Source organism: Glaciecola sp. 2405UD65-10 (assembly GCF_048820975.1).
Lineage (GTDB): Bacteria > Pseudomonadota > Gammaproteobacteria > Enterobacterales > Alteromonadaceae > Glaciecola.
In genome coordinates, this window is record NZ_JBMEUF010000001.1 from 980415 (window position 1) to 1441787 (window position 461373).

A 461373-nucleotide genomic window follows, 5' to 3' on the forward strand; every position below is an offset into this window, starting at 1 on the left:
GCCGGCGCTGCATTTTCGATTGTTCAGGAAACAACTGAAGAGCAAGATGATCAAGTTCAAGAAATGCTACCTAAACCGAAAGCTGCCGCTGATATCAAAAATAAAGAACCAGAGAATGAAAACCCTACGCCCGCTTCCACTGAGAAAGTCCCCTTAGATAAAGAGACTATTAAGGAAATTAAAACACGCTTAGAGGAAGTGCTTAAAGATGATCAACTCCATCGCAATGAAATCCACAAAATTAAAAAAGCATTGAGTAAATCAGCAGATGCGGAGGCTACGCAAGAAGACATAAACTATCTTTGGCACTTGCAAGAAATTTTGGATAATAAAAATCAGGCAATTATTAGCACTATTCTTGATAAACATGGATGGCCCAAAGGAACGGAGTATCGGGGCTCCAAAGCAGGACAAACCATTTTTCTTGTTATACAACATGCGCCAATTGAATTTCAAGAACGCTATTTTCCTATGATGCAAAAAGCGACAGAACGAGGCGACATTCCGCCGGGTGCATTTGCACAGCTCCACGATAACATTTTGGTAAGTAAAGGTGTAAAACAGCGCTACGGTACGCAAATTAAAGTTAACCCCAAAACGCAAAAACCATATATCTATCCAATTGAAGATGAGAAAAACGTAGACATTAGAAGAGCAGCGGTTGGATTAGACCCTATAGCGGAATATGCTAAATTGTTCGGCGTTGAATATGAAAGTCCGTTTTCTGAGATTGAAGACGAAACCCTACAAGAAGCTGGCCTTGAAGCAGCAAACGAACAATTAAAACCACTTTGATTAAGTATGCTTTTTAAGCACAAGGATAAATGCATGAAACTTATTATTGTATTGTTAAGCCTACTAGCGCTAGGTGCGTGCCAACACAATAGCACAGCTGATGCCAAGCCCGTAAAGGCGTCGAATAATACGCAAAAAGATGACAATGTATTACAGGATGCAAACAAAAAAATGGATAATTCTGAACTACGCTTGACCGGCCGTATTGTTTATCAGCAAATGGAAGGCGGCTTTTATAGTTTCATTAGTAAAGATGGCAGTAAATACACCCCTATCAAATTACCTAAAGAACATAAACGCAACGGCTTAGAGGTAGAAATTGAAGCTCGCCCACTGTATGACCTAATGACAACATCACAATTCGGCACAGCCATTGAAATCATAAGCGTAAAAGTGCTTGATGACTCTGGCGTATCAGAAATAACGAATAATAAGTAATAATTTTATTATTCTGGCAATTAATAACAATTTGAGATTGTACCTAGGTATTAGCAATGGTAGAATGCGCCGCCGTTTTAGAACGGTGGACGCTTAATTTTACAGGCGTACTCAAGTAGTGTTTGGTCGCAAAACACTACATATCTAAATATTTAACTGGAGACATATAATGTCTGATGCAATTTTCAACTTGGATGCAACAATCCGAACTGATTTAGGGAAAGGTGCGAGCCGCCGCCTACGTCACGAAGGGAAAGTACCTGCTATCCTTTATGGTGCCGGCGAAGAGCCAGTATCAATCACTCTTGAGCACAATAAAGTAATTCAAGCACAAGAATTTGAAGCATTTTACTCACACGTATTAACAATTAACGTTGAAGGTAAAAAAGTAGAAGCTTTAGTTAAAGACATGCAGCGTCATGCTTATAAGCCTAAAGTAACTCACATTGACTTCCAACGCATTGTTGCTGGTCAAGCTCTTCAAACTAATGTTCCACTTCACTTTATTAATGAAGAAAGTGCTGATTCTATTAAGATTGAAGGCGGTCACGCTGAGCACCACGTGAACGACATCGAAATCAGCTGTTTACCAAAAGATTTGCCAGAGTTTATTGAAGTAGACCTAAGCAATGTTGCTCTTGGTCAAACACTTCATATTTCTGACATTACCTTACCTAAAGGTGTAGAGTCTGTTGATCTTGGTAAAGGCGAAGATCACGATTTAGCTGTTGTTACTGTTAAAGCTGCTAAAGGCCCTGCTGCAAGTGAAGAAGATGAAGCAGCTGGTGATGAAGAAGCTGGAGCGACCGAGGAATAATCGGTGTCTGACTCTCGCAATTCATTGCGCTTAATCGTGGGCTTGGGTAATCCAGGCCCCGAATATAAAGACACTAGGCACAATGCCGGTGCGCAATTTGTAGAAAACTTAGCTTCTCGCTTTAATATTACATTAAAGTTTGAAGCTAAGTTTTTTGGTTTTACTGGCCGTGGAAACATCGCTGGTAATGACGTAAGACTACTCATTCCTACTACTTTCATGAACTTAAGCGGTAAGTCGGTAGGTGCTTTATGCCAGTTTTATAAAATTGGCATTGATGAGTTAATGGTCGCATTTGATGAACTGGATTTTGACCCAGGCGTGGCAAAATTTAAAGTTGGCGGTAGCTCAAGTCAAAATGGCATCAAAGATATTGTGAGCAAAATGAGTAACCAACGCGAGTTTCTTAGACTTCGTATTGGTATAGGCCATCCTGGCCATAAGTCAAAAGTATCAGGGTATGTGTTATCAAAAGCATCTCCCCTTGACCAAAAACGAATAGATGAAGCAATAGATGAAGCAATTCGCTGTGTGCCAATTATATTTGAGCACGATTTAACCAAAGCACAGCAACGATTACATAGCTTTAAAGCAGACTAATTACTCCAAACAATATCAAGAGGCGAACATGGGATTCAAATGTGGCATAGTTGGTTTACCCAACGTAGGTAAATCAACCTTATTTAATGCATTAACCAAAGCGGGTATAGAAGCTGCTAACTTCCCGTTTTGTACCATTGAGCCTAACACCGGCGTTGTGCCAGTACCTGACGTTCGCTTAGACAAATTAGCTGAAATTGTTAATCCACAGCGCGTTATTCCTACCACTATGGAGTTTGTAGATATAGCCGGTTTAGTTGCGGGAGCATCTAAAGGCGAAGGTTTAGGTAATAAGTTTTTAGCTAATATTCGTGAAACTGACGCAATTGGCCATGTTGTTCGCTGTTTTGATGATGAAAATATTGTTCACGTAGCTGGTAAAGTAAATCCTCAAGAAGATATTGACGTTATTAATACTGAACTAGGCTTGGCTGATCTTGAAACCACCGAGAAAGCAATTTTACGAGTAAGTAAACGTGCTAAAGGCGGTGATTCTGACGCTAAGTTTGAGTTAAAAGTATTAGAAAAAGTACTTCCGCATTTAAATGAAGGTGCATTGCTTAGAGCATTGGAACTGACTAAAGAAGAACTAGCAGCCATTAGCTACATGAACTTCTTAACACTTAAACCTACCATGTACATCGCCAATGTAAATGAAGACGGTTTTGAGAACAACCCATACTTAGACCAAGTAAGCGCTATCGCTGAGAAAGAAGGTGCAACCGTTGTAAGCGTGTGCGCTGCAATTGAATCAGACATAGCAGAGCTTGAGGATGAAGAAAAAGCTGAGTTTATGGAAGAGCTAGGTTTAACTGAACCAGGGCTAAACCGTGTGATTAGAGCCGGTTATAGCTTACTGACCCTTCAAACTTACTTTACCGCCGGCGTTAAAGAAGTGCGTGCATGGACCTTCCCTGAAGGCTCTACTGCTCCTCAAGCGGCAGGTAAAATACATACTGACTTTGAAAAAGGCTTTATACGAGCTGAAATTGTAGGTTACGAAGACTACGTAGCCAATAATGGAGAATCTGGTGCTAAGGAAGCTGGTAAGTGGCGCTTAGAAGGTAAAGAATACATCGTTAAAGACGGTGACGTTATCCACTTTAGATTTAACGTATAAGCAATGAAGATATAAGAATATTAATAAGCCGGCTCCAAGCCGGCTTTTTTAATTCTTAATTTTAAATAGCTGAGCCCAATTTCGTTCGTTACAAACATAACAAAAATTTCATAATTTTCTATAAACCCTTATCACCCATTTAGCAGTATTATAGTTACGTGAAATAAAACTGATAAATGAATGGTCTAGTTAAGCGGCCAATATCAAATTGCGAGAATTATGAAAACAACGTCTTTCACTGTAATGCCTTTACTGCCAGGCGAAACACCTTTACCTAAAGCGCCAGCTGTAGTTTTAGATGACGGCACAAACTGTATTCCTCAGCATTACTTAAGCTATCAACATACAAAAACTTCAGTTGAAAATATTGTAGCTGAAATTGATTGCGACCCTAAATACGTGCTCTTTGTTGATGAAGATAATGCGAGTATTTTTATTCAAGTGGGGATTATAGGTAAAGACAACTATAAAAAGGCCCAATCCCAAAAGGATGAAAAAATTGTGTATGGAAGAAGATGGCGTGTAGAAGCACAGCTACCCTCTTCTGAAATCATACAAACAGCATTTTTAGCATTAATGAAAGCCAGAGAACATGAAGTAAGAGAGTTGTTCAAATATAGAACCAACCAAATAAAAGCCTTAGGTAACATTACAACGCCTTTTAGCTGCCACCATGATTTACCGCTTATAGCCATGTCTAAAGCCACAAACACGACTCAGGTAAGCCCACAGCTTAGTCCAAACCAAATTCAAGAGGTGTTTTCAAGAATTTGCTATGACGAAGCAGACCTAAATTTTGAAAGTGAAATGAAGCTAAACGGCCGGCATTTAATATCATTTAAGATCACGCCTTCTACTAATACAACGCTTCCAGAAATATTAGATATTGATAAAAGCATGTTAATTATAGTCGATTCACTTACCGAAGATGCACTTATGTATGCAGTTGTTGATGAGCTACTAAGTTTAAGTAATCGTTTCGTAGAAGAGAATTTTACCTTTAAAGGCTTTGCGCGATTTTCTCGCCAACAAAGCATTCAGAAAATATCAGAGTTATCAGCCAAAACTCGTGTAACAGAACAAAGCGCACTTGATGTGGATTTTACGTCAGCTTTTGCTAACGCTAATTACGAAACAGATAGCACCCGAGTGCCGCGTTTGAGCACTGGAAAACTAGGTGATAAAATTAAAGCGCAGCTTACTAAGTTTGATATTAAGTATGGAATTTTACCAAAAACTGAATAGTATTTATGCAAGAGCAAGCATTTACTGTTCACTTTGTAAGCAAGCGTGCTTTTTTAGCTGTTTTTATCAAAAAAACGGTTGACGCATTCGGTTCAACTAAGCATAATACGCGCCACTCCAAAACGGAGCGAGAAAATGGCTAAGTAGCTCAGTTGGTTAGAGCACATCACTCATAATGATGGGGTCGCAGGTTCAAATCCCGCCTTAGCCACCATTTTTCTTGCAAGTCTGTTTTGAGTCCTGTGCGGGAGTGGTGGAATTGGTAGACACGCTGGATTTAGGTTCCAGTGCTTCACGGCGTGAGAGTTCAAGTCTCTCCTTCCGCACCATTGCTGGGGTATAGCCAAGTTGGTAAGGCAACGGGTTTTGATCCCGTCATTCGTTGGTTCGAGTCCAGCTACCCCAGCCATTTTTTTCCAAGAAGATCTGCCTTGTTATTAGGTTGTTCTTATTGGGGTATAGCCAAGTTGGTAAGGCAACGGGTTTTGATCCCGTCATTCGTTGGTTCGAGTCCAGCTACCCCAGCCAAATTAGATTAACGCCACTTATACTCGTATAAGTGGCGTTTTTTGTTTCTACTAGCGATTTACGTGAAAATCTTGCACAATGTAGAAAACAATAAAAATTATTTTATCTTATCCTCATGAACGAAATCATTTCTTGGCTACAAGTTACACTTATTACTCCCCTTCAAACCGCGGTTGCAAGCGTAGTTGGTTTTATTAACAATATCCTTTGGGGTGATGGGCAAGTTCTTATCTACTTGTTATTAATTGCCGGCATTTGGTTTTCCTGGCGTCTAAAACTCATTCAGCTATTTGATTTTAAGCACATGTTTGCAATTATGCGCAATTCTGGTAAATCAGATAAATCAGGTATTAGCTCCTTTCAAGCCTTATGTACGAGTTTATCTGCTCGCGTAGGTACGGGTAATTTAGCAGGTGTTGCCGTTGCAATTTCCTTAGGGGGAGCAGGTGCAATATTCTGGATGTGGGTTATTGCACTTTTAGGTATGGCAACCGGTTACGCAGAAAGCGTGCTTGGTCAAGTTTATAAAATTAGAGATACCAACGGGCAATTTCGGGGTGGTCCAGCCTATTACATCCAACAAGGTATTCAAAATAAGGCTTTCGCATTAGTGTTCGCGCTTTGTTTATTTATGGGCTACGGATTTATATTCAGTGCGGTACAAGCAAATACCATTACTGATGCCCTAAACAATACCTATGACTTCCCTACTCATTATTCTGGCTTGGTGATTATTTTACTAGCCGGCCTAATTGTAATTGGCGGCTTGCGCGCAATAGCTCGTTTTGCAGAATATGTAGTACCCTTCATGGGAGCAGCTTATGTGTTAGTTGCTCTAGTTATTACTGCTATTAACATACAGTACCTTCCGGGTATGCTCGAACATATTATTAAAAGTGCATTTGGGCTACAAGAAGCAGGCGCTGGCGCTCTAGCTGCGGCCATTAAAAATGGTATTCAGCGTGGCTTGTATTCTAACGAAGCAGGCTCTGGAAGTGTGCCTCATGCCGCCGCTGCTGCCAGCCCAAATCCGAATCATCCTGCTTCGCAGGGTTATGTGCAAATGTTAGGCGTATTTGTAGATACTATGGTGTTGTGTACCTGTACCGCATTTATAATATTGCTAGGCACGCAAACCGACATAGGCCAAATGGAAGGTATTCGTTTAACGCAAAGTGCTATGGAAACGCACTTAGGACAGTTAGGGGGTGATTTTGTCTCAGCCGCTATTTGTTTATTTGCTTTTACATCTGTAGTAGCAAACTATGCATATGGCGAAAGTAACTTACACATGTTTAAACTTGATAACAACCTAGGCCGTCGCGCATATACAACGGGATATTTACTGATGATACTGTGGGGCTCTATGGCATCACTTCCCACCGTGTGGGCAATGGCAGATATGGCCCTAGGCTTAATGACGCTAGTAAATGTTATTGCTATCATCATTCTTACTCCTACCATTGTGGCGGTTACCAACGATTACCGACAAAAGCGCAAAGAGAAAAAAGAAATTACCTTTGATAAAAATGACTGCGAAATTCAAGGTGAACTAGAAGAAAGTGATATTTGGCAGGGCAAGTAAGCCCTGGCCAATAAAAGTGTGCTTAAAGTATTAATATTGTCGCTAAAAAATTATAAAAAAGCTTTCAACATGCCGGCTATCAAGGCAACTATCATTAATGGCCAAATCCAACGTGATATTTTCGCCGCTGATTCATCGCTGACTCGCATGTTAGATTTCTCTATTAATGGAATAATTACGATCAAGGCTAGAAATAACACACCTAAAATGATTAAAACTGTCATGGGTATCCTTATTGTTTAATGCTTAAGGCAACTATTTAGAGCCCCATTGCATATTTTAACGCTTTCGCTTTTAAAGGGCCGGCATTGTTAGCTACTCTCAATGCCATGTTTCGAAACGCCTTAATAGGTAATAGTGGGGTCGAGAATGTTTTATACAAGGCATCCATTGTGGTCATCATCAATAAGTTCTCTGCTCGCCTAGCGCCCTCAAACTGAGCAATAAGTTCAGATGAATCGTTAATTCCAATATTGCCAATGATATCTAATAAAGCCGATACATCCTTAAAGCCTAAATTGACTCCCTGCCCCGCTAAGGGATTAATAGTGTGGGCTGCATCACCTAATATCACGCAATCGCCTCTTCCGTATTGCTTTGCATGCATGCGAGATAGCGGGAACCCAGCCACTTCAACAATAGAAAAGTCGCCAATTAAGTTCGGAAAATGTTGATTAATAGCTGCTTGTAAATCTAGGTGATCGGCTTGCTGTATCCACTGTGATGTTTGAAGATTGTCATACCATACTAAGCAGGCGTAGTTTTCGTACATAGGGAGTAAGGCACGCGGCCCCTGCGAGTGAAATTCTTGCCAAGTTTCGTCTTGGACTGGCTCGGGTGTTTGAATCAAAATAGCATTTGCGTGTTGTGAGTACTCCCAGCCAGTGCATGCTATACCCGCACTTTGCCTAACTTGCGATTGAGCGCCATCAGCGCCAATCATTAGCTTGGCATTAATGATTTCGCCTGATGCTAAACGTATACTTGCTTGCTGGGTATCTATATGGCTTATATCATCAAAATAACACGTCACTTGTTGTGGGAATTGCGCGTTAATTTGCTGGTACAAAGCTAGTTGAATTAAGCGATTTTCAAAAAAATAACCTAAGTTATCTTGATTCACTTCACTGGCATCAAAAATAGTTTTGTGCTCGCTGTTCTCCCAAACAGATAAACGCGAGTATGAACGGTATCTCATTTGTGTAAGATGTGGCCAAGCTTCTAGCGTTTTAAGTAAGCGAACAGAATGTAAGTTGAACGCCGATAATCGAATATCGGGGGCTTGCTCATCACAATACTTATGTAGCGTTTGTTTTTCAATAAGCGCCACAGTGTAGCCTTGCTGGGCTAAACCTAGCGCCATTGCAGCACCTACCATACCACCACCCACTACCACTGTATCAACTTCTTTAATTTTCAATACACTTCCCTTTCTGCGTTTTCTTTACTGCGCTTGTACAGCAAAGTATGCCATAAGGCCTTACGCAATTACATTGATAGTAATCAGGTTTTTTGATAAAGCTTGTGAAATATTGCTGACAATACAACTAAATATCCTAGGTTTACTGCTCACTCACTATGACTAGCCTTACACAAGAATAAAGGGTAAAATACACGGCTATCTTAAACGCTATATGCGTAAATTGTTTAAATCCAAGTGTAGGCCCTTGCCGCCTCAAATAACGCTTTTTTTATAAGCGTATATGAACATAGTGCGATCATGATGTTCACACTGCAGCATTAGCGTTGTTGGCAAGCGCATATACACTAACCTTGATGAAGTGAAATGAGTAAAAAATTATTTGTAAAAACTTGGGGTTGCCAAATGAACGAGTACGACTCGGAAAAAATGGCAGACCTACTAGATGCGACCCATGGCTACACCGCGGCTGAAGAAGCTGAGGATGCCGACGTAATTTTACTGAATACTTGTTCAATTCGTGAAAAAGCCCAAGAAAAAGTATTCCACCAACTGGGTCGTTGGAAACACTTAAAGAAAAACAAACCAGAATTAATTATTGGTGTGGGCGGCTGCGTGGCGTCACAAGAAGGTGACGAAATCCGCAAAAGAGCGCCTTTTGTTGATATCGTTTTCGGTCCACAAACCTTGCACCGCTTACCCGAAATGATAGGCCAAATACATGGCGGTGAACGTTCGGTAGTTGATGTGAGTTTTCCTGAAATTGAAAAATTTGATCGCTTACCAGAGCCGCGCGCTGAAGGCCCAAGCGCATTCGTTTCTATTATGGAAGGTTGTTCTAAATATTGCAGTTTTTGTGTAGTACCCTACACACGAGGCGAAGAAGTGAGCCGCCCAGTAGATGACGTACTGCTTGAGATAGCTCAGTTAGCAGCACAAGGCGTTCGTGAAGTCAATTTACTAGGCCAAAACGTAAACGCTTTTAGAGGCGAACATTACGACGGAACACTTTGTAGATTTGCAGAGTTACTAGAGTTAGTAGCCAGCATTGATGGCATTGACCGTATTCGATATACCACGTCTCATCCCGTTGAATTTACCGATGATATTGTAGCGGCTTATGAGAATATTCCTGAGTTAGTTGACCATTTACATTTACCTGTTCAGTCAGGCTCTGACCGCATTCTAAACTTGATGAAACGTGGCCATACGGCAATTGAATATAAATCAACAATTCGCAAGCTAAAAAAAGTGCGTCCTAATTTAGCCATGTCTTCTGACTTTATTATTGGCTTCCCAGGTGAATCTGACGAAGATTTTGAAGCTACCATGAACTTAATCAACCACGTTGGTTTTGACATGAGCTTTAGCTTTATTTATAGCGCACGCCCTGGCACACCTGCGGCTGATGCAGTTGATGACGTGAGTGAGCAAACCAAGAAAGAACGCTTACAAATTTTGCAACAACGTATAAACCAAAATTCTCAACAAATTGCCCGAAACATGCTGCATACCCAGCAACGTATTCTGGTTGAAGGCCCATCGAAAAAAGATGAAAATGAATTAACAGGCCGAACAGAGAACAATCGAGTTGTAAACTTTGAAGGCACTCCCGATATGATTGGGGAGTTTGTAGATGTTGATGTGACTGCCGTATTTAGTAACTCATTGCGTGGAACCGTTGTTCGCCGCGAATCAGAAATGGGACTACGCGTGGCTACATCACCGCAAAGTATTTTAGCCAAACAACCCAAAATGGATGAATTAGGCGTTATCACAGTAATGCCTGCTTAAAAATAGGAAAGAGATTGAGTAAAATTGTTAGTAATCAGGTAGTTTTAGAACCTCAAGACACAAAACGTTTATCTAGTTTGTGCGGCCCTTTTGATGACAATATCAAGCAAATTGAACGTCGCTTGGGGGTGGAAATAAACTATAGAAATAATGAATTTAAAGTAATGGGTGACCCTCAACAAGCCAACGGAGCAAGTGAATTGCTGCGTTTGTTATATATTGAAACGCAGCCTGTTAAAGGTAGCATTCCAATTTTAGAGCCCAATCAAGTTCATTTAGCCATTCAAGAGGCAAAGTGCCTAGAGCGCGCTGAAGCAGGCGATTACGGCAAAGAAATTCACATTAAGACCAAGCGTGGCGTAATAAAACCACGTAATCCTAATCAATCTAAATATGTGAGTAATGTGGTTACTCATGACATCACCTTCGGCATTGGTCCCGCTGGCACGGGTAAAACCTATTTGGCTGTAGCGTGTGCGGTAGATGCATTAGAACGACAAGAAATTCGACGTATTCTATTAACTCGCCCTGCGGTTGAAGCTGGCGAAAAGCTAGGCTTTTTACCTGGCGATTTATCACAAAAAGTAGACCCTTATTTGCGCCCCCTTTACGATGCATTGTTTGAAATGCTAGGGTTTGAAAAAGTAGAGAAGCTAATAGAACGTAACGTAATTGAGGTTGCTCCTTTAGCCTACATGCGCGGACGCACACTAAATGATGCATTCATTATTTTAGATGAGTCGCAAAATACCACTGTAGAACAAATGAAAATGTTTTTGACGCGCATAGGATTCAATTCAAAAGCGGTAATAACGGGTGATATAACACAAGTTGACTTACCCCGAGGTGCGCGTTCAGGCTTGCGTCATGCTATAGATGTGCTGGGTGAAGTGAATGACATTTCCTTAAACTTCTTTTCAGCTGGTGACGTAGTTCGCCACCCTGTTGTAGCAAGAATAGTACAAGCTTATGAAGATTATGAATCTGAACAAGAGTTACTCAAAGCACAGCAAAAAGCTGAGCGCGAAGCGGCAAATAAGCAGGCGAATGACAGCAACAGTAAAGAAGGCTAAGAAAGCGAATGGATGACAATCCTAAAAGTGCTTCGAAATTAGATGCTCAACAAAACAATGTAGTAGACCTTGTTTTAGAAGTGGCTGATGACATAAACGCAGATCTTAGCTCTCAAGTTCCAAGCGAAAGTGATTTTATTCTATGGATCAATGCTGCTTTAGCACACATTGAACACAACGCGGCTACAGAAGTGAATATTCGCGTGGTGAGTGAGCTAGAATCCAAAGAGCTTAACAATAGCTACCGCGGCAAAAATTCTTCTACCAATGTGTTGTCGTTTGAAAGCGACTTACCTGATTTTGTTCCCTCAAATTTTATTGGTGACTTAGCCATTTGCGCGCAGGTTGTTTGCAATGAAGCTCAAGACCAAAACAAGTTAGTCAGCAATCATTGGGCACACATGAGCATACACGGCGTATTGCATTTGTTGGGTTATGACCATATTGATGATAAAGAAGCTCAGCAAATGGAAGGCATTGAGATTGCCATACTTGAGAGTTTGGGCATTAATAACCCATACCAAATAACTTAATTATTATACTATTGCGCGAAATACCAAACGCAGTACAATAAACTTTTTACAGCATACGATTTTCGATGCTTTTACTTTTAAATTAGTGTGAATACAATAATGAGCGATGATAATCCCCACTCTACCAACGGTTCTTCCGATAAAAGCTGGTTAGCAAAATTTCTCAACGGCTTTAAAGGAGAACCGCAAAACAAGGAAGAGTTGTCAGATATGATATCTGACGCGCAAGAGCGAGAGCTTATAGACCCTCAAACCAAAGAAATGATTGAGGGAGTTATGGGCGTTAGTGAAATGCGAGTTCGCGATATTATGATCCCTCGCGCTCAAATGATTACCATTGATATTGAGCAAACAACTGAAGAGTTTTTACCTCTTGTATTAGAATCTGCGCATTCTAGATTCCCCGTTATTAGCGAAGATAAAGACCATATCGAAGGTATTTTACTCGCTAAAGACCTACTCACCTATGCCTTCAATGATGAGAAGAATTTTGTTTTAAAAGACACTATTCGCGAAGCCATTATTGTGCCTGAAAGTAAACGTGTAGATGTACTGCTAAAAGAGTTTAGGCAACAGCGGTATCATATGGCTATTGTAGTAGACGAATACGGCGGTGTGTCAGGCTTAGTGACTATTGAAGATATTCTTGAGCTTATTGTAGGCGAAATAGAAGATGAGTACGATGATGAAGTTGACGAGAATGACAACATTCGTCCGTTAAACAAATCAACGTATTCAGTAAAAGCACTCACGCCAGTTGATGATTTTAATAAATTCTTCGAGACTTCATTTAATGAAGAAGAATCTGACACTATTGGAGGAGTGGTGCTCCGCGCTTTCGGAAACATGCCTGAAACAGGCGAGAAAGTAGAAGTCGATAATATTCATTTTGAAGTAACTAACTCTGACAAGCGCCGATTGGTACAACTGAAAGTCTACCTACCCGATTTGGAGAATTAAGCTGAACACCTACATCATCAATACTATTTTGCTGATGCTAGGGGCTGCTTTTACCCTTACTTTTGCCCCTTTTAATTTGTGGTACTTGGCATTAATACTAATGCCTTCCACCCTGTTGATGCTTGCTAAGCTTGCGCAGCACAAGCGAGGCCTATTTTGGCCGGCATGGTGGTTTGGACTGGGTTACTTTGGCGTAGGTATATCTTGGGTTCACGTAAGTATAGCTCAATTTGGCGGCATTCCTCTTATTGCCTCATTAGCGCTTATGTTACTGCTGTGTGGCTATTTAGCCTTATTTCCAGCCCTCACGTTTTACTTATTACAACGTTTTTTTAAACTTCCGCAATGGCCACTTGCCCTGCCTTTGCTTTGGCTATTTACAGAATATTGTCGTGCCAATTTCTTAACAGGTTTTCCTTGGTTATCAATTGGGTATTCACAGACCAATAGTATATTAAGCGAATGGATGCCAATTGTTGGCGAAATTGGCCTAAGTGCACTATTGATATTAGCGAGTGCCAGTTTAGCGATAGGGCTTATGCAAAAACGCTACTATTTAGCTGCCCTTCCTATACTGACCTTGTTGGTCTCATCAATGAGTTTGCAGCATGTAGCATGGACAAGCCCTAATAAAGAAACACGTTCTGTAGCACTTATTCAAGGTAATATTGAACAATCAATGCGCTGGCAACCTGAGCTTGACCAAATTACGATTGATAAATACCTTGCATTAACAGAACCTTTTTGGGGTTACGACCTTATTATATGGCCCGAGGCGGCTATTCCTAAGCTAGAAATCATGTCAACGGAAGTCCTTCAGTACATCGATAATAAAGCGACCGCTGCAGGCAGTGGATTTGTTACTGGCGTGGTTGACTACAATATTAACAGTAAGGTTGCTTACAATAGCTTAATTTCTATGGGAATAGACAAGTCAATAAATTCAGAACCCTATAGGTATCAACATAATAAGCGATTTTCAAAACACCACCTATTACCCATAGGTGAATTTGTTCCGTTTGAAAACTTGCTTAGGCCACTGGCACCCATTTTTGACTTACCCATGTCATCGTTCACCCGGGGCGATTATGTGCAAAGCAATCTTATAGTGGGTAACACTCAGCTAAGCCCCGCAATCTGCTTTGAAATAGCCTTCCCTAAGCAGGTATCAGCTAATATATCTGCGCAAAGTGATGCCATTATTACGGTAAGTAATGATGCATGGTTTGGCGATTCTCACGGCCCGCATCAGCACTTACAAATTGCACAAGCGCGGGCGAAAGAATTTGGATTACCGGTACTACGAGCAACAAACAATGGTGTTACCGCTGTTATTGATCACCAAGGTAATATTAGCCATCAAATAGAACAGTTTACAGATGCAGTGTTACATGCCGATATAAGGTTAACCGATGGCGCAACGCCTTATCAAACACTCAGTGATATTCCTATTTGGGTGTTTGCTAGTGTATTATTCGCCATCGCAATTTTTATTAAACGTACTGATTAACAAACAATTAATCGTTAGATTTATTATTTAAAATCCGTAAATAAATTTGAACGTTTGCGGTATTCTTACGTATTTATCCATTGAATTTAATATTTTGCTAAATGCAGCTTAATTACGCTTATTCATTTAATTTTAGGAGAAGAATTTGGATACCATTAAACAACTTTTTAAGCACGAAGCTGCTGGCGGTGTATTGCTAGTTATAGCTGCCCTGCTTGCCATGTTGTTGGCAAATAGCCCACTAAATACTCTATATACAAACTTTTTATCAACGCCTGTTGTGTTTAAATTCGGCGCTTTTGAAATTAATAAAGCTTTGTTGTTATGGGTTAATGATGGACTTATGGCAATATTTTTCTTTTTAGTTGGCTTAGAAGTTAAACGGGAAGTACTTGCGGGGCACTTGCAAACTAAAGACCAAATAATGCTGCCGGCAATAGGCGCATTGGCTGGCATAATGATACCCGCATTAATTTACGTTTTTTTCAATAAAGATGAAGCTATTGGCATAAACGGTTGGGCTATACCTGCGGCCACTGACATTGCTTTTGCTTTGGGTGTTTATAGTTTATTTGGGCGCACCTTGCCAATTACCTTAAAATTATTTTTACTATCAGTGGCCATTTTTGACGATATTGGCGCTATTATCATTATTGCGCTTTTCTACTCCGCTGAGCTTTCAACACTGTCACTTATAGTGGGTGCTGCAGGATTGTGTATATTATTTTTGTTTAATCGATTTGGCATCAAAAGCAGCGGAATGTATTTGATTATTGGCTTAATTATATGGGCTGCGGTATTAAAATCAGGTGTGCATGCCACGCTTGCTGGATTTGCTATTGCTTTGTTTATCCCCTTGAAAGGCAAAAACAGATCAGGCCAAGACATGTTGTACCATTTAGAGCATAGCCTACACCCTTGGGTAGCTTTTGCCATATTACCTTTATTTGCCTTCGCGAATGCCGGCGTTCAACTAGTAGGAACCACCTCAGAACAAATATTTAATCCTATTGTGATAGGTGTAATGCTAGGGCTATTTATTGGTAAGCAAATAGGAATATTTGGCGCATGTTATTTAGCAGTAAAAACTGGCTTAGCCAAATTGCCGAAGGGTGTTACTTTCCAGCAGCTTTACGGTGCGTCGGTATTATGTGGCATTGGTTTTACTATGAGTTTATTCATTGGCAGCTTGGCATTTGAAACCGCAAGTGCCGACTACATGAACAGCGTTAAAGTAGGTGTGTTGGCTGGTTCTATTTTATCAGCAATTTTAGGCGGGTTTATAATTTCTCGTTCAGCTAAAAAACACATACCTGACCCGACCACTGCGTAATAAAGACTATGCTATAAAGGCGCTTTTAAATATAAGCGCCTTTTTTTTAATTAAATTCATGATAGCCCTCGTTTTTTCGGCATTTTTAATTAGAATTAGACCCCATGCTTGTAACTGTTTAGTCAATTTTTTTATCGAGGCATTTCTTGAATATTTTCAATATCATCAATACTAAAAATCTAAAAGGTGACATTTTAGGCGGCTTAACCGCAGCAATAGTATCACTACCCTTGGCTCTTGCGTTTGGCGTAGCCTCGGGTGCTGGCCCTGAAGCGGGCCTTTATGGGGCAATTATTATTGGATTTTTTGCCGCATTATTTGGCGGCACGCCTACTTTAATATCAGAGCCCACTGGCCCTATGACGGTCATCATGGCAGCTGTTGTGACCACCATGGTTGCACGTTATCCTGAATCAGGCTTAGCAATGGCTTTTACCGTGGTGATGATTGCCGGCTTGACTCAAATTTTATTTGGGGCCCTTAAACTTGGCAAGTATATCACCTTAATGCCGTATAGCGTGGTAAGTGGCTTTATGTCAGGCATAGGATGTATTTTAATTATTATGCAAATAGCCCCCGCTTTGGGCAGTTCACCGCCCAGTGGTGGTGTAGTCGGCGCACTTAGCGCTATGCCTGAAACTATTGCAAGTATTAGCTACTTAGAAGCTACCATGGCATTGGCTACCCTATTATTGATATTTTTTACGCCGCGTAAAATTAAACATTGGGTTCCGCCCCAATTAATTGCCTTAGTGGGAATATCACTAGTTTCAGTTATTTTTTTAAATGATACCGATGTGCGTAGAATTGGCGCAATAGATGTAAGCCTGCCCTCTTTTATATTTCCTACCTTCAGTGCAGAACTTCTTCAAACAATGATTTTAGATGGAATTGTGCTGGGCATTTTAGGCTGTATAGATTCAATGCTTACTTCGGTTATTTCAGATAACTTAACACGAACTGAGCACAAGTCTGATAAAGAATTAATGGGACAGGGCTTAGGCAACTTAATGTCAGGATTATTTGGTGGTTTGCCTGGCGCAGGCGCAACCATGGGTACAGTGGTGAACATTCAGGCTGGCGGTAAAACTGCCTTGTCAGGCCTTAGCCGTGTGGCAATTTTAGTAGTGGCTGTTTTTGGCGCGTCCAATCTTATTTCAATGATCCCCATTGCGGTGTTAGCCGGTATAGCTATTAAAGTAGGCATTGATATATTAGATTGGAGCTTTATAAAGCGCGCGCATAAGGTCTCACCACAAACGAGTTTAATAATGTACGGCGTGTTGCTACTAACGGTATTTGTTGACCTAGTGGTAGCCGTTGGTATTGGTGTTTTTATTGCTAACATTATTATTATAGAAAAACTAAGCGTATCCCAAGCTAAAAATGTGAAAGCGCTGGGCAACGAAGATGGTCGCCTGCCATTAAATAAGAAACAACGGGTATTACTCAATAAAGCACAAGGACAATTACTCTATTTCTACCTTAGCGGCACTATGATTTTTGGTGTATCAAAAGCCTTATCTAGGGAAATAAACAATCTTGAAAACCATCATGGGCTTATTGTTGACTTAAGTGATGTGTCATTTTTAGATGATACCATTGCCTTAACTATAGAAAGCTTAGTTAAAGATGCCAAAGACCTTGATAAACAAATTGTGGTGATAGTTAAAAAACCGCAAACAAAAGAAAAATTGATGCAAATGGGGTTTGAGAAAATGCTAAGTGATGCCGATTTTGTTTACGAAAGAACGCATGCGCTTGAATTAGCAAACAAAAAACTCATTATGGGTGGTTATATAGAAGCTTAACGAAAATAGGCTAAACCTTAAAAAGTGTTTAGCCTATTTAGTCAAATTACCATAACCTGAGATGCCTCAGATTATTTATATTCCACTTCAATGATTTCAAACTCCACAACGCCAGAAGGTGTTGTAATGGCAGCAACATCATCAATCTCTTTACCAATTAAACCGCGTGCAATGGGCGAGTTAACAGAAATCAGACCGTTTTTCAGATCAGCTTCATCATCACCCACTATTCTATACGTAATTTCTTGGTCAGTATCGGTGTTTAAAATGGTTACTGTAGTACCAAAAATCACCTTGCCGGTGTTTTGCATTTTTGTTACATCAATAATTTGTGCACCCGATAACTTCCCTTCAATATCTTGAATTCGCCCTTCACAAAAACTTTGTTGCTCACGAGCAGCATGGTACTCAGCATTTTCTTTTAAATCGCCATGTTCGCGTGCCTCTGCAATGGATTGAATAATACGAGGGCGAGTAACTGATTTAAGCTCTTGAAGTTCTTCACGAAGTTTTGCAGCCCCTTGAGCTGTCATAGGGTAAGTAGTAACCATTGCTTTTCTCTTTTTTTATTCGTAGTGTTAAATTAACAGTGCTGTAATTGATTTCTTCTTATTGTTTTTTTTACATAGAAGCGTAGAAAATCACCAGAGTGCTCTGGGTAATAAATCAACTAGCCCTAAAATAAAACGAATGCTAAAAAAGCATTCGTTTCAAATAAGATAGCCTAATATTGTACAACATTAGGGCTAAACTAGGTAGGGACTTTTAAGCGTCAAGTTGCTTATGTAGCTCTTGAACTGAGTTCACATTTCTATGCGCATCGGCCGCGCCAGATTGCATTGTAGCGAAAGCGGCATTTAAGGTAGTGGTATACGCTACCTTATTAAGCAAAGCTTCTCGCCTAATGTAAACTGAATCAGTTATCGCTTGGCGACCTTCTGTTGTATTTACAATATAAGAATATTTGCCATTTTTTATTGCATCTACAATGTTAGGGCGTCCTTCAGAAAGCTTATTAACCGTAGAGCAAGTCAAGCCGGCATCATTTAGCTCTTTAGCTGTACCACTGGTCGCTTCAAGTTCAAAGCCGTTATCAAGTAAGCCCTTAGCTAAATCTGGCAACCTGCGCTTATCGTTGTTTCTAACCGACAACAATACCTTGCCTTTTTGAGGTAGAGGGTTACTCGCGCCTAAGTTGGCTTTAGCATAAGCTTCTTCGAAATTAACGCCTACACCCATTACTTCGCCTGTAGAGCGCATCTCAGGACCAAGTAAAGGATCAACGCCTTGGAATTTAGCAAAAGGCAATACCACTTCTTTAACTGAATAAAACGGTGGTATCACTTCTTTGGTCACATTTTGTGAAGCTAAAGGCATCCCCGCCATAGCACGAGCCGCAATTTTTGCCAAAGGTAAACCTGTGGCCTTAGACACAAATGGCACCGTTCTAGCAGCTCTAGGGTTAACCTCAATTAAGTATACTTCGTTATCTTTAACGGCAAACTGAGTATTCATTAAACCAACTACACCAAGCTCAAGCGCCATATCACTCACTTGCTTGCGCATTACGTCCTGAATATCTTTAGACAATGAATAAGGCGGTAAACTACATGCTGAATCACCAGAGTGAACACCGGCCTGCTCAATGTGCTCCATAATGCCGCCGATTACAACGTCTTTACCGTCACAAATTGCATCAACATCCACTTCAATCGCATCATCTAAGAAACGGTCGAGCAATACTGGTGAATCATTCGATACTTTGACCGCTTCATTAAGGTAGCGTTTAAGATCTTTAAGGTCATACACAATTTCCATTGCCCGGCCACCCAGCACATATGACGGGCGAACAACCAAAGGGAATCCTATCTTTTCGGCGTTTTCTAGGGCTTCTTCCATATTGCTAACGGTAGCATTTGCAGGCTGTTTAAGGCCTAGCTTATTTACCATTTGTTGGAAGCGTTCTCTATCTTCAGCCCTATCAATAGCATCAGGTGAGGTACCAATAATATTAACGCCGTTTTCTTTAAGCGCTCTAGCAAGTTTAAGTGGCGTTTGACCACCATATTGCACAATGACGCCTTCAGGCTTCTCAATGCGCACTATCTCTAGTACGTCTTCAAGTGTTACCGGTTCAAAATACAAGCGATCAGAGGTGTCATAATCAGTGGATACGGTTTCAGGGTTACAATTAACCATAATAGTTTCGTAACCGTCTTCGCGCATAGCAAGGGCCGCATGAACGCAGCAATAATCAAACTCAATGCCTTGACCAATTCGGTTAGGACCGCCACCTAAAACCATGATTTTCTTTTTATCTGAGGGCTTTGCTTCGCATTCTTCATCATAAGTAGAATACATATATGCAGTAGACGTTGAAAATTCAGCGGCGCACGTATCTACACGTTTATAAACGGGTAATACCAACAGTTTTTCGCGTAGGTCACGCACATCGTCTTCAGCAACAAGCGTCAATGCCGCTATTCTAGCATCAGCAAAACCTTTCTTCTTAAGCGTGCGCATTAAGGTTTCATCAATCGCACCTAAGCCAATTCGAGCAATTAACTCTTCAAGCTGAATAATCTCTTCAAGTTGAACTAAATACCACTTATCAATATTTGTTAATGCGAATATTTCTTCAACACTCATGCCCATTCTAAAGGCATCGCCTATGTACCAAATACGCTCAGCACCGGGCTCACGTAGTTCGTAAATAATCTTGTTGCGTGCTTCAGGGTCATTTAAATCAATAATTGGGTCTAATCCATTCACCCCTACTTCTAAGCCTCGTAAAGCTTTTTGTAATGATTCTTGCTGATTTCTACCTATTGCCATCACTTCGCCTACCGACTTCATTTGTGTGGTGAGTCGATCATTTGCACCAGCAAATTTTTCAAAGTTAAAGCGAGGTATTTTAGTAACTACATAGTCAATTGCAGGTTCAAAAGAAGCAGGTGTTAAACCGCCGGTAATATCATTGGCAAGTTCGTCTAGCGTAAAGCCTACTGCTAGTTTCGCTGCAATTTTAGCAATAGGGAAACCGGTTGCTTTTGAGGCAAGTGCAGATGAGCGTGAAACACGTGGGTTCATTTCAATAATAACCATACGTCCAGTTTTTGGGTCTACCCCAAATTGAACGTTAGAACCACCGGTTTCCACTCCAATTTCACGCAATACAGCCATCGCTGCATTCCGCATTATTTGAAATTCTTTGTCAGTTAAGGTTTGCGCAGGGGCTACCGTGATTGAATCACCAGTATGCACACCCATAGGGTCAAAGTTCTCAATGGTACACACAATAATGCAGTTATCTGCTTTATCGCGGACTACTTCCATTTCGTACTCTTTCCAACCTATTAAGGACTCATCTATTAATAATTCAGAGGTAGGTGATAAATCTAAGCCGCGGGTACAAATTTCGTTAAATTCATCTATGTTGTAAGCAATACCGCCGCCTGAACCACCCATAGTGAATGAGGGACGGATAATACAAGGAAAACCAATACGGCTAATTACATCGTGCGCTTGCTCTAAGCTATGTGCAATTTCCGCATGAGGGCATTCAAGGCCAATTGACTTCATGGCTTTATCAAAACGCTCACGGTCTTCTGCTTTATCAATTGCGTCGGCTGTTGCACCTATTAGTTCAACATTGAACTCTTCTAGTACGCCAAATTTATTTAGATCAAGTGCACAGTTAAGTGCAGTTTGCCCGCCCATTGTGGGCAAAATAGCGTCAGGACGCTCTTTTTCTATAATATTTCGAACGACTTCCCATTGAATTGGCTCAATGTATGTTGCATCTGCCATTTCAGGATCAGTCATAATGGTAGCAGGGTTAGAGTTTACAAGAATAACTCTATAGCCTTCTTCTCGAAGGGCTTTACAGGCTTGTGCACCTGAGTAATCAAATTCGCAGGCTTGTCCTATTACAATAGGACCCGCGCCAATAATCAAAATACTTTTGATGTCAGTACGTTTTGGCATAATCGCGCTTCCTATTGTTTAGCTTGTTTAATTAAATCGATAAAATGGTCAAACAGAGGGGCCGCATCGTGTGGTCCTGGGCTCGCTTCTGGGTGTCCTTGGAAACTAAATGCTGGTGCATTTGAAAGTTCTATACCTTGTAAAGATTTATCAAACAACGATACATGGGTAACCTTAACGTGCTCTGGTAAGTTATTTTCATCAACCGCAAAACCGTGGTTTTGGCTAGTAATCATAACAACATCACGCGCAATATCTTTAACAGGGTGATTAGCGCCGTGGTGACCAAATTTCATTTTTTGCGTACTAGCGCCTGCAGCTAATGCTAATAGTTGATGCCCTAGGCAAATACCAAAGGTAGGAATTTGTTTGTTTATAAAGGTTTTAATAGCAGCAATGGCATAATCACATGGTTCAGGGTCGCCAGGGCCATTTGATAAAAAGATGCCGTCAGGATTTAACGCTAAGGCTTCTTCAGCACTGGTTTGCGCCGGAACAATAGTTAATTTACATCCACGGTCAACTAACATTCTTAAGATGTTATGTTTTGCCCCGAAATCATAAGCCACTACATGAAAAGGAAGGTTTTCTTGCTGAGTTGCATAACCCTGTCCTAATGACCAAACGCCATCAGTAAATTCGTGAGTGTTTTTGCAGCTCACTTCTTTCGCCAAGTCCATTCCCTTTAAACCTGGAAATGCTTGTGCTTTTGCAAGTGCAGTATCAATAGCGCTTTGTAAATCGTCTTGCGCACTTATTGTGCAAATACATCCATTTTGAGCGCCTTTATCACGCAAGATTCGTGTTAACCTGCGCGTGTCAATATCAGCTATACCTACAACATTACTACCTTGTAGATATTCAGATAAAGTTTGTTCAGAACGGAAGTTGCTGGCAACTAATGGTAAATCACGAATAACTAGGCCTTTTGCCCATATGTTATCAGACTCAACATCTTCGCTATTGATACCTGTATTTCCTATATGAGGATAGGTTAAAGTAACAATTTGCTCAGCGTATGAGGGATCGGTAAGAATTTCTTGATAGCCGGTCATTGAGGTATTAAATACAACCTCACCAACACTGCTACCTTTGGCACCAATTGCGGTTCCTTTAAAAACAGAACCATCAGCAAGAACTAACAGGGCAGAAACAGCCAAGTCAACCTCCTAAAAAGTAGAGATAGCTAGGGTTTGTTGCTCGGAATATGGATAGCGGCAACAAACTTGCAGTTAAGTGTATTTTCGTTCAGAAAATCACTCAATGTCTCTGCCAAAATTTCAACTCAGCGACTGCCTAACCCCACTGGAAAGCCAATGGAATTAACACTTGCCGACCAATTAGTTTGGGATTTTTCGCCCACAACTAATTACTTTTGGCAAATTCTGTGCAGTATATATTACAATGAATACTAGGTCTAATAGTTTTTAAAAATTGTGCACAAATAAGTAAAAATAAGCCTTAGCATCCAAATTTATAGCAAAAGGCTCAAAACTAGCTATTTATTTAAAATTGTTCAATTTAAGCCAAGTACGTCTTGCATCGAGTACAAGCCTTCTTGCCCTTGTTCTAACCATAAGGCTGCAGCTAATGCACCATTTGCAAAAGTAAGTCGGCTTGAAGCCTTGTGCGTTATTTCTATTCGCTCACCTAAGGTTGCAAATAAAGCCGTATGCTCTCCCACTATATCGCCTGCTCGCACTGTTGCAAAACCAATTGTTTGAGAATCTCTTTCACCTGTATCGCCTTCACGTCCGTATACAGCCACTTTTTGTAAATCACGACCAATTGCATCTGCTATACTGTGACCAATAGCCATAGCTGTTCCTGAGGGAGCGTCTTTTTTAAATCTATGATGGGCTTCTAATATTTCTATATCAGCGGAGTTACCCATAATTTTAGCGGTAGTTTTTACCAAATTGAGCATTAAGTTAACGCCCACGCTATAATTAGCTGCAAATACAATAGGTATATGCTTAGCGGCATTATCAATAAGTAGCAATTGTGATTCATTTAAACCAGTTGTCCCAATAACAATAGGTTTTTGGTGTTGAACCGCATAATCTAAGTTGGTCTGTAACGCTTCCGGTAAAGTAAAATCAATTAATACGTCAGCGTGATTGGCTAAATCAGCAGTCAAAGGCGCTACTTTTATATACTGTTTATTAATGCCTGCTAACTCACCTGCATCTAAACCTTCAAACGATGAACCCGCTCTTACACTCGCAAACCCCAATCCTACTTGCGCATGTTGGTAAGCTGCATCTATTAAAACTCGCCCCATACGGCCGTTAGCGCCTAAAATACCCACTTTTATCACAGCAATACCTTTTTATTGTTTTGTAACTTACACTTGTTATTATTGTGCCCCAATTAAAAAGCACTGGCTATCATTTAAATATAAGAACCCCATTTTAAGGAATATGAAATGTCTGAAAAAAGAGTAAAAGTATGGGACTTACCTACCCGCCTGTTTCACTGGCTGCTAGTGGCAACACTCATTTTTCAATATGCGAGCGCTGAAATATTCGACAATGCAATTCAATGGCATTTTTATAGTGGTTATTTCTGCCTTGGACTCATTCTTTTTAGAATTGTTTGGGGGCTAGTAGGAAGCTACTACGCTAGGTTCTCTCAATTTATTGTGACGCCGCAGCATGCAATTGCTTATATGCGAGCAAAAAACACTAAACACTATTTAGGGCATAACCCTGCTGGCGCTTATTCTGTTATTTTGCTACTCAGCTTAGTCTTAACGCAAGCGGTTACAGGCCTTTTTATAAGCGATGATATATTTAGTAACGGCCCTTATTATGACGTTTTACCAAAAGCCTGGGAAGATGCCGCTAATTTCATTCATCATAGGGGGTTCAATATTATTCTGGCTGCCGTAGCGCTGCATATTGGTGCCATTGCTTATTATAAAATTAAGCATAAACAAAATTTACTTAGCGCAATGATAAGCGGTTATAAAAGTGTAAATCATGCACCGGTATCGCCACATGAACAAAAACCAGTTAATGCTAGCACCAACTGGTTTTTATTTATAATTTGTATTGCCATATCCGCAGTAACGGTCTATTTAATAGTCGATGTATTCGCCCCCATCCCTGAAGATGATTACTACGACTATTAAAACCAGTGCTTGATACTAGTAAGAAAAGATATTTACCCGTTTAGTCCTGCTTGTATTCGTCATGACACGCTTTACAAGTAGCACCAAGCTTCGCAATACCTTTTCGATATTCGCTATCTTCTTTACTGGCAACTAATTGCGTTAAGTTATCAGCCGCATCCACTAGGTCTTGTGTCTTACTGGTAAAATCGGCGTAGTTTTTCCATATCTCGCTTTTCGCCTCTGTATCTACAGAAAACGCACTGGTATCTAATGAAAAGTAATCGTGCATCATATTGCCTAAAAAGGCGATTCGCTCTGCATTTGTTTCAATCACCTCAGCGTCCATAGGAATATTACCCTTCGCCATAGCGCCCAAAGGCCCCATGTTCGAGCGTACTAATTGGAGTATAGATTTACGGAATGTCACTTGATTTGCTGCTTGTTTTTCAGATTTCGCTGCTTTTGGCTCGTGGTCATCGGCAAGCGCGACGCTTGATGACAAACATAAACCTAAACTAACACCACTTATTAACATTAACTTTTTCATTGTATTTCCCTTTCTCAACGTGATTATGCGAACTTTTTGTTTTTATACTTACGAGTGTGTTTATCAGATTAGCTAAGTTCTGTATTTATTTGAAGTGTTTTCACAACAACTTAGTCATTTAAAGGCAAATAAAATGACTCAAACTTATTTTTCACTGTTAATTATTTTAGAAAAATTGCTAAACAGCCGATACAAACATATGACTATGTTTGTCTTTAATAATGAATAAGATCAAAAATCACTAAGGAATTTATTGCTAATGTTTGTTTTTGCTAAAAAATACTTTCAGCTAGAGTCTGAAAAAAACACGCTTGCGGAGCAACTTTCTCAATCTGAACAAAAAGTGGCTCAGCTTGAAGCTCAAAATAGCGCTTTAAACGGCCAGTTAAGCAATAGACAAAGTGAACAAGACACCGAGTTTCAATCAAGCCTATTAGCTTGCGTTGTAGATAGCATGGAACAAATTACCGCTATTAGAGCCTCAGTATTATCGTCTTTTGAACAAATTAGCGCTGAATCTGATTCGATAGATAGCATTAATGATCTTTTCTCAATTTCTTCTAATTCTTTAAATGAAATTGTTGCATCAATGGGTACCATGGGAACTAAAATGGGGGGGATGTCATCAAGCATAACGGGCTTATCTGACACAGCTGATAGCATAAACACCTTCGTTTCAACCATTACGAACATTTCAGACCAAACCAACCTACTCGCATTAAACGCCGCAATTGAAGCCGCCAGAGCCGGTGATGCTGGGCGCGGATTTAGCGTTGTAGCTGACGAAGTACGAACGCTTGCCACAGAAACCAATAAATCAGCTAGCGAAGTGGCAGAGTTAGTAACGAGTATTTTGCAATCAACACGCAATGCTGTTGGCTCTGTTGATGAAATAAGCGCAGATAATCAAACATTAGCGGGTAATATTGATACACTAAATACCTATTACACCGATATTGTTAATAACTGTAATCGCATGACGCAAACCATATCCAAATCATCTCTTCTTGCGTTTATTCAAACAGTAAAACTTGATCATATTGTTTGGAAAGCCGACGTTTACGGTGTGCTAACAGGCGCTAACAATAAATCGAGCAACGAGCTGAGCGATCATCGAACGTGTAGATTGGGCAAGTGGCATCAATCTAATGCAGGTTCAGATATTGGCAAGCAGAGTGCCTTTCACGCTTTAGAAAAACCCCATGAGCAAGTGCATCAATTCGGCTTTAAAGCAATGGCAGCAATGGACGCAGGCAACAAAGCTGAATGTGTTGCTAACCTGCAACAAATGGAGAATGCAAGCAATACAGTTATGGCTACCCTCGACGAATTAGCCGCATCCTCACAGTAAATTATAGGCGCAATTATTGGCCACGTTTTGTGGTAAGGTAGGTAGCAAAACTTCCTAACCAGTGACTACCCATATAATGCATGTCAGTAGTTACCGATTTAATGCCTGCTGTTTTATGAGCCTCTGCAGCCTGTAAAATAGCAGGAATACGTTTATCATCACTTGGCAAGCCCAAGGCTATTCCCTCTAACATCCAGGCCCTAGATAAATTCAAGCCATCTAAGTGAGCTAGTTTTCCGTCACTCTTATCACTCACTGTGGCAACAGCAAGCCAGTCACTTTGCACTGTATTGGGTATATTGGGTAAAAATTCACTTAACCACTTGGCATAAGCTTGTGGCGCAAATACTCTTCGCATTAAATCGGCTTCAGCAATACAAGGTGATAAAAAATCTTGCCCCGACGGTTCGTAAGCAAGTGGACAATTTATATCGTTTTCATACAAGCGCAGAACCGTAGTTTCTACTAAGGCTTTAAAGCTTCGGTTATTGGCTGCTTCACTAAAATCAAGCATTAAACCAAATGCAAATGCAGTTTGGCTATGCTCTCCTCCTCGGATGGGGAATGACAACTTGGGTAACCAATCACTAATATTGGCAATAATTTTGTTTTCAAGAGGATGCAATATTGCTAACCATTCTTTTGCCTTGGGATGATCCCATTCACGCAACTCGCTCGTTAATTGTAAACACCAAGCTAAGCCATAAGGGCGTTCAAAACTAGTACCTGTATCACTGCGCTCAAAGTAGGCCAACTCGCCTGCCAAATTTGCTTCGCTGAAGCTTTTATCTAAGCTATTGATTATGCGTTCAAAATGAACAGTCTCTGGGTGCATATGTGCAATTCTACTCAGTAACCAATGTCCATGCACTGAAGAATGCCAATCAAAACATCCATAAAAAGCCGGGTATAGCAGCTTCGGGGTCTGCACATCATCATCACTTCGCATCATATGCTTTATAATATTAGGGTATTCTTTATGCACGCATTCTAAAGCAAGCTCGGCAAAACGCGCTGTTATTTGCGCTTCGTTTAAAGGCACAGGTAAGTTTTCAGAAGGATTTTGAGCTTGTATATTTAATGAGGCAACAGTAATAAAAGTAGTGAATAAATAGGAAATTTTTGAAAGGATTGGCATTACATTTGAGCCACAAAATTGAACGTGATCTTAGTCTACGTTTATTCATTAACTTGTGCAATTGAAGAGCTGGTAAAGCCTCAAAATAAAAAAAACGGCCCTTAGGCCGTTTTATGTCTTATAAAGTATAATTAGATTACACCAATAACTATCTAGTTTGTTAAATCATCAAAGAAGCGTTTTACCCCGTCAAAGAAGCCCTTCTCTTTTGGCCTATGCTTAGCAGCTTGACCATTAATCGATACTTCAAATTCTTCAAGTAACTCTTTCTGCTTACTTGATAAATTAACCGGTGTTTCAATCACTACCTTACAAATAAGGTCACCAATTGAGCCGCTTCTTACAGATTTAACGCCTTTACCACGCAAACGAAACATTTTGCCTGTTTGCGTTTCTTGGGTGATTTTAAGCTTAACTTTACCGTCTAAGGTAGGTACCTCAATTTCACCACCTAATGCAGCCGTCGTAAAGCCCACTGGTACTTCACAATATAAATTATTGTTATCACGGGTAAATATTGCGTGCTCTCGCACGTTTACCTGTACGTATAAGTCACCCGCTGGTGCGCCCTGCTCACCGGCTTCACCTTCACCGCTTAAACGAATTCGATCACCGGTATCTACGCCTGCAGGCACTTTAACCGATAATGTTTTGGTTTTTTCTACACGGCCTTGGCCACGACATGAAGTACAAGGGTCTGAAATAATCTTGCCTTTACCTGAACACGTAGGGCAAGTTTGCTGAACGGCAAAGAAACCTTGGCGCATCTGCACCTGACCATTTCCTTTACACGTAGGACAAGTGGTAGGCGAAGAACCTTTTTTGGCTCCCGTTCCGTCACATGGCTCACACTCAACTAAGGTAGGTACTCTAATTTCAACGTCTTTTCCACGTACCGCTTCTTCTAGGCTTAATTCTAGATTGTAACGAAGGTCTGCGCCTTGGCGCATACGCTGGCGACCGCCACCGGCTCGGCCTCCTCCAAAGATATCACCGAACACATCACCGAAAATATCACCAAAATCAGCGCCGCCGCCATGCCCACCGCCACCGCGATTAGGATCTACACCTGCATGGCCATATTGGTCATAAGCTGCACGCTTTTGGCTATTGGTTAATATTTCATAGGCTTCTTGAATTTCTTTAAACTTTTCTTCTAAAGCCTTATCACCTTGAGTTCTATCAGGGTGATATTTCATGGCTAATTTTTTATAAGCCTTTTTAATTTCTCGCTCGTCAGCACTTTTGCCTACGCCTAGAACTTCGTAATAATCTCTTTTGGACATATACCCGCCAACTATTGCTTATTGATTGCTTATCTAAACTTCTGTGTAAACGCTTCCCCAAAGAGGTAAACCGCTAAATTAGAACTCAAAGAGTCCTTCATAGCTATTTACACAAAAGCGCAACCGCTCAAAAAGTGGTTGCGCCTATTGCTTGTTACTTAACAATAAAAGTAGAAATTAATCTTACTTCTTATCGTCTTTTACTTCTTCAAACTCAGCGTCAACAACATCGTCACCGGCGTCAGCTTGTGCTTCACCTTCAGGGGCTGCTTGCGCGCCTTCAGATTGGGCTTTAGCTTGGGCTAATTCCATTAGTGGTGCAGAAGCTTCCATTAATGCTTGTGTTTTAGCTTCAATTTCAGCCTTATCTTCGCCTTTGCGAGCAGTTTCCAGCTCTTCTAAAGCGCTTTCAATCTTAGCTTTGTCATCGGCGCCTAATGCGTCACCCGCTTCTTCAATTTGAGTACGAGTAGCGTGAATCATGCCATCAGCTTGGTTGCGAGTTTGTACTAACTCTTCAAACTTCGCATCAGCTTCTTTGTTCGCTTCAGCATCTTCTACCATTTGGTTAATTTCATCTTCACTTAAACCAGAAGATGCCTTAATGGTAATTTTCTGCTCTTTACCTGTATCTTTATCTTTTGCAGATACATGTAAAATACCGTCAGCATCAATATCAAAGGTAACTTCAATTTGTGGAGTACCGCGACCAGCTGGACGAATACCTTCTAAATTAAATTGACCAAGTGACTTATTGCCTTGCGCTTGCTTACGCTCACCTTGAAGTACATGTACCGTTACCGCTGATTGATTATCTTCAGCTGTAGAGAAGGTTTGAGACTTCTTAGTAGGTACTGTAGTATTTTTCTCAATAAGTGCCGTCATTACGCCACCCATTGTTTCAATACCTAGTGAAAGTGGTGTAACGTCAAGAAGTAGTACATCTTTCACATCACCCGCTAGTACACCACCTTGAATAGCTGCACCTACCGCTACCGCTTCATCAGGGTTAACATCTTTACGTGGCTCTTTACCGAAGAATTCAGTTACATATTTTTGCACCATTGGCATACGTGTTTGACCACCTACCAAGATGATGTCATTAATTTCGCCTACGCTAAGGTCAGCATCTGCAAGTGCTTGTTTCAGCGGCGCTAATGATTGCTTAACTAAGTCTTCAACTAAAGATTCAAGTTTTGCACGTGTTACTTTTATTGCTAAATGCTTAGGACCACTTGCATCAGCAGTAATGTACGGCAAGTTAACTTCTGTTTGCTGTGCAGAAGATAATTCGATTTTCGCTTTTTCACCAGCTTCTTTTAAGCGTTGCATCGCTAGCGGATCTTTACGTAAATCAAAACCTTGGTCTTTCTTAAATTCGTCTACTAAGTAGTTGATCATGCGGTTATCAAAGTCTTCACCACCAAGGTGAGTATCACCGTTAGTCGCAAGTACTTCAAAAGTGTGCTCGCCATCTACTTCATCAATTTCAATAATTGAAATATCAAATGTACCACCACCAAGGTCATAAACAGCAATAGTGTTATTACCTTGATTTTTGTCCATGCCGTATGCAAGTGCTGCGGCAGTTGGCTCGTTAATAATACGCTTAACTTCTAACCCAGCAATACGACCTGCATCTTTAGTTGCTTGACGCTGTGAATCGTTAAAGTAAGCAGGAACAGTAATTACAGCACCCGTTACTTCTTCGCCCAAGTAATCTTCAGCGGTTTTCTTCATCTTCTTAAGTACTTCAGCAGAAATTTGCGGTGGCGCCATTTTTTGACCATTCGCATCTACCCATGCATCGCCGTTGTCAGCCTTCACAATTGAAAAAGGCATAATGTCGATATCACGCTGTACTTCTTTATCTTCAAATCTGCGACCAATCAAACGCTTGATGGCAAATAATGTATTTGCAGGGTTAGTTACCGCTTGACGTTTAGCAGGCTGCCCTACTAATGTTTCGCCGTCTTGCGTGTAAGCAATAATTGAAGGGGTTGTACGGTCACCCTCAGCATTTTCAATAACTTTTGCACTTTTACCATCTAATACTGCTACACATGAGTTAGTAGTACCAAGGTCAATACCTATAATTTTACCCATTTTATGTTCTCCAAAATCTGTTTTACCCAACTTTCTATACAATATTAAGTGGGGTTATTAACCCTATTTTCAATAGGTGATCTAATATTTTTTTTATCCATTCACGTTTATATTCTATAAAACGTGGACATCTTTAATACTTAAGCTTGCGTATCTACTGAGTTGCTACCACCGCGTGAAACCATCACCATGGCTGGGCGTAACAACCTACCGTTTAGTACGTAACCTTTTTGCATAACTGCTAACACAGTGTTAGGTGCAACTTCATCGCTTTCTTGCATCGACATCGCTTGATGATGCTCTGGATTGAATGCTTCACCTTGTGGGTCAAGCGTTTCTAAACCAAACTTTTCAAAAGTAGAAATAAACGACTTATGGGTCATCTCTACGCCTTCAAGCAATGATTTAACCGCTTCATTTTCAGCATCAGCTGCTAATGTTGCGCGTTCAAGATTATCAACAACGTTTAGAAGTTCGCCTGCAAATTTTTCTAGGGCAAATTTACGTGCTTTATCAATTTCTTGTTCTGCACGTCTGCGAGCATTCTCGCCATCTGCCTTTGCACGCAGCACTGAATCTTTTTGCGCTTCAATGGTTGCTTCAGCAGCACTAAGCTTCGCTTCTAGTTCATCGGCATAAGCCTTCCAATCAAGGCCTTGCTCATCAGCACCTTGGTCTAGCTCTACTTCTCCTGATACCACTTCTTCAACCGCATTCTCTGGCGCTTGAGTTGGCTCATTCTTGTCTACATTATCTTGATTCATTACTTGCTCCACACGTATGTGTTATTTCTGGTTTTAAGACATGAGTAATTCCCATTGACGGCTATAATGGGGACGGTTTCGCGGGCTTCAAGATAAAAAGTGTATTTTTTATTGATCTTTTTCGTGTAAATTAGATGTTAAATCTATTACGAGAAAAATGAGATGTTTTCAATTTGGACGCTGTTGTTAATTACGGTGTGCTACCTTGTGTTTTTGTTTCTGGTTGCTTCCCTAGGAAATAGGCTTAAAAAACTGCCCACCGGCGTATATTCACTGGCGCTCGGTATTCATTGTACATCATGGGCATTTTTTGGCACTTCCACGCAAGCTAGCCAGTTTGGATGGGCCTTAGTCCCTACCTATTTGGGCATTATACTGTTTATGGTTTTCGGCTTCGCTCTTATCAAGCGGATCAATTATGTATGTAAGCAATATAAAATAGCGTCCATAGCTGAATTTGTGAGTTTGCACTACCAGCATTCGAATGCGCTAGCCGTCATTGTTTCGCTTGTTTGTTTTGTGGGCGTTATTCCTTACATTGCTCTTCAACTCGATGCTATTTCATCGGCAATTAATTTATTAGTGAATGATACTCAGCAAGCCTCATTATCAATAAGCTTGTTTGTTGCTCTTGGGATGGCTATTTTTGCAATTTGGTTTGGCGCTAGGCGTATGAACTTACTAGAGCAAAATAAAGGTTTAATGCTAACCATCGCCACCCAATCTATCATAAAGCTTATAGCCCTAAGTATTATTGGCATATATGCCGTTTACGACGTGTTTGATGGATTCGTTGATTTATTCGAGCAAAGTTTAGCCTCACCTAAGGCTCGGGAAATGATAGATAAACCTTTTGCATATTGGATTTATCTAAGTCACGTAGTACTTGGCGTTTGTTCTATGCTTTGTCTTCCTCGCCAGTTTCACGTTAACTTCGTTGAGAACAGAACAGATGACGAACTTCAAACCGCTCGATGGTTGTTTCCTAGTTATTTGGCCGGCATGTCACTCTTTATTCTACCTATCGCACTAGCGGGCAGTATTATATTCCCTACAAGTACCTTCACCTCTGATACATTTGTATTAGCCATACCCATATCGGGTCAGCAGTACATTATATCAATTATCGGATTTATTGGCGGCTTGGCGGCCTCTAGTAGTATGGTAATTATGGCAACACTCGCACTAGGTAATATGATGGCCAACAGTGTGCTATCTCCTTTATTATTCACCTTGGGCCAAAAAGGCGATCAAGCTCGCAAGTTATCAGCAACCCAAGTATTGAGAATTCGCCAGATAACTATTCTAGTGATGCTCTTTATTGCCTATTGGTATCATGTCTACATAAGTGCAAACGCCACACTTGTAGAAACAGGTACAATAGCTATTTCGCTGCTCGCTCAAACTTTCCCCGCCATTATATTGGGTATTTATTGGTCCAAGTCGCATAAATTTGGCGCTATACTTGGCTTAACATTCGGCATATGCATTATTTTATTTGGTATGCTCACTCCTGCCATAGTATCAATTAACAATGAAGATATGCGGCTTAGTCCATACGAGATAGCCGATGTTTTGTTTATATCGCTTACTGTAAATTCCTTAGTTATTGTTGCTTTGTCCTTGCTTATTAACAATCCAAGACGACAAGATCTCTATCAGCGCAAGCAAAATTATGATTTCTATATTGATTACCATCAACTCGTAAATTTAACTGACAAGCTTCTACCGCCAGAAATAAGCATAGAATTTAAGCAACAAACAGACTTCATAGACGAATATCAAAACTATAAAGCCCCTCAAAGTGTAATACACCGGGCTCAAAATTTACTTTCAGCGCATTTGGGTAGCGCAAGTACACGTATTTTGCTAAGCGCTATTTCCGATAAAACACTCCATAATGATGAAAATATGTCGGACTTGCTTGTTCAAGCGGGTAAAGACTTTCAATTTAATAGGGAGATTCTACAAGCATCAATTACGCACCTCCCGCTGGGAATAAGTGTTATTGACGCCGACTTAAAACTAGTTGCCTGGAATCATTTATATGAGGAATTGTTTGCCTACCCTGAAGGATATTTAAAAGTAGGCACCCCTATTCTTGAAATTCTTAAATACAACGCACAACGGGGATTATTAGGAGAAAAAAACGAGCAACACCACCATATTCAAAAGCGCATGCATAAAATGCTTATTGGCCTTACCTACAAAGTGGTAAGGCCTAGCGTGTTTGGTAAGATGATAGAAATTTCAGGCCATCCTCTCCCCGCGGGAGGATATATTACTTGTTATTCTGATATCACTGAATATATTGAAATCCAAAAGGCCTTACAGCAAAGTAAAGAAGTCTTAGAAGAGCGCGTGTTAATGCGCACCGGTGAATTAGAATCAGCAAAAGTACAAGCCGAAAAAGCCAATATAAGCAAAACTAAATTTTTGGCGGCAACCAGCCATGACTTAATGCAACCTTTAAATGCAGCTACTTTATTTGCATCTATGCTTAAAGACTTGCTTAGCAAGCCAAGTAATGAACAAACGCAAATAATCAAAAGCCAATCCCTTACAGAAAATTTGATCTGTGCACTTGATAACGCTGAAGCTTTGCTAAGTATGTTAGTTGAAATTACTAAGCTGGAGAACAATCAGGTTAAGCCCAATCTGCAGGCATTTAATTTGGGCGAACTGTTACACTCGTTAAGCTGTGAATATCAATATATGGTAAATCACGACAAGCTTAGTTTTCACTATGTACCTTGTTCAATTTGGGTAAATACCGACCGCCGTTTGCTCACGCGAATTATTCAAAACTTACTGTCTAATGCGCTACGCTATACTAAAACAGGGCGAATATTGCTAGGGGTTCGCAGGCGCGCGAACATGCAATGTGAAGTAATTATAGCTGATACAGGCCCGGGTATTGAGCTGGCCTATCAAAAACAAATATTTAAAGAGTTTACGCGTGTTCATCCCAATGATGAACACCCTGGCTTAGGGCTTGGTTTAACGATTGTAGAACGCACAAGTGCCTTATTAAACTTACCCCTACATTTGCAATCAATTATAAATAAAGGGTCGGTATTTAGTATTTGCCTACCTAGAGTGGCTTCTGCTCAAGTTCAAGCTAAGCCTAAAATACTAGCTGAGCAAGGCGCTTCTATGCCTTGTCAAAACCGCAATGTTTTGGTGCTTGAAAATGATGAAGCAGTGAGTGAAGCCCTAGTCAGTTTGTTAACTTCGTGGGGAGCTAAAGTGACGACTGCGCAAGACAAAGCTTCCGCTACTCAAAATACAATGAACGAACAAAGATTTGACTTAATTATTGCTGATTATCATTTAAATAATTCAGATACCGGTGTTGCAGTGGCGCTTGAGATAAGAAAACAGCATAGCCAGGATATCCCCGTCATATTAAGTAGTGCAGATAGAAGTGAGCATATTCAGGCCCTGGCATCAGAGAATAATATGCGCTACTTACCCAAACCAATTAAACAGGCTGCTTTAAAACGCTTGATACAGCGGGTAATGTTCTAACAAATTAGTGTAGCGACCAAGTTAGTGATTTAGTCAATATGTATAGCTTGCTGGTAAATAATGCCCGCTTGCGTGCGATTATACACCCCTAGCTTTTTAAGTACTGCTGAAGCGTGTTGTTTTACAGTTGACTCTGAAATACTGAGTTCATAAGCAATTTGCTTATTTAAAAGGCCGTCGGCAATCAGTACAAGGACTTTTAGTTGATGAGGAGTGAGCTGTTCTAGTTTTTCAATTGATGCATTTTCGTTACTTGCATTTGGGTTTAACTGAATATCTTTAGGCAACCACTGCTGCCCTTCTAGTACATGATTAACCGCCTCACACATCTCGTTCAAATCTAGCGACTTTGGAATAAACGCACTTGCACCTAGTTGTACACACTTGGTAATAACACTTTCTTGCTCTTCTGCTGATACAACAATAATAAGTGTATTTGGAAATTGAACACGAATGGCACTTATACTTGCTAAGCCATTATTGCCCGGCATATTCAAATCTAAGAAGACTAAGTCAATATCGGGGTCGGCCTCTAAGAAGGCAATAGTAGATGCAAAATCTTTAGACTCTGCCACTTGCATGGTCAGTTGCCCCGAAAGTACTTGATTTAGGGCATTTCTAAATAAAGGATGATCGTCAGCAATGAGTACTTTGTACATAATATTCCACATATTGCTTAGTAAAACGAAAAAGACGGTCAGTTATATTAGCACAACTGAAGCCGTCTTTTACTAAGACTCTTGGGCCACTATTCGCTTAGAATCGATACCCTAAGGTTAAATGAACGGTACGTGGATCGCCATAGTAACCAATTAGAGTGGTATCACCGCCCAGACCTGGCGCAAAACTACCGTTTCCATCAGGTGCACCTACAAAGTTATATCCACCCACTAGGTATTCTTCATCAGTTAGGTTCTTAACATGTAAACTAGCGTACCAATCACCCTCGTTACTTTCCCACATCACGCTAGCATTAACCATTCCGTAAGCGTCTTGCGCTAATAACTCAGACGTTTCAAATAGTAAGTAGTCATCACGGTAGTAATAATTAGCATTAAGGATAAACATTCCGATGTCGGTTTCAAGTAAGTAATTCGCTGCGAAGTTAAAGGTATTTTCAGGGCTGTTTGATAGCCCAATCAATGGTGGAATCACATCATTTTTTATAATTTTAAAATCTAAATAGCCATACGAAACATCGAAGCTCAAATTATCGGTAGCCACATAGCTTAATTCGGCCTCTATTCCGTTACCTTCGGTTTCTGCCGCATTTTGTAGGGTTTGATTAAGTACCGTACCATCACCCGCATCACCCACACCTATGTATTGTCTGTCTTTATGCTTATAGCTAAATAAAGTGAGGTTACTTCTAAAGTTGCTAGACCAGTCTTTTTTCAAACCAAGTTCAAATGAATCCACTACTTCTGGACTTACACCCTCTTCGTTAGATTCGGCTCTAGGATTAAATGTACCTGATTTAAAGCCTTGACCATATGATGCATACATCATGGTGTCGCGGCTCATTTGGTATTCAAGGCCAATACGAGGCGTAAATCGGCTCCAACTCTGGGATTTGGCGTCATCTAGTACGCCATCACCATCAGAATCACTGCCTAATACGGTTCCCACTAAATCACCGTCAGGTCGCACGTAACCAGGTACCCATCCACTACTTGGATAAACATTGTCAAAATATAAACCGTTGTTTACCATTGCTGTTTTCTTCTCATCAGTGAAACGAGCGCCTAAAGTTAGCGATAGCTTATCGCTTACATCAAACGAGCCTTGGGTATATAAAGCGGTACTTTGCGAGTTATTACAGCCCGTGACTTCACGTGACAAACCTGGCACACCAATACTACGTCCTAGTACGCCTAAAACAGCATCAAAATTGCCGCATGATTCACCATCATAATAATACAAGCCGCCCACTATGCTGTAGCCGTCACCCGAATAGTTAGCTTGAATTTCATGGGTAGTGTTTTCATCTACGTACTCAGCTGGAACATCAAAAATATCAACGGCAGTATTGTCAAAATCAATATTTGTAGGTGAATAGCTTTCACGATCTGACGCGACATACTTAAGCGATAAGTTATCAGATACATCATAACGCACCACCAGACTCATTCCTTCAAGCTCAACCTCATTTGTCGTAGGCAAACTGGTATATGAATCATACACGCTGTCAGGAACAGGGGCGTTAGTAAGAATACTAGGCAAGAAGCGGTACCCCCCTTTTGCATTTGAGTCGTCTTGTGTTTTATCCCATGCAAATTTAATTAACCAATCATCACTTGGCTTATATTCTACATTTACTCTAGCTGCCCATAAGTCCTTATTGTAATTTTCTAAATCCTGATTAGGGATAGCCGATTGTAAAAACTCACCAAAACCATCGCGGCTCAAATCAGCGAACCCTACACCAAGATATAACTTGTCTTCAATAATGGGAAGCTGGCCTGTAAGTTTAATATCACGTTGAGAATAACTGCCTACAGTGCCTTGTGCAGTAAATGTCATATCACCGGTCATTTCTTTAGTCACATATTTAACCGCTCCTCCTATGGTGTTTTTGCCATATAAGGTACCTTGAGGTCCACGCAATACTTCAATACGTTGCACATCGAGTAAATCAAGAACAGCACCTTGTGGACGAGCCATGTAAACATCATCTATATAAATACCCACACCTGGCTCATAGCCCCACAAGGGATCTTGCTGGCCTATGCCACGCACAAACGCAGTTAAGGTACTGTTTGTGCCGCGGCTAGTTTGTAAAGTGGTATTGGGTGAATACTGTTGAATTTCGGTAAGCACCGAAATACCGTTAGCAGTTAAATCTGCTTCACTTATAGAGGTAACAGCTACTGGCACTTCCTGTAGGGATTCTACGGTTCGCCGTGCAGTTACTTCTATGCGTTCTAATTTGGCCTCGTTTTGTTCTGTGCTTTGTTCGTTACTTTGTGCATATGCCGGCACGGCTATACCCGCAAGTACTAATGCAAGAGCACTTGCCACGCCACTTAGCTTAAGCCGTGGTAATGTTGAAACATGTGATTTTACGTTCATTGTCTTCCCCAAAAGTTTTCTTTGTATAATTAATATTTGGCGGATTAATTGTTGGCTTTTGTGCAATAAAGCTTCTTATTTTCACTGCATTTGAGCTACACAACTGCGCGGTCAATGTTAAATTTAAGTGAAAATTAAGTAAAAATATCTAGTACCATCGTACTATGGGAAAAAACTGACTCATCAATCACACTAGCCTTTCCTGGCGGTCTGCGGTCACAGAATACAAAACGCACTTTGCGATTTATCAGCTTAGGAAAATATTATGTTAAGTTTAATTGGATTAATCGGCGGTTTGCTGCTGCTCATAGTCCTTACTATACGCGGTGTTAATTTATTTATAGCGGCACCGCTTTGCGCTTTACTGGTGGCAATAACAAACGGTATTTCTGTTTTTACAGGTGATGCTAACTTTGTAACAACATATATGTCAGGCTTTTCTGGCTTCGTGGCTTCATGGTTCTTTATGTTTTTGTTGGGTGCTATATTTGGCAAATTTATGGAAGACACCGGCGCTGCCGATGCCTTGGCTCAAGCCATTATTGCTAAGCTAGGATACAAACGCGCTGTAATCGCGGTAATAGCAGCTTGCGCCATTTTAACCTATGGCGGGGTGTCGTTGTTTGTGGTTGCCTTCTCGGTTTACCCTATGGCGCTAAGCTTGTTTAAAGATGCCAATTTACCAAGGCGGTTTATTCCTGCCACTATGGCATTTGGCTCTGTAACCTTCACTATGACATCAGCAGGCTCACCTGAAATTCAAAATTGGATACCCATTCAATACTTGGGCACATCTCCTTTTGCGGCATGGGAAGTTAGTTTAGTGGTTGCCTGTTTTATGGCTAGTTTCGGCTATTGGTGGTTGTCACGAATGGTGAAAAATGCAGTGGCAAATGGGGAAAGCTTTCATGCCTTAGCTATAGATCCGGTTAAAAAGGTGCGTAAATATCCGCCCGCTTACACTGGATTTATACCCTTGTTAGTGGTGCTTGTGGTTTCATTTTTATTACATGATAAATATTCACAATATGCATTAATTGCTGCGCTTGGTGGCGGTGTTCTTACTTTAATGCTTATAAATTATCGATATTTTCAAGACATGGGGGAAGCCATTAATACAGGCACCTTAGGAGCGTTAAATGCAATAGGTAACACGGCTGCTGTAGTAGGTTTTGGTGCAATAGCTAAAAATACCGAAGCCTTTGCGCAAACCGTCGATTTAATGACGCAAATACCTGGCAATGAATTGATAGGTGCTGCTATTGCGGTGAGTGTTATTGCTGGCTTAACGGGCAGTGCTTCCGGCGGACAAGTTATTGCACTTCCTGAGGTAGCTCCTCATTATTTAGATCAAGGGGTAAATCCAGAACAACTCCATCGCATAGTATCTATATCATCTGGCGCGCTTGATTCATTACCACATAATGGCTATGTAGTAACCACTATTCGTGCTATTTGCCACGAAACTCACAAAGCCGCGTACGGCCCCATGGCCGCGCTTACTGTGGTTGTTCCGTTATTAGGTCTTTGCTTAGCAATTGCCTTATTTATTATTTTATAAGGTAAGTAATAATTATGCTAAAACACCAAAATAATTTTTTAAGTATTTGCTTTATATTACTTGTAGTATATGGATGTAGCAGTACAAATATTATACATTCAAATACTGAAGATGAAACAAGATCGCCACGCACTATTTTAGGTTTAGGAACCAACAGCCCAATGCTAACCACCAAGCAAACTCATATTATTGATACCTTTGAAACCTATGGCGGAAAAACTATTAGCCCTGTACAAGTGGGTTGGGAAAGCTATGGAAAATTAAATGCCGCGAAAAATAATGTAATACTAATTACCCATTACTTCACCGGGAATTCTCATGCAGCAGGCAAATATAACGAAAGCGATGCCGAATTTGGATATTGGGACGCCATAATTGGCCCCAATAAGGCCATTGATACAAATAAATTTTTTGTAATTAGCGTTGACTCATTAGTGAATATTAGTGCCTTTGATGAAAATGTAATTACAACAGGCCCATCAAGTATTAACCCTGCTACCGGTAAACCGTATGGTTTGAGTTTTCCTGTAGTCACCATGCGTGACTTCGTAAACGTGCAAAAGTCAGTATTAGAAAGTTTAGACATTGAAAAGCTTTACGCAGTAGCAGGGCCTTCCATGGGGTCAATGCAGGCAATTGAATGGGCGAGCGCTTATCCAAATTGGGTTGAGCGCTTAATTTCAGTTATAGGCTCAGGTGGCGCAGATGCATGGAATACCACTTTACTTGAGCAATGGGTTGCCCCCATTACGCTAGACCCGAATTTTGACGGTGGAAATTACTATAGCAAGCCGAAATTTCAATGGCCCAATGCCGGGCTTATTCAATCTTTAGCCTTAATTACGCAATCAGCCTTACATCCGGAATTTTTCAATGATGTGGGTAAGCAAATAGGACATAAAGCTAACGAAACCGCGCCACTTGAAGATATTATGGCAAAGCCAAGTATGGTTACATGGTTGTTAGAACGTGCCGCTTTGCGTGCAAACAAAATGGATGCAAATCACCTGTTGTATTTAGTGCGCGCTAATCAGCTTTTTACCACAGGCATGCAAGGGAGCCTGCAAGAAGGTCTAAACGCTATAAAGGCAAAGGTTCTTCTTCTACCATCTAGTACTGATCAACTGCTTATGCCCTACCATGCTGTAAAAATAGCAGAAGGCTTGGAAAGTCAAAATAAAGAGGTGACACTAGAATACTTGAATGGTGATCCACGTCGAGCCAATATGGGGCATTTAGAGGGGGTAGCCGGTATCGTTAGTCACGCTAGCACCATTCGTGCATTTTTAAATGAATAAAGGGATATTATTAATGAGTTATTGTATAAAAATAAATAGGGTATTTAGTGCGCTTTGCTTAAGTGCTTTATTCGTGCCCAATGTTCACGCACAGCCACTGAATATTAATTTATCACAAAGCAGTGTGTCAGGCTTGTCATCAGGCGGCTATATGGCAACGCAATTTCATTTATCACATAGCGAAACTTTAGTGGGTGCCGGCATTGTGTCGGCAGGCCCTTATTATTGCGCTCAAAATTCAATAATGACGGCCTTAAACGCTTGCATTAATAAAATGGCCGATACGCCTAGTGATCCTTTTAGTTACTTCAATCAAGCTCAAAAAGAACGGTTAATTGCACCTCTAAGTAGCTTTGCAGATGATAAAGTGTGGCTTTTGCATGGTAAATTAGATACGCGAATTGTGCGCCCAGTTACCGATGCACTTTATACTCAGTACGCTAAATGGATACCTCAGGAAAACCTTAAGTACCTTACTGACAAAAACTTTGCCCATGTTTTCCCTACCCTACAAAATGGAGGAGATTGTAAAATATCAAGCCCTCCTTTTATTGGAGACTGTAATTTTGATGCCGCAGGGGAAATCCTTAATTTTATTTACCCCAATTTACAGCCTGCTATTAGCAGCAAAGATACCTACGAGCAAGGTAAACTCGTTGAATTTAAACAAGCTGAATTAAGTGACATCAGCGGTGCTGGCATGAATGAAACAGGCTTTGCATTTATTCCAAACACATGCGCGTTAGGCGAAAATTGCACTATTCACATAAGCTTTCACGGCTGTAATCAATCAATAGACAACGTAGGCGATAGTTTTGCAAAGTTAGCGGGTTTTAATGAATGGGCGGTGAGTAACAATATAATAGTTATATATCCGCAAATAAAAAAATCGAGTGTAGCTCCTATGAACCCGCAATCTTGCTGGGATTGGTGGGGTTATACCAATGAAAATTATGCCACTAAGCAAGGTAAGCAAATAAAAGCGGTGTTTAGCATGATGCAAAACGCTGCTGAGCAATTTGCAAAAAATTAAACTTCGATTAGCCACCAATGAAAGAGACAAAAATATGAATGTGCATGAACATCACTTAGGCTCTAAAACTGTTCTTATCACAGGGGGAGCAAGCGGTATAGGCTACGGTATAGGCGAGTATTTGGGTAAGCAAGGCCATTGCATTGTAGTGGCTGACATAAACATAGAAGCCGCAAAACAAGCGGCCAACAATTTCACCAGCATGGGAATAAATAGCCACGCTATATTGCTCAATGTGACTGACACAGCCGCGATTAATACCCTGCCAGCAAGCTTAGGGGATTTACATATTGATGTATTAATTAACAACGCCGGTATTCAGCACGTGAGTAAAATAGAAGATTTTCCTGCAGATAAATTTCGCTTACTCATTGATGTTATGTTGACAGGCCCTGCTTTATTAACAAAAGCATTACTGCCCCGTATGAGAGCAAACAATTACGGGCGCATTATTAACGTGGGCTCTATTCATTCAGTGATTGCCTCACCTTATAAATCAGCCTATGTAGCTGCAAAACACGGTTTGGTAGGATTTGCTAAAACCATTGCTTTAGAAACAGGCGATGCCAACATCACAATAAATAACTTATGCCCCGCTTATGTTAAAACCCCCTTGGTTGAAAAACAAATAGGCGCACAGGCTCAAGAAAATGATATGACTGAAGAGGAAGTTGTAGAAAAAATATTCTTACAGCCCATGCCGAAAAAGGCCTTTATTGAAGTAGAAGAGTTAGCGGCAAGCGCGGCATTCTTAATGGCCGACACTGCGAAAAACATCACAGCGCAAAATATTGTATTAGATGGGGGGTGGACAGCGCGCTAGAAAAATTGGGGGTTTATTGAAATTAAGCTTGCATGTACCTTATGCTTCCGTTTACCTTTGTAGGTCACTGAAAACTATCATAGTATGTCGATGCGTTATAAAACCGTTGGATTAATTGGAAAACCTAGCCACAGTGCTACTCATGCAAGCTTAAATGTATTAATTGACGAGTTGACTTTACGCGGTTGCACTATTTTAATTGAAGAGCGCTTACACTCTTCGTTAGACCGCCATGATATGACGGTTTGCTCTATGCAGGAAATAGGTGTTCAAGCTGAACTTGCCGTGGTAGTTGGCGGTGATGGATACATGTTGGGCGCCGCTCGTGTGCTTGCTGGTTTTAATGTTGATGTGGTAGGTGTTAACCGAGGCAACTTAGGGTTTCTAACAGATATAAACCCAGAGGATATTACTCGCCAACTTGATCATATTTTTAAAGAAAATATCCAACGCGAAGAACGCTTTTTGCTAGAAGCGCAGGTACATAGCAATAATAAGCTACAAAGCACCCACGTTGCGGTAAATGAAGTTGTTCTGCATCATAGCAAAGTTGCACACATGATGGAGTTTGAGTTATATGTGGGTAATTCCTTTGTGTTTAGCCAACGCTCTGATGGCTTAATAATAGCGACCCCTACAGGATCTACTGCTTATTCGTTGTCAGGTGGAGGCCCGATTCTGGTGCCACACTTAGACGCCGTAACCCTTGTTCCTATGTTTCCGCATGCACTAAGTAGCCGCCCTATTGTAGTAGACGCAAACTCAAACATTCGCATAAAAATATCAGACCGAAACGCCGACAATGTGCAAATAAGTTGTGATAGCCATGTGGTAATAAGTTTAGCACCGGGTGATGAAGTGCTAATCAAAAAAAGCCCCAATAAGCTCTCATTGGTCCACCCTCCTGAATATTCCTACTTTAATGTGTTGCGTACTAAATTAAACTGGGGTAGTAAATTATTTTAAAACGCATCTTTACACAACACTAAACACTGTATATATTACCAGTATAAATTATAAGCGTAGTCTTAAGCTGCCTCTTTAAATACGCAGCCGCAATAATACGAAGCTTATACATGTATTCATTCTATTTTGAAAGGTGCTGACATGCTGGTTCATATCGCCATAAAAAATTTAGCTATTGTGAAAAAAGTTGATTTAGCTCTTGGCCTTGGTCTTACAGCCGTAACTGGTGAAACCGGCGCGGGGAAATCAATTGCTCTTGACGCCTTAGGCTTGTGTTTAGGTGATAGGGCTGAGTCAAACATGGTGCGAGAAAATGTAGACAAAGCCGAAGTTGTGGCGCATTTCGATATCTCTAAAGTTAGCAGCGCACAAACATTTTTAAGCGAAAATGAATTACAACAAGATGATAATCCTCATGAGTGTTTTATTCGCAGGGTTATAAGCCCTGAAGGACGCTCAAAAGCATTTGTTAACGGTATACCGGTTAACTTGAGCCAACTTAAAACTCTGGGTAAAACCTTAGCGTTAATTCATGGCCAGCATGCTCATTATCAATTTTTAAAGCCAGAAAACCAGCGCACATTACTAGATCAATATGCTCAGCACCAAGGTTTGCTAGAAAAAACAGCGCAAAGCTATTCTACCTATAAGCACTCAATGCGCAGCTTACAAGAATTAAAAGATAAACAGCAACAACGTCTTGATCGTTCTCAACTTCTTGCGTATCAAGTTCAAGAATTAGACGAATTTAGCTTAGGTGAAAATGAATTTGTAGAACTTGAGCAAAACTTCAAAAAGCTCAACAACACACAAGAGCTAATTAGCAATACTGAATCTGCTTTGCACACCTTGCAATATTCTGAAAATGAAAGTGCGATTAGCTTGTTAAAACAGTCAATAAAGTCTATTTCAAACGTAGCGCAATATGATGAAGCTGTAAATGGCATCATGGAATCGTTACAAAGTGCGTTAATACAAGCTGAAGACGCGTGCAGCGAACTGAGTCACTATCAATCAAGTGTTGAGGCAGATCCTGAACAATTGCAAGAAATGGAAGCGCGTTATGGCAAATGCTTAGAACTTGCCAGAAAGCATCAGGTACAACCTGAAAACTTGTATGAAGCACATATATCCTTATCGGATGAGTATACCTCGCTAACGCAAGATGAAGATAGTTTACTCGAATTACAAACAAAAGTAAGTGAGCAGCTCGAGTTATATAAAAAGGCGGCGGAAAGCTTATACAAATCACGAAAAAAAGCGGCTAAAACGCTCTCTACAGACATACAACACTCTATACGAGAAATGAACTTACCTCACGCTATAGTTGATGTTAGAGTTAACCACGATGACAACGCCGCGCCTATGCTATTAGGAAATGACGTAGTGAGTATTTATTTGTCAGTAAATCCTGGGCAAGCCTGCGAAGTGATGGAAAAAGTGGTTTCAGGTGGTGAATTGTCACGTATAGGATTAGCACTACAGGTTATCGGATCTAAAGATAACCCTATTCCGACTATGGTGTTTGATGAAGTTGATACAGGTATAAGTGGCCCTACCGCTGCGCTTATTGGTAAATTGCTTAGAAAGTTAGGCACGAATGCACAAGTATTGTGTGTAACGCACTTACCCCAAGTGGCGGCACAGGCACATAATCAGTTGTTTGTAAGTAAAGTAACTGATGGTAAATCAACTGAAACGACTTTGTTAAAATTAACCAAAGAAGAACGAATCAATGAAATAGCCCGATTATTAGCAGGCGATGCATTAACGGATACCGCTATTGCTAACGCTCGCGACTTACTTAAACTATAATACAGAACCATTTTTAACTTGAATGGTCTTACGAAGGTAGGTTAGGATGCGTGCGAAAAAATAATAAAGGTAAAACATGAAATCAATACACTTAGCAGTCATTTTCTCTGTATGTATATTTACTACAGCATGTAGTGATTGGATTTATAGAATAGATGTTCCTCAAGGCAACTTTTTGGAGCAAAAAGACGTGGATAAATTACGCGTACAAATGAGCAAAGAGCAAGTTCGATTTGTATTAGGTAACGCGGTGGTAGAAGACAGCTTTGATACTAATACATGGTACTACGTTTACGACATGAAGCGCGGCATGAAAAAGCGCGGTGAAGACGTTAGAAAAGAATTAGTTTTACGCTTCAAAGACGACAAATTGAGCGCCTTAGAGGGTGACTTTGAGCGCCCAGAAGAGTTCGATACTCCGTTAGATTCTTAATTCGCTCAAATTTATTTAACTCGTACGCTTAGATGTTTGTAATAAAGAACACATCTAGGCGTACAATAATTTATATCTCAAGCTACTTGGCCATTGATTCCATTAGCGATACCGCTTCGCTTTGTTGCTCTTTACTGCCTTGCTGAATAACCTCTTCTAGTAATTCACGCGCTGCATCAAAATCTTCCATATCAATATATACCTGCGCTAAATCTAAATTACTAGCTTGATTAGAATCAACTGAATCGTCAAGCCCGCCTGCATCTGGTCTATTGGGTACCAAATTATCTAGGGAGTTTTCTAAGTTAAACTCTAAATCACTATCAGACATTTCGGGCATGCCTTCACTTTCACGCAATAAGTCATCAACATCAAGGAAGTCATCCCCGTCAATTTCTTCTGAAGCAGCTTCATCTGACATTAGAGCATCTAAATCAAGACCGGCCTGCTCTAATGGGTCAGCAGAAGCTTTTGATTCTGACTTAGGCGCTACCTCGTTGTCTTCTTTCTCTTGTGCTGTATTGCTATCATCGTTGGTAGCAAGAAAATCCTCATCACTTGCAAGGTCGTTTAGCAGGTCATCAAAATCCAAGTCATCTAAGCCAGCCATCAAATCATCATCATCGCCTAATGACAACTCACTACTAAAGTCATCATCTAACTCTAGTGCGCTAAGGTCTGACTCATCCTTTGCTTTTGTTTCCTGGGGCTCTTGTTGGGTGTCCTGATCCTGCTCTTTTGAGGCTGTTTCGCTATTATCGACACTAGGACTTTCTGGCATCTGAGCATTTTCATTGTCATCAATTGCGTCGTCATCATCTAACCAGCCATCTAAATCGGGTAGAGCTGACAATACATCTTGCTCAGTATCGGGTGCTTCGTTTAAATCTATATCTTTATCAAAGTCATCCTCAGCACTTGCCACATTTTCTTTGAGCTCTGGCTCTGGCTCTGGCTCTGGCTCTGGCTCTGGCTCTGGCTCTGGCTCTGGCTCTGGCTCTGGCTCTGGCTCTGGCTCTGGCTCTGGCTCTGGCTCTGGCTCTGGCTCTGGCTCTGGCTCATCAATATTCTGGTTTTTTACTTCATTGTCAGCAAGCTTTTTATCGTCTTTTTGAGCACTTATTTCCTTTTCAAGTTCATCAGCGGGCTCTTCATCATCTAACGATAAATCGGATGTGAAGCTTGGAATATCGTCTAATAAGTCATCAGAGTCTACTACCAATTCGTTTAGCTCATCGCTTTGAAGTTCTTCTAAACTATCACTAAAATCATCACCTAGATCGTCAGTTAACTCGTCGGTTTTTCTATCTATGTCATCGGCTGAGGCAGTTTTTTTATCCAACTCTTCAATGTCAGTAGTGCCTATGTTTTGCCCGCCAGCCTCTAACTCTTGCAATAACTCTTCAGCTAGTGCGGCTACCTCTTCGTCGGGTAATTCATCTTCTAGAACATTTTCATCCGTCAAGTTGATAATATCATCGCCATCAAGCGCGTCCAAATCTTCGCCGTCATCTTCGCCGTCATCTACTGACAATAACTGCTCAATTTCATCATCTAGACTTTCTGCTGCTAGATCTTCTTCAATATTATCGTCAGCACCAATCTCATCAGCAACGTCTGCCGCAGACTCTTCTAACAATTTATCTAATTCATCTGCCGCAACCGTTTCATCATCAGCTTTATTATCAGCGTTATCCTCTGAAACTTGTGCCGCAGACTCTTCTAATAATTGATCTAGTTCATCAGCCGCAACTGTTTCATCTTCTGCTGTTTCAGGGACTTCTTCATCAGTAACCTGTGCTGCAGATTCTTCTAATAGTTTATCAAGTTCATCTGCTGATACTATTTCATCATCGGCTTTTTCATCGGTTTCTTCTTCATCAAGACCAAGTTCCGCAAGTAACTCATCAGTCAGTTCATTTATTTCTTCGCCTTCAACGCTCTTAGCTTCATCACTATCTTCATCAAAGCTTTCAGGCTCCTCTTTCATTGCATCTAGCTCATCAATTAATTCATCAGCGAGTTCATTGAGTTTTGCGTCTTTTTCAACAATTTTTTGTTCTATTTGCTCTAAGGTAGTGTCATCAATATCGCCATTTTCATCAAGGTCAATGCCTGCTGGTGGCTCGCCTTCATTTTCTTGCTCACTAAGATCCTCATCTATGCCACTTAAGTCTACCTCGGCTTCGTTACTTGGCGTGTTATCAATATCATCGCTTAAATCAAGCGCGTCAAAACTACTTTCGTCAGTATCAGGTACTAACATATCGTCTAAATCACTATCAGAAGAATCTTCTTCTACAGCATCAAGTAAATCATTGTTATCTAAATCAAGACTATCAGTAAGTTTGTCATCATTTAATGAAGCAATAGACTCGTCTTCTTCTAGTTCATCTGAAAGAATGTCATCTTCTTGTATATCATTTTCTAAAGCGGCCATTAAATCATTTGAGTCAGCGTCTACGTCATCAATCTCTCCAATCACTAAGTCATCATCTACAATGTCTTCGGATTTTTTACTATTTGTGTCAGCTTGTGCTACCTGTTGATTTGCTGGTTTACGAAGTAAGAATATTGCTAAAGCAATTAATACCAGTAATGTAAATCCGGTTGTCATTAATATTAATGCGATCGGCGATGATAATATTTCTAGAACAGATTTTGATTCTGCCTCAATTCGTCTCGCTTCTTCTTGTTTGAACATGTCAATAAGCTGTTGCAGCTTTTCATCTTGTTCATCAATTTGTGTTTGCAGCTCTGTTTCAAGTGTTGTGGCTAATTGCGTGCTGTTTTCATCAATTTGAATTAGGCGCTCATTCAGCTTTTTGTTTTCATCTAGTAAAATTTGCACAGAATCAATTGAGGCAGACACTTGATCTTTTAAAGCCGCAAATTGGGCTTGCTGCTGTTGGCGAAGTGAGTTGAGTTGACCTTGTAGCTGAGCCTGTGTGTTTGATAAGTCGTCTTTATTTACTAACGGGATTTCTGGTTTCATATTATCAACAGAAGCTGTATTGCCATCTGTTGCAACGGGATCTCTTACCGAGTTTCTGCGACCAAATGCTTGGTCATCTTGCTCCGCTTTGGCACGAGCGCGAGCAGGGTCAATACGCGCAATGTATCGGTCACTTGGGAGCTGCAGCGTGGCTCCATTAACCATAGTGTTAAAATTGCCATTTTCAAACGCTTGGCGGTTCAGTTCATAAATCGCCATCATGGTTTGGTAAATAGTAAAGCGAGTATCCTGCTTGTACCTGCTGGCTATTCGCCATAGAGTATCGCTTGGATCTATAGGGCCGTATACCACACCAGAATATACTTGAGCATTATCGCGAGGCCCCTGCAATTGTTGTGCAGTAATTTCACCGGCGCCAAATGCCAGCATAAATATGACAATACAGACTTTGCTCAGTACTTTTTTAGATATACGCGCTTTCATTAAACCCTTTAATACTCTTTTTAAATAGTAAAATAATCTTATTATACGTTATCAATATCGGCCATCTTGGCCAATTTGTTACTATTACAAATAATCGCGAATTAATAACTCGGCAATTTGAACACTGTTAGTTGCCGCGCCTTTGCGAATATTATCAGATACTACCCACATATTAATGCCGTTGGGATGCGATATATCGTTGCGGATTCGGCCTACATGAACGCTGTCATTGCCACTAGCCGAACTTACCTGCGTGGGAAACTTCTCACGCTCTTCATACAATTCAACACCTGGCGCATTAGATAATAAAGCTTTAATCTCTTGGGCGTCAGAAGCTTGATGAGTTTCAATGTGAATGGCTTCGGCATGCCCAAAGAATACTGGCACGCGCACTGCTGTAGGATTTACCAATATGTTGTCATCAGCAAAGATTTTACGGGTTTCCCACACCATCTTCATTTCTTCTTTGGTGTAGTCGTTATCCATAAAATCATCAATTTGTGGAATAACATTGAATGCAATTTGGCGAGAAAAGGCATTATCAGTAAGCGGCTTAGCATTCAGCAGTGAGGCGGTCTGCCCTGCTAGACTTTCCATTGCAGTTTTACCTGCGCCGGAAACTGACTGGTAGGTACACACATTGATTCTGCTTATACCCACTGCGTCATAAATAGGTTTCAAGGCAACCAACATTTGAATGGTGGAGCAATTAGGATTGGCAATAATATTACGGTTTCTAAAATCAGCTAACGCGTGAGGGTTTACCTCTGGCACAACCAACGGAATATCAGGTTCGTATCTAAAGTGGGAGGTATTATCAATCACAATACAGCCGGCTTCAGCCGCTATTGGGGCATATTTTTCTGAGACTGAACCACCGGCAGAGAAAAAGGCAATTTGTACCTCAGACCAATCAAAGTCTTCTACATCTAATACCGTAATTTTTTCGCCTTTAAAATCAACGTCACTGCCCGCAGAACGCGCGCTTGCCAATGGGTATAGAGTATCAATAGGAAATTTTCGCTCGGCTAACAATTCCAGCATTGTTTGGCCTACAAGACCAGTTGCACCTAAAATAGCAACGTTAAAAGCTTGTGACATATGTCGTGTTCCAAATTTTAATAAGATGAAGAAGAACTGCTATTAGAAACACAAAATCCCAGTGCAGCTAATAACTTAGCAATAGATTTTTGCGAGGTTTTCACCTTTAACGCACTGAATTCTCTACGAACTGGGTATTGTTGTCTTAATTTAGCAAATGATGTTGATTGTGCCATGTAGCGGCGAAAAACTCTATCATCATTTTTAATATCATAAATACAGGTACAAAGCTGTTTAACTATGAATTGCCCTTCTTTCTCATCAAAGTACGTCTTACTCATTAATTGATTTTGCAAGGCCTCAGGGAGCTCAAGGTGAAAAGGCGGTAGAAAGTCACTTAAGTCAAGTTTGGCAGCTTGCTTCAAATGATATTTTAGCTTCTTGTATAAAATATCTGTACCGGCTGCTTTTCCTTCTAATGTATGCCCGGCTATATGAGCACTCGAATAACGGCAGTATTGAATTAGATCTCTGTTTATATTCGGTTCATTTTCCCACACATCTAGGACCAAATTAACGCTATTGTATGCATCTTGCTGCTTGATATTAAGTAAAGCTGCGTTGTCAATAAGCTCACCGCGCCCAGCATTTATAAGGTATTGCTTTGCATGTAAACGTGCTAAAACGCTTTTATTGAACATATGTTTACTGGGAAACTCCACATCGCTATTAAACGGGCTGTGAATACAAATAATATCGCTAGCAAGTACATCTTCGAATGAGCAATATTGAACACTGTTTGTTGATACAGGCTGTTCTTTAAAATCTCTTTGTTGTGGTGGGTCGTAAATGAGTACATCAGCGCCCCATTTGCGCAAGCACGCGGCCACTTTACTGCCAACATTGCCATGCCCCACCACGGCTATACGCTTTTCACTCAGTAAAAACGAATCATCACAGGCTAAATTCAACAAAGCGCAAAGTACATATTGGCAAACAGCTTGAGCATTGCATCCGCCGGCAGCGGTCCATTTAATGCCGCGTTTTTCAATGGCCTCTATATCAAAATGGTCGTAACCCGCGGTGGCTGTGCCCACAAATTCAAGTTCAGGCATTTTATTAAGCAAAGCCTGATTAACTTTTGTAGTGGAGCGCACAAGCAAAACATTGACTTTACTTAACTCATATTCGTTAATTGTTCCTGCAGTAAACGCTTGTACATCAGTGTAATCAGCAAAGTATTCTTGCCAATAAGGCATGGCGGCATCAACTAAGATTTTCACTTCTAAAACGATTCCTTACTTTTTCGCTTTGCAACTATTCTTTGTAGTCAGGGCACATTCGGTCAAGTTTACGCAAAATACCCGGCCACGCCAAAGCACCACCGGCTGAACGCGTAACCTCTGATGCCTGCGCTTGAATACCCATTAAAATTTTTGAATCAATAGGACGCAAAGGTTCACCCGTTGATTGCGCCTGAATTTGTATTTCACAAGCTCTTTGAAAAATAAACATCCCCAAAAAAGTATCATCTATGGTACTTGCACAGGTTAATAGGCCATGATTACGCAGTATCATAAAATTGGTACTGCCAAGATCAGCAACTAAACGTTTTTTCTCATCGGGATTTAACGCTACGCCTTCATAATCATGATAACTTAAACCACTTAGGGGAAACAAAGACTGTTGGCTGTAAGGTTGCAGGCCCTGCTCTAGCACCGATATAGCCACACCTGCTGTGGTATGTAAATGCATCACGCACTGCGCATCATCCCTGGCTTCGTGAACGGCACTATGAATAACAAAACCCGCAGGGTTTATGTCGTATTCAGATTCCATCACTTTATTACCCTGCAAGTCGACTTTTACTAAGCTTGAAGCTGTCACTTCTTCAAATAACAAGCCATAAGGGTTAATCAGAAAATGGTGCTTTGGACCGGGAACACGGGCAGATATATGTGTGAACACTAAATCATCCCATCCATAGTGTGCCACCATACGGTAGCAAGCAGCTAAATTGACGCGGGCTTGCCACTCTTGCTGCGAAACTTCTGATTTTACTGACATAATTTACCACTCCAACAAACAAGATATTACGCTACAGCTTAACTAAAAAAGGCTGGCTTTCGCCAACCTTTTTTGTGAATAGTTTGCATTAATTACATTAATTGGTGTAACGCTTAAATGCTAAGCTCGCATTCGTTCCACCAAAGCCAAAACTATTAGACATAACAATATTCAGCTTGGCATCTCGCGGACTTGTTACAATATCAAGACCTTTGGCTGCTTCATCTAATTGCTCAATATTAATTGATGGTGAAATAAAGTCACCTTGCATCATAAGTATTGAATAAATCGCTTCTTGTACACCGGCCGCACCTAATGCATGGCCTGTTAGTGACTTAGTTGCACTAATTGGAGGGCTATTTTCACCAAACAAAGCTTGTATCGCTTCAAGCTCTTTTACGTCACCTACCGGCGTAGAAGTCCCATGAGTATTTAAATAATCAACTGGCCCATCTAGGTCTTTCATGGCCATTTTCATGCAACGTGTAGCACCTTCTCCGCTTGGTGCTACCATATCATGGCCATCTGACGTGGCTCCGTAACCCACTAATTCAGCGTATATTTTGGCACCGCGCGCTAGCGCATGTTCTAGCTCTTCAACCACAACCATACCACCACCGCCTGAGCTTACAAACCCATCGCGATTTGCATCGTAAGTACGTGAAGCGGCAGTTGGATCATCATTATACTTTGTAGATAAGGCACCCATGGCGTCAAATTGACCTGATAATGCCCAATGTAGCTCTTCGCCACCACCTGCAAATACCATTTTTTGTTTGCCTAATTGAATCAACTCCCACGCATTACCTATACAGTGAGCACTGCTTGCGCAAGCTGAGGAAATAGAATAATTAATCCCTTTAATTTTAAACGGCGTGGCCAAACATGCTGAAACCGTGCTGCCCATACAACGAGTTACCATATAAGGCCCTACCCGCTTAACACTTTTTTCTCGCATAATATCAGCCGACAGCACTTGGTTCTCTGAACTTGCACCACCCGAGCCCGCAATAATACCTACGTCTTCACTTGAATACTGCTCTTCTGTTAAGCCAGCATCTTCTATAGCTTGTTTCATTGATAAATAAGCGTAACCTGCAGCGTCTCCCATAAAACGCAATGTTTTACGGTCAATATGTTCTGATAAGTCAATTTTTAGGTCACCCCATACTTGACTTCGAAGCCCTGCTTCAGCAAATTGTTCTGAGAATGTAATACCCGATTTGCCAACTTTGAGTGACGCAGTAACTTCTTCTGCGTTATTCCCAATACTTGACACTATTCCTAGACCAGTAATCACTGCTCGTTTCATTTTTCACCTATTTTGTTGAATATAGCTAGTTTATGTAAAGCGATATTATCGCTATAAATCATGTTGCTGTATTTTACCCAGTTTTACTCGTATAACTGGTCTGCTCTTATGCGTATAATGTGTCACAATTTGTACCTGTTTAATAGTTATTTGTTGTAATAACAAAGCCGTATCGTAACTAAAAGAAGCCATTAGATGAAAATAAGTCCCGCACAAATAACCTTCAACGAACAAGGAACACCCACCTCAAGCGAATTTGATGATGTTTACTTTTCGAACAACGAAGGGCAAGCAGAAACCTCGTATGTGTTTTTAGAAGGGAATGTCTTATTCTCGCGCTGGCGAACGTTTCAATACGAGCATTTTTGCATAGGTGAAACGGGGTTTGGTACCGGATTAAACTTTTTTTGTGTAGCTGACTTATTTTTGCGCTTTAAAGCACAATATCCAAACTCCCCTTTAAAGCACCTACATTTTATTTCCACCGAAAAATATCCAATTCCCTTTGCACAATTGCCTGACGTTTTAGCCACCATGTCTACATTCCCGGCCTTTCCTGAAAATTGGCAACGCGATTGGTTGGCCCAATATCCAGAATCAGTTGAGGGTGTTCACAGGATACATTTTCACCCGTTTATTACTGTAGATATACATTACAACGATGCCAGCGAAGCATTTTCATCTTTATATTGCCCCCACAACAAGTTAGTAGATGCTTGGTTTTTAGACGGCTTCGCACCATCCAAAAATTCGTCAATGTGGTCTCAATCTTTGTTTGATTCTATGGCGTTCTTAAGTAAAGAAAATTGTACCTTAGCCACTTTTACAGCCGCAGGTTTTGTGAAGCGAGGGCTTGTTCAAGCAGGTTTTAATATCAGAAAGCAAAAAGGGTTTGGTCGTAAGCGAGAAATGATAGTGGGTGATTTCAGCACTGATAAACAATCGCTAAACCAAACAAACTATGCTCATGCACCCTACTTTTCCCGCTTTGCGATGCAAGGCCTTGTTGGGGCTTCAGTTACAGCTTCATCAAATAAGTCACCAATGCCTATTTGCGTGGTAGGAAACGGACTCGCAGGGGCAATAAGCGCACTAAAATTAGTACAATTAGGATATGAGGTAGAACTAATTTGGTCAGGTGATTTACCCGCTGATGCAGCCTCAGGGGCATTGATAGGGGGATTTTATCCCCAGTTAAATGCACAGAATAATATTGCTAGTCGTATTCAACTTACCAGCTTCTTATATGCCAAACGTTTTTACGATGAGCTTAATTTAATCTCTCCGTTTGAACATAGCTGGTGCGGCGCATTGCAATTGGGCTTTAATGATAATACCAAAATAAGGCTCGACAAGTTAGCGAATAAGCAACTATGGCCGGAATCGATTGCTCATCCACTTTCGCCTGAACAAGCCAGCGAAAAAGCTAAAGTAGACATTCCCTACCCTTGTTTATTTATGCCACTGGCGGGTTGGATTTCACCTGTCAGTTTAGTTAATGCATGCATTAACACCGCTAAGCAATATAAAAATTTTGCCTTAACATCAAATACGCAATTGCTTGATTACGCCGTTCATAGTTCAACTACAGGTAATAACCACGGCTTCTCAGGTGTAACACTGCGCCTTCAAAACGCACATGGTGAAAGTGAGAAACAAGCTGCTTCACTGGTTATTTGTGCAGGCAGTGGTAGCCAACCATTGCTAGCCCCTTTGGTGCCTCTTAGAGTCACCCGTGGCCAAGTAGAATGGGTGAAAAGCACAGGTACCCTTTCCAAACTCAACACACTACTATGCCATAAAGGATACTTAAGCCCTGCCTTAAACGGCTTGCATGCTTTGGGTTCCACATATGTTAAAGAAGATACTTCGTGCGAAGTGCGCGAAGAAGAAACGCAGCAAAATTTTGCCCTGCATGCGCAAAGTTTGCAACAAACAAATTGGGCACATGAATTGACGTCTTTAGCTTCAGCGCCTAGCAATTCAGCGCGAGCAGGTATACGTTGCTCAAGTCCTGATCATATTCCGGTGGTGGGAGCGGTGCCTAACAAACTGCAATTGCATGAACTTAAAGACTTGTACAAAGCCCTTCCCGTGCATCATTACTGCGTACCTAGTATTGATAAAAATGTGTATGTATTAAGTGGTTTAGGCTCAAGAGGCTTAACAACGGCGCCGCTTATGGCTGAAATATTGGTCAGTGAAATGCTAGGCAGGCCCTTACCCTTACCCAGCGATTTACTGGATGCATTAAGTCCTAATCGCTTTATAGTCCGCTCTCTTATACGCCGCGAGCCATTGGTAAAAAGCGAGTAAGGCAATCAATCATACACTGTTGCCAATATCGCCTTATTCCGAAGCGTAAGAAACATAATTGGGTTGAGTGCTTTGGGCTACAAAGCTAGGAATAAGTATAGATGCTGAGGAAACTACACGGTTGCTGCCAAGCGCAATAATACGGGCATTAACGAATATGCCATCTTGCCTTTCAATCATAGTACCCGATAGCACATGATTCATAATTTGTTTATTCGCTAACTGTATTACGTTTCTAGAAAAGGCAATATCCCCATTATTGCTTACTTCTAAGGCAGGCATTAATTTAAAATCAATAACATTTAAGCCAAATTGCTGAATTTCAGAAATTGAATATTCGGCTAATTGATTACCTAAAATGGTAGTATTTTGAAGGCTTGTGTCTAACTTAACGAAAGAAGAAATACCTATTTTCGCGCTACCGTTTAAACCATTGCCATTTTTAACTAAACGCATAGCTAATTGCGCCGCATAATCTTGCACGCTTTTATAAGTAAATCTAGGATTAAAGCGTTGAACGGGCGCTTCAAGTGCATAGTAGTTATCGTGGTTTGCTTCATTACTTATATTGGCATCAGCGTCTATAGAGATAGGGGCACTGCCTCTGCTGTCTGGGTTTATTTCAGGGGGTAATTCACCTGCTAAAGCATATTGCTCATTAAGTAAATCAGCAATAGTTTGCGGGGGGGTATACCCTGCCATAAACATCTTACTTGCACTGCATGCTCCTAACATCGATAAACTAGTTATTAAGCACGCTGCTTTAAACACGGTTTTATAGTTTCGCATCTTAATCCCCTTGAATTAGTCTAACGCCATCTACTATTTCATTTTGCTTAGAAGATCCGCTTGGCAGTAGTGCGTCTGCAATATAATAAGGAATAAAGCTTTGCGCGCTAGCCACAACTACATTTGACTGCATACCTAGCATTCTGGCATTAACCAAGTAGCCACCTTGATGTTTAGTCATAGTGCCGGTAAGTACATACTGTATTGGCGTAGCATTTTTTAAATCAAGAAAGTCTCGAGATAATACAAAGTCACCAGATTCTGTTACGGTTATATACTGAGTAGATTTAAACTCAACAACAGGCATTCTGAACTTATGAAACTCATGCACAAAAGACTCTGCCATTTGTTGACCTAATAAATTTGTGGCTTTTAGGTCACTATCAATTAACGAAAAGTGGGTGACTGCCACAGGCGTTCTTTCAGTTACGTATTCCATATTAGCGACCAAATCTTGCGCCATGTTTCTTACATAATCCCCCACATGTTTGGTTAGCGGCATAGCTTTGTATGCGCCAGAAGATTTTGACATCATGGCTGGTTTGTTCATTGAACCGAATGCATCTACTTTGCTGTCATACTGATTGGTCGCATCAGCTACATTACTTTCGTCAGATTGCACAGCTCGTTCCACTTCATTTAATTCAAGCCCTTGCTCACCTTCATCATCTGCGGCAAATAATTGCTCTATTGACGGCAAAGAACTGCATCCACTTAACAGCACAATAATGCTTAGACTAGTTAATATTTTCATTGCTTACTCCTGCGTATATACGGCGTGTTCGAGCTTCTCAGCGCGATACAATTGTCCATTTCTCAAACTGACCTGTTCATTGGTGTAAAACAAGTCAGCTGGGAAGAATCGAGTGGCAGCTGCAACCACATCTTTGTTTCTAACATTAATGATTCTTGCGTTTACCATGGCACCATTTTGCTGCTCGGTAATAGTCCCAGTAATGTAATAATCAATAGATTGAAGCGCTGATAAATGGTTTAAGTCTCGCGACAGTGCTCTATCAGAGCTATCGTTCATTATGAGTGAATTACTTGCTTTAAAGTCTTGTGCTACAAGGCCTCGCTTAACAGCTTCGGTAATAAGCCCTTGCTCTAATTGATGGCCAAGTAACATTAAAGGGCCCTGCTCTGATAGGTCAGTGCGCATACTGGTAACGGGCACAAACCCTGCAACAGCATAACGATACTGACGATCAGTAGTGAGCGTTGAGAATAATGCCTCAGCAAGCATGGCAGTATATTGCTCAGATTGACCTAGTGCGGTATTTTTAATGGGGGCTTCGTTGTGTGTGAATTGCGACAACAAATTGGCACAGCCGCTAATACTGCTTATTAGCAAGACGCAAACAAAACACATGAGTATTATGCCTGCGCGGTGTAGAGTATTTTTCATTTCGCTTCGCCTTTTTAAGGGCTGCCTTACAGCAGAGTGAGTGAATTACTCTCACTTAAGCAAAATCGATTCCAACTATTGCGAATGTTAAATTAAAATACTACTTTTTAAAAAGCGCCTTTAACATCACGCGCACGTCTTGTGCATCACTAGGCGATAATTCATTATTCTCGATAGCGCCAAAAATGGAAGCTTGTAGGGATTGTTCAAAAGATTCGATAAGTGATACCGTGCTTTGTGTTTCGTCTACGGCTAATTGGGCGGCTTGAACCGAAAAATGCCCATGAATATAGCTTGAAACAAATAAGTCGTGCTCAGTGCCTGTATCAATAAACGCATCTAAAAAAGACTCTTTACTGACTAAGTATTGCTCTATGTTTGAATAACTCACGCGTCTCCTCGTACAAAATATAAAACTTGGTCTTTGTAACCCGTTATAACTGAAATTGGACCTGATAAATCAGTATCTAAATCGGCATCGCCGCAATCACTTATTAATCCTTTATTACCTAAGGCCTGAAGTTTGGCTTTAGTTGCCACTAATATAATGTTTGAACGGGGAATACTTCGCAAAAATTCTGCGCTCAATTGTTGATTACCTCGTCCAAAAATATGTCCCTGCCCACCAATAAGGGTAATGATTAGCTTTGTGGGCTTATTACGGGTAAGTGCCAATAATTGCTGTGCACTTACGTCATTAGCCACCACTTCGCCGTTAAATATCACATCTACCCCTAACAAGGTATTAGTAAGGCCCGCACGTTCCATAATAGCGGCTACGGTGCTACCTGAGCCCATCACAAAATAATGTTCTTCATGGTCTTGCATAAGCTCAAGTACATAGTCGGCTATATCGTCAAGTAGTAGCTCATCTGATTCTTTGCCGCCCATTTTTACCGCTTGAATATAACTTAAACTAAGGGGGACTTGCATTTCGCCATAGTGTTTAGCAAGCACCTGACCTTGCCTAAATTTCGACTCGTCTATATCTCGCACTTCTGCATCTTGCAATGACAATAGTTCCCCCTTAACTACCTGTGAAAGAACTTTCCCCGCTGCCTTTGGCGTTATTGCATACACTGAGCTATGAATTTTACACCCCGCTGGAATACCAAGTACAGGCATACGGGTGCCTATCACGCTGCACACATTGCGAGCCGTGCCGTCTCCGCCAGCAAATAAAATGAAATCAACCTTGTGTGCTAAAAATGCCTTAAGTAACGTAAGCGTATCTTCTATTTCAGTTTGTTGATTTAGCGGCGTATGCAATACCTTTACCGAAAAACCCAAGGCTCGTGCTGTGGTTTCGCCCATATCACCGCTGCCGGTAAATATATCAATAACGCCGACCTCATTTATACATTCATTAAGCGCAATATGTGTTTTTTGCATCGCAAGTTGCTCAGCACCTGCATCAAGAGCCTGTTTGCGTACATTGGCGCCATCACTGCCTTTTAGCGCTAACGCGCCGCCAATACCCGCAAATGGGTTGACTAATAAACCCAAGCTAAATTTACGCCTAAGCCTTAATTCATTCATTGATAGACTCATCCTTAGCGCGCGTAGCGTTTGCGCGAATGCTTGCACAATTATTCACTTGATAAAACTGCCTTAAGGCAAGTAAAAAGGCCGCTGCTCGGGGCGGAAATCCACTTTCTTCATATTCCGCCAATTGTTGCGCCACCGCATTTTTAAAGGGAGTGTCATCAATTTCTCCAGCAGTTAGATTATCAATACTTACTCTGAATGGTTTGTGGCATGCTTTTGAAAATGCCCACTCAATGGCCTGGGGTTTAACTTCTACCCTTTCAAATTCTGCTTGCTGATTAGCGTTGCGGCCATCTTCTGTATACCAGTATCCATAATCTTCAAGTAATCGGCGTTGTTCCCCAGCAATACACCAATGCGCCACTTCATGCAAAGCACTCGCAAAGTAGTCATGGCTGTAAAAAATACAATGGGTTTTATGCTCATTATTTTGCGGTTGGTATAGTGGCTCACTAGCTCCGCCTATAAGCACTGTATTGTAAGCTTGTTTGAAACATGCATTGAATATAAGCTCTAAGTCACTTGCTAAGTGCTCAATTTTAGCTACGACTACAGATAAGTCTTCAGTGATGAAATCATCAAGTTGACGAGAAGATACGCATTTGCTCATAAAACGTAGTATATTTATCCAAAATAAAAATCACATTTATTGTAACCGATACCATAACTAACATCATGTTCTTAGCTAAGAAAAATTAATTACTTGTGATCATTACGACTATATTCCTCCCCTTATTGTTTATTATAGGAGCCAAACTTTGAGTGATTTTCAATGGCAAAGGCCAAAGCCTTTTATACGTAACTGGCAAATTAGTAGTAGCAATATTGATCATTATCAGCACACAAATAACGTTGCCTACCTATCGCGGCTTGAAAAGTTAGCGTGGGAACACTCAAAGGCCTTAGGCTTACAATTTGAAGACTACCAGAAAGCAGATAGAGCAATGGTTATTACAAAGCATGAGTTGAATTATCATTTGCCTAGCCATTTAAATGACACCCTAGCCTGTGCTACGTGGATTACTTTTTGCGACAAAAAGTTTCGTTTAAGCAGAGAATTTCAATTCATTAACGTGGCGAGTGCGAAAACTTGCTTTAGTGCTACAACACAATTTGTGTGTGTTAGTTTACAAACTGGCGCTCCCAAAAAGATGCCGCAGGCGTTTTATGAAATATATGCACAAGCGGTACATATATGAATAATCGTATTATTTTACTGAGCTTGTGCTTATTGTTGTCATTAGCCGCAAACGTATATTTTGCAAAGCATTATTTTTTTAATGCCCTAGGCAGTAATCAGCGTGTGCAAAACGAGGCGGTTAAAAACAATACCGAAAACACTTCTTTCCCCCACACACCAGCTATGAGTATTGCAAATACTGAAAAAACCAAAGAACAAAAGACGGTAGCATTACACAAAGACAATCAGCAAAGCCAAGAAATAGCCTTCAGCCGTTTAACGCAATTAGCCGCTGAACAGCAATATGAAAAACTACAATATGAGTTAAAAGTTTACTTGCGACATTATCCAAATGATATTGACGCTCTATTACTTGAGGCTCAGACTTACATCCATACACTTCCCTTAAGCCAGGCCATTGTGCATTACTATGGATTGCTGTCATTGCCGTTATCACAAAGCCAATTAGAAGATGTGCAGCATTTCATTGCAAGTAATACAAGTACGGTAATACAGCAGTTTACCGCTGATAAAGCATGGGATTTGTTAGCTGAGTTTTTAGAACCTTTAGTGCAAGTTGACCCATTGAACAGGCAATATATTTTAAGTTTAGGCCGCGCCTATGGTATGCAAGAGCAGTTTTCTTTAATGGAGAATGTGCTGGCAGCGCTGAGCCGTGATGATCTTCGTGCGCAAAGGCTTCGCACGATGGTACGGGCCAAAATTGATGAACAGAATCAGCCATTAGCTGACGCTGAGCTTAGCAGCCGTAATGAAAGTTTTGATGCTGAAACAGCAGATGTGGAAATTTTAAAATCAGATGGGCAATTTATAACACCAGTAAGTGTCAATAATACTAGACTGAATTTACTGCTTGATACTGGTGCTTCAACCACCGCAATTAGCCATACGAAATTCGCAAGACTGCCTGCCAATGAACATGTTTTTATGGGAAAGTTTACTTTAAATACTGCTGGCGGCTCTATTCAAGCACCTATTTACAAAATTAACTCTATGTTGTTAGGCGATGTTGAGCTTCGCAATACCAATGTGATTATTTTACCGGCAGATAATCTACATCAGCTTGATGGATTATTAGGCATGAATGCCTTAAGTCAGTTTAATATAGAATTTGATGCGCAAAATGAAAGCGTTAAATTGTTCAAGAAATAAAAAAGCCAACTGAAGAATATCTGCAGTTGGCTTGGATATATTTAGCATGATAGCCATGCAATTTTTACAGTATTAGTGCGCAACTCAAAGTGTTGCAGCAAGGCGTGTACCTTGGTCAATTGCCCGTTTCGCATCTAACTCAGCAGCTACATCAGCGCCGCCAATTAAATGATGGGGAACAGATAAGCCTTCTACTAACTCACGAAGTGGATCTTGGCCTGCGCAAATTACTATGTTGTCTACATCCAGTATTTGCTTTTCGCCGTTTACTTCAATATGCAAACCCGCATCGTCAATTTTTTCATAACTGACGCCAGCAACTAGTTTAACGCCTTTCATCATTAAGCCCATACGATGTGCCCAGCCGGTTGTTTTACCTAAGCCCGCTCCAACTTTGCTGGTTTTACGTTGTAAAAGAAAGATTTGACGTGGTGATGGTTCAGGTAATGGCTTGAGCCCTTCTACACCACCTCTCGCGCTAAGTGTCATGTCAACGCCCCACTCTTTCATGAACGCTGAAATGTTAGTTGATGTTGATACCTCGCCATGAGATAAAAACTCACTCGTATCAAAACCTATTCCACCTGCACCTATAACAGCAACTTTATTTCCAACGGGCTTTTTATGTTTAAGTACGTCAATGTAATTAAGTACTTTAGGATGTTCAATACCCTCAATTGCGGGGGTGCGTGGCACAATGCCAGTAGCCAGCATAACTTCATCGAAGTCACCGTTATTAAGCATTTCTGTTGTTACGCGCGTGTTTAAACGTAAATCAACGCCATTAAGGGCTAATTGAACGCCAAAGTAACGAATGGTTTCGTAAAACTCTTCCTTACCAGGCACTTGCTTAGCAATATTGAACTGCCCACCAATTTCATCGGCTGAATCGAATAAGGTAACTTTATGGCCACGTTGCGCGGCTGTTGTAGCCGCAGCTAAACCCGCTGGCCCTGCACCCACAACGGCAATGCGCTTAATAGTAGTAGCAGGTTCAATCGCAAATTCGGTTTCATGACATGCTCTAGGATTAACTAAACAGCTTGTCATTTTACCATCGAAAGCGTGGTCCAAGCAGGCTTGGTTGCATCCTATGCAAGTGTTAATGTGGCTTGCTCTGTTCTCTTTTGCTTTATTAACAAACTCGGCGTCTGCTAAGAACGGACGCGCCATTGATACCATGTCGGCATCTCCGCGAGCTAACACTTCTTCTGCAACTTCAGGGGTATTAATTCTATTGGACGTGATAAGTGGAATATTCAAGGCTTTCTTGAATTTAGCGGTTACCCAAGTAAAGGCCGCGCGAGGTACTTTAGTCGCAATGGTAGGGATACGCGCTTCGTGCCAACCAATACCGGTATTGATAATAGTTGCTCCCGCTTTTTCAATTGCTAGACCAAGCTCAACGACTTCATCAAAAGTAGACCCACCTTCCACTAAGTCAAGCATCGACAAACGATAAATTATAATGAAGTTTTCGCCTACCGCTTCACGCACTCTGCGAACAACATCAATTGGCAGTTTAATTCTATTTTGGTAATCACCGCCCCACTCATCTTTACGTTGATTAGTGCGCGCAGCTATAAATTGATTTAAAAAGTAGCCTTCTGAACCCATAATTTCAACACCGTCATAGCCTGCTTTTTGCGCCTGCTTAGCGGTGTAAACGAAATCTTCAATTTGCTTTTCAATACCTTGCGCATCGAGCTCTTTTGGTACAAACGGATTAATAGGCGCTTGAATAGGTGATGGTGCTACTAAGGCCTTGTTATATGCATAACGGCCAGTATGCAATATTTGCATACAAATCTTACCGCCTTCTGCATGTACTGCTGATGTCACAACTTTATGATGCTCTACCGCTTCTTCACTATCTAAACGTTTAGTAATAGCATGGGTGGCACCTTCATCATTAGGTCCTATTCCACCGGTAACAATTAGGCCTACACCACCACGTGCACGCTCTGCAAAAAATGCTGCCATTCTGTTATGACCGTTTGGCGCTTCTTCTAGTCCGGTGTGCATAGAGCCCATCAATACTCTATTTTTTAATTGGGTAAAACCCAAATCAAGTGGTCTAAATAGATGTGGATATGAAGAATTTGTATCGTTAGTAGTAGTCTTTGAAACTTCAGACATGTTGCCATCCCTTTAATAAAATATGTAGTATTCTCAAATGAAGCAAAAATTATGTGCTGTGATTAATCAACAATATTGTTGGGCAAATCTTGACGCGTTTTCAACCAAATTTTGCCACTTTCTATACCGTATTTACGCACTACTGAAACCACACGATCAGGCTCATTTTCAGCTAATACCGAAAGCAACTGTTCGTAATAATTAATGGCAGTAGTTCGCGCACTTTCATGACCAAAGAAGTATCCGCCTAAGCGCGCATAAATACCTTTGAACCCATTCATCATTAATACATAAACAGGATTATTCGAAGCAAAGGCTAAATCATGGTGCATTTGATAATCGTTCTGTGCAAACGCATTACCATCTTCACCAATGGTTCTATATCGTTCAATAATTTCACGGCATTTATCAGGGTTTTGACGAAAAGCGGCACGTATGAATACGGCACTAAGATTGGTTCTAGCGGAAAGCAGGTTATCAATTAATTGCGGTTGGCCTTCTTGGTCTAAACGCGCCAGCGTTTCGAGGATATTCAAACCGCAAGTTTCCCAATAATTGTTGACTTTCGTTGGTTTACCATGCTGGATTGTGAGCCAACCATCACGCGCAAGCCTTTGCAAAACTTCACGTAAGGTGGTCCGTGTTACGCCAATAAGTTCAGATAGTTCACGTTCTGCGGGGAGAATGGTACCGGGCGGAAATCGGCCGCTCCAAATAGACTCTACAATATATTCTTCTGCGAAACCGGCTGGACTTTGAGACTTATAAATCATTGGCTAAACTATAATTTGTTAATATTATTTTAACTGATTGTACCAGATGCAAAGCACAAGAAAAGCTTTATTGGTTTTACTATATTAATCAAACACTTAATGTAATGAAAATGAGCAGATTAAGTTAACAAAAAGTAAAAATACTAGAAATGATAGCTAATATCGCGCTAAATAGACGCTGTTAATAAATATTTCTTTAGATTTACCGATAACTTAGCTACATTCTGCACCAATAATACACATTAGGACTTAGCAATATGGCTATCTCAACCTTCGAAGCAGTCTATCGCAATTTTTTAGGCCCAGCACCCGATTGGTATAAAAAAACCATTATCGGCTTTTTATTCTTAAACCCTATTTTGTTCTCACTTGACCCTTACATTGCTGGTTGGGCGCTGGTTATAGAGTTTATATTTACTTTAGCCATGGCTTTAAAATGCTATCCCTTGCAGCCCGGAGGTTTACTGCTAATAGAAGCTATCCTAATAGGCATGACAACGCCGCAACATATGATGCTTGAAATTACTACCAATATTGAAGTGGTGCTCTTATTGGTGTTTATGGTCGCCGGTATTTACTTTATGAAAGACCTTCTTATGTTCCTGTTCACTAAACTGGTCATAAAGGTTGAAAATAAAACAATGTTGTCGGTGGCCTTCATTGCATCTTCGGCCTTCTTATCCGCCTTTCTAGACGCGCTAACGGTGGTCGCCGTTATTATAAGTGTGGGCTTAGGCTTTTATTCTATTTATCATAAAATAGCCTCTGGCAAAGAGTTTCATCATGATCATGACCATACCAGTGACTCAAATGTAGACACCCCTCAGCACGGTGACTTAGATAAATTTAGAGCATTTTTACGCAACCTAATGATGCATTCTGCGGTTGGTACTGCCCTTGGCGGTGTAATGACTATGGTGGGCGAGCCACAAAACTTAATTATTGCTGAAAAAGCCTCGTGGGGCTTTGGTGAATTTTTCGTTCGTATGTCACCCATCACTATTCCCGTTTTTGTATTTGGTGTAATAACAGCTTTCTTGTTAGAAAAAACTAAAACGTTTAGTTATGGCGCCCAAATGCCTAATTCAGTGCGACACATTCTTAAAGATTACGACAAGCACATGGACTCAGAACGAACCACTCGGGATAAAGCTCGTTTAGGTGTGCAGGCCTTAATAGGTATATGGTTAATAGTAGGTTTGGCAGGACATTTTGCTTCTGTAGGCTTAATTGGTTTGTCAGTTATTATTTTAGCCACCGCCATGAGCGGAATCGTAGAAGAACATGCCTTAGGCAAAGCATTTGAAGAATCATTACCTTTTACCGCCTTGCTATGTGTGTTCTTCGGTGTTGTGGCAGTAATTGTTGACCAAGGCCTGTTTTTACCGGTGATTGAGTATGTACTTAGTTTTGAGGGAGAAGCGCAACTTGTTCTCTTCTTTATTGCCAATGGTGTTTTATCTATGGTGAGCGATAATGTATTTGTGGGAACCGTATACATTAATGAAGTAGCGGCAGCCCTTGCAAAAGGCGAAATCACCCGTGACCAATTTGATTTGCTCGCTGTGGCGATAAACACAGGAACTAACCTGCCTAGCGTAGCAACGCCAAATGGTCAGGCGGCATTTTTGTTTTTGTTAACCTCGGCTATTGCACCTTTACTGAAACTTTCTTATGGTCGTATGGTCTATATGGCGCTTCCTTACACCGTGGTTTTAACTATAGTTGGCTTAGCCGCCACTTATTTAGGCTTAATAGATTTGACTCAATCATTGTATGATATGCATTTGATCAACCATCACACTGATTTACCCAGTGTTGGCGGTGGTGACGGACATTAAGAAACTCTTATAATTTACATTACTAAAGGAATATATGCATGGCAGTAACTGCGCTTTTAGAAAGGACTCATAGCTTCGGCCAGTCAAAATGGTCATGGTTTTTATTAGCTCTTAGCAGCACAGGCTTAACCTGCGCTGCCCTTTACTTTCAACATGTATTAGACTTACAGCCTTGTATTAAGTGTATTTACCAACGTACTGCCGTATTGGGTATTTTACTTGCAGCGCTTATTCCTTTAATAGTAAACACTTTTGCCACAAGGTTATTGGCACTTCTTATATGGGGATACAGCGCTTTTGAAGGATTAATGGCATCAAGAGCGCATCTTGAAATCATTTTTGCAGAAAACCCTTTTTTTATGGTGTGTGACATAGTCCCCAACTTCCCCTCATTTATGCCATTACACGAGTGGTTACCCTCTATATTTGCGGCTACCGGAGATTGTGATGAAAACAGCTGGCAGTTTTTAGGTATGGGTATGGCGAGTTGGCTACAAGTGATTTTTATTGCGCATCTGGTAGTGCTTATTTGGGTATTTATCTCGTTATTCTTCAAGCCAAAACAAAGCGCCTAGTTAATCTTCAATGGGGTCTATTGGCCAAGAAACAATGTAGTCCTCGAAATCGTTAAGATCTACGTCGTTTTCGTTGATAACTCTGTTTCGAACCGTGATCCCCAGCTGATGCATTTTGCTTTTTTTACCTCGATTAAGTAAAGGGTGCCAATGAGCCAAACCTTTGCCCTCTTGTAGTCTTCTATAACTGCAAGAGGGAGGCATGAAATATACGTCTTTGAGGTTTTCTTTTGATAATGACACGCAGTCTAAGACAAGCTCAGCACGTCTTTCATATTGAGTACACGAACACGTTTTGTCGTTTAAGAGATAACAAGAGATATTTGTAAACAATATCTCTTCAGCTTTGCTAGGTTCACTTTCAGAAGCTTCCTCATCTTGAGCACCTTCATCTATAAACTTATGTAGGCAACATCTACCACAACCATCACAAACGGCTTCCCATTCGTCTTTTGACATATCTGCTAGCGATTTATTTTGCCAAAACTTAGATTCAATAAGAGGCTTTGTATAAGGAGACTTTTTCATAACTTACCTTGTATCACCGCAGTTTAATTAGTACAGGCATAAGCTGTTGTTGTAGCGTTTAACTTCTATTAGGCTTGCCTAATCCTAACTCTTCGCGATGCTGTGCTAACAAGCTTTTTTCTTTCGGGGGTAACTGCAAATAGTAACCTTCGCTAGTGACTTTATCTATAAATTCACTTCGGTCAATATTGGCTATTTTGTCATGTTTAATGACCGGCACAAGTGTAACAAATTGTGGCGGGCCAAATACTTTCATCAGGGCTTCAGGCACTTCGCTGAAATCGTCCCTTTTCTCAACGTACAAATATGTATCGGCTTTTTTAGATGACTTATATACTGCGCACAATTTCATGATGGTTCGCCAATTTAGGTAATAATTCAGCAATACGGCTGTCTAATAAATCGTATCGCCATGAACTTAGCAAATCCGGCTTTAGCCCTTGGGCTTCAAGTTCATCAAAGGTAAACCAAAACCATTTTAGAAGCTGGTTAATTTGTTTCTTAGATGCAAGCGTAGCAACGGGAATGTTGTGTTGTTGCGCTACCTCATCAACCATTTTTTTAGCCGCAATCATAGCTGATTTGTAACCTGAGAACTCAATTAATCGCTGTACGCGAGGTGGGCACTGGGCAGGGTCCAAATTTTTTGCTTGTGTACAAATACTAATAATCGTTTCACCGTACAAGCGCGCGGGTTTTGAATATAGCTGTTTACATTCAAACAATTTATGATTGTTGTCAGGCAGTTTAACCGCCAGCTCGTACATAGCATCTTCTTTTATTACAAAATTAACTGACTTATTTTTGGCTCGCGCTTCTTCAAGTCGCCACCGGGCCAATTCTTTAAATGCGGCAAGGCTTCTACTACTTAATTTCCATATATTTTTTAACATCAAATAAGCAGTATTAGCGGGCACTGGGGTTGATTTCTTTAAACCTAATTGGTCAATTTCTTGATAAACCCAAGAGGTAATGCCTCTTTGTTCAGTTAAAGCAAACAAGTGTTCAAAAAGCGCCATTAAATGAGTAACGTCAGCCGCGGCGTAAGTAAGCTGAGCTTGACTTAAAGGTCGCTGCATCCAATCAGTTCTAGACTCGCCTTTATCAAGACTTATAGAAAAAAGTTGTTCAACCAAATTGGCATAACCTACTGACACACCTAAATCTAATAGCCCCGCAGCAAACTGCGTATCAAAAACAGGCGTGGGAATTACGCCTAAATGATGCCAAAGCGCTTCTAAATCTTCGGAACACGAATGTGCGACCTTGATTACATTTGGATCAACAAGGAGCTCAGCAAACATTGCTAAATCAGCAACCGCAATTGGGTCAATCAATACTAGCTGCTTGCCGTCAAACACCTGGATCAAGCCCAATAACGGGGTTAAGGTTTGGGTGCGAACAAATTCTGTATCAATAGCCAATATGTGCGCTTTACCATCACTATCTTTATATTGAGCGCACCAGCTTTCAAATTCATCTTGTGAATCAATATAAGAATAATCAACTACGTGCGCGTATGGATGCAAAATAACTTAATCTCTTAATTCTTTACGCAAGATTTTTCCCACGTTTGATTTGGGAAGTTCATCTCTAAACTCCACTATTTTAGGCACTTTATAACCGGTTAGTAATGATTTACAGTGCGTTATTACGTCAGCCTCAGTAATGCTTGGGTCACTTTTCACTATAAATAGTTTTACCACTTCACCAGATACTTCATGAGGAACGCCAATAGCAGCAGCTTCTAGTATGCCATCGTGCATCGCCGCCACTTCTTCAATCTCGTTAGGAAATACATTGAAACCCGAGACTAAAATCATATCTTTTTTACGGTCTACAATAAACAAGTAACCTTGCTCATCAATAGTAGCAATATCACCAGTTGCTAACCAACCGTCTTTGAGAATATCAGAGGTTGCTTCAGCGCGCCCTAAATAGCCTAGCATGACTTGTGGACCTTTCACATAAAGCTCTCCGGCCTCACCAAACGCTACACTTTGCCCTTCTTCATCAAGTAACTTAATCTCGGTTGAAGGTAATGGAAGGCCTATAGAACCTTTGTATTCACTTAAATGCATTGGGTTAACCGACACCACAGGTGAGCACTCCGTTAAACCGTATCCTTCTATCAGCATCTTACCTGTTACTTTTTGCCACTTTTCAGCTACCGGTTTTTGCACCGCCATACCGCCACCAAGACCAAATTTGAAGCTAGAGAAATCAAGCTCAGAAAATCCTGGCGTATTTAACAAACCATTGAATAAAGTGTTAACCCCGGTAATGGTCGCAAACGGATACTTTTTGAGTTCATTTACAAAACCAGGCATATCACGCGGATTCGTAATAAGTAAGTTGGGACAACCGTATTTCACAAAGGTCAGGCAGTTAGTGGTTAAGGCAAATATATGGTAAAGCGGAAGTGCCGTTACAACCAAATCGCCCTGTTCAATGAGTATTTCAAAGTTACCTGATACTTGTTCTAAGTTGGCCACCATATTTCGATGCGTAAGCATGGCCCCTTTTGACACACCGGTTGTGCCCCCAGTATATTGTAAGAATGCAAGATCATCACCTTTTATGGCTGGGCGCTCATAGTTCTTATTTTGCCCTGCACTAAGTGCTTGCTTAAACGATGTTGTATTTTGTAGATTGTGCGCGGGAATCATTTTCTTCACGTATTTAACAGCAAAGTTAACAATCCACTTTTTAGGCGCAGGTAACATATCACCTAAAGATGTAAGAACAACATTTTTAACCTCAGTATTGGCTAGAACTTTTTCCAAGGTATCGGCGAAGTTCTCTACAATAACAATAGTTTTTACTTTAGCATCGCAAAGCTGGTGCTCTAGTTCACGAGCTGTATACAATGGGTTTACATTAACTACTGTCATACCTGCGCGCAGAATGCCAAACAAAGCAATAGGATATTGCAGCAAATTTGGCATCATTACCGCAACGGCATCCCCTTTCGTTAAGCCAGAATGCTGAAGATATGAAGCAAATTGCAAAGACATAACATCTAGGTCTTCAAACGTAATTTGGTGACCCATATTTATGAAAGCGACTTGATTAGCATACTGACTGCATGACTGTTCGAATATTTCTAGCAAAGAAGGAACTACGTCCGGGTCTATTTCATGTTTTACGTTTTGGTCGTATTGATCAAGCCAAATTTTATCCACGTATTTCAATTCCTCTTCTTGATTAACGATGCCATATAATAACTGGCTGTAATCATCATTAATCCAAATGTTAGTCCAACTATGAATGGTCGTACCATTCATCTAATGCGCGTTATACTAATGTACTAATGAATAAAATGAAAACAAACTTTAAGTTTGATTAACAAATGTTCGTTATCATTCAAAACTATCTATTTTTTTGACTATAAATTGAGCCACTTGCTCAGGTGCATCAAGGTGCACATGATGCCCCCCTTGAAATTCAACAGTGTCAACATGGTCAAAAAGCGAACTTCGCTCGTTCAATATACGTTTTATTTTGTCAAATCCGTCACTTCCTATGACTAATGCCCGTGGGCAAGCAATATTGGCAATTACATTATTGGCTTGAGCTTCTGTCATCCGCATTGGTGACTTAGTGCGAAGGCGCTTATCGGTTCGCCACAGTAGCGAGCCATTAGGATCTTGCTTTACATTTCGCTGTAAAATGGTTTCTGCCATAGCTGAACTTAAATCACTAATTGCACAACGTGCTTTTACTAATTCTACCATAGATTTAGGCTGTTTTATTGCTTTGTAAGCCCTATCCCTACTTTCAAAACTGTGTTTTATTTGTTCAGCAGTTGTTAGCTCTGATTGACTTAAAGGCCCTATTGATTCTATTGCAATAAATCCTATTAAAGCCTTAGGCTGAGTAGCCGCGTAAATACTACACGCAATAGCGCCTAAAGAGTGCCCAACTAATATCACATTTTTGATTTTTTGAGTATTGATAAAGCGGTGGAGGTCATAGGCATAGTCAACTAAATGATAATGCGCATCTTCGCTTCGATGATCAGAATGGCCATGGCCGGCCAAATCAATAGCAACGCAGGGGTAATCAGTTAACAAAGGAAGCATATACGAAAAACTGGCTGCGTTGTCTAAATACCCATGAAGAAAAATAAGTACTGTTTGCTCATCCTTTCGATTAATAAAAGCATCATTAACTAGCCCTGCTAAATTAACAGGGCTTTGTTCAAAATTCTTATTAATTAACATTAAAGACCGTTATTTACGTTGAACAGGTTCTTTACTACTGCGATTTCCCGTACCCGAGTTTGATAGTTTGCGCTCTACAGGTTTTTCAACGCGTCCACCCTGTGTATGCCCGTTGTTATGTGTCACCCTTACTCTAACGCGATTTCGCGAATGATAGAACGGGTCATACCACGGTGAAAAGTAATTGCGACGGTATCTAGCGTGAAAACCAAACGGGGCAAAAGCAAAGGCATCAACATCTACTTCACTTGTTTCTTTCCACATGTAATATCCCACCGCGTTTAAGGTTGGATACTCATATTCTTGCTCGCCTATTAGCGCAGTGTTTGGCTCACCTATTTCACCTACAACGGTAATTAAACGTTCGGTTTTAAAAACCATTGGGTCAATAAAGCCCTCAACTATTGCTTTGAAGCGTCCAGCACTTTCTTCACCAGTTCTAGGCTTACCAAAATGATTTTCTGGAAAATAAACAATTTCGATTTCTGATACGTCTTTTTTATTGGTAACTGCTACAATTTTGCCGCCCCATCTAGCATTCGTGCCTATTAATTGCGCATTACTTTTGTTCGGCGTCACTTGTTCAAATGCAGTGAGTGAAACATTATCTGCAACGTCAATTGGTTCAGGGACTATTGCGCAACTTGTTACCAATAATAAAGAAGAGATGATACTGATAAATACTTTCATGTGTATTGCTCCGTTTGTATGACTAAGACTCATATGCCTTTGAAAGGGTTCAATCGAGCGTTTACGCGTATAAATCAACGCCCATCAGTTGGCTTATAGAGTCTTGTTTAGTCGCTTTATCTAATGCTGTATACGCTTCAAGTCCATTTTTGGACTGCATTGACATTGATTCAGAAAATTGTGCGAATTCATTTGCTTGTGCAAATAAATCATCTACTTGTTGTTTTACTTCGTCGCTGCCCGTTTGTACAAACTCAGCTTCAATAGTAACTGGGGCAACTCTTTCTTTAGCCACAGCATCTTGCGAAGAAAAAGGCTTATTACCCGAACTATGATCAGTAAATATTGATTGATTCAGAGGCGATATGCTTGTCATATTTTAATTTGCACCTTATAAATCTAATATACAACACCGTGCTTAACTACATTTTATGCGGAAGCTTTTTCCACGTAACGGTATCCCTTAAATAGACCGGCTTTATGTCTTCGACTTTCACGCCAAGGTCATTTTTTATTGCATCTTTTGCTAATGATAACATGTACAAAGCATTCGGGTATAACACCCTGACTTCATGTTGCTCTTTTAAATACGAAAAATGCTCAAGATATGCATCCATACCCGTTCCTGTTACCGCATCAACTGACTCATCTTTAATGTGGTCTTGTACTTCGTTAGGTGGGCATACTAATTCAGGTAATTGCGGCGTAGCTAAACCATTTACTATTGTAAAGAAGCCGCAATAAACTTCTTTCATGCGCGCATCAATCAGGCTTAAGATCTTGTTGCTGCCATATTTTTCAAATGCTTCTTGCGCCATCGCGGCAAGCGTAGATATTTCTACCACGGGCACATTGGCACCTAGCGCTAGTCCTTGCACGGTACTGGTTGCTATTCTTACTCCGGTAAAACTTCCAGGGCCGCGTCCGTATGCGATAGCATCAATATTGCTCATTGCTAGCCCGTGCTTTGACAATAATGTGTCAATCATGGGCAAAATTTGTTGGCTTTGTTGCTGAGGGCATACCTCAAACAAACTATCTGTTTCTGTACCATGCAATAATGCTACGCTGCAGGCTTCAGTGGCGGTATCAATTGCCAATAAATTCATTCATATATCCTATGTACACTGTTATCTACTGAATAGACTTTAAAAAATCTTGTACTTTACTCAAGCTTCTCGTTTTCTTCATGTTTGGCAAACTATTTATAAACGTACTGCCGTAGGGTTTAGTCACTAACCTGTTATCGCAAATAACCAGTACGCCTCGGTCACCCACATCTCGAATTAACCGTCCTGCCCCTTGTTTTAAAGCAATAACGGCTTGTGGCACTTGAATATCAAAAAATGGCATACCACCCTGTTTCCTACAGTCATCTAAGCGGGCTTTAAATAAAGGGTCATCGGGTGAAGCAAAGGGTAGTTTGTCAATCATAACGCATAGCAAGTCATCCCCTTTTACATCAACGCCTTCCCAAAATGCGCCTGTGGCAAACAAAACACTGCTCGCATCTTCAAGGTAGTCATGCAAAATAGCTGACTTTGCTCGCTCCCCTTGCACCAGTATTTTATTATCAATTTCATCAGCCACTATTTCTGCAACTTCTTTCATCATTCTGTGGCTCGTAAAAAGTATAAAACAACGGCCCTTAGCCGCTTCCACCAAGGTAATAGCTGTTTCTGCCAGAGCTTGTTTCATTTGCTTGCTACTTGGCTCTGGCAAGTACCTAGGTACGCACAACATGGCTTGAGCTTGATAATCAAACGGGCTATCCAAACACAGTGTTGTTGCCGAATGCAAGCCCATAAGCTTCTGAAAATGTTCAAAGTTTTCATCTATTGCCAATGTTGCTGATGTAAATATCCAGCTAGCATCGCGCTCATCCATTACTTTTTGAAATTGCTTGGCAATACTCAGAGGCGTTAAGTGCAACACCACATGATACTTGCTAGTTTCATACCACAAGCTTACATCTTTATGTTTTTCTTGTAAAAATAGAGATAAGCCTTGTGCATTCTGGCCAATTTTTTCAAGTAAGCTGTCAACGTCGGTGTCACGTTGAGCATTAGCCTCACCCACAGCTAGCAGTAAATTCAGTTGTTCACTGAGTATATTCATTTGTGCCAAAATACTGGGGCGCTTAATAGCATCTTGCCAATTTCCCCGTTCAGGATCCGCGGGAAACTGCATTCGAAGATCAGACAAACTATAGATGCATTTATCAGCAAATTCAGATAGTTGGCTGGCGTCTTTTAATGATACTTTTTGTAATTTCCCTAGGTCTTTGAGTTGATCACTTAACTGGCGTGTTGAAAAGGTGTCGCCGAAATATTCACTGGCTATATCAGGAATTAAATGCGCTTCATCAAATATAATACTTTGCGCGCTAGGTATTAATTCGCCAAAGCCTTGTTCTTTTAATGCCAAATCAGCAAAAAACAAGTGATGGTTTACCACTAAGACATCTGCGGCTAATGCTTTTTTGCGTGCTTTGACTAAATGGCATTCTTCAAAATATGAGCAATCTTTGCCTAAGCAGTTGTCAATTGTAGAGGTTACTAGTGGCAGAACTTTGGCATCCTCTTTTAGCTGTTTCAGCTCACTCATATCGCCGGTTTTCGTTCCGCTAGCCCATTTAAGCACCACTCTAAATTCTTGCAGCGTTTCCGCTTCTAGCCCCCTATTGGAGACCTCATTTAATTTAACGCGATGAATACACAAATAATTGCTTCGCCCCTTTAATAAAGCGGCGTCTTTTCCTTTTGCAATAAGGTCACGTACTAAAGGTAAATCACGTTTAAATAATTGTTCTTGTAAATTTTTAGTCCCCGTTGAAATAATCACTTTTTGTTCAGTTTGTAAAGCAGGTACTAAGTAAGCAAAGGTTTTACCGGTTCCGGTTCCCGCTTCAGCAATTAACGCACTGTTGTTGCGCATGCTTTTTTCAATAGCGAGTGATAAGTCAAGCTGTTGCTCACGAACTTTATATCCGCTTAAAACAGTGCTTAGTGGGCCTGTATCTGAAAAAAAGGTTTTTACATCATTCATAAAAATTGCGCTTGGATACTCTCAATAAAAAGACCGGTTAGCAGAGTTTGCTACCGGCCTGAATAACTAAAATATAAACTACTATTAATTTACATTTACTTAGGCTTCACTAAGCCCTTTTGCATACTATTATCTGAAAAGTACTTTTTCTTGGTTAAACCAGTACACGCAAAATGACAGCAATAAGCCTGCAAGTAGCACTGTTGAACCGAAGATAGCCACTAACTGCACATAGTCCATAGTCCCTTTTACTAGCTCTTTAATCGCTAATGCAACATTAGTTAAGGGGATCCATGGCCAAATGCCTTTAAGCTCAATACCAGGAACTAAGGCAATAATAACAGGAATAAAGCTGAAAATAACTAAGGGGCTCATGTAACCCTGTGCTTCTTTAAATGAACGAGCGTAAATAGACATCGCCAGTAAAATGGAAGCAAAAATAGCCACCACAGGCACCAACATCAAAAAGATAAGTACAAAGTCTATCCAGTCTATTGATGCCATAAATTCACTTAAAAAAGTAAGTCCTTTACCTTCTGGAACAAATTGAAGGGCAACAAGCCCCCACAGTGCAATACTAAATACCGTTATCATAGCGGTGAGTACACCTGCAGTGCCAATTGTAGCAAACTTAGCCAGAACAATACTACGGCGGTTAACCGGTGATAATAATAAGGTTTCCAAAGTGCCACGCTCTTTTTCACCGGCTCCAATATCTGCAGCAGGCAACATAGCGCCCTGTAAGCAAAGCAAAAACATGATGTAGGGGATCATTCCGCCTAATACAGAACCCGCTTGTTCGCGTTCGTCAGCTACGTTGACCTTTTCAACCAATATTGGATTAATTAAGGCCTCTTGCATGGTTTCATTAACCCCTAAAGAATCAAATGCCGCTCGCTGATTAGCATCTTCAATAATATCGGTTACTTCTACTAAGCGAGAACGCGCCTTATTCACCTTCGCGTCATTTAGTACTAAATTAAGCGTAATCTGCCCCGATGCAAGTACATCGTTTCCATAGTTACTTGGAATTTGTAGAACAAAGTCAACTTTTCCGTCTTTAATAGCGGTTTTAGCTACTTGTTCGTCACCTAGGTCGCCTTCAAGGGTTTTAAGTTCAAAGGTTTCAATCTCTTTTAGTTTGAGCATTAAATCGGGAGCATGTTCTTGGCCAGAAACAGCGTAAGTGAGTACTTTAGATTGTGCATCTGACTCTACTTCAGCCATAAAATATATTAAACCACCAAATATCAGTGGAAATACAACAATGGGCAAGGCCACTACAAAAAACAAAGTTTTTCGATCGCGTAATAGCTCTATAATTTCCTTTTTATAAATTAGCCACATTTTATACATCACTCCTGTGTAAGGTTCTCATGAAAGCTTCGTGTAAGTTATTTGGTGATAAAGCAGTAAATGCGGCAAGGTCACCGTCAAACGATGTAAGGCCGTAATCTATTACCGTAATATGATCACATAACTCACTCACCTCATCTAAGTGATGCGTAGAAAATATAACTGGCGTGCCTTTGCTTTTTAAATCTTTTATAAAATCAATTACCGTTTTAGCTGACATAATATCTAGACCAGTGGTGGGCTCATCTAAAATAACCACTTCAGGACTATGCACAACCGCCCTCGCTATCGACGTTTTTTGTTTCATGCCGGTAGAGAAGTTTTCACTGCGGCGGTCTAAAAATGAGTGCATATCGAGTTGCTCAGCTATTTCATCAATTTTAGCTGAAATAGCCGCTTCGCTCATGCCATTTAAGCGGCCAAAATACTGAATATTTTCGCGCCCGGTTAAGCGGCCGTACAAGCCCGTTGAACCTGACAAAAAACCAATTTTTTTACGCGCTAGCACGGGTGTTTTTAGCACATCTACATCGTCAATTAAAATGCTTCCGCTGTCAGGCGTGAGTGCGGTTGATAACATACGTAAAGTTGTGGTTTTACCGGCTCCATTGGGGCCAAGTAAACCTAGAACTTGTCCTTTATCACATTTTAGGCTTACGTCTTTCACCGAATGAAAAAAACGCCCCGTTAAACGCGGGTCTTTTTTGTCTTGCTCACTTAATTTTTTCGGATTTTCAACTTTGAATTTTTTCGAAAGTTGCTGAATCTTAATCATATTTATTATCCCTAATCGTTTTTCTTAGTTTATGCTAATAAAATAAGAAATAACAAGTGAATTACCGCATTTCCAACAACAGATATGTTTCTAATTGTTACTAAAAGCAGTGTTTTTCGTATTACTGCATTGAAAGAGTATGTAAAATTGCCTACAAACGTTTTTATTGTAATACTACTTCGCGTTGCATGTTCATATGTACGCTAAAAAACGAACTAAAATAACAAGAGAGTCCTACGTGCCAAATAACAACAATGAGCCAAGCTTAAGCAATCCGATAAGCGCAATTACCGAAACATTTTTTAATCCACGTACGGTTTTTAACACACTTGCAGTTAAAAACAACTGGTCATGGGTGCCTTTCTTCTTATTAGCATTTGTATTATTTTTTCCGCCATATTTGTACTATAGCGTGGTTGATTTTGACTGGTTTAGCCAATTAAGCGCAGATGCGCTGTTAGGTGATGTTAGCCCAGCCGAACGCCAAATGTATATGGACGCCGCGAACGTGTCACTAATACGGTTGAGTCAAGCGCTAACGAATTCACTAATAGCTCCTATCATTGTATTTGCAGTGCTTGCGCTTTATTACAATTTCATAACTCGAAATGATGAAAAAAGTGTTCAAGGGTTTTCTGATTGGTATGGGGCAATGTGGTGGATGGCCCTACCTGGCTTATTAAACGCACTAGTGGCAATAATATTAATCAGTTTCCAAAGCGAAAATGCACAAATTCATGACAACATCATGGTGCCCTTTTCACTTGCTTATATAGCCAATACAACAATAGCATCACCTATGCATTCTTTGTTTACGGCTATTCGTTTAGATGTGTTTTGGTCAATCTATTTAGGCTTTATTTGCGTTCGCTCGTGGACTAACTTCAGCGTTGCAAAAGCCCTAACAACCGTTATAGCGCCTTATTTACTGCTTTTAATTGTATTAATATTTAGTGCTTAACATTTAATGCTAAGAAGGTTTGATGCCTTCTACGGCTATTTTGAGTGTATTAGCAGTCAACTCTTTATAGTATTACTTACTAATAAGATGTAATTAAACACTAGCATCATCAACAAGTATTAAACTGAATTATTAATAACAGGCTAGCGGCGCGGCATGAAGTAGTCTTGATTTGCGTAAAATGCCTCATCTTGAGTAAAAGTAGACCACGTGGGAATGCCTAACAAAGGCAGCGGCATCCAAGGTTTAGGTAAGTAAACGTCTTTATCTTGCTTTAGCCCGTTCAAGCAAAGTTCATCAAGCAATGAACTTGCTTGACCAGCCCATAGAGAATGTTGCAAATTGCAAATATCTTGGTTTGAGAAATCAGGTAAACAAATAACCTTTACTTTAGCCGTTAAGCCAATAAAAGGCTTAAGTAACATTTCCCAAAGAGCATGGCCCACAATAATAGGGACAATGTTGTTGTGCCATTGATGCTTTCTATTGATGAATACAGCTTGCCAGTTGTGCGCTTTTATTTCATGTGCGAGTTTTGCTTCATTGGTAAATATAATTAAGCCGCACTCATCAAAATGCGTAATACGGTCTCGAACGGGGCTGCGCATTTTTAAACCATATTGTTCAATTTGCTGATTATGCACTTCACTAAAGTAGCGTTTGGTTTTAGGCAATTGAAGCCAAATAAGGCCATTAAAGAAATCATGCCAGTTATTTCTTGTGGGAATTTTCCCTTTTTTATAAATAATTTCTTCGTAGTATAAGGCATTATTTTCAAACTGGCTTTGTGAAATAAATTGACACTTGTTAGCGTGTTCATTGCGGCTTTTTTGCACTAATGTATTAAGTAGTTTTTCACCCAACTCATACGTATGCCAATTACCTCCCAAGCAACTTTCTAAATAAATACTAAGTTTATCAAAGGGTTTTTCACGACAAAGTGTTTTTAGTAATGATAAGGTATTGGCTAGTTCGCCATGACTTTCATCACGAAGTGGATGACTTATACTCATATTTAGGATTATTATCTATAAAGATTTTCTATTACTACAATTAGGACATTATAATGAATAACAAACTAATTCCCAAGCCTAGTAGCAGCACCAAAAAGCTGACTACTTTGCTTTCAATAGGCCTAAGCACTGCGCTACTTACTGCATGCACGGAACCCAAACAAGACGAAACGTTAAGCTTGGCAGAGCCTGACAACATGGAGCAGGTATACCAAAGTATCTCTAACGAAGAAATTACTCAGCATATAAAAGTCATCGCCTCTGATGAGTTTGAAGGCCGAGCGCCCGCAACGAAAGGCGAAGAAAAGACCTTGGCGTACTTAAGCAACGAGCTATCTAAAACCGGTTTTCAACCAGGTAATAACGGCAGTTATTTACAGCAAGTAGATTTAATGCAGATTACCGCAAATCCAGAAATGACATTATCGCTAGGCTCGCAAACCCTGACGTATAAAGAAGACATGGTGGCTAGCTCTAAGCGAGAAGTTGATAAAATTGATGTCAATGAATCTGAAATCGTTTTCTTAGGATACGGTGTTAATGCACCCGAGTATCAATGGGATGACTACAGCATGGCTGACGTAAAAGGAAAAACCGTAATTGTGTTAGTAAACGACCCAGGTTTTGCATCTCCAGATTCAGACAAGTTTGAAGGTAGCACTATGACCTATTATGGCCGTTGGAGTTACAAGTACGAAGAGGCTAGCCGCCAAGGTGCGCAAGCCGTATTTATTGTGCATGAAACGGCTCCTGCATCCTATGGATGGTCGGTTGTGGCTAATAGCTGGAGCGGTGCGCAGTATGGTTTAGTATCAGCAGATAAAGGCCAAAGCAGAGTCGCGGTAGAAGGCTGGATTTCGTACGAAGCAGCAAATGTATTATTCGCTGAAGCAGGCCTAGATTTTGAAGAAGAGAAAGGCAAAGCGCAAGCAGGCCCTTACGCAAAATCTCTTAATTTAAATGCATCTATTAGCGTTGAAAACACCATAGAGAAATCTAAGAGTTATAACGTGTTCGCCACCTTACCTGGTGAAACCAAGCCTGATGAACATATTATTTATACCGCCCATTGGGACCACCTAGGCATGGATACGACTAAAAAAGATGATCAAATATACAATGGCGCGCATGACAACGCTACCGGGACTGCTGCAATTTTAGCTATGGCTCGCGCATTTTCAGATTTAAACAAGGGCTTGAACCGATCCATTAGTCTTTTAATTGTTACCGCAGAAGAACAAGGTTTATTGGGTTCTAAATACTATGCTGCAAACCCTATTATTGCGCTTGATAAAACCGTTGCAAACATCAACATGGATGCAATGAACATTTTAGGTAGAACGAAAGATGTTTCAGTGGTTGGAATGGGTAAATCAGAATTAGAACTATACCTACAAAAAGCTGCCGACAAGCAAGGCCGGACCTTAAGTCAAGAATCTAGACCAGAAGCCGGTTCATACTACCGTTCAGATCATTTTAGTTTTGCTCAATTAGGTGTGCCCGCTTTATATGCAAAAGGCGGCTCTGAACCTGTTAATGAAGAAACCGCGAAGTATCGCAAGCGAATGAACGTTATACAGCGAGGATGCTACCACCAAGTATGTGACCAGTTCAGAGATACGTGGGATGTGAGTGGAATAACTGAAGATACACAGCTGTTATTTGATGTAGGTTATCAAATTGCAAGTTCTAGCGAATGGCCTAAATGGAATGAAACAAGTGAGTTTCAGCGCCCTTAAGTATTTTGTTGATAGCAATCTACTTAGCCCTTTGTTTTTTAACCTGCAATCCAATGATTGCAGGTTTTTTCAACAGCTACCCGCCTATACCTTTTACTACACCAATATAAATGCGTAAAAGCCAAATAAACACTTGCAATTTTTCTCTATCATGGCACATTCTTAAGTGTAGAAAGTAACATCAATAAAAATAAAATAATAATCAAGCTACAAGGCTACAGCCTAGTCCCTGAATAGAACCTTTCTCGACAGAAAACCTGAAACTCTTCTTTGAATGAACAACAGAGGCAAGCCTTTTTATGTGTGGTATTTTCGGTATCTTAGATATCAAATCTGATGCAACAGAGCTCAGACCCAAAGCGCTAGAATTAGCAAAAACATTACGCCATCGCGGCCCTGATTGGTCAGGTGTATGGCAAGACGAACGTGCAATACTTTGCCATGAGCGATTAGCAATAGTTGACGTAGACACTGGCGCTCAGCCGCTTATTAGCGATAATGGCAATCAAGTATTAGCGGTAAATGGCGAAATTTATAATCACAAAGAATTGCAAAATGCTGAAGCGAATGACTACAATTTTGCTACGCGCTCAGATTGCGAAATAATTCTTCCTTTATTTCAGAAATACGGTGCAGACTTTGTAGACAAATTAGAGGGTATGTTTGCCTTCATTTTATATGACAAAAGCACTGGTGATTACTTAGTAGCACGTGACCACATAGGCATTATTCCGCTTTACACTGGATTTGATGAACACGGTAATTTTTACGTAGCATCAGAAATGAAAGCCCTAGTACCAATTTGTAAAACAGTACAAGAATTCCCTCCTGGCCATTATATGTTAAATGGCACTTTGGTTAAGTATTACCAACGTGACTGGATGGACTACGAGAATGTTAAAAACAACGAAACAAACTTAGAAGACCTTAAACACGCATTTGAAAAAGCGGTTAAGTCTCACCTAATGTCAGACGTACCCTACGCAGTATTGCTTTCTGGCGGTTTGGATTCTTCTTTGGTATCAGCTATTGCAGCTCGCTACGTTGCTAAACGCGTTGAAGATGATGATAAGAGTGATGCTTGGTGGCCACGATTGCACAGTTTCGCAGTGGGATTAGAAGGCGCGCCTGATTTAATTGCCGCGAAGAAAGTGGCTGATATGATTGGTACGGTTCACCATGAAATTCACTTTACGATTCAAGAAGGCTTAGATGCCATTCGTGATGTGATTTACCATTTGGAAACCTTCGATACCACTACTATACGTGCAGCTACGCCAATGTACTTGATGACCCGTAAAATTAAAGCAATGGGCATTAAAATGGTACTCTCTGGTGAAGGTTCTGATGAGATTTTTGGTGGTTACTTGTATTTCCACAAGGCACCAAACGCTAAAGAGCTGCATGAAGAAACAGTGCGTAAACTAGACCGTTTGCATATGTTTGATTGTGCACGTGCAAATAAAGCAACGTCAGCATGGGGCGTTGAAGCACGTGTTCCATTCCTAGACAAAAACTTTATGGATGTAGCTATGCGTCTTAACCCACAAGATAAAATGTGTGTTGATGGCCGTATGGAAAAGTGGATTTTGCGTAAAGCATTTGATGATGAAACTTATCTTCCAGCTGAGGTACTATGGCGTCAAAAAGAACAATTTGGTGACGGTGTAGGCTATTCTTGGATTGACTCCATCAAAGACTTCGTTGAAGAAAACGTAAGTGATCAACAGTTGGCTACCGCGGAATTCCGTTTTCCTATTAATACACCGGATTCTAAAGAAGGCTACTTCTACAGAACTGTTTTTGAACAATTCTTTCCACAGGAAACTGCGGCTAAATGTGTTCCTGGCGGTAAATCTATAGCTTGTAGTACTGTTGAAGCCTTAGAATGGGATGCTAGCTTTAAAGAAATGGCTGACCCTTCTGGCCGTTCAATGAAATCAGTGCATTCTGGTGAATTTAAAGCTTAAGCAAGCTTAGTAAAGTAAAAAAGGCGCTAAGCGCCTTTTTTTGTGCCATGTTACTTTGGCTTAGAATTTGTAGTTTTGAAATACCACAGCTTATCGTTTGAAATTGGCGTTAACGGTGGCAGCAAAGGGTTGGTTAAATCAAACTTAATTGTATCGTCATTTTCGATTGTCTCTAGTACCTTCGCGTAATGCTTTAGAAACAATTCATCATAGCTACCATCTTCTATCGCTCGATTTAATCCAGTTTCTATTAGCTTTGATAGGGTAATATTTCTTTTATTAGTAAAAAAGTATTGTGCTGTAGGGTATGCTAATACAAGCCCTGGCTTAATTTTAAAACCTCTTTCACTCTCTCTTTCTAATTCACCATATACTTCTACTATAGAACGTGGAAAAAAATCGGCTTGCGTTTTTTCCAGTATTGCTGCTGAATCATAATAATCTTGAGCGATAACTACGTTAAATCCGTTTGCCTGCAGTATTTTCGTATCGGGCCAGCTTGTCGCTTGAACAGGAGAGAAAAGAAGCAAATTACTAAGATTAGTAATATTAGCCTTATAAAATGGTCGATCAGGATGAGTTACCAATACCCTTACTCCCAATAAACCTTTTGCAATTGGAATACGAATGGGACGAAGCTGCTCTTCGCGTTGCGTATCAGTCATTACCCACATAACGTTCAACTCTAGATTTTCTTCAAGCCTTTTGGCTGCAATTGCCTGCTTAAAAGGCTGTAAAGAAGGTCTTAGTTCATAACGAACGCCAGTTTTTTGTAAAGCTAATTCAAGAAGCTCAATCGGAAACTCATAGCGAACATCATTTTCAATTTCAGAGCGTGGATACACTATATTCCAAACAGCACTATTAGCGGGAAAAATGAGCGCTAGGCTTACAAGTACAATAAATAAAAGTGTGCTGAAATGTAATTTTAAAGATGTCATTAAATTCAACTACTCTACTCCAATATACTTGTGTAATTGAACAGACAAACGCCAATTACGTTTGATACAAGTTTCAACCGCAAGTTGTGTAGCCCTTTCAAGCTGGCTAATGGGTTGAATGTATATTAGCGGCTGTACCGCTTTGTTGCTTAGCTTAGCTTCTAATTCAGTATCGCGCAATAATTGGTCTAATTCGTCAATGTGTTTTTGCATAGCAATTGGATGCTTAATTTCATTAGCACGTAGCATCGCACTTGTTAAAACGGGCATACCTGCTTTCATGTTTATTTTTGGTGAAACAGTAACCCATGTATCAGGCGCACATATCACCTCATATGTACCACTTGTTTCTATTTGAACAGAAAATCCCTTATTTATTGCTGCTTGCGTAAGGTCTGTTAAATCATACATACATGGCTCGCCACCAGTAATGACAATATGTTTTGCACACCATCGTTTGTTTTCAATAATAGTGAAAAGCTCAGACGTAGAGGCTTTAAAGTAACGATCATCTTCTGCGGCTTTAAGCAACACAACATCACTAGCTTGCACCCTTTCAGGTAGAACTTCCCATGTATGCTTTGTATCACACCAAGGGCAGCCCACCGGGCAGCCTTGCAATCTAATAAAAATAGCTGGAGTGCCCGTATAAGAGCCCTCACCCTGAATGGTTTCAAACATTTCGTTAACCAATAATTCGGTCATTTTGTACCTTACTCTATTTGTTTGAGGTTATTTGCTGACGAAAAGGCAAATAATTACACAATTAGCTCATTAATCATTGGGATTTTACCATCTATACCTTAAAATCTGCATAGAAAAATTAAACAAGAGCAAAGCAATGACACAACAAACTACTAAAGATAAAAAAGTCGTTATTATTTATTCTGGTGGAATGGATTCTTACACCGTATTACATCAAGCTATTCACGAGGGATTTGTTGTTCATGCTGTTTCATTTAACTATGGGCAAAAGCACAGCAAAGAGCTTGAGTACGCAAAAAGTGTTACTGAAAAGTACAATATTGAACACAAAATAGTTGATATTACCAGTATTAACCAACTTATTGGTGGCTCAGCCTTAACAGACAACATTGATGTGCCAGAAGGCCATTATGAAGAAGATTCAATGAAACAAACCGTGGTTCCTAACCGTAATATGATTCTATTGTCATTAGCGGTTGGCTATGCAGTATCAATTGAGGCCGAAGCCGTTTATTTTGGTGCTCACTCTGGTGACCATGCTATTTACCCTGACTGCCGAACAGAGTTTGTAGACGCCATGAATGAGGTGTGCAAAATAGCTAATTATACTTCTATTGAAGTTCGCGCGCCGTTTTTAAAGGCGAGTAAAATAGATATTCTTCAGCAAGGCTTAAGCTTAGGTTTAGATTATTCAGAAACTTGGACGTGTTATAACGGGCGCGAAAAAGCATGTGGAAAATGTGGAGCATGCCAAGAGAGGTTAGAAGCCTTTACTGAAAACCAAGCTACTGACCCTCTTGAATACGAGGCGTACTAAGGCCTTTTTTATTTTTGACTCTCTGATACGAAGTATTCTATTTCTTTAATACAATGGCGAAGCACAGGATTTAAGCGTGTGTTTTTGCCATTCATAACAAACAAATCATGTTCGAACTTAAACAAGTTTCCTTTTGCAATAGGCACTAAGCCTGTAGCCGCTCCCTGCTCTTTAGCTATATAGTCAGGTAGCAAACCCACATACTCGCCAGTCATGATTGCGGCCATACACACATCAAACGAATCTGAGAAGGTTTGGATTGACAAACGCTTATCAATATCGATGTAATTTGATGACGATAAGCCCGAAATACCAATAGCTGGAAATTTTTCAATATTCACAGATTCAGGTAAAGCGTCTACGTCTCGGTATTTAGCTAAAGGGTGAGTAGGTGCACAATATAAACTGCCTTTACACTTTACACCAACCGGGTGAAATGTAACCGATTCTGGTTTTACCATGTCATAGGTTGATAACACTAAATGGCATTCGCCAGATAACGCTACATGCTCTACTTCGTTATACAAACGCGTTTGAATATTTACGTGAATGTCATCAAACTTCTTCATTGTACTCTTCACGGCTTTACTTACCGCTAAGTGAGTAGATGTAGCCAAACCGGCCATTAGTACAATAGTAATATGACCAGAGTAATCATCATGAAGCGATTTTAAGTTGAATACAAAATTATCAAACGCGTTAAAGATACGTTTGGTTTCCTGAAAAACCACCTCACCTTCTTTTGTCATTTGAAATCCACCGCGTCCACGGTGACATAAAACAAGATCTAAGCGTTCTTCGAGCTTTTTGATAGCCGCGCTAATGTTTGGACGCTGCATGCGTAAAACAGGCTCTGCCGCTGTAAATCCATTACACGACGCCACTGCATAAAATACTCTTAATAGTTTTATGTCTGATTCTTGAAGGCGGTTTAACATAAGTAGTCCTCTTTGGCACATAAAAGTATGTCACTTTATATGGCGTGCCAGTATGGTCTGAAACAAGATTAATTTAGGCGATATTAGCTAGCTAAAATTAGGGCTCATAATGAATAAAGCCCTAATAAAATATCGCATCACTAACAATGTTATCGTTTCGTATAACTAAAACTTTATGCTTTTTTTCAACCACTTTCAAGAACTTAAGATAATTTAACTATCTCTTTTCGCAAAGTCTCGACTTCATCACGCATAGCCGCCGCTTTTTCGAACTCTAAGTCACGCGCGCTAGCAAACATATCTTTTTCTAATTGCGCCACTTTTTCCATCATCTGTTTTAGGTTTAAGGCCTTATTTGCCGTCTTTTCATCTGACATTTTACGCAGTTTGACTTTGCCCGAAGCAGGATGCGCAGTATCGCCTAAATCCATAATATCTGTAATTGGCTTGTTTAGTTGCTGTGGCGTAATATTATTCGCTTTATTATGCGCTATTTGTTTATCACGCCGACGCTCAGTTTCATCAATAGCTTTTCGCATTGATTTCGTGATGCGGTCAGCGTACAAAATAGCCTTCCCGTTTAAATGCCTAGCGGCCCTACCCATTGTTTGAATAAGTGACTTTTCTGCTCGTAAGAAGCCTTCTTTATCAGCGTCAAGTATAGCTACTAGCGATACTTCAGGCATATCCAAACCTTCACGCAGCAGGTTTATACCTACTAATACGTCAAACTTACCAATACGTAAGTCTCGAATAATTTCAATACGTTCAACAGTATCAATATCAGAGTGTAAATAACGGACTTTAACACCGTGTTCGCTAAGGTAATCGGTTAAATCCTCTGACATCCGTTTGGTTAAGGTCGTAATTAGAACACGTTCGTTAAGTTCAACACGCAAATGAATCTCGCTAAGTACGTCATCAACTTGTGTAGCTACAGGCCTAACTTCAATAGTGGGATCTAACAAGCCCGTTGGCCTAACTACCTGCTCAACGATTTCACCGTCGCAGTTATTGAGCTCATAATCACCGGGTGTGGCCGACACATAAATAGTTTGCGGTGAAATTTGTTGGAATTCTTCAAATTTCAGCGGCCGGTTATCTAATGCTGAAGGAAGCCTAAAACCAAATTCAACCAAGGTTTCTTTTCGTGACCGGTCGCCTTTATACATTGCGCCAATTTGCGATACCGTTACATGAGATTCATCAATAAACAACAAGCCATCAGCCGGGAAATAATCTAGCAAGGTTGGCGGCGGCTCGCCTGGCGCTCTTCCAGACAAATAACGTGAATAGTTTTCAATTCCTGAGCAGTAGCCTAACTCAAGCATCATCTCTATATCAAACTGTGTTCGCTGCGATATGCGCTGCTCTTCTAACAATTTTTGATTATCTTTTAGTACTTCCTGTCTTTCTTTTAATTCACCTTTGATCCTATCAATAGCATCAACAATCTTCTCACGTGGCGTTACGTAATGTGTTTTAGGAAACACGGTTGTACGAATAACATTTTTTTCAACTGCGCCGGTTAATGGGTCAAATAAGCTGATTTTTTCAATCTCTTCATCAAACAGTTCAACTCGAACGGCCTGCTTTTCTGAGTCAGCAGGAAATATATCAATTACATCGCCACGCACACGAAAAGTACCGCGTTCAAAAGCAATATCGTTACGTTTGTATTGAAGTTCAGCCAAGCGCCTTAGAATGTCACGTTGGTCCATGATATCGCCTTGGCGAAGGTGTAAAAGCATTTTCATGTAGCTTTTAGGATCACCTAAGCCATAAATAGCCGACACCGAGGCTATAATGACTACATCGCGCCTTTCCATTAAAGCCTTAGTGGCTGACAAGCGCATTTGTTCAATATGATCATTAATTGATGCATCTTTTTCAATAAAGGTATCGGTACTTGGAACGTAAGCTTCTGGCTGATAATAATCGTAATACGAAACAAAATACTCTACGGCATTATTAGGGAAAAACTCTTTCATTTCTCCGTACAACTGTGCGGCAAGCGTTTTATTGTGCGCCATAATTAATGTAGGGCGCTGAACCTGAGAAATAATATTGGCCATGGTAAAGGTTTTGCCTGACCCTGTAACACCCAACAGAACCTGCTTAGCAATACCTGATTCTAGCCCATCAACTAAACTTTCAATCGCTTTGGGTTGGTCTCCTGCTGGAGAATACTTTGATTCAAGATCAAATCCCTTCGACATCTATTGTTCCTCTTAAAATAATTTAGTTTATTTCGCTAGCCTTAAGCGAAATAGTCATTTGTTTTTTTAACGCACGGTTAAACCAAAAGTAAGATGCAGCAGCGGCAATAGAATTAGCTAGAACGCAGCCCCAAAACAAGCCTTGTAAGCCATAAAAATAACTACCCAACGCCGCAAGCGGTACATAGCACACAAATAATCTAAAAATGCTGAGCCACAAAGCTGCCATAGGCAAGTGCATAGCGTTAAATGAACTATTAGTTAAAATAATAACGCCTTGAAGGCCATAGCCCAAAGGTACTATGACCAAAAATAAAGTAATGATTTGCGATACGTTTTGTTCATCAGCAAATATTTGCGCAATGTATGGCGCACTTACAAATAACACACCAAATACCACTAACTGCCATACCATTACAAAACGAATTGCCATCTTATACGATGAAAAGATACGTTGGGTTTGCTTTGCTCCAAAATTTTGGCTAATAAAAGGGGGAAGGCTCATTGATAAAGCAAGAACAATAATGCAAGCCATTGATTCCAAGCGGCTGCCCACCCCCCAAGCAGCAACAGCTTCTGCGCCGTAACTTGCTACAATGGCAGTCAATATTCCAGCGGCTACAGGCGTTAGCATATTTGCACCTGCGGCAGGTAAACCAATAGTAAGCACTCCGGTGGCAGCAGATTTAAATTCTGGCCACGTTAACATACGTGCCTCCATTAGACCTCGTCTAACCGCCAGTAACCAAAGTATCCACACAACGCAAACTGCCCACGCAATACAAGTAGCAATAGCCGCCCCTTTAATACCCATTGCGGGGATCCCCAGCCAACCGAATATCAGGATAGGATCCAAAATAGCATTTATAGCCCCACCTACGGCCATAATAATGCTAGGCAGTTTGGTGTCTCCGGCTGCTCGCAGTACAGCGTTACCAACCATAGGAATAGCCAAAAATACGCCCGATACATACCACACCGACATATAGTCATAAATTAGGGGAATTAAAGTATCGCTGGCTCCCATAAGGCTAAACACCGGTTCAATAGTGAAATAACCCACTGCGCACAAAAGCCCAACCAGCAAAGCCACCAGAATAATGGAGCCTGTTGCCAATGTTTTTGCTTTATCACCTTCCCCACTGCCTAAATACTTACCTATTACTGCAGAGGTCCCTATTCCCAAACCAATGTTTAGGCTAATCACGGTAAATGTTACGGGAAATGTAAAACTAATAGCCGCCAGCTCATTTGTGCCAATCAAGCTTACAAAAAAAGTATCAACAATACTGAAGGTCATTAGCATGACCATGCCAATAATCATAGGTATGGTCATTCTTACTAAAGTGGATTTGATGTCACCTTCGACCAAGTTTTTTATTTTACTCACCTGATTTTCGATAGGAACGGGCTCAGTAGGAATACTATTGCTGTTTAATTCGATACCTGTAGTATTTTTATTATCCACAAAATTCCCAATTGAATAAATGATAGTCAGTTAGTTTGCCTGAATGCACAGTTTATCTAAAGATTTTTTAGGCATTTTATAAAATTCTTACGTAAATTTGGGGATTGTGGCATTAATTTAAAATATCTCTTATTTTATTGAATAACAATTGAACAATTAAGCATTGCCAGTTTTTAATCGATGTAAATAAGAAATGAGCCAAAAATATGTCACAATTGAAAATAAATTGCTTGTCAATAAATTTAACACACAAGTAGTATAACTATTTATAGAGTTACTAGTACAAGTCGTAATAAACCTAGCTCCATTACAGTAACCCATTGAATTTAAAGAGCTAGAATAATATTTTAGTTTATTTCAACAAACTATGTTGACAATTTAATGAATTTCAAGAACTACAACAAAGCAAACAATCCACAAAGTTATCCACAGATTGAGTGGATAACTGCCCGCGCCTTAATAATGGCGCTGTTTACACCGAATTTGTGTATAACTTATGTAAGTTGTTACTAACCTCCTGAGCATTTTTCCTTTGTTACAGTAATATTAAACACTGTATATTAAAACAGTCATCAAGCTATTTTTTATTCTTTTTTAGCATAACAACCCCACTCTTTTTGAATTTTTGGAATAGTGTGTAAATTCAACTAGTTTTGCTTTTCATATATTCAGTCAAGAAGATTTACACAATTTGTTGTTCTTGCTTTTATCTTTGCCTAATTGCCGACAAAAACAGCAATTAGTAAAAAAAGCGCAAAACTTTGTTGACAGGAAAGACCTGTGTCATTAATATGCGCATCCGTTGAAAGTCTGGTCCCCCTTAGCTCAGTTGGTTAGAGCGACGGACTGTTAATCCGCAGGTCCCCCGTTCGAATCGGGGAGGGGGAGCCACTTTTAATATGTCACTTTATGTGGCCAAAATGCACAATTCCCCCTTAGCTCAGTTGGTTAGAGCGACGGACTGTTAATCCGCAGGTCCCCCGTTCGAATCGGGGAGGGGGAGCCATTTTGCTCCAGCAACACGCCAATATTTCTTTTTCATGCGTTTGTAACAATAGTCTTCCGACTTATTTACTAATATCACTAATCCCTATGCTTTCTATGTTGTTTATTGTTCGCTAAAAAGCGATAATTAATAAATGCTGTCAACACGTAATTATGTTGTTGATAATTATTGAATAGTTAGCCCATAGGTAGGTTGCAACGCTGCATGTCTGATTTGATGCTCTTATTACTAGGCACCGTCTTGGTAAACAACTTTGTCTTAGTACAATTTTTAGGATTGTGCCCTTTTATGGGTGTGTCTGGAAAACTTGAAACGGCAATAGGTATGTCGATGGCCACAACCTTTGTTTTAACCTTGGCGTCATTAAGTAGCTATTTAGTTGAAAACTATATTCTACAACCTTTAGGTATTGGTTATCTGAAAACATTAAGCTTCATATTAGTGATAGCTGTTGTTGTTCAATTTACTGAAATGGTTGTAAGAAAAACCAGCCCTACCCTTTATAGATTACTCGGTATATTTTTACCTCTTATTACGACAAACTGCGCCGTGCTCGGAGTCGCGCTTTTAAATACCACTAAGCAGCACTCTCTTATTGAATCTATTGTTTATGGATTTGGCGCGGCCGTAGGTTTTTCTTTTGTTCTTATATTATTTGCCGCTATGCGCGAAAGGCTTGCCGCTGCGGATGTCCCCACGCCCTTCAAAGGCGCATCAATTGCCATGATTACCGCTGGACTTATGTCATTAGCATTTATGGGTTTCTCAGGGTTAGTTAAATGAGCTTAACCTTAATTGCCTTAATTGTTGTTGCCGGATTAGCACTAATTTTAGGTGCTGGCTTAGGTTATGCGGCTATTAAATTTAAAGTTGAAAGTGATCCTCTAGTAGAACAAATTGATAATTTACTCCCACAAACACAGTGTGGGCAATGTGGCTACCCCGGTTGTAGGCCTTATGCCGAAGCTATAGCGAACGGTGATGAAATTAACAAGTGCCCTCCAGGCGGCGAAACAACAATAAAAGACCTAGCTGAACTAATGGGGGTAGAAGCTAAGCCCTTAGACGCAGCGCACGGCGTTGAAGACATTAAAAAGGTTGCGTACATCCGGGAAGACGAATGTATTGGCTGTACTAAATGCATCCAGGCATGTCCTGTAGACGCCATAGTGGGCGCAGCAAAACAAATGCATACGGTAATAATTGATAGTTGCACTGGCTGCGACTTATGTGTTGACCCATGCCCAGTTGATTGTATTGATATGCTTCCATTGAATAAATCGACACAAGCTTGGAAATGGGATTTTAAACAAACACCCGTGGGTGACATTCCCATTAAGACTCTTTAACCCACAAAAATATGAGGATGAACTAGGCAAAATGCGCGTATTAGCTGATTACGACACCATACTTGAAAAATTGTCTTTGGGGCAGCTTTGGGATTTCCCAGGCGGTGTGCACCCTATACAACAAAAAGATATGTCGAATCAGAGCCTTATTCAAAAGCTACCTCTCCCCTCACATATTTACATTCCGGTAAAACAACACATTGGTGTTGAAGGCGAAATTGTAGTTAATGTAGGTGATAGAGTGTTACATGGCCAAGCCTTAACTCGTAATTTTAATACCTTTGCGCTTCCTGTTCATGCGTCGTCGTCAGGTACTGTAGTGAGCATTGGTGAGCATCCTGCAGCACATCCCTCAGGATTATCAGAATTAACTATTTGCATTGAGCTAGATGGGTTACACGAAAGCCTGGCAACAAACGGTGTTCACGACTACGCAAACAAAGACAAAAGCGATATTATAAACGCAATTTGTCAAGCCGGAATAAGCGGAATGGGCGGAGCCGGATTTCCTACCCACATAAAATCAACTAACGTGAAACCCATTGAATTTTTAGTTATCAATGGAATTGAATGTGAGCCATACATTACCTCTGATGACAGGCTAATGCGCGAGCATGCTTGGCAAATTCGCCAAGGGATTGATATTTTGGTGCATATACTCTCGCCTAAACAAGTCATTGTTGCGATTGAAGATAACAAACCCGAAGCTTACGAGACAATGGCAATTGCTTGCCAGCAACAAAGTGACTACCAAGTTATTAAGGTACCCACCAAATATCCTGCTGGCGGAGAAAAACAGTTAATTCAAGTGCTGACGTCACGTGAAGTACCTGCTGATGGCCTGCCAATAGACGTAGGATGCATGATGTACAATGTAGGTACGTGCTTTGCCATAGCGGATGCAGTCATTGAAGGTAAGCCCTTAACTCAACGTGTTGTCACAATTACCGGTGGCGCTATAGAAAAGCCACAAAATGTATGGGCACCCATTGGCACCCCAATAATAGACCTACTGCGGTTCGCCCAGTATGCACAAGAAAAACAAGCTCATCCTAAAATTATTATGGGCGGCCCCATGATGGGATTTACCCTCGCCTCAGCCAAAATACCGGTAGTAAAAACCACCAATTGTATTCTTGCTCCGGCTCAGCATGAGCTTGCTGATGCGTCAAACGAAAGAGCTTGTATTAGATGTTCAGCATGCGCTGATGCATGCCCGCAATCATTGTTACCTCAACAATTGTTTTGGTATAGCAAAGCAAAAGAATATGACACCGCGCAAGAATATAATTTATTTGATTGTATAGAATGCGGAGCCTGCGCCTACGTGTGCCCCAGTGAAATACCCTTAGTACATTATTACCGCCAAGCAAAAACGAATATTAAGCAGCAAGAGCAAGAAAAAGCGCAGGCAGAAAAAGCAAGAGTTCGCTTTGAAGCAAGAAAAATGCGCTTAGAAAAAGAAAAATTTGAAAGAGAAGAAAAGCACCGCAAAGCAGCCGAGGCAAGAAAACAGGCGATGACTTCTGACGGCGGAGCGGCAAAAGATAAAATTGCCGCCGCTTTAGCACGCGCTAAAGCGAAAAAAGCAGCCAAAAGCGAAACTAATAGCCCAGTTTCAGCCGCGAAAGACGAATCTACATTAAATACATCGAATGTTGGCGAAACCACCAATAGCACAGTGCAAACGGCAGAGCCGAAGAATGAGCAAGCTACAGAAACAAGCTCAGCACAGGATGACAAAAAGAAACGTGTAGCCCAAGCCGTAGCGCGAGCTAAAGCGAAAAAATTAGCCAAAAGCGAAGAACCAGAGCCTGCGACTACTTCTAACACCAAAGAGAAAGAAGCAGAAACTACTAACGATAAAGCGCTTGAAAAAAGCAGTGACGAGGCGTCTGCACAAGATGATAAAAAGAAACGTGTTGCCCAAGCCATAGCGCGAGCCAAAGCAAAAAAATTAGCTAAAGCTAAAGCCGCGCAAGAGCAAACCAACAATGATAAGCCAAATGATGAGGGCGCAAATGAGTAAATTTGTTGTAGGGAGTTCTCCGCACCTGCATAACAAAAAAGATACAGGTGCAGTAATGCGCTTGGTTATATATGCAGCCCTTCCTGGGATATTAATGCAAATATTTATGTTCGGGTTTGGTTTAGTTATTCAACTGGGTTTAGCTATAGTTACCGCCATTGTGTGCGAAGTGGTTATTCTTGAATTGCGAAAAAAAGATTCTGAACGGGCCGTTAAAGATTATAGCGCTGTGCTAACAGCGGTTCTTCTAGCCTTAAGTATTCCCCCATTAGCCCCATGGTGGGTAATAGTGATTGGTACCTTTTTCGCCATTGCCATTGTTAAACAACTTTATGGTGGCCTTGGCTACAATATGTTTAATCCAGCTATGGCGGCATATGTTATGTTGCTTATATCCTTCCCTGTTCAAATGACCTCGTGGTTACCCCCTGTTTCATTGAGTGCTCAAGACTTTTCTATATGGGATAGCCTATATACCATTTTTACTGGCTTTACCGCCTCTGGATATAGCATAGCGCAGCTTCAAGTGGTTGCCGATGGCGCAACTATGGCTACGCCACTGGATCATCTAAAAACGTCTTTAAGCGAAGGTTATATTGTGCCTGAAGCCCTTAACAATAAGAGCTTTGTAAGTTCAATTGGCGAGGGATGGGGGCCAGTTTCCTTAGCTTACTTAGTTGGTGGTTTATTTCTAGTTAAGTTGAAAGTGATTAATTGGCATATTCCAGGCAGTATGATTTTATCAGCCATGCTAGTGAGTGGTGTACTGTTTATGTTTGACGCCAGTACTCATGCTTCGCCATGGTTTCATTTTATTAATGGAAGCCTAATTGTAGGTGCATTTTTTATTGCCACTGACCCTGTATCAGCTTCTACCACCAATAAAGGAAGGCTTGTTTTTGGTGCTGCTATTGGTTTTTGGATAATAGTAATTAGAACATGGGGCGGTTACCCAGATGCAATAGCGTTTGCTGTAGTGATAATGAATATGGCCGTACCATTAATTGACTATTACACCCGTCCGCGAACCTATGGGCATACAGTTAAAGCCAAAAATATAACTTCGCAGGATCCAAAATGATAGAGACGATCCGTAAAAACGGCATAATTTTAGGCGCGTTTGCACTTGTTACTACAAGCGTACTAGCGCTTACCTATAACCTTACTTTTGAACGTATTGAATTAGCCAAAGAGCGCCAGTTATTAGACGTACTTAACCAAGTTATAGACCCTTCTATTCAAAATAACGAACTACATGTTGATTGCATTACAATTGAACCAGAAAATTTGCTGGGCAATGAAACACAGAGAGTATTTCGCGCGCGATTAAATGGCGAGCCAAGTGCCTTAATTTTAGAAACAACGGCAACAAATGGCTACAGCGGGCCAATTAAAATGGTGGTTGCAGTAGATAAATCAGCCAGTACCGTTTTAGGCGTGCGTGTTGTAGAGCATAAAGAAACCCCGGGCTTAGGTGACAAAATTGACATTCGTGTAAGCAATTGGATAAAGAGCTTCAATAACGTTAAATACAGTGATGAGCGTGCCGACAGATGGCAAGTAAAAAAAGATGGCGGGCAATTTGATCAATTTACCGGTGCCACCATTACGCCACGAGCAGTTGTACGCGCCGTTGCCAATACCACAAAATTTGCACAAGAAAACCTAAGCAATTTGTTTCTAACACCTTCTAATTGCTCACCTGGGCCACAAAAAGGCGAGCTTGATGTTAACGTGTCATCATCACAGGAATTAGGCCAATGAGTAACGAGTATAACAATCTAGCGCATCAGGGCTTGTGGAAAAACAACCCTGCTATTGTTCAGCTTTTAGGCTTGTGCCCATTGTTAGCAGTAAGTGGCACATTCATTAATGCGCTTGGACTGGGCATTGCTACCACTATTGTTTTACTTGGCTCAAACATTACCGTTTCACTGGTAAAGAACTTTGTTCCAAATGAGATTCGAATTCCTATATTTGTAATGGTAATCGCTTCCTTTGTTACATTAATAGAACTGCTTATGCACGCCTATACATTTGAGTTGTATCAGGTATTAGGAATTTTCATTCCCTTAATTGTTACGAACTGCGCCATTATTGGCCGCGCCGAAGCCTATGCATCCAAAAACCCAGTACAGTTCGCTGCTTTTGACGGCCTTATGATGGGCTTAGGATTTACCTTCATACTCGTTTTATTAGGCGGTATGCGTGAAGTGCTGGGCCTAGGCACCCTATTTTCAGGTGCTGATTTACTGTTTGGCGACTGGGCGAAAAATTTAACTATTGAAGTTTATAAAACCGATGCGAACTTCTTGTTAGCTATACTGCCACCAGGTGCATTTATAGGAATGGGGTTAATTATTGCGGCCAAAAACTTAATTGATGCAGCCATTGCGAAACGACAAGAAAAGAACACAAATAAAGTCGTGCAAAGAGCACGTGTTACAGGCACCGATATATGAACAAAGAAAAACGCTATGAAATATTAACGCGTTTGCGTAATGCTAATCCGCACCCAACTACAGAGCTAAACTTTTCAAGCCCTTTTGAATTGCTTATTGCAGTTATATTGTCAGCTCAATCCACCGATGTGGGCGTGAACAAAGCAACTGATAAATTATATCCCATTGCAAACACCCCTGAAGCTATTTACGCCCTTGGTTTAGATGGCTTAAAAGAATACATAAAAACCATTGGCTTATTTAATTCAAAAGCAAAAAATGTACTTGAGACCTGTCGTATTTTAGTTGAGAAGCATCAATCTCAAGTGCCTGAAAGCAGAGAAGCCCTAGAAGCCTTACCTGGTGTAGGTAGAAAAACGGCAAATGTAGTGTTAAATACAGCGTTCGGCTGGCCGACCATAGCCGTAGACACGCATATTTACCGGGTAAGCAACCGCACTAAACTTGCCATGGGTAAGAACGTTGATAAGGTTGAAGAGAAGCTAATAAAAGTCGTGCCTGCAGAATTCAAAGTAGATGTCCACCATTGGCTTATATTACACGGCCGTTATACATGTATTGCCCGCAAACCAAGATGTGGTTCGTGTATTATTGAAGATTTGTGTGAGTTTAAAGAGAAAACTGACTAGTTAACTCCCCTCGTTAAACAGCATTCTAATAAGTGAATTGATCAATCTAATTCATTTTATGTTGCTAGCACTACTCTATAAAATCACCCGCTAACTCAATCATGTAATTGTAATCTGGCATATAATTTCCACCATTGCCTAATATGACGATAAACGCATTTTTTTCACGGTTTATTGCATACATGGTTCTAAATCCATCATGGCTGCCGGTATGACCATAAGTCGTTTTACCGTCTTCGCTAAAATAAAAGATACCGTACCCTGTGCCATTAAACAGAGAGTCGTCAGCGTTCGTGTAAGCTTTTGTCATTAACGCTTTAGTTTCTGGTTGTAAAATATCTCCCATCATAAAAGCAGATAAAAAGCGTTGCATATCAATCATCGAAGTTATTTGAGCGGCAGAGCCATAGCTAAAATTATCACGTCCAAAAATTTTGTGCTCCGTTGCAAAGTTCATTGCCGTTTGCTCTGTAATTTCAGCATATTCATCAAGAATATAGGTGTGGTTCATTCCTAGCGGGCTAAATATTTCGTTTTCCATAAAATCAGCAAATCGATACCCAGTGACTACGTTCACTATTTTTGCCAATAAAACATACCCTGTATTGCTGTAATCTTCTTTACTACCAGAATTGAATTCAAGTACTGGATTTTCGATAAAATATTGAAATATTTTATTGTTGGTTATTTCATTATCAATAATTTGATGTGTATCTAAATCATTAAAAATATCGGGAATACCTGATTGGTGCGCCAGTAAGTGATGAATAGTTATGCCCTGCCAAGATAAATCTAACTCGGGTAAATACAGCAAAACAGAATCGTCAAGTTTAACCAACCCTTGCTCATATAATTTAAGAATTGCTATTGCAGTAAAAGTTTTACTGACGGAAGCTAAACGAAACTGCGTATCTTCTGTAATCGGCTCATTGGGTTTAGCAATGCCTTTCATTCCAGTATATAAATTTACATCGTTTTGCCAGACCGAGATAATTAAACCCGCCTCATCATCATTGAGATTTGCTGCCAATACAGTATCAAGTGTTTCGGCAAGTGTTGATTGAACACCTGTTTCAATGGTTTCGTGTTTCTTACCATTACTGTTGCATGCAGAAAGACTTAATAACACACCAGTGAATATCAGAATTCTGAAACAAGTTTTAAACGTCATACTTAAATTTCCCTATTAATTATTGTGGTTGCTCTGAGTTAGATTAACGGATTATTAAATAATGAATAGTCATTGGCATAATACGATTTATGAACGGTATAGCCATTCGGCCACAACATGTGTAACCTATTGATTAGAAATAACAATGATAACTAATGGAATATTATCAAATTGATAAACAGTATAAAGTTACCCGCTATTAAACAGGGCGAACAGCTTGTTATCCTATTGCCGATACTATTCTGCTTTATCTACCTGCTGTCGAAAAACATTAGCTCAACGGCGCAACAAGGTTATGTTGCAAATGTCGAAATCCATAAAAGCGATAACCCTATACCGCTTGATGCTGCTGATGATGCTTTTAATTGGCAACCGATGAAAAATGGAAGTTTTAATCTTGGCCGTCATAGTAATGGGTTAATTAGAATACAGTTAGATCATTCAAAGCTGCCTTATCAAGGCGACTTAGTTTTTGCTATCGCTCGAAATAATATTTTTACCGATGCTATTTTGTACTATCACCATAAGAATATGCTCGAAGAGAAGTTACTTACCCCCTCAACCATAGATAATAAGTTACTCTCAAATACACTTACTAAAGAAGCGATAAATAGTCCCGTCTACATATCAATTTCAGGTCGCTATTTACGTGGTGAGTTACTTATTCTCACAGCTAAAGAATTTGCATCTTACATTAAAAGCTCATCGGTAAAAGATGGTATTTATTTCGGTTTTATCATCTTATTTTTATTGTTTAGCTTGCTAGGTTATGTTTATTTTCGACAAGCAATATTTCTTAAATACGCTGCTCTACTTATTTGCATGTTTTTGTGGGTAGCAGCAGGTGAAGGTTTGTTGGTAAGCACCTTCCCTCAAATTCAAGGCCTCCCCTTTTTTACGCCTAATGGACTAGGGCTGCTGTTTTTCATTTGCTTTGCCTATTTTAGTTACGACTATTTAAAACTTGCTGACAGGCAATCAAAAGCTAGCCAGCTACTCAAATATAGTCAGTCGATACTTATTTTCATTTGGTTATGTTATTGCGTTTCCTTTGAGCGCGCTGATCCTACCCTTTATCAAATCGTTTATGGGTTAGCATTGCTCAAATGTTTATTGGTTGTTGCTGTGACATTTGTTACCGCCATACGAACTACGTCTGATCAAAGAAAGCGAAGCAGGTATTATCTTTGTGCGCTCATTGCGTTTGTTATTTGTAGTGTTATTTCTGGCTTATCTGTTACCAATATCATTGACTATTACGCTGGCTGGACATTTATTAAAGTGAGCTTTTTAATTGAAATGCTCTTGCTTGCGAGCGGGCTTATATACGGTTACAAGGTAACCTTGACCAATTACGAGGATAAAACGCAGCAACATAAAATAGTTGAAGAAAAACTAACGTCAACGCAGCAAAAACTAGCTGAAAGTAGCTCTATTATAGAAAACAATAACAATCGCACCTCCCTATGCCCTCAAATTGCTAAGGTCATTGCATTGCTTAATAAAACTTTATTTATCAAAGCTACTGGCAATTATTCTGAAATAGTTTATCAAAATGGTGCAAGCACTAAAGAGCTTCTAGTCGACACCAACCTACAAGCAATAGAAAATGCCTTGGGTGCTCAAACTATAATTCGCTGTCACAAATCCTATATGGTAAAAGCAGGCGTAAATTATAAGCTTACACGAAGAACATCAGCAGATTTTGACTTAACCTTTGCAGAGCACCGCATACCTGTCGGACGTAAGTATCTTAAAAACATTCGCTCAGCCTTTAATTGAGTCTAAATTCTAAATGCATTAAAAGTGACTAAGGTTGCATAATCCCTTATGCTACTAAATTGCATCTACCTTTATTATCTTTTGGCTGGCCGACCATAGCCGTTGATACGCATATCTATCGAGTAAGTAACCGCACTAAGCTTGCCATGGGTAAGAACGTTGATAAGGTTGAAGAAAAGCTGCTTAAGGTTGTGCCAGCAGAGTTCAAAGTCGATGTGCACCACTGGCTAATCTTGCATGGACGCTACACCTGTATTGCACGCAAGCCGCGCTGTGGGTCTTGTATAATTGAAGATTTGTGTGAGTTTAAAGAGAAAACCGAGTAGCCTTAAGTCCGTTTAGAGTTGTTGAAACAACCAATGGTCGGATTTAAGTCATTGTATTTTCGAGATGCTGCCTCAAGCGATAAGCAAACTTAACTCTAACGGGGTTCCGACAATGTAAGCTATCCATTCATTTAAATAATCGTAATTTAGGCCCATTATTGCCACACTAACTACTAAATAATACATGATTCAAGGATGACAATAGTGTAAATACAGCAAAAAAGAGAAACATACTCATGCTAGACCTTCTTTCTTCGCGCGATAATAGAAATATAAAGCCATAAAACAACCAAGGATTGGCATTACAATACCAAATTCATCAATGTAAAAGTAACTTTGCTCACCCTTGTTTGTGAGTGGCGTAAAAACTCGCTGAATGAATAAGTTGTGACTCGCGTGCAGAAAAACGGCAGGCCAAAGGCTGTTAGACTTGAATGTGAAATAGGCATAGACGATCCCTTGGGGTAGCACTGCCATCGTAAAGATAAACATTTGAATGACGAAGTTGCCTTGTCCTGCATTGTAGTCTGTAAACAAGATGGCTGGCCAATGCCAAATAGCCCAGATTGTGCCGGAAAACAAACCCACCGCCCAAAATGGCATGACTTTTTTCAGCTCCCAGATAAAAAAGCCACGCCAACCTATTTCTTCACCCAAAGCACGCGCTGCTGAACCAACCATACCAACGCTTGCAATAATGGCAATAAATGCAATGGCCACAAATACACTGGCTTCATCATTCCCCAATAGCTGCTTGTTCCAGTATTTTAGTGTATCGATGTTACCAAAGGTGCTGCCACCTAAATTAAACACCCATACTGGTAAATAAATCATTAAGCCGTATAGGATAGGTAAACACCAAGCAAAACGGATCCACTTCCAATCTCCCCAACCCCAAGGCAAGCTTGCGATAGGCCGTTTGATTATGACACACGTTAATAGAGCCGCTATGCCAGGAGACCACATAACGCCGGCCACAAGAATTGAAGGTGTAGCCCCCTGATATCCCATCATCCCGCCGAAGATTGACGTAATCATGAATGTAAGTAGCAAAAATAAACCAATTGCGCGCCATGCAGATTGTTTGATTACCTTGGCATTTGTCATTGCATCTAGGGTTTTTAAAGTAGTGTCACTCATTTTATTTCCTTAGCTGAAGACATTTTGATTGAGCGTAATATGATGTCTGAGAAAACCTTGTCTCTTGCCTTAACGTCAAGATTTTCAAAAAACGCCATGCGCTCAAATCTGTTTGTGATCATAAGATCAGCTAAGCCATGAGCAGCAACCCATGCTGCCATTACATCCATCATGCCTTGTTGATTTTGATTGGGATCAATCTTGATAATATTGCAAACATCTGTAATAAGCTTATCAAATGCCTTATTTGCGCCATCATGCAATTCCTTGTTTTGTCGATTGGTGTGCTCAGAAGAGAACATCAAACGAAACAGTGCAGAATGGCTTATAGCAAAATCGATATAACCGAGACCAGAAGCGGCGAGTTGTGAGCGAGGAGAAGGAGAAGCCTCGCGCTGGCGCTCTTCTTGCGTTCTTATAAACCGACGATAACCTTCTGCCGCTAAGGCAGTTAGAACTCCTGTTTTATCTTTAAAATGGTGAGCAGGTGCTCCGTGACTTACGCCCGCGCGTTTAGCTACTGAGCGCATCGAAAAAGACTTCACTCCTTTTTCAATTAGTTCATCTTCAGCAGCTTTTAGTAAGGCCTGCTGTAGGTTACCGTGATGATATGTCGAATCTGTTTTAGTTTTCATGGTTTCAAAATATCAGCTTATCTAGTCATTGTCTAGATCAATTTAGACAATGACTAGATTTTAGTTAATAGTGTACCATTAATTAAAATAGGCTCGAAAGAGTCAACCGTAGCAATACTAACAACTGGTGGTAATTTAACTTCTTGACGCTGATTCCACTGACTGAAGAGTCAAGTCTTCGTAGGAACTTCTTCTATTTCCTCATGCGTTATAGGGGAATTAAATCAGTTCAATTATTGTTTTTCGGCTGGCAGTTCAGCCCGTCCAAAATTCTAACAACGCGATGTGAAATTAACAAAAGTTAATCGTATGTCGACTTCACGCCCTGAGCTGTATGACACCTGAGTTCTTATCTACTTTTACCAAAGGCACAAAACAGTCAATCTCTTAGATGTAAAACCAAACATCTACCTTCCTTATATTTAAGCTGGCCGACGATTGCTGTGGACACGCATATTTATCGAGTAAGTAACCGCACTAAGTTAGCCATGGGTAAGAACGTTGATAAGGTTGAAGAGAAGCTCCTTAAGGTGGTTCCTGCTGAGTTTAAAGTTGACGTACACCACTGGCTTATTTTGCATGGACGTTATACTTGTATAGCACGCAAGCCGCGCTGTGGCTCTTGTATTATTGAAGATTTATGTGAGTTTAAAGATAAGACTGAGTAGCTTTAGTTTTATGCTTTCACAACAGCAAAGGCTGTTGCAATTTTGAACGATTAGTTATTAGCCGAGCACCTTAGCCTTAGCGTCATTTTGAATGCGTCCATTTTGATGTAATAGATGTCGTTTTTGACGTATTCCAGACATAATAAAAATCTCATCATCCCAAGCTTGATTAGGGATCTTTTTGGTACACGCTAATTTCAGCAAATGACATATATCAGCCTTTAATTTTCTTAATTCCGATAGTGTCGATGCGCTGTAATCGCCGCTTATAAAATTCCACTAAAGAAACTGACCGTGTAATACTGTCACTAGCTTTGCAATTATTACTGTTTTAGGGCTGAGGTTCCCAGTTTTTCCCTGTCTAAAAATATCATTCCCTTTAAACTAAACATGTCTACATAACTGATGCCTTCTAACGTGAGCACGCGAAAACATATAATATTTCACGATTGGAATAGCCCTTGCTACATCTACATCATTCTAACCTTGCGCATGCGTCTCAGCTTAATTTAAGCGGAAAACTTAGCCAGAGCTAAAACAAAGGCTAAGAATGATGAGCGCCGCCGCAATTCAGCAAGAGGACAATAACATTGCAAAACATCAATAATTCAAGGTCAACTCAGCCAGAAATACATAACGAAGCAAACAGCGAAAAAAGCGCCTTCCCCTCATTATCAGCGCCATTAAAAATGGGCAATATTCAGCTCAATAATCGTGTATTCATGGCGCCGCTAACACGCTCACGCTCTACTCCTGAAGAAAATTTACAAACGCCATTGCACGCCTTGTATTACGCACAGCGAGCTTCTGCGGGCCTGATTATCTCTGAAGCCACACAAATTAGCCCTCAGGGGCAAGGTTATGCATGGACGCCGGGTATTTTCACTAACGAGCAAGTGAGCCATTGGAAGGTCGTCACAGATGCAGTGCATAACGCCGGAGGGCGAATTTTCTGCCAGCTTTGGCATGTTGGAGCTATTTCACATCAAGTTTTCCAACCTCATGATGCGCCCCCATTTTCATCAAGCGAGTTTCAACCTGAAGGTGAAGCCTTTGTTGGTGATTTACTACCTGATGGCCCAACAGTGCCACACCCAAAAGCACAGGCGATGACGCTTGAAGATATCGCCAATCTAAAACGTGATTATCGTCACGCGGCAAAATGTGCAAAAGAAGCTGGCTTTGATGGTGTTGAACTGCACGCAGCGAACGGGTATTTGCTAGACCAATTTATACGCTCATCGGTCAATAAACGAGACGACCAATATGGTGGCAGCGTAGAAAATAGATTGCGCTTGCTTGAAGAAGTTATTGACGTTATTGCGCAAGAAATACCAAGTAGCAATATTGGAGTACGCCTATCGCCGACCGGCGGACCTGGTGGTAGTTATGATGATGACCCAGAAGGCACTTACATGGCCGCCGCTAAAGCGATATCAGGTAAAGGCGCTGTTTATTTACATGTAGTTCGCCCGAACAACCACACAGGTGATGGCTCAGGTATTGAGAAGGGAAATAAATTGCTTAAGGATATGCGTGCAGCCTTTAGTGGACTATTTATTGCGAACGGTGAATTTAGCCCACAAGAGGCTAATAAATGGATTGAAAACAAGGACGCTGATGCAGTGGCATTCGGACGCTCATTTTTAGCTAACCCAGATTTACCGGCACGCATCGCCAAAGATGGCCCGTACAACGAGCCAAATGAAGAGACATTCTACGGTGGCGGCAGTGAAGGCTATGTAGATTATCCGTCTCTGAATTGCATTAAATCAGCCTTGTAAGGGCTGCTATTTCTATGTGACCTTTAAGGGGCTTGCTTGGCTTATGAAAATAAGCCTTTCACTTTTATAACCTCGCCGACGTGGACATTAGAAAACTGTGATCCACTTCGCACTAGCTTTAAACAAGAGAGAAACAATGACTACTATTTCAGCATACGCAGCAAAATCAGAAGACGGCAAAATGGCTCCTCATGAAATTAAACGCCGAGCGCTAGGTGAGCACGATGTTCAAATCGACATTCAGTTTTGTGGTGTGTGCCACAGTGATTTGCACGCGGTTAACAACGACTGGGGCAACTCAAATTATCCTTTAGTGCCTGGCCATGAAATGATTGGTGAAGTAAGCGCGGTAGGCGACAAAGTGAGTAATTTCAAAGTGGGCGATACAGTGGGCGTAGGTTGTATGGTAGATTCCTGTCAAACCTGTGAAGCTTGTGACGACCATTTAGAGCAGCACTGCTTAAATGGCGCGACCATGACCTATAACAGCAAGTTAAAAGACGCAGCTGACGATGAAGAAGACATCACGCAAGGTGGCTACTCTAAACAAGTTGTTGTTAACGATAAGTTTGTACTCAAGGTCCCTAAAAACCTAGATAAAGCCGCTGCCGCCCCACTCTTGTGCGCAGGGATCACCACGTACTCTCCATTACACCAACACGGTGTGAAAGAAGGTATGACGGTGGGCGTTATTGGGTTAGGTGGTTTGGGGCACATGGGTATCAAGTTCGCATCTGCTATGGGAGCGCATGTGGTGATGATCACCACCTCTAAAGAAAAGGCTGAAGATGCTAAAAAACTCGGCGCTGATGATGTGTTAGTTACAAAAAACGAGGATTCTATGAAAAAGTGGCAGGGTAAGTTTGATTTCTTGCTCAACACCATTCCTGTGGGGCATGACGTGAATCCATATCTTTCTTTGCTTAAATACAATAGCACTATGTGTTTCGTGGGTGCCATTGAGCCCCTTGAGGCGGTTAACGGTGCAACTATGATTGGCGGGCGTAAATCGCTTGCAGGTTCACTTATTGGTGGGATCAAAGAAACCCAGGAAATGCTCGATTTTTGCGGTGAGCACAATGTAATCTCCGAAATTGAAAAAATTGATATGAAGGATATTAATGACGCATTTGAACGAATGAAAAGTAACGATGTGCGCTATCGCTTCGTGATTGATATGCAGAGTCTATAATGCCCTCTGCCAATGGAGAATCGGAAGCCTGTTTTTAAGCCGCACTAACCTTACTATGAGCAATAACGTCGATAATTAACAGATAAATCATAGCTCAACTCAATAAAATTAAACCTTAGGAGGCTAATACCTAGACCTCCTAAAACTTTACTATATAGCGCTATTTAATCACCAAATTGAACACGAATACCTGCGTTGACAGTAAAGCCGTCATTACGTGACCAAATATCTGTCGTCCATCGTCCAGTTGGCTCTTGTGTTGGTAATAAAAGTGATTCGTCTTTGGTTTGACGCACATCAAGTAGATTTTCTGCATTTAAGAAGTAACTCACTTTGCCAAAGGTTATTTGACCAAGTAAGCCTAAATGCCAGTATGCATCGCTATGGCTACGGTAGGGGTTACCTTCTAAGCGCTGCGTGCCAGTGTAATAAGCTTCAAAACCTACTAAATAACTACCGTGCTCTTCCCACATAATCAGTGCGCCTGCTGAATGCTTCGGTGTTAGAGCAAGAGACTCTTGACCTGCGCCTGTGTCATTTAGCTTAGTTGCGTCGGTGTATAAATAACTACCTGTTAATTTTAGATCTCGCCAGCGATAACGAAGCAAAAGTTCTGCTCCCCTAATTTCACTTTGTCCCGAAGCATTGACCAAACGTACTTGTTTATCAGACATTGTTTCGGTTGGATTAATGACTTCAAGCTCAGTGACATTATCAACGTCAGAAGCGAATAAAGTAAAACTGGTTTCAATACTATCAATCACATAACTGATGTCGATTGACGCCGTTGTTGCTTGCTCTTCTTCAATATTATCAAGTGGTGCTAGGCGAGATAAACCTACATCTTCAATATCTTCTATAAAAGGTGTTGGGGCAAAGAAACCTTCTCCGTAAGAGCCTCGAATAACCCAATTTTCAGGTTTATATAACACAGAAACCCGAGGGCTAAACTGCGTACCGTATTCGCTATGCCAATCACTACGCGCACTAAGTGACATGGAGATATCTTCAGTCGCTTCATAATCAAATTGAGAGAATAATCCAGGCACTTGGTAGTTGTAGTTAAATTCTGAGAAATATTCTGAATTAAAACGATCTGATTGATAAGCTACGCCTACAAGCCATGCTGTTTTATCGTTATAACCTGTGACACTCGACTCAAGTAGGTAACTTTCGTGGACATCATTTTCTTCAACTATGCCATAAACATGATCGTGCTCTTGGCGCATAGCCGAAGCGCGAACATTGAAGTTAAAGGCCAACTGCTTGGACAGTAGAATTAATTTCCCACCAAGATATCAACAAACGTATAGCAGAATGTAGTCAATAGTTTTATTAAAGCTTTCCGCGAGCATAGCAATAGTAAAGAAAACTGGAGACCCCAGTTTTCTCTCTAGGATTACTTGCAAAGTATTAGCTTGTGTTGTGTTAATAATTAAAGTTCTATGTTTGTTTCGGCTTTTAGACAGGATTTTAGATTCGTCTAGCGATGATGCAAGGTGCGATTTACTAAAACGTACTGGGTGGCACCACCCATGTATTCTTCGATCCAATCGATTTTATTGGCAAGCTAGCGGCTATAATTCCACCGCCGCGACTCAAGCTCTACCGGTTTTATTAGGCTGTTTGCGCCAAACAGTAATCTAAGAGCTTAAGTTACTGCGTCACAAAGAGGCAAGAACAGCCCGAAACTTGCCAATCAAGAAGATAGGCAATCAGAAACGTCGTGCCAATTATAAAGAGGGCCAGATTTTACTCAGTTATTGGCATCATCTCTGGGCATAAAACCTCTTGTTACATTGCTATCGTCCTGAAGCTTAGTTGCTTTTGAAATATCTATTGTGTTGTTAGCTTCTGTTGCCGGTGCGGTCGTGGTCATAATAATCCCTACTATAATAAGGAGCGCTTTCATAATTTATCGAGCCACCTTCATAATTATAGATACTATAAAATTACCATTTAAAAGAGGTTGCCTGTTCAGACACGGTCCACAATCGAGAGGCGACCTCATCGTCTAAAACGAATTCCCCCAATTCACATTCTCCAACAGGACCACCAAAATTCATCAAGCCTGTAGGTCCATAATAGGCACGTTGTTTCAATGTGTTTTCTGTTGCACACATAACTTCAGGATAAGCCCCTTTCTCAGCGCTCTGCGCTAGCCCTAACTTCACCATTACTTTCCAAGATAGTCGAGTCGCTAAACTGGCACTACTTCGGATCAAAGAGGTATTTGATGCTCCAGGATGACAAACATACACCTCAAGCTGTTTACCCTGTTGCTTAATTTTATCTTGCAACTTATAGGCAAACATCATTTGTGCAAGTTTACTATGACTATAAACTTTATTTGCATGGTAGTTGTTTTGCCAGTTCATATCGTTAAACTGAATGGTTCTTAACCCCATTTTATGACCTTCACTCGATACCACAACTATTCGCCCTTTAGACTGCTCAATCCGCTCGAACAACAAACCAGCAAGTAAAAAATGACCGTAATGGTTTACACCTAGCTGACTTTCAAAACCGTCTACCGTAAACTGTAACTCAGCAATTTGCGCAATAGCAGCATTACATATGAGTGCATCAATTTGTGATACCGAATCTAATATTTCTGATGCAGCTTGGCGAACCGAAGCTAATTCAGCTAAGTCCATCGTGATATAGCTCACCTGTGCTGATTGACCAAACTCTTTATTAAGCTCAGCTATTGCTGCTTCAGATTTACTGGGGTTGCGATTTAACATCACCACCTTTGCTCCTTTTGATAAAAGAATACGGGAAGCCTGAAATCCGGCCCCAGCATTAGCGCCGGTGATCAGGAAAGTTTTCCCAGCTAGAGAGCTAAGACGCTCAGGAGTCCAACCTTTAAGACCAAATTGATTTTTATTCGCCATTGTTTACCTACTTAAATTCATCAACCATTTTCAATATGCGCACTATAAACTCACAAAAGCTATATAAATAGGCTAAATGCTCGCTAAAACATGCCTATTTGTATCGACACATTGAGAATGCTCACTTCGAATGTTAGTTTAACCCCTTAATAACTGAGGAAGACATGGCGATGAACAAACAAAGTATCGAACAACTTATCGACCAAAAAGTCAGCTCCAATGGCATGATAGAAACGGAAATAAAAGGTGTACAATTGTTTAAATTGACCGATACCATTGAGTGCGCACCTGCAGTTTACGAACCCTCAGTGACAGCAATTGTGCGCGGTGGTAAAGAAGCGATTTGGAATGGCAAGAAACATTTATACGACAACAGCCAATATATTTGCTGCACCATGTCAATGCCAATAGAAACTGGCGCCCCCACCACCACACCAGAAAACCCACTCATTGGTGTATATATCACCCTAGATACTCGACTTATGACCGACCTTGCTATCGAGATAGAAAGTGCCAGTGGCGCTACTCGTGTAGCAAAACAGGGGCAGAATAACCAAGGATTATCAACATCAACATGGAATGAGGATTTTACCCAGGCTTTATATCAATTGTTATTATTGCAGGAAAACGCTACTGACTTAGCCATTCTCGAGAAAAGTCGATTGCGAGAACTTTATTACGCATTGTTAAAAGGAGAAGCAGGTTATTCATTAAGACGAGCCTTTGGTGTGGGTAATGAAATTGCGCGTTCAATTGAATATTTATCATCTCACCTGAATGAAACAGTAACCATTGAAGAGTTAGCGGATCAAATAGGCATGAGCCGAGCCGTATTCCACCGAAAATTTAAACAAGCAACCAATATGTCCCCTATCCAATTTGTTAAGTCAATGCGTCTAAATCAGGCGGCGATGAAAATTACTGAAGGAACTAATGTTAACGTTGCCGCGATGGACGTAGGGTACGCTAGCTCTTCCCAATTTAGTCGAGAATTTAAACGAATGTATGGTTTATCACCTAAGCAATGGGGGCTGACGAAAACGCCTTAAGCAACCTAGCATAACTGCTCAGTCTAAAATTGTTGCGACACAACTGCATCAAATATCAACTGAGCTACTTTATCCCTTCTTGTCCCAATAGCGTTAATTGCAAACCTCGTAAGTCTTGAAACTAAACTGCGATCTTTACTTGCGTTCATTCATTTATTCGTTACTATCTATCACCCTCGTATAGTTCGACATATTTATGAAGCACTTAGCTCACGAAAAACCTGATACAGAATCTCTTTCACTATTACTGAACCGTATATTCAACAGTGCATTGCACGGAATTATCGCATTTACCAGCATCCGTGACGAAAACAATCAAATAGTTGATTTTAATTTTCAAATGGTCAACCAAGTTGCGGCTCAAATTATCCAAAAAGACGTAGATGAGCTAAGCGCTCTAACCCTTTTAACCGCGTTGCCGGGTAACAAGGAATCAGGCTTATTTGATGCTTATAAAAACGTTGTAGAAAGCGGTTTACCTTACGAAACTACCTTGTACTACAACTATGACGATATTGAGGATTGGTTTAAAATAACCGCAGCCAAAAACCTAGATGGCTTTATTGTTACCTTCTTAGATATATCTGATTTAAAACGCCAAGAACAAGAGTTAATTAAAAAACAAAAAGCCTTAGAAGAGGCTAACGGTGAACTTGAACGCTTTGCCTACATAGCATCACATGACCTTCAAGAACCGCTCAGAAAAATACAGGCCTTTGGTGATCGCCTTGAGTCAAATTACTCTGCATTACTCGACACTAAAGGACGTGACTTTATTTCTAGAATGCGCAACGCATCAGCCCGTATGCAAGTGCTCATAGATGACCTTTTACGGTTTTCACGCGCCACTAAAATTAATCCCAAAAAAGCCAAGGTGAATCTGAATAGTATCTTAAATGTGGTAAAAGATACTTTTGCAGAGCGCATTGTAGAAACTCGCGCAATTATTAGCTGCCCCGATTTACCCGAAATACGGGCTAATGAATCGCAAATGACGCAATTATTTCAAAACATTTTGTCAAATGCTTTAAAGTACGTGCGTGTAAATTGCGTGCCTGAAATTTCGATTACACTGAGTGAAGTATTTAAAACCGTAGATGCAAAAGAAAGCACATTCTGGCAAATTTGTATTTCTGATAATGGCATTGGGTTTGACGAATCCCATAAAGAAAAAATCTTTGAGATTTTTCAGCGTTTACATGGGCGCACTGAATATGAAGGCACCGGTATTGGATTAGCAATATGCCATAAAATTGTGACGAATCACAACGGCGTTATTTTTGCCGACAGTACAGAAGGCGAAGGCGCGACCTTTACAATTTTATTACCTAAGGCTAAATAAATAGCACGCTAAAGCTTTCGCTAAAATATTGATTTAAAATGTTTTAAATTTACTTGCATAAAGGAGTTGTTTGTTTGGAGCAAAAGGCATTTTAGCTACAAAGATAACTTTGGTTTGATAAAGTTAATGAAAGCATTTACTCGTTCAGACACTGATGAAGACTTGTAAAATACCGCATTGATTAATTCTCTATCGCTGTCTTGTATTCTATAAGAATCTATCAATTTAATTAAGCGCCCGTTTTTAATATCGTTATTAACCATAAAACCTGACAAGCACGCTACCCCGTTACCTGCCAAAGCTAATTGCCGAATAGTTTCGCCGTTACTCGCACTTATTGATGGCGCAATGGTATCTAAGCCTTTTATTGGCCATTTATTTAACGCTTTTATGTTTGAGAACCCTATCAAGCTATGAGTTTTTAAGTCAATAGGCGTTTTCGGTAAGCCGTTTTTAGCGATATATTCTGGCGCTGCCACAATAAAAAGTGGGCTTTTACCTAAATTGTTGGCGTGTAATGTGGAGTCTTCTAACTTACCAATTCTGATAGCCACGTCGGTACGCTTTTCTATTAAATCAACGATGCCTTCATTTGAATTAAGCTCAACTTTAACTTTAGGATAAATTTTGTTAAAAGCGTTTATGTGCGGGGCTATTTGATGAAAAATAAATGGGCTAGCAGCATCTATTCGCAATTTGCCTTGAGGCACATTGCCTTCAATTTGAGTCTCGGTTTCTGCGCTAGCAATTTGTTGAAGCGCAGCGTTAACGGTATTCGTAAATGTTTTTCCCTCTTCGGTCAACATAACGCGCCGAGTAGTTCGCACTAACAATGTAACTCCAAGCACTTTTTCAATTTTACTTACTGAGCGAGATATTCGAGCCACTTGAACATTAAGCGCATCAGCAGCGGCAGAAAATCCGCCATACTCTACCACCGCAAGTAGATGTTCTAAGTCATCAGATCTTGTTTTCAAACCCATATTAACCCCATTTTCAACAAAAGTATTTTGTTAATACTAGCATTTATTACAAATATTTATTCATTAATATGAGCGTCCTAAACACAACTAAGCGTTTAGTAGCTTAATTAACATTAAAATATTTGGAGATTATAATGCCATTAGCATTACTTGCATTAGCACTCAGTGCCTTTGCCATAGGAACAACTGAATTTGTGATAGTAGGACTCTTGCCTACTATGGCGGAAGACTTAAACGTTTCAATACCGTCTGCAGGCTTGCTCGTTAGCCTTTATGCTTTAGGTGTTGCAATAGGCGCGCCTGTGTTAACAGCCTTAACAAGTAAATGGAACAGAAAGCACGTTTTATTAAGCGTAATGGGCTTATTTGTTTTGGGGAACCTAGTGGCATGGCAAGCCCCTAGTTTTGAGGCGCTTGTAGTTGCGCGCATACTAACAGGCTTAGCGCACGGCGTATTTTTTTCGATAGGCTCAACTATCGCTACAGGGTTAGTACCTAAAGAAAAAGGCGCAAGTGCCATTGCTATTATGTTTACAGGCCTAACCGTCGCCCTTGTTACTGGGGTGCCTTTAGGTACTTATATAGGACAAATATTTGGATGGGAAGCAACTTTTCTTACCGTATCAATTTTAGGCTTCCTTGCCATGATTGGCAGCGCAATATTAGTACCTAGTAATTTAAAACAGGCAAAACCAACGAAACTGCTAACACAATTTAAAGTGCTAGGGCATCCTCGATTATTGCTAGTGTATGCCATTACAGCAGTTGGTTATGGTGGGACATTTATCGCTTTCACATATTTAGCTCCAATATTAAACGAGATCAGTGGTTTTGAATCTAGCTCGGTAGCGCTAATACTCTTAGTGTATGGTGTATCGGTTGCTGTTGGTAACATTTGGGGAGGCAAAATGGCTGACAAATGGGGGCCTATTAAAGCATTAACAGTTATATTTTTAGGTTTAGCGGCAATTCTACTCATGTTGAACTTTACCGCTTATCATCCTGTTTTAGCTGTTTTGACAATACTTGTGTGGGGAGCATTTGCATTCGGTAATGTGCCCGGATTGCAGGTCTATGTAGTAAAACTAGCTGAAAAATACACACCTGACGCAGTAGACGTTGCATCAGGGCTCAACATAGCGGCCTTCAATGTAGGCATCGCAATTGGCGCTTGGGGCGGCGGCCTTATAGTAGAAACCAAGGGTTTAATGAACACCCCTTGGGTTGGCGCCATTGTTGTTTTAATAGCACTAATATTAACTCGTTATAGCGGCATGCTTGATAAAAAAGAAAAAGCGCTAAATTAGTTTATGTGATCTGAATCTTCATAATGCGCGTTTCAATAATTGACTAAAATTAATACAAAGGAGTATTTTATGTTTATTGAACAGGTAAGTATGACGAATTTGTTTGGTCAATTAGGACTTGGAAGTAGCGATGAGGCAATAGAGACATTCATTGCCGAACACAAGGGCTTAAACAAAGGTCAGTATTTGCATGAGGCGCCCTTTTGGTCAAACAGCCAAGCCGCATTTCTACAAGGCGCGATTAAAGAAGATGCAGATTGGGCAGAAGTCATTGACCAACTTAATCTTAGACTGCACAAATAGATATATTTCATTCAAAAGTAGCCTACAAGCGATTTACGTTAAATTTTATCGCTTTAGGCTTTCCTGCTAAGCCTGACCTAACTATACTCATTTTATATACCCCCCATTCAATTAATAATATTGGAGTAAGTTAGAAATGAAAAAGATTGCTTTAGTACTCTCAGGTTGCGGTGTTTTTGACGGCAGCGAAATACAAGAAGCGGTGCTCACCATGTTGCACATTGCTAAAGCTGGCGCCTCTTATGAGTGTTTCGCCCCTGATATCCCGCAAATGCATGTACTTGACCATACTACTGGCGAAGAAATGCAAGAAACTCGTAATGTCATGATTGAAGCGTCAAGAATTTCTAGGGGCAATATAAAACCAGTTTCACAGTTACATGCCAAAGACTTTGATGCGGTAATTTTGCCAGGCGGTTTTGGTGCGGCTAAAAACTTATCTGATTTTGCAGTGAATGGCGCAAAATGCGAAGTAGATGCTAGCACGCTTAATGCCTTAAAAGAATTCTCTACATTAAAGAAGCCAGCGGGTTACATGTGCATTGCCCCCGCTATTGTTGCTCACGTATATGGCAGTGGTTCTAAGGTCACCATTGGGAATGATAGTGAAACTGCGAGTGCCATTGAACAAATGGGAGCTTCACACTGTGAGTGCGCAGTTGACGACATAAGCTATGATGAAGCTAACAATTTGGTAACTACTCCAGCTTACATGCTTGCAAATTCAATCAGCGAAGCCGATGCAGGTATTAGTAAACTTGTAAATAAAGTCATGCAATTATGTGCGTAAACTATTTTACGGTTCAACTATTCAGCACTGCCGGATAGTTGAACTCTTTGATTGACATTCACCCAATTTACTTCTACCTTGCAGGCTATCAATAAATGCCCTTAACAAGAGATTATATATTGCCACTTCCACCTTTGCTTCCGTATGAAGCCGAGCGCTTACAAGCGCTTAAAAACATGAATATTCTTGATACGCCTCAAGATAAGCTACTTGATGCCATAACATTAGAGGCGCAAGCTTACTTTAATAGTAAATCGTGTTTAATCAGTTTAGTAGCAGAAGACCGGCAGTGGTTTAAATCTAAGCAAGGGCTTGATGCAAAGCAAACACCTAGAAACATCTCATTTTGTACCTATGCTATTGCGGAAGAAGAATATTTAATTGTGCCTGACTCACTGGCTGACGAGCGTTTTGCCAACAATCCTCTTGTTACCGGCCCCCCTTACATTCTTGCCTACGCAGGTAGCATTTTACATACAGCCAATGGATATGAAGTAGGTACCTTTTGTGTTTTATTTGATAAACCTCGCACCTTTTCAGATGAAGATATTGCGGCACTGAAACGTTTCGGCGCAGCCGCTGAGAAAGTATTAATTGAAGGTTACATTTTTGAATAAGTCATAAATTTATCTGAACCACGCTCATGTAATTTCACTATTCTGTCATTTTTTACCGCTATTCTTTTCAAAACGAATCAATAAGGACTTTTGTGTGCGCTTAATTGCTTTATTCACTTTACTCACCATACATCATTTATCTTGGTCAATCGATATCATTGCGCACCGGGGTGCATCAGGATACTTACCTGAACACACCAAAGAAGCAACCGTAATGGCGTACATGCAAGGTGCTGATTATATAGAACAAGACTTAGTACTAACGAAAGATAATCACCTTGTTGTGCTGCATGACATTCATATCGAAACAGTTACGAATGTTGAGCAAGTATTCCCGCAGCGAGCTCGAGAAGATGGTCGCTATTACGCGATTGACTTTACCTTAGATGAGCTTCGTCAATTACGCATTCATGAGCGAGAAAGTAGTGAACACAAACGTGTTTTTGCGTCGCGCTATACAGGCTCGGCTAATTTCACCATTGCTACTTTTAGTGAAATGGTAGAGCTAATTGGCGAACTTAACCGCATGTTCGGAACAAATACCGGCTTTTACCCTGAAATTAAAGCACCTGAATGGCATTTGGCTGAAAATAAAAATATTGCAGACGTACTGGTTAAAACACTTAATTCTTTAGAGCTGAACAATGCGCAGTCTCGTATTTTTGTGCAAAGCTTTGAACCCACTAGCCTACAGTATTTAAAAGATACGCTTAAAATAAAAGTACCGCTTGTCCAACTTATAGGGAGCAATGATTGGGGGGAATCAAGCGCTGATTATACGCGGATGCAAACAGAAGAAGGTTTACGAGAAATAGCTAAATATGCGGCGGCTATTGGCCCGTGGCTACCACAAATTATTTCTGAAGAGGGTTTTAGCGATTTAACAAGTATGGCAAAGCAAGCCGGTTTAAAAGTCCATCCTTATACGTTTAGAATGGACGTAATAAATAACGAGAAAAAAGCTGAAGAGCTCTTTACTGCCTTAAAGAAACACGGCATTGATGGACTATTTACTGATCACATCATGCCTTTTATGCAAACAAAAGATTAAATCAAGGCTTACTCATTCGAATAACAACACGCCTGTTCTTTTCCCGTTCAAGTGTGTTGTCATTAGGTGAAGAGTGTCGTTTTTCTCCATGCCCTGTCACTTCTATTCGTTCAGGGTTTACGCCCATGCTAGCGAAAAAATCCTTAATTTCGCTAGCTCGTTTTATCGAAAGTTGTTCATTCAACCAGCTACCGCCGTAACTATCGGTGTAACCGTCAACCAGCACTAGCTCTAGGTCAATATCTTCTTTTAAGTACTCGCCAATCATATCAAGGCGGCTTTGCGAATATTTGCTTAGTTCGCTTGAGTTCTTTTTATAAGAAAGCACGGTATAGGCAATATCATCAAAGCTATAGCGCAACAAATTATCTACGCAGGCGTTAAATTGGTGATACTCAGGGCTGAAATTACTAGCGTTTAACGAAACCGCAACCGAATCTTGGCTGTTTAGCCAATCTTGATAGTGAATAGTTGGCCAGTAACCTTTCTCCAACTCCGTTAACATATCCCACGCGGTGGCTTCGGGTAAATCACCATCATATTGTTTGCGAATATCCATGGTGCCTAACTTGCGCTGCATTGCGCCGGTCATCCAAGTTGGAGGGGTAGAGTAAACGCTAGCGGTATCAAAACGGCTTGGCAAACGCACCATGTCTAAGTTAAATTCTAAATTAAGCTGTTTAGATGCCTCGGTTATGAACGACGCACGGCCGTAGCCTGGAATATTGTGCTCAAGTTCACAAATGAGCCTTGTTTGCTGGCTAATTTCCCACATAGACGTTTCTACCGGTGCAGAATACGTCCGCATGCCAGCCTGTGATGCTGAGCTTATCAACACGCCTACCGCCAAAATAATTGTTTTCAACATAGTTTGCCCCTTTAACGCCTCTTTTATCGGCTTTTTCTGTAAAAGGTTTAGCCATCAAATGCTATCTCATGCATACTATTAGGCGTTAAATAAATCAAAATAAATAAGTGAAGTTATGTCTGCAACACCCCCTCAGTTAAATCAGCGTTTTCGTGGCTATTTCCCCGTAATTATTGATGTAGAAACCGCAGGCTTCAATGCCCAAAGCGATGCACTTCTTGAAATTGCGGCAATTACGCTAAAGATGGACGAACATGGAATGCTCACGCCTGATGAATGTTTTCACGAACATGTTGTGCCATTTGAGGATGCCAACATTGAAAAAGCGGCCATTGAATTTAATGGAATTGACCCCTTCTGTGCGCTGCGCGGTGCTAAAGAAGAAAGCGAAGTGATGAAAGATTTATGCAAGCACATTCGAAAACTACAAAAACAAGCAGACTGTCAGCGCAGCGTGATTGTGGCGCACAACGCGACGTTTGATCAAAGCTTTGTAAATGCAGCTATTGAACGACAAGGCATTAAACGCACGCCCTTCCACCCTTTTGTGTCATTTGACACCACCTCATTAGCGGCCCTTACGCTGGGGCAGACTGTATTAGTAAAAGCATGTGAAGCGGCTAAAATAGATTTTCAGCAATCACAAGCGCACTCTGCTTTATACGACACGCAAAAAACCGCTGAATTATTTTGCTATATGGTAAATCGTTACCAAAGCCTTGGTGGTTGGCCGCTTGAACAAAGTGAATAAAATTTATACGTATATTTTAAAAATAAATAAGTAAAAACACTTGCCTTAAACCTAAACAACAATTATTATCATTTGCAATAGAGTTAATTGAGTTGAGTGTAAGTATTCATGTTTGTATGTGTATGCCACGGAATTACCGATAAGCAAATTGAAGAAGCTGTTCGCGAGAACGGTGTAGGCAACATGCGTGAGCTTAAAAAACAGCTTGGTGTGGGCTCTCAATGTGGCAGCTGTGTGAATATGGCACAAGACATCATTGATATGACCATTATTGATGAAAGCTTGTTTAAAGAAGTTTGCTAATTTTCTCTGAATAAATATCAGACATAAAAAAACCGAACATGTGTTCGGTTTTTTTTATGTTTGAGTTTCTTACTCCGGCTTATTTTTAGCCGCACTTTCTTTAATCAATTCTTGTAGTTCGCCCTGCTGGAACATTTCCATAATAATGTCACAGCCGCCTACTAATTCGCCGTCAACCCAAAGTTGTGGGAAAGTCGGCCAATCTGCATATTTAGGTAATTCGGCGCGAATATCAGGGTTCTGCAGAATATCAACATATGCAAATTGTTCATTACATGACATCAAAGCCTGTGATGCTTGCGACGAAAACCCGCATGAAGGCAACTTAGGCGAGCCTTTCATGTAAAGTAAGATTGGGTTTTCACTAATTTGCTCTTTAATTTTATCTATAGTTTCCATGGTGCGCTCGTCTTTAAAAAATGAAATATGGATGTAAATATTGGGTACATATTACAAAATTCAAGGGTATAACGCACCTAATAGTTGTAATTACGCTATATCATATTGTTTATGTCTTATGTAATATCTTATAGGCACTATATACTTAATAGTGATCCAGATCGGCACAATAGTAGAATGAGTTAAGACTACTGTAATTTTAAACCCAAAATAAGATCAGACTTAGGGTTTAAAAATCTGGATTCATCCTCATTTTATAGACTGACATTTAATACATAACACATGGAGAATATACATGGCTTTTGAATTACCTGCGTTACCTTACGAAAAAACAGCTTTAGAACCGCACATTTCTGCTGAAACATTAGATTTCCACCACGGTAAGCACCATGCAACTTACGTGACTAAATTAAATGGACTAATTGAAGGCACTGATTTAGAAAACAAATCTTTAGAAGAGATTGTTAAATCTAGTGACGGCGGCGTATTTAATAACGCTGCACAAATTTGGAACCATACTTTTTATTGGAACAGCCTAGCGCCAGATGCTGGCGGCGAACCTACTGGCGCACTTGCTGATGCAATTAACGCCAAATGGGGTTCGTTTGCAGACTTTAAAGCCGCTTTCAATGATAAGGCAGTTAACAACTTCGGCTCTAGCTGGACTTGGTTAGTAAAAACAGCTGACGGAAGCTTAGATATTGTTAATACTAGCAATGCTGGCACACCTATTACGCAAGAAGGCGTTACTCCGCTAATTACTGTAGATTTATGGGAACATGCTTACTACATTGATTACCGTAACGTTCGTCCTAACTACCTAGAAGGTTTTTGGGCATTAGCTAACTGGGAATTTGCATCAAGCAACTTTGCTAGCTAAGCTTTTTGTTAACTAACAGCCGTTAGTAATAAAAAAACGCGAACTTCTTATGAAGATTCGCGTTTTTTATTGCCTAATGTTTAAAAGCGTCTAACTTAAGTTATCTCGGGCACACCATTGCAATCATACTTTCATCGGGTGATATAGCGATTCTAGATACCCCCTCTTGGCAAGCCTTTTCATTTATAGAAATAGCTTCCCACTTTTCAAAAGGTTGTAATTTGTTGTTTTGTTCTATAATTTTACGCGCATATACATTACTTCCATCACTGGTAAATGCATAACCTGAAGGGCTTAGTGCGTAATAGTCAGTGTTAGCAGGCAACTGCGCAACTCGGCGGGTTTTGCCTGTTTCTTGGTTATAAGCCTTTAGCCAATGTCCTTCTTCACTTGTTCGTGAATACAAATACCAATTGCTGTGCTTATAACGAACTAAACTGGCACCAATATTACTATCTATTAATTTGGCCGCTTGTTTAGGGTCGTTTGCGGCCGCTAATTGCAGGGTATGTGGTTCACCTAGCACAAATAAAAGTAAACTCTGTTCATTAAGCCAAACATGGTAGCCAACAGGCTCAATTTTACTGGCTAAATGCGTAAGCGCTTTACCTTGCATGTTAAGGGCCCAAAGTTCTTGTAAGCCACTCTCATTTACGCGAATAACAGAAAATAAATCTTGATTCGGCATAGGCGTGGGCGAATATTCACTTTGCGGGCTCTGCGATAAGTTTTTATGCTCACCCGTGGCGATTGAAAACGAAAAAACATCCATTTGCTCTTCGCTACTAATCATTTGTGTATAAAACAAATTTTCATTAGTAAAAAAGTAAGGTTGATTAGTATAGGCATCAGTGTCAGTAATGCGCACTAAATCACTTATTTCAACTTTATTTTCAGTTTGCAACTTTCCTAAATATAAATCACTCGCGTCTTGTGCAAATACAGACGTTTGCATGAACAATAGCGAAATAAATCCAAAGGAAGTAATGACTTTTTTCATAAATGGCTACTTTTCAGCTCGTTGCGCTGGAATAATAGGTGTGATTGAATTTACATCACTATTTTGCCCACGGTGGCGTAACAAGTGGTCCATTAAAACTAAGGCTAACATGGCCTCAGCAATGGGCACTGCGCGAATACCTACGCAAGGATCATGCCGCCCCTTTGTAATAATTTCTGCGCTCTTACCTTCTACATCCACCGTTTGGCCTGAAATACTAATACTAGACGTTGGCTTCAGGGCCATATGTACTAGCACTTCTTGACCCGTTGAAATACCACCTAACACGCCACCGGCATGATTCGTATGGAAACCATCAGGAGATATTTCGTCACGGTGATCTGTGCCTTTTTGGGTAACGCAGTCAAAGCCATCTCCTACTTCAACTCCTTTTACCGCATTTATGCCCATCATGGCGTGTGCGATGTCTGCATCTAAACGATCAAACACCGGTTCACCTAAACCAACTGGCACATTAGTAGCCGATACAGAAACTTTTGCGCCTACTGAATTGCCCTCTTTCTTTAATGCTCTCATGTATTCCTCAAGGGCATCTAATTTAGAAGCATCGGGGCAAAAGAAAGGATTTGTATTGGTAATTTCGTGATCTACCGTATCAATTGAAATTGGCCCTAATTGTGAAATGTAGCCGCGTATTTCAATTCCATAAGTTTGCTTTAAGAATTTTTTAGCGATTCCACCGGCGGCAACTCTCACCGCAGTTTCACGCGCTGATGACCTACCACCACCACGGAAATCACGCATACCAAATTTCTGTTGGTATGTGTAGTCAGCATGCCCTGGTCTAAAACTGCCTTGAATTTTTGAATAATCTTGGCTGCGTTGGTCAGTGTTTTTGATCAGAAGACCAATGGATGTACCGGTCGTTACGCCGTTAAACACACCAGAAAGAATTTGTACTTCATCGGCCTCGCGGCGCGCGGTAGTAAATTGAGAAGTGCCCGGTTTTCTTCTATCTAAGTCAACTTGTAAATCTTCTTCTGTTAACTCAAGCCCTGGAGGGCAGCCATCAACCACTCCGCCTATAGCTATACCATGGCTTTCACCAAAAGTAGTTAAGGTAAACAATTTACCAAAGGTATTTCCCGACATCCTAATTCCTTATTCTAAATTTTCTAACAACTGCGCTTGGGCATCGAGTTGTGCTTTATTAATCGCAAATATTCCACTGCCGCCTTGGCTAAGTTCGCACCAATGTACCTTAAGTTCTGCAAACCTGTCAGCGAAATTCACTTCACTGTTGCCAACCTCAACAAACAACCAAGCATTTTCATTCATATGTTTAGACGCTGATTTAAGCAATTGCAGGGTTAAATCAAGGCCATCTTCGCCTGAAGCGAGCGCTAGCTCAGGTTCGTGATGATATTCGCGTGGAAGATCGTCCATATCTTCAGCATCTACGTAAGGCGGGTTTACCACTAATAAGTCATACTTTTGCTCACCTAAATTAGAGAATAAGTCTGACTGCATAGGAAACACACGTTCATCAAGTTGGTAAGACGCTATATTAAACGAGGCAACGTCAAGTGCATCGCTGTCAATATCAACGGCATCTACTTGAGCCTCTTCAAATGCAAACGCTAAAGCTATAGCTATACATCCACCACCTGTACACATATCAAGAATAGTGGGATTTTCTGGTAATGATACGTAGTCGCTGAATTTATTCGCAATAAGCTCAGCAAAGGGTGAGCGCGGTATTAACACGCGTTCATCAACAAAAAATGGCATACCCGCAAACCATGCTTGCTGCGTCAAATAAGGTAAGGGAAGGCCTTCTTCACAGCGCGTTTTTATCCACGACAAAATGGTAGCTCGCTCGTCATGAGTTAGGGTGCATGGGTAAAACACGGCTTGTTCTTGTGGGCTAATGTCTAAAGGTAAGGCCAAAGCACTGAAAACTAAGCGGTGTGCCTCTTGCCATGGGTTTTCAGTACCATGGCCAAAATACACATCATGCTGGTTAAACTCACTCATCGCAAATCGAATATAGTCGATAATACTATGCAGTTGATGACTTAACTCTTGAACATTATTAAAACGGGATGGGGCTAATTCAGCCATTTACTTTTATACTCACTTCGCCTTAGTTAATCACTATATGTACTGCTAGCAACTTGCTTGAAAAATTAATTGCCAATATGCATGCATACGAGTGTACGAACTGGGTATAATAACTAAATTAACATGACTTTTCTTTTAAAAATAAGCGAATGAATAAAAAAACCGATGAAGACAGCGGGTTTGCCGCTTTATTTAAAGATGCGAAGCCTGTTGTTTACGACAAATACATACCCACGCGCAAAGAAAAGCACCTTACCAAGTTACAAAAATCAGATTCGCCAAACAATAGTAAACGCCAGCAATTGGCTAGCGTGGCACTTTCAGACGAATATCAAGCTCATTGGCCGCACAATAAGCCGCTCTCTTATTTAAAAAACAACGAAGCTGAATCAAAAGACGCACTTAAAAAGCTCAAAATGGGCCACATTCCACCTGATATAGAAATTGACCTACATGGCCTAAGTTCACGCCAAGCTAAAGAAGAGATAATAGCAGTAATATTTGAGGCTAAACAACGTCATTACCCGTGCGTAAATATTATCCACGGCCACGGTAGTGGCGTACTAAAGCAAAAGATTCCCAACTGGCTAGTTCAGCACCAAGACGTGATTGGCTTTATTCAAGCCCCAAAAGCTTTTGGTGGAAAAGCTGGCTTACTCGTATTAATCAATGTTGATTTTATTGAGCACAAGCTTTAACAAGCGCTGGGACTAGCTCTAAAATAAGGGCTGCCTAACAATCTATTTTATAAATCTTCTTTTACATTGTGTAAAAATAAATAAACGTAGTAAGCGCATATAGAACAAACAACAAAAATACCAAGAATTGAGCCCCAAGCAACGGGGTCTGAAAGTAATAAGTCCAACATAATATTCACCTTTGAGTTAATGTAAGTAGCGTTAACTGATGAGTAAATATTAGTTGAAAATAGATTTTCGAAGATGATCTTGATCAATTTTTTCGTTAGCTAAAACCCTTAAGCACTCGGTTTATTGAGCTAAATCAATTTTTATGACGTTTCCCCATTTGCTTTGTTACTTAAACAGGCGAATAAACCAGTTATCATCTAAGTCATCTTCACACGTTTTAAGTTGTGCAGCATAGCGCCTTGAACGAGCGTCAACTTTGTTCGCTACTTTTACCAACCATGCTTTTTTGCGGTAAGACTTTCTTTTATAACCACCCCAGCCTTCATGATAATTTAGGTATTGTGCGCCTGCATCCCATTTAGATATTTTATTTATTTTGTGAGTTTTACTTATAAACCAGCCCATAAAATCAATAGCATCTTCAAAATCGGTACGGTCAGAGAACATGCTGCCAGCTTCTTTTTTGTAATCGTTCCAAGTCATGGTTTTGGCTTGGGCGTATCCATAGGCAGAACTTACCCTGCCCCACGGAATCAGTCCAAACATGACGTAATCGCGTGGGGGTAGTGCATCGTGGCGAAAAGAGCTTTCTTGATACATCATTGCCATAGGTACATGAATGGGCACCCCCCATTTTTCACGCATATCGGCCGCGGCATCATACCAGCTATCTTTTTCTTCAAAAATACGGCATAAATTTTCACGTTCAGTGGGCTGCGTTGTTGCGCAAGCACTCAAAAATCCGCATACAACTAAACAAATTGAAAAATGTTTGAATTTATTTAAAAACATAATGAACTAATCTCAAGTACGTCGCTCTTACTAATGTGTGTTAATTATTTCCCTAAGTGTGTATTGCCTGATGCCTTTTGCATCAGGCTTTTTTTTGCCTATAACTTGCTATTCGCAAGCTAAATCAGGGTTATGAGGTTTACGTGTGGTGAAATAATCATTCACAAATTGTTCAAACGGTTTCTCGTTTTTTGCCTCTATTTCTTTTTGCGCGATTACTGACGCCTTTGCTTGCTCTACAAAGGTTTGCTCAGGTATATGTTTATAATTAAGGCCTGACATATGCGCCTTATACTCTTTTGCTAGCTCTAAGCCCAAACTACTGTTGTCAATGTTGTTGTCTAAAAGCGTAGCGAGCCATTTACCAGAGGCGGTTAAACTCGCGTCATTAAATTTTTCGCTTTGCAAATTAACCGCTTTAGAATAACGGTCGGTTTCATTGGCTGCATCAAGTATTGCCGCTACTTTGAGTAACTCTTCATTTAAGCCTAAGCCCCAATCTTTTAACGATATTTTTTCACTGCCATTTTGCAGCATCAAACTTGGGTCTCGCCCTTCTAAAACCGTCTTATTAATATTGTCTTGGCTAATTTCAAAACAATTCTCAACAAATTTAGGTGACGGCTCTAGCAAGCAATAAAGTAAGAAAACATCTAAGTAGTGGAATTGGCTTTCTTCTATTCCAATCGGAGAATATGGATTTACGTCTAAAGAGCGCACTTCTAAATAACTAACGCCCCTATTTTCTAATGCATTAGTTGGCATTTCTTGTGACAAGGCAATTTGCTTAGGTCTAATAGGCGAATATAACTCGTTTTCAATTTGCAATATATTGCCATTCAACTGTTGCCAGCCTTGTGCATCACTGCTAGAAAACTGGCTATATTCAGGTGCTTTTTGCCCAATCGCTTTGCGCACGCTACTCACGTATGTATCTAGGTCGTTGTAGCAAATATTTAAAGATGACTGCGCGCTACTAGTATAGCCCAAATCACTCATACGCAATGAGGTTGCATAGGGTAAATAGTATGTACCTTTACCTACTGTTTTAAACGAATGGGGTGACTTTTTGTGAGAAATAAAAGAACTACATAAAGCCGGCGACGCACCAAATAAGTATGGGATTACCCAAGCATATCGGCGAAAGTTTCTGATCATAGAAAAGTAGTGTGCCGACTGCGTGGTTTTATTCCATTGCTCACCTTCATTCTCACACCATAATTGCCAAAAAGAATCGGGTAGAGAGAAATTAAAATGCACACCTGAAATAACTTGCATCATGCTGCCATAGCGATGATGTAAGCCATTGCGATACACTGCTTTCATCTTTGCAATATTAGAAGAACCATAATTAGCAATAGGGATTTTAGTTTCGCTATTTATAAAACACGGCATACTCAAAGGCCACAAGTATTCTTCACCAATAGACTCATAAGTAAATTTATGAATATCGATAAGTTGCGCTAAAGATGTTCTAGCTCTGTTTTCTGGCGGCGTAATAAATTCAAGCAATGACTCAGAAAAATCAGTTGTGATGTATTCGTGAGTTAAGGCTGAGCCTAAAGATTTAGGGTGTGGCGTGTCAGCTATACCACCACTTTCATTGACTCTTAAAGTCTCACGCTCTACGCCATGCTTTATATCTTTAAGCGCTTGCAAAAAACGAGGCTGTGAAACCGCTAGCAGCCTCGTCTCAAATGTTGTTTGATTATTTGACAAATTATTGTTCTCTAAGGGTTAAATTACAACGAGGCCTATTGAGGCACTGTTATTATCTCTATTTCTTTACCAAACGCTTTTAAAGACTCTTTAAGGGTATTGGCATCACCTACTACTAAAATGTGCATCTTATCAGTATCTAGCCATTTGGCTGCAAGCGCGTTAAGTTCATCTATTTTAATGTTCTCAATAATATCTTGCTGCTTCGCCGTATAATCTTTATCCAAATCTAATGATAACAGTCGCATAAGAAATCTGGCCTTTTGGCTAGGCGTTTCATAGCGTAAGGCATCAGACTGAGTATAGGCACTTTGTAAAAACACAAGCTCCTCTTGTGACATACCCTTTTCTTGGTACATGTTTATCTCATTTAAGAACTCTTGAATACTCTCTTTAGTAAATTCAGCAGTTACATCAGCACTTGCTACGAACGTTCCGGTCGTTTTTCCACCTGAAAAACGGCTCCTAGCGCCATAAGAATAGCCTTTGTCTTCACGCAAGTTTAAATTAATACGGCTATTAAACATACCACCCAGGGTAAAGTTTGCTAATGATAACTTAAAATATTCATCGTATGGGTCATAGACCGGTGCATGACGGAAAATATTTACCACTGATTGCACACTGCCTGGATTATCTACAATATAAATTTTGCCTTTTTCTATTTGCGTATCATATTCAAAGGTCGGCAACATATAATCTTTACTTTCCCATTTGCTTAAAAAGCGAGTAAGGTCGAGTACTTTTGACTTATCCATATCCCCCACAGCCACTAAGGTTGCATGATTCGGCCGTACGTACTTATTGTAGTATTCTTTAACATCATCAAGGGTAATAGATTTAATACTTTCAAGTGTACCTGAATCAGGTAAACCCAAACGTATTTGGTCAGAATAAAGTAGCATGTTACGGCCTCGGCTTGCTAATACCGATGGGTTTTTCAAAGATTGTTGCATACCTTGTAGTGTGCGCTGTTTAACTAAATCAAAATCTGCCTCTGTAAAGCCCGGCGACAATAGTTTATCTTCAAGTAAAACGAGTGTTTCTTGTGCATATTTACTTAAGGTATTAACTTCAACGCTCATATACCGCCCATTCGCGCTAAAATTAATAGCGCTGCCTAACAAGCTTAGTTTATTGGCAATCTCTTCGGTTGAATGAGCTTGTGTGCTTTCATTCAACAATTGAGCCGTTAAACTTGCCACACCGAGTTTATCAAGGTTATCTAATAACACCCCACCTTCCATACTTAATGAAATAGATAATGTGGGGGCTTCCGTTGTTTGTACACCTAATACTTTTATGCCATTGTCAAAGGTGTGCTCCCAAAATTCAGGAACCGATACCGCTTTATTAGCGCTTGCCTTGGGCATAACGCTACGGTCAAAGGCATCAACAATACTGGGCGCTTCAAATTCAGCTACTTGCTTACCGTTAAGTGGAATAACGCGCTTATCTAAACTGAAGTTTTGTGCTGCAACGGCCAGTTCAGTTTGTCCATTAGGTACTATTGATAATACTACTGCGGCTTTATCTTTAATATATTGATTGTATACCCGCATAACATCGTCTTTGGTAACTTGGTTGTAGCGCTCAATATCAAGTGATACTGTGTCGGGCTCACCTCTAAATATTTGGCTAGACGCCATCATATTGACTTTGCCTGATACACTTTGCAGCGCATTTATACTGTTACTTTCTATTGCACTTTTAACACGCTGTAAGTCATCATCTTGAACCCCACGCTCTTCGAACTCCGCTAGCGAAGTTTGCATAATTTCACTAAGGCTTTCTAGGTCGCTTACATTTTGAGGATTCGCTAATGACAACAAAACAAACTCGCAAGCTAACTCTTTACAAGGGTGGTTTGCGAATGCTTGTACAGCTAAGCCATTCTTTACCATATTTTTGTACAACAGTGATGTTTTACCTTGGCCCAAGATATTTGCTAACACATCTAGCGCTGGCTCATCATCATGATCTCGATATACGGTTGGGTACGTGAGTTGTAACAAAGGTAAATGCACTTTGTCTTCTAAGGTAATATAACGCGATTCGTTCAAACTCGCGGGTTGCTTTTCGGCAGGAGTAACTTCTGGCCCTTTAGGGATAGGCCCAAAATATTTTTCAATCCACGTTTTTGTTTGGGGAATGTCAATATCACCGCCAATAGTTAATACCGCATTATTCGGGCCGTACCAGCGTTTAAAGAATGCTTTTAAATCTTCTACATTTACGCGGTCAAGGTCTTCAACATAACCAATAGTTGACCACGAGTACGGGTGTCCTTTCGGGTATAAGGCCTCAGCTGTGCGCTCTGAGCGTAAGCCATAAGGCTGGTTATCAACACGCTGACCGCGTTCGTTTTTAACTGTTTCTCGCTGGGTTTCAAATTTCGCTTGTGTAACCGCCGGCAACAAAAAGCCCATTCGATCAGCTTCTAGCCAAAGCATTTTTTCTAGTTGATTGGCCGGTACCGTTTCAAAATAATTTGTTCTATCTGTATTGGTTGTGCCATTTAAACTTCCGCCAGCTTCTGTAATGATTTTAAAATGCTCTTCATCTGCAACATGCTGAGAACCTTGAAACATCATATGCTCAAAAAAATGAGCAAACCCCGAGCGGCCGTAATCTTCGCGAGCCGAACCTACATGATAAGTCACATTTACATTTACGAGAGGGTCAGATGAATCAGGGTGCAATACTACCGTAAGGCCATTATTTAGCTCATACTTGTGATATTTTATGACATCACCTGCAAGTTCTATAGGCTTGCCATTAATGCTCGAGTTGTTGCTCGGAGCGTCGCTGCAAGCCACTAAAATTAAGCTTGAAGCTAGTGCGATTGTTAGTTTTTTATAACTTATCATTACCATCTTTATCTAAAAATTTGCTCAATTGCTTATGATGGATAAAAAAATCGTATTTGTAAAAGCCTAATTAACAATTTATGCTAGACTTCCCATATTATAAGGCACTTTCAATCGTCTTCGCAGGAGTTATATAGTGACAGCGACAGCACAGCTTTTTGATAAAGAATTCGCCCTTACCCAATTAGGGGGTAATACCGATTTACTCAAGCGGATGTTAATTAAATTTGAAGATGAATTTAAAACCGTTCCAGAAGAAGTTAGAAACTTGTTCAATAACAATGAAATTAAAGAAGCTAAATTAAAAGTCCATACCACTAAGGGCTTGTCAGGTAATTTAGGTCTAATGGCTTTATATGAATCAGCTAAAACCTTAGACCAACAACTACGCGCAGGTGTTGCCGATGACAGCATGATTGAACTATTTGCTCAAACTATGGCTGATACTTGCGACACGATTAAACAAGTCCATTTAGCACAAAACTCTGTGCCTGAATTTACCAGCAGTGTTGTTAATAACAAATATTACGAAGAATTTATTCAAAGGCTAGAACGTCATGAATTCATTGATGATGAAAGCCTGCACAAATATGTAAATGATTTGGACTTGTCTGACGATGAAAAGAAGCACTTAATCAGTTTGGTGGAAGAACTGCAATACGCAAAAGCGATTGAGATCATTAAAAAGCTTGCATAGTCAAAATATTGGTACGCGCAATATGATCCCTACGGTACCCATTGTATATGAGCATTCTGATTTTTATATAGTGAATAAACCGGTAGGCTTGACAATGCATGATGTCCACCACGGTATTATTCCGCGTTTGTGCAAACAAACCGGCATGTCTTCGTTGTACCTTGTTCATAGGCTTGATGATAAAACCAGCGGTTGTATTATTTTAGCAAAGAACAATTCAGCCGCAAGCGAGTTTGGTAGGCTGTTTGAACAACACGCTGTGCAAAAGTATTATGTGGCAATTATAAATAGCAAACCGAAAAAGAAACAGGGCAAAATTTGTGGTGACATGCTCAAATCACGCAATGGCTCATACAAACTCAGTACGCTTCAAACTAATCCTGCTCTTACTTATTTTTTTACCCGAAGCATTCAAGCACAAATAAATGTTAGTAGCGAAATAGCACGTCCGGCGCTTCGCATAGTATATTTGCAACCTAAAAGCGGTAAAACCCATCAATTAAGAGTGGCCTTAAAATCACTTGGTAGCCCTATATTAGGTGATGATAGATACAAGGGGTCACAAAGCGACCGTATGTACTTACATAGCTACAAACTTGATTTTAAATACAAGGGCACAAGCATAAGCGTAAGCTGCAAACCTTGTGAGGGAAAAGTTTTTGCTTTATTAAATGATGAGCACTACAGTGAATTTGATAAACTTGCGTGGCCTAAAGCATGAAGCTTGCCATTGTAGGCCAAGGCGCTATTGCTAGCCTTTTTGCACACTACTGGGAAAATGCGCATCTTACTGTTTTAGTAAGAGCACTGCCTACACAGCCTAAAAAACTTAAGCTACTAAGTGGATTAAGTGTCTCTTTAGATTTTCCATTTGATGATATTAAGCAACCTAAGAGTAATGACTTTGATGCCCTTTTGATTTGCGTAAAATGCTATCAAGTTAAAGCACTTATCAATAATATTAAACCGTGGCTACAAAGCTCAACTAAAATCGTTTTGGTGCAAAATGGGATGGGTGGTGCGCAACAACTCAGCCAAGCTTTTCCGATGAATACTCTGCTAGTAGGAACATGTACTGATGGTATATTTCCGCTAAGTGACGACTGTTATCAACAAACGGCGCAAGGAAACTTAGATATTGGCGCATACACCAACAGCACAATGAGCGGATCAAGCGCTGGCTTTTTAAGGGATTTCGCAAGGTATCACCCCAGCGCAACCTTGCATAATGACATAAGCCTAGCTTTGTACCGCAAACTCGCGATAAACGCCGTCATTAACCCGCTAACAGCAGTACGGAAAGTTAAAAATGGTGAACTGCTAATGCATAAACAAGAACTTGATTCGCTTAAACAGGAAGTGTTTTCTATTTTTACTGCAATGAACGTTGATTGGCGGCAGCTAAAATTTAACGAAGCGATTGATGAAGTAATAAAACTCACCGCTAATAATTATTCATCTATGCAACAAGATGTTCAACACCGGCGCAAAACCGAAGTTGATGGCGTGCTTGGCTTCTTGCTAAGTATAGGCACAAAAAAAGGCGTAAAAACGCCTTTAATATCTTCTTTATACAACACCATAAAAAGTTATGAAACCTGAGTAATCATCAGCTTATTCACTGGCTAATGATTACTCACCAATGGCTTACTCACTCGCTAATGGCTTCATGTGTGGGAACAAAATAACATCTTTAATGGTATTGCAATCAGCGAATAGCATTACCAAACGGTCAATCCCAATGCCTTCACCGGCTGTTGGTGCCATGCCATATTCTAATGCAGTGATGTAATCTTCATCAAAATGCATGGCTTCGTCATCACCCGCATCTTTTTCTTGTACTTGCTTTTGGAAACGCGCAGCTTGGTCTTCAGAATCATTTAACTCTGAGAACCCGTTTGCTAATTCACGCCCGCCTACGAAAAACTCAAATCGGTCAGTTACAAATGGGTTTGCGTCATTTCTACGTGCTAAAGGCGACACTTCCCAAGGATATTCAGTAATAAACGTAGGTTGGTCTAGCTTTTCTTCCGCTGTCGCCTCAAAAATCTCACAAAGATACTTGCCAGCTCCCCAAATACCATCGACTTCAGGCTCTTTAATATGCAGTTGTTTAGCCATAGCCTTCATTTCATCTAAATGATTTTCAGGGTCTTTAATGGCTTGTTCGTTTGCGTCTGGCCAATACTTTAATATTGCATCGCCCATACTTAAGCGAGCAAAAGGTTGCGCAAAGTCATATTCTTTAACTTCAACGACTTCACCTTCAGTATTGCGAATGTGATTTTTAAGTTGCTGTGTCCCTAATACATTTTGCGCTAGCTCACGCAGCATATCTTCTGTTAGGTTCATCAAATCTTTGTAGTCAGCGTAGGCTTGATAAAACTCAAGCATCGTAAACTCAGGGTTATGGCGAGTGGATAAACCTTCGTTTCTGAAGTTTCTGTTAATTTCAAACACGCGTTCAAAACCACCTACAACTAGCCTTTTTAAGTAAAGCTCAGGCGCAATTCGCAAGTACATATCAATGTCGAGTGCATTGTGATGGGTCACAAATGGCTTAGCGGTAGCGCCTCCTGGTATGACTTGCAACATAGGCGTTTCAACTTCCATGAACTTACGGTCAGTTAAAAAGCGGCGTATGCCGTTTACAATTTCGCTTCTTATACGAAAAGTGTTGCGTGTATCAGGGTTGGTGATCAAATCAACATAACGTTGGCGATATTTAGTTTCTTGATCAGCTAAGCCATGAAATTTTTCAGGTAACGGACGCAATGACTTTGTTAATAGTTCGAAAGACTCCATATTAACGTACAAATCGCCTTTACCAGATTTGTGCAAGGCACCACTCACGCCAATAATGTCGCCAATATCTAAACTACCGTATTCTTCTTTAATACGTTTTTGGGCTGCTTTATCAGCATATGACTGGATGCGGCCGCTCATGTCTTGAAGCAATAAAAACGGGCCGCGTTTAGCCATGATTCGCCCAGCAATACTCACTTGATTGCCCTGCTCGCTTAAGGTTTCTTTATCTAACTCACCGAAACTTTCTTGTAGATCTTGTGCGTAATGTTCGCGGCGAAATTGGTTAGGATAGCCATTTGAAGGGCAATTTTCGCGAATTTTCGCAAGTTTTGCGCGGCGTTCCGCAATCAATTTGTTTTCGTCTTGTTGCTCAATAGTCATCGAGATTCCTAATAAAATAATAGCGTAAGTTGCGCTTACAATCCTGATTGTAAACTAGCAATAATAAATTTGTTTAAGTCACCGTCAAGCACGGCTTGGGTATTACGGGTTTCTACTCCTGTGCGTAAATCTTTAATTCGCGAATCATCTAGCACATAGGAACGTATTTGGCTTCCCCATCCAATATCTGATTTGTTATCTTCTAGGGCTTGCTTTTCTTCGTTTTGTTTTTGCATCTCAAGCTCGTACAACTTTGCTTTTAGTTGTTTCATGGCTTGGTCTTTATTTTTATGCTGTGAACGATCATTTTGACACTGCACCACGGTGTTTGTAGGCGTATGCGTAATGCGAACAGCGGAGTCGGTTCTGTTTACGTGTTGTCCACCGGCGCCTGATGCTCGATAAGTGTCTATGCGTAAATCCGCGGGATTAATGTCAATATCAATATCATCATTCACTTCTGGATAAGCAAATGCTGACGCGAATGAAGTGTGTCTTCTGTTGCCCGAATCAAATGGTGATTTTCTCACTAAACGGTGGACTCCGGTTTCAGTGCGTAACCAACCAAAGGCATATTCACCCGTGAATTTGATAGTGGCGCTTTTGATCCCGGCCACATCGCCTGCAGAGGCTTCAATAAGTTCGGTTTTAAACCCTTGCTCTTCACCCCAACGCAAATACATACGCACTAGCATATTGGCCCAGTCTTGGGCTTCAGTGCCACCCGAGCCTGATTGAATATCAATGTAGCCGTCGTTAATATCATTGACGCCAGAGAACATACGGCGAAACTCGAGCTTTTCAAGCTCTTCAATTAAGCTTGCTAACTCTTGCTCAGCTTCATCAAAGGTTTCTTGATCCTCTGCCTCTACAGCGAGTTCAACTAAACCTTCAACATCTTGAACGCCCTGCTCAAGGTGTTTAATAGTGTTAACCACCAACTCTAAGGCAACCCGTTCTTTCCCTAGTTTTTGCGCATTTTCAGGATTATTCCAAACATCTGGATTTTCCAATTCACGGCTAACTTCTTCTAGCTGTTCTACTTTGACATCATAGTCAAAGATACCCCCTAAGTGCAGCGGCACGTTCGCGGATGTCGGCTAGAGCGTTATTAATTGGGTTAACTTCAAACATAGATAAGCGAGAGCTCTCTTTACTGATAAAATATATGCGCGCAAGTGTACCCAAATTCGGAAGTTTTTAATAGTTATCAACACATAAAAATATGTCCAAATGCGTTAATTTTTAAGCGCTAAGCTTGTTCTGTAAGCTTGCGCACCCAATGCTTTTAGTTTTTTGATTGTAGCTGGGTCAATGACTTCGCCATTATCATCTATTAACTCGCTTATTCCACCAATTGCTTGTTGAGTGGGAAGGACGTGCATACCTAAATTGCCCAATAGCATTCTTAGTGGAACTAAGCCTCGAATTCCTCCCAATGCACCAGGCGAACTAGCCATCAAGGTTGCAGTTTTTCCGGCAAACGCTTGTAAGGGTTTTTCACCCTCCTCTTTACGCGAAGCCCAGTCAATCGCGTTTTTCAAGGCCGCACTAAATGAGCTATTGTACTCGGGAGAGGCTATTATATATCCGTCACTTTCAATCATAAGTTGCTTTAACTTTTTCGCCCCTTCTGGAATACCGGTTTCAGCTTCGTCGTCTTCATTGAATAGCGGAGCTATATAATCACTTAAACGAATGAGTGTGACTTCTGCGCCTTGCTCTTGTGCGCCCTCAGCAGCCACCTTCACAATACTGTGATTGAACGATTTATCTCTTAAACTGCCACTAAATGCTAATAGTTTAAGCATGCTTACTCCTAGTAAATTTTAATTGAATTAACTTGTACGAAAATTCAACTATTCAGCTCACTGACCGATAACAATGAATACAATTATTATTGGGTAAAAGCATGGCATTTTTCGGTAAATCAAAAACTAATGAGTTTGATATTTTGTCACAAGCAGTAGATGCAGTAGTGACTATTGATGAGAATAACAGAGTAATATTTTACAATCCTGCTGCCGAAAAATTATGGGGCTACACGCAAAGTGAAGTGATTAAACAAAACGTAAAAATGCTTGTGCCTAAAATGCACCAAGCTGATCACGACACTTACGTTAATACTAATAGGCAAACCGGTGAAGATAAAATTGTAGGTGTGTCTCGTGATGTACTGATTGAAACTAAGTCGGGTAAATCCATTTGGTGCAACTTGTCAATCTCAAAAGTTAAAACAAAAGCCGGTATTCACTACACTGCTTTTGTAAAAGATATTTCAAAACAACGAGAAGATCTTGAGCGCATAGATAAGACCCTAGAGCAATGCTTAGACGGGGTCGTAACCATTGATAACAATAACAACATTATTTTCTTCAATGCAGCTGCCGAGAAACTATGGAAATGCAAAAAATCCCAAGTTATGTATCAAAACGTGAAAATTTTAGTGCCCGTTGATATACAAGGCATTCACGACAAGCTAGTCAATAGTAATCGCAATGGCGGCGAAGATAAAATAGTGGGAATTTCTCGAGATGTGTGTTTCCAAGATTTCACAGGGCAAGATGTGTGGGCCAATTTATCGCTGTCTAAAATTAAGCTTGACGATAAAGTACTATACACCGCATTTGTAAAAGATATTACCGAGCAAAAAGTACAGCAAGAGAAAATAGCAGTCTTATCACTATTAGCCAACGAAACAGAAAACTCAGTGGTAATATGTGACAAGCTTGGGCAAATTGAATACGTCAACCCAGGTTTTGAGACCTTAACTGAGTACTCTTTTGAGGAAGTAGTAGGAAAAAAACCGGGCAGTTTCTTGCAGGGTAAACGTACAGATCCGCAAGCCGTGGCTCGTATTTCACAAGCAATAAAAAACAAACAGTCATTCTTTGAAGAAATTTTAAATTACACTAAATCGGGCAAAAGCTATTGGATTAGCTTAAGTGTGAGCCCGGTGTTAAATGATGATGGGCAAGTTGAAAAGTATGTGTCGGTACAAGCTAACATTGATATTACTAAAAAACGCGCCTTAGAAAACGACGTTAAATTAGACGCTATTAATAGAGCAAATATTGTGGCTGAATGGTCAGCGCAAGGTGAACTGTTGCTAGCGAACCAATTATGTTTGCAATCATTCGAATCAGAAAACTTAAATGACTTGAAATCAAAAATTGGCCCACTTAGCAGTAAACTAAGTGACGAACAGCAAAATACTATTGATAAGGGTGAATCAGTACAAAGTGAAATTTCTTTTGCCCTACCAAGTGGTAAATCTATTTTAATTGCAGCTGTGCTCAGCCCAGTTGAAAATGAAAATGGTAAAGTTGCCAAAATATTAATGTACGGCTCAGATGTGTCTAAGCGAAATGCAGTATTAAATGAAACTCATGAAGCTATGTCTCAAGTACTTGACCGTATAAGCGGCATTATACAAACTATAAACAGTATATCTTCACAAACCAACCTCTTAGCATTAAATGCAGCGATTGAATCAGCAAGAGCAGGTGAGGCAGGCCGTGGGTTTGCCGTGGTTGCCGATGAAGTGAGAAATTTGGCGGGCAGTACTACTGAATCTGCCACCGAAATCACAAGCTTAATAGAAGAAACTAAGCAACATGTTGATAAACTAGCAAGCTACATAAACGGTAAATAAATCTCATTTATGTAGCTTAAATTAACTCAGCTTCAACAAAGCTTACATTTTTAAGAGTGTGGGAATGCCTAACAAGTCTAAACCAATTTTAAGGGTTTTGGCACTAAGAGCACACAGCTGCAAACGGCTGGCCTTTTGCTCTGGCGCAACATCGCTTTTCAATATTGGGCAAGCTTCGTAAAAGCGTGAGTACAAAGACGCTAGCTCATACATATAGCTGCAAAGTACATGTGGTGTAGCGTCTTTAGCTACAATTTCAAGCGCATCTTGGAACTGAAGCAAATGCAAAGCCAAACTTTTTTCAATATCGTGCTCAATTGCCACACTCCCCTTTACGCTGTCAGTGCTCACACCTGCATTGTTAAACAAGCTTTGGGTGCGAGTATAAGCATATTGAAGATAAGGCGCGGTGTTGCCTTCAAAACTTAGCATGCTATCCCAATCAAATACGTAGTCAGTGGTTCTGTTTTTACTCAAATCAGAATACTTAACCGCACCAATGCCTATCTTTTCTTTCATTTCCTTAACTTGCTCGCCAGACATATCAGGGTTGCGGCTAAGTACTAATTGTTCAGCCCGTTCCACAGCTTCATCAAGCAAGTCGATTAACTTAACAGTATCACCGCTTCTGGTCTTAAATGGTTTGTTGTCTTTACCCAACATCATTCCAAAAGGACAATGTTGGTATGCTTCATTTTCTTTAAAAAAGCCGGCTTTTCGAGCCACAATTTCAGTTTGTTTAAAATGAAGCGCTTGGCGAGCATCAGTAAAAATAAGTGTTCTATTTGCGTCTAATTGTTGCGAACGGTAGCGAATAGCAGCCAAATCCGTAGTAGCATATAGGTATCCACCACCTGATTTTTGCACAATGTAAACAGCTGGTTTGCCGTTTTTATCAGCAAGTTCTTCAATAAAGACCACTTTTGCCCCAGCATCTTCAACTACAATGCCTTTTTCACTTAACTCTTTAACAACCACGGATAAATCATTGTTGTATGCGCTTTCACCCATAACATCGTTGCGCGTTAAGCTCACGCCCAACTTCTGGTAAAGCTCTTCTGAATGAGAAATAGAGATATCAATAAAGTTCTGCCACAAAGCTAAACAGTTTTCATCACCACTTTGCAACTTAACTACGTACTCTCTTGCTTTGTTAGCAAAGTTTTCGTCTTGGTCAAAACGTACTTTAGCTTCACGATAAAAATCTTCTAAATCACTTAAGGCCGTCTCGGCAACTTCATTTTGCGCTAATTTATCTTGCAAATGCGCAAGCAACATACCAAATTGAGTTCCCCAATCTCCCATGTGATTCTGACGAACAACGTTGTGCCCTAAAAATTCAAGGCATTTAGCAACGGCGTCACCTATAATTGTAGAGCGCAAATGACCCACATGCATTTCTTTCGCCAAATTAGGCGACGAATAATCAACCACCACCTTCTGCTCGGCTTGCGCGTTAATACCAACACGTTCGTCAGCCACGGCAACTTGAACCTGCTGTGATAACCACGCATTTGATAAGTGGATATTAATAAAGCCTGGACCTGCGACTTCAAGCTTCTCAGCTATGCCGTCTAAGTTGACGGCATCAACTACTTTCTGGGCAATTTCTCTTGGGTTTTGTTTTAATTTTTTCGCTAAGGCCATGGCACCGTTAAACTGGTACTCTCCAAAGCCTGGTTTATTACTTTTAGCTACCGGCACTGGAGAACCTGCGCAATCAATGGCTTGTAATGCGTCTTCAAAACGCGAAACTAATAGTTGTTGTATATGCATGTTGTTAAAATAAACCTATAATTTTGTCAAAGATGAAACTATTGTTCACGAGTGGCGGCAAATTTGATGTCAGGGTAGCGCTCTTGCGCTAATGACAAATTCACCATGGTAGGCGCAATATACGTTAAATTATCACCGCCATCATAAGCCAAGTACGCTTCTGTTTTACGCCTAAATTCATCCACTTTTCTGTCATCGCCATACACCCAGCGCGCGGTGTTTACATTTACATGTTCATACATTGCGTCAACGTTGTATTCAGCTTTCAGGCGTGCCACAACTACATCAAACTGCAGAACACCTACCGCACCTACTATTAGGTCATTGTTTTGAAGAGGCCTGAAAACTTGCACAGCGCCCTCTTCTGCAAGCTGAATCAAGCCTTTTAACAATTGCTTTTGCTTAAGTGGATCGCGTAAACGAATGCGCTTAAATAATTCGGGTGCAAAATTAGGAATACCGGTGAAAGTGTATTTGCCACCGCTAGTAAAGGTATCGCCAATGCGAATAGAGCCATGATTATGCAAACCAATAATATCGCCGGCGTAGGCTTCTTCTAGCAATGCTCTATCACCCGCAAGAAAGGTAAGCGCATCAGATATTCTTACATCTTTGCCTGTGCGGGTATGATGCATTTTCATGCCTTTTTGATATTTACCTGACACTATTCGGCAAAAGGCAATGCGGTCGCGGTGACGCGGATCCATATTTGCTTGGATTTTGAAAACAAAACCACTGAACGATGGCTCATCTGCTGAAACGAAAGTATCAAGATCCGTGTTTCGTCCTATTGGCGCAGGTGCCCATTCAATAAGGCCATCAAGTACGTGATCTACGCCAAAGTTTCCTAAAGCCGTACCAAAAAATACCGGCGTTAGCTCGCCTTTTAAAAACGCTTCAAGCTCAAATTCATGAGATGCACCTTGAACTAACTCTAGCATATCTCGCAATTCTTCAGCGTATACGCCAATGGCTTCGTCTAATTCGGGATTATTAAGGCCTTTAATAACGCGTTTTTCTTGAATAGTGTGGCCTTGGCCTGTTTTGTACAGAACCGTTTCGTCACGAAGAAGGTGATACACCCCTTTAAATTCTTTTCCCATGCCAATGGGCCAAGTGATAGGTGCGCACTTTATTTTTAGAACATCTTCTACTTCATCAAGCAATTCAATAGGGTCACGGGTGTCGCGGTCAAGTTTGTTCATGAAAGTTACAATAGGCGTGTCACGTAAACGTGTTACTTCCATTAATTTGATGGTTCTATCTTCTACACCTTTTGCGGCATCAATCACCATCAAACATGAATCGACCGCGGTAAGTGTGCGGTATGTATCTTCTGAGAAGTCTTCGTGGCCTGGAGTATCAAGCAAATTAACTAAATGATCAGAATAGGGAAATTGCATAACCGAGGTACTTACTGAAATCCCCCTTTCTTTCTCCATTTCCATCCAATCAGATTTAGCATGTTGCCCTGACTTTTTACCTTTAATGGTACCGGCAACCTGCAGCGCTTGACCAAACAAAAGCACTTTTTCTGTAATCGTGGTTTTACCCGCATCAGGATGCGAAATGATAGCGAAGGTTCTTCGCATATTGATTTCATTCACTAAATTACTACCACTCATACTTGTTTGTTCCTACCCTTTACGAATTGTTTAACGCGATATTACTTATTTTTTTCTATCATATGAAAAAAGCGCGATATTCTATCAAAAAACAGCCTTGCTAGATATCTTAGTGCGTCAATTTTATTGCTGTATATTTGCGCTCATCATTCATTTAACGAATACTATTTTTGCATTATTAATGCATGACTGAATGTGCCGTCTTTGTGCGCGTAATAATCTTTGCGCGTTCCAACAATACTAAATCCACATTTTTTATATAAAGCTATAGCTGACTCATTATTTTCATCTACTTCCAGTAATATATAATCTATATCATGTTGGCCTGAAAGCTTTGAGAAATGCTCTATAAGTGCTTGAGCCACGCCTTTATTTCTTGCGTCATTATGTACACATATATCTTCTAGCTCAGCTTCGCCAGCTACTAAGGTAAAAATAGCATAGCCAAGTAAGGTATTGTTACTTAGGGCATATAAACTGAAACTATTATTCACACTTTTTAAAAATAAGTCATACGACCAAGGTGATTCACGATGACTGCAAAAAAGTTGATAAGCTAATTCATGGTAATTAGGGCTGTGCTGGGAAAATGATATCAGCATATGAATTTAACCTAGTAGTTCAAGCCTTATAAAGAAACAAAAGGACTAATTGATTGCCATAGCGCTTTTTTAAACGCGAGTTCGCTACTAAAACTTGATTTAGGTAAGTGTAAAATATTGAGTTCAGCATCGTATTTAGGCGTTTGTGCATCAAATACGCACTTATCAAGACTAATTCCTAGTATAAGACAAACGTCTTCTAACCATGGGAGTTCATCAACTGCAATTTGCTCTACATCTTGATATACGTCAATTCCAAGGGTTTGTAATTGAGCATAAAATTGTGCTTCTTGTTGTGAGTTTGCTGGCATAAGTTATCCATACCTTGAACGCTGTAACATTTACTTTAACAAGAAAAGTGGCAGGGGTGGAGGGACTCGAACCCCCAACCATCGGTTTTGGAGACCGCTGTTCTACCAATTCGAACTACACCCCTAAAATGGACGTGCATTATAACCACACCTAAAAATAAATAAAGTACTTTATGCGGGCTTTTTATCAATCCCAACAGAAATGTACCATAGCTTGCTGGTAAAGCGTACGAACTTGAACACCTTTTGTACATTTTCCCATACTTGCGTGGAACATTGATTCGATAACTTTGCATATTCGTCACAAAGTAGCCTAGTGCCCCGTTCATCTAATTGATTAATAGATGCACAATTTGCTATATCAAAATACCTACATCCGCACGCCGCATATTCCCAGTCAATAATCGTATCGCTGTTTATGCAAAGATGGTCAATATTTAAATCGTTGTGACACAATACATATTCGCTCTTATTTACAGCTTCGTACTCAATATAGGCAGCTTTCATAAGTGCTAATTCTGAATGCAGCGCGTCGTTAATATTCAGGATGTGTGTCATATAGCTATCCCAATGATCACACAAAGGTAGAATAGGTGCAGAAATAAACGTGCTATGCACATTATAAAGCGAATCAGCTAAACGTTTGAATGCATCTGGCACATCAATAATTTGCTGGCCGTTGCGTAAATCACTTAGCCATTGCTCAAAGTATAGTTCGCTATCATCACTTAGCAACAAGGGCTGAGGCGCTAAACCCAACACGGCAAGCTCTTGTTGCAATGTAAAAACCTCAGTTCTATTAATGGGTAGAATATTTGGCTGACTAAAAACCTTCATTAATACCGAGTGCTGACCGTCACTCACTTTAAAGTTTTTGTTAATGGTGCCAGCAAAAATATGTTCTATATTGAAATTAGCACTGCTAACATCCACAAGCTCAAACTCTTGCAGTAATTGCATCACCCGTTTTAGTTCTGTAGAGCTAAGATTATCCGACTGCATGTTTTAACTCATTTTCACTATAAGTAGCAAGCCATTGATTAAGGCCTTTTAAGGCAATCAGTATGTACACGAACATCAACAATATAGATAAATACAATTCAGTTTCTATTAATAAATAAATGCTTGCGGTATTAATCACTGTCCAGTAAATCCAGTTTTCGAGTTTCTTTTTAACAGTTAAATATGTAGTGGTCAGCGAAAACACCGTGATGATAATATCAATAAGCAGCAAATCGTATAATAGCCAGTAACTTGCACAAAGATATATAAACCCACTAGCGGCTATACCACCAACAATAATGGCCATGTGTAAATTAAATGACATACGTGAAATTTCTAGGCTATCTAGGCCCTTCCTACGCCAAGTTATAAAGCCCCATAATGCCATGCCTACATAATAAACATTCAGTAAGGTTTGAAAAACCAAACTTACGTCCCAGTAAATAAATGCATATAAAATGGTGCCAAGAAATCCAAATGGCCAACACCAGCTTGATTCCTCGGCAGCTAACCATACGTAGGTAACAGCGGCAAGTACGGCAAACACTTCTATAATACTTTGCTGTTGCCATTGTTCACTTATAATGGTCCAAATTTCCATTAAGGCTTAAGGCCCATGTGTGATGAGTTTAAGAATTTACAAACAAATACTGCTTGTTTCGTTTCTTCGTAAGTTCTTTTCATTTCGCGTTGCAAAACCTGCATAACATGGTCGTAATCACCGCTTATAAGCGTGCTAGTATGAGTGGTTGATACAAATAACTTAACATCGCTGTTTAATCGGTCAATAAAGGCCTGAATATACGAAACATACTGTTCATTTAATGGATAAAGTGAAATTTCTACACCTAATTGCATTGATTACTCCCAAGTATAACTAAAGCTTAAGCCAACTTGTCTTTCTTGGCCAAATTGATAATACGGTTCAACAAAAGCGTATTCATCTCGTGGATCGTTACTAAATCCGCCAAAACCACGTGTATATATATCTCTATCAAACACGTTTTTGACCCACAACTGAACGCTATAGCTGCTCGCTGAATATGTCAGCTCAGTATTAACAACCACAGTAAATGGTGAACGCTCGTCATGGCCATTTGAGAAACGATGATCGTCTTTAATGTTAGCATCTATAAACCACGTAAACTGTTCATTAATGTCAAATGAAGATGATACATAAGCAGTATACTTAGGCGCTTGTGCCTGTTCACGCTTATCAATAAAGGTCCCATCTAGCTGTGTATAGTCACTAATAGTGGCGTCAAGATAACCGGCATTAAATTGCATAAGCCACGCATCGCTTAAATTCCAAGTTGTTGCTAGCTCAATCCCCTGGTTCACGCCCTTGCCTGAATTGCCAATAGCATCTGTAAATGAAGTAATTACTTGACCGTTTTCATCACTTTCTAAAAACGTTACAAAATCATCTACTTGGGCGTCATCTCGTTTCATATAGAAAAACGTTAAGTTAATGTTCGCCATGTTATCAAATGCGCTTCCCTTAATACCGGCTTCGTAATTCATATTGTATTCAGGGTCGAAAGACTTGTTCTCTTCACTAAGTCGTGGGTCAATATTAAATCCACCTGCCTTGTAGCCTCTTGAAATACTGGCAAACACAAAGTTTCCACCTAAGTCATAATCTACACTTAATACGCCAGCGAACAAATTGTCATCTATGCGGGCAACGAAGGCGTCACTGTCATTAAAGTCGGCTTCGAAATTTTCAGCTCTAGCAGCAAAAGTGACATTCATTTTAGCAGATGCTGGATACACGTATTGACCATAAATCGCCATGGTTGATGGTGTGTAGGAACTAAAATAGTCAGCATCGGCATAAGTATAAAAACGAGCTAGGTCTTCTTCTTGATTCGTAATGGACGCACCTAATAAATAATTTGCCTCACTACTTGAGTTTGATGACGCAAACTTAAGATCTAAGCCTTGTCGTAGAATTTCACGGTCGTATTGATCAAACGAAGTATAACCGAAAGGGTGAAACCCCGTGTAAGTCCAATCTTCATCATAAGCGTAGCCTGTGTCTACATCTACTGAATATATGCTTGCCTGAAAACTATGGGATGCAAAATCATGTGACAATTTTATACTGGCAGCGGTGGCATCTGCATTGTCGAAGCCCGGTGCATCTGACTGCGTGACATTGTCATTATCAAGCGAAAAGGCATCATAGCCATTAGCGATATCAAAATGGTAAAAATTAATATCTAGTTGTGTGTCTTTAGCAACACTCACATTAAAAAGTGCACTCGCACTCGTTTCATCAATGCCGTTAGTGTCATCTCTTCCTAAAAATTCATTTTTTACAAAGCCGTCTGCTTGCGTGTTTTGTATCGCTACGCGAGCATTTACAGAGTCATTTAGCGAATTTGAATATACGCCTGATAAACGGTATTCACCGTATTGCGCAATACCAGCAGAAACCTTCGCGTAAAGTGTATCAGTAGGTTTGTTGCTAACAATTTTAACAATACCACCTAAGCTGTTCATGCCTGTAGCCACTGATTGCGGCCCACTTAGCACTTCTACTTGCTGCGCATCAAATATTGTGGCTAACGAACCAATGCCCGAAATATCAATATCATCAAGTAGCAAGCCTACTGAAGGATTTATGGGTTCGGCAAATTGTGAGCGCTCACCTATTCCTCTAATTTGAATATACTTTCCACGAGATGCCCCGGCACTGAAATTTAAATTAGGTGTGGTAGCAATTAAATCTTGTAAATGACGTGCTTTACGAGAATTAATTGTGCTTTGGTCAATAACAAGCGCACTTGTTGGCAACTCTGAAAGCTTACGTTGCGAAATGTCTGCAGTAACTTGAATAACTTCAACTTCGCCAATGTCGTCATTAGACTGTGCATAGGCAGAAGATGCAACCGTTAAGGCTAAGGCGCTAAAAAGTATTGTTTTTTTGTAAGGTATGTTTTGTGTCATTTAGGATCTCTTCAAACTCAGAAAAGATCCGGTGCATCGCGGCAGGTAAAAGGCAGATTTGGCCATTCCTACGCCGGTACTAACCGGATCAGGTAACTAAGGGTTCTGTGTAGTCTCAGCGAAATAAATCGCACCCCTTGGCTCGTTGCATTGCTTAATATGCAGTGCGCCGCAATAGTATCACCTTAAAGTACTTTGGCAAGATGTTGATTCTATTTATTTTATTCTTTGCGTAAATTAAGAGAAATCAGTTCATCTTGCGTTTGCTTAGCTAACATCTCCATACTTTTCCCATGAGGAACCGGCATACGTGTATCGGGGTCTACTACTACAAATACGATGTCATCGGCTAGGCAAATCGTTTTTTTGGTAGCCTTATTACGCACTAAGCAAGTAACCGTAATAGAAGTTCTGCCCACCTTTTTAGTAGCCAATCCAAATTCAACAATATCACCTTGTATAGCGGGTGCTTCAAATGAAATTTCACCGATATGCTTAGTGACTAAAAAGTTGGTATCGAGCTGACAAATAGCAAAAATAGCGGCTTCTTCGTCAATCCATTCTAATGCTCGCCCACCGAATAAAGCGTTCGCGTAATTTAAGTCATTGGGCATAACTAATCTACGAGATAAAAAATGCATAATTTGAATATATCCTTGTATGATATGGCAATTGGAAAATAGGGCTTAGGTAATAAGCTTAGTACATTAGGTATCGGAACATGGCAGGTAAAATATAAAAAATGTCTATTTGTGAATTCACACTATGGTTAAAAAAATATCGCCAAAGCCCACATCACAGAACATTAGTTAACCTATCCTTACCTGACAAAGAGGCGGCACTATACCTGAATTGCGTGGCAGAGCAATATTCAAACATTGTACTTTTCTCTACGACCTATTCTACTGAACTACTCAAGCAAGTGCCAATAGAAGCATGCCCGCAACATCAAATAAAACAACACTTGGGTACGCAGCTTGATGCCATTGTGTTTGACGCTCGCCAAGGCATTGATTTAACTGCGCTCTATAGTGCTACCGGGCTAGTTAGACATGCTGGAATAATTATTGTTTTATGTCCATTAAATATGCCTAACAAGCCTGAAGAATATAAACCTATCCCTTTTAGCTATGGGGATGAACATACCCAAGCAAATTTTCTACGCAAATATTACCAATCATTACTTGTTGCAGATTTGCCATTGATTGAACAAGAACGTTGTTATTTACCGGCACCTGTAGAAATTACTAAACGCATAGTTAAAAGTGACAACACTGATATTCTTTTGTCTGATGAGCAGGAAAAGATCAGAAGAGAAATTATTGAACATGTTGGCAGTGAATGTAAGCACGTTATTTTAGGTAGCCGCGGCAGAGGTAAATCAACACTTTTAGGTAACATTGCATTTAATATTCAACATCATTTAGGCTATGAAGTAATTGTTAGTGCACCAAATAAACGCCAAATTGATGCAATGCAGAATCACTATAACGCGCTTATTGAAAATGCCAATCTGCCTAATCAAACTTTACATTTTATTCCGCCCGATCAATGCTGCGACTTAGCAAGTAAGCAATACGTATTAATAGTTGATGAAATGGCGTCTATAGCACCGGCTTTATTACGCGCTATGCTGGTTAATTATAAAACCGTTATTCTAGCTGGCACAACCGCGGGTTATGAAGGCAGTGGGCAAGGCTTCATCCAGCGTTTACTTCCGCAAGTTAACAGTATTTATGATACAAAAATTCATCGACTGCATCGGCCTTTTAGGTGGTTGGAAAATGATCCCATTGAGACATATTTTGATCAATTACTTTGCGCCGCTCCAAAGGCCACACCTGACATCACTTCCCAAAATGCTGGCAATAACGCTGTTAAATTTGAAGCGCATAAAACACAGTTTACTTGGATTGATAAACAACAATTAGTCAACAATGAGCATTTGTATTGTGCCGTGTTCGGTCTATTACAATCAGCGCATTACCAAACAACGCCAAACGATATTGTGCGTATACTTGATTCATCTGACCATATTGTAGGGCTTACAAGCGCTTTTATTGATAATCAATTAATAGTAATAGGTGCTGTCGTTGCGATTATAGAAGGCGGTGAAGTTTTACAAGCATTATCAACAGAAATTAGCCTAGGTAATCGGCGTGTACAGGGGCAGTTAACACCGCAGAGTTTAGCCTTATTGTTACAAGATGAAGCGTACGCCACTATGCGTTACTTAAGAATCACTAGAATTGCTGTATTACACACCTATCGAAATTGCCAAGTAGGGACTCAAATGCTACGTGAATGCTTAGCGTATGCTAAAAACAAACATATTGATTGGGTATCGAGCTCATTTGGTTTAAATGAAGAACTGCTAAATTTTTGGAGAAAATCAGAATTTACCCTTTCCAAGATTGGTAATCGCACCGATACTGCAAGTGGCACAAATAGTGTGATTGTAGTGAAGCAAGTTACCAAAACCTCGGCACATTATTTGAAGCTTATTCAGGCGAAATTACATATAGATACGCAGTTCTACGCATTTTTATACTCAAGTACAAAGCAGACGAAGCAAGAAGAAAATTATTTAAGGCTGTTATCAAGCCCCCTAGTAAAAAAGGAATTAACTAATCTAGTCAATATTTTAAACAGCGAAGAGTACATTTCCATTATTCAAAAAATTATGCAAAACCTTTTACAGGGTAGAGTCCGTTTTGAACAAGCTAGTTCAGCTGTTTTAGCTTTTGCGTTAAAAGACAAAGAAAATAACAATCTAGCTACCATCCCGCAGAAGCTTGTTCAATATAACAAAAAGGGACAACACAAATCAGATAAGCTACAAGTAGAAAAAGAAATACTTCACTTGTTAAATTAAAATCTTCATAGGCAATAAAAAAGCCCGCTATAGTAGCGGGCTTTTTATTTAAGAAATTAACTTAAATCTTAATTCCACGATTGTCAGCTTTACCTTTGATGTAAGGTAACCATGCATTCGCTGAACGGCGTAAAGAAGGATCTTTCATAGCTTCACGTGCATGCACGTTAGCTTGACGGAAATCACCGTCATAGAAATACGCTTGCATTAATGCATAATGCACACTTCCCTGCTCTTCGCTTCTATTTTCTAAAGAATTCTTAAGTGCTCTAATTGCACCTTTATAATCTTCAGCATCAAGAAGCATTACACCTTGTTTTTCGTAATACTCTTCAGAAGGTTCTTTCTGAGCGGCTTGACCGTAATACTTGGCGGCTTCTTTAAATTCACGCGCTTGACGATAAACACCAGCTAAGCCAGCTAAATCATCAGCGTCTGTATCTAACAAACCTTCTTCCATGTACTTTCTAGTCAACTCAGCTGACTTCCAAGGAATATCTTGAGCAGCATATAGTTGTGCCATTGATCTGAATTCAGACTTTTTAGACAAGAAACCTTGTCTGTAAGCTAGTTCAAATGTAGCCAATGCTGAGGAATAATCTTCAACCAACATGTAGAAGAAACCAAGACGTGACCAGTATTCTTTTTCTTCAGGGAATAATTCAACTAAAATTTCCCCTGTTGAAACTGCGCCTTTATAGTTTTTCGTTTCATGATAAGCATTGATTTTTAAGTTATATGGATTTTTGCTAGGTTCTTCATACAAGCTTATTGCTTTGTCTGCAGCATCTAGCACTTTATCGTATTCTTTAGTTTCAGTGTAAACCTTGGCAATTTTAGTCCAGGTGTCACCGTCTTCTTTACACGTAAATTCCATCCACTTTTTATACCAAACTACCGCTTTTTCATATTTTTCTTCTTGTAGTGACAAGTCACCCACAAGTTTCAATATATCAGCTTGGTCTTTATCGTTTAGTTCGTTGCGCGAAGCAGCCGATTCTAGCAATGAAAGCGCTTCGTCTTGTTTACCTTCTTCAGCAACTAATAATTGGCCAAGAAAACGTTCAACAGTTGATTTGTCAAACGGTTCTTTTGCATCAATATCACGTAGCATAGTCATAGCTTGAGCTACGCGTGATTTTTCTTCCAACTCTTCGTTTAAGTAAACTTCGTAAGCGGCTTGTAGCTTTTTACCGGCACGCTCACCTAATAATTTAGTCTTTGGTTTTTCATAACCAGGACAAACTATTGGAGATGATTGCTGTGAAAACGCTAGACTTGAATAAGAAGTCATTGCCAACATGCTAGTCGCTACTAATATTTTATTAATTTTAGTCATTCTATTCATGGGTAATAATTATCCGTTATCCAAAGTGAAATCTAGTCTAACCTTAAGGCCAGGTTGTCTGATAGCTACGCCATCTTCAACTTTAGGCTTGTATTTCCACTTACGTAAAGCTCGTTTTGCTTCACGGTCAAAAATACGCTTAGGGTCAGCATCAATTACTTCTACATCTTCAACGCCACCAACTTCGTTAATAGTAAATGAAAGTTGAACCCAACCTTCTTTACCATCACGAGCTGCTTCAGGTGGATACTTAGGGTCAATACGGAAGATAGGTGTAGCTTCACCATCTTGCATTGCTCCAATTCCACCAATGTTTACACCAACCGCACCTGTATCAACAGATGGGATGTTTAAACTAAAGCCAGTCATGTCAGGTTCCGAAGTGTCTGGTTCAACAACTTCAACCTTTGGTGGCTCTTGTGGCGGCGGCGGTGGCGGTGGCGGAGTACGCACTCGCGTGTTCGTCGCTTCGTCAGGCTCTTGCATTATAATGTTGATAACAGGCGGTGGTGGTGGCTGTTCGCCAGGCTCACCGGTATTTTCAACTAATTTAGCCATTATATAAAATAAACCAAATGCTACTGCAGCGCCTAATATGATAGATCCAATCAATCTCAACATAGTTATTCCCTCACTGCTATAGCTACGGCATCTACACCCGCTGCTTTCACTTGGTCCATTACTTGAATAACCACACCGTGTTTTGCTTTTTCATCAGCTTGGATGAAAACCGCATCGGTAGGTTGTTCTAGTAGCAATTTCTCAAGGTTTGCGCGTACAGACTCAACTGATATTTCGCGGCGGTCAATCCACACATCACCATCTTCAGTTACCGCAATAAATATATTTGCGTTTTTAAATTTGGTAGCGGTTTGACCTTCTGGTTTAAATACATCAACACCAGCTTGCTTAACAAATACAGTTGTTACAATGAAGAAAATCAGCATGATAAACACGATGTCTAGCATCGGCGTCATGTCAATTGCTGCATCTTCTTCTTCTTCTCTAACTTTACGTCCCATAACAACCTCGCTTAATGATGTGGAAGACTATCTACTAACTTTTCTTTCAGGACTTTTGCTTTCGCTTCAAGGCGAGAACTAAAGAACAATCCAGATAAAGCTGCAACCATTCCTGCCATAGTAGGGATTGTTGCCATAGAGATACCACCAGCCATCAATCTAGGGTTACCAGTACCTTGGGTTGCCATGGTTTCAAATACACCAATCATTCCCGTTACTGTACCTAATAATCCTATTAGAGGGCACATTGCGACTAAAGTTCTGATAATTAACAGTCTAGCTGTTAATCCATCATTAGCTTCCGAAATCCATGCGTCACGAATTCTATGCGCATACCAAGAGGTAGTGTCGGTTCTAGCATCCCAATCAGAAATAATTTTATTTCTGATTTTTGGAAATACCGACGTTAAATACCAATAACGCTCAATCATTAAAGCCCACATTAGAAAGAGCGCGGCAGCAACGAAATAAAGAACGTCACCACCGGTTGCGATGAATTCCCTGACAGATTCCCATAATCCGACTAGGGTCAACATATTATACTTTCTCCGTCTCAGCGTGTGATGCAATAACGCCCGCTGTTTGCTCATCTAAGATGTGCACGATAGATTTGCTACGACCAGCAACAATGCTGTGCATTAGGATAAGAGGTAATGCTGCAATAATACCCTGTGCCGTTGTAACGAGAGCCATTGAAATTGAACCAGCCATGATTCTTGGGTCGCCTGTACCGAACAAAGTAATTTGTTGGAAGGTAGCGATCATACCAAGTACCGTACCTAGTAGACCTAGTAACGGAGCAATAGCGGCAAAAATCTTGATGATGTTAATACCAGACTCAATGCTTGGTAGTTCTTTAAGAATAGCTTCATCAAGCTTAAGCTCAAGGCTTTCTGTATCAGCTTTTTTATTTGCATGATAAACAGTTAAGATACGACCCAATGGGTTAGAGCTTGACGGGTTGTCAATGCTGTTAAGCTGTGAACGCATTTTTCCGCCAACCATAGTAAGTTGGATGATTTTAAATACACCAATCAATAAACCAATGATCAACATACCAGTGATGATATAACCAACAATACCACCCGCGTGATAGCGGTCAGACAATGTTGCTTTTTGCTTGAACAAGTTCAAGATAGCACCACGTGATGGATCTACATAAGCAGCAACGAAACCGTCAGTTGCATCACGTAGGTCTTGTACAGAAGCAACCTGATAACCTTCTGGTTGACGACCTAGCGGCTGAATAGTTTTACTTGCGTCATCATATACTAAGTAACCTTCTTCACCGATTAAGTTGAACGTACCAATACGTAAAACTTCTTCAGTGCGAGTACCACCAGTAAGGTCAACAACCTCAGCAGTAAACTTAGCGATTTGGCCTGATTCAGTCATTTCAGTTTGCATAGAAATCCAAAGCTCTTCTAGTTCACGAATATTCGGTAAACCTTTAGAGTCTTGAGACATTTCAGCTAGGAACTGTTCACGACCTGGAAATTGAGCACTTACAATTGAAGTTGAGATAGTACCGTAAGCATCTGCAGACGCTTGACGTACAACACCAAACATTTCACCTAAAGTACCTGAAGCTTGGTCAAGTTCAACTTCTTTATCTACTATAGTTTGTTCGTTAGTAGAAAAAGATGCCTGTAGGCGCTCACCACGTTGCTCTTCAGCACGAAGTTGGCCTTGCGCTTTACGTAATAAAGCTTGTTTATCAGCGCGCTCACTTTGAAATTCAGCTTCGCGTTGCTTGTTAACTCGTGCTTCAGAAACACGGTCTTTTTTAACTTGTTGTAGTAGTTCTTGCAAACTTGCTGGTGCTTGTGCGTTGGCAAAACTTGCCATCAAAGCAACAGAAGCAGTTGCGAAAATTGCTTTTATTGTTGTTTTCATTAACGATTACTCCGCAGCTTTGATTGGTAATTCAACTAAGTCTTCAGGTACTAGGCCCTGAGCCATACGAACAGCTTGTACTACTGAGCCTAGGTATTCATCACCTAAGGCTTCCCAAGTTCTGCTGTCATTATCCCAAACCCAAGCAGCTGATTGGTCAAGGCTTAACGCGATTAACGCAGTTCTACCTAAATTGAAAAAGTCTACTGCTACTTGTGTACCAGAAGCATCGATAGACCCTTTGTATGATTGAATCATACGGCCGTAATCGTTTTCAATTGAGTAAGCATCTAGTACTTGTCTAAACTGCTCAGAAACGGTAACGCTTGAATTACTCATAAGAGCGTTCAAACGGTCAACGCGGTCAAGGCGCTCTTCTAGATTAATTGGCACGTCAAGCTTGATGAAATTTTCTAAGCTGGCGATCATCTTCTTCATAAGAGGAACGATGTTTTGCTTAGTTTCTTCGATTGAATCGATTTGACGTTGTAAAGAATCGATAACTTTTTGTTGGTCTGCAACCAAACCAGCAAGATAATCATTATAAATCTTAAGGTTTTCAGTTTGATCGATTACGTTTCTGTACTCAACAAGCAGTTCTTGTGATTGCTCGTGTAGACTATTAATTTTTTCTTGTGATTTCGCGGCATCTACTTGAATTTTACGCGATTCTTTCTGCACGTCTTCCAGCGGACCAGCAAAAACTGTGCTTGTAGAAGCAAGTGCTAAAGCACCTACAACGCAAGCAGCTATTTGAGTTCTCTTGCTCATTTTGGACATATTCCCAACCGTTAAATTCTGTTAATTAGACCTATCAATGGACTATTAAGGGTTTATAGTTATAAAAAACGTGCCCCATAACTAAGGGACACACCCCTGAATAGTCACAGGATGTAATTAAAATGTCAAGAAACTACTCACTATGAATGACTAAAATTTACTTTAAAAATATTGCAGATACTTATTGACATCAATACTGTTCAGTAATATGGAAAACACGTGTAGTAAGTGAGTTAAATCAAGGCTTCGCACTATAAATGTGCATGAAATACAAAGTAATTGAGGTGTAAATTATAAGCGCTAGGCGTTGCTATTGTATACCTATAGTAAACAAGCACTTCGTTAATACTCAACCTTGCTACTTTTTTGTCGATAACAAATTACTATTGCTTACTATTGGGGCGCACTGCATGAAATTAGACACAGATATTCATAACTACTACGAACAACTCGTTCTTGAAAAAATTGAAAGCTTAGAGATAGAAAAAAAACACGATGCAGACTATATCGCTGATCTAACGTGTTTAGTTCTCAACCAATTAAGGCCAAGATACATACGTTTTGAAGTCGATATGGCTTTTTATTTGCCAGCGTCGGAAAGGCAACAAATGGAAATGAATGTAATAAATGCTATTGATTTGTCACTCAATTACTTAAATGACCATTATAGGAAATAAAATTGGGTGGCAGGCCCCAGCCACATCCCGGCACATAAGTCCCTTGGTACGGCTGCTCCCTTCCAGGCCTGACCGGGTTTCCAAGTTATTATTGCGAGAGGACCAGAGCCCACCATAGAAACGGTTCTTTGCTATGCATGTTTCTTAAAAAAGAAAATTCGTCATGCAACAACAAGGCGCGCATTATGAACATTACGCGCTTTTTATGCAAGGCTGATTTACGTAATTATTTACTCGTCATTCTTTTATTGACTGATTTAGCAAGGCTTGTTCGGCTATTTCATTCGCAATATCCACCGTGCTTGAGTCACTAAGCGATGATTTTTCCAACACTTTTTGTACCGTATTACCTATATCTTCTAATTGTAAACGCAAGTTATGATTACTACTGTTAGTTAAGCTTTGGTGGTAAATATCAATGATCCCACCTGCATTAATTACATAATCAGGAACATAGGCAATATTATTGAGCTTTAATGTTTTAGCAAGCTGGTTATTTGTTAATTGATTATTCGCCGCGCCAGCAACTATTTTGGCTTTTATATGATCTATGCTTTGTTCGTTTATAGCGCCGCCTAAGGCACAAGGTGCAAAAATATCAACATCAAGCATATGTATACTTTCATTATCTACAATACTGGCTTCATACTCATTTTGCGCTACAAGTAAATTATCGCTGTATATATCTGATACAAACAGTTTTGCCCCGGCCTCATATAAATGTTTAGCAAGCCTTAGTCCAACATTACCTAAACCCTGAATAGCCACCGTCTTATTGCGCAAGTCACTTGAAAAAACATGCTGTGTGGCTGCTTTTATGCCACAGAATACGCCATAGGCGGTAGACGGGGCGGGGTTTCCATTTGCAATTGAATCATCAAATGAGAAACGCGCTGATACACCTGCGGCATAAGATGTTTGGCTACCCATTATTTGTACATCTTCTACATTAATACCAGAGTCTTCTGCTATTATATATTGACCGTTCAAATTATTGACAAAGCGACCCATCGCGCGCATCAAGGCATCGCTCTTATGCTTGCGAGGATCTCCTATAATTACGGCTTTGCCACCACCTTGTTTAAGCCCCGCCATAGCAGCTTTATATGACATGCCTTGAGATAATTTCAGAACATCGCTCAACGCTTCTTCACTATTACTATAGGGCCACATTCTGCATCCGCCTAAACTAGGGCCTAAATGAGTATTATGTATGGCAATAATAGCCTGTAATCCTGTTTCTTTATCAAAACAGAATGAAACATGCTCGTGATTATCGAAATCAGGGTGCTCAAACAATGCCATTGAATATCTTCTTGTTTTTATTAAGTAAAACAATATGGTAACTGAGACTTACGAGGATATTCTTTGCGATTACTTATATGTATTTCAACTTAGCTGAAAAAAACAAAGAATTGTTTTTATTTTATAGGATATACATCCTATAATAAGGTTGAATTTAGAAAATTAACAACAATAAAAAGATTAATAACGACATGAAATTAGATAAATTTGACCGCGAAATTTTACGCGTGATGCAAAGAGATGCCACCGTATCCATGGCTGAGCTGAGCCAATATGTGGGTTTGTCGCATACGCCCTGCTGGCGCCGCGTGAAACGTATGGAAGCCGATGGCATCATTCGTCAAAAAGTAACCTTGCTTGATGCGAAAAAACTGAATTTAGGTGTTTCTGTGTTTATTTATGTCACACTTAAAAATCATGACGGTGATTCACTGACTAAATTTGAAAGCGCCGTTCAAGAAATTGATGAAATAATAGAGTGCCACACTACCAGTGGGGACAAAGACTATTTATTGAAAGTTATAGTGCAAAGCATTGAAGAATATGAGCAGTTATTAAAGTCTAAACTCACTGGCTTGCCTTTGGTAGATCATATCAGTTCAACTTTTGCTTTAAAGCAGGTGAAAATCACCACAGAACTTCCCATTTAATTGACCGTAGTCATCTAATGTAAGGCTTACTCGGCATCAATTTGTTTTTCTGGTGCCGCATCTGCAAACGCAGGTAAGGCAATACATCTTTCGTAAATGCTTTTCGTAATTGGAAACTCATCCATATTCACGCCAAATCTTACCGCGCTATAAATTTGTGGAACTAGGCACGCATCAAGCATTGAAACGCTATCTTTATAAGCATAATTTCCCGAACATGTTTGAGCTTGCACTTCAAAAGCGCTTAAGCCCCTCGTTATCCAATCTTTAGCCCATGCTTTAGTATCATCATCTTGCGCTGAAAATTTTAGCTTTAGTGTTTGTAGTACGCGCAAATTCGCTAATGGCTGAACGTCACAGGCTAAATCTTGGGAAAGCGACCTTATACGGGCTCGGTCTTCAATATTCTTAGGTATGAGCTGTATGTTTGTGGGATATTGCTCATCTAAGTATTCAATAATAGCAAGTGACTGCGTTAAAGTAAGCCCGGTGTTAATGTCGACTAAACTTGGCACAAGCATAGATGGGTTTAAGAGTTTATAATTATCCTTTCGCTGCTGCCCGCCCTCTTTCAATAGGTGAACGGGGATATACTCAAAATCTAAACCTTTTAAATTAAGTGCAATTCTTACCCTGTAAGAGGCAGATGAGCGCCAATATCCATATAAACTAAGACTCATGCTTGCCCCTTTTTATTACTGTAATTTTGCTGAATGCTTAGAAATACCATATTCACGCAACTTGTTTGCAATTGCGGTATGACTTAAGCCTAATTTTCTGGCTAACTGCCTTGTACTTGGATATGAAGGGTACAAACTTTTTAGCATATCGCGCTCAAAGCGTTTTACCTCTTGTTCTAAGGTCCCATCAAAATCATCACCAATATAAGACACCGTAGCGCTGCAACTAGGCACTTGTATGGCATCTTTAGTAATTTCATTGCCGTCAATTAGTGAAATAGCGCGATACAAGGCATTGCTTAGTTGGCGCACATTGCCCGGCCATGGATATGACTGCAAATATGTAACACAAGGCTGGCTTAGCGATGGCGCCTGAATTCCAAGCTTGCGAGCATGTTGCGTCACTAGCTTTTTCGCTAAAGGAACAACATCTTGCTTTCTGTCACGCAACGAGGGAACCAGTAAGCCCAGCACATTTAGTCGATAGTATAAATCTTCTCTAAACTTACCCGCTTGGACTTGTTCAGCTAAGTCTTTGCATGAGGTGCATATAATTCTACAGTCTATGTATTTAACTCTGCTATCACCTACTTGATGGTAGGTCCCATACTCTAATACACGAAGTAATTTACTTTGTAACTGGGCTGACATTTGAGAAACTTCGTCAAGCAGTAAAGTCCCGCCTGCAGCTTGCTCAAACAAACCGGCTTTACCTTCTAAAGAGTTAAACCCACCACTGGCATAACCAAATAATTCGGTTTCAGCTACGTCGTCGGGGAGTGATGCACAGTTTAGGGTTACAAATTCTCCATCAGATCTTCGGCTATTGTCATGGCATGCTTTGGCAATTTGCTCTTTGCCACATCCGGTTTCACCCGTTATTAATATATTGCCATCTAGTTCAGACATACGCTTTGCCTCGCGTATCACTTTTTTCATGGCCGGGCTATTTGCTTCAAAACTATCAAAGCTGCCTGAATGAGTATGTCGAAGCATATTCATTTGAGCGCCTAATCGCCCTTCTGATTTAAGCATAACTACGGCACCTGCAAAAACTTGCTCATCAGAATCAGAAACGTACACCGGTAAAATTTCGGCGATGTAATCTTGCATAATAAAACGCACGCGTTCAGTTTGCGCTAGTACTTTTTTCCCGTGTAACCACTTCGTGAAATTAAACCCGTCAACCAAGTCGTCAATATTGAGTTCATTAATTTCGCTAGCCGATTTTTCAAGGCCTGCACTCACCGCTTCATTAAACAGTATAATTTGGCCATTTGCGTCAGTTGAAAAAACAGGATCAGGCAATGTTTGTAGTAAGGCACGAAGTTGATTTCGTTCACGCTGAATAGGCATAAATGGCGTGGTTTTCACGTCAGATATGCCATCAACCAAGCGTAACTTAGGCATTAACTCCTGTAAGTCTGAAAACTCAATAGTGGGGAAATCTAAGAATATTTTCCCCGATGGCTCTATTTGTATTCCGCGTAAATCAATGGCATAACTTTGCAAAATGTCCAAAACATTTTTTGTTATCCCCGTTCTATCCGCACAAGTAATTTCTAAGCGCATAATAAGCCAACTCCAAACAGCCAATAAAAATTATGAGTAAATGTATGAGCTTATATACGCTTATCAATAGCGCCAGATCACACCATTAAGCTTTATGAAAAATGTTTAATATTAGGCACAAACATTAGCGCATAACGGCTCTCAGCTTACTTTTGCCGCAAATTTTGCAGCATACAAGCCCAACTGCTTAGCCTGTTTCACTAGGCGCATTAAATCGGTGTCAGCAAGTGAATCTAAGTCATCGGCTTGCTCTAACACGTAGTACAAAGGCTGCATAATATCTATTCGATAAGGTGTGCGCATTGCATCTAAAGGTGTAAGGGGCAAGCGCTCAGCCTGCGAAGATTCTAAAGCGTGAATTGTTTCCCCTGGAGATGACAATATCCCGCCCCCATAAATGCGTAGCCCTTCTGGGGTATTTAATAAACCAAACTCTACTGTAAACCAATACAATCTAGCTAAGTAAACGCGATCTTCTTTACTTGCCGCTAAACCGAGTTTCCCGTAGGTATGGGTAAAGTGTGCAAACGCAGGGTTTGTCAATAAGGGGCAATGCCCAAAAATTTCATGAAAGATATCAGGCTCTTGCAAATAATCGAACTCCTGTTCACTTCTAATGAAGGTCGCTACGGGAAACTCTTTATTCGCAAGAAGGGTAAAAAAATCAGTGAAATTAATAAGCGCGGGTACCGAACTCGTTTTCCAACCCGTTGTTTTTCGTAAAACGGTATTAATGTCGTTTAGTTGAGGGATTCGGTTGCTAGTCATTCCTAGCAGCTTTATGCCATCCATATACTGATTACACGCGCGCCCATCTAACAGTTTTATTTGCCTGTCATATAATCTTTTCCAACGATTATTCTCAGCGGCGCTCCAGTTAATGATGCCGTTTCTATCGGCTTGTTTTGATACGTACTGCGATTGCTTTTTCATAAGTTACATTTTTGTAAATAAACTTGGAGCATAGTATGCAATTTACAAAATTATAGTTAGCTTAAAACCGCTACCACAGGAGGTATGACCACGATTTTTTGTAAACATATATGCACAACCAGTATGTGAGTATAAAAAAAGACCGCACAATGGCGGTCTGTTTGGGGGCTATAAACATCAGAGATTACAAGCGGTTAATTTCTCGGTTTAATTGAAACTCTTTTGACGTCACATAGCTTTCTAAACGTCTTAATTGATCTTCGGTGGTAGCATAACGTTGTTTTATATCGAGTAAGGCTTTGCGTGGGGGTACACCCGCTTGCCAAACTTTCGATTTTACAGCTACTTTTTCGTGTGAATGAACATGTTCATTCCTAAAGCCTTTTCCCGAATAATGCCCGCTCTTTGTATCAGCGTGGTCTTGAGGCACATATCCTTTGTGTCCTAAGTCATCAGTCTTATTAGATGAAGCTTTGTCATCTAGAATAAACCATGCGGCTACATAAGCAACTAGAACAAAAGGACCAGCGGCAAGTAAAAAAGCGGTAACGGTTAATATTCTAACTAACCACGTTTCAATGCCAAAATACTCCGCTATGCCGGCGCATACTCCGCCTATTTTGCCTTTAGCCTTATTTCTATTTAGTTCACCACGTTTCATGCTCTATTCCTCCAATCGGGGGCCTCTGCATCTAAAATACTTTCAAGTGTTTCAATTCTGTCAGCCATAACTTCGGCTTTTTCTGACAAGTTTTGTAAAGATCGAATTTCCGTTTCTGATAAACCTTGGCCCACTTGGCGCTTGCTACGATAATGCATTATTAACCAAACTGGCGCCACGAATATCATAAACAACATCATCGAAATGCCCGTAAATGTCATTAATTCGTCCATCTTAAATCCCCTGTAATTTTTAAGAATGAAGCTAAGGTCTGTTAAACCTTAGCTACGCTGAGCCTAAGCTTTTTTTACATCATCAGCATTGTCAGTATTCGCTGCTTTTTGCTTCGAAGCAGCCATTTTCTGCTTAAGCGCGCTCAATTCGTCTTCAATTTGAGTATCTGCTTCTAAATTAGCAAACTCATCTTTTAGTGAACGTTTGCCTACATCGTAAGCTTCAACCTGAGATTCTAAATCATCAATTTTACGTTCAAATTGTTCAAAACGTCCCATGGCGTCATCTACTGTAGATGAATCTAAACGCTTTTTCACCTCTAAGCGTGAACTTACTGTGTTTTGACGCATTACAATTGTTTTCTGACGGCTTTTGGCATCAGCTAGTTTGTCTTGTAATTGGCCCGTTTCGTTTTGTAATTTAGACAACTCATCTTCAATTAAGCTTAGTTCATGCTGCAGCGATTCTGCACCTGTATCTGCTTTTTGTCTTTCTTGTAAAGCAGCCCGTGCCAAATCTTCACGACCTTTACTAATAGCCAGTTCAGCTTTTGCTTCCCAATCGGCCGCTTCTTGCGTGTATTTATTAATTTGATGTACCACATCTTTCTTATTCGCTATGGTTTTAGCTGAGGCCGAACGGACTTCAACTAAAGTATCTTCCATTTCCTGAATAATTAGGCGTACCATCTTTTCTGGATCTTCTGCTTTATCTAATAATGCGTTGATATTAGAATTGATGATATCGGTAAAACGTGAAAAAATTCCCATGGTATAGTACCTCTTCGGTTAGTGCTGTAATTAGCAATTTGTGTTAATTCACAATCTGATTAAACATTTTTCTTACCAAGTTATATTCAATATGCTTGCCAATATTTGAAAACACTATAACACACTGAATTACAATGGTTTTATGTGTTTTTAAAAATATTCTGTAAATTAACTAGTTTTAAAGTACACTATATTTTAGTGAATTTGACCAATAACAAGAGGTCGTTATGGCAATGTTTAAGCAAAATGATAATTTAATAGGCCAAGCAAATAGTTTCCTAGAAGTATTAGAGCAAATTTCTCAGGTCGCTCCTTTACAAAAACCCGTGTTAGTTATTGGAGAACGCGGAACTGGTAAAGAATTAGTCGCCGCGCGTTTACACTTTCTGTCAAAACGCTGGGAGCAAAATTACGTTAAGCTTAATTGCGCAGCTTTAAACGACAATTTGCTAGAATCTGAATTATTCGGATATGAAGCAGGCGCATTTACAGGTGCAAGTAAGCGCCGTGAAGGCCGATTCGAATATGCTAACAATGGCACACTATTTTTAGATGAACTTGCCAATACTTCAGCGCTTATTCAAGAAAAGTTGCTACGAGTGATTGAGTATGGTGAATTTGAGCGTGTAGGCGGTACACGAACGGTTAAAGTTGATGTTCGATTAATAGCCGCAACAAATGAAGATTTACCCACCTTAGCTGAACAAGGTGAGTTTAGAGCAGATTTACTTGACCGTTTAGCCTTTGATGTAATCACTATCCCTCCTTTAAGAGAACGACAGTCTGATATTTTAATGTTGGCTGAACATTTCGCCATTAACATGGCTAGAGAACTTGAATTAGAGTTGTTTTCTGGATTTAGCAAACGCGCTCAAGAAACATTACTTGATTACGCGTGGCCGGGTAATATTCGTGAGTTAAAAAATGTAGTAGAACGTGCAGTGTATCGCACTCCCCCTAATGTGCCTGTGCATGATATTGTATTAGATCCGTTTGAATCTAAGTATCGTCCTAAACAACGAATTAAAACAGGGCTTGTTAATAGTACTATTAGCGTACCAAGTGAGCCAAATACGGTAATACCTCAAGAGCCACAAGATTTATCAGATGAAGCCCCAGTTGTGGCGGCAAATCAGTCTGAAGCCTTTAGTTTTCCGCTTGATTTAAAACAAGCATCACAAGATTATGAAATTAACATGCTCAAACAAGCCCTTGAAGATTCACAATATAATCAAAAAAAGACTGCAGAAAAGTTGTCACTGACATATCATCAGCTTAGAGGGTATTTGAAAAAATACAATTTATTGGAAAACACAGAGTCTGCGTAAATGCCAAAATTAACAAGCTGTATTTTCACAACGCATATTAAGCAACTATTTATACTATTATTTGCTTCAAATATGCTGAGTGCTTGTAGTGAAAATACCAGTGCGCTGCAAAACGCGATTACCTTTTGTTCTGAAAGTAATCCAGGCTTTTTTAATCCGCAACTTGACACCTCTAGTACTACCGCTGATGCCTCTGCGCACCAAATTTATGACCGTTTACTTGAGTTTAACCCTAGTGATGGCCGCATAGAGCCGGGCTTAGCAAGTTCATGGTTAGTTAGCACCGATGGCTTAACATATACATTTCAATTGCGTCGCGGGGTTGAATTTCATACCACAACTTATTTTACGCCCTCACGTAATTTCAACGCTGATGACGTAATATTTAGTTTTGACAGGTGGCGCGTATCAACTCACCCTTTTCATGATGTAAACGGTGGGAGCTATCCTTACTTCGATAGTTTAGGCCTAAAGCAAACTATTAAAGATATAAAACGTATTAACGGCTATAGAATTGAAATTACACTTTATAAGCCTGACAGCTCATTTTTGGCTAACCTAGCAACTGATTTTGCCGTAATTTTGTCAGCCGAGTATGGTGAGCATTTGCTTAGCTTTGAAAACCCTGCATTAATTGATACCCAACCTATAGGCACCGGGCCATATAAATTTGTAGAGTATCGACAAAACCAATACATCCGTTTTTCTCGCCATCACGAATACACCTTAAGTACCTCTAACAATGAGCATTTGATTTTTGACATTACCCCTAAATCATCTTTGCGCATGGCTAAATTAATTACGGGTGAATGTGATGCAGTGGCATTCCCCTCTCAAAGTGATTTAGAAGTGATTGTAGAGCGAGAAGAGCTCACGCTCTTGGAGAAACCGGGGCTAAATGTAGGCTTTTGGGCCTTTAATACCAGTAAAGCACCTTTTAATAATCCGAAAGTAAGACACGCATTAGCGCTTGCCATTGATAAAACCTCGTTATTGGATGCGGTATATTTAGGCCACGCAAGTAGAGCAAAAAGTTTAGTTCCCTCGGCTTCGTGGGCGTATCAAGACGATGCACAAGAAATTGGCTACAACCCTGTTAGAGCCCGAGAGCTTCTTAGTGAAGCGGGTATACCCAGTAACTTTACTATGGATGTGTGGGCAATGCCGGTGAAGCGAGCTTATAATCCAAACGCAATGAAAATGGCCCAACTTATTAAGCGCTATTTGGCGGATGTTGGTGTTACTGTGAACATAGTTAGCTATGACTGGAATATTTTCCGCGAAAATTTAACACGAGGCATTCACGACAGTGTATTAATTGGATGGAATGCCGATAACGGTGACCCCGATAATTTTTACCGCCCTTTATTAACTTGTGACGCCATCCCCTCTGGCACTAATCGCGCCATGTGGTGTAATGAAGAATACGATGAACTTATCCAGAAAGCGCTTTTGAGCGATAATTTTGAAGAGCGTAAAGTGCTATATAAAGCCGCTAACAAACTCATTTTTAAAGATACCCCTTTGGTGCCAATTGCTCATGCCTTTGAGTATCAAGCCGTAAGAGCTAATATTAAAGGTATGCAAATAAATCCATTTGGCGGGATTAGATTTGATCAGGTAGAGCGCCTACCATGATCAAAATGTTTGCACGCTATGTCAATTTAATGGTGATTACAGTATTCATATTAGTACTGCTGTCTTTCATGCTTCCTTATTATTTTCCTGGCGAATTACTTACCAATATATCAGGTATAGTGCCCGCATCTGAAGTGCAGGCTCAAGCCTTAGAAAAAGCATTTAAGCTTGACAAAAATGGGGTTCAACAATTTCTGTTTTACCTAAATAATTTAATTTCAGGCAATTGGGGCATAAGCAGTGCAAGCCAGCTTAAATTATATGATGAAATAGCCATTGCTTTACCTGCCACCATTGAGCTAGTTTTTTACTCTTTAGTCATTGCTATATTTGTGGGTATACCTTTAGGATTTATTTTTGGCATAAAGCACCATAATCCTGCAGATTTTTCGGTAGTGACTTTTAGTATTGTAGGCTACTCATTCCCTGTATTTTGGCTCGCATTGTTATTTATTATATTATTTTGCCTGCAATTAAACTGGCTGCCTATTAGTGGGCGAATCAATTTGTTGTTTGAAGTTGAGCACCATACCGGTTTCATTTTCATTGATATTTTAAAATCAAATTTTGAAAACCAAAGTGCAGCTTTGATCGATGCCTTTAAACACGCCCTTCTACCTACCTTGTCAGTGACTATAGTGACTACCGCTTTGTTTATTCGATTTACTCGCCGTTCAACTATGTATGTAATGGAAAAAGGGTATATTGTAGCGGCGCGTTCGCGAGGTTTTACGCTACGCCAAATATTTTTTAAACATGGTATTAAAAACGCCTTATTGCCCATACTGCCCACTATGGCTTTGCAAATATCAACACTTATAACCAATGTGATGATTATTGAAACCATTTTTTCATGGCCGGGCATTGGCCACTGGCTAATTCAGGCCATTTATCAACAAGACTACCCAGCTATTAGAATGGGCATGCTCATAGTCGCCTTGTGCGTAATGATTCTAACCATTACCATAGAATTTATTAGCCGCGCGCTAGACCCTACAAAGGATACTGCAGAACGTGCCTCGGTTTAATTTATATCAAGAAGAATACCATCCATCTCCCTTAGAGAACGTGTGGATAGAATTTAGAAAAAGCCATTTAGCGGTGGTGGGATTGGCCATTTTGTGCATATTTTTTGCGGTAGCAATACTTGCGCCCTTTATTGCCCCGTATGATCCTGACTTGCAAAATACAAACAAATTAATTATTCCTCCTTCGTGGGCACCTAATGGCACGGTTTCGCATTTATTAGGCACCGACACTCTTGGACGTGATGTGTTATCAAGATTGTTATATGGCGCGCGAACTACCTTTGTTAGTAGTTTATTAGTGGTGGTGTTATCAGTTGTAATTGGCGTGGGTTTAGGCGGCCTAGCAGGTATGCTAAAAGGCGTACGCTCTAGTATAGTGAACCACTTATTTGATTCCATTATGTCAATACCCACCTTGCTTATTGCTATTGTTGTAGTCGCAATTACAGGGGCTGGTTTACAGAATATTATGTTTGCTATTACCCTAGCCTTAATCCCTCAGTTTATACATCAAACACGAAATTTTGTGCAAGAAGAGCTAAAGAAGGAATACGTGCTGCTTGATAGACTAGACGGTGCAAGCTCCAAACGAATATTTTTTACTTCACTGTTGCCTGGAATGAACGAGTTAATCGTCGTGCAAGCCACTATTGCGCTCTCGGTTGCCATACTTGATATATCCGCCTTAGGGTTTTTAAATTTAGGGGCGCAAAACCCAACCATTGAGTTAGGCCAAATTTTATCGCAAAGCTTAGAGGCTGCTTATGTAGCGCCTTGGCTAATAGCACTGCCCGGCATATTTATATTTTTAATGGTGTTGGCCGTCAATATTGTAGGCGAAGGTTTGCGCTCTGCCTTACGAAAAAGGTTAACGTACTAATGCCCTTACTTGATATTAAAAACCTGACCTTGTATATGGATTCAGGAAACGAAGAAGTTAAGGCTTTAGAAAAAGTAAGCTTCACTTTAGATGAAGGTGAAATTAAGGCCTTGGTAGGTGAGTCTGGTTCAGGAAAAACATTGGTGGTTAAAGCTATTATTGGCGCCCTACCCGACTACTGGCGAATAAAAGCAGATAGGCTTACCTATAAAGGCTTAGATTTACTAAACATGAGCTATGATCAGCGCAGAAAAATAATGCGCCGCGAAATAGCCGTTGTTTTCCAAGAGCCTACATCGTCATTAGATCCTTTAGTTCGCTTAGGTGAACAAATAGAAGAAAGTATTCCTGAAGAATTCATTGGTAAAGGTTGGTTTTGGACCCGGGCAAAAAAACGAAAAGAAATGGTGGTAGGCCTAATGCACAAAGTGGGTATTCGTAACCATGCCCGTTGGTTGAATTGCTACCCTCACGAAATACCTGCAGATATAAGCCAAAAAATAATGATAGCGATGGCACTTGCCTCTGAACCCAGTATATTAATAGCCGATGACTCAACCCGCGGGATGGAGAGTACAACAAAGACCCAAGTACTTAGATTGCTGGTAAAACTTAACAAAACTAAAAACTTGTCTATTTTATTTGTTAGCCATGACTTGCTGGCGATTACCAGTATAGCCACCAGTATGACGGTACTATATTGCGGGCAAACAGTTGAGTCAGGCAAGGTACGTTCATTACTCAAGCGGCCATTGCATCCTTATACAAAAGCCTTACTAGATAGCGCGCCTAGTTTTCAAACAAGTTTGCCGCCTAAGTCACCATTAAAGGCTTTAAAAGGCACCATTCCCAGTTTGCAACATTTGCCAACAGGTTGCCGATTAGGCCCACGTTGCCCTAATGCGCAAAAAAAATGTGTAAACGTGCCGGTAATGCGTAATATTCATGAACATCAATACAGTTGCCATTTCCCCTTGCACATGCCTGAAAAGCTTAAAAAGCCCAAAACCGGTGACTTTGACAAAGCGTTTAAGCATTTAGCCAAAAATGAGGCGAGCAGTGAGGCCAACAGTGAATAAAATATTATGCGTTAAAAACATGACTTATGTTCATCGCTCAATAAAAGGCTTGTTTGACCCCTTGCGTGAATTTCGCTTAGGCCCTATTAACTTTGACATGTTTGAAGGTGAAACCATTGCCATTATTGGCCACAATGGTTCGGGTAAAACCTTAACGGGCAAGTTATTAGCAGGGGCAGAAGAGCCTACCTCGGGGAGCATTGAATTTATTCAAGACGATTCTGAAAATGCAGCTGTTAAAAAACACCCTATTCGTATGATATTGCAACATAGCGCCAACGTAATGAACCCTGCCGTAGCAGTAGGCGCAATGCTACATAATACGCTTCGTTTAAACACTTCTTTTACAGAAAGTGAACGCCAACAAAAAATTGAAGACACCTTAAAAATGGTGGGTTTACTGGCTGATCACTTCTATTATTACCGCCATATGTTGTCCGATGGGCAACAACAACGCGTTGCCTTGGCCCGCGCGCTTATTTTAGACCCCAAAATTATAGTAGCCGATGAGCCCTTTGCAGCCCTTGACCCATCGGTACGCTCGCAAACGGTAAATTTAATTTTAAAGCTTCAGCAAGAACTTGGCCTAGGTTTTGTGTTTATTTCCCATAACATTGGTATTGTGCGCCACGTAAGCGACAAAGTAATTGTAATGGATAAAGGCAAAATTATTGAACAAGGGAAAACAAGTGAAGTATTTGCTGAGCCACAAGCAGCGTTAACTAAAAAGTTATTAAAGGCTCATTTTGATTTAGTGGAAAGGCATTTTAGCTTATTGTAAGGCTGAGTTTTTTTCGCAAACTGTCAACACTATCAGATTAATTTTCATCCATTAAAAAGCCAGCTTTCGCTGGCTTTTATTTGACGTCGTTACAAACGCATTTAAACGTTTAAATGCGAGTATTACTAGTAGCTTACCGTTAGCGTATAAGCGCCTGTATACACACCATCTCTTGGAGCAGCAGTTGCAGCGCCGTTGTACGCAAGAATACCACCTACTGTAAACCCAACAGAACCTGTTGCATCAGTGATTAAATTTGGTGTCGCTACATCGTATTGATCACCATCATTTGCGCCACCCACTACATATACGTCTGTAGATGCTGCATAGATAGTAAAAAATTCATCTGTTCCGCCGCCGGGAGTAGTAAGCGTAGCTTCATTCATTCCGGTAAGACGATCTGTAGCTGCAGCAGTTAACGCTTGATCTTCGCCTGTCCCAGTTGAAATAGTCAGTGCAGTAAACGGCGCCGCACCTGTAATTGAATACTCGCCCGGTGTACCGTCAACAATCGAAGATGTTTGACCATCTGTTGCTGCTGCGCCACCAGCGGTAGTACCCTGTTGCGTAGTTACTGGTGAACCATCACCAGGGATTGTTACGTAGGTAAGTGTTGCACTGCCTGCAGTTAAAGTTTGTGCAGCACCTTGGGTTACTTTTAACGTTCCGAAATCAATTGTTGATACTTCGTCTAAGTTAAATGCGTTTTGTACAGTAACTGTTGCAGTCGAGTTCACGGTTTCTTGCGCCAAAGTTACTGAAGAGCTGGCAGCCAAAGCTCCAACTACTACTACTGAATAAATGTGATTGCGTTTGAACATGGAATATCTCCAGTTTATCTAAATTAATTGACACAGCAACGCAAGAATACTCGCGACAACTCTGTCCCTAACGATAAGTACTTCTTATCAGTAAGAGGCTATTTGCCTTCAAGAATATTATCGTCAGGTCAAATTTAAACTTTAAACATATTTTCATTTAATTTAAAGGAACAACAGCCTCGGCTATTACCTGTCGTTTTTGGTGGCCTGCAACATCATATACCACTTTTAAGTTTCCTTGAGTGGGAGTGACATTCTGCGACCAAGCTATTAAACGTGTCGCGTTGGTAACTTCGTGGAACATATTGACACCATTTAAATACCCTACTGGCTCATAGTTGCTGGAACCATTTTCTGCAAATGAAACCGTAATATCTCCGCGTAAAGAAACACCGAACTCTTTATTGAAATTTACTAATATATTCCCTTGTTTAGCACCATTTTTAGCCGGTTGAAAGACGACGCTTTTGATAGACGCTGATGGTTTTTCGATGGACTTTGTAGCAACTAGAACGGGAATTGTATAATTAAGTAACATGTCCATTTGCAGTGAAACGCCATTCACAGGGCCAGTTTGTTCCGGCTTTTTGGGGGGAAGCGCTATAAAGCTTAGGTGCGAGCGATATTCGTTTGATGACATGTCAGATGTTCTACGAAGCAGTAATTTAACAATTTGTTTTTCACCTGGCTCTAACTTTACGCGGCGTGGGCTTACGCGCAAAAAATCACTGGCTTTAGGAAACGAAACTAATTCAGACTCATTTAGCTTTCTATAGCTTCCATTATCATTTTGGATCTGTTCCATCCACTCTATTTTGTATGTTCTTGTTTGGCGACCTGAGTTAAGTAAAATCACTTCTTTTACTCTATCTCGTTCTTCAAACTTAATATGCGTGGGGGTAATCAACAAACTCGCTTGTGCACAAGATATTTGCAAACTACACAACACAGCGCACACCCAAATTAAACGTTTCATTTTTCTGCTTTCCTCTTTTAAAAACTAATTGTTACGCGGACTGTTGACACATAGCTTGCGTCAGTAAATCCTTGCCCACCGCTACCTGAGGTTTGGATTCGCCCGCCTACACGAATGGTAGCATCACCATTATTGTCACTTAATACTTGTTCGTCATAACTGGGAATATCGAAGGTAAAATACTCTTGAGAGGCAACACCTGGGTTCATTGTGCTATTTTGCACACTTACACTTATATTGTAGGTCACATTGGGTATGAGCCCGGATGCTACATAACTGCCTGGCTCACCTCGCTCGATAATCCTTAAGCCCGTGCTGGAAATAACGTTACCAAACAAATCTACCGTTAACGATTGCACCGAAGAATTATCAACCACTACTAGAGTTCCCATATTAATAGGCCGCTCCTCTATTAGCTGTGCGAAGCTAGCTAATGGCATAAACAGCAGTAGACTAGCTATCAAACATAATTTTACCATCTAAAAGGTTTCACCCTTGAAGTTAGTAACACCACAATAGCTCTGAAACGTTTTAATTGCTGAGCAAGTTTTCAAGGCTTCTTGTTTGGAAGAATATGGGCCGAAACGCAAACTATAGAAAGTTTGTCCTTTCACGCTCACTGTTTCGTTCAAGGCAAGCTTATTACAGGTTATATCAGCAGCTTTTCCTTTAAAATCGTCCCAGCTTTTCGTAACACTTGCTCTACTTTTGAAAGACGCTAAATGAATAGCAAAACCGTTACCAATCGTATAATTTGACGTGTCGCACTGCTCTTGCTTGCTATCAGGTGTAAGTTTACCGCCTGTAAATTTTGCGTCATCAACCCCATCATTGCTGTTACTCACTAAGTGACTGGGATTAGCTTGCTTCAAGTTGTTTCCCATGACAGGTTTTGCAGGGGCTGCCACAGCTACATTGCTAGGCATGGTGCTGTTTTTACCAGAAAATTTAGACGGCGGCTCATCATCTTTTTCGTTAATTTTAGTTAACTCTGCTGGGGTGGTTACAGTATTAAAGCTAGGACGTACGGTACTACCACTGCTAAGGACATCTTGTTCAGTACTGGCAGTAAACCCACCGGGTACATTGTATTGAGAGCCATAATCAGGGACCGGATTTAAATTACCAAACTGTTCTGTTAAAAAAGATATATCTTGCTCTAATTCGATTAGCCTAGAAATAGCGGGCTGCGCTTCTTCCCAGCGCTGATTTTGCTTGGCAATGATCACTTTTAACTCATCAATTGATGTTGTTTGCTCTTCGATACTGGGGGAAGGCTTTGCATTAGTTATTCCTTCTGCCTCTTCCATTTCAAACGAAGACTCGTCTTGGCTATTGGTTAAGAATGCTTCGACTTTTGACATATCTGGTATAATCGAACAGGAAAACAACAAACAAGAAGATGCTATCAATGCACTGAGTTTTTTATATTTTATATGCGGCTTCATAATAGGCCCCCAATAACAATTTTTTGACCATTAAATCTAATAATCAAGACTAAGCAAAAAATGAACCAATTGTTATTGTTCTGATACTAGGGCAGGTATCGCTTCGCAAAAAATGCCATGCTGCGTTATTTCTAGGCAGTCAAGAGCTGCGCTTACCTCTTGAGGGTAGAAGCCACTTAACAAAGAGTATGAACCGTCATTTTCTAAGCGTTTTTGTAATTGACCTCTTGGTATGTTTAGTTGCTTGTGAAGCCTCGAGGCATAAATATTAAGGATTTTCTGGTTAACGAAATTTCCTAGTTTGACTGCAAAGCCTTTAAGATACATCCGTTTTCGCACTCGTAAATCATCAATCAAATATATTTCGCTATGTTTATCTACACGAATGGCTGAGACCGGATAATTTATCGCATCCACTTTATTTAAAGAGCTAGTGTCTATTTCAACCTTGTAGTTTCCCGGTATCACTCCATCAAATATATAAAAACCATCAAACTCGCTTAAAGTTTGTTTTGCAATTCGCCCTTTAGAATCAACTAAATTCACAAGTAGATTGCGGCCTGGTTCAAGTAAATCTTCCGATACTAAATCTATTTGACCTTCAAGTTCACTAGTAAGAACAATGGGGAAATCAAGGTTGTCGGTATAGCCCTCCCGAAATTCTATAGACACACCATCTACAAGTGGCTTAAAAAATTGGTCTGGCAATGTGTCAATATCAACAGAAATATCACTTTGTTTTTGATCACTAATATTCGCGATTAAGGCAATACCTGTTGATGAAGTGGAGATTTTTCTAATTACTTGTGGAGCCAAAACAGTTACATCCTCTATTACTGGCTCGCCGATATCATACAAAGCATTATAGTTTTGATCTAAAAATACTCTTACCGCGACAGATCCTCGCCCTGTAAGCCCTGTTCTCTCTGAATATATATCTCTGTACCTCGAATCTGTACCTGTAAGTGCAATTCGTGCTTGCAAACCTGCAGTCCATCCTGCAGCTTCAGACCACGTAAAATTACTGTTTATATTGACCTTTTGATTTGTCCAACCTAATTGAAATCCTACTTTTTCGTTGTCGGCGTCAATGGTGCCTGAATAATCAAGGCGAGCTTTCCAACTTTGTGAAATATTCCAGTTTAATGAGGCATTGTAAGAATCAAAAGCGGTATCATTTTCTAAATCATAATTAAGCCCTAAGCGTGCGAATAAAGTCCCAAACCCTTTCTGCATGGTCAATGAACCCACTGTTTGTGTGTTTTTATCTCCGGTTAAAAATGTGTCCTGTATGAATGAAATTCGGTTATACAAATACAAACCATTCATCGAGAAGCCAATATTGTTACTTGCTTCTAAGCGCTCACTCCCAGCGGTATCTTGAAGTCTTAACGAGTTTTGAATTGGAAAGTTAAATACTCCAATTCTTACGTGCCCACTTGTTGTTAAATCAAGCGAACGAAAATAATACTCCGAGTCATCTTTTGGCTCTGTATTACTTAAGCGCAAATTCAAAGATTGCCCCAACAAACTAGTACGCAAACCCGCGGATATAGAATCAGAAGCACTATTTCCGGTATATGTTAGGTCGGCCAACACATTATCACTTACGTAACTTGTTAAACCTAAGTTATAGGTACTCGCGTTACTAGTATCGTTGTTGAAAATTTGCTGAAAGCCGCCTGAGATTTGCGTAGCGGAAGAATACTTATATCTAAATTGACTCGATAAATTATAATCACTACTAAAGTTATCTTCAGAATCATTTACTCCTAAAACGGAACGATTTGATTCGTTAATCGACACATCATAAACAAAACGTTTATCGTCCATTAAGGTTTTGTCGATAAGCTTGTTATATTGACGCACTTCAACTTGCCCTTGCGGCCCATATAAAGTTATTTCAAATTCGTTTAAGCCGAATATTAAAGATACATCCAAAAATTCGTAACGACCCGTTTGGATATTTAACTGTTGATCAAGCAGTAAACCATTTCTGTACAGTTCAGCATCCCAGCCAACTTGCACAGGGCCCTGTATATTGACCAACTGATTATTGATCTGATTTAAAGAAGTCGCATTACTAACGCGGAAACCCCTGGATTCTCCATTGCTAGATGAATTTCCCGTTCTAACAGGCCTTACATCGCCAACTTCAAAGTTAGTCGCCTGTAATATTCCAAGTAAATCCCCCTTAGAAGACTGTTTTTTAAGTTTTACTCGGGCGCTACTTAATAGGTCGTCATCATTTCCTGCAAGATAAAACTCTGTTCCTATAAGGGCTAAATCGCGGGTTCCTAGAATACTGTAATTGGCGCTAGTACGATCAGTGGATTCGGTATGTGCAATACCAAACTGCATATCCAAAATTTGCGGAGAAAGTATACCGTAACCGCGTTTTAAACGAACATATTTAACATCATTCCCGTTTGACTTGCCTAAACGCTTATTCATACGCTCTAAGCGTTCTATGAACGGAAATTTTTCTTTAGAATTTAGCCGGATACTCAGTTTTTCATAATCGAAAGTATGGCTAATACCGAATGTTTTAGTCAGCTTCTTTTCATTAATGTATAGGATATCATCTGCGAAAAGGTAGGAATTCTGATCAAGTGAAATATTTTGATCTTTTAGCTTTATTTTGACGCCGCCAGCTGAGGCTTCTAATGGGGAGAATTCAAAAGTGTTCTGTTGGTTAAAGTACCAACCCTTATATTTGTTGTCGGCAGACTTTTGTATCGGAAATTCCATGATTTCCAAATAATTTTCAAAATCTAAAACCATTTCTTGATTGTTAACACGGCCCACAATGTAGCCAAGGCGATATTTATCAATCAATACTTCAAAAAGTAACTCGTCACCGTTCTCATATCGCTTTATTTGCGAGCCAGCATTTTCATCTTCACTGGCGTTAGCTAGAAAAGATAGGCTAATTAATAAGATGTAAACTACTAAGAATCGATTTGAAACTGTCAACAATTGGGCCCGATAATTTGTTCATTAAGACGCATGAAGCAATTATCGAACCAAATTGAAAGACTAAAGAGTTTTGAGCTATTGCGCTTGTTACTACCCTACAAGCGCTAGCAGTATACCTGCGGCAACCGCGCTACCTAAAACACCGGCAACATTTGGCCCCATAGCATGCATTAGCAGGAAGTTATGTGGGTTGGCTTCAAGGCCTACCTTGTTGACTACTCGGGCTGCCATAGGAACGGCTGACACGCCGGCAGCGCCTACTAATGGATTAATGGTCTCTTTACTAAGCTTATTCATTAACTTAGCCATAAGTACGCCTGCTGCTGTGCCTATAGAGAACGCAACTGCGCCTAGCGCCAAAATTCCGAGGGTCTCAACCGTCAAAAAAGCTTCAGATGACAATTTAGAGCCTACGGCTAATCCTAAGAATATAGTTACCGTATTAATTAAAGAGTTTTGTGCGGTATAGCTTAAACGCTCTACAACACCACTTTCTTTTAATAGGTTACCAAAGCAAAACATACCTACTAATGGCGTAGCTGACGGCAAGAAAATAAGCGTTAATATAAGTACAGCAACGGGGAAAATAATCTTTTCACGTTGCGACACTACACGTAGTTGCTTCATTTCTAACTTGCGCTCTTCGGGCGTAGTCAAAGCTTTCATAATAGGTGGCTGTATAATAGGCACTAAAGCCATGTATGAATAAGCGGCCACTGCAATAGCACCTAGTAGCTCTGGCGCTAGCTTTGAAGCTAAAAAGATTGCCGTTGGGCCATCAGCTCCGCCAATGATTGCAATGGCAGAGGCATCAGCTAAAGTAAAGTCAAAACCGGGTAAGCCATTTAATAAAATAGCCCCAAACAAGGTGGCAAAAATACCAAATTGAGCAGCTGCGCCTAACAATAGCATTCTTGGATTGGCTATTAATGCGCTAAAGTCAGTCATTGCGCCAACACCCATGAAGATGAGCAGTGGAAATACCCCGGTATCAACCCCTATATAGTAAATATAATGTAGCAGTCCGCCGGCTTCTGTAAAACCGGCTAATGGAATATTGGTAAGCAGAGCACCAAAGCCAATGGGTAATAAAAGTAAAGGCTCAAATTTTTTCACAATAGCAAGATATAGCAGGCCTATACCCACTAGCATCATTATAATTTGGCCTATTTCAAAATGAGGCAAAGCCGTGCTTTGCCATAACATTGATAGTTTTTCCATAATTAACCTACCAACATTAAGGTATCGCCATTTGACACAGCATCACCTTCTTTCACACTAATTTTAGCCACCGTACCGCTAACAGTGCTGCGAACTTCTGTTTCCATCTTCATAGCTTCTAGTATAACAATAACGTCACCCTCATTAATGGGTTGGCCATCTTCCACCACTACTTTGAAAATGTTGCCCGACAGTGGCGCTTTAATTTCGGTACTGTTCACACTAGGCGCTGGCGTTTGGGCAGCAGAATGTGAAGCTTCATTTGTTGGCGTTGATAAACTCACCTGAGCAATATTAGTGATATCACCGCCATCAGCAACTTCTACATGGTAAACCTGGCCTTCCACTTTTACCGCATAACTTGCAGCATCACTTGCAAATGGGGTTTCGCTAGCTGCATCAACTTCAATTGGGCCATTTGATGGTGCCGGTTCGAAAGCGGAAGGATTATCGCGGTTTTCAATGAATTTCAAACCAATTTGAGGAAACAATGCGTATGTGAGTACGTCATCTATTTCATGATCCGCTAAACGAAGTGATTTTTCTTTTGCTACCGCTAATAAAGCCGTCTCGAGGTCATTCAATTCTGGCGCAATAATATCGGCAGGACGGCAGGTAATGGGCTCAGCACCTTCTAATACACGAGCTTGTAGCTCAGCATTAACCGGCGCTGCGGTGGCACCGTATTCGCCTTTTAAAACACCCGCAGTTTCTTTAGAAATACTCTTATAACGCTCGCCAGTTAATACATTGATAACCGACTGCGTGCCTACTATTTGAGAAGTAGGCGTAACCAGTGGAATAAACCCTAAATCTTCTCTTACGCGAGGGATTTCTCGTAAAACTTCATCAAATTTATCTTCTGCACCCTGCTCTTTTAATTGGCTTTCCATGTTAGTTAACATGCCGCCAGGAACTTGTGCAGTTAAAATTCTAGCGTCTACGCCTTTCAAGCTTCCTTCGTACTGGGCGTATTTAGCTCGCACACCTCTAAAATAAGCCGCGCCCTCAGCAAGCAATTCTTTATTTAATAAAGTATCGCGCTCAGTGCCTTCCACAATAGCGGCTATTGTTTCGGTTGCAGTATGTCCGTAAGTCATACTCATTGGGCTTATAGCGGTATCAAGCATATCAATGCCTGCATCAATTGCTTTTTGGTATGTAGCTGTACTCAAGCCAGTGGTAGCATGGCATTGCATCGCAATAGGTACTTTTACTGTGGCTTTTAATTGCGTGACTAATTCTTCGCAATCATAAGGTTTAAGCAAACCCGACATATCCTTAATACAAATAGAGTCAACGCCTAGGTCTTCTAACTTTTTAGACATATCAAGCCAAAACTGCAAGGTATGCACTGGGCTAATGGTATACGCTAAGGTCCCTTGAGCGTGTGCGCCCACATCTTTGGTTGCTTTAATAGCCGTAGTTAGGTTTCGAACATCGTTCATAGCGTCAAAAATACGAAAAACATCTACACCATTTTTATGAGCGCGTTCAACAAACTTGATCACTACGTCATCAGCGTAGTGACGATAGCCTAATAAGTTTTGGCCACGCAGTAACATTTGCTGCGGCGTGTTAGGCATAGCCTGCTTAATGGCGCGAATGCGCTCCCAAGGATCTTCGCCTAAATAGCGGATGCATGCATCAAATGTTGCACCACCCCATGATTCCATTGACCAATAACCAACTTTATCCATCTTTTCTGCAATGGGTAGCATGTCATCAAGGCGCAAACGAGTAGCCAATATTGATTGGTGTGCGTCACGAAACGCCAATTCAGTGATTTTTAATTGCTTAGACATTTTATATAGGTTCCCTATTTATTATGCTTTCGATGTGCATGTACTGCTCCAGTAATTGCAGCAACGATTTTTGGGCTCACTGTCGTTGGTGTGGCACTTTTATTATTATTATTTTTATAATTGGTTTTTTGTTGATTAGTGTCGGCTTCTGGGCCGGGGAAGGTTCGCGCAAACCAGGCTATACTATGAATACCACCTATTAATAGTGTTAGAAAAGCAAATACTACCGACATTCCTACCGATAATAACACGCCTGCTTCTAATAGTTGCTCGGTCATTTAATCCTCCTTCTTATACCTGTTTCAACATAACAATTTATAGTAACAAATTGCGGGTATGTTAAATAGCATGCTGAGCTAAAAAAAACAATGCAATACGCTAATAATCATGCGCTAAATCATAGTTTATATGCACATTCAACGCATATAAGCTGTTTTTTATGCATAATTAACCTTTCTTTTACAAACCCTGATTGAGTAAATTTAACTTTTGCTAGCGCATTTTAAAGGCAAAAAAAAACCACCCTACTGGGTGGTTTTTAATGATGGCGCGTGCGGAAGGATTCGAACCTCCGACCGCCTGGTTCGTAGCCAGGTACTCTATCCAGCTGAGCTACGCACGCGCAAAAAACGGTTATTGCTTGTTATCCTAAAAGCTTAATAAGTTGGCGCGTGCGGAAGGATTCGAACCTCCGACCGCCTGGTTCGTAGCCAGGTACTCTATCCAGCTGAGCTACGCACGCGCTGTCTTATTAAACTCTTTTAACAACCTGCTTAAGTTTTCTAACTTAAACACTTCTAACAAATGAAATGGCGGAGAGGGAGGGATTCGAACCCTCGATACCAGTATTAGGTATGGTTCCTTAGCAGGGAACTGGTTTCAGCCACTCACCCACCTCTCCGGAACTTCATAAAAACGTTTACACTATTGAATTACTAAAGGCTTATAAGACCTTGGCTAGCTCTCCAAATTGTGGAGCGCAAGTTTACTGAATCAGCACAGTAAGTCAATGGTTTTTTAGCCTTAAAATATCAATCGTTAGTTTTTTAATCAATTGCGTATATATAATACCCAAAAACGAAAAAAAGCTCGCATAATTGAGAGCTTTTTATTGATACTTCTTTGTTACCAGAAATCATAAGCTAACAACATTAAGTGTATTGTAACTTAATCTATTAGCTGTCTGCTACGTTTCCATTACCTTTTTCGGCTTGAATTCGCATATAGATTTCTTCACGATGAACTGATACATCTTTAGGCGCATTCACACCAATTCGTACTTGATTGCCTTTAACCCCTAAAACTGTAACAGTTACGTTGTCTCCAACCATTAGGGTTTCGCCTACACGACGAGTCAAAATTAGCATGCCTTGCTCCTATTAATGTTATATATCTTAAATTTGCTTGCGCGCCTTAAATTATACGACAATCTACTTTATTTAGTTTTATAAGCTAAGGTTATTATTTTGAATGCTTAAAATCAATACTAACCTAGCAATTACACTGCCTTATATTCAATTAGAAACAAGGGCTTACGACTTTAGTCCATAAAACAGACCAAAAGTTGCCTTAATTTCTTTCAATTTACTTAACTTTATTATCACTTATCCAATTTGGCACTGTCGCTAAAGCTTTTTCAAGTGCATCTGCATCGGTACCACCAGCTTGCGCCATATCAGGACGGCCGCCACCTTTACCACCAACCATTTGCGCCAAGTGACTGACTAATTTTCCTGCATGAATGGTGCCAGTTAGATCTTTGGTAACGCCTGCTATCAAGTTAACTTTGCCATTGGCCTTCAAGCCAAGCACAATCACGCCTGACTGGATTTGTACTTTTAGGTCATCCATCATGCCTCTTAAAGCTTTGGGCTCAGCATCAGTCAACTCAGTGACTAAAAGATTAATACCTTCAACAGAAGTCAAATTTTTGACCAGGTCTTTAGATTTCTGACCCGCCAACTGTTGCTGTAATTGATTAAGCTCTTTTTCAGACTGCTTTAGTTGCGCGAGTAATTGTTCGGTTTTCTTCAATACAGATGCTTTATCAGATTTAACTAAATTGGCTAACGCAAATAAGGTGTCAGACTCTTGATTAACAAAATCTAAGGCTGCTTGCCCAGTTATTGCTTCTATGCGCCTTACACCTGATGAAATCCCACCTTCTGAAACAATTTTTAGTAATCCAATATCGCCTGTGGCATCTACGTGGGTACCGCCACAAAGCTCAGTACTAAATTCACCCATAGTTACAACGCGTACATTATCATCGTATTTTTCACCAAATAAGGCCATGGCGCCTGCGGCTTTGGCTTCTTCTAGGTCCATTAACTGAGTCTTTAATACGTGGTTTTGGCGAATCTGCTGATTTACCAAATTTTCAATTTCAGCTAACTCATTTGCACTTATACTTTCAAAGTGTGAAAAATCAAAACGCAGCTTTTCAGCATCAACCAATGAGCCTTTTTGCGTAACATGTTCACCTAAGCGTTGACGAAGAGCCGCATGTAGTAAATGTGTTGCACTGTGATTTAACTTAATTGCTTGGCGCCTTGCTCTATCAACTGTTACTTCAACAGAGTCGCCCACTTTCAATAAGCCATTAACTGCCACTTTGTGAACAAACGCATTACCCACTTTTTGAGTATCGATAACTTTTGCATGCCCAGTGCTATATTCAAACAAGCCTGCATCACCCGCTTGACCGCCCGACTCAGCATAAAAAGGGGTTTCATCTAGCACAACAAGTGCATTGCCTTCTGCAACCTGCTCTACTGAAGCTTGATCAACTAGTATATCTTTGACCACCGCATTAGCATTAAGTGCGTCGTAACCAGTAAAAGTTGTTTCAAAGTCTAATTGAATAATATTGCTGTAATCTGCACTGAACTTACTAGCGGATTGCGCCAATTCTTTTTGCGCTTTCATGGCTTTTTCAAAGCCGGCTTCATCAATAGTAAAACCTTGTTCACGCGCTACGTCATTGGTTAAATCGGCAGGGAAACCGTAGGTATCATATAGCTTAAAAACAAGCTCGCCAGGTACTTCTTTACCGTCTAAGTCATTTAAAGCTTGGTTTAACATTCCCATACCGCGCTCTAGCGTATTTGAAAATTGCTCTTCTTCTTTTTTGAGCACTTTCTCTACCATGGCTTGCTGCTGTTTAAGTTCAGGGTAAGCCTCACCCATTTCATCAACCAAAGCTGACACTAGGCGATAGAAAAATACATCTTTTGCGCCAAGCTTATAGCCGTGACGAACCGCTCTGCGAATAATACGACGCAATACATAACCGCGTCCTTCATTTGAAGGCATCACACCATCGGTGATTAAAAATGAACATGAACGAATATGATCAGCCACTACACGCAGTGATTTGTTGTTAAGGTCAGTGGTACCTACCACACTTGCGGTAGCTTTAATGAGCGCTTGGAATAAATCAATTTCATAGTTGCTATGCACGTTTTGCATAATCGCTGAAATTCGTTCCAGCCCCATACCGGTATCAATAGATGGCTTGGGTAGAGGCAGCATATCGCCATTGGCTTGGCGATTAAATTGCATAAATACTAAATTCCAAATTTCAATGAAACGGTCGCCATCTTCTTCTGGGGAACCAGGAGGTCCACCCCATATGTGCTCACCGTGGTCATAAAATATTTCAGAACAAGGGCCACATGGGCCAGTGTCACCCATTGACCAAAAGTTATCAGACGTAGAAATTCGGATAATTTTTTCAGCCGGAATACCTATTTCATTTAACCAAATGTTATAGGCTTCATCGTCTTCATGGTAAACGGTCACTAATAGTTTATCTTTTGGTAAGCCTAGTTCTTGCGTTAAAAACTCCCATGCAAATCCAATAGCTTGCTGCTTAAAATAATCACCAAAGCTAAAATTACCCAGCATTTCAAAAAACGTATGGTGGCGAGCTGTATAACCTACATTCTCTAAATCATTGTGCTTACCACCGGCTCGAACGCAGCGTTGTGACGACGTTGCCCGTGTATAGTTACGCTGCTCAGTACCCAAAAATGTATCTTTGAACTGATTCATACCTGCGTTTGTAAACAACAAGGTGGGATCGTCAAACGGAACCAGTGAAGAAGTCGGTACTTCTTGGTGTTGTTTATTTGCAAAAAAATCGAGAAAAGCGCGTCTTATATCAGCGGTAGAGCGAGTCATTCAGTATCCTGTGCATTGCTTGAGGCATCTTGCTTTCACGTGTGCCTCAATTAAGAGTGAAAATTTATATCTTTTGAAAGACAATTCGAAGAACAATATCATTAATAGAGCTGAAAATTAAGCTTTTCAAGGCGGTTTATTGCGCTTTTCACTAGAATAACGGACTAAACTAGAGGTGAGTTCCTTTCGTGTTAAAAAAGCAACTACTCAAACGCATGGTTAATATGTGCTTGTTCGAAACCTCTGTACTGCAAAAAACGCATCTGCTTCTGTTTTGCGGTGAAGTCAATTGGCATGTCACTGCCGAAGCGTTTTTCTCTTACCCGCGTAGCCGATTCGTACCAATCAAATTCTTCACTACTAATAAATTCGTTAGCATCTTGTTCATTAATTTGATGCTGATACATTGATTGACGTATAAATTGAGGGCCTTTGCCGTTCATATAGGCATTTCTTACGAAAGACTCGACAAAGCGGCTGTTTGATTGAATGTTTTTCTCTTTAAATTGACGCAATTGCTGTTCACATTTATTTTCGTCAAAGCCTTTTTTCAAGAGCTTTTCAAGCAATTCCGCGTAGCTATGTTCTCGCCTTGCCAAAAAGCGCGTAATAGCATGATTAATGATCTTTGTGTCAGTCTCTGTCATATTTAGGGATATTAGATAAAATTTACTTAGGGATGATAGTTTACCCATGAATTGGCAGTGGACAAGCATTGATAGCCTTTCTCTTTTATCAAAAAACGAATTTGATACCTTACAGCCCAGTGAAAATACCACTAGCCCGTTTTTGTCGTATGCGTTTTTACTTGCATTAGAAGAGTCAAAATCAGTAGGCAAAGATACCGGTTGGCAAGCAAATCATTTAGTAGTGCGCGATAAAGACCAAACATTAATTGCCTTTTTGCCGGCTTATATTAAAAGTCATTCTTACGGTGAATATATATTTGACCATAGCTGGGCACAGGCTTATCAGCAACATGGCTTGTTGTATTATCCTAAGCTTAGTGTGTGCGTGCCCTTTACACCTGTAACCGGCCCTAGGATACTGCTGCAATCGGCTGATTTAATAGAGCCCTTGATCAGCTACATTGCCAATATAAAAGATGACTACTTAGCAGAGCATCATTTGTCGTCCCTGCATATTTTATTTAGCCAAGAACGTGTATCTAAGCAATTTCTTACCGAGGGCTTTCATCAACGCTTATCGGTACAATTTAATTGGTATAACAACGGTTTTGTTGATTTTGATGGTTATTTAGAGGCTATGACGGCACGGCGCAGACGCTCTATTAGAAAAGAGCGAAAGGGAATAGTGAAACAAGCCACCTCTATAAAGCGCATTGTTGCACACAATATAAGCGAACACGACATGGCGTTCTTTTATCTTTGCTACCAGCAAACCTACTTGAAGCGAAGTGGGCACCACGGTTATTTAAGTGAAGCATTCTTCAAACAGATTTTACGTTCCATGCCCGAAAAGTTACTATTGATAATTGCCGAGCAAACTAATGATGAAGGCCTAAAAACACCTATTGCGGGTGCACTTTTCTTTTTTGATGGAAATGGACTATATGGGCGCTATTGGGGGGCATTAAAAGAAGTGTCGGGTTTACATTTTGAAGTGTGTTACTACCAAGGTATTGAGTTTTGTATTGAGCAAAATATCCCCATGTTTAACCCCGGCACTCAAGGGGAACACAAAATATTAAGAGGCTTTGAACCCACCCTATGTTATTCAAACCATAGCATGCAAGAACCGGCCTTCGATGACGCAGTTGCTGACTTTGTAAACCGCGAAGCTCCCCACATTGAAGATTACAAAGCACAAAGTGCGCAATTACTGCCGTTTAAACAAGGCCAAGAAGATAGCGAATAAATTGTTACAAGATTTGTATAAACATGATTTAACTGAGTTTGAAGCTTCTGTACCTGATATTATTAAATATTCGCTTGGATTGTTTTAAGCCAGATTGTTTAAACCAAATCGCTTTTTACACCTGATCATTTTGAGCATTCTAATAACTACACACATACAATAAGAATTACGATAGAAAAGGAAACTTATGAAAAAATCTATACTAGCGCTTGCGGTGTTTACCGCCATGTCTATAACCGCTTGTAGTGAACCAACTTCACGCACAAACGAAGCAACACCGCCACAAAGTGAAGCGCAAAGCGCTAAGCCAGAACTAGGTAGCTTCGGCATTGACCTAAGTGCACGTGATACCAGCGTTAAGCCTGGAGATGACTTTTTCCAATACGCGAGTGGCACATGGTACGAAAATTATGAAATACCAGCTGATAAAACCAGCTACGGTGCATTTGCAGCACTGGCTGAACGCAGCGAAGAGCGCGTTAAGGCCATTGTTGAAGACGTAGCCAGCAAAACCGATTTGAGCCTTGAAGAACAATTGATAGCCAACTACTACAATGCCTATATGGATGTAGATGCTATTAACGAAAAAGGCATTACGCCTATTCAAGCCGCGCTTGATGAAATAGCCGCGATTCAAACAGTTGAAGACTTAACAAAAGTGTTCGGTAGATCATGGTTAATTAATACAAATGCACCAATTGGCGCAGGCTTAGGGGCTAACCGCCTTGACCCTGACTCGTATCAAGTATCAGTAGGTGTAGGCGGCTTAGGCTTACCTGACCGAGCTTACTATTTAGAAGATAACGAGCGTTTTAATACTATTAAGGCGGCTTACGAAGAAAATATTACTACCATGCTGGGTTTTGCCAATATTGAAAATGCGGCAGAAAAAGCAAAAAACATAATTGCACTTGAAACTAAGATGGCCGAAGCTATGTGGCCTCGCGAAAAACGTCGTAACCGCGACTTAACACTTAACCCTATTGCCCGTAGTGATTTAAAAGAAACTTATGCAGGATTTGATTGGGACCTATATTTTGACCAACTTGGGTATGAAGCTAAGAACCTAAATATGTCTATGCCTGAGCCAATCAATGACATGATTAGCTTAATTAATGACACACCTATATCGCAGTGGAAAGACTACTTAAGCTATCACCTTATTTCAGGCAATGCAGGCTTATTGGCAGACCCTATCAACAACGCTAACTTTGCATTTTACGGCACAACCTTAAATGGCCAACAAGAACAGCGTCCGCGCTGGAAACGTGCAGTTAACTCAATGGCAGGTTCACGTTCATTAGGTTTTGCAATTGGTAAAGTATATGTAGAACGTCACTTCCCTGAAAGCTCAAAAGAACAAATGGTTGAGCTAGTTGAAAACCTGCGCAAAGCACTAGATGAACGCATTACCAACTTAGATTGGATGGGTGAAGAAACCAAAGAAAATGCAAAAGCTAAATTAGCGGCCTTTGTGCCTAAAGTAGGTTATCCCGATGTATGGGAATCATTTGAAGGGCTTGAGCTATCTAATAATGACCTGCTAGGCAATATGCAAGCGCTTCGCCAATTTTTCCGCGAAAAAAGCCTTGAAGATGAATTGCAAAAAACTGACAGAGAGGCCTGGTTTATGGCGCCTCAACGCGTTAATGCTTATTACAATTCAACCTTTAACGAAATAGTATTCCCTGCCGGCATACTGCAAGCGCCGTTTTTTGATCCTAACGCTGATGCCGCGGTTAACTATGGCGCTATAGGTGCCGTAATTGGGCACGAAATGGGCCACGGTTTTGATGACCAAGGTTCAAAGTCAGATGCCAAAGGTATTCAGCAAAACTGGTGGACCGATGCTGACCGCGAAGCATTTGATGCAAAAACAAAAATGCTGATAGACCAATATGCGCAGTATGAAGCGCTGCCAGGCCAGTTCGTAAACGGCGCAAATAGCGTGGGTGAAAACATTGGTGATGTAGGTGGTTTATCTATGGCTTACCATGCATATAAACTAAGCCTTAATGGTAAAGAAGCACCTGTTATTGATGGTCTTAGTGGTGATCAACGTTTCTTCCTAGCTTGGGCACAGGTGTGGCGAGTTAAAAGAACAGAAGAGAGTATGTTAAGTCGCCTTCGCGGTGGAACTCATGCTCCTGGCAAGTTCAGAACATTAGCCCCGCGTAATCATGATGCATGGTATGAAGCATTTGATGTTAAACCTGGTGACGCTCTGTATTTAGCGCCAGAAGACCGCGTACGTATTTGGTAAGCACCTTATACATGTAAAAAAGCCATAGTTAATACTATGGCTTTTTTGTTTTAGTTGTTTTTAAGAAAGTGAAATATTTAATCTTGTAAGTTAGGCATTAACCATTTTTCAGCTTCTTCTGCACGCCAACCTTTGCGCTTCGCATAATCTTGCAATTGGTCATTTTGAATTTTTGCGACGGCAAAATATCGGCAATCAGGATGCGAGAAATACCAACCTGACACAGCCGCTCCCGGCCACATCGCATAAGATTCGGTAAGTTTCATGCCTATTGTTGCTTCAACATCAAGTAAATCCCAAATAACTTGCTTTTCGGTATGCTCTGGGCACGCCGCATAACCGGGTGCTGGGCGTATGCCTTGATATTTTTCACCAATCAATGCTTCGTTATCTAAGCTTTCATCAGCAACATAGCCCCAAATTTCAGTACGCACCAACTTATGTAGATATTCGGCAAATGCTTCGGCAAGGCGATCAGATATTGCTTTTATCATAATAGAATTGTAATCATCACCATTAGCTTCATATGCCTTGGCAAGTTCATCTTCACCAATTCCTGCGGTTACGGCAAAAGCGCCGGTATAATCTAACTTACCACTTGATTTGGGCGCAACAAAATCACTTAACGCATAGTTGAAGCCTCTAGGCTTTTTCGTTTGCTGGCGCAAGTGCTCTGCCTTTGCAATGCAATGAGTGCTATTGGTAGGTGAATAAATTTCGATGCTTTCATTAATGCTATTGGCGGGGAAAATACCTACTCGGCCAATCGCTTGAAGGCTTTCATTTTGTTGCACTTCATCTAGCAAAGCATTGGCTTCTGCAAATAAGATTTTTGCTTGTTCACCTACTACTTCGTCATTTAATATTCGAGGATACTTGCCCGCTAAAGACCACGTTAAAAAGAACGGTGTCCAATCAATATACTCACGTAGTGTAGCAATACTGGCAGTCACTGTTTTAGCGCCTAGGGTACGTGGTACATATGGTTCGTATGCTTGCCAATCACAGGTAAACGCATTTTCACGTGCTTGCTCAAAGCTGATTGCTTGTGTGCGCGGGCGTTTCTTAGCATGTTGCTCACGTACTTTTACGTATTCGTCTTTTATGCTTTGTGCATATTCGGCCTTACTATGTGCAGAAATAAGCTTTTGTACTACACCCACAGCTCGGCTCGCGTTAGGAACATATACAACAGGATGCTCATAGTTATGCTCAATTTTTACGGCAGTGTGTGCTTTTGAAGTAGTTGCCCCGCCAATGAGTAAAGGCAAGTCCATATTTAAGCGCTGCATTTCTTTGGCTACATTCACCATTTCATCAAGTGACGGTGTTATAAGCCCCGACAACCCGACTATATCTGCTTTTTCGTCTATTGCAGTTTGTAGAATTTTGGCCGCCGGCACCATTACGCCTAAATCAATTACTTCAAAGTTATTACACTGGAGCACCACACCCACAATGTTCTTACCAATATCGTGAACATCGCCTTTCACCGTTGCCATCACTATTTTACCATTAGGACGCGCATCACCTGACTTTTCAGCTTCAATATAGGGTTGCAAGTAAGCTACTGCTTTTTTCATCACACGGGCTGATTTCACTACTTGGGGCAAGAACATTTTTCCTTCACCAAATAGGTCCCCTACTATATTCATACCATCCATTAATGGCCCTTCAATCACTTCTAATGGAATAGTGGCCTCTAGGCGCGCAGCTTCGGTATCTTCTTCAATGAATTCGGTAATTCCTTTCACTAAGGCGTGCTCTAAACGCTTAACAGTGGGTAACTCTCGCCATGTTAAATCTTCTTTGGCGGCAACCTTGCCGTCACCTTGATACTTTGGAGCTAGGGCAAGCAAGCGATCAGTACCATCACTTCGTTTATTAAGAATAACGTCTTCAACGGCTTCGCGCAGTTCTTCTGGAATTTGATCGTAAACCTCAAGCTGACCTGCGTTTACAATTCCCATATCCATACCCGCGCGAATAGCATGGTACAAAAATACCGAGTGCATTGCCTCGCGCACTGGGTTATTACCCCTAAACGAAAAAGATATATTTGATAAGCCACCCGATACATGACAATGCGGCAATTCAGTGCGAATACGGCGTGTTGCTTCAATAAAATCTACCGCGTAATTGTCATGCTCCTCAATACCGGTCGCTACGGCGAAAATGTTTGGATCAAAAATAATGTCTTCTGGCGCAAAACCTACTTCGTTCACTAAAATGTTGTAGCTGCGTTTACAAATTTCAAATTTACGTTCGCATGTATCAGCTTGGCCCTTTTCATCAAAAGCCATTACTACCGTGGCGGCACCATAGCGCTTAATCTTTTTAGCTTGCGCTTTAAAAGGCGCTTCACCCTCTTTTAAACTAATTGAGTTAACAATGGCCTTGCCTTGAACGCATTGCAAACCTGCTTCAATTACGCTCCACTTTGATGAATCAATCATAATGGGAACGCGCGAAATATCAGGCTCAGAAGCTATTAAATTTAAGAAACGCACCATGGCAGCTTCTGAATCCAACATGGCTTCATCCATGTTGATGTCAATTATTTGCGCCCCGTTTTCTACTTGCTGGCGCGCCACATCAAGTGCGGCTTCATAATCTTCACCCAGTATTAGGCGTTTAAACGCAGCAGAACCGGTGACGTTAGTTCGCTCGCCTACATTGATAAACGTTGAAAAGCTTGCGCTCACATTTAATCCCTTTTCATTCGTTGATAACGATTAGTGCGTAAATGGCTCTAGGCCTGATAAACGCATTTTAATGTCAATATTGTGTAATTCTCTTGGCGCGGTATTGCTTAGGGCTTCAGCAATAGCTTTAATATGCGCAGGCCGGCTACCGCAGCAGCCGCCAACAATATTTAGTAAACCACTTTTTGCCCATTCTTCGATATGCGCTGCCATTTCATCTGGCTCTAAGTCATACTCACCAAATTCATTCGGCAAACCTGCATTAGGATGGGCTGATACTAAACACTCACTTATTCTGGCTAATTCAGCTACGTATTGGCGCAGTAAATCAGGCCCTAATGCGCAATTTAAGCCAAAAGAAATGGGTTTTACATGGCGCAATGAATTGTAGAATGCTTCCGTTGTTTGCCCCGACAAGGTTCGCCCTGATGCATCCGTAATTGTCCCTGATATCATGACCGGCAGGCTATAACCCACTTCTTCAAATACTTCATCTACTGCATAGGCCGCGGCTTTAGCATTGAGCGTATCGAATATGGTTTCAAGCATAATTAAATCGACTTGGCCTTGAATTAACGCATGGCAAGCTTCTTTATAGTTTAGCACTAAGTCCTTAAAGGTAACGTTGCGTTTAGCTGGATCATTTACGTCTGGAGAAATTGAAGCTGTTCGGCTAGTTGGGCCTAATACCCCCGCAACAAACCTTGGTTTGTCGGGCGTTAATAAACTCACTTCATCGCAAGCTTCGCGTGCTAATTTGGCGGCCGCTAAGTTAATTTTAACGACTTCGTCTTGCATGTCGTAATCAGACATAGAAATAGCATTGGCATTAAAGGTGTTTGTCTCAATAATGTCTGCACCGGCATGAAGGTAAGCCAAGTGTATATCTTTAATAAGCTTTGCTTGAGTAATCGCCAGTAAATCGTTATTACCTTTTACATCACAATGCCAATTAGCATATTGCTCACCTCGGTAATCGGCTTCTTCAAGCTTATATTCTTGAATTTCAGTGCCCATTGCGCCATCAAGTATTAAAATACGCGATTTGGCCTGTTCGCTAATTATATCAGCTACGTATGCTCTATTTGTTGTAGAGGAATGAATATCTTGCTTACTCACGCTTGCCCTTAACATTATGTTAGTCGCCTATTAATTCATTTAAATCAAATGGCGTAGTTTGATACACATAGTAATTTAACCAATTGGTAAATAACAAATTTCCATGAGATTTCCAGCGCATGAGCACTTTTTTATCAGGCTTGTTATCTTGGTAGTAGTTTTCTGGAATTGACGGCTCAAGCCCTGCTTCTTTGTCTCGCTTGTATTCTTGATCAAGCGTAGTTGGGTCATACTCAGGATGCCCCGTAACGAACACCATGCGCTTGTCAGTAGTTGCCGCAATATAAACACCAGCATCATCAGACTGCGCAAGAATATCCAGTTGATTAACATTAGCATAATCTTGCGTGCGTATTTGTGCAACGCGCGAATGTGGGGCCCAAAATTCAGGGTCAAACCCTCGCATCAATTCATTTTTTTCATCTAAAACAGAATGGTTAAATACCCCTGACAATTTTGAATCGCGAAGTTGTTTATCGACATTGAAAAAGTGATACATTGCAGCGTGCGCAGCCCAGCATAAATAAAAGGTTGATTGCACATTTCGTTTAGCCCAGTCCATAAGCTCTTGCATATGCGACCAATATTTTACGTCTTTGTATTCTAAGTTACCTAAGGGCGCGCCTGTTACAATCAGGCCATCATATTTTTTATCTTTAACTTCACTGAATAAATGATAAAAAGCCTTCATATGTGAAGCCGGCGTATTTTTAGGTGCCGTTTCATCTATGCGAATCAAGTCAACGTTAATTTGCAGCGGGGTGTTTGATAACAACCTTAAGATCTGCGTTTCTGTTTCAATTTTATTGGGCATTAAATTAAGAATGCCTACTTGCATTGGACGAATATTTTGACTGATAGCGCGTTCGTTATCCATCACGAAGATGTTTTCATTTAACAAATCTTCAAGAGCAGGAAGTTCAGCGGGTAATGTAATGGGCATGACAATCACCTATCAATTAAAAAGATAGGCTATTGTGGCAAGTAAACGAAAAAAGTCAACATCTTTACGTCTAGACGTCTAAACGTTTATGGAAAAAATTTGTTTTTACGACTGTTTGCTTCTGTGTAAACCAATTAACACTTCAGCTTCAGCGCGCGGAAGTTCACAGGCTTCCATAATATCTTCTAAGCTAGCCCCTGCCGCTACCAATTCATTGGCTTTAGTGTACATGCGAATACCTGGATCTTGGTGTTGTAATTGTTGAGTTTGGTTTTCAAGCTGCCGTAATTCCTGACTATTTAGCGCAAGTTGGTGACGAATTTCTGACACTTCGTCTTGAATGCTTGACGAAAGTTGCTCCGTATTAGCACTATTGTTTTGGGCAAATGCTTTGAGTTGTTCTTCTTGCTTTTTCAACAATTGATACAAGTCATTTATGAGTTTAATTGACTGTCCTAGGCGTGTGTTCACTGTTTTAGCGTATTGATAAAAAACAACACAAAGTAAAACAATTACAACTAACATAACAAGGCTAAGTAGCGTTAATTTTTCGGGGCTTAAATATAAATTCATATAAAAAGTTGGATGCTTATGCCATGGCAATTGAAATAAAATTGATTTAATTCAACAACAAGCAGTAAACATGCCAAAACAGCCGGTTGTATTTCTACAGCCGGCTGTTTACGAACAATTTAGAGTTTGGTGGGCTTACATGCCGGCTAGGTCATCCCACTCTTCGTCTGATAACAATTTATTAAGGTCAACCAATATGAGTAGTTCTTCGCCGCGATTACTCACACCTTGAATAAATTTGGCGCTTTCTTCTGTGCCTACGTTTGGAGCGCTATCAATTTCAGATGATTTCAAATATACCACCTCGGCAACGCTATCAACTAGAATGCCTACAACGTGCTCATCTGATTCAATAATCACAATACGTGAGTTATCCGTAATTTCAGAAGACGGTAATCCAAAACGCGCTCGCGTATCAATAACCGTAACCACGTTACCACGCAAATTGATAATACCCATTACGTAATTCGGCGCTCCAGGTACAGGGGCTATTTCTGTATAGCGCAAGACTTCTTGAACCTGCATTACATTGATGCCGTAAGTTTCTTCGTCAAGTCTGTAGGTTACCCACTGAAGTACCTGATCATTTGGATCTGAGGTGGTCGCTGTGGTTCTTTCTTGTGACATTCGCTTTTGCTCCGCTACATCGATTGGTTAATCGTCGAGTTTTATACTGTACTTGCCTGCCTATTAATGCATTCTTCCAAGCACAACTTGTACCATTCTTGCACCATCTACCAGTGCACACATTTTATCTTTCAATACACCTGCTGACCAAGCCCGTTTGGCGCTTTCGCCACGCCATTTAATATCACTTTTGTCTAAGGTCATAGTCATACTAATTTGCTCACAACAAAGTACATACGGGCTTTTTCCTAATTGAATTGCAAACTTATAATCTAATGAGGCCTGCAGCTCTTTAGTGTAACGCTCGGGTATTATGCAGCGCGCCGTATCAATGCACTGATACGTGTTATCACCTTTTATTAGCAAGCCCATAAACCACGGTGGCTTCCCTACTATAGGCGACACTTTAGTCAGCGTATGTATACCGCCTAATTCAACTAAAGGTAAGGCTAAAACAAGCCCCGCGACTTCGCATAACAACACTTGAAAGCGCTCATCTAAGTGTTCTTTAAGTGAAATCTGACTATTTCTAATTCCACTTATATCTTCTATTTCGGCAACTTGCGCGATTTCTTGATGACTGATTGATGCTGATTCATCAAGTTTGTGCTTATATTCAGGAATTTCCTGCTTTTCAGTTATTTCAGCTGACTTAACCTGAATATTGCTGTGAACAGACGGAGCATCCAACAGCAGCGATAAACTTTGCGCCTTTTTTAGTAAAAGCTCAGCTTCACTGAGTTTATGAGCATAATCGCTCTCTGCGAGCTCGACATGCGTATATTTAAAGTCTGCTTTTGACTGTGTCAAATCAGTGAAATAATCTTGTACAGCAAGATTTGAGGGTGAATTTGAAGAATCGGGCTTATGCATTTTTGAGTAACTCATTGACGAGCTTTTCGTACGCAAATGAGCCTCTAGTATTTGGCGCAATTTGATTAATAGGTAAACCTGCTGCACTGGCGTCTCTGAATTTCGTATCTACAGGCACGTACCCTTTCCAAATATTACCTTTGTATTTTTCCCGCATTTGGCTAAACGCTCCAATGCAGGCTTTCACGCGTTTATCAAATAAGGTTGGAACCACTAAATAAGATGCTTTGGCTGTTAAACTGTTTTTCATAAGCTCAAGGGTGTGAATCATTTTGTCTAAACCTTGTAGCGCTAAATGCTCTGTTTGTGTAGGCAAAATGATTTTATGAGCCGCCACTAATGCATTTACCATTAGCACACCTAAAACAGGTGGGCAGTCCATTATCATTACATCGTATTTACTCGCAAATTTTTGCGCGACTTTTTGCATAATCAAGCCTTTACCCTCTTGCTCCCCAAGCGTTTTATCTAAGGTTGCCAATGCCATGTGGGCTGGTAACAAATCCACATTTTTTATGCTTGATTGCAAAGTGGCTTGTGCCAGCACAGTAGTAAATGCCTTATCAGAGTTACTTGCCATAAATACATCATATAAATTCAATGCTTGGCATTCAGAATCAACACCAAGATAATGGGTAAGAGAGGCGTGAGGGTCTAGGTCAACTAACAGCGTTTTAAATCCCATTGCACTTAAACAACCTGCAATAGAAATGGCTGAAGTTGTTTTGCCAACTCCGCCTTTCTGATTAACGACTGTCCACACCTTCATTTAATGAGTTCTCTGTGCTTGTGAATACTTACCTAAACTGCCATTACGCTGAATTTACAGGCTTGCAAGTTGTCAAAGTAGGTAGCTGAAAGGCTTACAACGCTACTATGCGTAGCGTTTTAGTAAGCTAGGTATATCTAAAATAAGTGCTATGCCGCCGTCAGACGTGATTGTTGCCCCGGCCATGCCTGGTGTACCTTGCAACAAGGTATCAAGAGGCTTAATAACCACTTCTTCTTGGCCTATTAATGAATCTACAACAAATCCAACTTGCTGCGTTCCTATTTGCACCACAACCACATGCCCTTGAGCACGGTCAGATTTTGGCTTATGAGGATTCAACCAATCATTTAAATAAAATAGTGGAATCGCCTTTGAACGCACAATCATAGTTAATTGGCTATCAACCGTATTCGTTTTGCTCACATCCATGTTGATTATTTCATTTACAGAGCCTAAGGGTAGTGCAAATGTTTGCTCACCTACTACTATCATTAATGTAGGTAAAATAGCTAATGTAAGCGGTACTTTAATTTCTAAAGTTGTACCTACACCCAACTGTGAGTTTATATTAACGGTTCCGTTTAGCTGGTTTATCTTAGTTTTTACTACGTCCATGCCCACACCACGACCGGAAATATCACTAATCTCGGTTTTGGTTGAGAAACCTGGCGCAAAAATTAAGTTAAACGCTTCAACGTCTGACATACGGGCGGCTGAGTCTGCATCTAATACACCGCGGCTAATAGCAATTTCTTTGAGTTTTTCAGCGTCCATCCCTTTACCATCATCAGCAATGGTTAAAAGAATATGGTCACCCTCTTGTGAAGCTGCAAGCCTGACTGTGCCCATACGAGCCTTGCCCGCTTGCTCACGTTCATCAGGCATTTCTACACCATGATCCACCGAGTTTCTTACCAAGTGAACTAGGGGATCGGCCAAGGCCTCTACTAAATTTTTATCTAAATCTGTTTCTTCACCCTCAAGTACTAGTGAAATTTCTTTTTTGAGGGTACGCGCTAAATCTCGAACAACACGTGGGAAGCGGCCAAATACTTTCTTAATTGGTTGCATGCGCGTTTTCATCACTGCGCCTTGCAAGTCGCCGGTTACTACGTCTAAGTTAGCAATCGCTTTGGTCATGCTTTCATCGGCAATATTAATGCCTAAGCTTAGCAAGCGGTTTCTTACAAGTACTAGCTCACCCACCATATTCATAATTTGGTCTAAGCGCTTAGTGTCTACCCGAACGGTCGTCTCTTGTTGCGGAGGCGCGGGCTTATTCTCAGGCTTTTTAGCGGGTGCGGCTGCTTTAGCAACAGGCTTAGCAGGCGCTTTAGCCGGCGCAGCTTTCGCATCGGCTTTGCTATCTTTTGCCGGCGTAGTTGACGCAGGCGCAGATTGTTTGGGCGCGCTAGGCGTTGATTCAGGCTTATTCTCTGTTGGCGTATCGGCTACTTTGGGCGCTTGGCCTTTACCATGTAAGTTATCTAGTAAGGCTTCAAATTCATCATCACTAATTTCATCATCATTAGTTGATGCAGCGGGAGCAGGTGCTTTTTCTTCGGCTTTATCGGTTTTAAACGAACCTTGCCCGTGAATATCATCAAGTAATGCTTCAAATTCGTCATCACTTATATCGTCAGAATCACTCGCTGCAGGCGTAGCTTTAGCCGGTGCATCTGAAGGAGAACCGCTACCATGAAGTTCATCTAATAGCGCTTCAAATTCATCTTCTGTAATCTCATCTATTGAGTCACCGCCAGATTTATCACTATTTGTTGCAGAGGCTACTTCTGGTTCGCTTACTTCAGGTTCAACTGGCGCAGGCGCTTCTTCGCTAGCAGACGCTTCACCAAAAATATTTTCATCGGGTGATTCAGGTTTGCTTAATTTGTGTAGTAAATCGATAAGTTGCGGCGGAGCAGCCTGCAAAGGCTCTCTGGCTTTCACTTTTTCGAACATCTCTACTACTTCGTCGGTGGCTTGTAGAATCACATCCATCAACTCAGGTGTTAAAGAGCGATTCCCTTGGCGCATCATGTCAAACACATTTTCAGCACCATGGCAGATGTCTACAAGTTCTGTTAATGACAAAAATCCAGCTCCACCCTTTACGGTATGGTAGCCACGGAAAATTGCATTTAACAAATCACTGTTTTCAGGATTGTTCTCAAGATCAACAAGTTGTTCTTGGAGTTGTTCAAGAATCTCTCCAGCTTCCACTAAAAAGTCTTGTAATATATCCTCGTCAACTTCAAACGACATTCGTTCGCTCCCCTAAAACCCTAAGCTTGACAGCAAGTCATCAACGTCATCTTGGTTATCCATGACGTCTTCACGTTTTGCTGCATCGATAATTGGCCCTTCGGCTTTTACTTTATCGTCTATTTCTAGAGAAGGTTGAGTTTTATCTTTGATTTGTGATGTATCACCGAACGTAGCAAGCATTTCAACAAGGTGTTGTTCCACTTCGTTTACTAAGCCGATGACTTGTCTTATAACTTGGCCAGTTAAGTCTTGATAGCCTTGTGCCATGAGTACTTCTGTTAAACTGCTATTTAATGCGCGTGAATCTTTTGAGACACTCTCTAATACGCAATCTAACTCAATGCATAAATGCTTAAATTCACCAAGTTCTATTTGGCGGCTCATTAATTTCTTCCACTCAGGTAAAATGGCCTCTAGGCGGTCATTTAACTGCTCAGCAATAGGCATGCTTTTTTCAACCGCATCCATTGTTGAGTTAGCGGCTTTTTCAGTTTCCTCAATCACGTACTCTAAACGAGACGTGGCATCGGGTAGCGATACTTCTGCCAAGCCAACTAACTTTTCATCCACGTTAAAATCGGTCAATGAATCGTGTAATTGGCGTGTTAACTTTCCTACTTCAGAAAATAGTTCCGCAGACTCATTTAGCGATATTGTGTGAATAATATCGTTTGCTGACTCAGTCTCGCCATTTTCTAGATGCTGAACCAATAGTTTGGCTTGCTCTAAAGATATAAGAGGTTGCTCTTGCGTCATGGGTTTGTTCCTAGTTAGTTGGATTAACCTAAACGTTCAAATATCTTATCTAGCTTCTCTTTTAACGTGGCTGCGGTAAACGGTTTCACTACGTAACCATTAACACCGGCTTGAGCCGCCGCTACAATTTGCTCTTTTTTAGCTTCAGCCGTTACCATTAATACTGGTAAAGGTTTTAGCTTATCGTTAGAGCGTATTGCGCGCAGTAAATCTATGCCCTGCATACCGGGCATATTCCAGTCAGTAACCACAAAATCAAAGTCGCCTTGTAACAACATTGGCAAGGCGGTGTTTCCATCGTCTGCCTCTTGAATGTTAGTAAAGCCCAAGTCTTTCAACAAATTTTTAATGATCCGACGCATAGTTGAGAAGTCATCAACTACTAGGATTTTCATATTCTTATCCAAAACTACCTCCGAAATGGATGTGCATTTAACTGCTTTAATTTAAATTAATAAGTATGTGACTATTGCTCAACACGCCACGATTGCATTTTCGATTTTAATTTAACCATTGCCTGTGAATGTATTTGGCTTACTCGCGATTCACTGACTTCAAGTACTTCACCAATTTCGCGTAAATTTAATTCTTCATCGTAATACAAAGATAATACTATCGCTTCTCTTTCAGGCAGGGTGGTAATCGCAACCGCCAATGCTTTTTGAAAGGAACCTTGCATCATCTCCTCAAAAGGTTTATCGGCACCTTTTGACTCTTCCGTAGTTAATACATCTTCACTTACGCCTAAATCTTCAATTCCAACCAATTTTCCAGCGTTCACTTCGCCCAACATTTGGTGATAAGCTTGCAAGGAAACATCTAATTTGGCGGCGACTTCAGTGTCACGAGCGTCTCGCCCTGTCGCCTTTTCCACTTGATTTATGGCTTCTGTAATGGCTCTTGAATTTTTATGCACTGAACGTGGCGTCCAGTCACCTTTGCGAATTTCATCTAGCATTGCTCCACGTATTCGAATACCGGCGAAAGTTTCAAAACTTGCGCCCTTCGAACCGTCAAAATTACGCGCGGCTTCAAGCAAGCCAATCATGCCTGATTGAATAAGATCATCTACCAAAACACTTGCAGGCAAACGAGCCAATAAATGATGGGCAATCCGTTTAACCAATGGCGCATGCTTCTCTACCAATTGGTTTTTATCTATTTGCTGTTGATATCCAGTCACTTTAGTACTCACTTTGGTTTACCTATTCTTGCATTGACACAAGGTTTTCAATAAAAAATTCCAAATGACCGCCAGCCTGATCAGGAATGGGCCAGTCATACATCTTTTCTGCCAGCTGTGTTATTGCTTTGGATGCTGGAGAACTTGGAAACGCTTCAACAATGGCGGTTTGTTTTCGCACTGCTTTGCGAACATTTTCATCAAACGGAACAATGGCCGTTAACTCTAGTGCCACATCTAAAAAACGGGTAGTTACTTTTGATAACTTACTAAATAATTCATGTCCTTCACGCTCGCTCCTTACCATATTGGCAACCACTTTAAACTTAAAAACGCCATGTTCTCTGTTTAGTATTTTGATTAAAGCGTAAGCATCGGTAAGAGACGTTGGTTCATCGCACACCACCATTACTACATTTTGCGCTGCACGTGAGAAGCTCACTACCATGTCAGATATACCTGCCGCCGTATCAATAATTAACATATCAATAGGTGTGCGAAGTTCTCCAAATGCGCGTATAAGCCCCGCATGCTCATGTCGAGTAAGTTCGGTCATAGATTTCGCGCCCGATGTAGCGGGCGCAATTTTGACGCCATAAGGGCCTGTCACAAGAATTTCATCAAGCGTGCAATCGCCGTTTAGCACATGCGACAAATTACGTTCAATGCGAAGGCCAAGCATTACATCAATATTAGCCAGGCCCAGATCGGCATCTAATACCATTACCTTCTTACCTAGCTTTGCTGCAGCTATAGCAGTGTTTAAAGTCAAGCTGGTTTTACCCACACCGCCTTTACCACCCGTTACGGCTACAACTTTAACTTGTTTATTTGAAGCACGTCTAAGCGTACTTGCCTGATCTTCTATCATATGCCACCTGCAATTGTGTCACTGCGACCGCCCTGCTCAAGCAAACCATATTTTTTATATAGTTTTGCTGCAATTAGCGTTAAGTTTGCTGAGTCTGCGAGTTTAATGTCTTCTGGTACACGCTGACCATCGGTGACATAACTCAACGATAAATCATTTTCAATCACCACACTTAAGGCTTCACCTAAGCTATAGCACTCGTCTAGCTTGGTAAAAATACAGCCTTTTATATTAGTTTGGTGATAAGCTTTAACCGTTTGCTTAAGTACTTGGTATTGTGCACCTGCTGGCAGTACCAAATATTTTCGAATATTGACGTTTAGGCCTGATTCATAGTCATTTAGCTGTTCAATCAATCGAGTGTCTCGTTGGCTGAATCCAGCAGTGTCTATTAGCACAAGCTTCTTATTTCGCAGTTGATACAGTATGTCGTTCAGCTCCTGAGAGTTGTGCGCTTTTTTCACTGCACAACCAATAATTTTGCCATACGTGGCTAATTGCTCAAAAGCGGCTATTCTGTACGTATCGATGGTGACTAAAGCAACTTGCTCTGGGCCATATTTCTGCGCGTATTTAGCGGCTAGTTTAGCTAAAGTCGTTGTTTTACCTGTACCTGTTGGCCCAACCAAGGCAACTACGCCCGATTGGTTTAAAATATCGTTACCGCCTACGTGAATCCTGTTAGACAATAAGTTCAGTATGTATTTCCACCCCTGCTTTTCATCAACTTGATGCGGTAAAAACTCTACAAATTGACGCGCTAATTCAGGGCTAATTCCCATTTTTACTACTTGTTGCTGTAAGTAATGATGAACTGGGTTATTTCGCTTTTTACGCTCTTCCGATAAACCACTTACCTGAAACTGCAAAACGTTTTTGATTGATTCAAGCTCAGCTTTAATGCTATCTAGCTGTTTAGGCTCTAGTACACTTGGTGGTGGCTGTAGTCCTGCCGCCTGCGTGGTATCTGCAGCCACACTTTCTTTTTCTTGCTCAGCAAACGCTGGCGATCTAAAAATACGGTCATCAGCACGTGGTTCTGGGGTACTGCCATAATTAGCTTGCTGAGAATAGTGAAGTGAAGACTGATTACTCTCCTGCATTTGGCTGCTACCCTGCATTTGCGTTTCTGGCTCAGATGAGTTTTGCGACTGCATTTGCTGCTCTAACAAGGCTTGTAAACTGTCGGGGCCTGAGTCACCAATAATATCGCGTAAGTTTGGTGTTTTACGTGTGGGCTTTTGCGCTTGCTGGCGAGGCTGCATTTGCGCCTGGCTACGTAATGGCTCTTGCCTACTTGTCGCTTGCGCATCCCTTTTAAGTGGTGTTTCAGAAGGATCTATGGCTGCAATGAGCTCAACGCCACCTGTCACTTTCTTATTAGACATAATTACTGCGTCACCCCCAAGTTCATCTTTGACTTGCTTAAGGGCTTCTCGCATATCTTTGCCAAAAAAACGTCTAATTTTCATGTCATCCTCTTTAGTGTCTTTACTTCGTGTAGAACACTGCTTTTTTACGTCGTTTGTTGCATCGGTGTGCGGTTGCTATGCGTGTCAGTTTATTGACCTACCGATGACACTATTTTTATCTGCTTATCATCAGGAATTTCTTGGTACGAAAGGACATGTAAGCCTGACACTGCTTGCTTTAAAAACCTTGATAACACTGGGCGTAGCATGCCTGATGTTAATAGTACCGCTGGCTCACCCGCTATTTCTTGTTGCTGGCTCGCCTCTGATAGTGATTGTTGAAGTTTTTCAGCTAAACCTGGTTCAATACCAGCGCCATCTTCACCACCTGCTTGAAGTGACTTATGCAACATCTGTTCCAACTCAGGGGCAAGTGTGATTACAGGAACCTCATTAGCACCATCTACTATCTCTTGAACTATCAAACGCTTAAGCGCAATGCGCAGTGCAGACACCAGTACGTCTGGGTCTTGGCTTTTCGGTGCGTAATCTGAAAGCGTTTGAACAATAGTACGCATATCTCGAATAGGCACGCCTTCTGATAATAAAGTTTGCAAAATTTTGACGACTAGCGACAAAGAAATAACGTCAGGAACTAAGCCTTCTACTAGCTTCGGATGGGTTTTCTCTAGCATATCTAATAGCTGCTGAACTTCTTCATGGCCTAATAATTGGTGCGCGTGGTTCGTTAGTAATTGGCTTAAGTGAGTTGCCACTACCGTTGCCGCATCTACCACCGTGTAGCCAAGTGTTTGTGCGTGTTCACGCTGAGATGATTTAATCCAAACTGCATCTAGACCAAATGCTGGGTCTTTCGTTACGGTTCCCTCAAGGCTTCCGAATACTTGGCCCGGATTAATAGCTAATTCACTGTCATGGCTAATCTCTGATTCACCTACACTTACACCTAATAAAGAAATTTTGTAAGCGTTTGGAGAGAAATCTAAATTGTCACGTATATGCACCGGTGGAATTAAAAAGCCTAATTCTTGAGATAACTTCTTACGAACCCCTTTAATACGCGTCAGTAATTCACCGCTTTGAGATTTGTCTACTAATGGAATTAAACGATAACCTACTTCTAAACCAATGATGTCAACTTGGTGTACATCGTCCCAGCTAAGTTCTTTTACTTCACCTACGGGGGTTTTAGCTTCTGGCATACGTTCAAGTTTAGACGCCTCTTCAGCTTCTTTTTTCTTATTCCAATCACGGTAGAATGCATAACCACCTACAAGGGCTGCAAATGATAAGAATGCGAAGTGCGGCATGCCTGGAACAATACCCATTACAAACAAAATAACAGCCGTAATATAAAGTGCTTGTCGATTGGCGAGTTGCTCACGAATTTCATCGCCCATAATTTGACTGTCGTTTTCACGAGTCACAATTATGGCGGTTGCCACAGATAGCAACAGTGATGGAATTTGTGCCACCAAACCATCACCAATGGTTAGTACGGTATACACTTCCATAGCATCGTTAAATGATAAGGAATGTTGGTACATGCCAATAAATAAGCCACCTACTATGTTGATCAACATAATAAACATGCCAGCTACCGCATCACCTTTTACAAATTTTGATGCACCGTCCATCGAACCGTAGAAGTCAGCTTCTGCAGTTATTTCTTCACGGCGTTTACGTGCTTGGTCTTGGTCTATGTAGCCTGCGTTTAGGTCCGCATCTATAGCCATTTGCTTACCGGGCATTGCATCTAGCGTAAAGCGTGCGCTTACCTCAGAAATACGCCCCGCACCAGCGGTGACAACTTTAAAATTAATAATGAGCAAAATAGCAAATATCACCACACCCACTACGTAGTTACCGCCAATTACCACCTCGCCAAAAGCCTGGATTACTTTACCTGCTGCATCTCCGCCCTCGTGTCCTTCAATAAGTACGATGCGCGTTGAGGCCACATTTAAAGCTAAGCGCAGCACCGTTGCCACTAGCAAAACAAGCGGAAATATGCCGAAGTCTACCGGGCGTTTGGTAAATACACTGACTAAAATAATTACAAGTGACAATGCAATATTAAAGCTAAAAAGTGTATCAAGCAGAATGGCAGGCATGGGTAAAATAACCATGCCCATAAGGGCGAGCACCACAATGGGCGCACCAAGGCCAGCACCTAAGGATTTGACTTGGTTTTTATCTATGTTTTGGAAATATTGAGCTAACTGCATATACCAATTTTTTGACATTAGTGATTATCTAAATAGGTACATTACAACTCTTGTGCCAACTTAGTTAAAAACCTAAGCTGGAATCAATAATAATTGATTATCGGCGTAATTCTGGTGGAATTGGCATGTCTTTATTTAAAGGTTTAGGACGCTTACCCTTACCGTTTTTGTATGCTTTAAGTTGATACACATAGGCAAGTATTTGCGCTACTGCCATAAACAATTTTTGTGGCACTTCATGGTTAACCTCTGTTGCCCAATAAATTGCCCGTGCTAACGCCGGAGACTCAACAATCGGCACTTCGTGCGCGGTAGCGATTTTTCTAATGTGTAAGGCTAGTTCATCTAAGCCTTTTGCTAATACCACAGGTGCTCTATTGCCGTTTTGATCATACTGAATAGCAACCGAGAAGTGAGTTGGGTTGGTGACAATCACATCTGCGTTGGGGACTTCTTGCATCATTCTATTCGCTGAAGCTTGATACTGAATGCGTCTAACGCGACTTTTCGTCATAGGGTCGCCTTCTGCATTTTTGCGCTCATCTTTTACTTCTTGCATGGTCATTTTCATTTCTTTGTTGTGCTTAAATATTTGGTAAGGCACATCAACAATGGCAATGGGAATCATACCGCAGCATAAGATTAAAAATGCCCATGACACCATGTCCAATGCATGAAAAAGATTCATTGGATATAATTCAAAATCTAAATGCAGCGCCTCATCTTTGAAAAGAAGCAGTGCTAAATAAGCCATGGTGCCAACCACAAGCACCTTGCCAATACCCTTTAAAAGCTCAACCAGGGCCTGTGTACCCACCATGCGCTTTATACCTTGGGCTGGACTAATTCTATTTGCTTTTGGAGCCGCTGAACTCCAAGTAAAATTGTACCCGCCTAAGGCAATGCTCCCGTAAATTCCTCCTACCATAGCCACCATCATAAACATAATAAGTGGGCCGGAGCTTTCAGTTATAGAGGTATCTAAGACCTGAAACATGTGCTGTATATCGTAGGTTTCATCACGTGATAAGGTGAACGAGCGGATATATATGCCGTACATTGCCTCTGCGATATAGCGGCCCATAATAAACATACCAAAGGCCGATGATACTAAAACTAGCGTAGTCGAAAGTTCTTTAGAGCGCGCTATCTGGCCTTTTTTCCTCGCGTCTTCGAGTTTTTTGGCCGTGGGTTCTTCTGACTTTTCGAACGAGTCGTCTTGTGCTGCCATGCTAACAAACCCTCACTAATTCGCACATCAGGTCTTGAGCTCTAATCCATTGTTGCTCAAAGTGATACGCCTGATTGGCTAAGGTTAAATAAATAATCACTAAGCCCGTTAACTGAGCAATAGAGAAACCAATACTAAATATATTCAGTTGCGGTGATGCTTTGGTCATTACCCCAAACGCTAAGTTAACTATCAATAAGCTAACAATGGGAGCAAGCGAAATAGTTACTGCAGATACAAACATCCAACTCGCCCAATGTGCCATATCTTTAAATTGATTAGGTGTCCACCATGGGCCATCAATAGGAAAAGCCTCAAAGCTAACAACTAACATCTCAATCATGTAGAGGTGGCCGTCAAAGGTCCAAAACAACAAGGTAGCTAAAATTAGGTAAAATTGGCCCACGGCTGGGACATTGATGCCGTTAATGGGGTCAACAATCGATGCAAAACCTAAACCCGTTTGCATGGCAATAATTTGTCCGGCTAGAACAAAGGTATTAATTACCATCATGGAAATGAACCCTATGGCAATGCCCACAATAAGTTGCTTCGCGATAAGAATGAAAGTACCTAAAGACACTATCTCGCTAATTGGCACGGGCGGGATCATAGGCACAATCATAAGAGTAAGCAGTACGGCTAATAGGTTACGAATAGGAGTAGGAATAGTATTAGCACTAAAGCCAACCATAGAGATGAACATGCCAGAAATACGCATAAACGCAAGCATATAGTCACTAACCACAGCCATCATTGTGCTACTTAGTAATTCCATGGATAGGCCCTCGCTATCCAACTACCGAGGGAATGCTATGCACTAAATTAATAGTAAAATCCATGAGCTTTTTCACCATCCAGTTGCCTAAAAAACTAAGCGCTAATAGAGTGACGATTAAACGCGGTAAAAAACTCATAGTTTGTTCGTTAATAGAAGTAGCGGCTTGAAAAACTGCTACCACTAAACCTATCAATAAGCCGGGCACAATAACCGCTGATACCAACAAGATGATGATAAACATTGCATCGCGCATCACATCAACAAAGGCCTCTGGGCTCATATTACACTCCCATCCCAAAGCTAGTGGCAAGCGTACCAAATATTAGATTCCAACCATCAACTAGAACGAACAACATCAACTTAAACGGCAGCGATACAATCATTGGAGACAACATCATCATCCCCATAGCCATTAAGATAGACGCCACTACTAAATCTAAAATCAAGAACGGAATAAACAACATAAAGCCTATTTGAAATGCAGTCTTTAATTCGCTAGTAACAAACGCCGGAATCAAAACGGTTAATGGCACTTCCTCTGGATCTTGAAATTGCCCTTCATATCCACCAATTCTTACAAACGTTTCCAAATCGGTCATGCGTGTTTGGCTTAGCATAAAAGCACGCATTGGCTCTTTAGCTTGGTTAAACGCGTCTATTGATGTCATTTCTTCATTTAAATAGGGTTGTAAGGCATTTACGTTTATCTCTTCAAATACCGGCGCCATAATAAACATAGACAAGAACAAACTTACGCCAATCAGTACTTGGTTAGAGGGTGACTGCTGCAAACCTATTGCTTGGCGCAAAATAGACAGCACAATAATAATACGCGTAAAAGAGGTCATCATCATTACAGCAGCTGGGATTAAACTTAGCGCAGTCATGATAAACAGCGCTTGTAAGGTCATTGAGTAATCTTGGCTGCCATCAGGATTGGTGGTTACCGTTACAGCATCTATTCCGCTTTGTTGTGCAAAGGCATTTACGCTAAATCCTAGCAATAAGCCAATAAAGCCTAATATTTTGGTGAAAGAGCTAGGCTTATGCATCTTTGCTCTCCTTAACGGCGCTATTGCTTTTACCCGTAATACTAGACGCCATTGCTTGCACTAATTTTTGCTGAAAGTTGAGCTGGCTTGAATTAGTTTGCGAATGATTAGTTGCTGAATTGGCGTCAAGTGCTTGTTCTAATTTGGCTAGGTGATTAATATTATGGCTGGTTACACCCACTAGGTGCTGCTCGTCCCCCACCTGTATGACCATTATTTTTTCTTTACTCCCCGCCATCATGCTAGCAACTACGCGCATTTGTCCGCCGCCCGCCTGAGCGACATTAAACCGTCGCATTATAAAGGCGAGCGCAAAAATAATGGCGATCACTAAAAGAAGTGACATGAAAACCGTAAGAACTGAGCTAGCTGAGCTAAGCGATGAACTCGTTTCTTTACTTTCTTGAGCTTGAGCTAGCAAGCATGTTGAAAGCAAAAACAGACCAAAAGAGCCTTTAAATATAAGGCCTAGACAAAGTTTTGATGATAGATTTCGAACGAAGTCTTTTTTTAAAAATTCCATTAGCTGAGCCAAGTTCCACATTCATTTTTATTGTTTATAAATGGACTTGAGCAATCAACGTGCCAACAGCTAAGTTTTAGACCTACTCTATGAAAGTATTAACAGTATGCATCCATCAATAGGACTGTCAGCTATTTTTACAATCAGCCAGTCATTGATGGCGAAGGAATGCTTAACTAATTGAAATTTAATTGTTTTTATTAAATGCACAATACTTGCATGATAGTACTTTGGTACTAGTACCAAATAATTAATATACTAATAATAAGGAACTACCATGTTGAAAAAGCGTTTACAAAAAACAGCGATTGCGCTTGTGGCATCGCTCACAATGGGAACCGCATCGGCTGAGTTAATTAACTTAACGTACGATGCTACTGATTTTGAATCCCCTGATGGACAACTTGCTTTGGCAGGATTTCAAGAGGCCGCCTCTTTTTGGTCAAACTTATTTACCGATGACGTGACCGTTAATCTTGGTATTGGTTTCAGCGCGCTTGATTCTGGTGTTATTGCACAAGCAAGCTCAAACAGCGGACTTTACTTATATCAAGATGTTGCTGTAGCCATGATAGGTGATGCAAGCTCTGTTTTTGATGAAGTGGCAAATACAACTTTACCGTGCGATGACCAGGGTAATGGCGTGTGTAATGTCGCATTCGTTGATCAGGAAAATCCTGACTCACTAGTAAGACCAGAACTAGATAACGACGGTAGCGTTGACAATTTCGCACTTGAAGTGACTCAAGCGAATGCGAAAGCGCTTGGTTTAAGCACTGATGGCTTCGATGAGCTAGACGCAAATCTAACCTTTAGTAGTGAACTTGACTTCGATTTTACGCGTGATGATGGAATATCAGCGGGCTTATTTGATTTTGTTGGCGTTGCTATTCATGAAATAGGCCACGCATTAGGCTTCGTAAGTGGCGTAGATACATACGACTTTGTGTATAATTCTAATTTTATTGACCCAAATATTGACTTAGACCCCTTCGTTGTAGCATCTACACTTGATTTATTCCGTTTTTCACCAGAAAGTTTGTTAGAAGGCATTGGGGTAAGAGACTTCAGTCCTAGCAATTCATCATATTTTTCAATTGATAATGGCTTAACTAGTATTGCTCAATTTTCTACGGGTAGCTTCGGTGGTGATGGCCAACAGGCTAGTCACTTTAAAGACGGCTTGGACCTTGGCATTATGGATCCTACTCTTGCTCGTGGTGAATTTGCAGACGTTACCGCAATAGATTTACTCGCATTTGATGTGATTGGCTGGGATTTAAACCTAGTGCCGGTTCCTGCGCCTTCTACCGTTGCTTTATTCGGGTTAGTCGTGGGTACTATGGCGTTTACTCGTAGACGTCGTAACAAGTAGCTCTCGGTCGTTTATTAAATGGGGCATATGCCCCATTTCGTTTACTTAAGCTTCTTGATGCGCTCAACTTGGCTAATCACATCGGTTAGGCGAATACCAAACTTATCGTTGATCACAACCACTTCACCATGCGCGATTAATGTACCATTTACGAGTACATCCAACGGTTCACCGGCTACTCGGTCAAGTTCAACCACCGAGCCCTGATTTAACTGCAGCAGATTACGAATACTAATATTAGTGCGCCCTACTTCCATAGAAATAGTGACCGGAATATCTAAAATCGTCTCTAGTTTCTTTTCATCAACATTTTGTGCAGGCTCTTCGGTAAGCTCATCTAATCCCGCTGCTTGGGCTTCTGCGAGGAGGTCATCAGGGTCAACGCTCTCTTCACCACCGCCTTCCGCCTCGGCCTGTTCAGCCATTGCTTCGCCCCAAGCGTCTAAGCCGTCATCTTCTTGATCGCTCATACTTATCTCCTTTCTAAAATTTGTAGTAAATCTTCTTCCAAGACTTGAAGCTCTGAGTCGCTGTCTATTACTACGCCGCCTTTCGTAAACAATTGTAGTTCTGACTTAACTGAAGTTGGTCTTGGAATTTTATCGGTAATTTTAAGTGCCATATTTTCGCGTGACTTCCCTAATTTAGCTCTAAATGTGGGTAAGTCTTCAACGGAAACTGTCACGTTTTCAGGCATACGAATGGGAATAATATCCCCGTCTTTGTAATCCATCAGTGTCTCTAAACTCACGGTTACATCTAAGAAGTGTGTATTTAAGGCAACTTGCACGTCCATTATTTCATCACGTAAGGCCTTACTCCATCTAAAGTCGGTATCTTCTTTATCATTTTGAACACCGGCATCAAGCATATCTCTAATAGGTTCAAGCATGGAGTAAGGTAAGGAAATATGAAAATCCCCGCCTCCGCCATCAAGTTCAATATGAAAAGAACTAATAACAACGACTTCAGTAGGGCTAACAATATTCGCCATAGCTGGATTTACTTCAGAATCTAAATATTCAAAAGATACGTCCATAACAGGTGCCCAAGCTTCTTTGTAATCTTCAAAAATTAGTTTGAGTAACATTTGAATAATTCTGCGTTCAGTTGGCGTAAATTCGCGCCCTTCTATTTTAGCGTGATAGCGCCCGTCGCCTCCAAAAAAATTATCCACCATAATGAAAACTAAACGTGCTTCCATGGTAATCAAACCGGTTCCTTTTAAGGGGCGAAACCTAACCATATTCAGGCTAGTAGGCACAAACAATGTGTGAATGTACTCGCCAAACTTGATCATTTGAATACCGTTAATTGAAACTTCAGCAGAGCGCCGCATCATATTAAACAAGCTCACCCGCATGTGTCTGGCAAATCGCTCATTTACGATTTCCAAAGTAGGCATGCGACCGCGCACAATACGATCTTGAGATGAGAAGTCATACTCAATAGCTGAGCCGTCATCTACGACTTCTTCAACTACCTCTTCTTCAACATCGTCAACACCGTGTAATAGCGCGTCAATCTCGTCTTGTGATAATAGATCACTCACTTAAATCACCTGCCTTACTGAATAACAAAACCAGTGAACAATACCTGCTCAACCACCGGTTTTTTTTCTAATTCATTCATAATTTGGCGCACTTGTGCAGTGGCCTTATTGCGCAAATCTATTTTTCCTACATCGGTCACTAAGTCTTCGGCATTGGCCGAGCTAAATACCTGCAACAAATTACCTTCAATCATGGGAATATGGCGATTAGCTAAAGCTTCGTTTTCAGCCCCCCGCACCATGAGTTGCACATCAATTTGTACTAACCTTTCACGCGTTGTACCAGGAGCATTAAATTGAAACGGACGTGGCATGGCCACATAAATGGCTATCCCAGTGGCTGGAATCGTTGATTCGGCTTCGCTAGCCTGAGCATCTTCGCTCTCTTCAGCGACTTCCTCATCGCCCATAAATAGGAAGAAATAAGCAGCGCCACCGCCACCCACTAACAGCACCACAACAATGATGATAATTAGCATTAACGGAGATTTTTTCTTGCCGCCTTCTTCGCCTTGTAATTCTTCTTCAGCCATTTTCCTATACCCTTAAAATACTAGTTGAGCTTAATTTTAGTTACCACATTTGGCTAATGTGCTAAGCCTAAGCGTAATAATCAATACCGCCTAATGCTCCGCCGTTCACCCGTTGTTCCACTATAGGTGTGGTAAGTTCTTCATCGGTCTCAGCCACGTTTTGCCCTAGCGCTGTTCCCGAGCCCGTTTGTGCAAAATTCCCATCGTCACTTTGCTGTCCTTGTTGTTGCCCGCTATCTTGCTGCACAGAAGACTGCCCCAGTTCAATACCTTGCTGAGCAAGCATATCGCGAAGTCTTGGCGCGGCCTGATCAAGCACATCCTTTGCTACAATAGATTGCACGGTAAAACTAACCTGGGCTGTATCACCGCTTAAATTAACTTTAATCTGCATACCACCTAAGTCAGGCGGATCTAATCTAATTTCAGCGCTTGGATTACGTGAATTCACCATCCAACGCACTTTTTCAGCCAATTGCTGTTGCCCCGATTGCATTTCAATATTAAATGCTTTATTGACGCTAGCTTGGCTATTTAATTGACCTGTAGCACTATTAGCAATTTTCGTACCCTCTGTTTGCATGACTTGCATTTCTTTTGCAAATTGTAGGTCGGTAGGACTACTTAATTGGCCTTGGAGCTGGCTTGCCGTTTGATTCACAGCATTCGCTAAATTCAATACTGCATTCACTTGGTTAATAGCTGCGTCAATTTTCGGTTGAAGCTTTGTTTCCGCATCAGGATTTGTTGACGCAATTACGTCATTTATTATGCTTTTTAGATCAATTCCAGGTTCTCTTCCGCTGGATAATTGCTGTTTAAATTCTTTCAGGCCTGATTGCAGTGCCGCTACAAACTCACTACCTTTTACATTTGAGTTAACATCACTGGCTAATGATTGAACACGTTCAGCTATGCTATTAATCGCTTTGTTCGCTTGCTCTTCGCTAAGCTCGGCTAAATTTATTAAGCTTGGCTTATTAGTATTGGTGGTATCTGCTTGCTTAACAGTGGTATCAGGTGTTTTTGCCCAAGGCATATCGTTTGTAGGAGTTTTAGCGAGTAAATCAGGTGTTTTTCGCCAAATATTCCCATCCGTTTCTTTGCTTTCGTGATTAAGCTCGGCACTAAGTAACAACGATTGCGCGTCTTTCTCACTGTGCTCGGATGTTGGGTTACTAACTGGGACGCTTAACTGGCTTGCATTCATAGCATGTAGCACTGGCTTATTATTTGCCTTATCTAGCTTATCGGCTGCAAAATTGTGATTTTTATCTTGCGACATTAGCAAGCTAGTCAGTAAGGCTTGGTCAGCTTTAGTATGTTCACTACTTTGTGCGGTGCTAGCATCATCAGTACTGGGCTGAAGTTGTGCTAGCATAGATGAAATTATGTCTTGTAGCTTGGCAAGCTCTTCAATACTTAAATTAGCGTTTAAATCAAGTTGTGCATCTTGTGCATCTAAGATGGCTTGTAAATCTTGTTTGCTTAAGCTCACCTTAGTAAACTCTTGACCTGATTCAGCGTCTATTTGCACTAATAAATTAAGGGCCTCTGCAGCAGATTCATCACTTTTAGAAGCTAAAGCATCAAGTTCAGCTGAAAAAATTTGGCTTTGTGTTAGCTTAGTATCACTTTCATTTCCTGTAAATTCAGCCAACTGAGTCACATACGAAATATAATCAAATGTTTCTTGTTCTGCGGGTGCTTTCAGTGAAAGAGCATCAGAGTCCTCGCTTAATTCAGTAGCGATTGATTGTGTGCTTTCATCAAGCTTAAGCTCATTTTCATTGAGATGCTTTGTCGTTTCCTGCGCATCATGAGATTTATTAGCCCGTTCCGCTTGTGAATTTAGCGCCTTGTGGCTAGTCGTATCTTTGTGACTTTTCTCGCTGCTTGTTGCATGTTCAACAGACATATCCGCATTGTATTTCTCATTTTCTCTATTCGAGTGCTGTTTTGCTGCGGCGTTATCAGCACTCGTTTTAGCAAATTCAAACGCTGACACTTTTTGGGATTCATCACTCATAACTTGATTAAATGCGCTTTTTGCATCGGTACTACTGGCTATATCAAGCGGCAATTTCGAAGCGGCAGATTCAGACTGACGGGTGGCAACTTGTTGCATCATAATGTACTATCCTATTAACAAAACCAATCTAAACCATTGTTAAATATAGACTTAATTAATATAAATGGTTTTTCTAAAATAGGATTTGCATTTTCTATACCAAAAAAGGAAAAATGCTAAATAGCGGTTGAGAATGAGGGACATGTTGTTAGTAATTAGATTTTCGTGCGCTGCGCGAAATGGCAAGTTCGTCAAATATTTTTTGTTCCAATTTCGCTTCTTTAATCTTAATTTCTTTTTCTTTAAGCGCAATTAAATGAAGAATAGCTTTTCGTTTTTGTTGCTGAGCCAACCATTGTCGTTTCCGTTGGTCTACTACTAATACTGCATTATTTATAATTTGCACTTGCTGTTCACAAGCTTTATCTAGTTTACCCACAAATTGATGATGTTGACTCATTGCCAGTGCTGCCACGCCTTGCTGCGCTTTTAATCGTATTGTATGCAAATAATCTAAACGATATCTTTCTAGTCCTGATAATTTTTGCTGGTTTGCTTGTAAATGTGCATTAGCTTGTTGATACGCAATAGCGCATTTTTGCTCTCGCTCGTGTTCTACTTTCGCCACCATGTGCAGCTGAGATAATTTACTCATTATTTACTCGCTGACTGAATGCCTTGCGCCAATGTACTCATAGTTTCATTGGTGGCTTTCATATCAATCACTTGTTTCATTCCTTGTTGCAAAAATGCATCAATGGCAGGAGACGCCGCAATCGATAACTCAATTTGTGGATCACTGCCTTTTACATACGCGCCAATATTAATTAAGTCTTTGTTTTGCTGGTAAGTAGAATACACCCGCTTAATTGCGCGGGCGGCGGTATCATGTTCAGGGCTTACTACTTGCGGCATAACCCTTGAAATAGAGGCTTCAACATCAATAGCCGGATAATGCCCCGAGTCAGCTAAATTTCTAGACAATACAACGTGACCATCTAAAATAGCTCGCGCTGCATCAGCGATGGGATCTTGTAAATCATCACCTTCGGTTAACACGGTATAAAAGGCCGTAATTGAACCTTGATGAATATTACCATTACCGGCTCGTTCAACTAATGCTGGAAGTTTGGCAAATACTGAGGGCGGATAACCTTTTGTTGCTGGCGGTTCGCCTACTGCTAGCGCTATTTCCCGCTGTGCCATGGCATAACGAGTGAGGGAATCAACTAGCAACAACACATTTTTGCCTTGATCGCGAAAATATTCGGCAATGGTAACGGCCGTTTCACTGCCTTTTAAACGCATTAAGGGCGAGGTATCGGCCGGTGCTGCAACAACTACGGCTTTCTTTCGGTCTTCTTCTGTGAGTATGTCGTCAATAAATTCTTTAACTTCACGCCCACGTTCACCTATTAAACCTACGACCACTACGTCAGCCACTGTGCCGCGTGTCATCATACCTAAAAGCACACTTTTACCCACACCGCTGCCGGCAAACAAGCCCATACGCTGGCCTTTTCCTACGGTAATCATGGCATTAATTGCACGCACGCCTACATCAAGAGGTTCGCTTACCGCTTTTCTAGTGAGAGGGTTTATGGGGGGCGGATGCGTGCTTACACGTTTGCTGGTATTAATTGGTCCTAAGCCATCTAAGGGCTTGCCATTTGCATCAATCACTCTGCCTAACAGCGCCTCGCCTACGGCTAGCCCCGTTTCTGCAGCTAAAGGTTCTACTAATGAGCCTGGCACAATACCTTTAATTGATTCACTTGGCATTAAATAAGTGATGTTATCGGCGAAGCCAACTACTTCGGCTTCAACACGGCCACTTTCGGTTTGTACTAGCGCCCTGCCACCAATGGGAATTTTACATCCTACCGCTTCAAGGGTTAAACCCACACCACGCACTAATTTGCCCGCACTAATAGCTTGGCAAGGGCTTACCGATGCACTTATTTCTTTTATGTTATTTAATAAGGTTTGCATACCGCTAGACAAAAGAGGCGTTTCAGCTTGAGACTGAGAATCTTTTTGAGAGTTACTTTGATCGTGGGTCATCAGCTAAGCCTTGTTCAAACAATAACTTTGAAAATATTTGCTCGCAGCGTTTTTGAATAGACACATCAACGGTATTATTGGGCGTTTGAATTTTACACCCGCCTTGCTCAATATCGTCACTGGCAACAAGCATCCAATCATTTTGAGCAATATACTGTTCGCCAAAATGCTCGTTTACCCATTGCAAATCACTAGGATTTAGGAACATTTGATATTGACTTTCTTGAATGGGAAGTGCCTTCAAGCCTTCTTCTATGGCTTTCAACAACACCTCATTACTTTGTGTAGACTCGACTTTGATAACAGCTTCAGCTAATGCTTTAGCAAGTAAAACCAGTTCTTTTTGCATCTCATGATGAAGTTTAGCAATGGGTTGCTCAAATGATGACATTAAGGCTTCAAACTTTTTACTTTGTTCATCAAGGCTTACTTTAGCCTCAGCCAAACCTTGCTCAATTCCGCTGCTTTTTCCTTGTTCTAGTCCTTCCTGTGTGCCTTTATCTAATCCTTCATCGTATCCTTTTTTCAAGCCTTCTTCATGGCCACTTTTGAGCCCCTCTTGAAAAGCAGCGGCGCGAATTTCTTCAATATCTTCGGCGGTTAGGGGCTCCACATCTTTATCTTCTTCCGGCGCTTCAAATTTCCATTTGCCACGCGGTCGATTCAAAGCATTCGTGCTTTCTTCTTCTTGCGCAAGTTGGTCATCAACTGAGGGCAACTCCCAAAGCTTTGCCTGATCAAATATGTCCTTATCTGTCATACTCATACTTATACGAACTCTTCACCACCGCCGCCGCCAAGCATTACTTCACCGGCATCGGCTAAACGTCGAGCAATTGACAACACTTCTTTTTGAGCGGTTTCTACTTCACTTAACCTTACCGGCCCCATAGCCTCAATATCATCAATTAGCATTTCTGCGGCACGCTTTGACATATTTCCGGTAATTTTGTTTTTAAGTGCTTCGTCTGCGCCTTTAATGGCACGCATTAAGGTTTCTTGCTGGACTTCGCGTAAAATCGCTTGAATGCCTCGGTCATCAACATCAATAAGGTTGTCAAATACGAACATTAAGTCTTGAATTTGCTGGCTCATCTCCTCGTCTTGCTCACGAATCGCTTCCATCAACTGGGCTTCAATATTGGTATCCAAATAATTCATGATATTGGCAGCAGATTTCAAACCACCCATTTTGGCAGCTTGCGCCCCGGCTTGCCCAGCAAACTGTTTCTCCATTATCTCGTTCAATTCTTGCAATGCGGCGGGCTGAACTTCTTCTAAGTTTGCGACACGCATTAACAAATCTAAACGCACTTTCTCTGGGAACTGCGCCATAATTTCAGCCGACTGCTCAGGCTCTAAATATGACATAACAATCGTTTGAATTTGAGGGTGTTCGTTTCGAATGATGGTGGCAACTTGTTTAGAATCCATCCACTTAAGTGATTCAAGGCCTTTAGCACCTGAGCCTGCCATAATTTGATCTAGTAAGTGTGCAGCTTTATCTTCACCTAGCGCCGCAACTAAAGCACGGCGTACAAAGTCTTCGCTCTTGAAGCCAATAGTAGAGTAGTTCTGAATTTCATCTATAAAATGCTTATGCACTGCCGTTATTTTGCTTTGCGTCATGTCATCCATGGCGGCCATTGCAGTACCCAAGGTTTGAACTTGCTTAGGCTCCATGAATTTAAGTATTTGCGCCGCATCATCTTCTGACAAACTTAACAGTAAAATAGAGGCTTTCTCAATACCATCAAGTTTATTAATATCGTATTCTGGGATGTCATCTTTAGTTTCTTCATCAGCCATTATTACTATTCCTTGCCCAGTTATTCGTCTTCAAGCATCCATCCACGCACTACCTGCGCAGACAGCTCTGGTTCATTTGATACTAGCGCGCGAACCGCTTTTAGAACGTCTTCATCGCGATGTAAATTAGGTAGCATAAGCGAGCCATCTGGTGAGAAACCCACTTTTGATTCATCAAACTCGTCGCTCAATACATTAATGGTTTCATCACCTAAATCTAAATCTGTGTCTAGATCATCTGTTTCCATAATCCCGCCATCAGGGAATATTAATTTCTTAAGCATTGGACGAACAACCGCCAATATAAGAACAATAATAACAGCAGCTCCCATAAACAATTTAAATAGTGGCATGAACCATTCTTCTTCCCAAACATTTGTTTCTTCGGCTTCGCCAAGGTCTACGCGTTTAAACGGAATACTTACCACTTCTAATGAATCTCCGCGGGTTACATCAAATCCCACTCCGCCTTGTAATAAGCGACGAATGTTAAGCAATTCTTGCTGACTCAAAGGTGTGCTTGTTATTTCGCCCTCTGCATTCGTGCTATTTAAGTAATCAACGGCTACCGATACACTTAAGCGACGAATTACACCGGTTTGTTGTTTGGTGTGGCTAATGGTTGTATCTAACTCATAGTTGCGAGTAGATTCTTTACTGTTTGAACCTGGTACAGGCGTGCGGCCGTTAGCACCGTTTGCTTCCTCGGGAATGTTCGAATCAGCAGGTGGCTGATTAGTTAGCGCGCCAGGTATACCAGCGATAACACCGCCAACAGAGTTTTGCTCTGATATCATTTCGCTGCGAACAGCGGGCAAATCAGGATTATATCGACGCTGGGTTTGTTCAACCGCTGTAAAATCCATACTCACATCCGCTTGAGCGGTATAGTTGCCTATCCCTAAAACGGGAATCAAAATAGAGTCTATTTTTTCTAAGTATTCTGATTCTCGTTTTTTCTCAATTTCGTACTCTTTACGCGCTCTAGCACTCATTGAATCAGCAGAGCCTGAATTGAGCAAACGGCCATTATTATCTGATACAGTGACTCGGCTAGGATCAATGCCTTGTACCGCCGATGATACAATATCTACAATTGCGTCAACTTCTTCACCTGACAAATAATTACCGTTTCTTGCCGTTACTACAACCGTGGCACTTGCTTTAGATTCACGGCGCGAAAACACGTTTTCTTTCGGTATCGCCAAAAGTACGCGTGCTTTACCTACGGCATTTATATCCTCAATAGTGCGGGCAATAAGCTGCTCTCTTGCATGCTTCAGGCGTTCCATTTCAACTCGCTGGCTCACACCGAAGCCCATATCTTGCATAATAATTTCGGTGCCTGCCGAGCTGCTATGATTAATTCCCTGACGCACCATACCAAGCTTTACGTCTTTGAACTGTTCGTCTAAAACGTAAACCGTATTACCTTCAATTTTGTATTTAATTTGGTTTTGATCAAGGTAATCAAGTGTTTCGATCATTTCTTGTGGCGGCATTTGCACCAAGGGACGGTAGGTCGGTTCTTTTGACCAAATAAAGATAAATATAGCTATAGCCACACAAATCACTAAAGTCACAATCATTGTGACCTGACGAATAGTTTCAGTACTCGAGATAGTATCTAAAATAGATGATTTCGACTGTCCAACCATCTCATTAGAATCGTTATCATCTGGAATGGCTAATTCGGTGCTTGCGGCTTCTGCCATAACTTATACTTCCTATTATACCGGCATGTTCATAATGGATTTGTAAGCTTCAAGTAGTTTGTTTCTTACTTGAACAGTAGCTTCAAATGCTATGCCTGATTTTTCTTTTGCAATCATAACGTCGGCTAAGCTTAGGTCTGGATCCCCTAAATCAAAACGCGTTTGCATACTTCTAGATTCCTTTTGCATACCATTGACGGTATCAAGAGCCTGCGTGAGCATATCGGCAAACTGACCGCCGTTATTGTTTGTTTCAACGCGTGATAATCCACCAGACGTACCTGTAATTTGCGAGGTCATAGCCTGCATTTCTTGATAGAGCGAATTGGCTTTAATATCCACTGGCTTATCTCCATATGTCATTATTTTGATGAAAAATGCTTGTTAGGAGTGGGTTTGCAAAGACAATGCCAATACTATGAATAGGCGGCAATATTTGTGGGAAATGTAGGAGTTAGCGGTAATTTACTGCCATATAGCTTTCAGGCAGCTAAAATTAGCTTAAAAAAAAGCCGCCCTCTGAGATGGAGGGCGGAAATTGGGATTGACATCCTGTCATACTGCTTACAAAAAAAACGGGAAGGTTCTTTCAAAATGTTTACTAAATACTATGATGGAAGTTCTATGCCACTATCGCGCATTTTGGCTAATTTATATCGCAAAGTTCGCGGGCTTATGCCAAGTTTCTCGGCTACATCCTTACGCTTGCCTTTAAAAGCCTGCAATGCGTCTAAAATAATCTGATGTTCTTGTAGCCTTAATTCAGAACCTAATAAACTGTTATCGTCTTCGTCTTGCATTTCTTTAGCTATGCCATGCGAGCTCATTTGCTGATAATCTGGCATTATTTTTTGACTATGCATGTCAAAAATTTGTTGGTTGTCAGGTTCAATAAGTAAGTCGTCACTTTCTAGCGTGTCAGAATCACACAAAATTAGTGCGCGCTGAATAACGTTTTCAAGCTCTCTAACATTGCCTGGCCAAGAGTGATGGGTGAGTTTGTGCATTGCCCCGGCTGAAATAGTTGGAATTTGTTTGGGTGTACTGGCGTTTTGAATATGGCGAGTCAGTAAGTGCTTGGCCAAAGGAACGATGTCTCCCTTTCTTTGGCTTAATGGTAACCAAGTAATAGGAAAAACATTTAGGCGATAATACAAATCTTCGCGAAATTTTCCTTGGGCTACAGCTTCTTTTAAATCGCGATTACTGGTTGCCACTACGCGCACATCTAAGCTAATTGTTTTGCGCCCGCCTAAACGCTCTACTTCACGTTCTTGCAATACACGTAATAACTTAGCTTGCAGGGCTAAATCCATCTCTGTAATTTCGTCGAGTAATATTGTGCCTTGTTGCGCTTGTTCAAATTTTCCAGGACAAGCTTGAATAGCACCGGTAAATGCGCCCTTCTCATAACCAAATAAGGTTGCTTCAAGCATGTTTTCTGGGATAGCTGCACAATTTATTGCAACAAATGGCGCATCACTACGATTGGATTGGTCATGAATATAACGAGATATGACTTCTTTACCCGAGCCACTTGGGCCTAATACCATTACTGTTGCATCAGATTTGGCCACTTTTCTGGCTAAATTGAGTAAGTTAACACTGGAATCATCCCCCACTATAGGTGTTTTAGATTCAACTTTTTGTGCAGGTGCATATCGGCCAATTAAATTAAGTAATACTTGTGGCGCAAACGGCTTAGATAAATAATCAGTTGCGCCATCGCGCATGGCTTGAATGGCATCATTTACATTAGCGTATGCGGTCATAAGTACCATAGGTAACTTAGGATATTTATTTTTCACACTTTTAAGTAATGACATACCATCCATACCTTCCATTTGAATGTCACTTACTATTAAATCAAAGGTATTTTCAGATAATTTAACCATCGCGCTTTGTGCGCTTTCTACAGGTGTAACTTGGTATCCAGCTAGCAATAAGGTATCTACTAATGCTTCTCGTAAACCATGATCATCTTCAACAATCAATATTTTAGTTTTGCTCATCATATACTCCTGACTGCGCTTGGTTTAAATTTGTTGTGCTATCTTCTAAGTAAGCTGGAAGATAAATTGAAAAATAGGCACCTTGACGTGGATTATTTCCGCACTTCGCGAAGCCTTTATGTGACTTAGCCACCGTATTTACAACCGCTAATCCTAAGCCGGTGCCTTGAGATTTACTTGTATAAAACGGTTCAAATAATCGGTTTATTTTCGTTTCATCAATACCATCTGCATTATCAAATACATTAAATACTACATATTGAATATTGTTATGCTTGACAGGATTTATGTGTAATTGAACGGACGGCTCGCTTTGATTGCTTTGCATTAAGGCTTGTTTGGCGTTCATCAAAAGATTCGTTAACGCCCCTGTAATAGCTGTTGTATTGCCAAGAATGTTAAGTTCGCATGCCTTGTTTTGAAGGGATAATATAATCCCATCTTGTTCTAACTGCGCTTCAACTTGGCTTATGGCTTGTTCGGCTATCTCTTTACTGCTTACCTTGCTTACAATTTGTTTATCTGAGCTTTTGGCAAACAACAACATATCGTTCACCTGAGATTCTAATTCCTGTAGGCGTAAACTTAGTTTTTGGGTAAAGCGACTTGCCATTTCGTTATGCAAAGGCATAGATTTTAAGTTTTCGGCATATAGCATGGCTGATGACAAAGGCGTACGTACTTGATGAGCAAGAGAGGCAACCATTTTACCCAGTGATGATAAACGCTGCATGTGCCCTACGCGAGTTTGAAGCTGTCTTGTTTCAGTTAAATCGGTAACAACTATCAATTGACCTTTTTCTTCGGTAAGTGGCGATATATCGATTTTAACGCGCTTACCGTTTCGCATGGATACTTCGTGTCCATCATCGGCTTTCGGTGCAAATGCTCTAGCAATAACTTCACGCCATGAGGCACCTATTAATGGTTCACCAAGTAAGGCTATTGCCTGTTGATTTGCTAATGATACTAGCCCTGTTTTATCTACGACCAATACACCAGCAGGCATAATTGATAATAGGTGAGAAAAGCGTTGGTGATCGTGATGTTCATTATGTTTTTGTTCGCTTGTTTGCGAACTAACGGAAGGTGACACTTGATGATGAGTATTGTGTTGCTTGTCACTAACAACATGCAATATTTTCTGTTTACCCGGACTCGGCAACACAGAATTGGCTGTCTCAAAGGATTGACCTTGAAATAGCTTCTTTTTAGTTTTTGAGGAACGATTTATTCCGGAACTTGCCAACATACTTATTCATCATTATTGCGATTACGTATGTTGGCTAATGCATGGCTTATGCCAGTTTTTATTAACAAGTATTTCAGTAACTTAGCGAATATAAAGCAGTCAATTATATGACAACACGTTCAAATTATTGACCATCAGCCTTTTCAACTCGCACAATTTCGTACTTACGCATTTTCTCAACTAAGGTAGTTCTTCGCATACCAAGTTGATCAGCAGCGCGTGCGACTACCCAATCTTGCTGTTCTAATGCTTGATGAATAAGGTTGATTTCTAAATCAGACAAGTACTCTTTCAGATTAACACCATCTGAGGGCAAATTAGCATCTACGCCTTGAAACTCAGGTTCTGAGACAATAGGGCTTGCACCTTCAAATTTAAACATTGCGTTAATTGCATCACGTTCTTGCTGGTCAGAATCTGAGGTACTAGACGCATCAATAATTTCACTCTGATTGCCTGTTTCATCAAACTGGTACTTATGCGGTAAATGTGGAACGTCGATTACTTTAGAAGGATGTAATATAGAAAGTCGTTCTACTAAATTAGATAACTCGCGAACATTGCCGGGCCATCCGTGATGCATCAATGATGTCATGGCTGATTGAGTAAACCTAACTGGTGACTGCTTATTATTTTCAAGACGCGTAACAAGCTCTTGCAGTAATAAAGGAATATCCTGTGCTCGCTCTCTAAGGGCGGGGGTTTCAATTGGAAAAACGTTAAGTCGATAATACAAATCTTCTCTAAACGTTCCCTCAACAATCATGTCTTCAAGATTTCTGTGGGTTGCAGCAATAATTCTTACATCACACTTTAGGGTTTTAGCCCCGCCAACTCGCTCAAAAATGCGCTCTTGCAAAACACGCAGTAATTTCACCTGCATTTGCAGGGGCATATCGCCTATTTCGTCTAAAAACAGAGTGCCGTTTTCAGCAAGCTCAAAGCGTCCTTTTCTGGCACTAATAGCCCCCGTAAAAGCACCCTTTTCGTGACCAAACAGCTCACTTTCAAGTAAATCACCTGGAATAGCGCCACAGTTTACGGGCACAAATGGTCCTTTCTGACGATTTGACATGTAATGTATATTACGTGCTACCACCTCTTTACCAGTACCCGATTCGCCCAGTATTAATACGTTTGCCTCAACTGGAGCAACTTGCTCAATCAATTCACGGACTTCAGTAATCCCTCTACTGTTACCGACTAAGCTTCTAAAGAGTTTAGTTTTACCGGTTACTAAGGAAGATAAGGGACGATTAGCTGTGTGATATTCGCTGCTGCGCTGCAGTAAATCATTTAAACTGGGATAAGTAATAGGCTCATACAATGAACCTATTAAATTTTTGAATTCTCTATCACCCGATAATTGAAATCCTATGTTGATGAATGGGCTATCGGGGAATTTTTCAATAACATCTTCAGCAACTTCGGGGATCTCGCCATCAATTAATATTGCGGCTAAACTTGAACTAGCGCTAATTGCTTCTACACATTCTGAATATGCACAAGATTTACAATTTTCCCCCAAGAAGTTCAAGATTATGGTTAAGTTTTGAACCCGAGTTTGGTTATCACTGACAATTAGAATTTCGCTCATACTTCCTCATTATTATTATCGGTATATGTGCTTTGTATAAAATTGAGCAATATTCGCATGCAAATATATACCTTCACCCAATATTACATTTGATCACATACCTAATAGTAGCGAAAAGTACAGATTTTGACACCTAAAATATTCACTTTGCCGATAAAATCAGAGATTTCTGACAATTTTTGGAGGAAACAAGCTTATTTTAAAAGAAATTTACGCGAAATTAGCCTACGGATGGCATTTAATACCTTTAATGCACAGATGAAAATTAAATAGCGAGCTTTTGTGCTCTATACATTAATTCAGCCTGAATCCAATCTTCTTCGGTATCTATGTCTTGCACTAGGTGGCGTGGCAACAATATTGCCTCAGCGTGAGATGAGAACATTGCTTTTTTTGATAAAAAACCGGCTGTTGTCCCCCAATAAAACTGCCCAGCATCATGAAGCGCTTCTTCTAAATCTTGTGAGCGTGCGTCAACGAATGCCGGAAACATAGGTGCTAAGCCATGCTCTGTCATTTTCATTGCTCTTTGTACTGGAAAATCAAAGTGTGTAACTGAAAAAGCGAAAGACTTTTCATCATTCGCTTTTAATATTTCAAAGCCTTTATTTAAATATTCAACACTTAACAACGGCGCCGTTGCATATATGCAACAACAGTAGTCGTAATGCTTACCTTGTCCACTTAAAGCGTTAATTGCGTGTTCAATCACTTCTCGTGTTCCGGTGAAATCATCAGCGAGCGCTTTGGGACGCATAAACGGTGCGCTTGCGCCTAGTGATATGGCTAATTCGGCAATTTCAGGTGAATCAGTTGATACAATAATGTCATCAAATAATCCGGAATCTTGTGCTGCCTTAATGGAATAAGCTATTAAGGGTTGGCCACAAAAGTCTTTAACATTTTTATGAGGGATCCTCTTACTGCCAGCTCTGGCGGGGATGAGCGCGAAATTCAAATGCTTACTTCCTGTTACAGCCTTAGGCCAAAATACTTTTTAGTGTGTTTATTATATAGTCTTGTTGAGTATCATCAAGCCCCACATAAATAGGTAGCGTTAATGCATTGTCGTAAAACTTTTCTGCGGCAGGAAAATCGCCTTTTTTGAAACCAAGCTGTTGATAAAACGGATGTAAATGAATAGGGATATAATGCACATTAACCGCAATTCCCTGTGCATGAAGTTTTTCGTACACGTGCTTGCGCTCATGCGTTTTTACTTCCACCATAAATAAGTGCCAGCTTGATGCTTCAAGCATCTGTAATGAGGGTAAAGCAAGAGGTAAGTCGTTTAATTTTTCCAGATATCTTTTTGCTATATGACGCCGCTGATGCATAAATTCATCTATCCGCTTGAGTTGCGATATACCCAATGCAGCTTGTAAATCTGATAATCTATAATTGTACCCTAATACTAACTGTTGGTAATACCAAGGTCCTTGGGTTTCATCTGCATACTCATGCTGCATTAATTCATCACTACGCGTAATTCCATGCTTTGCGAAGAGTACGCATTTCTGCGCCAATTGCGCATTGTTGCATAATACCGCGCCACCTTCTGCGGTGGTAATAGATTTAACAGGATGGAAGCTAAGCACGGTGATGTCGGAATATTGGCAAGCCCCAATAGGTTTATTATGATAATAAGCCCCTAGGGCGTGCGCAGCATCTTCTATAATGGCAATGTTGTAAGGCTTACATAATTGACTAATAGCTTGCATGTCACAAGGCTCGCCCGAAAAATGAACAAGCACTAGGGCTTTAGGTAGCTGGCCCTGCTGCTGCGCTTTTAATAATTTGTCTTTTAAGGCATCAACACTCATATTTCTTGTATGAGGGTCAATATCAACAAAATCGATAGATGCGCCGCAGTACAATGCACAATTTGCAGAAGCTGCAAATGAGTTAGGCGAGGTCCACACAATGTCTCCTACACCTATTTCTAAAGCCATACATGCAACGTGCAAACCTGAGGTGCCGCTATTAACAGCGGTACAGTATGAAGCTTGAGTATAGTCACAAAGTGCTTTTTCAAACTCAGGTACTTTGCTGCCTTGGGTCAAAAAATGATGCTGCAGCACGTCTACTACCGCACTTACGTCATCATCATTAATATTGTGCTTACCATAATTAATCATATTTGTAGGTTTACAGTTTCTGTTTATCTAATGCAATTAACTCTTCTACGCTTAAAAAATGAGGATTGGTGCCTGAATGATACTCAAACTTATCGGTTACCACCTGGCCTTTTTCACCTAATCTATTTACGTTATATTCCAGTTTACCTTCAAAAAATACTATGGCAGGGGTAATCACAAAGTGGTCCTCAAATTCAATGCTATGGTGCGCCATTTCCTCGGGTACCATTACTTCATGTAATTTTTCGCCAGGACGAATACCAATCAACTCATAATCTTTTTTGCCGCTCATTGCCTCCACCAGATCGAGTATTCGAATGGAAGGTATTTTAGGAATAAAGATTTCACCGCCTTGCATGCGAGCAAAGTTCTTTATGACAAACATAACACCTTCATCAAGAGTAATCCAAAAGCGGGTCATTTCTTCATGGGTTACTGGTAACTTTTTAATTCCTTCAGCCAGCAACTTTCGATAGTAAGGCACTACGGAACCTCGTGAACCGACTACATTTCCATAGCGTACTACGGCAAAACGCGGGCCATCCGCACCGGCTATGTTATTGGCTGCAACAAATAGTTTATCTGAAGCAAGCTTGGTTGCTCCGTAAAGATTAACAGGGTTTGCGGCCTTGTCAGTTGATAAGGCAATCACCTTATTCACACCATTGGCAATGCACGCATCAATTACATTTTGCGCACCATTTATATTCGTTTTAATGCATTCGTTGGGGTTATATTCAGCTGCAGGCACTTGTTTTAGCGCTGCCGCATGAATAACAAAATCCACGTTTTTAGTGGCAGTAAGTAACCTTTCTTTGTCTCGAACATCGCCAATAAAGTAGCGCATAGCTTTGTGATTAAATTCTTGCTGCATCTCAAACTGTTTAAGTTCATCGCGCGAAAACACAATTAGTCTGGCTGGGGTATGATTGTCTAATATGTAGCGAATAAAACGCTTTCCAAATGAACCCGTACCGCCTGTAATTAAAATATGCTTATTATCAAACAAAATAGTTGCTCCTTATGAACGACAAGTATGCCTTGAATATGCCATTTTAATTGTATTACTGGCTATTTCAGGGGATATGCCAAACACCTAACAGTTCGAATGAAAGCGGATTACGGTTCACTTTAATGCCACAATTGCGCAAGGCATCTGAGGTATTAATACTCGTTATATGTTTGCGAGGTACAGCTGCGTAGCGCTGAAACATATAGTGAGTTTGCATCTGTAGTGTAGGAAAAAAATTCTTCTCTATACTAGTAAGCGATACCGATTCAAATTCGTTATCGACAAAAAGTGTCGATTTTTCGTCACTGGGTGTTTGATTTACGTTATTTTCTAATGCTTTAGCATTTATCAAGCCAGTTTTACTGAATCGTGGTTTACATAAGATTTCTTTGAACATACTCAAATCTTGCGAACGCGCCCAGAGGGTATGGAAATATTCATCAATTAGATAGTAAGGTTCTCTTCCTTGTTTTTGCGCTTCATTTAAATTTTCTTCTACTGCTATATTGGGGCTATAAATAATGCAAACATCATCGAAAATTGGCGCTTGCTTAATTAGATTGAGTAAGGCGTAGCTATGAACAATCAAACCCAGTTTATTAGTATCAACTTCACTACATTTGTTGAGTAAGTCATGCGCAAAATCAAGGTCATTTTCGTGCATAATCATTATTAAATTAATAGCTGCCGGCCGGCGTATTTCTCCAACTTCAAATTGAATTTTGGATTGGCAGAGCTTGGCTAATGCTGCGAATTTATTTGTTGTGGATGCGTCGCTGAAAATTAAAAACAATGGCTCATGGTTTTGCAACAATAATTGTTCACGGCGATCGCCAAAAGAATCAGACCTATCAACAACGCTAAATTGAAAAGCTAATAATGATAAGGAATCTGACAAGCTCTCTAACCAAAACTGCCTGATATTATTGGCCGCTAGAACACCCGCTTGTTCATCATTCTGTAAAATGGCTTTACTCATTGCTGCACAAGCGTAATTAACGGTAGCAAAATAATAATAGAAGAATAAAGAGCCACCTTTTGATTGCGAACTAAAGGTAGCCTCTCGCATTTTTTGAATTAATTCATCAACACATGCTTTACGATTAAATGGCGTTTGGCACAGCAAAATAAGTTCTTGTACTTGTTCTATTAGCAAGTCATAACTGTATGAATGCGTTAACATACTAAATACATCAGAACTGAGCGTCATGAAACAATTTGTTAATGCGCCAAGGGTGCGTCGTTTATTTTCGGCAGAACTAAGTACCAATATATTTTCTTTATCTAGTGGAATGGTTTTATTAATGAACACCCCATTTGATAAATTAAAGCATTCGCTTTTATGCTCGCTAATAGCCTCTTCCATAATCATGCGAGAAATATTAAATTCAGTTTTAGTAAACACCCAAGCTCGTTTATTACCTTTAGCTCTCAGCTCGGCTTGATGTCTTCCCTTATAATTGTATATTTGCTTACCATTTTCATAATAACCTGATGCTTGGCTATGATGTTTCTCTTGGTCAGCAAAACCTAAATCTATACCTACAAAATACAGCTGTTCAAATCCTAAACTTAAGAAAAAACTGACTGCCATATTACTCACCGTGGGATACGCGAAAGCGAGGGTATGGAAGCTATTTTTGGGAAACATTGCCATCATGGCTGAGCTTGAGGACTCACCTTGTTTAAATGATAAGAGTACATTGTTAAATAATGCGATTGTGTCGGGGTGCATGCCATTGACGCTAATGAGGGTAATTTGCTTTAAGTATTCATAATCATTAATACGTGAAACCCAATCAAAATTAGCTCTATTTTGTTCCACTTCACCATGAAAATCAGGCACAATGCCATGGCGATGAAGGGCTTGCAAAGCCGTACCACAACTTACAACAATTGCTTCATTCTTACATTCTTTTAGTTCTTCAATACAATCATCTAAAGATGGTCCGTTACCAACAATAAATACAGGTAATTGCTTATCATTTTTTGATAAGTATTGAGCAGGATTATGCCTTAGTGCAGCTACATTATTGCCTAGCGCTTGCGCAGTATGGCTTAAACCATAAAGCACATGGTCAAAGTTTTCTCCCATTGAGAAGATGACTTGCAGCTGAGTTCTGACTTCATGCAATACTTGTTGCAACATAGGATTGTTGTAGCATTGAAGTAAATATGTTTCGTTTAATAAATGTGGACCTAAAGCAAGAAATTGGGACATTAAATCTTTGAACAAGACCGAACTCGCTTCGCCAATATTAATGTAAAGTTTATGCCCTTCGCTTTCAATCTTTTCAAAAATGGGCGCCCAATCAATAGCGTACAAAGCTGCATAGAAAAAATCTGGATTGGGCTCACAAATTATAAGGTGTTGTATATCCTTTTGCTCATATAAAGAATGTAAGGTATAGGCTTGGCCTACTCCAAATATGAGTAAAGCTTTAACCGTGTTGGGCAACTCTCCTTTTTGCTTAGTAACTTTGTTAAGTTCAGTGTTGGCTTTATTAATGAAAGTGTTATGAACATAGTGCTTTAGCTTATTTCCTGAGTAACCAAACGCTAAACCATCTATGTTGGGATGCTCAGAAAAATTATTGGCCATTAAGGCCCCTTCGTTTTGCGGGTCATTATTTGACAAAAACGAACTGTGAAAGCGATTATAAAGGTTGATGCCCCCTAAATCTGCGTGTTTGATAACTTCCCAATAGCTTGGCGTATAATCTTTAAATACCTGATAAAGATCAGGGAAATATTGCTTAAAAAGCGCCAAATTTCCTTGAAATAGCTTATCTTTGCTGCTAACTACATGCCATTTTTCAAGCGCAATCGATGTTAAAAAATTAAGCTGCTGATCATTATAATGAGAGGCGCTTGTATCAATTTCCGCTACTGCAGGTGACCATTGCCCAGCACGGACTTTTCGAATGAGGCTATTAGATCTATGGTTCTTTTCGTGTTGGTAAAATAAAACACGCTTGGCGTCAGTGTGTTGGCTCAGTTCTTTGACATCATCAAATACACTGCCTGCTTGCGGGCCTAGCTGCAAAAACAATTGAAGTTGCGCTTTGTTGGCGTCCTCTAAAAAGCCTGCCCAATTAAATAAACTCAAAGAAACCCTGAAAATTTCTAAGTTTGGTTCATAAATAACGAGTCTTTTAGGTTTTAGCTTGTTAAGCAGTAAGGGGATATGGCTACCTTTTCCTAGACCTAAAATACATAAAGTATCAATAGCACTCTGGCCAACACAGTCATGCAAGTCTTCAGCGTATTGCTTAATCGCTTCAAATGCATTACTTAGAAGTGGGCTGGGTCGATGTTGATCATTTTGCTGGAGGCTAAGTAAAGCGCTTGATAGTTGCCAAGCATCTACTTGGGTTTGAATATGCTGATCAACACCTATGGGGTAAAAGCTAGCACCCGAATGAATATTGACCATATTAGATTGTTTATATTTGTCTATAAACAAGCTAATGGATTGACTCGGTAATTCATTAATTGTTTGCGCAACATTAGGAATAAATCGCTTAAATGCCGCGATATTCGCCTGTTCGCTAGCGCTTATTTGCTGAGCAAACGCGCCCTCATTTTGACTCTGAATATCTTCATCAGAATCAAGGTGTAGCCTGATATCATTTAGCATATTTTATACTTGGTGGTATTTTTTAATCGCTTTAGATGATTTACTGGCTTGCCCTAACAAACTTCTTACAGTAGCTTGCCTAGCTTCCACTAAGCTTGTAATTATGTCGTTTGTTTTTAATTCGCTAGCAGCAAAACACCTTCTATGTTGTTCGTCTAAGGTGTTAAGCAAAGATTCTACCAAGTTGGCGCGTTCGCCTATTAATTTTTCTAAAGCCGCATCACTGCTGTAGTCTTGTGACAGTATTTCGCTAAGCTGCTGGTTAAATTCCATCAATTCAGGCGGTGTATATGCATGGTTAAAACTATGTATCATATGTTGTAATTAACCGTGAGCTACTTGGGAAGCACTGTAAGCCTCTTGCTTGGCTTGTTCGGGTATTGCAGCCCAAGCGTCTTTCAATGGCATAAATAATCGCGTTACCTCATCAATATGCTCAATACCGTTTTCAGTGTTGATGCTGGTCAGTTTCTCAATGATATAATTATACAAATTAGCCATATTTTCAGAAAAATCACCCTCTACATTCATATCAAGGGTGTCACGTAGGTTCAAAAATATGGCAGTTGCTTTAGATAAATTGTCTGAACGTCCCTTAAGATCATCTCGGCTAATGCAGCCCTTTGCATAAGCCAATCTATCTAAGGCGCCTTGCATTAACATTAAGGTTAAGCGATGGGGATCAGCATTTGCAATATCTTGCTTCAAACTGCCCTTTTTATAAGCGTTAATTGCTTTTAATGACATTTTATATTCCTTAAATTCTGGTTAACCTATCATGGCGAAGAGAGCTGAACTCGATTGGTTTAATCTAGCAACCGTTGAGTCTAAGCTGATATATCTATCACGCAGAGTTTGCTCGTAAGAAATCATACGAATTTCAAAATTTTCTCGGTCAGTGGAAAGTGAATTTACTTGATCATCCAAGCTATCTTCACGAGTACTTAATACGCCTTTTGATTTTGTGTACTGCTCAGTAAATTCAAGCAGCTTTGACACAATACCGTTTTCGGAATTAAACAAGGTATCAATGTCGTCAAAGTTATCTTCTAGCGCAGCGTCTAATCGGCTAGTACCGGTACCTAAACCATAATCACTCGTGCCAATTTCTAATTCTCCATCGCTTGTTAGCTCAATACCCAGAGCAAACAAGCTTCCTAGTGATGAGTCACTTACCGTACTACTTAAAATACTTGCCAAACCCGATTGGAAACCTCGAATCATTGAGTCACCGGCTAACGCGCCATCATTTTCAAGTTCCGAAGAACCATAACCACTCAAACTATCAAGTTCTTCACGTAGCTCGTTAAATTTATCGACAAACTCATTAATTTTTTCTTTGAGATTTTCTTCATCAAAACCGATGGTTAAGCGTGAAGCAATTGGGTCACCGTTAGTATCGGTTTCTGATAATTCATTAACGTCAAATCTGACGCTTTGAATAGTTTCATCAAATTTGTTTGAATCACTTTGTACTTCAATACCATCAACAGAAGCAATGGCATTTTTGGCTATGTTTTTCTCTTCAATACTTAAATTACTTGCCGCCCCGGTAGACGTTTCAGTTGTTAGCCTTGCCAATTCTGGTGCATCATTCGTGTTAACTATTTGCAAGTCGTTGCCAGCGCCGGTAACGTCTGAAGTGAACACCAATTTAGCGCCCCCCTCATCGGTACCAGTATTGATAATATTTGCTTTAACACCAAAATTATCATCACTGTTATTTATAGCCTCGCGCAACTCAGCTAGCGTCATACCGGCTTCAACAGTAATGGAAAATTCATCACCAGTGTTGTCAATTTTAAAAGTTAAATCTGCGGTACCTGAAGCAAGCACTTCGTCGTTTCGGTCGGTGAAACCGCCATCTGCCGCACTTGCGGTTTCAATACGTGAACCACTGGCAAGTTGCGTGACTGCAATATTATAAGTACCAGGTAAGGCCGCATCGGTGGGTGTTGCCGACAATACATCGTTATCTTCTGAAGGGTTAACAATAGTTGGTTCACGTGAGCTTAAATCACCTTCTTGTTGAAGGTCTTCTAAAATTTCCTCAAACTCACTAATTTTAGATTTAACTTGGCCAATTGCAGAAATTTCTGAATTGATGGTTTCATCACGCTCATCCAATCGGGCAGCTTTTGGTGCGCGCTCTGCTTCTAATAGCCCTTGAACCAAAGACTCTAAGTCTAATCCAGAACCTACACCTAACGATTGAATACTCATAAATTACCTCATATTAAGCCTGCCTATCTATTACCAACCCACGAACGGATTGTGATTCAGACTCTAATTCTCTAATACGTGCTGCAAATTCTTGCATTTCCTCGGAAGGAATTTGCCGTATAACGTTGCCGCTTTGTTTATCTGACACTGTTACAACGGGCTGCTGGCTGTCTTCATTCATGCTAAATGAAAGTTTTGTGCCATTTGTTTGCAAAAATTCACTAATGTTGTTTAACGATTCTGAAAAACTAACATTTTCCTCTCTCGATAAGGTATCGGCTGATTTTTGATTAGCTTTAAGCTTTTTGTCTTGATCAGACTGCTGTTGCTCAGAGAGTTGCAGAGGTGCTTTTTCAGCATTTTTAACCTGCTGATTTACTGCGGCATTTTCGCTTTTCGTATAATTACTCACGCCCGAAGACATGCCAACTACATTACTACTAGCGAAACTATTGTTTGTAAGCATGGAAGCAGATTCTTTAGCAATACCAAGGCTTACTTTAGTATTTATACTGTCCATAATGAGCTCCACTAAAAAAAAGGAGGAGCGGTTGCACCTAAACAACAGGTGAACCGCCCGTTCAACGCAACTATTTATTAGGAGATATATCCTAACTCGCTAGCAGATTATCCTAGTAGCGACAATGCTGTTTGCGGTCGATTATTGGCTTGGCTTAGCACGGCAATCGAAGCTTGTTGTAAAATTTGGTTTCTAGTTAAATTAGCGGTTTCAGCCGCATAGTCGGTGTCAACAATGCGTGAACGTGCACTGGATAAATTTTCATGCACATTGCTTAAATTACGTATAGACGATTGAAATCTATTTTCCGCAGAGCCTAAATCAGCTCGAATTGACCCTATGGCCGACAACGCAGTATCAATAGTATCAACCGCCGTTGAAGCATTTGCAGCAGTGTCTACTGCCAGTGATGCTAGGCCTAAGCCTGTTGCACTAAATCCGTTAGTGTCAATACTGCCTGCAGACAAATTGATTGATATATTTTGGCCACTGTTAGCCCCTACTAAAAATTTTGCTGAGTAACCGCCATCAAATAAGGCGACTCCGTTGTACTCGGTGTCAGTTGCAATACGAGATATTTCATTTTTTAAGGCTAGTACCTCAGAGTTCAGTGCCTCGCGGTCAGCATCAGAATTTATTCCATTTTGTGATTGTATCGCTAATTGGCGTATCCGTTGCAATGCGGTGGTGGTTTCGCCCAAGGCCCCTTCTGCTGTTTGTGTCAAAGAAATGGCATCATTGGCGTTTCTAACGGCTTGCGAAATACCATCAACTTGCGCAGTAAGGCGCTCAGAAATTTGTAGGCCGGCGGAATCATCAGCAGCAGAGTTAATGCGTAAGCCTGACGACAAACGTTCATAGGACTTATCTAAATCTGATGTAGAGTTAAATAATTGACGCTGTGCATTAAGCGCAGACACATTAGTATTTACATATATAGACATTCACTACCTCCATAAAAAACAAGAGTTTTGAGAGAGCCATCACGTAGGAGCTTCTCTTGCTTTTATGTATTTTCGCTGAAGCGGGTTCACTACGCCTGCTTTCAACTGCCTCAAATTTGGTTAGCAATCACTAATTGCATTACCCCTCAACTAAAGGTATCGGCGCTTTCTAAAATTCCTTTAGATAAATATGAGAAAAAAATCAAAAACATCGAAAATCAAATTTAAGAAATTGATTTTTATGAAAAATAAAATTCAACTTATTTTAATAATATGATTAAAACAGGCTCTTATTTAATGAATAAATAGCTAAATTTTTCCGGAGAATAGATTTAATCCTAACAACTAGAATCATAATTTAAGAATTGTTGGCACAAAGAGTGCTTTAGATTTGAGCAACAACGACATGGATTTTGTAGCTATTGTGTCAAAGTTGAATTGTTTTTTGGTAGTAGATGGAAAAAAAGCTGGACCATAGGGCGGCCCAGCCAAATTGCTCACGTTAGGAGTTGGAGCAAACTTTTTGTCGGCTTGCAGGATTGTAGAACATTGAAAGTACTGGCCTCTCAACCTACACTTCTATACTCTCAGTCTTGCTAGTCGACGTTTTACCTTTTGTTATATCTTTGAGACTTTTGCCAAGCTGATGTTGATGCATCTTAGCGTGCATTTCCAGCTTTACCATCCTTAGTAAATAGGGCCTCTCAAAGCCTAACTATCCTTTTATATAATTTTTAGCTTAACCCTGTAACAAACTCAACGCTGCTTGTGGTCTTTGGTTTGCCTGTGCCAATACCGTTGTGCTGGCTTGCTGAATTATTTGCAAACGGGTTAGACTTGCCGTTTCAGCGGCAAAATCTGTGTCTTTAATGCGGCTGCGCGCTGCCGATACGTTTTCCGACACATTTGTCAAATTACGAATGGTAGATTGAAAACGGTTTTGTATGGCCCCCATATCGGCTCGTTTACCGTCAACCGCTTCAATGGCAGCATCAATTGCTACTAGGGCTGCAGACGCAGCGCCAGGAGTAGATACTGATAAGTCAAAGCCTGGAAATAATCCACTGGTACCATAGCCATCGACACGTGACACGTTTACACTGATGGTTTGGCCCGAATTTGCGCCCACTAAAAATTTAGAAGAAAAATCACCTGACAATACGTCTACTCCACCAAACTGCGTGGTCGTGGCGATTCGACTCATCTCTATTTTTAACGCCGCGACTTCTTTTTGAAGAGCATTTCGATCTGCATCAGAGTTTATGCCATTTTGGGATTGAATGGCCAATACTCTTATACGTTGCAGAGCAGTGGTTGTTTCTTGTAAAGCACCTTCAACCGTTTGAGCTAAGGAAATACCATCGTTAGCATTTCTAACGGCTTGGTCTAGCCCCATTATTTGCGATGTCATGCGATCGGATATTTGCAGTCCGGCAGCATCATCTTTGGCGCTGTTAATTCTGTAACCAGAAGATAAGCGTTCAAAAGCGGTGCTTAAATTCGTGGTGGTATCATTTAAATAACGTCTAGTACTGATTGACGATATATTAGTATTTACAAATAAAGACATAATAATTCTCCTAACGATTTATTAAACATGCTGACTTATTATTGTTATTTCAGCTATTTTCTTAATTTCACAGCAAATGCTGTAAAACTGGCACAGTCTCTGCTTATTAACTAGCAATCAGGGACTGATTAAATTTTTATTTTTCTTCACTAGAAAAATAAAAAGCATGTAAGCTGTAACAGAGCGAAAGCTCTTGCTGACTGACAGGTATAGTGTTCCAGACCTCATACCTCTCACTACCTCCTGGCGTTGTGCCTGTTGGTCGGCAGTTCAGTTTGTCATATCAACTTCTGTTACTTTTCTTAAGGCAATACTTATCCCATGAATATTCTTTGAGTAGAAGAACATTGCCTATAGCTAAACTATTTGTTTGGAGTGAATGGCGCTTTGCGGACGTTTAATTGCACACGAGTGATTATTCGTATTTAATTTGTCCAAGGACATTACTCTCAACTTTTTCCTAACGTGATACTTGTCTTAACTGGGTTAAATACAAGTTCCGTAATGTGTAACCGCACTTCTTAATATTATTATTGTTTTCATGAGTGCTTAATGCAGGCTTTGTTTTATTATTTGCTCTGCTTGAAATACTTATCGTACAGATACGCAAAAACCTTTAGTAAAAATACTAAATTAATAAAAAAAGATGTATTGGAAGGGTATTAAGTGGCCAGGCTAATGCCTGGCCAACCGCTCGAGTGTCAGAGAGTGAGCGTCCTCTCAACTGTTTGGCTTCTAAGAGCGAGTACTACCTCCTGGCCTTGTTCCCCAAACAGAGGGTCAGTCAGGAAATCTAGCTTATCCTAGTAGCTGTAAAGCTGCTTGTGGACGCTGGTTAGCCTGAGATAGTACTGTGGTACTTGCACTTTGGATAATCTGATTACGTGTCAGGTTAGCCGTTTCTTCCGCAAAATCAGTATCCAAAATTTGTGAACGAGCTGCAGACATATTCTCTGAGATGTTCGACAAGTTACGGATAGTTGACTGGAAGCGGTTTGTTAACGCACCTAAGTCGGCTCTAGCGCCACCAATTGCAGAGATTGCGGTGTCTAGCGCAACTAGAGCAGCTGAAGCTCCACCAGCGCTTGAAACTGACAATTCGTTAATTTGCATACCCGTTGCTGAGAAACCGTCAAGTCCATCTGGACTACTTAGGTTTACAGCAATAGTTTGACCACTGTTAGCACCTACTAAGAAGGTTGCAGAAAACCCACCAGTAAGAATATCAGTTTTGTTAAACTGCGTATCTGTAGAAACACGAGATATCTCAGTCAATAGCGCAGTTACTTCTTTTTGAAGTGCGTCGCGGTCAGCTTGTGAATTGATACCGTTTTGCGACTGTACTGCCAATTGGCGAATACGCTGCAAAGCTGTTGTGGTTTCGCCAAGTGCGCCTTCTGCAGTCTGCGTTAATGAAATCGCATCATTCGCATTGTTTACGGCTTGGTTTAAACCATTGATTTGGGTTGTCATACGGTCGGTGATTTGAAGACCCGCCGCATCGTCTGATGCTCTGTTTATTCTGAAACCAGAAGATAAACGCTCAAAAGACGTATTTAGTGAACTACTTGAATTTGATAACTGACGCTGCGCATTTAGGGCAGATACGTTAGTATTTACGAACATAGACATAAGTCTCTCCTACACTCTCAGTCCAGCTGTCGCTGGCAGGCCGGACGTGACTCCGGTGATTTAGTTACATATGTAGAACATAAGAATTGCTATTAACAAATTCATATGTACTGGCTCTCTCGTAAATGGTTATCGACAAGGGAAAAATTCCCTTTAATATAATTTGAGAAAAAAGTAGTAATAAATGAGCAAGGGCGGCAATATTTTGCCGCCCTTAAAATATGAACAGGGTGTGTTAGGTAGAAAAATTAGGCAGATAAGCGAGTAAAAAACCAAATTTTTACTCGCAAAAAAAATTGAAATTATTTTATAAAGTTTTAGATATAATTAAATAAAGACAGATTTGCGATGCGGGGAAAGGATGCAAAAGCGGCTTCTAAGGCGGTTTCTTGCTTTGAGAATTCTGTTGAGGCAGCAGCATAATCCACATCTTCAATTGCCGAACGAGCTTGCTCGTTAGAGACCTCATTATCAAGCAATGAGTTTTTAACCGACTCAGCAATGTTTAATCTAGCCCCTATTGAAGAAGCTTCCCTTGCCATTTTATCAAGCCCATTGTCTATTCCTACCAATGTATCATCAAGCACTGATGCAAACTCTTGGCTAGTCAAGCTACTATCATTTAAGGCCAAATATAAGTTATTTAGGGTTTCTGCCAAATTATGTTTCTCAGGCCGGTTTAAATCTATCTGGAAACTGTCACCGGGGTTGCCCACTGGTCGCATTTCTATACCCTGATAGCTAAGTACTTCGCCAGATTCAAATGATAAGGTGTCTACTACTGCACCGGTACCAAGATTAGTCACTTCTATTTGTGTACTGGATATAATGTCAAACTGATATTGATTGTTCGCATTATTCACCGGATCAAAGTTTTCAATGTGAAATTGATCAAAGGTGCCCTGATTTTTAATACTGTAGTCGTCAAAGCTTACCCCTGAAATATTCGAAAACGAGAAGTTTAATCGGGCTTGCACATCTTCAAACACTGTTTTACCTGAACTGGTCGTTTGAATACTAACGCTGTCAGATATTTGCATGGTATTGGTGCCGTCGTCGCCGTTAAAGACAATTTGATTGCTTGTAGCCGTGGGATTGAACTCAAAGGCTTGGGTAGCTGATTGATAGCCAGCAAAAATATATTCACCGCTGGCGTTTTGAGAGTTCATTAAATCAACTGTTTGATTCCGCAGCTGCTCTATTTCGGCGCCTATTGCAACACGGTCAGCCTCTCCTATAATCCCGTTACCAGCCTGAATAGTTAATTGCCTTGCTCTATTAGCCACATCATTAATGCTATCCAAAGCAGTTTCTTGAAGCTCAAGCGCATTAGTGGCCAAGTCATTATTTCTGTTGAACTGAGTTATCTTATCTAACTCTTCATTCAAACGAATAACTTGGGAAGCCCCTACTGGGTCATCAGAAGGGTTTAGTAATTTTTTACCTGTGGCAAGCTGAGTCTGAATATCAGACAAGTTTCCTTGACTGGTATTAATCGAGCGCAAGTTCTGGTCATAAATTAAATTAGTTGTAATACGCATAAAGTTTACTCACAATTTTAGTATTGAACCCCAATTGACTTATCTGGCAGCAGCCAAAATAGTGTCAAACATCTCTTGGGCTGTGGTTAATATTCGAGCTGCGGCGGCATATGATTGTTGGAATTGAATCAAATTTGCGGCTTCCTCATCTAAACTCACCCCTGAGGTGGACTCAAACCAATTAGATGATTGTTCTTGCATTACCGTTGCCGCTGCCAAATCAATTTTAGCCCCAGCCGCTGCTGACCCAACTTGGCCGACTAAGCTGGCATAGGCTTCTGTAAAGGTAGTAGTATTTGCTTGGTCATCATTGCCAGAGCGCACAAAGTCTTGCTGTTGCAAGGTTGCCATTTCAATCGCATTTCGATTGTCATTTATACCATTGGTGTTGTATTCCAGCGTAAACTCATCCCCTGCAATTGGCTCACCTTCTAAAGAAAAGTCGTAGCCGGGATAATCGTCAAGGGCTGAAAACTCCGCCGGCCATGCCGGGTTTCCATTGGCTTTAGCCTGTGCTAATAAGTTATTTAAGTCACTCGCACCTGAAACGCTTGTAATAATCTGGCCAGCACTGTCTAACACATCAAACGCATCAGAATCAGTAAAACGAACAGCAACCGGCGCACCAAAGGTTGCCGAGGGCGATTCACTTACATCTTGTAGGCCACCTGTGCCATTAAAAGCTGATGCTAAAGGGTTAGCAAAACTTAAATCCACTACACTGTTGCTAATGGTTGTACTAATAAGTGAAGCATCACCTAAATTATTAATACTTTGTTCTATACGCAGGGGCTTAGCAAAGGCTAAATCTTGCGAACGCGTAGTAGCCATTGTTAAATTCGAAGCAGCCAAACGCGTGGGTTGAATTAAAAACGCATCGCCTATGGCATAATTTGAACCGTCATCAAACTCAAGCTCAATGCCGCCAAGCGTGGCATTATAAGTTCCTTTTTCTGCGGTAACGGTAATTGTTTCAGTAATGGGATCATTATTGCTATCAAGTTCTGGTAGGCCATCAGTTGTTACAGCTGCTACTTCAACGTCAAATGTTGCCGGCGCACCACTTGGCGTAGTTAAAACCGTTACTTTGTAGTCATTGCTGGTCACTAAACTACCTGCCCCGTCAATAATGCGTCCTGAAATACCTAAAGTTAAATCAGAGTTACTCGGATAATTAATGGCACTGAAATCAGCAATACTGAAAAGGTCTGAACCTAGCTGTAAATCTAAATCCATGCCTTGTTTGTTTTGCGTGTTCATGGTGTCAGCTAAGCTCGTCGCTAGCTTACCTAAATCTCGCTGAGCCGGCTCTAATACTTGCTCACGATATTTATAAATTCCACCTAATGCGCCTCCTAGCTCTTGTTCAAGCACATTGATAGTAGTGTTATTTTTGGGTGGTTCGTAAGTGGTTTGCAAACTCAATTGGCGATTGGTGTAATCTGGGTCACCGCTAACTGTAAAAGCGTTAAAACTGCCGTCAGCCATGACTAGAGATTCACCTGTGGTCAAACTTACGACTAATCCGGTATTTTCAGTAGAACTAGTGCGTACTTCTATAGCCACTAATTCTGACAAATCTAATATCGCTTGGTCACGTTGGTTTAGCAACTTTGTTGGTGTATCAACAGTACTGTTTCCTTGCGCAACTTGAATTGCTTCATTTAAATTGGCTATTTCGTTAATCAGGCTATTAGCGTTTTTGACCGAATCTTGAATCTGTAATTCAACCTCTTCTTCTTTGTCTTGCAAATAGTCACCAAGTTGGTTTATGCGATTAAGCACGCTACTTGCTTCGCCCATTACCACATCTCTTGAGACCATATTGGTTGGGTCGTCAGTGGCGGTTTGAATAGCTGAGAAAAACCGCGTCATAGATTCTGAAATGCTGTTTGCTTCTGAGGCTAAAATATTGTCAATGCCCTCTACGCGATCGTAAAACGCTTGCTGCTCACCCACGGCGCTAGTATCGCGGCGCAATTGATTTTGCGCGAACACATCGAGCACTCGGTCTGTGTAACCAAAATCAACACCGCCATTTAACCGAGAGGTAAACTCCGTGCGTTCTCGTACATAGCCTTCACTATTAATATTGGCTATATTGTTGCTGGTTGTGGCAAGTAACTTATTACTGGCATTTAAGCCGGTAGTTGCCATGGAATATAAATCAGCATTTCTAATCATATTTGTTTCCTTGAGCTAGCGCGTACTCATTACCCTGCCATGTTATTCTGGCATTAGGTCATTTAATAAACTGCCCTCATAGACCGACATAACTTTGTCAGCATATTTAGGGTCAGTGGCATACCCTGCTTCTTGAAGTGCAGAGAAATATTCATTTGGCGATTGCGTTTTTTCAAGCGCTTGTTCGTATCTGGGATTTGATTGAACGAAATCAGCATAATCGTTAAGTGAGCTAGCGAAATCTTGATAGCTTCTAAATGCAGCACGTTGGCGCTCTGGTAACTGGTTTACATATTCAAGCGTATCAACCACTGCTTTCTCACCTTGCCAGCGGCTATCGGCTTTTATACCAAACAAATTATGCGTACTGTTTGCATTGCTTTGCTGAATAACGTGTTTGCCCCAACCGGTTTCAACCGCCGCTTGAGCAATTAATGCTTTAGGATCAATATTCAGTTTTTCAGCAGCCTCTAAAGCTTGAGGATACAAATTTTCTACAAAGGCTTTAGGTGTATCGAATACAGCCGCTTTTGTAGCGCCCTGTGCACCTAAAATTGCATCTTCATTTTGCTGACGTGTTAAAACGCGTTCACGATTTAAAATTGATAAATCCCCATCAGAGCGAACTGCCCCAGATGGCATTACACCATTGTTAATCCCCATTTGCTGTACAATTACGTCAGCCAGGCCAATGCTTCCGTTTGTTGATAAATTGGTCGCTAGCTGTTGGTCATGCATATCGCGGTAAAACTTAACTTGGTCAGAATTAAACGGACTGTCTTTATCAGCAATTGCGTCTTGAGCTTGGCGCATAGATTTTAATAACATTTGGACAAATATCGCTTCAAATTGCTTTGCGGCTTCTTCGAGCGCGCCATCGTCACCGCTTTTTGCAGCGGCACGAAGCGTGTCTAAACTCCCTAGGTCGTGAACTGAACGCGACATTTCTAGTTGGGATGTAGTACTTGCCATATTGTCCATTAAGCAACCCTCTTTATTCTTTTATTTTTATTAAATAACAATTAGCTCACCTTGCAGGGCACCTGCTTGGCGAAGAGCTTCTAAAATTGCCATTAAATCACCTGGCGCTGCGCCAATTTGATTCACGGCTCTTACCAATTCATCAAGCGTTACACCGGGTTCAAATTTAAACATGCGGCTATCATCCAATTGCACATCCACAATCGATTGCCCTATTACGGCGGTATCCCCATTTGCCAAAGCGTTGGGCTGAATCACTTCTGGGTCTTCAGTAATCGTTACGGTTAATCCACCATGGGTGATGGCTGCGGGTAGTAAGCGCACGTCTTGGCCTATTACAATAGTGCCTGTTCGGCTATTAATAACTACTCTTGCTGGTGCAGTGGCGGGTGTAAATTCAAAATTCTCAATGGTGGCTAAGAAACCTACTCTTTGGCCCACTTCTCGTGGAGCACTTACTCTTACGGAAGCGGCGTCCATAGGGGTGGCAATGGCATAACCCTTTGCTGGATCAGCTCCTAAGCGTTGATTAATGGCATCCGCTAAGGCTTTTGCGGTTGAAAAATCAGGGGTATTTAAATTAAGTGTAAGGTAGTCATTCTTCATTAAGCCATTAGCGACTGTGCGCTCAACTACAGCACCGTTAGCTATTGTACCTACGGTTGGCGTATTGCTTACGATGCGCGAACCATCATTACCTTGCGCGCCAAATCCAGACACAACTAAACTGCCTTGGGCTACAGCGTATACTTCGCCATCTAAACCGCGTAAAAACGTTTGCAATAAGGTTCCGCCTTGCAGGCTACTTGCCTCACCTATAGACGATACTGTTACATCAATAGTTTGGCCGGGCTTCGCAAACGCAGGTAAATCAGCATGAATAGCCACGGCCGCCACATTCTTAATTTTAGGTTTTACGTCAGCACTTAAGCTAATACCAAAATTACTTAACATGGTACGAAATGATTGTTCTGTGAATGGTGACGTTTCGCCAGTACCGGGTAAACCCACTACTAAGCCATACCCCACTAGTTGGTTATCGCGTACGCCTTGTACTTTGGCTAAATCTTTAATTCTTTGCGCGGCACCTAATTGCGTACAATATGCCAGCAGCACTAAGGCAAAACTAGTGCCTACAAAAAATCGAGTTAAGATGCGAATCATAATGGCCACCATTTAGATGAGAAGAATTGCGTTAACCAACCTTTTTCCTGTGCACGGGCAAAGCTACCTGTGCCGCTATATTGAATGCGTGCATTGGCGATTTTGGTTGATTCAATTTCGTTTGTTGGTGTTACGTCAGCAGGTCGAATAACCCCTGTTAAGCGAATGTATTCATCGCCATTATTTAAGGTAAGCCACTTCTCGCCACGAATAATTAAGTTTTGATTAGGCAATACCTCAACGACTGTCACTGATATATTCCCTTGTAAACTATTGCTTTGGCTAGCCGAAGCATCACCCGTAAATTCATTTGAAGAATCCATGCCTAGCTGAATAGCTTGGTTACCAATGCGAACAGCATTGCCGCCTAAACCCATAATAGGATTTACATCCAGCGTTGACTCTTTAGAGGAGCTTGTTCCGGCACTCTTACTTGCATTAGTATTTTCACTTAAGGTAACAGTAATGATGTCGCCCACACGGCGGGCTTTCACATCAGAATACAAACTATTTGATAATGACACTGAAAACAAACTGCCGGTTTCGGCAATATCTTGGCGCTTTTCAACAGGAACACTTGGAGCAAAATAGGGATCATTTGCTTGAATACTTTCACTTGGCGTAGATTGACACCCCGTTAAGCTAAGCGCACATAGTAGTGCGCCTAAAATGGCTACTGGTTTGCCTTTACTAGGCTTTAAACAATAGGATTCAATAATACGCATCGTAAACCTCTTATAACTGTTGAATAACCTGACCAAGCATTTGGTCAACGGCTGAAATTACTTTAGAGTTCATTTCATACAAACGCTGGCTTTCAATCAGGTTTACCAACTCTTCAGTTACATTTACATTAGATGTTTCAAGTGTACCTTGTGATAACGAACCTAAACCTTCTAAGCCAGGGATACCTTCAATTGGCGCGCCTGAAACAGCTGTTTCGACATATAAGTTTTGTCCGGTTGGCTGTAGCCCTGGGCGATTAATAAAATCAACTAAGTTGATTTGCCCTAATACCTGAGGGTCAGCTTGGCCGCGTAGTTGTGCCGACACTTCACCATCTTGCGAGATAGTGATTTGTTGAGCATCTTCTGGCAAGGTAATCACTGGCTGTAACACGTAACCTGCGCCTGGCGTTACCATCTGCCCTTGGTCATTTAAAGTGAATTGTCCATTTCGTGTGTAAGCAGCGCTACCATCAGGCATTTGCACTTCAAAAAACCCATTACCTTGAATAGATAAATCCAAGGCATTTTCGGTAGTAAGTAAGTTGCCTTGGGTGTGGGTTTTCTGCGTCGCCACGACTTTAGAACCCGCACCTAACATAAGTCCTGATGGTAATTCGGTGTCTGCTGATGAGCGACCGCCAGGTTGATTAATGTTTTGGTAGAGCAAATCTTCAAACACTGCACGGTCTTTTTTAAATCCAACCGTGCTTGCATTGGCTAAATTGTTAGACACTACCGCAACATCTGTTTGTGCTGCGTCTAAACCTGTTTTACTTATCCATAGAGCTGGATGCATAGTATAAACCTCCGCGAAGCTCGCCTTCGCTTAATTAAAACTTAAATAAATCTGAGTAATGAATTACCGCTTGAAGACAATGAATCCGCTTTCTTCATTAACTTCACTTGCATTTCATAGTGGCGCTGCAGGCTGATCATGTTGACCATCTCATCTACCGCGTTTACGTTTGAGCCTTCCAACATGCCTGATTTAACCTGCACATTTATGTCTTGCTCCGCTATTTGGCCACTTTTTAAATCAAATAAACCGTCTTCTCGACGTTTCATTTCATCTAAAGGTGGATTCACTAATTTAAGCTGGCCGACTTCTTCAATAGCATTTTGCGGCGCACCTTGCAGCCTAGCTGAAATTCCGCCATCGCCAGAAATGGTGATATTGTCTAAGGGTACGGGTAAAAAGATAGGACCGTTTTGCCCCATAACCATATTGCCTTTTGGATCAAGCAAAGCGCCATCGCTACTCATGGTTAGGCCGCCCGCACGAGTGTATGCCTCTTCTCCTTGGGGCGTTTGCACCGACAACCATCCATCTCCCTGGAGTGCAACATCAAGTGCGCGATCAGTAGTAATCATTGGACCGCCCTCGTAATTATTGCTTGGGCTTTCGGTCATACTAAATACGCGTGAGGGTAGGCCTTCTCCATATGCAGGCATAGCGCGAGCTTGTTCAAGCTGCGCTTTAAAACCGTTGGTTTGGGCATTAGCTAGATTATTTGCGCGCACGCCTGTGGCCATCAAATCTTGTTTGGCGCCACTTGCTGCTATATAGAGAAACTTATCCATTTACTTACCTTATTATTTCACTAGCGAACATTCGCCAATTCATCGATACTTTAAAATACCGGATATTGGTGATTATTTAGCAAGTAATATGCCAACAAAGGAAAGTATGGTTTTATTTGTATTTTATTGATTTTTATACAAAATATTGCCGCATATAAATATAAATATGCGGCAATTTATGGCCGTAAGATATGAATATATCTTTAAGAGAAAGGTTTATCTAATGTTCAGTATAGTCTGGTTCAACTGGTTATTGACTTCCAGCGCTCTTGAGTTGGCTTGAAAGTTACGCTGAGCAATAATCATATCAATAAGTTCGGTCGTCAAATTAACGTTGGCCTGTTCTAAAGCTGACGAATTAATGTCGCCATAGGTGCCGGTTGTGGCTTCACCCGCTAAAGCTTCACCTGACAATATACTTTCTTTCCACTGCGTTGAACTTTGCTGAGTCAATCCCTGTTCATTCGAAAATCGCACCAGTGCTACACGCACAATTGGTTCAGATGTTCCGTTTGAAAACGTGGCTCTTACTAAGCCATCAGGCGCAATATCAATACCGGTTAGTCGACCTACGGGTAAACCATCTTGCTCTAATGAAGTAACTTCAAAAGCTGACGCAAACTGGGTGGGTTCATCAGCATCGGCACTAGAAACATTTAAGTTAAAGTCAGTTGTAATTTGCTGAGTTGCATCAGAACCATTTGAGAGTATGTCACCTCCAAGCATTTCAGATTGAAACTTACCATTTAACTGCGGAAGGCCGTCAGCCGACTCAATGGCTACGAAATCACCGCCATCACTGAATCGAATTTTAGCAGTAGTGACTTCATTACCAGTATTTGCACCAAGCGAGTTAACCGCTGTAGCTGGATCTGAATCACTACCATCAGAATTTGTTGCGTCAAGTAATTGGTCATCAATTGCGGTAGCAACATACCATTCGTTGGTTGCCGCAGCGTCATTATCTTTAACAAAGTAGTAGGTCATAACGTGGCTATCACCTAATGAATCATAAACAGTAACAGAGGTTGCCGCATTGTAAGTTAGCGGATCGGTTGGGTCAAAATCCGCAGGGTTTAGGGCTGAATCACCTGCGGGTAAGTTAAACCGCATATCAACTTCGGTTGTCTGTTGAGGTGAACCCGATGAATCAGGAATGCGCACAGGCTCGGTTGTACTTAGTGCTACCGATGCAGATGTGCCATCGGTGTTAACAGGGAAACCTAGAAGATTATCACCGTTTGAATTTACCACGAAGTTATCAGAATCCAGTTTAAATTGTCCTGCTCGAGTAAATGAGAAATCGCGAGAGGTAATTTCAGGCACTGTGGCAAAGAAACCATTACCGGTTATTGCTAAATCTAAGGCATTATTGGTAAACGCTAAACTGCCTTGTGAAAACTGCTGTGAAACCTCTTGAGTAAGAACACCATCCCCTACTTTGGTTTTACCTGAGGCCAATAGTGATGCTGCATATACATCACCAAATTCAGCTCTTGATTCTTTAAAACCAACTGTGTTTACGTTTGCGATGTTATTTGCAGTGGTGTCTAGGTCTTTTTGAGAAGCTGACACGCCACTTAAGGCTATATTAAAAGACATATTATTACTCCTATGAATTTCCGATTTGGATGACGTCGTCTAAGCTAATACTGACATCGCCATCTAGATTTAATACCACGCCAAGACTTGAGCTTGATAGGCTTACACTGTCTACGTGTCTATTTACTGCTGTGGGCAAGGCTGTTGCTTCACCAAACACATTGCCTTGAACGGTAATGGCATAATCACCAGGCGGCATTAAGTTGCCGTCGTTGTCAGTACCGTCCCATGAGAACTCAATATTACCGGCAGCTTGAGTGCCAATATCGATGGTTCTCACTATTTCACCACTTGGGTTTTGAATAGTGATTTTGGTGTCTTGCGAGGTTTGCTCATTTATGATCACACCTGATAAACCATCACTTTGGTTCGCCATGTGCCCCACATTGCCTGTTACCAACACGCTTTGTCCAATTAAGCTCGAAGCCTGTAAAGCTTGGTTACTAGTCATGCTAGAGGCGAACGTTTCAAACTTTTCATTGAGCTGTGAAATACCATCGGCTGTTGTGAAAGATGTCATTTGCGCCACTAGTTGGTCATTATCCACTGGGTTAGTAGGATCCTGATTAGCAAGTTGCTCGGTCAAAAGGGCAAAGAAATCCTCTTGCTGAAGCGTTTGTTCTGTTCCATCAGAAACAGCAACTTCTTCTTCAGTATTCCAATATAAATCGGTATTTAGGCTATTTGTAATATCCATCAGCTATTCCTCAAGCTATACAGGTTTATGACTGTTGTCCGAGCTGCAATACACGACGAAAAATTCGCTTAGTTGTATCTGCAACCTGTACATTTGTTTCGTAGCCTTTTGACGCAGAAAGCATATCTGCCATTTCTTCAACCACGTTTACGTTTGGTTTATATATATAACCGTTTTCATCAGCCATTGGGTTACCCGGAGAGTACTCCATTTGTAATGGCTTCGCGCTTTCTACTACGCCCAGTACATTTACGCCCACCCCCTTGGTTTGGTCACTTGAGGCTTGGTCAAGTGCCGCTGCAAATACAGGATGACGAGCTTTATAGGTATCTTCGTAGCTACTGCTTACGCTATTGGCGTTAGCAATGTTGCTGGCCGTTGTATTCAATCGAACATTTTCTGCCTGCATGCCGGTACTGGCAATATTCATTATGTTAAAAAGGCTCATATTATTGTCCTGGGCTTAGGGCTTTTTTCATACCTGAAAACTTGCCGTTAATTAGCATTAAACTTGTTTCATAGCGCATACCTGCGTCTAAGAATTTGTTACGTTCATTTTGCACGTCAACGGTATTGCCGTCACCGGTATCAGGCTGATTAGGAATTCTAAACTCAGCCTCAGTTTGCAGTTTTGACGTACCTTTTATATGGTTGTTGTGCGTAGTAACCATGGATGATTGCGTTAAACTTGCTTGACCAGACTGTGCGGTTCTCATGGCTTTTTGAAAGTCAATGTCACGCGCTTTGTAGCCCGGCGTATTGGCATTTGCTAGGTTTCCAGATATAACTTCCATTCTATCGTTTCGCACTTTAAGTGCTTGCTGATGAAGTCCTACCATTTTATCTAAACTAATTGCCATGATTAACGCTACCTATTTTCTACTTAACATTGTTGTCGACTTTGCATGCCTAAACAGTAAAAGCGGCAAAGCACAACTCGCTGTGAAAACAGTAGAGCAAAGCCTATGCCAAAAAATAGAAGTATGAGAAATAAAGTAATTCAGGAAAAGGAAATAATTACTTAAAGCCTTGTATAATAAAGGCCTTCGTGTCCTGTTCGAACTTTGAAAAGATGTTCAGCACCACCAATAGATTCGGCTGCGCCTAAAAACAAACTGCCGCCTGGATTTAAACAAGCGGCAATTTTGTTCAGGATATTGACTTTTTCGTTGCCGTTAAAATAAATCAGCACGTTGCGGCAAAATATAATGTCAAATTTGCCCAAGGCTAGGTAATTATCGAGTAAATTAAAACGCTTAAAAGACACCATTGACTTAAGCTTATTATCAACAGACATTTGCTTAGTGCTGCTATTGGTGAAATATATTTTTTTTTGGCTTTCAGCTAAGCCTCTACTAAGTGCCAGTTCATCATAAATCCCTTCCTTTGCATGCGCTATCATTTTTTGAGAATAGTCTGTAGCGACTATTTCAACACGCTCTGAAAAAGCGCCTGGATGTTTACTTTGAAAATCGCAAATAGTCATTGCAATTGAATATGGTTCTTGGCCTGATGCACATGCACTGCTCCATATTCGCAAACGTTTTTGCTGCTGAAATAATGAAGGTAAAATAGCGTTACTCAGTAAGCTAAATGGATAGCCGTCACGAAACCAGAACGTTTCGTTTGTAGTCATTAACTCAAGGCATCTATCGCTGATCGCTTTATTTTTGAGGGACACTACATCTTGGATAAATGTATTTATATCAGCATACTGGCAATCTCGCGCAATCGCAGTTAAACGGCTACGCACTAAATACTGCCTATTATCACCTAGCACTATCCCTAACTGTTTTTGCAGGAATTGGGAAAAAGCAAGATATGATTGCGGGCTTAAGTCTGCTGACATTAATAATGGCTACTGTTTTAAATCAGTAAGTAGCCACTTTTGTACTGCGCCGGCAAGTTCATCTGGATGAAATTTAGCAATGAAATCATCAGCACCCACTTTTGAAACCATCGCTTGGTTAAAGACCCCACTTAAAGAAGTATGTAAAATCACTTGTAAGCGATGTAATTCAGGCGTGTTTTTAATTTCAGCGGTTAGCGTGTAACCATCCATTTCAGGCATCTCTATGTCAGACACTATTAACGCAACTCGGTCCGTCACATCTCCGGTTTCAGATGCAATCTCTTTTAATCTGTTAAGTGCTTCTAGGCCATTTTTTGCCATTTCAATCTCTAAGCCTAGAGTAGACAAAGCCTTTTTAACCTGATTACGAGCCACTGACGAATCATCTGCTATAAAGATGATTTTTTCAGTGTTGGTGCCTACATCAACGTTGTCGGTTATTTCTTTACTTACATCAGTATTGAGAGGCGATATCTCGTTTAGAATTTTTTCTACATCAAGTATTTCTATTAACTCACCTTCTACCTCGGTAACAGCGGTTAAATAACTAGCACTACCAGCTCCTTTTGGAGGCGGCATAATTGCATCCCAGTTAGTGTTGATAATGCGCTCAACGGAACCGACTAAGAAGCCTTGCACCGAACGGTTGTACTCCGCAATAACGATAAAACCATTTTGCAAGTCTTCAATAGGTTTTCCGCCTGTAGCCATGGCCAAGTCTATCACCGAAATTGTTTGCCCACGAATATGAGCCACGCCCCTTACTAAAGCGTTAAGCTTTGGAATAGAGGTTAACGGGGGGCACTGTAAAACCTCACGTACCTTAAATACATTGATTCCAAATCGTTGCCGCGAATTCAAGCGAAATAACAATAATTCTAATCGGTTTTGACCCACTAACTGCGTGCGTTGATTGACCGAGTCTAAAATACCTGACATACAAACCCCCGTTTTAGGCATGATTGTTGCGTTGTAAGCTTGTAAACATATTTATCACAGCTGTGGTGCCATAGTTATGACGCTACATACAATACAATAGCGGTAAGCGCTCATTATAGGCTGCTTGCACAAAGGCAAATAAATTATGATGTTAACAATTCAATATTCAAAGTTATCGGCTGCTATAGGCATAGTCTTTACGTGTTTTTTAATAAGTTTTATCTTTGTACCTAAATCCTATGCCATGCAAATGTCTTCACATCAACAACTAGCTGAACAAGTTGAAGATTATTTACTTCAGCACATTGACATAGATGGTAGCGAAAACACTAAAATTCTAGTGCGTGAAATTGATGAACGTATCAATATTCCAAACTGTAGCGAAGCCTTCGTATTTACGAGCAATAATATGCAGGCTAAGCAGTCAAATGTGTCAGTGAAAGTACAATGCCCTAACACCCAGTGGTATTTGTTCACCCATGCTACCGTGTCTATTATTAAACAAGTCGTAGTCGCCAATGACAATCTTAGCCCAGGCTCTTTGCTGACTAAAAACAACATTCAAGTAGTAGAAATAGATAAAAATAAATTGCGAGGTTCAACATTTTCCTCCTTAGATGAAATTCTTGGCGCGCGTATTAAACGACGCGTTCGTACAGGTAATATTATTAGCGATAGAATGCTGTGCTTTATCTGTAAAGGTGACCGCGTCACAATTGCAGCCGTAAGCGGCGGTTTGTCTATTCAAGTTTACGGGGTAGCAGAAGAAGACGGTGTGTTAGGGGAAACCATTCAAGTGAGAAACCTTTCATCCGATAAACTAGTATACGCCAAAGTAGCTAGTACTAGCGAAGTCCAAATACACATCTAAAGGTTTAGTTGGTACAAAGTTTGCTTGCACTACTAGTAGAAGTAAAAAAAGATGCGCGTCGGTACGGTTTTAAGCATTATCTGTAGTGTTCTAGCAGCAAATTGATGTTTAATTTGACGGGGCTTAGTGAAAAGTGACATTATTTTGTCAGTTTTTTTAGAATTAAGCCTAAAGAAATAAAATCGTAGGTCGATATCATTTACAGAGGCAACAAAATTGGTAGGAAATTATGTCAATTAATAATGTAAACAATACGAACAAAGCTCAGTTAGACGCAGCTAAAGTTGCACAGCAACAAGTGTCTAGCCAAACTGGTAGCTCATCAGCTCAGGTTTCAAGTGAAAAAGCTGCGCCTGCTAAACAAGACTCGGTATCTTTAACGCAGTCTGCACAACAGCTGTCTAATGTGCAAAAGAAAGGCTCTGAAGCGCCGGTTAATCAAGAAAAAGTGGATCGCTTGAAAAAAGCCATTTCAAATGGTGAGTATCAAGTTAATCCTGAATTATTGGCTAAGAAGATGGCCAGTTTAGAATCACAGCTATTAGGCGTGAGAGCATAATAAATTATGAAAACTAGTCTTGAGAATGCAATTGCAACACAACTTGGTCATCTCCGAGATTTAAAAGCGTTGTTGGAACAAGAGCTTCATTTAATCAGCTCTCGAGAGCCGGAAACACTTATGCAGCTTTTGCAAGATAAGCAAAGCCTGCTTGATACAATAGAATCTCAAGATTCTGCCGTTGAAACGCTCTACCAAAGAAGTTCTGACTCTGGCTCTATACCAGATATTTGCGAAGAACTTTTGCAAAGCTGTAAACAAGTATTGTTTGAGTGTAAATACTTGACTCAAATTAACGCAAAATCAGTTGAGCAAGGACAGCTAAGATTGGTTCATCTACGTAATTTCATGATGGAATTACGCGCGAAGGAATCAATGACCTATGATCGCTCGGGTAAAACATCGGGTGATAGTTCAACTAAAGGCTTTAGAGCCTAGCAAGCCTCTTAAATAATTTCCCATAAAAAAGCACGTTTCATAACGTGCTTTTTTGTGCTTAAATTTCACTAAACAACTAGTAGTAAGTAACCTTTCTTATTTTTCTAGGTTGAGCAATTGATAAATACAAATCATGCACTTTAGCCATATCGAGTTCTAGCTCGGTTGCGTAAGTATCATTGCCAACGGGGTAGCTTTTTACTACTCGAGCACCTCTAATAACACCCTCAACCGATGACTTTAGCTTGTTATCGGTGAGCACCATGTTGGCGAGTTCTTGCTGGCCGTCAACTTTTTGCCCATAAACTTGTTCTGCTAGCTCTCTGTAAGCATCCAGTTTAGACGCTTTAATTGCCATTAATCGCTTACTTGAATCATCCAAAGCTAATTGCGCATTAATAGGCGCATAGCCAACCGCATTCAATACGGGGTAGTTTTCAGGCTCAATCGTTTCCCACTCAACATGTTTACTGATCATGCTCCCACATCCGCTCAAACTTAAAGATAAGGCAATAAAGCTTGCTCGTAAAAGCAACTTAGGCGTGATCACAAACGGGCTTTTAATTTGTGTGGTGTGTAATTTTTCATTGGCGTTTTTTAACATATTTACTATCCAATTAATGCCAACACATGTATGCACAGCGGCAAACGTATTGAACAAATGACTTTATAATATTGAGTGTTTAGCAAAGCTTGTGCCAAGGCTAAACTTAAAATCTGTTTACCATAGTAATTAATGACTAATGGCATACAATTTGTATAGGAAGCACTAAGAGCGCAACAGTATTAATTGGAGATTCGCTATGCTTCACCCTTCTCTCAACAGTTTATGCAAAATAGCTGGATTTATTTGCTTAGTATTTGCAATGTGCATGGCAAAACCGGCGAAAGCAGCTTGGTTTTCAGCGTCAGGACAAGCGGTTATTGTAAATGGCAATAAAGAGCAAGCGCGGAAGCAAGCTACTCAAGAAGCAATCAAACAAGCTTTGTTGTTTGCTGGCGCATCGGTTAGAAGCGTGCAGCAAATGACAAATGGCTTGCTGATGGACGAACACTTAGAAATTCGTGCTACCGGGGAAGTTAACACTATTCAGCTAATAGATGAAATATATAATGACGGTATTGTAACGGTATCCATAAGGGCTGATATTTTTGCCCAAGACACCCAGTGCAGTGCCGCTGATTATACCAAAAAGTTATCAACTACCTATTTCCCAATTCAATTTCATGCACAAGCCTCTGACGGACAAATTCAAGCTTTAGGAAAGGTAAGCGCCATAAAGTTTCAAGAAATGATGGGTAAACTCACACCTAATATGGAATTATCGCATATTGACCCTTATGTATTTGACTGGCATCGTGCTGATATATCAAAGCAAGCCAAAGCTTTGGCGCAAAAATCTAATACTCAATACGTGCTCAATGTAGTAATCAATAATGTATCTGTTGAGCGATTTACCCCTTCTGGCTTTAACCCGTTTAAAGGTGAGCAAAGTATTCGAAGTTTTGATTTTACGGTAAGCTTAATAAATGGGGCAACTGGCGAGCAGCTTTATAGCCAAGATTACGAAAGCATTGCGCCATGGGAGTTTGAGTTTACGCGCGCGGTTGATGTGTCATCGCAAAGCTTTTGGCGCAGCCAATATGGTATTCAAGTACAAAAAATGATTCAAAAAAGCATTACCGACTTGGAAGAATTTGCCGTTTGCCAGCCGACTATGGGGCGAGTACTTGCCGTGGCCAATAATCAACTTCAAATTAATTTAGGGCGTACTCATCAAGTTCAAGTGGGGGACCAACTCACACTATTTAACGTTAAACAAATATCAGATACCTTCGGCCAGCAGTACCGCCAGTTTGTATTACACCCAACTACCTTGGTAGTTCGACAAGTATATAGCGACACAGCTACCGTTGAAGCCTCAGATAGAAGTCTATTAGGCAATGTGCAGGCAAATGACTACGTAGCAAGACAATAGCACTGTGCGCTCTTATTTTAACTCAATCGTAAAATAAGGTATTATTTTAATGTAATGCCGTTTTAAAAAGCGCACTTTTATTCTTCCTTGTGATCACACTGACTCATAGTGGCGTATTGGGTAATAGCTAAGGCGTGTATGAGCGAGCTTAATGCTGTACGAATTAAATGTAATTTGAGGGCAATGTACTATGACTTCTTCTGTTAATGATGACTTGTCGTTTTTTGAACAAATGCAAGACGTAAAGCCGTTGGCCGATATTAATCAAACTGCTAGTACTCGCCCTAAATCCAAGCAAGACTCCCTTGCCAAGCAACTCAAAAGACAAGCGCTAGAAAAGCAAATAGCCTTAGATGATAACGGCTTAAGTGTAGATTATGTGGTACCACTTGACCCCATGGATTACATTACATATAAGCAAGATGGGGTTCAGGAAGGAGTATATAAAAACCTGCGTTTAGGCAAGTATCATATTGATACTCGTTTGAGTCTCAAACACTTAAAATTTGATGAAGCGCGGCTAAGCCTTTACAACACCATAGTAGACTGTCATCAACGAGGAATTCGAACCCTTCTGATAGATCACGGCATAGGTTTGCAATCAAAGCCTTTTCCTGGCTTTATGAAAAGTTATGTGAATCAATGGCTAACTGAAATTAACTTTGTGATTGCGTTTCATACGGCTCTTAAACAACACGGTGGCTTGTCGTGCACTTATGTACTGCTTAAAAAGCACCCTAATCAAAAACAAATTAATCGAGAAGTGCACCAACGCCGAGGCTAATATGACTCGATTAAAGCCTGATAACACATAAAGAAAGGATAGATTGTGCCGATAAACATAGCATAAATTAATTTTCCATTCTGATTGAGCAAAAGATACCTCATACATGTTTTTAAATAGTCTTCGCTCTCAACTACTTACGCTTTCGATTGCAGCAATTTTAGCGACAAGTATATTACTTGTGATTTTTGCCATGCAGGCATATCAAGATTTGTATCGACAAGGCGCTTCTGACGACTTAAACGGCTTGTCTGAGAACTTATCTATAGATCTAATGGTTATGATGTCAGATGAGCCCGATATATTTAATATAGCCAACTTGCTTCTTAAATTAGATCAATACGAAAACGTTCGAGTGGCTGCGGTATTTGATGAAAACCTAAACGTAGTTCAACCCTATTTCGGCAAAGTTATTACGAGTCGAGAAAATAGCGGTGATTTAATACAGCAAGTTGATTTCAGTGAGTATGTTGACCTGAGCCTAGGCATGCATGCAGTTGGGCAAGATATTATTGCATTTAAACGAATAGGTGAAAAAGGATTTCCTTTAGGGTATTTGCTTGTAGTGAATGATTTAAGCAAGCCACTTAGACTTAGTACCTTAGATCTTATTTTAAGTGTATTCCCTTTCGTAATAATTACCTTAGTGGTAACGGCAACACTCATCATTAGTTTGCAGAATAAGGCCATTAAGCCCTTGCTCGACCTCTCTGACTTTATGCGTAAAATCAGAAAAACAAAAAATTATGGTCTGCTAGCGCAAGTAAAAGGCAAAAAAGAGTTGAAAGTTTTAACCGAAGGATTCAACTCGATGATGCAAGAAATCAACACCGAAGTTGAAAAAAACAGAATGCAAACTACGCAGTTACTTGATCAGCAAGAACAAATGCAAAAGCTTGCTAACTTTGACAGCCTCACTGACTTACCTAATAGACAATACTTTATTTCTACCTTAAGCCAAAAGCTTGAAGAAGCCCGTTTAATCAAGCATGACTTAGCTTTGCTATTCTTTGATTTAAATGGTTTTAAATGGATTAATGATTCGTTCGGGCATGAGGTGGGTGACAAACTACTGTGTTACGTTGCTAATGAAATTAGCACCTTGGTAAATGATAAGCGCTTTGTATCTAGATTAGGCGGGGATGAATTTTTAATATTGGTAGAGAATGTATCAAGCCAACATGAATTGCTTTCATTCGCCAAAGGGATTAAAGATAAACTAAGCCAGCCCATTGTGCTAGATGGTTGGCAAGTTGAAGTGGGGATTAGTATTGGCATAGCCTTGGCCTCAGATGCTAACTATAGCGTATCAGAGCTTATTGCTAATGCCGACGTTGCCATGTATAGCTCTAAAGCACAAGACCGCTCAACGTGTACCTTGTTCGTAAAATCTATGATGGAAGACAACAAACGGAAAATATCCATTGCCTCGGCCTTAGCTAACGCCATCAGCAACGAAGAGTTTACTTTGTTTTATCAGCCTAAAGTAGATGGCGAATCAAAGATTAAAGGCTTTGAGGCGCTGATTCGATGGAACAATAAAGAGTTAGGTTTTATCTCACCTGATGAATTTATCACGATTGCTGAACAAAGCGGTAAAATTCAAGCACTCACATTGTGGGTTATTCAGCGAGTTTGCAAAGATGTACCGCGCTTACTTAATATTGCTCAAGATGCGGTTATATCGCTAAACATTTCAGCCTATGATTTACGCGACAGCCAACTTATTTCAAAAATAAGTACTTTATTTGACACCTATGAAATAGATGCTTCATGCATTGAGTTTGAACTCACCGAATCGGCGTACTTAGAAAATTTTGACCTTGCCAATCGCTTTATTACGCAAGCGAGAAACAAAGGAAGTTTCATCGCATTAGATGACTTTGGCACGGGTTATTCATCGTTGAGTTATCTCACGCAAATATCGCTAGACACCCTTAAAATCGATAAACAATTTGTAGACGGCATAGGCTTATCTAAGCGAAGTAACACCATTACCAAAACGATTATTGAAATGGCCAAACAACTGGATTTACAAATTTGTGCAGAAGGTGTTGAAACACAGGCACAAGCAAGCTTCTTACTTGAGAATGAATGCCAGTTGCTGCAAGGTTATTTATTCAGCAAGCCCTTGCCAATAGAAGCCTTAGAAAAACAGTATAATACTGCCTAAAGGGCACAGCTGCCATTTAAGAGAATAGCACCGATAGTCATAACTAAGCGCCAATAAAATCTATCAAATATCTTTTATTCGCACTTAGTAAGACGACACATTGCTACCGAACGTTAATTAACAAATACTCTCGCATTTCTGAACATACGCATCCAAGGGCTGTCTTCTTGCCACATTGGGTCACGCCATGAATTTGATACCGCTCTAAATACTCGCTCTGGGTGCGGCATCATAATAGTTGCTCTACCGTCATTCGAACTAAGACCTGTTATTCCTTCAGCAGAACCATTTGGGTTAAATGGATATTGCTCAGTCACTTTGCCATAGTTATCAACAAAACGAAGAGCAACATTGTTAGCCGTATTAGCATTTAATAATTGCTCAGGTTTAGCAAATTCTGCGCGCCCTTCCCCGTGTGAAACCGCGATAGGCATACGTGAACCTTGCATACCTTGTAAAAAGATAGAGGGTGAAGATTGCACTTCAACCATAGCCGCACGGGCCTCAAAGCGAGACGATAAGTTTTGTACAAAGTGAGGCCAATTTTCAGCACCTGGAATGAGCGTTTTCAAATTAGACAACATTTGGCACCCATTACAAACACCTAATGAAAAAGTGTTCGGGTTTTCAAAAAACTGAGCAAACATATTACGTAATTCGTTATTGTGCAGTATTGATTTAGCCCAACCCTCTCCTGCGCCTAGTACGTCTCCGTAGGAGAAGCCGCCGCAGGCTACCAAGCCATTAAAATCAGCCAATTGTTTGCGCTTTGTAACTAAATCGCTCATGTGAACATCAATTGCATCAAAGCCCGCACGGTCAAACGCTGCTGCCATTTCAACATGGGAGTTAACCCCTTGCTCACGTAAAATAGCCATTTTAGGTCTTGAACCTACATTAATATAAGGCGCGCTAACATCTTCGTTGAGGTCAAAACTGAGTTTTGCATGTAAGCCTGGATTTTGCGTATCTTTTTTCGCTTCATGCTCTTGCGCTGCGCAATGTGGGTTATCACGCAATGATTGCATAGCAAAGGTGGTGCTCGCCCATGCCATTCTGTAATGGGTACGTGAGTTTTCTAAGACAGTTTTTTCATTAAATGTAAAAGTGATCTTATCTTCAGGACTTATTGTGCCTAAACGATGCGCATGTTTTGCCAACCCAAAGTCATTTAAAATTTTATTTACGGTATCGAGTTCTTTAGATGGCACTTGAAGTACTGCACCAATTTCTTCATTAAACAAAATTTTAGCAGGCTCATCACCTAACTGGCTTAAGTCTATGTTAAGCCCTGTATTACCAGCAAATGCCATTTCAACCAAGGTAGTAAATAGGCCGCCGTCAGAACGGTCATGATATGCAAGTAATACACCTTTACTGTGTAATGCTTGAATGGCATTGAACATACTAAGTAGGTCATTTGCTTCATCTACATCAGGTACTTCAAAGCCTAGCTTTGAATATACTTGAGCTAAACATGAGCCTCCCATACGTTGTTGCCCTTTACCTAAATCAATAAGCAAAAGTTCGCTTTCAAGCTGAGTATTGAGCTCAGGTGTTACGGTTTTTCTCACGTCTTTAACTGCGCCAAAGCCTGTGATAACCAAAGATAGTGGTGAAGTAACCGCTTTCTCTTGGCCCTCATCTTGCCAAGCCGTTTTCATTGACATTGAATCTTTACCCACAGGTATCGCTAAACCTAGCGCAGGACAAAGCTCCTCACCTATGGCCTTTACCGCTTCATACAATCCCGCATCTTCTCCTGGATGATTTGCCGCCGCCATCCAGTTTGCTGACAATTTGATTCGTTTTATATCACCAATATACGAAGCACTTATATTGGTTAACGTTTCCGCTACGGCTAAACGAGCGGCCGCTCCGTAATTTAGTAAGGCAACCGGGGTACGTTCTCCCATAGCCATCGCTTCGCCGTTGTAGCTATCAAAGGAACTGGTGGTTACGGCAACGTCCGCAACAGGAATTTGCCAAGGGCCTACCATTTGGTCTCTAGATACCATGCCGGTAACCGAGCGGTCACCAATCGTAATCAAGAAAGTTTTTTCAGCGATAGTAGGCAATGCCAGTAAGCGTTCAGCCGCATCGGCTAAATCTATATTTTTTGCGTCGAAATCATCGCCTTTCGCCGTTTTTGATACTACATCTCGGTGCATTTTAGGCGGTTTACCTAACAATACATCAAGCGGCATATCAATAGGCTTATTGCCAAATTTTTTGTCGCTTAAGGTAAGGTGTTGTTCTTTTGTAGCTTCGCCCACTACCGAAAAAGGCGCGCGCTCTCGTTCACATATTTGCGTAAACAAAGCTAAATTTTCAGGAGCTACCGACATAACGTAGCGCTCTTGCGATTCATTACACCAAATTTCAAGAGGAGACATACCTGATTCATCACAGGCTACGTCACGAAGTTCGAAAACACCGCCGCGCCCACCGTCGTTAACTAATTCGGGAAATGCGTTAGACAAACCACCTGCACCCACATCATGAATAAATTGAATAGGGTTGGCGTCACCTAACTGCCAGCAACGGTCTATTACCTCTTGTGCACGGCGTTCCATTTCTGGGTTATCACGTTGCACTGAAGCAAAGTCTAAATCTTGATTCGACTCACCAGAGCTCACTGACGATGCAGCACCTCCGCCTAAGCCAATATTCATTGCAGGTCCGCCTAAGGCAATAAGCTTAGCACCTACCGTGATTTCACCTTTCTCTATATGGTCACGCTTAATATTGCCTAAGCCACCTGCTAGCATAATTGGCTTGTGATACCCGCGCACTTCCTCACCATTAAAGCTATTGACTTTTTGTTCGTAGGTTCTGAAATATCCTAAAATGGCGGGGCGCCCAAACTCATTATTAAATGCAGCTGCACCTAATGGTCCTTGGGTCATAATTTCCAGTGCATCAACAATTCGGCTAGGTTTGCCATAGTCGTGTTCCCACACTTGTGTAGCATTAGGAAGTTTTAGGTTAGATACACTAAATCCGACTAAACCCGCTTTTGGTTTAGAGCCTCTGCCGGTTGCGCCTTCATCACGAATTTCACCACCTGAACCAGTAGCAGCGCCGGGGAAAGGTGATATAGCCGTGGGGTGATTGTGTGTTTCAACCTTCATTAATATATCAATAGCTTCATGATTATATTGATAGCTATGCGTACTTGCGTCAGCATAAAAACGCCCAGCCTCAAACCCTTCCATTACCGCAGCATTATCGCTATATGCTGAGAACACAAATTCAGGCGTAATTTCAAAGGTGTTTTTAATCATGCTGAACAAGGATTTGGGCTGTTCTTTGCCATCAATTGTCCAATCAGCATTAAATATTTTATGGCGGCAATGTTCTGAATTCGCCTGCGCAAACATGTAAAGCTCAACATCATGAGGATTACGCCCTAATTTCTCAAAGCTAGTTTGCAAGTAATCAATTTCATCTTCAGCTAAGGCTAAACCCAATGTTTTGTTGGCCTCTTCAAGCGCTATGCGGCCCTCACCTAACACATCAACGGCCTTTAAGTGCTTCGGTTCATGATGCAAAAATAAACTCGCTGCATCGTTCATATCATTTAACACAATCTCGGTCATTCGATCATGAATCAACTCGGCTATTTGCGCTGACTGCCCTGCTTCGGCACCATCAAAACTATATTGAATACCACGCTCAATCCTTACAATTTGTGTTAAACCGCAATTATTAGCAATATTAGTTGCTTTAGTTGACCAAGGAGAAATAGTGCCCGCACGCGGCGCAACTAACATATTCAAAGCAAAGGTTTGCGTGTTTTCTTGTTTAGGACCGTAAGTTAATAAGCTATTTAAGGTTGCCTGTTCAGCTTCTGAGAGTTCACTGCTTGTATCAACAAAATGTACATATTGAGCGTTTATATTGCTCACGTTTATATTTTTTGACTGTAAGCGTTTGATGAGTTTTTTCTTGTTGAATTCAGAAAGCATTGCAGAGCCGAACAGAATGAGCATGATATGAAGTCCACTAGTTGTGCTAATTAAACCTGTAAGCCTTAATTAGACTTACAAAAATTAGGCGCAAGTATAGAGGAATTAATCTATTTTGATAAGCGCTTTACCACAAGAAAATAAGCAAGAATTTAGACCTTAGTGGGTAAAAAAAACTAAAGCATGCGTGATTTACAATTTATCACTAGATAAAAAGCAGAATATTGTTCACAATCAGAGTATGCATATATTATTTATCGCCAAGAGTATGATTTTACTATTTTTTAAAAAGCGCGCCCTTCGCTTAACATCAATAGTGACTCTTTTATTATTAATTAGCAGTTGCCAACCTGAGGGCAACACCACGGTATTGTCTAGGATAATTGACGATGGCGTGATTAAAGTGGGTTCAATATACGGGCGCACTACCTATTACAATGGCCCCATTACCCAAGAGGGCTTTGAATATGAACTTATGCAGGGTTTTGCTGAATATTTAGAGGTGAAGCTGGAAGTTTACCCTTATTATTCTTATGCCGAACTGATTGACCAATTAGACAAAAAACGCGTAGATGTATTAGCTGCCAATATCACCATGACAGAGGCTCGTAAAAAAGCATATAAATTCGGCCCTGCTTATCAAACACTAAATTTTGAATTGGTTTATCAAAAAGGTAAAGACCGCCCGCGAAATATAGACGAATTAGACGGAGCACTAACCATTATTGCCAACGATCTTTATCGCGAACCCCTACAAGCCAAAGTTGAAGAGTTCAATGACTTAAAATGGGAAGAGACCGCCGAGAAAGATATTGAAGAGTTACTCGAAATGGTGGCGGCAGGTGAACTTGACTACACCATATCTGATTCAAATATTTTGGCTGTTGCTAGGCGGCGCTATCCCAACCTAGGAATAGGCTTCTCTATTACTGATTCCTTGAAAATTGCATGGATGTTAAACAAAGATACTGATGACTCGCTACGTGCAGCCTTACTAGAATACTTTGGAAGCATACAAGCAAGCGGCAAACTTGCGGTGTTAGAAGACAAATACTTTGGACACGTTAGAAGTTTTGATTTTGTGGATACCCGCGCCTTTATGCGTGCAGTTAAAAGCAAGCTTCCTGTATATAAAGAAATGTTTGTCACTCATTCAGGTGAATTAGATTGGCGATTACTTGCTGCCATTGCATATCAAGAAAGCCATTGGAACCCCAAGGCAATCTCACCTACAGGAGTTCGCGGCATGATGATGCTAACTCAAGCTGCTGCAAAAGATATGAAAGTGCAAAAACGAACCGATGCAGAGCAAAGTATTAGCGGTGGCTCGCGATATTTCGCCAGCTTGCTAGCTCGTATTCCTGCACGTATACAAAGCCCTGATCGTGTATGGATGGCATTAGCTGCCTACAATATTGGCTTAGGGCATTTGGAAGATGCTCGTAAAATTACTGAAAAATTAGGTTATAATCCTGATTTGTGGATTGATGTAAAAAAACACCTACCCTTATTGCGCCAGAAGAAGTATTATAAGTTCACTCGTTACGGATATGCTCGTGGTAACGAAGCCGTCAACTATGTCGACAACATCAGAAGATACTATGACAGTTTATTGTGGTTAGAAAAAAACCAAGATACGCCTTCACTTAGCATCCCCGATGATGAACTGGAATTAGACAGTGATATAGATGACGAACAAGCAATTATGGAACAATCAGAAACAACAGAGAATAGCTAGTAAGTTTATTGGATAAGCCCCTCGCAACAACTCAATTATACTTTCGTATTGAACTTTCCTAATTAAATTTGTCAAAAAAACGACATAAAACTGTCATTCATTTGGTGTATTTCTTGCTTATACTTAAGTCACGATTACATAAAATGTAACGATAGATTGAATTTCCTATTCTATATATGGATACACTCGCTTTGCCGCTTAGCGGTTTAAACTAAAGTATAAAGTATTCTTTACAGCAATTATGAAATTTAAACTTAGTGCTTCGGTCTTTTATTGGGTTAAGACGTAAATCACAACTAAGCTTGAAGAAAAATAAAGCTTTATGATTACATTGCCGATAAAACAAACAGTTAGGCAACTAAGTTAAAATGAAAAAGCTAAAGAGAAATTAGCAAAAGCAAAAACAATGACGTGGTCATTGAATACGCAAATATTGAAAAAGATATATTTGTGCCGAAGAAATGAGTAACAATTATGAAGACAAATAATAGTATGAACAGAAATAGAAGATTAAAAAACAGTAACCAAAGAAGAACTTTACTTAAAAAGCTACATCAGCGTGTATTAGTAAGAAGAAAGCAGTTTGCTAACGCAGACATGAATGACGATTATCAACAAGCTTGCTAAATAAATAATTAAACGCCCGAAGTATATTTAAGATAGACAACACTCGTTAAAGGCCATTAGCAATATTATGTTTTGCTTTCATGGCCTTTTTTAATGCCCTTCTTTCCTTAAAAAACGCACTCAAATTTTCACTACATTGGGTTTCTAACACACCGCCTATTACATCAATTTTATGATTAAGCTTTTCGTGCTGGGCTAAATTCATAATGCTACCAATGGCACCTGCTTTGTAATCATAAGCACCAAATACTAAGGTCTTTATTCTGCTGTGAACCAATAAGCCTGCGCACATGCAGCAAGGTTCTAAAGTCACATATAAACTAGCATCAAGTAATCGATAATTTTTAACGTGTTTAGCGGCATCACGTATCGCCACAACTTCAGCGTGTAATGATGGATCGCAATGCGTGATGGTTTGATTATGCCCTCGGCCCACAATTTCATTATTTATTACGACAACAGCCCCTACTGGCACTTCATTTAAGCTAAGAGCAATTTCAGCTTCAGCCATTGCCTCTTGCATAAAAAATTCGTGTTCGTTTGACATACAGGAAAGTTTCACCGTTACTTTTTAGCGATTAATTACGCTAATTATACCTCATATAAATGTTTAACTTTACAGAAATAAAATGACTTCTGTCATATAGACAGTGTTAATAGATTAACGTACTTTACTGTTATTATTTTTACACACCGTCTTTAATCAAGGAGATAAACATGGATATGACTGCAATCGCAATAGTCGCAATCATCGCTTGGGCAATCGTTTCAATCACTAAAGGAGTGAAACCTAATAGAAAAGCACAAGCCAAGCAAACTGAGTTGCAAGCTGAACAAGAACAAATAAAGCAAGACATGCAGCTTATGTCTGAGCGCTTAGCCGTACTTGAAAAAATAGTGACCGATGAAAAGTATCATTTAAACAAAAAATTTGCGTCACTTAATAACTAAACGCCTAGATTGCCGGTAATAAATCTTAAAGCGGTAATATATTGCCTTGTTATTAATAAGGACAATTCCCCCTCCCAACTGTGACTAGCATTACATAATGTTGAGGCATCATGAGCATTGTTGCCAGAAATATCGCAAGCCTAGCGCCTAGCAGTCGGGGCAGATTAAAATTACATCTGAATTTGAAGTTTATTCCACCTCGCTCCTATTTTTTGGCATAGCATTTGCTAAAGTCATGACGTACGGAAAGTAAAAGCATGAACATAAATCTTTTATTTTTTATATTTGCTTATAAATACAACAAATTAACGCGTAGTAGCTTGTAAGCATAGATAAGTTGACACTGTACACAACGCAAGACATTTTATTGACGGTAAACATTTGGAGTAAACAATGGATATCAGTACCATATCACAAGAAGTACTAAGCGATACGAGCGCGTTTCACAAAGATGCTAGCGCGAATGCCGCTGTGTTGACAATGGCTGAATCTGCGCAAATTATGCGCACCATGTTATCATCTATCGATCTTGAAGAACTGTCGAGTGACTACTACACAATTTTAAGCGCTAAGCTACCTTGTACATCAATTAAGTTAGCTTTTGCCGACCAAGTTCTACGCACTGGTAAATCGAAATCTCAATCGCGTATTATGAAAATTTCAATTTACTATGGCCATCCCTTTGGCACTCCACAGCATGCGCAATTAGCTTACTCATTCTCAAGAGTACTAACGCCCGTTCAACGTAAGTTACTATCAGAAATGCATAGCATTTTTGCAATGAGTTTGCGCCATGCTTTGGAGTACTACCGTATTAGCCAGTTAGCCACCAAAGACATGCTAACAGGCCTGGGAAATCGTACGAACTATGACGAATCAGTTAGCAAGTTAATTAGTATTTGTAAGCGTAATAACGATGCTTTTGGTCTTTTAGTATTTGATTTAGATAATTTTAAGTTAGTAAATGACCGTTTTGGCCACCAAGAAGGTGATGAAGTCCTTATTGCATTTTCGGCTATTTTACAAAATTGCCTGCGCGATTCTGATCACGCTTTTAGGTTTGGCGGAGATGAGTTTTGCTGCCTACTTATAGACAGTAACGCGGCTGCAAACAAACGAGTTGCACAGCGAATTACATCTTCTATTGAGAAGCATCCTATGTTTATTCAACATGGAGTTTCTAGTAGTGTTGGCGCTACGTCATTTTTACCAAATGATAATGCAAGAAGCTTATTTGAACGTGCTGACAACGCGTTATACAAAGCTAAAAACGCAGGCAAAAATTTATTTATTGCCGCTTAAGTATATATCAGTAAGGGCTTGTATGAATCAAGGCAAGCCTACTAAAATTGCAGTTTGCAAACGCAGCCTCCAAAGCCTGTTTCACCTCACCGGTAGGCAACAATACCGCCACAATCTCAGTTTCGTACATAATAATAGGGCATTGCGCTCGCAGCATTGGGCTTATACCCCACTCTTGAAACCACACTTTTAAAGACTTTCGAGGACGCTTAGCAGAAAATTTTGCTCGCAAATTACTGAGCTTATAATTAACATGTAATCCTTGTGCTGGCGCTTGTATCACAGTGACATGTTTATCTAATGTAGTGTCAACTGTCTTATCCTCGCTAAGTTGTTCGCAGCGCCACAATTCATTTATAACTTGCTTTGCGGTATCTAATTGAATTGCACTTAGCTCGCCTTTTGAAACAGGGCTAATCAGCAGTTTTTCTTGAAATTTTTCAATAAACCATGATTGCAGTTTTATGTAGCCTGTTTCGCTTTGCTCGTTATCTATTAAGCGTGTTACTTGTGAAAGCTGCGCTTGGCTTGGCATTTCACTTAAATACATAGCCAGCCAAAATCGCAAAAAACTAAGTTGAGTTGGCTTGGAAAGTTCACTTAATGGCTTTAATTTAGCGCTTAGGTCATTAGCTAAGACCTTACTTGCAATAATTTGCATGTACTCATTGTTTACCGCCTGAGCATCTGCGCAGTGCTGTGCACTGCGCGCTATAGTGGCATGTATTTGAGGCCATCTGGCACTTAACAGTGGAATCACTTTATGGCGTAAAAAATTACGATCATATTGCTCGTCAGTATTTGACTCATCTTCTATCCACTCTAAATCTGCGTGGCGAGCGAATTGTTGCAATTGTGCTTGGCTGAAACCTAGTAGAGGGCGTAAATACACAAACCCTTCTGCTTGAGTCCGCGCAGCCATACTAGATAATCCTTTTACCCCTGCGCCACGTTTTAACTGCAATAAAAATGTTTCCGCTTGGTCGTTTTGGTGCTGAGCAAGTAACACAAAAGGTTCGCCTGTTGCATCAGGGCTTGCAAGCGTTGGTTGCTCATTGACGTAGTCACTGATTAATTGATAGCGAATATTACGCGCATCAGCTTCTAAGCTAGCTTGCTTGCGTTTTTTTACGTGATACGATTTACAGTGGAATTGGATATTACGCACATTACATTGATGCTCACAAAATTGCTGCCAAGCATTAGCATATCTACTGATGCCATGGTTGATGTGAATAGCGTGAATTGTATTTAGAAATAATTGCGGCTTGGCTTTTTTTAGCATGCTGCATAAGTGCAGCATAACCATGGAGTCTAAGCCACCACTTAAAGCAATAGTAAGGTGGCTGACACTATACGAGCTAGATGCATTAGTAGTTAATGCATTTTCAAGAGCATCGAGTAAATCAATGCCCAGTTTGTTTAGCGGTAAATTCGCATCCAATATTAACAGTAACCAAAAGACATTAAACGCTCATAACGCTCTTGGAGTAAAGTCTCTTGATTGAGGCTTTGTAATTGCGCAAGCTGCTGTTTAATAGTGGCCTTTAAGTTAGAAGCCATATTTTTGTGGTTGCGATGTGCGCCACCTAAAGGCTCATCAACAATAGTATTAATAAGTCCTAGGTTTTTAATTTGTGGTGCCGTTACTCCCATTGCTTCGGCGGCAAGCGGGGCTTTTTCTGCACTTTTCCATAAAATAGATGCACAACCTTCAGGCGAAATAACTGAATAGGTAGAATACTGCAACATATTAACTCTATCGCCCACACCAATTGCTAAGGCGCCACCAGAACCACCTTCCCCGATTACCGTACAAATAATAGGAACCGTGAGTTCTGCCATTACTTTTAAATTCATGGCAATGGCTTCACTTTGCCCCCGCTCTTCTGCGCCTACACCGGGGTATGCACCTGGAGTATCAATGAAGGTTAAAATAGGTAACTGAAAACGCTCTGCCATTTTCATAAGACGCAAAGCCTTGCGATATCCTTCGGGCTTTGGCATACCAAAGTTACGTTTAATTTTTTCTTGTGTGTCGCGGCCTTTTTGATGCCCAATCACCATTACTGGTGTACCATCTAAGTTCGCTAACCCACCAATAATCGCTTTGTCATCAGCAAATGCTCTGTCACCTGCTAATTCATCAAAGTCTGTTAACATATTGTTGATGTAATCTTGGGTATAGGGGCGCATTGGGTGACGCGCTACTTGTGAAATTTGCCATGCACCAAGCCCTGCAAATATTTTGCGCGTTAACTCGGCGCTTTTTTCTTGTAACTTGGTAATGTCTTCTTCAATGCCCACATCGAAATCACCGCCCTGATTAACAATGCGTAGCTCTTCTATTTTGGCTTCCAGTTCAGCAATAGGTTGCTCGAAATCAAGAAAATGTAAGCCCATTATATTTAGTCCATTTATTATTTTAATTAATTGAATGCCAGAGCAACATTATCTTTGCCCAGCAAATGAGTCAAATCACTTAACAACTCATCTTCTAATTTTACATACCAATTTGTACCAGAAACCATTTCCAAAGCTGCATCAGGATGTTCTACCTGTAAATGCAAAGGACATGTGCCCCCTTTGTATTGTGTAAGTATATCTTGTAATTTGGCAACTGACGATAAGGTACACGACGTTGTTTCTAATGATAACGATAATCGCCGCGCAAATCGACTTCTAGCCTCAACTAATGGCATGATTTCTAAGATGCTCATTGTAGTGCTTTCGCTATATCTATCAAAGCTGACCTGTCCGCTAATCCAAACTAGATTGTCTACGGCAAGCAGTTCTTCATATTGCTCAAACACATCGGGGCTTACGCGCATTTCCATGCGTGCAGACTTATCATCAAGCGTAACCAATGCCCAGCGACGGCCTTGTTTATTCGTTAACACGCGCATAGCGTATATTAAACCGGCTGTTTTAGTATGCACATCGCGACGCGTTGGCATTAAGTCTTTCACAGAGCAATCAATATAATGCTTCGTTTCAGCAATATATTGACTCATAGGATGGCCTGTTAAATATAGGCCTAATGTTTCTTTTTCGCCATCTAACCAAATCTTTTCAGGCCATGGCGGCACTTCTTTATAGCTATGTTCAGTTTGTGCCTGCGTGAAATCTTCCATGCCAAACAAATCACCCTGCCCGGCTAAGGCTGCCTTCGCATTTTGCGCGGCAGCATCTATTGCATCTTTTAAACTTGCCATAATGGCAGCACGGTGTGGGCCTAATTTATCCATTGCCCCTGACATAATCAATTTTTCTAAAACGCGTTTATTGATTTTTTTCAAATCCACTTTGGCACAAAAATCGAACAAGTCTATAAACTCGCCTTGTTCTTCTCGCGCTTTAATAATAGCTTCAACAGGGCCTTCACCTACCCCTTTTATAGCGCCAATTCCGTAAACAATTTGCCCTTCTGCATTTACGGTAAATTTATGTTGGCCGCTGTTTAAATCAGGCGGAAGTACAGCTAGTTTCATATTGTTGCATTCGTCTATTAGCGTTACAACTTTATCAGTGTTATCCATATCAGCAGACATTACCGCAGCCATAAATTCTGCAGGATAATGCACCTTCAACCATAGGGTTTGATAAGACACTAAGGCATAAGCCGCCGAATGCGATTTGTTAAAACCATATCCGGCAAACTTTTCTACCAAATCAAAGATTTTCATGGCTAAGTCAGGGTCAATATTGTTGCCTATTGCGCCCTCTTTAAATGAGCCACGTTGCTTTTCCATTTCTTCGGGCTTTTTCTTACCCATTGCGCGTCGAAGTAAGTCAGCCCCACCTAATGAATAACCTGACATTTCCTGTGCTATTTGCATTACCTGCTCTTGGTACAAAATAATGCCGTAGGTAGGTTCTAAAATAACTTCTAAACATTCATGCTGGTACGTAGCATCTGGATAGGAAATAGCTTCGCGACCATGTTTTCTATCAATGAAGTTATCAACCATGCCTGATTGCAAAGGCCCAGGTCTGAACAAGGCTACCAATGCAATAATTTCTTCAAACACGTCAGGTTGCAGGCGCTTTATTAGGTCTTTCATACCACGGGATTCTAGCTGGAATACAGCGGTAGTCTCAGCTTGCTTTAAATAACGAAAAGATTTTGCATCATTAAGCGGTATAGCAGTGATATCAATAGTTTCACCTTTTACCTCTTTGATCATATCAATTGCCCACTGAATAATAGTGAGCGTGCGTAAACCTAAGAAGTCAAACTTGACCAAGCCCGCCGTTTCAACGTCGTTTTTATCAAATTGAGTTACCGGGTTCGCGCCCGTTTCATCACAATATAAAGGTGCGAAATCAGTAATGGTGGTGGGTGAAATTACTACGCCCCCAGCGTGTTTCCCTGCGTTTCGTGTCACGCCTTCTAGAATACGTGCCATATCAATGAGCTCACGTACTTCTTCATCTTGCTGATAGATTTCAGGTAGTCTTGGTTCAACCTCAAAAGCTTTTGCCAAGGTCATACCGGGATCACCTGGGATCATTTTAGATATACGATCAACAAAACCATATGGGCGACCTAGTACTCGCCCTACATCGCGAATTACTGCTTTTGCAGCCAAAGTACCAAAGGTGATAATTTGCGATACGGCATCTCGGCCATATATTTCTGCTACATGATCAATTACTTCATCACGGCGATCCATACAAAAATCAATGTCAAAATCAGGCATTGATACCCTTTCAGGGTTTAAGAATCGTTCAAATAACAAGTCAAACTCTAGCGGGTCTAAGTCGGTTATGTCCAAGGCATAAGCCACTAAAGAACCTGCACCTGACCCTCTACCTGGCCCAACAGGAATATTGTTATCTTTTGACCACTGAATAAATTCCATTACGATTAAAAAGTAGCCGGGGAACCCCATTTGATTAATTACTTTTAATTCAATTTCTAAGCGCTCATCGTATTCAGGACGCTTTGCTTTACGTTCTTCTTCATCAGGAAATAGCTGTTCTAAACGTCGCTCTAAGCCAATTTCTGATTGCTTAACCAAAAATGCCTCTGTACTCATGTCACCGGTTGGAAAATTAGGCAAGAAATATTCGCCCAAAGTCATCTTAACGTTACAGCGTAGTGCTATTTGAACGGTATTTTCAATCGCCTCAGGTATGTCAGAAAAAAGCTCAAGCATTTCCTCTGGGGTCCGCAAATACTGTTGGTCAGTGTACCGTTTGTTGCGGCGATTATCGTCAAGCGTAAAACCTTCACTAATGCACACTCTTACCTCATGCGCTTCAAAGTCATTTCTATTTAAAAAGCGCACATTGTTTGTGGCAACAACGGGTAAGTCAAAACGCTGAGCGTATTCTAAGGCTTTTTCGATATAGTGGTTTTGCCCTACATGGCCAGTTCGTTGAAGCTCTATGTAAAAACGGTCAGGAAAATGCTGCTTATAAAATGCAAGGATTCGTTCACTTAGTTCAGGCTTTTGCATACTAATGGATTGACCAAAATCACCATCTAAGGCTCCTGATAAAACAATTACGCCTTCATTAAATTTAGCTAAAACATCTTGGTTTACAATAACTTTATATTGGATTTGCCCCTGCAAATAAGCTTCTGAAATCATGTTGGTTATATTTTTATAACCCGTTTCATTTATAGCTAACACGCCTATTTGCACAACTTGCCCATCTAAATTGTCACTTTGAAACCATAAATCACAACCAATAATCGGCTTTATACCTTTCTTAGGCGCCGCAGAATAAAACTTAACTAAACCACACATGTTCATTAAATCAGTCAAGGCTAGCGCCGTAGCGCCCTGTTCCGCGCTTGCGCTTAAAATAGGATTAACCTTATTTAGACCGTCTTGCATTGAAAAATCACTGTGAACGCGTAAATGAACAAATGGTGCAGACACTTAAGATTACTCCGTAGGGATAAAAAATTATGTTACAGCTATTCTACCTTGAACTTGCCGCAAGCTGAACTGGTTTGAAACTAAATCTATGATGAGGTGTTGGTCCATGTTGTTGCAAGGCCTCTACATGAAGTTTCGTTGGGTAACCTTTATGTTTTGCGAAACCATATTGTGGGTATTTTTCATGCAATATAGCCATTTCGCGATCACGGGTGACTTTCGCAATAATAGAAGCAGCTGAAATTTCGGCGTGTAGTAAATCCCCCTTAACTATGGCTTCACTGGCATATTGCCATTTTGGACATCTGTTTCCATCAACGCGCACGAAATCAGGTGATACTCTTAAACCATCTACAGCTCGCGTCATGGCTAACATGGTGGCGTGCAATATGTTTAATTCATCTATTTCTGCTGGACTAGCGCGGCCAATACTAAAACACAAGGCGTGCTCAATAATTTTATCAAATAAAGCTTCTCGTTTTTTCTCACTTAACTTTTTAGAATCGGTTAATCCTAGAATGGGGGAAGCAGGGTCAAGAATAACCGCGGCGGTAACAACATCGCCTACAAGGGGCCCGCGGCCTACCTCGTCAACGCCAGCAATTAGTGAATATTTTTCCATCAAGAAACATCTTTTTTTATTTAAATTATTTATGCAGGATAACGATTTATTAAAGACAATACCGCTTTTGCAGATTGTTTATCAGCGCCCGCAGCTAAAGTTTTATGAATTTGTATAAACTGGCTCAGTACATTTTTATTATTAGTTCGCCATACCTTAAGCAATTGCTCTGACAAATTATCAGCGTTAACCTCATCTTGTAAAAACTCCGGCACTAATAGCTCATTTGCCAATATGTTAGGCAACGAGAAATATGCAGGTTTGTATAAGCGCTTCATCATCATGTAGGTCAAGGTAGACATTTTATAAGCCACTACCATTGGACATTTGCAAAGCATAGCTTCTAAAGCTGCCGTGCCAGAGGCTAATAAAGCACAATCAGCGGCAATCATTACGTCTCTAGCCGCTGCTCGTGTAATAGTGCAAGATTCAAGCATATTTTCTTGCTTTAAGATTTCACGAATTTGCGCTTCTCTAGCATCATTTACCGCAGGTATGATTACTTTTAAATGGGGTGAATGCACTTTAACTTTACGATAAGTATCTAAAAAGATGCTAAGAAGTGATTCAATTTCACGCTTACGGGAGCCTGGTAATAAAGCGAGTAACTCGCTTTTTGCCTCAATTGACAGCCTTTCTCGAGCTTGCATCTGATCAATCTCAACGGGAATGCTATCAGCCATAGTATGGCCTACAAACTGAAACGGTAAGTTATACTGGTCATAAATTGCTTGCTCAAAGGGAAATACACCTAAAACTAAATTAGTTGCTTTACCAATTTTATGAATGCGTTTTTCGCGCCAAGCCCATACCGTAGGGCTAACATAATGCACGGTAGGAATACCGGCATCTTTTAATTTTTGTTCAACATGTAAGTTAAAGTCAGGTGCATCAACACCTATGAAAACGTCAGGTGGATTATCTAAAAAGTGTTGCACGACAGTTTTTCGAATATGCAACAAACGAGGGAGATGCTGTAAGACCTCAACTAATCCCATCACTGACAATTCATCCATTTCAAATAATGAATGCATGCCTTGCTCAATAAGAGGCTGTGAACCAATACCTTCAATAATACAATTAGGATGTAATGCCTTGATTTGTTTCAACATACCTAAGGCAATATTAGCGCCCGATGTTTCCCCTACTACAAGGCCTACTCTAAGTGGCTTACTAGATAATTGCGGCATTATTACCTTGCAATGCCGCGATTAGGCGCACTTAAAAACTGCGCCATTTCCGATAGCTCAGTATGCTCAGCCGCCATATCTATGATTATTTTACTTGCTTCATCATAGCTATTGTTTTGCCTGTACAATACCTTGTAAGCGCGTTTAATAGCGCTTATTGATTCGCTAGAAAAACCGCGACGTTTTAGGCCTTCACTGTTAATACCTTGAGGAACGTGTTTTATACCGCTAAACATAACAAAAGGCGGTAAGTCACGCAGAAGAACAGCTCCACCTCCAGTAAAGGCATGTGAACCTATATGACAGAACTGATGCACCGCAGTCATGCCACCTAAAATAACAAAATCACCAATATGTACATGGCCGGCAACGGTTGCGTTGTTTGCTAATATATTGTCATTGCCTACAATACAGTCATGAGCAATGTGAGTATTAACCATACATAAGTTACGATGGCCAATTTTGGTAATGGCTTGATCTTGCGTAGTACCGCGATGAATTGTACAAGATTCTCTAAACTCGTTGTCATCACCTATTTCAAGGTACGTTACTTCACCGGCGTATTTTTTGTCTTGGCAATCTTCACCAATTGAACAAAATTGGAAAAAAGTATTGTTTTTACCAATTTTTGTATGACCTTTCACCACAACATGGCTTTTTAAAACGCAGTTATCACCAATTTCAACGTTATCCCCAATAAAACAAAAAGGGCCTATTTCTACATTGTTACCAATAATCGCCTTATCTGAAATAACGGACGAAGGATGAATCATAATTAAATATCTCTCATTGCACACATAAATTCAGCCACACATGCTGGATTGCCATCAACGCTGGCAACACCTTCAAATTTCCATATCCCTCTGCGTTCTTTAATTAAGCGAACCGATATATCCATTCTATCACCTGGCACTACAGGTGCTTTAAATCGTGCTTTATCAATGCCTGCGTACAAATACAATTGATCATTGTTCCCTAAGGTTTTAAAACCTAAAATTCCTGCAGCTTGTGCCATAGATTCTAAAATCAAAACGCCGGGGAAAATTGGTTCACCGGGAAAGTGACCTAAAAAACACTCTTCATTAATCGTGATATTTTTGTAAGCTTCAATTGACTTACCTAGTTCGTAGTCGGTCACACGGTCTATCAACAAAAAAGGATAGCGATGTGGAAGTAATGACATTATTTCTTTGATTTCAATTGTGTTGAGCGAGTGTGACAAGAATATCTCCTAATAAAAATGCAGGGCGCAACTCGGTAGTATTTTATTTGCACACATTATTATATCTTGATTATGTGTGTTTTATTGTTTGTTGCGCGAATTGCTGCATAAGATAAGCGTTTATACCCTAAAAACAAATCAGACCAACACTTGTTGGCCTGATTTTCTGTTAAATAGTACAAATACGCTTAACGTTGACGCATTATTGAGCTTTACTAACTTGCTCAAGTACTTTTTGCGATATATCGTTTTCTGGTTTGCTGTAAGGAACCGCAGTAGCATTTAATACCACATCATAACCTTCTTTCTTAGCAATACCGTCAATAGCTTGCTTAATCAAACCAAGAAGTTTACCTCTTTCTTCTTGAGTACGGCTTTGCATTTGTTGTTGCAAAGGCTGACCTACAGTTTGAAGCTTTTGACCAATTTCGTTGATTTGCTGCTGTAATTCTTTTATTTGCGCTTCACTAAGAGTTGCTTCTTCACGTTGCAACTTTTCCACCAGATATTTGCCATCAGACTGCATGCGCTGTACTTCTTGCATTTGGTCTTTGAACTCAGCATTAATAGTTTCTTCAATTGTTGCCACCTGTGGAAGAGCTTGCAACACTTGCTGAACATCAATAACACCTACTTTTTGAGCTGCATTTGCAGCTGAAACGCTTGCCACTGTAAATAACACGGCTAATGACAAACTTTTAATGAACCTATTCAATGTAAAACTCCTTTCAGTTTCTTATACTTATTATTCGTTAATATTACGTTATTTTCTTGATTATACCTTGCTTAGAAGGTTGATCCAATATTGAATGTGAAGAAATCTACTGTGTCTCCCTCACGCTCTTTTAATGCTCTTGAGAAGCTAAATACCATTGGGCCCATGGGTGAAACCCATTGCACTGATACCCCTGCTGATGCGCGGTAATTTTTCCAATCGCTGTAATCCAGTAATGGACCCGTAGAGGTAATTACATTTAAATCTTTATATGCATCATAGTTAAATTCAGTATCCCAAACAGACCCTACATCTAAAAATAAGCTAGTGCGTACGGAGTTATCAAATTCAGCTTCTACAAATGGTGTTGGTACAATCAACTCAAGGCCACCAATCGCCATGGCATTACCGCCTAAACTTCTTGATGACAACTGTAATGCATCATTCCCTGCAGAACCTAAAATTGGCACGCCATTTGGTGTAGTGGCAATTAGACCTCCACTAACATTCACCCCACGTGGGCCTACAGTGTTATTTTCAAACCCGCGAAGCGTATCAGAGCCCCCTGCAGTAAAGTTTTCCGTAAATGGCAATATTTGATCAGACCCTTTTTTATCGCCATAGCCGTTGCCGTAGCCTAAACGCAAGCGAGCTAACACCGTCCATCTCTGATTTCTAGTAAGTGGGAAGTACCACTTAGTATCAGTAGTAAATTTAAAATAATTCACTTCTGAGTTAGGTGTAGTAATAGAGAACGATGCACGTTGCGACGAACCTGAACTTGGAAACAAACCACGGTTCAAAGTATTACGCGACCATGAAACCGATGCTAAGAAACTATCATATTTAATAGCGGCATCAGGATCGTTGTCATCTAAAAATTGGTTATAAAAACGCGAAGTTTGCACATAACTGGTGTTATCACTTTGCAATTCAACATTTGAATAAGTTAAGCCAAAGCTAATTCTATTTACTTCATTAATTGGATAACCAATATTAGACCCTATAGACCAACGCTTACTATTGTACTGAACAATGTTAAAGCTTCCGCCATCAAATTCGCTGTACCCAAGGCTTCCACCTAGGCTAATGCCATCAATAGTGAAATACGGGTCTAAATAGGTAACTTGGGCACTTGATTGATACGAGACCGTAGACAGATTCAAACCAATACGCTTGCCGGTTCCAAGGAAGTTGTCTTGCTGAACACCAGCTTGTAGGCTTAACTTAGTAGCATCACCGTAGCCAATCCCTGCGTTGAATGAGCCCGATGCTTGCTCTTTTACATTAAATTCAACATCTACTTTATCATCTTCACCTGGAATACGAACCGTCTCAAATTCTACGTTTTCCATATAAGTTAAACGAGACAATTGTGCTTTAGAGGTTTTTAATGATCTATTCGCCAACCAAGAACCTTCCATTTGCGTCACGTTTTGACGCAGTACATCATCAGCGGTAATGGTGTTACCAGAGAATGTGATACGGCGAACGTAAATACGTTTACCAGGGTCAACCGACAGCGTTAACTTTACGGTTTTATCTTCCTCGTTAATCTCAGGAATGGTTACGACGTTTGGATAAGCATAACCAAAGCGGCCTAAATAATTAGAAATAAATTCTTCGGTATACGTGACTTCAGCTTGGTTATAAAGTTCACCTTCACGAATTGGCAACACATTACTAATAAATTCTTCATTACCGAGTAAGTCACCTGATAATTCCACGCCAGATATTGTGTACTGCTCCCCTTCTTTGACGTTTAATGTAACGTAAATACCGTCTTTTTCAGGTGACATAGACACTTGCGTAGAATCAATTGAGAATTGCAAGTAACCGCGATCTTTGTAGTAACTTTCAATGGTTTCCATGTCACCAGCAAGTGTTTGCTGCTGGTAGCGAGTTTCAGACATGAAATCCCACCATGGTGCATTAAATTGCAGTTCCATTTGGTCAAATAATAAGTCATCTTCAAATACTTCATTACCCACCACATTAATTTGACGAATTTTAGCTGCATCGCCCTCGTCAAAAAGTAACTTAACGTCTACACGGTTACGTGGTAATGGCGTAACAATCGCTGTTACGTCGGCATTATATTTACCTATACTATAGAAAAAGTCCTTTAGGCCATTTTCTATTGACGTGATAACGGTACGGTCAAGGGGCTCACCAATACGAATATTTGAGCCATCTAAACTTTCTTGTAGTTGTTCATCTTTAATATCATCATTGCCATCAAAAACAATGTTACTGATGGTAGGCCTTTCCGACACCGTTACAACTAACACATTGCCGTCGCGATAAATGTCAACGCGTTCAAAGTGAGTTGATGAATAAAGAGAACGGATTAACTGAGTAACACGAAACCTATTAAGGGTGTCACCACGCTGAACCGGTAAGTAGGTTAAAGCCGCACCTAATGCAACTCGCTGTAAACCTTCTACACGAATATCTTCCACAACAAACTCAACATTATCGCTTAAAGCTTGCGCAGAAGTATATGATGAACCAAGGCTCAACATGCTTGCTAAAACTAGATTTTTACACTTCATCAACTATTAAAATTCCAAGATATTGTGTGTCAGACATTGTTATTATTTTCATTAGAGCATCGCATTTACGCACTTTGCTACACTCACATTTATTATTGCTTTGCACTTATGCAACCTAGCAATAACGCTTAAATATTGCGTAAAACATCGTTAAAAATTGCGGTTACCATTACCATAAATAGTAAAGCTCCCCCAATTTTAAAGCCTACTTCCTGAATAGCCTCTGACACGGGCTTTCCAGTTATCCACTCAATGGTGAAATACAATAAGTGACCACCGTCTAATATTGGTAACGGCAAAAGATTAATGATACCAAGATTTACGCTGATTAGCGCTAAAAATCCTAGGAAAGCAATTAATCCGTAACTTGCATGCGCTCCCGCACCTTGAGCAATTGATATTGGACCGCTTAAGCTTTTAACTGACAAATCACCCGTTAATAGCTTACCCAACATTTTCACCGTGGTGCTCATCAAACGCCACGTATCATCAACACCACTAAAAAATGCATTAATAGGGCCTAATTTAGTCGTAATGATATATTCTTCGGGCCAAGCCTCGCGGCTAGTGACTACGCCTAAATACCCTTTGCTTGCATCGTCATTACGAGCGCCTAAGTTAACAACAACACTACGGTTTGCGCCGTTACGCAAAAGGTCTATTGCAAGCTCTTGATTAGCGCGCGTCTCAATGTATCCGACTATTTGTCCCCAATTTGTCATTGGAGTTCCATCTATTTTAAGAATTTCATCATTTACTTGAAGCCCGCCTAGCGCTGCTGGGCCATCTTCTTCCACATAAGCAAGGACTTTAGTGACCTTGGGCTCAAATCGTTTAAAGCCTAAATCGCCAAATAAATCCCTTGAATCAGGATCTAAGGTCCAGCCATTTATGGGTAAATTACGCATTTCTAGCGAGCCATTAGGTGTTTTAACTTGCAGAGGAATACTATTTTCACCACTATATCGAACTAATTCGAGACTTACATCCTGCCAATTTTCAACCTTACGCTCACCTACCGCTATAATTTCTTCATAGTTTTGAATTTGCGCTTGCTGTGCGTATGAATTGGGTATTACTTCGCCCACTATTGGTTTCACGCTTTGTGTGCCAAGCATACCAATTGCCATTAGCGCAAACACAGCGAAGATAAAGTTAACAATTGGGCCTGCCGCCACAATCGCCATGCGCTGTAAAACCGGCTTTTGATCAAATGCTACATCAAGGTCTTGTGTGCTTATTTCATCCACGCGGCCATCTAGCATTCTGACGAATCCGCCAAGTGGAACCGCGGCTATCACAAACTCCATACCGGTAGAGGTAACTCGCTTGTACAAAGGCTTGCCAAAGCCAATTGAGAAACGCAGTACCTTCACTTTACACAAACGAGCCACAAAATAGTGCCCCCATTCATGCACGGCAACTAAAATACTTAGCGCCACTACAAACGATAATATATTCCAAATGATGCCCGTCATAATTGCGCCTCTATCATAGTGTTCACAAAAGCTTGCGCGCTTTCGCGGCTTAGATGATCGTGCTCTAAAATACTGTCAATACAAGTCAAGTTACCATGCCCATGTTTTTGCAATGTCATATCATTGACTTGGTTTATCTGTGTAAAGTTTATTTTTTCTTGTAAAAAAGCATGCACCGCTAATTCATTAGCTGCGTTTAAAGCAGTTGTAGCGGCCTGCCCTTGTTTGCTTGCTTCAATTGCCAAATATAAATTAGGAAAGCGTTTTTTACAGGGAGAAGAAAAACTGAAATCACGTAAGGTTGAGAAATCTAAATTCGCCACGCCAGAATGAATACGTTCTGGGTAAGACAAACCATATGCTATTGGCGTACGCATGTCTGGGTTTCCCATTTGCGCAATTACCGAACCGTCAATGTATTGCACCATAGAATGAATCGTACTTTGCGGGTGTAGCACGACTTCTATATCGCTTTCATCCATTCCGAATAACCATTTGGCTTCAATAAATTCAAGCCCTTTGTTCATCATTGAGGCTGAATCTACGGATATTTTACGCCCCATACTCCAGTTAGGATGAGCACATGCTTGTTCGGTTGTAATATTAGAGAAATCAGCTAATGGAAGCTCTCTAAAAGGCCCACCGCTGCCGGTTAAAAGTAAATGTGAAATACCGCTTTTATGCTTGTTTCCATATTCAAAATCATTCGGCAAGCATTGAAATATAGCGTTATGTTCGCTGTCAATTGGTAAAAGCTGAGCGCCATTCTGATTTACGGCGTCTATGAACAACTCGCCCGACATCACCAATGCTTCTTTATTGGCAAGTAAAACGCGCTTTGCAGTTTTTACGGCTGCCAAGGTGGGCATCAAACCCGCGGCACCTACTATTGCTGACATCACAATATCAACAGAAGGATCACTGGCTATGTCACAAAGAGCTTTACTACCAAATAGAATCTCAGTATTTGATTGGCTATCTTGTAAAAGGCCTGAAAGTTGTTTCGCAGCTTCTTGGCTGTTCACTACTGCATATTGCGGTGAAAATTCAATGACCTGTTCAGCTAGTTTCGATAGTTGCGAAACGCCTGTAATAGCGAACACTTTGAACTGCTCAGGGTGCAAACGAATAACATCTAAAGTACTGCAACCAATTGAGCCAGTTGCTCCCAATATTGTCACTAATTGTGTTTTAGAATTCTGCGATAAAAATGCGTTTACACCATCATCAACACTTTGGCTTTGCTTTACAGACATATAAACTAAGCCATCCAAACCACATAACAAAAGGCAAAAACAGGAAAAGCTGCCGTTAGGCTATCTATACGGTCCATTATTCCACCATGGCCAGGTAAAATTTTGCCACTGTCTTTAATCCCTGCACATCGCTTAAACATACTTTCGTTAAGGTCGCCCAGTGCCGACACACCTACGGTTAAACCACCTATAACAAGATGTAACCAAATGCGCGAAGGCTCAACATGATAATGCAATGCCGCAAAGGCGATAATCGCTAATGACGCCATTACTCCACCAAACAAGCCTTCAAGGGTTTTGCCTGGCGAAACATTGGGGCGCAATTTGTGCTTTCCGAACTTAACACCTACGAAGAACGCACCAATATCAGCAGCCCAAACTATACCAAGCACATAAAATAATAAGGAAGCGCCGTAGAATGGGTCAACATCATATAAACTTGTACGCAGGCTCACTATCGCCACCCACGTAGGTACCAGCGTTAGCACACCAAAGGTGGCTCGAATAACTTTACTGTTTTTCCAAAAGTTACTGTATCGAGGATAGGCGACTATCATGAAAAGTGAAACAAACCACCAAAGTGCCGCTATTTGTAAAATAACAAAATAAAGACCATTTAATTCACCTTGAACCCAAATATTCTCGGCATCTACCAAAGCAATAATTATGGCAAATATAATACCTATGAACACCATAAATGAGCTCTTCACAATGCGTTCAGTAATCCCCGACATATTTGCCCACTCATATGCACCTACCATCATTACGCCAGCAACTACATACTTGAACGGTTCTATAGGTAAAAAAAGTATCGCAACAAGCGCAAGAGGCGCTAAAACGAGGGCGGTTATAATTCTTTGTTTTAACATTATGAAGTTCCTGCGTCTTGAGTCATGATTTGCGCCCCTGTTAATCCGAAGCGACGCTGACGATTCGCAAAATCTTGTATCGCTAAAGCAAACATCTCTTCGCTAAAATCAGGCCATAATGTTTCAGTAAAGTAGAACTCCGCATAGGCACACTGCCATAGTAAAAAGTTACTTACACGATGATCACCACCAGTACGTATAAGCAAGTCAAGCTCTGGAAGTTGTGAAGTACTCACATGTTGATTAAACAAATCTTCGTTAATGTCATGAACATCTATTTCATTATTTGCCAGCTTTTGCGCAATGCGTTTCGTGGCATCAACGATGTCCCATCTGCCACCGTAATTAGCTGCTATGTTTAGCGTTAAGGCCGTATTTTTTTCCGTCAGTGCTTCTGCTTTATTAATTTTTTCTTGCAGACTTGAGTCAAAGGCAGACAAATCACCAATTACCTTAAGTCTAATATTGTTTTTATTAAGCTTTTTAACTTCTGACTTCAACACCATAGAAAACAACTGCATCAGTACCCCTACTTCCTCTTTCGGGCGCTGCCAATTCTCACTACTAAAAGCAAACAAAGTAAGCGATTCAACGCCTAACTTACGTGCTAGGCGAACAGAAGAACGCACAGCGTCTACTCCCGCCTTGTGTCCAAACGTTCGCAACTTCCCTTTTTGTTGAGCCCATCGCCCGTTGCCATCCATTATAATAGCAACATGACGCGGTATCTTATCAATCGCTACGTTGCAAATGGCGGTCGAAGACGGCTCAGCTCGCTTACCTAACAAACTTATACTTCCATCAGTTCTTTTTCTTTATCAACTAAAATATCGTCTACTTTTTTGATAAAAGAATTGGTCAGGGTTTGAATATTTTCTTCGCCTGCTCGGCTTTCGTCTTCACTAATCTCTTTTTCTTTTAGAAGCTCTTTAATATCACTGTTTGCATCGCGACGAATATTGCGAATAGCAACGCGGCCTTGCTCAGCTTCATTACGAACAACTTTAATAAGATCTTTACGACGCTCCTCAGTAAGCGGTGGTAAAGGTATACGAATTGCTGCACCTGCGCTCATTGGGTTTAAACCTAAGTCTGATTGCATTATCGCTTTTTCAACCGCTTGAATAGCGCTTTTGTCAAACACTGATAAAGCCAGTGTACGACTATCTTCGGCTATAATATTTGCAACCTGCTTAAGCGGTGTGTCAGTACCGTAATAAGACACCATAATACTGTCTAATAAACTAGGGTGCGCACGGCCTGTGCGAATTTTGCTAAGTTGACTCTTAAGTGCGGTTACACTTTTTTCCATGCGCTCACTGGCGTCTAATTCAATTTCATCAATCATGGGTAAACCTTTACTATTTTATTCTTCTGTTGTTGTGTTTGAATGGCTAATTAAGGTGCCTTCAGCCTCACCTAGTACGACTCTTTTTAAGCAACCTGGAGTGTTCATATTGAACACGCGAATTGGAATACTATGATCTCGAGCCAAAGTAAATGCTGCTAAATCCATTACTTTTAATTCTTTTTCTAAGACTTCTTGATAACTGATGTGTGACAATAATACAGCATCAGGGTTTTTCACTGGGTCACTATCATAAACGCCATCAACTTTTGTGGCCTTTAATACAACATCAGCCTCAATTTCAATTCCGCGCAAACATGCTGCAGAATCAGTGGTAAAAAATGGGTTGCCTGTGCCTGCAGAGAAAATGACCACTTTGCCTGATTTAAGCATGCTGATAGCATCTGTCCAATTATAGGAATCACATACGCCGTTAAGGGGAATGGCTGACATTAAACGAGCGTTCACAAAAGCCCGATGCAATGCATCGCGCATTGCCAAACCGTTCATGACAGTTGCCAGCATACCCATATGGTCGCCCACAACGCGATTCATTCCTGCTTTGGCTAATCCTTCGCCGCGGAATAAGTTACCGCCGCCTATCACCAAGCCTACTTCTATTCCTAGCTCAACTAATTCTTTAATTTCAACGGCCATGCGGTCTAGCACTTTGGCATCAATGCCAAAATTTTCGTCACCCATTAAGGCTTCGCCGCTTAGTTTTAATAAAATTCTACGATATGCAGGTTTGGATGTGACGCTCATATATATGTAAATCCTCTAAGTTTGGCCCAAATAAAGACTAAGTGTTGATAAAGTCGTTAATATTGGAAGCATATTCTAATAGAAAATAACGCAAGTAGCTTCAACAATTTGTAAATTCTAGGCAAAAAAAAGCATCTCAATGAGATGCTTTCCTGTTTGATATCACAAATATTCATTAATTCTCTAAATTTAAAAATAACAAATTTTTGCTAGAAAACAAAAGGGCTTATTTTTTAGCCGCTTCCATTTGCGCTGCTACTTCAGCTGCAAAATCTTCAGTTTTCTTCTCAATACCTTCGCCTACTTCAAAACGCACAAAGTTAATTACATCTGCACCGTTTGATTTAAGTAATTCAGCTACTGATACTTTTGGATCTTTAATAAACGCTTGACCCGTTAGGCTGATTTCACCGGTGAATTTCTTCATGCGGCCAACAACCATTTTCTCAGCGATTTCAGCTGGTTTGCCTTCTTTAACAGCAATCTCAACTTGAATTTCTTTTTCTTTCTCAACTACTTCTGCAGGAACATCGCTTGGCTTAACAAACTGAGGGTTTGCAGCAGCAACGTGCATTGCAATATCTTTAGCAAGCTCTTCTTCGCCGCCATTAAGAATAGCGATTACACCAATACGACCGCCGTGCACGTAGGCACCAAGGTTATCACCTTCAACGTTGATAACGCGACGTGGAGAGATGTTTTCACCGATTTTAGCGACTAATGCATCACGTACTTCTTGAACAGTAGAGCCGTCAAGTTCTGCAGCATTAAGTACATCAATATCATTGATGTTATTTTTTGCAGCTACTTCTAATACTTTTTTACCAAAAGCTAAGAAACCTTCATCTCTTGCTACGAAATCAGTTTCACTGTTGATTTCAAGCATGGTAGCTCTGTTGCCAGATACTGACGTTAAAATTACGCCATCAGCTGCAATACGGCCTGCTTTTTTAGCGGCTTTTGCTTGGCCAGATTTACGCATATTTTCAATTGCTTGCTCGATGTCACCATCAGTTTCAACTAAGGCTTTTTTACAATCTAACATACCAGCGCCTGTGCGCTCGCGTAGTTCTTTTACCAATGCTGCTGTCACTGCCATTGTTTTATTCCTCTGAATATTTATAAGATTGATTGTCTAATAACTAAAATTTAATTAAAAAAAGGAGACTATCGTCTCCTTAATATTACTAACTTGCTGGTCGATTACTCGCCGTCAACAACAAACTCATCGCTTGCTACTGGTGCATCTTGGTTACGACCTTGAGCGATAGCTTCAGCTGCAGCGTTAGTATAAAGTTGGATAGCTCTGATAGCATCATCGTTTCCTGGAATGATGTAATCAACGCCATCAGGATTAGAGTTAGTATCTACAACACCTACAACTGGGATACCCAAGTTGCGAGCTTCTGTAATAGCAATGTGCTCGTGATCAGCATCAATTACAAAGATAACGTCTGGAAGACCACCCATGTCTTTAATACCACCTAAGCTGCTTTCTAGCTTAGTCATTTCACGTTGAAGTAATAATACTTCTTTTTTAGTTAATTTTTCAAAAGTACCGTCTGCACTTTGTGCTTCTAATTCTTTTAAACGATTAATTGATTGACGAACGGTTTTCCAGTTAGTCAACATGCCGCCTAACCAACGCTTATTAACGTAGTATTGGCCACATTTTTGTGCAGATTCTTTTACCGCTTCACTTGCCGCACGCTTGGTGCCAACAAACAAAATTTTACCTTTACGAGCAGATACGCTGCTTAAAAAGCTTAGTGCGTCGTTAAATAAAGGAACGGTTTTTTCTAAGTTTATGATATGAACTTTGTTACGTGCGCCAAAAATGAATTGACCCATTTTTGGATTCCAGTAACGAGTTTGGTGACCAAAGTGAACACCGGCGTGTAGCATGTCACGCATTGAAACGTTTGCCATAATATTAATTTCCTAATGTAGGGGTTATGCCTCCATATTTCCCTATTTCCGATCCGAAGAACTAACGTTCTTGAGACACCCCGGAAACAGTGTCGAAATATGTGTGAATTTTTAAAATATTCACTGCCCGAAGCTCTCTTATTTGGAGTGTTTCGAAAACAGCGCGCGCTTTATACCATATACGAACACCCACAACAAGAATTTTCAATAAAATACACCTATAAACCCGCAAAAATACCAAAAAAGTTTTCACTTTCTGTTATCCCCTTGTAAGGCTGGCTTGAGTATTAGATAATACCTACATATATATTAAGAGGTATAAAGCGTTGGCAGTAACGATTAAAACAGCAGATGAAATAGAAAAGATGCGCGTAGCGGGTAAACTAGCCGCTCAGGTGCTCGATATGATTGGTGAGCACGTTGTTAAAGGCGCAACCACCGAACAGTTAAATCAGCTTTGTCATAATTACATCGTTGACGTGCAAGGTGGTATCCCTGCTCCTTTAAATTATGGCCGCCCGCCTTTTCCTAAATCAATATGCACATCGGTAAATCATGTTATTTGCCATGGCATTCCAAGTGATAAAAAGCTCAAAGACGGTGACATTGTAAATATAGATGTCACCGTAATCAAAGATGGTTATCACGGTGATACCTCAAAGATGTTCGTAGTAGGCAAACCTAGCATACTGGCCGAACGCCTGATTAGAATTACACAAGAGTGTTTGTATAAAGGTATAGAGATTGTAAAGCCTGGCGCTCGACTTGGTGATATTGGTCACGTAATTCAAACCCATGCTCATAAACACAATTATTCAGTGGTTCAAGAGTATTGCGGACATGGTATTGGTGCAACTTTTCATGAAGACCCTCAAATAGTGCATTATGGCCAGCCAAATACCGGTGATGAAATTGTGGCAGGTATGTGCTTTACCATTGAACCTATGATAAACGCAGGTAAGCGCTATTCCAAAATCCTACCTGACCAATGGACGGTTGTAACAAAAGATCGTAGTTTAAGTGCCCAGTGGGAACATACTTTATTGGTTACTGAAACAGGGGTCGAGATTCTGACTCATCGAGATGATGAAACGATCCCAAGAATTATCAACCACAGTTAAGGTGGGTGGAAACCGTGCAGCCATATCAGTTTTTGGTTTTGCCTGATTCCCGCCAATAGGAAACTCTCTTTTTTGAATAATTTAAATGAAGTAATAAAGCGTTTACAAAGCATTGAAAGTATCAATGACATTGTCGCATTTAAACAAGTTGTATCAGATAGTTTCACATGGCTTGCAGAAAGCTTTAATTCAATTCACGTAGATGAATTGGTAGTGGAGCGTTCACGTTTCACTGACGCGCTCTTATGCAGAGCTTGGCATTTACAAGAATTGCATGATGATCCGAATGTAACATTGTGTGCAGTAGGCGGATATGGGCGCGGACAAATGCAGCCTTATTCTGATATTGACCTTCTCATTTTGAGCAAAAAACCTCTAAAAAAAGACATCGAAGAGAAGGTTTCAGCATTCATTACTTTCTTGTGGGATATCAAACTAGAGATTGGCCAGTCTGTTAGAACAGTAAAAGATACGGTCAAACTTGCTAAAGACGACATTACCATTGCGACTAATTTAGTGGAAGCGCGTCGCTTGTGCGGCAGCCATGACGTATTTAATGCAATGGTTGAGCAAATTGGCCAAGATAAAGTATGGTCCAGTAAAGACTTTTTCATTGCTAAATTAGAAGAGCAACAAGCTCGTCATAGAAAATTCAATGATACCTCATATAATCTAGAGCCCAACATAAAAGAAAACCCGGGCTGTTTGCGTGACATTCAAAACATTGGGTGGGTAGCGAAAAAGCATTTTAAAGAATACGACGGTTCAACCTTAATTGGACACGGCTATTTTACTGACTTAGAACACTCTGAACTAATAGAGTGTCGGTCAAACTTATGGCAAATTCGCTTCGCCTTGCATTTGGTCGCAAAGCGCAGTGAAAACCGCTTATTGTTTGACTTTCAAACCGATGTAGCTGAACTGTTAGGATTTGGTGAAGGTAAGCAAGGCGTTGAGAAAATGATGAAACATCTGTTTCGCATTGTACGCCGGGTAAGCGAGCTAAACAGCATGCTTATGATGCGCTTTAAACAAGATATCTTAAATTTAAAGATTAAAGAAACCACGATTATTAGTGATGACTTTTGCATCCAAGATGGCTTTATTTCTGCAAGAAACAATACCTGTTTTGAATCGCCTTTAAAAATATTAAAGTTTTTAGGCTTGGTTTCAAAACATCCTAAAATTGTTGGCCTAGATGCTGACTGCATTCGTCAATTGCGTAATGCGCGTCGAGAGTTTCAATCAGCGTATTATCATCAAATTCCGGAATGCCGAGAGTATTTTGTGAAGCTTGTTTCAAATCCAGATTTTTTTGACTTGGGTTGGGATATCATGCACAAACACGGCATTTTACAATCGTATATTCCTGAATGGGATAAGATTGTTGGGATGATGCAGTTTGATTTATTCCATGCCTACACCGTAGATGAACATACTCACCGCTTAGTAAAACATGTGCGTCGTTATTTTACTGAGCCTTCTGAATTTCCGCGTTGCAGCCGCATTGTGAATACCTCCGATAAACCGCAAGTGCTATTTATAGCGGCTATATTTCACGATATAGCTAAAGGCAGAGGCGGTGATCACTCGGTGTTAGGTGAGAAAGATGTACATGAATTTTGTGAGCAACATGGCATTTCTGAAAAAAACGCGAACTTAATCGCGTGGTTAGTACGAAATCATTTGTTGATGTCGGTAATCGCACAGCGCCGCGATATATATGATCCCGATGTTATTCGTGAATTCGCATCAGAGGTCAAGAGCCAAGAACGTTTAGATTTACTCTATTGCTTGACCTTAGCTGATATTCGAGCGACTAATCATAGTTTATGGAATGATTGGAAAGCATCACTATTGCGCGAGCTATTTTTGCTCACCCAAAAAGCCTTAGATAATGGCCTGCAGTGCCAAATGACGTTAAACGAGCGAATAGAAGAGCATAAATTATCTAGCCTTTCATTGTTAGCTAATCAAGGGGTATCAGAAGCCGGCTGTGCACCATTTTGGCAGCGGATGAACCCCGACTATTTCGCTCGTTTCACCCCGGCTCAAATTGCTTGGCATACACAAAATATTTTGAATGCAGGTGAACTTAAAGAATCTGAATTTTTAGTTGCGGCTTCAAATGAAACTTCAAAAGCCGGAACTGAGCTTTTGATTTACTGTCAAGATCGTCCTGCTTTATTTGCACAAATAGCGTCGGTCTTAGACAGCCGCAATTGTTCAATCCATGATGCTCAAATTGCAATTACATCAAACGGCTACGTGTTTGACAGCATGATTATTCTAGATCATGAAGGTCAGCGAATAGATACTCAAGCTAGAATAGATAATTTGGTCAAAGCAATACATCAGCAACTAGTGATTCCGGGCCGTTCACATGCCAACTCTCGTAAAATGTCGCGCCAAATGAAGCAGTTGGACGTGCCAACTAAAGTGCGTTTTTATTCGTCTCAAGATGACAGCACGCTTATAGAACTTGAAGCCTTGGATGCGCCTGGTTTGTTAGCGAGAATTGGGCATTTGTTTGTAGATTTAAACATGACATTAAAAATGGCGAAAATTACCACTATTGGAGAACGGGCTGAAGATGTGTTCATTGTGTCAAACGATGAAGGCAAAGCCTTAACTCAGCAACAGCAAGTACTAATAAGAAAACAAATTACCTTAAAACTCGATCAACCAGAAGTGAATACCGCAATATGAATACATTAGCGTCAACCATAGAACAAGCTTTCGAAGATAGAAACAATTTTACCGCAGAGACTGCCTCAACAGAGATTCATGCAGCGGTAAATGAAGCAATAGCATTGCTAAATAGCGGTGAAGCACGTGTTGCTGAAAAAGCTGATGATGGCTGGAAAGTAAACGAATGGCTTAAAAAAGCAGTTCTATTGTTCTTTAAGCTTAACGATAACCAAGTGATTGAAGGGGCTGAGTCTACCTTTTATGACAAAGTACCTCTCAAATTTAGTGGATATGATGCGGCGCGTTTTGCCAAAGAAGGTATGCGCGTTGTGCCACCGGCAACGGTTCGTACAGGTTCGTTTATTGATAAGAACGTAGTACTTATGCCTTCATATGTGAATATTGGTGCCTATGTGGGTGAAGGAACCATGGTGGACACCTGGGCAACAGTTGGCTCTTGTGCACAAATTGGTAAAAACGTGCATTTATCAGGCGGTGTAGGCATTGGTGGCGTATTAGAGCCACTTCAAGCCAGCCCAACTATCATTGAAGATAACTGCTTTATTGGCGCTCGTTCTGAAATTGTAGAAGGTGTTATTGTAGAAGAAGGCGCTGTTATTTCAATGGGCGTATATATTGGACAAAGCACACGTATTTTTGACCGTGAAACGGGCGAAATTCATTATGGACGCGTTCCCGCCGGTGCCGTAGTAGTACCTGGTAGCCTGCCAAGCAAATGCGGCACCTATAGCTTGTATGCCGCTATTATTGTTAAGCGTGTGGATGCAAAAACACTTGCTAAAACGGGTATTAACGAAATACTTCGTGGCGCAGAGTAAAAATTTATCTGTAAACACAAAAAAGCGCACTAAGTGCGCTTTTTTTATACGTATAATGTATTGATGCCACTACACTTGAAGTTCAGAAACAATAGATTCCACCCAAGGCACAACTTCATCTTCGGCTGATAAAGTTTCAATTGCATCTACTTCAAACATATCTGCCACAGATTTGCCTTGTAATTCAAGCATCAGATCATAAAACTGACGCCCTCCTCCACAGTAGCTATCACCGTAACTGCTATCGCCTAAGGCCGCTACAGCAAACGGTTTTCCATTCATCAATGGAAAGTTATCTCGTAAGTCTGAATAAAATAATTCTAAATTAGGCGGCACATCGCCTTGTCCTGTGGTTGAGGTAATCACGAGTATTGACTCAGCAGCAATAAAATCGGATTCATCAGGATCAGAAAATACTTCGCTCTGAATCCCTTTGTCACTCAACATGTTTTGCACTTCCTCAGAAACATGCTGCGCATTCCCGTAAACCGAGCCTGCAAAAATACTTATACTACTCATAATTGTCCTTTCAACTATTGTAATGCCTTTGGCACATGTAAATTTAATGACCTACCCTATATGTAAGGCAGCTTGTAGATTATTCAATACCTAACTAGGTATAAATATGGAATTCCCAACTTAAAGTTCTTTTTTATCTTCGAAAATATCCATAATCGCTTGCAAGTCATCATCAATATCAGCTTCGCAATTTATGAGATCTTGCGTAATAGGATGTGTAAAACTCAATTGATGCGCTATAAGAGCTAAGCGATTAAGTTGCAGGTGCTCTCTTGCGAAAGCATTTTGTTTGCCATCGCCATGTGTCGTATCCCCAATAATTGGGTGTCGAATATGGGCCATGTGCCTGCGTAACTGATGCTTTCTCCCCGTTTGAGGACGTAATTTAACTAAGCTAAAACGTGCTTGTTCGTATCTTCCTACTGGAATCGGTAGCTCGCAGGTAGACAACAAAGTGACTTCGCTAACCGCCTCTTGCGCAGCTTTATCTTGCTGAGCTTTAGCGTCAGTCATTTTGTCTAACTCTTCTTTTAAGGGATAATCAATAATTTGATCTTCAGTATATCCTCTTAGCACTGCCAAATAGCTTTTCTTAATTGTTTTGTCTGCAAAAGCTTGCCCTAACAATTGCGTACAAGGCTTATTTAAAGCAAACACTATTAAGCCTGATGTGGGTTTATCTAAGCGGTGAACTGGAAAAACCTGCTGGCCTATTTGATCACGCAATAATTGCAGTAGAAAACGTGTTTCATAACGATCAATATTACTTCGATGGACGAGTAAACCAGATGGTTTATGCACCACTACAAGATGCTCGTCTTGATAATGAATTTTTAACATAAGAGGATTCTCTAAGTAGCGCATCGCTACTAAACAACAATTGACGTATAATAACAGAATCTCGGCCTAAGCAAGAGCGTCGATTCTTTTTAACTATCACCGAAAGAACCAAAGCAATATGACACAAGCTAAGCAAATTAACACGCTCAGTGAATTTTTATTACAAGCGCAAACACAGTATATCGTTTTCGATTTAGGTCGTGGAATTAAACCAATAGATAATCAGCAATTTTTTGATTGGGAAAATCAACTTGCACCTTGCGCTTATCCGCGCCAAGAACATGCTTGGTTTTGCATTTGTTTCTGGAATGAAAAAGAAAGCCAAGAGCAATATATTTGGTATATCAAACTACCTCTAGATGAAAATGGGCTTTTAATACAAGCTGCGCGAAATCAGTTTCTTGAAATAGTAGTTACCGCCCTAGGCTCACAGTTACAGCATACTAGCAATGAAGAAGCTCAATTACCTGAAAACCCATTCGTGTTTCAACCAAGTCAGCAACAGCTTGCTGACTGTAATGCTCGTATTCATAAAGCATTGAAGCAAACTCGAGCTGGCAACAACAAAGTAGTCCAGTATATGCAAGCACCAAGTGTGCAAGATTGGCAAATACTAAGCGTACAAGACATAGCAGATTACGTAAGTACAAGTGATAGTAGCGACACATGCCCTGTTCAGTTGACCTTAGCGAAACACCTAATGCACTTGCCAGTTCCTATGCTAAGTTGCTTATTTGCCAGTTTAGAATGTATAAAAATTAACGATGTTCTAAGTAAAGCCATTATTGCCTTTTATAAAAGCAGCCAAGAGCCTGTATTGCGTCAATTGAGTTTACGTGCGCTTAGTCATTTCGAACCAGCAAACATATCTTTAGCAAATCACTTCGTAGAACAGTTGATTTTACGGGATGAAGCCTTAGATATAGAAACCTTAGTATTAATTGCCGGTAGATACTGGCATATTCTTAACGAAGAAAGCATTTTACTTTCATACATGGATAAAGTGGCTGCAAAAGATGACAGTTTTGCTTTATTTCTTGGCATTTACGCTGATCTTGTGAAAGTACCTAGTTGCCGCGCATCGATGCTTGGTCTGCTGCGTAATACAAAGCGCAGTAATTTAGTATCCCAAGGAATTGGTAGGCTTTTCACGCGATGATGCCTACTTCACAATAGAGAGAACCCTTTGAATTTGTTATCCTTAATCTTAGTATTTGTATGTGTATTAATAGTCGTTCAATTTTGGCGCTTACGCGGAATTTCTGAATATATGGTTGGCTATGCGAACCAGTACTGCAATAAACATAATCTGCAGTACATTTCCCTAGCTCGTACAGGAAGCAAATTCACCGCTTATAAAGGTAAGTTGGATTGGCAACTGAGATATCAAATGGAGTTTAGTAGTGACGGTGAATCAGGTTATTTAGGTACACTTACTTGCCATGGAAAAGAAGTGATTAATATAGATTTGCCCGCTTACCGAATCGCTAATTAAAGAATAACGATTAACAATGCAAAAAGGCAGACCATAGGCCTGCCTTTTCTTAAAATTTTGAGTATCCCTCTCAGCGTTCCTTTGCTGCAACTTCATCCATACTGAATCCCTTACTCCCCTTTCCGTTTTCATCCCGCTAATCCTAAGCAGGCAACACGCCTTGTGTAGATCCCTTTCCTTTTTCCCTAATCCAAATCAATCCATTTTCATTTGGAATCTCAAACCTTTGAGTTGTCCTTTATTGGCATCTGCCAAGAAATCCCTTAATATCATCCCTGTTATTCCTAACATCCAGTTAGTCAGTCTCATTCTCTTCATCCTGAAGAATTCCTTAAGACAGGTATAGAATAGACCTATCGAGCACTTCATAGTTAACTTTTTTTAATTAAGTTTTTGTGAACTTAAGTATACATTTTGACTCTAAACCACAATCCGATGATTACATTAGTATTTTTATTTAGCGCTCAGCTTTTAACATGTAAAAGTAGCGGAAATGCTCACAAGCTTGTAAGAAATTTCTTACAATATAAAAGGTAAATTTGGCGCTATTTGGGGCGAAACATTACCGTACCTGTAATGTGTCCCACTTCAATTTCTTCTACACGCTCAAATTCTGCATCTAAAAAATAAGACATGCATTTAGGTAAAGTCACTAACACAGCAACACCTTGCGATAGTTCATCTTCAACCATTAGCCCTAAAATTGCGCTCATCAATACGTGCCCTAAGCCTATGTCTTGATAATTTGGATGAACGCCTATAAGAGATAGCATATGGTAATTTTCTGCTGGAATTTTTTCTCTAACTTTTTCTTCCTTGGCAATCATCTGCTTAGTGCCAAAATACCCTGCAGTAAGCAGCATTTTCAAGCGCCAGTGCCAAAATTGGCCTGCTCCAAAAGCAGTATCAGGATTTGTTAAACAGGTCACAGCCAGGAGTCGGTCATCTTCGAATAATCCGACCAGAGGTTGTTTGGCGTCGTAGTAGGTATTAATTTCTTCTTTAATTGCGCTTCTTAAACGGGCTTCATACCCCTCTTTTTCACCCTGAAAAATATCAACAAAAAGTGGATCGTCAAAATAAGCGTTATAAAGAATAGATGCTGCAACTCTTAAGTCATCAGCGCTTAAGTATGCAGCTCTAATTTTTTGCAGATCAGGTTGGTATTCGGCAACTGTCATATATTGGTCATCCTAAAACAAACGTTACTGATTAAGTTTTAACCAGTGTAATGCAATAAATTGAATTTTGTAACAACTAATTTACATTTAACCCTTGTTTTGGGATGGTTCCGAATTTAAGTGATTGGTCTTACACCTTAATGATATCTAAGGCACTTTCACCGAAGCCTATCAATTGCCCGTTTTCAAACACAATAGGAGTGCACTCGTCTTTAGTGGTAGCGCCGTCGCCACTCTTACGTTGGGTGCGATAAAACAAAATGCGATACTGAGAACCTTCTTGTTTGAGAAGCTCATCAAAATCAGGGACGCCCAACTTGCTTCTAACACTTTGAATGGAGGCATCCATATCTAGTTGCCCTATAAGTTCTCTGTTACTTTGTTCTAGTTCAGACCAACTTCCATGCTGACTCAGCCTTTGATCGTCATAATCATCCTGTACTGAAATAACACAAGCTGATAATAAAAATGCGCTTACAGCGAGTGTGATAATACTTTTTTTCATAATAGTTCCTTTGCGTGCTCTACAATATATATAATTTAAAGAATTGCCCCTTTACCAAGATTACGCAGATAAAGGATATACTTGATAGCCTTATTACAAAAACCAGACCACAATACAAAGAATGTTTTATTCTAACTAAAACAATAACTTATGATTGAAACCAATATTTACTCATAAAGTCCTTGTGTCAATAGCACTATTTAATTAAAAATATCGCTAATTATTGGTAATTTTAGCAGTAAAAAAAATGTCAGTTTCAAGCGTAATTAGTATTTGTCAGAAATTGACAAAGGAAGGAAAAACACCCACAACCGCTCTTGTAAAAATGCATTTGCAAAGCCCTTTACCCTTAGCTCAAGTTTTAAAAGGCTTGCAGTTGTTTCAAGCAAATCCGAATCAAGCATTTGAAGTACCAGAACATAAAGAAGAGCCGGTGCAGAGTGCTTGTTGCAATTGTGGAGAAAAGATAGCTGTATTACAGCGGCAATTAGATGCGATAAAACTAGAGCTTAAAGCTCTACAAGAGCAGGCGCTGGCGAAATAAGGTTAATAAATTCACTTAAATTTACAGCAACCGTTTTATGTGGCTCTTTACCCACCCTTTCAACTACAACCGCGCCGGTTGCTATATCTATTGACAATACAATGTCTTCTTCGTCGGTAATGGCAAAAAACAAGGTATCAGCTTGTTTCAATCTACGCTTCATTAATACATGCGCAATTAAGTTTTTTTGCAAGCGGTCAAAATCATATTCGTTCCATGCCTGTAAAATCGTAAAATTACCGTCATCTGCGTGTGCATTTAGATCATGACTGTAATAAGCACAGAATAAATATTGAAGCTCCTGCGGTATTTTTATAGATAAAGCCTCTTCAATATTAGATAAATTTGCCTCCCCTGCTCTTGAAAAAGGCTGCCAAGGAACCAAATCTTCGTTTGCCTTGTTAACAACATCGTCTGATTTTATACATGGCGACATCCAATCTTTATCGAAATACGTAAGTAAACCTTGATTAGCGGGCGTAGATTGATCAATGTAAGATTGCACAAACTGGTCAAAAATACTTTCAAATAAAGGGGCGTGAGGGGTCATAGCGTTCAATACCTTCTTAAAAGGTGACAATTATTAGCGAAAGAGGATAGCAAGGCATATTCTGAAAAGAAAGCAGCCTTCATGATAAGATTAAACCAACAAAGAGGCGAGCATTTGCCAGCCTAATATTTGAGTCACTATATTTGCAAGGAAATTTCATTGGATCATTTAACACTAGGTAAAAAAACAGAATATTCAGAGTACTACGATGCATCCCTACTCCAGGGGGTGCCACGTTCCTTGAGTCGAGATGAAATAGCGCTACCTGACCCTTTGCCTTTTACTGGGTCAGATATGTGGAATGGCTATGAAGTGTCATGGTTAAACACGAAAGGTAAACCGCTTGTGGCTATTTTACAATGCAGCGTCCCCATTGATTCGCCTAACTTGATTGAGTCAAAATCATTTAAGCTTTATTTAAACAGTTTCAATCAAAGCAAGTTTGATGACGCTGATTCAGTATTGAACTTAATGCAGAGGGACTTATCAAAATGCGCTGGCGCTGAGGTAAGGCTCAAATTAATACCAAGTCGCGATTTCTCGCAGCTCAAAATTGGCGATTTTAGCGGTACTCTTCTAGATGACATAGATATTGAAATTGATAATTATGGCCTACAACCAGAAAAGTTATCGTGCGAAACAGGACATGTGCAAGAAACCTTAGTAAGCCATTTGTTAAAATCTAATTGTTTGATCACCAATCAACCCGATTGGGGCAGTGTTATGATCAAATACGAAGGTAAAAAAATTCAACATAGTTCACTTTTGCGATATCTTGTTTCTTTCAGACAACACAATGAATTTCATGAACAGTGTGTTGAACGAATTTTCTATGATATTTTGCGTTTTTGTCAACCCGAAAAACTTACCGTTTATGCAAGATACACGCGCCGCGGGGGCCTTGATATAAACCCATTTAGATCTAACTTTGAATCGCCCTATCAAGATGAACGCCTTGCTAGACAATAAATTACCCGCACTATTACAAAATAAATGTGTCACAAAGGATATTAGATGAGTAACGTTTACCAGTTAAATCCCGTTGGTTGGATGTCGCAGCTGTCACAGTTAGAAATGAATCTACTAGAACAATCAACAACAGATGACCTACATCAAATCTTTAGAAACTGCTGCCTTGCAGTGCTAAATGCGGGTGTTGAGCAAGATGATTCAGAGGCTCTTTTTGATGAGTATAAAGATTTTTCAGTTCGCCTTATTCGTAAAGAGCGAGGGGTTAAAATTGAACTCACAAATCCACCCGAAAATGCCTTTGTAGACGGAAAGTTAATTTCAGGAGTACATGAGCACCTGTTTTCTGTGCTGCGCGATATGCTCTATATGAGCAGTAAGCACAACGCTCAATTTGATTCTATTGCACATAGAATAGAAACTCCTGATTGCGCCAATAACGACACTAACATTACTACCCACGTGGTATTTGATATGATGCGCCATGCCAATGCCATCGGTGCTCAGGCTCCGGCAAACATGGTAATTTGTTGGGGTGGGCATTCTATTGTAATGGAAGAGTATAAGTATACCAAAGAGGTTGGCTACGAGCTTGGTTTGCGAGGCATGAATATTTGCACAGGCTGCGGACCAGGAGCCATGAAAGGCCCCATGAAAGGAGCCGCAATCGGCCATGCTAAGCAAAGAATTAAGCAAGGCCGATATTTGGGTATAACAGAGCCTAGCATTATAGCCGCAGAGCCCCCTAACGCTATTGTAAATGAACTGATTATTATGCCTGATATTGAAAAACGCCTTGAAGCATTTGTTCGAATTGCGCACGCAATTGTGATATTTCCAGGTGGTGTAGGCACGGCTGAAGAGTTGCTTTATTTGCTCGGATTAATGTTAGATGATGCCAACAAAGACCAAGTTATTCCCTTGATACTAACAGGCCCTGAAAGCAGGCGTTCATACTTTGAAGCAATAGATGACTTTATTGGCGCCACCTTAGGCCCGCAAGCTCAAAGTAAGTACAAAATAATTGTTGGTGATGCTGCTAAAGTTGCCACCGAGCTTGCGCAAGCACAAGAAACAGTGAAAGACTTTAGAAAAGAAAAAGGCGATTCATTTAATTTTAATTGGACCTTACATATACCTACTGATTTTCAACAGCCTTTTATTCCAAGCCACGAATCAATGGCTGCATTAGATTTACATTTGAACCAACCAATTTCTGCCTTAGCGGCCACATTGAGAAAGTGCTTTTCAGGTATAGTAGCGGGTAACGTTAAGTCTGATGGGGTTAAACAAATAAAAGAGAAAGGCCCCTTCCAACTTAGTGGCGATGCTCTACTGATGGAAAAAATGGACACATTACTAAGCTCTTTTGTCGCACAAGGGCGAATGAAGCTTCCTGGCTCAACTTATACTCCTTGTTATAAGGTACATGCTTAATGCTTCCCTTAATACTCATTCACAGTGATTACTCGCGCAGTTTCTATGCGCTAAGCGATTACATACCCATCACTCAAATCAATTTTGGCCATACATGCTATCTGAATTATAAAGACTGGTGTAAAATAAACGCATTACGATTAAATCAAGTAGCGCTTAGCTAACAAGGAAACCCAATGACACAACAAAGAATTACCGTAATTCCAGGCGACGGTATTGGCCCAGATATCATCGATTCTGCGATTCAAGTGCTTAATAAAGTAGGATGCGACTTTGCCTACGACTATGCAGATGCTGGCTTGATGGCACTTGAAAACCATGGTGAGTTGCTTCCTGAAGAAACCAAAGCCTTAATTGCGAAAAACAAAGTCGCGCTAAAAGGCCCTTTAACTACTCCTGTAGGGGAAGGCTTTACGTCAATTAATGTGAGTCTGCGTAAGCAATTTAAACTGTATGCTAACTTGCGCCCAGTATTATCATTTAACGGTACCAAAGCTCGTTATGAAGATATTGATATTATTACTGTGCGTGAAAACACTCAAGGTATGTATTCAGGCTTAGGCCAAGTGGTTTCGGAAGATGGCAATGAAGCTGAAGCCATGAGTAAAATTACGCGTGAAGGTGCTGAAAAAATAGTGGTTTTTGCATACGAACTTGCTCGCCGCGAAGGCCGTAAAAAAGTCACCGCCGTTCACAAAGCTAACATTCTTAAATCAACCTCAGGATTGTTTTTGAAAGTAGCTCGTGAAGTAGGCGCTCGTTACCCTGACATTCAGTCAGATGAAATGATTGTTGATAATTGCTGTATGCAGCTTGTAATGAACCCACATCAGTTTGATGTGATTGTGACCACAAACTTATTTGGTGACATTTTATCTGACCTATGTGCAGGTTTAGTAGGCGGATTAGGTATGGCGCCAGGCGCTAACATTGGTGAAGATTGCGCAATCTTTGAAGCTGTACATGGCTCAGCACCTGATATTGCAGGTAAAAATTTAGCTAATCCAACCTCGGTTATTTTAGCTTCGATTCAAATGCTTGAGTATTTGAATATGGCCGATAAAGCAGAAAAAATTAGAAGCGCTTTAAAAGATGTGATTGAATCAGGCGATCGCACGACTCGCGACTTAGGTGGGGAGCACGGCACCACTGACTTCACGCAGGCAATTTTAGAAAGACTGTAACACTTAAAGTCTTAGGAAAGAATATAAGCCAGAGTACGCAAAAAGCGGCTCTGGTTTTTTTATTTCCAAAATAAAGCCTTTATTGCATTGCCACTTTAAATTTTGGCTTAGTATTTGTATAGCAAGTACTTATTTAGCAGTATTGCGTTTAAACAACAAAATTTTGGCTAATTTATTACGCTTTAAAATAAGAGAGGCAACAGTGGCGTTGAGAGAAACAATAATAGAAAAGTTTAACGAAGCTTTAGAGCAAATTGATTCTGATAAAGAGTACCTCACCATTCGTGATGAGCAAATACTATTAGATACTGATTTAGATTCTTTAGGGTTTGCCATTTTAGTTGCCCTACTTGATGAAGAACTTGGGTTTGACCCATTTCAGTTAATGCAAACGCCAGTTTATCCAACAACTTTCGGTGAATTCGTAAATATTTACGAGAATGCAAATGGCTAAAGCACTAAGGGAATATCTTTCTTTAGTTCCGCCTGAACGGCCATTTTTACTTGATGAGCAAGGTGAAGCACTAAGCTATGGCGCTGTGCTAAAGCTCACTGATGACACAGCTAAAAAATACGCTCATTTAAATAATGCAAGAGGTGCAATTGTAAGCGATAGCAGTTACACAATAGCACTCTTGTTACCCGCTCTTAATTCTTTGCTAAGCGGTATTTATTTACAAGCACAAGACATTACTCCCGAGCATGCTAAGAGAATTTATAAAGCCGCCAAAATTGATTTCATTATAGAGTTAAGTGAAGGGAAGATAAAAAATATCACTCGCATTAGTGAAGATACACCTTTTGCAAATCATGATGATGCCAATTCACAAGACATATGCACTTGCTTGTTAGCTACTTCAGGCACAACAGGTGAGCCGAAGCTCTTATCTTACACATTAGATACCTTATTCGCGACAAGTAGCAAGAATATAGACGCAGGGCAAAAATATCGCTGGGGCTTATGTTATGAGCCAAACCGATTTGCTGGCTTACAGGTGTATTTACAGGCTATAGCGTCTGGTTCATCACTTTTAGTCGCAAGCGATTTAAGTAATACAAGTGCTTTGCTAAGCGTATTTACTCGAGCCAATGTAAATAGCATTTCAGCAACCCCCTCTTTATGGCGTAAATTCCTCATGAGCCCTGAACATGCACTATTATCTTTGAGTAATATCACCTTAGGGGGCGAAATAAGCCAACAAACCTTACTTAATTCATTAGTGCATGCATTTCCTAAGGCTCACATTATACATATTTACGCTTCTACTGAAGCGGGAGTTTCAATTACGGTCAAAGATAAAAAAGCGGGATTTCCGAGCGCTTGGTTAAACAAAAGTAAATCGCTGCCTGTTGAGTTAAAAGTAGTTAATAGAATACTATGGATAAAAACTCAGTTTCCTGCAGATGATATTGTATTAGGTGAACTAAGCAAAGATAACGATGGCTTTATCAATACCGGTGACATGGTTGAAGTACTAAACGAACGCGTACAATTTATTGGTCGGGATAATGGTTCAATAAACGTGGGGGGCAATAAAGTAATGCCAGAGAAAGTCGAAAACGTCCTACTGGCTCACCCAGAAGTGTTGATGGCTAGATGTTATGCTAAAACAAATTCAATATTGGGTTCATTGGTTTGCGCAGATATTGTACTTAAAACACATAAAGAGCAATTGGATAACAAAGCGCTAAAAAGAAACTTAAAATTTTTCTGCAAAGGCAAGCTGAACACTTTTGAAATACCCGCAACATTTAATTTTGTACAAACGATTGCTACTAATATCAACGGAAAAATAAAAAGGTAATTTTTCATGAAAAAATCGGTAATTGTAACGGGAGCGGGAAAAGGCTTGGGGCTTGAAATTAGTAAAGTATTGCTAAAAGAAGGATATAAAGTAATTGCTATAAGCCGAAGTATAACAGAAGCAAGCGAATCCCTCAGCCAAAAATACCCTCAAGATTTTTCATTCTACATGTTTGATTTTGCCAAGCTTAAAGAAATATCTTGGCTAGTAAAAGAAATAGTTAAAACACATGGTAGGCCATACGGTTTAGTCAATAATGCAGCGATTGGCAATGATGGCGTTCTTGGCACCATGCATGAACAGGATATTAGCGACATTATTCGCATCAATATTGAAGCCCCCATATTAATGAGTAAATATGTGTCACGTTCAATGATGCTTAATAAGCAAGGGCGCATAATAAACATTGGCTCAATCATTGGCTCTACCGGCTTTAATGGATTAAGCGTATATGGCGCAAGCAAAGCAGCCATGCAAGGCTTTAGCAAATCGCTAGCGCGAGAATTAGGGCGGGCAAATATAACGGTAAACACCCTAGCACCAGGATACATGCAAACAAACATGACCACAGGTTTACAAGGTAATAAATTAGCAAGCATTGAGCGTAGAAGCCCACTAGGCCACCTAGCTAACGTTAATGATGCGGCTTATGGCGTAGTTTACTTATTATCAGAAGGTGCACGAAATGTAACCGGCACTAGCTTGACCATAGATGCAGGTAGCACAGCGTAATATAATTATTGTTACCCCGAACAGCTTATTATAGGTCCTAACTTATACTTCGACTCCGTTGTACTGTGATGCTAGGTCATCTAAATCAGAACACGTTGAATCAAACCCCCTACCATCAAACTCATAGCTAACTTGTACGCAGCTAGAGCGCTTAAACAAACGGCCTTTAACCTCATGCAAAGACCAATGCTTTAACTCGTTTAAAAAGCGATGAGCAACTTGCTCATTACTAAATTGATACTGAATGGATGTGATCATATTTTGTGAGAAATTAAGTGAATTTTGAAAATCTGTACTCAAAGCCAAGTTGGCGAGCACGCAAAGTAACTATAAGCTAATTGTACGTGCAATTGCACGCTAACCCAACTAAAAGGAAACTTAAATGAAACTACAAAAATGGATGATTACTTTCTCAGTATTAGTGCTTGCTTTGATGCAATATTCTCATAGTGTACAAGCAAACGGCAAAAGTACCGGCTTATCTAGCATGACAGCTAATAACATTTTTATGCAGGATACTGCGCAAGTAGCAAACTCTGTAAATATCAATACTGCTAGCGCAGATGAATTATCAACTCTACCAGGGGTTGGTATGAAAAAAGCAGAAGCTATTATTGATTATAGAGAACTAAATGGAGACTTCACATCAACAGAAGAAATTGTGAATGTAAAAGGTATTGGGCCGAAAATGCTTGAGAAAATAAGCGCGCTAATAACTATTTAAGCGACTATTATTCTGCTAGTCAAAACGCTATTCATACTAGCACTGAAACTAAAAAGCCAACACACCTCAAATTAGTGTGATGGCTTTTTTAATAGTTTTATTCTGTGAATATGAAGCTAGCTACTAGTAATTGGCAGCTACTTCTTTCAAGTATTCAATAAATTCAGGTCCAAGCTCAGGGTGACGAACAGCATAATCTATATTCGCTTTCATATAACCAAGCTTGCTTCCACAATCATGGCTTCTACCTTTCATGTAATACGCATCAACTTGCTCATGCTCCATAAGCGTATCTATAGCATCTGTAAGCTGAATTTCACCGCCGGCGCCAGGAAGCGTAGTAGGTAATAGGTCCCAAATCTTTTCAGATAACACGTAACGGCCTACAACCGCTAAATCAGATGGTGCATCATCTAAATCAGGCTTTTCTACCATTTTATGAATTTTAGCTGATTCACCAGGGTTTAAATTCTTCCCTTCCAAATCAACAATACCAAATTTAGAGACATCTTCTTGAGCCACTTGCTCAACCATTACTTGGCTAACACGGCTAGTATTAAATTTTGCAACCATATCAGCTAAGTTATCTTTTTTCGGATTACTTGTTGCATCATCAATAATAACATCAGGCAGTACAACGGCGAACGGGCTATCACCCACCATAGGTAGAGCACACATAATTGCATGACCTAAGCCATTAGCAACACCTTGACGCACGTGCATAATAGTTACATCTTTAGGGCAAATTTGTTGTACAGCCTCTAGTAACTGGCGCTTAACACGCTTTTCCAAGGTAGCCTCTAGTTCAAATGACGTATCAAAGTGATTTTCAATGCTATTTTTACTCGCGTGGGTAACAAGAATAATCTCTTTAAGTCCTGCTTGCACACACTCGTTAACAACGTACTGGATAAGTGGTTTATCAACAACGGGTAGCATTTCTTTGGGAATAGCTTTAGTTGCTGGCAACATTCTTGTACCTAGTCCTGCAACGGGGATAACTGCTTTTTTCACTTGACTCATTGTAGCTTCCTATTTATTGCGTTACTTACGTAACCTTTCATCCTAAATTAAATAACCGGTGATACCGATAATCCACGACCTATTGCATAGTAATGCAATCCGTATTCCGAAACGGTTTCTGGGTCAAATAAATTTCTTCCGTCAAATAAAACGGGGGTTTTTAAGGTGCCTTTAATATGCGCAAAGTCAGGCGCTTTAAACGCCTGCCATTCAGTACAAATTACTAAGCAATCAGCGTTATTTAAAGTGGCTTCTTTAGTGCCCATTAAACTTAAGTCACTGCGTGCACCATAAATTCGCTGGGTTTCTTCCATCGCTTCTGGATCATAGGCTTGGACCTTGGCGCCCTGCTCCCACAATTTCTCCATCAGCACTCTTGAAGAAGCTTCACGCATATCATCGGTATTCGGCTTAAATGATAAACCCCACAAAGCAATGGTTTTTCCAGCCACATCATTGTTAAAATGACGCATGATGTAATCAAATAATTTTTCTTTTTGGCGGTAGTTAACTGCTTCTACTGATTGCAATACCTTAGCATCATAACCCACTGCAGTTGCACTACGAATAAGCGCCTGCACATCTTTAGGGAAACAAGAGCCGCCATAACCACAACCAGGATAAATAAATTGATAACCAATTCTTGAATCACTACCAATACCTTTACGAACATTTTCTATGTCTGCACCAAATTGCTCTGCTAAGTTTGCCATTTCATTCATAAAACTGATTTTAGTGGCTAGCATGCAGTTCGCAGCATATTTTGTGAGTTCTGCGCTGCGCACATCCATAACAATAATTTTATCGTGGTTACGATTAAATGGTGCATACAATTCACGCAGTTTCTTCTCAGAAGTAGCGCTTTTAGTGCCAAGAATTATCCGGTCAGGGCTCATGCAATCTTTAACTGCGGCGCCTTCTTTAAGAAATTCTGGGTTTGATACCACATCAAACGTAAAATCATTCCCCACTTCAGCGAGTACTTCATTCACTCTTGCCGTGACTTTATCTGCGGTGCCTACAGGAACAGTAGACTTGTTGATGATAATTTTATGACCGTTCATATGCGTAGCTATGCTGCTCGCTACCGCTAATACGTATTTTAAATCAGCTGAGCCATCTTCATCAGGTGGTGTACCTACAGCTATAAATATTACATCACCGTGTGCAATACCCGCGGCTGCATCAGTAGTAAACTTTACTCTTCCAGCTTCAAAATTTGAAGTAACTAGTGGCGTCAAGCCAGGCTCGTAGATGGGGATTATGCCTTTTTCAAGGTTATCTACTTTATTTTGGTCTACATCTACACAAACTACTTCGTGTCCTACTTCAGCTAACACAGCTGCTTGCACAAGGCCTACATAGCCTATACCAAAAACCGTTACTTTCATTAATATTTCCTTTTACAAAACGAGCTAAACATTAGCAACATTGTATGACGTGTACATTACAAAACTATATAAGCGCCCATAAATAAGTTTCCACTTATAAAGTAATTTCAGATGTCGACTATAGCGAATATTGCAGCACAAAAACAGGGCGCATTATTTCTTATGGTGCAATGAGTGAGCAATGTGGGATGGGTATATAATAGGAACACCTTAACCTCCCCATGAAACGATTAAAACAAAAGCAATAAACATGCCCGCAATAAAATTATTTGATCACGTTTAATTTTGGCTTTCTAAGTTCAGTAGAATCTTTTGATTGCTCTTTATTTCGTTGCGCCCATACTAAATCACAAATACCGTCGGTTGGATTAAAACCGGTTGGTGCATTGAGTAAAATTTCACGTATGGTTTCATGATCAAAGTTATGACAAGCTCTATCGAGTTTGTCTAAAATGGGCGATAAGTCATCCCATGAGAGCATCGCCTCATTCGCGGTTAATATCCGCTCATGGAAGGTCTCAAGCACGTTATCACCTATCAGCAATTCTTCATACAACTTTTCACCCGGGCGAAGACCAGTACATGTGATTGCAATATCCCCATCGGGATTTTTGTCGTCTTTTACATCAAGACCAGACAAACGAATCATTTTTTCGGCTAAATCTTTAATTCTCACCGATTCACCCATATCAAGCACGAACACATCACCGCCTTTCCCCATTGCCCCCGCTTGTATAACAAGTTGTGCTGCTTCCGGTATGGTCATAAAGTAACGAGTGATATCTTCATGAGTAAGTGTAATAGGCCCGCCTTCTTTTATTTGGCGACGAAATAAGGGGACTACCGAACCGGAAGAGCCAAGTACGTTCCCGAAGCGCACCATGCAAAAACGTGTTCCTGTATTCACTTTGGCTTCTTCCAAAGCTTGCAAAACCAATTCAGCCATACGTTTGCTCGCCCCCATGGTGTTAGTGGGCCTTACAGCTTTGTCAGTTGAAATAAGCACAAAGGTTTCAACACCTGCATTAATTGCAGCTCGGGCGGTGTAATAGGTGCCAAAAACGTTATTCCTAACGCCCTCAACCACATTATGCTCCACTAACGGTACATGCTTATAGGCAGCTGCATGATATATAGTATCCACGCCAAATGACTTCATCACTGCTTCAACACGGTTAATGCGCTGTACAGACCCCATTATGGGATAAAGTGTTGTTTTTAGGCCTTGCTTAACAATATATTCTGATAGCTCTTTTTCAATTTCATACAAGCCATATTCTGACAACTCAAACAAAACTAGTTTAATGGGTTTGTATTTTAAAATTTGACGGCAAAGCTCCGAGCCTATTGACCCACCAGCGCCAGTCACCATTACCGCTTTTGCAGTAATGTGCTGTGCCATTAATTGCGGAATAGGCGTTACGGGTTCGCGGCCTAACAAATCTTCTATTTCTACGTCAATAATTTGGTCATCAGGTACGTTTCCTTCAATAACATCTTTAAAACCAGGTATGGTTTGCACCTTTACAGACAGGTGTTCTAACTGGCTAATTACCTGATTTCTGCGAGAACGGCTAGCACTAGGCAATGCTAACAACACTTTGTATGCTTTGTGTTCAAAGATAAGTGTACGTAATTCTTGAATATCTATTACTGGGACACCTTGAATAATTGAACCTTGCTTAGCCTTATCATCATCAATAAATGCGCTTACATAATATTCTGCGCCTGTTGCCAAACCAGTCGCTAGCTGACGTCCTGCGGAGCCTGCGCCATAAATCACTACTGGTTTTTTATTTGAGCCAGAAAAGTGACCTATTGAAGCCCGAACGATTAATCTTGAGCCCCCCACCGTTAAGAGTATTAATGCTCCATATATTAGCGGCATAGTCCTAGGGATAGGAATAGAAGAGAAAAAAGCAATTATTACAATACTAGACGTAGAAAGTATTGTTCCTGCAACAATCGCCCACACTGCTTGCGAACTCATATAGCGCAGAACTGCACGATACAAGCCCAAACGAATAAAGATAAAAACACTCAATGAGAGAATTATAGGAACAATCGACCAATAACTGCTCTCAAAAAAAGGGGTAAAACTATCTAAACGTATGAAAAGCGCTAACCAAAATGACGAGAAAATGCACATCGAATCCACAACTAATGTCACAGCCCGTTTTGTTTTTCGGCTGGCATTGAATAATTTAATTAGGGGGGTTACGCGCAAGTTTTTCTCGCTATGCTCTGAGTCTAGTGGCTTTTTAGTAGAACTCATTTCTTTCCTTGAAATAAAATTTTCACTCTGTGAGTATAGCTCAATACGAGCTTATTTCAACTACTTAAAACTTATCTGCAATGCGCTTTTCTTAACAAATATACACTGGCACACTACATTGGTCTTTATTGTAAGAGGTAAAGTCTAGAATTCCTGTTTTTAGAGTGGTGTTTAATAAGCCGTATATTTCTTCGTCCAACCGCTAATACGGGAACGAATAAATAAATATATGGATTAATGGTAGCGATTCACCTACTACTTAGTAAATGATTATTGATTGTCACTCTGTACTCTATCACCTGCACCTTTTCCAGTTATGGTCATAATAATGAATTTAAAGTACTGAGTTAATGACAGCTCAGCAATCATCTTCTGATCAGTTTCAGCAAGCAGCTTTGGCGTAGACATATCAATGGTGCTCACCTGTGCAAGCCCTGTAATACCGGGTAATACGGCATACACACCACGGCTATCTCGTTCAGTAATTAACTCTTCTTGATTGAACAAGTTTGGCCGAGGACCTACAAAACTCATTTCGCCCTTAAGTACATTTACTAACTGTGGTAACTCGTCTATTTTAGTTTTACGTAAAAAGCCGCCCAATTTAGTGATAGAAGCCGCACTTGCAAGATGACTGGCTACCGATTTGGTTTCAACTGTCATAGTGCGAAATTTAATAAGTTTAAATGGCCGTTTATTTTTACCCATGCGTTGTTGAATGAAGATCGGCGAGCCGGTATCAAAGTAACCAATAATAGTAACAACAATTAAAATTGGAGAAGTGGTCAATAGACCAAAGAAAGCCAGCAAAAAATCGAGGAGACGGATTAAAATTATATGCATTGGTTAATTATGTCTTTTATTTGTATAAACTGAGGGTTGCAAGAAAAGCATCAGCTGTTTTATTCATTGATTCAGCCGAGCTGCAAGGTGGTTGCCAATTTAACATTTCTTTTGTTTTTGATATATCAACTTGTAACGACCCACATAACCGTTGCGCTATAGTCGTTTTACCCATTAGCTTTGCAGTCAAAGTAAACCATGTACCAGGAATAGGTAACAATCTATTCGGCACACCTAATGCGGTGGCGATATTAGCCAATAATTGAGAGGTTGAAACATCATCATCGTCAGATACCATAAAGGTTTGATTTGCCGCATTAGGGTGGTCAATACAAGTAACAATTAAATCAACTAAGTTATCAACCGACACTAAGCTACGTTTATTGCTCTTGATACCACCTAATGGCACTGGCAACCCTCTGTTAACCCATTTCATCATCGAAGCAAAGTTAGCCTTCACACCTGGGCCATATACCAATGGTGGACGAATTATTACAACCTCCATACCTGTCTTCGCTGCAATTTCGCGCAACCCTACTTCAGCTTCATACTTACTTAAGCCGTAAGGGTCAGTGGGTATAAATTGATCATCAGGCCTAAACGGTAAATCGGGTTTTGTCGACTCGCCATTTACCTTTACTGAACTAAGAAAGATAAAACGTTTTAGGCCAGCATTCGCAGCTTGCTGCGCTAGATTAAGCGTACCGTAGGTATTTACCTCTCGAAACGCCTCTAATGGATCTGTCGCGCTATCATCCATAATATGCACTCGAGCAGCGCAGTGGATAAGTACATTTGTATCTTGCAAAGCAACCGCGAAATCAGTATCGGCATTAATTTCACTTTGATAAAATGAAGATTTAGTTGTTTTTGAAGGATTTTGCCTTCCCAAACAACGGACGCTTTTATTTTTTAAAGCATCAAACAATGCTCCGCCAACAAATCCAGTGGCCCCTGTCAGCAATATCATTTAAAAATATAACCCATCATTTTACTCGGATACTTGGACATAATAGAAAACCAATTTGCTTTAATTCCGTTGCTTCGGCAGGACGCCAATATTTCTCTATTAAGTATAAAATTAGACATAAAACCAGAAGTACTTAGTCCCCCCAATCGCATTTTTACAATTTCTTCATCTAAATAGGTAAATGATGTGTTTGGCAACGAAAAAATCCGCAGTAGCATATCAAAATCAGAAGCTATCTTAAAATCAGTACGGTATAACCCTGCTTTTTCATAACACTCTTTTTTTGCGTAAAACGAAGGATGAGCAGGCATCATACCTCGCGAGAACTTTGATTTGTTAAATCCAGCAGATGAATAATGCCTTTTCTTAACAGAAAAGTCATGTTTTGAATAAAAACCAACGTTACCATATATACCATCACTATTACCTATGGCGGATACTAAGTTAATGATTGTTTCTTCACTTGCGAGGGTATCGTCCGAGTTCAGCACACCAACAATATTGCCAGTGGCTAACTTAATACCTTTGTTCATTGCATCATAAAGCCCATAATCAGGCTCACTAACATGTACACTTACCACCGCTTTATATTTTGACACTATTTCGTTTGTGGAATCGTTAGATTTACCATCAATGACAATATATTCGATGTTAGGGTAAGTCTGGGATTGAACAGATTGTATTGTATCTTCAATCGTTTTCTCAGAATTAAAACATACCGTAATGATTGAAACTTTCATTTAATAAATATTTCCAAGTAAATAATTGTTTGAATGTTTTAGCTTATTTTTTTATTGCTACAAACTTTATCGCATATTCTAGTTCGTCAAAAAATCGTTTCTGTAAATCAAGTTCTGGTTGAGTAGTAGAAATCACTTTTGTCTTTATAGTTGAGCAAATTAATGTCGCAAGTGATTCGATATTTCGGGGATCGAAAAACAAGAATTCACCATGTTTTGGCTCTTGCTCTCTATGGATTGGGATATCGGAAAGAATCATCTTTTTACTAAGAGATTTAGCTTCTTCGACAGTGCTACTCCAACCTTCAAATAAAGAGGGGTTGAGAACAAAAGAACTTCCAGCCATTAAAGCTAAAACATCACTACCAGGTATTAAACCTAATACTTTATATTCATCAGAAGTAATGTCCATATCTCGAATAAATGTTTGACATTTTTTAAATGACTCCGACTCGGTACTACCTGTAGAAACAATCTGAAATGGTTTTTCTCCCTTCATTCGGAGAAACTTAATAGCTCGCAAAACAACTTCATGGTTTTTATGAGGCCAATATTGATTAGGTAAGAATATATACTTATCTTCAAGTTGGTACTTTTCTTTTACTGCCTCAATATCTTTTTCGGGTACTTTTGCTACCTTCACAGCAAACCTTATAACAAACAACTTATCCTCTGGAGTAGGGTATGTTTTTAAAAAACTATTTTTCGCATCATAGCTACTGAAAACAACACCAGATGAAAATTTTGCTTGCGCTAAAAAACCAATATTACGTTTTAGTTTTTTCAGCATTGAAAACATTTTCGGGAGATATATGTGCTGTAAATCAGGGATCCAAGATAAGACGGGTGTTTTAAAATTCCAACCAAAAAATCTAGCATTACTGTAAAAAACATCAATATTGTGTTTCTCCGATAAAAGAGAAACAACCTTATCTTTACCAAGAAGCACTGCAGACAAAACATCAGTTAATTTTTGCTGAGTAGATTCAACATAAGCTAACTCAACATTCTTCATGGATAAAAGCAACTCTTCAAAATCACCATCAATATCACGCGACATAAAAACGATTACTTCGATACTACTTGAATATTCGGAAAGTAATGCCACTAATCTTAAGTAATAATTTGCCCCGCCCATCCAAAGTTTTGGCGATGGAAAAAAAATACCTAGTCTTATTCTTTTATTATTCATGATTCTGTTTGTACCAATTGACATACTGAGCAACACCTTCATCTAACTTAACTTTGTATTTTCCACATAGGCTATCTTTAAATACGCAATCTGAAACTAAAGAAAATGGATCGCCAGCTCGAGATGAATTGTTAAAAACAATGTCAATGTCAACTTGACCGTTAAACCAATGCATACACAAAAGCGAAATAAGTTCAGCTACGGTATGTTTTGTCCCCGTCCCTAAATTTACAACACATGGGCTTGAGTTCCCTAAACTACCAAGCGCATAAAGGCTATCGCAGACATCATTGATATGAATCCAATCCCGTTCTTCATTTCCGGTTCCAAAACAAGTTAAAATTGTCGGCTTATCTATGTTTCTAAGTTTGTTACACATATCCCAGAGTAATTGCTTTCGCAAGCCGTTACCATAAACTGAGAATATTCTTACAGCTGTAATTTTTAAATTATGATTTGAACGGTACATTGAAGCTAGACGCTCAACCATCTCTTTGTGATAACCATAATTAGAATAAGGGTTAACTTTTGAGTTTTCTCTAAGCTTTCCGCCTGAGTGACTACCGTATACCGCTGCACTTGACGCAATAATCACATTAGTTTCAGGTGAATTTACACGAACCCATTCAAATAATAGTGAAGCAGTATCGACACTTTTACAAAAGTCCCCATAAGGGTTGTCGACTGCGGTCCCGACCGAAGATCCACCAGCAAGATGATAAATAGTCTTAGGTTTACCTTTCATTAGCTTAAGAAGTTTATTGAGGTTATTGAAATCAACATAGCCATTTAAAAAATTACTATTTGATTTTTTCTCTCCTCCACTACCAACACCATATACATTACAGTCTTGCTGGGAAAGTTTATTTACAAGGTTGCTTCCGATAAAGCCAAAACAACCAGTTACGATAACTTCATTCAAAATTGAGCCTTTTTTATTGTTAAATAATACTACTGAAATTTTTTGCTGCCAAAATATAAGGCATCAATATTAATTCATTGCCTACCTTTATTAACTCTAAATACTGCTCTTGACTTGGAATTAAGGATTCATCTATATCGGTTTTTACCCATTTTTGAGAATGAAAATCAAACCTTTTTATAACTTTTGCGGGGTTACCAATCACAATGGAAAAGGGTGGGACATCATTTAAGACAATTGATTTAGCGCCAATAATTGAACCGTGACCAATATTCACATTGCCGATAACGGTTGCACCATAGCCAAAAAAACAATTCACCCCAACTTGTATTACATTTTCACTATCTACTCCTGTTTTAATGTAGGGAGACATGACTGAGTCAATATTATGGGATGCGCCAATAAATGAACAATTCGACGCAGTTAATGCATATGCGCCAATGGTAATATGCGCCCCTGCAGTTAAAAAGTTATTTTCACCAATAAATGAGTTGTCACCAATAGTTATATACTGTGTACTTCGATTATTTCGGTGGTTGACATTGAGCCACGTACGATTACAAATAACCACATTACGACCTAATGAAACTTGTCTCCAACCTGTCACTCGCGCAGTCCTTGATATGGTGCATTTAAAAAAATACTTATATCTGTAAAAATATCCCATAAAACCTGTAATGAAATAATAACCACGTAGCATCATCAGACCTACATTACTTTTTGCTAGCTCTCTAAGCTTAACCTTTAACTCATTTAGCATAGGATACCCTTTTTAGAAGAGATTTGATGTAACCAACTATCTTTTTATTTAAGCGTTTTCTAAGATGTTTTTGTAAAGTCCCAACCTTAAATTCAGACAGTTCGACAACATCTGGATAGTTTATATCGATCGTCGAGTAGGAGATGGCTGATGAAAACAATTCACTCGAAGCATAAGATGAATGAGTGCCCCCGTCATTAAAACCGTCGTTTACGACCAGGCTTTGAGGAGGATAAAGTGTCAAACCGTCATACGAATACACATAAGAATACCAACGAATGGCCCAAGAGCTTATTTTTCCGCTACACTCTAAATTAATCATCCTTGAAAAATTAAACGAACCACCAAAGTTGTATTTAGTTTTATCACTTTTTGTCACTATTAAAGATTGATAATTTGTCGTCAAATCAAAACCTTGCCACTTGCTTTTCCATGTAGCCCAGCCCCAAGAATTTGTGATAGGTAAAAAAAACGCATCTATTCCATCTTCAGGTTTATAGTTATAACCGGATATTTGATAAACCTTTTCATGCCCATTGTATTTAATTAACCCCGTCCGCATAAAGTTATAAAATTCCGAGTCTAACTTCAAATCATCTTCGATAACTATAACTGCTTCATAATGTTTTAGAACATCAGATATTCCACCATGAATTGAATATTTAAGCCCCAAGTTTTCGTCCCTTGCAATAATTGTTGCTTGAGGCATTAACTCTTTAGACACTTGATAGCACTCATCAGTAAGAATCCGTTCTTTCAAATTTCTAGGACCATCAATAAAAACAAAAATATCATCTGTTTGTGCATTGTGGCAACTAAGGTATGAATTGAAAGTATTCTTCAATTTATCTGGTCTATTAAATGCGAAAAAAACGACTGCTATTGTTAGACCTTTACTGCTTTTTACTTCTTTCATGATATTTCTCTTTTATTTCATCTCTGATTAGCTCAAATTTACCCCATAAACGAATAGAAAATGAGAATAGCTAATATCCACTAAAATATCGTAATAGGTTAATGGATAGTCTATGTGTCGGCTTTTCTAATCATTTTTTTGACCGTCTTCAATCAATAAATATAAACAATACCAGTCAGTGTTAAAACCAGTGAACAGTTCTCAAGTTATATTTAAAAAATACGCCTATGGATACTAACAGAACCATACTTTGTTGTACTAAAGCATATGATTATCACGAAATACCAGTATTCCAATGCTCCAAAAATAGTTCCACTAAACATACCTCCAAGAACATAGAAAATTAAACAATACGTCAATATTCCATACACTCCTCCTCGCTTACTGATAGTACAATTTTTTAACATGTTTAATTTACCTAAGACAAATAAATTCAAACTTACAAAAACCAACATACCAGTCACTCCTGTAGCCATTAATATTTCTAAAACTTGGTTATGAGGGTAAAACTTATATTCTCTTTCAACAATAAGATCGCCTAAAATTGGTTTATTATAAAACTGCTCTAGTGCACCGTGATACAACTGATAACGGATTTGTGCACTTTGGTCAGATTTCCCGCCCATTGCCAGATAATTTGAAATTACATCTATATCAGGAACTAATACAGACATTAAAAAAATACCTATACCTACACAAAGCGGTAACAGAATACTAAACAACATTATTTTTTTTAAGCTGACATTTGCTAATAGTATAATTATTAGTACAGATAAGAGCGAAACTAATGCCCCGCGAGATCCTGATAATAAGACCCCAATGAGACCAATAAACATAACAATTATTAATAATATTTTTTTTTTGTTATATATTTGAATTAAGCCAAATGCCAATAAAAATAAAACTGCAGAATATCGCCCTAAAGAAATTGGATTTAGCCGTTCCGTGGAAAGACGTTGGCCGCCTTGCCAACTGCCACTAAGTATTTGAAATGCTGAAACAGAAAGATTTAATAAAACCCCAAGAAGCAAGATATACAAGCTCATTATAAATAAACGCTTTAAATCAGCTTCATTATAAGAGCGAGCTACAGCTAACATTGGAATAAAAACAAACCCATAACCCACTGTGATATAACTAATTATAGTATCTTCGCCCAACAGATTAGCTTGAAAGGTAGCATCATAAAATAAACGACAAGTATAAATAAACCAAAAAAGTAGTACCAGTAATAAAGCACACATTCCTAGAGTCTCTACGTACATTTTTTTAAGAAGAAAAAACAGCTGAAAAATAAATAGCATCGCACCACCAAGGACAAACACTCGGTACAGAATCGTTACCAAAGAAGTTTCTGAGTTGGGAGAAATGAGCTCTGCAAGCGGCGCAATGACACAGTAGCCAAAAAGAGAAAACGAAACATAGAAAAGAAATAGATTACTGTTGTTAGCAGCATATTGTATTTTCATTTTGAACTGATTATAAATATAAAAAGGCGATAAGTTTGCATCACTTTACGTTCTTAAATAATAGTTTCATACGATAAAGAAGAGATAAAAATACATTGGTGACACCGTATTTGGATATTACCTGCTGATATTTTTCATAGCGTTTTTGCAAAGATACTTTCGAACTTACTCCATCAGGTTCTGTTTCTGAAATAACTTGATTTAAGTAAAGTCCCGAATTGGGGTTGCGCAGTATATGGTCAACAACATAACCATAATCACCATATACTTTAGAGCTTTTATCATAATGGATATTTAGGCTTCTTCTAAAAAACATAGACTGATGACAAGCATGAATAACCCCTACTTTTAATTTGTCAAGACTTTGTGCGTAACTGACCTTGCCACTTTCGATTTTATCGCCATAGATAAGGTTAATTGAATCATCAATATCTTCTGCCATTAATATTGTTAAAATATCTTCATTGTAAAATGTATCACCAGAATTCATAAAAACTAACCAATTATTTGAAGCAAGCGCTATTCCTTTATTCATAGCATCAAAAATACCCTTATCTTTTTCAGAAACCCATTTATCAATTGTGTGAGATTTACGGTTAATAATTTCGAGACTATCATCTGTAGAACCGCCATCTACAATGATAGCTTCCACCGGAGATTTGGTTTTTGACCTGATTAAATCAATGTTACAAATAGTTTTATTTAAACCAATCGCGTTGTTATAATTAACGGTGATGATACTAAAGGACATTACTTTTTCTCTGATTTTGTTGAAGGGCTTATTATCTTATTTCTTCTAATTGTTCTTAATAATTTTACACATTGATGTATGGTAGTAAATATAATTTTTGAGTACCACACATCTCTAGCTAGATATAAATTTAAAAAGGACATGCTCTTAAATAAATGCAAACCAACTAGATTATGACTGATAGGGACTAAGTTATGCTTAATAACTAAATTGGTTAATATAGATTGATCATAACGATGACCTTTCGTCGCAAAACAAGAATTTTTATCGATATATTTATCACTTACGATGTTTTCATCGGTACAATAATTTAACCATTCAGATACTATCAATTTTGTTTTGTTACAAACTTTCCATGCAGAAATAACCGCTTCAACCTGTGCTATATTATAATACTCTTCAGAATTACATTCCATTAGGTTAAAGCACTGTTTATGAGTCCATTCTCTATTCGTTCCGTGCTCTGGTATCAAAACTCCAGGCATAACATTATACTTTTTTGCGTATGATATTATATTACTTGGCTTCATAAAATTTTTATATCGAAGCCCTTGTCCACAATCTTGATATATAACAATGTCGTCATTTTCGGCTAAATCCATAGCTTTTGATATAGCCCAAGGTTTCCATGCCCAATAACCAGCCCCGATTTTAGCTGAAAAAATTGACAAATACTTATTGTAAATAGGAGCTTGTCGAAGGTCTTCATCAGTTAAAAAGATTATTTTGTCTGGCCTAATAAAGAATCGTACAAAAAATTTGTTCCAATAAATGTTACGTTTATAGGTGCCCGAGGCATATGAAACGAAGATAACTTTAGCCATTGTAATTACTTATAAGCCCTTTGGAATAAAAAAACAAAGACCACCACTCTAAGACTTGTCATAACAGCCAGAACAGCACTTAAATCGATTCGAAATGAAAATATAAAGCCAATTAAAATAAAAGTTAAAAATAACAATGCCTCAGCCATCAACATTCTTCCCATATAACTAAAGGCTCCAAGTCCCATTAATATAATAACCGGCGCTTGTACAATGGATATAACCAAGAAGTAGGAACCGGCAAGTACGATCTCTTGTTGTGAAAATATAACCGCTTTCCCAAGCCAAAGCTCAAATATTGCCAAGCCAAAGTTAATCATAATAACAAAGTTGGTTAAGCCATATATTAAGAAACCAAGTCCGAGCCATACTTTAACCTTTTTTAACCAAAGCAGATCATTTTTTGCTTTAGCTTCTGTAATTAATGGCCATAAAGGTAATTGAATAGCAGCAAAAAATGTACCTGATATAAGTAAGTAACGAAAAATAATTTCCATTTTAGCAGCTGCAAGTGTGTCATTAGCCCCTAGGTAAATTATCGCAAATGACTTTATAATAACAACAGAAAGTTGGATCATAAGGTTGGCTAACATGAAGTGATATATTTTTCTAAACAGCAATTTGTTAGTTTTAAAAGGTAAGTAAAAGCCTTTCACAAAAAACCTTTTGTCCAATGTCAAAAAATTTATAATTTTCGATATTAAAAGAGGCAAGTACAATATGGTAACAGCAAGTGGCAGTAAAATTTGTTCAGCTAAAGGGATTTGATAAGTAAAATAAATAGAGATAATAATCGTGATATTTGCACACATCATAAATAGATTATTTATATGCTGTTGCATAGACCCTTGCCTAATAGAATCAGCAACCGTAAAGTTAATCGTTAGAACAGATATAACAAATAAGATAAGTGTTGGGATAGCCAATTCTTGGTTATCTTTATATAGAAATTGTCCAATAATTAAAAAAATTGCTGTTAGCACTAAGCTACCGAAAGCGAGTAGAGTTCGACTTCCAGCAATAACACTTTGTTGCTCTAAAAGCCCTTTATTCTCAGAAATAACTTTTGTAACAAACGGACTAATCCCCCCAGATAAAATATTAATCCAGCCTATCATTGACATTAATATCGCCAAAAGGCCAAAATTATGCGTGCCAATCATAGAAATCAACAAAGGTATTGATAGTAACTGATAAATAAAACTGACTAACTTAGACAATAATGAAGAAGAGAATGCTTTGTAAAGGACTGCTGTTCTATTGATACTCACGTAATATTTTCTAAATAGTAAACGTTATAACAGTTCATTTTTAATAGCATCAGTTATTTTAGCTCTTCCAAGAATACTTTGAAGGTGTTCTAAATCGTTATCAACACTACTAAAAAAATCATAAAATAACCTCTTAAAATGATCACACGAGTTAATAGAAATTTCTTCCCTAGTCCCATTATTTTTTGTAATTGTGACGACTGTGTGTAATGTGGGTGGCTTAGAAAACGCTCTTTCTACAATCACTTGTTTATCTTCAAACTCAAGGACTATTTCATTTCTATATGGTCGCCCAATGCCCCATTCTGCAACAGCATATAGTTCTTTATAATTAAAAATAGCTACACCATTTAGATCAACTGAATAATTTGACTGTTCTGTAAGTATTGATTTCACGATGTTAGGCGTACCAAGTAATGAAACAATCATCGATATTGGATAAAAACCAACATCAAGTAATGCCCCTCCCCCTAGGCTTTTTGAATATCTGATATTATCCGATGATAGATGAGGAATTTGAAAATTAGTATGTATTTTGACTAATCCCTCATTGCATTCGTTCTTTAAGTAGTTTTTAAGCCATATAAATTGATCATGATATTGATACATGACTACTTCTTGAAGTTTTACTCTTAGTTTTTTTGCAAGATTAACTAGTTCCTCACTATCTTCAAAACTAGTTGCAAGAGACTTTTCACAAAGTACATTCTTACCTGCTGTTAATGCTTCTTTTACATACTTATAATGGCTACTAATAGGAGTCGCAATATATATAGAAGTAATATCTTTATCTTTTAAGACTTTAGAAAAATCTGTTATAAAAAAGAAATTAGTTTGATGCTTATATTTATCTAATTCTCTTACAACAACATATTTCACCATAACGTCTTGAAGTTTTTCTAATGCAGGTAAAATATTACGTTGTACATGATCTCCAAAACCAATAATTGCTAACATTTTATATCCCTGCCAGTATGCCACGAATGTGGGGGGCAACTATTGCATCTTGTGTAGCTATAAGCTTAATTAATTGATATAGCGTTACCCATCGATATCGCTCACTTACAACACTAAGATGAACACTTTCAGGAAGTTCGACTATCATAGAGCGATTGCGTTTATTGTATAAACGCCCGCCATCTTCTGACATCCATTCATCAAATAATATGTTAGCACCCATTTTATCTGTATCAAGAAAATATTCAGCATAGGGTGTTTTGTTCCCTTTATGAGCTCGCTTTAAGTTACTAAAAGTCGCTTGAACGGTTGTGCTGATTTGTACTAAATTATAATTGCCCGGTTCAGCTTTCGCTTCCACAAGATAATGTGGAATACCATTAATTCTTTGACGAAGCAGCCCCAATATACCGCCATCATAGCCAACTTGTGTTAGTACGGGTTGATCCCAACCGCCAGTAACTTCCCGTGTGTCACTATTAGACACTCTTAAGCCGTCTACTCTGAAAAACTCCCCTGAAGAGTGAACATAAGACCCCGTTGTTTCGTCAAAGTCCCATTCTCTGCATTCCTTCAATGGTATAAGGTCTATTTTCATTTTACATTTTGAACATTGTTCTTTATACCAAGAAAGAATAGATTCAAATTCATGGTTTTCATCATGAGAAATCATACGCTCGAACTTAAACTCTAATGAAATATTACTTTCCTCGCCCCCGAGCGTTTTATAACATTCAGCAAAGGTTCTTAAGCAAGTTTGATAGCTATTATTTTTCATTTTTGTTCTCTTTAACTTTAACTAAAAACTCATCGTAATCTCTAATAACTCTATCATCTTGATAAATACGATCACATAGTACGAACATTACAGCATCACTTGTAAAGTTACTCATTGTCCTCCAAACTAAGCCATCGACAAAAAGACCTTTCCCGTTGTTTGACATACTATAAGTTTCCTGTACTTTACCGTTATCGAGAATGATATCAAAGCTCCCTGCAACACACAGTATGAATTGATTCAGCTGTTCATGGGCGTGGTCACCTCGTTGTTCATCTTTGCCAATATTAGAAAGATAAAATATTCGCTCTACTTTAAAGTTAAAATGCTTGCCAAATTCAGCTACTGATAGGTTCCCTCGATCATCTTGAATATGATCAATTACCGTAATATTCCAACCATTATTAATCATTACTGACTAACTCCAACAAATATTGGCCATAATTATTCTTTAGCATCGGCTGTGCTAGTTTAAGAATTTGATCTTTGGTTAACCATTGTTTTGAATATGCGATTTCTTCTAAACAAGCAACTTTTAATCCTTGCCTATGCTCAATAGTTTGAACAAAATGGCTTGCTTCTAATAAACTATCGTGAGTACCTGTATCTAACCATGCAAAGCCACGGCCTAATAGCTCTACATTTAATTTGCCCCGACGTAAATATTCATTATTGATACATGTAATCTCTAACTCACCTCTATCCGATGGCTTAATTTCCTTAGCTATCTTCACAACATCGCTGTCATAAAAATATAAACCTGTTACAGCAAAATTGGATTTAGGGGATTTTGGCTTTTCTTCTATTGAAAGTACGCGCATTTCATCGTCAAATTCAACCACACCAAAACGCTGGGGATCTTTAACTTGATATCCAAAAACCGTAGCCCCAGCAATACCCTTTGTAACTTTTTGGAGTTGAAGAGAAAAACCTTGACCATAGAAGACATTATCTCCTAGAACTAAACATACAGAATCATTGCCTATAAATTCTTCACCAATGATAAAAGCTTGAGCTAATCCATCAGGATTAGCTTGGATTTTGTATGAAATATTAATTCCAAATTGAGAACCATCAGATAACAAACGTTGGTAGCTTCCTATGTCTTCAGGTGATGTTATAATTAAAATATCTCGTATACCTGCGAGCATCAACACTGAAATAGGATAAAAAATCATTGGTTTATCATAAATGGGGAGTAATTGTTTTGATACACCTTGAGTAATTGGATAAAGGCGTGTTCCTGAACCGCCAGCTAAAACTATTCCTTTCATATTTTATGCTCCTAAACGCTCTCGTTTATACGAACCATCTTGTACATGTTGCCACCACGTCTTATTTTTCAAATACCATTCAACGGTTTTTCTTAGACCTGTTTCGAATGTTTCTTCTGGTTTCCAATCAAGCTCTCGTTCAATCTTACTTGCATCTATTGCGTAACGAACATCGTGACCGGGTCTATCTGAAACAAAAACAATTTGATTACGATAGTCGTTTTTTTGTGGCACTAATTCATTTAATAATTGGCAGATGGTTTCAACCACTTCGATATTTTGTTTTTCATTGTGCCCCCCAATGTTGTAGGTTTCACCAATGTTACCTTTGGTAAGAACTCTATATAGAGCACGAGCATGATCTTCAACATATAGCCAGTCACGAATTTGGTCTCCTTCACCATATATTGGTAAAGGTTTACCTTGTAATGCATTTAAAATAACTAATGGAATTAGTTTTTCAGGAAAATGGTAAGGACCGTAGTTATTAGAGCAATTAGTAATGATTGTAGGTAAACCGTATGTACGTAACCACGCTCTCACTAGATGATCGCTTGACGCCTTAGATGCTGAGTATGGGCTACTCGGTTCATATGATGTGGTTTCGTTGAATAAGTCGGTCGTGCCTTCTAAATCCCCATATACTTCATCAGTTGATATATGATGGAATCGAAAAACTGATTTCTGTTTGTGATCTAATTTCAACCAATATTGCCGAGCAGCCTCTAATAAAGTGTAGGTACCTACTATATTAGTTTCGATGAATGAAGCCGGTCCATCTATTGAACGGTCTACATGAGATTCTGCAGCAAGATGCATAACAGCATCGGGCTTGTGATCGTCAAAAACACGATCTAATTCAATGCGGTCACAGATATCGACTTGCTCAAAACTATATTGCGCTGAATCACTAACTTCTGATAATGATTCTAAGTTTCCTGCATATGTCAGTATATCTAGATTAACAACTGAATCTTGGGTGTTTTTTATGATATGGCGAACAACCGCTGAACCAATAAATCCCGCACCGCCCGTGACTAAAATTTTCACTTATTTCTAACCTCTAAACTTATCTTGATTGTTCAAAAACCACTCATAAGCTTTGGTGAGACCATCTTCTAACGATGTTGTATATTCCCAGCCTAATAATTTAAGTCTATCTACATTCATCAATTTACGAGGTGCACCGTCAGGCTTAGTACAATCAAATTTAACTTCGCCTTCGAAACCTACAACCTTAGCAACCGTTTCAACCAATTTTTTGATCGTACAATCTACGCCAGTGCCGACGTTTATATGGCTTAACATAGGTTCGGTATTTTTATCATAGCTAGACTTAGCTAGATTCATTACATGAATTGAAGCATCAGCCATATCATCAACATATAGAAACTCCCGCATTGGTTTACCGCTACCCCACGCAATGACTTCTTGATCACCATTTAATTTTGCTTCATGAAACCGGCGTAATAACGCAGGAATAACATGGCTATTTTCTGGGTGAAAATTATCATGTGCACCGTAAAGGTTTGTAGGCATTACGCTGCGGTAATCTCGACCATATTGGCGGTTATAGCTTTCACACAGTTTGATTCCTGCTATTTTAGCTACTGCATAAGGTTCATTAGTTTCTTCTAAGGTACCGGTTAGCAATGCAGTTTCCTGCATTGGTTGCTCTGCTAGTTTAGGATATATACACGAAGAACCTAAAAACAATAACTGCTGAATATTAGATAAGTGTGCGCTGTGAATAATATTGCACTGGATCATTAGGTTTTCATAGATAAAATCAGCAGGGTAAGTACTATTAGCAACTATTCCCCCCACTTTAGCTGCAGCTAAATACACTTGTTCTATTTTTTCTGTTTGAAAAAACTCAAGTACTACTTGTTGGTTAGTTAAATCTAATTCAGTTCGCGAGCGGGTAACAATATTAGTATGACCGCTTGCTTCAAGTTGACGAACAATAGCTGAGCCAACCATACCGCGGTGTCCCGCAACAAATATTTTTGTATTTAACGCTACCATACTGTTAACCCTGATTTTCAATTGAAATAGCTACGTTATGACCGTGTGCTTTTAGCAGTGCATGTTGTTTTGCTTTACTCAAATCATTCTGAACCATCTCAGCACACATTTGTTCAACGGTGATTTTTGGTACCCAACCTAATTTTTCTTTTGCTTTTGAAGGGTCACCGAGTAAGGTTTCAACTTCCGCTGGACGGAAATAACGCGGGTCAACACGCACAATGACATCACCAACATTTAATGCTTGTGCATTATTACCTGTGATAGCCTTAACTGTCGCTATTTCGTCAATACCTTCACCAGAGAATTCTAATTCAACACCTACTTCTTTCGCTGATAATGATACAAATTCACGTACAGATATTTGTTTACCTGTTGCGATAACAAAATCATCTGCCGTTTCCTGCTGTAGCATCATCCACTGCATACGTACATAATCTTTAGCATGTCCCCAATCACGAAGTGCGTCCATATTTCCTAAGAATAAACATTTTTCTAAACCTTGAGAAATATTGGTAATAGCACGGGTGATTTTACGTGTAACAAATGTTTCACCACGACGAGGAGACTCATGGTTGAATAAAATTCCGTTACAAGCATACATACCGTAAGATTCACGGTAGTTAACAACTATCCAGTACGCATACATTTTTGCTACAGCGTAAGGCGAGCGTGGATGGAATGGAGTCGTTTCTTTTTGGGGGATTTCTTGCACTTCACCGTATAGTTCAGATGTAGAAGCTTGGTAAAATCTTGTTTTCTTTTCTAACCCTAAAAAGCGAATCGCTTCTAATAAACGTAATGTCCCCATTGCATCTACATCCGCAGTATATTCAGGGCATTCAAAAGACACGGCAACGTGCGATTGTGCACCTAGGTTGTAAACTTCATCTGGTTGTACATCTTTTATGATACGCGTTAGGTTAGATGAATCGGTTAGATCTCCGTAATGCAAAAAGAACTTCTGGTTTTTTTCATGATTATCTTGATAAATATGATCAACACGTTCGGTATTTAGCGATGAAGCCCTGCGTTTTATACCATGAACTTCGTAACCTTTTTCTAGCAACAATTCTGCAAGGTAAGAGCCGTCTTGACCCGTAACACCTGTGATTAATGCAACTTTATTTTTTTTCATTTTTTGCTTCCTTTACTCGAATCTTAGGGGCCGTGCCTATTGTCAACAGTACTTAAGTTGAACTTTACATAGTCCCAATTTACAATTGGTGTAGATATTATCTGTGCTGCTTAGCCTCTAAGTAAGTATTTGTCTCAGCATTGTAAATCAATTCAGGGGCATTACCTTATGTCTACAAATTAAAGAACCTTATCAACTACAAATTTGTTTCTTAAAGTATAGTCATTAACAATACTTTTTATTCCAACCCTTTCAAAAATTATTAATCACATAAATAAAAAGTCGGCTTGTTTGTCTCTTTGAAAATACCATTTGGTGTGGATATGTACATCACTATGGTTTAATAATTCCGTTGCTGAGAACCAACGATAGTCATTGTGTTGCGCAATGGGTAACACTGACATCTCTGCAGTAAACATTATCTCATATGCCATCACTACATAATGTGTTGTAAAACTTTTTTCAGAAAAATTTTCTTCATAAAAATGTTCATAAATACCTTTGAAACAGGCTTTTGTTTGCCCTATCCCTAATTCAACATCTAGTAAGCGAATGAAGGCCTGCTCGAGTGTCTCATCTTTTAAAACTCTACCGCCAGGGACAAACCATGAACCTTTAGCCGGTCGATTAACTCGTTTTCCTAACAATATCCTACCTTTAGCATCTCTCACCAATAAATCGATAGATACGAGGGGAGTTGATGCCACAACCATTTCAAACATATCCTTATTTAACATCCATATTTTTTCCTAATTATTCTGGCATTAATCACGCCTCTAATGGTTTATCACCAATAAAAGTTCTTAGTTTTGAAGTTTAATTTTTGTTATTTTTAATAGTCACAATTTTAAATCTGAGGTGATTTTTTACAGGTAACATGAGTTGAGTTGCCTATATTAGTAAGAACAACATAACCATTGTTAGCTCTGCGTTTCTCTATTGTCATTCGTGCTTTGATTAACTACAAAATAACGGACTAACAAAATAAGAACTGCTAACATACCACCCAAAAATGACGCTAAAACAACAATTAATGCACGCTTTGGACCTACTTTCTCTTCAGGTACAAGTGGCGGGTCTATCGTTTTAAATATATACTCACTACGCACATTGGCAAACATAATTGTTTTGGCTTGTTCTTCTACTAACTTGTATAGCACTTCTCGTATGTCTGTGATTTTGGTTTCTGCTAACTGAGATGCTAAAAAAGCCGTACTTTTCTCAGCCTCATCTACATCTCTCTTTTTCATCGTTTCATTAATATCCTCGACCAACCAATCGACCCATTTTTTTGCAATGAATGGCGATATATGTTCAATACTAACTAATACCATTCCCGTATCTGTGTCAGTTGCAACGCTTAATCGCCCTATAAAAACTTTATAAGCTTCTTGCATTGATGGTTTAGACTTACGGGGTAAATTAACTTCCCTTACCCAAGTTTTCTTAGCCGACTCATAAAGCTCTGCGTTGTATATGACCTCATTATTGCTCATGTCCCAAGCCTCTGGGGCCATTAAGTCTGGTAAAATGTCATGTTTTTCAATAAATTCACTAACAAAATTTCGTGATTTTAGAATTTCAATCGCTAGTTGTGTTTTATTGCTAGAACCACCGCCCAAATTAATACCTGCAAGGCTAGCTAGGCCCCCCAACTGCCCCTGAAGACCACCTAAGGATTGTTCTTGTTCAACTGGAGCTAGCAGTGCCTGAGATTTATAAATATTCGGTTTGCTAACAGCATACGCTACCGCAGCGATGCTGAATAAAAAAGTAATAATAACAATAATCCATTTACCTCTCCAGATAACACTAAACAACTCCCGCAAGTCGATTTCGTCATCATGAGAGTCGGAATATATTACACTATCTGACATCTTAAAGTCCTTACTGCAGTCAACGCAACTGCCGAGTGATAAATAATCTGAGTGACTCCTTGCCAAAAACCAAGGTTTCCATAATTTGCCCCCTATGAACGACAACTGTATCTCCAGGCTCTAGCATCTTTCGTTCGATGCTACTAAACCAGAAATCGAACTCAGGCACACTAACCGCCCCATCAAGCTTGACAATATAAATCTTAGACTCGTCGACATATTCATGTACGCACCAGAGCAACTAAATATTTTCATAGCATTCTTAAAGTAAAACACACGTTAGCTATTACGTAATTTGACGTTAGTAAAATTAGATAACTAATCAAAACAATACGTTATCTTATCTAAATCAAGTCATAAAGTCACATTAAATACGTCGAATAACACTAAATTACTAATTTGTAAATTTTGTAGATTAATTCAACAAGATTAATTCACCGCATATTATTAGTGGGCTTATCAGCATACAAAATAATCACGCAGAGCGTTAAATACAACTTTTCGTTAATAGCAGTTGGACATGGTCATTCTCTTAACATTCAATGGTGCATAATCGACAGCTATATGCTGATAAAGAGCAGAACGCGCGAAATACAACCAACAACTGTGCCTTATGATTGCATCTCCCAATTATTCAAAGTGTATACTCATCCTAAGCCTGATATAGTGTAACGGCTGCCTTGGAACATTAAGCCAGATAACTGTCTTTAATCTACGCTTACAAAAAACCTCAAATTCATCTGCAATAAACCCACATGCTCAGCTAATCTCTCGCAAGCCGCTGGAACAAATAGACATAGATGCTTTGTAAACGTAAGATTTAGACAAAGCATAAAACATTTCAATTATTATAAACTTCCAATCGCCGCTAACGCCACAGCTGTTTGATAAAGAATTTGGGTCACACCCTGCCACAACGATAAGTTATCATAGTTAGTGGTATCCCTTGGTACTACAATAGTATCCCCAGGTTGTAAAATACTTTCAGTTTCTGATGAGAACCAAAAACTTGATTTAGGAACAAACACCGAGCCATTAGCCCTAACAACGTATAGCTTTGACTGGTCGGCAAACTCCCTAATGCCGCCAGCCATTTCTATGTAATCGTCGACCTTTATATTTTTATCAAACATAAAAGTATTAGCTACAAACACTTCACCTACCACCGATATTGCAGGCGTCACATTTGGTACAATAAGAACATCACCATCTTTTACTTCAAAGTCAGCATCGGCCTCACCAGCTAAAATATCGACTAAATTGATAACCATACGCCCTAAGGGCTCAACATCGGTTAAATCTTCAAGTACAGCAGTTGCGCTTTCATAATCTATCGTTTTTGTAAATTGGCTGCTACTTAAGTTGTTATTCGCTAATTGTTGTCGAAGGTCTTCTATAGCTTTGTCTATATTTCGTTTTTCTTTTTCTTTTAGCTCTTCTCTAGTGAAAAGTGACGCCCCTAGGGTTGCTTTGTTTGTAAGTCCACCGGCGCGCTTAATTACACTTGATAAAGTTTCACCCTCAGAAATTTGATACAAACCAGGGAAAACCACCTCGCCTTTAAGTTCAACTTGGTTATCTTCATACCATTGAGGTATACGAACCACATTAAGTACGTCTTTTGAAATTAGTTTTATTTGCGCTTTGGCGGGTTTTGATAACTCATCTAATAAGTTAATATTAGAATGCTTTATTTGAGAAACGCCATCAGCCACTTCAATTCGCGTAATTTCAGCTGATTCTAAATGCGCAGCTTCCGTCAATCCACCACCAGCAGCAATTAAGTTTTGTAAATGGCTATTTTGAGCCAATGGATAAACACCTGGGTATTTTACTTGTCCAGACACCTGAACAAGTTGAACTTTTTCGAAGCTACTAGCTTCATCTTTCAGTCTCGCAATTAGCGGCGCAAGCAGGCTTTTTCTTGATTCTTGTAAAGTACTTTCTCGTTCAAAGCCAGCCGCTGTAAAGCGGTTTGATTCAATTTCCATTAAAGATTCAGGGGCGTCTTCATTGTTGAGTTCTTCATCTAAGCTCTTAAAGTCATCCTTAGCCTTTTTATCATCGTTGTTTTTAAGTTGTTCTGTTTCTTCATCAACAGGCTCGTTATTAATTCGATTAAAAACGATTAATTCATCATAAGCTTGTAAATCTAAGTTGAATGAATTACTCAAAACGTCTCGAGGCTTGAATTGAATAACTGTTGTTTTTGTATCAAATCGCCCTTTTCGAGCTATCAATGCATAGTCTAAGTCAGTATTACTAAGCAAAGTACGTTTATTAATTACATCACGTAAGCTAAGGCCGCTGTCCGCCAATACATTTGGCAAGTTTATTGCGCCGCTTACAACAATTGCATTATTAAATTCTTGATTTGATTTAGGTACTCGTACAAAATCACCATTAGATAATTTGCGCTTCATTTGAGAAGGGTTGAAAGCTGAAACATTCAATACAGATAGGCCCTCGCTATCACCTCTAATTACCTGCATAGCATTTTTATCTGCATTCGGTAAGAAACCACCCACTAACTGGAATAAATCTGCAATTGTTTCACTGGGCTTCATTTCATATATAGCTGGGCGTCTAACTTGGCCATCTATTGACACAATGTTTTGCGCTGTAGGGACAAAAAGGACGTCACCTTGTTCTAGCCTTACATCATTTGAGGTATCACCAAAAACAATGAGATCGTACAAATCAAAGTTTGCTACCGTTTTACCTTGTCGTTTTAATTGAATATTACGCAAAGAGCCAATTTCATTTACGCCACCGCTGTTGATAAGCGCGGTTGTAATAGTAGATAAGCCCGTCACAACCAAAGGGCCTGGACGAAATACTTCTCCCACTAAGAATATCTGAATAGTTCGAAGTTGACCCATTGAGATAAATGGAGAAACGCCAATTTTTTGTTGCTCATACTTTTGTGCAACTAGGCTTTTTAACTCGGTAAAACTAGTCCCAGCAACATTGAGTGGACCTAAGTCAGGCAAGTCAATATTGCCGTCGTTATTCACTAGCAATTCGTAGTCACCACTTTCTTTGCCAAAAAGTTGCAGTTTAATCGAGTCGCCAGGCCCAATAGTGTAATTTGAAGGCACGGGCAGATTAGAACTCGGCTTAGCCGCCTCATCTCTACTTTCAAATATGTCATACCCAAAAGGTGTTAGCTTTGCGGTTGATTCCTCTGCAACACTTTGCTTAGCTAATTCTGAAGCAATTTTCTCATTATCTAAGTCGCGCTCAAAGAAATCTAATTCATCTTCTTCATAATCACTGCTACTTTGCTTAGTGCCTGATTCCAAAATAGATAAATCAAACCCCATTTGCTGAGCAAGTTGCTCTTGCTGGGCACGAGGAAGATTCTTAAATTGGTTAATTTGCTGCTGAGACGGAACAAATGATTGCGCTGTTGCGGCTGCAGACAAAAATAAAGTAACGCCTGCGAATATACTAAGAAGATTATTATTTTTCACTTTTACCAAATACCTTTTGTATCAATTACAACGCCATTAGGTTTTTTCAAGGCTTTAAACTCACGATGATCAACTAACAGTAAATGTATATGTGCTTTACTTAAGGTATCGAAAACGGAATGAATATTAACGCCTTCTACAGCCTTATCTTGTTCCACATTAGGCTCAACGCTCAGGCAATTGACTCCGTAAATATCGGTCAACTTTCTTGATATATCTAAAGCGGGGCTTTCCCGCAAATCATCTATATCCGCTTTAAACGCCAAGCCATAGCAACCTACAACGACATCGTTCACTGTTTTATTTGGATTTTGAGCCAAAAAGTCGGCTACCGCTATCTTAACTTTGTTAATAACCCATTCCGGCTTAGCGTCATTCACATTTCTAGCTAAGCGAATTAATTTTGCTGATTCAGGAGATTGGCTCACAATAAACCAAGGGTCAACGGCAATGCAATGCCCACCAACACCAGGGCCTGGTTGCAGTATATTCACTCGGGGATGGCGATTTGCCAACGCTATTAGCTCCCACACATTTATGTCGTTCTCATCACAAATAATAGATAACTCATTTGCAAAAGCTATGCTGACATCACGTGAGGCATTTTCTGTTAACTTTGCCATTTCAGCAGTACGGGCATTGGTCTTAACACATTCAGCTTTTACAAAAGCAAGGTACAACTCAATCGCTTTTTCTGAACACTTAGGTGAAATGCCACCTATTACTCTGTCATTTTCTATTAGTTCACTTACCACTCTGCCAGGCAAGACTCGTTCCGGGCAATGGGCAACGTACACATCTGATTCCAGAGAGTCTTCTTTAGGGAATACTAAGTCGGTTCTCAAATCAGCAAGCCATTCCACTACCTTATCTGTGGTGCCTACTGGTGAAGTAGATTCTAAAACAATTAAATCACCTTTTTTCATCACAGGGGCTATTGCTTTACACGCGGCCTCAATGTAAGACAAATCAGGCTCAGGGGTATTTTGTTCAGTTCCACGTTTAAATGGTGTTGGCACGGCAATAAGAAAAGCATCTGCGGGTTCAGGAACAGTAGTTGCTCGTAATCGGCCTTTCGATACACCACGTGCAACCAAAGCATCTAAATCAGGCTCTACAATGTGGATTTCACCGCGGTTAATGGTATCAACGGCATGTTGATTCACATCCACACCAATTACTTTTTTACCGTGTGCAGCAAACATTGCCGCTGTAGGTAGGCCTATATAACCTAAACCTATTACTGAAATTGTTTCAAATGACACAGCTTAATTTCCTTTCGCCAAAATATCTAAAATTCTTGCGCAAGCTTTACCGTCACCATAAGGGTTGTGGGCAAAGCTCATCTTATTATATTCATCTTCATCACTTAATAGCGTTGATATATTTTCCACTATTACGTTTTTGTCAGTACCCACTAACTTGACCGTTCCGGCAGCAAGCGCTTCAGGGCGTTCAGTGGTATCTCTCATTACTAACACAGGCTTACCTAAACTTGGCGCTTCTTCTTGAATTCCGCCAGAATCAGTAAGCAAAATGCATGCCTTATCCATTAGATAAACAAATTCTAAATACTGTTGAGGCTCTATAAGGTGCACATTGCCTAAGCCGCTTAATAAACGCTTAACCGGTTCTTGTACATTAGGATTTAAATGTACCGGATACAGAATTTCTACATCAGGATTTTTTGACGCTATTTCAGCTAAGGCAGCACATATATTTTCAAACCCTTGGCCAAAATTTTCTCTTCTATGCCCAGTTACTAAAATTAGCTTTTTATCATTGTCTAAAAAACTAAATTTTTCAGCAAATGTGGTATTTAATTTAGCAGAACTCGCTATTTTATCTTTAACCATTAGCAAAGCATCAATAACAGTATTACCGGTTACCGTAATGGCGTCGTTAGCGTAGCCTTCACGCAATAAATTATTTTGAGACGCTTCGGTAGGGGCAAAGTGATAAGTGGTAATTGCCCCTGTTAATTTTCTATTTGCTTCTTCTGGCCATGGGGAATAAATATTCCCCGTACGTAAACCAGCTTCAACGTGCCCTACGGCTATTTGCTCATAATATGCGGCTAAACTCGTCGCAAAGGTGGTGGCGGTATCGCCGTGTACCAGCACTACATCGGGCTTAAATTCTTCAAGAATGGGTTTTATATTGGTAAGTATGCCTGAGGTAACCTGATTCAGCGTTTGCTTGTGCTTCATTAAATCAAGGTCGTAATCAGGGTCTATTTCAAATAATTCGAGTACTTGGTCTAGCATTTCGCGATGCTGAGCGGTAACACATACCTTTGATTCAAATCGACTATCGGCTTCTAGTGCTTTCACTAAAGGCGCCATTTTGATCGCTTCCGGGCGTGTACCAAAAACAGATAAGACTTTTTTCATTGTTTCCATTGACTCCGATGGGCCGATACACTCTTGTTGTAAACAAGCTTTAAAGTGAATTCGCAACATTTCCAATATTTTCGCAAGTTTAACTAAAACAAATAACGATGTCACATGTATTTAAAGATATAAATTTACAGATGTTTTCCTTGCCTAAAATTTGTGCGAGCCTAACATGCTTGCATAAAAATATAGAACGAAGGCATAATACGCGGGATTTTAAAACAATAATAAACAAGGATGCAGTGCATGCAAACCGAACAAACAGGTACCACAAATCATGTGGACCGTACTAACGACAAACGATTTTTTGGCCATCCTTTAGGGCTTTCAACGCTAGCCTTTACTGAAATGTGGGAACGTATGAGTTATTACGGCATGCGTGCCTTGCTCGTACTATTCATGACGCTTTCACTACAAGAGGGTGGCTTAGGCTTAACCGTTGCCGCCGCAGGCGCAATTTATGGTTTATATACTGGTGCGGTATATTTTTTTGGATTACCCGGTGGTTGGATAGCTGACCGTTTAATAGGTGGTCAAAAAGCCGTTTTTTATGGCGGTGTTACTATTATGATTGGCCACATTGTGTTGGCTATTCCTTCTGATTCATCATTCTTTATAGGTTTAATATTTGTAGTGCTTGGCACTGGTTTATTAAAACCCAATATTGGCGCCATGGTGGGTGAACTATACACGCCAGAAGACTCTCGCCGTGACAGTGCTTACACGCTCTATTACATGGGTATTAATATTGGCTCTGTTATTGGTTACATGGTATGTGGCTATTTACAAGTTAATTGGGGTTATCACTATGCATTTGGTGCCGCTGCAATTGGCATGGGCATAGGCCTAATTCAGTATAAGTTAAGCGCTCAAAACATAGCTGGCGTTGCCGATGGTCCAAAGGTACCTCTTTCTGCTCAAGCGCAAAAAACAGCTTGGCTGGCTATTGTTGCATTCTTAATAGGCGTAACAATAATCACATCCCTTATTTATTCAGGAAGCATTACATTTAATCCTGTTGTGGTAGCGCAAAATGTTGCTGTAATTATTACTGCCATTTTCTTGTTCTACTTTGCCTACATATTTTTTGGCGGAAACTTAACGGCTGATGAAAAACGCCGTATGGGCGCATTGTTTCTAATATGCGTAGCTTCAACATGCTTTTGGGCAGGCTTTGAGCAAGCGGGTTCTTCACTAAATTTATTTGGCCGTGATTACACTGATCGCATGATAGGTAATTTTGAAATTCCTACTGCATGGTTTCAGTCAATCAACTCGTATTTCATTATTTTGTTATCGCCATTTTTTGCTGCACTTTGGGTAAACCTAGCGAAACGTATGATAGAGCCGAGTTACAGCATAAAATGTGCAATAGGCCTAATTATTATGGCAAGCGGCTTTATAGTAATGTTTTTTGCGGCGCAATATGCGGCTGCAGGATTAAAGGTAGCTCCTTACTGGTTAGTGGCAACTTACTTCCTACACACAGTAGGTGAGTTATGCTTAAGCCCTGTTGCTTTAAGTGCCGTTAGTAAATTGTCACCACGTCGTTTTTCAGGCCAATTAATGGGTGTGTTTGTACTCACCTATTCAATGGGTAGCGTTATAGCCGGCTTACTTTCTGGTAAATTCGATCCGAATAGAGTGGATCAAATGCCAGACCTTTACTTACAAATTACCATGTTCAGCATTGGTGTAGGTGTTGTGTTGGTGCTTTTATCATTTACCACGAGTAAATGGGAAAAGTTAGCAAACAAAGAAGCGTAAACGCGTTAAGACATTAAAATATCATATTAATATGATAAAAAAGGGTGAGTTGCGCAGTTGAGCACTCGCCCTTTTTGTTATCTGGTGTACAATAAATGTAAGAAGTGGGGAGTAATCTTGAAAATATATACATCAACTAAAAAGATACCGGGGCTCGAATCGCTCAGTGTGACTGAACGAATGGCTTTACTGGAACAGGCGTCGAATAGAATATCGGTGCCAGAAAAGACATTTTTAAATATTATTAAGCTCTTTGTGATTGTACCGGTATTTGTCTTTTTATTGCGTGTAGCGACTGATTGGTGGTCACTGGCATGGGCAGCGTTAATTCTGCTGTTATATCCAATTATAGTAAAACCACTACAATACTCCCTAAGTGCCAAATACATCAAAATTAAACCCACTCCCACTGAAAAGGATATGGAATGAAAACTGTTTTAGTTACTGGTGGTAGCGGCTACATTGGTAGCCACACCGTTTTACAATTACTCGAAGCAAACTACAAAGTTGTTGTACTAGATAACTTTTCTAACTCATCATCAGTTAGTTTAGAGCGAGTGAGCGAACTTACTGGAAAGTCAGCCACGCTAATTGAAGGTGACATTCGTGATGAAGCTTGTTTATCTGGCATTTTTAGTAAATACAATATTGATTCCGTTATACATTTTGCAGGCTTAAAAGCAGTAGGTGAATCAGTTGCTTTGCCGCTAAAATATTACGAAAACAATGTATACGGTACGCTTAACTTATGTAAAGTGATGGCCGCAAATAAGGTAAAAAATATCGTATTTAGCTCATCAGCTACCGTTTACGGTGACCCTGTTGAACTTCCGCTTCATGAAAAGTTACCTACTGGCACACCAACTAATCCTTATGGTATGTCTAAGTTAATGGTTGAGCTTATGCTAGCCGACATGCAAAAAGCAGATCCTGAATGGAATGTCGTATTGCTTCGCTATTTTAATCCGGCAGGTGCGCATCCATCTGGACGCATAGGCGAAGATCCAAACGGTATTCCAAATAATCTTATGCCGTTTATTACACAAGTGGCCACCGGTAAGCGTGAATTTTTGAGTGTATTTGGGGATGACTACGACACACCTGATGGTACTGGCGTACGTGATTATATTCATGTAGAAGATTTAGCCGACGGCCATTTAAAGGCCTTGTCTAAAATTGAACAAAATGCTGGATTATTTACTTGTAACCTAGGCACAGGGCAAGGGTATAGTGTGCTAGAGATGGTGACCGCGTTTGAAAAAGCGAGCGGTAAAAAAATACCATATCAGATTACCCCTAGAAGAAGTGGTGATGTTGCATCATGTTATGCTGACCCAGAATTAGCCCTTAATGAACTTGCTTGGTCTGCCAAAAAGGGATTAGCTGAGATGTGCGCAGACTCTTGGCGCTGGCAAAGTCAAAATCCAAACGGGTATCCTAAGTAATTAGGCATTTTTTAATATAATCGTTGATCAAAAAAGGTGTCGTAGAAGACACCTTTTTTATTTTAAGTTTGGCACCTATTCAGTGCCATTGAGCAATGCTTCAAAGTCAGAGAAATCATCTTGCTCTTCTTCTAGCTCTTCATCTGATTTTTGTTCAATCTGCCCATCACTCACTTCAAAAGCTAAACGCTGGAAATATGCATCGCGAACAAATAAGTATTGGTCAAGTGAGCGATTTAAATTCTCTTCTTGCTCAATTAAGGTCGCTCGTGCCTCAAGTAACGATACTACGGCGGCTCCTATTACATATGGATCTTCAAGGACCGTTCCAGGCCAATAGTATCTATCAACAACAGTCCCGGTTAAGCTTCTAAAATCACTGGGCCCTAAGGCCGGTATCATTAGATAGGGGCCGGTTCCCACTCCCCATACGCCAAGCACTTGGCCAAAATCTTCCCGCTTTCTTTCTAAGCCCATGCTGCTAGCTACATCAAAAAAGCCAAGAAGCCCTATGGTTGAATTTACAGCAAACCTACCCACACTAGTGAACCCACTCTCAAACTTACCTTGTAGCATGTTATTAATGCTATTTGCCGGCTCTTCTAAATTGTTGGCTGCGTTTAACAAACCCGTGCGCAAAACTTGAGGTGTTACGGCAACATACCCTTTCGTCACAGGCTTGAGTAGGAAGCGGTCAAGTACTTCATAGTTAAAATCCCACATTACGCGGTTAAATGGTTCGAAAGGATCGTTATTATTAGAGGATGCTTCAGCTTGAACTTCAAGAGGCGCATCTACAGGTGCGATTGTTGCATCAGCCTGTTTTAATTGTTCCTCTTGTTTACTCGCGCAGGCACTTAACGCTATAACACAAATGGCTAGCATTAAGCCACGGACTTGATTCATTCTCACTGTAATTCCTCATTTATAATCACATCAAGTGATTGGCTTTTGCCCTTCGTAATCTGAATGTTGTTTGTAATTCCCTGTAACTCGCCTGCTTGTGGCATCACATTTTCGTCAATGGATATTCTGGCGGTTACGTTTACTTGCTGCGCACTGCTTAAGTTCATATTGGCAATCATAGCATCACTGTCACTTAGTTCTACTTGCGTAGGTAAATCCCCCAGGGGCATTCGTTTTACCGCCAAAGGCACTTTACTGGTGCTGTTGGCATTTTGTGCGAAAACAATTAAATATGCATTTGCTGGCAAGATTTCATTCAATTTGACGTCTAACTCAATATTTACAACTAAGCGACTAGCGCCACCATTTTCAAGTTTATGAATAGCTTCTTTTGGCCCAAAATCTAAGCCTAATAGCGACAATTCATTTGTAATTGATTGATAAAATTGGCTGTTTGGGTCAAGTTCGTCTTTAATAACTTCAAAATGCTGCTGGGCCAATGCCACATCTTGTAGCTTTATTGCAATGGTGGTAAATAACAAACGATAATTTCTATTACTAGCATCTTTGCTTATCAAGTAATCCATTTGCCTTACAGCGGTTTGTAAATCATCTTCGGAGCCTGCTAGCATTAGTGCTTCAGAATACTTAAATCTAAGCGTATCATTACTTGCGTCAAGGTTTACCGCTTTTTCATAAGCAGCCACACTTTCGTCTAAACGCCCAATAGCTGAATTCACGAGCGCAAGAGTGCTCCAACCGCTAATATCTTGTGGGTTGTCGCGTAAATTATCTCGAATTGATAAGGCCAATACAGCAAAGTCATCGGGAGTCAAACCTTGACCTCCCGTTTGCTGCATTCTTTCGCGTAAGGCAACTACATCAACTTTCGCCTTGGTATAAGCGTTAAGCCCTGATAATTGATGCGCATGATAATAAACCCACACCCCTGCGATAATTGCAGGAATACTGAGTAAAATAAGTACCGGCGTTGCAAATTGTCGTTTAGCCGAGTGTTCAATAGGGCTTTCATCAACTAAGGCGAGTTTTAATTCTCTTATGGCTATTTGCTTATCTTTTTTATCAATTAAACCTTCTTCAACTTCCCGCTCGAGTTCATCAATACGTTGCTTTATTACATTAGCGTTCGAAACTTCTGCACTAAGTCGTTTTTGTGTTCTGATCCAAGGGTAAACAACAAATAATCCCGCCAGCAGCAACAATGCCCCTGCCAATAAATAAAATTCACTCACTTACTCGTCCTTTAATAACTGCTCGGCGCGGGCCAATTTTTCATTAATATTGTCGTCTGTTTGCACGTTTCTTTTGCGAAGAAAAAACGTAAGCATAATACATACAAAAAGAACGGGAATTAGCCAAAGCCAAATAGTCGCAGCATTCACAGGTGGTTTATAATATACAAAATCACCATACCGCTGTTTCATCCACTCTATTACCTCTTGTTGGCTGCTCCCCTGCTGCATAAGCTCGTACACTTTTCGGCGCATATCATGAGAAATAGGCGCGTTGGAATCTGCTATATTTTGGTTTTGGCATTTGGGGCAACGCAGTGAGGCAGTCAGTTCCAAAAATTCTTTTCGCTTTGCAGGGTCTGCAAATACATAATTTTCAGCATATTCTTGCTTAACTTCGCTATGCTCAATATTCGTTTCTTGCGCATTAGCCAAATTCGCACCTAATAAGCCACTTAAGCACATCATGCTAAACACCCAAACTACTAATCGTTTACTCATTCACAGTAGCCCCATTAGTATTCGTAAGCTTAGGTGATAATGCTTGATTTAAGGCTTCAATCTGAGTTGCCAATGCAGGGTCTAACGACGCTAATACTGGCGCGAACTTTTGGCGCCATATACGCGGGTTAATATCCCCTAGATGATGCACTCGAATAACCCCTTGGGTATCAACAAGAAATGTTTCAGGTGCGCCAGTCACGCCTAAATCTAGCGATGTATTTCGATAAACGTCAAAAATATTATAGGCAAAAGGATTGCCGTATTTGCCCGTCATTTGCGCAACTTCGGTACGCACCCTACTTATTGTTTTTGAGCCGAAATCAGGATCAATATCTTGATCATAATACAGCCCCACTACGCGCAAACCCTCTTGCGATAACGAAGTTAAATATGGCAGCTCTATTGCACAAGTAACGCACCACACTCCCCACACGTTCACTAAGGTAACTTGCTCAGAAAACAGGGCATTAGTGTGTATTTTTTGAGTATCATTTAAATCGGGTAATTCAAATGCAGGGAAAGGTTTTGCGAGCACTTCAGAGTCTCTTTGAGTTGGATCTGAATATAAACCTTTAAACAAAAATATACATAAGCCCAGAAATAGAACAAGGGGCACTAAAAATAAAACTAAACGATTCATTGAGCACTCTCTTTTATGCGTTGCGCACCTAAAGCGCCAGTATTTTCTTGTTCATTGTGTATTGAATTAGCACTTGCGGTAAATCCATTTTTTAATTTTGCTATTTTCTTTATTCGGTAGCGTTTATCACTAATAGAGAATATACCGCCTAAGCACATAATAAAGGCCCCTCCCCATATCCAAACCACAAACGGTTTGTAATATAAACGAATTGCCCAAGCGTCGCCATCAAGAGGTTCGCCCATGGCAACGAATAAGTCACGCGTAAAGGTAGTGTGAATACCCGCTTCAGTCATTCCCATTCTCTGTACTGTGTAAATACGCTTCTCGGGCTCTAAATGGCTCACTAACTCGCCATTTTTGTACACATCAAAAATACCTCTATCACCTATATAATTAGGTCCATCAACAGATTTAACGCCACTGAACTTAACATCATAAGACGCTATTTTAACACTCTGTCCGGGTGACATTTTAACATCGCGTTCAAGCTCATAATTGCTTACCAAGGTTATGCCTATTAAACTTACCGCAAAACCAAGATGACCCAGAATCATTCCCCAGTGGCTTGGCGTTAATCGCCTAAGCGACCTAAAAAAGGCTTCATCTTTCGTACTGGAATCTACTCTTTGTTTAACTTCTAATACAGAGCTTATGATTATCCAAAAACTCATTACCATGCCTAATACGCCCATATAGGTAGGCTGGTCATAAGTGAAATTTACTAAAATACCTGCTGAAAGCGCCAATATGAACGCCAGCACCAATTGATTTCGAAGCGCTTCTGGCTTTTGTGATTTCCAACGTGTCAACGGGCCAATTCCCAGAAATAATACAAAGGGTACGATTAACAGCGTAAACATCTGATTAAAAAATGGTGCGCCAATAGAAATACTGCCTAAGCCAAGCTCTTTATGTACTAGCGGAAATAAGGTACCAAGTAACACAACAATACATGCAGAGCACAGAAGCACGTTGTTTCCCATTAACATCATTTCGCGTGAAAACGTATTATAGCGCCCTACACTTTTTAATTGCTGTGCGCGCAAGGCATATAGCAATAGCGAACCACCAATAACAATAACTAGTAGACCTAATATAAATAGTCCACGAGAAGGGTCACTTGCAAATGAATGGACCGATACCAAAACACCCGAGCGAACTAAAAATGTACCTAGTAAGCTTAAAGAAAACGCTGCAATGGCTAATAAAACAGTCCAAGACTTGAATACCTTGCGTTTTTCAGTAACGGCCAAACTGTGCATTAATGCGGTTCCTACCAACCAAGGCATAAATGAGGCATTTTCAACGGGATCCCAAAACCACCAGCCGCCCCAACCCAGTTCGTAATATGCCCACCAACTACCTAGTGCAATACCTACCGTTAAAAAGCTCCAGGCGGCTATTGTCCAAGGGCGTGACCATCTCGCCCACGTTGAATCTAACTGCCCACCTATTAATGCGGCAATAGCAAACGCAAAGGCAACTGAAAACCCCACATAACCCATATACAGCATAGGCGGGTGAATTATCATACCAAAATCTTGCAGCAAGGGATTTAGGTCACGTCCGTCTACTGGAAAAAAAGGAAGCATACTATCAAAAGGGTTTGAGGTAATGAGCATAAACAGGTAAAACGAAATACTCACCATGCCTAAAACAGACAATACGCGAGCCAACATAACTAAAGGTATACCCTTCGAAAATAAGGCTACAGCCACAGTCCAAACAGCAAATATAAGTACCCAAAGTAAAAATGAGCCTTCATGACCGCCCCATACAGCCGTCATTTTGTAATACCAAGGGAGTTGGCTATTAGAGTTTTGCGCCACGTAGTTTACGCTGAAGTTGTCAGTCATAAATGCGTGGGTTAAACAAATATAAGCTATTAGGGTGAATACAAATAGCGCCAAAGTAAGCGGCCTAGCCATGCGCATTAAGGCAACATTATTCGTTTGTGCGCCCCATAAGGGATATACCGCAAGCAAAATAGACAGTACTAGTGCAATAACTAGGGTAATATTGCCAATTTCTGGGATCATTAGTAACTATTCTCCGAAGGTGGGACGTGTTTAATACCTTTCATTTTTTCGGCTAATTCTGGTGGCATATATTCTTCGTCATGCTTAGCTAATACTTCATGAGCAATAATGCGTGTAGGAGCCTCTAATACGCCTGTGGCAACAATTCCCTGCCCCTCTCTGAATAGGTCAGGCAATATACCGGAAAAGTTAACGGTTACAACAGGGCCGGTATCCATCAAATCAAAACTCACGGCTAAGGTTTCGTCATCACGTTGTACACTGTTTGGCACTACCATACCGCCAATGCGAATACGCTGTCCGACTACAGGTTTTTGCCCTGTTTTATCTTTGCCATTTACAATTTCACTAGGTGTATAAAATGCATCTATATTGTCACCTAAGCTATTTATCATAATGCCAACTGCTGCCGCTATTAGTATGAGTATACTGCTAACCGCAAATAGACGTTGTTTTCTTCTAGGGTTCATACTTTTTCTCGACTAAATTTTAAATTTTTTGCTACGAGCGCTAGTTGCTTTGCGCTTCTAATTTAGCTGCTTTTTTGGCCGCACGCGCCTGCATAATTTTATTTACGCGCTCACGTTGTTTTTCAGCTTGTTTAATAATGCTTTTACGTTCAATTATGCTAACAATTAGGCACAAGGCCATTACAGTGATACTGACACCATAACTTAACCATACGAATAAACCACGACCGCCCATATCCCAAAAAGCTTTCATGTTGTTAAATTTGAAACCTTGGGCAACAACATAAGTGAAAGCTAATACGCTAATTAGACAAATAAAGACCCACATCAACTTAGAAACAATAGGCTTTGAGTGTAAAGTTTCTTGCTCCAAGGTTTTCGCTACCCAAGGGCGGTGAGAATCTTGCTTTATTAACTCATTTTTTAAGCGAATTAAGCTTATCGTACCAATATAGCCAGCCATACCCAACATGCCAATCAGTAAGGGGAAAAGCATTTCAGAGGGCATTGAAGGCTTATCTAATTTACTAATGGTGGCGGTTTGATGCAGAGTATTCCACCAATCCACTGAGAATTTGATAATAGGAATATTAACCACTCCCACCATGGCCATTATAGCGGCAGCTTTTGAGCCTTGTTGTTTATCATCAAAGGAAACATAAAGTGCAATAACACCTAAATATAAAAACAACAAAATTAACTGAGAAGTTAATCTTGCGTCCCAAATCCAGTATGTTCCCCACGTAGGCTTGCCCCACACTGCACCGGTAAACAATGAAACAAAAGTGATAACCGCCCCAACTGGCGCTATTGCGATCATAGTCATTAACGCGCTTCGCCACTGCCACACCATTCCTACGAATGCCGCAATAGCCATAGCAACATAGGCACTCAGTGATAGTGTTGAGGTAGGTACGTGAATATAAATAATGCGATACACATCAAATTGCTGATAATCAGTTGGAGAAAAGGCTAAGCCCCAAATAAACCCTACGGGTAACGCAATGCATAGCGCTCCAATAAAGTAAGGGAGTAAAGTATTACATGCGCCATAAGCTTTTTCTGGTTGCGCATACGAATGTAACCATTTCCACATTAGTTTTGACTCACTTTTAAAGAATATGCAATTACCGCAGGTGCCACGGCTAGGGCCAATAGGAGTATTGATGACATAATACCAATTTGAAAGCCGAAAGGTAAATTCATTGCAGCAGAATCTATTGTTGAAGTGGCAAAAATTAGTAACGGAATAAAAAGAGGGATTAATAATAAGGCGAGTAATACCCCCGAGCGCTGCAGGCCAACGGTTAAGGCAACACCTATTGCACCAATTAAGCTAATAGTTGGAGTGCCAACTAAAAGAGTAATAACAAGGGCAAGGTACATGTTTAAGCTCATATTCAAGAACAACGCTAACAACGGTGACAATATTAGTAAGGGCACAATATGCACTAGCCAATGATTAACAACTTTAACTAACACAATTAAATACAAGGGAAGTGGTGAAATAATCAATTGCTCTAAGCTGCCATCAGCAAAATCGTCTCTAAATAAGCGTTCTAAGCCCATAAGTAACGACAATATTGCTGCTACCCAAATAATAGCGCCGCTAACAAGTTGGAGGGTTTGAGGTGAAGGGCCTATTGCCAAGGGAAACAGGGTCACTACCATTAAGAAAAACATTAAGGGCTGCATTAATTCAGCGCGCTGGCGGTAAGCAATTGAAAAATCTCGTTTTGCCACCGCTAGTATGGCTCTGCGCATGCTCACCATTACCAGTTATACTCCATTTGTACCGTTCTAACATGATCTTGAATACTAAGGGCTTGGTGGGAGGTCATTAGAACCGCACCGCCACTATTAATAAAAGATAACATTTGTTGTTCAAGCATGTTTACCAAACCAACATCAAGCGCTGTAAAAGGTTCATCCAAAACCCATAGTTTCGCACTTTTGTGAAGCCATAGTTTTGCCAATGCTACTCTGCGCTGTTGACCTGCAGATAAACTCTTTACAGGAACATCATCAAGCCCAATTAATCCTAGATTATCTAAGGTCTCAAGAATAAATTGATTTTTGTTTTGATAGGCGCACATTTGATTAAAAAACTGAAGGTTTTCTATTGGTGTTAATAATGCATTTAAACCGAGTTTATGACCTATATATAATACTTGCTGTAAAGCGTGATTTGGCTCTGCGTGAACGTCAATGTTGTTTATTGCCACACTACCAGAAATAGGGGCGCTTAAGCCCACTAAAATGCGCAGTAGACTTGTTTTACCCGCGCCGTTTTCACCTTTAAGCAACACCAACTCACCACTTTTAATCGACAAATCAAAGTCTTGAAACAAGATCCTGTCTTGCTTTTCACAGCATATTTGTTTAGCAATTAACACGGTGGAAGTCAGTGCTCATGTGATTGAAAATTCAAGGGATACTAGCATATAAATTAGCGTAATTGCAGTAAAAGAGATGCAATTATAGTGTCTTGACCAAGCAATCATAAAGGTATTTGATTCAGCGCAATTAGAGGAAGCTCATTTTTGGCCGATACCATAGAATAACGCAGCATTTGTGAAAATAATGCTTACATAAAACTTACTTATACGGATGATATGTCTGACTTAAAAGCCGACAACCTAAATTCGCTGACCAAAATAGTAGAGACTCCTCGCTCAGCTTATGCAGAGAAGAGCCTTGATGAGCGCGCCCTGCCTACGCCTCAAGGAAAAGCTCTAGCCTTGACGGTAGTTTCAGTCAATCATGCGGATGTAGTTTTAAAAGCCCCCAACTCCAAGCAAGCAATAACGGTGAGTAAAGATGCTATATTAGGGCTTGATTCACAGCAATCGTTAAAAGCCGGTGATAAACTGATTTTGCTGAGTTCTACTGCAAAATCACTTAATTTTCATATTGAGCAAAGCCAAAGCATGCACGTGAAGCAGATGTCGGCTCCCTTAATTCAAAGTTTATCGAAACATTGGCCCGACATATCCATTAGCACCCTTAAAAAAGCCTTACCAAATTTGCTATCGCAAGTGTCATTACCTACCACGTCTCCTCTTAGTAGTAAGCTACTATCATCAATAGTGGATATTGCGCAAAAGACCGGTGAACCTATATTCTCAGCAACGCTAAATGCCAAAGTAAGCGCACTTACGAGTAACAATATAACACTCTCGTTAACCATTGCGCATATGAGTAAAACGAGTCAATTAAGCTTGCCTATGCCACTTGAATTACAAGGTAAAGTGCATACCGACGACACAGTAAAGCTGACATTAGACGCAAATATGACGAAAGGGGCTATCAAAAGCCTGAGTGTGAATAATGATATATCACTACCACAAAGTGCCTTGCGAAGTATTAACCAATATTTACATCAACGCCCCGCGAGTATAAAGCCCATATTAAATAATGTATTTTTGCATGAACAAATTAACAAGCCTCAAAACGCTACTGTACTTGATACAAGCTCCACAACGTTAAATAAGCTAGGAAAAGATATTTCAAGTAAATTGCTGGGGCAATTGTCGCCAAGTATGTTGGAAGAGGCGAAAATAGCAATTTCGGCATCGCCAACAATTAACAAGGGCCAGGCAAGTTCGAATGCCAATCAGCTACAAATAATGCTATTAGCAAAGCCCGTTATATTAAATATAGAGCGCACGAGTTTAGAAAAGCTACCTGAGCTTAAATTAAATACTAATGGTAAAAGCAGTCAATTTAGCCCAAGCGGCCAAATTCATCCAAATAGTAAAGTAAGCAACACTAAAGAAACGATTACTAATTTACTGCAAACAAAATTTGTTAGTAATATAGGGCAAGACCAAGTTGGTGAACTAAAAATAAAGCTAGCTAATGAGCTAAACCAAAGCTTAGCGCGAAGTTCAAGTGTAAGCGAGGGCATGTTTGGCGTAACAAAAATACTCGACAAAATAACAACAAGTGGCAGTCCTGACCTAAAAGCGTTTATCAAGAGCATTGCCGTGAGCCAACACCCTGACGAAGCCAAGGCCAATAAATCAGACGTTCTTACCGATTCAGACTTACGAAAGCAGTCGAATATTTCAGTTGACGATTTAAAACAAATATTTAATACCGCCGCTTTACCCGATGTTTCCATACTCAAAACTCCCAATGTTCAGGGAGCAGTGCCTTCAGGGTCATTTTTAAACGGTTTGGTAACCATGCTCCAAGCAAGTTTGTTGGCTAAACTTGCAAACCAACAACCTCAGTTAGCAAATCAGATAAATGCGTTACTTCCCACCTTAGCAAAAGCAGTTGCCCCTAAACAGGGGCAACAAAATGTAAAGACTTTACAAGAACTACATAGAAGAGATCCAAATTCAGAACTTATTTCACAGGTCAATAAAGTGCTTAGCAACCATACTCTGCATAAACTAAGTGGCTCTGAAAGTACTCTTCAAGGCCAAGATACTTTTTACTACGCTTTGCCAAATATGTTTTCGCCACAAGCTAAAGATACTGAAATACTCATTAAACGAGAGCAGCAAGGCGAAAGCGGCAAAGATGAAGGTGAATCGCAAACCCACTGGCAACTGTCATTAAAACTAGATGTGGGTAATCAAGGCCAGGCCTTAGCGAAAGTGAAACTTATTGAAGAGAAGCTCGATTTACATATTTACGCGTCAAATGAAGCCTTAAAAACTAACATAGTGAATATGCTGCCACATTTAGAAAAGCGGCTGGAACACTTGGGCTTGCGGATGAACCACAAATGCTTTTTAGGCAAAATACCTGAGACCTTACACAAAACTAACTTCCAAATGGTTCAAGCTTATGTCTAATAATTCGAATTCACATGATAACAAACAACAAGCTATTGCGCTTAAGTATGAGCAAGAAAAAGCGCCAACTGTTGTAGCCAAAGGACATGGCGACATTGCAGAACAAATGCTAGCCTTAGCCAAGCAACATGACGTGCTTATTCACCAAGATGAAGAACTAAGTGCCATGCTTTCACACCTAGATTTAGGACAAGAAATCCCAGATAGCCTATACCATGTTATCGCTGAGCTCATTGCCTTTAGCTATGTTTTACAGGGTAAGTTTCCAGATTCATGGAAGAATGTTCATAGCAAAATCGATCATAAGACCTAATTTTTTATCAAGGAGACAAAAGTGGGCTCATATTGTTCACTTCGCATCTACAGTTTCAGCGCCTTAAACAAAAAAACCGCATCTATTGCTAGATGCGGGTATTCCCTAAATAAAGGGAAGGCTATTGAAAAGGCGCTAACGCTAAACAATAGCAGTGCTACAAATTAAAAACTTTGATAGCTAAAAAAAGCTACATTAGATTACGCTTCTACAGGCGCTTCTTCTTCGCCTTCAGGCTTAACTGTTTTACTTAGTAAAAGTTCGTTGCGTATACGTGATTCAATTTCAGCCGCCATTTCAGTATGTTCTTTTAAATACTTAACAACGTTTGCCTTACCTTGGCCTATTCTATTACCGCTGTAGCTATACCAAGCACCTGCTTTTTCAACAAACTTGAGCTTAACACCTAAGTCAATTAGCTCCGCTTCTTTGCTAATCCCTTCACCGTACATAATTTGGAATTCAGCTTGTTTGAACGGTGGCGCCACTTTATTTTTAACCACTTTTACTCGGGTTTCATTACCGACTACTTCATCGCCATCTTTAATCGCACCAATGCGGCGAATATCTAAACGAACAGAAGAGTAGAATTTAAGTGCGTTACCACCTGTAGTTGTTTCTGGGTTGCCAAACATTACGCCAATTTTCATACGAATCTGGTTAATGAATATAACCAAAGTATTTGAACGTTTGATGTTACCAGTAAGTTTACGCAATGCTTGCGACATTAAACGTGCCTGCAAACCAACATGCGAGTCACCCATGTCACCTTCTATTTCGGCTTTCGGGGTTAATGCGGCTACTGAATCCACAATAACTACATCTACTGCTGCAGAACGTACCAGCATGTCACAAATTTCAAGCGCTTGTTCACCGGTATCAGGTTGTGATACCAACAAGTCATTAATGTTTACACCTAGTTTTTCAGCATAAACTGGGTCCAGAGCATGCTCTGCATCAACGAAAGCACAAGTTTTACCTTTCTTTTGTGCTTCTGCAATAACTTGTAACGTTAAGGTAGTTTTACCCGACGATTCTGGGCCATAAATTTCAACTACTCGGCCGCAAGGTAAACCCCCTATGCCTAAAGCAATGTCTATACTTAATGAACCTGTAGAAATAGATTCGATATCCATTGCTTGGTTATCACCTAAACGCATAATTGCGCCTTTACCAAATTGCTTTTCAATTTGACCTAATGCGGCATTTAGTGCTTGATTCTTTTTATCACTCACAACAGATATCCTTTTAATTGACGTACTGACTACGTTATTGCTAGAAAATAAGATTTCACTACAAACTTTATTTAAGCGTATTAAACAAGAGCATGTAATCATTTATATCGCAAGTATACTGTATAACAATACAGTTGCAATCATTTATTTTAAAATAATTTTAAGCTACTGATTAATATAACTTTAAACCACTATAAAACGTTCGAATACTTTTATTTGAGGGCTTGTACTTAATGCTTCATACAGTATAAATCGCGAATATAAAGACTAACAAAGTATCGCTATATTAATAACTTGCACATTCGATCAGTTTTTCTAAACCAACTGCAATAGCTTGTTCACGCACTAGCTCGCGATCACCTGAAAATCTGCGAAAGCAGGTTATTGTTTTTGTTTTAGTGGCCACCGCGAACCAAACTAAGCCCACCGGTTTGGTATCGGTACCGCCTGTAGGCCCAGCTATGCCACTAATGCTTAGAGCCAAATCAGCCGTGCTTTTTTTGCGAGCCCCTTGCGCCATTTCAGTGACCACTTCTTCAGAAACTGCGCCAAATGACATTAAGGTATCTGGGCGAACGCCAACTTCAGTGTGCTTAGCATCGTTAGAATAAGTAACCCACGCTTTATTAAACCACTGCGAAGAACCCGGCACATGTGTAATGGCATGCGCCACACCACCACCCGTACACGACTCAACAGTAGTCACAGTGAGCTGATGCGCTAATAAGATATCGCCAAGTTGTTTTGAAAGTAGGAACTTACGGTCACTAGAAAAGTTAATCACGAATACGTCTTTTTAGTTGGGCTTAATTCCAATAGAATACATGCAAATATAGCGCAACTAAAGACGTGCTCACTAAATCAACGTTTATTCGGTTTTACCGCTTAACACCATAAGAAAAATAACTTTTACACTATGTCTAAAAAACCCACACACACACCAATGATGGCGCAATACCTCGCCATTAAAGCTGAGCATCCAAATATCCTTTTGTTTTATAGAATGGGGGATTTTTACGAATTATTTTTTGATGATGCAAAAAACGCAGCCGCGCTACTGAATATATCTTTAACCGCTCGCGGTAAAAGTAATGACGAGCCTATTCCAATGGCTGGCGTGCCCTACCATGCTGCAGAAAACTATTTGGCAAAATTAGTCAAAATGGGCCAATCAGTGGCTATTTGCGAACAAATTGGTGATCCCGCCACTTCAAAAGGCCCTGTTGAAAGAAAGGTTGTTCGTATAGTTACGCCTGGTACCGTAACCGATGAAGCATTGCTTGATGAGCGAAATGAAGCCATATTAGCGGGCGTTTATAAACAAAAAGAAGCTTTTGGATTAGCTTATATTGAATTGTCATCTGGTCGTTTCGCTATTATTGACTGTGCAACAGAGCAAGCCCTTAGCGCAGCTCTTTCACGCATTCGCCCTAGCGAACTACTCTATCCAGAGAATTGCTCGTTTATGCATTTACTGACGCCATATTCAGGTAAGCAAAAACGCCCTATTTGGGATTTTGATAAAGAAACTGCGCTCACTAAGTTAAATCAGCAATTCTCTACCATTAATTTAGATGGATTTGGCATTGATTCAAACGCATTAGGCATTCAAAGCGCTGGCTGTATACTGCAATACTTAAATGAAACTCAGCGCACCACCTTAAGCCATATTAATTGTATATCTCAAGATACCGCTCATAACCATTTATTAATGGATGCGGCAACACAGCAAAACTTAGAACTTACTAAGAATTTACGTGGTGGGCGCGAAAATACCTTACTCAGCGCAATAGACACAACCTTAACCAGCATGGGTTCACGGCTGCTGCAACGATACTTGCATGCCCCTAGTAGGCAAGCCGCAGAAATTAACCATCGTCACAACATCATCAACGCACTGTTAAATTACGATAACAACAATATAGGCGAGTGTTTAAAGTCGATTGGGGATTTAGAACGAATATTAGGACGAGTTGCGCTGAGAAGTGCTCGCCCTCGAGATTTCGCACGTTTATCTCTTGCGCTTAACACCCTCCCCGCACTTCAATGTATATTAGAAGAGATATATCAAGATTCAGAAAACGTTGATTTCAAAGGCGATATCCGCATTTTTCAAAACAATATCCGCCAATATGATGAGCTTAACGATTTATTATTAACCGCGATTATTGATAACCCGCCGGTAGTGCTGCGTGATGGCGGTGTTATTAAGCCAGGTTATAGTGAAGAGTTAGATGAATTAAGAGACTTAGCAGATGGTGCCACTGACTTTCTTCGCCAATTAGAGCAGCGTGAGCGTGAACTTACCGGAATAGCAACATTAAAGGTCAATTATAACAAAGTGCATGGCTTTTACATTGAAGTTAGCCGAGCTAATTCTCAGCAGGTGCCAGCTCACTATATAAGAAGGCAAACACTAAAGAACAACGAACGCTACATTATTCCAGAACTCAAAGAGCATGAAGATAAAGTGCTAAGTAGCCAAGGCCGTGCGCTTGCGCTTGAAAAGAAACTCTTTGATGAGTTATTTGATATTATTATGCCTGTGCTAAATGACTTAATGCTAAGCGCTTCATACATTGCCAAGCTTGATGTACTCAATTGTTTTTGCGAACGCGCGCAAAATTTAGACCTCTGCCAGCCCACTTTAAGCAGCAACAGTAAACTTAAACTTGAAAACGGCCGGCATTTAGTGGTTGAGCAAGTAATGAAGTCTCCCTTTATTGCAAACCCTTTATACTTAGATTCAAAACTGCGCATGTTAATGATAACGGGTCCAAACATGGGCGGAAAATCAACGTATATGCGCCAAACGGCACTGATCGTGATACTAAGTTACATTGGCAGTTTTGTCCCAGCAACCAGCGCTACAATAGGTCCTATTGATCAAATATTTACGCGAATAGGAGCTGCCGATGATTTAGCATCGGGAAGATCAACCTTCATGGTAGAAATGACCGAAACCGCCAACATCATGCACAATGCGACTTCCAATAGTTTAGTGCTTATGGATGAGATAGGCCGAGGTACCAGCACCTATGACGGCTTGTCTTTAGCATGGGCTTGTGCACAGCAATTAGCAGAAAAAACGCTTTGTTTCACCTTGTTCGCCACGCATTATGCAGAATTGACCGAGCTTTCTGAGCAGTTTAATTCAGTCGAAAACGTGCATCTAACGGTGCTTGAACATAACGATGATATTAAGTTTATGCATAAACTGGAAAAAGGTGCCGCTAGCGGTAGCTTTGGTTTGCAAGTTGCTAAGTTAGCTGGTGTACCACAGCCAATCATACATTTGGCTAAGCAAAAGATGGCGCAGCTAGAAACACTCGCCACACAGTCTTCCTATGAAAATAATCCACACAATGAAGATGCGCAATCAGCCAAAAGTGAGCAACTAAGTATGGACTTGCCCGGTCCTCATTGGTTGGAACAAGCTATCAATGCTATTGATTTAGACGCACTAACGCCTCGCGAAGCACAAGCGGTTCTTTATCAACTGAAACAGCAAATTGATCGCTCAGGTGATTTTTAGATTTACTCAACAGGGTAAAACTAGGTATAATATTCTTCCAACAAAGGCGGTATTCTTGCCGCCTTATTTGTGCATTGAATATAGTGTTAAAATTAGTGCGCTTACTTCTCAATAAACGGCATCATTTATGGCCTTTAATGAGCAGTTGTACTAATCATTTTCATGTACGTCAAACTAACTCTGAATGCTAGGAACAAGATGACAAATTATATTTTCGTCACCGGTGGCGTTGTTTCATCACTAGGAAAAGGCATTGCTGCTGCATCGTTAGCTGCAATTTTAGAAGCGCGTGGTTTAAACGTAACCATGCTTAAACTAGACCCTTATATCAACGTAGACCCAGGCACCATGAGCCCAATTCAGCACGGTGAAGTATTTGTTACCGATGACGGCGCTGAAACAGATCTAGATTTAGGTCACTACGAGCGCTTTATACGCACCCGCATGAGTAAGCGTAACAATTTCACTACCGGCCGTGTTTACGAGGAAGTGATTAAACGTGAACGCCGCGGGGACTATTTAGGCGCAACTATTCAGGTAATCCCTCATATTACGAATGAAATTAAGCGCCGCGTTGTTGCCGGAGCCGAAGGTTTCGATGTAGCCATTGTTGAAATTGGCGGCACCGTAGGTGATATTGAATCCCAACCTTTTATTGAAGCAATACGCCAACTAGGAACTGAACTAGGCCGTGAGCACACAATGTTTATGCACCTAACACTTGTGCCATTTTTAGCCGCGTCTGGTGAGGTAAAAACAAAGCCAACTCAACATTCAGTAAAAGAATTACGTTCAGTGGGAATTCAGCCTGACATACTCGTATGCCGCTCAGAAGTCCCATTACCTGCAAATGAGCGCAGTAAAATTGCATTATTTACCAATGTAAATGAAAAAGCAGTTATATCTTTACGCGATGCTGATAGCATATATCGTATTCCGGCGGCTTTAAAAGCACAAGGCATGGACGAGCTAGTGGTAAAACGCTTTGGTTTTGATTGTCCTGAAGCTGATTTAACCGAGTGGGAGCAAGTTCTCTATTCTGAATCAAACCCTGTAGGTGAAATTAACGTAGGCATGATTGGTAAATATGTTGAATTACCCGATGCCTATAAATCGGTAAACGAAGCCTTAAAACATGCTGGCTTAAAAAATCGTTTAACGGTCAATATTTGCTACGTAGATTCCCAAGATGTTGAAACAAAAGGTTCGCACATACTAAATAACCTAGATGCCATATTAGTGCCTGGCGGATTTGGTGAGCGCGGCATTGAAGGTAAAATTGCCGCAGCTAAATATGCGCGCGAGAACGATGTTCCTTATTTAGGGATATGCTTAGGAATGCAAGTGGCCTATATTGAATTTGCGCGTAACGTAGCCGGAATGGAAAATGCGAACAGTACTGAGTTTGACCCACACACTGAATTTCCTGTAGTTGGCCTAATCACAGAATGGTTAGATGCCGATGGCAGTAAAGAGATCCGAGATGTTTCTACCGATTTAGGTGGTACTATGCGTCTTGGTAGTCAATTATGTCATTTACTATCTGGTTCAAAAGTCGCTGAGGCATACGGCGCAACGGAAATACACGAACGTCATCGTCATAGATACGAAGTAAATAATAATTTGCGCGACAAGATAGAAAAAGCAGGGTTAAAAGTAAGTGGGTTATCTACCGATAAGCGCTTGGTTGAAGTAATTGAATTACAAGACCATCCGTTTTTTGTAGCCGGCCAATTTCACCCAGAATTTAATTCTACACCGCGTGACGGCCACCCCCTGTTTACAGATTTTATAGCTGCTGCAGGCGTGTATAAGAAAGAAAACCACTAATTTATTTTATAAGTAGAAGGAAAACCAATGGCCAAGATTAGCCGAATTGTTGGACGTGAAATATTAGATTCTAGAGGTAACCCTACCGTAGAAGCTGACGTGTATTTAGAATGTGGTGCCATGGGACGCGCAGCCGCGCCATCAGGAGCATCAACCGGTTCACGCGAAGCACTAGAATTGCGAGACGGTGACAAAGCGCGTTATTTAGGCAAAGGCGTACTAAAAGCAGTGAGTGCGATTAACGATAAAATAGCCGGTGCAGTAATTGGTTTAGAAGCGCAAGACCAAGCGAATGTAGATCAAGTAATGATTGACCTAGATGGCACAGAAAATAAAGAAGTGCTTGGTGCTAACGCTATATTGGCTGTGTCTTTAGCCGTAGCTAAAGCTCAAGCAATTAGTGTAGGTAAGCCTTTGTATGCTCACATTGCCGACATAAATGGCACGCCAGGTGAATATTCTATGCCTGTACCTATGATGAACATCATTAACGGCGGCGAACACGCTGACAACAACGTTGATATTCAAGAATTTATGGTACAGCCAGTAGGCGCTAAGAACTTTTCAGAAGCGCTACGTATGGGTGCTGAAATTTTCCACAGCTTGAAAAAAGTACTTAATGCAAAAGGTTTGAACACAGCCGTTGGTGATGAAGGTGGTTTTGCGCCAAACTTAACATCAAATGCTGAAGCACTTTCAGTAATCGTACAAGCAGTAGAAAGTGCCGGTTACAAAATGAATGATGACGTAACACTAGCGCTTGATTGTGCGGCATCTGAATTTTACAAAGACGGTAAGTACGTATTAAGCGGCGAAGATAAATCATTTGATTCAAATGGATTTAGTGATTACTTAGCTGACTTAACAGCACAATACCCCATTGCATCTATTGAAGATGGTTTAGACGAAAGTGATTGGGACGGTTGGGCTTACTTAACTAAAATTTTAGGTGATAAAGCGCAATTAGTAGGTGATGACTTATTCGTAACCAATACTAAAATTCTTAAGCGCGGCATTGATAACGGTGTTGGTAACAGCATCCTAATCAAATTTAACCAAATTGGTTCATTAACCGAAACCTTAAATGCAATTAAAATGGCAAAAGCAGCTGGCTTTACTGTTGTTATTTCTCACCGCTCTGGCGAAACAGAAGATGCCACGATTGCTGATTTAGCAGTAGGTACAGCGGCAGGACAAATTAAAACAGGTTCTTTATGCCGCTCTGATCGCGTTGCTAAGTACAACCAACTGCTTCGTATTGAAGGCGAGTTAGAAGGTAAAATTGCTTATAAAGGCAGAAGCGAAATTAAAGGTCAGTAATTAATACGGTCCTACAAAGCCCTTACTTTTTCGCAAAGTGAGGGCTTTTTCATTTGTACAATCTTATCTTGTTGCTAGAGCGAAGCTTGAAACAATGGTAATATTCAGCCTTTCGAACACACTCTGCCTTTTAACATTAGTGAAGCGACGTTAACTTTGACGGCTAACAATAACAATCAACAAACCGATATATTCTATTTATCGACTAAATACCCACATTTTGCGGAGCTTAGTAACGCTTTGTATGAACGCGAATTGCAGGTATTGGCAAATAGTTCTATTACCGATCCGGTGTTGTTGAAAAGAAAGTTAAAAGGACTATCGCATCATATTAAAAATGCAGCAAAGCATTTGCTTGATGGCACCTCGCCCATAGCCGTGGATGTACACAATGGCAGCTGGCAAGCCAAGCAAAGTGCTAAGTGCCCCTTGAGCTCCCAAACCCCTGATAGAACTTTGCAATGGTATACCCAAGTTGCCAAGCAAGGCGCAGTAGTGCCTGTGTACGTTGAATCTTTAGGTGAGCAACACATTGAATTAGATTGTATTGATATTACCGCCAGTGATCGCCTGCATGTGAACAAATTTGGCTGGTTTTCGAAATCGGGAGAATATTTTGATATTGTGCCTAAGCAATCTAAATACTTACTCCTAAAACCCACTAAAAGTATTATGGCAGCGGCATGTGGCGGCCATAGATGGACGGCAAAAGGCCGTTCTATACCACGCGCTTTGTCATTGCGTGAATTACTCTTATCTACAGAAATAGATTGGAAAGCATTTAAATAGCCCCATATATTGAGAATATCGTCTTAATTAAAGGCCTCCTCTCATTAATTCATCAAATCAAAAATCAAGCAGCCATATTGTGAGCTGGCTATTCGCCCATCTTCTACCTTATAAAAAGCAAGTTATTATAGCCATGTCAGCGTTATTGATAAGCTCATTAGCTTGGCTACTGTTAGGCCAAGGCATAAAGTACGTAATTGACCAAGGCTTTGTTGCGCAAAATAAAAACGCTCTCACTTATTCGCTTGGGGTGGTTTTAGGGGTGGTAATAATAGGTGCTATATCAACCTACTTTCGTTTTTATTGGATGGTATGGTTAGGAGAAAGAGTGTGTGCTGATATTCGCAAATCCTTGTTTGCGCATTTAGTGACATTAAGCCCTAATTTTTTTGAAAATACGCGCACAGGAGAAATTATTTCTCGCTTCACTAGTGACACAACTCTTCTGCAATCGGTTGTAGGTACGGGCGTATCCATGGCTCTGCGCTCATTAGTTATGTTTGTGGGCGCCCTTATTTTGATGGCTATTACTTCACTTAAACTAACTCTACTGGTATTTATAGCGGTACCTTTAATGCTAATTCCTATTCGCATACTAGGCGCAAAGGTTAGAACCCACAGCAAACTTAGCCAAGATAAAGTCGCCAAAGTAGGTTCAATGGTCGATGAAAGTTTGCATGAGATCCACACACTTCAAGCCTACAATCACCAACACATTAGCAGCAAGCTATTTACGCAAAAAGTAGAGGCAGTAATGCAACAAGCGAAGCGTCGTATTCATTTTCGCGCTTTGTTAATTGCCATTGTAATGGTGATTAGTTTGTCGGCTATATTTGTGGTGAGTTATATAGGCGCAATGATGGTAATAAACAATACTATTACCGTTGGGGAGCTTACCGCCTTTGTATTTTATGCCGTATTAGCAGGTGGGGCGATTGCCACTATAAGTGAAGTAATTGGTGAACTGCAAAAAGCGGCCGGCGCATCAGAGCGTATAGTTGAACTAATGCAGACCCAAGCTGATATTGTTGATGACGGTAAAATTGAGCTGCAAGCTCCAAATAAGAGCGAATTTGCATTGCAGCTTAAGAATATTCATTTTAGCTACCCCAGCGCCCCTAAACGCAAGGTAATTAATGGCCTTAGTTTTGATGTAAAAGAAGGCCAGCGTGTTGCAATTGTAGGTCACAGCGGTGCCGGTAAATCTACCTTGTTCGAACTTTGTCAGCGATTTCAAGAAATAAATAGTGGAAGCATTGAGGTGCTCGGACACAAAAGTACGGATATTTCTCTTGATAATTTACGCGCTCAATTTGCCTTAGTGCCGCAAGACGCGGTGATATTTGCAGGTACGGTAAGTGAAAACATTGCATTCTCCAACCCCAGTGCTAGCGATAGTGACATAAGAAGCGCAGCCAAAATGGCCTTTGCCGATGAGTTTATTCAACAGTTGGAGCATGGCTATGAAAGTGAGCTTGGAGAACGAGGCGTTAAACTAAGCGGCGGGCAGAAACAACGAATAGCCATTGCTAGAGCCATAGTTGCTAAGCGACCTATTTTACTGCTTGATGAGGCAACCAGTGCCCTTGATGCGCAATCTGAGCAATTTGTGAAAAAGGCGCTTGAGCAGCTCATGCTTGAGAAAACCACGCTTATTATTGCACATAGATTATCAACCGTGGTTAATGCCGATAGTATTATTGTGTTAGAGCAAGGCAAAATAATTGCTCAGGGCAATCATGCTGATTTATACAAAAGCAGCCCTACCTATAAAGAATTTGTTGATTTACAGTTGGTTGAATAAATACGTCAAGAAGTATGTAACATTTAGACACACTTTACTTTGTGCAAGTAGTTGGTATCTATAAACAGCGTAGTATTATAGAGAACATAATACATGTAGCACCTAACGAATAAAAACTTACACGGAATTCTTTATGAAAACGATAATAAAAACAGCCTTAGCAAGCGCGGTATTTGTTGCTTTAAGCCAAATGCCTTTTAATAGCTTAGCATTCGAAGAAAAAGACGAAGAAGAAAAAGAAGAGCCGACCTTGGCGGAAAGCCTTAAAGAAAAAGCAGCGTTTGAAGGTTTTCTTGATATATATCGTGACAAAGAAGATGGCTCAGGTTTAATCATATTAGAAGCAGATGATTTAAACACTCCCATAATCTATTCAGCAAGTACCGCTGATGGCGTAGTAGCGGCAGGCACGTTTAGAGGCGATTACCGCGAAACTAAACTACTGGAATTTAGACGCCACTACAATAGAATTGACGTAGTTCAAAAAGTAAATAGTTTTTATTTTGACCCCGAAAATCCGATATCAAAAGCATCCCATGCGAATACCAGTGATTCTGTATTAGCGTCAGTAGAAATAGCACAGGAAGAAGACGGTAAAATTGCGATTTCACTACAAGAACTGCTAAAGAATGAGTCTTTACATCGCGTGAGCCCTATGCCTCCGAGTAACCCTAAAGACAGTGATAGAGCTTTTAGTTTGGGTGGTTTGTCAGATGATAAATCTCGTATAAGCAAAATTAGCAACTTTCCAGAAAATACTCATGTAGTCGTTGATTATGTATTTGAAAACTCAACACCAAAAGTGTTTGGCGGCTCTGAAATAGCTGACCAACGCTACACAACAATTAGCTTACAGCATGCCTTTGTTAAAGCGCCCGACAATGATTATACCCCTCGCCGTGATGACCCTCGCATTGGATACTTTACCAATCAAGTTGATGATCTTACCAGCGCTAGCGTAGTAAATTACAAAGATGTGATACGACGCTGGGACCTGCAAAAGAAAAATCCTGACGCTGATATCTCTGATCCTGTAAAGCCCATTACATGGTGGATTGAAAATACAACCCCACTTGAATGGCGTGAAACTATTACCAACGCGGCTTTAAGCTGGAACAGTTCATTCGAAAAGGCCGGTATAAGCAACGCAATTGAATTGAAAGTACAGCCTGATGATGCAACTTGGTCAGCCGATGACACTCGCTACAACGTGCTTCGCTGGACATCTTCACCGAATCCTCCATTTGGTGGTTACGGCCCTGCTGTCGCCCATCCTATTACTGGCGAAATTATTGCAGCTGATATCATGTTAGAATACAGCTTTATGCAAGGACGTTGGTTAGCTGAGCAAGTATTTACTGACGGCAACCAAGCACACAGTAACCAGCTTCTTTCAAAAAAACATGAAGGCGGAGATAAGTTAGTATGTTCTTTAGGTCATGCCATGTCGATGAACCTACAATTTGCAAAAGTTGCCGGTAAATTGAGTGAGCTTGATGACATAGAAAACAATACGTTTTTGCGCCAAAACATGCATTATTTGATTATTCATGAAATTGGACACACCTTAGGGCTTAATCACAATATGATGGCTACGCAGTTACATGGCCATCGCGAAGTGCATGATGCAAGCAAAACTAAGGGTATATTGGCCGGTTCAATCATGGACTACCCTGCGGTTAATTTTGCCCCTGTTGGAATGGAACAAGGTGACTACTTTTCAGAAAAACCTGGCCCTTATGATGACTGGGCTATTGAATATGGTTATTCACAAGCACTGGCTGATGCCGACAAAGAAGAAGACCGCTTAAACAGTATTTTAAATCGCTCCACTGAGCCTGAGTTAGCATTTGGTAACGATGCTGACGATATGCGATCTCCTGGCCGTCATGTTGACCCTCGCATCAATATTTTTGATATGTCGAGCGATGCAGTATCTTATGCCCAAGACCGTTTTAAATTAATTAAATCAGTATCTACAGATTTAAAAGACAAGACCCTAAAAGAAGGTCAATCACATCAAGAGCTTTTGTCTGGATTTAATATCTTATTTAGGGAAATGTTTAGTCAATCGCAAGTGGTCAGTAGATATGTGGGCGGTGTTTACCTAAACCGCGCTATGGTGGGTCAAGATGGTTATACACAACCTCTTACACCCGTTCCTGCCGATTACCAGCGCAAGGCTATGTCTACGCTCAATACCTTCTTTTTTGCCGCTGATGCAGTAGAGCATTTAGAACCATTGTACGCATTCTTACAACGCCAACGCCGAGGATTTAGTGGTTGGGGACAAGATGAATCGCCGAAAATTCACGACCGGCTGCTAGGCGCGCAAAAACGTGTGCTTGATCATTTGCTTCACCCTAATGTAACCATGCGAATTACAGATACCGCATTATTTGGCAACGAATACCCTTTAAACGTAATGATGAAAGAACTGAGTAATGGTATTTTTGAATCTGACATCAAAAAAGATGTCAATTCGTATCGTCAAAACTTACAAGTGGAATATGTAGAACGTTTAATAGCGGCCTCTGGTTTAGAGAGCAATAGTGGCTACGATACTATAACTCAAGCAACCGCTACATATGAATTAAAGCGTATTCAAGATATGGCTGATAATTCAAGAGGTAACAGCGCCAGTAAGATACACAAGCAGTATATTGTTGACCGTATTAATAGAGCGTTCCATAAGAGCCAAGCGTAACTGAGTAAGGGCTGCATTGCAGCCCTTTTTAATTTATAAATTGTTTATGGCTGCCGATATAAAACTATTCGTTTTTAATCAAGTCACGGCCTTAAATTTATGTTCACGTTCACACAAATGCACATTGAAGCTGCTCGCAATTCCACTGACGACTTCAATTTATTCCATGATAAGCTTCGATGGGACATGATTCCCAATAATCCGTTTGGTGGACCAATTGCACTAGGCTTTCAGCTTGGCTGCTTTATAGAAACACAAGTTGATGCAAGCCGTTTGAACACGCCTAATTGTGCACCTGAAGAAGCTAATTTATATCCTTTTAGTGGCTTTGAATTTACCTTTGCGGGTGTGGTGAAACCTGGTGACAGTATTGCTTTACGCTTAAAGCCAGGGCGCAGCAAACAAATCGGGAATGAACAAACGTATTCAAATCGTTTAATGCTTATGTCTGACAACAAGCCTGTTATTTTAGGATATAAGCGAGAATATTCCCACATGCCTAAATTCTCCCCATTTGCGTTTCCAAGCCGAGACGACGTGCTCAACATAAACGACCGAAGTTTTGTACAAGAAAGCCGTTTTTTCGTAAAGCATAAATATATGATTGTAGGGAATGCAAAGAACTTTTTAACCAGCGCTTTTGCAGAGCAATCACATTATATAGATGAGTTTGAAGACAAAGTAAATTTCCCTCAGATGTATCCTTTAGGCCTATTGTCTTCAGCATTATTAGAACGAGCAAGAGCAGCAAATTATGACTTAAAAAATAACCCTATGATTTATGTGAGTCATAAATTAGCCATTGATAAGGCGCAAGTCGATGAGCTCAGAAGTAACCATAAAATAATTATTGTGGTGAGCGAACATATAGATAAGCCTGATTGTGAAAAACAGCAAAAAACACAATATTGTGTAGCCTATTGTGAAAGCGAAAAGCCTTTATTTACTGCAGCTGTAGAACTTATGCCGCTAAGTGAATTATTAAAGAGCTAGCTTACTTATTCGCTTCGCTCAAGTTATTGTCTTCATCTTTTGGCGTGAATATATGCTTTCCTAATACGCTTTCTGCTAAGCCGCGCAAGCTTTTTGCGCTTAAATGATAAACCAGAAGATGCAGCGGCATTTTAATGCAATGTCCACGAAGCGTAGCTAAAAGATGCTTCAGTGGCGTAAGTGACCCCGGTAAAAGTTCGTGTTGAGGCTTTAGAATGTCTTTAAAGAGGTATTGGTCAAAAGCTATTCGCAACGCACTTTTGTGCAAGCAACTATCAATTAGGCTTTGTGAAATATTGCTACCCATAATACGCTTTAAGTTATCGAAAGCTAAACCTACTTCATAGCGTAAGCCCAACTGTTTTGCCACTGCGACTATGTCTTGAATAAAAACATCTTGCTCATTATCGCTTTTCTCAGTAAGCATCAAATATAAATCGAGCAAATCTCTGAAAGCCGTAAGGTATTCTTCATTTCTAAATAAATGCACCGCTGAATGTACAAATTGCGCTGCCTCAGATAACACCTGAACGCCATCATCAGTAGTAACAACATGAGCGGCTAGTGCCTCAACGGTGGGGGCATCTTTTGACACTATCGGCAGGATATTATGGTGCACATCAATAACCGTGCCGCGGCCAGTATGAATTAATGGAGGAATTTCGTGGGTCCACTTTCGATAATACTTGTCATCATAATTAGTAATTTCTTGACCTAACCAACCTGCTATCACAAGTGCTTGCTCGCAGTCTTGTAATTGAGCTTTGGTTACCAGAATATCAATATCACTATACAAACGTCCCTTTCCTACTAAGCGACCACTCAAGCTATAAGCGGCACCTTTCAGAAACACAACATAATCTGAATATCGCGCTAAGGTTTTTGTAATTTCTTGGCTTTCAATACCCACTTGATAAACTTGGCGTTCTGACTTTTTAATAGCATTGCGCAAATGTCGCTGCGCTTTCTCGTGCAAACTATGCATCGCGCCATGCTCTAGGGCTAAATAAGCAAATCGCGCTAATATATTTTGTTGGCGTAAAACGATTATAATTGTAGATTGTTCGCTAGGCGAATAGGATGACATTAAAACGGGCTGCTTAAAAAGAGATATAATGGTGTCTACATTAACTTGCATCAATTATATCCTCCCGTAAAAAAGCTTCGACCTCATTTACATCATTATAATGAATTTCAAAATGCTTACTGCGCTCTATTAACTTAGTTACCGTTTCAAAACTGCCCGCCCCTCTAGCAGTAAAATTAAACGCGTTTTCTGCCAATTTCATAAAGGTTTCAGTCATGCTCAATTGATATATATCAAGTTGCGTATTAGGCGTGTATTGAGGGTAAACGATGCCAACAATTTCAGCAGACTGCGTAGCCATATCAATTGCGCCCTTAGGTGGCGCTAGATGAATGACATCACCTTTGTGAGTATCTTTAGCAATTGTGGAAAATACAGCTTCAGGGAACCAACTTTTTGCCAAGTCTATAGATGCATTTTTTAAACATATTGGTCTGACAAATGGTAATACTCGGCCGGTTTCAGGCACAATAATTGCCAGTTCATCTGATAACAACTGCCAGCCCGAATTAGCTAAATGTGCCGTTAATGTACTTTTCCCTGAACCAGGCGGTGCTGGTAGCATAATAGCCTTACCATCTTTCGCTAATACGCCAGCGTGCACAATCACATATTCTAATTCGTTAGCCGCTATAACCCAGTTCATTCCCCATTCCATGAGGGCGTAACCTTGGCTAGCTTTTAAGGGCTTAAATGGTTCACGGTTGTCACACAAGAAGCGTGCTTGAGGCTTGTAGTAACGGCGTATCCCATTGGTATGGCAAATTGAAATTCGGTAATCAACATAATCGTTTTCGCTTAAATCACTTGAGAATGATTGGCCATAGATTAACTTTGCGTTGTTTATCACCACGTCTATATTGGTGCTTATTTCAAACGTAAAAGGTTCAACGCGTAAACGGAAACTTTGCATTAATTCTCAGTAGTATTTAAGTAAATAAAGCCTTGAAAACATAGCTGCTCAAGCGCCTGTTGTTGTTCGTCCTCAATATGTGTTGGCTGCGCCATCCACTCATTTAAGGTAGATAACGGAACGGCAATTGAAGATAACACAGTGGTGCGGGGATCGTAAAATGCTAGGCCCGATTGATCAGAAAAGGGATGCATTTGCATCCCTTCAACAAATTTGTACTGATTTTTATTACTTAGCACGTTTGGCAGCTACCCTGCTTACATCATAGATGTTAATTGCGCAGAGTAAGTACTTAAGGCGTTGTCTACCGATATTTGATACACGCGCTGGCCAAAAGAATGTAAATCTTTAAAATGCGCAGTAGGGCCAACTACTGGATAATTGATACCATAACGACTGTCATTGTGATACTTCGCATTTAACCATAAAGACAGCATGTTTAAGTTTATTGAACTAGGGCCGTGGTACTTGTAATTACCGTTTGTTTTCTTTGTGGTAAGCACTTCAAGCACCGTTAAACTACCGCTATAAACTCTAGATTTATCAGCTCTCTTCCATGGTGCACCACCGAAAATGCTATCAAATGTTAAATGTAATACATGGCTATCAAGACCTTCCGCTAAAGCAACCCATTGTGCACTCGACTTAGTTACAACTACCGCATTACCGCCAAAGCCTGAGGGGCCGCCTGACGCTTGAATACTATTTGTAAACTCTGTTGCCCAAAGGGGTTTTGCCGGAATACTAGCAACTAAGGTACCCGCAGACGCTTTCACTAAAAATTTACGTCGATTACTTAACGACGACTTCGCTTCCGTATTTTGATGCATATCCTGATTTTGACTCATGTCTACTACTACCTTTCTGAACCGTTTTAAGCGTTATGTTTGTTGATTGTATTGCAGCGTAACTAACCTTACCCGCAAAATTTCGCGAGTTATACACTCAAAATAGAAATCAACAACACCTTTTGCAAGCCTTATGCAAAAAGCAAACCAATTTTCATCTTTATGATTTTGTTGAACTTTTACTTAGGCAAATTTAAATATGTAAAAAGATCCGACACATTATAACTCAAGGTCATTATCACTGGCTAACTTTTTAAGATATTTAATAGGGATGGCATAACTAATCCCGCTTGGATTAGACAAAGCCGCTTCTTTACCCGCAGATACGAACACCTTATTAAGTACTCCAATCACTTCACCCGAATCACGTTTAAATATAGGGCTACCACTGTTACCAGGAAAAGCGGTTATATCTAACTGATAGATTAAAAAAGGCTCTTTTAATCGTTTAAACATTTGGATTGTGAGTTCATCCGCATTTCTAGCTGGGTTTGCATCAGGTGCAACTGCGGCCACTATTCCCGAATGAATTGCAGGATACAGCCCCAGTACTAAACCTATGGGAAAGCCTATCATGTGTATGTCGTTACCTGCGGCAATGAGCTCGGAAGAAGCCAAGGGTAAAGCCGGCAACGTTCCCTCGATAGATAAAAGGGCTAAATCATGCAGCGGATCGATACCAATTAAGGTTAATTTATGCACCTTAGGTAGCATTCCCTCCCCTGACAATGCTACGTAATGTTGCACATTCTCCGTTGACAACTCTTGATTTACCACATGGTAATTGGTTGCAATGAGATTACCGTTTCCTACAACAAAACCGGTACCTCGTAGCACAGGAGTATTTGATTCTAAAGGCGTATAAAGGCCTATACCCACAATTGATGGCTTTTGCTGCGCCATTTGTTCGACTAAAGATTTGCTTGATTGCGCAAAGCACAGATTTGCGGAAAATACCAACAAAGCAAAACTTAAAAATGAAATGATTCCTTTCGACAATTGCATAATAAAGCCCTTTACGTCATTCTAAATTTAATTATGAGTAGTGGTTCAATGCTATGATTTTTACTCATAATTTGCAAACTTATAGACCTTTGTTTAAGTGATTAAAAATTGAGTTAATTTTTCAACATAACAATATAAATATCATTAAACTAGGCTAAGGTTTTGAGTTATTGTGCTTTTTGACACATACTTAGTAAAATGCCGGATTTTTTTATGCCCACTAAATGGATATCATTAAGCGCCTTCGATGAATAACAAGCCTCTTCATACCTACTATTTATCCGCTAACAGCCGCGAGCATGCAAAAAATGAAATGCTAAAAGATATGTGGTGTTATGTGTTTGATCAGGCTTCACCAAACTTTTTTCTTTCATGGCAGTGGATATCCGCTTGGCTAAATAGTATTGACCAAAGCCTAGACTTCATTTATACCAGCCCAATAAATATTAGTGAGCCGTTAAATTTAGCCAATATCTCACCTGAAGATATTTACGGTTGTGCCTTTGTACATAAAAATTCTCAATTAGATCTTAAGCATTTTGTGTTTCAACAGCCCGTCTATTTAAACCGAACGGGTATTTTGGCTGATGACCAAATGTGGATAGAATATAACGATTTTTTAGTGACAAAACTGCATGCTCAACAGGCACAAGACGCCCTTTCTAATCATATACTCAGCCGAACAAATACGAGCTTAATAATGGGCATTTCGCAAACTAAGCTTGTTACTGATTTGTGCAAGCGTAACGAATGGCAATATATGGCTGTTTCTGAGTCACATGCGTTTCAAAAATCACTCACAGTTGAACATCACGATTTAGAGAAGCTCATTGCTGGCTTTTCAAAAAACACCAAGTCACAATTACGCAGAAGTATTAAGCTGCTCAAACAAAGTGACGATATTGAAATGCATCTAGCACAAACGTCTGCGCAAGCAATTGATTGGTTTCACGAAGCTGGCGAGTTTCATAAAGCCCTTTGGCAAAGCACCGCTCAAGGGAGTGGATTTGATAATAAGTGCTTTGTTGATTTTCATGAGCACTTAATTAAACAGTGTTTTGAAAATAATGAGGTACTCATCGCTAAATTTACCGTGGCGGAAAAACCGGTAGGCTTCATTTACGGCTTTGTATTTAACAATACTTTTTATTTTTATCTTTCAGCGCTAGCTAAGTCTTCTAATGCAAAAATTAAACTCGGGCTTGTGGCTCATTTATATTTAATGCAAGCTTTAGCGGCAAAACAGATTCATACCTACGACTTTATGGGAGGAAGCGCCCGTTATAAAGAAAGCTTGTCAGACGCTAGCACTGCAATGGGCTTTTATCGAATCACCAACAATAAAACGCTATTTTCAATTGATAGCGCTTTGCGCAAAGTAAAACAAAAGATGCGCAAGCAATGACGAGTACTATCGCTTCTAGCGCACGTAGAGTTGAGCTCATCACGGGAATGGTAAGTGTTATTATTCCACTGTATAACAATGAGCAATACGTAAAAGATGCCGTAAACAGTGTTCTTCAACAAAGCTACCAACATTTTGAAGTGATTATAGTAGATGACGGTAGCACCGATGGCTCTCTAGAGCAGCTTTCTGATATTGTTGATTTAGTCACTATTATTAAACAAGAAAATCAAGGCTCTGCTGTTGCGCGCAATATGGGATTAGCTGCAGCTAAAGGCGAATTTATTGCTTTCTTAGACGCTGATGATTTATGGACTCCTTACAAACTTGCCCTGCAAGTTGAGTTTTTAAATGCTCATCCTGATTATCAAATGGTGTGCGGTGTAGATGAGCGCATTAGTATGGAATTTAGATTTACTCAAATTGAAGCAAAGCACCCGTGTGCCCCAGAATTACTTGAAAAATTAAGCGGCAAGCAATTTGAAAACTTACTCTTTTCCTGCCCTTATCATATAAATAATCTCATGCTTCGAAAAACAGCACTTAGTAACATATCTTTTTGTCCGGACTTGCGCCGCGGCCAAGATCTCGATTTTTGGTTTCAATTGTGTAGTAAATATGAAGTTGCCTATTTGAATGTATTACTAAGCTACTATCGTGAGAATTTATCAAGTATTTCATATAAGTGGCAAAGCGTTAACGTAAAGCTACATATTTTAAAAACGGCCATTGAACGTGTTGATTCAACTAATGATGTATCAAAAGCAAATATCCATAAGGCTTTTGCCCACGCGTGTAGCGAATATGCCTATAGCGCTCGCCTACATAAGAAACCCTTTATCGCAATAAAAAGCTATTTACATGCAATATGGTACGCCCCTTTTAATATTGCATATACAAAAGGTATAACAGCATGCTGTTTAGAAGCCTTTAAACTTAAAGCTTACCCTAGAATAAACAAGCATGTTCAGTAAAGCGCAAGTAATTCAAGCCATTCGCTGGGCGCTATTAGGACGGCTATTAGCGCAAGTTATTACGTGGTCTGTTTCCCTCATTGTGCTTCGCTATGTTAGCCCAGAATCCTACGGGAGTTATATCGTTGTGCAACTTATGATTAGCTTTTGCATGATGGTAAACGTTTTTGGCTTTGACAAACTTATTATTCAAACAAAAAATTTAAGCAAAAGCCAAGCTAAAAACATACTTTTTATTATGGCCTGTTTAAGCATACTTTTTGTGGCGCTTATTAACTTAACCAGCCCAATTATTTCAGAATTTTACAACTACGATGGCCTTCAAGATAAAATATTTTATTTATCTTTTGCGTTACTACTCACGCCTTGGCTGAGCTTGGCTGAAGCGTATTTAGATAAAGAGTTACGTTTTAAAGAAAAAGCCAAATGCAATTTAGCAGTAGCGCTCGCTTGTTCAGTCATTACTATTATTTTAATACTAAATGAGTTTGGTATTTGGGCCCTAGTCGCAAGCTTTTTAGTACAGCGTGTTAGCTTATGTATTTGCTATTGTGTTATTGCCCAAACGCCGCTTTTACCGTCTGTGAATTTTTCTAACTTCTCTAAACTTGGGTTCACAAGCGGCTTATTTCTGCTTGGTGATGTGCTTTGGTTTTTAACCCAATCAGTAGATGGCCTACTAGGCGCTAGTTGGTACTCAATGCAAGTGTATGGTTTTTATGCTTTAGCGATACATTTATCAAGTCTAATTCTTAATAAAATGATGCCAATATTCAATCAAACTATGATGGCATTCATTGCTAAAATTCAAGATCAAAAAGATAAGGTCCTTATGAGTTTGCGAAAGGTTTTAGGTTTATCATTATATGTTAGCATTCCAATATTCTGGGGCTTGGCAACGGTTGCAGAACCTTTAGTACTCGCTGTGTTTGGCCCGAAATGGCAACAAAGCGCTATTATTATTAGTGTATTGTGCGCCATTATCCCATTAAAAATTAATAATAGTATTGTTTCTATGACGTTGTTAGGTATGGGGGAGGCAAAATTGCTTATGCTCATTCGCCTTCTTGTGCTTATAAGTTTAAGCGCAGCATTATTTGGTTTCAAACAGTTTTCTGAGCTAGGCCTTGTCTATGCAGTAGCCGTGTCTATCTTTATTCATGCTTTAGTTAATATTATTGTTGTATATAAAATATTTGGGCAATTTATTGGCTTTTCGTTTAAGCCTATTTTATTTGGTGTGCTCATGGTTTCATCCTGCTTATTGCTTAGCTCATTTTTGAACAGCTTAACTCTGCCCCTCATCATTAATTTAATCATCGAAATTACGATAGGTGTATTGTGCTATGTTATTCTAATGTATGCGCTTGCGTCTGACGTCACAACAGAAATTAAGACCTGGTTTAAGGGCGAGACCTCCTTAAAATTAACATAGTTTGTGGTCTTAACATTTGCTAAAGCGGGTTGACTTCAATACACTGAATTTCGCAGGATTGTTTTTTCGAAGGGTAGTGATGCTAAAGTTGTACCGAGCAAACAGCAAAACCATACTGTACCTAATTGGCGTTGTTGGAATTATAGGTATCGTGGCCTTTAGTGCTCTATACTTTTTTTCCGCCACCTTTAATCAACATAAGGTAATTAGCCAACTAGCGGAAAAACTAGGTTTGCAACCTTCTCTTCAATTAGAAGAAAGCCTCATTAGCAGACGCAAAACTCGCTATCAGCATTTAGCGATTAATCACCCCTTCCCCCGTGTATTGAACAATGAATATATTGCATATAATGAACCACACAAATTTTATAGAGAACTTGAGGCGCTTCTCAATAATGGCCAAAAAGGTCTTACGCTGGAATGTGAAAACGCTAATTTGCGGGCAAGCTTGGCTTGCTTTTTGTATTATGGTGATACAGACAAGTCGCAGTTAAACAAACTTATCAATGCATTTATAAATTTCGATTTTGAACAAAGCGAACTCGGCGATGATACTGTTTCAGCTAGTTGGCAGTATGCTTATCTTTACGATATTGCTCGCGCCGTAGCAAACTTCAACACAAATATTATTGAGCAAATTGATACCAAGATTGCACAACAGTTGGAAAAGTACCTTAATCTATTAGAGCAAAATAAAGCTCGTTTGTGGGGCAGTAAATCATCAATTGCAGCTAATGCATTTTTATTGGCTAGCGTACTTGAATTTGATAAATCAGAAAACAAAATTTTATTTTCTCGCGCGTATTGGCAGTTTCTCGACGTGTTAGACGCGCTAGAAACCTCACCAATTTGGCCCCAAGGGTATTCAGTATGGCTTATTCATAGCGGTGTAGAAACCAGCTTGGCTATGAGCGCTCTTATGAATCACCCAGAGTCGGAGTTACGCCAACGTACGTACAACATTTTAAATGAATTAGGTTTAGCCCATATTCACCTTACCCGCCCTGATGGCTATATTCCCCACAAGCAAGACATTGATTCTCTCAGTGGTATTACTATAAAAAACATACAGGTAATCGACATAATCGCGAAAGCAACCAATAACGATGAAATACTAAAATATTCAGTATGGCTCAAAGCAAAATATAACGAGCAATTTAATGCGCTTCAAATTAAAACGAGTGCTCGATATGCCTTTGACAACTTCTTTGTTTCCCAACAACTATTTAGTGAACCTTATGTCAGTATACAAGCAGCAGATTTGTCATTTTTAGACGCATCCCTAGCTCCATCAAAAATATTTGGCAGTAACGGCATACACGATGCGTTTTTTCGTACTAATTGGTCAACAAATGCAAGCTATATGCACATAGTGGCTAATCCTTTATTTACGCCGTTACAGCAACATGGAGCGGGTCATTTCACCTTATTCAAACAAGTACCGTTAATCACTTCGTTTGCTTCAAATTCAGATGAAGGGTCGAATAATAAGGCATCATTTATTAAACGCACTTTGTCTAAAAATAGTATTTTAGTAAAACCTTCGGTGAAACAAACAAAGCTGAACGAAAACGCAAATGTGGATGGCGGGCAAAGAACAATTACTCCGACTAAGGGTAACATTAGCCGGTTCAAAGACTGGTACAGAAATGTTATTAATCACGGGGAGTTCTATACTGGCTCTCTAACTGAAGCAAGTGTTAATAGTGCACATCAAATTGTAAACGTAGATATAGGCCCAGCCTACGATAATAATCACGAAGCTTTGCGGCGTTTTATATATTTGCCAAAAGAAGATACGTTTATTATTAATGACCTTATTAAAACCAAAAGTAACGATTATGAAGTGAAGTCGATATTTCATATGCTAAAAAGACCCATTATAGAAGGTTCACAAAGAATCATAGCAGGAACACTTCTTGATGGAATATCACAGAGCATGAGCCAAGAATTTAGAGTGCAGGTAAATGATGTAAACTTGTACGCTGATGTTGTGCTTCCCTTGAACGCTAAATTAACGATAGTAGGCGGTGATAGCTATCAATATTATGTGGACGAGAAAAGCGCCCTTGATAAAAAAGATATGACGCTTCAGGCTGAGAGCTTAAGAAACAAACCTCCTTCTATGTGGCGTATAGAGCTGAGCGAAGAGTTTAGTTCTAGCATTCATAGGTCATTGCTGGTACTACAAGCTAGGCTGAGTAAAACGCCTAAAAGCAAAGTTAATTATTATATCAATGAGGATTCTTTGAGCATCTTTACCGTGGGAGAAACACTTATCTTGTATGGCAATATCCCTGCACAACATGATTTCTTTGCAATGCATAAAATTTCCCAAATACTCATTTTATCAAGTTCAAACAAGCTTAAATATACCATCAGTTCAGTTGATGATTGCAATAGCTTTACTCAAGCGCAAAGCACAGCATTTTCAGCTTTATTTAATGTGCAAGTCCTTGGAAAAGTATCAGTACACGTTAGCGACGTAAATAAAGCAGAAAACCGTTGCTGGAATTAAACTTTTGCTATCTATTCAACATTAGAAATAATGTATCGGCGCTTACCTGACTTCTCGGGCGCAATGTTATCAACTTGCGTAATCGTAATACCCACATCTTCTAGGCGATCTGTAAAATCACTTATGATTTTCCTTTTAGCCGCCTCATCTAGTTTAAGTTTAGCCACAACAAAAACTTCTACTTGTTTATTTGCACTTTGTACTACTTTGTACTGAGTAATATTGGCATTTAAGCGGATAATATAATTAGCAACGTTTGGGTGTACCTTTCTATTATCAGCGCCAATTAAAAAGTCGTTCAAACGCCCTTCTAAGTGCTTAATAACGGGCAAATTGCGCCCGCAAGCACACTTCTCATGTGAAATTGATGCCACGTCACCCATTTTATAGCGTATAAATGGAAAACCAAAGCTCTGTAGGTGGGTAACAACCACTTCACCTGATTCGCCTTCACTAACAGTATTTCCTGCCTCATCGACTATTTCAACAATAATGTCATCTGCATTAATATGGAAATTACCCTCAGGGCATTCTCGAGCGATAAATCCACCATCTCTTCCGCCATATTCATTTACTACAGGAGCTGAAAAAACACGTTCAATCACATTGCGCTGATCTTCAAATAACATTTCCGAAGTCACAAATATAGCTTTAAGGTGAGGTACATCTAAACGTATGTTATGAGTTTGACAATAATTCGCAATATTGTAGATGGCTGAAGGATAAGCAAAGATCATTTCCGGTTGATAATTTTGAATATCTACAAGTTTCGCTTTTAAGTCGGTGTCATTCATATTGAAGGCAGATATGAGTTTTGATCTAAACAAATTATCTCTTAATAGCTTAATGCGGTCTTGGCTATTGAGCTCATGAGGAGCCCCCCAAACCACCAACTCTTTACTCCCCACATCTACGCCAAACCATCGGTTTGCGCGCATTCGAGCCGCTATGTCATGTGAGGTTCGTTCGTTACTTGTATAAAAAACAAGAGGCTCACCCGATGAACCACCGGTTCTGTTAACGCTCAACTCATTTAAGGGACGTGTGGCGATCTGTTCAGTATGCTCGCGAATAATCGCCTTATCTAAAAATGGTAAACGGGCGATATCTTTAGCGCTTTTGATATCATTCACAGTTAAGCCAAGTGAGTTGAATACATTTTGGTAATACGCACTTTCTTTCACCGCATGGCTTAAAAACTCATTTAATCGCTTTTGCTGGCGCGCTTCAAAGTTCGCGGTGTTTAGCCATTGGCTTTGCTCAAGTTCATGAAGAACATAGTGAGTATTGTGCCCTTTTACTTTTTCTTGTAAAGGAAACAATATGCGCCTTACAATTTGCTTCTTCATACCATCAAGCATAATTTTCATCGCCCTTTTTATGCAATTACGTTGGCGTAAACGCTTTTGTAATTAGCGACACTGTTTGCCCAATTGCGCTCATCTGCCACGTATTTCAAACCGTTATCAATAATAAATTGTTTTTCTTGTGTGCCCGCACTTAAAATTTCAATAACTTTGTTTTTAAGGGACTCTGGAGAATCTGCTGCAAATAAATACCCGCTGTGTTTATCTTTAATCAACTCTTTGTGACCACCAACATCCGAGGCTATAACAACTTTGCCTTGCGCCATTGCTTCGAGTGGTTTTAAAGGAGTGACTAAGTCGGTTAGGCGCATGTTTTTACGCGGATAAACTAAATAATCGACGAGTGAATAGTAATTCTTAACGTCACTATGTGGAACACGGCCGGTAAAGGTCACTTTGTCACCTAAATTTAATCGCTCAACAGAAGCCTTTAACTTATCGTCTTCAGGGCCCCCACCAACCAGTAAAAGATGAATGTCAGGATGTGAATGCTGCAACAAAGAAAGCGCATCTATTAGGACATCTAGGCCCTCATAAGCATAGAACGAACCTAAGAAGCCCAAAACAGTTTTACCAGCTAATCCAAGCTCGTTTAACAATGGCTCATTTTTATGGGATATTAAGGAAAACTGGGATATATTTACAGCGTTTGGAATCACTGTAATTTTACTTTCTGCAATTCCTCTTGACAGCAAGTCTTGTCGTAAACCTTCGCATATTGTGAAAACTGCATCAGCATCTTTTATGACTTTGTTTTCCATGCCTCGGGTTAATTTATACCGCAAATCTCCCTCTTTACAAGTACCATGATCTACCGCGGCATCTTCCCAAAAAGCTCTTATTTCATACACAAAAGGAATATTGTGAGCTTTCGCTACGCGCTTTGCTGCAATACCATTTAATGCGGGAGAATGTGCGTGAATCACATCAGGTTTTTCTAGCTTAACCACGCGCTCTATGTTTTTTTCTAATTGCTGAATAATTTTATATTCTCTTAACCCAGGGAGATTAGCGCCAAAGCCACTCACTTCTTCACTGCGATAGAATACTAAACCGTCGACTTCATCAATATCGCTTGCCGTTTTTCCTTGCTTTGGGCTAGTAGCATGACACGTATCCCAGCCTAGCTCACGTTGATGATTTAAAATGGAACGCGTTCTAAACGTATATCCGCTATGAAGTGGGATTGAATGATCAAGTACATGTAATATTTTCAACGGAGAAACCCTTATTTAGCATCATAAATTGATTGATAAGCGAGCAACATATTTGTATCAGAACAATTATTTTGCACGTACGTGTGAGCCTTACTTCCCATATCTAAGCGCTCACTTTCTTTCGAATAAAACCAAAGCAAGGCTTCGACTAATTTTTCTTTATTTTCAGATGGGACTACTTTACCGCCTTTGCTCGCTTCTAAAACACCACTAATATTACCTACATTGGTACTTAGTATGGGTAAACCAGTTGCCATGGCTTCTAGTATCGTCATGGGCATGCCTTCTGATATAGAGGTAAGCGTAAACACATCTATTAACGCAAGCTCATCACTCACTTGGTTCGAATTACCAACAAATACAACTTGATTAGTTACATTTAATTGTGCCACTAATGCAACAAGCACAGACATTTGCGGGCCATCACCCACTATACGCAAAAAGCATTTATTAGCTTGCTGCTGGGGCAAACGCAATAAGAAATCGGCAAACGCTTCAATCAGTAAACCTTGGTTTTTTTCAGGCGAAAGTCGCGCCACGGTGCCAAACGTAAAAGTATCAGTATTTGCCCTAGTGTGCAGTTTATAGACCTTAGTGTTAATGCCGTTAAGCACTACACTTACCTTACTGTTAGACTGCCCAATCACATCTACTAGCCATTTCTTCAATTGGTTTGATACCACAATAATATGATTCGCAAAGGGTAAAAATGTCTTTCGTAACCAGGTTATCTTATTTGACCTTAAAGCAGCCTGCGTTTGAGGAGTGCCATGTTCACTATGAACTCGCTTTTTTACACCAGCAAAAAATGCAATAGGTAGGAACTCTGCGCCAGCCAAATTGTAAGTATGCACGACATCTGGTTTTAACTGGCGAAGCAACTTAAAACCAGCCCATAAGACTTTTGCGCTGCCACCTGCTTGCTTTTCTAAATTAATAAACTGAGTCGACGTGTCAAAGCGCTCAATAAAGTCGTCTGATGTGCTTATTGCAATGACCACATGTTTGTATTGCGGCAAACCGTTAACAGTTTGCAACAACACCTGCTCTAGACCACCTGCACTTATTTTGTAAGTAATGTGAACAATGGTTTTTTTCGCCAACACGATTACGTATTCCCTTGTTTTGTGCCTAAAGACTTAATGTTAGCCGCTTTGTATGACTGTAAATGTGAACTACATTTTTCTAAATTGACAAATGTAGTGGGTTTTCCTCTAAAACTAATTGCATAAAGCCATTCTCGTAATTTGTTTTTCCATAATGGCTGATAGTAACTATTATCGATTACCGTTTCGTTAAAGCTCCTGCGATGCAGAATTACTTCCTTGTTTTTAGGAATACATTGAATATTAATGGAAATTTTGGGTAAGTCTAGTACTACAGGTTTATCACTAGGTAAGGAATTAGATACCTTTGGTATTTCTTTATTTTCTTGCAACAAAGATGCGAGCATCACCAATGAGCGTACCCCCCAAAAACTACTAGCAGGACCATTGTAATTATCTAGCACACTTTCATCATCATGGAATAAGCCTTGATTGGGCCTACCTTTGCTTACTCCGGCCTCCTTTACGAAATAACGCCAAAGGTGGAAATTAGCGTTTAACGCGATTTCTTTTTGAATCCCCTCGTTGCGCATGGCACAGGCCAGCAAAGGACTTGCAACGGCGAAACGATAGCAAATACTTCGTCCATACGCGGTGAAACCATTCTGCGTAATTAAATACTGATACCAACTTGTGAACTCCTGAAGTTGCTTCGGATAATCCCAAGTCACTGCTGATGGGTGTATTTTGTGGATCCAAAATAACGCATAGTGAAAGCACCATGCGTTATAAAAGTCTAGATTACCACTTGGACCATCTGAATAAGCACCATTAGAAATGTAAAACGAATGTATTCGTTGTAAATGAGCACCTGACTGAAAGCTATGTGTAGCATCCAAGTTTGTAATAACTGAATCAATAAGTGCAATGAATAAGTGCCAATTATTATCTGTCACTTGCTTGTTCAGAAAACTCTTAAGCCAATCAGTGATTTGTACTTGCTCTAATTTTGAATATTCATTAAAAACAAAACTTCGCGACAGCCAAAGACTTAGCGCTATGTCTGCAGCTTCACATATAATTTGTTCATTATCTAGCGCATCCCCCCAATAGCCTGAATGAGAGGAATTTGTCCCATTTAAAAATGCACCCTTAAGATGCATCGTCATCTGGGCGGCTACCTTAGATGAAGCTCCTCGACTTTGCTCATAACTTGCATAAGCAGCCCATAGGGGTAATGTTCGGCTCACGCCTTCTAAGCCATCAACCGCACGCCCGTGCATGGAGGCAAAACCGGGATAATAAGCGCGAGTTTTATGCGGGTCTAAATAGTATTTGTGCGCCCGCCAAAAATAATCAACTAAAATGTGAAGTTGCGCTTGGGATGAATAGCACTCGCTAATGTCTTCAATAAGCTTATCATCCCACTCACGTATTGCGGGATTTGAATGCCACCAGCGTATAATACGTTGCCACTGTAAGTTAAGAATCTTGTTTAGCACGCTAAAACACACCTATTGATTAATGTCGATTGAATATTCAACAACATCTAACGCCTTAGTGCACAGTGGGTATAGCCGCTACCGCCTGCTTAGCATCATCTGCTATTACAGCCACAAAATAACCTCTTCCGGCTCGGCCTGCTAACTTACTCTTAACTTGATTAATTTTAGTTTTAAGCGGGTTAACTGTTCGCATACCATCTACTTCGTACCAATAAATCAAATTAAGCTTTTGACCGCTTACATCCACTATTGCAACATTTGAAACTTGGTCTTGGCCTAATGATTCATCAGTTTTCGACATGCGAGAAAAACGCTCAATATTAAAGGCCCTATTTAAGCCGCTAACGAGCTCTGCTTCATCGTTGTCAAAGTGGTATTTTGCAATATACACTTCATGGCCATTTAACTTACCTGACCAATTTTCGTGTGCATTAACCATAAGGGGTTCCCAAATAACATCGTACTTTTTAGCACTTGGATCTAGTTCTCTAATTTCACTGGCAAGGGCTTGGCCGTTATCAACGTTGTATTCTGAAAATATAAAGATAGAACTGTATAGCTGAATACCTATAACCGCTATAAACATAGTTGCAAATGATAATACATTGGGTGTTTGAATACTCGCCTGAGGTATTCCATCTTGCTTTTTAGCAATGGTGACTTTTTCTTTAAATAATTCGCCAAACAAAAAGAGTAATATAAGAACAAAGGCGAAAAATACCCAGCCGTAAATAAGATGATCGGCGCCTGTGGCATGTTCCATATCAGACATATAGCCAATAACCACAATCCCGTAGGCCCGCATCCCATTTGCTACAATAGGGACAATAAAGGACAGCAGAATAAAGGCGAAAAACTTCCAGCGAGTATTGAAATTTAGGTAGCCATACATGGTGCCTAAAGCAACCGCTGCAATTAGAAAGCTAATTCCCGAGCATGCTTCAGCAACTAAAAACGTTCCATTAGGGATATATAAATATAAGCCTTCGCGATAAATTGGGATACCGCTAATTTTAAGTAGTTCCACCGACATATAAGCGGTTACGTCTTGTAACAAAGGCACAAGTTGTTCGCCAAACGGTACGGTGAATACTAAAAAAATAAACGGAAATTTAAAGCGCAGTATAAATTCAGTTCCCAGCACCATCCACACAATGAGCACTATGCTAGCGTAGGCACTAGCATGCCCTATAAGATTAACACCAAGAAGTTGCCCGCCTAAATACACTAATTGAACAAACAGCAAAGGGGCCGCAACCCAAAGCGCTGGCTTTAATTGAGTTTGAGGTAATTCGTAACGCCTTTCGTAAAGTAAATAAAGAGAAATGGGGACAATAATAAAACAATGAGTAAATGTATCAGATGAATTCCATACGCCAACCATTGACACTAAAGCCGGCCAGTACACTACCAACCAACTCGCTAATAAAGTAGCCAAGCAGCCCAAAATAATCTTTCGATTATGCATTACTTGATTATTCATTGAATCATCCCTTTTAATTTTTGCAGTTCCGTATCCCAATCAAAATTGTCTTTTACAAACTGTCTATTGCTTGCAATCTCAGCCGGTAAACTAGCCAGTAATTTGTTTATTGTAACAACAGTCTCATTACTCGTTTCACAAATGTGATACCCCTGCATACTTGAAACGCAAATCCCTTCGCCAGCCAATTTAGTGAGCACTATTTCTTTGCCCATAGCCATACCCTCGAGTACCTTATTTTGTATGCCCCTGGCTATTTGCAATGGCGCTATAACCACATTTGCTTGCAATATATAAGGGCGAACATCTTCAACACGGCCTGTTACGCTAATATTTTGCTGTTTGCTTAGTTGGCTAATTTCATCAGTAGGATTAGATCCTACAACCACAAATTGAGCATTAGGATAAGATGTTGATACTTGTGGCCAAACATGCTTTACAAACCACATAACTGCCGCTACGTTTGGCCAATAGTCCATTGCGCCTGTAAATACGATAGCCTGCTGCCCTAATTCTGACACTGTTGATATTTTAGCTTCGGGATTAAAGTAATCTGCATCAACCCCATTGTTTATAGCTTGGGCTGGCTTCAAATGGGTATCAAGTTTTCGCTTTTGCATTAATTCATTAAAAAAATCAGCTTCCTGCGATGATACAAATACGCTATTGTCGGCAGCTTCGAATACTTGCGCTTCAAAATTTTCTAAGCACCTTGCTTCTCGATTATAAAACCAACGGCCTAAACCTTGTTTATTGAGCGCATATTGACGCCATTTGTCTGAATCCACATCTACAAAATCCATCACAAAGCGTGTGAAGGAATTTTCAGATTTCGGCATCACATACTGCGCCATGGCTGATGAATAAACGAAAACACGTTCAATTTTATGTTCGCTTATGGCTCGGCTTATCCACCCTTGAAGGGAAGACGAATGATAATATGGCAAAGTAATCGCGTTGCCATTCAAGAAGCCGCTCAAGCCTTTAATTTTTGATAATAGCGGAGATTTTTCCTCGATTGTAAAATCAACACAGAACTGTTTAAGTTGATCTATATAGGCGCGATCATTTTTGTCATCAATAAAGCCCGCCAAGTAAATAGAGTAATGCTCTGACAAAAACTTAAGCATATTATAAGAGCGTATTTTATCGCCTTTATTAGGGGGAATAGGTAATCGATGACACAAAAACAATAATGGCGGCTTCATATTAACCCAAATACTTCGAAACGAAGGGCCCAACAATCTGTGATACTTTTAACGGAAGTTTCTTCCAAATATTAATGACTTTTTCGTATTTGGGATTATTAGGGTTTAAATTAGGTAAAGAGGATGCTTTAACTAAATGATAATAATGATAAATAGGTTTGGCTTCTATTCCCCAAGTTTGCTTGTATTTAAACGCACCAGAATCATTTTTGCTACGACCAAAATCAAACTCATTACAGCCTTTTTCTTGTGCATGGCACATAAGTTTGTAATACATATGATCGTTTGATTTAGTAAATCTTGCTTCAAACAAGCCCCCTCCATAATAAGGCATCACTATACCTTTATAATAGAAGCTCATCACACTTGATAAAGTTTTACCCTCATGGGCCACACTAGTAATATCTATATGATTAGGAAATACTTCGACTAATTTTTTAAAAAGTGCTTTAGGGAACACGGGCGTTCCTAAGTTTCTCACACTCGTGGAATAAATATGATACAAAGTATCAATGTCTTGATTTATTTCTGTAGTGAGCTCATTCTTTAGAGAATGGCGGACAACGGCTCTTTGCTTTTTCTTAATAGATAACAAAATGTCATCGGCATTGTCAGCTAATGGCATTTTAAAAACGCTATGTACTGACTTTTCAGCGAATTTACTGCTATCAATATCGCTTATTTGTTGTTCATATCTTAACTCTAAATAATCAACATTGAGTTTGTGCGCAAGTTCACAAGCTTCTTGCTCTAGGCGCTTACGAATGTCAGCATTAATAGCGATTGCGCCTCCGTACATACAATACGGCGTTGAGCACAATACCTTTCCAAAAATAATGCTTTGTGTAAGCGCCAAGGGTAAAACACCTTGAACGTTGTTTGAAGCGTCAAGAGCCATCAAATAGTATGGCTTATGGCCTGATGATTCACGCAACACGGTTTGCCACTCAAACAAATGGCAAAATGTCCCTTGTGGGTGTGTATCTACAAATGCATTCCAACTGTTTTTATCGTTTGCTGTAACTACACGAATCATTGCTTAGCACCTAGTACATCAGAGTATGCTTCATACATACTTGTCCATTCATAATCTTGCATAAGTTTAACGAGTTTTTTCTCCATAACGTTTAGGTTAACGTAATGGCGTATTTTTGATTTGAAAGGTGCACCTTCTACTCTTGGCTGATCTGCGTCTATTTCCCAAGGATGGAAATAAAAATTGTAGGGGGCATCATTTTCACGTAAATAGGCGTCAATGCGACGCTTAGAAAGCCAGTAAGGGAATAAGCGAAAATATCCGCCGCCGCCAATACCTTTATTCTTATCACCTTTCTGCAAAGTAGGAACAGGAATTTCTATAATTCCCTCGTCACGTTTGTGGGCGTAGCGAGGCCAGTCTGGGACGCCGTACAAATCATGCTCAATGGGATAAGTACTAGAACTATACAAAAAATCAAGCTCTTGTAATATATCAAATACCCATTCATTTGATTTATCAATTGAAAAGCTAGGCGCTCGATAACCTAACACTTTCTTTCCTGATATCTGCTCAAGAATGTCTTTACTGTTTTTTATATCTTGTTTGACTTCTTCGTAATCCATTGCCGTATTACGACGGTGATTTGAGCCATGGCTGGCTAATTCATGCCCCTCATCAACAATACGTTTAATGACATCAGGACAATGCTTTGCGACCCAACCCAATGTGAAAAAAGTTGCTTTAACATTATTCTCGTTGAATAAATCAATGAGCCTATGCGTATTATTACCCACCCTTGGAGACAGTCCATCCCAGTCTTCGGGCTTAATAACAGACTCAAAAGCAGAAACATGGAAGTAGTCTTCTACGTCAACGGTCATGGCGTGTTTTCGTTTGATCACAGACATATTTTAGGGCTTACCTTCCTTTACCGAACAATACAATTTCAACTGTTCTTACCAAAATGAGCAGATCCAACAGCAAGCTCTGGTGCTTCACATAATACAAATCAAATTTAAGTTTCTCTAAAGAATCTTTGACACTAGCGCCATATGGATAGTTCAGTTGAGCCCATCCGGCAAGGCCAGGCTTCACGTTATGTCGCTGGTCATAGTAAGGGATTTCTTTAATCAGTTGTTCTACAAATTGCGGGCGTTCAGGACGCGGGCCAATAAATGACATTTCACCTTTAAGTATATTCAGTAATTGCGGTAACTCGTCTAGCCTAAACTTTCTAATAAAGGCACCTATTGCTGTCACTCGGTTGTCATTCTTACTTGCCCATTTAGCCCCATCCTTTTCGGCATCAGGGCGCATACTTCGAAACTTAAGAATATTAAACAAACGACCGTCTTTCCCCACGCGTTGCTGCTTATATAACACGCCAGCGCCAGTGCGATAGCCATCATCGATATAAATAATCAAGGCGGTAAGTGCCATAAACGGCCAAACAATCAAAAGTAAAATTATCGCTAATGCTACGTTGATCCAATAATCAGCCACCGTTCGAAAAATTTGTGGCGATTTAAATCCGTTAGAATATATTACCCAGCTAGGGTACATCATATCTACTAAAATTTGTCCCAGCTCTCGCTCTATAAAGTCGAGTAAATCAGTCACCCTAACGCCTTTTAACCTTGCGTTAAACAAAACGTTGATAGGTAAAGTGCCTCGGCGCTGGTCATTAGCAATTACAATTTCGCTAACGTCATTTTCAACAATATATTGTTCTAGTTCGTTTTCAACATCCATATGAGATATTGCTTCATCAACAATGCCTGCATCAATTTGGTCTCCTGGCATTGGAATAAATGAGAGTAAGTTAAAGTTGTGACGGTCAACCTCACGGCGCATGCGTTTTTCAATTACCGATGCTCTTACGCCTGCACCTAACACTATAATGTTGGGGCGTGTTGAAAACGATTCTGTGTTGTGTACAAAGTATCGAAAGGTTACTAGCCCCAAAATGATTAAAGTAACTGAGAACAATGCATGTAAATAGTGTTCAGATGTATCATCAAAAAACACACTAGCTAGTAGTTCGGTTATAAAATAGCTAACAATTGCCGAAACGAATAAGCGCCGTATAATCCCTCTAAATGGTTCGCGTAATCGCTGTTCATACAAGCCCACCGATAAATTAATGGTAACCACGGAAAGCGTATATAAAACTATATTAATTAATGTGCCTGAGGTGTTTGCCGTATCGTATAAATACAGCCATTGTAAAATTAAGGCAGCTAAGTAGGTTAAGCCAGCAACTATTAATCCTTCGCTGATAACCAACTTAATTGTGCTATTTCTTGACTTCGAACTACTGGTCATAATTATCCATATTAGTGGGTATTCGGCGAATCGCCCTTTTATAATGCCTTTCTCTATTTAAAAATAAAAGCATTTCTACGTATGAAAAGCCTCCGTATTATAGAGAAAATATACCATTGGTAAATAGAACATTTATGTAAGTCGTGAAAACTTCATAATTATAGTGCATAATGCAGCAAGTTCTTGCTATCACCATGTAATAATTTGGTGTTAACATTAGAAATTCTGAAAATTAAGGGAAATAAGATAATGAATTGGGCCACGTTTTTTGCATTCCTAAAAGGTAACCTTCACAAAACACACTTCGTTAAGGGGCTATTAAGCGCAGTAGGTATCACTATTTTAGTGTCGGGGTGTTCTACATCCACTCTACCTTCAGCAACCACTAGAGCTTCACTTACGACCAATGTTGATGACTATCAATATTTGATTGGTCCGGGTGATAATTTAACTATTTTTGTTTGGCGGAACCCGGAAATATCCGGCAATTTTATTGTTAGACCTGATGGAAAGGTAACCACCTCTTTAGTAGAAGATGTTGAAGTCAGTGGGCGTACACCTACAATGCTTGCTAGGCAACTTGAAGAGCAACTTTCTACTTACATTAATAATCCTCGCGTAACGGTGTCAGTATCACGTTTTAATGGCCCTTTCAGTGAACAGGTTCGCGTAATTGGTGAAGCAACCAACCCTAGAGCTGTCAATTATACCGAGAATATGACCTTACTAGATATAATGATTGAAGTAGGCGGGTTAACACAGTATGCAAGTGGTAACGGCGCAAAATTAGTGCGCGTAGTGAACAATAAGCAAGTTACCTATGACATTGATATTGAAGATTTAGTTAAAGATGGCGATATTACTAAGAATGTCGATATGTTACCTGGCGATATTATCATCATCCCAGAAGCTTGGTTCTAGGTAGTAGCTTAAGAGAATTATTATAAATGCAAGATTTACAGCAGACCATTCAACTTGTTCTTGATTATGTTCGTGGAATTTGGGTCAAAAAACGTTATTTAATCATTTGTTCTTGGTTGATTTGTCCTTTAGGGTTTATCTATATAGCCAATATGCCCGATGTATATGAGTCAGAAGCTCAGGTATTCGTTGACACCCGCTCAATGCTCCAAAACACCTTGGTGGGTATGGCCATGTTCACTGACCCTGAACAAGAAGTTAGGGTAATGGCCAATACGCTTAAAAGCAGAACCAACCTAGAGAAAATTGCTCGAGAAGCAGATTTGGATATACAAGTAACTACTGACGAAGATTACGAAAAATTGATCGAATCATTAGGAACAAATATAAACATGAGTTCTACTGATCGCACTAACATTTATACTATTTCTTATACATCCGAGAAACCAGATGATACAAAACGAGTAGTACAAGAAACATTAGATTTGTTTGTAGAAGGTTCATTAGGTGGCAATAGACGAGATTCTGATAACACAAGCCGGTTTCTAGATGAGCAGATTGCTGAATTCGAGGCTCGCTTAGCGGAAGCCGAACAACAGCGTGCAGAGTTTCAACGAAAATATTCAGAAATCCTTCCAATGCAAGGCACGTTTCATAGCAACCTTCAGTCAATGAACAATCAATTGGCTGAAACGAGGCTAAGTATTAAAGAAGCCGAGCAGAAAGCTGAAACCTTAAAGAGTAGACTGACTCGCGATAAACAAGCATCCGACAGCTTTTCGGTTCAAGGCGGCAATAGCGCTCCTGTTATTACCACTCGTTATGACGCTCGTATTATTTCACTTGAAGAAAACTTAGACGACTTGCGTCTTCGCTTTACCGATAAACATCCTGATGTAATTGAAACCACCGCACTATTAGAAAGCTTACAAGATGCTCGCCAGCGCGAGATTGAAGCTTATATGAACCAAGATGACGGTACAGATTCGCCTATCATGAGCCAGTTGAATCAGGAAATAAGCTTAGAAGTTAGCCGACTTGAGGGCCAAATTTCTTCCTTGCGCGTTCGTGAGACTAATTTCGAGTCAAAAATAGAGGAACTTAAAACTAAGATTGACTTAGTTCCGCAAATTGAAGCAGAAGGTATTTCTAAAAATAGAAATTACAACATTGTAAAACAGAAATATGAAGAACTTTTAGCGCGCAAAGAAGCGGCTAATTTAACCAGAAGCGCCGAGATTTCATCTGATGATTTACAGTTTAAAATTATTAAGCCGCCGCTTGTGCCTATGGCGCCTAGTGGGCCTAATCGCTTCATATTCTATACTGGTGTACTAATTTTAGGATTTGGCGCAGGTATTGGTCTGGCATTCTTAATGAGTCAATTGAAACCGGTACTGGTTCGCGGACAACAGCTTACCAATATTACAGGCTTCCCTATTTGGGGTGTAGTTACTCACCTTGACTTAGATAGCATAAGACGTAAAAACAAATTTAGAATGGCCGTATTTGCTGTATCTACCGGCGCAATAATATTTATGTACGGTGTATTAGTGGCAGCTGATGTAATGAATATCGACCTGCTGAGTAAGGTTTTATAATGAAAAATACCATCGAAAAAGCTTTGCAAAAGCAACAAGAAGAAAAACTGCAACGCGAAAAAGAATCGGCACTTGGCCTTGAACAAGATAAGCAAGTCGTCACAGATGCTCGCTCTAGTGCTCAAAGCCCTATTGGTGCGAGTATAGTAAATGAAGGCGAAGCTATCGAAGATACAAAGCCCAAAGGCAGCTATAGTAAAAATAGCATGGAAATCGATATAGATAGATTACAGCGCCTAGGTTTTGTAAGTTTAGATAACGCAAGAACGCTGATTAGTGAAGAATATCGCGAAATCAAACGTAAACTACTCCAAAATACTTTTGGTCCTTTGGCTGGTACCCTTGAAAAAAGTAACATTATCATGGTTAGTAGTGCCCGTCCGTCAGAAGGGAAAACCTTTACAGCAACCAATCTAGCTATCAGCATAGCTGCTGAACAAGATAAAACTGTTTTATTAGTTGATGCAGACGTTCTAAAACCTAACGTACTGAAAACACTTGATATTACAGAAAAGACAGGTTTAATGGAGTACCTGCTTGGTGATGTTAAAGATCTAAGTGAAGTTATTTACCACACCAATATTCCTAAGTTGAAGATCATCCCTGCAGGTCGCTCGCATCACTTATCAACTGAGTTGTTGGCAAGTACAATTATGAGCGACACTATCGAAGAGTTTTCTACTCGATACTCTGACCGCGTTGTAATAATTGATTCACCTCCTCTTATTGGCATAAACGAATCAGTGGTTCTGGCTAATCTTGCTGGCCAAGCAGTTATTGTGGTTGAAGAAGGCAAGTCAAAAATGAATGATATTCAGGTAGCGGTAGAACGTCTTAATCCTGATATGGCGATTGGCTTTGTTGTGAACAAATCTATTAACTATTCCGACAATGGCGGTTATTACGGCTATCAATACTATGGTAGCGTCAAGGAAGATTAGAATATTATTATGGGAATTAAAGCTCAAGCGAATAATTTCAGTTTAGCAGCAGGTGCAATCCGTTTAAGTTTGCTAAGCAAAACGGCTATTAGCACCGGGCTTTTAGTCGCATGTTCAACGGCGCTTTCAGGGGAATTGAAATTTGACGTAGGTATTGAAAATACTTACGTTAAACAAGAAGTAGATGCCACTGGTAATTACGCAGATAGCTCTGAAAATATAATAATTACTCCCTATTTAGGCTTTACCTATACGGCTAGAGATTTAGAAGCTTCTTTGTTGGCAGAGCATAATCATGTGAGAAGAAGTTTAGACGACGCCGATAGTACCAATAACTATACTAATTTCACTTATAACACCCATTACGATATTATCCGTAACCTTCTATACGTGAATGTTCGCGGCTCACAGCAGTATAATTCCTTAAATAATCAAACTTTTTCTGTTGATGACTTCTTACTTAATTCAGAAGACCTTACCGAAAGCAATTATCATTCTGGCGCCTTAGTGCTTAATTTACCCACGGGTAATTATTTTGGTACATCAGCATCACTCAGTTATTCTTCGTCAAGCTCTAAAAGAGAAAGTAACAATGACTCAGTGACCTCAGGAATATTTAGTAACTCTGATAATGAAACCTATGGTGCTCAATGGTCATTAAATAGTGGCGACGATATAAGGCCAATATCATTTTATTGGGATGCCACAGCCCAACTTTCAAAAAGAAATTCGCTTGGCGATTATAAAAGTAATTATATCAGCGGCTCTATCGGTACCATTGTATACCGTGATTTAAGTTTAAATCTACTTGGCTCTTATGAAACAAATGAAGTAGAAGATACCGACTTAAATGCTCAAGGAATAGATTCTAAGCGTGAGTTCCAGTCTTACGGAATAGGGCTTCGCTGGCAGGCTTCTACCGATAGATACATACAAGTGGGTTTTAATAAGTCTAAAACAACTGGTGATTCTCTTGATAATACTTCATCAGTTGACGAAGAAGACGAGTACATTAGTTTAGATACGAGTTGGCAATTTTCACCCAGAACAATTCTTTCTGCTGCATTTTATCGTAGGTTTTTTGGCGACTCTGCAAATGTAATGCTTTCGCATAATCTTCGAAGCTGGCGCTCTCGCGTTAGCTATAGAGAAGACGTTAATACCAATACGCAACTATCACAGATTTCTGAATTGGGCTTATTTGTTTGTGACAATGGTGCGGCTGACTTAGCTGAATGCACCCTGCCTGATTCTATAGACTTATCTAATTTAGATGCTGGCCAAATAGTGGTTCCATTTGTTGAAACTGGCTTTGAACTGAACGATAACTTAATTTTAAGAAAGTCACTGAGTATTCAAAGCTCTATTACGAGAAGACGCACAACCGTTTCTATAGTAGGCACGCATTCAAAAAATGAGAATCTAGAAGCATCACGTATAACGGAAACTCAGAGCCTAAGGTTTTCTACTCTTTTTGATATTTCGCAAAGAAGCAAATTATTGTTCAATGCAAATTACACAGAAAATGAACAGACTTTTTCTGAGCAGTTTGGTGCGAACATTGTAAAAGAAGCTTCCGTTTCTTTTACTCGACAAATGACAAGGCGTTTTTATGCATCCTTAGGCTTACGTTATTTGAATCGAGATGGTGACGAAAACGTTAATATAGGAGGCATTAGTGGCATAATTGGCCCACTGACCGACCGCCGAATTTCAGTATCTATTGAATACAAATTTTCTAAAGAGTAATTGTAGCGAGATGTATGATACATCTCGCCATGTCTATTTATCGTCTTCGTTTTTTAATCTTACGTAAGTTTGATACTTTTTCTTCAATAATTTATCAATGTACTGTGTTAGCTTCACTTTGTGTTTAATTGCATCATCTAAAGCATCAACAAGCTCTTCTAACATATCTTTATAGTATTTTGTATCTTGCACTACATTACCATTAGGTGTGATATGAGGAGGCTCACCAGCTTCGCGCGTACTTTGTGCAACGTTTTCGCTATTAGCCGTTTGTTTATCAATAGGCTCAAGGGCCGCATCGGCTTCTGGTGTAAACATCTCCTCTTGTACTTCTTCTATTACAGACTTCACGTTATCAACATTAAAAGACTCAAGTTCTTCTAGAAATCCAAATAATAGAACGCGGTCCATTAGCGTATTTATCTTTCGCGGAACACCTTTCGTAAATTCAAATATGGCATCGAAAGCCGTATCAGTAAATAAATCCGTTCTTTGACAACCCGCATGCTCTAAGCGATATTGAATGTAAGCACAAGTTTCTTCTATATTAAGCGGCGCCAAATGGCACGAGGCCACAATTCGTTGCCTAAACTGCTCCATGTTAGGTGCTCGTAAAATAGGCTGCAATTCAGCCTGCCCCAACAAAAAACTCTGCAATAGAGGCTTGCCTGCGTGCTGGAAGTTAGACAGCATTCTAAGCTCTTCAATGGTTTCAAGGGGTAAATTCTGAGCTTCATCTACTAACAACAAAGCGCGTTTGCCAGTAGCGGCTAAATGCTCTAAAAACTCACGCAAACTTTCTAGTAGATCGGTTTTCGTTTTACCTTGAGTATCGATGCTAAATTTTGACGCCACCATCTTAATCACTTCATCGGGTGATAATTTTGGCGTGACAATTTGTGCCGCATAAATATCGGCTTCGATATTATCGAGCAAACTGTTCGCAATAGTCGTTTTTCCAGTGCCAATATCACCCGTAATAACTATAAAACCTTCGCCCTGTGACAAGCCATATTGAAGGTACGACATAGCTCGCTTATGCAGTTTACTCGCAAAGAAAAACTCAGGATCGGGTGTTAATTGAAACGGTTTAGAATTTAAACCATAATAACTTTCGTACATAAAATTTTATCCGTAAAGTACGCTTAACGCGCTAAATTTGTTAATTTCTGCATTTTAAAGGCAGATTATCCTTATGATTTGTTATCAATAATTTGCGAAATAATACCCGTGGTTGATACCCCATCTTCAAAACCCAGGGTTTTCACCTCACCTCCGTTGGCCATTACTTCATCGGCACCTGCTATTTCATGCACTTGATAATCTCCCCCTTTAACTAGCACATCAGGAAGGATACTGGCGATTAAGGCTTGAGGTGTGTCTTGGTAAAACTCAACTACCCAATCTACTGACGATAAACCAGCTAATACAGCCATTCTGCGATTCACATTGTTAATAGGCCTGCCATCACCCTTAAGCTTACTGACTGATGCATCTGAATTTACTGCTACAATTAAACGATCACCCAACGCTGCAGCCTCAGCTAAATAACTTACGTGTCCAGCATGCAAGATATCAAAACATCCGTTGGTCATTACTACCTTTTCACCCTTTTGCTGCGCTTGCTTTACCGCTAACAAAAGTTGATCTTGGTTTAAAATTCCGCCGTCACTCGCTTTATGCTGATTCAAAGCAATTGCTAATTCGGTAGTGGTAACACTAGATGTACCAAGTTTACCAACAACCACACCTGCAGCATGGTTAGCAAGCTGTGACGCGTATTCTATATCGGCACCTACTGCTAAAGCACAAGCCATAGTTGATACCACAGTATCACCTGCTCCTGTCACGTCATATACTTCACGTGCTAAGGCAGGCATATGATGCGCTCTGCCCGACGCGCTAAATAAAGACATGCCTTTTTCAGAGCGTGTAAGCAATACATGTTTTAGCTGGTTATTTTCACAGCAGCTCAATGCTTTTGCATGCAATTGAGCTTCGTTTTCAGTGTGCCCGTGTACTTGTTCAAATTCAGCTAAATTAGGCGTAATTACACTCGCTCCTTTGTATCGCGAGAATGAATTCCCTTTTGGGTCAACTACAACAGGCTTACCTTTCTTTGAGGCTAATTCAATGAGTATCTCAACTTCCGACAATGCGCCTTTTGCGTAATCTGACAAAACAACGGCATCTACTTTATCCAAATACTGTGTATATTTGGCGACCAATTCATCTTTATTCACATCAGTGAATGATCGCTCAAAGTCCATTCTTAACAGTTGTTGATTTCGGCTAATAACTCGCAGTTTAGTGATGGTGTTGTAATCTTTCAAACTAATGAAATCGCAATTAACCTCTCTTGCGCTTAAATTTCGCTTAAGTGAGTCAGCTGCATCATCTTCACCAACATAGCCAATTAACGTCACCTTTGCTCCTAGCATTGCGGCATTTACGGCAACGTTAGCAGCTCCACCCGGGCGGTCTTCGGTTTCGCTTATGTTGACCACGGGCACAGGAGCTTCTGGAGATATTCGAGCTGTGCTTCCTTGATAATAGCGATCAAGCATAAGATCCCCCACCACCAAAAGATTTGCTTTTTGAAAGTCGGGAAGCGTTTTAAGTGAAGTTTGTGAAAAAGACATATACACCTTGGGTCAAGTTTATGCGAAAATTTAATTCGATTACGATTATCTAATAGAAAGTATAACAGTGACTAGCCAATGCATTGAAGAAAAATCCCTCCAACCTTGGTTTTTATATGTGCTTGAAACAAAACATAAGCATTTTTACACCGGTATTACGACCCAATGGCGCCGGCGGTTTATTGAACATAGTAGTAATACGGTTAAATCGGCCAAGGCCTTACGAGGGAAAGGCCCTCTTACCCTGCGATATTGTGTTCAAGTGCCAAGCCATAGCATTGCCTTGCAAGCTGAATATTGGTTAAAAAAGCAGGGGAAAAACAAGAAAACGAGTATTGTTGAACACTCAATACCACTTCCCTATCCCCATACCTTGGTAGATTTTAGTAATATGGCTGAGTAAGCCAACACTAACATAGTGTACTGAACGGTCACTTAGCCAAATATATTAGCAAATAACATAGCAATCCCAACTGACAAAACAGCTTCAATGCTGGCAATACCAATATTATGTTGCAACGACACCTCTGTTTGCCTATTAACGCCGGCTAACACTACTCTTTTGGCAATGCTTGTTAAGAACATCAACATGCTTGCTAATAAAAACCCAGAAATTAACCATCCCGTGATGTTGCTCACATAAGCTGTTGGCTCATAAATAAGAATTTTGCTAGCCGCTGAGACCGCAATAGCAATCCCAATTAGGTTACCACCGTGCTGAATAGCTAAAGCGATTTGTCCATTGCATAAGGTGCGCTGAAAAGAGCTATTTTGATTTTTATCAGCAAATCTAAATTCATATAAACGCGTTGCAAAAAGCAGTACGCTTAACACGACCAAAGCCCCTGAAAATACAGCAACAAAGGCATTAGCATCGGCCCCATCAGCCCAATCAATAATGCTTTTTGCTACAATTGCACTGGCAACTGCTGAACACGCGTCCACTATAGCCACAGACACATTCTTTTCACCAATCATCTCTTCTTTATCTAAGCGATTCAAAATAAGTTTGTCGTGTCCAAAGCGACCAATTTTTACGAGTAATATACCCAACAAACCAAATAACAGCATACCTAATGCAGCGGCTTCGTACCCTAGTCCAGTATGGCGACCTACCACAGATGAAAGCACAATAATAAGCGCGAACATTCTGCCGGCCATACTGATCCCGAAGGCAAAATTATCTTTTACACCTAATTCCTCTCTAACACTTACCTTCTTAAATAGGCCTGACAAAGAACGAATAACAAATAAAAGTAAAAGCGTGATGCTCACGTCTATGGCTAGATATATTGCTAAATCATTTGAAAGGGGAATTAATTTTACTAACTGTTCCATAGGTTTCTCATAATGCGCTTTACCATTTAAGTTTCTTAGATTGCTTAAGGGGTAATGGCCATAATCCTTTGTTTTCTATTGAAAGCTTATATAGTATGACGGTATATCTTCAATGGCAAAATTACCGAAGCAAATATGCATAATTTACACGAAAAAGCGAAACAAGCGTTTGACACTTTCTACGAAAAAGCCAGTCGTAATAGTAATAATATTGAAGTAGTTAATCAGCACCAAGCGCTTATTTTACAAGCCTTTTATTACAGTGATTTTATACAGCGTATTGCCACACAATATAGTGACGAATTTATTGGGTTGCTCCCTAACATTGCATCATTTGACGCGAGTAAGGCTATTGAGCATTACTGCTTGGAAAATGTACAAACAGCACTCAGGCAAAATTTAGCAGAAAGCAGTGATGAAACTCAAGCCTACGCACACATTCGAAAATGCAGGCATTTGAACATGATGCAAATTGCTTGGCATGATTTTTTAAATGAGCAAAGTATCACCGACTCGTTGCAAGTAACCTCACATCTAGCCAATATTCTTATTAACGAAAGTTATCACTATTTATATGAACAGCTTTGCAAACGTTTCGGTGAGCCAGAAGAAAAGCAAGATTTACTGATTTTAGCGATGGGAAAACTTGGCGGCAATGAGCTAAATTTTTCATCCGACATTGATTTAATTTTTACCTACCCCTATAGCGGTGAAACTCACCACCCTAGAAAGCCTATAGAACATCAGGTTTTCTTTACGCGTTTAGCGCAGCGATTTATTAAAATGCTTGACCATGTAACCCAAGATGGCCGCGTATTTAGAGTGGATATGCGCCTGCGACCATTAGGGGAAAGTGGCCCTTTAGTTTTACCCTTTAGTGCTTTTGAAAGCTATTATTTAGAACAGGGGCGTGAGTGGGAGCGCTTCGCCATGCAAAAAATGCGAATTGTAAATAACACGCCATTTAACGACGAACTTAAAAGCATTATCACACCTTTCGTTTACCGCAAATATATTGATTTCACTACCCTTGAGTCGATTCGCGAAATGAAGCGTTTAATAGAAAATGAAGTCCGCCGCAGACAAATTACGAATAATATAAAACTTGGAAAAGGCGGCATAAGGGAAGTTGAGTTTTTTATCCAAAGTATTCAGCTTATACACGCAGGTAGAGACGATGCATGCCAAACGCCATCAATACTTAGAGCGATGAAGGCATTAGTTAACGCGGGCTTTTTAGATGCAAAAGAACAAGAAGCTTTGCAAGCCGATTATTTGTATTTGCGTAAAGCAGAGCATTACATTCAAGCTTTCAATGATGAACAAACACAAACACTGCCTGAATCAGAACATAACCAAGAGCGCCTTAATGCATTAATCCAAGGTGATGAACAAAGTGATTACCAATTGCTAATTAGCAATTGCATGGCTCGCATCAACAAGGTCTTTAGTAGCTTGGTAGATGATGCCAACGAAACTAAGCAGAAGAACAATAACGACCCAATTAACGATACATTTGATGATTTGTGGCACGTTGAAATGCCTGAAGAGGAATTTATAGATACGTGTTCAGCTTTTTTTGACGCCCGAGGTGCTAAGGTATTGTTCCATCACCTTGGCTTATTTAAAAAGAAAGTTGACCGTAGTGGCGTGAGTGCTCGCGGAGTTAAATCGATTAATAAACTTATGCCGCTTTTGTTGCATGAATTTGGTGTCGAGAAAAACAGTTTAGCAGACGATGAAATAGAAGGCTTGTTTGGTATTTTACAAACTATTATAGGGCGAATAACTTACATTGATTTGCTACTTGAGCATCCCGACGTGCGTCATCGCTTGCGTTTGCTGTGTAAAAAGAGCCCTTGGATAAGCCAGCAAATAGCACAATACCCCTTACTTTTAGATGAACTTCTACACCCTATTTATTTAAATGAAGATACTCTTTCACTACAAGAATGGAAATTAGCCTGCGCTGACCAATTACGCCAAAGTATGCTTCGCGTTGATTTAGAAGACCCTGAAATGGTCATGGACAAGCTCCGTGAATTTAAACACACCAATCAGCTAAGAATTGCTGCAGCCGATATTATGGGTGTTTTGGCTATTAACCAAGTGAGTGACAAACTTACTATATTAGCTGAAGTCTTGATGCAACAGGTCATAGAGTATGCATATACACAAATGATTGAGCTATACGGTATCCCCAGTGGAGGTGATCTTGAATGTAAAAATATTGCCTTAATTGCCTACGGTAAATTTGGTGGAATAGAGCTGAGTTATGACTCTGACTTAGATCTCGTTTTTTTGCACAATACTGACCTTTCAGGTAGTACCGATGAAAGCGGATCACGTAAGCAGCTTTCCAATCAAGAGTTTTATATTAAATTAGTGCAGCGAATAAGCCATATTAGCGGCACAAAAACGTATAACGGCATTTTATATGAAATTGATTTACGGCTGCGTCCTTCGGGCAATTCTGGATTATTAATAAGCCATGTTGATTCATTTGCAGAGTATCAACAAGAAAAGGCCTGGACTTGGGAACATCAAGCCCTAGTGCGTAGCCGAGTGGTTTATGCTTCTCAAAGCCTAAGAAACAATGTTTATACTATTCGTGAACAGGTCATTGCGAAGCATCGCGTAAAAAGCGAATTGTGTTTAAGCGTTTATGAGATGCGCAGAAAAATGCGCGACCACTTGTTGAAAGAACCCAACGCAGAGATGGATTTAAAGCATACACACGGCGGAATTGTTGATATTGAATTTATGGTGCAATATTGGGTATTGCTATCAGGTGAGCAGCACGCAAAACAATTGCATTGGTCTGACAATTTAAGATTGCTCGAAACCCTCTGTGAAATAAATGTGATTAGCAAAGAAATGCAACAAGGGCTAAGCAAAGCTTATTTAAGCCTTCGACACGCTTCGCATCGTTTGCAATTAGCAAAACTTAAGTATGCAAGAGTAAACAGTGAATTGCTAAACGCAACTCAGTATGTTGCCGAATGCTTCGATGAACTATTTAGCGCTTCCTAAACCTGCTAATAGTTTTGATATAAAGACCCGGCGCTTTTTTCGCAGTTCTCGTCTAAATATTCGGTAGCTTCGTCGGTAATCACTAGCGCTCGTTTTTTAAAACAAAAATAAATAAGAATAGGTTGTTCGAAATTCGAGTCAACCGCGCCAGCGATATCTTCTAACATCCCCACTAGGGTGTTTGATGAAACAAAGCGCTCTCTAATGATGAAGTCTTGATTTAAATCCCAAATTAACTTCATCCCTTCTTTAGCAACAAAAGCCTTTGCCTCTTGCATAAGAGTGCTATCTTTAGTGAACGGGCGCTCTTTGTATTCGCCACTCCAGTCATCCATAGGTGGATGATTCTGTTCGCTTACGTTATTAATCGCATCTGCTAAGTCTCGTTCCTGATTATCAAGAAGCACTACAAAATCACCATAGCGCTCTTTTATAGGGTCTCTTGAAACTTGCTTAAACTCTTCATAAAACCGTGAAACATTGGCAGCTACGCTATTTTCATCCGCGGGGATGCTAGTGTCAGTTTCGGTAGGATTTGGAACGAATACAAGAAACGCAATGGTTACTAATATAACGGCAATAATGCCCGCAATGCGTTTTAACCAAAAATTGCGCAAATTGTCTACTGCCATTAATGTTGCCCTTCTAATTTCATCTTAAGCTTTAGGCTTAATACAAGATACGCTAAACATTAGCGATACAAAGAATCAGGCGCTTGCTTTGGTCTTGTCTTAAAGCGCTTATGCATCCACAGATAACTTTCAGGCTGCTCAGATACAGCCGAAAGTATGTCTGCATTTAAGCGAGTAAGGATGCTTGTTTGATCAGATTCGGATTGACCATTATTGTTAATATCGGCTAGGTAAGGCAAATCTGAAACTATTTTCACAACATACCCGGTGTCAGTGTATTGTGACGTAATTAAAAACGGAACCGCATCCGTTCTACTTGCAAACATGAGTGTAGCGGTTGTTGTGGCAGTTTGTTCAACACCACCAAAAGGTACAAAAATAGATTGCTTAGGGCCATAATCTTGATCGGGTAAATACAAGCAAAGCTCTCCTTGATTCATTGCCGCAATCAGCGCCTTCGAATTACGCTTGTCGATCATGTATTTATTTGAGCGGTTTCTACCGCGGTACTGTAAATAGTCTAGCAATAGATTGTCGTGTTTACGATAAAACGCAATTGACTTATGTGCGTACCCAATGCCTCTGCACGCAAATTCTACATTCACGTTGTGCAGTGCTAAGCCAAATACGCCCTTCCCACTATCAAGTACGGCTTGTATTTTTTCAAAGCCTTCTACTTTACAGTGTTTTTGCATACGCTTAGATGACCACCACCAGCCCATGGCCGTTTCAAATAGTGCCATGCCTGTGCGGTTAATATTATCTTGAAAAACCTGCTCTCGTTTCTCTTGTGACCAATGAGGAAAACATAAATCAATATTGCGTTTAGCTACAAAAACACGTTTTGCTGCAATACGTTTTAGGAGCTTTCCAAACCCAAAGCCAAGCTTGCGAATAATCGGATAAGGCAACTGAATAAGACAAAATAAAATAAAAGCGCCTAACCAGATTAACCAATAATTAGGTAATAAAAACTTCCAAGAGAATTGGGGGGCAACAACATGTTTGATTGGACTTGATATGGAACGTGGCAAAGCTACACCTCAAATAGTAAATGAGGATTAAGTTTACATTAGAGTGCTAAGGCGCACCAAACTAATTATTAATACTCTTTCACTATTTGTTTTAACTTTTTCTCGAAGGCTTCAAAATCACTACTAGAGCCATAATCAAAATGATATTGATTATGAAAGCCAAAACTTAGTTTAACCTTTGCATCTTCTAAATATACGGTATAGCCATCAAAGTCCGTATAAGCAATTACGCCGTTTAAGATATATTGCTCATGCTCTTTTTTGCCATTTTGCCTAATTTTTTCAAACGCTTCGAGTAAAAATTTGCTGTCTAGTTCGTTTTTCATTACTTCCTATTTTTCAAAAGTTAAGTCTAATTCCTAAGTAAGTCGCACTAGTGGAATAACCATTTTCTCCTGACATATATTCAGCTTCAATTCGTAGCAGTGTTGAGTGGTGTATATAAAAATCGAAACCTAAACCCACCACACCAGCCATACCGCTTTTACTGGTTTGGCATAACATAGCGTCTTGCTGAACAGCTAAAATACTGCTTTGTCCACCACACAAAGGGGCGGAAGCTAAATATGACTCGCTTGTATCGACTCGTGCAATACCAACCCTATAAAACAATTCACCATGCCGATTCCCAGCACGGCCTAATGCATTTAAATATATGTTGTCTATTTCTATACTGCTATTTTCGAAATTTAGTTCGTCCATTGACAATATTTCTTCGCCCAAAGATTGAAAACCCGCTTCAAAACTCCAGCTCCGGTTGTATTCATAACCCACGCCAAGTTTATAACTAACGGCATCTAATGACTGACTTTGGCTCAAACCATCATAATCATTTGAAGCATATCCTAAACTCGTAATGCCGTAAAAGTTTTGCTGTGCAATTGACTGTTGCGTCATAAAAACGAATACCAATGACAACAAGCTCTTAAATAAACACTTCTTAGCGCTCACCTTCAGTAACATATTTTATCCTTTATTTTCTGCAGCTTAGCTAAATATTTCAAGAAAAATAGTAAGGACCGCGCATACAAAAGAATGACATCTATTTGTCAGTCACGTGCCCATCAAAGCTTAAAAAGCAAAAAACGCGCCAGCGTTAATTCTAAATGTTAAAACTGGCGGTATTATGAAATGAAGTAAGATTTAATTAGAAGAAGTATTCTACTTTGAGTGCTATATGATCATCCCGACGCATATAATATAAAGGGTCTTGTTCTACCCCTGATGAAAAGAAATAACCATTTAACGCTAAACGCCAATTCTGATTTAAGCGAGTTGACCCCTCAACGAAAACAGAATAACTCGCTGAGTTGTCAAGGTCTCTAACAATGCCAAGAAGAAGGTTTGAGCTTGCAAAATCGTTAAGCTCAAATCTAGCGCCCACCATCAGGTCATTTTGGCCAGTAATGAAATCTTGTTCTTCTCGTTCATCATATTGATGCTCCATCAATATGCCTAAGTCAAACCCCGTTTCATAGAAGTCACCTATGGTGTATTCAAAGCCCGCTACATAAGCGTTAAAACGTTGGTCTAGGCTTTTGCCGCTTAAGGCCTCTAGTTTAAATAAAAATGAATCATAAACATACAAAGCATCAATACTAAACTGTTGAAGTAAATTGTATTTCGGTAGTAAAGCTAATTCACCCATTTCATTGCTTTGCACCTCTATAATAGGCAGCCTTGATGTGCCGTCAAAATATGCCAAACCTAGCTCAAGATTGCCTAAGCTTTGTTGCCATCTAACCGCGTAATCAATATGCGATTCTTCGTCTTCTGACTCGTACAAGGCCTTGTTAGCACTTATGGGCAATGGACCCCGCAAGCGTCCATCTACACCTGGAAAGGTTCGTTCTCTAAAATAAGGTAATACGTAAAAGCTAATTGCACCCGTATCAAGCAAATAGCGCACATCTAGCATTGGCTGGCCTAATTTTTCTTCATTGTTAATGGATTCCACAAAATCAGTTTGATTGATAACATCCACTAAATGAAGAGATTCCGTTTGCCCCCAAAACACTTTTCCGATACCTGCTCGCACTTCCCAACTGTCAAAGAAGTGAGCATACATTAACTCACGAACGTCTACGTGAGTTCGCTCTTCATCTCGTTGATCAATCCGCGCGAACGGCTTAAAACTTAAGTATCCATCTCCTAGCGAAGTGTCAAATTCAGGCGCAATTACCAAAGAAGCTTGGCTATTGGTTTGATTACTGAAAAGGCTGTCTTCCATAAAATAGCGTTGTTCAATAGCAACGCTACCAGCATAATTGATATCAGATTGTGCACTTATCTCACCTGCAATTAGAAAACTCCCCGTTGCAACTGTAGAAATGAAGCGAGTCAGCAAACTGATTTTTTTTAGCATATTTTTAAAGCCTCTTTATGTATTTGTAGATTAACGCAAGCGTTGCAGTGCATTCTTGGTAAAATATTTGTCAGTTAAACCCGTCTTAAATTGAATATCATCAATAATTAAGGTTGTCGATTTATCTGATTGGACATTTACCATATCAAGTTGATGCGCACGCCAAAACTTATCTAAATGAAGCTCGTATTCTGAAGGTTCAAGTACTTTCAACAAAGCTCCTTTGCGGTCGTAAAACTCTGTACGTTGCATTCTATAATGGGCTTTATCTACCCACACAATCTGTTTGGTATATCCTGAATATTTGTCGGTGGGTACTTGCTCCACCACAAAGCAGTCTAAGTCGTTGTATTTTTCATCTCTAAGATAGGCGAAGCTAAACTTCTCTAATTCAAACGACGTCATATCCTCGTAGGCAAATTCACTTCCCATGAACGGGCTCGATTTATTACGTGTTGATATTCTTTTAACACGCTTGAGGGCAGGTAGGTATATCCATTGATCGTCAGCGCCGTCCGTTTTTGAAAAACTCAAAAAAGCGGTACCGGCTACATCTTTAGGTAAATCAAAAATAGTGAGGGACTTATCTCCATCACCCTCAACTTCAAGTGTCGCTACACGAATCTCGCGAACAGATTCATCACCCGTTGGACCGCGAAGAATCATTTGCATATTCGCATTGGTATCTTGCCATCCCATATCTCGCTGCTTAACTTCTGTGGCAATTTCAAGACCTTTCTGACTGCTTTTCGCTAGCGCATTAGATGATTGAACAAATGCACTTACAGTTATTACTACAAACCCCAATAAGTATTTATAGATATTTGCATTAAGCTTTTGGTTCTTCATATATATCCTTTCGTTTCGGCACTGAATTCACTGCAATTAATCAATGTTAATGCTGCTTGAATCTCTAAGGTGCAATACTTTACAACTACTAAGCAATAACGGCAGAAATCGCAAAACATTAAGCCATGATTAATTATATACCACCTGTTGCATAAGTCACAGTTTTGTTAATTTTTACGTCTTGGGTGATTTACAGAACTTCGCTTATATTGACAATAAATGTGTACACAAAATAAGCATTTATTATCACATTATTTTGACCTTCTTTGATTTTTATGTTCTCATACCACCTCAACTGGTCAGATGAGCGGATAAGTTAAATATGAGTATAAGAACTAACCTTAAAAAAGTGTTACCTCCAATTTCGGTAACAGAGCAAGAAGCACTGGATGCTGGTGACGTATGGATTGAATCGTCAATTTATCAAGGTAAGCCTGATATGGCTGCTTTGCGTCAATTACCACAAGCAACCTTAACTGCTGAAGAAAAAGCTTTTATGGATGGTCCTGTTCAACAGTTGCTTGAAATGATTGATGACTTTGAGTTGCAAAACTCAGAGCATATTCCTGATGAAATTTTATCGTTTTTAGGCAAAGAAAAATTCTTTGCGATGATTATTCCTAAGCAATTTGGCGGTCTTGAATTTAGCCCTTATGCAAATTCAACGGTAGTAACTACCATTGCTACAAAAAGCGGCGCAATTGCGGTAACCGTTATGGTACCAAACTCTTTAGGCCCTGGTGAGCTATTAATGCACTACGGCACCGAAGCACAACAAAACTACTGGTTGCCAAAATTATCGGTAGGTGAAGACATTCCATGTTTCGCACTTACTAGTCCAGAAGCCGGCTCTGATGCAGGTTCTATTCCCGATGCAGCAATTGTGACAAAAGGCGAATGGGAAGGAAAAGAAGTGGTTGGTTTGCGAGTTAGCTGGGATAAGCGTTACATTACGCTAGCGCCTATTGCTACTGTACTTGGATTGGCATTTAAAGTGTTCGACCCAGACCAACTACTTGGAGACCAACTAGAGCTTGGTATTACCTGCGCCCTACTTCCAAAATCACATCCAGGTGTTGAACTAGGTAATCGTCACGATCCTATGGGCGTTCGTTTTTATAACGGTACTACTCGCGGTAATGATGTGTTTATCCCGATGGACTTTATCATTGGTGGACAGAAAAACATTGGTAAAGGCTGGCAAATGCTAGTGGCCTGTTTAGGTGCAGGACGTGGTATATCATTACCTGCAATGGGCGTGGCTACAGCGCAATCAGCATTTAAATCTACGGCAGAATACTCTTTCGTACGCGAACAGTTCGGTGTGCCAATTGGTCGCTTTGAAGGTATCCAAGACAAACTTGCTGATATCGCGGGTAAAACGTTCTTGCTAGAAGCGATGCGCGTATTAACAACTGAAGGTTTAGGCGAAGGCTTGAAGCCGTCAGTAGTAACCGCTATTGCCAAGTACCACATGACCGAACTTGGTCGTGACGTAATGAACTCAGCAATGGATGTTCAAGCAGGTAAAGCTATTCAGCGCGGGCCGCAAAATACCCTTGCAAACGGCTATTCAGCACTGCCTATTGCCATTACGGTTGAGGGTGCAAACATACTTACCCGCAACTTAATGATTTTTGGTCAGGGCGCTATGCGTTGTCATCCACATTTGAAAGAAATGGTTGATTTAATTCACTCAGAAGATGCAAATGCAGATGCCGCGTTCAACAAGGTGCTGGGTAAAACAGTTAAGTTTAGTACTAAAAACGCATTTAGAAGTATTGCTAACAGCTATTTACCATTTATACGCAATGCAGAGTCTAGCTTGCCGGAAGTTCGTGGTTATGAGAAACGTTTAAACTCTGTAGCCGCGAAACTGGCACCACTAGCTGACTTCTCATTGCTGGTACTAGGCGGTGACTTGAAGAAAGCCGAACTACTTTCTGCAAGACTAGGTGACGTTATTAGTTACGTTTATGCAGGAATGGCAGCCGTTAGATTCTACGAGCAACGCGTTGAGAATCGTCAAGAAGCGCTTCCGTACTTTAAGTACGCTGTTGAGTGGTCATTGCAACAAGCAGAAAAAGCCATAGTGGACTTCGTGAATAATTTCCCGAACACCCCAACTAAGGGCTTGATGCGTGTATTAACTAACACTTACAGCAATTCTGTAAGCGGCATCAGCGATGACTTAGTGCGCGAGTTGTCAACAGCTTCTATGCAAGATAGCAGCATTAAAGCACAGTTGACCCATGCCGTAGTAGTTACCCCTGGTGACGGCAACGATATCAATGAACAGGCCTTTAAAGCGAAGCATGCGGCTATGCCTCTTCTTAGCAAGGTTCAAAAAGCATTACGTAAGTCACCTGTTATTCCATTCTTATCATTCGAGAATGCGGTTAATAAGTTACAAGAAAGTGGCCAATTAACTGATGCAGAAAAAGCAACACTACTTGAGTACAACGAAAAACGTAAGCTTGCAGTTCGTGTTGACGAATTCACATTTGATATGGAAATTGTAGGTATTGACGGAAAAGTAGAAGAAGCAAAAGACGCTAACGCTGCATAATCTATCAAGCACGTTTAAAAGGGCGCTATTTAGCGCCCTTTTTTATGCTTAGCATTAGAGTAAGCAATAAAAATCGTTTATCATTTACCAAGAAAAACGACAATAATTACATAAGAACACTATTTCACTATGGCTCAGCTTTATTTTTATTACTCTGCAATGAACGCAGGAAAATCAACCTCCCTTTTACAATCAGCTTATAACTATCAAGAGCGCGGTATGTCAGTCGCCTTGTTCACGGTTGATTTTGATAACCGCTTTGCACAAGGCAGTATTGCTTCACGAATTGGCTTAAAAGCCCCTGCTGAACTATTTAGCCAGCAAACAAACCTGTTTGACGAAGTGTCAAAATTACATTCAAAAGAAACACGAAGCTGCATATTTATAGATGAAGCTCAATTTTTAACCAAGCAACAAGTTAAGCAATGTTTAATGATTGTTGATGAGTTAAAAATTCCTGTGCTCGCTTATGGTTTACGTACCGATTTTATGGGGGAAATGTTTACTGGAAGTCAATATCTTCTCGCTTGGGCAGATAAACTCAACGAGCTTAAAACCATTTGTCATTGTGGACGTAAAGCGAGTTTTGTAGCCCGTGTAGATGAAAACGGTAAAGTTATCTCTAAAGGCGCACAAGTAGAAGTGGGCGGAAATGAAAAATACGTATCACTTTGTCGTAAGCATTATTGCAAAATCAGTGGATTTTTTGACAGCGACCACTAAGTATAGATGATTGACGCTTATTGGTTTCATAAGTGAAATTTATAAATAGGCGTCATTTCTAGCAATTATCCAAGCCCCTAATTTTCAACTATTATGCTAACAATAGTTTAACATTTAGAGGTGACCATGGACTTTTCCCACAATCCCAAAACGCTTGATTACATAAGTCGCATTCGTGCATTTATGGATGAAAATGTGTATCCCATTGAAGATAAGTTGTACGCAGAAATTCATGCCGATAATCCTGACGGTAACTGGAAGCAATGGCGCCTACATCCTGAAATTGTACGCTTAAAGAAACTGGCTAAAGAGCAAGGTCTATGGAACTTATTCTTACCTGATGAAAAGCTTGCTCAAGGCCTTAGTACACTCGAATACGCCCCTTTAGCTGAAGAAACTGGCCGCGTGATTTTTGCCCCCGAAATATTCAATTGTAATGCTCCTGATACCGGTAATATGGAAGTACTTTATCATTTTGGGAATAAGGAGCAGCAGGAACAGTGGCTAACTCCTTTGCTAGAGGGCACTATCCGCTCGGTATTTGGTATGACTGAACCAGATGTTGCATCATCTGATGCAACTAACATGGCGGCAACAATAACAGTTGATGGTGATGAACTCGTTTTAAATGGTAAGAAATGGTGGACAACTGGCCTTGGTCACCCTAACGCTAAAGTTATGATTTTTATGGGTTTATCAAATCCTGAGAATGATAAGCACAGCCAGCACTCTATGGTGATAGTCCCGCTTGACGCGCCTGGAATTGAAATTAAACGTATGCTTAGCGCATATGGCGACTATGATGCACCCTCTGGCCATGGCGAGATTCATTTAAACAATGTGCGCGTGCCAATGAGTAATTTGTTAGTTGGCCTTGGTAAAGGCTTCGCTATTGCCCAAGGGCGTTTAGGACCTGGAAGAATTCACCACTGCATGCGGGCTATAGGTGGTGCTGAAAAATGCTTAGAACTTGGTATAAAACGCGGTTTAAGCAGAACCGCATTTGGTAAGCCATTGATTGAATTAGGTGGCAATAAAGAGCGCATCGCCAAAGCGAGAATGCTAATTGAGCAAAGCCGACTGCTAACCCTACAAGCCGCATGGAAAATAGATAACTTGGGTGTGAAACACGCCATGGTAGACATTTCTGCAATAAAAGTGGTGGTGCCTAATATGTTGCAAGAAGTAGTAGATATTGCACTACAACTTCACGGCGGTGCGGGCATGTGCAGTGACTTCCCTATAGCGCGCTTTGCAGCGGCGGCACGTTCGCTGCGCCTAGCTGATGGCCCTGATGAAGTGCATATGGCAATGGTTTCACGTTTAGAATTAAAAAAATATAGAAAATAAACTATGACTGATAACACAATAGATAAAGCTGGCTCGGTACGTGAGGGCGAAGAACTTCCCATTTCAGCCTTAAGGGAATGGCTTGATAGTAATATTGGCGGATTACATGGTGATATGAATGTCACGCAATATTCGGGCGGTGCATCTAATTGGACGTATTGCCTAGGGTTTGAAAACAAAGAAATAATATTGCGACGCCCCCCTGCTGGAACTAAAGCCAAAGGGGCTCACGATATGGGCCGCGAATATCGTTTGCAAGATTCACTAAAACCGGTGTTTGATAAAGTCCCCACTATGCTTGGATATACTGATGACGAAAGCGTGATTGGCGCCGAATTCTACGTCATGGAAAAAATTAACGGTATTATTCCAAGAAAGCATTTCCCTCGCGGGGTTAATCTAAACGAGCAACAAGCTCGAAAACTGTGCGAAGTGGCCTTAGATGAGCTAATTAGTTTGCATAATGTAGACTATAAAAGCGCCAATTTAGAGCATATAGGAAAAGGTGCCGGCTACGCTGAACGTCAAATCAGCGGTTGGATAGCACGCTACAGCAAAGCAAAAACGTGGAACGTACCAAACGGCAAAAAAGTGATGCAATGGCTAGAGAAAAATCTACCCACAAAAGAAACTATTTGTATCACACATAATGACTACCGCTTTGATAACCTAGTGCTTGACGCGAATGATCCAACGGCAATTTTAGGGGTACTTGACTGGGAACTAGCTACCTTAGGCGACCCACTTATGGACTTAGGGAATAGCCTTGCCTATTGGGTGCAAGCCGATGACGACTTTTTAGCCAAAAGTACTCAGCGCCAACCTACCCATCTAAAAGGGATGATGACTCGCCAAGAAGTAATTGATTATTACTGCCATAAACAAGGTCTAGAGCCCAAAGCGTTTGCATTTTATGAAGTATACGGTTTGTTTAGATTAGCCGGCATAGTGCAGCAAATTTATTACAGATACCATCATAAGCAAACTAATAATAAAGCATATAAAAACATGTGGGTGTTTGTGCATTATTTAATGTATCGCTGCAATAAAATAATTAAACGCGCTGGCAAGTAAGCAACACACTAAACATTTAATATTAAAAGAAGACCGTATTTATGAGACAAAATATTTTAATTACCGGAGCCAGTTCAGGCTTAGGTAAAGGCATGGCTGTAGAGTATGCCAAAATGGGAAGAAACCTCGCTTTATGTGCAAGGCGGGTAGAGCGTTTAGAAAGTTTAAAAAGCGAACTGCTGGCTATAAACCCTGACATTCAAGTTGTTATTAAATCACTTGATGTGAATGACCATGATGCGGTATTTACTGTTTTTGAAGAATTCAGAAAAGACTTAGGACAGCTTGACCGCGTTATAGTGAATGCAGGCATGGGCAAAGGCGCGTCAATTGGCACGGGATTTTTTGAAGCAAACAAACAAACCGCCGTTACTAACTTTGTGTCGGCTTTAGCGCAATGCGAAGCCGCTGTGAGTATTTTTAGGCAGCAAAATAGCGGCCATTTGGTTACCATATCATCAATAAGTGCGGTACGCGGATTTCGCCGAGCAATGACAGTATACGCAGCAACAAAAGCCGCTATTACTAGCTTAAGCGAAGGTATGCGTATTGATTTAGCCAAAACACCTATAAAGGTGTCTACGATTCACCCAGGCTTCATTAAAAGTGAAATTAATGAAAAAGTTGAAAAAGTACCATTTATGGTAGATACCGAAACCGGTTGTAAAGCCATGATAAAAGCCATTGAAAAAGAAGGTGCGAATAGCTACGTGCCAGGATGGCCATGGACATTAATGCAAGCATTAATGAGAGTTGCGCCTTTATCAATGCTTGCAAAAATGAGTTAGGGTATTGCAAGCCTCTTTATTTACCTCCGTTGTTTTGCCGGCTTTACTTGCATTAATTATGTTAGGTATGGGATTAAGCTTGCGCGTACAAGACTTTGCTCGCCTTGCAAGTATGCCCAAAGCTATTTTTGTAGGTTTAGTTGGGCAAGTGGTGTTACTCCCTTTATTAGCATTTGCTATTGCAGTGTTCTTCAGTGCAAGCCCTGAAATAGCTATTGGGCTAATGATTTTAGCGGCTTGCCCCGGAGGAACTACCTCAAACTTATTTGCTCATATTGCTAAGGCTAACTTAGCCTTGTCTATATCATTAACCGCTATCACCACGGTAATTTGTGTATTTACTACGCCATTTTTGATCGCATTTTCTATCGATTACTTCATTGAGGGTGAGTCCCCAGCGTTCTCGTTACTTGAAACATCACTTGCACTTATGCTTATTAGCCTACTACCTGTGCTAATCGGAATGTTGATCAAAGCAAAAAATAACACCTTGGCTGAACGAGCAGAGCCTATTTTTAGAAAACTGTCAGTGCTATTTATGATTTTGATTATCATCAAAATTTCTTATGACGAAAGTGACTCAATTATTGCGGCTTTCCCTGACATGTTTATTTTAACAATAGGATTAAACTTGTTAGCCACGGCTATGGGATTATTTTTAGCACGCTTATTTTTGCTCAGTAATATAGACGGCGCGACCTTGGGGATTGAAATAGGGACACAAAATGCAACATTGGCAATCCTTATTGCTATCTCTTTACTTGGTGTACCGGCCTACGCACTAGTGCCCGGTGTATATGGGATAGCTATGTATTTGGGCGCAACATTACTCGTAATTCGGTTTAAACAAAAATCACGAAAAGAAGTAAAGGTTGATTCACTGAGCTAAGTTACGCACAATGAACACAAATTAAATAGTATTTGATGCCCGAATGTTTCGTTTTTTTTCCGTTTTATCTAGCTTTATCTTTTGCTTTTTATCAGCTTCATCAAGCGCGCAGTTACCGCTTGATGAAGCTACATTGGAGCAAACCATAAACCGAGCCTTACATGAGTTCAACACGCCCGGTATGGCAGTGGGGATTGTTAAAAATCAAGAAGTTATTTTTGCTAAAGGCTTCGGTACAGCATCTATTGAAAGCGCCACACAAGTCAAACCATCAACACTATTTCGCATAGGCTCGTTAAGTAAGGCATTTACCGCTTCGGGCTTGGCTATTTTAGTAGATCAAGGCAAACTAAATTGGGACGATAAAGTACAAACATATTTACCTAATTTTGCACTTTACTCCGCTTATGTTTCAAAAAACTTTACTGTGCTTGATCTACTCACACATAAAAGTGGGCTAGCAAGCGGCGCCGGTGACAGCATGATTTGGCCTGAACCATCGGGCTTTTCTCGCCAAGAAGTTGTGCATAATTTACGCTACTTGAGCCCACAATATGGCTTTCGGGCTCAATATGCTTATAGCAATGTGCTTTATATTACGGCAGGAGAACTTATTGAAAAAATAAGTGGGCTGGCATTTGAAAAATTCATTGATACCCACATTTTTGCGCCTTTAGACATGAACTGTTTTGCGGGTGATATACCTAAACAAAACTTGCCACATGTGGCTTTAGCTTATGGCTATAACGATGCTCGTGGGATTTACCCTATTCCAAGAAATAGCGCATCTGAAAAAGGTATTATGGCCAGCGCTGCAGGCGGTATAGTGTGTGATTTAGATAGCATGAATAAGTGGGCTAAAGCATGGCTAAACGTAAACACACTGCCTGTTAGTGAACAGTCTTATAAAGTAATGACAAGCGGCCATACCGTGTTATCTGTTAGCGATGAAGAACAAAATTGGGATATGACCTTGTTTAAGCAATATGGTTTAGGTTGGCGATTAAGCAATATAGGCCACTTAGCTACTATTTCGCATACCGGCACCATTTCAGGCTACCAATCTTATTTGTTATTAGTGCCACAATTAGATTTAGGCATTGTTATTTTGAACAACGGCTCTAATTCAGCGGCAAGAGGCTCGGTTATGCAAACCATCGTTAAGGCCTTCATAGCAGATGCTGGCATTGCTATGAGTAAGCACAACGATTGGATCAATACGTATCTTGAATACTTAGATGAAAAAGAGGCTGATTATTTACGAAAATATGAAGCCCCCGTAGCCCAAGGCCCAATGCTTATTTCCGATAAAGATATTTTAGGTGTTTTTAAAGATGCATGGTTTGGTAATTTACGTATTCAACAAGGTAATGGTCACATAAGAATTTCATCAGACCGTATGCTTACTCTCAAAGGAAAGCTACTGCCCTTTGCGGGAACTAGCTATAAAATTGAATGGGATAACAAAAACGCCGCCAGCGACGCCTTCGTTCACTTTACGATAAATAATCAAAGCAAAGTGGTGTCAGCAACTTTACATCCGTTCACCGCCAAGAAGCGAGAGAATCACACATATAGGGATATGTTGTTTTATAAACAATAAAGAGGCTATTTGATCTCTCTATCTTTTATGAAAATTTGCTGTAATTCTTCACGTCCTTTACGTTCTTTTTGCACGCGGCCTTCTAGCTCTAAATTTTCGTCAATGGCTTCGTTCAGCATTTTCTTGTCATGTTTACTAAACATGCGGATCATTTTCTGGGCGTGGCGTTGATTGTAACCGTAGGCTTCAAGTACTTTTCTACATGCATTTAAGCCCCCTTCGAATAATTCTCTAACAAATACGTCTACGCCATTTTTAGCCAGTTCCGTTGCATGCATTCTATCGCGTGCTCTAGCTACAATCTTAATATGCGGGAACTCCTGCTTAACTAAGTTTGCAAGCGTATTAATTTGTTCGCGATCATCCACTGCTATTAATAATACTTTGGCATTTTGTATACCTGCTTTGTTAAGAAGATCAGCACGAGTTGCATCCCCAAAGAAAACTTTATTTCCGAATTTTTTAACAAAAGCGATATGCTCTGCGTCTTTATCAAGAGCCGTAAAAGGAATGTTATTTGCCGACAATACCCGTGCCGTAATTTGGCCAAAACGCCCAAAGCCAGCAATTATTACTTCAGGCTCATGCTCCATTGCTTGAGAGTCATATACGGGTGGGCAATTTGATGTATTAAAATACCGCGCGTACAAAATGACTAACGGTGAAGTGAGCGCCATTGATATGCCAACCACTAGGTTCACGCGTGATGCAACATCTTCACTCATTACCGAAGCGCTAATAGCAAGCGTCATAACCACAAAGGCAAACTCACCGCCTTGAGATAACATAATCCCAATTCGTGTAGAGTCTCGTTTACCTTGATTGTTTAAACGCAGTATAACAGTAATAATTAAGCCTTTAATTAATACTAAGGCAAAACTTAAACCTAGGATAAAAGCGGGTTCGCTAAACAACAGGGCCAAATTCAAATTCATGCCTATGGCCATAAAGAATAAACCCAACAACAGGCCTTTAAAGGGTTCAATTTCTGTTTCTAATTGATGTTTAAAGCTGCTGTCAGCCAACAATATCCCCGCTATAAACGCCCCCATACCCATTGATAAGCCAGATGCTGACATAGCCAATGCGGTTACAAGCACCAAAAACAAAGCGGCGGCTGTCATGACTTCACGGCTGCCATACTTTGCCACGACTCTAAGCAAAGGATTTACCAAAAACCGCCCTATAAGTAAAACCGCCGCAATGGCACCTAAACTAATATACCAAGCAACGCTATCCACACTTTGATTGGGTGAAAATGACGTCACAATAAGTAAAATAGGAATAACGGCAACATCTTGCATCAGCAACATTGAAAAGCCTTGTTGGCCCGGTGCTGTAGTGAGTATTCGTTGCTCATTCATTAATTGAATAGCAAATGCAGTAGATGACAATGCCAATGCCAAGCCAATCGTCACACTCACTACTAAGCTAAGCCCTAGTAGGCCGTAGCAAATTAAGCCAATTAAAACGGCACTTAACAGCAGCTGGCTACCACCGCTAATAATAATGTTGTTGCGCATTCGCCAAAGCGTTTTAGGTTCAAGCTCTAAGCCAATCACAAAAAGTAGTAACACAACGCCCAATTCAGCAAAATGTAATATTGTGCTGGGTTCGTCTATAAAATTAAATACAGAAGGGCCAATCAGAACGCCAGCTATTAGATAACCTAAGATGGCGCCAAGCTTAAGACGCTTGAACAAGGGAACTGCGATTAAAGTGGCCCCTAAAAATATAGCTACTGACGGAAGTAAAGTCACAAATTGAATACCTTGTTGTGATTAAACATATAGCTAAATTTCAGCCGTGTAAGCCTACAGTGTAGCGGGTTTATTCAATAGAAAAAACGCTTTTACTGAAAATCAATAAAAGCGCTTTTATAAAAGACGGGAAAAGTGTGCTATTTGATTTTAAAAAGCTTATCAAGTGATAAACGTTCGGCGCCCCATATAACTACTGCAAGCAGTAACAAGCCCCAAATAACATGAAGATTATAAGCCGCTGCGGGCATGTCTTCTAAACTGATAACCGCAATGTAATTGATAACGAAAATACCAAGAGCAGCCTTTCTGGCAAATAAGCCCAAAGCTAATAAAGCAGGTAAAACCAACTCTCCAAATGTGGCTAAATAGGCGGCTGTCGTAAAATCTAAAATAGGTACGGCGTATTCGTACTCAAACAACATAAGGGTAGAATCCCAATCGTTCAGTTTGGTTAAGCCTGATTTAAAAAATACCCATGCTACGTATACTCTAGCGGCTAACAAAGCCGGTGCTGCTAACCATTGTGCCTTGCCAAATATGGCGTTATATATTGTAATAATCATGTGTGTAGCCCTTGTTTCGTCAACGATACTAAGTAGTTTTATTTCTTGTGGCAATCGCATAAATTTTGCGTGTACCAATGTGTTGTTGTAGCCATTGCGACATGGCAGCTTGATCATCACCAAAAGAGGCTAATACCTGTTCAACTGATGATTCATTTACCATACTCTCAAACGCTTTTGCGGGCATTTGTTCACAATACTCGAAAAGTGCTTTGTAGTGCTCTCTCCATAGCACAATAGACCTTAATACAGGATTATTTATTGCACTGTGAATTAAAATTTTTAAATTTTTTATACCTTCTGCTTTGGTATGTTCATTTTCTTCGGGCGAGGCGTGATGCACTAAGGAATACAACTCCTGTACGGGAAAATACACATTCATTACTTGTAAACCAGGTGCTGGCACAAAATTCAGCTTTGCGGCATCATAGTTTTGTAAAAGAGCAAAAGAATCAGCATCAAAGTCTATATCTTGCTGCCTTTCTATGGTGCTCAAGCGCCAATCAAGCTCGGCTACTTCTGGTATGTATGGAGTATCGGCCAATGCATCAATATCAAATAAATACGCCGAAAACATCGCGCCATAGTCGGCCCAATCAAAACAATCTTTAGGGTGTTTTATTAAATACAATTTTGCAATGTTTCTAAATGCGTCCTCTCCTAACAAAGCCAACACCGTAGGAAAGGTAATAGAAAGCGCCCTAATGCCAGTTTCTATATAATTATTTCGATAAATAAAAAGCGCGTCGTTAACATCAGATGCTTCAGATACAGTATTTGCGCTTAAGTTGTTTGGCTCATTGGTAATATTCGCAACAAGCATTTGTTGATAGTGAGGCGCAAATAAATTACTCATGGCTAATGTTACCGGCTATTTTTTTAGCCTTGCCAGCCTCACCTACTAATTCAGCCCACGAAGGCAATTCGTTGTCCCATTCAATTAGCGTTGGTTTAGGGCCCAACTTAGCAATAATAAGTTCGTATAATTGCCAACACTGTTCTGACACAAAATTAGCGTGGTCATCCACAATAAAGCCATTTAGCTTGGTATCACTGAAGCCTGCAAGATGTATCTCACCCACTAAGCTTGTTGGTAGGCTACTCATTTCTTTGAATATGTAAGTTACAGGGTCATCAACACCTTGGTTGAGCGCATTTACGATTAAGTTGTTTAAATCTAAAAGCAAGCCGCAGCCTGATTTTTCAGCCATTGAGACTAAAAACGCTTGTTCTGACATACTATCATTTGCTTGCTCGTGTAATTGAGATGGCAATACATATGCCGAAAGGTTTTCAATTAAAATAGGTCGCTTTAGCGTATCTTGCACTTGATGAATATTACTGCAAATTGTATCAAGTGCTTGTTGATTATAAGCCAGTGGCAGTAGGTCACCTGAGTGAAAAATACCGTTATTTGTGGGAACTCGGTTAAAGCACAAATGCTCTGACACTAAAAAAGCATTAGCATTTTTGACGACTCTAGCAAACTTCTCAAGCGTTTCTGCCGGGACTTTTAACGCTGAACCTAGCCCTAATGAAGTACCGTGCACACTTATTTTGTATCGCTGTGCAGTGTCTTGGAGTAGAGCTTGCGTAATACCGCCAGCAGCAAAAAAGTTTTCTGCGTGAATTTCAATAAAGTCGATATTGTTATTGATAGGGTTATTGCTGAGGGCTTCATCAATATGGGGATGGCGCAAACCAAGGCCTATAAGTGCCTCAGTTTGCGGTTCAGATAAAAATGGCGGCAAGAGATAAGTACCCTAGCCTTTCATATCTGCTTTCATTTTTTTAAACATTTCTTTAGCTTCTTTACGGTTATATCCGCCTAAATCTTTACAAGTACCCGTTGGCACTAAGCGCCATTCGCCTATGTCGTTATCAACGGTAGATTGCCCAGCACAGCTGTGTGTACCAGCAAGGTTTCCACAGTCATTTTGGCCAGCTAAAGATACGCCGTAACATTTTTCTTTTTTCTTACCCGCTGCATCAGCAGATTGGGCAATACCTAAAGTCATTACAGTAGCAAGTGCAGCAGCGGCAGCAACATTCGTTTTCATAGTCGTTCCTCTATAGTGTTGAAATAGTAACTTAGTAATAAACGTCTTGAGTTAAGTTACTACAGTTTAGTGATGAAATTCGAATTAATTTCACCACAATGTTGATTTGTTGTTAATTAAAGTTCTGATGAAGGGGTCTTTTCAATGTTTGTCCAATACCCGTTTGCATCAACAATAAGAGCTTGCTTATCATTGCTCCAAATATTTTGTACTTTTTTATTTAAGTTTAAATATAACTTACCATCCACGACCGCAAAGGCTTGTGGATCAATATCATATTTGTAGCCCTTTGAAACACCATATGCACAATAACCACCATACTGAGGCGCATATTTGCGGGGCTCACTTGTAAACATTTTTTGGTGCTTAGCAGAACTAAACCAATATGTAGCACCGTCATAGTTAGCGGCAAATTGGCTGTTACCTTTAGTTGGTGTGTTTTTTGTAAAATAAGCTACCGGGTCGTAACCTTTTATGGCAAGAGTAGTTTCATCAACATTAACAGCCTCTATAGGCGACGATACTTGAGTGGGTATTAGCCCGCACGATGTAACAATTAAAGCCATCAGCAATGTGGCAGCATACATAAGCTTGGTGCGCATAGGGTTCTCCAAATAAGAATAAAAAGCTAACTATTTAGCAAATTCAGTTATAAGACCTTAGGGCCTTTACTTTGCTTTCATTATTTCTGCATTTATTGCTTATTTTTCGAAATTCTGAAAAAATTGTATTAAAATTCAAGTTCTTGCAAAATGGAAAATAAATCGGGTTGCCACTTATATTCTTTCATTTTTACACCATTGTTAAACACGGCTACATTTTCGGACTGTAATAAGCCCATTTGCTTAACTGCTTGGCTAGACCCCGGCGCAAAGGCTAGCTTACCGTTTGAGCGTAGAACGCGATGCCAGTTAACTGTCATTTCGCTAGGTACATAAGCCAGGCTCTTTCCAACTAAGCGTGCACGCCCAGGTAACCCCGCTAAGTCAGCTATTTGACCATAACTAGCCACTTTGCCTGAGGGAATTAAATTAATCGTTTTAAATATTTTCACATAGTTTTCGTTAGTTAAGGCTGAGCTCAACTCCAGGCTTGCCATTAGGTCACCTTGTGTTTGATTTGAAACTCTGTATGTAGAAACTTTTTAGATTCAATAATGTCTTGCAATACCGTTGCCGCATCATATGCATTCTTAAAACTTAAAAACAGCGGTGAAAAGCCCAGTCGTAAAATATTAGGCGCACGAAAATCAGCAATCACATTGTGGCTAATTAAGGCTTGGCAAATCGCATAAGCATGCTCATGCTTAAACGATATTTGGCTACCTCTAGTTTGATGGTCTAGACTACACGCCAAGCTTAATGATGATTGAGGAATAAGCTCTTTGATGCAAGTTTGAAAGAATTCATTTAAAGCAAGTGACTTATTACGAATTGCTTGCATTGAAACCTTATTAAACACATCTAGGGCTGCATCTAACACGCTCATAGATATAATGCTTGGAGTGCCCGATAGAAATTGTTCGATGCCAGTATTTTTGTCGTAATCATGGTCAAATGCAAATGGGCTTTTATGCCCCATCCAACCACTCAAAGGTTGCTGCAAATCAGCTAGCAAACGAGGTGCGGCGTAAATAAAAGCAGGGGCACCCGGGCCACCGTTTAAATATTTATAAGTACAACCAACCGCAAAATCAACATTCCAAGCACTTAGGTCCAAAGGCAATATACCCGCGCTATGGGCTAAATCCCAAACCACTAGCACACCTTTACTATGGGCTAATTGCGTTAATTTCGGAATATCAAAAATAGCGCCATTCTTAAAATTAACGTGTGAAAGCATCATTATGCTAATGTCATTTCCCTTAGCCTCTAAGGTGCTTTCAATTTCATTACTTGCTACGCTTAATAACTCGCAGTTATTAGTGCCCAGTAATTGTGACAAACCTTGTGCCATGTATAAATCAGTAGGAAAGTTATCATTTTGCGATAAAATTAAACGCCGCTTTTCCGTTTTTTGGAGCTGAACTGCCGCACTTAAAATTTTAAATAAATTCACAGAAATTGAATCACAGCACACTACACTATTGGCACTTGCTCCCACTAATTGAGCAATTTTGTTGCCCACTATACTGGGTAAGGAAATCCAGTCGTGGCTGTTCCAGCTTGCAATTAAACTTTGCCCCCATTGCTGTTGGACTACTTCTTGGGCTCTTAATTGGGCATTTTTAGTAAGGGGGCCTAGTGAGTTGCCATCTAAATAAATTGTATCTTTAGGCAAACTAAACTCTTCAATTTTATGTGACAAAGCATCTGCGTTATCAAGCAAGCTCGCTCGTTCTTGTAAATTAGTCATTGTTAGGCGTTCGCATTAATTCTTCTAAAAGCAGTTTAAACGAACTTGAGCCAGGATGGATCCAATCAAAGTGCCCTGCGCCTTCAATCAACATGTTTTCTCCATCAGGATGAGAGGCCATGTTTGCAGGTACAATTGCGTCAGCATCCCCCACCATGAATACCGCTCGGCTCAAGCTGCTTAAGTCAAAATTTAAAGGATTCGCATTTTTATATGCTTGCTCTTCCATTTTCTGGCTGCCTTGCATAAAACGCGGTGTTGCTGTTTGACAGCTATTATCGCCTTCGCTGTAAGCAGGTAAATCAATAATAGGGGCTAGCCCAAACAAGTGAATAGGGAAATTAGGATCGCTTTGTTTAGCAGCCGCTAAACTTGCTAAATGGCCACCGGCGCTGTGACCAAGTAATTTAACTGGCGTTGATTTTTGTAATAGTGTTTGAATATGCCTGAACGCTTGCTCAATATCTTGCAAAGCAACAGGCCATTCTCCCCCATTTCCCGTGCGCCTATATTCTATAGAGTACACATCAAAGCCTTGTTGGCTAAGGGCACTTGTTAAGGGCAAACTATGTGAAATGTCGTAATCTTGTAACCAGCATCCCCCGTGTATAAACACAATTGGGCTTGGCTTTATATTAGTTGGTGAAGATACATGCTTTGCGCCTTCCCATACATAAATAAACTGCTCATCTAAGGCGCCATATTGTAGGGTCTTATCAGGGGTAATGTGGCTTAATTGAGCAACTTTAGCGTAAGGAACATTACTGGCGACAGTTTCATAGTCAAACGTTTTATTGTGCGAGGGTAAATTGGGTATAGGGTTAACACTTGAACATGCTGATAAAAAACTTAACAAAACAATAGAATAAAAATAATAAGCGCTTTTTTGCATAATGATTTTTGCTCTTACATGTATGTACAGCTCATATTTACATAAAAAAATGAGCCGCTTAGCGACTCATTAATTTTTGCAGAAATTACAAAGAAATATTTGAAAATGTTTCTGTTAATGCGTCTTTAGCAGCACTTGCTTCTGGTGTATCAAAATAAGATTGTGCTTGATCAGCATATTTTCCAATCATGCTAGTGTCTAGACCTAGTGTATCAAACTGCTTTTTAAGATCATTTACTTGGCTAAGTTTATCACTGTAGCCTGAAGCCATATCCATAATACCGCCCATGCCTTCACTGTTCATTGCGCTAATTGCTGGTAAGTATTTCATCAGTGAATCAAGGCCTGGTATCTGTGCAGTTAAGGCACTGAATTGTTCTTCAGAGATATTTTGTTTTGCGAAGTTAAACAAGGCAGCCATACCACCTTGAGCTTGTTCTTTTGTTACGCCTAGTTTACTGGTTAGGCTACTAAGTAGGCCGTCAATACCCACAGTACTTTGCGAAGCATCAACAGTTTCCACTACTTCTTCGCTTTCACCTAATCCAACAGCACTAAGAAGGTTGTCCCACCAGCTTTGCTCAGCCGAAGCTACACTTGAAAAACTTAATACTGCACTTAATAAAATAACTTTCTTCATAATTTCACTTAAATTGTTGTCATAATTACCCTTGAATGTAGCAGTAATTAGGCTTGGCAACAACGCTTATATTTTTTACCGCTACCACAAATACAAGCTTCATTACGCCCTATTTTTAACAATCCTGAGTCTTCAAATATGTCGCCGTTAAGGTAAAGCCAAACTCCATCTTGTTTTATAAAGCAGCTATTTTCATGCATGCAGAACACATCATTATTGACTTTGTAATACGCGGTAAATTCAACCTTACCAGTTTCTTGAGTACTACTGCTTTTATGAATTGCCAAGCTTAACCAAAGCGTGTTTTGATTATCATTTTTTAAATCTATAGCCGAAATATTAGGCCGTGAAGAGGCCGCATAGGTGTTCAAAATATAATCATAACTACCTTCGCTGTATGCGGTAAAACGCGAGCGCATTAACTCTTCAGGGGTATCAGCCTTTGCAGTTTGACTGATTAAGGGTTCGCAGCACAGCTTAAATGCCAAGTCGCTGCCGCAGGGGCAAGTTAATGCGTCAACCATAAGGCGATTTTCTCTTATGTAAATATAAAGCTGTAATGGTAACAAAGAACATACGCAGTAGACTATGTGAAATATAAGTCGCTTATTTTTTTGAACTAAGTATTGCGCTTAATGGCGCGGGTTTGCTGTAATAAAAACCTTGCAACTCTTCACAGCCTATTTCTATTAATTGCTGTGCTTGCTCTTTCGTTTCAATTCCCTCTGCACATACGCGCATATTTAACTGATGCGCCATATTCACAATTGATTCGGTTATAACTTTGCCATGTTTAGACGCAATTAGTTCATCTACAAACTGCTTATCTAATTTTAATACATTCAGATGAATTTTGGTAAGGTAACTTAGCGAAGAATACCCTGTACCAAAATCATCTAAAGCCACTGAGCAGCCTAAGGCACGAAGTTTATCAAACACTATATTTACGCGTTCAATGTTTTCTAGAAAACTTGTTTCGGTAATTTCAAACTCTACATTTTTCCCATTTATACCATGCTCTAACATGGCTAATTCAAGCGTGCTTAGCAATGTTTGGGCTTTTAAATCAATGGTAGATAAGTTAATGGCAACTTTAATATGCTCTCCACTGTGGGCAAGCAAGGTAGGAATATCGAAAAAAGCTTGTTTTATTACCCAGGTACTTATATGCCTAATTTTGCCACTTTGCTCAGCTATAGGAATAAATTCTGTAGGTGAAAGCTCACCTAAGGCATGATTATTCCAACGTATTAAGGCTTCGTAACCTACTACTTCAGCGTGCTTATTAACTTTTGCTTGGTAGTGTAAGCTAAATTCATTGTTATCAAGGCCATCCTGAATACTTTCAGCAACCTGCTGCATTCGCAGTTTATCAGCCTTCATTGCCGGCAAAAATAGACTGAAGTGCTGTGAAGAATGTTGTTTAGCGTACTGCTGAGCAATATCCACATTTGCTAACAATTCGCTGGTAACGTAATTCGCCTCTTTGGCTAGCGCAATGCCACAAGTTAAACCAATCCTTATTTGCCAGTTATCAATTTGATAAGGCCGGCTCAAATCATCAAACGTTAGGCTAACAAATTCTAATAAATCTAACTCGCAATACTCTTGTGGCAAATATAGTAAAAACTCATCACTTGATAAGCGTGACACAATGCCATTTGCCGGTGCGAGTTTCTCAAGTCGAGCCGACACATGAATAAGTACTCTATCCCCCACATCTAAGCCGTATACATCGTTAATAGATTTAAATTCTAACAAGTCTATTAAAATCAAGGCTGAATTTACATCGCTAGCTTTGGCTGCGTCTAATTCGCTCTGTAATGTTTGGGTGAAATACAAGCGATTTGGTAAGTTGGTGAGTTTGTCGTAGTGGATAACGTGCTCTTTGCTCATATAGTCGGCTATAAGCGCATTAGCAATAGCCAAACGCTTACATAATCCATGTGCAGCGGCTTTAAACGTGCGTACAGTTCTAGCCTTTAATTCAACACAAGCTTGATTAAAATGAGAGCCGTGCATTTCACATTATCCCTTGAAGTAAATCCTAATAACTAAGCGTTGAAGTTCAACCCTTAGTTGCTTGCAAAGTAAAACCTATTATTTGCTCATAATTTATGTGTACAGATCCTAGCATAAAGTATATCGCTTAATTCTTTATTTTACGTATGGGTACTTATAACCAAGTATTTGCATGTTTAATTGTCTTCGATAGACTCGAACATAAAACTCGCCAACGTACTAACACACTTGAATAATATGTACCAAAGGGTACAATATTAAATATTAATGAGCTTGGGGGGTTACAATGGTTGAAACAAGAGGCAAGAAAAAAGCGTTTAGTGAAAGCACTGCCTTAAACGCTGCTATGGAAGTTTTCTGGCAAAAAGGTTACGCAGGCGCTTCGCTGAGTGATCTCACCTCAAGTATGGATATCAATAAACCGAGTATGTACAATACTTTCGGTAACAAAGAAACGTTGTTTTTAAAAACCACTGAGCATTACATTAAAACAAAAATGCTGCCTCACATGGCCTTGTTGAACGCACCCGGTTTATCGCTAAAAACACGCTTAAAAAACCATATTATGTCTATAGTAAATATGCAGTGCGATGCAAGTAACGGTTCAGCTAAAGGTTGTTATTTGGTGTTATGCCAATCTGAACTGGCAAGCGGAACCGTTCCGCCTAATGCTGCAAAAGCGTTACGTGAAGTTGATTTAGCGCCCAGCAACTTATATGAAGATTTATTTTTAAAAGATAAAGAAGCAATAAGCGCTAAACTGCATTTACAGGCTGCAAAGAATGGCCTAGCCATTTACACTTTACTTAAAGGTACAGCATCAATGGCTAGAACAGGTATTACCGCCATAGCACTCGAGCATGCTGTAGATACCATGCTTAATGGCCTAGGGCTTTAATCCTAAAGCTCCCACATTTATCTGGAATAAACATTCACCAAGCTTATTTACCTTAGGTTTATTTTTCTCTTGACTTAGCCATACCGATCGGTACAATTTAAAAATACCAATCGGTACAAATAAATGAAAGCTTTTATTTTTTTATATTGAGTACAAATAAGGACACATTATGACAAGTTTAACCATACATACTATTGAATCAGCTCCACAAGACAGTAAGCCGCAATTAGAAGCGTCAGAAAAAGCATTCGGTATGTTGCCAAATTTACACGGCGTATTAGCAACATCACCACAATTGTTAGCTGCGTATCGCGAATTGCATGATTTGTTCACCCAATCATCATTTAACGCTGATGAACTAACTGTAGTTTGGCAAACCATTAATGTAGAGCACGGCTGCACCTATTGCGTACCTGCACATACTGCTATTGCGCATTCAATGAATGTAGATGCTGAATTGATTAACGCCCTGCGCGACGAGGCTGACTTACCCAATGCGAAACTACAAGCTTTAAAAGACCTAACCTTAAGCATAGTACGTAACCGCGGCCGCGTGAGCGAAGAAGAGTTGAGTGCTTTTTATGCGGCTGGATATGGTGAGCAACAAGTACTCGATATAATTTTGGGTTTATCGCAAAAAGTGATCAGTAACTACACTAACCACATTGCTAGCACACCGGTAGATGCACCTTTTGAAAAATTTGCTTGGAGCAAGTAAGCCTAAGCTCATTAAAGTAATACAAAACGACATCATCAGGATGTCGTTTTTTTTACCGACTAAAACGTGCTAATGGTTAGCACATCTGCGCGCTGGCTCCACTCTAATTGCTTAAGGGCGCTCATACCCAGCAGAATAGCCTGGTCTTGCATTCCAGGGTTTATACTAGCCGATACGTTTCTAAGTGTTATATCGCCAATTTTTAATTCATTTATTACCGTAGACGCTACTAATATTGTGCCGTTTGCCGTTTGCGCTCGGTAGCTTCTGCCTGCTTGCAAACCTAAGCGTGACGCTAAATGACTCGGTACTGAAACGTTAGTTGCACCCGTATCGAGTAAAAATGTGACTCTTTCACCATTAATTTCGCCGCCAGTAACGTAGTGCCCCATAGTATTTTGTTTTAGACTGACTTTCACTCCTGCAGGGCTAATTACTGAATCCGGTATTTGATTAGGATTCACTTTGCGGTCTAACATGCCTGAAAAATAGGCGACTAAAAATCCAAATCCAACAATCCAAGCCGCTAGTACCATAAATGTACTAATGCCTTTGGTCTCATCATTCTGATATCCGTCTTTTTTCAATTCGCGGTTCTCTTATTTAATTTACTTTGCTTATTTATACACTGCCAAACTTAATAGGTTCATCACCCTCTTTGTATAATGGGTGTTTTGCCATTACTTTACTAAACATAAGGCTTTGCAAGTAAGCATTTAACCACTGTTTAAGTTTAGGATACGGAGATTGTAAATACCAAGAGCGCTCCACCTTCGCGAACTGGCGTATAAAGGGTAATAGTGCAATATCGGCCATACTTTCTGTGTTATCAAGTAAATATGTGTGGGTACTCAAGCGTTCTTCCAAATCTTTAATATATTCTTCACACTCGTGTCGGCATTCCATTAAGTTACTTTCATGATAACGCTTTGCGCATTTGTAAGCTTCTAAAGCGGGTTTAAAACCGTCGTCAAACTGCTTAATCAAATCCAACATTTCACTTTTAGAGCGCGTAATTTTATTTGAAGCTTCGTTTTCCTGAAGTAAATTATCAGGATCGCGCGTGCTCAGCGCCCATATCATTACATCAAAACTCTCGTCTATCACCTCGTTGTTTGGCAACACCACCACCGGCACGGTTGCCTTTGGAGACGCCTCTAAAAATTCTTTCGGTTTATTCGATAAGACCAAATCACGCAAAATAACGGTTTGTTGTGATTTGTATATTGCCATTCGAGCGCGCATTGCATAAGGGCAATTACGTAGTGAATATAAAATAGGTAAGCTCATAGAACGTAGTATTTGGCCTCTATGTAATGATTATTATTAGTAAACTTAAACAAGTAGTTGCTTGGCATTTAGCAGCCAATACCACTTTGTATTCATCTTAGCTGTATTCAATGGGGAAATATACGGGTAAAATTCACCGCATTACGGCTTCACACATGTTGCCATAGCAAACATAAAAGTAAACATAATGACTCAAAAGATAGAATTATTAGCCCCCGGTGGCGACGTTAACGCAATAAAAGCCGCTATTATTGCTGGGGCTGACGCGGTGTATTGTGGCCTTGATAATTTCAATGCGCGCAACCGAGCCTCAAATATAAACTTTGAAGAACTCGTTGGGGTGATTCGATTAGCACATCATTATGAGTGCCAAATCTTTTTGACCTTAAACATTGTGATTTTAGAGCGCGAATTTAAATCACTTGCCCGTTTACTTAGCCGCTTACAAAATACCGCTCTTGATGGTGTAATTGTGCAAGATATGGGTTTGCTTTATGTGCTTAAGACGTTTTTCCCTCGCTTAGACATTCATGCATCAACGCAAATGACAACACACAACATTGGGCAAATTCCGTTTTTGAAGAAATTGGGCGTGTCGCGCGTGAATTTATCTCGTGAACTCAATTTGCGCGAAATCAGCGCGATGGCAGCCACGGGCCACGAGCACGATGTTTTGTGTGAAGTATTTGTGCACGGCTCATTATGTGTTGCGTTCTCAGGTTTGTGTTATTCAACTTCAGCAAGTGCCGGTAACTCTGGCAATAGAGGCCGATGTAGCCAAGCCTGCCGAGAAGAGTACGAAACAACATCTTCGGGGAATAATTTCCCTTTAAACATAAAAGATAACAGCGCGTTTTTTGATTTACCGGCCCTTATTGAGGCGGGTGTGTATTCATTTAAGGTTGAAGGACGCATAAAAAGTGCAAGTTATGTTCATACGGTAACCGATAGTTTCAGAAAGCAGATTGATGGTTACCTGCAAACAGGTGAACTCACGCAAAGTGCCGAGCGCTTGTATAAGGTGTTTAATCGTGATTTTTCTAACGCATTTTTGCGCGGCGATTTAAACCAGTCTATGTTCAGTGAAAATCCACGTGATAACTCTAAAAAGTTTGCGCTGGCGTCAAGTGATGCTATATCAGTGGTACAAATTCAAACGGTTGAAGAAAATTTTGACCAAGAAAAGTCGCAGCTAGCTGCGTCAGTGTCTGAAAAAATAGAGCACATAAGTATAGATAAACCTGAGCTACACTTAGCATTTTCAGGTCAAGCGGGTAGCCCGTTGCAACTAAGCGTTAGTGTAACTGAGCAAGCCAAATTTGAATCCGCTGTTTTAGCTAAAAAGCTTAGTGATAAAATGTTTAGCCTAGCATCAAGCGAAGTGCTTGTTGAAAATCAAAAAACGCCGTTAAACCAAATGCAAATTAACAAACGTTTTAAAAATTTAGATAACGCAGAGTTTAACTTACTTGATATAGATACCCATGGCTTAGAAGCAAACTTAGGCATATCACATAGGAGCTTAAGTGCACTTAAAAACGAATTAATAAGTGTGCTCCATAATGGTCAAGAATACTTGCCAGAGGTAATATTACCGCCTCTAGAAAACCATAAAAAACCTGCCCCTAAAGATGCTCTGATGCGGGCGAATTTATCAATATTAATTTGTGATGAAGCTGATGCCGATTTGGTGAATGAAGCCAATACAAGCGTGTATTTTAAACTCCCTGATGCGTACAAACGAGGCTGCACCAAATACATTGACTTTTTAACATCAAATCCACGATTGATTCCCTGGTTCCCTGCGGTGCTAATAGGAAAAGATTATGATGTTGCGGTGAATATTTTAAGCCGTGTTATGCCGCCATTAATTGTTACCAATAACACCGGTATAGCCCAGCTTGCCTATTCACTGGGTATAAAGTGGATAGCAGGGCCCTTTTTAAATACTACTAATTCTTACTCATTATTAGCAATGCAAGAAAGCTTTGATTGCAGTGGTGCTTTTATTTCAAATGAAATCAACAGAATGCAAATTAAACATATTGCGCGCCCTGCTAACTTTTCCATGCATTACAGCGTATATCACCCTATTTTACTTATGGTAAGTAGGCAGTGCTTCTTTCAGCAAAGTGTGGGCTGCGAAAAGCCGCGTATTGATAACGGCTGTATGCTCTCTTGTGATAAATCTACAAGCATCACTAATGTGAAAGGACAATCTTTTGCCATTGATAAACAAAAAGCGGGATACCCTAGCATTTACAATCAAGATCAATTCGTAAATACCGACATTATTGATGACTTAGCTGATATGTTTGATGATTTCATGATTGATTTAACCAACATTGGAATGGGCAGTAAAGAGCGCCCGAATAAGCAAAAACTTATTCAAGCGTTTAACGAAATTCTGATGAGAAAAGAACTTGAGCATGACTCGCTAAATGTTAGAGCAAAAGAGCAGCTTAACCGTTTAGTGAAAGAATCGACCTCAGAACAATACTATAACGGCTTGTAGCCTCAGGGCTTTGGTGCAAATAAGAGGCGCAAATAACAGGTGCAAATACCAAAGGCACTATAAAACGCTTTAAGGGAAATATTTAGCGTTTGTTTGGCCATTTTATTTTCAATTTTTATTTGATAGTAATTCAACTATTGCACTCTTTATTGTTGAATTACTATTGTCTATTATGCGCCTATATTAATTACCCAATATAGCAAACAAACAAGGCTCATATTATGACTCATGCTGTGATTAAAGATTTAAGTAAGCGCTACACTGCTAAACGATACGATGCAACAAAACGTATTTCAGAAAGTGACTTAGCTGTAATTTACGAAGCAATGCGCTTATCACCTTCGTCTATTAACTCTCAACCTTGGAAATTTATTGTGATTGAGTCTGACGCGGCTAAAGAGCGCATGCATAATACATTTGCCAATAAATTTGAGTTTAACCAAGCGCATATTAAAAGTGCTTCTCATACAGTGTTATTTGCTTACAACCCAAGTTATAAGCGCGATGACTACGAAAAAGTGATTGATCAAGATATTGCCGTTGGTCGAAGCTCTGCTGAAAACAAAGAGCAGGCGTTTGGCGCGTTTGCATTTGTTGATATGAACACTGATGAAAAGGGCAACAACGCCTCATGGACTAAAGCGCAAACGTATATTGCAATTGGCAACACTTTGCATACAGCGGCCCGCTTAGGTATTGATGCGACGCCAATGGAAGGTGTTGATAGCGAATTAATTGGTGAAATATTTGAAGAAGAGTTGGGCGGCTACATATGTGAAGCAGCAATTGTACTTGGCTACCACGATACTAGCGAAGACTACAATGCCAAGTTGCCTAAATCACGCTTACCTTTAAAGGATGTAATACAGGTCCTATAGTTTTTATCATGCAACAAAAAAGCAGCTAGCCCTTGGGTTAGCTGCTTTTTTTTATATGCTTTGCGTTAGTGCTCTAAAGCATTCTGTAAGGCTTTCATTTCATCATGCATTGTTTGTGCACGTGCCTTAACTGTTCGCAAAGTGGCCATTGCTGGCTCTGGTTGGTCAGCAGAAATTGCATCATCAAGTGCCTCAAGCACTTTATCTTCTACTTCTTCTAATTGGTTCACATAAGTGTAGCGTTCATCACTACTCATCATGCCTGCAAATTTAGTATACATTTTTCTTGCATCCACGGCCCAATCAGTGCCGGTTTCTTTATCGCCCTGCTCTGCAATAGCAAGAGGCTGCAAACTTTCTATTGCGGCTCTTTTATTTACAATCATGCGTTGGAAAGTGTTTTTAATGCTGTCGTTATCGAATTCTTTTGCGGCTTCATCATAAAATTCGATACCAGCTTGCATGACTTGAATTACATCGGATACTTTTTCTACGCTTTGAGTTTGTGTATTCATGGTTACTCCTGTAATCAATTTCCAGCTAACCGATTGGTTAACTTACTTCAATGGTTGCAAAGCATGTGCCCACATCAATAAATCCGTAAGCAATTGATTGCAATAAGTTTTTTAAATGAGTGTATAAATGGAGTGTCATCTTATTGTGATATTTACAAGGTAGTGTGTAGAAGTCACATGCTTTTATCCATTCAACACACTTTTAATACAATTTGCGTCACATTTGGTTTGACATATGAAATTTCACATATATTATATTCCACATATATGAAATTTCGAATACATAGAAGGCAACTAATGTCTCCATTGCAGTTTTTTAAATGTTTAGCTGATGATACCCGCTTAAAGTGCCTACTTCTTGTATCTCAGGTAGGTGAGTCGTGCGTGTGTGACTTAATGAGCGCGCTAAATTTAGACCAACCTAAAATATCAAGACACTTGGCTGAACTCCGTAAATGTACAATTTTGCAAGATGAACGCCGCGGCAAGTGGGTTTATTACCAGCTTCATCCAGAGCTGCCAGAATGGGCCAAAGATGTCATCACGCAAACCGCTAAGCAAAATAAGTCCTATTTTGACGAGCAGTTAACTACCCTAATCCGTGCTATTGAAGCCAAAAATAGCTGTTGCGACTAAAGGAACGTCATGAAGATTTTATATATATGTACACATAACCGCTGCAGAAGCATTTTATCAGAAGCTATTACGAATCATGCTGCAAATGACTTAATTGAAGCAAAGAGCGCGGGTAGTCAACCTGCAGGCATGGTGCATCCCTTGTCAATTAAGTATTTAGAAGAAGCCGGTATTTCCACGGCTAATTTACAAAGCCAATCTTGGGATGAGTTTGAAGATTTTGAACCTGATCTAGTTGTTACCGTTTGCGACTCAGCTGCGGGAGAGGCTTGCCCGGTTTGGTTTGGCAAAAGCATTAAAGTGCATTGGGGTTTAAGCGACCCATCTAAAGTAGAAGGCACGGAAGAAGAGTTAGCAGCCGCATTTCATGAATGCATTGCGCTTATTGAGGAGCGCGTGGCCGAATTGGCCAAATTAGCCAAGCAATCGCTCAATCCAAGCCAACTCAAACAAGCTTTAGCTACCTTAGGCGTTAATTAATTATGAGTAATAATACTAATTTACCTAGCGACACTTCACTGCCAAACGTGGCAATGCCTAGCCTTAGCACGCCAAGTTTTAAGCTCACTCAAAGCGAAGACTTAAGTCACGCACCGCGCATCTTATTATTATATGGCTCATTGCGCGAACGTTCTTTCAGCCGTTTAGTTATTGAAGAATCTGCCCGCATCCTTATGCATTTCGGTGCTGATGTTAAAATATTCAACCCTGAAGGGCTACCACAAACCGACACTACTGACCGTGGGCATCCTAAAGTAAAAGAGCTCCTAGAACTTATGATGTGGTCAGAAGGCCAAGTTTGGTGTTCGCCTGAGCGCCATGGCTCTATGAGCAGTATATTTAAAAGCCAAATTGATTGGGTTCCCTTAAGTGTAGGTGCTGTGCGCCCTACCCAAGGAAAAACATTAGCGGTAATGCAAGTATGTGGTGGTTCACAGTCATTCAATGTGGTTAATCAACTTCGAATACTCGGCCGATGGATGCGCATGATAACCATCCCTAATCAGTCAAGCGTGCCAAAGGCATTTTTAGAATTTGATGACAACAACCGAATGAAGCCATCTTCAAACTACAATCGCATAGTGGACGTAATGGAAGAATTGATGAAATTCACCTTATTGATGCGCACAAATAAAGATTACTTTGTTGATAGATATTCTGAGCGTGTGGAGTCAGCAGAGCAACTAAGCAAGCGCGTTAACCAGCGCAGTATTTAAGGATATAGCAATGGGATTATTTGAACGGTATTTATCAGTATGGGTAGGTTTAGCAATAATAGTCGGTATAGCGCTAGGCAGTTTTATACCAAATGTTTTTGCTTTAGTAGCTAGCTTTGAATATGCCCACGTTAATATAGTAATGGCGGTGCTTATTTGGTTAATGATTTTTCCAATGATGGTGCAAATTGACTTTTCATCAATTAAAGATGTTGGGAAAAATCCCAAAGGGCTCATTCTTACCTTAGTAGTTAACTGGTTGATTAAACCCTTTACCATGGCTTTCTTAGGATGGTTATTTTTTAAAGGAATATTCGCCGATTGGGTTGACCCACAAACCGCAACAGAATATATAGCCGGCATGATTTTACTAGGCGTAGCGCCTTGTACCGCAATGGTCTTTGTATGGAGTCAGTTAACCAAAGGCGATGCAAACTACACTTTGGTTCAGGTGTCGATTAATGACATTATCATGATTTTCGCATTTGCTCCCATTACCGCTTTATTGCTAGGTGTAACTGATATTGTTGTGCCTTGGGATACACTGTTATTATCGGTGTTGTTGTATGTGCTTATTCCCTTAATAGCGGGTGCAATTACACGTAAAAAACTTGATAACAGTAATGACCATTCAACACTTAACCAATTTTTAGCATCGGCAAAGCCTTGGTCTATAGTAGGCCTGCTTGCTACGGTTGTGTTGTTGTTTGGTTTTCAATCAGAAACCATAATTGCTGATCCACAAGCCATTGTTCTGATTGCGATTCCCTTACTCATTCAAACCTACGGGATTTTTGCTATTGCTTATTTTATTGCCAAGCAAATGAAGTTACCTCACAACGTGGCCGCGCCTGCTTGTATGATAGGCACCTCTAATTTCTTTGAACTTGCCGTTGCTGTAGCTATTTCTTTATTTGGCTTGCATTCTGGTGCCGCCTTAGCCACGGTGGTAGGTGTGTTAGTGGAAGTACCAGTAATGCTTTCTTTAGTATGGTTTGCAAACCGCACCCGCCATTGGTTTGCCTAAATTACAAAAGGAATTATTATGATTGTTATACACCATAACCCACAGTGCGGCACATCCAGAAATGTACTAAAAATTATTCAAGATGCGGGCTACTCGCCTGTTGTGATTGATTATATAAACGATGGCTGGACGCGCAATCAGCTTCAAGCCCTTTTTGCAGCCGCGAATTTAACACCACGAGAGGCCTTAAGAACAAGCAAATCGCCGGCAGAAGAATTAGGACTATTAGACTTAAGTGTGTCTGATGAAGCTTTATTAGATGCAATGCAGCAGCACCCCGTATTGGTGAATAGGCCTATTGTTTGTTCAGCGAAAGGGGTCAAGTTATGCCGTCCAAGTGAAGCAGTATTAGACTTGCTCGACACTTGGCCCAGTGGCCCCTACTTCAAAGAAGACGGTGAGAAAATAATAGATGAAGCTGGCAAAAGGCTAATTTAATCCAGCTTTCAATCTTTACTTAGTGCAATTTCATACTTACTTTGTTTCTTGTTGAATGGTATTGATATCACAAGTAATAACACTCACTGCAGTGTAGCCTACTCGCGCCAACTGTTCTGCAGATAAAATAGCTCTGGCTGAGGTTGCACAATGCAAATAAATGGGGCGCTGTGGATCTTTTTCCATCTCCAACATTTTCATTTCCAGCAAGCCTCTTGGAATATTCAGCGCGCCTTGTGCAGCCTTATCAAGATGTTCGCTAGGTTCACGTACATCAATCAATAAACCTTTATTGCCCTGCATTTCAGTATTGGCTTCAGATGCTGATATTTTTCGTACACTTTTTGTAGCGTCTTGCAGTAATTCAGGAATAGTTTTTAGCATATGATGCTCCATAATATTAAGCGCTTTAATTGCGTACCATCATAAAAAAAACTCAAAAAAAAGCCAGTGATAAATCACTGGCTCATGGTGTTAATACATATATTAATGTTTTGCATCAACAATTATGCGTAACATGCGACGCAGAGGCTCAGCCGCGCCCCATAATAGCTGGTCGCCAACCGTAAAAGCACTGATATAAGTAGGGCCCATCGCAAGCTTGCGAATTCTACCTACGGGGATATTTAAAGTGCCAGTGACTTTAACTGGGCTCAAATCAGTACAAGTAATATCACGCTCGTTTGGAATCACTTTTACCCACTCATTGTGCGAGGCCAAAATTGACTCTATTTCATCAACACTAATATCTTCACGTAATTTAATTGTCATAGCTTGAGAATGGCAGCGCATAGCGCCTATGCGAACGCACAAGCCGTCAACTGGGATGGCTTCGCTCGTCCCTAAAATTTTATTGGCTTCAACTTGGGCTTTCCATTCTTCTTTGCTTTGGCCACTTGGCATAGGTACATCTATCCAAGGAATTAGGCTTCCAGCCAAAGGCACGCCAAATTGGTCTTGTGGCAAAGAACTCGACGCAATTTTTTCAGTGACCAGTTTATCAATTTCTAAAATAGCGGCGTTTGCATTATCAAGTTGATCGGCCACACTGCCGTGAATAGCGCCCATTTGTGCTATCAATTCTTTCATATTACGCGCGCCTGCACCTGAGGCCGCTTGATATGTCATGGGGCTTACCCATTCAATCAAATCTTTTTCAAATAACCCGCCCAAGGCTAATAGCATAAGTGAAACTGTGCAGTTTCCGCCCACGTAGGTTTTAATGCCCTCTTTTAAGCCTTTACTGATAGTGCTTTGGTTAACTGGGTCAAGTACTATAATACTATCGTTGGCCATACGAAGCGCTGACGCAGCATCTATCCAATATCCGTTCCAGCCACTGGCACGCAGTTTAGGATAAACGGCTTTTGTATAGTCGCCGCCTTGGCAAGTCACAATAATATCCATTTTTTGTAAAGCTTGTACATCATTTGCATCTAAAAGTGGTTTAGCTTCACCTGCCAAATCAGGGCCTAGTTGCCCCGTTTGAGAGGTCGTAAAAAAAGTAGTGTCTATATCAGCAAAATCATTTTCTTGTTGCATACGATCTAACAGCACCGAACCCACCATACCTCGCCAACCAACTAAACCTACTTTTTTCATTATCTAATCCCAATCTACGTTAAAAAATGTTTACTTTACCTATCTGAATAACTGCGCCCTTAAGTCACTAGAGTGCGGCGCATAATTTAGCACTGTGAGCATAATAAAACTAGAGCGTTAACTACCTGTAGAGTATTTTTAATAGCATTTGATATAAGTAAATAAGCTATATTAGTTTGTACAATCATGTGGAGGTTGTGTTGTTTAATATTTCCCGATAAGCTTCAGTCTAATAATTAAAAAAGCACCTACTATTAGCATTTTATAACCTTTGTTAGCATGCTACATAGAAGACGTAAGGAAACACTATGCGCATACTACTCATCCTAATTGCCACAGTTGTGTTAATGGCATGCGAAGCAACGCCTGTTAATAACGCGGCAGCCATCAAAACCAAAGTAAAACTAAAGAGTGAAGTCGCCCTACCGGTTCAACTTCCGGTAGCTTATTACGTTGATAAATCCGAATTCGAAAACAAAGTTAACTTCTATGGAAAAATGGAAGAGGCGGCGCAACTTGTCACTGAACAAATGTTTATGTCTGGCGAAAAACTATCAAATACATCTGCTTTCGTTTATTTAATAGATGTGAAATCAAGCAGCTCCTGGGATTATGTATGGGGTGGATGGGAGTCAGACATTGAGGTTGCTATTCTTGACCACAAAGGCAATAAGCTAATGAGTAGAAATATAAAGAAAAGTGCCAGTGGCGCAGGTGGCTTATACGACTTTAATGCCGTTTATAATTCATTTGCTGAGGCGCTTAAAAGTTTCGTGATTGAATTTTTAAACAGCGAAACCACCAGCGTATTAGCTGCAGTCAGGGAATATGAAGCCAATGGCCTAAGTGCTTCCGATATATCTAATAAAGCAATATTCAAAGACCTTCAAGCAAATAATTCCGGTAGCGGTTTTTTTGTTAATAATAAAGGCACAAGTGTTACTGCAGCCCATGTTGTTGAACAATGTATTTTTATAGAGCTTAACCATAAAGGTGAAACCTATGATGTGGAATTACTTGCGTCAAGCAAACTATTAGATTTGGCTATTTTACAAGTTGACCTTAACAATGAAGTGAGCGTTACTATTGAAGAGGAACCATCCGTTAGTTTGGGCAAGCAGGTCTTTGTTACCGGTTACCCATTATCAGGAATTTTAGCTGCATATCCATCTTTAACGGTAGGAAACATTAGTTCATTGGGCGGTTTAAAAGGCGCAAAAAATTACTTTCAGTTTACGGCTCCTATTCAACCAGGTAACAGTGGTGGAGCTATTACCGATTACAAAGGTAACTTGATGGGCGTGGTGTCAAGCACATTAAATCAAGCCATGATGTTGCAAAATTCAGGCACAACCTCGCAAAATGTTAACTTTGGTGTCAATACTGAACTACTAAAGCGCTTCTTACACAAATACGATGTAGAGATTAATGAAGCCACATCTGACCAAAATTTTGAACGCTCTTCTGCCGATGCTGTTGAATATTCAACTCAAATTTTGTGCTACCAATAAAGGACTATAATAATGAAACACATACGTAAAACGTTCTTATCAGCCGCGTTATTTGCAAGCCTAATTACAACGCAAGCTAGTGCTCAAGAGCAAATTGTGGAAGAAGGAAATCTAGTAGATTATAAGCACAATGGAGAGGTTTACCCTCCCGTCTTCTTTGTTACCAATATTGAAAACAATAGTATCAAGGAGCAATTTAGTGCCTACAAAGCTTTTGAAGTGCTTGATGAAAAAGCGGTTGGCTTGCCCATTGGTGTTCGTATTTTGAAAGGACATAGAACGAAGCAAGATGGCACACAGTTTACAAGTTTAATGTTATCTGCTTCTACCCTAGGTTTAATCCCGATTGTGTCAAACACTGAATTTAAAGTGAGATACGACGTATTCGTGCAAGGCCAATCCATTGCTGATTTTGAATATATGATGGATTCAACTGACGTAAACAACATATGGACCTCAGCTTACAAGAATAGAGAAACCAAGCCATCAGAAGAAGTATTCTTGAAAGACACCTTATCTCAGTTTTTAAAAGACATTAAAGATCACAAAGACGTTCAAGAAGTTTTTGCAGAATATCGTGAATTTTTTGACTAAATGAGCTGAAAGTTACCGCAGTTTCGAAGTGGTGTGTATGAAAAATAAGCATTTTAGGATATAGTGAATGTACGTCTGGTCAATATTGACCATGTAGGAGCGCGCATAATTGAAAATTACCAATTTAGTACTGCTTATACTAATTGCTGCTGTTACCGCATTTTTTTTCTTAAGCACCCCCCAACAATCTTCACTTTCAGGGGGGATTAGCGATAACTTTTCCTATGCGATACTTGACTCTGAAGTCAGCTACTTAAAGCTGAAGAAGGACTCCAATACCGCGCATGCGGCTTTAGAGAAAGCTAATGCATACTGGACCCGTTCTAATACCTCAGTAAATCTAGGGGTGAGTGACTCGCCCTATTGGTTTAAATACACACTAAAGAGCCGCGCTAAGCAGGCCTTAAGTTTAGTTTTGCAAAACAGCTACGCACCTACCGATTACGTAAGCATGTATACTTTTAATGCTCAAGGTGAGCAAATACAATTTTCGCAAGCGGGCGATCATGTTTATCCTAAGGTAAACACGCTACCTAGCTCTACAGCTGCATTTCCCATTATTATTAAGCCTAATGAAGAGCTAACAATATTGATAAAGGTGCAAACCCAAGGGAATTATATCGTTCCTTTGTCTTTATGGACTATGGAAGCTTTCACCAACTACCAAGTGCACTATTATTTTGTTTTCGGCACCTTAATAGGTATTTTGCTAATTACCGCATTACATAACTTTTTCGTATTTACGCAAACCAATAACACCATGTTTAGTAGCTTTGCTTTCTTTATTTTTACGGTAATGTTTTTAGTGACACATCAATCAGGCATTGCGCTACAATTTATATGGCCTAGCTGGTCCCAGTTTAATCAATTTGCGGCCGTTATGAGTATCAACTTAGCGGCTTTTGGCCATTTACTATTTTCCTCTCGCTTTTTAGCATTTACTAATAAAAGTTTGCTTATAAGTAGAATTTTAAGTTTTATTTGCCTAATTTTAGTGTGTTTTTATTGGTTATTTGATTACAGCACAATGGTAACGTTAAGCCTTATTAATGGCATGCTAATGCTATCAATAACGCTCGTAATCGCCATACAAAAGTTTGCCTATAAAGAAGATGCCGCACTGCTTTATTTAATTTCTTGGTCTCCCTTTATTCTTGGTGTTTTGCTGTCAGCGGCTATTCGATTTGAATTTATTGAATATTCAATTTATAGCGAGTTTTCTGGGGTGTTTTTAGCGGTTGCCACAATAGTTTGGCTTTCTCTTGCCATAGCGAAGCTTATTAACAAAGATAAAACCGCGCGTATTCGAGCGCAAAAAAAAGCCATTGATTATTTGCAGCGGTATGAAGACTTATACGAGAATGCCGTTGAAGGTTTATTTAACTCAACCATTGATGGCAGATTGCTTAGGTGTAATAAATCATTTGCTAATATACTAGGCTATGCTAATAAAATTGACTTGAAAACGGATGTTGGCAACAACGTAAGTATCATGTACAGGGACCCAAAAGATCGTGCTGAACTTATGAGTAAATTACTAGCTCATGGCAGCGTGATAGATCACGAGGTTGAATTTCTTCGCCAGAATAAACAATCGTTTTGGGCGTCATTAAATTTAAGATTAGTTTCTCAGCTGACTGAGCCTGATAAAGAAAACACACCTCAGACTTCAACTGATGACTCCACTTTAGTACAAGGCGCTTTAATAGATATTACAGGGCGCAAGGTCTCTGAAATGAAGCTAAGTTACTTAGCCTCACATGATCCGCTCACTAATTTAATCAATAGAAGAGAATTTGAACTTAAATTAAAAGAGGCTTTGTCTGATCCAGTATTTCCCGAGCAATCCGTTACGATGATGTATATGGACTTAGACCAGTTTAAAATTGTAAATGATACTTGCGGCCACACGGTGGGTGATCAACTCCTTAAAAGGGTAACCGCTCTATTTCAAAGCAATTTGCGCCACCAAGGTATATTAGCACGCCTAGGCGGTGATGAATTTGGCGTAATATTAAAAAATAAAAATGCCAAAGAAGCTTACGCTATTGCTGATAATCTTTTACAAGCACTCGCAAAGTTTCGTTTTACTCACAATAAACAATCGTTTAGCGTAGGTATGAGCGTAGGTATAGTGCAAGCCACTAATGAACTAAATACGCTTGAAGCGATTATGAGTTTTGCCGATACCGCCTGTTATGCAGCTAAAAATGCGGGCAGAAACTGCATACACCTCTACTCTGACAATAACGAAGAATTTGATAAACACAAAAAAGATATATTAATGGTAAACGTTATTGAGCAAGCGCTTTTGCAAAATAACTTCATGTTATTCAAACAAAAAATAGTGCACAACGATGCTACAAAAGCCTTGTATGGCTATGAAATTCTACTTCGAATGCAGCATGTTGATGGGAAGTATTATTCCCCTGCCGATTTTATTCCGGTTGCTGAAAGATTTGGCCTGATGGTAAAAATTGATAAATGGGTCATTAAACAGAGCCTTTTTTGGTTGTCGTCTCACATTGATGAGATTAATTCTATTGAGACTCTTTCCATAAACTTAAGTGGTTCATCTGTAGGTAATAACGATATTATGCAATGGATTGAGAAGTATTTGCATGAATATAAAGTCCCCCCACAAATGATAAGTTTTGAAATTACTGAAACGCAAGCAATAGAAAACTTTGAACAAACAGTAGCGTTTATTCAACACTTTCAAAAACGAGGGTGTAAGTTCTCATTAGATGATTTTGGCAGTGGCCTTGCGTCATATGGCTATTTAAAAGAGTTACCTATTGACCACGTTAAAATTGATGGGCGATTTATTAAGGATATTGCCACTGATAAAACCGATTACGCGCTAGTGAAGTCCATTCAAACCCTTGCTCGCGCAATGAATAAAAAAACCATCGCAGAATTTGTAGAAAATGACGTAATAATAGAGAAGCTACAAGAAATTGGAGTAGATTATTTGCAAGGTTATGCCATTCATAAACCAGAAGCGGTAAATGATTAGTTAAGCAATCAGCTTGTTTTTTTATGACTTATGAGGGATGTAAATTCCTCATAAGTTATAGGCTTTGAAAATAAATAACCTTGACCAAAATCACAGTGTAACGATTGTATAATTTTATTTTGGTCATTCGTTTCAATCCCTTCAGCTACTACCTTTAAGTTAAGTTTATTGCCCAACATAACAATTATTTCGCACAGTGTTTTATTAATATTTGCATCGCTGATTGAGTGCACAAAAGACTTATCAATTTTAATAATGTCAGTAGTAAATTTCTGTAGATATGAAATAGATGAATAACCCGTACCAAAATCATCAAGTGCAACTTGCACGCCTGCGGCCCTAAAGTGAGTTAAGGTATCAGATACTTTAGTGTCAGCTTCCATTAACAGACGTTCCGTTATTTCCAAAACTATTGCCTGGGGTGGGGTTTGGGATATTTGCATATAATCTAACCACGACTCAATCCCCTCTTTGCCATCTATATATTGCAAGGGTGACGTATTTATACAAATTTGAAGATCTGGAAGGTAGTGCTCACGCCAATAGCAAACGCGTTTGCATACATCCTTAAATACCCAATTACTAATCGCATTAATTAGTCCCGTCTCCTCTGCTAGAGGTATAAAATCAAAAGGGCCAACTATCCCATGAATTGGATGTCGCCAACGAATAAGTGCTTCGGCCTTCGCGATTTTACCGCTTTTTAAATCATAAATAGGTTGGTATAGAACGAAAAACTCTTCGTTTATGATTGCGCTTCGCATATCGCTAATTAATGTCATACGCTTTAGAGCAAGCTCTTGCATATCCTTGGTATAATAATGAAACTTATTTTTACCTATTTTCTTCGCACCATACATCGCTTGGTCGGCATTTTTTAAAAGCTCTTCTACGCTATTAGCATCATTTGGGTATACAGTCACACCAATACTAGCGCTTGTATATACAACCCCATCTTGGAGTGGAAACTCTTGTCTAATTTCTTCAATAAGCTTATTTGCAATAATATTGATATCTGATGCCTGAACAATATCATTTACAATAACAATAAATTCATCGCCGCCTAAACGCGCTACTATATCCTTTTCTCTAATATTGCTTTTTATGCGTTGCGAACAAGCGATTAATAGTTCATCTCCAGCTCCGTGCCCTAAGGTATCATTTATATCTTTAAAGTTATCTAAGTCAATAAACATGACGGCTACAAGCGTTTTATTTCTATTTGCTGTATTTAAAGATTGCTTCAAATGCTCTTGCATTACGCTTCTATTGGGAAGCTGCGTCAATTCATCAAAATTGGCTTGGCGCCAAATGAGTTCACTTGCTCGGTAGCGCTCAATTGCAATGCTAGCTACATGGGCAAATTGCTCTATGCGCTGAAGCTCTTCACCAGAAGGAAACACTTTGTTAGGGTGGTAAATGGCAAATGAGCCTAGTATTTTGCCATCTGCAGACTTTATAGGCTCTGACCAACAGGCAGCTAATCCAGCCTTCTCAGCTAAATGCGCCCAGTTTTTCCAGTAAGGGTGCGTGCTAATATCATCAACTATGGTACGTTTACCGGTAAATGCTGTTGTACCACATGATCCTTGCCCTATACCTATTTCAACACCATTTATAGCATCGTTGTAGAAATCGGGTAAAGACGGCCCTGCGCCAAGCGTTAATGTAGTGCCGTCCAATAATAAGATACTGCAATACTGGCCCTTGTACTCTTGTTCAACCGTATCCACAATTTCGGTAAGCACAGGGTGAAGCGATAATGAATTAACTACTTTTTCCAATAAAACGTCTCTCACGCGCGCAAGTTTTTGCGCTTCTTCAAGCTTTTTTTGTAAGCGCAGGCTTACTAGCTTTGAGCTTAAGGTTTTATCTTTAATTAATTCATCTTCAACTATACAAGCTAAATCTGTAAGTGCTTTAGCTTGTTCATCGTTGAAAGTACCGGGTGTAGAATCAAATACGCACAAAGAGCCAACATGCAGGCCCTCAATAGATAGTTTAATGCCCGCATAAAAGCGAATGAAAGGTGCATTAATTACAAATGGGTTATCGCAAAAATTTTCGTTTTCGAGTGTGTCGTTAACAACAAATACTTCATGTCTAAGAATAGTATGCGAGCAAAAAGAAGAAGAGCGTGGTGTTTCGCAAAGCCCCAAATTCACTGCAGACTTAAACCATTGGCGGTCAACGTCAATAAACGAGATAGTTGAGAATTCACACGAGAACATGCGGGCAGCCAAGCGCGTAATTCTATCAAAGCGTTCTTCGTTTTCGGTATCTAAAATATTTAGCTTATGTAATGCCGAAATACGTTCATCTTCGTTTGATGGCAGTGGCGCAACTCTCAAGCAAACCTCCTAAGAAGTATGTTTTTTAAACACAATGCCACATTATAAATAAAGTAGCTATAAGTTCTTTATATCGGCAAACACAGTAATAACTTGACCTTTACAGGCATATTACGTTTAATCAGGTGCGTGAATCAAAGTATAATTAATAAACAATAAAAATTTCTATTGTGTGCCTAAAAGTGAGTGTTAAATAACAATGAAAACATCGTACCAAAAGTATCTAGTGCTACTGCTACGTTTTGGCTTCATTATTTCTATTGCTGGCTGCAGCGTGATTAAAAGCAAAATAAGCGTAGTTAAGCTTGAAAAAGAATTCCCATTGCCCTCAGCTTTGAACGAAACCTCAGGCTTGTACTGCCCTACTGATGACACCATATACACCATTAATGATTCGGGAAATACGCCCGTACTTTTTGAACTAAACGCTAATGGGGAAATAAGAAACGAGCGTTTGCTCAATGCTAAAAATAGAGACTGGGAAGCTATTACCGGTAATAGCCGTTATTTCTTTATAGGAGATATTGGGAACAACGCCGGTAAACGGCAAGATCTCAATATTATTAAATTAGACAAACGCACTAATCAAATAACTACCCTCAACTTTACTTATTCGAATAATGAAATAGATAATAACGAATATGTAAAACACGATTTTGATGCTGAAGCACTAGTGAGTGCGCAAAATAATTTATACTTATTTTCCAAAAGTTGGCAAAGTAATAAACTGCATATTTATAAGATTGACACACAAGCTAAAGAACAGGTATTAAAAGCCTTCACTACTACTGATAACCTACCAGGAGTCGTAACCGGTGTTGATTACAACCCACGTACAGATGAATTTATTGTTGTGGGTTATTCTGTTAATGCGTTTAAGATGTTTACACCATTTATTGCCGTGCTTAATAAAAATTTTGAACTAAGCGAAACCATTGCGGTAAAAGGCGTTCAGCAAGTTGAGGGCATTTGTGTTAGCCCAAATGGCGCAATGTGGATTAGCCAAGAGCGCTCTTTTTTGCAAGGTGCTAAACTATTTAAGCTAGTATTAATTAAATAAAATAAGAAAAGAATGGGAAAACTTTGCATCTAAACTGCACAGTCTTTCGTTAGGTTGCTAAGCTTAATGATAAATAATGGATATATATGGCTTCTCAACCCACGTTTTATACTACATCTTTATGTATTTTAGCGGCTTTCAATACCGCTCCCTCGTTCGCTACCGATGATCCTGATAGCAACATCGAACACATTCGAATAAAAGGCAACAGCACTACCAAAAGCGGGGAATTTGTTAGCGCATCTCAAGGCTGGGTTTCAGGCGAAACATTAGTTGAACGCCCTATGCTGCGCACTGGTGAAATGCTTGAATTTATTCCCGGCATGATGGTCACGCAGCACAGTGGTTCAGGAAAAGCGAACCAATATTTTTTGCGTGGATTTAACCTTGATCACGGCACCGACTTTACCGTAAGTGTTGATGGCATGCCTATTAATATGCGAAGCCACGGCCATGGTCAAGGATACTCTGACTTAAATTTTGTGATTCCTGAAGCGATTGATAATTTAAGCTATTTTAAGGGAACCTACTATGCCAACATTGGCGATTTCTCCAGTGCTGGCGGCGCCTTTTTCGAATTAAAGAATAGTTTAAGCCACAATAGTGCGTCATTCAGCCTAGGTGAAAATGGCTATCAACGAATAGTAAGCTTAAACCAAGCTGATATTGCAGGCGGTAAAGCTATTGCAGCAATTGAATATCAAACCTTTGATGGCCCATGGACAGATATTAATGAGGATATAAGAAAAAAGAACGCGAACTTGCGATACATAAACGAAATATTGGATGGTGAGCTAAGCATAAATGTAATGCTGTACGATAATAAGTGGAACAGTGCTGACCAAATTCCGCAACGCGCGGTTGAAAGCGGAATAATTGACAGCTTAGGGTCCATCGACACTGATGTAGGCGGTGAGTCTTCTCGCTACAGTGTTTCGGGAAAATACACAAGCGACTCAGTTAATGCTTCATTTTACGCCATAGATACTGACTTAACGCTATTTTCAAACTTTACTTACTTTTTAGATAACCCGGACGTGAGTGATCAATTTGAGCAAGCTGACAATAGGCAAATTTATGGCGGTGAAGTATACACCAGTGTGCCGCTTTCAATTTCCGCAGGCAGTTCACTTACCTTTGGTGGGCAATGGCGCTTTGATGATATTAATAATGTAGGGCTATATCGTACACAAAACTTACAGCGCACTAGCACCATTCGTGAAGACGCTATAAAAAGCAACAGTTACGCATTGTTTGCACAATCAAACATAGTGCTAACTGATGACCTTAGTTTGACATTAGGCGGGCGCTACGATTATTTAGATGTAGAAGTAGAAAGCGACTTAGATGCTAACAGCGGTTCAGAAAACGATGGTATATTTACGTTAAAAGCCGCATTAAAGTACATGCTAAGTGATGAGCTAACCGCCTTTGCAAACATTGGCCAAGGGTTTCATTCAAACGATGCTCGCGGGGCAACAATAAGTATTGACCCAGTAAGCTTAGATGCTACAGCACCCGCTCCTTTACTCGTTAAATCTTTAGGCTATGAAACTGGCTTAAACTTTACTAACAATAAGAGTTTTAATGTGTCGGCAGCGCTTTGGTATTTAGAGTTAGATAGCGAATTGGTTTATGTAGGTGATGCGGGTTTTACTGAAGCTAGCCGCCCTTCAGAACGCTATGGCGCGGAACTTAGCGCTTACTACTGGTTCGGACATCATTTAACGGCTGACTTTGAAGCAGCATACACAAAAGCGCGCTTTAGTGATGCCGTAAATGGTGAGGGGGACTATATTGATGGTACGGTGCCCGGTGTAGTTAGCGCAGGTGCTACCTACTATCAGCAAAGTAATCAACAAGGATTCAGCTATACCTTGCGCGCGCGTTATTTAAGTTCACGAACGGTTGATAGCTTTGACTCTATTACCCCTCCATCAACGTTTATTGTTAATACACAAATTGCTTATAAACAGGCCGATTGGGACTTAAGCCTAGAAATTCTAAATACACTAAATAGCGATGACCACGACATTGACTATTTTTACGCGTCACGCTTGCCTGGGGAACCAGAAGAAGGTATTGAAGATTTACACTATCACCCTGTAGAGCCAAGATCATTGCGGCTTACCTATAGATTGCACTACTAATTATATTGATTCACAGATACTACAAATAACGCTAGATGCAGATTGTGCTGTCATCTAGCGTTATCACAGAAATCCTTATTTTATTTATCTTCGTACTCCACATATTCAAAATAATCAAAGTCGGCAATACATTGCTGGCCCGACACATCTTGACATGCCATACCTACAAAACCGCCCGTGAAGTGACAACCATCTCCACCACCTGCTTCATCAGATATTATGCTGTAGTCTAAGTTAATAGGCAGTGTAGTCCAGTTTTCCTCATTTAATGAATAGGCAAACTGTAAGGTGTGATGCTTAACACTCGCGCGTAAAAATACGGTGCCGTTTTCTGGCAGTATAAAGCGCTTATCAGTTTGGCAAGCATCAAGTTGCCCTTCCCTCAAAGGGAAAGTTAGGCACAGGCTTTGATCACCTAAACAGCTCATAATATCAATAAAGCGTTGGCCGCTGTCATCAACCGATATATAACAATAATGAAATTTACTCGTATTGTAATAGCAAATTAAGCCGGCGGTTTGCTGAAAATTACTCGGTTTAAAATCAAGCGAAGTTTGCGCTTGATATACGAACGCTTCTTGGCGCCTAGCTATTAAAGCGTGCTCATACAATGATCCTATGGATTCACGGCCAGTTAGCCTTAAGTAGCCAGGGCGAGTATCTAAACTCATAAATCGCTCTGGAAACGGCGTTCTTAGCCACTGAAATTCAATGGGTAGAGTAGTGCTATCAAAATTGCATCTCTTATTTTGTTTTGGCCAAGGGTGCTCAGGAAGTTTAGGTGCAGGCACCTGCATTTCAGGTAACCCGTCGCTTTGCGCGTTTTCTAAGCGTACCCAGTTATCATCAGTCCAGTAGGTTTTTTGTAAACCCGTTTCTCGGCCTAAAGGACATCTGCGTTCACCTGCTAAAGGGCGCCCACACAAATGCACTAAATAAGATTCACCGCTTGGCGTATCAAATAAATCACCATGGCCTGTGCGTTGTAAGCCTAAATGTTGATTGTCTTTAGCCGTAAGTAAATAGCCGTACGGGTCAAGCTCATAGGGGCCATCTATATGTTTAGAGCGCGCTACAGTCATAGCGTGGGTATAAAAGGTACCCCCTTCCGCCGTTAACAAATAATAATAACCGTTGCGTTTATACAAATGCGGGGCTTCGGTTAATGCTAATTTACTGCCCTTAAATATATTCTTAATTTCACCCACAAGTTTTTTCTGTTTAGGGCAATATTCCTGAAGTAAAATACCGCCAAATTGATTGCGCTGATAACGATGATCCCACACCATATTTACAAACCACATTTTGCCGTCATCGTCATGAAACAATGATGGGTCAAAACCACTGGAGTTCATATATACAGGGTCACTCCATTGTCCATCAATGGTTTCGCATGTTGTGTAATAATTGTGAGCATCTTTAAAGTTGCCATCAAAACGTTTTACGTCGGTATAAATAAGGTGGAACTTGCCCTGACTATAGCTAATGCATGGCGCCCAAATACCGCAAGAATCAGGCTCTCCTCGCATATCTAAGAGGCTTTCTCTGTTTAAAGGCCGGCTAACTAAGCGCCAGTTTTTTAAATCTTTTGAGTGGTGAATTTGCACACCTGGGTACCATTCAAATGTTGAGGTAGCAATGTAAAAGTCACTTCCCACTACCACAATGCTTGGATCAGGATTGAAGCCGGGAAGAATGGGGTTTTGAATCATATTTGAAACTGTATTTTGCATTATGCGGTTTCCTTAAAATCTTGTGTTAGTTTGTAGTACTGCATGCATATAAATACAATGAGTCCAGCAATAACCGAGCTGAGAGAATATAAAAATAAGATGCCTGCTAAGGCTGTTTCAGACTGCACCACATTGGCCTGATAGCCTGAATAAGCGAGTATCCATCCGGTAAATGCTCCCCCTAATGCTATGCCCAGTTTAATCATTAGTAGGTGGCCTGAAAATGCCATTGCCATGGCACTTTGGCCTAGCTTTTTCATGCCGTAATCAACCGTATCAGGCACCGTAGAAAATAGCAGTGGCGTAAATACCATGTGCACAAAATTAGCTAATATAGTAAATACCAATGCAAGCTCTACTGCATTGGGCGGAATAAAAAATAGAACGCCGTTTGTTAACATAATACCTAAAGCACACGCTTTCATTAGCGCCACTTTACACATTTTTCTTATAAGCCAGTTTGCACACAGCGCCCCCGCTACACCGGCTAACATGCCGCTTGCCATAAATAAGGTAATTAGCGACTCTTCTTGCAAATAGTAGCGTACGTAAAAGGGCGTGGTTGCCCCGCGCATTGCTACGCTTATTAAGAGAAATATTGAAATGATAGCAATAATTCGCCATTGATCATTTTGCAACATTTTAGCAAAATCAGACCAGGCGCCGCTTACAAATGATTTGCTATTTGTTCGAGGCATATTCACTCGTTCTTTGGTAAGCCAAAAGCAAGCAATAAAACAAAGTATGGCAAATATAGAAAGAACAATCATGGCCCATTGAAAGCCTTTTTGCTGGTCACCTTGGCCAAAAAACTCAACTAAAGGTAATACGCTTGAGGTTACAATTGCGCCTCCTGCCATTGCCAATGCGAAGCGCCACGATTGTACCGACGCTCTTTCAGTTGGCGAGGCTGTCATTACGCCGCCCAATGCTGAATAAGGAATATTAATGGCCGTGTATACCATCATTAACAAAGTATAAGTAAGGTAGGCATAAATGAGCTTGCCTGATTGATTTAAGTCAGGCGTGGTGAAAGCAAGTACCGCTAAAATACCGTAAGGGATACAAAACCATAAAAGATATGGGCGGTATTTCCCCCACTTGGTTTGCGTTCTATCAGCCAGCGCGCCCATTATTGGGTCAGTAACGGCATCAAATAGTCTAACAACTAAAAATAAAGTACCCACTGCGGCGGCTTCTATGCCAAATACATCGGTGTAGAAATATAGCAAAAAGCCAATTACCACTTGGAACACAATATTACTGGCGGTGTCACCCAAGCCATAACCAAATTTCTCTTTTAGGCTGACCTTATCCATTATGGGTATCCTTTTTTATTTTAATATTAATATACAACTGCAGAATCAGAGCAAAAGCAGCTTATCGCTGAGCTTGCTCAATTAATGTTTTCACAAAAGGTTTTGCTTGGTAGTCTCGGTCAAAAGGAAGTGGGTAATCTGTGCGGCCTTTCATGGGCCAATTGTTGCGCCAAGTGCTATTGTCAGAAACGCCCCAAAAGGTAACACGGTCAATTGCTTTTTCGTAACGTAAAAACAGTGCAAATAAATCTGAGTACGCTTGCGCAAGCTTTTGGCTAGATGAAGCAGAAATACCCATGGCATAGGGGTTATAATCATCCTGAAGGTCAAATTTCAATGAAATATCTGCGCCCATATTTTCCCCTTCTGGAAATTTAAGCACTGAAATATCAAGCTCGGTAATCATCATTTTTAAATCTTGCTGAGCTACTTTTTGAATACTTAGCGCTAATTCTTTCAAAGGAGGTGTAATGCCATAATGGCCCTGCTCACCTATGCCATCTATACGAATCCCTTTGGCCTTTAAGCGCTTAGCTAGGGCAATCGCCCCATCCATTTTCGCGGCTTTAAACAGGTTGTAATCGTTATAATATAATTGTGCATTAGGAGCAGCCTGCGCAGCGAAAGTAAATGCTAACTCTATAAAATCATCACCTATAATTTGTTGCCATTTTGATTCGCGCATAGTGCCATCTTCGTTTAAGGCTTCGTTAACCACATCCCACCCTTTAATGTCGTTCTTATAGCGCCCGGCTAAGGCAAAAATTTGTGACTTCATACGCGCAATGAGTAATTCGCGGCTTGCTTCATTACCCAACTCATCTTCAAATACCCAATCAGGCGTTTGTTCGTGCCACACCAATGCATGTCCAATTACTGACTTATTGGTTTTGTTGGCATACTGCACAAGAGCATCAGCCCCTTCAAACGTGAATTGTCCTTCAGTAGGCTGAATACTTTCCCATTTCATGTCGTTTTCAGAGGTTAAGGTATTAAAGTGCTTATCTACAATAGCTATAGACTGTGAATCATACCCCGTAGTTTGATTTCTATTTAGGGCTGTACCAATATCAAAATACGTAGAATAAGCGTCACTCAAAGAACCCGTGCTTAAAGGTTGGCTGTTAGCTGTGTTGTTTGATGGCTTCGACAATGTGCTATGCATAGAACAACTGCTAAGCAAATAAATAGAAATCATGACAATAAGGAAATTAATAACTTTCATGTTAGGTTTCACCTGATAAAAATGTTAGCGCTAACAATATTGTTTAATATCTTAACTGTCAATTATTAATTTACGTTTTTGCAACAATAATTTTACGTGTGGAGCATGCAATGAGGTTGCAAGGGGCTTGTTGTTTTACCCGCAACATATGGACAAAACAACAAGCACAAAGGAAAGAGTCACCGCGTGCTGGCTTGGCAATTTTGTTTTATGAATTCTTCATGAGTGGGCATGCGGTCTACTGACTGCTCAATTACCTGCTGCACGTGGGCAAGGCGCCGGTCTATTTCACTTTGTTCAAGCATGTCAGCCATTGGATGATAGCTTTCAGGCATCAAGCCTTGGCCTATCATTACAGATATCCAACTTGACTGATTAAACAGTTCATCATTCTCTCTAAATACACGTCCACTTTCTTTAAACAAAGCAATTTTTTTAGTTAGGTAATCAGGGATGTCTATGTTTTGGCAGAAGCGCCAGAATGGCGAGTCATCGCGCTCTGTTACCTTATAATGCAAAATAATGAAGTCTCGAATTTTAATCATTTCTTCACTTGCTTGTGCGTTATAAGTATCTATATTTGCTTGATTAAAGCTTTTATCAGGAAATAAACTCATAAGGCGCGAAATACTACTTTGCACTAGATGGATAGCCGTTGATTCAAGCGGCTCAATAAAGCCACTAGCTAAACCTATAGCCACACAGTTTTTATTCCAGTGTTTTCTGCGCATTCCAGTATGAAAGCGAAGTACTCTAGGCTCAACCAAAGGTTTGCCTTCAATGTTTTGCAGTAAAATATCTTTGGCTTCTGCGTCACTCATAAAACGGCTTGCATATACATGCCCATTGCCTGTTCTATGTTGCAGGGGAATACGCCATTGCCAGCCTGCGGTTTGCGCCCACGATCGTGTGTAAGGATACAAGCGGTCGCTGTTTTCACTTGGCACTACTACTGCGCTATCACAGGGTAACCAATGCCGCCAGCTTTCGTAACCTGTTTGCAAGGCCTCTTCAATCAACAAGCCTTTAAAGCCGGAGCAATCTATAAACAAATCGCCTTCAATACAGCTGTCATCTTGCAAAGTAATTGAATCAATATGGCCATTTTCATTATTAATGTTTACATGTTTAACCGTAGCTTCTATTCGCTTAACACCATGACTCAACGCAAATTTTCTTAACCACTTTACATATAAACCTGCATCAAAATGAAACGCATAAGCTATGTTGTTCAATGGTGAGTTAGGCACATTAATAGAACGCATCATTTTGTTTTGTGCGGCGGCTACGCAATTAAAGGCAAAATTATCGAGCTTGTATTTTGAGTCACTAGAGGCTTGTTTTTCTTTGATTGTTTTCAACCAAAAGTGATGAAAATCTACGCCGTCAAAGTTTACGCCAATTGTACCAAACGGATGAATATACTCATGATTAAGCGATTTCCAATCTTTGAACTGAATACCGTGTTTGAATGTGGCGTTTGTTTCTTTCACAAACTCGTTTTCATCAAGCCCCAGCAGCGCATTAAATAAGTGAAGTTGAGGAATAGTGGCTTCACCAACACCAATGGTGGGAATCTCTGCCGATTCAACTAAAGTGATATTACTTGAAGAACCTTTAAGTAATTTTCCCATGGCCGCAGCGGTCATCCATCCTGCTGTGCCTCCCCCTACTATTACAATGTTTTTAATATTATTTTGTTGCATACGTGTGTACTAGCCTACTGCACAATGTGACTTGATATAGTGCTAACTATACCTGTTTTTTTTTAATACCATAAGTGAAGGGAGCACAATGCGCCCCCTTATTTTACTTAAAAGGTACCTCGCAACACTAACGAGAAACGTCTATCACTCTTAAACCAAGAGCGGCCAAAACGTGTACCGTCTTCATCAACTTGCATCGTTGTTTTGGTAATGGTGTCGAGTAAGTTCACGCCCTGAATACCGGCTTGTAAATTGTCAGTAAGCGTGTAATAAAACGAACCATCTAGGTACCCAGCATCTTCACCAAATATAGGACGATGCGGCGCAATAACATCACGTGCAGTAATCATATACTCTGAACGCCAGTTATAGGCCAAACGCGCCGATATCTTGTCATTTTCGTACATCACTACCATATTAGCCGTGTGTTTTGATTGCCCTGCAAGGGGTAATTCCTCAAACGCCAATTGCGTTGGACCATCTTTAGGCTGGCCATCAGGGTCAGTAGTAAAGAGGTTTGAGTTAGGCACACCAGAGGCTTCAATGTAAGTGTAGTTTGCTTGCACACCTAAAGAGTTAAACGGCTCAGGTAACATACTAAAGAACTGTTGATACGCCACTTCAAGCCCTTTCATCTTGCCTGTATCGGTGTTAATCGGTTTTTGTACTGTTACGGTATTCGTTACGCCATTGTTGGTGAACTGCTCATCAACACCACCGGTTACCCAAAAGTCTTTTAGGCTCTTGTAAAATAGCGTCCCAGTTAATGAACTACTTTCATCGAAATACCATTCAAGTGCTAAATCGTACTGATTTGACTGCATTGGCTGCAAGTTCGGATTAGCAGAATTACCCGTCCATGCTGTTATATCAGCACTTACTATTTCTGAATCCTCGCCGTCACCTTCGCGCACGGTTTGAATGTTTTGACTACCAATACTCACAAAGCTTTTCAAATCACCTGTATTAGGATAAGCAAGCGCTTTTGATGCAGCGAAGCGCAAAATCAAGTCATCATTCAGCTCCATTCGTAAGTTAAAACTAGGCAGTAAATAATCATCTTTTGACACATTTGTAATGAATCGAGTGGCATAGTTACCAAATGCTAAATCATCTTCAGGTAAAAATAGATTAACTTGTTGGCTATACTCTTCTTCAATTTCTTCAGGTGTACGTTCGCCGTTATCATAAAATTCCCGCGGCTTTATTTCCAAGTTAGGGAAGCTAATATAGCCTGATGTTTCGCGCTCTAATTCAATATAGCGAACACCAAAGTTACCCGAAATAGGGAAAGTCCAATCGTCATACTCAAAATCAGCTCGTACATAAAAAGCTTTATTGGTTTCAGTAAACGTATTTACTTCATTAGGCTTGAATGGGCCATCAAATTCTTCAAATACAGGGTTACCATTGGCGTCTAATCCCAATTGTTGTGGGGGTCTATCAGACAGTTGCTCCCAGTCACTCGCTATTGCATTTAATCGGCGAGCAGAATCAGCGTAATTACTGATCAAATCAAATGACGGATGATAAGTGTAGCCTTGCCCTGGGATGGTCACGTGACCACCACGGAAATGATCGTTCCAGTAAACCTCGTCTACATCATTAATTAAATCAGCTGTGTAGGGTAAATCTAACCATGCACCAGCATAACCATCACCGTCAGGATCGCCCGAGAAAATAGCACCTATAGGTTGCCAATTATAGGCTGAGAATTTTACGGTTTGATCACGTTTTGCATAGCGAACACCCATTTTAATATGGCTAATTACGCCTGAATCAAAGGTATAAATGGTATCGTATGTAAATGCTGTTTCGTCGCCGTCACTGTCTTCAATATGATCCATCGCAGAGCGCCAAAAATAAGAGGACTTATCTTGGAAAAAGTTTTCATTCCCTTCACGACCATTACCACCGGCTTGACCATTCCAAGGCTCTAAGAATTCAATAACGGGAGCATCACCCGACAAATCAAGCATTTGATTAGCGTGCGTGCCTAAAAAAACGGTGAAGTCGAAATCATCTGTCTTTGCATTTATTCTTTGTAAATCAAATTCGTGTGACCAAGTATCATTTGGACGATACTTAAAATTTAATGACATATCATCTACAACAGTTTGTTGGTCTTTCACACGGCTACTATTTTGCCAAGTATTACCAAACTGAGGTACTGGATTACCTGACCAGTCAGCCGCTTGTGGTACTCGTTCGTTGTCAGCCCCGTTTGAGCGCCAACCACCTAATGAAACGTTAGTCATATAGCCTGACTGAAATACACCGTTGTCATCAAATTCGTAGCTAGGGTAACCGTCTAATGGGAATGATTCAGCACGAATACTGCCGTCATCAGCATACATATTGGTTTGATAGCTCATCGTGCGCTCAGCCCAAGCTAATTGTGCATCAGAGCGCAAAAACTGGCCTGTTACTAACATGGTTTTATCAGGGCTTTCCCACTGACCGGCTAAAGCAAAGCCTTTACGCTTGCGGTCTTGAATTTGTGTGTTCATGTTGCCGCCGTTAGGGGCATAAACCGTTTGGTCGGCTACTATATCTTCGCGCGGCAAATAAATTTCAGACTGCAAGCCATCGGAGCGGCTCGTCAGTTTTGAATAGGCTACATTGGTGAGTAAACCAAATTTACCGGCATCAGTATTCCACACGTCACTGAATAAAAAGGAGCCTGTTGGCGTAGTTTCTTCAGCAAAATCAGCGTAGGTCGCGTCTAAGGTAAATGCAATAACACGCTTGTTTTGGTCAAATGGCAAACGCGTATTTAGGTTGACCGTACCGCCAATGCCGCCTTCAATCATATCGGCCGACTGATTTTTATAAATTAACACTGACCCCATTAGTTCAGGTGGCACGTCTTGAAAACTTAAACCACGGCTTGAGTTAGCACTAAAGGTGTCACGCCCATTAAATTCGCTTCGGGTTTGTGTCATACCGCGAATTACCGCGCCACTGCCTTCAATACCGAAATGATCAGGGTCATTTGCGGCAGCAAAACGCTCAATAGATACACCCGGAATGCGCTGCATAGCTTCCAGTACACTTCTGTCAGGTAATGCACCAATGTCTTCAGCCGATATGCCATCAAGCAGTGTGTCACCTACTCGCTTCATATCTTGCGCCTTCATAAGGCTTGCTTTCATGCCCTTTACTTCAATAACTTCTAGCGCCTGTTCGGCATCTTCTGGTGCGTTTTCTTCTTGTGCGTACAAAAATTGATTTGTACAAAGCACTAAAGTGAGTGCACTTGCAATACGCGTTTTTCTCATGTTGGTTGCTCCCCTAGCCTTTACTTTTTTGTGTGTTAACTACTTTTTTATAATTTGGAATACACATAAATGTTATTTTCCTACTTACAAATAAAACATATTGTTAGCGCTAACACAAGGGCTTGTTAACATTTATTTTTCATTACGTATTATTATATTTACATCGCCATTTAAGATTGCATACTCCTGTATATATAAATCATTTATTGTTTGAAACGCGTACGGCTGCGACTAAGCTATTGATTATAAAGCTTAATCAAACGTTTTTATAAATAATAAAGAGTCGTAAACTTGAATTCTTCTAGCCGACATGAATTTAAACATCAGCAAATTGAAGCTAAATAATAAATTTTGAATTTTTACTGCGTAACTTTCGAAATGTAATATGAATAATAAATATACAATTTTACATAGTGGAAGAATGTAGAGAAATCGTATTTTTTAGTAAGAGGAGCGGCGATTAATAAAGTTATATTTAGTGTAAATTATTCAAATAGACAAAAAAAAGCGCTCACTTTCAGTGAGCGCTTTTACACGTAAACATAATGACTATGTTAATACTTATTATTGCTCTACAGCTTCAATAATTGTTGTACCTTCAGACTCACCTTCATCGTTATAGAAAGTAATTCCACCCATGTAAAGGCCATTTGGAACAACATCTGAAGTACTAATACGTACGCTGTTGTATCTACCTTTAACTGCACGAGAAGACATACTCATGCGAGTTCCAGCAGTTGAATCAACAAACCAGCTAGGTTGCGTAAAGCTAACCTCAGCATTGCCTGCTGTATCATATGCATGCGTAAAGATGATATAGAAAGCACCTTCACCGTCAGCTGGAGATGCTGGCTCTGGATTAACTAACAATACTTCCTCATCAGAACCCGCGTTCAACGATTGCGCTACTTGTGAGCAAGAGAACGCAATACAACGGTACACGTATAAATCTAAATCCGTACCTGGGACGCTTACTAATGAATCAACTAAATTAATACGAAGTACTTTAGTACCTTCAAATACGTAAGGGAACCATGCAGTATCAAGACCTTCTATAAAATCAAACTCACGGTCTGGATCTTCAACAGCAACTCCATTAAATACGCTAGGTAATTCAAGACCTGCATAATCCATACTAGCTCTACCTGTATATAACATTTCAACAGGTAAACTCGTGCGGCCACGTTTTAACGGAAGCGACACAGCTTCAGGTACAGAAATTTTAATATCAGCAGTGGCTTTAATTGCAATTGGACTACGTACTACTGTTCCGTCAGCCCCTGTTAAAACAACATCACCAAAGGTAAACTCATCAGCTACAAAACCACTACCTTTACTGAACTCAATGGCATAACTAGCTTTGCCATTTGGTTCAACTTCTAGCATATCCGAATCTGTCTCAACACCGTTACTATCGTAAGTTTTTACACTTGCGTTAATTCCTAATGGTGCATTAACTTCAATTGTATAAACGCCAGCATCGCTAGTCATGTTAGTAACCGTACGAGTAATCGTTTTAGTGGTAACTAACTCTGCTATAGCAATTGATGGGTAGTTAAGCTGACTAGCGTCAGTAGCAAAACCTGCAGCTTCAAGCGTTGCACAATCAGTTGAGCCATCTCCGTAACCGTCTACAATTGAATCTAAGTCCTGACCACACAAAAATGCTAGGTAGTCATTAATATTAGCATCATAAGTTAAGCCAGGCGTAAGTGCTGGAAGCGGTACTACGTGCCCTGCACCAAAGTCGAATGGGTCAGCTGGTGTTGAACCGTCTTCTTTAGTAACGTTTTGACGCGCCGAGGTCATCATCGCTGACTTAATTTGCGCTGGCGTCCAATCAGGATGCTCACCTTTAATTAAGGCTGCAATTCCCGCAATATGTGGTGACGACATTGAAGTTCCTGACAAGTAAGCGAACGTTTCACCTCGAACATTGCCGGGAGTGTCAAGTTGGGTTGGCGTAGTGGCAGCAAGGATTTGCACACCTGGACCAGTAATATCAGGTTTAATGATATCTTGCGGCGTAGTGTTAGGTCCTCTAGAAGAGAACTCGGCCATGGTATTGCCTTCAACGAAAGTGTCAAGCGTTGTGCCATTACTTGTAAAGGTAACCGTTACATCTGAAGTAGTAGCAGTACTTGCAAGCAATAAACCATCTTCATTTGTAATCATGCGGCCCGGAATTGTGATACCTGTACCGTCACCACCCATAGCAATAGGTGAGCGCGTATCGGAGTACACTAATACACCTGTCGCTCCAGCATTTTGAGCATTTAAAATTTTCTCAGAAAAATTACACGTACCGCGAGCAATAAGCGCCACATTTCCTTCAATTTCGTCAGGATTTGTTACTGGGCCATCGGCGTCGCAAGCTAAAGATGGTTGAATTGCAACTAATTGTCCAGTGAAGCCCTCTGGCGATGCAGGAGTAATTCCGCCATCAATAGAAAATAGAGGTTCTTGTGCTTCCCCGTCAATAGATAACTCTGTTGCAACGCCAACTAATGGAACAATACCATCATAGGTAGATGCGCCTACAGTAGTGATCCATGGAGCAATATTACTAGCAGTAGATGCATCTGGACCTGAATTGCCTGATGACCCTGCAAAGAAAACACCCGCTTCAGCTGCTGCTAACGATGCGTTATAAACCGGCGTATTCAAATTTGCTGAGTTGCCAATTGAGTAGTTTATAACATCAACACCATCAATCACTGCTTGGTCAATTGCTGCCATACTATCGCCAAAGAAACAGCCTCTTTCTTCAACACCTTCATCGCTAACATAGTTTGAGTTCCAACAAACTTTATACATAGCAACTCGCGCACGCGGAGCTACACCCGACACAGTGCCAATCTCAACACCACTTAGTGTTGCAGTTACATCTGCATTACCTGCTGAGGTAGTTGCGGTATGGTTACCGTGGCCATCTGCATCACGAGGTGAGTCAAATTCGCCTAAGTCATAACGAATGTCATAAACTGAAGAAAACGAATCACCGTAATAACGCGCGCCAATCAGTTTATTGTTACACGAAAACGTACCTTCTGCGGCTTCTTCACCCTCGTCACATGCGTCTTCAGCGGTCCAGCCTATTGTAGTTGGGTCAGAATAACTACCGTCATCTGCATATGAAGGATGTTCTGGTGTAACCCCAGTATCTAGAATACCTACAATTACATCTTCACCCTGTACACCCAAATCGTGTAAGCCAGTACCCGAGCCGTTAACCAAGCCCAAAAAGGTAGGAGTGTTAGCTGTGGCAGTGTTGTAAAATTGTGTAAATGTTGAAAAAGTTTGAATTGGCAGTTTAGCGATTTAGATTAACGCAACGGGTGTAAGACTAATTAGAAATTAATTTGTATTTTAATTATAAGAAACGATAGGAAATTTAACATGAAGTATTTGAAGCAATTATTATTAACAGCAACACTCGCGTTGGGATTAGGTGCATCAGCGAATGCCGCACTTGTTACACAGGATATTCTTTTCACTAGCGATGGTGTGACTCAGCAGCTTTTAGGTAGCATAACCGTAGACGTTGATACTAACGAAAGCGGCATTTTGTATAACGAGACTTTCGTGGCATTAGACTTATACGGCTTCCCTATTTTTGAAGGTATAAATGATATTTTCCTTTTCGGTTATGAAATAGATGCAGACAACATTTATGGTGGAATTTTAGCACTAGAAATCGATACTGATTTAATACAAGATAATTTATTTACTGATCTGTACTACTTCGAGGGTGGTGAATTATTCTTCGATAATTACACAACTGTATTTGACGCCAATTTTGACGAACTAATATACGGCGGCGTTTCACTAGCACAGGCTTCAGTGGTTTCTGAGCCAGCCATGCTTTCTATATTGTTACTAGGCCTTGCTGGTCTTAGCATGCGTCGCAAAGCGTAATCTATTTGAGTATTCAATAAACTAAAAAAGCCCCTCCTATGGGGCTTTTTTTATGCTTATTATTTAGCGTTGATAATACGATGTATGATTATTTTAGTTAATCGCTCTGTCTTTTAATATTAGGCGCTCAACAGTGCTTAACAACAAATTTTTGTCAATTGGCTTGGCTAAAAAGTCATCCATGCCCGCCTCAATACAACTTTTTCTATCTTCAGAAAACGCATTGGCCGTTAGGGCTACTATCGGGGTTGTTAGTTTTAAACGTGTTCTTAGTGTTTTACTCGCCGTTAGGCCATCTAATACCGGCATTTGTAAATCCATTAGAATAAGGTCAAACGTTTCTATTGTGCATGCGTCTACGGCTTTTTGGCCATCATACGCAATAGTCACCTCGAACTGGCTACCCTCTAACATTGACTTAACCACTTCCGCATTAATTTCGTTATCTTCAACAACTAAAATATGAGCACTTGTATTGACTTCATCGAGGCGGTTGTAAGAATGGTTTTTCACAATGTCTTGAACGTCTAATAAATCGCTTTCTATGGCTTTGCGATCAATAGGCTTGGCAAACGTTCTCCAAATAACATCACGTACTTCATCACTGCATTCCAAATGCTCTAAAATTGCCGACACCATAAAGATATACGGCATAGAGTCCAACTTTTTATCAAGCAGGGCTTCTATTGTAGCTACGCCATCTATTTCAGGCATTGAAAGGTCAAGTACTAAAAGCTCAAATTTTTCAGGTTGATCATCTAAAAATTCTTTAGCGGTACTATATACGGTAGTAGTAAACCCTAGCTGATTTACAATATGCGCTAAATACTCACGGCTAGTTTGTAAATCATCCACAATGGCGCACTGCAAATTAATTGCCGTATTTACAGGTAGCCTCATCTTTGATTTGACACGTATGGGGATAGAGAATGTGAACGTACTACCCTTCCCTGGTTCTGATTTAACCCCTAGCTTACCGTCCATTAACTGGGTAAGTTTCGACGATATACTCAAGCCTAGTCCCGAACCACCGAACAAACGTGTTGTAGAGGCATCCGCTTGTTCAAACATATTGAAAATAGTGCGTTGTTTTTCTTCGCTTATACCTATGCCGGTGTCGCTTACCTCAAATTCTAGCCAATGCTTTTGCTCTTTAATTCTGCACGCAACACTTAAAGTGACCCCACCTGATTCTGTAAACTTAGTGGCATTAGTTAGCACGTTGTGCAGCACTTGGGTGATTCGAGTAGGATCACCTACAATTTGCTCGGGCAAGTCTGTTTCTTTAATGTAATCAAACTTAAGGCCTTTTTTGCGGCAGTATATTGCTTGCAATGACACAGCGTCATCAATCATTTGGTAAAGAATGAAAGGGGCTTGTTCAATTCGTAATTTACCCGCTTCAATTTTTGATAAGTCGAGTATGTCGTTAATCAATACAATGAGTTGCCGGCCAGCATTTTTAGCTTTCTTTAAATAATTATTACTTTTTTTCGGATTATCAATTGCCAAATCAATCATGCCAAACAAACCATTCATAGGCGTGCGCAATTCATGGCTCATGCTAGCCAAGAATTCAGACTTGGCCTTATTAGCCGCTAAAGCATCCAGCTTAGCTTTCTCGGCTTTTTCAATAGCAACACCTAGCGACTTAAAGCTAGAACGAACCTGTAATTCCATTGGGCGAAAAATAAACAACGCCTCTAATATTAAAATACATAATGTTGCCAGCCACAGGGCTAGCTCTAAGCGCTCAACCGAAGCTACTCTTTTTTGCGCCGCTTCTTCGAAGCCCTGTACAACCTGATCTAGCTGCTTAAGCAGGTAGTTTGTATTGCCACTCTCAAAGGCAGAAGGTAAGTAAGCGCATTGAATATTGCTTATATATTGACGTGATTGCGCAACATACTCCTGCACACTCGCATCTAAGTTAGTGGAGCCCCAGTATAAATTGTTTACTCGCTCGGGAATGTCAGGTAACGACAAAAGAAATAAATGGTTTTGCTCAAATCTATTGATGCTATTCATCAACGATTCGGTTTCACGTTGCTTGTTGTTATCACAAGGGGATAAGCGCGCTACCGTAAGCGCAATTTTTTGTGACAGCATGCGTTGCTGCCCAGCACGGTTAATGACTGAAGCGTCTTTTTCTTGCGCATTAAAAATATAGCTCATAGATAACGCTGAGGCTGAAACTACAACAGCCAATAGAGTTAGTGCGAATATGTATCTGAGTCTTATAGACATGTCATAAGAAGCCCGCCAATGAAAGTAAGCACCTGATTTATGCGCTGTTCAGTACAATTAATCAAAGGATGATTAATTATTGTGCATTTTGTAATAAGTATATCGACAAAATTACTATAAATGCCAGATAAATTAAAGTTTAGTATGAATTGTTGAGGTTTTTTGCTGTGCGACGCCTTGCATTCTTTATGAATGGTTTTTAGTTTCATTAGAGAAAAAGCATTATTAATCCGCCCGCTACCATAAACAAATTCTCTGACAACGACACAAACCCTAGAGGTACATTACTGTCGCCACCTACACAGGCACATTTAAGTTCTCGTTTATCAATATATACCGCTTTAATAACTGACGCGGCCCCTATCATGCCTATAAACAATGAAAACGGTGCCACGGCTAATGCTGGTAGTTGAGCCACCATTGCTATGCCAACATAAGCTTCTACAAATGGATAAATATAGCCATATGGTATCCACTTCATTGCCAACAAGTCATAAGTAATAAATGAATTAGTAAAGCTAAATAAATCTTTAAGCTTTTGCACTGCTAACATGGCCATTGAAAACGCAATAAAAAGCATGATAGTACGAATTGAAAAGTATTCGCCTATTACAACATATTGAAATGCTAAGGCTAATAGTAACGCTATAGAAAATATCGCTATAACGGGCGTGTAGGTAATGCCAGACTGACCAGCTTCTCCCTTATTAAAATGAGTTCGAAGCTCATCGTAACCACCAATGCGTTGATCGTTTATATACGTTTGTGGGGTTGTTTTAACCTTGTACTTTGCTTTGAACTCGTCGGTCTGTTCTTTAGAAGTTAGTGGGCGATCATCTACGTCATACCCTTCCCTTTGTAGCAAATCTTTGGATCGTAAACCAAATGGACAAATATGATTGTTGGTCACCATTCTATACAAAATTGCAGTTTTACTCACCGTATTCTCCTCTTAACTAGCCTTTGCGATCGATTTTATGCTTCCAATGACCAAGCAGTTGAAAATTGCCAGCTGTAAGTGTTTGTTTCATTCTTTATGTGAAAACATTACTTATAAGATCGCTAATATTGTATATTTGATACACATCAAACTGGATTTAACGCGCTATTGATAGAATAGTTACAATATTTGTACCATTAAGATTTGAGCTAAATGATTTAAGCCGACAGAACCAACCAGCATTATTAATCGCGCAGATAATTGTAAAGTGGTGTATTGCAATTCACTTTGTATACCTTATTGACGTTAAAAAAAATTTTCCACTTACGTTGGTACAACCCTAGGGAATAAGGCTCTTCATTCTGTTCCTGCTGAGAGTAAGGTCTTAGGGTCAATCTCAGCCCATAGGATAGCTTCATGCCTCACAGATGGCATTTACCAAACCACTTTATATTCACAAAAAAGCGGATCTTTAAGATCCGCTGTGTAATTTGCTAGATAGGATAAATTAAGCCAATAAATTATAAATTTATACCTACTCCATATAGCTCTCTATGCTAGGGCATGAGCAAATCAAATTGCGGTCGCCAAACACATCGTCAATACGGTTAACAGTTGGCCAAAATTTGTTTGCCATAACAGCTTTGCTTGGGTAGGCAGCTACTTCACGTGAATAAGCTCTGTTCCACTCGCTGTCTATTATATCAGCCAAGGTGTGCGGTGCGTTATGCAAGGGGTTATCAGTTGCATCCCACTCGCCACTCTCTACCTTCGCTATTTCTTCTCGAATACTAATCAGCGCATCAATAAATCTATCGAGTTCTACTTTTGCCTCACTTTCCGTAGGCTCTATCATTAACGTTCCGGCAACAGGAAAACTCATAGTGGGCGCGTGAAAACCATAGTCATTCAAGCGTTTTGCAATGTCTACTTCTGTCACGCCCGATGCTTCTTTTAATGGGCGTAGGTCAACTATACATTCGTGGGCAATGCGGTCATTTCTGCCAGTGAATAATATAGGGTAATGGCCTTCTAACTTTTTCGCTACGTAGTTCGCGTTCAGTATGGCTACTTCGGTGGCTTTCTTAAGCCCTTCACTACCCATCATTTTAATGTACATGTAACTAATGGGTAAAATAGATGCACTGCCCCAAGGCGCAGCCGAAACAGCGCCATTGTTGCCTAGCTCATCTAGGGTGCCCGCAGCTTTTAATTTAATAACATTATGGCTAGGTAAAAATGGTGCTAGGTGTGATTTAACACCAATTGGCCCCATACCTGGGCCACCGCCGCCGTGCGGTATGCAAAAGGTTTTGTGCAAGTTAAGGTGCGATACATCACTGCCAATTAAGCCGGGTGATGTAATACCTACTTGGGCGTTCATGTTTGCCCCATCCATATAAACTTGGCCACCAAACTCATGAATAATATCGCATATTTCACGGGCGGTTTCTTCGTAAACGCCATGGGTTGAAGGGTAAGTAATCATTGCGCAGCTAAGTGAATCTTTAACGTCTTCAGCTTTTGCACGCAAGTCTGCTAGGTCTACATTCCCTTTGCTGTCACATTTCACCACTACTACTTTAAGGCTAACCATTTGCGCCGATGCAGGGTTTGTACCATGGGCTGACTGCGGAATTAAGCACACGTTTCTATGCCCTTCTCCACGGCTTTGGTGGTAACGCTGAATCGCTAATAAGCCTGCGTACTCGCCTTGTGCTCCAGAGTTTGGCTGCATTGAAAGCGCATCATAGCCGGTTACATCTATAAGCCAATCACTTAGCTCATTTAGCATTTTAGTGTAGCCTTGGGCTTGGTCTACCGGTGCAAAGGGGTGCAACTGGCCAAATTCAGGCCATGTTACGGGAATCATTTCAGCGGTGGCGTTAAGCTTCATGGTACATGAGCCTAATGAAATCATGGAATGGTTAAGCGCCAAATCTTTGTTTTCTAAGCTTTTTATATAGCGAAGCATTTCAGTTTCTGAATGATAGCTATTAAACACTGGATGAGTTAAATACTCACTGCTTCTTACCAAAGCGGCAGGAATAGAGGTGCTTTCTTGTGTCATTACAAGGTTATCAAGGTCAGCTACATCTAAGCCATGGCCTTCGCCTAGCAACACGTCAAAAAGATCAGCTATGTCAGTACGTGTGGTGGTTTCATCTAAGGCTACTCCCACGTAGCCGCTAATGTCACTGCGCAGGTTCATTTCTTTGGTTTGGGCCTTGGCAATTATGGCCGCTTGGTCATCCACCTTAATTGTTAAGGTATCAAAATAGGTAGAGTGCATTAACTCAATACCTTTTTGTGTAAGCCCTAATGCTAAAATATCAGCGAAGCGATGTACTCTATTTGCTATAGCACGAAGGCCCTTAGGCCCATGATACACCGCATAAAAGCTTGCCATATTCGCTAGCAATACTTGTGCTGTACAAATGTTAGAGTTAGCTTTTTCGCGGCGAATATGTTGCTCACGGGTTTGCAAAGCCATGCGCAGCGCTGTTTTACCGCGTGTATCTTTCGACACACCAATAATACGGCCCGGCAATGAACGTTTGTACTCATCACGGGTAGCAAAAAATGCTGCATGCGGGCCGCCATATCCCATAGGTACACCAAATCGCTGGGCACTGCCAAGGGCTACATCGGCGCCTAACTCACCCGGCGGCGTAATTAAGGTAAGCGCAAGTAAATCAGTAGCAACCGCTACAACACCTTTTTGAGCTTGTATCGCGCTTATAGTGTGGCGAATATCAACTAATTCACCTGTACTGCTTGGATACTGTAATAAAGCGCCAAACACATCTGCACTTGCGGCGTCTTCAAGCGAACCATAAATAAGTTCAAAGCCGAACATGTCAGCGCGGGTTTGTAGTACGTCTTTTGTTTGCGGATGCACATCATTAGCAACAAAAAATGCATTCACTTTTTTGTTTTTAGACACACGCTTTGCTAATGCCATGGCTTCTGCCGCTGCGGTAGCTTCGTCTAACAACGATGCCGACGCTAATGGCAAACCGGTAAGGTCAATGGTGGTTTGCTGAAAATTCAAAATAGCTTGTAGGCGGCCTTGGGCTATTTCAGGCTGATACGGTGTATAAGCGGTATACCAACCTGGATTTTCAAGTACGTTTCGTAAAATCACATTGGGTGTAAACGTGTTTGAATACCCCATCCCAATATACGAGCGAAATATTTTGTTTTGTTTTGACAAAGCCTTAAGTTCAGCCAGTGCCACTTCTTCACGCATTGCCTCACCTACCGATAAGCCCTGCGAGCGAATATCAGCGGGTACGGTTTGCTGCATTAAATCATCTAATGACGCTGCACCAATATCCGCTAACATGCTGCTTATTTCTTGTTGGCCAGGGCCAATGTGTCTGCGAATAAACTCGTTTGTATTTTCTAGTTCTTGCAAACTTGTTGGCGTGTTATTGGGCGTACCAGCATTCATGTGAATTGACCTTAAGTGAAAATTAAAACAAAAAAAGTAACGAGGCAAAGCATTGGCTTGCCTATTAAAACTGCATATGTGCTAAAAATTAAGTAGAGCCCTAAGGCTCTATTTATTCTTCGTCTACTGTGTCGGCATAGCTTTGAGCATCAAGTAAACCTTCAACTTCTGCTGGATCTTCTGCCTTAATTTTGAAAAACCAACCTTCGCCAAATGCATCAGAATTAACTAACTCTGGCGAGTCTTCTAAGTCTTCGTTCACTTCAATTATTTCACCCGTGATTGGCGCATAAACATCAGAAGCCGCTTTTACTGATTCAGCAACGGCACATTCTTCACCGGTAATTACGCCGTCACCAACGTCTGGTAAGTCTAGAAATACCATATCGCCAAGTAATTCTTGAGCGTGCTCAGTAATACCTACAGTAAAAATGCCATCACCCTCGTCGCGGATCCATTCGTGGGATGTGGTATAACGAAGTTCTTTTGGAATGTTGCTCATAGTCAGTCCTAGTGTTGGTGGTTTTTAATTAAGTGCCAAGTGCTATAAAACAGCAATTGGCTTTATTTTATAATACGCTTTTGCCGTTTCTCACGAAGTTTGGCTTCACAATTTCTACATCAACCCATTTTTTACGCATTTCTACTTGTGCGCTCATGCCTGCTTTAGCACCCTCGCCTGCTGGCACTCTTGCCATTGCAATGCTGTGCCCTAGGGTAGGCGAAAATGTACCCGATGTAATAATGCCTTCGCCATCAATGGTTTTAACGGTTAAACCAGCGCGTAGTACGCCTTTGTCTTTAAATACTAAACCTACTAGTTTGTGGGTGCCTTCTTCGCGTTGTTTTTCTAATACTTTGCGGCCAACAAAATCACGTTCGCTAGGCTCCCATGAAATAGTCCAGCCCATGTTAGCGGCTAAAGGTGACACTTCTTCGTTCATGTCTTGGCCGTATAAGTTCATACCTGCTTCTAAGCGCAAAGTATCACGAGCACCTAAACCACAAGGCTGAACGCCGGCTTTTAACAAGCCGTCCCAAAATTCAACAGCACGTGTTTTTGGCACCATAACTTCATAACCGGCTTCACCGGTATAACCTGTGGTAGCTATAAATAAATCTTCAGCTTGTACGCCAAAAAAAGGTTTCATACCGGCTACAGCTTCAATTTGCGCATCCGAAAACAAAGTAGCGGTTTTTTCTTTGGCGTTTGGCCCTTGAATAGCAATCATAGCGTAGGCGCTTTGCTCTTCAATATTAACTTCAAAGCCTTCAGCTACTTTATTCAACCAGTTTAGGTCTTTCTCTTTAGTGGCTGAATTTACTACTAGGCGATAATTGGTTTCATCAAAATGGTAAACAATTAAGTCATCTACTACACCACCGGCTTCGTTTAGCATACCGCTGTATAAGGCTTTGCCTTTTTCCTTTAGCTTTTCAACATCGTTGGCTAGTAAGTAACGCAAGTAGGCTTTAGCTTGACTACCGCTTACATCAACAATGGTCATGTGTGACACATCAAACATGCCCGCATCGTTACGCACGGCTTTATGCTCTTCTATTTGAGAACCATAGTTGATGGGCATTTCCCAACCGAAAAAATCGACCATTTTTGCGCCTGCGGCAATGTGCGCGCTGTGTAACTGGGTAGTGTTCATGGCTTACCTAATAAGTGATGAATTTTGATTTAGTATAGGTAAGGCAAAAATTACAAACAAATTAAAAGAATTAATCATTACATTAACTTTTTAAATGTATTGGTATAAAATGATTTGAAATATTAATGTACCAAATGGTCAAGTATTTGGTTTTAAGAAAGGGCCGCCGCCTTGAAACAACTATCGTTAGATGTGCTTAGAAGCTTTGTTACTATTGTAGATGTGGGTAATTTTCAGCGCGCGGGCGAAATGTTAGGGCGGTCACAACCAGCTATTAGCTTGCAAATAAAAAAGCTAGAACAACAGGTAAATAAAAAATTATTTAATAAAGTAGGCCAAGGCTACCAAGTAAGTACTGACGGCAAATGGCTTTACGAACACGCGAAGCAAATGCTTAAAATTAATGACAACATTTTTCGCGAACTCAGTATTGAAACCCTTCGCGGGCGAATGCGTTTGGGGATTCCCAGTGAATTTGCTTCGGCATTACTACCTAGTATTATTGGTGAGTTTTCGCAGCGTTATCCTGATGTATCACTAGATGTAACATCTGCCTTAAGTAAACATTTGCTTTCAAATGCGCAACAAAACAAATTTGACCTTATTCTTGCACTTTTGCACCCTACGCAAACCCCTCATCATGAAAATTTAGAAATATTACGGGAAGATGAGCTTGTATGGGTGGGCGACAAAAACAGAAACTTACCCACTAAAAATCTTCCTTTAGTGCTGGCACCCGAAGACTGTATTTATAGAAGCCGTGTTATAAGCCAATTAAAACAACAAACTCATGCGTGGAAGATTAATTATACCAACCCTGATTTTTACGGCTTAATGGCTGCAATTAAGCAAGGCCTAGGTATAACAGCTTTAGCAAAATCCATTGTGCCCGACGAACTTGAAATTATTCGTGACAAACGCTTGCCG

403 protein-coding genes, 10 tRNA genes, 1 other RNA gene, 3 pseudogenes and 1 riboswitch (2 of these 418 running past the window's edge) are annotated in these 461373 nt (G+C 40.2%); of the genes and pseudogenes, 145 read left to right on the forward strand and 272 right to left on the reverse strand.

Translation table 11 applies throughout. From position 1 onward, the window contains the following. The 11 genes from ACOI22_RS04485 to ACOI22_RS04535 all read left to right on the forward strand — a co-directional run. On the forward strand, positions 1-795 hold the 3' portion of the coding sequence (locus ACOI22_RS04485) for a DUF6624 domain-containing protein (protein ID WP_420670640.1). The gene continues 75 nt to the left of window position 1, outside the view; the window shows 795 of its 870 coding nt (coding positions 76-870); the start codon falls outside the window, past its left edge; its stop codon occupies positions 793-795. A 33-nt stretch (positions 796-828) separates the two neighbouring features. Then, entirely contained in the window at positions 829-1233 is a 405-nt protein-coding gene (locus ACOI22_RS04490) for a hypothetical protein (protein ID WP_420670642.1), read from the forward strand. A gap of 169 nt (positions 1234-1402) precedes the next feature. Further along, positions 1403-2050 (forward strand): 50S ribosomal protein L25/general stress protein Ctc, encoded by a 648-nt coding sequence (locus ACOI22_RS04495; RefSeq protein ID WP_420670644.1) that lies wholly within the window; start codon positions 1403-1405, stop codon positions 2048-2050. Between the two features lie 3 nt (positions 2051-2053). Beyond that, a complete protein-coding gene (gene pth / locus ACOI22_RS04500) occupies positions 2054-2650 on the forward strand; it encodes an aminoacyl-tRNA hydrolase (protein ID WP_420670646.1) in 597 nt (198 codons plus the stop codon). A gap of 28 nt (positions 2651-2678) precedes the next feature. Then, on the forward strand, positions 2679-3770 hold the full coding sequence (gene ychF / locus ACOI22_RS04505) for a redox-regulated ATPase YchF (protein WP_420670648.1): 1092 nt from the start codon (positions 2679-2681) through the stop codon (positions 3768-3770). A 219-nt stretch (positions 3771-3989) separates the two neighbouring features. Further along, positions 3990-5015, forward strand: coding sequence for a hypothetical protein (locus tag ACOI22_RS04510; RefSeq protein ID WP_420670650.1), 1026 nt, complete (start codon positions 3990-3992; stop codon positions 5013-5015). A 137-nt stretch (positions 5016-5152) separates the two neighbouring features. Then, positions 5153-5229: transfer RNA gene (locus ACOI22_RS04515), tRNA-Met, on the forward strand. A 30-nt stretch (positions 5230-5259) separates the two neighbouring features. Next, a tRNA-Leu gene (locus ACOI22_RS04520) sits at positions 5260-5344 on the forward strand. Between the two features lie 4 nt (positions 5345-5348). After that, a tRNA-Gln gene (locus ACOI22_RS04525) sits at positions 5349-5424 on the forward strand. Positions 5425-5467: 43 nt separating this feature from the next. Further along, positions 5468-5543 (forward strand) — tRNA-Gln (locus ACOI22_RS04530). 115 nt (positions 5544-5658) lie between these two features. Further along, positions 5659-7128: an alanine/glycine:cation symporter family protein gene (locus ACOI22_RS04535; RefSeq protein WP_420670652.1), complete on the forward strand. Its 1470-nt coding sequence runs from the start codon at positions 5659-5661 to the stop codon at positions 7126-7128. 50 nt (positions 7129-7178) lie between these two features. On the opposite strand, the gene ACOI22_RS04540 is transcribed toward ACOI22_RS04535, so the two are convergent. Both ACOI22_RS04540 and ACOI22_RS04545 read right to left on the reverse strand, forming a co-directional pair. Then, positions 7179-7352, reverse strand: a complete 174-nt coding sequence (locus ACOI22_RS04540) for a hypothetical protein (RefSeq protein WP_420670654.1) — start codon at positions 7350-7352, stop codon at positions 7179-7181. Between the two features lie 35 nt (positions 7353-7387). After that, positions 7388-8548, reverse strand: coding sequence for an FAD-dependent oxidoreductase (locus ACOI22_RS04545; RefSeq protein ID WP_420670656.1), 1161 nt, complete (start codon positions 8546-8548; stop codon positions 7388-7390). 366 nt (positions 8549-8914) lie between these two features. Here ACOI22_RS04545 and miaB point away from each other — a divergent pair, with 366 nt between their 5' ends. From miaB to ACOI22_RS04580, 7 genes are all read left to right on the forward strand, one after another. After that, on the forward strand, positions 8915-10342 hold the full coding sequence (gene miaB / locus ACOI22_RS04550; RefSeq protein ID WP_420670658.1) for a tRNA (N6-isopentenyl adenosine(37)-C2)-methylthiotransferase MiaB: 1428 nt from the start codon (positions 8915-8917) through the stop codon (positions 10340-10342). 14 nt (positions 10343-10356) lie between these two features. Then, on the forward strand, positions 10357-11415 hold the full coding sequence (locus tag ACOI22_RS04555) for a PhoH family protein (RefSeq protein ID WP_420670660.1): 1059 nt from the start codon (positions 10357-10359) through the stop codon (positions 11413-11415). 8 nt (positions 11416-11423) lie between these two features. Further along, positions 11424-11948 (forward strand): rRNA maturation RNase YbeY, encoded by a 525-nt coding sequence (ybeY, locus tag ACOI22_RS04560; RefSeq protein WP_420670662.1) that lies wholly within the window; start codon positions 11424-11426, stop codon positions 11946-11948. 99 nt (positions 11949-12047) lie between these two features. Then, positions 12048-12908: a CNNM family magnesium/cobalt transport protein CorC gene (gene corC / locus ACOI22_RS04565; RefSeq protein WP_420670664.1), complete on the forward strand. Its 861-nt coding sequence runs from the start codon at positions 12048-12050 to the stop codon at positions 12906-12908. Positions 12909-12942: 34 nt separating this feature from the next. Further along, on the forward strand, positions 12943-14418 hold the full coding sequence (gene lnt / locus ACOI22_RS04570; protein ID WP_420672313.1) for an apolipoprotein N-acyltransferase: 1476 nt from the start codon (positions 12943-12945) through the stop codon (positions 14416-14418). Positions 14419-14563: 145 nt separating this feature from the next. Further along, positions 14564-15751 carry a Na+/H+ antiporter NhaA gene (nhaA, locus tag ACOI22_RS04575; protein ID WP_420670666.1) on the forward strand — a complete coding sequence of 396 codons (1188 nt, stop codon included), beginning with the start codon at positions 14564-14566 and terminating at the stop codon, positions 15749-15751. Between the two features lie 146 nt (positions 15752-15897). Beyond that, positions 15898-17562, forward strand: coding sequence for a SulP family inorganic anion transporter (locus ACOI22_RS04580; protein ID WP_420670668.1), 1665 nt, complete (start codon positions 15898-15900; stop codon positions 17560-17562). Between the two features lie 71 nt (positions 17563-17633). On the opposite strand, the gene greA is transcribed toward ACOI22_RS04580, so the two are convergent. The 4 genes from greA to dapB all read right to left on the reverse strand — a co-directional run bounded on the left by greA (position 17634) and on the right by dapB (position 23866). Beyond that, positions 17634-18113, reverse strand: coding sequence for a transcription elongation factor GreA (gene greA, locus ACOI22_RS04585; RefSeq protein ID WP_420670670.1), 480 nt, complete (start codon positions 18111-18113; stop codon positions 17634-17636). Between the two features lie 214 nt (positions 18114-18327). Then, positions 18328-21549 (reverse strand): carbamoyl-phosphate synthase large subunit, encoded by a 3222-nt coding sequence (carB, locus tag ACOI22_RS04590; RefSeq protein WP_420670672.1) that lies wholly within the window; start codon positions 21547-21549, stop codon positions 18328-18330. Between the two features lie 11 nt (positions 21550-21560). Continuing rightward, positions 21561-22709 (reverse strand): glutamine-hydrolyzing carbamoyl-phosphate synthase small subunit, encoded by a 1149-nt coding sequence (carA, locus tag ACOI22_RS04595; protein ID WP_420670674.1) that lies wholly within the window; start codon positions 22707-22709, stop codon positions 21561-21563. Between the two features lie 356 nt (positions 22710-23065). Continuing rightward, positions 23066-23866 (reverse strand): 4-hydroxy-tetrahydrodipicolinate reductase, encoded by an 801-nt coding sequence (dapB, locus tag ACOI22_RS04600; RefSeq protein ID WP_420672314.1) that lies wholly within the window; start codon positions 23864-23866, stop codon positions 23066-23068. Positions 23867-23977: 111 nt separating this feature from the next. Here dapB and ACOI22_RS04605 point away from each other — a divergent pair, with 111 nt between their 5' ends. Next, the gene (locus ACOI22_RS04605) at positions 23978-24685 is read left to right on the forward strand and encodes a cytochrome b/b6 domain-containing protein (protein ID WP_420670676.1); all 708 of its coding nucleotides are present in this window, start codon (positions 23978-23980) and stop codon (positions 24683-24685) included. Positions 24686-24725: 40 nt separating this feature from the next. Here ACOI22_RS04605 and ACOI22_RS04610 read toward each other — a convergent pair whose 3' ends face one another. After that, on the reverse strand, positions 24726-25214 hold the full coding sequence (locus ACOI22_RS04610) for a c-type cytochrome (RefSeq protein WP_420670678.1): 489 nt from the start codon (positions 25212-25214) through the stop codon (positions 24726-24728). 259 nt (positions 25215-25473) lie between these two features. Here ACOI22_RS04610 and ACOI22_RS04615 point away from each other — a divergent pair, with 259 nt between their 5' ends. Then, complete coding sequence (locus ACOI22_RS04615) at positions 25474-26565, forward strand: methyl-accepting chemotaxis protein (RefSeq protein WP_420670680.1); 1092 nt, start codon at positions 25474-25476, stop codon at positions 26563-26565. 13 nt (positions 26566-26578) lie between these two features. Here ACOI22_RS04615 and ACOI22_RS04620 read toward each other — a convergent pair whose 3' ends face one another. The 4 genes from ACOI22_RS04620 to grpE all read right to left on the reverse strand — a co-directional run bounded on the left by ACOI22_RS04620 (position 26579) and on the right by grpE (position 31859). Further along, positions 26579-27703: a DUF2891 domain-containing protein gene (locus ACOI22_RS04620; protein ID WP_420670682.1), complete on the reverse strand. Its 1125-nt coding sequence runs from the start codon at positions 27701-27703 to the stop codon at positions 26579-26581. 152 nt (positions 27704-27855) lie between these two features. Further along, positions 27856-28989, reverse strand: a complete 1134-nt coding sequence (gene dnaJ / locus ACOI22_RS04625; RefSeq protein WP_420670684.1) for a molecular chaperone DnaJ — start codon at positions 28987-28989, stop codon at positions 27856-27858. 183 nt (positions 28990-29172) lie between these two features. Further along, positions 29173-31095, reverse strand: coding sequence for a molecular chaperone DnaK (gene dnaK, locus ACOI22_RS04630; RefSeq protein WP_420670686.1), 1923 nt, complete (start codon positions 31093-31095; stop codon positions 29173-29175). A gap of 140 nt (positions 31096-31235) precedes the next feature. Then, the gene (grpE, locus tag ACOI22_RS04635; RefSeq protein WP_420670688.1) at positions 31236-31859 is read right to left on the reverse strand and encodes a nucleotide exchange factor GrpE; all 624 of its coding nucleotides are present in this window, start codon (positions 31857-31859) and stop codon (positions 31236-31238) included. A 207-nt stretch (positions 31860-32066) separates the two neighbouring features. Between grpE and ACOI22_RS04640 the strand changes: the two genes are divergently transcribed. Then, a complete protein-coding gene (locus tag ACOI22_RS04640; RefSeq protein ID WP_420670690.1) occupies positions 32067-35390 on the forward strand; it encodes a PAS domain-containing hybrid sensor histidine kinase/response regulator in 3324 nt (1107 codons plus the stop codon). 29 nt (positions 35391-35419) lie between these two features. On the opposite strand, the gene ACOI22_RS04645 is transcribed toward ACOI22_RS04640, so the two are convergent. Continuing rightward, a complete protein-coding gene (locus tag ACOI22_RS04645; protein WP_420670692.1) occupies positions 35420-36049 on the reverse strand; it encodes a response regulator in 630 nt (209 codons plus the stop codon). A gap of 97 nt (positions 36050-36146) precedes the next feature. After that, positions 36147-38462, reverse strand: coding sequence for a TonB-dependent receptor (locus ACOI22_RS04650; RefSeq protein ID WP_420670694.1), 2316 nt, complete (start codon positions 38460-38462; stop codon positions 36147-36149). 265 nt (positions 38463-38727) lie between these two features. Here ACOI22_RS04650 and ACOI22_RS04655 point away from each other — a divergent pair, with 265 nt between their 5' ends. The 7 genes from ACOI22_RS04655 to ACOI22_RS04685 all read left to right on the forward strand — a co-directional run bounded on the left by ACOI22_RS04655 (position 38728) and on the right by ACOI22_RS04685 (position 46391). Beyond that, complete coding sequence (locus ACOI22_RS04655) at positions 38728-40023, forward strand: GntP family permease (protein ID WP_420670696.1); 1296 nt, start codon at positions 38728-38730, stop codon at positions 40021-40023. Positions 40024-40037: 14 nt separating this feature from the next. After that, a complete protein-coding gene (locus ACOI22_RS04660; RefSeq protein WP_420670698.1) occupies positions 40038-41321 on the forward strand; it encodes an E22 family MetX-like putative esterase in 1284 nt (427 codons plus the stop codon). 13 nt (positions 41322-41334) lie between these two features. Then, on the forward strand, positions 41335-42354 hold the full coding sequence (locus ACOI22_RS04665; protein WP_420670700.1) for a polyhydroxybutyrate depolymerase: 1020 nt from the start codon (positions 41335-41337) through the stop codon (positions 42352-42354). Positions 42355-42388: 34 nt separating this feature from the next. After that, positions 42389-43177: a 3-hydroxybutyrate dehydrogenase gene (locus ACOI22_RS04670; RefSeq protein WP_420670702.1), complete on the forward strand. Its 789-nt coding sequence runs from the start codon at positions 42389-42391 to the stop codon at positions 43175-43177. Positions 43178-43267: 90 nt separating this feature from the next. After that, positions 43268-44143 carry an NAD(+) kinase gene (gene nadK / locus ACOI22_RS04675; RefSeq protein ID WP_420672315.1) on the forward strand — a complete coding sequence of 292 codons (876 nt, stop codon included), beginning with the start codon at positions 43268-43270 and terminating at the stop codon, positions 44141-44143. Between the two features lie 141 nt (positions 44144-44284). After that, the gene (gene recN / locus ACOI22_RS04680; RefSeq protein ID WP_420670704.1) at positions 44285-45958 is read left to right on the forward strand and encodes a DNA repair protein RecN; all 1674 of its coding nucleotides are present in this window, start codon (positions 44285-44287) and stop codon (positions 45956-45958) included. A gap of 76 nt (positions 45959-46034) precedes the next feature. Continuing rightward, on the forward strand, positions 46035-46391 hold the full coding sequence (locus tag ACOI22_RS04685; protein ID WP_420670706.1) for an outer membrane protein assembly factor BamE: 357 nt from the start codon (positions 46035-46037) through the stop codon (positions 46389-46391). A gap of 82 nt (positions 46392-46473) precedes the next feature. On the opposite strand, the gene ACOI22_RS04690 is transcribed toward ACOI22_RS04685, so the two are convergent. The 5 genes from ACOI22_RS04690 to fabB all read right to left on the reverse strand — a co-directional run bounded on the left by ACOI22_RS04690 (position 46474) and on the right by fabB (position 54250). Beyond that, positions 46474-49830: a FimV/HubP family polar landmark protein gene (locus ACOI22_RS04690; protein ID WP_420670708.1), complete on the reverse strand. Its 3357-nt coding sequence runs from the start codon at positions 49828-49830 to the stop codon at positions 46474-46476. 84 nt (positions 49831-49914) lie between these two features. Beyond that, a complete protein-coding gene (locus ACOI22_RS04695) occupies positions 49915-50931 on the reverse strand; it encodes an aspartate-semialdehyde dehydrogenase (RefSeq protein ID WP_420670710.1) in 1017 nt (338 codons plus the stop codon). Between the two features lie 17 nt (positions 50932-50948). Further along, complete coding sequence (locus ACOI22_RS04700) at positions 50949-52154, reverse strand: 4-phosphoerythronate dehydrogenase (RefSeq protein ID WP_420670712.1); 1206 nt, start codon at positions 52152-52154, stop codon at positions 50949-50951. 34 nt (positions 52155-52188) lie between these two features. After that, on the reverse strand, positions 52189-52938 hold the full coding sequence (locus ACOI22_RS04705; RefSeq protein WP_420670714.1) for a class II aldolase/adducin family protein: 750 nt from the start codon (positions 52936-52938) through the stop codon (positions 52189-52191). Positions 52939-53035: 97 nt separating this feature from the next. Continuing rightward, positions 53036-54250, reverse strand: coding sequence for a beta-ketoacyl-ACP synthase I (gene fabB / locus ACOI22_RS04710; RefSeq protein WP_420670716.1), 1215 nt, complete (start codon positions 54248-54250; stop codon positions 53036-53038). A gap of 195 nt (positions 54251-54445) precedes the next feature. Between fabB and mnmC the strand changes: the two genes are divergently transcribed. Next, on the forward strand, positions 54446-56566 hold the full coding sequence (gene mnmC / locus ACOI22_RS04715; RefSeq protein ID WP_420670719.1) for a bifunctional tRNA (5-methylaminomethyl-2-thiouridine)(34)-methyltransferase MnmD/FAD-dependent 5-carboxymethylaminomethyl-2-thiouridine(34) oxidoreductase MnmC: 2121 nt from the start codon (positions 54446-54448) through the stop codon (positions 56564-56566). Between the two features lie 33 nt (positions 56567-56599). Here the strand turns inward: mnmC and ACOI22_RS04720 are convergent, their stop codons facing one another. From ACOI22_RS04720 to ACOI22_RS04745, 6 genes are all read right to left on the reverse strand, one after another. Beyond that, complete coding sequence (locus tag ACOI22_RS04720; protein ID WP_420670721.1) at positions 56600-57355, reverse strand: FlgO family outer membrane protein; 756 nt, start codon at positions 57353-57355, stop codon at positions 56600-56602. 1 nt (position 57356) lies between these two features. Continuing rightward, positions 57357-58109 (reverse strand): FlgO family outer membrane protein, encoded by a 753-nt coding sequence (locus ACOI22_RS04725; protein ID WP_420670723.1) that lies wholly within the window; start codon positions 58107-58109, stop codon positions 57357-57359. A 3-nt stretch (positions 58110-58112) separates the two neighbouring features. Beyond that, positions 58113-58763 (reverse strand): FlgO family outer membrane protein, encoded by a 651-nt coding sequence (locus ACOI22_RS04730; protein WP_420670725.1) that lies wholly within the window; start codon positions 58761-58763, stop codon positions 58113-58115. 100 nt (positions 58764-58863) lie between these two features. Next, positions 58864-59154, reverse strand: a complete 291-nt coding sequence (locus ACOI22_RS04735) for a YfcL family protein (protein ID WP_420670727.1) — start codon at positions 59152-59154, stop codon at positions 58864-58866. After that, on the reverse strand, positions 59151-60302 hold the full coding sequence (locus ACOI22_RS04740; protein WP_420670729.1) for an ATP-NAD kinase family protein: 1152 nt from the start codon (positions 60300-60302) through the stop codon (positions 59151-59153). Before ACOI22_RS04740 ends, ACOI22_RS04735 begins: the two co-directional genes overlap by 4 nt. Next, positions 60295-60921 carry an elongation factor P hydroxylase gene (locus ACOI22_RS04745; RefSeq protein WP_420670731.1) on the reverse strand — a complete coding sequence of 209 codons (627 nt, stop codon included), beginning with the start codon at positions 60919-60921 and terminating at the stop codon, positions 60295-60297. Before ACOI22_RS04745 ends, ACOI22_RS04740 begins: the two co-directional genes overlap by 8 nt. Positions 60922-61069: 148 nt before the next feature. On the opposite strand from ACOI22_RS04745, the gene ACOI22_RS04750 reads away from it, so the two are divergent. Continuing rightward, positions 61070-61510, forward strand: coding sequence for an acyl-CoA thioesterase (locus ACOI22_RS04750; protein ID WP_420670733.1), 441 nt, complete (start codon positions 61070-61072; stop codon positions 61508-61510). Beyond that, positions 61507-62664, forward strand: a complete 1158-nt coding sequence (locus tag ACOI22_RS04755) for a retropepsin-like aspartic protease family protein (protein ID WP_420670735.1) — start codon at positions 61507-61509, stop codon at positions 62662-62664. Before ACOI22_RS04750 ends, ACOI22_RS04755 begins: the two co-directional genes overlap by 4 nt. Before the next feature lie 84 nt (positions 62665-62748). Here the strand turns inward: ACOI22_RS04755 and ACOI22_RS04760 are convergent, their stop codons facing one another. Further along, positions 62749-64803, reverse strand: coding sequence for an FAD-dependent oxidoreductase (locus tag ACOI22_RS04760; RefSeq protein WP_420670737.1), 2055 nt, complete (start codon positions 64801-64803; stop codon positions 62749-62751). Positions 64804-64865: 62 nt separating this feature from the next. After that, positions 64866-65576, reverse strand: coding sequence for a fatty acid metabolism transcriptional regulator FadR (gene fadR, locus ACOI22_RS04765; protein ID WP_420670739.1), 711 nt, complete (start codon positions 65574-65576; stop codon positions 64866-64868). Positions 65577-65833: 257 nt separating this feature from the next. On the opposite strand from fadR, the gene nhaB reads away from it, so the two are divergent. After that, entirely contained in the window at positions 65834-67417 is a 1584-nt protein-coding gene (nhaB, locus tag ACOI22_RS04770) for a sodium/proton antiporter NhaB (RefSeq protein ID WP_420670741.1), read from the forward strand. Positions 67418-67455: 38 nt separating this feature from the next. Then, complete coding sequence (dsbB, locus tag ACOI22_RS04775) at positions 67456-67992, forward strand: disulfide bond formation protein DsbB (RefSeq protein WP_420670743.1); 537 nt, start codon at positions 67456-67458, stop codon at positions 67990-67992. Here the strand turns inward: dsbB and ACOI22_RS04780 are convergent, their stop codons facing one another. The 11 genes from ACOI22_RS04780 to ACOI22_RS04830 form a co-directional block, all read right to left on the reverse strand. Beyond that, positions 67993-68520: a YcgN family cysteine cluster protein gene (locus ACOI22_RS04780; protein ID WP_420670745.1), complete on the reverse strand. Its 528-nt coding sequence runs from the start codon at positions 68518-68520 to the stop codon at positions 67993-67995. Between the two features lie 58 nt (positions 68521-68578). Beyond that, a complete protein-coding gene (locus tag ACOI22_RS04785; RefSeq protein ID WP_420670747.1) occupies positions 68579-68872 on the reverse strand; it encodes a YcgL domain-containing protein in 294 nt (97 codons plus the stop codon). Beyond that, on the reverse strand, positions 68850-70049 hold the full coding sequence (gene rnd / locus ACOI22_RS04790) for a ribonuclease D (RefSeq protein ID WP_420670749.1): 1200 nt from the start codon (positions 70047-70049) through the stop codon (positions 68850-68852). The genes ACOI22_RS04785 and rnd overlap by 23 nt, the downstream gene beginning before the upstream one ends. Positions 70050-70055: 6 nt before the next feature. After that, entirely contained in the window at positions 70056-71705 is a 1650-nt protein-coding gene (gene fadD, locus ACOI22_RS04795) for a long-chain-fatty-acid--CoA ligase FadD (RefSeq protein ID WP_420672316.1), read from the reverse strand. A 177-nt stretch (positions 71706-71882) separates the two neighbouring features. Then, positions 71883-72746, reverse strand: coding sequence for an alpha/beta fold hydrolase (locus ACOI22_RS04800; protein ID WP_420670751.1), 864 nt, complete (start codon positions 72744-72746; stop codon positions 71883-71885). A gap of 9 nt (positions 72747-72755) precedes the next feature. Then, positions 72756-73436 carry a Slp family lipoprotein gene (locus ACOI22_RS04805; protein WP_420670753.1) on the reverse strand — a complete coding sequence of 227 codons (681 nt, stop codon included), beginning with the start codon at positions 73434-73436 and terminating at the stop codon, positions 72756-72758. A 61-nt stretch (positions 73437-73497) separates the two neighbouring features. Next, positions 73498-73812 carry a hypothetical protein gene (locus ACOI22_RS04810; protein ID WP_420670755.1) on the reverse strand — a complete coding sequence of 105 codons (315 nt, stop codon included), beginning with the start codon at positions 73810-73812 and terminating at the stop codon, positions 73498-73500. 46 nt (positions 73813-73858) lie between these two features. Beyond that, positions 73859-74545: a tRNA (adenosine(37)-N6)-threonylcarbamoyltransferase complex dimerization subunit type 1 TsaB gene (tsaB, locus tag ACOI22_RS04815; RefSeq protein ID WP_420670757.1), complete on the reverse strand. Its 687-nt coding sequence runs from the start codon at positions 74543-74545 to the stop codon at positions 73859-73861. Between the two features lie 25 nt (positions 74546-74570). Continuing rightward, complete coding sequence (locus ACOI22_RS04820) at positions 74571-76484, reverse strand: ATP-dependent DNA helicase (protein ID WP_420670759.1); 1914 nt, start codon at positions 76482-76484, stop codon at positions 74571-74573. A gap of 129 nt (positions 76485-76613) precedes the next feature. After that, positions 76614-77831 (reverse strand): ABC transporter permease, encoded by a 1218-nt coding sequence (locus tag ACOI22_RS04825; protein ID WP_420670761.1) that lies wholly within the window; start codon positions 77829-77831, stop codon positions 76614-76616. 1 nt (position 77832) lies between these two features. Further along, complete coding sequence (locus tag ACOI22_RS04830) at positions 77833-78615, reverse strand: ATP-binding cassette domain-containing protein (protein WP_420670763.1); 783 nt, start codon at positions 78613-78615, stop codon at positions 77833-77835. Between the two features lie 238 nt (positions 78616-78853). On the opposite strand from ACOI22_RS04830, the gene ACOI22_RS04835 reads away from it, so the two are divergent. Then, positions 78854-79576 carry a YIP1 family protein gene (locus tag ACOI22_RS04835; protein ID WP_420670765.1) on the forward strand — a complete coding sequence of 241 codons (723 nt, stop codon included), beginning with the start codon at positions 78854-78856 and terminating at the stop codon, positions 79574-79576. Between the two features lie 143 nt (positions 79577-79719). Here the strand turns inward: ACOI22_RS04835 and ACOI22_RS04840 are convergent, their stop codons facing one another. Beyond that, a complete protein-coding gene (locus ACOI22_RS04840; protein ID WP_420670767.1) occupies positions 79720-80589 on the reverse strand; it encodes a DUF3025 domain-containing protein in 870 nt (289 codons plus the stop codon). Positions 80590-80642: 53 nt separating this feature from the next. Between ACOI22_RS04840 and ACOI22_RS04845 the strand changes: the two genes are divergently transcribed. Both ACOI22_RS04845 and asnB read left to right on the forward strand, forming a co-directional pair. After that, positions 80643-82328: a M28 family metallopeptidase gene (locus ACOI22_RS04845; RefSeq protein WP_420670769.1), complete on the forward strand. Its 1686-nt coding sequence runs from the start codon at positions 80643-80645 to the stop codon at positions 82326-82328. A 299-nt stretch (positions 82329-82627) separates the two neighbouring features. Continuing rightward, a complete protein-coding gene (asnB, locus tag ACOI22_RS04850; RefSeq protein WP_420670771.1) occupies positions 82628-84298 on the forward strand; it encodes an asparagine synthase B in 1671 nt (556 codons plus the stop codon). Between the two features lie 50 nt (positions 84299-84348). Here asnB and ACOI22_RS04855 read toward each other — a convergent pair whose 3' ends face one another. Together ACOI22_RS04855 and queE are read right to left on the reverse strand one after the other, a co-directional pair. Further along, on the reverse strand, positions 84349-85239 hold the full coding sequence (locus ACOI22_RS04855) for an amino acid ABC transporter substrate-binding protein (protein WP_420672317.1): 891 nt from the start codon (positions 85237-85239) through the stop codon (positions 84349-84351). Positions 85240-85248: 9 nt separating this feature from the next. Beyond that, a complete protein-coding gene (gene queE / locus ACOI22_RS04860; protein ID WP_420670773.1) occupies positions 85249-85944 on the reverse strand; it encodes a 7-carboxy-7-deazaguanine synthase QueE in 696 nt (231 codons plus the stop codon). Positions 85945-86080: 136 nt separating this feature from the next. Between queE and queC the strand changes: the two genes are divergently transcribed. Further along, positions 86081-86761 carry a 7-cyano-7-deazaguanine synthase QueC gene (queC, locus tag ACOI22_RS04865; RefSeq protein ID WP_420670775.1) on the forward strand — a complete coding sequence of 227 codons (681 nt, stop codon included), beginning with the start codon at positions 86081-86083 and terminating at the stop codon, positions 86759-86761. An 8-nt stretch (positions 86762-86769) separates the two neighbouring features. Here the strand turns inward: queC and ACOI22_RS04870 are convergent, their stop codons facing one another. The 3 genes from ACOI22_RS04870 to ACOI22_RS04880 all read right to left on the reverse strand — a co-directional run bounded on the left by ACOI22_RS04870 (position 86770) and on the right by ACOI22_RS04880 (position 91254). Further along, complete coding sequence (locus ACOI22_RS04870; RefSeq protein WP_420670778.1) at positions 86770-87699, reverse strand: LysR family transcriptional regulator; 930 nt, start codon at positions 87697-87699, stop codon at positions 86770-86772. 203 nt (positions 87700-87902) lie between these two features. Then, positions 87903-89918 (reverse strand): excinuclease ABC subunit UvrB, encoded by a 2016-nt coding sequence (uvrB, locus tag ACOI22_RS04875; RefSeq protein WP_420670780.1) that lies wholly within the window; start codon positions 89916-89918, stop codon positions 87903-87905. A gap of 22 nt (positions 89919-89940) precedes the next feature. Further along, entirely contained in the window at positions 89941-91254 is a 1314-nt protein-coding gene (locus ACOI22_RS04880) for an MATE family efflux transporter (RefSeq protein ID WP_420672318.1), read from the reverse strand. Positions 91255-92200: 946 nt separating this feature from the next. Here ACOI22_RS04880 and ACOI22_RS04885 point away from each other — a divergent pair. The 9 genes from ACOI22_RS04885 to nth all read left to right on the forward strand — a co-directional run bounded on the left by ACOI22_RS04885 (position 92201) and on the right by nth (position 98861). Continuing rightward, positions 92201-92277: transfer RNA gene (locus ACOI22_RS04885), tRNA-Asn, on the forward strand. 38 nt (positions 92278-92315) lie between these two features. Beyond that, positions 92316-92392: transfer RNA gene (locus tag ACOI22_RS04890), tRNA-Asn, on the forward strand. Between the two features lie 204 nt (positions 92393-92596). Then, complete coding sequence (gene rsxA / locus ACOI22_RS04895; protein WP_420670782.1) at positions 92597-93175, forward strand: electron transport complex subunit RsxA; 579 nt, start codon at positions 92597-92599, stop codon at positions 93173-93175. Next, on the forward strand, positions 93172-93741 hold the full coding sequence (gene rsxB, locus ACOI22_RS04900; RefSeq protein ID WP_420670784.1) for an electron transport complex subunit RsxB: 570 nt from the start codon (positions 93172-93174) through the stop codon (positions 93739-93741). Before rsxA ends, rsxB begins: the two co-directional genes overlap by 4 nt. A gap of 31 nt (positions 93742-93772) precedes the next feature. Then, positions 93773-95770, forward strand: coding sequence for an electron transport complex subunit RsxC (rsxC, locus tag ACOI22_RS04905; protein WP_420670786.1), 1998 nt, complete (start codon positions 93773-93775; stop codon positions 95768-95770). Beyond that, positions 95763-96851, forward strand: a complete 1089-nt coding sequence (rsxD, locus tag ACOI22_RS04910; RefSeq protein ID WP_420670788.1) for an electron transport complex subunit RsxD — start codon at positions 95763-95765, stop codon at positions 96849-96851. The genes rsxC and rsxD overlap by 8 nt, the downstream gene beginning before the upstream one ends. Further along, positions 96848-97534: an electron transport complex subunit RsxG gene (gene rsxG, locus ACOI22_RS04915; RefSeq protein WP_420670790.1), complete on the forward strand. Its 687-nt coding sequence runs from the start codon at positions 96848-96850 to the stop codon at positions 97532-97534. Before rsxD ends, rsxG begins: the two co-directional genes overlap by 4 nt. Then, positions 97531-98232 carry an electron transport complex subunit E gene (locus ACOI22_RS04920; RefSeq protein ID WP_420670792.1) on the forward strand — a complete coding sequence of 234 codons (702 nt, stop codon included), beginning with the start codon at positions 97531-97533 and terminating at the stop codon, positions 98230-98232. Before rsxG ends, ACOI22_RS04920 begins: the two co-directional genes overlap by 4 nt. Continuing rightward, on the forward strand, positions 98229-98861 hold the full coding sequence (gene nth / locus ACOI22_RS04925; protein ID WP_420670794.1) for an endonuclease III: 633 nt from the start codon (positions 98229-98231) through the stop codon (positions 98859-98861). The genes ACOI22_RS04920 and nth overlap by 4 nt, the downstream gene beginning before the upstream one ends. A gap of 70 nt (positions 98862-98931) precedes the next feature. Here nth and ACOI22_RS04930 read toward each other — a convergent pair whose 3' ends face one another. Then, positions 98932-100032, reverse strand: coding sequence for a serine hydrolase domain-containing protein (locus ACOI22_RS04930; protein WP_420670796.1), 1101 nt, complete (start codon positions 100030-100032; stop codon positions 98932-98934). Positions 100033-100203: 171 nt separating this feature from the next. Here ACOI22_RS04930 and ACOI22_RS04935 point away from each other — a divergent pair, with 171 nt between their 5' ends. Both ACOI22_RS04935 and ACOI22_RS04940 read left to right on the forward strand, forming a co-directional pair. Beyond that, positions 100204-101814 (forward strand): 7TM diverse intracellular signaling domain-containing protein, encoded by a 1611-nt coding sequence (locus tag ACOI22_RS04935; RefSeq protein WP_420670798.1) that lies wholly within the window; start codon positions 100204-100206, stop codon positions 101812-101814. 77 nt (positions 101815-101891) lie between these two features. Then, positions 101892-102140, forward strand: a pseudogene (locus ACOI22_RS04940) (endonuclease III); the annotation flags it as partial. Between the two features lie 234 nt (positions 102141-102374). Here the strand turns inward: ACOI22_RS04940 and ACOI22_RS04945 are convergent. Together ACOI22_RS04945 and ACOI22_RS04950 are read right to left on the reverse strand one after the other, a co-directional pair. After that, entirely contained in the window at positions 102375-103280 is a 906-nt protein-coding gene (locus tag ACOI22_RS04945; RefSeq protein ID WP_420670800.1) for a CPBP family intramembrane glutamic endopeptidase, read from the reverse strand. Beyond that, the gene (locus tag ACOI22_RS04950) at positions 103277-103915 is read right to left on the reverse strand and encodes a TetR/AcrR family transcriptional regulator (RefSeq protein WP_420670802.1); all 639 of its coding nucleotides are present in this window, start codon (positions 103913-103915) and stop codon (positions 103277-103279) included. Before ACOI22_RS04950 ends, ACOI22_RS04945 begins: the two co-directional genes overlap by 4 nt. A 428-nt stretch (positions 103916-104343) precedes the next feature. On the opposite strand from ACOI22_RS04950, the pseudogene ACOI22_RS04955 reads away from it, so the two are divergent. The 3 genes and pseudogenes from ACOI22_RS04955 to ACOI22_RS04965 form a co-directional block, all read left to right on the forward strand. Beyond that, positions 104344-104583: pseudogene (locus tag ACOI22_RS04955) on the forward strand (endonuclease III); the annotation flags it as partial. A gap of 590 nt (positions 104584-105173) precedes the next feature. Next, positions 105174-106367, forward strand: a complete 1194-nt coding sequence (locus ACOI22_RS04960; RefSeq protein ID WP_420670805.1) for an alkene reductase — start codon at positions 105174-105176, stop codon at positions 106365-106367. A 136-nt stretch (positions 106368-106503) separates the two neighbouring features. After that, on the forward strand, positions 106504-107559 hold the full coding sequence (locus tag ACOI22_RS04965; RefSeq protein WP_420670807.1) for an NAD(P)-dependent alcohol dehydrogenase: 1056 nt from the start codon (positions 106504-106506) through the stop codon (positions 107557-107559). Positions 107560-107723: 164 nt separating this feature from the next. On the opposite strand, the gene ACOI22_RS04970 is transcribed toward ACOI22_RS04965, so the two are convergent. The 3 genes from ACOI22_RS04970 to ACOI22_RS04980 all read right to left on the reverse strand — a co-directional run bounded on the left by ACOI22_RS04970 (position 107724) and on the right by ACOI22_RS04980 (position 110456). Further along, positions 107724-108788 carry a TonB-dependent receptor plug domain-containing protein gene (locus tag ACOI22_RS04970; protein WP_420670809.1) on the reverse strand — a complete coding sequence of 355 codons (1065 nt, stop codon included), beginning with the start codon at positions 108786-108788 and terminating at the stop codon, positions 107724-107726. Positions 108789-109315: 527 nt separating this feature from the next. Then, on the reverse strand, positions 109316-109438 hold the full coding sequence (locus ACOI22_RS04975; protein WP_420670811.1) for a hypothetical protein: 123 nt from the start codon (positions 109436-109438) through the stop codon (positions 109316-109318). Between the two features lie 73 nt (positions 109439-109511). Continuing rightward, positions 109512-110456, reverse strand: coding sequence for an SDR family oxidoreductase (locus ACOI22_RS04980; RefSeq protein ID WP_420670813.1), 945 nt, complete (start codon positions 110454-110456; stop codon positions 109512-109514). A 170-nt stretch (positions 110457-110626) separates the two neighbouring features. Between ACOI22_RS04980 and ACOI22_RS04985 the strand changes: the two genes are divergently transcribed. Beyond that, complete coding sequence (locus tag ACOI22_RS04985; RefSeq protein WP_420670815.1) at positions 110627-111505, forward strand: AraC family transcriptional regulator; 879 nt, start codon at positions 110627-110629, stop codon at positions 111503-111505. Positions 111506-111701: 196 nt separating this feature from the next. Beyond that, on the forward strand, positions 111702-112847 hold the full coding sequence (locus ACOI22_RS04990) for an ATP-binding protein (RefSeq protein WP_420670817.1): 1146 nt from the start codon (positions 111702-111704) through the stop codon (positions 112845-112847). A 95-nt stretch (positions 112848-112942) separates the two neighbouring features. Here ACOI22_RS04990 and ACOI22_RS04995 read toward each other — a convergent pair whose 3' ends face one another. After that, positions 112943-113824 (reverse strand): LysR family transcriptional regulator, encoded by an 882-nt coding sequence (locus ACOI22_RS04995; protein ID WP_420670819.1) that lies wholly within the window; start codon positions 113822-113824, stop codon positions 112943-112945. A gap of 140 nt (positions 113825-113964) precedes the next feature. Between ACOI22_RS04995 and ACOI22_RS05000 the strand changes: the two genes are divergently transcribed. The 5 genes from ACOI22_RS05000 to glpQ all read left to right on the forward strand — a co-directional run bounded on the left by ACOI22_RS05000 (position 113965) and on the right by glpQ (position 117898). Then, positions 113965-115137, forward strand: coding sequence for an MFS transporter (locus ACOI22_RS05000; RefSeq protein WP_420670821.1), 1173 nt, complete (start codon positions 113965-113967; stop codon positions 115135-115137). 69 nt (positions 115138-115206) lie between these two features. Continuing rightward, the gene (locus ACOI22_RS05005) at positions 115207-115440 is read left to right on the forward strand and encodes a DUF2789 domain-containing protein (RefSeq protein WP_420670823.1); all 234 of its coding nucleotides are present in this window, start codon (positions 115207-115209) and stop codon (positions 115438-115440) included. 136 nt (positions 115441-115576) lie between these two features. Beyond that, positions 115577-116230 carry an isoprenoid biosynthesis glyoxalase ElbB gene (gene elbB / locus ACOI22_RS05010; RefSeq protein ID WP_420670825.1) on the forward strand — a complete coding sequence of 218 codons (654 nt, stop codon included), beginning with the start codon at positions 115577-115579 and terminating at the stop codon, positions 116228-116230. A 95-nt stretch (positions 116231-116325) separates the two neighbouring features. Then, positions 116326-116847 carry a GAF domain-containing protein gene (locus ACOI22_RS05015; RefSeq protein WP_420670827.1) on the forward strand — a complete coding sequence of 174 codons (522 nt, stop codon included), beginning with the start codon at positions 116326-116328 and terminating at the stop codon, positions 116845-116847. 94 nt (positions 116848-116941) lie between these two features. Continuing rightward, positions 116942-117898, forward strand: a complete 957-nt coding sequence (gene glpQ / locus ACOI22_RS05020) for a glycerophosphodiester phosphodiesterase (protein ID WP_420670829.1) — start codon at positions 116942-116944, stop codon at positions 117896-117898. A gap of 1 nt (position 117899) precedes the next feature. Here the strand turns inward: glpQ and ACOI22_RS05025 are convergent, their stop codons facing one another. Beyond that, positions 117900-118766 (reverse strand): flagellar protein MotY, encoded by an 867-nt coding sequence (locus ACOI22_RS05025; RefSeq protein WP_420670831.1) that lies wholly within the window; start codon positions 118764-118766, stop codon positions 117900-117902. Between the two features lie 115 nt (positions 118767-118881). Here ACOI22_RS05025 and rnt point away from each other — a divergent pair, with 115 nt between their 5' ends. Further along, positions 118882-119517 (forward strand): ribonuclease T, encoded by a 636-nt coding sequence (gene rnt, locus ACOI22_RS05030; protein ID WP_420670833.1) that lies wholly within the window; start codon positions 118882-118884, stop codon positions 119515-119517. 108 nt (positions 119518-119625) lie between these two features. Continuing rightward, positions 119626-119820, forward strand: a complete 195-nt coding sequence (locus tag ACOI22_RS05035) for a bacterioferritin-associated ferredoxin (protein WP_420670835.1) — start codon at positions 119626-119628, stop codon at positions 119818-119820. A 69-nt stretch (positions 119821-119889) separates the two neighbouring features. On the opposite strand, the gene ACOI22_RS05040 is transcribed toward ACOI22_RS05035, so the two are convergent. Then, positions 119890-120219 carry a Grx4 family monothiol glutaredoxin gene (locus ACOI22_RS05040; protein ID WP_420670837.1) on the reverse strand — a complete coding sequence of 110 codons (330 nt, stop codon included), beginning with the start codon at positions 120217-120219 and terminating at the stop codon, positions 119890-119892. Between the two features lie 295 nt (positions 120220-120514). Here ACOI22_RS05040 and ACOI22_RS05045 point away from each other — a divergent pair, with 295 nt between their 5' ends. Then, on the forward strand, positions 120515-121099 hold the full coding sequence (locus ACOI22_RS05045; RefSeq protein ID WP_420670839.1) for a Fe-Mn family superoxide dismutase: 585 nt from the start codon (positions 120515-120517) through the stop codon (positions 121097-121099). A 100-nt stretch (positions 121100-121199) separates the two neighbouring features. On the opposite strand, the gene ACOI22_RS05050 is transcribed toward ACOI22_RS05045, so the two are convergent. Genes ACOI22_RS05050 through prmB form a run of 3 tightly spaced genes read right to left on the reverse strand, consistent with a single transcriptional unit; the run spans position 121200 to position 124184 of the window. Then, positions 121200-122099 carry a hypothetical protein gene (locus ACOI22_RS05050; protein WP_420670841.1) on the reverse strand — a complete coding sequence of 300 codons (900 nt, stop codon included), beginning with the start codon at positions 122097-122099 and terminating at the stop codon, positions 121200-121202. Positions 122100-122105: 6 nt separating this feature from the next. Beyond that, on the reverse strand, positions 122106-123212 hold the full coding sequence (gene aroC / locus ACOI22_RS05055) for a chorismate synthase (protein WP_420670843.1): 1107 nt from the start codon (positions 123210-123212) through the stop codon (positions 122106-122108). A 9-nt stretch (positions 123213-123221) separates the two neighbouring features. Next, positions 123222-124184, reverse strand: coding sequence for a 50S ribosomal protein L3 N(5)-glutamine methyltransferase (gene prmB, locus ACOI22_RS05060; RefSeq protein ID WP_420670845.1), 963 nt, complete (start codon positions 124182-124184; stop codon positions 123222-123224). Between the two features lie 149 nt (positions 124185-124333). Between prmB and smrB the strand changes: the two genes are divergently transcribed. Next, positions 124334-124882 carry an endonuclease SmrB gene (gene smrB / locus ACOI22_RS05065; RefSeq protein WP_420670847.1) on the forward strand — a complete coding sequence of 183 codons (549 nt, stop codon included), beginning with the start codon at positions 124334-124336 and terminating at the stop codon, positions 124880-124882. Positions 124883-124929: 47 nt separating this feature from the next. Here smrB and ACOI22_RS05070 read toward each other — a convergent pair whose 3' ends face one another. The 4 genes from ACOI22_RS05070 to ACOI22_RS05085 all read right to left on the reverse strand — a co-directional run bounded on the left by ACOI22_RS05070 (position 124930) and on the right by ACOI22_RS05085 (position 130434). After that, complete coding sequence (locus ACOI22_RS05070; RefSeq protein ID WP_420670849.1) at positions 124930-125052, reverse strand: DUF3149 domain-containing protein; 123 nt, start codon at positions 125050-125052, stop codon at positions 124930-124932. A gap of 166 nt (positions 125053-125218) precedes the next feature. Further along, positions 125219-125845, reverse strand: a complete 627-nt coding sequence (locus ACOI22_RS05075) for a hypothetical protein (RefSeq protein ID WP_420670851.1) — start codon at positions 125843-125845, stop codon at positions 125219-125221. 108 nt (positions 125846-125953) lie between these two features. After that, the gene (gshA, locus tag ACOI22_RS05080; protein ID WP_420670853.1) at positions 125954-127564 is read right to left on the reverse strand and encodes a glutamate--cysteine ligase; all 1611 of its coding nucleotides are present in this window, start codon (positions 127562-127564) and stop codon (positions 125954-125956) included. A 35-nt stretch (positions 127565-127599) separates the two neighbouring features. Then, positions 127600-130434 carry a M16 family metallopeptidase gene (locus ACOI22_RS05085; protein WP_420670855.1) on the reverse strand — a complete coding sequence of 945 codons (2835 nt, stop codon included), beginning with the start codon at positions 130432-130434 and terminating at the stop codon, positions 127600-127602. A gap of 136 nt (positions 130435-130570) precedes the next feature. Between ACOI22_RS05085 and ACOI22_RS05090 the strand changes: the two genes are divergently transcribed. From ACOI22_RS05090 to ACOI22_RS05100, 3 genes are read left to right on the forward strand one after another with little or no spacing between them, the layout of a single operon-like run. Further along, complete coding sequence (locus tag ACOI22_RS05090; protein WP_420670857.1) at positions 130571-131131, forward strand: Hpt domain-containing protein; 561 nt, start codon at positions 130571-130573, stop codon at positions 131129-131131. Next, positions 131106-131852 carry a pseudouridine synthase gene (locus ACOI22_RS05095; protein ID WP_420670859.1) on the forward strand — a complete coding sequence of 249 codons (747 nt, stop codon included), beginning with the start codon at positions 131106-131108 and terminating at the stop codon, positions 131850-131852. The genes ACOI22_RS05090 and ACOI22_RS05095 overlap by 26 nt, the downstream gene beginning before the upstream one ends. After that, positions 131849-132733 carry a ketopantoate reductase family protein gene (locus tag ACOI22_RS05100; RefSeq protein WP_420670861.1) on the forward strand — a complete coding sequence of 295 codons (885 nt, stop codon included), beginning with the start codon at positions 131849-131851 and terminating at the stop codon, positions 132731-132733. Before ACOI22_RS05095 ends, ACOI22_RS05100 begins: the two co-directional genes overlap by 4 nt. Before the next feature lie 45 nt (positions 132734-132778). On the opposite strand, the gene lysS is transcribed toward ACOI22_RS05100, so the two are convergent. The 3 genes from lysS to ACOI22_RS05115 all read right to left on the reverse strand — a co-directional run bounded on the left by lysS (position 132779) and on the right by ACOI22_RS05115 (position 136131). Beyond that, positions 132779-134320 (reverse strand): lysine--tRNA ligase, encoded by a 1542-nt coding sequence (lysS, locus tag ACOI22_RS05105; protein ID WP_420670863.1) that lies wholly within the window; start codon positions 134318-134320, stop codon positions 132779-132781. A gap of 35 nt (positions 134321-134355) precedes the next feature. Then, positions 134356-135454 (reverse strand): peptide chain release factor 2 gene (gene prfB, locus ACOI22_RS05110; RefSeq protein WP_420670865.1). Its coding sequence is split into 2 segments (ribosomal slippage): positions 134356-135378 and positions 135380-135454, totalling 1098 coding nucleotides; the frame shifts between segments, so codons are not numbered across the junction. Between the two features lie 104 nt (positions 135455-135558). Continuing rightward, positions 135559-136131 (reverse strand): NADPH-dependent FMN reductase, encoded by a 573-nt coding sequence (locus ACOI22_RS05115; protein ID WP_420670867.1) that lies wholly within the window; start codon positions 136129-136131, stop codon positions 135559-135561. A gap of 101 nt (positions 136132-136232) precedes the next feature. Here ACOI22_RS05115 and ACOI22_RS05120 point away from each other — a divergent pair, with 101 nt between their 5' ends. Further along, a complete protein-coding gene (locus ACOI22_RS05120) occupies positions 136233-137975 on the forward strand; it encodes a PAS domain S-box protein (protein WP_420670870.1) in 1743 nt (580 codons plus the stop codon). 42 nt (positions 137976-138017) lie between these two features. Here ACOI22_RS05120 and argS read toward each other — a convergent pair whose 3' ends face one another. From argS to ACOI22_RS05170, 10 genes are all read right to left on the reverse strand, one after another. Further along, a complete protein-coding gene (gene argS / locus ACOI22_RS05125) occupies positions 138018-139751 on the reverse strand; it encodes an arginine--tRNA ligase (RefSeq protein ID WP_420670872.1) in 1734 nt (577 codons plus the stop codon). A 38-nt stretch (positions 139752-139789) separates the two neighbouring features. Beyond that, positions 139790-141376, reverse strand: a complete 1587-nt coding sequence (gene prfC / locus ACOI22_RS05130) for a peptide chain release factor 3 (protein WP_420670874.1) — start codon at positions 141374-141376, stop codon at positions 139790-139792. A 164-nt stretch (positions 141377-141540) separates the two neighbouring features. Further along, a complete protein-coding gene (gene rimI, locus ACOI22_RS05135) occupies positions 141541-141978 on the reverse strand; it encodes a ribosomal protein S18-alanine N-acetyltransferase (RefSeq protein WP_420670876.1) in 438 nt (145 codons plus the stop codon). A 26-nt stretch (positions 141979-142004) separates the two neighbouring features. Further along, positions 142005-142289, reverse strand: coding sequence for a hypothetical protein (locus ACOI22_RS05140; RefSeq protein ID WP_420670878.1), 285 nt, complete (start codon positions 142287-142289; stop codon positions 142005-142007). 48 nt (positions 142290-142337) lie between these two features. Then, a tRNA-Trp gene (locus tag ACOI22_RS05145) sits at positions 142338-142414 on the reverse strand. A gap of 46 nt (positions 142415-142460) precedes the next feature. Continuing rightward, positions 142461-143291, reverse strand: a complete 831-nt coding sequence (locus ACOI22_RS05150) for a phosphotransferase (RefSeq protein WP_420670880.1) — start codon at positions 143289-143291, stop codon at positions 142461-142463. Next, positions 143278-143892, reverse strand: a complete 615-nt coding sequence (gene pnuC / locus ACOI22_RS05155; RefSeq protein ID WP_420670882.1) for a nicotinamide riboside transporter PnuC — start codon at positions 143890-143892, stop codon at positions 143278-143280. The genes ACOI22_RS05150 and pnuC overlap by 14 nt, the downstream gene beginning before the upstream one ends. Further along, entirely contained in the window at positions 143892-144149 is a 258-nt protein-coding gene (locus ACOI22_RS05160) for a YkoF family thiamine/hydroxymethylpyrimidine-binding protein (protein WP_420670884.1), read from the reverse strand. Before ACOI22_RS05160 ends, pnuC begins: the two co-directional genes overlap by 1 nt. A gap of 3 nt (positions 144150-144152) precedes the next feature. Further along, on the reverse strand, positions 144153-146246 hold the full coding sequence (locus tag ACOI22_RS05165) for a TonB-dependent receptor (protein WP_420670886.1): 2094 nt from the start codon (positions 146244-146246) through the stop codon (positions 144153-144155). A 48-nt stretch (positions 146247-146294) separates the two neighbouring features. After that, a riboswitch (TPP riboswitch) is annotated at positions 146295-146394 on the reverse strand. A gap of 73 nt (positions 146395-146467) precedes the next feature. Further along, positions 146468-146887, reverse strand: a complete 420-nt coding sequence (locus tag ACOI22_RS05170) for an acyl-CoA thioesterase (RefSeq protein WP_420670888.1) — start codon at positions 146885-146887, stop codon at positions 146468-146470. Between the two features lie 101 nt (positions 146888-146988). Between ACOI22_RS05170 and ACOI22_RS05175 the strand changes: the two genes are divergently transcribed. Then, on the forward strand, positions 146989-149121 hold the full coding sequence (locus ACOI22_RS05175) for a GNAT family N-acetyltransferase (protein WP_420670890.1): 2133 nt from the start codon (positions 146989-146991) through the stop codon (positions 149119-149121). Positions 149122-149182: 61 nt separating this feature from the next. Here ACOI22_RS05175 and ACOI22_RS05180 read toward each other — a convergent pair whose 3' ends face one another. From ACOI22_RS05180 to ACOI22_RS05205, 6 genes are read right to left on the reverse strand one after another with little or no spacing between them, the layout of a single operon-like run. Further along, complete coding sequence (locus ACOI22_RS05180; RefSeq protein WP_420670892.1) at positions 149183-150469, reverse strand: tetratricopeptide repeat protein; 1287 nt, start codon at positions 150467-150469, stop codon at positions 149183-149185. Positions 150470-150478: 9 nt separating this feature from the next. After that, positions 150479-151090, reverse strand: a complete 612-nt coding sequence (locus tag ACOI22_RS05185) for an energy transducer TonB (protein ID WP_420670894.1) — start codon at positions 151088-151090, stop codon at positions 150479-150481. 2 nt (positions 151091-151092) lie between these two features. Further along, positions 151093-151491, reverse strand: a complete 399-nt coding sequence (locus tag ACOI22_RS05190) for an ExbD/TolR family protein (protein ID WP_420670896.1) — start codon at positions 151489-151491, stop codon at positions 151093-151095. An 11-nt stretch (positions 151492-151502) separates the two neighbouring features. After that, positions 151503-152027 carry a MotA/TolQ/ExbB proton channel family protein gene (locus tag ACOI22_RS05195; protein ID WP_420670898.1) on the reverse strand — a complete coding sequence of 175 codons (525 nt, stop codon included), beginning with the start codon at positions 152025-152027 and terminating at the stop codon, positions 151503-151505. 1 nt (position 152028) lies between these two features. Then, positions 152029-153387 carry a MotA/TolQ/ExbB proton channel family protein gene (locus ACOI22_RS05200; RefSeq protein WP_420670900.1) on the reverse strand — a complete coding sequence of 453 codons (1359 nt, stop codon included), beginning with the start codon at positions 153385-153387 and terminating at the stop codon, positions 152029-152031. 6 nt (positions 153388-153393) lie between these two features. Next, positions 153394-154158, reverse strand: a complete 765-nt coding sequence (locus ACOI22_RS05205) for a DUF3450 domain-containing protein (protein ID WP_420670903.1) — start codon at positions 154156-154158, stop codon at positions 153394-153396. Positions 154159-154577: 419 nt separating this feature from the next. Between ACOI22_RS05205 and ACOI22_RS05210 the strand changes: the two genes are divergently transcribed. After that, positions 154578-154844 carry a late competence development ComFB family protein gene (locus ACOI22_RS05210; RefSeq protein ID WP_420670905.1) on the forward strand — a complete coding sequence of 89 codons (267 nt, stop codon included), beginning with the start codon at positions 154578-154580 and terminating at the stop codon, positions 154842-154844. An 11-nt stretch (positions 154845-154855) separates the two neighbouring features. Here ACOI22_RS05210 and ffs read toward each other — a convergent pair. After that, positions 154856-154952: signal recognition particle sRNA small type (gene ffs / locus ACOI22_RS05215), an RNA gene on the reverse strand. A gap of 129 nt (positions 154953-155081) precedes the next feature. Continuing rightward, positions 155082-156149 carry a Glu/Leu/Phe/Val family dehydrogenase gene (locus ACOI22_RS05220; protein ID WP_420670907.1) on the reverse strand — a complete coding sequence of 356 codons (1068 nt, stop codon included), beginning with the start codon at positions 156147-156149 and terminating at the stop codon, positions 155082-155084. A gap of 191 nt (positions 156150-156340) precedes the next feature. Here ACOI22_RS05220 and ACOI22_RS05225 point away from each other — a divergent pair, with 191 nt between their 5' ends. Continuing rightward, positions 156341-156799, forward strand: a complete 459-nt coding sequence (locus ACOI22_RS05225; protein WP_420670909.1) for an Lrp/AsnC family transcriptional regulator — start codon at positions 156341-156343, stop codon at positions 156797-156799. Between the two features lie 26 nt (positions 156800-156825). Here the strand turns inward: ACOI22_RS05225 and maiA are convergent, their stop codons facing one another. The 6 genes from maiA to pspA all read right to left on the reverse strand — a co-directional run bounded on the left by maiA (position 156826) and on the right by pspA (position 161649). Next, positions 156826-157479: a maleylacetoacetate isomerase gene (gene maiA, locus ACOI22_RS05230; RefSeq protein ID WP_420670911.1), complete on the reverse strand. Its 654-nt coding sequence runs from the start codon at positions 157477-157479 to the stop codon at positions 156826-156828. A 15-nt stretch (positions 157480-157494) separates the two neighbouring features. After that, positions 157495-159051: a transcriptional regulator TyrR gene (tyrR, locus tag ACOI22_RS05235; protein ID WP_420670913.1), complete on the reverse strand. Its 1557-nt coding sequence runs from the start codon at positions 159049-159051 to the stop codon at positions 157495-157497. Positions 159052-159192: 141 nt separating this feature from the next. Further along, a complete protein-coding gene (gene phhA / locus ACOI22_RS05240; protein ID WP_420670915.1) occupies positions 159193-159984 on the reverse strand; it encodes a phenylalanine 4-monooxygenase in 792 nt (263 codons plus the stop codon). A gap of 184 nt (positions 159985-160168) precedes the next feature. Beyond that, the gene (pspC, locus tag ACOI22_RS05245; protein WP_420670917.1) at positions 160169-160645 is read right to left on the reverse strand and encodes an envelope stress response membrane protein PspC; all 477 of its coding nucleotides are present in this window, start codon (positions 160643-160645) and stop codon (positions 160169-160171) included. Beyond that, complete coding sequence (gene pspB / locus ACOI22_RS05250; protein WP_420670919.1) at positions 160642-160878, reverse strand: envelope stress response membrane protein PspB; 237 nt, start codon at positions 160876-160878, stop codon at positions 160642-160644. Before pspB ends, pspC begins: the two co-directional genes overlap by 4 nt. A gap of 63 nt (positions 160879-160941) precedes the next feature. Then, positions 160942-161649 (reverse strand): phage shock protein PspA, encoded by a 708-nt coding sequence (pspA, locus tag ACOI22_RS05255; protein ID WP_420670922.1) that lies wholly within the window; start codon positions 161647-161649, stop codon positions 160942-160944. 227 nt (positions 161650-161876) lie between these two features. Here pspA and pspF point away from each other — a divergent pair, with 227 nt between their 5' ends. The 6 genes from pspF to ACOI22_RS05285 are packed head-to-tail and all read left to right on the forward strand — an operon-like array spanning position 161877 to position 168383. Next, positions 161877-162977: a phage shock protein operon transcriptional activator gene (gene pspF / locus ACOI22_RS05260; protein ID WP_420670924.1), complete on the forward strand. Its 1101-nt coding sequence runs from the start codon at positions 161877-161879 to the stop codon at positions 162975-162977. Continuing rightward, positions 162978-164615 (forward strand): ABC transporter substrate-binding protein, encoded by a 1638-nt coding sequence (locus ACOI22_RS05265; RefSeq protein ID WP_420670926.1) that lies wholly within the window; start codon positions 162978-162980, stop codon positions 164613-164615. After that, a complete protein-coding gene (locus ACOI22_RS05270) occupies positions 164612-165643 on the forward strand; it encodes an ABC transporter permease subunit (protein ID WP_420670928.1) in 1032 nt (343 codons plus the stop codon). The genes ACOI22_RS05265 and ACOI22_RS05270 overlap by 4 nt, the downstream gene beginning before the upstream one ends. After that, a complete protein-coding gene (locus ACOI22_RS05275; protein WP_420670930.1) occupies positions 165630-166523 on the forward strand; it encodes an ABC transporter permease subunit in 894 nt (297 codons plus the stop codon). The genes ACOI22_RS05270 and ACOI22_RS05275 overlap by 14 nt, the downstream gene beginning before the upstream one ends. Next, positions 166523-167602 carry an oligopeptide/dipeptide ABC transporter ATP-binding protein gene (locus tag ACOI22_RS05280; RefSeq protein ID WP_420670933.1) on the forward strand — a complete coding sequence of 360 codons (1080 nt, stop codon included), beginning with the start codon at positions 166523-166525 and terminating at the stop codon, positions 167600-167602. Before ACOI22_RS05275 ends, ACOI22_RS05280 begins: the two co-directional genes overlap by 1 nt. Further along, positions 167595-168383: an ATP-binding cassette domain-containing protein gene (locus ACOI22_RS05285; protein ID WP_420670935.1), complete on the forward strand. Its 789-nt coding sequence runs from the start codon at positions 167595-167597 to the stop codon at positions 168381-168383. Before ACOI22_RS05280 ends, ACOI22_RS05285 begins: the two co-directional genes overlap by 8 nt. 125 nt (positions 168384-168508) lie before the next feature. Here the strand turns inward: ACOI22_RS05285 and ACOI22_RS05290 are convergent, their stop codons facing one another. The 14 genes from ACOI22_RS05290 to ACOI22_RS05355 all read right to left on the reverse strand — a co-directional run bounded on the left by ACOI22_RS05290 (position 168509) and on the right by ACOI22_RS05355 (position 182465). Next, positions 168509-169204 carry a hypothetical protein gene (locus ACOI22_RS05290; protein WP_420670936.1) on the reverse strand — a complete coding sequence of 232 codons (696 nt, stop codon included), beginning with the start codon at positions 169202-169204 and terminating at the stop codon, positions 168509-168511. Between the two features lie 157 nt (positions 169205-169361). After that, the gene (locus ACOI22_RS05295; RefSeq protein ID WP_420670939.1) at positions 169362-170180 is read right to left on the reverse strand and encodes a molecular chaperone; all 819 of its coding nucleotides are present in this window, start codon (positions 170178-170180) and stop codon (positions 169362-169364) included. Positions 170181-170197: 17 nt separating this feature from the next. Then, positions 170198-170572 (reverse strand): hypothetical protein, encoded by a 375-nt coding sequence (locus tag ACOI22_RS05300; RefSeq protein ID WP_420670941.1) that lies wholly within the window; start codon positions 170570-170572, stop codon positions 170198-170200. 87 nt (positions 170573-170659) lie between these two features. Beyond that, positions 170660-171628: an SPOR domain-containing protein gene (locus tag ACOI22_RS05305; protein ID WP_420670943.1), complete on the reverse strand. Its 969-nt coding sequence runs from the start codon at positions 171626-171628 to the stop codon at positions 170660-170662. Between the two features lie 72 nt (positions 171629-171700). Beyond that, positions 171701-174604, reverse strand: coding sequence for a hypothetical protein (locus ACOI22_RS05310; RefSeq protein ID WP_420670945.1), 2904 nt, complete (start codon positions 174602-174604; stop codon positions 171701-171703). Between the two features lie 93 nt (positions 174605-174697). Then, complete coding sequence (locus tag ACOI22_RS05315) at positions 174698-175828, reverse strand: sodium ion-translocating decarboxylase subunit beta (protein WP_420670947.1); 1131 nt, start codon at positions 175826-175828, stop codon at positions 174698-174700. A gap of 2 nt (positions 175829-175830) precedes the next feature. Further along, positions 175831-177633 carry a sodium-extruding oxaloacetate decarboxylase subunit alpha gene (oadA, locus tag ACOI22_RS05320; RefSeq protein WP_420670949.1) on the reverse strand — a complete coding sequence of 601 codons (1803 nt, stop codon included), beginning with the start codon at positions 177631-177633 and terminating at the stop codon, positions 175831-175833. A 14-nt stretch (positions 177634-177647) separates the two neighbouring features. Beyond that, positions 177648-177911, reverse strand: a complete 264-nt coding sequence (locus ACOI22_RS05325; protein WP_420670951.1) for an OadG family protein — start codon at positions 177909-177911, stop codon at positions 177648-177650. Between the two features lie 267 nt (positions 177912-178178). Then, a tRNA-Arg gene (locus tag ACOI22_RS05330) sits at positions 178179-178255 on the reverse strand. Between the two features lie 43 nt (positions 178256-178298). Further along, a tRNA-Arg gene (locus ACOI22_RS05335) sits at positions 178299-178375 on the reverse strand. 68 nt (positions 178376-178443) lie between these two features. Continuing rightward, positions 178444-178534: transfer RNA gene (locus ACOI22_RS05340), tRNA-Ser, on the reverse strand. A gap of 274 nt (positions 178535-178808) precedes the next feature. Then, on the reverse strand, positions 178809-179000 hold the full coding sequence (gene csrA, locus ACOI22_RS05345) for a carbon storage regulator CsrA (RefSeq protein ID WP_420670953.1): 192 nt from the start codon (positions 178998-179000) through the stop codon (positions 178809-178811). Between the two features lie 217 nt (positions 179001-179217). Beyond that, positions 179218-181818: an alanine--tRNA ligase gene (gene alaS, locus ACOI22_RS05350; protein ID WP_420670955.1), complete on the reverse strand. Its 2601-nt coding sequence runs from the start codon at positions 181816-181818 to the stop codon at positions 179218-179220. A 203-nt stretch (positions 181819-182021) separates the two neighbouring features. Continuing rightward, positions 182022-182465, reverse strand: coding sequence for a regulatory protein RecX (locus tag ACOI22_RS05355; protein WP_420670956.1), 444 nt, complete (start codon positions 182463-182465; stop codon positions 182022-182024). 46 nt (positions 182466-182511) lie between these two features. On the opposite strand from ACOI22_RS05355, the gene ACOI22_RS05360 reads away from it, so the two are divergent. Together ACOI22_RS05360 and ACOI22_RS05365 are read left to right on the forward strand one after the other, a co-directional pair. Beyond that, on the forward strand, positions 182512-183696 hold the full coding sequence (locus tag ACOI22_RS05360; protein ID WP_420670959.1) for a GNAT family N-acetyltransferase: 1185 nt from the start codon (positions 182512-182514) through the stop codon (positions 183694-183696). Positions 183697-183883: 187 nt separating this feature from the next. Then, entirely contained in the window at positions 183884-185959 is a 2076-nt protein-coding gene (locus ACOI22_RS05365) for a M13 family metallopeptidase (protein ID WP_420670961.1), read from the forward strand. 77 nt (positions 185960-186036) lie between these two features. On the opposite strand, the gene metH is transcribed toward ACOI22_RS05365, so the two are convergent. The 19 genes from metH to fliO all read right to left on the reverse strand — a co-directional run bounded on the left by metH (position 186037) and on the right by fliO (position 205897). After that, complete coding sequence (gene metH, locus ACOI22_RS05370) at positions 186037-188664, reverse strand: methionine synthase (RefSeq protein ID WP_420670964.1); 2628 nt, start codon at positions 188662-188664, stop codon at positions 186037-186039. A 30-nt stretch (positions 188665-188694) separates the two neighbouring features. Next, positions 188695-189729: a homocysteine S-methyltransferase family protein gene (locus ACOI22_RS05375; RefSeq protein WP_420672319.1), complete on the reverse strand. Its 1035-nt coding sequence runs from the start codon at positions 189727-189729 to the stop codon at positions 188695-188697. A 73-nt stretch (positions 189730-189802) separates the two neighbouring features. Beyond that, positions 189803-190726 carry a homoserine O-succinyltransferase gene (locus tag ACOI22_RS05380; protein ID WP_420670966.1) on the reverse strand — a complete coding sequence of 308 codons (924 nt, stop codon included), beginning with the start codon at positions 190724-190726 and terminating at the stop codon, positions 189803-189805. A 105-nt stretch (positions 190727-190831) separates the two neighbouring features. Further along, positions 190832-191299 carry a DUF2802 domain-containing protein gene (locus tag ACOI22_RS05385; protein WP_420670968.1) on the reverse strand — a complete coding sequence of 156 codons (468 nt, stop codon included), beginning with the start codon at positions 191297-191299 and terminating at the stop codon, positions 190832-190834. Between the two features lie 135 nt (positions 191300-191434). After that, complete coding sequence (locus ACOI22_RS05390; RefSeq protein ID WP_420670970.1) at positions 191435-191926, reverse strand: chemotaxis protein CheW; 492 nt, start codon at positions 191924-191926, stop codon at positions 191435-191437. Between the two features lie 63 nt (positions 191927-191989). After that, entirely contained in the window at positions 191990-192814 is an 825-nt protein-coding gene (locus ACOI22_RS05395) for a chemotaxis protein CheW (RefSeq protein WP_420670972.1), read from the reverse strand. Then, complete coding sequence (locus tag ACOI22_RS05400) at positions 192792-193568, reverse strand: ParA family protein (protein ID WP_420670974.1); 777 nt, start codon at positions 193566-193568, stop codon at positions 192792-192794. The genes ACOI22_RS05395 and ACOI22_RS05400 overlap by 23 nt, the downstream gene beginning before the upstream one ends. Positions 193569-193673: 105 nt before the next feature. Then, complete coding sequence (locus ACOI22_RS05405) at positions 193674-195836, reverse strand: chemotaxis protein CheA (RefSeq protein ID WP_420670976.1); 2163 nt, start codon at positions 195834-195836, stop codon at positions 193674-193676. A gap of 12 nt (positions 195837-195848) precedes the next feature. After that, positions 195849-196595 (reverse strand): protein phosphatase CheZ, encoded by a 747-nt coding sequence (locus ACOI22_RS05410; RefSeq protein ID WP_420670978.1) that lies wholly within the window; start codon positions 196593-196595, stop codon positions 195849-195851. A gap of 23 nt (positions 196596-196618) precedes the next feature. Beyond that, the gene (gene cheY / locus ACOI22_RS05415; RefSeq protein WP_420670980.1) at positions 196619-197002 is read right to left on the reverse strand and encodes a chemotaxis response regulator CheY; all 384 of its coding nucleotides are present in this window, start codon (positions 197000-197002) and stop codon (positions 196619-196621) included. A 59-nt stretch (positions 197003-197061) separates the two neighbouring features. Further along, the gene (locus ACOI22_RS05420; protein ID WP_420670982.1) at positions 197062-197790 is read right to left on the reverse strand and encodes an RNA polymerase sigma factor FliA; all 729 of its coding nucleotides are present in this window, start codon (positions 197788-197790) and stop codon (positions 197062-197064) included. A 10-nt stretch (positions 197791-197800) separates the two neighbouring features. Next, positions 197801-198649, reverse strand: a complete 849-nt coding sequence (locus tag ACOI22_RS05425) for a MinD/ParA family ATP-binding protein (protein ID WP_420670984.1) — start codon at positions 198647-198649, stop codon at positions 197801-197803. Beyond that, the gene (gene flhF, locus ACOI22_RS05430) at positions 198646-200121 is read right to left on the reverse strand and encodes a flagellar biosynthesis protein FlhF (RefSeq protein WP_420670986.1); all 1476 of its coding nucleotides are present in this window, start codon (positions 200119-200121) and stop codon (positions 198646-198648) included. The genes ACOI22_RS05425 and flhF overlap by 4 nt, the downstream gene beginning before the upstream one ends. 89 nt (positions 200122-200210) lie before the next feature. After that, the gene (gene flhA / locus ACOI22_RS05435; RefSeq protein WP_420672320.1) at positions 200211-202310 is read right to left on the reverse strand and encodes a flagellar biosynthesis protein FlhA; all 2100 of its coding nucleotides are present in this window, start codon (positions 202308-202310) and stop codon (positions 200211-200213) included. A gap of 97 nt (positions 202311-202407) precedes the next feature. After that, entirely contained in the window at positions 202408-203541 is a 1134-nt protein-coding gene (flhB, locus tag ACOI22_RS05440) for a flagellar biosynthesis protein FlhB (protein ID WP_420670988.1), read from the reverse strand. Position 203542: 1 nt separating this feature from the next. Then, positions 203543-204319 (reverse strand): flagellar biosynthetic protein FliR, encoded by a 777-nt coding sequence (gene fliR, locus ACOI22_RS05445; RefSeq protein WP_420670990.1) that lies wholly within the window; start codon positions 204317-204319, stop codon positions 203543-203545. Positions 204320-204332: 13 nt separating this feature from the next. After that, positions 204333-204602, reverse strand: a complete 270-nt coding sequence (gene fliQ, locus ACOI22_RS05450; RefSeq protein WP_420670991.1) for a flagellar biosynthesis protein FliQ — start codon at positions 204600-204602, stop codon at positions 204333-204335. A 1-nt stretch (position 204603) separates the two neighbouring features. Continuing rightward, positions 204604-205374: a flagellar type III secretion system pore protein FliP gene (gene fliP / locus ACOI22_RS05455; RefSeq protein WP_420670992.1), complete on the reverse strand. Its 771-nt coding sequence runs from the start codon at positions 205372-205374 to the stop codon at positions 204604-204606. After that, the gene (gene fliO, locus ACOI22_RS05460) at positions 205367-205897 is read right to left on the reverse strand and encodes a flagellar biosynthetic protein FliO (protein ID WP_420670994.1); all 531 of its coding nucleotides are present in this window, start codon (positions 205895-205897) and stop codon (positions 205367-205369) included. The genes fliP and fliO overlap by 8 nt, the downstream gene beginning before the upstream one ends. Positions 205898-206174: 277 nt before the next feature. On the opposite strand from fliO, the gene ACOI22_RS05465 reads away from it, so the two are divergent. Continuing rightward, the gene (locus tag ACOI22_RS05465; protein WP_420670995.1) at positions 206175-207272 is read left to right on the forward strand and encodes an NF038122 family metalloprotease; all 1098 of its coding nucleotides are present in this window, start codon (positions 206175-206177) and stop codon (positions 207270-207272) included. 41 nt (positions 207273-207313) lie between these two features. Here ACOI22_RS05465 and fliN read toward each other — a convergent pair whose 3' ends face one another. The 37 genes from fliN to ACOI22_RS05650 form a co-directional block, all read right to left on the reverse strand. Continuing rightward, positions 207314-207742: a flagellar motor switch protein FliN gene (gene fliN / locus ACOI22_RS05470; protein ID WP_420670996.1), complete on the reverse strand. Its 429-nt coding sequence runs from the start codon at positions 207740-207742 to the stop codon at positions 207314-207316. 2 nt (positions 207743-207744) lie between these two features. Next, positions 207745-208824, reverse strand: a complete 1080-nt coding sequence (gene fliM, locus ACOI22_RS05475; RefSeq protein ID WP_420670997.1) for a flagellar motor switch protein FliM — start codon at positions 208822-208824, stop codon at positions 207745-207747. 14 nt (positions 208825-208838) lie between these two features. Continuing rightward, positions 208839-209357 carry a flagellar basal body-associated protein FliL gene (gene fliL / locus ACOI22_RS05480; protein ID WP_420670998.1) on the reverse strand — a complete coding sequence of 173 codons (519 nt, stop codon included), beginning with the start codon at positions 209355-209357 and terminating at the stop codon, positions 208839-208841. Between the two features lie 67 nt (positions 209358-209424). Beyond that, complete coding sequence (locus ACOI22_RS05485; protein WP_420670999.1) at positions 209425-211488, reverse strand: flagellar hook-length control protein FliK; 2064 nt, start codon at positions 211486-211488, stop codon at positions 209425-209427. A gap of 148 nt (positions 211489-211636) precedes the next feature. Next, positions 211637-212083 carry a flagellar export protein FliJ gene (fliJ, locus tag ACOI22_RS05490; RefSeq protein WP_420671000.1) on the reverse strand — a complete coding sequence of 149 codons (447 nt, stop codon included), beginning with the start codon at positions 212081-212083 and terminating at the stop codon, positions 211637-211639. Beyond that, complete coding sequence (gene fliI, locus ACOI22_RS05495) at positions 212083-213420, reverse strand: flagellar protein export ATPase FliI (RefSeq protein ID WP_420672321.1); 1338 nt, start codon at positions 213418-213420, stop codon at positions 212083-212085. The genes fliJ and fliI overlap by 1 nt, the downstream gene beginning before the upstream one ends. A 52-nt stretch (positions 213421-213472) precedes the next feature. Beyond that, positions 213473-214258 (reverse strand): flagellar assembly protein FliH, encoded by a 786-nt coding sequence (gene fliH, locus ACOI22_RS05500; RefSeq protein ID WP_420671002.1) that lies wholly within the window; start codon positions 214256-214258, stop codon positions 213473-213475. Between the two features lie 2 nt (positions 214259-214260). Next, positions 214261-215301: a flagellar motor switch protein FliG gene (gene fliG / locus ACOI22_RS05505; RefSeq protein ID WP_420671003.1), complete on the reverse strand. Its 1041-nt coding sequence runs from the start codon at positions 215299-215301 to the stop codon at positions 214261-214263. Positions 215302-215321: 20 nt separating this feature from the next. Continuing rightward, entirely contained in the window at positions 215322-217016 is a 1695-nt protein-coding gene (fliF, locus tag ACOI22_RS05510) for a flagellar basal-body MS-ring/collar protein FliF (RefSeq protein WP_420671004.1), read from the reverse strand. A 15-nt stretch (positions 217017-217031) separates the two neighbouring features. Continuing rightward, positions 217032-217358 (reverse strand): flagellar hook-basal body complex protein FliE, encoded by a 327-nt coding sequence (fliE, locus tag ACOI22_RS05515; RefSeq protein ID WP_420671005.1) that lies wholly within the window; start codon positions 217356-217358, stop codon positions 217032-217034. Positions 217359-217624: 266 nt separating this feature from the next. Next, the gene (locus ACOI22_RS05520) at positions 217625-219028 is read right to left on the reverse strand and encodes a sigma-54-dependent transcriptional regulator (RefSeq protein ID WP_420671006.1); all 1404 of its coding nucleotides are present in this window, start codon (positions 219026-219028) and stop codon (positions 217625-217627) included. Next, a complete protein-coding gene (locus ACOI22_RS05525; RefSeq protein ID WP_420671007.1) occupies positions 219015-220280 on the reverse strand; it encodes a sensor histidine kinase in 1266 nt (421 codons plus the stop codon). The genes ACOI22_RS05520 and ACOI22_RS05525 overlap by 14 nt, the downstream gene beginning before the upstream one ends. Positions 220281-220404: 124 nt before the next feature. Continuing rightward, the gene (locus tag ACOI22_RS05530) at positions 220405-221877 is read right to left on the reverse strand and encodes a sigma-54 dependent transcriptional regulator (protein ID WP_420671008.1); all 1473 of its coding nucleotides are present in this window, start codon (positions 221875-221877) and stop codon (positions 220405-220407) included. A gap of 265 nt (positions 221878-222142) precedes the next feature. Next, the gene (gene pseF / locus ACOI22_RS05535) at positions 222143-222835 is read right to left on the reverse strand and encodes a pseudaminic acid cytidylyltransferase (protein WP_420671009.1); all 693 of its coding nucleotides are present in this window, start codon (positions 222833-222835) and stop codon (positions 222143-222145) included. 22 nt (positions 222836-222857) lie between these two features. After that, positions 222858-224015, reverse strand: a complete 1158-nt coding sequence (gene pseC, locus ACOI22_RS05540) for a UDP-4-amino-4,6-dideoxy-N-acetyl-beta-L-altrosamine transaminase (RefSeq protein ID WP_420671010.1) — start codon at positions 224013-224015, stop codon at positions 222858-222860. 10 nt (positions 224016-224025) lie between these two features. Beyond that, positions 224026-225024 (reverse strand): UDP-N-acetylglucosamine 4,6-dehydratase (inverting), encoded by a 999-nt coding sequence (gene pseB / locus ACOI22_RS05545; protein ID WP_420671011.1) that lies wholly within the window; start codon positions 225022-225024, stop codon positions 224026-224028. 67 nt (positions 225025-225091) lie between these two features. Further along, positions 225092-228667: a 6-hydroxymethylpterin diphosphokinase MptE-like protein gene (locus ACOI22_RS05550; RefSeq protein WP_420671012.1), complete on the reverse strand. Its 3576-nt coding sequence runs from the start codon at positions 228665-228667 to the stop codon at positions 225092-225094. 3 nt (positions 228668-228670) lie between these two features. Further along, complete coding sequence (locus ACOI22_RS05555) at positions 228671-228982, reverse strand: hypothetical protein (RefSeq protein WP_420671013.1); 312 nt, start codon at positions 228980-228982, stop codon at positions 228671-228673. A 9-nt stretch (positions 228983-228991) separates the two neighbouring features. Further along, entirely contained in the window at positions 228992-229414 is a 423-nt protein-coding gene (gene fliS, locus ACOI22_RS05560) for a flagellar export chaperone FliS (RefSeq protein WP_420671014.1), read from the reverse strand. A 21-nt stretch (positions 229415-229435) separates the two neighbouring features. Further along, positions 229436-230890, reverse strand: coding sequence for a flagellar filament capping protein FliD (gene fliD / locus ACOI22_RS05565; RefSeq protein WP_420671015.1), 1455 nt, complete (start codon positions 230888-230890; stop codon positions 229436-229438). A 13-nt stretch (positions 230891-230903) separates the two neighbouring features. Next, positions 230904-231410 (reverse strand): flagellar protein FlaG, encoded by a 507-nt coding sequence (locus ACOI22_RS05570; protein WP_420671016.1) that lies wholly within the window; start codon positions 231408-231410, stop codon positions 230904-230906. A gap of 107 nt (positions 231411-231517) precedes the next feature. Beyond that, a complete protein-coding gene (locus tag ACOI22_RS05575; RefSeq protein ID WP_420671017.1) occupies positions 231518-232354 on the reverse strand; it encodes a flagellin in 837 nt (278 codons plus the stop codon). Between the two features lie 739 nt (positions 232355-233093). After that, the gene (locus ACOI22_RS05580; RefSeq protein ID WP_420671018.1) at positions 233094-233924 is read right to left on the reverse strand and encodes a flagellin; all 831 of its coding nucleotides are present in this window, start codon (positions 233922-233924) and stop codon (positions 233094-233096) included. A 798-nt stretch (positions 233925-234722) separates the two neighbouring features. After that, the gene (locus ACOI22_RS05585; RefSeq protein ID WP_420671019.1) at positions 234723-235556 is read right to left on the reverse strand and encodes a flagellin; all 834 of its coding nucleotides are present in this window, start codon (positions 235554-235556) and stop codon (positions 234723-234725) included. 317 nt (positions 235557-235873) lie between these two features. Further along, complete coding sequence (flgL, locus tag ACOI22_RS05590; protein ID WP_420671020.1) at positions 235874-237097, reverse strand: flagellar hook-associated protein FlgL; 1224 nt, start codon at positions 237095-237097, stop codon at positions 235874-235876. A gap of 39 nt (positions 237098-237136) precedes the next feature. Continuing rightward, entirely contained in the window at positions 237137-239281 is a 2145-nt protein-coding gene (gene flgK / locus ACOI22_RS05595; RefSeq protein WP_420671021.1) for a flagellar hook-associated protein FlgK, read from the reverse strand. Between the two features lie 42 nt (positions 239282-239323). After that, entirely contained in the window at positions 239324-240262 is a 939-nt protein-coding gene (gene flgJ / locus ACOI22_RS05600; protein WP_420671022.1) for a flagellar assembly peptidoglycan hydrolase FlgJ, read from the reverse strand. A 30-nt stretch (positions 240263-240292) separates the two neighbouring features. After that, positions 240293-241426: a flagellar basal body P-ring protein FlgI gene (locus ACOI22_RS05605; RefSeq protein WP_420671023.1), complete on the reverse strand. Its 1134-nt coding sequence runs from the start codon at positions 241424-241426 to the stop codon at positions 240293-240295. Then, positions 241423-242151, reverse strand: coding sequence for a flagellar basal body L-ring protein FlgH (gene flgH, locus ACOI22_RS05610; protein WP_420671024.1), 729 nt, complete (start codon positions 242149-242151; stop codon positions 241423-241425). The genes ACOI22_RS05605 and flgH overlap by 4 nt, the downstream gene beginning before the upstream one ends. 10 nt (positions 242152-242161) lie before the next feature. Beyond that, positions 242162-242950: a flagellar basal-body rod protein FlgG gene (gene flgG / locus ACOI22_RS05615; RefSeq protein WP_420671025.1), complete on the reverse strand. Its 789-nt coding sequence runs from the start codon at positions 242948-242950 to the stop codon at positions 242162-242164. Between the two features lie 41 nt (positions 242951-242991). Next, positions 242992-243735, reverse strand: coding sequence for a flagellar basal-body rod protein FlgF (flgF, locus tag ACOI22_RS05620; RefSeq protein ID WP_420671026.1), 744 nt, complete (start codon positions 243733-243735; stop codon positions 242992-242994). A 216-nt stretch (positions 243736-243951) separates the two neighbouring features. Next, a complete protein-coding gene (gene flgE, locus ACOI22_RS05625; protein ID WP_420671027.1) occupies positions 243952-245337 on the reverse strand; it encodes a flagellar hook protein FlgE in 1386 nt (461 codons plus the stop codon). Positions 245338-245347: 10 nt separating this feature from the next. Continuing rightward, the gene (locus ACOI22_RS05630; RefSeq protein ID WP_420671028.1) at positions 245348-246034 is read right to left on the reverse strand and encodes a flagellar hook assembly protein FlgD; all 687 of its coding nucleotides are present in this window, start codon (positions 246032-246034) and stop codon (positions 245348-245350) included. 25 nt (positions 246035-246059) lie between these two features. Beyond that, the gene (flgC, locus tag ACOI22_RS05635; protein ID WP_420671030.1) at positions 246060-246482 is read right to left on the reverse strand and encodes a flagellar basal body rod protein FlgC; all 423 of its coding nucleotides are present in this window, start codon (positions 246480-246482) and stop codon (positions 246060-246062) included. A gap of 1 nt (position 246483) precedes the next feature. Beyond that, positions 246484-246894: a flagellar basal body rod protein FlgB gene (gene flgB, locus ACOI22_RS05640; RefSeq protein WP_420671031.1), complete on the reverse strand. Its 411-nt coding sequence runs from the start codon at positions 246892-246894 to the stop codon at positions 246484-246486. A gap of 161 nt (positions 246895-247055) precedes the next feature. Next, the gene (locus ACOI22_RS05645; protein WP_420671032.1) at positions 247056-247883 is read right to left on the reverse strand and encodes a CheR family methyltransferase; all 828 of its coding nucleotides are present in this window, start codon (positions 247881-247883) and stop codon (positions 247056-247058) included. A 9-nt stretch (positions 247884-247892) separates the two neighbouring features. Next, positions 247893-248825: a chemotaxis protein CheV gene (locus ACOI22_RS05650; RefSeq protein WP_420671033.1), complete on the reverse strand. Its 933-nt coding sequence runs from the start codon at positions 248823-248825 to the stop codon at positions 247893-247895. Between the two features lie 145 nt (positions 248826-248970). Here ACOI22_RS05650 and flgA point away from each other — a divergent pair, with 145 nt between their 5' ends. The 3 genes from flgA (at position 248971) to flgN (ending at position 250693) form a co-directional block, all read left to right on the forward strand. Then, on the forward strand, positions 248971-249696 hold the full coding sequence (flgA, locus tag ACOI22_RS05655; protein WP_420671034.1) for a flagellar basal body P-ring formation chaperone FlgA: 726 nt from the start codon (positions 248971-248973) through the stop codon (positions 249694-249696). A 229-nt stretch (positions 249697-249925) separates the two neighbouring features. After that, complete coding sequence (gene flgM / locus ACOI22_RS05660; RefSeq protein WP_420671035.1) at positions 249926-250255, forward strand: flagellar biosynthesis anti-sigma factor FlgM; 330 nt, start codon at positions 249926-249928, stop codon at positions 250253-250255. Between the two features lie 6 nt (positions 250256-250261). Then, positions 250262-250693 carry a flagellar export chaperone FlgN gene (gene flgN / locus ACOI22_RS05665; RefSeq protein ID WP_420671036.1) on the forward strand — a complete coding sequence of 144 codons (432 nt, stop codon included), beginning with the start codon at positions 250262-250264 and terminating at the stop codon, positions 250691-250693. Between the two features lie 76 nt (positions 250694-250769). Here flgN and ACOI22_RS05670 read toward each other — a convergent pair whose 3' ends face one another. After that, positions 250770-251171, reverse strand: a complete 402-nt coding sequence (locus ACOI22_RS05670; RefSeq protein ID WP_420672322.1) for an LPP20 family lipoprotein — start codon at positions 251169-251171, stop codon at positions 250770-250772. 325 nt (positions 251172-251496) lie between these two features. On the opposite strand from ACOI22_RS05670, the gene ACOI22_RS05675 reads away from it, so the two are divergent. From ACOI22_RS05675 to ACOI22_RS05685, 3 genes are all read left to right on the forward strand, one after another. Beyond that, on the forward strand, positions 251497-252672 hold the full coding sequence (locus ACOI22_RS05675; RefSeq protein WP_420671037.1) for a flagellar assembly protein T N-terminal domain-containing protein: 1176 nt from the start codon (positions 251497-251499) through the stop codon (positions 252670-252672). Positions 252673-252862: 190 nt separating this feature from the next. Next, a complete protein-coding gene (gene smrA / locus ACOI22_RS05680) occupies positions 252863-253456 on the forward strand; it encodes a DNA endonuclease SmrA (protein ID WP_420671038.1) in 594 nt (197 codons plus the stop codon). Positions 253457-253562: 106 nt separating this feature from the next. Beyond that, the gene (locus ACOI22_RS05685; RefSeq protein ID WP_420671039.1) at positions 253563-255629 is read left to right on the forward strand and encodes an EAL domain-containing protein; all 2067 of its coding nucleotides are present in this window, start codon (positions 253563-253565) and stop codon (positions 255627-255629) included. 113 nt (positions 255630-255742) lie between these two features. On the opposite strand, the gene purL is transcribed toward ACOI22_RS05685, so the two are convergent. Next, positions 255743-259624 carry a phosphoribosylformylglycinamidine synthase gene (purL, locus tag ACOI22_RS05690; protein WP_420671041.1) on the reverse strand — a complete coding sequence of 1294 codons (3882 nt, stop codon included), beginning with the start codon at positions 259622-259624 and terminating at the stop codon, positions 255743-255745. Between the two features lie 244 nt (positions 259625-259868). Between purL and mltF the strand changes: the two genes are divergently transcribed. Continuing rightward, entirely contained in the window at positions 259869-261338 is a 1470-nt protein-coding gene (gene mltF / locus ACOI22_RS05695; protein WP_420671042.1) for a membrane-bound lytic murein transglycosylase MltF, read from the forward strand. A gap of 673 nt (positions 261339-262011) precedes the next feature. Here the strand turns inward: mltF and tadA are convergent. Then, positions 262012-262512, reverse strand: coding sequence for a tRNA adenosine(34) deaminase TadA (gene tadA / locus ACOI22_RS05700; protein WP_420671043.1), 501 nt, complete (start codon positions 262510-262512; stop codon positions 262012-262014). Between the two features lie 170 nt (positions 262513-262682). On the opposite strand from tadA, the gene ACOI22_RS05705 reads away from it, so the two are divergent. Together ACOI22_RS05705 and ACOI22_RS05710 are read left to right on the forward strand one after the other, a co-directional pair. Then, a complete protein-coding gene (locus tag ACOI22_RS05705) occupies positions 262683-262916 on the forward strand; it encodes a hypothetical protein (RefSeq protein WP_420671044.1) in 234 nt (77 codons plus the stop codon). Between the two features lie 393 nt (positions 262917-263309). Beyond that, positions 263310-264218 carry a GGDEF domain-containing protein gene (locus ACOI22_RS05710; RefSeq protein WP_420671045.1) on the forward strand — a complete coding sequence of 303 codons (909 nt, stop codon included), beginning with the start codon at positions 263310-263312 and terminating at the stop codon, positions 264216-264218. A gap of 7 nt (positions 264219-264225) precedes the next feature. Here the strand turns inward: ACOI22_RS05710 and tilS are convergent, their stop codons facing one another. From tilS to rpsB, 17 genes are all read right to left on the reverse strand, one after another. Next, positions 264226-265662, reverse strand: a complete 1437-nt coding sequence (gene tilS / locus ACOI22_RS05715; protein ID WP_420671046.1) for a tRNA lysidine(34) synthetase TilS — start codon at positions 265660-265662, stop codon at positions 264226-264228. A 2-nt stretch (positions 265663-265664) separates the two neighbouring features. After that, positions 265665-266621: an acetyl-CoA carboxylase carboxyl transferase subunit alpha gene (gene accA, locus ACOI22_RS05720; RefSeq protein ID WP_420671047.1), complete on the reverse strand. Its 957-nt coding sequence runs from the start codon at positions 266619-266621 to the stop codon at positions 265665-265667. Positions 266622-266647: 26 nt separating this feature from the next. Beyond that, positions 266648-270112: a DNA polymerase III subunit alpha gene (gene dnaE / locus ACOI22_RS05725; protein WP_420671048.1), complete on the reverse strand. Its 3465-nt coding sequence runs from the start codon at positions 270110-270112 to the stop codon at positions 266648-266650. Positions 270113-270155: 43 nt separating this feature from the next. After that, a complete protein-coding gene (rnhB, locus tag ACOI22_RS05730; RefSeq protein ID WP_420671049.1) occupies positions 270156-270734 on the reverse strand; it encodes a ribonuclease HII in 579 nt (192 codons plus the stop codon). A 29-nt stretch (positions 270735-270763) separates the two neighbouring features. Further along, a complete protein-coding gene (lpxB, locus tag ACOI22_RS05735) occupies positions 270764-271924 on the reverse strand; it encodes a lipid-A-disaccharide synthase (protein WP_420671050.1) in 1161 nt (386 codons plus the stop codon). 2 nt (positions 271925-271926) lie between these two features. After that, positions 271927-272697, reverse strand: coding sequence for an acyl-ACP--UDP-N-acetylglucosamine O-acyltransferase (lpxA, locus tag ACOI22_RS05740; protein ID WP_420671051.1), 771 nt, complete (start codon positions 272695-272697; stop codon positions 271927-271929). Between the two features lie 2 nt (positions 272698-272699). Next, a complete protein-coding gene (gene fabZ, locus ACOI22_RS05745) occupies positions 272700-273146 on the reverse strand; it encodes a 3-hydroxyacyl-ACP dehydratase FabZ (RefSeq protein ID WP_420671052.1) in 447 nt (148 codons plus the stop codon). 202 nt (positions 273147-273348) lie between these two features. Further along, the gene (locus ACOI22_RS05750; RefSeq protein WP_420671053.1) at positions 273349-273861 is read right to left on the reverse strand and encodes an OmpH family outer membrane protein; all 513 of its coding nucleotides are present in this window, start codon (positions 273859-273861) and stop codon (positions 273349-273351) included. A gap of 71 nt (positions 273862-273932) precedes the next feature. After that, a complete protein-coding gene (gene bamA, locus ACOI22_RS05755) occupies positions 273933-276416 on the reverse strand; it encodes an outer membrane protein assembly factor BamA (RefSeq protein ID WP_420671054.1) in 2484 nt (827 codons plus the stop codon). 128 nt (positions 276417-276544) lie between these two features. Next, complete coding sequence (rseP, locus tag ACOI22_RS05760) at positions 276545-277894, reverse strand: RIP metalloprotease RseP (RefSeq protein WP_420671055.1); 1350 nt, start codon at positions 277892-277894, stop codon at positions 276545-276547. Further along, positions 277891-279150, reverse strand: a complete 1260-nt coding sequence (gene ispC, locus ACOI22_RS05765) for a 1-deoxy-D-xylulose-5-phosphate reductoisomerase (protein WP_420671056.1) — start codon at positions 279148-279150, stop codon at positions 277891-277893. The genes rseP and ispC overlap by 4 nt, the downstream gene beginning before the upstream one ends. Before the next feature lie 5 nt (positions 279151-279155). Then, a complete protein-coding gene (locus ACOI22_RS05770; RefSeq protein ID WP_420671057.1) occupies positions 279156-280019 on the reverse strand; it encodes a phosphatidate cytidylyltransferase in 864 nt (287 codons plus the stop codon). Continuing rightward, positions 280019-280807, reverse strand: coding sequence for a polyprenyl diphosphate synthase (gene uppS, locus ACOI22_RS05775; protein WP_420671058.1), 789 nt, complete (start codon positions 280805-280807; stop codon positions 280019-280021). Before uppS ends, ACOI22_RS05770 begins: the two co-directional genes overlap by 1 nt. A 2-nt stretch (positions 280808-280809) precedes the next feature. Further along, the gene (frr, locus tag ACOI22_RS05780; protein ID WP_420671059.1) at positions 280810-281367 is read right to left on the reverse strand and encodes a ribosome recycling factor; all 558 of its coding nucleotides are present in this window, start codon (positions 281365-281367) and stop codon (positions 280810-280812) included. A gap of 18 nt (positions 281368-281385) precedes the next feature. Then, complete coding sequence (gene pyrH / locus ACOI22_RS05785; protein WP_420671060.1) at positions 281386-282132, reverse strand: UMP kinase; 747 nt, start codon at positions 282130-282132, stop codon at positions 281386-281388. A 226-nt stretch (positions 282133-282358) separates the two neighbouring features. Beyond that, entirely contained in the window at positions 282359-283231 is an 873-nt protein-coding gene (gene tsf / locus ACOI22_RS05790) for a translation elongation factor Ts (RefSeq protein ID WP_420671061.1), read from the reverse strand. Between the two features lie 104 nt (positions 283232-283335). Then, positions 283336-284061, reverse strand: a complete 726-nt coding sequence (rpsB, locus tag ACOI22_RS05795; RefSeq protein ID WP_420671062.1) for a 30S ribosomal protein S2 — start codon at positions 284059-284061, stop codon at positions 283336-283338. Positions 284062-284369: 308 nt separating this feature from the next. On the opposite strand from rpsB, the gene map reads away from it, so the two are divergent. The 3 genes from map (at position 284370) to dapD (ending at position 288712) form a co-directional block, all read left to right on the forward strand. Beyond that, a complete protein-coding gene (gene map / locus ACOI22_RS05800) occupies positions 284370-285182 on the forward strand; it encodes a type I methionyl aminopeptidase (RefSeq protein ID WP_420672323.1) in 813 nt (270 codons plus the stop codon). 72 nt (positions 285183-285254) lie between these two features. Next, positions 285255-287891: a [protein-PII] uridylyltransferase gene (glnD, locus tag ACOI22_RS05805; RefSeq protein WP_420671063.1), complete on the forward strand. Its 2637-nt coding sequence runs from the start codon at positions 285255-285257 to the stop codon at positions 287889-287891. Continuing rightward, on the forward strand, positions 287888-288712 hold the full coding sequence (gene dapD, locus ACOI22_RS05810) for a 2,3,4,5-tetrahydropyridine-2,6-dicarboxylate N-succinyltransferase (RefSeq protein ID WP_420671064.1): 825 nt from the start codon (positions 287888-287890) through the stop codon (positions 288710-288712). Before glnD ends, dapD begins: the two co-directional genes overlap by 4 nt. A gap of 69 nt (positions 288713-288781) precedes the next feature. Here the strand turns inward: dapD and ACOI22_RS05815 are convergent, their stop codons facing one another. Together ACOI22_RS05815 and truC are read right to left on the reverse strand one after the other, a co-directional pair. Continuing rightward, on the reverse strand, positions 288782-289231 hold the full coding sequence (locus tag ACOI22_RS05815) for a flavodoxin domain-containing protein (RefSeq protein WP_420671065.1): 450 nt from the start codon (positions 289229-289231) through the stop codon (positions 288782-288784). Between the two features lie 120 nt (positions 289232-289351). Continuing rightward, positions 289352-290071, reverse strand: a complete 720-nt coding sequence (truC, locus tag ACOI22_RS05820) for a tRNA pseudouridine(65) synthase TruC (RefSeq protein ID WP_420671066.1) — start codon at positions 290069-290071, stop codon at positions 289352-289354. 118 nt (positions 290072-290189) lie between these two features. Here truC and ACOI22_RS05825 point away from each other — a divergent pair, with 118 nt between their 5' ends. Both ACOI22_RS05825 and ACOI22_RS05830 read left to right on the forward strand, forming a co-directional pair. After that, entirely contained in the window at positions 290190-291230 is a 1041-nt protein-coding gene (locus tag ACOI22_RS05825; protein WP_420671067.1) for a DUF3549 family protein, read from the forward strand. Between the two features lie 27 nt (positions 291231-291257). Further along, a complete protein-coding gene (locus tag ACOI22_RS05830; protein WP_420671068.1) occupies positions 291258-291566 on the forward strand; it encodes a DUF3301 domain-containing protein in 309 nt (102 codons plus the stop codon). A gap of 545 nt (positions 291567-292111) precedes the next feature. On the opposite strand, the gene ACOI22_RS05835 is transcribed toward ACOI22_RS05830, so the two are convergent. Continuing rightward, entirely contained in the window at positions 292112-292747 is a 636-nt protein-coding gene (locus ACOI22_RS05835) for a GNAT family N-acetyltransferase (RefSeq protein WP_420671069.1), read from the reverse strand. 130 nt (positions 292748-292877) lie between these two features. Next, positions 292878-293252: a DUF3192 domain-containing protein gene (locus ACOI22_RS05840; RefSeq protein WP_420671070.1), complete on the reverse strand. Its 375-nt coding sequence runs from the start codon at positions 293250-293252 to the stop codon at positions 292878-292880. A 247-nt stretch (positions 293253-293499) separates the two neighbouring features. Here ACOI22_RS05840 and ACOI22_RS05845 point away from each other — a divergent pair, with 247 nt between their 5' ends. Beyond that, positions 293500-293796: a hypothetical protein gene (locus tag ACOI22_RS05845; protein ID WP_420671071.1), complete on the forward strand. Its 297-nt coding sequence runs from the start codon at positions 293500-293502 to the stop codon at positions 293794-293796. Here ACOI22_RS05845 and syd read toward each other — a convergent pair. Beyond that, positions 293762-294346, reverse strand: coding sequence for a SecY-interacting protein (gene syd, locus ACOI22_RS05850; RefSeq protein WP_420671072.1), 585 nt, complete (start codon positions 294344-294346; stop codon positions 293762-293764). The two genes, ACOI22_RS05845 and syd, sit on opposite strands and share 35 nt — an antisense overlap. Before the next feature lie 159 nt (positions 294347-294505). Here syd and queF point away from each other — a divergent pair, with 159 nt between their 5' ends. The 6 genes from queF (at position 294506) to ACOI22_RS05880 (ending at position 300473) form a co-directional block, all read left to right on the forward strand. Further along, positions 294506-295315, forward strand: coding sequence for an NADPH-dependent 7-cyano-7-deazaguanine reductase QueF (gene queF / locus ACOI22_RS05855; protein WP_420671073.1), 810 nt, complete (start codon positions 294506-294508; stop codon positions 295313-295315). Between the two features lie 45 nt (positions 295316-295360). Then, entirely contained in the window at positions 295361-296752 is a 1392-nt protein-coding gene (gene ppnN / locus ACOI22_RS05860) for a nucleotide 5'-monophosphate nucleosidase PpnN (RefSeq protein ID WP_420671074.1), read from the forward strand. 176 nt (positions 296753-296928) lie between these two features. Further along, positions 296929-297936 carry an isocitrate dehydrogenase gene (locus ACOI22_RS05865; protein ID WP_420671075.1) on the forward strand — a complete coding sequence of 336 codons (1008 nt, stop codon included), beginning with the start codon at positions 296929-296931 and terminating at the stop codon, positions 297934-297936. 202 nt (positions 297937-298138) lie between these two features. After that, positions 298139-298390, forward strand: a complete 252-nt coding sequence (locus ACOI22_RS05870; RefSeq protein WP_420671076.1) for an acyl carrier protein — start codon at positions 298139-298141, stop codon at positions 298388-298390. After that, a complete protein-coding gene (locus ACOI22_RS05875; protein ID WP_420671077.1) occupies positions 298383-299741 on the forward strand; it encodes an AMP-binding protein in 1359 nt (452 codons plus the stop codon). The genes ACOI22_RS05870 and ACOI22_RS05875 overlap by 8 nt, the downstream gene beginning before the upstream one ends. Before the next feature lie 6 nt (positions 299742-299747). After that, positions 299748-300473 (forward strand): SDR family NAD(P)-dependent oxidoreductase, encoded by a 726-nt coding sequence (locus tag ACOI22_RS05880; protein ID WP_420671078.1) that lies wholly within the window; start codon positions 299748-299750, stop codon positions 300471-300473. A 42-nt stretch (positions 300474-300515) separates the two neighbouring features. Here the strand turns inward: ACOI22_RS05880 and ACOI22_RS05885 are convergent, their stop codons facing one another. Then, positions 300516-300731, reverse strand: a complete 216-nt coding sequence (locus tag ACOI22_RS05885; RefSeq protein WP_420672324.1) for a hypothetical protein — start codon at positions 300729-300731, stop codon at positions 300516-300518. Between the two features lie 124 nt (positions 300732-300855). Here ACOI22_RS05885 and ACOI22_RS05890 point away from each other — a divergent pair, with 124 nt between their 5' ends. Next, positions 300856-301197: a ComEA family DNA-binding protein gene (locus tag ACOI22_RS05890; RefSeq protein WP_420671079.1), complete on the forward strand. Its 342-nt coding sequence runs from the start codon at positions 300856-300858 to the stop codon at positions 301195-301197. 123 nt (positions 301198-301320) lie between these two features. Here ACOI22_RS05890 and galU read toward each other — a convergent pair whose 3' ends face one another. From galU to wecB, 26 genes are all read right to left on the reverse strand, one after another. Then, complete coding sequence (gene galU / locus ACOI22_RS05895) at positions 301321-302220, reverse strand: UTP--glucose-1-phosphate uridylyltransferase GalU (RefSeq protein WP_420671080.1); 900 nt, start codon at positions 302218-302220, stop codon at positions 301321-301323. Between the two features lie 47 nt (positions 302221-302267). Further along, complete coding sequence (locus ACOI22_RS05900; protein WP_420671081.1) at positions 302268-303611, reverse strand: UDP-glucose dehydrogenase family protein; 1344 nt, start codon at positions 303609-303611, stop codon at positions 302268-302270. Between the two features lie 265 nt (positions 303612-303876). Then, positions 303877-305886, reverse strand: coding sequence for a polysaccharide biosynthesis protein (locus ACOI22_RS05905; RefSeq protein ID WP_420671082.1), 2010 nt, complete (start codon positions 305884-305886; stop codon positions 303877-303879). 270 nt (positions 305887-306156) lie between these two features. Then, complete coding sequence (locus ACOI22_RS05910) at positions 306157-306729, reverse strand: sugar transferase (RefSeq protein ID WP_420671083.1); 573 nt, start codon at positions 306727-306729, stop codon at positions 306157-306159. A gap of 16 nt (positions 306730-306745) precedes the next feature. Next, positions 306746-307699 carry a UDP-glucose 4-epimerase family protein gene (locus ACOI22_RS05915; protein ID WP_420671084.1) on the reverse strand — a complete coding sequence of 318 codons (954 nt, stop codon included), beginning with the start codon at positions 307697-307699 and terminating at the stop codon, positions 306746-306748. Next, positions 307696-308439: a glycosyltransferase family 2 protein gene (locus tag ACOI22_RS05920; RefSeq protein ID WP_420671085.1), complete on the reverse strand. Its 744-nt coding sequence runs from the start codon at positions 308437-308439 to the stop codon at positions 307696-307698. Before ACOI22_RS05920 ends, ACOI22_RS05915 begins: the two co-directional genes overlap by 4 nt. Positions 308440-308482: 43 nt before the next feature. Beyond that, a complete protein-coding gene (locus ACOI22_RS05925; RefSeq protein ID WP_420671087.1) occupies positions 308483-309655 on the reverse strand; it encodes a glycosyltransferase in 1173 nt (390 codons plus the stop codon). Next, a complete protein-coding gene (locus ACOI22_RS05930; protein WP_420671088.1) occupies positions 309624-310553 on the reverse strand; it encodes an NAD-dependent epimerase/dehydratase family protein in 930 nt (309 codons plus the stop codon). Before ACOI22_RS05930 ends, ACOI22_RS05925 begins: the two co-directional genes overlap by 32 nt. 19 nt (positions 310554-310572) lie before the next feature. Next, positions 310573-311313, reverse strand: a complete 741-nt coding sequence (locus ACOI22_RS05935; protein ID WP_420671089.1) for an acyltransferase — start codon at positions 311311-311313, stop codon at positions 310573-310575. Continuing rightward, entirely contained in the window at positions 311303-312229 is a 927-nt protein-coding gene (locus tag ACOI22_RS05940; RefSeq protein WP_420671090.1) for a hypothetical protein, read from the reverse strand. The genes ACOI22_RS05935 and ACOI22_RS05940 overlap by 11 nt, the downstream gene beginning before the upstream one ends. 212 nt (positions 312230-312441) lie before the next feature. Then, positions 312442-313698 carry an O-antigen ligase family protein gene (locus tag ACOI22_RS05945; RefSeq protein WP_420671091.1) on the reverse strand — a complete coding sequence of 419 codons (1257 nt, stop codon included), beginning with the start codon at positions 313696-313698 and terminating at the stop codon, positions 312442-312444. Between the two features lie 40 nt (positions 313699-313738). Continuing rightward, entirely contained in the window at positions 313739-314449 is a 711-nt protein-coding gene (locus ACOI22_RS05950) for a glycosyltransferase (RefSeq protein WP_420671092.1), read from the reverse strand. Then, a complete protein-coding gene (locus ACOI22_RS05955; protein WP_420671093.1) occupies positions 314449-315273 on the reverse strand; it encodes a hypothetical protein in 825 nt (274 codons plus the stop codon). Before ACOI22_RS05955 ends, ACOI22_RS05950 begins: the two co-directional genes overlap by 1 nt. 5 nt (positions 315274-315278) lie before the next feature. Next, positions 315279-316544 carry an oligosaccharide flippase family protein gene (locus tag ACOI22_RS05960; protein ID WP_420671094.1) on the reverse strand — a complete coding sequence of 422 codons (1266 nt, stop codon included), beginning with the start codon at positions 316542-316544 and terminating at the stop codon, positions 315279-315281. A gap of 24 nt (positions 316545-316568) precedes the next feature. Continuing rightward, entirely contained in the window at positions 316569-317501 is a 933-nt protein-coding gene (locus ACOI22_RS05965; protein ID WP_420671095.1) for a Gfo/Idh/MocA family protein, read from the reverse strand. A 1-nt stretch (position 317502) separates the two neighbouring features. Beyond that, complete coding sequence (locus ACOI22_RS05970) at positions 317503-318279, reverse strand: NDP-hexose 2,3-dehydratase family protein (RefSeq protein WP_420671096.1); 777 nt, start codon at positions 318277-318279, stop codon at positions 317503-317505. Then, the gene (locus ACOI22_RS05975) at positions 318269-318691 is read right to left on the reverse strand and encodes a sugar 3,4-ketoisomerase (RefSeq protein WP_420671097.1); all 423 of its coding nucleotides are present in this window, start codon (positions 318689-318691) and stop codon (positions 318269-318271) included. The genes ACOI22_RS05970 and ACOI22_RS05975 overlap by 11 nt, the downstream gene beginning before the upstream one ends. Beyond that, the gene (rfbA, locus tag ACOI22_RS05980; RefSeq protein WP_420671098.1) at positions 318684-319553 is read right to left on the reverse strand and encodes a glucose-1-phosphate thymidylyltransferase RfbA; all 870 of its coding nucleotides are present in this window, start codon (positions 319551-319553) and stop codon (positions 318684-318686) included. Before rfbA ends, ACOI22_RS05975 begins: the two co-directional genes overlap by 8 nt. Positions 319554-319556: 3 nt before the next feature. Beyond that, positions 319557-320603, reverse strand: a complete 1047-nt coding sequence (gene rfbB, locus ACOI22_RS05985; protein ID WP_420671099.1) for a dTDP-glucose 4,6-dehydratase — start codon at positions 320601-320603, stop codon at positions 319557-319559. Between the two features lie 6 nt (positions 320604-320609). Then, positions 320610-321581, reverse strand: a complete 972-nt coding sequence (fcl, locus tag ACOI22_RS05990; protein ID WP_420671100.1) for a GDP-L-fucose synthase — start codon at positions 321579-321581, stop codon at positions 320610-320612. Positions 321582-321585: 4 nt separating this feature from the next. Continuing rightward, the gene (gmd, locus tag ACOI22_RS05995) at positions 321586-322719 is read right to left on the reverse strand and encodes a GDP-mannose 4,6-dehydratase (protein ID WP_420671101.1); all 1134 of its coding nucleotides are present in this window, start codon (positions 322717-322719) and stop codon (positions 321586-321588) included. Positions 322720-322985: 266 nt separating this feature from the next. Next, entirely contained in the window at positions 322986-323456 is a 471-nt protein-coding gene (locus ACOI22_RS06000; RefSeq protein WP_420671102.1) for a GDP-mannose mannosyl hydrolase, read from the reverse strand. A gap of 183 nt (positions 323457-323639) precedes the next feature. Next, positions 323640-324596 (reverse strand): Wzz/FepE/Etk N-terminal domain-containing protein, encoded by a 957-nt coding sequence (locus tag ACOI22_RS06005; protein WP_420671104.1) that lies wholly within the window; start codon positions 324594-324596, stop codon positions 323640-323642. 848 nt (positions 324597-325444) lie between these two features. Further along, positions 325445-328072: an SLBB domain-containing protein gene (locus ACOI22_RS06010; protein WP_420671105.1), complete on the reverse strand. Its 2628-nt coding sequence runs from the start codon at positions 328070-328072 to the stop codon at positions 325445-325447. Positions 328073-328074: 2 nt separating this feature from the next. After that, positions 328075-329337 (reverse strand): UDP-N-acetyl-D-mannosamine dehydrogenase, encoded by a 1263-nt coding sequence (gene wecC / locus ACOI22_RS06015; RefSeq protein ID WP_420671106.1) that lies wholly within the window; start codon positions 329335-329337, stop codon positions 328075-328077. A 3-nt stretch (positions 329338-329340) separates the two neighbouring features. Beyond that, positions 329341-330465 carry a non-hydrolyzing UDP-N-acetylglucosamine 2-epimerase gene (gene wecB, locus ACOI22_RS06020; RefSeq protein WP_420671107.1) on the reverse strand — a complete coding sequence of 375 codons (1125 nt, stop codon included), beginning with the start codon at positions 330463-330465 and terminating at the stop codon, positions 329341-329343. A 249-nt stretch (positions 330466-330714) separates the two neighbouring features. Here wecB and ACOI22_RS06025 point away from each other — a divergent pair, with 249 nt between their 5' ends. From ACOI22_RS06025 to galE, 3 genes are all read left to right on the forward strand, one after another. Further along, entirely contained in the window at positions 330715-332235 is a 1521-nt protein-coding gene (locus ACOI22_RS06025; protein ID WP_420671108.1) for a peptide MFS transporter, read from the forward strand. A 117-nt stretch (positions 332236-332352) separates the two neighbouring features. Next, positions 332353-332664, forward strand: a complete 312-nt coding sequence (locus ACOI22_RS06030) for a DUF6170 family protein (protein WP_420671109.1) — start codon at positions 332353-332355, stop codon at positions 332662-332664. Continuing rightward, positions 332661-333680 (forward strand): UDP-glucose 4-epimerase GalE, encoded by a 1020-nt coding sequence (gene galE / locus ACOI22_RS06035; RefSeq protein ID WP_420671110.1) that lies wholly within the window; start codon positions 332661-332663, stop codon positions 333678-333680. The genes ACOI22_RS06030 and galE overlap by 4 nt, the downstream gene beginning before the upstream one ends. 75 nt (positions 333681-333755) lie before the next feature. Here the strand turns inward: galE and ACOI22_RS06040 are convergent, their stop codons facing one another. From ACOI22_RS06040 to ccmA, 10 genes and pseudogenes are all read right to left on the reverse strand, one after another. Further along, positions 333756-334586: a VacJ family lipoprotein gene (locus tag ACOI22_RS06040; protein WP_420671111.1), complete on the reverse strand. Its 831-nt coding sequence runs from the start codon at positions 334584-334586 to the stop codon at positions 333756-333758. Positions 334587-334588: 2 nt separating this feature from the next. Further along, positions 334589-335839, reverse strand: coding sequence for a c-type cytochrome biogenesis protein CcmI (ccmI, locus tag ACOI22_RS06045; protein ID WP_420671112.1), 1251 nt, complete (start codon positions 335837-335839; stop codon positions 334589-334591). After that, positions 335840-336340 (reverse strand): cytochrome c-type biogenesis protein, encoded by a 501-nt coding sequence (locus tag ACOI22_RS06050; protein ID WP_420671113.1) that lies wholly within the window; start codon positions 336338-336340, stop codon positions 335840-335842. After that, positions 336333-336983: a redoxin family protein gene (locus ACOI22_RS06055; RefSeq protein ID WP_420671114.1), complete on the reverse strand. Its 651-nt coding sequence runs from the start codon at positions 336981-336983 to the stop codon at positions 336333-336335. Before ACOI22_RS06055 ends, ACOI22_RS06050 begins: the two co-directional genes overlap by 8 nt. After that, positions 336980-339025: a heme lyase CcmF/NrfE family subunit gene (locus ACOI22_RS06060; protein ID WP_420671115.1), complete on the reverse strand. Its 2046-nt coding sequence runs from the start codon at positions 339023-339025 to the stop codon at positions 336980-336982. The genes ACOI22_RS06055 and ACOI22_RS06060 overlap by 4 nt, the downstream gene beginning before the upstream one ends. Next, positions 339025-339495, reverse strand: coding sequence for a cytochrome c maturation protein CcmE (gene ccmE, locus ACOI22_RS06065; RefSeq protein WP_420671116.1), 471 nt, complete (start codon positions 339493-339495; stop codon positions 339025-339027). Before ccmE ends, ACOI22_RS06060 begins: the two co-directional genes overlap by 1 nt. 40 nt (positions 339496-339535) lie before the next feature. Continuing rightward, complete coding sequence (gene ccmD / locus ACOI22_RS06070; RefSeq protein WP_420672325.1) at positions 339536-339823, reverse strand: heme exporter protein CcmD; 288 nt, start codon at positions 339821-339823, stop codon at positions 339536-339538. A gap of 30 nt (positions 339824-339853) precedes the next feature. Further along, positions 339854-340591: pseudogene (locus ACOI22_RS06075) on the reverse strand (heme ABC transporter permease); the annotation flags it as partial. Next, a complete protein-coding gene (gene ccmB / locus ACOI22_RS06080; RefSeq protein WP_420671117.1) occupies positions 340591-341259 on the reverse strand; it encodes a heme exporter protein CcmB in 669 nt (222 codons plus the stop codon). The pseudogene ACOI22_RS06075 and the gene ccmB, both read right to left, overlap by 1 nt. An 8-nt stretch (positions 341260-341267) precedes the next feature. Next, positions 341268-341891, reverse strand: coding sequence for a cytochrome c biogenesis heme-transporting ATPase CcmA (gene ccmA / locus ACOI22_RS06085; protein WP_420671118.1), 624 nt, complete (start codon positions 341889-341891; stop codon positions 341268-341270). Between the two features lie 219 nt (positions 341892-342110). Here ccmA and ACOI22_RS06090 point away from each other — a divergent pair, with 219 nt between their 5' ends. Further along, positions 342111-344306, forward strand: coding sequence for a hypothetical protein (locus tag ACOI22_RS06090; RefSeq protein ID WP_420671119.1), 2196 nt, complete (start codon positions 342111-342113; stop codon positions 344304-344306). Next, a complete protein-coding gene (locus tag ACOI22_RS06095; protein WP_420671120.1) occupies positions 344299-344619 on the forward strand; it encodes an EscU/YscU/HrcU family type III secretion system export apparatus switch protein in 321 nt (106 codons plus the stop codon). The genes ACOI22_RS06090 and ACOI22_RS06095 overlap by 8 nt, the downstream gene beginning before the upstream one ends. Before the next feature lie 200 nt (positions 344620-344819). On the opposite strand, the gene recA is transcribed toward ACOI22_RS06095, so the two are convergent. Beyond that, entirely contained in the window at positions 344820-345854 is a 1035-nt protein-coding gene (gene recA / locus ACOI22_RS06100; protein ID WP_420671121.1) for a recombinase RecA, read from the reverse strand. A 286-nt stretch (positions 345855-346140) separates the two neighbouring features. Beyond that, complete coding sequence (locus ACOI22_RS06105; protein ID WP_420671122.1) at positions 346141-346638, reverse strand: CinA family protein; 498 nt, start codon at positions 346636-346638, stop codon at positions 346141-346143. Between the two features lie 159 nt (positions 346639-346797). Between ACOI22_RS06105 and mutS the strand changes: the two genes are divergently transcribed. The 7 genes from mutS to ACOI22_RS06140 all read left to right on the forward strand — a co-directional run bounded on the left by mutS (position 346798) and on the right by ACOI22_RS06140 (position 358832). Beyond that, positions 346798-349389, forward strand: coding sequence for a DNA mismatch repair protein MutS (gene mutS / locus ACOI22_RS06110; protein WP_420672326.1), 2592 nt, complete (start codon positions 346798-346800; stop codon positions 349387-349389). A 198-nt stretch (positions 349390-349587) separates the two neighbouring features. After that, complete coding sequence (locus tag ACOI22_RS06115) at positions 349588-351219, forward strand: CTP synthase (protein WP_420671123.1); 1632 nt, start codon at positions 349588-349590, stop codon at positions 351217-351219. Positions 351220-351246: 27 nt separating this feature from the next. Further along, positions 351247-352539: a phosphopyruvate hydratase gene (eno, locus tag ACOI22_RS06120; RefSeq protein ID WP_420671124.1), complete on the forward strand. Its 1293-nt coding sequence runs from the start codon at positions 351247-351249 to the stop codon at positions 352537-352539. 156 nt (positions 352540-352695) lie between these two features. Beyond that, positions 352696-353328 (forward strand): hypothetical protein, encoded by a 633-nt coding sequence (locus ACOI22_RS06125; protein ID WP_420671126.1) that lies wholly within the window; start codon positions 352696-352698, stop codon positions 353326-353328. Between the two features lie 133 nt (positions 353329-353461). Then, positions 353462-355132 (forward strand): ABC transporter transmembrane domain-containing protein, encoded by a 1671-nt coding sequence (locus ACOI22_RS06130; RefSeq protein WP_420671127.1) that lies wholly within the window; start codon positions 353462-353464, stop codon positions 355130-355132. Between the two features lie 133 nt (positions 355133-355265). Continuing rightward, on the forward strand, positions 355266-357839 hold the full coding sequence (locus ACOI22_RS06135; RefSeq protein ID WP_420671128.1) for a zinc-dependent metalloprotease: 2574 nt from the start codon (positions 355266-355268) through the stop codon (positions 357837-357839). 99 nt (positions 357840-357938) lie between these two features. Then, entirely contained in the window at positions 357939-358832 is an 894-nt protein-coding gene (locus tag ACOI22_RS06140; RefSeq protein WP_420671129.1) for a hypothetical protein, read from the forward strand. 1 nt (position 358833) lies between these two features. On the opposite strand, the gene ACOI22_RS06145 is transcribed toward ACOI22_RS06140, so the two are convergent. The 5 genes from ACOI22_RS06145 to ACOI22_RS06165 form a co-directional block, all read right to left on the reverse strand. Then, the gene (locus tag ACOI22_RS06145; protein WP_420671130.1) at positions 358834-359970 is read right to left on the reverse strand and encodes a nucleotidyltransferase family protein; all 1137 of its coding nucleotides are present in this window, start codon (positions 359968-359970) and stop codon (positions 358834-358836) included. Beyond that, the gene (locus tag ACOI22_RS06150) at positions 359960-360832 is read right to left on the reverse strand and encodes an HprK-related kinase A (RefSeq protein ID WP_420671131.1); all 873 of its coding nucleotides are present in this window, start codon (positions 360830-360832) and stop codon (positions 359960-359962) included. Before ACOI22_RS06150 ends, ACOI22_RS06145 begins: the two co-directional genes overlap by 11 nt. Then, complete coding sequence (locus ACOI22_RS06155) at positions 360832-361071, reverse strand: hypothetical protein (protein ID WP_420671132.1); 240 nt, start codon at positions 361069-361071, stop codon at positions 360832-360834. The genes ACOI22_RS06150 and ACOI22_RS06155 overlap by 1 nt, the downstream gene beginning before the upstream one ends. 18 nt (positions 361072-361089) lie before the next feature. Further along, entirely contained in the window at positions 361090-361680 is a 591-nt protein-coding gene (locus tag ACOI22_RS06160) for a hypothetical protein (protein WP_420671133.1), read from the reverse strand. A 219-nt stretch (positions 361681-361899) separates the two neighbouring features. Continuing rightward, positions 361900-362685, reverse strand: a complete 786-nt coding sequence (locus tag ACOI22_RS06165) for a S1 family peptidase (protein WP_420671134.1) — start codon at positions 362683-362685, stop codon at positions 361900-361902. 247 nt (positions 362686-362932) lie between these two features. On the opposite strand from ACOI22_RS06165, the gene ACOI22_RS06170 reads away from it, so the two are divergent. The 4 genes from ACOI22_RS06170 to ACOI22_RS06185 all read left to right on the forward strand — a co-directional run bounded on the left by ACOI22_RS06170 (position 362933) and on the right by ACOI22_RS06185 (position 369017). Then, entirely contained in the window at positions 362933-364090 is a 1158-nt protein-coding gene (locus tag ACOI22_RS06170) for a GNAT family N-acetyltransferase (protein ID WP_420671135.1), read from the forward strand. Next, positions 364087-365064, forward strand: a complete 978-nt coding sequence (locus tag ACOI22_RS06175) for a glycosyltransferase family 2 protein (protein ID WP_420671136.1) — start codon at positions 364087-364089, stop codon at positions 365062-365064. Before ACOI22_RS06170 ends, ACOI22_RS06175 begins: the two co-directional genes overlap by 4 nt. Continuing rightward, complete coding sequence (locus tag ACOI22_RS06180; RefSeq protein ID WP_420671137.1) at positions 365054-366499, forward strand: oligosaccharide flippase family protein; 1446 nt, start codon at positions 365054-365056, stop codon at positions 366497-366499. Before ACOI22_RS06175 ends, ACOI22_RS06180 begins: the two co-directional genes overlap by 11 nt. Before the next feature lie 79 nt (positions 366500-366578). Beyond that, a complete protein-coding gene (locus ACOI22_RS06185) occupies positions 366579-369017 on the forward strand; it encodes a hypothetical protein (RefSeq protein WP_420671138.1) in 2439 nt (812 codons plus the stop codon). Between the two features lie 11 nt (positions 369018-369028). On the opposite strand, the gene ACOI22_RS06190 is transcribed toward ACOI22_RS06185, so the two are convergent. From ACOI22_RS06190 to ACOI22_RS06230, 9 genes are read right to left on the reverse strand one after another with little or no spacing between them, the layout of a single operon-like run. After that, positions 369029-370378, reverse strand: coding sequence for a phenylacetate--CoA ligase family protein (locus tag ACOI22_RS06190; RefSeq protein ID WP_420671139.1), 1350 nt, complete (start codon positions 370376-370378; stop codon positions 369029-369031). Between the two features lie 17 nt (positions 370379-370395). Next, a complete protein-coding gene (locus ACOI22_RS06195) occupies positions 370396-371601 on the reverse strand; it encodes a TIGR04063 family PEP-CTERM/XrtA system glycosyltransferase (RefSeq protein WP_420671140.1) in 1206 nt (401 codons plus the stop codon). 11 nt (positions 371602-371612) lie between these two features. Beyond that, positions 371613-372707: a glycosyltransferase gene (locus ACOI22_RS06200; protein ID WP_420671141.1), complete on the reverse strand. Its 1095-nt coding sequence runs from the start codon at positions 372705-372707 to the stop codon at positions 371613-371615. Positions 372708-372709: 2 nt separating this feature from the next. Next, complete coding sequence (locus ACOI22_RS06205) at positions 372710-374149, reverse strand: DUF2264 domain-containing protein (RefSeq protein ID WP_420671143.1); 1440 nt, start codon at positions 374147-374149, stop codon at positions 372710-372712. 55 nt (positions 374150-374204) lie between these two features. Further along, on the reverse strand, positions 374205-375635 hold the full coding sequence (gene xrtA / locus ACOI22_RS06210; RefSeq protein ID WP_420671144.1) for an exosortase A: 1431 nt from the start codon (positions 375633-375635) through the stop codon (positions 374205-374207). Next, positions 375632-376843: a TIGR03087 family PEP-CTERM/XrtA system glycosyltransferase gene (locus tag ACOI22_RS06215; protein WP_420671145.1), complete on the reverse strand. Its 1212-nt coding sequence runs from the start codon at positions 376841-376843 to the stop codon at positions 375632-375634. The genes xrtA and ACOI22_RS06215 overlap by 4 nt, the downstream gene beginning before the upstream one ends. A 1-nt stretch (position 376844) precedes the next feature. After that, on the reverse strand, positions 376845-377879 hold the full coding sequence (locus ACOI22_RS06220; RefSeq protein ID WP_420671146.1) for a FemAB family XrtA/PEP-CTERM system-associated protein: 1035 nt from the start codon (positions 377877-377879) through the stop codon (positions 376845-376847). Continuing rightward, complete coding sequence (locus ACOI22_RS06225) at positions 377876-378730, reverse strand: XrtA system polysaccharide deacetylase (protein WP_420671147.1); 855 nt, start codon at positions 378728-378730, stop codon at positions 377876-377878. Before ACOI22_RS06225 ends, ACOI22_RS06220 begins: the two co-directional genes overlap by 4 nt. Positions 378731-378740: 10 nt before the next feature. Next, positions 378741-380153, reverse strand: a complete 1413-nt coding sequence (locus tag ACOI22_RS06230) for a TIGR03013 family XrtA/PEP-CTERM system glycosyltransferase (protein WP_420672327.1) — start codon at positions 380151-380153, stop codon at positions 378741-378743. 243 nt (positions 380154-380396) lie between these two features. Here ACOI22_RS06230 and ACOI22_RS06235 point away from each other — a divergent pair, with 243 nt between their 5' ends. The 4 genes from ACOI22_RS06235 to ACOI22_RS06250 are packed head-to-tail and all read left to right on the forward strand — an operon-like array spanning position 380397 to position 385359. Next, positions 380397-381068 carry an XrtA/PEP-CTERM system exopolysaccharide export protein gene (locus tag ACOI22_RS06235; RefSeq protein ID WP_420671148.1) on the forward strand — a complete coding sequence of 224 codons (672 nt, stop codon included), beginning with the start codon at positions 380397-380399 and terminating at the stop codon, positions 381066-381068. 26 nt (positions 381069-381094) lie between these two features. Continuing rightward, the gene (locus ACOI22_RS06240) at positions 381095-382669 is read left to right on the forward strand and encodes an XrtA system polysaccharide chain length determinant (protein WP_420671149.1); all 1575 of its coding nucleotides are present in this window, start codon (positions 381095-381097) and stop codon (positions 382667-382669) included. Next, positions 382669-383610, forward strand: a complete 942-nt coding sequence (locus ACOI22_RS06245) for an XrtA-associated tyrosine autokinase (RefSeq protein WP_420671150.1) — start codon at positions 382669-382671, stop codon at positions 383608-383610. The genes ACOI22_RS06240 and ACOI22_RS06245 overlap by 1 nt, the downstream gene beginning before the upstream one ends. A 9-nt stretch (positions 383611-383619) precedes the next feature. Beyond that, positions 383620-385359, forward strand: coding sequence for a hypothetical protein (locus ACOI22_RS06250; protein ID WP_420671151.1), 1740 nt, complete (start codon positions 383620-383622; stop codon positions 385357-385359). 33 nt (positions 385360-385392) lie between these two features. On the opposite strand, the gene ACOI22_RS06255 is transcribed toward ACOI22_RS06250, so the two are convergent. Beyond that, a complete protein-coding gene (locus ACOI22_RS06255; RefSeq protein ID WP_420671152.1) occupies positions 385393-386481 on the reverse strand; it encodes an XrtA/PEP-CTERM system-associated ATPase in 1089 nt (362 codons plus the stop codon). A gap of 71 nt (positions 386482-386552) precedes the next feature. Further along, on the reverse strand, positions 386553-388001 hold the full coding sequence (gene hldE, locus ACOI22_RS06260; RefSeq protein ID WP_420671153.1) for a bifunctional D-glycero-beta-D-manno-heptose-7-phosphate kinase/D-glycero-beta-D-manno-heptose 1-phosphate adenylyltransferase HldE: 1449 nt from the start codon (positions 387999-388001) through the stop codon (positions 386553-386555). Between the two features lie 67 nt (positions 388002-388068). On the opposite strand from hldE, the gene ACOI22_RS06265 reads away from it, so the two are divergent. Then, entirely contained in the window at positions 388069-388404 is a 336-nt protein-coding gene (locus ACOI22_RS06265) for a GIY-YIG nuclease family protein (RefSeq protein ID WP_420671154.1), read from the forward strand. Between the two features lie 32 nt (positions 388405-388436). Here ACOI22_RS06265 and ACOI22_RS06270 read toward each other — a convergent pair whose 3' ends face one another. Continuing rightward, positions 388437-389339 carry a DUF350 domain-containing protein gene (locus tag ACOI22_RS06270; protein WP_420671155.1) on the reverse strand — a complete coding sequence of 301 codons (903 nt, stop codon included), beginning with the start codon at positions 389337-389339 and terminating at the stop codon, positions 388437-388439. A 135-nt stretch (positions 389340-389474) separates the two neighbouring features. On the opposite strand from ACOI22_RS06270, the gene glnE reads away from it, so the two are divergent. Then, positions 389475-392372 (forward strand): bifunctional [glutamate--ammonia ligase]-adenylyl-L-tyrosine phosphorylase/[glutamate--ammonia-ligase] adenylyltransferase, encoded by a 2898-nt coding sequence (gene glnE, locus ACOI22_RS06275; RefSeq protein WP_420671156.1) that lies wholly within the window; start codon positions 389475-389477, stop codon positions 392370-392372. Positions 392373-392377: 5 nt separating this feature from the next. On the opposite strand, the gene ACOI22_RS06280 is transcribed toward glnE, so the two are convergent. From ACOI22_RS06280 to ACOI22_RS06305, 6 genes are all read right to left on the reverse strand, one after another. Continuing rightward, complete coding sequence (locus tag ACOI22_RS06280; RefSeq protein ID WP_420671157.1) at positions 392378-393004, reverse strand: TcpQ domain-containing protein; 627 nt, start codon at positions 393002-393004, stop codon at positions 392378-392380. A gap of 59 nt (positions 393005-393063) precedes the next feature. Beyond that, on the reverse strand, positions 393064-394038 hold the full coding sequence (gene lpxL / locus ACOI22_RS06285; protein ID WP_420671158.1) for an LpxL/LpxP family Kdo(2)-lipid IV(A) lauroyl/palmitoleoyl acyltransferase: 975 nt from the start codon (positions 394036-394038) through the stop codon (positions 393064-393066). Between the two features lie 68 nt (positions 394039-394106). Beyond that, positions 394107-394364, reverse strand: coding sequence for a DUF3081 family protein (locus tag ACOI22_RS06290; protein ID WP_420671160.1), 258 nt, complete (start codon positions 394362-394364; stop codon positions 394107-394109). A 13-nt stretch (positions 394365-394377) separates the two neighbouring features. Next, positions 394378-395001, reverse strand: a complete 624-nt coding sequence (locus ACOI22_RS06295; RefSeq protein WP_420671161.1) for an outer membrane beta-barrel protein — start codon at positions 394999-395001, stop codon at positions 394378-394380. 184 nt (positions 395002-395185) lie between these two features. After that, entirely contained in the window at positions 395186-396403 is a 1218-nt protein-coding gene (locus ACOI22_RS06300; RefSeq protein ID WP_420671162.1) for a hypothetical protein, read from the reverse strand. A gap of 30 nt (positions 396404-396433) precedes the next feature. Further along, on the reverse strand, positions 396434-397252 hold the full coding sequence (locus tag ACOI22_RS06305; RefSeq protein WP_420671163.1) for an outer membrane lipoprotein-sorting protein: 819 nt from the start codon (positions 397250-397252) through the stop codon (positions 396434-396436). A 322-nt stretch (positions 397253-397574) separates the two neighbouring features. Here ACOI22_RS06305 and ACOI22_RS06310 point away from each other — a divergent pair, with 322 nt between their 5' ends. From ACOI22_RS06310 to ACOI22_RS06340, 7 genes are all read left to right on the forward strand, one after another. After that, positions 397575-399821, forward strand: coding sequence for an acyl-CoA dehydrogenase (locus tag ACOI22_RS06310; RefSeq protein WP_420671164.1), 2247 nt, complete (start codon positions 397575-397577; stop codon positions 399819-399821). A 129-nt stretch (positions 399822-399950) separates the two neighbouring features. Next, positions 399951-400544: a thymidine kinase gene (locus tag ACOI22_RS06315; RefSeq protein ID WP_420671165.1), complete on the forward strand. Its 594-nt coding sequence runs from the start codon at positions 399951-399953 to the stop codon at positions 400542-400544. A gap of 126 nt (positions 400545-400670) precedes the next feature. Further along, positions 400671-401894 (forward strand): acyl-CoA dehydrogenase family protein, encoded by a 1224-nt coding sequence (locus ACOI22_RS06320; protein WP_420671166.1) that lies wholly within the window; start codon positions 400671-400673, stop codon positions 401892-401894. Between the two features lie 3 nt (positions 401895-401897). Next, positions 401898-402968 (forward strand): phosphotransferase family protein, encoded by a 1071-nt coding sequence (locus ACOI22_RS06325; protein ID WP_420671167.1) that lies wholly within the window; start codon positions 401898-401900, stop codon positions 402966-402968. A 41-nt stretch (positions 402969-403009) separates the two neighbouring features. Next, positions 403010-403756, forward strand: a complete 747-nt coding sequence (locus ACOI22_RS06330) for an SDR family oxidoreductase (RefSeq protein ID WP_420671168.1) — start codon at positions 403010-403012, stop codon at positions 403754-403756. A gap of 4 nt (positions 403757-403760) precedes the next feature. Continuing rightward, on the forward strand, positions 403761-404645 hold the full coding sequence (locus ACOI22_RS06335; RefSeq protein WP_420671169.1) for a bile acid:sodium symporter family protein: 885 nt from the start codon (positions 403761-403763) through the stop codon (positions 404643-404645). A 43-nt stretch (positions 404646-404688) separates the two neighbouring features. Further along, positions 404689-406248 carry a serine hydrolase gene (locus ACOI22_RS06340; RefSeq protein WP_420671170.1) on the forward strand — a complete coding sequence of 520 codons (1560 nt, stop codon included), beginning with the start codon at positions 404689-404691 and terminating at the stop codon, positions 406246-406248. A 5-nt stretch (positions 406249-406253) separates the two neighbouring features. Here the strand turns inward: ACOI22_RS06340 and ACOI22_RS06345 are convergent, their stop codons facing one another. From ACOI22_RS06345 to ACOI22_RS06400, 12 genes are all read right to left on the reverse strand, one after another. Then, on the reverse strand, positions 406254-408008 hold the full coding sequence (locus ACOI22_RS06345) for a monovalent cation:proton antiporter-2 (CPA2) family protein (protein WP_420671171.1): 1755 nt from the start codon (positions 408006-408008) through the stop codon (positions 406254-406256). Between the two features lie 140 nt (positions 408009-408148). Next, entirely contained in the window at positions 408149-408574 is a 426-nt protein-coding gene (locus ACOI22_RS06350) for a DoxX family protein (protein ID WP_420671172.1), read from the reverse strand. 28 nt (positions 408575-408602) lie between these two features. After that, complete coding sequence (locus tag ACOI22_RS06355) at positions 408603-409430, reverse strand: putative DNA-binding domain-containing protein (protein WP_420671174.1); 828 nt, start codon at positions 409428-409430, stop codon at positions 408603-408605. Then, a complete protein-coding gene (locus tag ACOI22_RS06360) occupies positions 409423-410325 on the reverse strand; it encodes a DUF692 domain-containing protein (RefSeq protein ID WP_420671175.1) in 903 nt (300 codons plus the stop codon). The genes ACOI22_RS06355 and ACOI22_RS06360 overlap by 8 nt, the downstream gene beginning before the upstream one ends. Positions 410326-410337: 12 nt before the next feature. Beyond that, positions 410338-410634, reverse strand: a complete 297-nt coding sequence (locus ACOI22_RS06365) for a DUF2282 domain-containing protein (RefSeq protein WP_420671176.1) — start codon at positions 410632-410634, stop codon at positions 410338-410340. A gap of 116 nt (positions 410635-410750) precedes the next feature. After that, entirely contained in the window at positions 410751-411236 is a 486-nt protein-coding gene (locus ACOI22_RS06370) for a YHS domain-containing (seleno)protein (protein ID WP_420671177.1), read from the reverse strand. Between the two features lie 128 nt (positions 411237-411364). Continuing rightward, positions 411365-411733: an MGMT family protein gene (locus ACOI22_RS06375; RefSeq protein WP_420671178.1), complete on the reverse strand. Its 369-nt coding sequence runs from the start codon at positions 411731-411733 to the stop codon at positions 411365-411367. Then, positions 411733-412989 carry a kynureninase gene (kynU, locus tag ACOI22_RS06380; protein WP_420671179.1) on the reverse strand — a complete coding sequence of 419 codons (1257 nt, stop codon included), beginning with the start codon at positions 412987-412989 and terminating at the stop codon, positions 411733-411735. The genes ACOI22_RS06375 and kynU overlap by 1 nt, the downstream gene beginning before the upstream one ends. Then, positions 412982-413881 carry an alpha/beta hydrolase gene (locus ACOI22_RS06385; RefSeq protein ID WP_420671180.1) on the reverse strand — a complete coding sequence of 300 codons (900 nt, stop codon included), beginning with the start codon at positions 413879-413881 and terminating at the stop codon, positions 412982-412984. Before ACOI22_RS06385 ends, kynU begins: the two co-directional genes overlap by 8 nt. Positions 413882-413966: 85 nt before the next feature. Next, a complete protein-coding gene (locus tag ACOI22_RS06390; protein WP_420671181.1) occupies positions 413967-414521 on the reverse strand; it encodes a DUF2780 domain-containing protein in 555 nt (184 codons plus the stop codon). A gap of 47 nt (positions 414522-414568) precedes the next feature. Then, positions 414569-415045: a YchJ family protein gene (locus ACOI22_RS06395; protein WP_420671182.1), complete on the reverse strand. Its 477-nt coding sequence runs from the start codon at positions 415043-415045 to the stop codon at positions 414569-414571. Between the two features lie 82 nt (positions 415046-415127). Then, entirely contained in the window at positions 415128-416543 is a 1416-nt protein-coding gene (locus ACOI22_RS06400) for a putative bifunctional diguanylate cyclase/phosphodiesterase (protein WP_420671183.1), read from the reverse strand. A gap of 286 nt (positions 416544-416829) precedes the next feature. Between ACOI22_RS06400 and ACOI22_RS06405 the strand changes: the two genes are divergently transcribed. Both ACOI22_RS06405 and ACOI22_RS06410 read left to right on the forward strand, forming a co-directional pair. Beyond that, positions 416830-417441, forward strand: a complete 612-nt coding sequence (locus ACOI22_RS06405; protein WP_420671184.1) for a TetR/AcrR family transcriptional regulator — start codon at positions 416830-416832, stop codon at positions 417439-417441. A gap of 169 nt (positions 417442-417610) precedes the next feature. Continuing rightward, a complete protein-coding gene (locus tag ACOI22_RS06410; protein WP_420671185.1) occupies positions 417611-418159 on the forward strand; it encodes a carboxymuconolactone decarboxylase family protein in 549 nt (182 codons plus the stop codon). 59 nt (positions 418160-418218) lie between these two features. Here ACOI22_RS06410 and ACOI22_RS06415 read toward each other — a convergent pair whose 3' ends face one another. Both ACOI22_RS06415 and ACOI22_RS06420 read right to left on the reverse strand, forming a co-directional pair. After that, positions 418219-418695 (reverse strand): retropepsin-like aspartic protease family protein, encoded by a 477-nt coding sequence (locus tag ACOI22_RS06415; protein ID WP_420672328.1) that lies wholly within the window; start codon positions 418693-418695, stop codon positions 418219-418221. Positions 418696-418780: 85 nt separating this feature from the next. Then, positions 418781-419449, reverse strand: coding sequence for a glutathione S-transferase (locus tag ACOI22_RS06420; protein ID WP_420671186.1), 669 nt, complete (start codon positions 419447-419449; stop codon positions 418781-418783). Positions 419450-419636: 187 nt separating this feature from the next. Here ACOI22_RS06420 and ACOI22_RS06425 point away from each other — a divergent pair, with 187 nt between their 5' ends. Further along, positions 419637-421964 carry a peptidase U32 family protein gene (locus ACOI22_RS06425; RefSeq protein ID WP_420671187.1) on the forward strand — a complete coding sequence of 776 codons (2328 nt, stop codon included), beginning with the start codon at positions 419637-419639 and terminating at the stop codon, positions 421962-421964. Positions 421965-422185: 221 nt separating this feature from the next. After that, complete coding sequence (locus tag ACOI22_RS06430; RefSeq protein ID WP_420671188.1) at positions 422186-422842, forward strand: nitroreductase family protein; 657 nt, start codon at positions 422186-422188, stop codon at positions 422840-422842. Positions 422843-422907: 65 nt separating this feature from the next. On the opposite strand, the gene ACOI22_RS06435 is transcribed toward ACOI22_RS06430, so the two are convergent. Beyond that, the gene (locus tag ACOI22_RS06435) at positions 422908-423357 is read right to left on the reverse strand and encodes a PA2169 family four-helix-bundle protein (RefSeq protein ID WP_420671189.1); all 450 of its coding nucleotides are present in this window, start codon (positions 423355-423357) and stop codon (positions 422908-422910) included. Positions 423358-423654: 297 nt separating this feature from the next. On the opposite strand from ACOI22_RS06435, the gene ACOI22_RS06440 reads away from it, so the two are divergent. The 5 genes from ACOI22_RS06440 to arsC are packed head-to-tail and all read left to right on the forward strand — an operon-like array spanning position 423655 to position 426675. After that, complete coding sequence (locus ACOI22_RS06440; RefSeq protein WP_420671190.1) at positions 423655-423993, forward strand: metalloregulator ArsR/SmtB family transcription factor; 339 nt, start codon at positions 423655-423657, stop codon at positions 423991-423993. 9 nt (positions 423994-424002) lie between these two features. Continuing rightward, the gene (locus tag ACOI22_RS06445) at positions 424003-424473 is read left to right on the forward strand and encodes an arsenate reductase ArsC (RefSeq protein ID WP_420671191.1); all 471 of its coding nucleotides are present in this window, start codon (positions 424003-424005) and stop codon (positions 424471-424473) included. Between the two features lie 2 nt (positions 424474-424475). Further along, positions 424476-425210 carry an arsenical resistance protein ArsH gene (gene arsH / locus ACOI22_RS06450; RefSeq protein WP_420671192.1) on the forward strand — a complete coding sequence of 245 codons (735 nt, stop codon included), beginning with the start codon at positions 424476-424478 and terminating at the stop codon, positions 425208-425210. Between the two features lie 10 nt (positions 425211-425220). Continuing rightward, a complete protein-coding gene (gene arsB / locus ACOI22_RS06455; protein WP_420671193.1) occupies positions 425221-426237 on the forward strand; it encodes an ACR3 family arsenite efflux transporter in 1017 nt (338 codons plus the stop codon). Positions 426238-426255: 18 nt separating this feature from the next. Next, positions 426256-426675: an arsenate reductase (glutaredoxin) gene (gene arsC / locus ACOI22_RS06460; RefSeq protein WP_420671194.1), complete on the forward strand. Its 420-nt coding sequence runs from the start codon at positions 426256-426258 to the stop codon at positions 426673-426675. A 36-nt stretch (positions 426676-426711) separates the two neighbouring features. Here the strand turns inward: arsC and ACOI22_RS06465 are convergent, their stop codons facing one another. Together ACOI22_RS06465 and asd are read right to left on the reverse strand one after the other, a co-directional pair. Beyond that, the gene (locus tag ACOI22_RS06465; RefSeq protein WP_420671195.1) at positions 426712-427059 is read right to left on the reverse strand and encodes a rhodanese-like domain-containing protein; all 348 of its coding nucleotides are present in this window, start codon (positions 427057-427059) and stop codon (positions 426712-426714) included. Positions 427060-427161: 102 nt separating this feature from the next. Continuing rightward, positions 427162-428277 (reverse strand): aspartate-semialdehyde dehydrogenase, encoded by a 1116-nt coding sequence (asd, locus tag ACOI22_RS06470; protein ID WP_420671196.1) that lies wholly within the window; start codon positions 428275-428277, stop codon positions 427162-427164. Between the two features lie 308 nt (positions 428278-428585). On the opposite strand from asd, the gene ACOI22_RS06475 reads away from it, so the two are divergent. The 3 genes from ACOI22_RS06475 to ACOI22_RS06485 all read left to right on the forward strand — a co-directional run bounded on the left by ACOI22_RS06475 (position 428586) and on the right by ACOI22_RS06485 (position 433401). Beyond that, positions 428586-429788 carry a S1C family serine protease gene (locus ACOI22_RS06475; RefSeq protein WP_420671197.1) on the forward strand — a complete coding sequence of 401 codons (1203 nt, stop codon included), beginning with the start codon at positions 428586-428588 and terminating at the stop codon, positions 429786-429788. A gap of 12 nt (positions 429789-429800) precedes the next feature. Further along, on the forward strand, positions 429801-430382 hold the full coding sequence (locus tag ACOI22_RS06480; RefSeq protein ID WP_420671198.1) for a hypothetical protein: 582 nt from the start codon (positions 429801-429803) through the stop codon (positions 430380-430382). Positions 430383-430491: 109 nt separating this feature from the next. Continuing rightward, positions 430492-433401, forward strand: a complete 2910-nt coding sequence (locus ACOI22_RS06485; protein WP_420671199.1) for an EAL domain-containing protein — start codon at positions 430492-430494, stop codon at positions 433399-433401. Positions 433402-433409: 8 nt separating this feature from the next. Here ACOI22_RS06485 and ACOI22_RS06490 read toward each other — a convergent pair whose 3' ends face one another. Further along, complete coding sequence (locus ACOI22_RS06490; RefSeq protein ID WP_420671200.1) at positions 433410-435752, reverse strand: EAL domain-containing protein; 2343 nt, start codon at positions 435750-435752, stop codon at positions 433410-433412. Between the two features lie 199 nt (positions 435753-435951). Between ACOI22_RS06490 and ACOI22_RS06495 the strand changes: the two genes are divergently transcribed. Both ACOI22_RS06495 and ACOI22_RS06500 read left to right on the forward strand, forming a co-directional pair. After that, positions 435952-436812 carry a hypothetical protein gene (locus tag ACOI22_RS06495; protein WP_420671201.1) on the forward strand — a complete coding sequence of 287 codons (861 nt, stop codon included), beginning with the start codon at positions 435952-435954 and terminating at the stop codon, positions 436810-436812. Between the two features lie 86 nt (positions 436813-436898). Continuing rightward, the gene (locus ACOI22_RS06500; protein WP_420671202.1) at positions 436899-438962 is read left to right on the forward strand and encodes a TonB-dependent receptor; all 2064 of its coding nucleotides are present in this window, start codon (positions 436899-436901) and stop codon (positions 438960-438962) included. 80 nt (positions 438963-439042) lie between these two features. On the opposite strand, the gene ACOI22_RS06505 is transcribed toward ACOI22_RS06500, so the two are convergent. From ACOI22_RS06505 to ACOI22_RS06530, 6 genes are all read right to left on the reverse strand, one after another. Beyond that, positions 439043-440695 carry a glycoside hydrolase family 43 protein gene (locus ACOI22_RS06505; RefSeq protein WP_420671203.1) on the reverse strand — a complete coding sequence of 551 codons (1653 nt, stop codon included), beginning with the start codon at positions 440693-440695 and terminating at the stop codon, positions 439043-439045. Beyond that, the gene (locus ACOI22_RS06510; protein WP_420671204.1) at positions 440695-442014 is read right to left on the reverse strand and encodes a glycoside-pentoside-hexuronide (GPH):cation symporter; all 1320 of its coding nucleotides are present in this window, start codon (positions 442012-442014) and stop codon (positions 440695-440697) included. The genes ACOI22_RS06505 and ACOI22_RS06510 overlap by 1 nt, the downstream gene beginning before the upstream one ends. Positions 442015-442075: 61 nt before the next feature. Then, positions 442076-443239, reverse strand: a complete 1164-nt coding sequence (locus tag ACOI22_RS06515) for an endo-1,4-beta-xylanase (RefSeq protein ID WP_420671205.1) — start codon at positions 443237-443239, stop codon at positions 442076-442078. A 179-nt stretch (positions 443240-443418) separates the two neighbouring features. Continuing rightward, positions 443419-444945 (reverse strand): tryptophan halogenase family protein, encoded by a 1527-nt coding sequence (locus ACOI22_RS06520; RefSeq protein ID WP_420671206.1) that lies wholly within the window; start codon positions 444943-444945, stop codon positions 443419-443421. Between the two features lie 107 nt (positions 444946-445052). After that, on the reverse strand, positions 445053-448226 hold the full coding sequence (locus ACOI22_RS06525; RefSeq protein WP_420671207.1) for a TonB-dependent receptor: 3174 nt from the start codon (positions 448224-448226) through the stop codon (positions 445053-445055). Between the two features lie 564 nt (positions 448227-448790). Beyond that, positions 448791-451469 (reverse strand): S8 family serine peptidase, encoded by a 2679-nt coding sequence (locus ACOI22_RS06530; protein ID WP_420671208.1) that lies wholly within the window; start codon positions 451467-451469, stop codon positions 448791-448793. A 156-nt stretch (positions 451470-451625) separates the two neighbouring features. On the opposite strand from ACOI22_RS06530, the gene ACOI22_RS06535 reads away from it, so the two are divergent. Continuing rightward, positions 451626-452144 carry a hypothetical protein gene (locus ACOI22_RS06535; protein ID WP_420671210.1) on the forward strand — a complete coding sequence of 173 codons (519 nt, stop codon included), beginning with the start codon at positions 451626-451628 and terminating at the stop codon, positions 452142-452144. A 93-nt stretch (positions 452145-452237) separates the two neighbouring features. On the opposite strand, the gene ACOI22_RS06540 is transcribed toward ACOI22_RS06535, so the two are convergent. From ACOI22_RS06540 to gcvT, 5 genes are all read right to left on the reverse strand, one after another. Continuing rightward, positions 452238-454391, reverse strand: a complete 2154-nt coding sequence (locus ACOI22_RS06540) for a response regulator (protein ID WP_420671211.1) — start codon at positions 454389-454391, stop codon at positions 452238-452240. A 208-nt stretch (positions 454392-454599) separates the two neighbouring features. Next, the gene (locus ACOI22_RS06545; RefSeq protein WP_420671212.1) at positions 454600-455331 is read right to left on the reverse strand and encodes a MauE/DoxX family redox-associated membrane protein; all 732 of its coding nucleotides are present in this window, start codon (positions 455329-455331) and stop codon (positions 454600-454602) included. A gap of 535 nt (positions 455332-455866) precedes the next feature. Next, positions 455867-458788, reverse strand: coding sequence for an aminomethyl-transferring glycine dehydrogenase (gene gcvP / locus ACOI22_RS06550; protein WP_420671213.1), 2922 nt, complete (start codon positions 458786-458788; stop codon positions 455867-455869). 112 nt (positions 458789-458900) lie between these two features. Next, positions 458901-459290: a glycine cleavage system protein GcvH gene (gene gcvH / locus ACOI22_RS06555; RefSeq protein WP_420671214.1), complete on the reverse strand. Its 390-nt coding sequence runs from the start codon at positions 459288-459290 to the stop codon at positions 458901-458903. A 67-nt stretch (positions 459291-459357) separates the two neighbouring features. After that, on the reverse strand, positions 459358-460446 hold the full coding sequence (gene gcvT / locus ACOI22_RS06560; protein ID WP_420671215.1) for a glycine cleavage system aminomethyltransferase GcvT: 1089 nt from the start codon (positions 460444-460446) through the stop codon (positions 459358-459360). A gap of 171 nt (positions 460447-460617) precedes the next feature. Between gcvT and ACOI22_RS06565 the strand changes: the two genes are divergently transcribed. Continuing rightward, positions 460618-461373 carry the 5' portion of a LysR family transcriptional regulator gene (locus ACOI22_RS06565; protein ID WP_420671216.1) on the forward strand. 105 nt of this gene lie beyond the right edge of the window, so 756 of the gene's 861 nt are visible here — the first part of the coding sequence; it begins with the start codon at positions 460618-460620; its stop codon lies beyond the right edge, outside the window.

What these genes read in the sequence shown, in the direction of transcription:
- rsxA (WP_420670782.1), top strand. Translation starts at nt 92,597, where the DNA reads ATGTCTGATTTGATGCTCTTATTACTAGGCACCGTCTTGGTAAACAAC.
- ACOI22_RS05890 (WP_420671079.1), top strand. Translation starts at nt 300,856, where the DNA reads ATGAAACTACAAAAATGGATGATTACTTTCTCAGTATTAGTGCTTGCT.
- ACOI22_RS06055 (WP_420671114.1), bottom strand. Translation starts at nt 336,983, where the DNA reads ATGAATCGTTTAGTTTTATTTTTAGTGCCCCTTGTTCTATTTCTGGGC.
- ACOI22_RS05100 (WP_420670861.1), top strand. Translation starts at nt 131,849, where the DNA reads ATGAAGCTTGCCATTGTAGGCCAAGGCGCTATTGCTAGCCTTTTTGCA.
- rnt (WP_420670833.1), top strand. Translation starts at nt 118,882, where the DNA reads ATGTCTGCAACACCCCCTCAGTTAAATCAGCGTTTTCGTGGCTATTTC.
- ACOI22_RS04705 (WP_420670714.1), bottom strand. Translation starts at nt 52,938, where the DNA reads ATGTCAGTAAAATCAGAAGTTTCGCAGCAAGAGTGGCAAGCCCGCGTC.
- ACOI22_RS05000 (WP_420670821.1), top strand. Translation starts at nt 113,965, where the DNA reads ATGCCATTAGCATTACTTGCATTAGCACTCAGTGCCTTTGCCATAGGA.
- ACOI22_RS06310 (WP_420671164.1), top strand. Translation starts at nt 397,575, where the DNA reads ATGAGTATAAGAACTAACCTTAAAAAAGTGTTACCTCCAATTTCGGTA.
- lnt (WP_420672313.1), top strand. Translation starts at nt 12,943, where the DNA reads ATGCTAGGGGCTGCTTTTACCCTTACTTTTGCCCCTTTTAATTTGTGG.
- alaS (WP_420670955.1), bottom strand. Translation starts at nt 181,818, where the DNA reads ATGACTCGCTCTACCGCTGATATAAGACGCGCTTTTCTCGATTTTTTT.
- ACOI22_RS05070 (WP_420670849.1), bottom strand. Translation starts at nt 125,052, where the DNA reads ATGTTGGACTTATTACTTTCAGACCCCGTTGCTTGGGGCTCAATTCTT.
- fliO (WP_420670994.1), bottom strand. Translation starts at nt 205,897, where the DNA reads ATGGAATTTTTAAAAAAAGACTTCGTTCGAAATCTATCATCAAAACTT.
- ACOI22_RS05290 (WP_420670936.1), bottom strand. Translation starts at nt 169,204, where the DNA reads ATGTTCAAACGCAATCACATTTATTCAGTAGTAGTAGTTGGAGCTTTG.
- fliP (WP_420670992.1), bottom strand. Translation starts at nt 205,374, where the DNA reads ATGCATAAGCCTAGCTCTTTCACCAAAATATTAGGCTTTATTGGCTTA.
- ACOI22_RS05385 (WP_420670968.1), bottom strand. Translation starts at nt 191,299, where the DNA reads ATGAATTTATATTTAAGCCCCGAAAAATTAACGCTACTTAGCCTTGTT.
- ACOI22_RS05085 (WP_420670855.1), bottom strand. Translation starts at nt 130,434, where the DNA reads ATGATAAGTTATAAAAAACTAACAATCGCACTAGCTTCAAGCTTAATT.
- ACOI22_RS05225 (WP_420670909.1), top strand. Translation starts at nt 156,341, where the DNA reads ATGAAATTAGATAAATTTGACCGCGAAATTTTACGCGTGATGCAAAGA.
- ACOI22_RS06185 (WP_420671138.1), top strand. Translation starts at nt 366,579, where the DNA reads ATGCTAAAGTTGTACCGAGCAAACAGCAAAACCATACTGTACCTAATT.
- ACOI22_RS05880 (WP_420671078.1), top strand. Translation starts at nt 299,748, where the DNA reads ATGAAAAAATCGGTAATTGTAACGGGAGCGGGAAAAGGCTTGGGGCTT.
- ACOI22_RS05945 (WP_420671091.1), bottom strand. Translation starts at nt 313,698, where the DNA reads ATGAAAATACAATATGCTGCTAACAACAGTAATCTATTTCTTTTCTAT.
- fliQ (WP_420670991.1), bottom strand. Translation starts at nt 204,602, where the DNA reads ATGAGCCCAGAGGCCTTTGTTGATGTGATGCGCGATGCAATGTTTATC.
- ACOI22_RS04760 (WP_420670737.1), bottom strand. Translation starts at nt 64,803, where the DNA reads ATGTCTGAAGTTTCAAAGACTACTACTAACGATACAAATTCTTCATAT.
- gmd (WP_420671101.1), bottom strand. Translation starts at nt 322,719, where the DNA reads ATGAAAAAAAATAAAGTTGCATTAATCACAGGTGTTACGGGTCAAGAC.
- ACOI22_RS05120 (WP_420670870.1), top strand. Translation starts at nt 136,233, where the DNA reads ATGGCATTTTTCGGTAAATCAAAAACTAATGAGTTTGATATTTTGTCA.
- ACOI22_RS05920 (WP_420671085.1), bottom strand. Translation starts at nt 308,439, where the DNA reads ATGAAAGTTTCAATCATTACGGTATGTTTTAATTCTGAGAAAACGATT.
- ACOI22_RS06255 (WP_420671152.1), bottom strand. Translation starts at nt 386,481, where the DNA reads ATGTACGAAAGTTATTATGGTTTAAATTCTAAACCGTTTCAATTAACA.
- uvrB (WP_420670780.1), bottom strand. Translation starts at nt 89,918, where the DNA reads ATGTCGAAGGGATTTGATCTTGAATCAAAGTATTCTCCAGCAGGAGAC.
- pseC (WP_420671010.1), bottom strand. Translation starts at nt 224,015, where the DNA reads ATGATTAATTATGGTAAGCACAATATTAATGATGATGACGTAAGTGCG.
- ACOI22_RS06295 (WP_420671161.1), bottom strand. Translation starts at nt 395,001, where the DNA reads ATGTTACTGAAGGTGAGCGCTAAGAAGTGTTTATTTAAGAGCTTGTTG.
- ACOI22_RS04780 (WP_420670745.1), bottom strand. Translation starts at nt 68,520, where the DNA reads ATGAAAAAGTCTCCTTATACAAAGCCTCTTATTGAATCTAAGTTTTGG.
- lpxB (WP_420671050.1), bottom strand. Translation starts at nt 271,924, where the DNA reads ATGCCGCAATTATCTAGTAAGCCACTTAGAGTAGGCCTTGTAGTAGGG.
- ACOI22_RS05075 (WP_420670851.1), bottom strand. Translation starts at nt 125,845, where the DNA reads ATGTTTTTAAATAAATTCAAACATTTTTCAATTTGTTTAGTTGTATGC.
- ACOI22_RS05405 (WP_420670976.1), bottom strand. Translation starts at nt 195,836, where the DNA reads ATGTCGTTTGAAGTTGACGAGGATATATTACAAGACTTTTTAGTGGAA.
- ACOI22_RS05175 (WP_420670890.1), top strand. Translation starts at nt 146,989, where the DNA reads ATGTCTATTTGTGAATTCACACTATGGTTAAAAAAATATCGCCAAAGC.
- fliJ (WP_420671000.1), bottom strand. Translation starts at nt 212,083, where the DNA reads ATGAGTAAATTATCTCAGCTGCACATGGTGGCGAAAGTAGAACACGAG.
- ACOI22_RS05815 (WP_420671065.1), bottom strand. Translation starts at nt 289,231, where the DNA reads ATGAGTAGTATAAGTATTTTTGCAGGCTCGGTTTACGGGAATGCGCAG.
- ACOI22_RS04495 (WP_420670644.1), top strand. Translation starts at nt 1,403, where the DNA reads ATGTCTGATGCAATTTTCAACTTGGATGCAACAATCCGAACTGATTTA.
- ACOI22_RS06365 (WP_420671176.1), bottom strand. Translation starts at nt 410,634, where the DNA reads ATGAAAACGAATGTTGCTGCCGCTGCTGCACTTGCTACTGTAATGACT.
- rsxD (WP_420670788.1), top strand. Translation starts at nt 95,763, where the DNA reads ATGAGTAAATTTGTTGTAGGGAGTTCTCCGCACCTGCATAACAAAAAA.
- flgJ (WP_420671022.1), bottom strand. Translation starts at nt 240,262, where the DNA reads ATGGACAATATGGCAAGTACTACATCCCAACTAGAAATGTCGCGTTCA.
- ACOI22_RS05970 (WP_420671096.1), bottom strand. Translation starts at nt 318,279, where the DNA reads ATGAAAAATAATAGCTATCAAACTTGCTTAAGAACCTTTGCTGAATGT.
- ACOI22_RS05485 (WP_420670999.1), bottom strand. Translation starts at nt 211,488, where the DNA reads ATGATGCAACAAGTTGCCACCCGTCAGTCTGAATCTGCCGCTTCGAAA.
- flgG (WP_420671025.1), bottom strand. Translation starts at nt 242,950, where the DNA reads ATGCATCCAGCTCTATGGATAAGTAAAACAGGTTTAGACGCAGCACAA.
- ACOI22_RS04695 (WP_420670710.1), bottom strand. Translation starts at nt 50,931, where the DNA reads ATGTCACAAGCTTTTAACGTTGCTATTTTAGGTGCAACTGGTCTTGTA.
- ACOI22_RS04535 (WP_420670652.1), top strand. Translation starts at nt 5,659, where the DNA reads ATGAACGAAATCATTTCTTGGCTACAAGTTACACTTATTACTCCCCTT.
- ACOI22_RS04650 (WP_420670694.1), bottom strand. Translation starts at nt 38,462, where the DNA reads ATGAACGTAAAATCACATGTTTCAACATTACCACGGCTTAAGCTAAGT.
- ACOI22_RS04840 (WP_420670767.1), bottom strand. Translation starts at nt 80,589, where the DNA reads ATGAGTATAAGTCATCCACTTCGTGATGAAAGTCATGGCGAACTAGCC.
- ACOI22_RS05305 (WP_420670943.1), bottom strand. Translation starts at nt 171,628, where the DNA reads ATGAAGCCGCATATAAAATATAAAAAACTCAGTGCATTGATAGCATCT.
- ACOI22_RS05965 (WP_420671095.1), bottom strand. Translation starts at nt 317,501, where the DNA reads ATGTTAGCAATTATTGGTTTTGGAGATCATGTACAACGTAATATTTTA.
- ACOI22_RS06005 (WP_420671104.1), bottom strand. Translation starts at nt 324,596, where the DNA reads ATGTCAGATAGTGTAATATATTCCGACTCTCATGATGACGAAATCGAC.
- ACOI22_RS05685 (WP_420671039.1), top strand. Translation starts at nt 253,563, where the DNA reads ATGTTTTTAAATAGTCTTCGCTCTCAACTACTTACGCTTTCGATTGCA.
- ACOI22_RS06480 (WP_420671198.1), top strand. Translation starts at nt 429,801, where the DNA reads ATGAAACACATACGTAAAACGTTCTTATCAGCCGCGTTATTTGCAAGC.
- ACOI22_RS06250 (WP_420671151.1), top strand. Translation starts at nt 383,620, where the DNA reads ATGGGAATTAAAGCTCAAGCGAATAATTTCAGTTTAGCAGCAGGTGCA.
- ACOI22_RS05200 (WP_420670900.1), bottom strand. Translation starts at nt 153,387, where the DNA reads ATGAAAACAACAATAAAAGCAATTTTCGCAACTGCTTCTGTTGCTTTG.
- ACOI22_RS05570 (WP_420671016.1), bottom strand. Translation starts at nt 231,410, where the DNA reads ATGGACAGTATAAATACTAAAGTAAGCCTTGGTATTGCTAAAGAATCT.
- pspC (WP_420670917.1), bottom strand. Translation starts at nt 160,645, where the DNA reads ATGAAACGTGGTGAACTAAATAGAAATAAGGCTAAAGGCAAAATAGGC.
- ACOI22_RS05005 (WP_420670823.1), top strand. Translation starts at nt 115,207, where the DNA reads ATGTTTATTGAACAGGTAAGTATGACGAATTTGTTTGGTCAATTAGGA.
- ACOI22_RS04615 (WP_420670680.1), top strand. Translation starts at nt 25,474, where the DNA reads ATGTTTGTTTTTGCTAAAAAATACTTTCAGCTAGAGTCTGAAAAAAAC.
- fliD (WP_420671015.1), bottom strand. Translation starts at nt 230,890, where the DNA reads ATGAGTATTCAATCGTTAGGTGTAGGTTCTGGATTAGACTTAGAGTCT.
- ACOI22_RS06440 (WP_420671190.1), top strand. Translation starts at nt 423,655, where the DNA reads ATGTCTCCATTGCAGTTTTTTAAATGTTTAGCTGATGATACCCGCTTA.
- dapD (WP_420671064.1), top strand. Translation starts at nt 287,888, where the DNA reads ATGAATACATTAGCGTCAACCATAGAACAAGCTTTCGAAGATAGAAAC.
- ACOI22_RS05400 (WP_420670974.1), bottom strand. Translation starts at nt 193,568, where the DNA reads ATGAAGGTGTGGACAGTCGTTAATCAGAAAGGCGGAGTTGGCAAAACA.
- ACOI22_RS05050 (WP_420670841.1), bottom strand. Translation starts at nt 122,099, where the DNA reads ATGAAAAAAGTCATTACTTCCTTTGGATTTATTTCGCTATTGTTCATG.
- mltF (WP_420671042.1), top strand. Translation starts at nt 259,869, where the DNA reads ATGATTTTACTATTTTTTAAAAAGCGCGCCCTTCGCTTAACATCAATA.
- flgB (WP_420671031.1), bottom strand. Translation starts at nt 246,894, where the DNA reads ATGGCAATTAGTTTAGATAAAATGGTAGGACTTCATCAGCAAGCACTT.
- ACOI22_RS05355 (WP_420670956.1), bottom strand. Translation starts at nt 182,465, where the DNA reads ATGACAGAGACTGACACAAAGATCATTAATCATGCTATTACGCGCTTT.
- flgM (WP_420671035.1), top strand. Translation starts at nt 249,926, where the DNA reads ATGTCAATTAATAATGTAAACAATACGAACAAAGCTCAGTTAGACGCA.
- prfC (WP_420670874.1), bottom strand. Translation starts at nt 141,376, where the DNA reads ATGAGTGGTAGTAATTTAGTGAATGAAATCAATATGCGAAGAACCTTC.
- ACOI22_RS06135 (WP_420671128.1), top strand. Translation starts at nt 355,266, where the DNA reads ATGAAAACGATAATAAAAACAGCCTTAGCAAGCGCGGTATTTGTTGCT.
- xrtA (WP_420671144.1), bottom strand. Translation starts at nt 375,635, where the DNA reads ATGAATAATCAAGTAATGCATAATCGAAAGATTATTTTGGGCTGCTTG.
- ACOI22_RS05925 (WP_420671087.1), bottom strand. Translation starts at nt 309,655, where the DNA reads ATGTCAATTGGTACAAACAGAATCATGAATAATAAAAGAATAAGACTA.
- fcl (WP_420671100.1), bottom strand. Translation starts at nt 321,581, where the DNA reads ATGGTAGCGTTAAATACAAAAATATTTGTTGCGGGACACCGCGGTATG.
- ccmE (WP_420671116.1), bottom strand. Translation starts at nt 339,495, where the DNA reads ATGAACCCTAGAAGAAAACAACGTCTATTTGCGGTTAGCAGTATACTC.
- ACOI22_RS05170 (WP_420670888.1), bottom strand. Translation starts at nt 146,887, where the DNA reads ATGCATTTTTTATCTCGTAGATTAGTTATGCCCAATGACTTAAATTAC.
- ACOI22_RS06540 (WP_420671211.1), bottom strand. Translation starts at nt 454,391, where the DNA reads ATGTCTATAAGACTCAGATACATATTCGCACTAACTCTATTGGCTGTT.
- ACOI22_RS05270 (WP_420670928.1), top strand. Translation starts at nt 164,612, where the DNA reads ATGATCAAAATGTTTGCACGCTATGTCAATTTAATGGTGATTACAGTA.
- dnaK (WP_420670686.1), bottom strand. Translation starts at nt 31,095, where the DNA reads ATGGGTAAAATTATAGGTATTGACCTTGGTACTACTAACTCATGTGTA.
- ACOI22_RS05465 (WP_420670995.1), top strand. Translation starts at nt 206,175, where the DNA reads ATGTTGAAAAAGCGTTTACAAAAAACAGCGATTGCGCTTGTGGCATCG.
- ACOI22_RS05940 (WP_420671090.1), bottom strand. Translation starts at nt 312,229, where the DNA reads ATGAAAGAAGTAAAAAGCAGTAAAGGTCTAACAATAGCAGTCGTTTTT.
- ACOI22_RS06430 (WP_420671188.1), top strand. Translation starts at nt 422,186, where the DNA reads ATGACTCATGCTGTGATTAAAGATTTAAGTAAGCGCTACACTGCTAAA.
- ACOI22_RS05210 (WP_420670905.1), top strand. Translation starts at nt 154,578, where the DNA reads ATGAAATTAGACACAGATATTCATAACTACTACGAACAACTCGTTCTT.
- ACOI22_RS05045 (WP_420670839.1), top strand. Translation starts at nt 120,515, where the DNA reads ATGGCTTTTGAATTACCTGCGTTACCTTACGAAAAAACAGCTTTAGAA.
- pnuC (WP_420670882.1), bottom strand. Translation starts at nt 143,892, where the DNA reads ATGGAAATTTGGACCATTATAAGTGAACAATGGCAACAGCAAAGTATT.
- nhaB (WP_420670741.1), top strand. Translation starts at nt 65,834, where the DNA reads ATGGCTATCTCAACCTTCGAAGCAGTCTATCGCAATTTTTTAGGCCCA.
- fadR (WP_420670739.1), bottom strand. Translation starts at nt 65,576, where the DNA reads ATGATTTATAAGTCTCAAAGTCCAGCCGGTTTCGCAGAAGAATATATT.
- ACOI22_RS04820 (WP_420670759.1), bottom strand. Translation starts at nt 76,484, where the DNA reads ATGAATGATGTAAAAACCTTTTTTTCAGATACAGGCCCACTAAGCACT.
- ACOI22_RS05905 (WP_420671082.1), bottom strand. Translation starts at nt 305,886, where the DNA reads ATGAGTTCTACTAAAAAGCCACTAGACTCAGAGCATAGCGAGAAAAAC.
- flgK (WP_420671021.1), bottom strand. Translation starts at nt 239,281, where the DNA reads ATGATTAGAAATGCTGATTTATATTCCATGGCAACTACCGGCTTAAAT.
- ACOI22_RS04990 (WP_420670817.1), top strand. Translation starts at nt 111,702, where the DNA reads ATGAAGCACTTAGCTCACGAAAAACCTGATACAGAATCTCTTTCACTA.
- elbB (WP_420670825.1), top strand. Translation starts at nt 115,577, where the DNA reads ATGAAAAAGATTGCTTTAGTACTCTCAGGTTGCGGTGTTTTTGACGGC.
- ACOI22_RS05575 (WP_420671017.1), bottom strand. Translation starts at nt 232,354, where the DNA reads ATGTCTATATATGTAAATACTAATGTGTCTGCGCTTAATGCACAGCGT.
- ACOI22_RS06090 (WP_420671119.1), top strand. Translation starts at nt 342,111, where the DNA reads ATGTCTGACTTAAAAGCCGACAACCTAAATTCGCTGACCAAAATAGTA.
- ACOI22_RS06175 (WP_420671136.1), top strand. Translation starts at nt 364,087, where the DNA reads ATGACGAGTACTATCGCTTCTAGCGCACGTAGAGTTGAGCTCATCACG.
- fliI (WP_420672321.1), bottom strand. Translation starts at nt 213,420, where the DNA reads ATGCAAACCTTATTAAATAACATAAAAGAAATAAGTGCATCGGTAAGC.
- ACOI22_RS04810 (WP_420670755.1), bottom strand. Translation starts at nt 73,812, where the DNA reads ATGACAAGCATATCGCCTCTGAATCAATCAATATTTACTGATCATAGT.
- nth (WP_420670794.1), top strand. Translation starts at nt 98,229, where the DNA reads ATGAACAAAGAAAAACGCTATGAAATATTAACGCGTTTGCGTAATGCT.
- ACOI22_RS05300 (WP_420670941.1), bottom strand. Translation starts at nt 170,572, where the DNA reads ATGGGAACTCTAGTAGTGGTTGATAATTCTTCGGTGCAATCGTTAACG.
- ACOI22_RS06325 (WP_420671167.1), top strand. Translation starts at nt 401,898, where the DNA reads ATGACTGATAACACAATAGATAAAGCTGGCTCGGTACGTGAGGGCGAA.
- arsB (WP_420671193.1), top strand. Translation starts at nt 425,221, where the DNA reads ATGGGATTATTTGAACGGTATTTATCAGTATGGGTAGGTTTAGCAATA.
- ACOI22_RS06160 (WP_420671133.1), bottom strand. Translation starts at nt 361,680, where the DNA reads ATGAGTCAAAATCAGGATATGCATCAAAATACGGAAGCGAAGTCGTCG.
- ACOI22_RS05160 (WP_420670884.1), bottom strand. Translation starts at nt 144,149, where the DNA reads ATGCAATTAGGTGTAGAAATTTCACTTTATCCATTAAATGAACAGTAT.
- ACOI22_RS06375 (WP_420671178.1), bottom strand. Translation starts at nt 411,733, where the DNA reads ATGGCAAGCCTGGAGTTGAGCTCAGCCTTAACTAACGAAAACTATGTG.
- ACOI22_RS04665 (WP_420670700.1), top strand. Translation starts at nt 41,335, where the DNA reads ATGAGTTATTGTATAAAAATAAATAGGGTATTTAGTGCGCTTTGCTTA.
- ACOI22_RS06425 (WP_420671187.1), top strand. Translation starts at nt 419,637, where the DNA reads ATGACTCAAAAGATAGAATTATTAGCCCCCGGTGGCGACGTTAACGCA.
- ACOI22_RS04970 (WP_420670809.1), bottom strand. Translation starts at nt 108,788, where the DNA reads ATGCGCCAAGAGCACGATCATGTTTATGGCATAGTTGAAGAAAATGAT.
- ACOI22_RS05395 (WP_420670972.1), bottom strand. Translation starts at nt 192,814, where the DNA reads ATGAGTTACTCAAAAATGCATAAGCCCGATTCTTCAAATTCACCCTCA.
- ybeY (WP_420670662.1), top strand. Translation starts at nt 11,424, where the DNA reads ATGGATGACAATCCTAAAAGTGCTTCGAAATTAGATGCTCAACAAAAC.
- ACOI22_RS06025 (WP_420671108.1), top strand. Translation starts at nt 330,715, where the DNA reads ATGCAAACCGAACAAACAGGTACCACAAATCATGTGGACCGTACTAAC.
- ACOI22_RS04950 (WP_420670802.1), bottom strand. Translation starts at nt 103,915, where the DNA reads ATGAAAACTAAAACAGATTCGACATATCATCACGGTAACCTACAGCAG.
- ACOI22_RS06420 (WP_420671186.1), bottom strand. Translation starts at nt 419,449, where the DNA reads ATGAGCTTACCTATTTTATATTCACTACGTAATTGCCCTTATGCAATG.
- flgC (WP_420671030.1), bottom strand. Translation starts at nt 246,482, where the DNA reads ATGAGCCTTTTTAACATAATGAATATTGCCAGTACCGGCATGCAGGCA.
- tsaB (WP_420670757.1), bottom strand. Translation starts at nt 74,545, where the DNA reads ATGAATTTATTGGCAATTGATACCGCCACTGAAGCCTGCAGCGTAGCA.
- ACOI22_RS06410 (WP_420671185.1), top strand. Translation starts at nt 417,611, where the DNA reads ATGACAAGTTTAACCATACATACTATTGAATCAGCTCCACAAGACAGT.
- ACOI22_RS04725 (WP_420670723.1), bottom strand. Translation starts at nt 58,109, where the DNA reads ATGAAAATATTAACTAGTCTAAGCATTATTGTGCTGTTAAGTGGATGC.
- ACOI22_RS04730 (WP_420670725.1), bottom strand. Translation starts at nt 58,763, where the DNA reads ATGAAAAATACTCTACACCGCGCAGGCATAATACTCATGTGTTTTGTT.
- ACOI22_RS06290 (WP_420671160.1), bottom strand. Translation starts at nt 394,364, where the DNA reads ATGAAAAACGAACTAGACAGCAAATTTTTACTCGAAGCGTTTGAAAAA.
- eno (WP_420671124.1), top strand. Translation starts at nt 351,247, where the DNA reads ATGGCCAAGATTAGCCGAATTGTTGGACGTGAAATATTAGATTCTAGA.
- ACOI22_RS06040 (WP_420671111.1), bottom strand. Translation starts at nt 334,586, where the DNA reads ATGAATCAAGTCCGTGGCTTAATGCTAGCCATTTGTGTTATAGCGTTA.
- ACOI22_RS06500 (WP_420671202.1), top strand. Translation starts at nt 436,899, where the DNA reads ATGGCTTCTCAACCCACGTTTTATACTACATCTTTATGTATTTTAGCG.
- ACOI22_RS06060 (WP_420671115.1), bottom strand. Translation starts at nt 339,025, where the DNA reads ATGATCCCAGAAATTGGCAATATTACCCTAGTTATTGCACTAGTACTG.
- ACOI22_RS05530 (WP_420671008.1), bottom strand. Translation starts at nt 221,877, where the DNA reads ATGAGCGAAATTCTAATTGTCAGTGATAACCAAACTCGGGTTCAAAAC.
- flhA (WP_420672320.1), bottom strand. Translation starts at nt 202,310, where the DNA reads ATGCAGTTAGCTCAATATTTCCAAAACATAGATAAAAACCAAGTCAAA.
- ACOI22_RS05165 (WP_420670886.1), bottom strand. Translation starts at nt 146,246, where the DNA reads ATGACACAAAACATACCTTACAAAAAAACAATACTTTTTAGCGCCTTA.
- ACOI22_RS05025 (WP_420670831.1), bottom strand. Translation starts at nt 118,766, where the DNA reads ATGTTGAAAACAATTATTTTGGCGGTAGGCGTGTTGATAAGCTCAGCA.
- ACOI22_RS05770 (WP_420671057.1), bottom strand. Translation starts at nt 280,019, where the DNA reads ATGTTAAAACAAAGAATTATAACCGCCCTCGTTTTAGCGCCTCTTGCG.
- ACOI22_RS06240 (WP_420671149.1), top strand. Translation starts at nt 381,095, where the DNA reads ATGCAAGATTTACAGCAGACCATTCAACTTGTTCTTGATTATGTTCGT.
- arsH (WP_420671192.1), top strand. Translation starts at nt 424,476, where the DNA reads ATGAGTAATAATACTAATTTACCTAGCGACACTTCACTGCCAAACGTG.
- ACOI22_RS06145 (WP_420671130.1), bottom strand. Translation starts at nt 359,970, where the DNA reads ATGCAAGTTAATGTAGACACCATTATATCTCTTTTTAAGCAGCCCGTT.
- purL (WP_420671041.1), bottom strand. Translation starts at nt 259,624, where the DNA reads ATGCTCATTCTGTTCGGCTCTGCAATGCTTTCTGAATTCAACAAGAAA.
- ACOI22_RS04610 (WP_420670678.1), bottom strand. Translation starts at nt 25,214, where the DNA reads ATGAAAAAGTTAATGTTAATAAGTGGTGTTAGTTTAGGTTTATGTTTG.
- dsbB (WP_420670743.1), top strand. Translation starts at nt 67,456, where the DNA reads ATGGCAGTAACTGCGCTTTTAGAAAGGACTCATAGCTTCGGCCAGTCA.
- ACOI22_RS04655 (WP_420670696.1), top strand. Translation starts at nt 38,728, where the DNA reads ATGTTAAGTTTAATTGGATTAATCGGCGGTTTGCTGCTGCTCATAGTC.
- fliN (WP_420670996.1), bottom strand. Translation starts at nt 207,742, where the DNA reads ATGAGCGATCAAGAAGATGACGGCTTAGACGCTTGGGGCGAAGCAATG.
- rsxC (WP_420670786.1), top strand. Translation starts at nt 93,773, where the DNA reads ATGCGCGTATTAGCTGATTACGACACCATACTTGAAAAATTGTCTTTG.
- ACOI22_RS04605 (WP_420670676.1), top strand. Translation starts at nt 23,978, where the DNA reads ATGTCTGAAAAAAGAGTAAAAGTATGGGACTTACCTACCCGCCTGTTT.
- ACOI22_RS05190 (WP_420670896.1), bottom strand. Translation starts at nt 151,491, where the DNA reads ATGGGACGTAAAGTTAGAGAAGAAGAAGAAGATGCAGCAATTGACATG.
- bamA (WP_420671054.1), bottom strand. Translation starts at nt 276,416, where the DNA reads ATGAAGTGTAAAAATCTAGTTTTAGCAAGCATGTTGAGCCTTGGTTCA.
- ACOI22_RS06130 (WP_420671127.1), top strand. Translation starts at nt 353,462, where the DNA reads ATGTCAGCGTTATTGATAAGCTCATTAGCTTGGCTACTGTTAGGCCAA.
- ACOI22_RS05410 (WP_420670978.1), bottom strand. Translation starts at nt 196,595, where the DNA reads ATGACGCAAGAGCAACCTCTTATATCTTTAGAGCAAGCCAAACTATTG.
- ACOI22_RS05935 (WP_420671089.1), bottom strand. Translation starts at nt 311,313, where the DNA reads ATGCTAAATGAGTTAAAGGTTAAGCTTAGAGAGCTAGCAAAAAGTAAT.
- truC (WP_420671066.1), bottom strand. Translation starts at nt 290,071, where the DNA reads ATGTTAAAAATTCATTATCAAGACGAGCATCTTGTAGTGGTGCATAAA.
- ACOI22_RS05910 (WP_420671083.1), bottom strand. Translation starts at nt 306,729, where the DNA reads ATGCATATAATTTTAATCCGTCTCCTCGATTTTTTGCTGGCTTTCTTT.
- ACOI22_RS05555 (WP_420671013.1), bottom strand. Translation starts at nt 228,982, where the DNA reads ATGATACATAGTTTTAACCATGCATATACACCGCCTGAATTGATGGAA.
- ACOI22_RS05670 (WP_420672322.1), bottom strand. Translation starts at nt 251,171, where the DNA reads ATGATCAGTAAACATGTTGAGTGGGAAACGATTGAGCCTGAAAACTAC.
- ACOI22_RS04755 (WP_420670735.1), top strand. Translation starts at nt 61,507, where the DNA reads ATGAATAATCGTATTATTTTACTGAGCTTGTGCTTATTGTTGTCATTA.
- kynU (WP_420671179.1), bottom strand. Translation starts at nt 412,989, where the DNA reads ATGACTAATTTACAAGAACGAGCGAGCTTGCTTGATAACGCAGATGCT.
- ACOI22_RS05140 (WP_420670878.1), bottom strand. Translation starts at nt 142,289, where the DNA reads ATGCCAGCAAACTCACAACAAGAAGCACAATTTTATGCTCAATTACAA.
- ACOI22_RS06385 (WP_420671180.1), bottom strand. Translation starts at nt 413,881, where the DNA reads ATGCAAAAAAGCGCTTATTATTTTTATTCTATTGTTTTGTTAAGTTTT.
- galU (WP_420671080.1), bottom strand. Translation starts at nt 302,220, where the DNA reads ATGAGTCAAGTGAAAAAAGCAGTTATCCCCGTTGCAGGACTAGGTACA.
- ACOI22_RS05645 (WP_420671032.1), bottom strand. Translation starts at nt 247,883, where the DNA reads ATGTCAGCAGACTTAAGCCCGCAATCATATCTTGCTTTTTCCCAATTC.
- gcvT (WP_420671215.1), bottom strand. Translation starts at nt 460,446, where the DNA reads ATGAACACTACCCAGTTACACAGCGCGCACATTGCCGCAGGCGCAAAA.
- galE (WP_420671110.1), top strand. Translation starts at nt 332,661, where the DNA reads ATGAAAACTGTTTTAGTTACTGGTGGTAGCGGCTACATTGGTAGCCAC.
- ACOI22_RS05955 (WP_420671093.1), bottom strand. Translation starts at nt 315,273, where the DNA reads ATGGCTAAAGTTATCTTCGTTTCATATGCCTCGGGCACCTATAAACGT.
- ACOI22_RS04620 (WP_420670682.1), bottom strand. Translation starts at nt 27,703, where the DNA reads ATGCCAATCCTTTCAAAAATTTCCTATTTATTCACTACTTTTATTACT.
- grpE (WP_420670688.1), bottom strand. Translation starts at nt 31,859, where the DNA reads ATGAATCAAGATAATGTAGACAAGAATGAGCCAACTCAAGCGCCAGAG.
- ACOI22_RS04740 (WP_420670729.1), bottom strand. Translation starts at nt 60,302, where the DNA reads ATGAATGAATTAAGGCTTAGGCGTAAATTTAGCTTGGGTTTATTAGTC.
- ACOI22_RS06315 (WP_420671165.1), top strand. Translation starts at nt 399,951, where the DNA reads ATGGCTCAGCTTTATTTTTATTACTCTGCAATGAACGCAGGAAAATCA.
- ACOI22_RS05520 (WP_420671006.1), bottom strand. Translation starts at nt 219,028, where the DNA reads ATGAGCAAAACTAAAATATTGATTGTTGAAGATGATCATGGTTTACGA.
- fliL (WP_420670998.1), bottom strand. Translation starts at nt 209,357, where the DNA reads ATGGCTGAAGAAGAATTACAAGGCGAAGAAGGCGGCAAGAAAAAATCT.
- ACOI22_RS06000 (WP_420671102.1), bottom strand. Translation starts at nt 323,456, where the DNA reads ATGTTAAATAAGGATATGTTTGAAATGGTTGTGGCATCAACTCCCCTC.
- ACOI22_RS05605 (WP_420671023.1), bottom strand. Translation starts at nt 241,426, where the DNA reads ATGATTCGCATCTTAACTCGATTTTTTGTAGGCACTAGTTTTGCCTTA.
- ACOI22_RS04510 (WP_420670650.1), top strand. Translation starts at nt 3,990, where the DNA reads ATGAAAACAACGTCTTTCACTGTAATGCCTTTACTGCCAGGCGAAACA.
- ACOI22_RS05150 (WP_420670880.1), bottom strand. Translation starts at nt 143,291, where the DNA reads ATGCAGTCGGATAATCTTAGCTCTACAGAACTAAAACGGGTGATGCAA.
- ACOI22_RS05840 (WP_420671070.1), bottom strand. Translation starts at nt 293,252, where the DNA reads ATGAAAAAAAGTATTATCACACTCGCTGTAAGCGCATTTTTATTATCA.
- queE (WP_420670773.1), bottom strand. Translation starts at nt 85,944, where the DNA reads ATGACCGAATTATTGGTTAACGAAATGTTTGAAACCATTCAGGGTGAG.
- ACOI22_RS05915 (WP_420671084.1), bottom strand. Translation starts at nt 307,699, where the DNA reads ATGATATTGCTGACAGGGGCCACTGGATTTGTTGGCGGAGCATTGTTT.
- ACOI22_RS05875 (WP_420671077.1), top strand. Translation starts at nt 298,383, where the DNA reads ATGGCTAAAGCACTAAGGGAATATCTTTCTTTAGTTCCGCCTGAACGG.
- ACOI22_RS06245 (WP_420671150.1), top strand. Translation starts at nt 382,669, where the DNA reads ATGAAAAATACCATCGAAAAAGCTTTGCAAAAGCAACAAGAAGAAAAA.
- ACOI22_RS05185 (WP_420670894.1), bottom strand. Translation starts at nt 151,090, where the DNA reads ATGTTGAGATTGATTGGATCTATCATATTAGGCGCTGCAGTAGCATTT.
- ACOI22_RS04540 (WP_420670654.1), bottom strand. Translation starts at nt 7,352, where the DNA reads ATGACAGTTTTAATCATTTTAGGTGTGTTATTTCTAGCCTTGATCGTA.
- ACOI22_RS05360 (WP_420670959.1), top strand. Translation starts at nt 182,512, where the DNA reads ATGAATTGGCAGTGGACAAGCATTGATAGCCTTTCTCTTTTATCAAAA.
- ACOI22_RS04785 (WP_420670747.1), bottom strand. Translation starts at nt 68,872, where the DNA reads ATGAAATTGTGCGCAGTATATAAGTCATCTAAAAAAGCCGATACATAT.
- ACOI22_RS05900 (WP_420671081.1), bottom strand. Translation starts at nt 303,611, where the DNA reads ATGAAAGTAACGGTTTTTGGTATAGGCTATGTAGGCCTTGTGCAAGCA.
- ACOI22_RS06300 (WP_420671162.1), bottom strand. Translation starts at nt 396,403, where the DNA reads ATGCTAAAAAAAATCAGTTTGCTGACTCGCTTCATTTCTACAGTTGCA.
- flgE (WP_420671027.1), bottom strand. Translation starts at nt 245,337, where the DNA reads ATGTCTTTTAATATAGCCTTAAGTGGCGTGTCAGCTTCTCAAAAAGAC.
- wecB (WP_420671107.1), bottom strand. Translation starts at nt 330,465, where the DNA reads ATGAAAAAAGTCTTATCTGTTTTTGGTACACGCCCGGAAGCGATCAAA.
- ACOI22_RS04800 (WP_420670751.1), bottom strand. Translation starts at nt 72,746, where the DNA reads ATGTTAATTAATAAGAATTTTGAACAAAGCCCTGTTAATTTAGCAGGG.
- ACOI22_RS06235 (WP_420671148.1), top strand. Translation starts at nt 380,397, where the DNA reads ATGAATTGGGCCACGTTTTTTGCATTCCTAAAAGGTAACCTTCACAAA.
- rfbA (WP_420671098.1), bottom strand. Translation starts at nt 319,553, where the DNA reads ATGAAAGGAATAGTTTTAGCTGGCGGTTCAGGAACACGCCTTTATCCA.
- corC (WP_420670664.1), top strand. Translation starts at nt 12,048, where the DNA reads ATGAGCGATGATAATCCCCACTCTACCAACGGTTCTTCCGATAAAAGC.
- fabB (WP_420670716.1), bottom strand. Translation starts at nt 54,250, where the DNA reads ATGAAACGAGCAGTGATTACTGGTCTAGGAATAGTGTCAAGTATTGGG.
- ppnN (WP_420671074.1), top strand. Translation starts at nt 295,361, where the DNA reads ATGAGTAACGTTTACCAGTTAAATCCCGTTGGTTGGATGTCGCAGCTG.
- rseP (WP_420671055.1), bottom strand. Translation starts at nt 277,894, where the DNA reads ATGACGGGCATCATTTGGAATATATTATCGTTTGTAGTGGCGCTAAGT.
- ACOI22_RS05885 (WP_420672324.1), bottom strand. Translation starts at nt 300,731, where the DNA reads ATGATCACATCCATTCAGTATCAATTTAGTAATGAGCAAGTTGCTCAT.
- ACOI22_RS05675 (WP_420671037.1), top strand. Translation starts at nt 251,497, where the DNA reads ATGCTTCACCCTTCTCTCAACAGTTTATGCAAAATAGCTGGATTTATT.
- ACOI22_RS05710 (WP_420671045.1), top strand. Translation starts at nt 263,310, where the DNA reads ATGGATATCAGTACCATATCACAAGAAGTACTAAGCGATACGAGCGCG.
- pspA (WP_420670922.1), bottom strand. Translation starts at nt 161,649, where the DNA reads ATGGGAATTTTTTCACGTTTTACCGATATCATCAATTCTAATATCAAC.
- ACOI22_RS06050 (WP_420671113.1), bottom strand. Translation starts at nt 336,340, where the DNA reads ATGAGTAAACGATTAGTAGTTTGGGTGTTTAGCATGATGTGCTTAAGT.
- pspB (WP_420670919.1), bottom strand. Translation starts at nt 160,878, where the DNA reads ATGGACGAATTAATGACATTTACGGGCATTTCGATGATGTTGTTTATG.
- ACOI22_RS06520 (WP_420671206.1), bottom strand. Translation starts at nt 444,945, where the DNA reads ATGCAACAAAATAATATTAAAAACATTGTAATAGTAGGGGGAGGCACA.
- frr (WP_420671059.1), bottom strand. Translation starts at nt 281,367, where the DNA reads ATGATTGATGAAATTGAATTAGACGCCAGTGAGCGCATGGAAAAAAGT.
- ACOI22_RS04685 (WP_420670706.1), top strand. Translation starts at nt 46,035, where the DNA reads ATGAAATCAATACACTTAGCAGTCATTTTCTCTGTATGTATATTTACT.
- ACOI22_RS06180 (WP_420671137.1), top strand. Translation starts at nt 365,054, where the DNA reads ATGTTCAGTAAAGCGCAAGTAATTCAAGCCATTCGCTGGGCGCTATTA.
- ACOI22_RS06340 (WP_420671170.1), top strand. Translation starts at nt 404,689, where the DNA reads ATGTTTCGTTTTTTTTCCGTTTTATCTAGCTTTATCTTTTGCTTTTTA.
- ACOI22_RS05975 (WP_420671097.1), bottom strand. Translation starts at nt 318,691, where the DNA reads ATGATTAATAATGGTTGGAATATTACGGTAATTGATCATATTCAAGAT.
- ACOI22_RS05205 (WP_420670903.1), bottom strand. Translation starts at nt 154,158, where the DNA reads ATGAGCAAGAGAACTCAAATAGCTGCTTGCGTTGTAGGTGCTTTAGCA.
- phhA (WP_420670915.1), bottom strand. Translation starts at nt 159,984, where the DNA reads ATGAAAAAGCAATCGCAGTACGTATCAAAACAAGCCGATAGAAACGGC.
- ACOI22_RS06445 (WP_420671191.1), top strand. Translation starts at nt 424,003, where the DNA reads ATGAAGATTTTATATATATGTACACATAACCGCTGCAGAAGCATTTTA.
- ACOI22_RS04920 (WP_420670792.1), top strand. Translation starts at nt 97,531, where the DNA reads ATGAGTAACGAGTATAACAATCTAGCGCATCAGGGCTTGTGGAAAAAC.
- fliR (WP_420670990.1), bottom strand. Translation starts at nt 204,319, where the DNA reads ATGGAATTACTAAGTAGCACAATGATGGCTGTGGTTAGTGACTATATG.
- flgL (WP_420671020.1), bottom strand. Translation starts at nt 237,097, where the DNA reads ATGCGTATTACAACTAATTTAATTTATGACCAGAACTTGCGCTCGATT.
- ACOI22_RS05390 (WP_420670970.1), bottom strand. Translation starts at nt 191,926, where the DNA reads ATGTCACAAGAAAGAACCACAGCGACCACCTCAGATCCAAATGATCAG.
- ychF (WP_420670648.1), top strand. Translation starts at nt 2,679, where the DNA reads ATGGGATTCAAATGTGGCATAGTTGGTTTACCCAACGTAGGTAAATCA.
- ACOI22_RS05265 (WP_420670926.1), top strand. Translation starts at nt 162,978, where the DNA reads ATGCCAAAATTAACAAGCTGTATTTTCACAACGCATATTAAGCAACTA.
- ACOI22_RS05705 (WP_420671044.1), top strand. Translation starts at nt 262,683, where the DNA reads ATGGATATGACTGCAATCGCAATAGTCGCAATCATCGCTTGGGCAATC.
- prmB (WP_420670845.1), bottom strand. Translation starts at nt 124,184, where the DNA reads ATGGCTGAATTAGCCCCATCCCGTTTTAATAATGTTCAAGAGTTAAGT.
- accA (WP_420671047.1), bottom strand. Translation starts at nt 266,621, where the DNA reads ATGGGCTTACATTTTCTTGATTTCGAGCAACCTATTGCTGAACTGGAA.
- ACOI22_RS06350 (WP_420671172.1), bottom strand. Translation starts at nt 408,574, where the DNA reads ATGATTATTACAATATATAACGCCATATTTGGCAAGGCACAATGGTTA.
- ACOI22_RS04690 (WP_420670708.1), bottom strand. Translation starts at nt 49,830, where the DNA reads ATGAAAGCGCGTATATCTAAAAAAGTACTGAGCAAAGTCTGTATTGTC.
- ACOI22_RS06535 (WP_420671210.1), top strand. Translation starts at nt 451,626, where the DNA reads ATGAAGTATTTGAAGCAATTATTATTAACAGCAACACTCGCGTTGGGA.
- ACOI22_RS05950 (WP_420671092.1), bottom strand. Translation starts at nt 314,449, where the DNA reads ATGTCCTTTAGTATCATCACCGTTAATTATAACAACGCGATTGGTTTA.
- ACOI22_RS06400 (WP_420671183.1), bottom strand. Translation starts at nt 416,543, where the DNA reads ATGCACGGCTCTCATTTTAATCAAGCTTGTGTTGAATTAAAGGCTAGA.
- ACOI22_RS06150 (WP_420671131.1), bottom strand. Translation starts at nt 360,832, where the DNA reads ATGCAAAGTTTCCGTTTACGCGTTGAACCTTTTACGTTTGAAATAAGC.
- recN (WP_420670704.1), top strand. Translation starts at nt 44,285, where the DNA reads ATGCTGGTTCATATCGCCATAAAAAATTTAGCTATTGTGAAAAAAGTT.
- ACOI22_RS04965 (WP_420670807.1), top strand. Translation starts at nt 106,504, where the DNA reads ATGACTACTATTTCAGCATACGCAGCAAAATCAGAAGACGGCAAAATG.
- ACOI22_RS05835 (WP_420671069.1), bottom strand. Translation starts at nt 292,747, where the DNA reads ATGACAGTTGCCGAATACCAACCTGATCTGCAAAAAATTAGAGCTGCA.
- ACOI22_RS06220 (WP_420671146.1), bottom strand. Translation starts at nt 377,879, where the DNA reads ATGATTCGTGTAGTTACAGCAAACGATAAAAACAGTTGGAATGCATTT.
- ACOI22_RS05035 (WP_420670835.1), top strand. Translation starts at nt 119,626, where the DNA reads ATGTTTGTATGTGTATGCCACGGAATTACCGATAAGCAAATTGAAGAA.
- ACOI22_RS06115 (WP_420671123.1), top strand. Translation starts at nt 349,588, where the DNA reads ATGACAAATTATATTTTCGTCACCGGTGGCGTTGTTTCATCACTAGGA.
- hldE (WP_420671153.1), bottom strand. Translation starts at nt 388,001, where the DNA reads ATGTCTTTTTCACAAACTTCACTTAAAACGCTTCCCGACTTTCAAAAA.
- ACOI22_RS05295 (WP_420670939.1), bottom strand. Translation starts at nt 170,180, where the DNA reads ATGAAACGTTTAATTTGGGTGTGCGCTGTGTTGTGTAGTTTGCAAATA.
- ACOI22_RS06475 (WP_420671197.1), top strand. Translation starts at nt 428,586, where the DNA reads ATGCGCATACTACTCATCCTAATTGCCACAGTTGTGTTAATGGCATGC.
- ACOI22_RS05180 (WP_420670892.1), bottom strand. Translation starts at nt 150,469, where the DNA reads ATGAATAGAATGACTAAAATTAATAAAATATTAGTAGCGACTAGCATG.
- asnB (WP_420670771.1), top strand. Translation starts at nt 82,628, where the DNA reads ATGTGTGGTATTTTCGGTATCTTAGATATCAAATCTGATGCAACAGAG.
- ACOI22_RS04985 (WP_420670815.1), top strand. Translation starts at nt 110,627, where the DNA reads ATGAACAAACAAAGTATCGAACAACTTATCGACCAAAAAGTCAGCTCC.
- ACOI22_RS05630 (WP_420671028.1), bottom strand. Translation starts at nt 246,034, where the DNA reads ATGGATATTACAAATAGCCTAAATACCGATTTATATTGGAATACTGAA.
- pyrH (WP_420671060.1), bottom strand. Translation starts at nt 282,132, where the DNA reads ATGAGCGTCACATCCAAACCTGCATATCGTAGAATTTTATTAAAACTA.
- ACOI22_RS04870 (WP_420670778.1), bottom strand. Translation starts at nt 87,699, where the DNA reads ATGTTAAACCGCCTTCAAGAATCAGACATAAAACTATTAAGAGTATTT.
- ACOI22_RS06355 (WP_420671174.1), bottom strand. Translation starts at nt 409,430, where the DNA reads ATGAGTAATTTATTTGCGCCTCACTATCAACAAATGCTTGTTGCGAAT.
- tsf (WP_420671061.1), bottom strand. Translation starts at nt 283,231, where the DNA reads ATGGCAGTGACAGCAGCATTGGTAAAAGAACTACGCGAGCGCACAGGC.
- ACOI22_RS05580 (WP_420671018.1), bottom strand. Translation starts at nt 233,924, where the DNA reads ATGTCTTTATTTGTAAATACTAATATATCGTCAATCAGTACTAGACGT.
- ACOI22_RS04975 (WP_420670811.1), bottom strand. Translation starts at nt 109,438, where the DNA reads ATGACCACGACCGCACCGGCAACAGAAGCTAACAACACAATAGATATT.
- ACOI22_RS05825 (WP_420671067.1), top strand. Translation starts at nt 290,190, where the DNA reads ATGACACAAGCTAAGCAAATTAACACGCTCAGTGAATTTTTATTACAA.
- lpxA (WP_420671051.1), bottom strand. Translation starts at nt 272,697, where the DNA reads ATGATTCATCCTTCGTCCGTTATTTCAGATAAGGCGATTATTGGTAAC.
- fliS (WP_420671014.1), bottom strand. Translation starts at nt 229,414, where the DNA reads ATGTCATTAAAAGCAATTAACGCTTATAAAAAGGGCAGTTTGAAGCAA.
- lysS (WP_420670863.1), bottom strand. Translation starts at nt 134,320, where the DNA reads ATGACTATTGAGCAACAAGACGAAAACAAATTGATTGCGGAACGCCGC.
- queC (WP_420670775.1), top strand. Translation starts at nt 86,081, where the DNA reads ATGACACAACAAACTACTAAAGATAAAAAAGTCGTTATTATTTATTCT.
- ACOI22_RS05115 (WP_420670867.1), bottom strand. Translation starts at nt 136,131, where the DNA reads ATGCTTAAACTATTAGCATTTAGTGGCAGTTTAAGAGATAAATCGTTC.
- smrA (WP_420671038.1), top strand. Translation starts at nt 252,863, where the DNA reads ATGACTTCTTCTGTTAATGATGACTTGTCGTTTTTTGAACAAATGCAA.
- ccmB (WP_420671117.1), bottom strand. Translation starts at nt 341,259, where the DNA reads ATGCGCAGAGCCATACTAGCGGTGGCAAAACGAGATTTTTCAATTGCT.
- ACOI22_RS05585 (WP_420671019.1), bottom strand. Translation starts at nt 235,556, where the DNA reads ATGTCTATGTTCGTAAATACTAACGTATCTGCCCTAAATGCGCAGCGT.
- gcvH (WP_420671214.1), bottom strand. Translation starts at nt 459,290, where the DNA reads ATGAGCAACATTCCAAAAGAACTTCGTTATACCACATCCCACGAATGG.
- ACOI22_RS05015 (WP_420670827.1), top strand. Translation starts at nt 116,326, where the DNA reads ATGCCCTTAACAAGAGATTATATATTGCCACTTCCACCTTTGCTTCCG.
- mnmC (WP_420670719.1), top strand. Translation starts at nt 54,446, where the DNA reads ATGAAAATAAGTCCCGCACAAATAACCTTCAACGAACAAGGAACACCC.
- ACOI22_RS06095 (WP_420671120.1), top strand. Translation starts at nt 344,299, where the DNA reads ATGTCTAATAATTCGAATTCACATGATAACAAACAACAAGCTATTGCG.
- flgN (WP_420671036.1), top strand. Translation starts at nt 250,262, where the DNA reads ATGAAAACTAGTCTTGAGAATGCAATTGCAACACAACTTGGTCATCTC.
- flgH (WP_420671024.1), bottom strand. Translation starts at nt 242,151, where the DNA reads ATGCGTATTATTGAATCCTATTGTTTAAAGCCTAGTAAAGGCAAACCA.
- rnhB (WP_420671049.1), bottom strand. Translation starts at nt 270,734, where the DNA reads ATGGAAAAATATTCACTAATTGCTGGCGTTGACGAGGTAGGCCGCGGG.
- rsxG (WP_420670790.1), top strand. Translation starts at nt 96,848, where the DNA reads ATGATAGAGACGATCCGTAAAAACGGCATAATTTTAGGCGCGTTTGCA.
- ACOI22_RS06165 (WP_420671134.1), bottom strand. Translation starts at nt 362,685, where the DNA reads ATGCAATTGTCGAAAGGAATCATTTCATTTTTAAGTTTTGCTTTGTTG.
- argS (WP_420670872.1), bottom strand. Translation starts at nt 139,751, where the DNA reads ATGCATATACAACAACTATTAGTTTCGCGTTTTGAAGACGCATTACAA.
- fliF (WP_420671004.1), bottom strand. Translation starts at nt 217,016, where the DNA reads ATGGCAGAAGCCGCAAGCACCGAATTAGCCATTCCAGATGATAACGAT.
- flgA (WP_420671034.1), top strand. Translation starts at nt 248,971, where the DNA reads ATGATGTTAACAATTCAATATTCAAAGTTATCGGCTGCTATAGGCATA.
- syd (WP_420671072.1), bottom strand. Translation starts at nt 294,346, where the DNA reads ATGACCCCTCACGCCCCTTTATTTGAAAGTATTTTTGACCAGTTTGTG.
- rpsB (WP_420671062.1), bottom strand. Translation starts at nt 284,061, where the DNA reads ATGGCAAACGTTTCAATGCGTGACATGCTACACGCCGGTGTTCACTTT.
- flgF (WP_420671026.1), bottom strand. Translation starts at nt 243,735, where the DNA reads ATGGATAAGTTTCTCTATATAGCAGCAAGTGGCGCCAAACAAGATTTG.
- aroC (WP_420670843.1), bottom strand. Translation starts at nt 123,212, where the DNA reads ATGTCGGGAAATACCTTTGGTAAATTGTTTACCTTAACTACTTTTGGT.
- miaB (WP_420670658.1), top strand. Translation starts at nt 8,915, where the DNA reads ATGAGTAAAAAATTATTTGTAAAAACTTGGGGTTGCCAAATGAACGAG.
- ACOI22_RS06280 (WP_420671157.1), bottom strand. Translation starts at nt 393,004, where the DNA reads ATGGCAGTAGACAATTTGCGCAATTTTTGGTTAAAACGCATTGCGGGC.
- csrA (WP_420670953.1), bottom strand. Translation starts at nt 179,000, where the DNA reads ATGCTAATTTTGACTCGTCGTGTAGGCGAAACCCTAATGGTTGGAGAC.
- dnaJ (WP_420670684.1), bottom strand. Translation starts at nt 28,989, where the DNA reads ATGTCCAAAAGAGATTATTACGAAGTTCTAGGCGTAGGCAAAAGTGCT.
- ACOI22_RS04980 (WP_420670813.1), bottom strand. Translation starts at nt 110,456, where the DNA reads ATGGCGAATAAAAATCAATTTGGTCTTAAAGGTTGGACTCCTGAGCGT.
- fliH (WP_420671002.1), bottom strand. Translation starts at nt 214,258, where the DNA reads ATGAGTATGACAGATAAGGACATATTTGATCAGGCAAAGCTTTGGGAG.
- ACOI22_RS06515 (WP_420671205.1), bottom strand. Translation starts at nt 443,239, where the DNA reads ATGAAAGTTATTAATTTCCTTATTGTCATGATTTCTATTTATTTGCTT.
- ACOI22_RS06505 (WP_420671203.1), bottom strand. Translation starts at nt 440,695, where the DNA reads ATGCAAAATACAGTTTCAAATATGATTCAAAACCCCATTCTTCCCGGC.
- ACOI22_RS05650 (WP_420671033.1), bottom strand. Translation starts at nt 248,825, where the DNA reads ATGTCAGGTATTTTAGACTCGGTCAATCAACGCACGCAGTTAGTGGGT.
- ACOI22_RS06370 (WP_420671177.1), bottom strand. Translation starts at nt 411,236, where the DNA reads ATGCGCACCAAGCTTATGTATGCTGCCACATTGCTGATGGCTTTAATT.
- ACOI22_RS06170 (WP_420671135.1), top strand. Translation starts at nt 362,933, where the DNA reads ATGAATAACAAGCCTCTTCATACCTACTATTTATCCGCTAACAGCCGC.
- maiA (WP_420670911.1), bottom strand. Translation starts at nt 157,479, where the DNA reads ATGAGTCTTAGTTTATATGGATATTGGCGCTCATCTGCCTCTTACAGG.
- ACOI22_RS05040 (WP_420670837.1), bottom strand. Translation starts at nt 120,219, where the DNA reads ATGGAAACTATAGATAAAATTAAAGAGCAAATTAGTGAAAACCCAATC.
- ACOI22_RS06510 (WP_420671204.1), bottom strand. Translation starts at nt 442,014, where the DNA reads ATGGATAAGGTCAGCCTAAAAGAGAAATTTGGTTATGGCTTGGGTGAC.
- ACOI22_RS04660 (WP_420670698.1), top strand. Translation starts at nt 40,038, where the DNA reads ATGCTAAAACACCAAAATAATTTTTTAAGTATTTGCTTTATATTACTT.
- ACOI22_RS06415 (WP_420672328.1), bottom strand. Translation starts at nt 418,695, where the DNA reads ATGGTACTAGCGGCTTGGATTGTTGGATTTGGATTTTTAGTCGCCTAT.
- ACOI22_RS04930 (WP_420670796.1), bottom strand. Translation starts at nt 100,032, where the DNA reads ATGACGTTTAAAACTTGTTTCAGAATTCTGATATTCACTGGTGTGTTA.
- smrB (WP_420670847.1), top strand. Translation starts at nt 124,334, where the DNA reads ATGAATAAAAAAACCGATGAAGACAGCGGGTTTGCCGCTTTATTTAAA.
- ACOI22_RS05845 (WP_420671071.1), top strand. Translation starts at nt 293,500, where the DNA reads ATGTCAGTTTCAAGCGTAATTAGTATTTGTCAGAAATTGACAAAGGAA.
- ACOI22_RS04945 (WP_420670800.1), bottom strand. Translation starts at nt 103,280, where the DNA reads ATGAGTGACACTACTTTAAAAACCCTAGATGCAATGACAAATGCCAAG.
- rsxB (WP_420670784.1), top strand. Translation starts at nt 93,172, where the DNA reads ATGAGCTTAACCTTAATTGCCTTAATTGTTGTTGCCGGATTAGCACTA.
- ACOI22_RS05220 (WP_420670907.1), bottom strand. Translation starts at nt 156,149, where the DNA reads ATGGCATTGTTTGAGCACCCTGATTTCGATAATCACGAGCATGTTTCA.
- glnE (WP_420671156.1), top strand. Translation starts at nt 389,475, where the DNA reads ATGCATAATTTACACGAAAAAGCGAAACAAGCGTTTGACACTTTCTAC.
- tyrR (WP_420670913.1), bottom strand. Translation starts at nt 159,051, where the DNA reads ATGCGCTTAGAAATTACTTGTGCGGATAGAACGGGGATAACAAAAAAT.
- fliG (WP_420671003.1), bottom strand. Translation starts at nt 215,301, where the DNA reads ATGGCTGATGAAGAAACTAAAGATGACATCCCAGAATACGATATTAAT.
- ACOI22_RS05195 (WP_420670898.1), bottom strand. Translation starts at nt 152,027, where the DNA reads ATGTTGACCCTAGTCGGATTATGGGAATCTGTCAGGGAATTCATCGCA.
- ispC (WP_420671056.1), bottom strand. Translation starts at nt 279,150, where the DNA reads ATGTCTGTAAAGCAAAGCCAAAGTGTTGATGATGGTGTAAACGCATTT.
- ACOI22_RS05325 (WP_420670951.1), bottom strand. Translation starts at nt 177,911, where the DNA reads ATGACCGAGCAACTATTAGAAGCAGGCGTGTTATTATCGGTAGGAATG.
- ACOI22_RS06465 (WP_420671195.1), bottom strand. Translation starts at nt 427,059, where the DNA reads ATGCTAAAAACTATTCCTGAATTACTGCAAGACGCTACAAAAAGTGTA.
- ACOI22_RS06435 (WP_420671189.1), bottom strand. Translation starts at nt 423,357, where the DNA reads ATGAATACACAAACTCAAAGCGTAGAAAAAGTATCCGATGTAATTCAA.
- oadA (WP_420670949.1), bottom strand. Translation starts at nt 177,633, where the DNA reads ATGTCTAAGCAATTAAAAATCACTGAATTGGCGTTTCGTGACGCACAC.
- flhB (WP_420670988.1), bottom strand. Translation starts at nt 203,541, where the DNA reads ATGGCAGCACAAGACGACTCGTTCGAAAAGTCAGAAGAACCCACGGCC.
- ACOI22_RS04720 (WP_420670721.1), bottom strand. Translation starts at nt 57,355, where the DNA reads ATGCGAAACTATAAAACCGTGTTTAAAGCAGCGTGCTTAATAACTAGT.
- carB (WP_420670672.1), bottom strand. Translation starts at nt 21,549, where the DNA reads ATGCCAAAACGTACTGACATCAAAAGTATTTTGATTATTGGCGCGGGT.
- ACOI22_RS06495 (WP_420671201.1), top strand. Translation starts at nt 435,952, where the DNA reads ATGAAAACATCGTACCAAAAGTATCTAGTGCTACTGCTACGTTTTGGC.
- ACOI22_RS06405 (WP_420671184.1), top strand. Translation starts at nt 416,830, where the DNA reads ATGGTTGAAACAAGAGGCAAGAAAAAAGCGTTTAGTGAAAGCACTGCC.
- gcvP (WP_420671213.1), bottom strand. Translation starts at nt 458,788, where the DNA reads ATGAATGCTGGTACGCCCAATAACACGCCAACAAGTTTGCAAGAACTA.
- ACOI22_RS06305 (WP_420671163.1), bottom strand. Translation starts at nt 397,252, where the DNA reads ATGAAGAACCAAAAGCTTAATGCAAATATCTATAAATACTTATTGGGG.
- ACOI22_RS04745 (WP_420670731.1), bottom strand. Translation starts at nt 60,921, where the DNA reads ATGAGCAAATGCGTATCTTCTCGTCAACTTGATGATTTCATCACTGAA.
- ACOI22_RS06525 (WP_420671207.1), bottom strand. Translation starts at nt 448,226, where the DNA reads ATGAGAAAAACGCGTATTGCAAGTGCACTCACTTTAGTGCTTTGTACA.
- ACOI22_RS05865 (WP_420671075.1), top strand. Translation starts at nt 296,929, where the DNA reads ATGACACAACAAAGAATTACCGTAATTCCAGGCGACGGTATTGGCCCA.
- ACOI22_RS05280 (WP_420670933.1), top strand. Translation starts at nt 166,523, where the DNA reads ATGCCCTTACTTGATATTAAAAACCTGACCTTGTATATGGATTCAGGA.
- ACOI22_RS04830 (WP_420670763.1), bottom strand. Translation starts at nt 78,615, where the DNA reads ATGATTAAGATTCAGCAACTTTCGAAAAAATTCAAAGTTGAAAATCCG.
- ACOI22_RS06320 (WP_420671166.1), top strand. Translation starts at nt 400,671, where the DNA reads ATGGACTTTTCCCACAATCCCAAAACGCTTGATTACATAAGTCGCATT.
- ACOI22_RS06190 (WP_420671139.1), bottom strand. Translation starts at nt 370,378, where the DNA reads ATGCTTGATGGTATGAAGAAGCAAATTGTAAGGCGCATATTGTTTCCT.
- ACOI22_RS06330 (WP_420671168.1), top strand. Translation starts at nt 403,010, where the DNA reads ATGAGACAAAATATTTTAATTACCGGAGCCAGTTCAGGCTTAGGTAAA.
- ACOI22_RS06140 (WP_420671129.1), top strand. Translation starts at nt 357,939, where the DNA reads ATGTTCACGTTCACACAAATGCACATTGAAGCTGCTCGCAATTCCACT.
- ACOI22_RS05425 (WP_420670984.1), bottom strand. Translation starts at nt 198,649, where the DNA reads ATGATAGAAGATCAGGCAAGTACGCTTAGACGTGCTTCAAATAAACAA.
- flhF (WP_420670986.1), bottom strand. Translation starts at nt 200,121, where the DNA reads ATGAAAATTAGACGTTTTTTTGGCAAAGATATGCGAGAAGCCCTTAAG.
- nadK (WP_420672315.1), top strand. Translation starts at nt 43,268, where the DNA reads ATGCGTTATAAAACCGTTGGATTAATTGGAAAACCTAGCCACAGTGCT.
- ACOI22_RS06225 (WP_420671147.1), bottom strand. Translation starts at nt 378,730, where the DNA reads ATGTCTGTGATCAAACGAAAACACGCCATGACCGTTGACGTAGAAGAC.
- tadA (WP_420671043.1), bottom strand. Translation starts at nt 262,512, where the DNA reads ATGTCAAACGAACACGAATTTTTTATGCAAGAGGCAATGGCTGAAGCT.
- ACOI22_RS04855 (WP_420672317.1), bottom strand. Translation starts at nt 85,239, where the DNA reads ATGACATCTTTAAAATTACATTTCAGCACACTTTTATTTATTGTACTT.
- ACOI22_RS04825 (WP_420670761.1), bottom strand. Translation starts at nt 77,831, where the DNA reads ATGTGGCTAATTTATAAAAAGGAAATTATAGAGCTATTACGCGATCGA.
- ACOI22_RS05365 (WP_420670961.1), top strand. Translation starts at nt 183,884, where the DNA reads ATGAAAAAATCTATACTAGCGCTTGCGGTGTTTACCGCCATGTCTATA.
- ACOI22_RS04670 (WP_420670702.1), top strand. Translation starts at nt 42,389, where the DNA reads ATGAATGTGCATGAACATCACTTAGGCTCTAAAACTGTTCTTATCACA.
- asd (WP_420671196.1), bottom strand. Translation starts at nt 428,277, where the DNA reads ATGAAAAAAGTAGGTTTAGTTGGTTGGCGAGGTATGGTGGGTTCGGTG.
- arsC (WP_420671194.1), top strand. Translation starts at nt 426,256, where the DNA reads ATGATTGTTATACACCATAACCCACAGTGCGGCACATCCAGAAATGTA.
- ACOI22_RS04805 (WP_420670753.1), bottom strand. Translation starts at nt 73,436, where the DNA reads ATGAAAGTATTTATCAGTATCATCTCTTCTTTATTATTGGTAACAAGT.
- ACOI22_RS05380 (WP_420670966.1), bottom strand. Translation starts at nt 190,726, where the DNA reads ATGCCCATTACATTACCCGCTGAACTTCCTGCTCTTGAAGATTTGTTA.
- ACOI22_RS06270 (WP_420671155.1), bottom strand. Translation starts at nt 389,339, where the DNA reads ATGGAACAGTTAGTAAAATTAATTCCCCTTTCAAATGATTTAGCAATA.
- ACOI22_RS05525 (WP_420671007.1), bottom strand. Translation starts at nt 220,280, where the DNA reads ATGTTGGCAAGTTCCGGAATAAATCGTTCCTCAAAAACTAAAAAGAAG.
- pspF (WP_420670924.1), top strand. Translation starts at nt 161,877, where the DNA reads ATGGCAATGTTTAAGCAAAATGATAATTTAATAGGCCAAGCAAATAGT.
- greA (WP_420670670.1), bottom strand. Translation starts at nt 18,113, where the DNA reads ATGGTTACTACTTACCCTATGACAGCTCAAGGGGCTGCAAAACTTCGT.
- ccmD (WP_420672325.1), bottom strand. Translation starts at nt 339,823, where the DNA reads ATGTGGGTCTTTATTTGTCTAATTAGCGTATTAGCTTTCACTTATGTT.
- ACOI22_RS06390 (WP_420671181.1), bottom strand. Translation starts at nt 414,521, where the DNA reads ATGAAGAAAGTTATTTTATTAAGTGCAGTATTAAGTTTTTCAAGTGTA.
- ACOI22_RS04645 (WP_420670692.1), bottom strand. Translation starts at nt 36,049, where the DNA reads ATGTACAAAGTACTCATTGCTGACGATCATCCTTTATTTAGAAATGCC.
- ACOI22_RS05315 (WP_420670947.1), bottom strand. Translation starts at nt 175,828, where the DNA reads ATGGAAAAACTATCAATGTTATGGCAAAGCACGGCTTTGCCTCATTTT.
- ACOI22_RS06395 (WP_420671182.1), bottom strand. Translation starts at nt 415,045, where the DNA reads ATGGTTGACGCATTAACTTGCCCCTGCGGCAGCGACTTGGCATTTAAG.
- ACOI22_RS04845 (WP_420670769.1), top strand. Translation starts at nt 80,643, where the DNA reads ATGAATAACAAACTAATTCCCAAGCCTAGTAGCAGCACCAAAAAGCTG.
- ACOI22_RS05550 (WP_420671012.1), bottom strand. Translation starts at nt 228,667, where the DNA reads ATGCTAAATGATATCAGGCTACACCTTGATTCTGATGAAGATATTCAG.
- ACOI22_RS04490 (WP_420670642.1), top strand. Translation starts at nt 829, where the DNA reads ATGAAACTTATTATTGTATTGTTAAGCCTACTAGCGCTAGGTGCGTGC.
- mutS (WP_420672326.1), top strand. Translation starts at nt 346,798, where the DNA reads ATGATGGCGCAATACCTCGCCATTAAAGCTGAGCATCCAAATATCCTT.
- ACOI22_RS06215 (WP_420671145.1), bottom strand. Translation starts at nt 376,843, where the DNA reads ATGAAGCCGCCATTATTGTTTTTGTGTCATCGATTACCTATTCCCCCT.
- ACOI22_RS04880 (WP_420672318.1), bottom strand. Translation starts at nt 91,254, where the DNA reads ATGACCATACCTATGATTATTGGCATGGTCATGCTAATGACCTTCAGT.
- rimI (WP_420670876.1), bottom strand. Translation starts at nt 141,978, where the DNA reads ATGCTGATATCATTTTCCCAGCACAGCCCTAATTACCATGAATTAGCT.